Annotated in this window: 318 protein-coding genes and 13 pseudogenes (1 of these 331 only partly in view); 180 read left to right on the top strand and 151 right to left on the bottom strand. The window is 70.5% G+C overall.

Features of this window, described 5'->3' with window-relative positions; all coding sequences use genetic code 11:
* Positions 1 to 158, bottom strand: a pseudogene (locus IEY95_RS48635) (VOC family protein); the annotation flags it as partial.
* A gap of 70 nt (positions 159 to 228) precedes the next feature.
* Here IEY95_RS48635 and IEY95_RS02355 point away from each other — a divergent pair.
* Positions 229 to 771: a GNAT family N-acetyltransferase gene (locus IEY95_RS02355; protein WP_189184105.1), complete on the top strand. Its 543-nt coding sequence runs from the start codon at positions 229 to 231 to the stop codon at positions 769 to 771.
* A 3-nt stretch (positions 772 to 774) separates the two neighbouring features.
* Here IEY95_RS02355 and IEY95_RS02350 read toward each other — a convergent pair whose 3' ends face one another.
* On the bottom strand, positions 775 to 1,458 hold the full coding sequence (locus tag IEY95_RS02350) for a glycerophosphodiester phosphodiesterase (RefSeq protein ID WP_189184104.1): 684 nt from the start codon (positions 1,456 to 1,458) through the stop codon (positions 775 to 777).
* 298 nt (positions 1,459 to 1,756) lie between these two features.
* Between IEY95_RS02350 and IEY95_RS02345 the strand changes: the two genes are divergently transcribed.
* The 6 genes from IEY95_RS02345 (at position 1,757) to IEY95_RS02320 (ending at position 7,548) form a co-directional block, all read left to right on the top strand.
* Positions 1,757 to 2,830 carry an alpha/beta hydrolase gene (locus IEY95_RS02345; protein ID WP_189184103.1) on the top strand — a complete coding sequence of 358 codons (1,074 nt, stop codon included), beginning with the start codon at positions 1,757 to 1,759 and terminating at the stop codon, positions 2,828 to 2,830.
* Between the two features lie 81 nt (positions 2,831 to 2,911).
* Positions 2,912 to 4,309, top strand: a complete 1,398-nt coding sequence (locus IEY95_RS02340; protein ID WP_189184102.1) for a DUF6421 family protein — start codon at positions 2,912 to 2,914, stop codon at positions 4,307 to 4,309.
* A gap of 35 nt (positions 4,310 to 4,344) precedes the next feature.
* Complete coding sequence (locus IEY95_RS02335; RefSeq protein ID WP_189184614.1) at positions 4,345 to 5,091, top strand: SDR family NAD(P)-dependent oxidoreductase; 747 nt, start codon at positions 4,345 to 4,347, stop codon at positions 5,089 to 5,091.
* The gene (locus tag IEY95_RS02330; protein WP_189184101.1) at positions 5,088 to 6,161 is read left to right on the top strand and encodes a threonine aldolase family protein; all 1,074 of its coding nucleotides are present in this window, start codon (positions 5,088 to 5,090) and stop codon (positions 6,159 to 6,161) included. The genes IEY95_RS02335 and IEY95_RS02330 overlap by 4 nt, the downstream gene beginning before the upstream one ends.
* Positions 6,162 to 6,239: 78 nt before the next feature.
* Positions 6,240 to 6,833: a transglutaminase domain-containing protein gene (locus IEY95_RS02325; protein ID WP_189184100.1), complete on the top strand. Its 594-nt coding sequence runs from the start codon at positions 6,240 to 6,242 to the stop codon at positions 6,831 to 6,833.
* Between the two features lie 22 nt (positions 6,834 to 6,855).
* On the top strand, positions 6,856 to 7,548 hold the full coding sequence (locus IEY95_RS02320; RefSeq protein ID WP_189184099.1) for a B3/B4 domain-containing protein: 693 nt from the start codon (positions 6,856 to 6,858) through the stop codon (positions 7,546 to 7,548).
* Between the two features lie 18 nt (positions 7,549 to 7,566).
* Here the strand turns inward: IEY95_RS02320 and IEY95_RS02315 are convergent, their stop codons facing one another.
* Together IEY95_RS02315 and IEY95_RS02310 are read right to left on the bottom strand one after the other, a co-directional pair.
* Positions 7,567 to 7,953: a hypothetical protein gene (locus IEY95_RS02315; RefSeq protein WP_189184098.1), complete on the bottom strand. Its 387-nt coding sequence runs from the start codon at positions 7,951 to 7,953 to the stop codon at positions 7,567 to 7,569.
* Between the two features lie 162 nt (positions 7,954 to 8,115).
* Positions 8,116 to 8,571 (bottom strand): VOC family protein, encoded by a 456-nt coding sequence (locus tag IEY95_RS02310; protein WP_189184097.1) that lies wholly within the window; start codon positions 8,569 to 8,571, stop codon positions 8,116 to 8,118.
* A gap of 194 nt (positions 8,572 to 8,765) precedes the next feature.
* Between IEY95_RS02310 and IEY95_RS02305 the strand changes: the two are divergent.
* Positions 8,766 to 9,809, top strand: a pseudogene (locus tag IEY95_RS02305) (transposase); the annotation flags it as partial.
* Complete coding sequence (locus IEY95_RS51175; RefSeq protein ID WP_505992898.1) at positions 9,746 to 10,297, top strand: helix-turn-helix domain-containing protein; 552 nt, start codon at positions 9,746 to 9,748, stop codon at positions 10,295 to 10,297. The pseudogene IEY95_RS02305 and the gene IEY95_RS51175, both read left to right, overlap by 64 nt.
* 391 nt (positions 10,298 to 10,688) lie before the next feature.
* Here the strand turns inward: IEY95_RS51175 and IEY95_RS02290 are convergent, their stop codons facing one another.
* Together IEY95_RS02290 and IEY95_RS02285 are read right to left on the bottom strand one after the other, a co-directional pair.
* Positions 10,689 to 11,417 carry a lysophospholipid acyltransferase family protein gene (locus tag IEY95_RS02290; protein WP_189184095.1) on the bottom strand — a complete coding sequence of 243 codons (729 nt, stop codon included), beginning with the start codon at positions 11,415 to 11,417 and terminating at the stop codon, positions 10,689 to 10,691.
* Between the two features lie 186 nt (positions 11,418 to 11,603).
* On the bottom strand, positions 11,604 to 12,020 hold the full coding sequence (locus IEY95_RS02285; protein WP_189184094.1) for a DUF4395 domain-containing protein: 417 nt from the start codon (positions 12,018 to 12,020) through the stop codon (positions 11,604 to 11,606).
* Between the two features lie 75 nt (positions 12,021 to 12,095).
* Here IEY95_RS02285 and IEY95_RS02280 point away from each other — a divergent pair, with 75 nt between their 5' ends.
* The 4 genes from IEY95_RS02280 (at position 12,096) to IEY95_RS02265 (ending at position 15,236) form a co-directional block, all read left to right on the top strand.
* On the top strand, positions 12,096 to 12,509 hold the full coding sequence (locus IEY95_RS02280; protein WP_189184093.1) for a TlpA family protein disulfide reductase: 414 nt from the start codon (positions 12,096 to 12,098) through the stop codon (positions 12,507 to 12,509).
* Between the two features lie 207 nt (positions 12,510 to 12,716).
* On the top strand, positions 12,717 to 13,226 hold the full coding sequence (locus IEY95_RS02275) for a flavin reductase family protein (protein WP_189184092.1): 510 nt from the start codon (positions 12,717 to 12,719) through the stop codon (positions 13,224 to 13,226).
* 206 nt (positions 13,227 to 13,432) lie between these two features.
* Positions 13,433 to 14,218 (top strand): electron transfer flavoprotein subunit beta/FixA family protein, encoded by a 786-nt coding sequence (locus IEY95_RS02270; protein ID WP_189184091.1) that lies wholly within the window; start codon positions 13,433 to 13,435, stop codon positions 14,216 to 14,218.
* 55 nt (positions 14,219 to 14,273) lie between these two features.
* Positions 14,274 to 15,236, top strand: coding sequence for an electron transfer flavoprotein subunit alpha/FixB family protein (locus IEY95_RS02265; protein ID WP_189184090.1), 963 nt, complete (start codon positions 14,274 to 14,276; stop codon positions 15,234 to 15,236).
* A 53-nt stretch (positions 15,237 to 15,289) separates the two neighbouring features.
* Here the strand turns inward: IEY95_RS02265 and IEY95_RS02260 are convergent, their stop codons facing one another.
* On the bottom strand, positions 15,290 to 16,183 hold the full coding sequence (locus tag IEY95_RS02260; RefSeq protein WP_229702515.1) for an endonuclease/exonuclease/phosphatase family protein: 894 nt from the start codon (positions 16,181 to 16,183) through the stop codon (positions 15,290 to 15,292).
* 195 nt (positions 16,184 to 16,378) lie between these two features.
* Between IEY95_RS02260 and IEY95_RS02255 the strand changes: the two genes are divergently transcribed.
* On the top strand, positions 16,379 to 17,683 hold the full coding sequence (locus IEY95_RS02255) for a DUF6986 family protein (protein WP_189184089.1): 1,305 nt from the start codon (positions 16,379 to 16,381) through the stop codon (positions 17,681 to 17,683).
* Between the two features lie 126 nt (positions 17,684 to 17,809).
* Here the strand turns inward: IEY95_RS02255 and IEY95_RS02250 are convergent, their stop codons facing one another.
* Together IEY95_RS02250 and IEY95_RS02245 are read right to left on the bottom strand one after the other, a co-directional pair.
* Positions 17,810 to 18,556, bottom strand: coding sequence for a hypothetical protein (locus tag IEY95_RS02250; protein WP_189184088.1), 747 nt, complete (start codon positions 18,554 to 18,556; stop codon positions 17,810 to 17,812).
* 3 nt (positions 18,557 to 18,559) lie between these two features.
* The gene (locus IEY95_RS02245) at positions 18,560 to 19,642 is read right to left on the bottom strand and encodes a LacI family DNA-binding transcriptional regulator (RefSeq protein ID WP_189184087.1); all 1,083 of its coding nucleotides are present in this window, start codon (positions 19,640 to 19,642) and stop codon (positions 18,560 to 18,562) included.
* A 147-nt stretch (positions 19,643 to 19,789) separates the two neighbouring features.
* Here IEY95_RS02245 and IEY95_RS02240 point away from each other — a divergent pair, with 147 nt between their 5' ends.
* Positions 19,790 to 20,743, top strand: coding sequence for an ROK family protein (locus IEY95_RS02240; RefSeq protein WP_189184086.1), 954 nt, complete (start codon positions 19,790 to 19,792; stop codon positions 20,741 to 20,743).
* Between the two features lie 359 nt (positions 20,744 to 21,102).
* Here IEY95_RS02240 and IEY95_RS02235 read toward each other — a convergent pair whose 3' ends face one another.
* Entirely contained in the window at positions 21,103 to 23,124 is a 2,022-nt protein-coding gene (locus IEY95_RS02235) for an NPCBM/NEW2 domain-containing protein (protein ID WP_189184085.1), read from the bottom strand.
* 266 nt (positions 23,125 to 23,390) lie between these two features.
* Between IEY95_RS02235 and IEY95_RS02230 the strand changes: the two genes are divergently transcribed.
* From IEY95_RS02230 to IEY95_RS02215, 4 genes are all read left to right on the top strand, one after another.
* The gene (locus IEY95_RS02230) at positions 23,391 to 24,659 is read left to right on the top strand and encodes an ABC transporter substrate-binding protein (protein WP_189184612.1); all 1,269 of its coding nucleotides are present in this window, start codon (positions 23,391 to 23,393) and stop codon (positions 24,657 to 24,659) included.
* A 19-nt stretch (positions 24,660 to 24,678) separates the two neighbouring features.
* Complete coding sequence (locus tag IEY95_RS02225; RefSeq protein ID WP_189184084.1) at positions 24,679 to 25,593, top strand: carbohydrate ABC transporter permease; 915 nt, start codon at positions 24,679 to 24,681, stop codon at positions 25,591 to 25,593.
* A complete protein-coding gene (locus IEY95_RS02220; RefSeq protein ID WP_189184083.1) occupies positions 25,590 to 26,522 on the top strand; it encodes a carbohydrate ABC transporter permease in 933 nt (310 codons plus the stop codon). The genes IEY95_RS02225 and IEY95_RS02220 overlap by 4 nt, the downstream gene beginning before the upstream one ends.
* A gap of 302 nt (positions 26,523 to 26,824) precedes the next feature.
* Positions 26,825 to 27,739, top strand: a complete 915-nt coding sequence (locus IEY95_RS02215) for a GNAT family N-acetyltransferase (protein ID WP_189184082.1) — start codon at positions 26,825 to 26,827, stop codon at positions 27,737 to 27,739.
* 31 nt (positions 27,740 to 27,770) lie between these two features.
* On the opposite strand, the gene IEY95_RS50550 is transcribed toward IEY95_RS02215, so the two are convergent.
* A complete protein-coding gene (locus tag IEY95_RS50550) occupies positions 27,771 to 27,833 on the bottom strand; it encodes an excalibur calcium-binding domain-containing protein (protein ID WP_373294429.1) in 63 nt (20 codons plus the stop codon).
* Positions 27,834 to 28,066: 233 nt separating this feature from the next.
* Between IEY95_RS50550 and IEY95_RS02205 the strand changes: the two genes are divergently transcribed.
* From IEY95_RS02205 to IEY95_RS02175, 7 genes are all read left to right on the top strand, one after another.
* The gene (locus tag IEY95_RS02205; protein ID WP_189184081.1) at positions 28,067 to 28,261 is read left to right on the top strand and encodes a hypothetical protein; all 195 of its coding nucleotides are present in this window, start codon (positions 28,067 to 28,069) and stop codon (positions 28,259 to 28,261) included.
* Positions 28,262 to 28,392: 131 nt separating this feature from the next.
* Entirely contained in the window at positions 28,393 to 29,436 is a 1,044-nt protein-coding gene (locus tag IEY95_RS02200; protein WP_189184611.1) for an NUDIX hydrolase, read from the top strand.
* 205 nt (positions 29,437 to 29,641) lie between these two features.
* Positions 29,642 to 31,459 carry an ABC transporter family substrate-binding protein gene (locus tag IEY95_RS02195; protein WP_189184080.1) on the top strand — a complete coding sequence of 606 codons (1,818 nt, stop codon included), beginning with the start codon at positions 29,642 to 29,644 and terminating at the stop codon, positions 31,457 to 31,459.
* 100 nt (positions 31,460 to 31,559) lie between these two features.
* Positions 31,560 to 32,546: an ABC transporter permease gene (locus IEY95_RS02190; RefSeq protein ID WP_189184079.1), complete on the top strand. Its 987-nt coding sequence runs from the start codon at positions 31,560 to 31,562 to the stop codon at positions 32,544 to 32,546.
* Positions 32,539 to 33,459, top strand: coding sequence for an ABC transporter permease (locus tag IEY95_RS02185; RefSeq protein ID WP_189184078.1), 921 nt, complete (start codon positions 32,539 to 32,541; stop codon positions 33,457 to 33,459). The genes IEY95_RS02190 and IEY95_RS02185 overlap by 8 nt, the downstream gene beginning before the upstream one ends.
* The gene (locus IEY95_RS02180) at positions 33,459 to 34,559 is read left to right on the top strand and encodes an ABC transporter ATP-binding protein (RefSeq protein ID WP_189184077.1); all 1,101 of its coding nucleotides are present in this window, start codon (positions 33,459 to 33,461) and stop codon (positions 34,557 to 34,559) included. Before IEY95_RS02185 ends, IEY95_RS02180 begins: the two co-directional genes overlap by 1 nt.
* A complete protein-coding gene (locus IEY95_RS02175) occupies positions 34,556 to 35,614 on the top strand; it encodes an ABC transporter ATP-binding protein (protein WP_189184076.1) in 1,059 nt (352 codons plus the stop codon). Before IEY95_RS02180 ends, IEY95_RS02175 begins: the two co-directional genes overlap by 4 nt.
* On the opposite strand, the gene IEY95_RS02170 is transcribed toward IEY95_RS02175, so the two are convergent.
* On the bottom strand, positions 35,587 to 36,633 hold the full coding sequence (locus IEY95_RS02170; protein WP_189184075.1) for a protein kinase family protein: 1,047 nt from the start codon (positions 36,631 to 36,633) through the stop codon (positions 35,587 to 35,589). The two genes, IEY95_RS02175 and IEY95_RS02170, sit on opposite strands and share 28 nt — an antisense overlap.
* Positions 36,634 to 36,664: 31 nt before the next feature.
* Positions 36,665 to 38,020, bottom strand: a complete 1,356-nt coding sequence (locus IEY95_RS02165; protein WP_189184074.1) for a dipeptidase — start codon at positions 38,018 to 38,020, stop codon at positions 36,665 to 36,667.
* 184 nt (positions 38,021 to 38,204) lie between these two features.
* Between IEY95_RS02165 and IEY95_RS02160 the strand changes: the two genes are divergently transcribed.
* A complete protein-coding gene (locus IEY95_RS02160; RefSeq protein ID WP_189184073.1) occupies positions 38,205 to 39,410 on the top strand; it encodes a geranylgeranyl reductase family protein in 1,206 nt (401 codons plus the stop codon).
* A gap of 24 nt (positions 39,411 to 39,434) precedes the next feature.
* Here IEY95_RS02160 and IEY95_RS02155 read toward each other — a convergent pair whose 3' ends face one another.
* Complete coding sequence (locus tag IEY95_RS02155; protein WP_189184072.1) at positions 39,435 to 39,884, bottom strand: nitroreductase family deazaflavin-dependent oxidoreductase; 450 nt, start codon at positions 39,882 to 39,884, stop codon at positions 39,435 to 39,437.
* A 223-nt stretch (positions 39,885 to 40,107) separates the two neighbouring features.
* Between IEY95_RS02155 and IEY95_RS02150 the strand changes: the two genes are divergently transcribed.
* From IEY95_RS02150 to IEY95_RS02140, 3 genes are all read left to right on the top strand, one after another.
* Complete coding sequence (locus IEY95_RS02150) at positions 40,108 to 40,872, top strand: TetR/AcrR family transcriptional regulator (RefSeq protein ID WP_189184071.1); 765 nt, start codon at positions 40,108 to 40,110, stop codon at positions 40,870 to 40,872.
* A gap of 127 nt (positions 40,873 to 40,999) precedes the next feature.
* The gene (locus IEY95_RS02145) at positions 41,000 to 42,238 is read left to right on the top strand and encodes a sensor histidine kinase (protein WP_189184070.1); all 1,239 of its coding nucleotides are present in this window, start codon (positions 41,000 to 41,002) and stop codon (positions 42,236 to 42,238) included.
* On the top strand, positions 42,235 to 42,900 hold the full coding sequence (locus IEY95_RS02140; protein WP_189184069.1) for a response regulator: 666 nt from the start codon (positions 42,235 to 42,237) through the stop codon (positions 42,898 to 42,900). The genes IEY95_RS02145 and IEY95_RS02140 overlap by 4 nt, the downstream gene beginning before the upstream one ends.
* Here IEY95_RS02140 and IEY95_RS02135 read toward each other — a convergent pair.
* A complete protein-coding gene (locus IEY95_RS02135) occupies positions 42,861 to 43,151 on the bottom strand; it encodes a DUF6332 family protein (RefSeq protein WP_189184068.1) in 291 nt (96 codons plus the stop codon). The two genes, IEY95_RS02140 and IEY95_RS02135, sit on opposite strands and share 40 nt — an antisense overlap.
* Before the next feature lie 96 nt (positions 43,152 to 43,247).
* Positions 43,248 to 44,729 carry an MFS transporter gene (locus IEY95_RS02130; protein ID WP_189184067.1) on the bottom strand — a complete coding sequence of 494 codons (1,482 nt, stop codon included), beginning with the start codon at positions 44,727 to 44,729 and terminating at the stop codon, positions 43,248 to 43,250.
* A gap of 85 nt (positions 44,730 to 44,814) precedes the next feature.
* Between IEY95_RS02130 and IEY95_RS02125 the strand changes: the two genes are divergently transcribed.
* On the top strand, positions 44,815 to 45,228 hold the full coding sequence (locus IEY95_RS02125) for a MarR family winged helix-turn-helix transcriptional regulator (RefSeq protein WP_189184066.1): 414 nt from the start codon (positions 44,815 to 44,817) through the stop codon (positions 45,226 to 45,228).
* Positions 45,229 to 45,304: 76 nt separating this feature from the next.
* Here the strand turns inward: IEY95_RS02125 and IEY95_RS02120 are convergent, their stop codons facing one another.
* Complete coding sequence (locus IEY95_RS02120) at positions 45,305 to 46,042, bottom strand: maleylpyruvate isomerase family mycothiol-dependent enzyme (RefSeq protein WP_189184065.1); 738 nt, start codon at positions 46,040 to 46,042, stop codon at positions 45,305 to 45,307.
* Positions 46,043 to 46,143: 101 nt separating this feature from the next.
* Positions 46,144 to 48,249: an NPCBM/NEW2 domain-containing protein gene (locus IEY95_RS02115; RefSeq protein WP_189184064.1), complete on the bottom strand. Its 2,106-nt coding sequence runs from the start codon at positions 48,247 to 48,249 to the stop codon at positions 46,144 to 46,146.
* Between the two features lie 276 nt (positions 48,250 to 48,525).
* Between IEY95_RS02115 and IEY95_RS02110 the strand changes: the two genes are divergently transcribed.
* Positions 48,526 to 50,094, top strand: coding sequence for a cellulose binding domain-containing protein (locus IEY95_RS02110; protein ID WP_189184063.1), 1,569 nt, complete (start codon positions 48,526 to 48,528; stop codon positions 50,092 to 50,094).
* Positions 50,095 to 50,194: 100 nt separating this feature from the next.
* Here the strand turns inward: IEY95_RS02110 and IEY95_RS48625 are convergent, their stop codons facing one another.
* From IEY95_RS48625 to IEY95_RS02090, 4 genes are all read right to left on the bottom strand, one after another.
* Positions 50,195 to 50,311, bottom strand: coding sequence for an RICIN domain-containing protein (locus IEY95_RS48625; protein ID WP_229702514.1), 117 nt, complete (start codon positions 50,309 to 50,311; stop codon positions 50,195 to 50,197).
* 106 nt (positions 50,312 to 50,417) lie between these two features.
* Positions 50,418 to 51,110, bottom strand: a complete 693-nt coding sequence (locus tag IEY95_RS02100) for an alpha-L-fucosidase (protein WP_189184062.1) — start codon at positions 51,108 to 51,110, stop codon at positions 50,418 to 50,420.
* Positions 51,107 to 53,560, bottom strand: coding sequence for an RICIN domain-containing protein (locus IEY95_RS50080; RefSeq protein ID WP_268240402.1), 2,454 nt, complete (start codon positions 53,558 to 53,560; stop codon positions 51,107 to 51,109). Before IEY95_RS50080 ends, IEY95_RS02100 begins: the two co-directional genes overlap by 4 nt.
* Entirely contained in the window at positions 53,557 to 55,461 is a 1,905-nt protein-coding gene (locus IEY95_RS02090) for a glycoside hydrolase family 47 protein (RefSeq protein WP_189184061.1), read from the bottom strand. The genes IEY95_RS50080 and IEY95_RS02090 overlap by 4 nt, the downstream gene beginning before the upstream one ends.
* 394 nt (positions 55,462 to 55,855) lie before the next feature.
* Between IEY95_RS02090 and IEY95_RS02085 the strand changes: the two genes are divergently transcribed.
* The 5 genes from IEY95_RS02085 (at position 55,856) to IEY95_RS02065 (ending at position 58,213) form a co-directional block, all read left to right on the top strand.
* Complete coding sequence (locus tag IEY95_RS02085; protein WP_189184060.1) at positions 55,856 to 56,083, top strand: hypothetical protein; 228 nt, start codon at positions 55,856 to 55,858, stop codon at positions 56,081 to 56,083.
* 43 nt (positions 56,084 to 56,126) lie between these two features.
* The gene (locus tag IEY95_RS02080) at positions 56,127 to 56,570 is read left to right on the top strand and encodes a DUF6879 family protein (RefSeq protein WP_229702513.1); all 444 of its coding nucleotides are present in this window, start codon (positions 56,127 to 56,129) and stop codon (positions 56,568 to 56,570) included.
* 13 nt (positions 56,571 to 56,583) lie between these two features.
* Positions 56,584 to 57,429 carry a helix-turn-helix domain-containing protein gene (locus IEY95_RS02075; RefSeq protein WP_189184058.1) on the top strand — a complete coding sequence of 282 codons (846 nt, stop codon included), beginning with the start codon at positions 56,584 to 56,586 and terminating at the stop codon, positions 57,427 to 57,429.
* A 302-nt stretch (positions 57,430 to 57,731) separates the two neighbouring features.
* The gene (locus tag IEY95_RS02070) at positions 57,732 to 57,989 is read left to right on the top strand and encodes a hypothetical protein (protein ID WP_189184057.1); all 258 of its coding nucleotides are present in this window, start codon (positions 57,732 to 57,734) and stop codon (positions 57,987 to 57,989) included.
* Positions 57,986 to 58,213 carry a DUF7848 domain-containing protein gene (locus IEY95_RS02065; protein ID WP_189184056.1) on the top strand — a complete coding sequence of 76 codons (228 nt, stop codon included), beginning with the start codon at positions 57,986 to 57,988 and terminating at the stop codon, positions 58,211 to 58,213. The genes IEY95_RS02070 and IEY95_RS02065 overlap by 4 nt, the downstream gene beginning before the upstream one ends.
* A gap of 434 nt (positions 58,214 to 58,647) precedes the next feature.
* Here the strand turns inward: IEY95_RS02065 and IEY95_RS02060 are convergent, their stop codons facing one another.
* Entirely contained in the window at positions 58,648 to 59,811 is a 1,164-nt protein-coding gene (locus tag IEY95_RS02060; protein WP_189184608.1) for an MFS transporter, read from the bottom strand.
* Between the two features lie 568 nt (positions 59,812 to 60,379).
* Here IEY95_RS02060 and IEY95_RS02055 point away from each other — a divergent pair.
* Positions 60,380 to 62,452: a galactose-binding domain-containing protein gene (locus IEY95_RS02055; RefSeq protein WP_189184607.1), complete on the top strand. Its 2,073-nt coding sequence runs from the start codon at positions 60,380 to 60,382 to the stop codon at positions 62,450 to 62,452.
* 29 nt (positions 62,453 to 62,481) lie between these two features.
* Entirely contained in the window at positions 62,482 to 63,090 is a 609-nt protein-coding gene (locus IEY95_RS02050) for a TetR/AcrR family transcriptional regulator (protein ID WP_189184055.1), read from the top strand.
* A 259-nt stretch (positions 63,091 to 63,349) separates the two neighbouring features.
* On the opposite strand, the gene IEY95_RS02045 is transcribed toward IEY95_RS02050, so the two are convergent.
* Positions 63,350 to 64,543: a CdaR family transcriptional regulator gene (locus IEY95_RS02045; protein ID WP_189184054.1), complete on the bottom strand. Its 1,194-nt coding sequence runs from the start codon at positions 64,541 to 64,543 to the stop codon at positions 63,350 to 63,352.
* 203 nt (positions 64,544 to 64,746) lie between these two features.
* Here IEY95_RS02045 and IEY95_RS02040 point away from each other — a divergent pair, with 203 nt between their 5' ends.
* The 5 genes from IEY95_RS02040 to IEY95_RS02020 all read left to right on the top strand — a co-directional run bounded on the left by IEY95_RS02040 (position 64,747) and on the right by IEY95_RS02020 (position 70,702).
* Positions 64,747 to 65,688, top strand: a complete 942-nt coding sequence (locus IEY95_RS02040; RefSeq protein WP_189184053.1) for a substrate-binding periplasmic protein — start codon at positions 64,747 to 64,749, stop codon at positions 65,686 to 65,688.
* A gap of 9 nt (positions 65,689 to 65,697) precedes the next feature.
* Entirely contained in the window at positions 65,698 to 66,453 is a 756-nt protein-coding gene (locus tag IEY95_RS02035; protein ID WP_189184052.1) for an amino acid ABC transporter permease, read from the top strand.
* Positions 66,450 to 67,244: an amino acid ABC transporter ATP-binding protein gene (locus tag IEY95_RS02030; RefSeq protein WP_189184051.1), complete on the top strand. Its 795-nt coding sequence runs from the start codon at positions 66,450 to 66,452 to the stop codon at positions 67,242 to 67,244. The genes IEY95_RS02035 and IEY95_RS02030 overlap by 4 nt, the downstream gene beginning before the upstream one ends.
* The gene (locus IEY95_RS02025; RefSeq protein WP_229702512.1) at positions 67,241 to 68,539 is read left to right on the top strand and encodes an NAD(P)/FAD-dependent oxidoreductase; all 1,299 of its coding nucleotides are present in this window, start codon (positions 67,241 to 67,243) and stop codon (positions 68,537 to 68,539) included. The genes IEY95_RS02030 and IEY95_RS02025 overlap by 4 nt, the downstream gene beginning before the upstream one ends.
* Positions 68,540 to 68,806: 267 nt before the next feature.
* Entirely contained in the window at positions 68,807 to 70,702 is a 1,896-nt protein-coding gene (locus IEY95_RS02020) for a DUF1996 domain-containing protein (protein ID WP_229702511.1), read from the top strand.
* Positions 70,703 to 70,800: 98 nt separating this feature from the next.
* On the opposite strand, the gene IEY95_RS02015 is transcribed toward IEY95_RS02020, so the two are convergent.
* Positions 70,801 to 71,589 (bottom strand): calcium-binding protein, encoded by a 789-nt coding sequence (locus tag IEY95_RS02015; RefSeq protein WP_189184050.1) that lies wholly within the window; start codon positions 71,587 to 71,589, stop codon positions 70,801 to 70,803.
* A 206-nt stretch (positions 71,590 to 71,795) separates the two neighbouring features.
* Positions 71,796 to 73,271, bottom strand: a complete 1,476-nt coding sequence (locus IEY95_RS02010) for a dihydrolipoyl dehydrogenase family protein (protein WP_189184049.1) — start codon at positions 73,269 to 73,271, stop codon at positions 71,796 to 71,798.
* Between the two features lie 694 nt (positions 73,272 to 73,965).
* Between IEY95_RS02010 and IEY95_RS02005 the strand changes: the two genes are divergently transcribed.
* Entirely contained in the window at positions 73,966 to 74,418 is a 453-nt protein-coding gene (locus IEY95_RS02005; protein WP_189184048.1) for a phospholipase, read from the top strand.
* 153 nt (positions 74,419 to 74,571) lie between these two features.
* Here IEY95_RS02005 and IEY95_RS02000 read toward each other — a convergent pair whose 3' ends face one another.
* Positions 74,572 to 76,110, bottom strand: a complete 1,539-nt coding sequence (locus IEY95_RS02000) for a purple acid phosphatase family protein (RefSeq protein WP_189184047.1) — start codon at positions 76,108 to 76,110, stop codon at positions 74,572 to 74,574.
* Positions 76,111 to 76,443: 333 nt separating this feature from the next.
* Here IEY95_RS02000 and IEY95_RS01995 point away from each other — a divergent pair, with 333 nt between their 5' ends.
* Positions 76,444 to 77,088, top strand: a complete 645-nt coding sequence (locus tag IEY95_RS01995; protein WP_189184046.1) for a phosphoribosyltransferase — start codon at positions 76,444 to 76,446, stop codon at positions 77,086 to 77,088.
* A gap of 68 nt (positions 77,089 to 77,156) precedes the next feature.
* Here IEY95_RS01995 and IEY95_RS01990 read toward each other — a convergent pair whose 3' ends face one another.
* Positions 77,157 to 78,293, bottom strand: a complete 1,137-nt coding sequence (locus tag IEY95_RS01990) for a CapA family protein (RefSeq protein WP_189184045.1) — start codon at positions 78,291 to 78,293, stop codon at positions 77,157 to 77,159.
* A gap of 151 nt (positions 78,294 to 78,444) precedes the next feature.
* On the opposite strand from IEY95_RS01990, the gene IEY95_RS01985 reads away from it, so the two are divergent.
* Positions 78,445 to 79,857 carry an RtcB family protein gene (locus IEY95_RS01985; RefSeq protein ID WP_189184044.1) on the top strand — a complete coding sequence of 471 codons (1,413 nt, stop codon included), beginning with the start codon at positions 78,445 to 78,447 and terminating at the stop codon, positions 79,855 to 79,857.
* Positions 79,858 to 80,049: 192 nt separating this feature from the next.
* On the opposite strand, the gene IEY95_RS01980 is transcribed toward IEY95_RS01985, so the two are convergent.
* Complete coding sequence (locus IEY95_RS01980; RefSeq protein ID WP_189184043.1) at positions 80,050 to 80,505, bottom strand: archease; 456 nt, start codon at positions 80,503 to 80,505, stop codon at positions 80,050 to 80,052.
* Positions 80,506 to 80,707: 202 nt separating this feature from the next.
* On the opposite strand from IEY95_RS01980, the gene IEY95_RS01975 reads away from it, so the two are divergent.
* Both IEY95_RS01975 and polX read left to right on the top strand, forming a co-directional pair.
* Positions 80,708 to 81,352 carry a dienelactone hydrolase family protein gene (locus IEY95_RS01975; protein ID WP_189184042.1) on the top strand — a complete coding sequence of 215 codons (645 nt, stop codon included), beginning with the start codon at positions 80,708 to 80,710 and terminating at the stop codon, positions 81,350 to 81,352.
* A 20-nt stretch (positions 81,353 to 81,372) separates the two neighbouring features.
* Positions 81,373 to 83,133 (top strand): DNA polymerase/3'-5' exonuclease PolX, encoded by a 1,761-nt coding sequence (gene polX / locus IEY95_RS01970; RefSeq protein WP_189184041.1) that lies wholly within the window; start codon positions 81,373 to 81,375, stop codon positions 83,131 to 83,133.
* A 122-nt stretch (positions 83,134 to 83,255) separates the two neighbouring features.
* Here the strand turns inward: polX and IEY95_RS01965 are convergent, their stop codons facing one another.
* Positions 83,256 to 83,837, bottom strand: coding sequence for an AMIN-like domain-containing (lipo)protein (locus IEY95_RS01965; protein WP_189184040.1), 582 nt, complete (start codon positions 83,835 to 83,837; stop codon positions 83,256 to 83,258).
* A gap of 228 nt (positions 83,838 to 84,065) precedes the next feature.
* Between IEY95_RS01965 and IEY95_RS01960 the strand changes: the two genes are divergently transcribed.
* The 9 genes from IEY95_RS01960 to IEY95_RS01920 all read left to right on the top strand — a co-directional run bounded on the left by IEY95_RS01960 (position 84,066) and on the right by IEY95_RS01920 (position 109,888).
* Positions 84,066 to 85,229: a cupin domain-containing protein gene (locus tag IEY95_RS01960; RefSeq protein WP_189184039.1), complete on the top strand. Its 1,164-nt coding sequence runs from the start codon at positions 84,066 to 84,068 to the stop codon at positions 85,227 to 85,229.
* The gene (locus IEY95_RS01955; RefSeq protein ID WP_189184038.1) at positions 85,226 to 86,065 is read left to right on the top strand and encodes a fumarylacetoacetate hydrolase family protein; all 840 of its coding nucleotides are present in this window, start codon (positions 85,226 to 85,228) and stop codon (positions 86,063 to 86,065) included. The genes IEY95_RS01960 and IEY95_RS01955 overlap by 4 nt, the downstream gene beginning before the upstream one ends.
* Positions 86,065 to 86,757 (top strand): maleylpyruvate isomerase family mycothiol-dependent enzyme, encoded by a 693-nt coding sequence (locus tag IEY95_RS01950; RefSeq protein ID WP_189184037.1) that lies wholly within the window; start codon positions 86,065 to 86,067, stop codon positions 86,755 to 86,757. The genes IEY95_RS01955 and IEY95_RS01950 overlap by 1 nt, the downstream gene beginning before the upstream one ends.
* 24 nt (positions 86,758 to 86,781) lie before the next feature.
* Positions 86,782 to 88,197: an FAD-dependent oxidoreductase gene (locus tag IEY95_RS01945; RefSeq protein WP_189184036.1), complete on the top strand. Its 1,416-nt coding sequence runs from the start codon at positions 86,782 to 86,784 to the stop codon at positions 88,195 to 88,197.
* Between the two features lie 487 nt (positions 88,198 to 88,684).
* Complete coding sequence (locus IEY95_RS01940) at positions 88,685 to 90,409, top strand: fatty acyl-AMP ligase (RefSeq protein WP_189184035.1); 1,725 nt, start codon at positions 88,685 to 88,687, stop codon at positions 90,407 to 90,409.
* A gap of 210 nt (positions 90,410 to 90,619) precedes the next feature.
* Positions 90,620 to 104,965, top strand: a complete 14,346-nt coding sequence (locus IEY95_RS01935; RefSeq protein WP_229702510.1) for a type I polyketide synthase — start codon at positions 90,620 to 90,622, stop codon at positions 104,963 to 104,965.
* A gap of 63 nt (positions 104,966 to 105,028) precedes the next feature.
* On the top strand, positions 105,029 to 107,908 hold the full coding sequence (locus tag IEY95_RS01930; RefSeq protein ID WP_229702509.1) for a thioester reductase domain-containing protein: 2,880 nt from the start codon (positions 105,029 to 105,031) through the stop codon (positions 107,906 to 107,908).
* Complete coding sequence (locus IEY95_RS01925; RefSeq protein ID WP_189184034.1) at positions 107,905 to 109,044, top strand: alpha/beta hydrolase; 1,140 nt, start codon at positions 107,905 to 107,907, stop codon at positions 109,042 to 109,044. Before IEY95_RS01930 ends, IEY95_RS01925 begins: the two co-directional genes overlap by 4 nt.
* A gap of 64 nt (positions 109,045 to 109,108) precedes the next feature.
* Complete coding sequence (locus IEY95_RS01920; protein ID WP_189184033.1) at positions 109,109 to 109,888, top strand: alpha/beta fold hydrolase; 780 nt, start codon at positions 109,109 to 109,111, stop codon at positions 109,886 to 109,888.
* 302 nt (positions 109,889 to 110,190) lie between these two features.
* Here the strand turns inward: IEY95_RS01920 and IEY95_RS01915 are convergent, their stop codons facing one another.
* The 4 genes from IEY95_RS01915 to IEY95_RS01900 all read right to left on the bottom strand — a co-directional run bounded on the left by IEY95_RS01915 (position 110,191) and on the right by IEY95_RS01900 (position 113,966).
* Complete coding sequence (locus IEY95_RS01915; protein ID WP_189184032.1) at positions 110,191 to 110,418, bottom strand: hypothetical protein; 228 nt, start codon at positions 110,416 to 110,418, stop codon at positions 110,191 to 110,193.
* A 38-nt stretch (positions 110,419 to 110,456) separates the two neighbouring features.
* On the bottom strand, positions 110,457 to 111,338 hold the full coding sequence (locus tag IEY95_RS01910; RefSeq protein WP_189184031.1) for a hypothetical protein: 882 nt from the start codon (positions 111,336 to 111,338) through the stop codon (positions 110,457 to 110,459).
* A 281-nt stretch (positions 111,339 to 111,619) separates the two neighbouring features.
* Positions 111,620 to 112,852 (bottom strand): PP2C family protein-serine/threonine phosphatase, encoded by a 1,233-nt coding sequence (locus IEY95_RS01905; protein ID WP_189184030.1) that lies wholly within the window; start codon positions 112,850 to 112,852, stop codon positions 111,620 to 111,622.
* Between the two features lie 334 nt (positions 112,853 to 113,186).
* Positions 113,187 to 113,966: a DeoR/GlpR family DNA-binding transcription regulator gene (locus IEY95_RS01900; protein ID WP_189184029.1), complete on the bottom strand. Its 780-nt coding sequence runs from the start codon at positions 113,964 to 113,966 to the stop codon at positions 113,187 to 113,189.
* Between the two features lie 122 nt (positions 113,967 to 114,088).
* Here IEY95_RS01900 and IEY95_RS01895 point away from each other — a divergent pair, with 122 nt between their 5' ends.
* Complete coding sequence (locus tag IEY95_RS01895) at positions 114,089 to 114,979, top strand: SIS domain-containing protein (RefSeq protein ID WP_189184028.1); 891 nt, start codon at positions 114,089 to 114,091, stop codon at positions 114,977 to 114,979.
* A gap of 33 nt (positions 114,980 to 115,012) precedes the next feature.
* Positions 115,013 to 115,888, top strand: coding sequence for a class II fructose-bisphosphate aldolase (locus tag IEY95_RS01890; RefSeq protein WP_189184027.1), 876 nt, complete (start codon positions 115,013 to 115,015; stop codon positions 115,886 to 115,888).
* On the opposite strand, the gene IEY95_RS01885 is transcribed toward IEY95_RS01890, so the two are convergent.
* Positions 115,877 to 116,203, bottom strand: coding sequence for a hypothetical protein (locus tag IEY95_RS01885; RefSeq protein WP_189184026.1), 327 nt, complete (start codon positions 116,201 to 116,203; stop codon positions 115,877 to 115,879). The genes IEY95_RS01890 and IEY95_RS01885 overlap by 12 nt on opposite strands.
* Complete coding sequence (locus IEY95_RS01880) at positions 116,200 to 117,033, bottom strand: phytanoyl-CoA dioxygenase family protein (RefSeq protein WP_189184025.1); 834 nt, start codon at positions 117,031 to 117,033, stop codon at positions 116,200 to 116,202. Before IEY95_RS01880 ends, IEY95_RS01885 begins: the two co-directional genes overlap by 4 nt.
* Before the next feature lie 71 nt (positions 117,034 to 117,104).
* Here IEY95_RS01880 and IEY95_RS01875 point away from each other — a divergent pair, with 71 nt between their 5' ends.
* A complete protein-coding gene (locus IEY95_RS01875; protein WP_189184024.1) occupies positions 117,105 to 117,878 on the top strand; it encodes an AraC family transcriptional regulator in 774 nt (257 codons plus the stop codon).
* Here IEY95_RS01875 and IEY95_RS01870 read toward each other — a convergent pair.
* On the bottom strand, positions 117,868 to 119,010 hold the full coding sequence (locus tag IEY95_RS01870) for a methyltransferase (RefSeq protein ID WP_189184023.1): 1,143 nt from the start codon (positions 119,008 to 119,010) through the stop codon (positions 117,868 to 117,870). The two genes, IEY95_RS01875 and IEY95_RS01870, sit on opposite strands and share 11 nt — an antisense overlap.
* A gap of 125 nt (positions 119,011 to 119,135) precedes the next feature.
* Between IEY95_RS01870 and IEY95_RS01865 the strand changes: the two genes are divergently transcribed.
* On the top strand, positions 119,136 to 119,867 hold the full coding sequence (locus tag IEY95_RS01865) for an alpha-ketoglutarate-dependent dioxygenase AlkB family protein (protein ID WP_189184022.1): 732 nt from the start codon (positions 119,136 to 119,138) through the stop codon (positions 119,865 to 119,867).
* Positions 119,864 to 121,105, top strand: a complete 1,242-nt coding sequence (locus tag IEY95_RS01860; protein ID WP_189184021.1) for an ROK family protein — start codon at positions 119,864 to 119,866, stop codon at positions 121,103 to 121,105. Before IEY95_RS01865 ends, IEY95_RS01860 begins: the two co-directional genes overlap by 4 nt.
* A 262-nt stretch (positions 121,106 to 121,367) precedes the next feature.
* On the opposite strand, the gene IEY95_RS01855 is transcribed toward IEY95_RS01860, so the two are convergent.
* The 3 genes from IEY95_RS01855 to IEY95_RS01845 are packed head-to-tail and all read right to left on the bottom strand — an operon-like array spanning position 121,368 to position 123,475.
* The gene (locus IEY95_RS01855; protein ID WP_189184020.1) at positions 121,368 to 122,276 is read right to left on the bottom strand and encodes a phosphotriesterase family protein; all 909 of its coding nucleotides are present in this window, start codon (positions 122,274 to 122,276) and stop codon (positions 121,368 to 121,370) included.
* Complete coding sequence (locus IEY95_RS01850; RefSeq protein WP_189184019.1) at positions 122,273 to 122,857, bottom strand: DUF4865 family protein; 585 nt, start codon at positions 122,855 to 122,857, stop codon at positions 122,273 to 122,275. Before IEY95_RS01850 ends, IEY95_RS01855 begins: the two co-directional genes overlap by 4 nt.
* Positions 122,858 to 122,881: 24 nt before the next feature.
* Positions 122,882 to 123,475, bottom strand: coding sequence for a TetR/AcrR family transcriptional regulator (locus IEY95_RS01845; protein WP_189184018.1), 594 nt, complete (start codon positions 123,473 to 123,475; stop codon positions 122,882 to 122,884).
* A gap of 162 nt (positions 123,476 to 123,637) precedes the next feature.
* Between IEY95_RS01845 and IEY95_RS01840 the strand changes: the two genes are divergently transcribed.
* Genes IEY95_RS01840 through IEY95_RS01830 form a run of 3 tightly spaced genes read left to right on the top strand, consistent with a single transcriptional unit; the run spans position 123,638 to position 127,259 of the window.
* Positions 123,638 to 123,946, top strand: a complete 309-nt coding sequence (locus IEY95_RS01840) for an SHOCT domain-containing protein (protein ID WP_189184017.1) — start codon at positions 123,638 to 123,640, stop codon at positions 123,944 to 123,946.
* Complete coding sequence (locus tag IEY95_RS01835; protein WP_189184016.1) at positions 123,943 to 124,701, top strand: ABC transporter ATP-binding protein; 759 nt, start codon at positions 123,943 to 123,945, stop codon at positions 124,699 to 124,701. The genes IEY95_RS01840 and IEY95_RS01835 overlap by 4 nt, the downstream gene beginning before the upstream one ends.
* On the top strand, positions 124,698 to 127,259 hold the full coding sequence (locus IEY95_RS01830) for an ABC transporter permease (protein WP_189184015.1): 2,562 nt from the start codon (positions 124,698 to 124,700) through the stop codon (positions 127,257 to 127,259). Before IEY95_RS01835 ends, IEY95_RS01830 begins: the two co-directional genes overlap by 4 nt.
* A 62-nt stretch (positions 127,260 to 127,321) precedes the next feature.
* On the opposite strand, the gene IEY95_RS01825 is transcribed toward IEY95_RS01830, so the two are convergent.
* Positions 127,322 to 127,837: an ATP-binding protein gene (locus IEY95_RS01825; RefSeq protein WP_189184014.1), complete on the bottom strand. Its 516-nt coding sequence runs from the start codon at positions 127,835 to 127,837 to the stop codon at positions 127,322 to 127,324.
* 345 nt (positions 127,838 to 128,182) lie between these two features.
* Positions 128,183 to 128,506: a hypothetical protein gene (locus IEY95_RS01820; RefSeq protein ID WP_189184013.1), complete on the bottom strand. Its 324-nt coding sequence runs from the start codon at positions 128,504 to 128,506 to the stop codon at positions 128,183 to 128,185.
* 365 nt (positions 128,507 to 128,871) lie between these two features.
* Here IEY95_RS01820 and IEY95_RS01815 point away from each other — a divergent pair, with 365 nt between their 5' ends.
* Positions 128,872 to 129,996 carry a PLP-dependent cysteine synthase family protein gene (locus IEY95_RS01815; RefSeq protein ID WP_189184012.1) on the top strand — a complete coding sequence of 375 codons (1,125 nt, stop codon included), beginning with the start codon at positions 128,872 to 128,874 and terminating at the stop codon, positions 129,994 to 129,996.
* A gap of 84 nt (positions 129,997 to 130,080) precedes the next feature.
* On the opposite strand, the gene IEY95_RS01810 is transcribed toward IEY95_RS01815, so the two are convergent.
* Positions 130,081 to 130,560, bottom strand: coding sequence for an SRPBCC family protein (locus IEY95_RS01810; protein ID WP_189184011.1), 480 nt, complete (start codon positions 130,558 to 130,560; stop codon positions 130,081 to 130,083).
* A gap of 129 nt (positions 130,561 to 130,689) precedes the next feature.
* The gene (locus IEY95_RS01805; RefSeq protein ID WP_189184010.1) at positions 130,690 to 131,520 is read right to left on the bottom strand and encodes a DeoR/GlpR family DNA-binding transcription regulator; all 831 of its coding nucleotides are present in this window, start codon (positions 131,518 to 131,520) and stop codon (positions 130,690 to 130,692) included.
* 281 nt (positions 131,521 to 131,801) lie between these two features.
* Between IEY95_RS01805 and IEY95_RS01800 the strand changes: the two genes are divergently transcribed.
* Complete coding sequence (locus tag IEY95_RS01800) at positions 131,802 to 134,156, top strand: hypothetical protein (RefSeq protein WP_189184009.1); 2,355 nt, start codon at positions 131,802 to 131,804, stop codon at positions 134,154 to 134,156.
* Between the two features lie 147 nt (positions 134,157 to 134,303).
* Here the strand turns inward: IEY95_RS01800 and IEY95_RS01795 are convergent, their stop codons facing one another.
* The 4 genes from IEY95_RS01795 to IEY95_RS01780 form a co-directional block, all read right to left on the bottom strand.
* Positions 134,304 to 136,736: a right-handed parallel beta-helix repeat-containing protein gene (locus IEY95_RS01795; protein WP_189184008.1), complete on the bottom strand. Its 2,433-nt coding sequence runs from the start codon at positions 136,734 to 136,736 to the stop codon at positions 134,304 to 134,306.
* 158 nt (positions 136,737 to 136,894) lie between these two features.
* Complete coding sequence (locus IEY95_RS01790) at positions 136,895 to 137,500, bottom strand: Rv1733c family protein (RefSeq protein WP_189184007.1); 606 nt, start codon at positions 137,498 to 137,500, stop codon at positions 136,895 to 136,897.
* A 187-nt stretch (positions 137,501 to 137,687) separates the two neighbouring features.
* On the bottom strand, positions 137,688 to 138,512 hold the full coding sequence (locus tag IEY95_RS01785) for an MOSC domain-containing protein (RefSeq protein ID WP_189184006.1): 825 nt from the start codon (positions 138,510 to 138,512) through the stop codon (positions 137,688 to 137,690).
* Between the two features lie 45 nt (positions 138,513 to 138,557).
* On the bottom strand, positions 138,558 to 138,998 hold the full coding sequence (locus IEY95_RS01780) for a DUF6643 family protein (protein ID WP_189184005.1): 441 nt from the start codon (positions 138,996 to 138,998) through the stop codon (positions 138,558 to 138,560).
* Between the two features lie 293 nt (positions 138,999 to 139,291).
* Here IEY95_RS01780 and IEY95_RS01775 point away from each other — a divergent pair, with 293 nt between their 5' ends.
* Positions 139,292 to 140,629, top strand: coding sequence for a TerD family protein (locus IEY95_RS01775; protein WP_189184004.1), 1,338 nt, complete (start codon positions 139,292 to 139,294; stop codon positions 140,627 to 140,629).
* A 4-nt stretch (positions 140,630 to 140,633) separates the two neighbouring features.
* Here IEY95_RS01775 and IEY95_RS01770 read toward each other — a convergent pair whose 3' ends face one another.
* Positions 140,634 to 141,809, bottom strand: coding sequence for a glycosyltransferase (locus IEY95_RS01770; RefSeq protein ID WP_189184003.1), 1,176 nt, complete (start codon positions 141,807 to 141,809; stop codon positions 140,634 to 140,636).
* Between the two features lie 58 nt (positions 141,810 to 141,867).
* On the opposite strand from IEY95_RS01770, the gene IEY95_RS01765 reads away from it, so the two are divergent.
* Both IEY95_RS01765 and IEY95_RS01760 read left to right on the top strand, forming a co-directional pair.
* Positions 141,868 to 142,653, top strand: a complete 786-nt coding sequence (locus tag IEY95_RS01765; RefSeq protein ID WP_229702508.1) for a glutamate racemase — start codon at positions 141,868 to 141,870, stop codon at positions 142,651 to 142,653.
* A 116-nt stretch (positions 142,654 to 142,769) separates the two neighbouring features.
* On the top strand, positions 142,770 to 143,312 hold the full coding sequence (locus tag IEY95_RS01760; RefSeq protein WP_189184002.1) for a hypothetical protein: 543 nt from the start codon (positions 142,770 to 142,772) through the stop codon (positions 143,310 to 143,312).
* A 30-nt stretch (positions 143,313 to 143,342) separates the two neighbouring features.
* On the opposite strand, the gene IEY95_RS01755 is transcribed toward IEY95_RS01760, so the two are convergent.
* Together IEY95_RS01755 and IEY95_RS01750 are read right to left on the bottom strand one after the other, a co-directional pair.
* Positions 143,343 to 144,404: an O-antigen ligase family protein gene (locus IEY95_RS01755; protein WP_189184001.1), complete on the bottom strand. Its 1,062-nt coding sequence runs from the start codon at positions 144,402 to 144,404 to the stop codon at positions 143,343 to 143,345.
* Positions 144,405 to 144,793: 389 nt separating this feature from the next.
* Positions 144,794 to 146,680: a SpoIIE family protein phosphatase gene (locus tag IEY95_RS01750; protein ID WP_189184000.1), complete on the bottom strand. Its 1,887-nt coding sequence runs from the start codon at positions 146,678 to 146,680 to the stop codon at positions 144,794 to 144,796.
* Positions 146,681 to 146,895: 215 nt separating this feature from the next.
* Between IEY95_RS01750 and IEY95_RS01745 the strand changes: the two genes are divergently transcribed.
* The 6 genes from IEY95_RS01745 (at position 146,896) to IEY95_RS01720 (ending at position 156,982) form a co-directional block, all read left to right on the top strand.
* The gene (locus IEY95_RS01745) at positions 146,896 to 151,020 is read left to right on the top strand and encodes a HAMP domain-containing protein (RefSeq protein WP_229702562.1); all 4,125 of its coding nucleotides are present in this window, start codon (positions 146,896 to 146,898) and stop codon (positions 151,018 to 151,020) included.
* Positions 151,017 to 151,733: a response regulator gene (locus IEY95_RS01740; protein ID WP_189183998.1), complete on the top strand. Its 717-nt coding sequence runs from the start codon at positions 151,017 to 151,019 to the stop codon at positions 151,731 to 151,733. The genes IEY95_RS01745 and IEY95_RS01740 overlap by 4 nt, the downstream gene beginning before the upstream one ends.
* Positions 151,734 to 151,967: 234 nt before the next feature.
* The gene (gene lnt, locus IEY95_RS01735; protein WP_189183997.1) at positions 151,968 to 153,581 is read left to right on the top strand and encodes an apolipoprotein N-acyltransferase; all 1,614 of its coding nucleotides are present in this window, start codon (positions 151,968 to 151,970) and stop codon (positions 153,579 to 153,581) included.
* A gap of 60 nt (positions 153,582 to 153,641) precedes the next feature.
* Entirely contained in the window at positions 153,642 to 154,121 is a 480-nt protein-coding gene (locus IEY95_RS01730; protein ID WP_189183996.1) for an NUDIX hydrolase, read from the top strand.
* A 54-nt stretch (positions 154,122 to 154,175) separates the two neighbouring features.
* A complete protein-coding gene (locus tag IEY95_RS01725) occupies positions 154,176 to 154,976 on the top strand; it encodes a 3-hydroxybutyrate dehydrogenase (RefSeq protein WP_189183995.1) in 801 nt (266 codons plus the stop codon).
* Between the two features lie 80 nt (positions 154,977 to 155,056).
* On the top strand, positions 155,057 to 156,982 hold the full coding sequence (locus tag IEY95_RS01720) for a helix-turn-helix domain-containing protein (RefSeq protein WP_189183994.1): 1,926 nt from the start codon (positions 155,057 to 155,059) through the stop codon (positions 156,980 to 156,982).
* 50 nt (positions 156,983 to 157,032) lie between these two features.
* Here the strand turns inward: IEY95_RS01720 and IEY95_RS01715 are convergent, their stop codons facing one another.
* A complete protein-coding gene (locus tag IEY95_RS01715; RefSeq protein WP_189183993.1) occupies positions 157,033 to 158,418 on the bottom strand; it encodes an MFS transporter in 1,386 nt (461 codons plus the stop codon).
* Between the two features lie 111 nt (positions 158,419 to 158,529).
* Between IEY95_RS01715 and IEY95_RS50345 the strand changes: the two genes are divergently transcribed.
* Positions 158,530 to 158,856, top strand: coding sequence for an AMP-binding enzyme (locus IEY95_RS50345; protein ID WP_308429264.1), 327 nt, complete (start codon positions 158,530 to 158,532; stop codon positions 158,854 to 158,856).
* On the opposite strand, the gene IEY95_RS01705 is transcribed toward IEY95_RS50345, so the two are convergent.
* Together IEY95_RS01705 and IEY95_RS01700 are read right to left on the bottom strand one after the other, a co-directional pair.
* Entirely contained in the window at positions 158,757 to 159,578 is an 822-nt protein-coding gene (locus IEY95_RS01705; protein ID WP_189183992.1) for an SCO6745 family protein, read from the bottom strand. The genes IEY95_RS50345 and IEY95_RS01705 overlap by 100 nt on opposite strands.
* 2 nt (positions 159,579 to 159,580) lie before the next feature.
* Complete coding sequence (locus IEY95_RS01700; RefSeq protein ID WP_229702561.1) at positions 159,581 to 160,453, bottom strand: alpha/beta fold hydrolase; 873 nt, start codon at positions 160,451 to 160,453, stop codon at positions 159,581 to 159,583.
* A gap of 402 nt (positions 160,454 to 160,855) precedes the next feature.
* On the opposite strand from IEY95_RS01700, the gene IEY95_RS01695 reads away from it, so the two are divergent.
* The 3 genes from IEY95_RS01695 (at position 160,856) to IEY95_RS01685 (ending at position 163,688) form a co-directional block, all read left to right on the top strand.
* Positions 160,856 to 162,055 (top strand): acetyl-CoA C-acyltransferase, encoded by a 1,200-nt coding sequence (locus IEY95_RS01695; RefSeq protein WP_189183991.1) that lies wholly within the window; start codon positions 160,856 to 160,858, stop codon positions 162,053 to 162,055.
* Between the two features lie 146 nt (positions 162,056 to 162,201).
* A complete protein-coding gene (locus IEY95_RS01690) occupies positions 162,202 to 162,831 on the top strand; it encodes an HAD family hydrolase (protein WP_189183990.1) in 630 nt (209 codons plus the stop codon).
* A 164-nt stretch (positions 162,832 to 162,995) separates the two neighbouring features.
* On the top strand, positions 162,996 to 163,688 hold the full coding sequence (locus IEY95_RS01685; RefSeq protein WP_229702506.1) for a TetR/AcrR family transcriptional regulator: 693 nt from the start codon (positions 162,996 to 162,998) through the stop codon (positions 163,686 to 163,688).
* Positions 163,689 to 163,913: 225 nt separating this feature from the next.
* On the opposite strand, the gene IEY95_RS01680 is transcribed toward IEY95_RS01685, so the two are convergent.
* Together IEY95_RS01680 and IEY95_RS01675 are read right to left on the bottom strand one after the other, a co-directional pair.
* Positions 163,914 to 164,513, bottom strand: a complete 600-nt coding sequence (locus IEY95_RS01680) for a TetR/AcrR family transcriptional regulator (RefSeq protein ID WP_189183989.1) — start codon at positions 164,511 to 164,513, stop codon at positions 163,914 to 163,916.
* Between the two features lie 62 nt (positions 164,514 to 164,575).
* Positions 164,576 to 165,871 (bottom strand): PucR family transcriptional regulator, encoded by a 1,296-nt coding sequence (locus tag IEY95_RS01675; RefSeq protein ID WP_189183988.1) that lies wholly within the window; start codon positions 165,869 to 165,871, stop codon positions 164,576 to 164,578.
* A gap of 188 nt (positions 165,872 to 166,059) precedes the next feature.
* Here IEY95_RS01675 and IEY95_RS01670 point away from each other — a divergent pair, with 188 nt between their 5' ends.
* The 5 genes from IEY95_RS01670 to IEY95_RS01650 are packed head-to-tail and all read left to right on the top strand — an operon-like array spanning position 166,060 to position 170,936.
* Positions 166,060 to 166,818 carry an ABC transporter ATP-binding protein gene (locus IEY95_RS01670; RefSeq protein ID WP_189183987.1) on the top strand — a complete coding sequence of 253 codons (759 nt, stop codon included), beginning with the start codon at positions 166,060 to 166,062 and terminating at the stop codon, positions 166,816 to 166,818.
* Positions 166,815 to 167,621, top strand: a complete 807-nt coding sequence (locus IEY95_RS01665; protein ID WP_189183986.1) for an ABC transporter ATP-binding protein — start codon at positions 166,815 to 166,817, stop codon at positions 167,619 to 167,621. Before IEY95_RS01670 ends, IEY95_RS01665 begins: the two co-directional genes overlap by 4 nt.
* Positions 167,622 to 167,626: 5 nt before the next feature.
* Entirely contained in the window at positions 167,627 to 168,508 is an 882-nt protein-coding gene (locus IEY95_RS01660) for a branched-chain amino acid ABC transporter permease (RefSeq protein ID WP_189183985.1), read from the top strand.
* Complete coding sequence (locus IEY95_RS01655) at positions 168,505 to 169,653, top strand: branched-chain amino acid ABC transporter permease (RefSeq protein ID WP_189183984.1); 1,149 nt, start codon at positions 168,505 to 168,507, stop codon at positions 169,651 to 169,653. The genes IEY95_RS01660 and IEY95_RS01655 overlap by 4 nt, the downstream gene beginning before the upstream one ends.
* 5 nt (positions 169,654 to 169,658) lie before the next feature.
* Positions 169,659 to 170,936: an ABC transporter substrate-binding protein gene (locus IEY95_RS01650; protein ID WP_189183983.1), complete on the top strand. Its 1,278-nt coding sequence runs from the start codon at positions 169,659 to 169,661 to the stop codon at positions 170,934 to 170,936.
* 82 nt (positions 170,937 to 171,018) lie between these two features.
* On the opposite strand, the gene IEY95_RS01645 is transcribed toward IEY95_RS01650, so the two are convergent.
* Positions 171,019 to 171,828 carry an SDR family NAD(P)-dependent oxidoreductase gene (locus IEY95_RS01645; RefSeq protein ID WP_189183982.1) on the bottom strand — a complete coding sequence of 270 codons (810 nt, stop codon included), beginning with the start codon at positions 171,826 to 171,828 and terminating at the stop codon, positions 171,019 to 171,021.
* Positions 171,821 to 172,471: a carboxymuconolactone decarboxylase family protein gene (locus IEY95_RS01640; RefSeq protein WP_189183981.1), complete on the bottom strand. Its 651-nt coding sequence runs from the start codon at positions 172,469 to 172,471 to the stop codon at positions 171,821 to 171,823. Before IEY95_RS01640 ends, IEY95_RS01645 begins: the two co-directional genes overlap by 8 nt.
* A gap of 223 nt (positions 172,472 to 172,694) precedes the next feature.
* Between IEY95_RS01640 and IEY95_RS01635 the strand changes: the two genes are divergently transcribed.
* Together IEY95_RS01635 and IEY95_RS01630 are read left to right on the top strand one after the other, a co-directional pair.
* Positions 172,695 to 173,918: a PucR family transcriptional regulator gene (locus IEY95_RS01635; RefSeq protein WP_189183980.1), complete on the top strand. Its 1,224-nt coding sequence runs from the start codon at positions 172,695 to 172,697 to the stop codon at positions 173,916 to 173,918.
* Between the two features lie 69 nt (positions 173,919 to 173,987).
* Positions 173,988 to 174,497 carry a SpoIIE family protein phosphatase gene (locus tag IEY95_RS01630; RefSeq protein ID WP_229702505.1) on the top strand — a complete coding sequence of 170 codons (510 nt, stop codon included), beginning with the start codon at positions 173,988 to 173,990 and terminating at the stop codon, positions 174,495 to 174,497.
* Between the two features lie 120 nt (positions 174,498 to 174,617).
* On the opposite strand, the gene IEY95_RS01625 is transcribed toward IEY95_RS01630, so the two are convergent.
* Positions 174,618 to 176,234 carry a sodium/solute symporter gene (locus IEY95_RS01625; RefSeq protein WP_189183979.1) on the bottom strand — a complete coding sequence of 539 codons (1,617 nt, stop codon included), beginning with the start codon at positions 176,232 to 176,234 and terminating at the stop codon, positions 174,618 to 174,620.
* Positions 176,231 to 176,773, bottom strand: a complete 543-nt coding sequence (locus IEY95_RS01620) for a DUF485 domain-containing protein (protein ID WP_189183978.1) — start codon at positions 176,771 to 176,773, stop codon at positions 176,231 to 176,233. The genes IEY95_RS01625 and IEY95_RS01620 overlap by 4 nt, the downstream gene beginning before the upstream one ends.
* Before the next feature lie 276 nt (positions 176,774 to 177,049).
* Between IEY95_RS01620 and IEY95_RS01615 the strand changes: the two genes are divergently transcribed.
* The 5 genes from IEY95_RS01615 (at position 177,050) to IEY95_RS01595 (ending at position 181,041) form a co-directional block, all read left to right on the top strand.
* Positions 177,050 to 178,057 carry an NADP-dependent oxidoreductase gene (locus IEY95_RS01615; RefSeq protein ID WP_189183977.1) on the top strand — a complete coding sequence of 336 codons (1,008 nt, stop codon included), beginning with the start codon at positions 177,050 to 177,052 and terminating at the stop codon, positions 178,055 to 178,057.
* On the top strand, positions 178,054 to 178,860 hold the full coding sequence (locus IEY95_RS01610; RefSeq protein WP_189183976.1) for an SDR family NAD(P)-dependent oxidoreductase: 807 nt from the start codon (positions 178,054 to 178,056) through the stop codon (positions 178,858 to 178,860). Before IEY95_RS01615 ends, IEY95_RS01610 begins: the two co-directional genes overlap by 4 nt.
* Positions 178,861 to 179,054: 194 nt before the next feature.
* Positions 179,055 to 179,615: an ATP-binding protein gene (locus IEY95_RS01605; protein ID WP_189183975.1), complete on the top strand. Its 561-nt coding sequence runs from the start codon at positions 179,055 to 179,057 to the stop codon at positions 179,613 to 179,615.
* Positions 179,612 to 180,070 (top strand): Fur family transcriptional regulator, encoded by a 459-nt coding sequence (locus IEY95_RS01600; protein WP_229702504.1) that lies wholly within the window; start codon positions 179,612 to 179,614, stop codon positions 180,068 to 180,070. Before IEY95_RS01605 ends, IEY95_RS01600 begins: the two co-directional genes overlap by 4 nt.
* A gap of 395 nt (positions 180,071 to 180,465) precedes the next feature.
* The gene (locus tag IEY95_RS01595) at positions 180,466 to 181,041 is read left to right on the top strand and encodes a hypothetical protein (protein ID WP_189183974.1); all 576 of its coding nucleotides are present in this window, start codon (positions 180,466 to 180,468) and stop codon (positions 181,039 to 181,041) included.
* A gap of 162 nt (positions 181,042 to 181,203) precedes the next feature.
* Here the strand turns inward: IEY95_RS01595 and IEY95_RS01590 are convergent, their stop codons facing one another.
* Entirely contained in the window at positions 181,204 to 181,827 is a 624-nt protein-coding gene (locus IEY95_RS01590) for a TetR/AcrR family transcriptional regulator (protein WP_189183973.1), read from the bottom strand.
* 156 nt (positions 181,828 to 181,983) lie between these two features.
* Here IEY95_RS01590 and IEY95_RS01585 point away from each other — a divergent pair, with 156 nt between their 5' ends.
* From IEY95_RS01585 to IEY95_RS01570, 4 genes are all read left to right on the top strand, one after another.
* Entirely contained in the window at positions 181,984 to 184,188 is a 2,205-nt protein-coding gene (locus tag IEY95_RS01585; RefSeq protein ID WP_229702503.1) for an MMPL family transporter, read from the top strand.
* Positions 184,189 to 184,230: 42 nt separating this feature from the next.
* Positions 184,231 to 184,950 (top strand): LmeA family phospholipid-binding protein, encoded by a 720-nt coding sequence (locus IEY95_RS01580; protein WP_189183972.1) that lies wholly within the window; start codon positions 184,231 to 184,233, stop codon positions 184,948 to 184,950.
* A 225-nt stretch (positions 184,951 to 185,175) separates the two neighbouring features.
* A complete protein-coding gene (gene msrA, locus IEY95_RS01575) occupies positions 185,176 to 185,697 on the top strand; it encodes a peptide-methionine (S)-S-oxide reductase MsrA (RefSeq protein WP_189183971.1) in 522 nt (173 codons plus the stop codon).
* A 710-nt stretch (positions 185,698 to 186,407) separates the two neighbouring features.
* Entirely contained in the window at positions 186,408 to 187,091 is a 684-nt protein-coding gene (locus IEY95_RS01570; RefSeq protein WP_189183970.1) for a phosphatase PAP2 family protein, read from the top strand.
* 37 nt (positions 187,092 to 187,128) lie between these two features.
* On the opposite strand, the gene IEY95_RS01565 is transcribed toward IEY95_RS01570, so the two are convergent.
* The 29 genes from IEY95_RS01565 to IEY95_RS01425 form a co-directional block, all read right to left on the bottom strand.
* Positions 187,129 to 188,472, bottom strand: coding sequence for a glutamate-1-semialdehyde 2,1-aminomutase (locus tag IEY95_RS01565; protein WP_268240401.1), 1,344 nt, complete (start codon positions 188,470 to 188,472; stop codon positions 187,129 to 187,131).
* Positions 188,473 to 188,479: 7 nt separating this feature from the next.
* Positions 188,480 to 189,031 (bottom strand): dTDP-4-dehydrorhamnose 3,5-epimerase, encoded by a 552-nt coding sequence (gene rfbC, locus IEY95_RS01560; protein ID WP_189183969.1) that lies wholly within the window; start codon positions 189,029 to 189,031, stop codon positions 188,480 to 188,482.
* Entirely contained in the window at positions 189,028 to 190,260 is a 1,233-nt protein-coding gene (locus tag IEY95_RS01555) for a polysaccharide pyruvyl transferase family protein (RefSeq protein WP_189183968.1), read from the bottom strand. Before IEY95_RS01555 ends, rfbC begins: the two co-directional genes overlap by 4 nt.
* Entirely contained in the window at positions 190,257 to 191,213 is a 957-nt protein-coding gene (locus IEY95_RS01550; protein WP_189183967.1) for a glycosyltransferase family 2 protein, read from the bottom strand. Before IEY95_RS01550 ends, IEY95_RS01555 begins: the two co-directional genes overlap by 4 nt.
* Positions 191,210 to 192,508 carry an MATE family efflux transporter gene (locus tag IEY95_RS01545; protein WP_189183966.1) on the bottom strand — a complete coding sequence of 433 codons (1,299 nt, stop codon included), beginning with the start codon at positions 192,506 to 192,508 and terminating at the stop codon, positions 191,210 to 191,212. Before IEY95_RS01545 ends, IEY95_RS01550 begins: the two co-directional genes overlap by 4 nt.
* 5 nt (positions 192,509 to 192,513) lie before the next feature.
* Positions 192,514 to 193,788, bottom strand: a complete 1,275-nt coding sequence (locus IEY95_RS01540; RefSeq protein ID WP_373294419.1) for a DUF4910 domain-containing protein — start codon at positions 193,786 to 193,788, stop codon at positions 192,514 to 192,516.
* On the bottom strand, positions 193,785 to 194,810 hold the full coding sequence (locus IEY95_RS01535; protein WP_189183964.1) for an NAD-dependent epimerase/dehydratase family protein: 1,026 nt from the start codon (positions 194,808 to 194,810) through the stop codon (positions 193,785 to 193,787). Before IEY95_RS01535 ends, IEY95_RS01540 begins: the two co-directional genes overlap by 4 nt.
* Positions 194,811 to 194,813: 3 nt before the next feature.
* Positions 194,814 to 195,461, bottom strand: a complete 648-nt coding sequence (locus tag IEY95_RS01530) for a PIG-L deacetylase family protein (RefSeq protein WP_189183963.1) — start codon at positions 195,459 to 195,461, stop codon at positions 194,814 to 194,816.
* Positions 195,458 to 196,288, bottom strand: a complete 831-nt coding sequence (locus IEY95_RS01525; RefSeq protein ID WP_189183962.1) for a sugar phosphate nucleotidyltransferase — start codon at positions 196,286 to 196,288, stop codon at positions 195,458 to 195,460. Before IEY95_RS01525 ends, IEY95_RS01530 begins: the two co-directional genes overlap by 4 nt.
* Positions 196,285 to 197,535, bottom strand: coding sequence for a class I SAM-dependent methyltransferase (locus IEY95_RS01520; RefSeq protein ID WP_189183961.1), 1,251 nt, complete (start codon positions 197,533 to 197,535; stop codon positions 196,285 to 196,287). The genes IEY95_RS01525 and IEY95_RS01520 overlap by 4 nt, the downstream gene beginning before the upstream one ends.
* Complete coding sequence (locus IEY95_RS01515) at positions 197,532 to 198,773, bottom strand: glycosyltransferase (protein ID WP_189183960.1); 1,242 nt, start codon at positions 198,771 to 198,773, stop codon at positions 197,532 to 197,534. Before IEY95_RS01515 ends, IEY95_RS01520 begins: the two co-directional genes overlap by 4 nt.
* A gap of 2 nt (positions 198,774 to 198,775) precedes the next feature.
* Entirely contained in the window at positions 198,776 to 200,080 is a 1,305-nt protein-coding gene (locus tag IEY95_RS01510; RefSeq protein ID WP_189184595.1) for an O-antigen ligase family protein, read from the bottom strand.
* Between the two features lies 1 nt (position 200,081).
* Positions 200,082 to 201,611, bottom strand: coding sequence for a right-handed parallel beta-helix repeat-containing protein (locus tag IEY95_RS01505; protein WP_189183959.1), 1,530 nt, complete (start codon positions 201,609 to 201,611; stop codon positions 200,082 to 200,084).
* A 9-nt stretch (positions 201,612 to 201,620) separates the two neighbouring features.
* A complete protein-coding gene (locus IEY95_RS01500) occupies positions 201,621 to 203,588 on the bottom strand; it encodes an alginate lyase family protein (protein ID WP_189183958.1) in 1,968 nt (655 codons plus the stop codon).
* Positions 203,585 to 205,771, bottom strand: a complete 2,187-nt coding sequence (locus IEY95_RS01495) for a bi-domain-containing oxidoreductase (protein WP_189183957.1) — start codon at positions 205,769 to 205,771, stop codon at positions 203,585 to 203,587. The genes IEY95_RS01500 and IEY95_RS01495 overlap by 4 nt, the downstream gene beginning before the upstream one ends.
* 29 nt (positions 205,772 to 205,800) lie before the next feature.
* On the bottom strand, positions 205,801 to 207,735 hold the full coding sequence (gene asnB, locus IEY95_RS01490; protein WP_189183956.1) for an asparagine synthase (glutamine-hydrolyzing): 1,935 nt from the start codon (positions 207,733 to 207,735) through the stop codon (positions 205,801 to 205,803).
* A 3-nt stretch (positions 207,736 to 207,738) separates the two neighbouring features.
* The gene (locus tag IEY95_RS01485) at positions 207,739 to 209,259 is read right to left on the bottom strand and encodes a Wzz/FepE/Etk N-terminal domain-containing protein (protein WP_189183955.1); all 1,521 of its coding nucleotides are present in this window, start codon (positions 209,257 to 209,259) and stop codon (positions 207,739 to 207,741) included.
* Entirely contained in the window at positions 209,256 to 210,626 is a 1,371-nt protein-coding gene (locus IEY95_RS01480; RefSeq protein ID WP_189183954.1) for a Wzz/FepE/Etk N-terminal domain-containing protein, read from the bottom strand. Before IEY95_RS01480 ends, IEY95_RS01485 begins: the two co-directional genes overlap by 4 nt.
* Positions 210,623 to 211,888 carry a glycosyltransferase family 4 protein gene (locus IEY95_RS01475; protein ID WP_189183953.1) on the bottom strand — a complete coding sequence of 422 codons (1,266 nt, stop codon included), beginning with the start codon at positions 211,886 to 211,888 and terminating at the stop codon, positions 210,623 to 210,625. Before IEY95_RS01475 ends, IEY95_RS01480 begins: the two co-directional genes overlap by 4 nt.
* On the bottom strand, positions 211,878 to 213,203 hold the full coding sequence (locus IEY95_RS01470) for a nucleotide sugar dehydrogenase (RefSeq protein ID WP_189183952.1): 1,326 nt from the start codon (positions 213,201 to 213,203) through the stop codon (positions 211,878 to 211,880). The genes IEY95_RS01475 and IEY95_RS01470 overlap by 11 nt, the downstream gene beginning before the upstream one ends.
* A gap of 73 nt (positions 213,204 to 213,276) precedes the next feature.
* Positions 213,277 to 214,755, bottom strand: coding sequence for a sugar transferase (locus tag IEY95_RS01465; RefSeq protein ID WP_189183951.1), 1,479 nt, complete (start codon positions 214,753 to 214,755; stop codon positions 213,277 to 213,279).
* Positions 214,756 to 215,638: 883 nt separating this feature from the next.
* Positions 215,639 to 216,250 carry a TetR/AcrR family transcriptional regulator gene (locus tag IEY95_RS01460; RefSeq protein ID WP_189183950.1) on the bottom strand — a complete coding sequence of 204 codons (612 nt, stop codon included), beginning with the start codon at positions 216,248 to 216,250 and terminating at the stop codon, positions 215,639 to 215,641.
* Positions 216,251 to 216,297: 47 nt separating this feature from the next.
* Positions 216,298 to 217,200: a 3-hydroxybutyryl-CoA dehydrogenase gene (locus IEY95_RS01455; RefSeq protein ID WP_189183949.1), complete on the bottom strand. Its 903-nt coding sequence runs from the start codon at positions 217,198 to 217,200 to the stop codon at positions 216,298 to 216,300.
* A 92-nt stretch (positions 217,201 to 217,292) separates the two neighbouring features.
* Positions 217,293 to 218,468, bottom strand: a complete 1,176-nt coding sequence (locus tag IEY95_RS01450) for an acyl-CoA dehydrogenase family protein (RefSeq protein ID WP_189183948.1) — start codon at positions 218,466 to 218,468, stop codon at positions 217,293 to 217,295.
* Between the two features lie 41 nt (positions 218,469 to 218,509).
* Positions 218,510 to 219,682: an acyl-CoA dehydrogenase family protein gene (locus IEY95_RS01445; RefSeq protein ID WP_189183947.1), complete on the bottom strand. Its 1,173-nt coding sequence runs from the start codon at positions 219,680 to 219,682 to the stop codon at positions 218,510 to 218,512.
* 43 nt (positions 219,683 to 219,725) lie between these two features.
* Positions 219,726 to 221,780 carry an acetate--CoA ligase family protein gene (locus IEY95_RS01440; protein WP_189183946.1) on the bottom strand — a complete coding sequence of 685 codons (2,055 nt, stop codon included), beginning with the start codon at positions 221,778 to 221,780 and terminating at the stop codon, positions 219,726 to 219,728.
* A gap of 1 nt (position 221,781) precedes the next feature.
* Positions 221,782 to 221,973, bottom strand: coding sequence for a ferredoxin (locus IEY95_RS01435; protein ID WP_189183945.1), 192 nt, complete (start codon positions 221,971 to 221,973; stop codon positions 221,782 to 221,784).
* A 55-nt stretch (positions 221,974 to 222,028) separates the two neighbouring features.
* Complete coding sequence (locus tag IEY95_RS01430) at positions 222,029 to 223,261, bottom strand: NADH-ubiquinone oxidoreductase-F iron-sulfur binding region domain-containing protein (protein WP_189183944.1); 1,233 nt, start codon at positions 223,259 to 223,261, stop codon at positions 222,029 to 222,031.
* Positions 223,258 to 223,671 (bottom strand): hypothetical protein, encoded by a 414-nt coding sequence (locus IEY95_RS01425; RefSeq protein ID WP_189183943.1) that lies wholly within the window; start codon positions 223,669 to 223,671, stop codon positions 223,258 to 223,260. Before IEY95_RS01425 ends, IEY95_RS01430 begins: the two co-directional genes overlap by 4 nt.
* Positions 223,672 to 224,203: 532 nt before the next feature.
* On the opposite strand from IEY95_RS01425, the gene IEY95_RS01420 reads away from it, so the two are divergent.
* The 10 genes from IEY95_RS01420 to IEY95_RS01375 all read left to right on the top strand — a co-directional run bounded on the left by IEY95_RS01420 (position 224,204) and on the right by IEY95_RS01375 (position 237,529).
* Positions 224,204 to 225,388, top strand: a complete 1,185-nt coding sequence (locus tag IEY95_RS01420; RefSeq protein ID WP_189183942.1) for an aromatic ring-hydroxylating oxygenase subunit alpha — start codon at positions 224,204 to 224,206, stop codon at positions 225,386 to 225,388.
* 179 nt (positions 225,389 to 225,567) lie between these two features.
* The gene (locus IEY95_RS01415) at positions 225,568 to 226,692 is read left to right on the top strand and encodes a polyamine ABC transporter substrate-binding protein (protein ID WP_189183941.1); all 1,125 of its coding nucleotides are present in this window, start codon (positions 225,568 to 225,570) and stop codon (positions 226,690 to 226,692) included.
* A 1-nt stretch (position 226,693) separates the two neighbouring features.
* Positions 226,694 to 227,593 carry an ABC transporter permease gene (locus tag IEY95_RS01410; RefSeq protein ID WP_189183940.1) on the top strand — a complete coding sequence of 300 codons (900 nt, stop codon included), beginning with the start codon at positions 226,694 to 226,696 and terminating at the stop codon, positions 227,591 to 227,593.
* On the top strand, positions 227,590 to 228,471 hold the full coding sequence (locus IEY95_RS01405) for an ABC transporter permease (protein ID WP_189183939.1): 882 nt from the start codon (positions 227,590 to 227,592) through the stop codon (positions 228,469 to 228,471). The genes IEY95_RS01410 and IEY95_RS01405 overlap by 4 nt, the downstream gene beginning before the upstream one ends.
* 4 nt (positions 228,472 to 228,475) lie before the next feature.
* Positions 228,476 to 229,546 (top strand): ABC transporter ATP-binding protein, encoded by a 1,071-nt coding sequence (locus tag IEY95_RS01400; RefSeq protein ID WP_189183938.1) that lies wholly within the window; start codon positions 228,476 to 228,478, stop codon positions 229,544 to 229,546.
* A gap of 49 nt (positions 229,547 to 229,595) precedes the next feature.
* A complete protein-coding gene (locus IEY95_RS01395; RefSeq protein WP_189183937.1) occupies positions 229,596 to 230,909 on the top strand; it encodes a flavin monoamine oxidase family protein in 1,314 nt (437 codons plus the stop codon).
* Entirely contained in the window at positions 230,902 to 232,335 is a 1,434-nt protein-coding gene (locus IEY95_RS01390) for an aminobutyraldehyde dehydrogenase (protein WP_189183936.1), read from the top strand. Before IEY95_RS01395 ends, IEY95_RS01390 begins: the two co-directional genes overlap by 8 nt.
* A 405-nt stretch (positions 232,336 to 232,740) precedes the next feature.
* The gene (locus tag IEY95_RS01385; RefSeq protein WP_189183935.1) at positions 232,741 to 234,225 is read left to right on the top strand and encodes an InlB B-repeat-containing protein; all 1,485 of its coding nucleotides are present in this window, start codon (positions 232,741 to 232,743) and stop codon (positions 234,223 to 234,225) included.
* Positions 234,226 to 234,755: 530 nt separating this feature from the next.
* Positions 234,756 to 236,618: an ABC transporter ATP-binding protein gene (locus IEY95_RS01380; protein ID WP_189183934.1), complete on the top strand. Its 1,863-nt coding sequence runs from the start codon at positions 234,756 to 234,758 to the stop codon at positions 236,616 to 236,618.
* Positions 236,615 to 237,529 (top strand): serine/threonine-protein kinase, encoded by a 915-nt coding sequence (locus IEY95_RS01375; RefSeq protein WP_189183933.1) that lies wholly within the window; start codon positions 236,615 to 236,617, stop codon positions 237,527 to 237,529. Before IEY95_RS01380 ends, IEY95_RS01375 begins: the two co-directional genes overlap by 4 nt.
* Before the next feature lie 52 nt (positions 237,530 to 237,581).
* Here the strand turns inward: IEY95_RS01375 and IEY95_RS01370 are convergent, their stop codons facing one another.
* Both IEY95_RS01370 and IEY95_RS01365 read right to left on the bottom strand, forming a co-directional pair.
* On the bottom strand, positions 237,582 to 238,334 hold the full coding sequence (locus IEY95_RS01370; protein ID WP_189183932.1) for an anti-sigma factor family protein: 753 nt from the start codon (positions 238,332 to 238,334) through the stop codon (positions 237,582 to 237,584).
* On the bottom strand, positions 238,324 to 238,911 hold the full coding sequence (locus tag IEY95_RS01365; protein ID WP_189184594.1) for an RNA polymerase sigma factor: 588 nt from the start codon (positions 238,909 to 238,911) through the stop codon (positions 238,324 to 238,326). The genes IEY95_RS01370 and IEY95_RS01365 overlap by 11 nt, the downstream gene beginning before the upstream one ends.
* A 386-nt stretch (positions 238,912 to 239,297) precedes the next feature.
* Here IEY95_RS01365 and IEY95_RS01360 point away from each other — a divergent pair, with 386 nt between their 5' ends.
* Positions 239,298 to 239,858 (top strand): heme-binding beta-barrel domain-containing protein, encoded by a 561-nt coding sequence (locus tag IEY95_RS01360; protein WP_189183931.1) that lies wholly within the window; start codon positions 239,298 to 239,300, stop codon positions 239,856 to 239,858.
* An 84-nt stretch (positions 239,859 to 239,942) separates the two neighbouring features.
* Here IEY95_RS01360 and IEY95_RS01355 read toward each other — a convergent pair whose 3' ends face one another.
* Positions 239,943 to 240,368, bottom strand: coding sequence for an ATP-binding protein (locus IEY95_RS01355; RefSeq protein ID WP_189183930.1), 426 nt, complete (start codon positions 240,366 to 240,368; stop codon positions 239,943 to 239,945).
* Positions 240,369 to 240,565: 197 nt separating this feature from the next.
* Here IEY95_RS01355 and IEY95_RS01350 point away from each other — a divergent pair, with 197 nt between their 5' ends.
* Together IEY95_RS01350 and glpK are read left to right on the top strand one after the other, a co-directional pair.
* Positions 240,566 to 241,333: an IclR family transcriptional regulator gene (locus IEY95_RS01350; RefSeq protein ID WP_189183929.1), complete on the top strand. Its 768-nt coding sequence runs from the start codon at positions 240,566 to 240,568 to the stop codon at positions 241,331 to 241,333.
* 39 nt (positions 241,334 to 241,372) lie between these two features.
* Entirely contained in the window at positions 241,373 to 242,887 is a 1,515-nt protein-coding gene (gene glpK / locus IEY95_RS01345) for a glycerol kinase GlpK (RefSeq protein ID WP_189183928.1), read from the top strand.
* A 162-nt stretch (positions 242,888 to 243,049) separates the two neighbouring features.
* Here glpK and sbnA read toward each other — a convergent pair whose 3' ends face one another.
* From sbnA to IEY95_RS01310, 7 genes are all read right to left on the bottom strand, one after another.
* A complete protein-coding gene (gene sbnA / locus IEY95_RS01340) occupies positions 243,050 to 244,138 on the bottom strand; it encodes a 2,3-diaminopropionate biosynthesis protein SbnA (RefSeq protein WP_189183927.1) in 1,089 nt (362 codons plus the stop codon).
* Positions 244,139 to 244,351: 213 nt separating this feature from the next.
* Positions 244,352 to 245,422 (bottom strand): 2,3-diaminopropionate biosynthesis protein SbnB, encoded by a 1,071-nt coding sequence (sbnB, locus tag IEY95_RS01335; RefSeq protein WP_189183926.1) that lies wholly within the window; start codon positions 245,420 to 245,422, stop codon positions 244,352 to 244,354.
* Complete coding sequence (locus IEY95_RS01330) at positions 245,419 to 246,423, bottom strand: TauD/TfdA family dioxygenase (RefSeq protein WP_189183925.1); 1,005 nt, start codon at positions 246,421 to 246,423, stop codon at positions 245,419 to 245,421. Before IEY95_RS01330 ends, sbnB begins: the two co-directional genes overlap by 4 nt.
* A 22-nt stretch (positions 246,424 to 246,445) precedes the next feature.
* Positions 246,446 to 249,724: a non-ribosomal peptide synthetase gene (locus tag IEY95_RS01325; RefSeq protein WP_189184593.1), complete on the bottom strand. Its 3,279-nt coding sequence runs from the start codon at positions 249,722 to 249,724 to the stop codon at positions 246,446 to 246,448.
* A gap of 17 nt (positions 249,725 to 249,741) precedes the next feature.
* Complete coding sequence (locus tag IEY95_RS01320; protein WP_189183924.1) at positions 249,742 to 252,369, bottom strand: Pls/PosA family non-ribosomal peptide synthetase; 2,628 nt, start codon at positions 252,367 to 252,369, stop codon at positions 249,742 to 249,744.
* Positions 252,370 to 252,798: 429 nt separating this feature from the next.
* Positions 252,799 to 254,790: an N-acetylmuramoyl-L-alanine amidase gene (locus IEY95_RS01315; RefSeq protein WP_189183923.1), complete on the bottom strand. Its 1,992-nt coding sequence runs from the start codon at positions 254,788 to 254,790 to the stop codon at positions 252,799 to 252,801.
* A gap of 241 nt (positions 254,791 to 255,031) precedes the next feature.
* Positions 255,032 to 256,588: a M1 family metallopeptidase gene (locus IEY95_RS01310; RefSeq protein WP_229702502.1), complete on the bottom strand. Its 1,557-nt coding sequence runs from the start codon at positions 256,586 to 256,588 to the stop codon at positions 255,032 to 255,034.
* A 751-nt stretch (positions 256,589 to 257,339) separates the two neighbouring features.
* On the opposite strand from IEY95_RS01310, the gene IEY95_RS01305 reads away from it, so the two are divergent.
* The 4 genes from IEY95_RS01305 (at position 257,340) to IEY95_RS01290 (ending at position 262,709) form a co-directional block, all read left to right on the top strand.
* A complete protein-coding gene (locus IEY95_RS01305) occupies positions 257,340 to 260,039 on the top strand; it encodes a winged helix-turn-helix domain-containing protein (RefSeq protein ID WP_189183922.1) in 2,700 nt (899 codons plus the stop codon).
* A 185-nt stretch (positions 260,040 to 260,224) separates the two neighbouring features.
* Positions 260,225 to 261,847 carry an MFS transporter gene (locus IEY95_RS01300; protein ID WP_189183921.1) on the top strand — a complete coding sequence of 541 codons (1,623 nt, stop codon included), beginning with the start codon at positions 260,225 to 260,227 and terminating at the stop codon, positions 261,845 to 261,847.
* Between the two features lie 17 nt (positions 261,848 to 261,864).
* Positions 261,865 to 262,383: a hypothetical protein gene (locus IEY95_RS01295; RefSeq protein WP_189183920.1), complete on the top strand. Its 519-nt coding sequence runs from the start codon at positions 261,865 to 261,867 to the stop codon at positions 262,381 to 262,383.
* A 128-nt stretch (positions 262,384 to 262,511) separates the two neighbouring features.
* Positions 262,512 to 262,709 (top strand): DUF8691 family protein, encoded by a 198-nt coding sequence (locus IEY95_RS01290; protein ID WP_189183919.1) that lies wholly within the window; start codon positions 262,512 to 262,514, stop codon positions 262,707 to 262,709.
* Between the two features lie 26 nt (positions 262,710 to 262,735).
* Here the strand turns inward: IEY95_RS01290 and IEY95_RS01285 are convergent.
* Positions 262,736 to 262,971: pseudogene (locus IEY95_RS01285) on the bottom strand (DUF2252 family protein); the annotation flags it as partial.
* Positions 262,972 to 263,200: 229 nt separating this feature from the next.
* Here IEY95_RS01285 and IEY95_RS01280 point away from each other — a divergent pair.
* From IEY95_RS01280 to IEY95_RS01265, 4 genes are all read left to right on the top strand, one after another.
* On the top strand, positions 263,201 to 263,863 hold the full coding sequence (locus IEY95_RS01280) for an HdeD family acid-resistance protein (RefSeq protein WP_189183918.1): 663 nt from the start codon (positions 263,201 to 263,203) through the stop codon (positions 263,861 to 263,863).
* A gap of 136 nt (positions 263,864 to 263,999) precedes the next feature.
* On the top strand, positions 264,000 to 264,476 hold the full coding sequence (locus IEY95_RS01275) for an SHOCT domain-containing protein (RefSeq protein WP_189183917.1): 477 nt from the start codon (positions 264,000 to 264,002) through the stop codon (positions 264,474 to 264,476).
* Between the two features lie 33 nt (positions 264,477 to 264,509).
* The gene (locus tag IEY95_RS01270; RefSeq protein WP_189183916.1) at positions 264,510 to 264,938 is read left to right on the top strand and encodes a DUF7144 family membrane protein; all 429 of its coding nucleotides are present in this window, start codon (positions 264,510 to 264,512) and stop codon (positions 264,936 to 264,938) included.
* Between the two features lie 37 nt (positions 264,939 to 264,975).
* Positions 264,976 to 266,355: a diacylglycerol/lipid kinase family protein gene (locus tag IEY95_RS01265; protein WP_373294418.1), complete on the top strand. Its 1,380-nt coding sequence runs from the start codon at positions 264,976 to 264,978 to the stop codon at positions 266,353 to 266,355.
* 110 nt (positions 266,356 to 266,465) lie between these two features.
* Here IEY95_RS01265 and IEY95_RS01260 read toward each other — a convergent pair whose 3' ends face one another.
* The gene (locus IEY95_RS01260) at positions 266,466 to 267,170 is read right to left on the bottom strand and encodes a GAF and ANTAR domain-containing protein (RefSeq protein ID WP_189183915.1); all 705 of its coding nucleotides are present in this window, start codon (positions 267,168 to 267,170) and stop codon (positions 266,466 to 266,468) included.
* A gap of 388 nt (positions 267,171 to 267,558) precedes the next feature.
* Between IEY95_RS01260 and IEY95_RS01255 the strand changes: the two genes are divergently transcribed.
* Complete coding sequence (locus IEY95_RS01255) at positions 267,559 to 267,894, top strand: hypothetical protein (protein WP_189183914.1); 336 nt, start codon at positions 267,559 to 267,561, stop codon at positions 267,892 to 267,894.
* A gap of 93 nt (positions 267,895 to 267,987) precedes the next feature.
* Here IEY95_RS01255 and IEY95_RS01250 read toward each other — a convergent pair whose 3' ends face one another.
* The 7 genes from IEY95_RS01250 to IEY95_RS01220 form a co-directional block, all read right to left on the bottom strand.
* Complete coding sequence (locus IEY95_RS01250; protein ID WP_189183913.1) at positions 267,988 to 268,161, bottom strand: CsbD family protein; 174 nt, start codon at positions 268,159 to 268,161, stop codon at positions 267,988 to 267,990.
* Positions 268,162 to 268,439: 278 nt separating this feature from the next.
* Positions 268,440 to 269,258: a TIGR03943 family putative permease subunit gene (locus tag IEY95_RS01245; RefSeq protein WP_189183912.1), complete on the bottom strand. Its 819-nt coding sequence runs from the start codon at positions 269,256 to 269,258 to the stop codon at positions 268,440 to 268,442.
* On the bottom strand, positions 269,255 to 270,274 hold the full coding sequence (locus IEY95_RS01240; protein ID WP_189183911.1) for a permease: 1,020 nt from the start codon (positions 270,272 to 270,274) through the stop codon (positions 269,255 to 269,257). Before IEY95_RS01240 ends, IEY95_RS01245 begins: the two co-directional genes overlap by 4 nt.
* 266 nt (positions 270,275 to 270,540) lie before the next feature.
* Positions 270,541 to 271,806: an alpha-L-fucosidase gene (locus tag IEY95_RS01235; protein WP_189183910.1), complete on the bottom strand. Its 1,266-nt coding sequence runs from the start codon at positions 271,804 to 271,806 to the stop codon at positions 270,541 to 270,543.
* A 167-nt stretch (positions 271,807 to 271,973) separates the two neighbouring features.
* Positions 271,974 to 272,843, bottom strand: a complete 870-nt coding sequence (locus IEY95_RS01230) for a geranyl diphosphate 2-C-methyltransferase (RefSeq protein ID WP_189183909.1) — start codon at positions 272,841 to 272,843, stop codon at positions 271,974 to 271,976.
* 39 nt (positions 272,844 to 272,882) lie between these two features.
* Positions 272,883 to 274,199 carry a family 2 encapsulin nanocompartment cargo protein terpene cyclase gene (locus tag IEY95_RS01225; protein WP_189183908.1) on the bottom strand — a complete coding sequence of 439 codons (1,317 nt, stop codon included), beginning with the start codon at positions 274,197 to 274,199 and terminating at the stop codon, positions 272,883 to 272,885.
* A 5-nt stretch (positions 274,200 to 274,204) separates the two neighbouring features.
* A complete protein-coding gene (locus IEY95_RS01220; protein WP_189183907.1) occupies positions 274,205 to 275,632 on the bottom strand; it encodes a family 2B encapsulin nanocompartment shell protein in 1,428 nt (475 codons plus the stop codon).
* A 308-nt stretch (positions 275,633 to 275,940) separates the two neighbouring features.
* On the opposite strand from IEY95_RS01220, the gene IEY95_RS01215 reads away from it, so the two are divergent.
* From IEY95_RS01215 to pqqB, 4 genes are all read left to right on the top strand, one after another.
* Complete coding sequence (locus IEY95_RS01215) at positions 275,941 to 277,182, top strand: acyl-CoA dehydrogenase family protein (RefSeq protein WP_189183906.1); 1,242 nt, start codon at positions 275,941 to 275,943, stop codon at positions 277,180 to 277,182.
* A gap of 105 nt (positions 277,183 to 277,287) precedes the next feature.
* Positions 277,288 to 277,707 (top strand): SseB family protein, encoded by a 420-nt coding sequence (locus tag IEY95_RS01210; protein ID WP_189183905.1) that lies wholly within the window; start codon positions 277,288 to 277,290, stop codon positions 277,705 to 277,707.
* Positions 277,708 to 278,286: 579 nt separating this feature from the next.
* On the top strand, positions 278,287 to 279,399 hold the full coding sequence (locus IEY95_RS01205; RefSeq protein ID WP_189183904.1) for a hypothetical protein: 1,113 nt from the start codon (positions 278,287 to 278,289) through the stop codon (positions 279,397 to 279,399).
* 60 nt (positions 279,400 to 279,459) lie between these two features.
* Entirely contained in the window at positions 279,460 to 280,368 is a 909-nt protein-coding gene (gene pqqB / locus IEY95_RS01200; RefSeq protein WP_189183903.1) for a pyrroloquinoline quinone biosynthesis protein PqqB, read from the top strand.
* Positions 280,369 to 280,377: 9 nt separating this feature from the next.
* Here pqqB and IEY95_RS01195 read toward each other — a convergent pair whose 3' ends face one another.
* From IEY95_RS01195 to IEY95_RS01185, 3 genes are all read right to left on the bottom strand, one after another.
* A complete protein-coding gene (locus tag IEY95_RS01195) occupies positions 280,378 to 280,776 on the bottom strand; it encodes a MarR family winged helix-turn-helix transcriptional regulator (RefSeq protein ID WP_189183902.1) in 399 nt (132 codons plus the stop codon).
* 83 nt (positions 280,777 to 280,859) lie between these two features.
* Positions 280,860 to 281,213, bottom strand: a complete 354-nt coding sequence (locus tag IEY95_RS01190) for a VOC family protein (protein WP_189183901.1) — start codon at positions 281,211 to 281,213, stop codon at positions 280,860 to 280,862.
* Positions 281,214 to 281,355: 142 nt separating this feature from the next.
* Positions 281,356 to 281,982, bottom strand: a complete 627-nt coding sequence (locus IEY95_RS01185; protein WP_189183900.1) for an SMI1/KNR4 family protein — start codon at positions 281,980 to 281,982, stop codon at positions 281,356 to 281,358.
* 216 nt (positions 281,983 to 282,198) lie between these two features.
* On the opposite strand from IEY95_RS01185, the pseudogene IEY95_RS01180 reads away from it, so the two are divergent.
* The 14 genes and pseudogenes from IEY95_RS01180 to IEY95_RS50340 all read left to right on the top strand — a co-directional run.
* Positions 282,199 to 283,299: pseudogene (locus IEY95_RS01180) on the top strand (glycoside hydrolase family 53 protein); the annotation flags it as partial.
* 168 nt (positions 283,300 to 283,467) lie between these two features.
* Positions 283,468 to 283,755 carry an ArsR/SmtB family transcription factor gene (locus IEY95_RS01175; RefSeq protein WP_189183899.1) on the top strand — a complete coding sequence of 96 codons (288 nt, stop codon included), beginning with the start codon at positions 283,468 to 283,470 and terminating at the stop codon, positions 283,753 to 283,755.
* A 31-nt stretch (positions 283,756 to 283,786) separates the two neighbouring features.
* Complete coding sequence (locus tag IEY95_RS01170; RefSeq protein ID WP_189183898.1) at positions 283,787 to 284,767, top strand: SMP-30/gluconolactonase/LRE family protein; 981 nt, start codon at positions 283,787 to 283,789, stop codon at positions 284,765 to 284,767.
* A gap of 243 nt (positions 284,768 to 285,010) precedes the next feature.
* Complete coding sequence (crcB, locus tag IEY95_RS01165; protein ID WP_189183897.1) at positions 285,011 to 285,496, top strand: fluoride efflux transporter CrcB; 486 nt, start codon at positions 285,011 to 285,013, stop codon at positions 285,494 to 285,496.
* Positions 285,493 to 285,915: a DUF190 domain-containing protein gene (locus IEY95_RS01160; protein WP_189183896.1), complete on the top strand. Its 423-nt coding sequence runs from the start codon at positions 285,493 to 285,495 to the stop codon at positions 285,913 to 285,915. The genes crcB (IEY95_RS01165) and IEY95_RS01160 overlap by 4 nt, the downstream gene beginning before the upstream one ends.
* Entirely contained in the window at positions 285,912 to 286,286 is a 375-nt protein-coding gene (crcB, locus tag IEY95_RS01155; protein WP_189183895.1) for a fluoride efflux transporter CrcB, read from the top strand. Before IEY95_RS01160 ends, crcB (IEY95_RS01155) begins: the two co-directional genes overlap by 4 nt.
* A gap of 84 nt (positions 286,287 to 286,370) precedes the next feature.
* On the top strand, positions 286,371 to 287,207 hold the full coding sequence (locus tag IEY95_RS01150) for an undecaprenyl-diphosphate phosphatase (protein ID WP_189183894.1): 837 nt from the start codon (positions 286,371 to 286,373) through the stop codon (positions 287,205 to 287,207).
* 215 nt (positions 287,208 to 287,422) lie between these two features.
* The gene (locus tag IEY95_RS01145) at positions 287,423 to 288,100 is read left to right on the top strand and encodes a FadR/GntR family transcriptional regulator (protein WP_189184590.1); all 678 of its coding nucleotides are present in this window, start codon (positions 287,423 to 287,425) and stop codon (positions 288,098 to 288,100) included.
* Complete coding sequence (locus IEY95_RS01140) at positions 288,097 to 289,545, top strand: amino acid permease (RefSeq protein ID WP_189183893.1); 1,449 nt, start codon at positions 288,097 to 288,099, stop codon at positions 289,543 to 289,545. The genes IEY95_RS01145 and IEY95_RS01140 overlap by 4 nt, the downstream gene beginning before the upstream one ends.
* Positions 289,546 to 289,553: 8 nt before the next feature.
* Positions 289,554 to 290,573, top strand: a complete 1,020-nt coding sequence (locus tag IEY95_RS01135; RefSeq protein WP_189184589.1) for an asparaginase — start codon at positions 289,554 to 289,556, stop codon at positions 290,571 to 290,573.
* Positions 290,574 to 290,606: 33 nt separating this feature from the next.
* Positions 290,607 to 292,019: an aspartate ammonia-lyase gene (gene aspA / locus IEY95_RS01130; protein ID WP_189183892.1), complete on the top strand. Its 1,413-nt coding sequence runs from the start codon at positions 290,607 to 290,609 to the stop codon at positions 292,017 to 292,019.
* Between the two features lie 135 nt (positions 292,020 to 292,154).
* Positions 292,155 to 293,096: a glutaminase gene (locus IEY95_RS01125; RefSeq protein ID WP_189183891.1), complete on the top strand. Its 942-nt coding sequence runs from the start codon at positions 292,155 to 292,157 to the stop codon at positions 293,094 to 293,096.
* Positions 293,097 to 293,293: 197 nt separating this feature from the next.
* On the top strand, positions 293,294 to 294,682 hold the full coding sequence (mptB, locus tag IEY95_RS01120) for a polyprenol phosphomannose-dependent alpha 1,6 mannosyltransferase MptB (protein WP_189183890.1): 1,389 nt from the start codon (positions 293,294 to 293,296) through the stop codon (positions 294,680 to 294,682).
* 68 nt (positions 294,683 to 294,750) lie between these two features.
* A complete protein-coding gene (locus tag IEY95_RS50340; protein ID WP_189184588.1) occupies positions 294,751 to 296,112 on the top strand; it encodes a glycosyltransferase 87 family protein in 1,362 nt (453 codons plus the stop codon).
* 35 nt (positions 296,113 to 296,147) lie between these two features.
* Here the strand turns inward: IEY95_RS50340 and IEY95_RS01110 are convergent.
* Positions 296,148 to 297,050 (bottom strand): annotated as a pseudogene (locus tag IEY95_RS01110) (D-alanyl-D-alanine carboxypeptidase family protein); the annotation flags it as partial.
* Positions 297,051 to 297,139: 89 nt separating this feature from the next.
* On the bottom strand, positions 297,140 to 298,282 hold the full coding sequence (gene rho / locus IEY95_RS01105; RefSeq protein ID WP_229702500.1) for a transcription termination factor Rho: 1,143 nt from the start codon (positions 298,280 to 298,282) through the stop codon (positions 297,140 to 297,142).
* A gap of 451 nt (positions 298,283 to 298,733) precedes the next feature.
* Here rho and IEY95_RS01100 point away from each other — a divergent pair, with 451 nt between their 5' ends.
* Positions 298,734 to 299,654, top strand: a complete 921-nt coding sequence (locus IEY95_RS01100; RefSeq protein ID WP_189183889.1) for a zinc-binding dehydrogenase — start codon at positions 298,734 to 298,736, stop codon at positions 299,652 to 299,654.
* Positions 299,655 to 299,678: 24 nt separating this feature from the next.
* Here the strand turns inward: IEY95_RS01100 and IEY95_RS01095 are convergent, their stop codons facing one another.
* The 3 genes and pseudogenes from IEY95_RS01095 to IEY95_RS01085 form a co-directional block, all read right to left on the bottom strand.
* On the bottom strand, positions 299,679 to 299,945 hold the full coding sequence (locus IEY95_RS01095; protein WP_189184586.1) for a branched-chain amino acid transporter permease: 267 nt from the start codon (positions 299,943 to 299,945) through the stop codon (positions 299,679 to 299,681).
* A gap of 7 nt (positions 299,946 to 299,952) precedes the next feature.
* A pseudogene (locus IEY95_RS48590) lies at positions 299,953 to 300,159 on the bottom strand (MmyB family transcriptional regulator); the annotation flags it as partial.
* Positions 300,160 to 300,220: 61 nt separating this feature from the next.
* Entirely contained in the window at positions 300,221 to 301,126 is a 906-nt protein-coding gene (locus tag IEY95_RS01085; RefSeq protein ID WP_189183888.1) for a helix-turn-helix transcriptional regulator, read from the bottom strand.
* 230 nt (positions 301,127 to 301,356) lie between these two features.
* On the opposite strand from IEY95_RS01085, the gene IEY95_RS01080 reads away from it, so the two are divergent.
* A complete protein-coding gene (locus tag IEY95_RS01080; protein WP_189183887.1) occupies positions 301,357 to 302,022 on the top strand; it encodes an SDR family NAD(P)-dependent oxidoreductase in 666 nt (221 codons plus the stop codon).
* Positions 302,023 to 302,038: 16 nt separating this feature from the next.
* Here IEY95_RS01080 and IEY95_RS01075 read toward each other — a convergent pair whose 3' ends face one another.
* Positions 302,039 to 302,968, bottom strand: a complete 930-nt coding sequence (locus IEY95_RS01075; RefSeq protein ID WP_189183886.1) for a helix-turn-helix transcriptional regulator — start codon at positions 302,966 to 302,968, stop codon at positions 302,039 to 302,041.
* 200 nt (positions 302,969 to 303,168) lie between these two features.
* Between IEY95_RS01075 and IEY95_RS50335 the strand changes: the two genes are divergently transcribed.
* The 11 genes from IEY95_RS50335 to IEY95_RS01020 all read left to right on the top strand — a co-directional run bounded on the left by IEY95_RS50335 (position 303,169) and on the right by IEY95_RS01020 (position 312,909).
* Positions 303,169 to 303,639, top strand: coding sequence for an aldo/keto reductase (locus IEY95_RS50335; RefSeq protein ID WP_189183885.1), 471 nt, complete (start codon positions 303,169 to 303,171; stop codon positions 303,637 to 303,639).
* 124 nt (positions 303,640 to 303,763) lie between these two features.
* Entirely contained in the window at positions 303,764 to 304,741 is a 978-nt protein-coding gene (locus IEY95_RS01065) for an aldo/keto reductase (protein WP_189183884.1), read from the top strand.
* A gap of 59 nt (positions 304,742 to 304,800) precedes the next feature.
* Positions 304,801 to 305,871, top strand: coding sequence for an alcohol dehydrogenase catalytic domain-containing protein (locus IEY95_RS01060; RefSeq protein WP_189183883.1), 1,071 nt, complete (start codon positions 304,801 to 304,803; stop codon positions 305,869 to 305,871).
* Positions 305,872 to 305,896: 25 nt separating this feature from the next.
* Positions 305,897 to 306,781, top strand: coding sequence for an aldo/keto reductase (locus tag IEY95_RS01055; protein WP_189183882.1), 885 nt, complete (start codon positions 305,897 to 305,899; stop codon positions 306,779 to 306,781).
* A gap of 298 nt (positions 306,782 to 307,079) precedes the next feature.
* A complete protein-coding gene (locus tag IEY95_RS01050) occupies positions 307,080 to 308,303 on the top strand; it encodes a cytochrome P450 family protein (protein ID WP_189184584.1) in 1,224 nt (407 codons plus the stop codon).
* Positions 308,304 to 308,505: 202 nt separating this feature from the next.
* Positions 308,506 to 308,658, top strand: a complete 153-nt coding sequence (locus IEY95_RS48580) for a hypothetical protein (protein ID WP_229702498.1) — start codon at positions 308,506 to 308,508, stop codon at positions 308,656 to 308,658.
* A 133-nt stretch (positions 308,659 to 308,791) separates the two neighbouring features.
* Positions 308,792 to 309,538, top strand: coding sequence for a nuclear transport factor 2 family protein (locus tag IEY95_RS01040; protein ID WP_189183881.1), 747 nt, complete (start codon positions 308,792 to 308,794; stop codon positions 309,536 to 309,538).
* Positions 309,535 to 309,876, top strand: coding sequence for a YciI family protein (locus tag IEY95_RS01035; protein ID WP_189184583.1), 342 nt, complete (start codon positions 309,535 to 309,537; stop codon positions 309,874 to 309,876). Before IEY95_RS01040 ends, IEY95_RS01035 begins: the two co-directional genes overlap by 4 nt.
* On the top strand, positions 309,867 to 311,120 hold the full coding sequence (locus tag IEY95_RS01030) for an RNA polymerase sigma factor (RefSeq protein WP_189184582.1): 1,254 nt from the start codon (positions 309,867 to 309,869) through the stop codon (positions 311,118 to 311,120). Before IEY95_RS01035 ends, IEY95_RS01030 begins: the two co-directional genes overlap by 10 nt.
* A 52-nt stretch (positions 311,121 to 311,172) precedes the next feature.
* The gene (locus tag IEY95_RS01025; protein WP_189183880.1) at positions 311,173 to 311,448 is read left to right on the top strand and encodes a hypothetical protein; all 276 of its coding nucleotides are present in this window, start codon (positions 311,173 to 311,175) and stop codon (positions 311,446 to 311,448) included.
* A gap of 3 nt (positions 311,449 to 311,451) precedes the next feature.
* On the top strand, positions 311,452 to 312,909 hold the full coding sequence (locus IEY95_RS01020; RefSeq protein ID WP_189183879.1) for an MFS transporter: 1,458 nt from the start codon (positions 311,452 to 311,454) through the stop codon (positions 312,907 to 312,909).
* On the opposite strand, the pseudogene IEY95_RS01015 reads toward IEY95_RS01020, so the two are convergent.
* From IEY95_RS01015 to IEY95_RS01000, 4 genes and pseudogenes are all read right to left on the bottom strand, one after another.
* A pseudogene (locus tag IEY95_RS01015) lies at positions 312,887 to 313,039 on the bottom strand (SDR family oxidoreductase); the annotation flags it as partial. The gene IEY95_RS01020 and the pseudogene IEY95_RS01015 overlap by 23 nt on opposite strands.
* 622 nt (positions 313,040 to 313,661) lie before the next feature.
* Positions 313,662 to 313,886: pseudogene (locus IEY95_RS01010) on the bottom strand (hypothetical protein); the annotation flags it as partial.
* Positions 313,887 to 313,921: 35 nt separating this feature from the next.
* Complete coding sequence (locus tag IEY95_RS01005) at positions 313,922 to 314,239, bottom strand: PadR family transcriptional regulator (RefSeq protein ID WP_189183878.1); 318 nt, start codon at positions 314,237 to 314,239, stop codon at positions 313,922 to 313,924.
* 49 nt (positions 314,240 to 314,288) lie between these two features.
* Positions 314,289 to 315,890, bottom strand: coding sequence for an alpha-amylase family glycosyl hydrolase (locus IEY95_RS01000; protein ID WP_189183877.1), 1,602 nt, complete (start codon positions 315,888 to 315,890; stop codon positions 314,289 to 314,291).
* Positions 315,891 to 315,944: 54 nt separating this feature from the next.
* Here IEY95_RS01000 and IEY95_RS00995 point away from each other — a divergent pair, with 54 nt between their 5' ends.
* Complete coding sequence (locus IEY95_RS00995) at positions 315,945 to 316,715, top strand: class I SAM-dependent methyltransferase (protein WP_189183876.1); 771 nt, start codon at positions 315,945 to 315,947, stop codon at positions 316,713 to 316,715.
* Positions 316,716 to 316,945: 230 nt separating this feature from the next.
* Positions 316,946 to 318,409 (top strand): MFS transporter, encoded by a 1,464-nt coding sequence (locus IEY95_RS00990; RefSeq protein WP_189183875.1) that lies wholly within the window; start codon positions 316,946 to 316,948, stop codon positions 318,407 to 318,409.
* Positions 318,410 to 318,802: 393 nt separating this feature from the next.
* On the opposite strand, the gene IEY95_RS00985 is transcribed toward IEY95_RS00990, so the two are convergent.
* Complete coding sequence (locus tag IEY95_RS00985; RefSeq protein ID WP_189183874.1) at positions 318,803 to 320,869, bottom strand: ATP-binding protein; 2,067 nt, start codon at positions 320,867 to 320,869, stop codon at positions 318,803 to 318,805.
* Between the two features lie 117 nt (positions 320,870 to 320,986).
* Here IEY95_RS00985 and IEY95_RS00980 point away from each other — a divergent pair, with 117 nt between their 5' ends.
* Positions 320,987 to 321,880, top strand: coding sequence for an MEDS domain-containing protein (locus tag IEY95_RS00980; protein WP_189183873.1), 894 nt, complete (start codon positions 320,987 to 320,989; stop codon positions 321,878 to 321,880).
* Positions 321,877 to 322,851 carry an anti-sigma factor RsbA family regulatory protein gene (locus tag IEY95_RS00975; RefSeq protein ID WP_189183872.1) on the top strand — a complete coding sequence of 325 codons (975 nt, stop codon included), beginning with the start codon at positions 321,877 to 321,879 and terminating at the stop codon, positions 322,849 to 322,851. Before IEY95_RS00980 ends, IEY95_RS00975 begins: the two co-directional genes overlap by 4 nt.
* On the opposite strand, the gene IEY95_RS00970 is transcribed toward IEY95_RS00975, so the two are convergent.
* Positions 322,829 to 323,554: a GntR family transcriptional regulator gene (locus tag IEY95_RS00970; protein ID WP_189183871.1), complete on the bottom strand. Its 726-nt coding sequence runs from the start codon at positions 323,552 to 323,554 to the stop codon at positions 322,829 to 322,831. The genes IEY95_RS00975 and IEY95_RS00970 overlap by 23 nt on opposite strands.
* Positions 323,555 to 323,698: 144 nt before the next feature.
* Positions 323,699 to 324,865, bottom strand: a complete 1,167-nt coding sequence (locus IEY95_RS00965; protein WP_189183870.1) for a serine hydrolase domain-containing protein — start codon at positions 324,863 to 324,865, stop codon at positions 323,699 to 323,701.
* 320 nt (positions 324,866 to 325,185) lie between these two features.
* Between IEY95_RS00965 and IEY95_RS48575 the strand changes: the two are divergent.
* From IEY95_RS48575 to IEY95_RS00925, 10 genes and pseudogenes are all read left to right on the top strand, one after another.
* Positions 325,186 to 325,317 (top strand): annotated as a pseudogene (locus IEY95_RS48575) (peptide-methionine (S)-S-oxide reductase MsrA); the annotation flags it as partial.
* 619 nt (positions 325,318 to 325,936) lie between these two features.
* Entirely contained in the window at positions 325,937 to 326,794 is an 858-nt protein-coding gene (locus tag IEY95_RS00960; protein WP_189183869.1) for a hypothetical protein, read from the top strand.
* Between the two features lie 114 nt (positions 326,795 to 326,908).
* Positions 326,909 to 327,004 (top strand): annotated as a pseudogene (locus IEY95_RS00955) (peptide-methionine (S)-S-oxide reductase MsrA); the annotation flags it as partial.
* 11 nt (positions 327,005 to 327,015) lie between these two features.
* A complete protein-coding gene (locus IEY95_RS00950) occupies positions 327,016 to 327,480 on the top strand; it encodes a hypothetical protein (protein ID WP_189183868.1) in 465 nt (154 codons plus the stop codon).
* A 43-nt stretch (positions 327,481 to 327,523) separates the two neighbouring features.
* A pseudogene (locus tag IEY95_RS50545) lies at positions 327,524 to 327,648 on the top strand (peptide-methionine (S)-S-oxide reductase MsrA); the annotation flags it as partial.
* Between the two features lie 1,133 nt (positions 327,649 to 328,781).
* A complete protein-coding gene (locus IEY95_RS00945; protein ID WP_189183867.1) occupies positions 328,782 to 329,147 on the top strand; it encodes a hypothetical protein in 366 nt (121 codons plus the stop codon).
* Between the two features lie 19 nt (positions 329,148 to 329,166).
* On the top strand, positions 329,167 to 329,310 hold the full coding sequence (locus tag IEY95_RS00940) for a hypothetical protein (RefSeq protein WP_189183866.1): 144 nt from the start codon (positions 329,167 to 329,169) through the stop codon (positions 329,308 to 329,310).
* 56 nt (positions 329,311 to 329,366) lie between these two features.
* Positions 329,367 to 329,726 (top strand): hypothetical protein, encoded by a 360-nt coding sequence (locus IEY95_RS00935; RefSeq protein ID WP_189183865.1) that lies wholly within the window; start codon positions 329,367 to 329,369, stop codon positions 329,724 to 329,726.
* A 10-nt stretch (positions 329,727 to 329,736) separates the two neighbouring features.
* Positions 329,737 to 330,033, top strand: a complete 297-nt coding sequence (locus tag IEY95_RS00930) for a hypothetical protein (RefSeq protein WP_189183864.1) — start codon at positions 329,737 to 329,739, stop codon at positions 330,031 to 330,033.
* Positions 330,020 to 331,231, top strand: coding sequence for an ATP-binding protein (locus tag IEY95_RS00925; RefSeq protein ID WP_189183863.1), 1,212 nt, complete (start codon positions 330,020 to 330,022; stop codon positions 331,229 to 331,231). Before IEY95_RS00930 ends, IEY95_RS00925 begins: the two co-directional genes overlap by 14 nt.
* Positions 331,232 to 331,234: 3 nt before the next feature.
* Here IEY95_RS00925 and IEY95_RS00920 read toward each other — a convergent pair.
* The 3 genes and pseudogenes from IEY95_RS00920 to IEY95_RS00910 all read right to left on the bottom strand — a co-directional run.
* Positions 331,235 to 331,894 (bottom strand): annotated as a pseudogene (locus IEY95_RS00920) (AMP-binding protein); the annotation flags it as partial.
* A gap of 330 nt (positions 331,895 to 332,224) precedes the next feature.
* Positions 332,225 to 332,626 (bottom strand): nuclear transport factor 2 family protein, encoded by a 402-nt coding sequence (locus IEY95_RS00915; RefSeq protein WP_189183862.1) that lies wholly within the window; start codon positions 332,624 to 332,626, stop codon positions 332,225 to 332,227.
* Positions 332,627 to 332,634: 8 nt separating this feature from the next.
* Positions 332,635 to 333,600 (bottom strand): acetylxylan esterase, encoded by a 966-nt coding sequence (locus IEY95_RS00910; protein ID WP_189183861.1) that lies wholly within the window; start codon positions 333,598 to 333,600, stop codon positions 332,635 to 332,637.
* A gap of 277 nt (positions 333,601 to 333,877) precedes the next feature.
* Here IEY95_RS00910 and IEY95_RS00905 point away from each other — a divergent pair, with 277 nt between their 5' ends.
* Entirely contained in the window at positions 333,878 to 335,581 is a 1,704-nt protein-coding gene (locus IEY95_RS00905) for a sensor histidine kinase (protein WP_189183860.1), read from the top strand.
* Between the two features lie 16 nt (positions 335,582 to 335,597).
* Here IEY95_RS00905 and IEY95_RS00900 read toward each other — a convergent pair whose 3' ends face one another.
* A complete protein-coding gene (locus IEY95_RS00900) occupies positions 335,598 to 336,299 on the bottom strand; it encodes a response regulator (protein WP_189183859.1) in 702 nt (233 codons plus the stop codon).
* 568 nt (positions 336,300 to 336,867) lie between these two features.
* Here IEY95_RS00900 and IEY95_RS00895 point away from each other — a divergent pair.
* Positions 336,868 to 337,761, top strand: a complete 894-nt coding sequence (locus tag IEY95_RS00895) for a universal stress protein (protein ID WP_189183858.1) — start codon at positions 336,868 to 336,870, stop codon at positions 337,759 to 337,761.
* A 22-nt stretch (positions 337,762 to 337,783) separates the two neighbouring features.
* Here the strand turns inward: IEY95_RS00895 and IEY95_RS00890 are convergent, their stop codons facing one another.
* Positions 337,784 to 338,539 (bottom strand): ferredoxin reductase, encoded by a 756-nt coding sequence (locus tag IEY95_RS00890; RefSeq protein ID WP_189184581.1) that lies wholly within the window; start codon positions 338,537 to 338,539, stop codon positions 337,784 to 337,786.
* Positions 338,540 to 338,579: 40 nt separating this feature from the next.
* A complete protein-coding gene (locus IEY95_RS00885) occupies positions 338,580 to 339,185 on the bottom strand; it encodes a sulfite oxidase-like oxidoreductase (RefSeq protein WP_189183857.1) in 606 nt (201 codons plus the stop codon).
* 297 nt (positions 339,186 to 339,482) lie between these two features.
* Between IEY95_RS00885 and IEY95_RS00880 the strand changes: the two genes are divergently transcribed.
* Positions 339,483 to 340,403, top strand: coding sequence for an NADP-dependent oxidoreductase (locus tag IEY95_RS00880; RefSeq protein WP_189183856.1), 921 nt, complete (start codon positions 339,483 to 339,485; stop codon positions 340,401 to 340,403).
* Positions 340,400 to 341,152, top strand: coding sequence for a GNAT family N-acetyltransferase (locus IEY95_RS00875; protein WP_189183855.1), 753 nt, complete (start codon positions 340,400 to 340,402; stop codon positions 341,150 to 341,152). Before IEY95_RS00880 ends, IEY95_RS00875 begins: the two co-directional genes overlap by 4 nt.
* A gap of 34 nt (positions 341,153 to 341,186) precedes the next feature.
* Here the strand turns inward: IEY95_RS00875 and IEY95_RS00870 are convergent, their stop codons facing one another.
* A complete protein-coding gene (locus IEY95_RS00870) occupies positions 341,187 to 341,597 on the bottom strand; it encodes a MarR family winged helix-turn-helix transcriptional regulator (RefSeq protein WP_189184580.1) in 411 nt (136 codons plus the stop codon).
* Between the two features lie 216 nt (positions 341,598 to 341,813).
* On the opposite strand from IEY95_RS00870, the gene IEY95_RS00865 reads away from it, so the two are divergent.
* The 4 genes from IEY95_RS00865 to IEY95_RS00850 all read left to right on the top strand — a co-directional run bounded on the left by IEY95_RS00865 (position 341,814) and on the right by IEY95_RS00850 (position 347,070).
* Positions 341,814 to 342,872 carry a hypothetical protein gene (locus tag IEY95_RS00865; protein ID WP_373294428.1) on the top strand — a complete coding sequence of 353 codons (1,059 nt, stop codon included), beginning with the start codon at positions 341,814 to 341,816 and terminating at the stop codon, positions 342,870 to 342,872.
* Positions 342,873 to 343,048: 176 nt separating this feature from the next.
* Positions 343,049 to 343,822 carry a putative protein N(5)-glutamine methyltransferase gene (locus tag IEY95_RS00860; protein ID WP_189183854.1) on the top strand — a complete coding sequence of 258 codons (774 nt, stop codon included), beginning with the start codon at positions 343,049 to 343,051 and terminating at the stop codon, positions 343,820 to 343,822.
* 370 nt (positions 343,823 to 344,192) lie between these two features.
* Positions 344,193 to 346,208 (top strand): NADPH-dependent 2,4-dienoyl-CoA reductase, encoded by a 2,016-nt coding sequence (locus IEY95_RS00855; protein WP_189183853.1) that lies wholly within the window; start codon positions 344,193 to 344,195, stop codon positions 346,206 to 346,208.
* A 310-nt stretch (positions 346,209 to 346,518) separates the two neighbouring features.
* Positions 346,519 to 347,070 carry a PadR family transcriptional regulator gene (locus IEY95_RS00850; protein WP_189183852.1) on the top strand — a complete coding sequence of 184 codons (552 nt, stop codon included), beginning with the start codon at positions 346,519 to 346,521 and terminating at the stop codon, positions 347,068 to 347,070.
* Between the two features lie 74 nt (positions 347,071 to 347,144).
* On the opposite strand, the gene IEY95_RS00845 is transcribed toward IEY95_RS00850, so the two are convergent.
* The 3 genes from IEY95_RS00845 to IEY95_RS00835 all read right to left on the bottom strand — a co-directional run bounded on the left by IEY95_RS00845 (position 347,145) and on the right by IEY95_RS00835 (position 349,837).
* Positions 347,145 to 347,708, bottom strand: coding sequence for a hypothetical protein (locus tag IEY95_RS00845; protein WP_189183851.1), 564 nt, complete (start codon positions 347,706 to 347,708; stop codon positions 347,145 to 347,147).
* A gap of 188 nt (positions 347,709 to 347,896) precedes the next feature.
* The gene (locus tag IEY95_RS00840) at positions 347,897 to 348,826 is read right to left on the bottom strand and encodes a LysR family transcriptional regulator (RefSeq protein ID WP_189183850.1); all 930 of its coding nucleotides are present in this window, start codon (positions 348,824 to 348,826) and stop codon (positions 347,897 to 347,899) included.
* A gap of 21 nt (positions 348,827 to 348,847) precedes the next feature.
* Positions 348,848 to 349,837, bottom strand: a complete 990-nt coding sequence (locus tag IEY95_RS00835; RefSeq protein ID WP_373294417.1) for a fibronectin type III domain-containing protein — start codon at positions 349,835 to 349,837, stop codon at positions 348,848 to 348,850.
* Between the two features lie 365 nt (positions 349,838 to 350,202).
* Here IEY95_RS00835 and IEY95_RS00830 point away from each other — a divergent pair, with 365 nt between their 5' ends.
* A complete protein-coding gene (locus IEY95_RS00830; RefSeq protein ID WP_189183849.1) occupies positions 350,203 to 350,898 on the top strand; it encodes a glycoside hydrolase family 75 protein in 696 nt (231 codons plus the stop codon).
* Between the two features lie 31 nt (positions 350,899 to 350,929).
* On the opposite strand, the gene IEY95_RS00825 is transcribed toward IEY95_RS00830, so the two are convergent.
* Complete coding sequence (locus IEY95_RS00825) at positions 350,930 to 351,694, bottom strand: SDR family NAD(P)-dependent oxidoreductase (RefSeq protein WP_189183848.1); 765 nt, start codon at positions 351,692 to 351,694, stop codon at positions 350,930 to 350,932.
* Positions 351,695 to 351,858: 164 nt separating this feature from the next.
* Between IEY95_RS00825 and IEY95_RS00820 the strand changes: the two genes are divergently transcribed.
* Entirely contained in the window at positions 351,859 to 352,524 is a 666-nt protein-coding gene (locus IEY95_RS00820; protein ID WP_229702496.1) for a TetR/AcrR family transcriptional regulator, read from the top strand.
* Between the two features lie 28 nt (positions 352,525 to 352,552).
* Here IEY95_RS00820 and IEY95_RS00815 read toward each other — a convergent pair whose 3' ends face one another.
* The 4 genes from IEY95_RS00815 to IEY95_RS00800 form a co-directional block, all read right to left on the bottom strand.
* Entirely contained in the window at positions 352,553 to 352,969 is a 417-nt protein-coding gene (locus IEY95_RS00815; RefSeq protein ID WP_189183847.1) for a PTS-dependent dihydroxyacetone kinase phosphotransferase subunit DhaM, read from the bottom strand.
* The gene (gene dhaL / locus IEY95_RS00810; RefSeq protein ID WP_189183846.1) at positions 352,962 to 353,561 is read right to left on the bottom strand and encodes a dihydroxyacetone kinase subunit DhaL; all 600 of its coding nucleotides are present in this window, start codon (positions 353,559 to 353,561) and stop codon (positions 352,962 to 352,964) included. Before dhaL ends, IEY95_RS00815 begins: the two co-directional genes overlap by 8 nt.
* Positions 353,562 to 353,699: 138 nt before the next feature.
* Entirely contained in the window at positions 353,700 to 354,692 is a 993-nt protein-coding gene (dhaK, locus tag IEY95_RS00805; RefSeq protein ID WP_189183845.1) for a dihydroxyacetone kinase subunit DhaK, read from the bottom strand.
* A 2,203-nt stretch (positions 354,693 to 356,895) separates the two neighbouring features.
* Positions 356,896 to 357,822: a CBS domain-containing protein gene (locus tag IEY95_RS00800; protein ID WP_189183844.1), complete on the bottom strand. Its 927-nt coding sequence runs from the start codon at positions 357,820 to 357,822 to the stop codon at positions 356,896 to 356,898.
* Positions 357,823 to 358,206: 384 nt separating this feature from the next.
* Here IEY95_RS00800 and IEY95_RS48565 point away from each other — a divergent pair, with 384 nt between their 5' ends.
* The 3 genes from IEY95_RS48565 to IEY95_RS00785 all read left to right on the top strand — a co-directional run bounded on the left by IEY95_RS48565 (position 358,207) and on the right by IEY95_RS00785 (position 359,961).
* Positions 358,207 to 358,422, top strand: coding sequence for a hypothetical protein (locus tag IEY95_RS48565; protein WP_229702495.1), 216 nt, complete (start codon positions 358,207 to 358,209; stop codon positions 358,420 to 358,422).
* Positions 358,423 to 358,499: 77 nt separating this feature from the next.
* Positions 358,500 to 359,042 carry a hypothetical protein gene (locus IEY95_RS00790; RefSeq protein ID WP_229702494.1) on the top strand — a complete coding sequence of 181 codons (543 nt, stop codon included), beginning with the start codon at positions 358,500 to 358,502 and terminating at the stop codon, positions 359,040 to 359,042.
* Positions 359,043 to 359,538: 496 nt separating this feature from the next.
* Complete coding sequence (locus tag IEY95_RS00785) at positions 359,539 to 359,961, top strand: Hsp20/alpha crystallin family protein (protein ID WP_189183843.1); 423 nt, start codon at positions 359,539 to 359,541, stop codon at positions 359,959 to 359,961.
* Positions 359,962 to 360,082: 121 nt separating this feature from the next.
* Here the strand turns inward: IEY95_RS00785 and hypE are convergent, their stop codons facing one another.
* The 10 genes from hypE to IEY95_RS00735 all read right to left on the bottom strand — a co-directional run bounded on the left by hypE (position 360,083) and on the right by IEY95_RS00735 (position 370,405).
* The gene (hypE, locus tag IEY95_RS00780; RefSeq protein WP_189184577.1) at positions 360,083 to 361,117 is read right to left on the bottom strand and encodes a hydrogenase expression/formation protein HypE; all 1,035 of its coding nucleotides are present in this window, start codon (positions 361,115 to 361,117) and stop codon (positions 360,083 to 360,085) included.
* Positions 361,118 to 361,131: 14 nt separating this feature from the next.
* Positions 361,132 to 362,235, bottom strand: a complete 1,104-nt coding sequence (gene hypD / locus IEY95_RS00775) for a hydrogenase formation protein HypD (protein ID WP_189183842.1) — start codon at positions 362,233 to 362,235, stop codon at positions 361,132 to 361,134.
* Positions 362,232 to 362,615, bottom strand: a complete 384-nt coding sequence (locus IEY95_RS00770) for a CBS domain-containing protein (protein WP_189183841.1) — start codon at positions 362,613 to 362,615, stop codon at positions 362,232 to 362,234. Before IEY95_RS00770 ends, hypD begins: the two co-directional genes overlap by 4 nt.
* An 18-nt stretch (positions 362,616 to 362,633) precedes the next feature.
* The gene (locus tag IEY95_RS00765) at positions 362,634 to 363,965 is read right to left on the bottom strand and encodes a Ni/Fe hydrogenase subunit alpha (RefSeq protein WP_189183840.1); all 1,332 of its coding nucleotides are present in this window, start codon (positions 363,963 to 363,965) and stop codon (positions 362,634 to 362,636) included.
* Positions 363,962 to 364,720 carry an NADH-quinone oxidoreductase subunit B family protein gene (locus IEY95_RS00760; protein WP_189183839.1) on the bottom strand — a complete coding sequence of 253 codons (759 nt, stop codon included), beginning with the start codon at positions 364,718 to 364,720 and terminating at the stop codon, positions 363,962 to 363,964. The genes IEY95_RS00765 and IEY95_RS00760 overlap by 4 nt, the downstream gene beginning before the upstream one ends.
* 1 nt (position 364,721) lies before the next feature.
* Positions 364,722 to 365,540 carry an FAD/NAD(P)-binding protein gene (locus IEY95_RS00755; protein WP_189183838.1) on the bottom strand — a complete coding sequence of 273 codons (819 nt, stop codon included), beginning with the start codon at positions 365,538 to 365,540 and terminating at the stop codon, positions 364,722 to 364,724.
* Entirely contained in the window at positions 365,537 to 365,995 is a 459-nt protein-coding gene (locus IEY95_RS00750; protein ID WP_189183837.1) for a Crp/Fnr family transcriptional regulator, read from the bottom strand. The genes IEY95_RS00755 and IEY95_RS00750 overlap by 4 nt, the downstream gene beginning before the upstream one ends.
* Entirely contained in the window at positions 365,992 to 367,173 is a 1,182-nt protein-coding gene (locus IEY95_RS00745; RefSeq protein ID WP_189183836.1) for a 4Fe-4S dicluster domain-containing protein, read from the bottom strand. Before IEY95_RS00745 ends, IEY95_RS00750 begins: the two co-directional genes overlap by 4 nt.
* Positions 367,174 to 367,338: 165 nt before the next feature.
* Positions 367,339 to 367,611: a DUF1876 domain-containing protein gene (locus IEY95_RS00740; RefSeq protein ID WP_189183835.1), complete on the bottom strand. Its 273-nt coding sequence runs from the start codon at positions 367,609 to 367,611 to the stop codon at positions 367,339 to 367,341.
* A 421-nt stretch (positions 367,612 to 368,032) separates the two neighbouring features.
* Positions 368,033 to 370,405 (bottom strand): heavy metal translocating P-type ATPase, encoded by a 2,373-nt coding sequence (locus IEY95_RS00735; RefSeq protein ID WP_189183834.1) that lies wholly within the window; start codon positions 370,403 to 370,405, stop codon positions 368,033 to 368,035.
* 403 nt (positions 370,406 to 370,808) lie between these two features.
* Here IEY95_RS00735 and IEY95_RS00730 point away from each other — a divergent pair, with 403 nt between their 5' ends.
* Together IEY95_RS00730 and IEY95_RS00725 are read left to right on the top strand one after the other, a co-directional pair.
* On the top strand, positions 370,809 to 371,000 hold the full coding sequence (locus tag IEY95_RS00730) for a hypothetical protein (protein ID WP_189183833.1): 192 nt from the start codon (positions 370,809 to 370,811) through the stop codon (positions 370,998 to 371,000).
* Positions 370,958 to 371,413 (top strand): annotated as a pseudogene (locus IEY95_RS00725) (glycosyl hydrolase family 65 domain-containing protein); the annotation flags it as partial. The gene IEY95_RS00730 and the pseudogene IEY95_RS00725, both read left to right, overlap by 43 nt.
* A 31-nt stretch (positions 371,414 to 371,444) precedes the next feature.
* On the opposite strand, the gene IEY95_RS00720 reads toward IEY95_RS00725, so the two are convergent.
* Complete coding sequence (locus tag IEY95_RS00720) at positions 371,445 to 372,281, bottom strand: universal stress protein (RefSeq protein WP_189183832.1); 837 nt, start codon at positions 372,279 to 372,281, stop codon at positions 371,445 to 371,447.
* Between the two features lie 264 nt (positions 372,282 to 372,545).
* On the opposite strand from IEY95_RS00720, the gene IEY95_RS00715 reads away from it, so the two are divergent.
* Positions 372,546 to 373,201: the start of a bifunctional acetate--CoA ligase family protein/GNAT family N-acetyltransferase gene (locus IEY95_RS00715; protein ID WP_189183831.1), read on the top strand. 2,038 nt of this gene lie beyond the right edge of the window; 656 of the gene's 2,694 nt are visible here — the first part of the coding sequence; its start codon is at positions 372,546 to 372,548; the stop codon falls past the right edge of the window.

Raw genomic sequence — 373,201 nt, 5'->3', positions numbered from 1 at the left:
TCCAGGAAGCCGCCGCCGAGGAAGTAGACGGTCCCGCGCTCGGGTCCCGTGCCGAACTCGCGGTAGACGGCGAGGCCCAGCTGCTCGCCGTAGAAGGTCCGGGAGCGCTCCGGGTCGGTGGGGCGAAGGAGGGTTCGGCTGCTCAGTACATGCACCATGCAGCCGGAGCCTAGGGGAGGGTTACGCTCGTCGGTGCCCAAGCCGCGCCACCGAACGGAGAAACGCTCCATGGACACCGCCGCTTCCGCCGGATTGACCTTCCGCGACGCCACCGACGTCGATGTGGACGCTTTGGTCGCGCTGATCGAGTCGGCGTACCGCGGAGACTCCAGCCGGACCGGCTGGACCACGGAGGCGGACATCCTCGAAGGGCAGCGGACCGACCCCGAAGGCGTGCTCGCCGTCATCAAGTCGCCCGACAGCCGACTGCTGACGGTGGAGCGGGACGGCGCTGTCGTCGCCTGCTGCCAGCTCGAGCACCGCGGCGACCACGCCTACTTCGGGATGTTCGCGGTCAGCCCCACACTGCAGGGCGGGGGTCTCGGCAAGGTGATCATCGCGGAGGCGGAGCGGCACGCACGGGAGATCTGGGGTGTCGCGGAGATGCACATGACCGTGATCTCCGTACGCGACGACCTCATCGCCTGGTACGAGCGGCGCGGCTACCGCCGTACGGGAAAGATGACGCCCTTCCCGTACGGCGACGAGCGCTTCGGCGTTCCGCAGCGTGACGACCTGCAGTTCGAGCTGCTGGTCAAGCCGCTGGCGTGACGTTCACGCGGTGAAGCGGCCGGTGCGCTTGATCTCGGGATAGTCGGTGGTCGCGCCGTCCAGCTCCAGCGCACGCACCAGCCGCAGCTGGTCCTGGGTGTTCACCACCCAGCCGATGATCCGCAGGTCGGCCTTCCTGGCGGCCTCGACGACCTCCAGGGTCAGCCGGCGGATGTTGAGGCAGACGGTCTCGGCGCCGGCCTCCGTGGCGCGCTCCACGACATCGATGCCATAGCGGCTCGCGATGAGCGCGGTGCGGACGCCCGGCACGAGTCGGGCGATCTCCGCGATCGCCTCGTCGTGGAACGACGACACCTCGACCCGCCCGACCAGGTCCCGCCGGTGCATGACCTCGGCCAGCGCCCTGGCCGCCGCCAGGTCCTTGATCTCGGCCTGCAGCGGCGTCCTGACGGCGTCCAGGACCTCCTCGAAGACGGGGACGTGCTCACCGCGTCCCGCGTCCAGCGCGCGCAGCTCGGCGAGTGTTTTCTCGGCGATCGGCCCCGAGCCGTCGGTCGTACGGTCCACTTCGGCGTCGTGCATGACGACGAGAGCGCCGTCCTTGCTCAGATGCAGATCGAGTTCGATCAGGTCGAGGCCCGCGTGCTGGGCGGCGATGAAGGAACGGAGAGTGTTCTCGGGCTCGACACCCATCACTCCGCGATGACCGATGGTGAGGAAGTTCAAGATTCGACTCGCTTCCGTCGACGGCGGCTCGGCTCGCGCGTGGAACCGACGGCGGCGCCCACGCGGCAAGGCCGCAGCCTAATGGCCCCGCTGGGCGATGTACCCGTTCGTACGCGGGGCAATGACGGCGCCTGGCAGGGAAGATCCACGTCGGGCCGCCGCGACGGGTCACTCTGGGGTGGGCGAGTCCCGTGGCGGTTGACCGGCGGCCGCAGCCCTTGCCTCTTGCGGGACTGACGGTTAGTCATGACTCGGCCCCGGCAAGGGGTCCCTCCGACCAACCTGAAGAGGTGTCGCGATGCCCACCGAACCCGCGCCCGACGTCCTCGCCCTCATCGACGCCATCAGGGTCCACTTCCCGGACCTCGGAGGCACCGTCACCGAAGCGGCCGAGGCTCGCCGCATCCTCGCAGCCGCGCCCCCGTGGCCCTTCGAGCCGCCGACCGTGGGCTCGGTCGAGAACCGGGCGATACCGGGTCCGAAGGGGGCGCCGGAGATCCCCGTACGCATTTATCGGCCGCAGCCGCAGCCGCAGCCGCAGCGGATGCAGGAGCAGGAGCAGGAGCAGGAGCGGATGCCGGAGCCGGAGCCGGAGCCGTATGCGGATCCGGTCCGGCTACCCGTGCACCGCCCCACGGTCGTCTTCTTCCATGGCGGCGGATGGGTCATCGGCGGCCTGGACACCCATGACCCCATCGCGCGCGCCCTGTGCCGTGACGCCGGTGCGGTCGTCGTCTCGGTCGACTACCGGCTCGCGCCGGAGGCTCGCTTCCCCGCGGCCGTCGACGACGCGTACGCCGCGCTGTGCTGGGCCGCGGAGCACATCGGCGAACTGGGTGGGGAGCCGGGCGCGTTGGTGGCCGCGGGCGACAGTGCGGGCGGGAACCTGGCGGCCGTGGCCGCGCTGATCGCCCGCGACCGGGGCGGACCGGAGCTCGCGCTCCAGGTGCTCGTCTATCCCGCGACGGATGTACGGCCACGGGGCGACACCTCCCGGTGGGACGGTGCGGGGTACTTCCTCACGCCGGCCCACGGCCGCTGGTTCGTCGAGCAGTACTTCGGGTCCGACGGCGACCGGGCGCACCCGCATGCCTCCCCCCTGGTGGCCGATCCGCACGGACTGGCGCCGGCCCACATCGTCACGGCGGGCTTCGACCTCCTCTGCGACGAGGGTCGATCATATGCGGCAAAACTAAGCAAGTCGGGCATACGGGTCACCGAGGATCACTATCCGGGTATGTTCCATGGATTCTTCGGCTTCCCCGAGCTTCTCGCGGACGCCCGCGCCGCCCGGTGGCACGTAGCGGAAGTGATTGCTTCCACGGTGTCCGACAGGAAAAAGAGCGGTGATGATGGGGGGTGCGCAGGATAATCTCCAGAGTCTCCCCTTGCGGGAAGGAACCTCACTTACATACGGTGTCCATACGCGAGGTTCTCCTGTGAAGGATGGGACATGACGGAAATTCTTGTGCAGGTGGGTACGGAGGAGCGGGTTCCTCCCGTGGGCAGGGTGGTGGAGCACCCGGCATGGCCCGTGCTCAAGGATGCCGTGGAGGAGATCCGGCCCTGGCAGTCCAAGGACGGCTCCATCGACTTCGAGGCCGAGGGCGCCCCTGACGCGTCCGACGCCGATCTGGCCGTACGCCGTGCCATAGACGCCATCGAGCGGCTCGCCCCGCTGCTGCCGCACGACGCGGCCTACCACGAGGCGGTCGTGAAGGATCTGCGGCGCTGGGCCGACGGCGGCTTCGGGGTGCCCGACTTCCTGGACTCGCTGCTGGCCTTCCAGCCCGCCGCGGACCGCGAGGACGGCCTCCAGCACCTGGTCGTCTTCCCGATGTACACGCAGAACGGCAACCCGAACCGCAACTTCGAAGCGGTCGTGCTGCGCATGGTGTGGCCGGACTGGCTGGCCGAACTGGAGCGCACCCGCTACGACAATCCGCTCTTCTGCGGCATCAGTTTCGAGGACTTCACCGCGGGCTACGACACGAATTCGGCCGTTCTCTTCCCCGAGACCATCGCCGTGCGCGAGGCGCCCGAGCGCTTCTCCTGGGGCGGCATCTTCTGCGACCGCGAGGCCGCCCGGTTCCGTGCCGTCACCGACGCGGCCGTGGGCATCCTGGGCCTGGAGCTGCCCGAGGACATCGCGGCCATGGTCCACGACCAGCAGCGCTGCGAGCAGGCCTTCGTGCTGTGGGACATGGTCCACGACCGCACCCACAGCCGCGGCGACCTGCCGTTCGACCCGTTCATGATCAAGCAGCGCCAGCCGTTCTGGATGTACGGCCTGGAGGAGCTGCGCTGCGACCTCACCGCCTTCAAGGAGGCCGTGAAGCTGGAGGCCGAGGGCAACGGGCACGGCCGTGACGTGCAGTACGCCGTGCTCTTCGACCGGATGTTCCGCTTCCCGGTCTCCGGCGACCGCGTCCGCAACTACGACGGTCTCGGCGGCCAGCTCCTCTTCGCCTACCTGCACAAGCACGACGTCGTCCGCTGGACCGACAACAAGCTGCACATCGACTGGCAGCGCGCTCCGCAGGTCACCAACCAGCTGTGCGGCGAGATCGAGGACCTCTACAGGTCCGGCATCGACCGCCCCAAGCTCGTCCACTGGTTCAAGGCGTACGAGCTGGTCTCCACCTACCTCGCCCCGCACCCCGGATCCCAGTGGGCCAAGGGCCCGGATGCCCTCGACCTGACCCAGCCGCCGCGTAAGCTCGTGGACGACGTGCTTCCGGACGAGTTTCCCCTGAGCATGTTCTATGAGGCGCTCTCCAAGAAGCTGAAGAACGTGATCGCCTCCACCAAGGGCATCACCGCGACGAGCGCCGAGCGGGTCGCCGCGTGAGCGCCCGCGTCGAGGACGCTCAGGAGGCGAAGAAGATGGGCAACGGAGCTCTCAGCGGTGCGGTGATCGCGGTGGCCGGTGCGGGTGGACCCGCCGGGCGCGCGACGCTGGCCCGGCTTGCCGACGCGGGTGCGATCGTCGTCGGTTCGGACAACGACCCCGAGCGGCTCGCGGAGGCCGTGGACGCGGCCCGCTACGGGCACGGCGGTGCCACCGTCGTCGGGGACACGGTCGACCTGCTCGACCTGGACTCGACCCGCGACTGGGCCACCCGTATCGAGAAGGACTTCGGCCGGGTCGACGGCCTGGTCCATCTCGTCGGCGGCTGGCGTGGCAGCGAGACGTTCACCAAGACCAGCCTCGACGACTGGGATTTCCTGGAGCTGCTGCTCATCCGCACGGTGCAGCACACCTCCCTCGCGTTCCACGAGGCGCTGCAGCGCAGCGACCGCGGCCGGTACCTCCTGATCAGCGCGGCGGGCGCGAGCAAGCCCACCGCGGGCAACGCCGCCTACGCCGCCGCCAAGGCCGCCGCCGAAGCGTGGACGCTGGCCATGGCCGACTTCTTCCGCAAGGCCGGGGGTGCCGAGGGGCCGACGTCGGCGGCTGCGATCCTGGTGGTCAAGGCACTGGTGCACGACGCGATGCGCGCCGAGCGCCCGAACGCGAAGTTCGCGGGCTTCACGGACGTCAAGGACCTGGCCGAGGCCATCGCCGGCGTCTGGGAGAAGTCCGCCGCAGAAGTGAACGGAAACCGTCTGTGGCTCACCGAGACTCCGTGAACCCTCCGAAGACCGACGCGAAGCGTCACCACGACCCGGCCGTCCGAGGTTTCGCCAGCGACAACTACGCGGGGGCCCACCCGGAGGTGCTGGCCGCCCTGGCGCTGGCTAACGACGGCCATCAGGTCGCGTACGGCGAGGACGACTACACCGCGAACCTCCAGCAGATCATCCGCAGCCATTTCGGTGCCACGGCGGAGGCGTTCCCCGTCTTCAACGGGACCGGAGCGAACGTGGTAGCGCTCCAGGCGGTCACCGACCGCTGGGGCGCGGTGATCTGCGCGGAGAGTGCGCACATCAACGTCGACGAGGGCGGCGCCCCCGAGCGCATGGGTGGCCTCAAGCTGCTCACGGTGCCCACGCCCGACGGGAAGCTCACCCCCGAGCTGATCGACCGGCAGGCGTTCGGGTGGGACGACGAGCACCGGGCGATGCCCCAGGTCGTCTCCATCACTCAGAGCACCGAGCTGGGCACCCTCTACACGCCCGACGAGATCCGCGCGATCTGCGACCACGCCCACGCGCACGGCATGAAGGTGCACCTGGACGGGTCCCGGATATCCAACGCGGCTGCCTCCCTGGACGTCCCGATGCGGACGTTCACCAACGCGGTCGGCGTCGACATCCTGTCGCTGGGCGGGACGAAGAACGGCGCGCTGTTCGGCGAGGCCGTCGTCGTCCTCAACCAGGACGCCGTCAGCCATATGAAGCATCTGCGCAAGCTGTCGATGCAGCTCGCCTCCAAGATGCGCTTCGTCTCCGTACAGCTGGAGGCGCTGCTCGCCAAGGACCTGTGGCTGCGCAACGCGCGGCACTCGAACGAGATGGCGCAGCGACTGGCCGAGGGCGTACGCGCGGTGCACGGGGTGGAGATCCTCTATCCGGTCCAGGCCAACGCGGTCTTCGCGCGGCTGCCGCACGACGTGAGCGAGCGCCTGCAGAAGCGCTATCGCTTCTACTTCTGGGACGAGACCGCGGGCGACGTCCGCTGGATGTGCGCCTTCGACACGACCGAGGACGATGTCGACGGGTTCGTGGCGGCTCTCAAGGAGGAGATGGCCCACCACTAGCCTGCAGCAATGCATAGATATACGGTCGATCGAAAAGTCATTGACTCCCGGTCGACCGTATTCCTATGCTCTGCAGGCATGGAGCTCATCCAGGAAACCCCTGACCTGTCTGCCTACTTGGCCGCCGGCGAGGTCATCGACCATCACCACCCGGTCGTCCGCGAGGTGGCCGCACGCCTCGCGAAGGGTGCCGCCGACTCGTATGCCTATGCGCAGGCCGCATACGAGTTCGTGCGCGACGCCATTCCGCACTCGCAGGACGCGGGTGACCTGCGCGTCACCTGGCGCGCCTCCGACGTCCTGGAGCGGCGCACCGGCATCTGTCACGCCAAGGCGCACGCGCTGGCAGCGCTGCTGCGGGCGGAGGACATCCCGACGGCCCTGTGCTACCAGTCGCTGCTGCACGACGACGGCAGCGGGCACGCCGTGCACGGTCTGGTGGCTGTCCGGTTCAACGGGGCCTGGCACCGGCAGGACTGCCGGGGGAACAAGCCCGGCGTCGACGCGCAGTTCTCGCTCGACGGCGAGCGGCTGGCCTGGGTGCCCGACCGGAAGTCCAGTGAGGTGGACTACCCGGTACTGTACGCTGAACCTCACCCGGCCGTTCTGCGTGCCCTCAAGGAGGCCCCGGACCGGCCCTCCCTCTGGCAGACGCTCCCCACCGCATTCTGAGCCAAGGCAGGCAAGGCAGACGATGACTCTCACGCTCACCGTGTCCGACGAGGTGCGCGCCCTCGCGCCCGGCTTCACCCATGTCGCCATCGGGGCGTACGGACTGGTCAACGGTCCCAGCACCGCGGAGACTTCGGCGCTGCTCGACGACGCGGCGCGACGACTTGCCGTACGCCTGGACGGTCGGGCTCCGCACGAGGATCCGCACCTGGCGGCCTGGCGGGAGATGTACACCGCATTCGGCTCCAAGCCGTCGCGCACCCGCAACTCGGCGGAGGCGCTGGCCAAGCGCGCCCTCTCGGACGCCGGACTGCCTCGGATCAACGTCCTCGTGGACGTCTACAACGCGATCAGCGTCGCCCACCTGATCCCGGTCGGCGGTGAGGACATCGACCACATCCAGGGCGCGATGCGACTCGTGCGCGCCACCGGCGACGAGGACTTCGTGACCGTCGCGGGCGGCGAGGAGGCCGTCGAGCACCCCGACGCGGGCGAGGTGGTGTGGCGCGACGACGCGGGCGTCACCTGCCGACGCTGGAACTGGCGGCAGGGTCCGCGCACCCGGCTCACGGAAGAGTCCGTATCGGCGATCTTCCTGCTGGAGAGCCTGGCGCCGATGCCGGTGGCCGACGTCGAGTCCGCCGGCGCCGAACTCGCCGAACTGCTGGAGAAGTTCAGCCCCGGTGCGCAGATCACGGTGCATGCTCCGCAGTAGGTGGTGAGGCGCCGCAACCTAGGGCTGTCGCAGGAAGTTCACCTCGCGCCGGGCCCAGGCACGCGGCGGGTTCAGGGCACTTCCAGGACGTCGTTGGATCCAGGTAGAGGCCGGTGCGGATCGTCGTACAGCAGCGCCTCCCGACACGCTGTCACCTCGCGAGGCGGACAGCGGATTCTTCGGTGGCGCGATCTTCTGGCGTGCCTCTGAGGTTTCGAGCGCCGTCTCCAGCGTTTTTGCGACCGCCTTGTACTGCCCGCCCACGCCCGCGAGGACCGTGGCTGCGACGCGGGCGAAGGAGCGACTGTTGTCCGGCAGCCGCCAGTCGGTCCGTGCCCCGGGGGCGGGGACGAGAGCACGGAAGCTGAGAGTGCCGCCGAAGTGCCGTGCGACCTTGTCGGACACCTGGCTGATCACATCGAGGACCCGTCGGCTGGGAAAGGCTCAGCAGCCGCGCGGCCGCCGACCCAACTGCTCCTCCAGCGACCGCATCTGCGTCGTCACCGTCGGCTGGTGCTGGTCGCAGCCGTGAACGAGTGGCTGTGACCAGCACCGTCCCAATGGCCCTCAGACGACGTCGAATTCGTTGCCCTCGGGGTCCTGCATGGCGGCGGCGTAGAGCCCCATGTCCGGCTCATCCTTGATCTGCAGCATGGTGGCACCAGCTTTGACCAGCCGTTCCACCGTAGCCTTGACCCGCTGTGTGCGGGCGTCCAGTGGGACGTCACGGCCCCCACCGACCTTCAGGTCGAAGTGCCACCGGTTCTTGGCGACCTTCGGCTCCGGAACCTGCTGGAACCACACCCTCGGTCCACGTCCCGCGGGATCGATGATCGACTCCGGAATATCCCCGGCACCGGCTGGCAGGTCTGCCTCGGGCACCCCCACCGCCGCCCAGTAAGCACGCCACGTGGCGTGCCCGCCCGGCGGGGGCTCAGGCACGTAGCCCAGGGCCTCGGCCCAGAAAGTCACCATTCTCTGCGGATCGGAGCAGTCGATCGTCAGTTGCGCTGTCATCTCCATGCTCGGAGCATCCCAGGCAGGTCTGACAGCCGATCCACTTTCGCGACAGGCCCTAGCTTGATCTTTAACGTCCGGCGTCGAATGGTGTGTCGAACTTGATCACCGGTCCGGTAACCGCCGTACATGGAAGCGGCCTTCGGCTGAACATGTGCTCCGACCAAGGAACACACACGTCCAGCACGAAGGCCGTGAGGATGAGTCTGCTGCATCACGACGCCCGGCGAGAGGCGTTGGCACAACTGTCATGCTTCCGGGGGGAGTTCTATGCCTGTCTGACCGCTCGTTCGGACGCGTTGTTCGAGCTGGCTGATGCCGTTCTGTGCGGCGATGGGCCGGTGAGGTCGCCGGCCGAGCTGTCACTGGTGGGTGAACACCGCCGCGGCCATGGCGGGCTCTACGCGGCTGTGGCCCGTGGACGCATCGATGCCGGCCGGCTGCGGCGGGCACTGGCCGCAGTGCCGCTGCCGCGGGCTGCCGACGGCCGGCTGGTCCTGGCTGTCGATGTCACCTGCTGGCTGCGGCCCGACGCCCACACCTCACCGGAACGGATCCTGTGCCACACCTATGGCCGGGGCAAGGACCAGCACATCCCCATCCCCGGCTGGCCGTACTCGATCATCTGCGCGCTCGAGCCGGGCCGCAGCTCATGGACCGCACCGCTGGACGCACTGCGTCTGAGACCCGGGGACGACACCGCCACGGTCACCGCCCGGCAGTTGCGCGATCTGCTTCAGCGACTGATCACCGCGGGGCAGTGGCGGACGGGCGACCCCGACATCCTCATCGTCGCGGACGCCGGATACGACGCACCCCGCCTCGGCTTCCTCCTCAAAGACCTGCCGGTCCAGGTGCTGGCCAGGATGCGATCCGACCGCGTCCTGCGCAGGGCTGTCCCACCGCGGCTCCCGCACACCCAGGGCCGACCGCCCCGGCATGGCGGCGAGTTCGTCTTCGGGCAGCCTGACACCTGGGGCACCCCGGACACCGAAACGGTTGCCGACACACGTCTCTACGGCACCGCCAGGGCCCGTTCCTGGGACCGACTCCACCCCAAACTGACCCACCGCTCTTCCTGGGCAGCCGCCGACGGCACCCTCCCCATCGTCGAAGGGACGGTGATCCGCCTGGACATCGGCCACCTGCCCAGCGGAGCAACACCGAAGCCGGTCTGGCTGTGGTGGTCCGGCACCAACGCCACTCCGGCGGACGCCGACCGTCTCTGGCAGGCATACCTGCGACTGTGGAACGGGGTGCGCTGGAGGGGTGGGTGCGGCGCCGTTCCACGCCGCAGGCGTGGGCTTTGCGGTGCCGGATCATCCTGGCGTGCGCGAGCGGGGCGTCCAATAAGGATGTGGCCGCCCAACTCGGCTCGACACCCCATGCGGTGGGACGCTGGCGGGCTCGGTGTATCGAGCACCGGATCGCCGGCCTGGGCGACATGCCACGGTCCGGCGGACCCAGGACGGTCACCGACGAGCAGGTCGCCGCCGTGGTCACCAGGACACTGGAGAGCACCCCGAAGAACGCAACTCACTGGTCGACGAGGGCAATGGCCACGCCACGGGCGCAGGACACATACGCCTCGCGCAGCCCCGCAATCACTGATTCCGGCGCGTCGGTGAGTCGGGCGGCGAGCAGCTCGTGCACCACGGCCTGGCCGTCGTCGCAGCGCAGGAACTCCTCGACCGGCCGCGCGGGGCCGTGGCCCCGCGCGGGCACGAGCTGACAGGTGTCGAACCAGCGGAGCAGGGCCTGGCCCCGGCCGCCCGTACTCGCCGACGCGCGCCGCAGCCACCGGGCCGTTGCGGTGACGGCTTCCACGATCACGCCGGCCGCGACTTCTGCCAGCACGGAACTCGGGCCCCCTTCCCCGGACTTCCGCTCGATACGGGAAGGTATCCGTCGGCTGACGGAGCGTCCAGACGGCGTAGAGCGCGGCCGGAGGGCGTGGAGAAGTGGAAAAGAGGTCCACGCCCCGGCTTCGCTTCAGTAGCGTCCGGCCGCCCTGGAACGGCGATTCCGCGCGCGCCGCCGCGCCTTAGTCATCATGCGGCGCGCGCTCGGCCGCCCCAGGAGTGACGATTCAGCGCGTCCCCGGCCGGGCCGGAGGCGACGATTCAGCGGGCCTCGGCCGCCTTCACCTCTTCGGGAGTCGGCGCCGTGCCACCGAGGTGGGCGGGCATCCACCAGGTGTCCTCCGGACCCTTGGGCCGTACGGGATAGGCGCGCTGCGCGGCCTCCAGGAGCTCCTGGACGCGCTCGCGCAGACGCCGCGTGATGGCGCCCGCGTACTGGTCCTGCGGCGCCTCCACCGGCCCGCCGACCCGGACGGTGATCGGGGTGTGGCTGCGCTTGAAGTTGCGCGGGTGCCCCTTGGTCCACAGCCGCTGGGTGCCCCACAGGGCGATCGGGATCAGCGGGACGCCGGCCTCCTGGGCCATGCGCGCGGCACCCGACTTGAAGCTCTTCAAGGTGAAGGACTGCGAGATGGTCGCCTCGGGGAAGACGCCGACGATCTCGCCGGAGCGCAGCGACTCCAGCGCGTGCTGGTACGCCGTCTCACCCTGCTTGCGGTCCACGGGGATGTGCTTCATGCCGCGCATCAGCGGACCGGAGACCTTGTGCCGGAAGACCGACTCCTTCGCCATGAAGCGCACCAGACGCTTCTGCGGCAGGGCGGCCAGACCATCGAAGATGAAGTCCAGATAGCTGATGTGATTGCTCACCAGCACGGCGCCGCCCGAGCGCGGAATGTTCTCCGATCCCTTGCAGTCGATCTTGAGGTCCCAGGCCCTGAACAACGTTTGGGCGAGACCGACGACGGGACGGTAGACAAGCTCTGCCATGGACGGAGTGGACCCTTCTCTCTGCCTGGGAAGGGGTCTCCCGGCGGGAAAGTTACGCAGCCGTAGGTTTACGGCATTGGGCAGATCGTGCCCGAAGAACGGACGGGGGGCCAGTCCTGGTGCCGCAGAGCGGCGAGATCCTCGTCACGTCCATCACTTGATCCACCTCGGACTTTTAACCCGCCTTTACTCCGGACGTACCGTCATGCGGCGTACGACCAGGTACAACTCGCATCCCAAGCAGTACCCGAACGCCGCATTGAGGAACGCCGCGGCGAGCGCGCAACCGGTCGCGGCGAGCCCCAGCCACTGCGGTCCCGCGGTGTAGCCGATCAGCCCCACCACCGCGAAGACGAGTCCTACCGCCTGCGCGAACTGCGGCGGTTCGGGCGCCTCGAACTCCGTCGGCGGCCCCAGACGGGGGCGCACGACCTTCCGGAACAGCCAGCCGTACGGAGAGCGCGCCACCCCGCCCGCCGCGCCCAGCGCGAACGCCAGCACCTGCCAGGCCAGTAGCCAGGCGCTTCCGCTGATCAGCACGACCGCCAGTACGACGGTCGTCACCGCCGCACCGAATCGCGGGCCCCTCACATCGATGTCCATGAATCAAGCATTCCGCATGAGGGGGGATCCGTGGAGTCGGGAATCTTTGCGGTCTCGTGAATGCTTGTGCAGAGGATGACCGGACTTGTGGTGTGCGTGGTGGTGCTCGCGCTGGCGAGCGCGTACGGAGTGCTGCATCAGCGGCGGAGCGGGAGGGTGAGAGTGCGCGGGCGCGACGGCGGAAAGCGGCTCGGCGCGGCGGAGTTGGGGGAGGGGCTCGGTGAACGGGCCACGCTCGTCCAGTTCTCCAGTGCCTTCTGCGCCCCGTGCCGGGCGACACGCAGGGTCCTCGGCGAGGTGGCCGAGATGGTCCCGGGCGTGACCCACATCGAGATCGACGCCGAGGACCGCCTGGAACTCGTCCGCGAACTCGACATCTTGAAGACCCCGACCGTGCTGGTGCTCGACGCGGAGGGCCGGGTCGTACGCCGCGCCACCGGTCAGCCGCGCAAGGCGGATGTGATCGCCGCGTTGGGGGAGGCCGTATGAGACCGCGGCGATCTTGGTGACGCATCTCCCAGATCCTGGGACGCACTTGACTGCACCCACCACCTATCGTCAGCCTGACCGTATGCCCCCGGAACTCCTTCTCTTCGAGCGTGTCCACGTGGACCTGGCCCGCACCGCGAGTGCGCGGTGTCCGGGCTGTTGAGCAGCCACGGATCCGCTCGTCATTCCACCCAGAAGGACAACTCCATGACGGCCACGCCCGACCTCGGCACTCCCCAGCTAGCCTCTCCGGACCTGCTGCGCTCCGTCTTCCGGCGGCACGCCGCCGGTGTCGCCGTGATCACGGTTCCCGGCGGCGGGGGCCCCGTCGGCTTCACCGCCACCTCGCTCACCTCGGTCTCCGCCGAGCCCCCCGTCGTCTCCTTCGGCATCGGTGTCGGCGCCTCCAGCTGGCCCGCGATTTCCGAGTCCGACCACGTCGGCGTCCACATACTCGGCGAACACCAGCAGGAGCTGGCCGCCACTTTCGCCAGGAGCGGGGCCGACCGCTTCGGCGCGCCCACCCGATGGCGTAAGGGGCCCGAGGGAGTTCCCGTCCTCGACGACGTGCTCGCGTGGCTCGTCTGCAGGGTCGTCGCACGCGTGCCCGCGGGCGATCACCGCATCGTGCTGGCCGAGGTCGTCCTGGGCGATCCCACGGGCGCGGGCCGCCCGCTCCTGTACCACCAGGGGCGCTTCAACGGCCTGCGTGACTGAAGCTACTCGCCGGTCCTACCCGTCGGTTACGCAGCGTTGCCAAGGTCACAGTTCAAAGCGCTTGCTTAGTGGGCATTCAATGGATGTACTGACGAGTAATATTTCGTTCGGAGCGCGGGTCGCCCCGACCGGGATCGGCCGCTTCAGGCGCCTATGCTGCCTGAAAGAAGGCAGCCCAGAAATGACGATGCAGTAGGAGAGCCGGCGTGAGCTTGAGGATCGTTGTCACTGTGAAGTACGTGCCCGACGCCACTGGCGACCGGCACTTCGCCGATGACCTGACCGTCGACCGTGACGACGTGGACGGTCTGCTCTCGGAGCTCGACGAATACGCGGTGGAGCAGGCGCTGCAGATCGCCGAGGACGCCGACGACGCCGAGATCACCGTGCTGACCGTCGGCCCGGAGGACGCCAAGGACGCGCTGCGCAAGGCGCTTTCCATGGGCGCGGACAAGGCCATCCACGTCGAGGACGACGACCTGCACGGCACGGACGTCATCGGTACGTCGCTGGTGCTGGCGAAGGCGATCGAGAAGGCCGGGTACGACCTGGTCATCTCCGGCATGGCCTCCACGGACGGCACCGCCGGTGTGGTCCCCGCGCTGCTGGCCGAGCGCCTGGGCGTCCCGCAGGTCACGCTGCTCTCCGAGGTCTCCGTCGAGGACGGCGTCGTCAAGGGCCGCCGTGACGGTGACTCCGCCTCGGAGCAGCTGGAGGCTTCCCTTCCGGCCGTCGTGTCGGTCACCGACCAGTCGGGTGAGGCGCGTTACCCCTCCTTCAAGGGCATCATGGCCGCCAAGAAGAAGCCGGTGGAGTCCTGGGACCTGGAGGACCTGGAGATCGAGGCGGACGAGGTCGGTCTCGAGGGCGCCTGGACCAAGGTGGACTCCGCGGCCCAGCGCCCGGCGCGCACCGCCGGCACGATCGTCAAGGACGAGGGCGAGGGCGGCAAGCAGCTCGCTGAGTTCCTCGCGGGCCAGAAGTTCATCTAAGGCCCACCCCGCTTACCGACCCTCAGACTTCGAAAGCACGCAGGAGAGCATTCCCATGGCTGAAGTTCTCGTCTACGTCGACCACGTGGACGGTGCCGTCCGCAAGCCCACCCTCGAGCTGCTGACGCTGGCCCGTCGCATCGGCGAGCCCGTCGCCGTCGCCCTCGGCTCCGGTGCCGAGAACACCGCCGCCGCGCTCGCCGAGCACGGTGCGGTGAAGGTCCTCACGCACGACGCCGCCGAGTACGCCGACTACCTGGTCGTCCCGAAGGTGGACGCCCTGCAGGCCGCGTACGAGGCCGTCTCCCCGGCCGCCGTGCTGGTGCCGTCCTCCGCCGAGGGCAAGGAGATCGCGGCCCGCCTCGCGGTCCGTATCGGCTCCGGCATCATCACCGACGCCGTCGACCTGGAGGCCGGCGACGAGGGCCCGGTGGCCACGCAGTCCGCGTTCGCCGCCTCCTTCACCACCAAGTCCCGTGTTGCCAAGGGCACCCCGGTCATCACGGTCAAGCCGAACTCGGCTCCCGTGGAGGCCGCCCCGGCCGCCGGCGCCGTCGAGGCCCTCGCGGTCTCCTTCTCCGAGAAGGCCACCGGCACCAAGGTCACCGCACGCACCCCGCGCGAGTCGACCGGTCGCCCCGAGCTGACCGAGGCCGCGATCGTGGTCTCCGGCGGCCGTGGTGTCAACGGCGCCGAGAACTTCTCGATCATCGAGGCGCTGGCCGACTCCCTCGGTGCCGCCGTCGGCGCCTCGCGCGCCGCGGTCGACGCCGGCTGGTACCCGCACTCCAACCAGGTCGGCCAGACCGGTAAGTCCGTGTCCCCGCAGCTGTACATCGCCTCCGGCATCTCCGGCGCGATCCAGCACCGCGCCGGCATGCAGACGTCGAAGACGATCGTGGCGATCAACAAGGACGCCGAGGCCCCGATCTTCGACCTGGTCGACTACGGCGTGGTCGGCGACCTCTTCGAGGTCGTCCCGCAGCTGACCGAGGAGATCAAGTCCCGCAAGGGCTGAGCATCCCCGAGGCACGAGGCCCCTGTGACCGTCGCGGTCACGGGGGCCTCGGCTCATCCCAGGGTCAGCGTGGCCTGCACAGGCAGGTGGTCGCTCGGGAACTGACCCTTCAGGGCGTACGTGTTGATCGCCGCCCGGTGTGCGGTCACGCCCGGCGTGGCGAGGATCCAGTCGATCCGGTCGCCGTCCGGCACCAGCGGCTTGTAGCCATGGAAGGTGGAGTACAGCGGGCCGCGCTCGGCCGCCGTGTCCCAGGTGTCGACGAGACCGGCGCCCAGCATCGTGTCGTAGACCGGATTCCTGTGGGCCGCGACATTGAAGTCGCCGGTCGCGAGCAGCGGCAGGGACCGGTCGAGCCCGGCGATCCGCTCGCCGATCAGGGCGGCGCCACGCGCGCGTGCGTTCTGACTCGCGCTGTCCAGGTGGGTGTTGAGGAAGTAGAACTCCCGCTCCCCGTCGCGGAGATCACGGAAGCGGACCCAGGTGACCATGCGGATGCAGACGCCGCCCCAGGTGTTCGAGCCGATCACCTCGGGGGTGTCGGAGAGCCAGAAGTGGTCGTACTCCGCCGGTGCGAGGCGGCGGGTGTCGTAGAAGACCGCCACGAACTCGTCGCGGCTGCCGCCCCCGCGGCCGGTGCCGATCCATTCGTAATGCGGTCCGAGATCGGTCCCGACGTCGCGGACCTGCTGGTAGAGCCCCTCCTGGGTGCCTAAGATATGCGGCCGCTCCCGGCGCAGCAACTCGCGCATGACAGGGCGGCGCACCTTCCAGCTGTTGGGTTCCGCGCTGCTCGCGTAGCGGAGATTGAAGGTCATGACGTCCAGGCGGCGGGCGCCTTGACGGGCGGCGGAGGTCTGCGCCGTACTGAGCAGGGGCATGGCGATCGCGGCGGCCGCCGCGGTCCTGAGCCCCCTGCGCCGGGTCACTCTGGTGGAGTTCGACACGTGTGCTCCTTCGGTCGCGAGTCAGGATGAAGGGTGTGCACCGCAGTGTGGAAGAAGGAACAGAGACAAGTGTGAAAGGGCCGGGGCATCGGGGTGTCCCGCGATCCAAGAGGGTGTTGACCGGCGGGAAGGTCCCCAGATAACTTCATTCTACGGATTGTTGATTCCGTACTGCGGAAAAGTGGAGGGTGTGGGATGGGTCAGGGTCAGCAGGAGAAGGTGGCGACGAGCCTCGCGGGCGCCGTCAGCGAGGAGATCAGCGCCTCCCTCGCCCCGGTCGACGCCGAACTGGAGCGCCGCTACCCCGGAGACCCCGGCACCCGGCAGCCCGTCCACACCGTGTACGTCCCCGGTGATGTGTTCGCCGCCGACACCATCCGCTCCTGGGGCGACCAGGCCCTTGCCACCCTCGACGAGCACGCCCCGGACGCCGCCTCCTTCGCCGCCGTCCTGGGCCTCACCGACGAGCTCGCCCAGCCCGTCTACGACCGCGTACGGGCCAAGCTGGAGCGCGAACCCATCGAGGACCTGCGCGTCGACTTCGAGGACGGCTACGGACCGCGCCCGGACGCCGAGGAGGACGAGACGGCGGCGCGCGCGGCCCGGTTGATCGCCGAGGCGTACCAGAACGGCACGGCGGCCCCGTACATGGGCATCCGCATGAAGTGCATGGAGGCGCCGGTACGCGAACGGGGCATCCGCACGCTCGACATCTTCCTCACCGGTCTGATGGCGGCCGGCGGCCTGCCCGACGGGCTCGTGCTGACACTGCCGAAGGTGACGTACGCGGAGCAGGTCACCGCGATGGTCCGGCTCCTGGAGGAGTTCGAGAAGGCGCGCGGCCTGGAGCCCGGCCGGATCGGCTTCGAGATCCAGATCGAGACCAGCCAGTCCATCCTCGCCACCGACGGCACCGCGACCGTGGCCCGGATGATCCAGGCCGCCGAGGGCCGCGCCACCGGTCTGCACTACGGCACCTTCGACTACAGCGCCTGCCTCGGCGTCTCCGCCGCCTACCAGGCCAGCGACCACCCCGCCGCCGACCACGCCAAGGCGATCATGCAGGTCGCGGCCGCGGGCACCGGCGTACGTGTCTCCGACGGCTCCACGAACGTTCTGCCGGTCGGCCCGACCGAGAAGGTCCACGACGCCTGGCGGCTGCACTACGGCCTCACGCGCCGTGCCCTGGCCCGCGCCTACTACCAGGGCTGGGACATGCACCCCGGCCACATCCCCACCCGCTACGCCGCCGTCTTCGCCTTCTACCGCGAGGGCTTCGAACAGGCCGCCGCCCGCCTCGCCCGCTACGCCGCCCACGCCGGCGGTGACGTCATGGATGAGCCCGCCACCGCCAAGGCCCTCAGCGGCTACCTCCTGCGCGGCCTGGACTGTGGCGCCCTGGACATCGCGGAGGTCGCGAGGGTGACGGGCCTGACACGAGCGGACTTGGAGGGCTTCGCGAGCCCGAGGCGGGGAGACCTGACCATCTCGGGGAAGTAGCGCCCCGAGATCTCGGGGAAGCAGCGGGCGCCCTGAAAGGGGCCGCGGGGTTGTGACGTTGTGCGGCTCCGCCGCGTGGGCGCGACCGGCCACGGACGACCCGCACCTCGAAGCCGGAGCGAACGCCTAAACGCATCCCTCGAGGCCGGAGGCCATGGTGAGCCGCTCCTCGGCGAACAGCCGGGTCCCCCGCTCGCACAGCCCCCTGTCGAAGCGCGCCCGGGCGCAGAACTCCTCGGGCGTCCGCCCGAACAGCTCCCGCAGACGCGGTGATCCGGCGAGGAGCGAGACGAGCAGCGCATGCTCGCCGGGGTGCGCCCGGGGCACCCCGGCACCGTCGTGAAGCACCCCACGCCGGTTGACGTAGATGTACGCACCGGGCAGCAGCTCGCCGGACTCCAGCTCGATCCGGACGTCGGACGACGGAAGCCGGGCCCGGTCGTACGCCCCGGTCGCCGAGGAAACCCCCTCGCTCCTGTCGATTGCGGCGAGCTGCTCCGAGTCGAGCCAGGTGACGAACAACTCGCTGACCGCGCCCGGCGCATGGAACGGCGACGCGGACACGTACCCCATGAGGCTCACGTGGGCGGACACGCCGACGCCGATGCCGGCTACCCGCGCCTTCACCATCGGGATCGTGCCGGACACCTCGGACTCCGCCATCTTGTGCCGGAGTTGGCCGGGGCAGGCGTTGGAGCCGACGGCCACGACCGGGACACGGTCCTCGTACACCAGGCGTGTCAGGGGCAACAGCCGGTCCCCGTCGAGCAGTCCGGACTCCTCGGGCCAAGCGCCCGGATAGCTGAGCGGATGGTCGCGCGGCGCCTCGGCGAGGCCGAGGGCGTCGAGCGAACGGGGGTCCGGGGCGCCCATGGCTCAGCGCGCGGGCGGCAGTTCCCCCGAGCCGCGTGTGATCAGGCGCGTCGGGAGTTCGATGCGCTCCGGGGTGACGAGGTTGCCGTCGAGCTGACGGAAGAGCCGCTCGGCGGCGGTGCGGCCGAGAGCGGCGGCGTCCTGGGCGACAACGGTCACGCCGGGCTGGAGGAGGTCGGCGAGCTCGATGTCGTCGAAACCGACGAGGGCGACGGGGCGGCCGCGCTCGGCGATGACACGGACGACCGTGACGGTGACGCGGTTGTTGCCGGCGAAGATCGCGGTGACGGGGGAGGGGCCGGACAGCATGTCCTCGGCCGCCTTCCGCACCCGCTGCGGGTCGGTGACGCCGAGGGACATCCAGGCGTCCTCGACCGGTATGCCCGCGTCCTCCATGGCGGCTCGGTAGCCGCGCAGCCGCTCGGCGGCGGTGTGGATGCGGGGCATGTCGCCGATGAAGCCGATCCGGCGGTGGCCGTGGGCGATGAGGTGGGCGACACCGTCCCGGGCGCCGCCGAAGCTGTCCGACAGGACGACGTCGGCGTCGATCTTTCCGGCCGGCCGGTCCACGAAGACCGTGGCCACGCCGGCCTTTATCTCGGGCTCGAGGTAGCGGTGGTCGTCACCCGCCGGAATGACGACGAGCCCGTCCACGCGGCGCGCGCACAGGGCGAGGACGAGTTCCTGCTCGCGGTCGGGGTCCTCGGCGCTGGATCCGTTGATCAGCAGGGCTCCGTGGGCACGGGCCACCTCCTCGACCGCGCGGCTCAGCGGCCCGTAGAACGGGTCCGCGAGGTCCTCCAGGACGAGGCCGATGCTGGCGGTGCGGCCCTTGCGCAGGACCCGCGCGCTGTCGTTGCGTCGAAAGCCGAGCGCGTCGATGGCCTCCTGGACGCGGCGCTCGGTGTCCGGGGTGACCCCCGGCTCGCCGTTGACTACGCGCGAGACCGTCTTGAGGCCGACTCCCGCACGTGCCGCTACGTCCTTCATGGTCGGACGGTTTCCGTAGCGGTTCTCGGATCGGCGGGCGGTCTCGGCCACGATGTGCTGTCCTGTCCTGTCGTCCACGGGGATGCGTCGGTCCATGGGGTTGTATGAGGATGTGGCGTCGAGCATAGAGCCTGGACAACGTTGTCAGATGCGGGAGAGACTGTCCACCGCAATCTCCGGCCTGCGCCCCACCGCGAGACCGGCCTGCCCCTTTCTCATGGTTCACAGGGAGACCTGACTCTGATGCACACCGACCTCGTGGCTGCGCTCGACATCGGCGGCACCAAGATCGCCGGAGCGCTGGTGGACGGCCACGGCCGGATCCTCCTGCGCGCGCAGCGCGCGACGCCCGCGCAGGAGGGCGGCGACACCGTGATGCGGGCCGTCGACGACGTGATCGGCGAGCTGACGGTCTCCCCGCTGTGGAACAGGGCGCGGGCCGTCGGCATCGGCAGCGCGGGCCCGGTGGACGCCTCCGCCGGCACGGTGAGCCCCGTGAATGTCCCGGGCTGGCGGGACTACCCGCTGGTCGAGCGGGTCCGCAAGGCCGCGGCAGGGCTGCCGGTCGAGCTGATCGGCGACGGCGTGGCCATCACGGCGGCCGAGCACTGGCAGGGCGCGGCCCGCGGCCACGACAACGCGCTGTGCATGGTGGTGTCCACGGGCGTGGGCGGCGGGCTGGTCCTGAACGGGCAGTTGCACCCCGGTCCCACCGGCAACGCCGGCCACATCGGGCACATCAGCGTCGACCTCGACGGCGACTCCTGCCCGTGCGGCTCCCGCGGCTGCGTCGAGCGCATCGCGAGCGGTCCGAACATCGCCCGCCGTGCGCTGGAGGGCGGCTGGCGGCCCGGCCCCGACGGCGACACCTCGGCCGCCGCGGTGGCCGAGGCCGCCCGCGCGGGCGACCCGGTGGCCGTGGCCTCTTTCGAACGGGCCGCTCAGGCGCTCGCGGCGGGCATCGCGGCCACGGCGACCCTCGTCGAGATCGACATAGCCGTCATCGGCGGGGGAGTGGGCAAGGCGGGCGACGTCCTGTTCGTGCCGCTGCGCGAGGCCCTGGCCACCTATGCGACGTTGTCCTTCGTACGGCGACTGACCGTGGCGCCCGCGCTGATGGGCACGGACGCCGGTCTGGTCGGCGCGGCCGCGGCCGCGCTCAGCAGGAACCCGAGCGCGACTGCGGCCGGCGTCTGAGCGGTCGGAGGCCCGGCCGGTGGGGCCCCCGCGGACCGCTCGGGGTGCACCGGGGCCCCCGCGGACCGCTCGGGGTGCGCCCCGCAGAGACCTGACCGACCTGTGGCCGACCGTCCGGGGCTGAACGCCTCAGCCCCGGACGGCAGAGATTCAGCCCCTCCGGTGCTTGCGGAGCGGGGTCTGGGACGCAGCCCCAGGTGCGGGACGGGTAGGGGTGGAGGGAGCGAAAACCCCACCCACCCTCACGGCAGTGGACCCCATACGTCCTGGATCGACCAAGGGCGCCAACGGATCCCCGCTTCCAACGGCCAGGACAGGAACCGTCGGGTCCGACCGACGGGAGTCCCGGCTCGGCGGCCTCAGCAACTCAGTTTCGCGTCCGCCCAGTCCGCGTGGTCCGAGTCGATCCCGTCGCCACCGTCGGTGACGACGAGTCGGACCACCTGGGCCCCCGTCACATCCGCCGTGATCGGCTGGGCCGGCATCGCGTTGGTGAGAACACCGGTCGAGGCGACCTTGGTCCCGTCCGCCCAGATCTCGAAGGCGACGGTGCCCTTGGCGCCCTTTTCGTCGTCGACGCCGACGTCCGCGGTGACCGTCTCGCACGCCTTGCCCGTGTAGTACTCGACGGCGCTCTCCGCGTGCACGCCGAGCCCCTTGGTGTATGCGACTCCGCCCAGAGTGATCGGATGACCGTCGCCCGCGGCGCTTTCACCATTGCTGGTGTTGCGTTCGACCGGTCCCCAGCCGTTGGTCGTCGACAGCCACGGCAGGTCACCGAGGGAGGAGACCCCGGAGGGTGGGGCCACGACCACGGACGCCTTCAGCGGCAGCACGCTCTCGGCGCGTACGCCGGTCGGTGAGCGGTAACTGGCCTTCAGCGTCAGGTCGTACGAGCCGGTGGCCGCGCCGGCGGGGGCGGTGACCTGCCACTGCGTACGCAGGGCGTGGCCCGTCGGCACCGTGCCGGTGCCCGTCGGCGACGTCGCCGCGACCGTCCAGCCCTCGGGGCCGCTCAGCGTCACGGAGACGCGCTTGGCGGGCGTCCGGCCGAGATCGGTGACCGTCGACGTCAGGGAGGCCGTCCTGCCCGCCTCGACCAACGGGCTGCCGTCCAGCCCGAGTTCGACGGCGGGCGGGTTCTTGGCCCACTGGGGGTCGACCGAGACCCGTACCAGCACGGTCCCGTGCGCGGGAACGGTCGCCGAGATGGTGCCCGCGGTGTTGTAGCCCTTGTGCCGCCACAGATCGCGCAGCGTGTAGGCGTCCGCCTCGGGCAGACCCACCGCCTGCGCGGTCGTGGCGATTCGCTGCGCGCTGCCCGTCTCGTTGAACAGCGCCACGGCCCGGCTGCCGTCCTTCATCTCCTTGGCGACGACCCAGCGTCCGCCCTCGGAGGAGAGCACAGTGCCCTGCTTGCCCAGTGGGTCCTGGTCGACCGCGATGACCTCCCTGTTGTCGAGGATGTCGAAGGTCGCGGCGGACGCCTTGCGCAGGTCGGAGCCGATCAGCAGCGGCGCCGCCATGATCGACCACATGGAGAAGTGCGAGCGGTACTCGGTGTCGGTCATGCCGCCGTTGCCGACCTCCAGCATGTCCGGGTCGTTCCAGTGCCCGGGGCCGGCGTGCGGGGCGAGGGGCAGGTTCTGCTTGAGGATCGACAGCATGGAGCCCCAACTGTCGCTGATGTCCCCGGTCGTACGCCACAGATGTCCGACGTCCGATGCCCATTCCCAGGGTTTGTTCTCGCCCCACTCGCAGATGCTGTAGACGATGGGGCGCCCGGTCGCCTTCAGGGCGTCACGCATTGTCGTGTACCGCAACTTGGCGTCCACGCCCTGGTTGTTGCAGTTGTCGTACTTGAGATAGTCGACACCCCAGTCGGCGAACTGCTGGGCATCGCTGTACTCGTGGCCGAGAGCGCCGGGGAATCCGGCGCTGTTGCACGTCTTCGTGCCCGCGCTGGTGTAGATGCCGAGCTTGAGCCCCTTGGCGTGCACATAGTCGGCGACTGCCTTGATTCCGCCCGGGAATCGCACCGGGTCGGGGACCAACTTGCCGTTCGCGTCCCGGGACGGCAGGGCCCAGCAGTCGTCCAGATTGACGTACTGGTACCCGGCCTCCTTGAGGCCCTTGTCGACGAAGAGGTCCGCGATGCCCTTGACCATGTCCTCGTTGAACTCGGCGCGGCAATGGGTGGAGTTCCAGTTGTTGAAGCCCATCGGCGGAGTGAGGGCGAGGCCGTCCGCCAACGTGGGGGAGGCGGGTTCCTGGGCGGGGGCGGCGAAGGCGGGCGTCATGAGCCCGGTCGTACACAACAGTCCTGCGGCTAGCGCTCCGACCACTCTTCGGCGGGTTGTGCGGGTGTGAAGGTGACGCATCGTTACGTTCCTCCGAACTCGCGAAAGGTTGGACGTCTACATGTCCGCGACAATGATGCGCGTTTACGGTAGGACCTGTCCGACTCTGTTGGAAGAGAAGTGGTAACGGTTGTTCGATATCTCGTCAGAACCCTTGACGGCACATCCGCTTGGGAGTGAGATCCAAGCCTCGCGTTCGGTTGTGTTGGGTGGCACCCCGAGGAGGGGACATGGCACAGTCATCGTTGAAGGGGCTCGTCGTGCCCGGAGGCACGACAGGACATCGGATGTCCCGGCGAAATCTCTTGCGTGGTGCGGCCGTCGGAGCGGGCGCGCTCACACTCCCCGCCCTGCTGTCCGCGTGCGGCGACGGACCCGGTGGAAACAAGAACGAAGTGACGGTGGGGTCCAACGCGTCGGACCCGGTCCCCAAGAAGGCCTACGCGGCGGCCTTCTCGGCGTACGAGAAGAAGTCGGGCAAGAAGGTCAAGGTCAACACCAAGGACCACAACGACTTCCAGGAGAACATCAACCGTTATCTCCAGGGCACGCCCGACGACGTCTTCATGTGGTTCGCCGGATATCGCATGCAGTACTTCGCGGAGAAGGGGCTGCTGCACGAGATCAGCGACGTGTGGAGCGGCTTCAGCGGATTCTCCGACGCGCTCAAGGAACAGTCCACGCACGCGGGCAAGCAGTACTTCGTCCCCTATTACTACTACCCGTGGGCCGTCTTCCACCGAAAGAGTCTCTTTCAGAGCAAGGGTTATCAACAGCCGAAGACCTGGGACGACTTCATCGCGCTCGCCAAGACGATGTCCAAGGAAGGCACTCCGGTCGCCTTCTGCGACAAGGACGGCTGGCCCGCGATGGGTACCTTCGACTACATCAACATGCGCCTGAACGGATACGACTTCCACAAGTCGCTGATGGCGGGCGACGAGTCGTGGACCGACACCAAGGTCAAGAAGGTCTTCGACACCTGGCGCGAACTCATGCCGTACTACCAGAAGGGCGCCCTCGGCCGTACCTGGGAGGAGGCCGGGCAGAGCCTCCAGCAGCGCAAGACCGGCATGGCGGTCTTCGGAATGCCGCACCCCGGCACCCAGTTCCCGGAGAGCGAACGCGACGACATCGACTTCTTCGCCTTCCCCGAGATCGACCCGCAGTACGCGCAGGACGCCGTGGAAGCCCCCATCGACGGCTTCCTCGTCGCCAAGAAGTCGAAGAACCTGGACGGCGCCAAGGCCCTGCTGAAATGGCTCGGCACGCCCAAGGCGGAGGACACCTACCTCGCGCTCGACCCCAACAACGTGGCGGTGAACGACGGCGCCGACACCTCCAAGTACAGCGCCCTGCAGAAGAAATCGGCCCAACTCGTCTCGGGCGCCAAGCAGATCTCACAGTTCATGGACCGCGACACCCGGCCCGACTTCGCCTCGACCGTGATGATCAAGGCGATCCAGGACTTCATCGGAAATCCGAAGGACGTCGACGGTCTCTGCAACAGCATCGAACGACAGAAGAAGACCATCTTCTCGTCGCCCGTCGGCTGAACCTGGGGGAAGACGTTCCGTGGCGCTTAACATCCCACGGCGCGCCGGACGGCGGCGGCTGCGGCGGTTCACCCGCCGCGACGTCGTCGTCCTCAGCGTGCTCCTCGGCATACCGATCCTGCTCGACATCGTCATCATCTGGGGCCCGACGCTGGCCTCCGTCGGACTGTCCTTCACCTCCTGGGACGGTGTCGGCGACATCCACTGGGTGGGCGGCGACAACTACAAGAACATGGTCGAGAACTACCCGGTCTTCTGGCCGGCCGTCCGCCACAACATCCTGTGGCTGCTCTTCCTCGGCCTGATCGCGACGCCGTTCGGCCTGTTCCTGGCGGTTCTCATCGACCGGGGCGTCCGCTTCAGCCGCTTCTACCAGTCGACGATCTACCTGCCGGTCGTGCTCTCGCTCGCCATCGTCGGCTTCATCGCGCAGCTGATCCTGGGCACCGACCAGGGCGTGGTCAACACGATCCTGAACAACCACGACGACCCCATCGACTGGCTCGGCGACTCGCACCTCAACCTCTGGATGATGATGATCGCGGCGAGCTGGCGGCACACGGGCTACGTCATGATCCTCTATCTGGCCGGACTCAAGTCCGTCGACCCGCAGTTGAAGGAGGCGGCGGCGATCGACGGCGCCAACGAGCGCCAGACCTTCTTCCGCGTCGTCTTCCCGACCCTGCGCCCCGTCAACGTCATCGTCGGCGTCATCACCGTCATCGAGGCGCTGCGCGCCTTCGACATCGTCTACGCGGTCAACAAGGGCCGAAACGGCCTGGAACTTCTCTCGGTCCTCATCACGGACAACATCATCGGCGAGGCCAGCCGCATCGGATTCGGCTCGGCGATCGCGGTCGTCCTGCTCACCGTCTCCCTGGGGTTCATCGTGACGTTCCTGGTCCAAGAGCTGCGAGGTGCGCGCGACCGATGACAGCCGACATCCGCGCCGGCGCGACCACCCGCCGTCCGGCTCCCACGACCACGGAGCGGCCCACGCCCCGCCGCGGGCCGCGCCCGGGCCGCTTCGGGGTGCACATCTTCCTGATGGGCGTCTCCCTGGCCTTCCTCGCGCCCCTCCTGCTCGCCGTCTACGCCTCGCTGCGCCCCTACGAGGAGACGGCGCAGCACGGCTACTTCTCCTTCCCCAGGCATCTGTCCTTCGAGTACTACCGCCGGGCCTACACCGAGTCGGGCATGGGCAAGTACTTCACCAACACGCTGCTCATCGCCGTGCCCGGCGTTCTGATCACCCTGTTCCTCGCCTCGTTCGTCGCCTTCGCGGTCTCCCGCCTGAAGCTGCGTGGCGGCCTGGTCCTGCTGATGTTCTTCACGGCGGGCAACCTGCTGCCCCAGCAGGTGATCGTGACCCCCTTGTACGTCCTCTTCAACAAGGTTCCGCTGCCCTGGTGGATGTCCGACTCACTCACGATGTACGACTCCTACTGGGCCGTCATCATCGTCAACATCGGCTTCCAGCTGGGATTCTGCGTCTTCGTGCTGGCCAACTTCATGCGGACGCTGCCGCAGGAGATCCTGGAGGCCGCCATCGTCGACGGTGCGGGCGTCTGGACCCAGTTCTGGCGCATCACGCTGCCCCTGTGCCGCCCCGCCCTCGCCGCCCTCGGAACCCTCGAATTCACCTGGATCTACAACGACTTCCTGTGGGCCCTGATCTTCATCTCCAACCCCGACAAGCTCCCGGTCACGTCATCCCTGAACAACCTCCGCGGCCAGTTCTTCACCGACTACAACCTGCTGGCCGCAGGCTCGGTCCTCGTCGCCCTCCCGACGATCCTGGTGTTCCTGCTGCTGCAACGGCACTTCATCGCGGGGCTGACGCTGGGGTCGACCAAGGGTTAGCGTCCGAGCTGCAAGAAAGCCGTGCTCGCGGGTGTCGCCGATTGAGCCCGCCGAGCGTGACGCTCCCGGCCTGTCCGGTCGGGGGCGTTGCCCTTTCGGCCCCTTGTCTGAGTCTCGCGCCCCTACAGCCAGGTTGGCTTCGGGGGCGCTCTGTTCACGCCACCACCGCGCCCGCCACCACCGCGTCCTCGGTCACATCGAAACCTCAACTCTCCCTCTGCACAACGAAGATCCAGGCATGCGAGAACGAGCAGTCGGACATCACCCGCTCAGGCCCATGACAACGTGGCTAGTGTGATCAGGTGACAGAATTCAGCATCCTCGGTGACAACACGGAATGGCAGAAGGACTTCGAGCGGCGGCTGCGCGCCGCGTACACGGCGTCCGGGCTCGGTGCGGCCGCGGTGGAGCCCATGCTCGAGGGGGTACGCGCCGGCATCGGCGACTGGACCGTCGCGGAGATCACCGACGCCGGGACCCGAGTGGGATACGTCGCTGTGGTCGTGGCCGACGACAACGGCGCGCTCGCGGGCCGTATCGGTGACCTCCGCGTCGACGCGCTCCACGCCGACCGGGGGCACGAGCAGGCCGCCCGGGACTGGGCCGAGGGATGGTGCGCGGAGCGCGGCGCACGCCGGCTGGACATACGGCTCATCGAGCCCGCCGGAGAGCTGTTCGACGGCTACCGCGTCCGCGGCCAGCTCCGGATGCGGCGCGTCAGTTCCCCGCCGCAACCGCTCGATGGCGTCACCGCACGGCCGATGACACAGGCCGAATATCCCGAGTGGCTCGCCTCCGAGAAGGTCGCCTACGTCGGCGACATCGTCCGGGCGGGAGCCCTGAGCCCCGAGGAGGCCATGCGCAAGTCCGACCGCGACTTCGCGAAGCTGATTCCCGAGGGCCTGGCGACGCCCGACAACACGTTCCTGGTGCTCGAGGCGGCGGGCGAGCGGATCGGCACCGGCTGGTTGAAGCACGGGTACCTCCCGGGGGCCACCTACGGCTACTCGCTGCACATCCAGGAGCAGCACCGCGGCAAAGGGTACGGGCGGGCCGCGATGGTGGCCGGCGAACAGGCAACGCTCGCAGCAGGTGACTCGGCGCTGATGTTCACCGTGTGGGGCGGCAACGAGGTGGCAATGAACCTGTACACGAGCGCCGGCTACCAAGTCGTGGAGGAAAGCCGTTCCCTTGGCCTTCCCCGCTCCGCGGCCTGACGCCGGGGTCGGGTCAAGGGCTGATTGGCCCTCACTCGCAACCGACGCCGTCCCCGTCCCGGTCGAGGTGCCGGCCCTGGCCGGGGTCTCCCACGCGTACGGGCGCGGCCCCCCGCCGCGCGGCCGACGTCGCAGTTCTCGTAGTACACGGCGCCCCCGCCGCTGTTGTCGTCGGTGCCGCCACCGCCCGCGGCGGGCCGCGCGGTGCCGCCACCGCCCGCGGCGAGCTGCGCGGTGACGGTGGCCCGTACGGTTTTCGTCGTGTGGGCGGTATGAAGGTGCGTGACCCACCCGTGACTCGTCGGTGGCTCCGTAGTTGAACCGGGCATGAAGAAGCGCAGCATGCTCGCCATCGCCTCCCTCGCCACCGGGTTCGTCGTCGCGGCGATCACCCCCTCCCACGCCGTCGACAGTGACGCCCTGGGCGATCTGCACGTCGACGACACGCTGAGCTCGGTCGATCACACGATCAGCAGCGACAGTCTGGCCGTGGACGACAAGGCACTGGGACAGAACGGCTGACGGGTTCGGACCACGGCGCCGGTGCCCCCGCGACGGGGCACCGGCGCCGCGCTGTCGGCGCCCTCATCAGGGCCTGGTTTCCGTGGCAGGGTGGAGCGGGCAAGCCACAGGGGGCCAACAGAAGAGGGGGAATCGTGATCGTCTGGATCAACGGTGCGTTCGGTGCGGGGAAGACCACCACCGCACGGGAACTGATCGAGCTGATCCCGAACAGCACGCTCTTCGACCCCGAGGTCATCGGCGGCGCACTCACGCACCTGCTGCCGGCCAAGCACCTCGCCGAGGTCGGCGACTTCCAGGACCTGCCGATCTGGCGACGCCTCGTCGTCGACACCGCGGCCGCCATGCTCGCCGAACTCGGTGGCGTCCTCGTGGTCCCGGTGACCCTGCTCCGCCAGGAGTACCGCGACGAGATCTTCGGCGGCCTCGCCGCGCGCCGGATCCCCGTACGGCATGTGCTCCTCGCCCCGGCGGAAACGATCCTGCGCGAGCGAATAGCCGGGCGCGAGGTGCCTCCGGACCTGCCCGACGGTGAGATGCGTGTGCGCCAGTGGTCCTACGACCACATCGAGCCGTATCGCGCCGCGCTCGCCTCCTGGCTCACCGCGGACGCCCACCCCGTGGACACCAGCGCGCTCACCCCGTACGACACCGCCCTGCGCATCGCCGATGCCGTACGCACCGGGGACGTACCTGTGTGCGACATCGTGCAGACCCCCGAACCCACCGCGGAGACCGTCGCCGCGGGTGTGCTCCTCTTCGACGACCAGGACCGGGTGCTGCTCGTCGATCCGACGTACAAGGCCGGCTGGGAATTTCCCGGAGGCGTCGTCGAACCCGGTGAGGCCCCCGCGCGCGCGGGCATGCGCGAGGTCGTCGAGGAGACCGGCATCACGCTCGACGAGGTGCCCCGCCTGCTCGTCGTCGACTGGGAGTCGCCGACGCCCCCCGGCTTCGGCGGCCTGCGTCTCCTGTTCGACGGCGGCCGACTCGACACGGCAGCGGTGAGCCGTCTGCTGCTGCCCGGACCCGAACTGCGCGACTGGCGCTTCGCCACCGAGCAGGAGGCGGCCGACCTGCTGCCGCCCGTGCGCTACGAACGGCTGCGCTGGGCCCTGCGGGCGCGCGAGCGCGGAGCGGCGCTCTACCTGGAAGCCGGCGTTCCGGTCGGCTGACGTCGTGACTTTGCCTGGTGTGTGGGCTTCCGAGAGGGAAGCGAAAGGGAACCGAGGGGCAAGCGAGGGGGAATCGACGCCATCCCGATATGGATCGGGAACTTACGACGGTATTTGACAGTCCTACCGTGAATGTGCAGCTCACCTCTGCGCGGCCCTGGGCCGCACCAACAGGACCGGATTCACCCCCGGTTGAAGGAGGGACATGCGCGCACATTCATCCGCCCTCACAAAGGGCTTCACGCTCGCCGCGGGGCTCACGCTGGTCCTGGCCGCCTGCAGCAGCAGTGGCGGCGGGAGCGGCACCCACAAGAGCAGCTCCGCGGGGTTGTCGTCCTGCGGCACACAGGGCAAGGCGAACACCTGCAACTCGGCGGCCACCAAGTCCGGAGGCACCTTCACGTACACGCTGGAGAAGAACATCCAGCAGTGGAACGTGCAGGACACCAATGGCAACACCTTCGAGAACGGCGAGGCCCTCGGCGTCGTCCTGCCCCAAGTCTTCGTCCCCCAGCCCGACTTCAGTATCGCGCTCAACACCGATCTGGTGACCTCGGCCACCCAGACGAGCACCGGCCCGCAGACGCTCGTGTACAAGATCAACCCGAAGGCGTCGTGGAACGATGGAACGGCCATCACCGCCGACGACTTCATCTACTACTGGCGCACCAACAACGGCAAGGACTGCCCGCCGCCGCCCGCCAGTGACTCCACCCAGACCAAGGGCTGTCTGCCGCAGAGCACCGCAGGCTACGACCGGATCAAGTCGGTCACCGGCTCCGACGGCGGAAAGACCGTCACCGTCGTGATGGCGAAACCCTACTCGGACTGGAAGCAACTCTTCGGTGCGGGCTATCCGCTCTATCCGGCGCACGTCGCGGAGCAGCTCTCCGGTGCCAAGGCCGGTGACGCCGCCCATATGACGGGCGCTCAGATGACTAAGGGCTGGCAGTACTTCCAGAAGACCCCGCCCAGCAAGTACACAACGGCGGGCCCGTACAAGATGCAGGACTGGACGGACAACGACCACGCCACCTTCGTGCCCGACCCCAAGTGGTGGGGTGCGCACAAGCCGTCCCTGCAGCGGCTGATCTTCAAGGTCATCACGGATGCCACGCAGGAACCGATCGCGCTGCGCAACAACGAGGTGCAGGGCATCTATCCGCAGCCCGAGGTGGACCTGGTCAAGCAGATCAAGGACATCCCGAACGTCACGTACACCATCGGCAGCGGGCTCAACTGGGAGCACTTCGACCTCAACCTGCACAACCCGGTGCTGGGCCAGTACAAGGCGCTGCGTCAGGCGATGTTCACAGCTCTCAGCATCAAGGACATCATGGCCAAGACGGTCGGCCAGTTCGACTCGAACGTGAAGCAGCTCGGCAGCCACAACTACGTGCCGGGACAGGCCGGTTACCAGGACCTGGTCGCCTCGACCGGGCAGGGCTCGGGTGATCTGGCCAAGGCCAAGAAGTACCTCACCGACGCCAAGTTCACGGGTGTCGGTACGTCCCTGAAGACGCCGGACGGCAAGGCGGTCGGGCCGTTCAACTGCCGCTACACCACCGGGAACCAGATCCGGCAGAGCGAGTGCCAGATCCTGCAGAGCGACCTGGCGAACCTCGGCATCAAGATCACCATCAAGCCGATCGGCGCCGCCGACCTCGGTACGGTGCTCGCCGGTCACCAGTACGACATCATCGTCTTCGCCTGGGTCGCCTCACCGTTCCCGAGCAGCAACGCCCAGCAGAACTGGGTGACCGGGGGTGGCGGCAACTACGGCGGCTACAGCAACAAGAAGGTCGACGCCCTGGTCTCCCAGGCCGTCGGCGAGACGGACGCGGCGAAGGCGGCCACGCTCCTCAACCAGGCGGACTCGCTGATGGTGCAGGACGCCTACGTGCTGCCGCTCTACCAGAAGCCGACGTTCCTGGCGGTGCAGACACGGTTCGTGAACATGCGGGACAACGCCACGAACGTGGGCCCGCCCTACAACACCGCCGAGTGGGGGCTGAAGAAGTAGTCCCCGCACGCGTACGGGTCTCCGGCTCCGGCAACCCCGGGGCCGGAGGCCCGCCCACGGACGTCAATCCCACACCGGTCGGCCTCCGAGAGAAGACCGCATGCTCGCCTACACCGTGCGCCGCATCCTCGTCTCCATCCCCGTACTGATCGCCTCGACGTTCATCGTGTTCCTGGTCGTCGTCAATTCCGGCGACCCGGTGGCCAACTTCGCCACCTCCCGGCAGCCCGCCCCGAGCAAGGCCGCCGTCGCCGCGTTCGCCCGGCACATCCACGCCGACCAGCCCGCCGTGGAGCGCTACTGGAACTGGATCACCGGAGTGCTGCACGGCGACTTCGGACCGTCCGTCCAGTCGAACCTGGACATCGGTCACGACCTGTTCACCCGCTTCCGGGTGACCGTCACCCTGGTCGCCGCCGCGATGCTCATCGCCCTCGTCCTGGCCGTGATCTTCGGCGTGTTCAGCGCCATCCGCCAGTACTCGGCGGCCGACTACTCCATCACCTTCGTCGGCTTCCTGTTCCTCGCCATGCCGGTGTTCTGGTTCGCCGTGCTGCTCAAGCAGGCCGGGATCTGGCTCAACGAGCAGACCGGAAGCACCTTCCTCGGCACCATCGGCGAGAAGTCCCCCTACCTCGAAGTCGACACCTGGTGGAACGAGTTCACCGACCACATGGGCCACTTGATCCTGCCGACCATCACTCTCGCCCTGGTGTCGTTCGCGTCCTGGACCCGCTACACCCGCGCCGCCATGCTCGAGGTGCTGGGCAGCGACTACGTACGACTGGCCCGTGCCAAGGGAATCCGTCGAGGCCGGGTCATGACCCGCCACGCACTGCGCACCGCCCTCATTCCGCTCACCACCGTCACCGCGCTCGACATCGCGAGCATCCTCGGTGGGGCGGTCGTCACGGAGACCATCTTCCAGTGGCACGGCATGGGCGAAATGCTGGTCACCGCGGCGACCACCATCGATGTCTACCGGCTCATGGCGTGGCTGCTGCTCTCCGCGGTCGTCGTCATCGCGTTCAACCTCATCGCCGATCTGCTGTACGCCGTACTCGACCCGAGGATCCGCTATGACTGACACCGAGGCAGCCGGTGCGGCCGGTATCGAAGTCCCGCGCGCCGACCAGGAGTTCAGCGTCAAGCAGCGCACCCAGACCCAGCTGATCCTGCGCCGCTTCGTACGCCACCGCGCCGCCATGATCAGCCTGGTGGTGTTCCTGCTGATCGTTCTGTGGGCGTTCATCGGCCCGCACCTGTGGCACTACTCGTACGGGAAGTTCACCCCCGACAACTCCCAAGCACCGTCCTGGAAGCACCCGTTCGGCACCAACGCCTCCGGATACGACGCCTATGCCCAGGTCATGCGGGGCACCCAGACATCCCTGAAGATCGCCATCCTGATCGCGCTCGGCTCAACCCTGGTCGGCGCGGTGTGGGGCGCCATCGCCGGTTTCTACCGGGGGATCGTCGACGCGATCATGATGAGGATCGCCGACCTCGTCCTGACGCTGCCGCTACTCGCCATCGCCCTGGTCATCTCCTCGCGCAGCGGCGGCTCCTGGTACTGGATCGCCGTCGTCATCGCCGGACTGACCTGGGCGTACGTCTCCCGGGTCGTCCGGTCCACGGTGCTGTCGCTGCGCGAGAAGGAGTTCGTGGAGGCGGCCCGAGCGCTGGGTGCGTCCGACGCCCGGATCATCTTCCGGCATCTGCTGCCCAACGCGCTCGGCCCGATCATCGTCAACGCGACCATCCTGGTCGCCACCGGCATCCTCACCGAGACCGCCCTGTCCTTCCTCAGCTTCGGCGTCCAGCCGCCCGACACCTCGCTCGGCCTGCTCGTCGCCCAGGCCCAGACGGCTGTCGACACCCGGCCCTGGCTCTTCTACATCCCCGGCGCCTTCATCATCGCGATCGCCCTGACCATCAACTTCATCGGCGACGGACTGCGCGACGCCTTCGACCCCCGGCAGCAAAGGGTGCGACAGTGATGACGACCAGTCAGGGCGTACAGGCCGGCTCCGGCTCGGGCGCGGTCCTCGAAGTCGAGGACCTGACCGTGGAGTTTCCCACGGAGGACGGTGTCGTACGGGCCGTACGCGGTGTCGGATACCGACTGGAGCGCGGCGAATCCCTCGGCATCGTCGGCGAATCCGGATCCGGGAAGTCCGTGACCGCCCTCGCCGTCATGGGCCTGCTGCCGGCCACCGCCCGGGTACGCGGCTCGGTCCGCTTCGAGGGCACGGAGCTGCTGGGCCTGTCCGACGCCCGGCTCTCCGATCTGCGCGGCAGCGGCATCGCGATGATCTTCCAGGACCCGATGACCTCCCTCAACCCGGTCTACACCGTCGGATACCAGATCGCCGAAACGCTGCTGCGGCACAACCCGGGCCTGGGCGGGCGCGCGGCGCGCGAACGCTCGGTCGACCTGCTCGGCACGGTCGGCATCCCCAGTCCTCAGCGGCGCGTGGACAGTTACCCGCACGAGCTGTCCGGAGGCATGCGCCAGCGGGTCGTCATCGCCATCGCGATGGCCAACGACCCGGATGTGATCATCGCCGACGAGCCGACCACCGCGCTCGACGTCACCGTGCAGGCCCAGATCCTCGACGCCCTGGAGACCGCCCGCTCCGAGACCGGCGCGGCCCTCGTCCTCATCACCCACGACCTCGGAGTAGTCGCCGGACACACCGACCGGGTCGCCGTCATGTACGCCGGACGGATCGTGGAGACCGGCTCCGTCGAGGACATCTTCTACACCCCGCGCATGCCGTACACCCTCGGCCTGCTCGGCTCCCTGCCCCGGATGGACCGGGACGAGGAGAGACTCACCCCGATCACCGGCTCACCGCCCTCACTGCTCCACCTGCCACCCGGGTGTCCCTTCGCGCCCCGCTGCCCGATGCGCCAGGACGTGTGCGACCACGACGAACCGCCGCTGCGTACGACCGCACACGACGGCCATCTGAGCGCCTGCCACTTCGCCGAGCGGCTCGTCGACACCGGGGCCGGGGAGATCTTCGACGCGGTCGGCGCGGACGCCGAGGCGTTGGCCCGCTTCGCCGACACCGAGAGCGAGGACTCCGTATGAGCGTGCCCCAGCCCCCGCCTCCGCTCCCCGGGCATGGCGGCACCGGTGCGCCGGTGCTCCAGGTCCGTGATCTCGTCAAGCACTTCCCGGTCATGTCGCGCGGAGTCGTACGCCGTCGCGTGGGCGACGTGCACGCCGTCTGTGGTGCCTCCTTCGACCTGCACGAGAACGAAACCCTGGGCCTGGTGGGCGAATCGGGCTCCGGCAAGACCACGATCGCCCGCACACTCCTCAACCTGGAGAGCGCCACATCCGGGCAGGTTCGTTACCAGGGGCGAGAGCTCACCGAGCTGAGCCGACGTCAGATGCGGCCCCTGCGGCGCGAGTTGCAGATCGTGTTCCAGGACCCGTACGCCTCCCTGGACCCGAGGATCTCCGTGCACGAGATCGTCGCCGAGCCGTTGCGCATTCACGGCCGGTACGGCCCCGGGGCGGGCGACGAGGTGCGTGAGCTGCTTCGCCTGGTCGGCCTCAACCCCGAGCACGGCAACCGTTTCGCCCACGAGTTCTCCGGCGGCCAGCGTCAGCGCATCGGCATCGCACGGGCGTTGGCCCTGCGCCCCAAGGTCATCGTCCTGGACGAACCGGTGTCCGCGCTGGACGTGTCCATCCAGGCCGGAGTCCTCAACCTCCTGATGGACCTGCAGAGCGAACTCGGCCTGTCCTTCCTGTTCGTGGCCCATGACCTCTCGGTGATGCGGCATGTAGCCCAACGCGTGGCGGTCATGTACCTGGGCCGACTCGTCGAGATCGCCCCGGCCCGCACGCTCTTCGCGCGCCCTGCCCATCCGTACACACAGGCCCTCGTTTCAGCCATCCCGCTGCCCGACCCGCGCAAGGAGCGGGCCCGCCGACGCGTCACCGTGCAGGGCGACGTCCCGAGTCCCATTCGCCCGCCGAGCGGCTGTCGATTCCGCACCCGGTGCCCCAAGTTCGCGGACGAGCTGACGGAGAGCGAGCGCGTCTCCTGTGTCGAGCAGGTGCCGGAACTGATCGACCGGGGCGGAGGAAACCCCGTGGCCTGCCACTACGCGGAAAGTGTCGAGCTGCTCTGACCGAGCCGTGCGAGCTCCTCCGACGGGTACGGGGTCTGCCGACTCTCGCGCTGGAGCCTGCGGTTGAAGTCCGCCATCACGGCGGCGAGGGGAGCGTGGCGGGTGAGGATCGAGGCGACCTCCGGCGGGATTCCGTCGGGCCGCTCGCCCTCGGCGTACGCGCGCACCAGCGCCTCACGCTCCTCCCGTCCCGACCCGTACGAGGCGGTGACCAGCCAGTTCACCAGGTACGTACGGGTATAGGAACGGTCGTACGTCCGGTGCAGCTCGAAGAAGTCGGTCTCCTCTCGGGTCAGTTGGAAACGGGAGGAGAGGGCGAGGCCGTAGTCGGCGAAGTAGAGCCGCTGCCCATCGGTGAGGATGTTCTCGAAGTGCGCGTCGAAGTGCAGCAGCCCGCGCGCGTTCATGAAGGAGACGCCGGCCTCCAGGCCCCGCTCCACCAGGGAGCAGACCCCCTCGTCCCGGAACCGGGTGCCCAGCCAGGCGTGGAGGTTGTACGGGATGTACTCCAGGAACAGCGCGACGCTCGCCGAAGCGGTGCGGAGGGCCTCGATCCGGTGGCGTACCTGCTGGGCATCGCCCCAGTAGGAGACCGCCCGCTCGACGTCGGCCAGTTCCTCGGGCAGGGGCTGCACGGTGTCGGGCAGCACCCGCCAGTGATACATCAGCGGGAAGCCCCCGAACTGTCCGGCCAGCAGCCAGTTCGTCGTCATGATGTGCACGGCGAGCTCGCGCCAGGCCCCGAAACCCGGGCCGCCGATGCCGTACTGACAGAAGGACGGCAGGTCGAACAGATTGGCCGTGGACCGGAGGTTCCCCGGCAGTCGCTCCGCATCCGTGAGCGGGACGCGCTTGACGAAGACCGGAGTGTCCGCCACGTCCATCAGGACGGATCTGCCGCCGATGCCGGAGCCGAGGGGCCGGCCCGCAGCGACCAGTTCTCCCAGTTCGTGGTCGCTGCACAGGGCCAGGGACGTGGAGACGTCGCTGTGCGCGGCGAGGCGCACAGCGCGCGACATGTCGAGGGGCTTCACGTCCCTCGGGAACGCCTCAGCTTCCCGCGTAGTTCCGCAGGAACAGCGCCTCCGCGACCGACAGGCGCTCCAGCTCGTCCGGCGAGACACTCTCGTTCACCGCGTGGATCTGCGCCTCCGGCTCGCTCAGGCCGATGAGGAGGATCTCCGTCCGCGGGTACAGCGAGGCGAGCGTGTTGCACAGCGGGATGGAGCCGCCCATGCCCGCGTACTGCATCTCCTGGCCCGGGTAGGCGACAGCCATCGCCTCGGCCATCGACGCGTACGCGGGGCTGGAGGTGTCGGCGCGGAACGCCTGTCCCTGACCGATCTGCTCGGTGCTGACGCGCGCCCCCCACGGCGTGTGCGTCTGCACGTGGGCCTGGAGCAGTTTGGTCGCCTCCGCCGCGTCCATGCCCGGCGGCACGCGCAGGCTGATCAGCGCGCGGGCGCCCGCCTGCACGGACGGGGTCGCGCCGACGACCGGCGGGCAGTCGATGCCGAGGACCGTGACGGCCGGACGTGCCCAGACACGGTCGGCGACCGTGCCGGAGCCGATCAGCTCCACGCCGTCGAGCACCTTGGCGTCCGCACGGAACGCCTCCTCCTCGTACTGCAGGCCGTCCCACGCGGCGTCGGCCGTCAGCCCGTCGACCGTCGTCGAACCGTCCTCGGCGCGCAGCGAGTCCAGTAGGCGGATCAGCGCGGCCAGCGCGTCGGGGGCCGCGCCGCCGAACTGCCCCGAGTGCAGGTTGCCTTCCAGCGTGTCCACCTGGACGCGGACAAGGGTCATGCCGCGCAGGGTCGTGGTGACCGTCGGCAGGCCGCACCGGAAGTTGCCGGCGTCGCCGATGACGATGGTGTCGGCGGTCAGCAGCTCCGGGTGTTCCTCGGCGTACCGCTCGAGGCCGCCCGTGCCCTGCTCCTCCGAGCCCTCGACGATCACCTTGACGTGCACGGGCACGCCGCCGTTCGCCTTCAGCGCGCGCAGCGCGAGGAGGTGCATGACGAAGCCGCCCTTGCAGTCGGCGCTGCCGCGGCCGTACCAGCGGCCGTCGCGCTCGGTGAGCTCGAACGGCGGGGTGGCCCAGGCCGCCTCGTCCAGCGGCGGCTGCACGTCGTAGTGCGCGTACAGCAGGACCGTCTTCGCGCCCTCGGGTCCGGGCAGGAAGCCGTACACCGACTGCGTGCCGTCCGGGGTGTCGAGCAGTGCCACGTCCTGGAAGCCCTCGGCGCGCAGCGCGTCGGCGACCCAGTTCGCGGCGCCCTCGCTCTCGCTCTTGGGATATTGGTCGAAGTCCGCCACCGACTTGAAGGCCACCAGCTCGGTGAGCTCCGCCTTCGCCCGGGGCATGAGCGAGGCGACGGTCTCGGCGACCGGATTCGACGACATGGGCACGCTCCTTGTAGGTGCGACGTTGTACTTCTGTGTACAGGTGATCGTGTGGCGCGTACGCGCGGACTGGTGTGCAGGGCGCATACGCCGCCGATCCTCCCACAGCGGCCTGCGGCGATGCCCGCCGTAGGATGCGGGAGACACGTGCGGAAGACGGCTGGACTGGGAGCAGTAGACCATCGTGAGCAGCGAGAACTCTTCGGCGGACGACGGGCAGCGGGTGTGGGACGTCGTCGTGGTCGGCGCGGGGCCCGCGGGGGCCTCGGCCGCCTATGCGGCAGCGGTCGCGGGACGCAGCGTCCTGTTGCTGGAGAAGGCGGAGCTGCCCCGCTACAAGACGTGCGGCGGCGGCATCATCGGCCCCTCGCGCGATGCGTTGCCGCCCGGCTTCGAGCTGCCGCTGCGGGACCGGGTGCATGCGGTCACGTTCTCGCTCGACGGCCGCTTCGTGCGTACCCGCCGCTCCAAGCAGATGCTGTTCGGGCTCATCAACCGGCCCGAGTTCGACCAGCAGCTCGTAGAGCACGCCCAGAAGGCGGGCGCCGAACTGCGCACCGGCGTCACGGTCTCGCGCGTCGAACAGCATGGGTCGGCCGTACCGGACCGGCGCACCGTCGCGGTGGTGTTGCAGGGGGGTGAGACCGTGCTGGCGCGGGCGGTCGTGGGCGCCGACGGCAGCGCCAGCCGGATAGGGGCGCACGTCGGCGTGAAGCTCGACCAGGTCGATCTCGGCCTGGAGGTGGAGATCCCGGTGCCGGAGACGGTCGCCGAGGACTGGCAGGGACGGGTTCTCATCGACTGGGGTCCCATGCCCGGCAGTTACGGATGGGTGTTCCCCAAGGGCGACACGCTCACCGTCGGCGTGATCTCCGCGCGCGGCGAAGGCGCGGCCACCAAGCGGTACTTGGAGGACTTCATCGCCCGCCTCGGGCTCGCCGGCTTCGAACCGGCCGTCTCCTCCGGCCACTTGACGCGTTGCCGGGCCGACGACTCGCCGCTGTCGCGTGGTCGGGTGCTGGTGTGTGGCGACGCCGCGGGACTGCTCGAACCCTGGACCCGCGAGGGCATCTCCTTCGCGCTGCGCTCCGGGCGGCTCGCGGGGGAGTGGGCGGTACGGATCGCCGAGGCGCACGACGCGGTGGACACGCGACGCCAGGCCCTGAACTACGCCTTCGCGATCAAGGCGGGGCTCGGCGTCGAGATGAGCGTCGGCAAGCGGCTGCTGACCGCCTTCGCGCGCCGGCCCGGCATGTTCCACGCGGCGATCACCGGTTTCCGGCCCGCCTGGAAGGCCTTCGCGGGCATAACCCGCGGTTCGACGTCGCTCGGCGAGCTTGTCCGCACCCACCCGATGGCCGGGCGCGCCCTGACCGCGCTCGACCGATAGGGCGGACGGGCCCGGCCGCCGGGGTCACGACTTGACCGTGATCCGGAACACCGGGTGGTCGGGGGCGATGCGCCGCAGCTCCTCGTTGGACGAGTCGGGGCCGACGCCACCGAAGAAGACGCCGACCTCGGCCTTCCAGCGCTTCAGGTAGGCGCGCAGCAGCGGGACCTTGTCGTCGTCGGTGATCTCGGTCGCGATGAAGGTGTCCACGTTCTTGCCGAGGCGCAGCTCGCCGCCTCCCGCTGCCCGCATGTTGTGCGTCCACTGGACGTGGCCGCGGGGGGCGACGAGGTACTGCTGTCCGTCCACGGTGAGCAGATTAACCGGGGTCGTGCGCCACTCACCGCTCTTGCGGCCGCGGACGGCCAGGACCCGGGAGCCCCAGACGCTGATGCCGCGACGGGTCACCCAGGCCACGGCGCGATTGAAGACGTTTACGGTGAACCAGCCGGGCTTCTGGACGTGCGTGGACATGGTGACCCCCATCGATTGGGAGAGCGCCGCTCTCCTTTGTGAGCGCTGCTCTCGCTGGAGAAGAGTCTGCGCCGTATCGGTGCTCCAAAGCAAGAGCGGCGCTCTCTTTTCTGAGCGCTGCTCTTCAATCGGGTCGGTGATCTGGCCTGGAAGCGCTGCTCCGTATGAAGAGCACCGCTCTCTTTTGTGTGCACTGCTCTGAAAACGTGGCACACTGCCCGGCATGAGTACCGCACGAGGGGCACGGGCCCGAGCCAGGATCGAGGTCACCGCGGCCATCAAGGACGAGGCGCGCAGACGGCTCGCGGCGGAGGGCGCCGCCAAGCTCTCGCTGCGGGCCGTGGCCCGTGAGCTCGGCATGGTCTCCTCCGCGCTCTACCGCTACTTCCCCAGCCGTGACGATCTGTTGACCGCGCTCATCATCGACGCGTACGACTCCCTTGGCGAGACCGCGGAATCGGCGCACGCCGAAGTCGCCGACGCCGGTCCTCGGGAGCGCTGGATCGCGGTGTGCGTGGCGGCGCGCCGCTGGGCGCTGGAGCATCCGCACGAGTACGCGCTCATCTACGGTTCGCCCGTGCCGGGGTACACCGCGCCGGAGACGACCATCCCAGCGGCTTCCCGTGTGGGCCTGCTCCTGATCGGCATCGTCCGCGACGCGCATCAGGGGCAGGGGGTGGCCCGTCCGCCGTTGCCCACGGACCTGAAGGTCGAGGCGCAGCGGATGACCGCCGAGCTCGCGCCCGACCTTCCGCCCGAGGTGGTCGCGGCGCTCGTGGCCGCGTGGGCGCAGCTCTACGGGCTGATCGGCTTCGAGCTGTTCGGCCAGTTCAACCGGGTCGTGGAGGACCGCGAAACGTTCTTCCGGCACGCGGCGGATCAACTCGCCCACGGTGTGGGACTGATCTTCCCCCGGCCGACCCGCCCGAACGCGGCCCATGGTGCCAACGGCCGGGGGACGGATTCCGGCAGGGCGAACGGGGCCTGAACGCCGGGACGGACCTCGCCGCCCACTGGCGCGCGGCGGCAGGCCCGGCGGTACTCCGCGGGGAGTACGCCTGATCACCTCGCCCGGCGGACGCCTCGGACGCCCCGTCCCGTCTAGCGTGGCGGCCATGGAAGAGCAGCGCACTCCCCGGGCCCCGGCGTGGGGCGGTCCACCCCCGTGGTGGCGGCACGGGCCGCCCGGCTGGAGCCGCTGGGGCGACGAGGAGCGCGGTGCCCACTGGCCGTGGCGCTCCACGCTGCTGCTGACCGCCTTCGTCCTCATCGGCTCCCATTTCGCGGCGCACGCGCAGGCGGGCGACCGCGCTCACCTGGACTCCTTCGGGCGGGCGCTGCTGCTGGTGGGGTCCGGCCTGCTGCTGTGGCGGCAGCGACAGCCGGTGCTCGTGGCTTTCGGCACGGCCGCCGCGGCCATGGTCTATCTGGGCGCCGGATATCCGTACGGGCCCGTCTTCCTCGTGGTCGCCGTGGGCTGCTTCAGCGCGGTCGTCTCCGGGCACCGCAGAGCCGCCTGGACGGCGGTCGGGATGTTCTGGATCGGGCATGTTCTGGTGGGGCACTGGCTCTACCGATGGCTGCCGCCGGCGGGGGACCAGCCCGCCTCCTGGGGGCAGGAGGGCATCATCGCCACCTGGATCGTGGCGATCGTGGCCCTGTCGGAACTGGTCCGTGTACGCCGCGAACAGTGGGCCCGCGAGCGCGCCGAGCGTGCGCAGTCCGCCCAGCGACGCGCCGACGAGGAGCGGCTGCGGATCGCGCGCGAACTGCACGACGTGCTGGCGCACAGCATCTCGGTCATCAACGTGCAGGCGGGTGTCGGCCTCGCGCTGCTCGACTCGGACCCCGAGCAGGCGCGCACGGCGCTCACCACCATCAAGGCGGCCAGCAAGGAGGCACTGGGCGAGGTCCGCCAGGTGCTCGACACACTCCGTGCCCCGGGGGAGGCGCCGCGCGCGCCCGCGCCCGGACTCGACCGGCTCCCCGAACTCGTCGAACAGGCGGCGGGCGCGGGCCTGACCGTCGAGATCGAGGGTCAGGTCCCGACGCTTCCGCCCGGCACCGATCTGGCCGCCTTCCGCATCGTCCAGGAGGCCCTCACGAATGTTGTACGGCACTCGGGATCGCGGCACGCGCGTGTGCGGCTCGAATCCGCGCAGGGCGCGCTGCGGTTGCGGATCGACGACGACGGCCCCGCGACCGGCGCGGACGCGGGCGGCAGTGGCAACGGGCTCGCCGGAATGCGGGAGCGGGCCGCGGCCCTCGGTGGCACGATCGAGGCGGGCCCGCGCGACGACGGAGGCTTCCGTGTGCTGGCCGTACTGCCGCTGAGGGTCAAGGAGGACCGGTGATCCGCGTACTGCTCGCCGACGACCAGTCATTGGTGAGGGCAGGCTTCAAGGCGTTGCTCGACGCGCAGCCGGACATCGAGGTGGCCGGCGAGGCTGCCGATGGCGAGGAGGCGTTGCGCAAGGTGCGCGAACTGCGCCCCGACGTCGTCCTCATGGACATTCGGATGCCCCTGCTCGACGGCCTCGCCGCGACCCGCCGCGTCACCGACGACGCCGAGCTGAAGGACGTCAAGGTGGTCATGCTCACCACCTTCGAACTGGACGAGTACGTCTTCGAGGCGATCCGCTCCGGAGCCTCCGGGTTCCTGGTCAAGGACACCGAGCCGGAGGAACTCCTGCGTGCGGTCCGGGCGGTGGTGGAGGGCGACGCCCTGCTCTCCCCGGGGGTGACGCGTCGGCTCATCGCCGAGTTCGCGGCCCGCTCCAAGGAGCCCGCGGCCGCCGCCTCCCTCGCCGAACTCACCGAGCGGGAGCGGGAGGTGATGGCCCTGGTCGGCATCGGCCTCTCGAACGACGAGATCGCCCGCCGCCTCGTCGTCAGCCCGCTCACGGCCAAGACCCATGTCAGCCGCACGATGGTCAAACTGGGCGCCCGCGACCGGGCTCAACTGGTCGTTCTCGCTTACGAGTCGGGGTTGGTGCGGCCGGGCTGGCTGGGCTGAGCCGCGCCCGCACGATCGAAGCGAATCAGCACGGTGGCGACCCGTACGACGAAGAGGACGGCGGCGAGAGTGGCGCCGGAGGCGACCAGTGTCCGCACCGCGGCGCCCGACAGATCGAGGAACAGCGCCGGTCCGGCCACCACCGCGAATCCGATCGCCGCTACGAACGCCGCGCTGAACAGGGCGTATCCGATCTCGACAGTGACCGCGTCCCGCTGGGCCTCGGTCCGCCGTTTCCTGGTGTCGTTCATCCGTTCACGTCCCCCGTCGTTCGCCATCCTTCGAGTCAAACAGGCCTGCGCCCGGCGGGGCAAGGATCCCCGCCGGGCGCACGCGCTGGAGACGTACTAGTCCCCGACCGCCACTCGTTCCGCTTCCGCCTCCTCCTGGAGGGACTTGGCGACGACGACGGACTGCTGCGGACGCCGTGTCCGCAGGCCCGGCAGGGTGATCAGCAGACCCACGAGGGCGATGCCGGTCACCACCATCAGGCCGGGCCGGTAGCTGTCGAGGACGGCCTGCGGCGAGGAGCCCTCGGAGGAGTTCGCGGTCACGACCGCCGTCACGACGGCCAGGAAGATCGCGCCGCCCACCTGGACCGAGGTGTTGAGCAGACCCGACACCATGCCCTGCTCGTGGTCGTCCACGCCGTTGGTGGCCTGGATGTTGAGCGAGGGGAACACCAGCGCGCAGGCCGCGCCGATCAACAGCATCGTCGGCAGGATGACCGCCGCGTACACGGGGTCGAGGTCGACGCGCAGGAAGAGCGCGTACCCGACGACCATCAGGGCGAAGCCCACCGCGATGAGCCGCGGGGTCCCGAACCGGTCGACCACGGCCCCCACCTTGGTGGAGGACAGCGCCACCAGCGCCCCGGCAGGCAGGAAGGCGAGCGCGGTGTGCAGGGCCGACCAGCCCAGCAGTGACTGCATGTACAGGGTCACCAAGAACTGGAATCCGACGTACGAGCCGAAGAACGCCATCGCGCCGAGCTGGGCCCGGATCTGGCTGCCGGAGCGCAGCACTCCGAGCCGGATCAGCGGGCTGGGACTGCGCCGCTCGACGGTCACGAAGACGGTGAGCAGCACGGCGACCGCGAGGAAGGAGAGGAGAGTGCGGGCCGAGCCCCAGCCGACCTCGGGAGCCTGGACGACGGTGAAGACGAGCAGGAGCATCGAGGCGGTACCGATGATGGCGCCGGGGATGTCGTAACCGCGGTGGTCCTTCTCGCGCTCGCTGCGGGGGATGAGCTTCAGACCCGCGAGCAGTGCGATGACCGCGATGGGCGCGGGCAGCAGCATCGTCAGCCGCCAGCTCGCCTCGGTGAGCAGGCCGGACAGGACCAGCCCCATGGAGAAGCCGGTGGCCGCGCAGGTGGTGTAGATCGAGAGCGCGCGGTTGCGGAGCGGGCCCTCGGCGAAGGTCGTGGTGATGATCGACAGGCCTGCGGGCGCGGTGAACGCCGCGCTCAGGCCCTTGATGAAGCGGCTGGCGATCAGCAGCGGACCCGAATCGACGAGTCCGCCGAGCAGCGAGGCGAGCGCGAAGACGCCCAGGGCCACCAGGAAGACCTGGCGGCGGCCCAGCAGGTCGGCGGTGCGTCCGCCGAGGAGGAGCAGTCCGCCGTATCCCAGGATGTAGCCGCTGACGATCCATTGGAGCGTCGAGGTGGAGAGGTCGAGTTCGGAGCCGATGGACGGCAGGGCGACGCCGACCATCGACACGTCCAGCGCGTCCAGGAACATCGCGGCGCAGAGCACCAGCAGAGTGCCCCACAGTCGAGGGGTCCAGCGTTCCTGAGGAGCGGGGTGGGTGAGCGGAGAGGTCATGCCCCAGACACTACATGCACATGCATTGGATGCAAGCACATTTAATTCCGATGCAACAAAGCCGATTTTTTGCTACGGTGCGCCCATGGCGGCGAAGAAGGCCGAGCAAGGGCTCGTGAACCAGTGGCGCGACATCCTCGCGGTGCATGCGCGCACCCTCTGCGAGATCGACCGCGAACTGCATCCGCACGGCCTCGGTGCCAGCGACTTCGAGGTGCTGGACGTACTGGCCGAGGGCGCCGCGTCGGACGGCGGTGGTTCGTACCGCGTCCAGGAGATCTCCGAGCATGTCCATCTGAGCCAGAGCGCCCTGTCGCGGCTGATCGGCCGACTGGAGAAGGACGGTCTGGTCACGCGCGGCATGTGTGCGGAGGACCGCCGGGGCGTGCGGGTGTGCCTCACGCCGAAGGGACGCGAGCTGCACGGCGAGGTGCTGCCGGTGCAGCGCGCGGTGCTGACGCGGATGCTGGCGGGCGGCCCGGCCACCGCCTGCGAGTGAGGGACCTGGCCCGCTCAGTTCCGGGTGACCGGACCCGCGTCGCTCAGCCCGGGGTGAACTCGGGCTCGGGCACCCGTCAGCTCCAGGTGATCCCCGACTTCTCCCGCCACAGCGCGGCGAGCGAGGCGTCACCCGTCGCGCCGGGGAACGGCATGCGGTTCCAGAGCGCCAGGTAGATCCGTGCGGCCGGTCCGGCCAGCTCGCAGTCCGCGTCCCCGCCCTCGTCCCGGCCGCTGACCGGCGGCTGCGTCGACAGCCGTACGGTCCACACCGCCCCCGTATCCGTGGCCCGCACCCGAAGGACGCGCGGCTCCTCCACCCGTACTTTGCTCCTCGAGCGCGCGTGGAACCCGCGCAGCAACTCGTCGATCCCGTCCACCGCGAAGTCCGCGACGACCGGGGTCGGCTCCCCGCCGAGAGCCGACTCCGCGTCGACCCGATGCACGGTCGTCTCGTGGGCCTGCCGTCGCGCCCAGAAGGCGAGCGGCGAGGGCGCGGGCAGAAAACTCCAGCACTCCACGTCGGGCGAGGCGCCGGTGAGGGTGTCGACGAGCCGCCGGTGGCCTTGCCGGAACCAGTCCATGAGCTCATCACCGTCGAGATCCGGCAGGCCGCCGTCGGGGTGGTACGAGGTGTACCCCTCGGCGACGAACGCGGTGGCCCACCGGTGCACCATGCCCGTGTGCCGCACCAGATCCCGCACCTGCCAGCCCGGGCAGGTCGCGACCTTGGCGTCCACCCCCGCCTCCTCGGCTGCCGCGGCCAGCAACCGGCCTTCCCTGTCCAGGGTTTCCAGGAAGTACTCAATCTCCATACGGGGAGTCTGCCGGAGGGAGTGGGGGCGGGGGAGTACCTCGCCCTCAGTCGGTCGTCATGTGGTGCCGAGCCCAGCTGCCCCGCGCCGCGCCCTCTCGCTCAGGCGCAGGCCAGCCGCGGGCCGGCCCAGTCCGCGTGGTCGTAGTTGATGCCGTCCCCGGAGTCGGTGACGACGAGCCGGAGTTCGAGGCCGCCGGTGAGGTCCGCGCTGAGCGGCTTCGCCGCGTCGGCGCCCGTCATGCGGCCGCTGTCCGCGACGAGTGTGTCGTCCCGGTAGAGGCGGAAGACGACGGATCCGTTACTGCCGCCGGCCTCGTCGTCGACGCCGACGCTCACGGTGAGCCCCGAACAGCTGCCACCGAGGTAGTAGGCGACGGTGCTTGCGGCATGGGTGCCCAGGCCCTTGGCGTAGGTCGTGCCGTTGATCGTGAGGGTGTGACCATCTCCGGCGGCCTGCTCGCCGTTGCTGCGATCGCGCTCCACGGGGCCCCAGCCGCCGGTGGCCGAGGACCAGGGCAGGTCGCTGAGCGCATGCGTACCCGCCGCGGGGCCGCTGCCGCACGCGAGCCGGGCGTCGGCCCAGTCGGCATGGTCGTAGGCGATTCCGTCGCCGCCGTCCGTGACGACGAGTCGGAGCTTCGTGCCGCCGGTGAGATCGGCTGTCAGCCTCAGCGGCGGATCACTGGCCGTCCGCACACCGCTGTCGGCGACCTTGGTCGCGTCCCGGTAGAGCTGGAAGCCGACGGATCCGCCCTTGGTCGACTCGTCGTCGACCCCGACGTCCACGCGGAGGGACGTGCAGGCGCCGCCCAGGTAGTACGTGATGTCGCTCGAGGCATGGGTGCCGAGGCCCTTGGTATACGTCGTGCCGTTGATCGTGAGGGTGCGGCCGTCGCCCGCCGCCTGCTCGCCGTTGCTCAGGTCGCGCTCGACCGGGCCCCAGCCGTTGGCCGCCGAGGTCCACGGCAGATCGCCGAGCTGGTTGACGCCGGTCGGCGGCGGGACCGGCGTGCCGGGGGTGACGCGGTACATCACCGTGCCGTGCGCCGGTACCGACGCACTGATCGCGCCGGTCGTGGTGCTGGTCTGCTTCGACCAGAGGTCTTTGAGGGAGTACGACGTCGCCCCGCCCAGACCGACGGCCTCCGCGGTCGTCGACACCGTCCTCGTCGTCGTGTTCTCGTTCGTCAGCGTCACCGAACGGCCGCCGTCGGCCAGCGGCTTGGACATCACGACGAGACCGCCGGAGGAGGACACCACCGTGCCCTGCCGCCCCAGTGTGTCCTGGTCGACGGCGATGACGTCGCTGTTCCTGAGGATGTCCAGCGTCGCCGACGACACATTGCGCAGATCGCTCCCGATCAGCAGCGGTGCGGCCATCTGCGCCCAGAGACTGAAGTGGGTGCGGTACTCGGTGTCGGTCATGCCGCCGTTGCCGACTTCCAGCATGTCGGGGTCGTTCCAGCCACCGGGCTTGGCGTACGGGGCAAGTGGCTGGTTCTGGTGGGCGATGCCGATCATGCTGGACCAGGAGTCGGAGATGTCCCCCGTCGTGCGCCAGGCATTGCCGTACTGGGACGCCCAGTTCCAGGGCTGGTTCTCTCCCCACTCGCAGATGCTGTAAAGGATCGGCCGGCCGGTGGCTTTGAGCGCGTCGCCCATCGCCTTGTACCGCTGCTTGGCGTCGACGCCGGTGTTGTTGCAGTTGTCGTACTTGAGGTAGTCCACGCCCCAGGACGCCCACAGGTTGGCGTCCTGCTGCTCGTGTCCGAGGCCGCCGGGGAAGCCTTGCGTGTCGCAGGTCTTGGTGCCGGCGCTTGAGTAGAGCCCGAACTTCAGGCCCTTGGAGTGGACGTAGTCCGCAACCGCCTTGATCCCGTTGGGGAAGCGAGCCGGATCGGGTACGAGGTTGCCGCTCGCGTCACGGTTCGGCAGCGCCCAGCAGTCGTCGATGTTGACGTATGTGTAGCCCGCGTCCTTGAGGCCCTGGGAGACGAAGGCGTCGGCGATGCCCTTGACCATGGCCTCGTCGAACTCGGCACGGCAGTGCGTCGAGTTCCAGTTGTTGAAGCCCATGGGCGGGGTGCGGGCGAGGCCGTTGTCCACGGTGGGCGCGGTGGCCGGCGCGGCCGACGCGGGCTGCGCGGCCACGGGCTGCACCACCACGGCGGTCGAGGCGGCGAGGCACAACGTGGCCACGGCCATGACGGATGGGGTTCTGCGGGGGCGTCGTTCGGCGAACACGTGCGGCTCCGAGGGGGGGGTGATGTTGCACACGACCAAACGAGGGCGAACGAAAGCCACCACATCACAGCTGTGTGTTCAGAACATGTCAAGACCAGTCGCGAATCCCTGATGTGCCACCCCGCCCCTTGACGCCGGGCCGCGGGCTCGGTACGTACTGACAGGGCTTTGGTATGGACCAATCAATCGCCGCTCCGCGCGCCGCCCCGGCGCCCCAACCCCCCAGTGGAGGCAGCAATGCGAAGACCGTTGGCCCTGATCGCGATGTTCATCGGCGCACTCGTTCTCGTCCTGGCACCACCCGCCGCCGCGGCCACCCCGACCGCGGCGTTTTCCAAGACTTCGGCCTGGGACGGCGGTTACCAGGGCGCGTACGTCATCACCAACAGCGGAAGCACCACGCTGTCCGGCTGGACCGTCGAGTTCGACCTGCCCTCGGGCACCACCGTGGGGTCGTACTGGGACGCGCTGCTCACGCACAGCGGCAGCCACTACACCTTCAAGAACCGTGAGTACAACGGCTCGTTGGCGCCCGGTGCGACCACCTCTTTCGGGTGGGTCTCCAGCGGCACCGGTACGCCGACGAACTGCACACTCAACGGCGCGTCGTGCGCGGGCGGTTCCCATGGCGGCGACACCACGCCTCCCAGCGTGCCGTCCGGGGTGACCGTCGGCTCCGCGACCGGTTCGTCGCTCACCGTACGCTGGAGCGCCTCCACCGACGACTCCGGTACGGTCGCGGGCTACGAGGTCTCCCGCGACGGAGGAGCACCGGTCGCCGTCACCGGGACTTCGTACACCGCCACCGGCCTTCAGGCGAGCACGAGTTACTCGTTCCGCGTCCGGGCGAAGGACGCCGCGGGCAACACCTCCGCCTACAGCACGGCGGTCGGCGGTACGACCTCCTCCGGCGGTGGCTCCCAGCCGGGCGGCGGTGTGCGCACCGCGCCCTACGTCGACATGGGCGCCTGGCCCACGCCGAGCATGCCCGAGATGGCCTCGGCGAGCGGGATCAAGAGCTACACCATGGCGTTCGTCACCGCCTCCGGCTGCAAGGCGATGTGGTTCAACGCCTATGACCCGAGGGACGGTTGGGCCAAGGACCAGATCGATGCGATCCGGGCCGGCGGGGGAGACGTCAAGGTCTCCTTCGGTGGCGCCACCGGTATCGAACTGGCCCAGGCCTGCGGATCGGCGGACGCGCTCTTCACGGAGTACAACGCGGTCGTCACCGCCTACGACCTGAAGTACGTCGACTTCGACATCGAGGGCGCCGCCACCGCCGACCCGGCTTCGGTCACCCGCCGGTCCCAGGCCCTGGCACGCCTGCAACAGGCTCATCCGGAGTTGCGGGTCTCGCTCACGCTCCCCGTGCTTCCGGAGGGCCTGACCACCGACGGACTGAACGTGGTCAAGTCGGCGCGCGACGCGGGCGTGGACCTCGACGTCGTGAACGTCATGGCGATGGACTACTACCGGAGCGTCGACTACGGCGACGCGGCCGTGCAGGCCGCGCAGAGCACCTTCACCCAGCTGAAGTCGCTCTACCCGAGTAGGACGGACGCTCAGGTGTGGGCCATGGTCGGAGTGACACCGATGCTCGGCCAGAACGACGACGGTCACCTCTACGACCAAGCGGACGCCCGCCAGCTGGTGGCCTTCGCGCAGGGCAAGCACCTCGGGGAACTCGCCTTCTGGGAGTCGACCCGCGACCGCAACGCCTGCACGGGCGCCCTGTACATGTGCACCAACATCCCGCAGGCTCCCTACGAGTTCGCGAAGATCTTCGCGGCGTACACCGGCTGACGCGCCGACGCACAGCCGTGCGGTGCCTCCGGGCGGCTTGCGGGCCGACCGGAGGCACCGAGGAGTCGGCGGGCTGGTCCCGCCTGTCTCCGTCACCGGCTCAGAGCGAAGTCCAGCGCTGGTTGGAACCCGCGTTGCAGTCCCACAGCACCACCTGCGTGCCGTTGGCCGAGTTGAAGCCGGGTACATCCAGACAGCGCCCCGAGGCCGGGTTCACGAGTGCGTCGCCGGACGCGCGCCACTGCTGTTGGCAGCGCCGTGACAGGTGTAGAGCTGCACCCGCGCGATGTCTCCGTAACAGGTCAGCAGCTCGTAGAGGGTGTTCATGAAGTACGCGTTGTAGTCGTCGGCCGTGACGGAGAACGTCTGTCCGTCGACCACGTCCGCGGGGTCGGCGGGGATCGTCCGGTCCGTGGCCGCGCTGCCATTGGAGTCCCAGCCGCCGGCTGGGCCTCGTGCAGGTCGGCCGGCGAGGTGTAGATCCCGAAGGCCAGCCCTTGCGCGCGAGCCGAGTCGGCGAGGTCCCGTACGACGTCGCCCTTGCCGCCGCGCCACGAGGTCGCTGTCACGCCGAAGCCGGAGTACCTGGACGGGAACAGCAGGAATCCGTCGTGGTGCTTGAAGGTGAGGATCACCTGCTTGAAGCCCGCGTCCCTCAGCGCTCTCGCCCACTGGTCGGTGTCCTGCTCCGCGGGCTGGGAAATGTTGGGATCCTCGGTGCCCGTACCGTGCTCGCGGCTGGCGTACGTGTTGACGCCGAAGTGCACGAATGCGGTCAACTCAAGTCGCTGCCAGGTCAGTTGCCGGGTGGATGGAGTGACAGTGGCCGCCTTGGCGCGGATCTGGGCGGGAGTGTCGGTCGGGGAGATGGCCACGACCGGATTGCCCGCCGCGGCAATGCCGGGGCGCGCGGTCGTGGTGGCGTCCGCGGTCGCCGTCTGGGTCGCGCCCAGCCACGCCGCGAGCACCAGCACCATGCCGCCGATCAGCGTCCGTTTCCTCGCCGTGGTCCTCATGACGCCTCCAGCTGCCACTGTTGGTTGGCTCCGCCGTTCGACGGCCACTGGACGACCGGCGCGTCCTGCGCGCCGGAGGCGCCGCTCACGTCCGCCAGGTAGCCGCTGTGCCGGTTGACCAGCGTCTGGTAGCCGTCGTTCGCCGTGCCGAGGGTCCACTGCTGGTTCTCGCCGCCGTTGACGGTCCACTGGACGAGCTGTGTCCCCTGCGTCGTGGAGAAGCCCGGCACGTCCAGGGCTCTGTTGCTGCGCGTGTTGACGAGCTGCACGTAGCCGCCGTCCTGCACCACACGCCAGCGCTGGCTCGCCACGCCGGTGTCGGCCTGCTGCACGATCGCCGCTCCGTCGTCGGAGGAACTGCCCGCGACCGCCAGCACCTTGCCGCTGCTGCGATTGACGATCTTGTACGTGGTGGTCGTGCCCGGAGTGATGGAGAAGTTGTCGAACTGTACGTTCCGCCAACGGGAGGTGATGCTGTTCTCGCCGACCCCCACCGCGAGTCCCGCCGGGCCGAGCCCATACGCGGTGTCCTCGGCGCTGCCCAGCGTCACGCCGTCCGCGATCGCGGTCAGGGTTGAGCCCTGCAGTCGGAAGGCGAGCTTGTGCCAGGTGTTCGCGTCCAGCGCCGTCCGCGTGCCGGAGGCGAGGACGGTGAGTGCGCCGGCCGTGTCGCCCCGCAGGATCTGCCAGGTGCCCGCCTGCCCGACCTTCAGGTAGTAGGCGTTGATCTGGCCCACCTGCCAGTAGTCCCGGGCGCCGAACCGGCCGAGCAGCGCCACCGAGCCGCCCGTCCGCTCGAACATGACGTCCGACTGCACGGTGTAATCGGTCAGCGAGTTGTCACCGATCAGCGCGTACGCCGGGCTCTGGTGCGGGTGCCAGGGGATGGGCGCGACGGGCGCCGTCTGGCGCAGGCACTGCCCGCCACGGCCGCCGCCGCAGCCGGCGGTCTCGAAGGAGCCGTGCTGGTCGGCGAGATAGCGGGCCTCGCGCCCGGTGGCGTACGCGTCGAAGCCGTCGGTGTGCGGCAGTGGGAACGACGCGGACGCCGGGCCGGACGCCGATCCCTTGCCCTGTCCGCCGGCCGTGCTGATCGAGTAGATGCGGCCGGGTTGCAGGGTGAGGGACCACGTGCCGCCGGACGGGGTGATGTCCGCCTGGCGTACGAACCAGTCCGACGGGTTGGCGGAGTTGAGGTTGGTGGCCCACACGTGCAGCGTTCCGGTGGGCAGTCCGTCGGTGACACGGGCGGTGAACTGCTCGGTGGCGGTGGCGCGGGTGGTCTCGATGATCGTGGTGTAGTCGGTGTTGCCCGGCGCCTTGAGGGTGACGTAACTGCCGATGTTCCGGTCGCCGGAGAGGTAGCCGCTCGCCGAGTCCGCGAACTGCCATCCCGGCTTGGCGAATTGGTTCCAGTGTGCCTGGACCCACAGGCCCTTGCCGACGCTGTACTGCCCCGACCAGGGCTGCGGTGCCACCATCAGGCCGGTCGTCTGGAAGGGCAGTCCAGGCGGAAGGGCGGCGATCAGCGGCCAGTTGATGTATGCCGTCATCTTGGCGTCGATATAGCCGCGGCTTAGCTGGCGGGCCATCACTGGGCCGTTGGCGTTGTAGTCCTGTGAGCCGTTCTCGCTCGCCCACAGCGGCTTGCCGAGGTTCTGCGCCGCGGCCGGTGACTCGCAGCGGTCGCCGGTGGACTCCGAGACGCCCTCGCACGGGTAGTGGGCGCCGACGACGGCGATCGCGTCATTGAACGCCTGGTTGTTCTGCATGTCGGTGACGACGTCCCAGCCGCCGTCGGCGCCGACTAATTGGACGTGCCCGAAGCCGCCCGCGTCGAGGGCCTTGCGCAGGTCGACGAACCAGCCGGAGTCCCAGCCGTTCTCGTTCCATCCGCCCAGATAGTCGATGGTCAGGCCGTGGACGTCGCGCGCACCGCGCAGGTAGTTGACCAGATACGTGATCATGTTCTTGGTCCACACGTCGGACGTGCCGATCCAGCCCGGCGCGGCCCAGGCGAGCGCGGCCAGCTTGATGCCCGGGTTGCGGGCCTTGGCCTGCTCCATCAGCCACCACTCGTATCCGCGCTGGTAGTTCTGGTCGTCGGCGGTGTGCATATGGCTGGGTTCGGCGCCGTCCGTGGAGTTGGCGTCGCCCCCGATCTCCACCTTCAGCAGCGAGATGTTCGCCCCGTAGCCCGGCTTGAACAGATAGTCGAGGATCTGGCCGCGCTGCGGCTCCGGATAGTCGTACAGCAGCTTGGCGTTGCCCCCGCCGCCGCTGACCGCACCGACCCCGTCGAAGACGCGGCCGGCCGCAGTGCCGCTGAGGGTGACGGAGGTCGCGGCCTGCGCCTGCCCGGCCGGCAGGCCGAGGACGGAGGCGAGGAAGGCGAGGACGAGAAGGGCGCGTATGAGCAGGAGTCTCACCGGAGATCGCATCGCCGTCATACCCTCTCCAGCTGCCACTGCTGGGTGCCGGCGCCGCCGACGGGCTGCTGCACCACCGCACTGCCGCTGCCGGTTCCGTCGAGGTCGGCCGCCTTGCCGCTGTTGCGGTTGACGAGCCGGTAGTAGCCGTCGCCGGTGGACTGGAGCGTCCACTGCTGCGTGTTGGTGCCGTTGTGCGCCCACTGGTTCAGTGCGGTGCCGTCCGCCGTGGAGGAGCGCGGGACCTCGAGCACCTTGCCGCTGCCCAGGCCGGTCAGCTTGGTGTAGCCGCCGGTGGTGGTGGCGATCCAGCGCTGGTTGGCGCCGGTGTGCGGCGTCCATGCGATCACCGCGCCGCCGTCCGCCGTCGACGCGCCGCTCACGTCCATCGCCCGGCCGGTCGCCCGGTTGAGGAGCCGGTAGGTGCCGCTCACGCCCGGCGCCGCGACCCGGTTGATGCCGCGCAGCACATTTCCCTCGGTGGTGAGGTAGTTGGTGGCGTAGTCGAAGCGCGGCGCGCCCGACCACAGCAGGTAGAAGTACTTCATGTTCTCCGAGTACCAGTAGCCCGGAGTGAGATCGCCCTTGGTGGTGGGCGTGGTCGTCATGTCCGACACGATCGTGTAGCCGTTCGCGACCTTGCAGTGCGCCTTCTGCGCGTTCCACAGCCACTTGGCGCGGTCCCGGTAGACCTCCTTGCCGGTCAGAAGCCACAGGAACAGCGCGGAGTCCGCGTATTCGGGGCGCAGTTGATACTCATTGCTCGTCGCCGCGAGCGTCGTGTAGTCGATGCCTTCGGGCGGCAGCTTGTGCGGCGCCAGGGCGTCCGCCCAGGAGGAGTGGTACGACTCGCCCTCGCTCAGGTTGCCCCCCTGGGCGAGCAACCCGGCGTAGAACGCGGTGAGTTCCGACTGCCCGCGGCCTACCAGCGCGCCGGTGTTCATGTTGACGGACTTGAACCAGAGCCGTCCGCCGTACGTCTCCCCGAGGCGCTTCAGGATCGCCGCGGTCAGTGTTTGGTACCAGCCGCGGATCTCGGTGTCGCCGAGGAACTGGTAGGCGTCCCAGAGGTATTCGAAGTACGAGTCGACGGGCGGGTCGACGCGGGCGGTGGCATCGGTCCAGGCGCCGGTGTCCACGTTGAGTGTCGAGCCTACGAGGTCGATCGAGGACCGCCGGTCGTACACGGCCTTCAGCGCCTTCTTCGCCGCGTTGAAGTACTTCTGGTCGCCGGTGAGTTGGGAGAGCAGACCGAGCTCGGTGATGTTGCTGCCGATCTCGGCGAGCGGCACCGCGTTGCCGCTGACCGCGCCGGTGCGCAGATTGACGTACCGGTACGGGGCGCCCGTTGGCGACGACGTGAACGCGGGGAGCAGCCGGTCGGCGAGGTCGCGGGCCCCGGCCAGCAGGACGGCGCTGCCGGTGGCCTGGTAGCCGGAGAGCAGTCCGCCGACCAGCCGGATGATCGTCTCGAAGACGTGGATGCTCGCGTTGCGGTCGAAGTCGAGGTTGCCGTCGATCCAGGCGATCGCCGCGTCCAACTCGCCGTCGAGCTCCATCAGGTAGAGCGTGTCGAGCGACTCGACGAGGGTCAGGCCCAGCGATACCCCGCTGATGAAGAAGTCCGAACCGGTGCCGCTGACCGGCCGCAACTCGTCGCGGCCCCAAGACAGGCGGCGATACGCCGTCCAGGCCATGAGGAACTCCTGCCGTACGTCCTCCGCGAGCGCGGGGTCGGGCGGTCCGGCCGCGGCGAACGCGGGCACCGAACCCGGGCCGCCGAGTGCGGCGAAGGCAGCTGTGGCGCCTACCGCGGTACGCAGTAGGGCACGGCGTGACAGCCGGGCGGGCAGGGGTGCGGCCGTGGACGGTGGTGCCGCCAACTGTCTTGCCGTGAACCGCGGGATGGAAGGTGTCGCCATGTGGGGCCTCCACGGGGAGGAATGGGTGACAACGTTGTCTCCGGACCTTCGCAGGTCGTCGCCGGTTGCGAGGAAGGTGCGGTTGTGCGGGCGTCAAAAATGCGTTCGAGGCTCGGTGGGTGAGTGTGCAATGCTGTCATGCTCGCGTCAAGTACGCTCGCTGGGCGTCGGCATTGGCGACGCGCGAGCTCGGCCCATGAACCACTGCCTGTCCGCGTCGCTTGCACGCACGCCTGGCGCAGCGAGCCGCGCTATCTGCGGGCCCCTGGGTGGCCGGTAGCGGGGTTTCGCATGTCCGAACGCCCGTAGAAGTTCGTGCAAGTTGCTGGCACGTGAGGGTGTTCCGGCGCAAGCTCGGTCATGTCGATCGTCACCGATTGCACCGGAGGACACCATGACGTTGCACCGGTTGGGCAAGGACCCCGAGAGCCCTAACAACGGCTCTCCGACTGTGTACCTGGACGACGAAACCGGGAACTACATCCTGCAAGGGTGGCGGGTCACGGACGCTGAGCGCTTGGCGCAGATGAACATCCCGGATCATGAAACGGTGATCGAGTTCCCGAGGCGCATGATGCAGTTCTTCCCGGAGGTGACTGGTGGCGACGGAGCCGACGTTTGAGGCCCTGTTCCGCTCTGCTCAACACAGCGCGTGCCACCTGGAGATGCGGGACGCATACGGGCTCGATGACGACTACCAGGAGTGGACGGCGGGCAACCGCTTCGACCCTGCGGAGCGCTGGCCCTGGTGGATCGATCTCGTCTCCGCATCCGTGGCTCGTGGCGTAACCGTGCGCCGGGCACGCATCGTCTCCGAGCCGATCTCCTCATACGTGCGGTACGAGCACGAACTCACCAGCGGACACAACGTCAAGGCCGGTGAGGCCGTGCGCTGGCTGCCCCGTCGGCAAGCCTCCAGCCTGGCCCTGCCTGGCAATGACTTCTGGCTGTTCGACGGTACGACAGCCCTGTTCAACCACTTCGCAGGGGACGGAACGATGACCGGAGAAGAGTTGGTCACTGACCCCGCCGTGGTGGAGCTGTGTGCGTCGGCATTCGCTGCCGTGTGGGAACGCGCCACCCCGCACGAGGAGTACAAGCCGGTCTGACGGAACATCGAACGTGACTTCATCGTCCAGCGTCCAGCAAGCCCGAGAGGCTCTCGGTCAGCGCCTGCGTGAGATCCGGAAAGACTCCGGGCTGACAGCGCGGGAGCTCGCCTCTCGGGCCGGCTGGCATGAGAGCAAGTGCAGCCGCATCGAGAGCGGCCGTACGGGACCGTCAGACGATGACCTGCGCACGTACACGCTGCACTGCGGGGCCGCGGACCAGACGGCCGACCTGATCGCCACAGCGCGCAACATCGACGGCGCATACGTCGAGTGGCGGCGCATGGAGCGTTCCGGGCTGCGCCGTGCGCAGGAGTCGGTCATCCCGCTGTGGGAGCGGACTCGGCACTTCCGCGCCTACTCGTCGTGGCTCATCCCCGGACCGCTCCAGACCCGCGCTTACATCGAGGCGCTACTCACAGCGATTCGTGATCGGCGCGCGCTGCCGGACGACTTGGAGGAGGCCGTTCAAGTCCGCGTCGACAAACAGCGGATCTTGCACGAAGGGCCGCGACGTTTCGCCGTGATCCTGGAGGAGAGCGCGCTCCGGCACAGGATCGGAGGCCCTGCGACCATGGCCGGTCAACTTGGTCATCTGCTGTCTCTGGCGACCCTGCCCAACGTCAGCCTGGGCGTGATCCCGCTCAGCGCGGACCGCACGGCGCTGTGGCCGGTCGAAGACTTCTGGATCTTCGATGACGCTCAGGTCAACGTCGAGTTGGTCTCTGCCTTCCTGACGATCACGCAGCCCCACGAGGTCGGCATGTACGCCCAAACCTTCGCAGATCTAGCTGACTTGGCCGTCTACGGTGCCGCAGCGCGTGGGCTCATCACCTTGGCAATCGACGCTCTCGGGTGACCGGGTGCAAGTTCGCGCAAGTTCATTGAGGTCGGCTCCACGCCGTTCCTAGCGTTGTCGCCATCAGGACAACGCCCGCGAGGGGACGGCCCCATGACTCACCGAACGACGTATCCCGGTCCGCCCGTCGAGCTACCGCTGAGACTCGACGCCGACCCGCCTCCGGGTGCCGGCTGCGACGTGTGCGATGCGCTGGACCGGGAGCGAATCGAGGCGCAAGGCAAGGGTGACATGTCCAAGGTCTCAGATATCAACATCGAGATTCGCAGTCACCCGCACAAGGGGCGCCGATCATGATTCCCATGGCTCAGTACAAGAGCGCGCGTGCTGAGGCGGAACATACGGCAGCGCTGTTGCGCGCCGCCTTGATCCGCGCCGGAATCCCCGGGAATGACGCCGTGCGAGTATGCGCCCTGGTAAGCGGCAAGGGCCGCGCGTACGTGGAAGTGGGGACGTTCCCTCTCAGCTCAGTGGTGAAGCTACTCAACGCGCTTCCGCTCGCCCTGGTCACCGACGACCACGAGGACGGCCCCACACTGCCCGCTGAGGCGTTCGGATGAGCCGCGCCGTTCTGCGCTACGTGCGCCACACGATCCGGCACGAACCAGACAGCGGAGTCACGTTCGAAACGTTCTGCGTGACGTCCGGCTGTGTCGAGAAGTCCGGCGCTCTGGAAGACCAGGAAGCGGCCCAGGACTGGTGCCTACGCCATACCGGCCGGACCGGTCATGCCCTCTTCCGCCGTGTCGTGACCGACCATGCCCGCGTGACGCGGGACGAGTGAGCCCCCGCTCCGGTAGATGCCTCAAACCCTGGACAGGTCGAGCGTCTACTGGGGCGGGCTTGCGACTCCGCCCCGCTGGAAGGCGAGGAACACTCAACAGGGTGGAGCGGCGTCCAGTCCGTGTGAGTCTCGCCAAGGACCGCGTTCGACGGCACGTGAGTCGCCCCGTGGATGACGCTGGTAGCGCAAGACGTGCTCCTGCATCCCCTCAGGCGACTCCTTGAAGCGATCCTCGAAGGGATGTCGAGCCTGACGGATCCTCACCTGAACATCGCGGTATACCTGGCTGCGACTGTCGTCCACGGCAAGCCTGGCGGGGGTCGTCCAGCGCCCCCAGAAGGAGTGCACGGGACTGTCGACGTCGCCGAGCCCCTCCGGGAGGGAACTCGACGGCGGCCTCGGGTGCAAGAGGACCGCAACAGGGGCGCGCGTCGTCAGTTCGATGCCGCGTTTCGGGTGCCGAACCCGATGAGCGCGGCCACCGCGGCCAGCGCAGCCACGCTGGTGAGGGCGGCGGGCAGGGAGAACCAGTCCGCCATGAACCCGATGGCGGGCGGTCCGAGGAGCATGCCGCCGTAGCCGAGGGTGGACGCGGTCGCGACGCCACTCGGGCCCGCCAGGGCGCCCGCGCGTTCTACGGCGACCGGGAAGATGTTGGCGAGTCCGAGGCCCGTGATCGCGAAGCCGAGCAGGGCTGCCCACACCGAGGGGGCGAGAGCGCCGAGCAGCATGCCGACCGCGGCCGTGGTGCCGCCCGCCACCACGGTCCGGGTCCGTCCGAGGCGTTCCAGGAGAGTCGTTCCGCTGAGCCGGCCGATGGTCATGGCAAGGGCGAAGCACGAGTAGCCGACGGCCGCGACGCCCGGGTGGGCCTTCAGATCCTGCTCCAGGTGCAGCGCGCCCCAGTCGGCCAGGGCTCCTTCGCCGTACGCCGTGCAGAGGGCGATCAGGCCGAAGACGGTGACCAGTCCGCGGGTGCGGGCGTCCAGGCGATGCGGGACACGCTTCTCCTGTGGCATGTGATCCGTCGGGGCCGGGGGCCCGAGCCGCAGCAGGGAGCGTCCCACGACGGCGGTCACCAGCAGGCCGATCAGGCTGAGGCCGAACAGATGGCGGGTCGGGGACAGGTACCCCGCGACCAGCCCGCCGAGCCCCGCGCCGATCATGCCGCCCAGGCTGAAGGCTCCGTGGAAACTGGGCATGATCGGCCGCCGCAGTGCGGCCACCAGATCGACGGCGGCGCTGTTGAAGGCGACGTTTATCCCGCCGTATGCGGCTCCGAAGAGGAGTAGGACGAGTCCCAGAGCGAGTGCGGAGTGGGTCAGCGGGGGCAGGGCGACGCTCAGTGACAGCAGCACGCCGCAGACCACGGTCACCGGGTGGCTGCCGTAGCGGCGACACAGGCGTCCGGTGAGCGTCATCGTGATCACCGCACCCGCGGAGACGCCGAGGAGGGCGAGCCCCAGCGCGCTGGCGGAGGCGCCGGTCTGTTCCTTGATGGCCGGGATCCGGACGACCCAGCCGGCGAAGATGAAGCCGTCGAGGGCGAAGAAGATGGTGAGGGCGATGCGGAGGCGGGTGAGGTCGTTGCCCGGCACGACGCTGTGCGATCGGGTTTTGTTTATTTGCGGCACAAAACAAGGCTAGGTCGGTGACGGAGGTCAGGGCAAGAGGCAAGACCGACGGCTGAAGGGCGGATCAGAGCGGCACGCCCTCGCAAGGTCAGCGGGGGTCGCCGAGTGGCGTGCGGGGGGACACTGCCGCATCGTCCGTCGCACCGCCCGACGTGCCGTCGGGCTCCGCTCCGCACATGGTCGGCCGAGGGGGCCGCGTCCTGTACCGGCAACGCCGGGGGGACTGGCGGCACTTCGGGGCGGGATGGGCGGCGCGGCCGCTGCCGGGGACCGGGGCGCGCTCGCCGGTGTTTCGTGTCGGTGCCCTCCCTTCCCGGCCTGGGCCCATTGCTCCGGCCCAAGGAGCGGGCGGCACGGGGTCATCAGGTCAGCGGCACGGGGTCATCAGGTCAATCGTCCCGGACTCTTGACTCGCAAGGTGTCGGCCGTGATTCTCGTCGCATAACTTGCACCGGTCATGACAATCCGGGAGGGGCCGTCCTCGGACCCCGCCGGCCTGCTCGTTGACCGCGTCATCCCCGCCGACCGAGGGATGTGGGTAGTGATCGTGGATCGATGCTCGTACCGCAGGCGCAAAGACGTCACTTTTGTGTCGCTGCTCCTCCTCGTGCTGGCCATGGCCCTCGGCCCCACGCCGAGTTCGGCGGCCGGCAACGACTGGTGGACTCCGACCGCACGCCCCACCCCGGACTCCCAGATCAACGTCACCGGCGAACCGTTCACGGGCGCCAACGCCCAAGGAGAGGTACGTGGCTTCGTCGACGCCCACGACCACCTCTTTGCCAACGAGGCCTTCGGCGGGCGACTCATCTGCGGCAAGACGTTCTCCGAGGCCGGGATAGCCGACGCGCTCAAGGACTGTCCCGAGCACTACCCCGACGGTTCGCTCGCGGTCTTCGACTTCATCACCAAGGGCGGTGACGGCCGACACGACCCGGTCGGCTGGCCCACGTTCAAGGACTGGCCCGCGCACGACTCGCTGACCCACCAGCAGAACTACTACGCCTGGGTGGAACGGGCCTGGCGCGGCGGCCAGCGGGTGCTCGTCAACGATCTCGTCACCAACGGTGTGATCTGCTCGGTGTACTTCTTCAAGGACCGCAGCTGCGACGAGATGACGTCGATCCGGCTGCAGGCGAAGCTGACGTACGACCTGCAGGCCTACGTCGACAAGATGTACGGCGGTACCGGCAAGGGATGGTTCCGGATCGTCACTGACAGCGCGCAGGCCCGCGAGGTCATCAAGCAGGGCAAACTGGCGGTCATCCTGGGCGTCGAGACCTCCGAGCCGTTCGGCTGCAAGCAGGTCCTGGACATTGCCCAGTGCAGCAAGGCCGACATCGACGCAGGGCTGGACGAGCTGTACGGGCTGGGCGTGCGCAGCATGTTCCTGTGCCACAAGTTCGACAACGCCCTGTGCGGGGTCCGCTTCGACGAGGGTGCGCTCGGAACGGCCATCAACGTCGGGCAGTTCCTGTCGACCGGCACCTTCTGGAAGACGGAGAAGTGCACGGGCCCGCAGCACGACAACCCCATCAACGGAGCCTCGGCGTCCGAGGCCGAGGGGAAGCTCCCGGCGGGCGTGCAGGTCCCCTCGTACGCGAGCGACGCCCAGTGCAACACCCGCGGTCTCACCGATCTCGGTGAGTATGCCGTGCGCGGCATGATGAAACGCAAGATGATGCTGGAGATCGACCACATGAGCGTCAAGGCCGTCGGCCGCGCGCTCGACATCTTCGAGGCCGAGTCGTATCCCGGCGTGATTTCCTCGCACAGCTGGATGGATCTGAACTGGACCGAGCGGGTCTACGGTCTCGGCGGCTTCGTTGCCCAGTACATGCACGGCTCGGAGGGATTCGTCGCCGAGGCCAACCGCACGAAGGCGCTGCGGGACAAGTACGACGTCGGTTACGGCTACGGCACGGACATGAACGGCGTCGGCGGCTGGCCGGCACCGCGCGGCGCGGATGCCGCCAACAAGGTCACGTACCCCTTCCGCAGCGTCGACGGCGGCTCCGTCATCGACAGGCAGACCACCGGCGAGCGCACCTGGGACCTGAACACCGACGGAGCCGCGCACTACGGCCTCGTCCCGGACTGGATCGAGGACATCCGGCTCGTCGGCGGACAGGACGTGGTGAACGACCTCTTCCGGGGCGCCGAGTCCTACCTCGACACGTGGGGCGCGGCCGAGAAGCACCAGGCCGGGGTCAACCTCGCCAAGGGTTCGCCGGCCACGGCCAGTTCGGCCGAGTGGAACCCGTTCACGAGCTACGCGTCCAGCCGGGCCGTGGACGGCACACGGGACACCCGCTGGGCCAGCGACTGGAGCGACGACCAGTGGCTGCGCATCGACCTTGGCTCCACGCACCTGGTCGGGCGCGTCACGCTCGACTGGGAGCGGGCGTACGGGAAGTCGTACCGCATCGAACTCTCCACCGACGGAGCGAACTGGCAGACCGCCTGGTCCACGACGTCCGGCGACGGCGGCCTGGACACGGCCCTGTTCACCGGAACACCGGCCCGCTACGTCCGTATTCACGGCCTGGAACGCGGTACCGACTGGGGATACTCGCTCTACGAAGTGGGCGTCCACAGCAGCTGAGCTGCGGCACGAGCACGGAGGACACACGGATGGCACGGATGCCGTTGGCCGAACGGCGCCGGCAGCTGACGGAAGCGGCGATCAGGGCGATGGCCCGGGACGGCGTCGCCAAGACGACGACCCGGTCCATCGCCGCCGAGGCGAGCGTGTCGCTGAGCGTCTTCCACTACTGCTTCGATTCCAAGCAGGCCCTGGTCGAGTCCGTCATCACGACCCTCACCGACCACTCCGTGACCGTGGTGAAGGACGCGATACGACCCAGGGCCACGCTCGAGGAGACGGTCCGGGCCGGCTTCCAGGCGTACTGGGACCACGTGCGCGCCCACCCCGACGAGCACATGCTCACCTACGAACTGACTCAATACGCCTTGCGTCAGCCGGGGTTCGAGCATCTGGCGCGCCGGCAGTACGGGCTGTACAGCGACGCGTACGCGGCTCTGATCGACCAGTTGACCCGCAGCATGAACCTCCGACTCCGCGTGCCCGTCTCGGTGCTGGCCCGCTATCTGGCTGCCATGACCGACGGCCTGACCCTCAACTACCTCGTGCTCGGCGACGAGTCCGCCTGGACCGAAATCCTCGACACGCTCATCGCCCACGTCGCGGGCCTGGTGCACGACGACGTGCACCAGGCCTGACCCATGTCTTGGGGAACGCGTGACGCTGTACACCCACAAGCTGTCCGGCACGCTTGTCGGAATGGGCGGCGCTCCGCTCCCGGCGGACCGCAGCGTCACCCGTCACGCCCGACGTGCTGACCAGAAGGGGGAGGGGAGGGTATCGACCCGCGGGCCGGCCGACTGACCGGGCCTCACAGACCGGGCCTCACCGACCCGGGAACCCCATCAGGATGGACGCCGATCGCCTCCGCAAGGGGAGCTGTGGTCGGAGTCGCTGTCAAGAACCCTCATCGCCGCCACCGGCCAGTTGATCCGACAGGCAGGCGAGGTACAGAGCCATGGTGGTGCGGTGCTCACGCAGCGGGCGGCCGGTGATCTGCTCGATCTTGTTCATTCGGTAGATGACCGTGTTGCGGTGGATGTGCAGGGCCGCGGAGGCCCGGACGAGATTGAAGCCGCTTTCGCACCAGGCGGTGATCGTGTCGCGGAGCGCCGGCCAGTCCGCCTGGGCACGCAGGTCGGCCGTGGTGAGCGCGAGCAGGCGGCTGCGTGCGGGCTGCCCTGCTGCCGCCAGGAGTTGGTGGACCCGGAGATCGGTGATGACGTGGACGGAGGAACCGCCGGTCAGGCGGGCGCCCAGGCGGAGTGCGTCGCATGCGTCCTGGTACGAGTCGTGCAGACCGCCGACGGAGGCGGCCGGCTCGCCGATGCCCGCGCGAGCGCTGAGACCGTCCTGTGCGGCGATGACGTCGGTGACCCTCCGGCAGGCGCCGACCAGCGACGCTGTCGGCTGCTGGGCGGGGAGCCGGTGCAGGATGCCGATCCAGCCGGGAGCCGTGGTCGCGACGATGTCCTGGGGGTCGGCGAACACTTCTCGGACGGTTCGGAGCAGTTCCGAGCGGACCAGTGCCATGTCCTGGGTACGGGCGCTGCGGCTCCGGGCGGCTGTGTGGGGCACGGTCACCTCGATGGCCACCGCGGCCCGTTGCATCCGCAGATCGAAGCCGAGTTCGGCGGCACGGAACATCAGGAACTCGCCCTCGACGACTTGTGGGTCGTACGAAGCGATGTCGGCGAGCAGTTTCTCCGAGGCCCGCTCGGCGAGCAGGCGGGAGCGCAGCATCACGGATTCCCGGAGCAGGATCTCCGTCTGGCGCTTCACCAGGAGGCCGAAGCGGCGCACCTGGGCGGGTGTACCGGTGATCCCGACCGTCCCCACCGCGCGTCCGCCCGTGACCAGCGGCAGCGTGACTCCGGGCCGCACACCCCGCAGTTGTTGAGCCTGCGAGGCGTTGTGGGTGGCGGGCTCCTGGGTGCGTACGACCTCGACGGACGCCTCGTGGAAAGAGCCGACCCGGCTGCTGTCACCACTGCCGATGACCATGCCCTCCGCATCGGTGATCAGCACGTTGAAGCCGATGACGGCCGAGGTGTCCGCGGCGATCTCCTGGGCGAGTGACGGGCTCAGCACGGGTGTTCCTCCCGCCAGGGCATGGGCCAGGTTTGGGCGCACCGTACAGGGGGCCGTGCGATTTCGGCCACAACTTCGTACGAAGTGACCGGTGACGCACACGGAGCCGGTCTCTAGCGTATGGGCCCAATCAACATCCCCGCCTGCGGCACAGCGCGGTGAACGGCGGGTTCGTTCAGCGCCCGGACGGAAGGCCCAAGCCGATGACCCGTGCACGTCCCCTCGCATCCGTTTTGTTGGCATTGCTGCTGTTTTCATCCATCGCGGCCTGCGGTGCCGGCAGCGACGACGCCCCGAAGAACGTGTCCGCGAAGACCGCCGCGCTGGGCACCCTCACACCCGGCGTCATCAAGGTGGCCGTCCAGCCGTACGCGCCCTACACCACCGTCCAGGGCGGCAGGATCGTCGGACTCGACGGCGACATCCTCACCTACGTGGCCAAGAAGCTGGGCCTCCAGGTCAAGCCCCAGGTAACCGACTTCGCCGGCATGCTCGCCGGTGTGCAGTCCCGCCGGGTGGACATCACCATCGGCGGTGTCGCCTGGTCCGCCGACCGGCAGAAGCAGGGACTGTTCACCGACCCGCCCTACTACTCACCGCCGGCGATGGCCGTGCGCAGCGGTAAGACGTACAAGACGGTCGACGACCTGAAAGGCCTGAGTCTGGGCACGGTCGAGGGCTATGTCTGGGTCAAGTCGATCCAGTCCGTCCCCGGCGCCAAGCTGCACGCCTACCCGGATGCCAACGGCGTCTTCGACGACCTCGGCGCCGGCCGCGTCGACGTCGGCTTCCTCGACCCGCTGATCATCATCGCGGCGCAGAAGCAGCGCCCGGACCTGAAGATCAGCACGGAGTACCTGACGCCGCCGACCGCCGCCGAGGTCAAGGCGAAGCCCGCCTACCAGTACTTCCAGCCGTACCAGACCGGCTTCTACCTCCCCAAGAAGGCAACCAAGTTGGAGAAGGCGATCTCCGCGCTGATCGACACCATGTACACCAACGGCGAGATGGCGAAACTCGTCAAGAAGTACGGCGGTGATCCCGAGCAGTTCCTCAAGCCGGCCGCCGATGTCGCCACCGCGCGGCGCGGCGTGGACCGGCCCAGTGACTGGACGCCGCCGTCCGTCGGACAGCCCGGCCAGTGAGGGGATGACATGTCCGGTCTCTTCCAAGTCCCCTGGTCCGACTACCGATCGGACCTGTTCGACGCGCTCGGACGCACCGTCTCCTACACGGTGGTCAGCTTCGTCGGCGCGGTGCTGCTCGGCCTCGCGGTGGCGCTGCTCCGGCTGAACAGGGCGTGGCCCGCGCGCATCATCGCCGCCGTCTACACCGAGGTGTTCAAGAACGTCCCGCTCCTCGCCATCATCTTCCTGACCTACTTCGGACTGGCCTCGGCCGGGATCCGGCTGGACGTGTTCACCGCCGGCTGTCTCAGCCTGATCGTCTTCTACGCCGCCTACCTGTCGGAGATCTTCCGCTCCGCGATCAGCGGGGTGCATGCCGGGCAGACGGAGGCCGGTGAGGCCCTCGGACTGGGCAGGGTGGGCATCTTCGCCCATGTGGTCCTGCCGCAGGCGGTCCGGCAGGCACTGCCCGGCACCAACACCATGCTGGTCGACCTGCTGAAGTCCACCTCGCTGCTCGTCACCGTCTCCGCCGCCGAGTTGATGTCCGAGGGGCGGCTCATCACCTCGGCCACCTTCCGTGCGCTGGAGGTGTATCTGGTCATCTCCGCCGTCTACTTCGCCCTGTGCTATCCGCTCTCCCAGCTGCTCCTGCTGCTGGAGAGGAAGGTACGGGCGGGCGTTCCGCTCTCGCCGTGGCGACGGCGGCGGGTGCGTGCGGCCCGTGCGCTGCTCGCCGCCGACCTCGACGCAGGAGCCAACCGGAAGGAGGCGGCGGTATGACCGAGCCCGTCACCACGGCGAAGACGGTCCCATCGGCCCGGACCGAGGCGGTCGTACGGATCGAGGGACTGAGCAAGTCCTTCGACGGCCGCACGGTTCTCGACAACGTGAACCTGGAGGTCGACCGCGGCCGCATCGTCAGCGTCATCGGGCAGAGCGGCGGCGGTAAGACGACCCTGATGCGTTGCGTCAACCTGCTGGAACGACCCGATGGGGGCACAGTCGAGGTCGCCGGTGAAGTGGTGCACAGCGGTGGCCGGACCCTGTGTCGCGACCTGCCACGGCTGCGCCGCACCGTCGGCATGGTCTTCCAGAAGTTCCACCTCTTCCCGCATCTCACGGCCGTGGAGAACATCGTCCTGGCCCAGCGCAAGGCCGGCGTGGCGGAGCAGGAGGCGCTGGAGCGTGCCGTCGCCCTGCTGCGCCGGGTCGGCGTGGCCCACCGAGGCCTCGCCCAGCCCGAGCAGCTCTCCGGCGGGGAGCAGCAGCGGGTCGCCATCGCACGGGCTCTCGCGCTCAGGCCCGAAGTGCTGCTCTTCGACGAACCCACCTCTTCCCTGGATCCGGAGGCCACCCGGGAGGTACTGAGCGTGATGCGTGAACTGGCCGCGGACGGGATGACGATGCTGCTCGTCACCCACGAACTGCCCTTCGCCCGCGAGGTGTCCGACCACGTCGTCTTCGTCGACGGAGGCCGGATCGTCGAAGAGGGCCGGCCCCAGGACGTCCTCGACCACCCCGCCCAGATCCGCACCAGGGAGTTCCTCGCCGCGTACGGATCCACCTCATGACCGGCGCGCCCGGCGCGCCGGGGCCGGTCGGAGACGGTCCCGTCGTGGTGGTCGGCGGCGGCGTGGTAGGACTGTGCACCGCGTACTACCTTGCCGAGGCGGGCCTTCCGGTCGAGGTCGTCGAGCGGCGTGGCCTGGGCTCCGGGGCGTCCCGGGGCAACGCCGGCTGGATCTGCCTCAGCCATTCGACACCCGTCCCGGCCCCCGGAGTGGTGCGCTACGCGCTTCGCTCACTGGGCCGACCGGACTCGCCCCTGTACCTGCGGCCCCTTCCTGACCCGGCGTTCGTACGTTGGCTGTGGCGGTTCTGGCGCAGCAGCACACCGGCGGCCTTCCGTCGCGGCTACGCGGCGATCGCCGAGCTGAACCGCACCACCTTCGAGCTCTTCGACGGTCTGCGCGCGGCAGGGGTCGAAACAACCCTGACCCGTCCCGGCATGGTGCACGCCTTCCTGTCACCGGCCGAGGCCCGTCACCACCTCACCCTCCAACGGGAGATGGCGGACGGCCGCTACCCGATGCCCGACGAGGTCGTCACGGGCGACGAGGCCCGCCTTCTGGACGACGCGCTGTCCCCGCGGGTGCGCGCGGCGTATCTGGTCGAGGGAGAGGGCGTGGTCGACCCCGAGGCGTTCGCCCGCGGGCTCGGCGAGGCACTGGCCGCAGCAGGGGTGAAGATCCACGAGAACACGGAGGCCATCGGGTTCCGCACCACCGAGGGGCGCGTCACCGCGCTGCGGACCGCGCAGGGCGAGATTCCTTGCGCGGCCGCCGTCATCGCGGCCGGCATGCGCTCCGGACGCCTGCTGAGCTCGCTGGGACAGCCGCTGCCGCTTCAGGCCGGCAAGGGCTACAGCTTCTCGGTGGCCCTGGACCCGGCGCCCCGGCACACCCTGTACTTCGGCGAGCGCCGGGCCGTCGCCTCACCGATCGGCAACACCACACGGATCGGTGGCACGATGGAGCTGAGCGGCAACAACAACCGCCTCGACTGGCGCCGGGTCGTCGCCGTCGCGCTCGCCAGCCGGCACTATCTGGGCCGCTGGTTCGACGACCCGGACGACCTCGTCGGTCTGATCCGCGATCCGTGGGTCGGAGGGCGGCCCTTCCTGCCCGACGGGCTCCCGGTCATCGACCGCGTACCCGGATACGACAACACCTTCGCGGCCACCGGCCACGGCATGCTCGGCGTCACTCTGGGGCCGGTCACCGGCCACAAGCTCACCGAATACGTCCGCACCGGCCGCCGCCCGGAGGCCCTCGCACCGTTTCGCTTCGACCGACAGCGCCGGTGAGCGTCGGCCCAGGAGTCGGTGGGTGGCGCACCGGCTGACGTCGCCCTGGGAGTGCGTACGGCGCGGTTGCTATCGGGTTGCTGTGAATTCGTGAGGCGTTTGAACGCTGCTGGGCCGGTTTCCGTATGGGGCGGGGGATTTCCATGCCAGTCGACCACGAGGCGCAGGAGTACTTCCTTGAGACGCAACACGCGCAGACGCCCTACGGGGGCACGGCGCGCGACCTTTGCAGCGGTCGCGCTGATGTTGGGCGGCGGAGGGTTGGTGATGGCGAACGTCTACGCTTCCGCGACCGAGAGCGGCTCGGGCGCCGATTCGGTCCAGCAGCCACCGGCGTCGGGAACGGTCACGATCGACTGCCCGGATGTCGGCCAGAAACTGACCGACGTGCCCAGCGCGGCGAAGTCACAGGTGGATGTGGAGCTGGCGACGCTCGACCAGCAGATCACCGAGGCGTACACCCGGCTGGCCGAGACGCGCCAGGCGCAGGCGGATGACGCGAACTACGTCCAGAACGCCATCCTCGGGCCGCTCAAGGACAAGCGAACCGACGTCATCGGCCGGATCAAGGCCGATTACCAGCAAGTGGGAGGCACCGCCCCGGAGTCGATCGACGGCCTTGCCACCTGTACCTCGATGACGGCCGACCCGGCGCAGAACGCCTCCGGTGGCCAGAGCGACAACGGCCGGCAGAACAATGGCGAGCAGAACAACGGGCAGCAGAACAACGGCAGTCAGGCCACCGGTGGTCCGGCCGCCTCGGATTTCGTCGACATCACGAAGGTCGCGCCGAACGTCCCGGCCAAGCCCGGCACGACCGGCGACGCCTCGACCGGTACGTTCACCACGGTGTGTGGTGCGAACGAGAACGGCAACCACAACACCGACAACGTGATCGTGGCTCCCGGCGTGGCCAACGGCGCGCACCACCTGCACGACTACGTCGGCAACCAGAAGGTCAACGCGTTCTCCAGCAACGACACGTTCCTCCAGGGCGGGACCAGCTGCCAGAACAAGAACGACCTGTCGTCCTATTACTGGCCGGTGGTCCGTGTCCAGGACGGGACGCAGGACTTCGACCAGAACGCCGACGGCGGTGGCAAGGAAGGGAACGTCGGCAAGATCCTCGTGGCGAAGCAGGCGCAGATCGAGTACGTCGGCAGCCCGACCGGCAAGGTCGTCGCGATGCCGCAGTTCCTGCGCATCATCACCGGTGACGCGAAGGCCTTCACCAACGGCCCCGGCAACGCCAACGCGCATTGGAGCTGCACCGGCTTCGAGAACAAGGTGCAGCTGACGGACAAGTACCCGATCTGCCCGCAGGGCAGCGATGTGGTGCGAACCTTCGCCTTCCAGAGCTGCTGGGACGGCCAGAACATCGACAGCGCCAACCATCGCACGCACGTCGCGTTCGCCGACGCCGGCGGCAACTGCGCAGGCGGCTTCAAAGCGATCCCTCAGCTGACGATGCGCCTGGTGTACAGCGTGCCGCAGCCGACCATCGAGAACGGGCAAGTGAAGAACGCGTACGCGGTGGACGGCTTCCCGGAGCAGCTGCACAAGCCGATCACCGACCACGACGACTTCATCAGTGTCATGACCGGGAACCTGATGGACCAGGTGGTCGACTGCATCAACTCCGGTCGTGACTGCGGCGCCGGTGCCGGTGAGCAGCCGCAGGAGACGCCGTCGCCCTCCCCTGACGCTTCGTCGGGCGGCGGCGCCAGTGCCGATCCCGGTGACTCCGGCGGCGAGCAGTCGGCGCAGCCCCCCACCACGGAGCCGGGAACGCCTCCTTCGGACGGCGGCGACGACGGTGACGAGGGTGCGACTCCCAAGGCCTCGGTCAGCCCCAAGGCCTCTGCCACGCCCAAGGCCTCTGTCACGCCCAAGGCCGATACGACGCCCTCAGCAGCCGGAACCGATGCGACCGTTCAGCCGCAGACCGGCTCGGACGACGAACACAGCAGCGAGGCGGCGGCCGACGGCACGCAGACGCCGGCCGCGGGCGGGAACGCTCCGTCAGCCGGGTCCCAGACGGAGCCTCAGGCGGTCACGGGCGGGCTGGCCGAGACCGGCACGAACCTCTGGCCGGCCGCGGCCGGCACGCTTCTCATGATCGCGGGCCTGCTGTTCCTGCTTCGCACCAGGCGGCGGTTCTGAGGTAACTCCCCTCGGTGCCCGGGAGTTTCAGGCCGACCGACTGCGATGACCGGAGCCCGCCCCGTCGACGGGGCGGGCTCCGGTGACCCGGTACGGCGTCACTTCGCGGTCACGTCGACGTAGTCACCAGTGGCGTTGGCCGATCCCGTCGTGCTGGTTCCGGCGAAGCTCCAGCGCCAGTAGCCGTCCACGGAGGCGGTCGCGGTGGCGTTCACAGCGCCGCCGACACCGCTGGTGACCGTCTTCACGGTGGTGTAGGCAGTGGTGCCGGCCTTGCGGAACTGCAGCTTCACCGAATGGCCCGCGTAGCCGCCGTAGGTGCCGCCGCTGCCCCAGTTGGCGCGGGTCAGGGCGCCCTTGATGGTGATGGTCGTGCCCGCGGCCACCGGCTCCGGGGAGGCATCTGCGGTCAGCTTGGCGGCACGCTTCATCACGAAGGTGCCCGCGCTGTCCTTCTGGACGAAGTCGAAGTCGTTCGCGTCCACCGAAGTCCAGACGTGCCAGGTACCGGCGTTGGCGTTGATGAGGGCCGCATTGGGGTCGATGGTGATGCTGGCGGTGCAGGTGGAGGCGGTGACGCTGCCGGGAACAGGGGTGCAGGTCAGCGGCGCCTCGGAACCGGGCCCCGCAAAGCCGTCGGGGTTGTCGATCGAGCCGTGGTAGAGCCATCCGTAGGCGTCTTTGATCCCCGAGTTGTCACTGACGGTGATGCTGAGCGTGATCGTCTTCTTCGTGATGGCGCCGACCACGACCGACTTGCCGTCGTTGACGACGACCTGGGTGACCTGGATGTTCCCTGAACCGTCGTCGGCGTCGGCGGTCGTCACGGCGAGGGCGGACAGGGCCAGCGCGCCCGACAGGGCGGCAGCGCCAGAACGTATGAACATATGTCCCCGTAGAGAAGAGTTGTTCGCCCGAAAACTGGGCAGGAGTCGAAACCGATCGAATAGTAGGTGATCCGTCCGTTCTCGCAACTGCCGTTTCCGTCACTTGGTCAGGCACTCGTCCCACTGGCACTTCCTGCGAGACCGGCGCCTACTGCCGATGCCGGAGGCCCGAGGTACGGGAGTGACTCTTTCGGACGACCGGCGTTTCACCCGCCGTTTGCCGCATGGCGCTGCGAGCGCACCGTCTCCAGGAGGCGGAGCCAGATCTCGCTGGCTGTGGGATAGCTGGGCACGACATGCCACAGGGTGGACAGGGGGACGCGTCCCACGATCGCCGTCGTCGCCGAGTGCACGAGCTCGGCGATGCCGGCGCCGACGAACGTCGCCCCCACCACCAGATCGTTGGCTCGGTCGATCACCAGTTTGGCCCGGCCGCGGTAGTCGGCGCGCATGACGTAGGTTCCGGCGAGCGCGCCGAGGTCGTACTCGACGACCTCGACATCGATCCCCGCCTCGCGCGCCTGCTGCTCGGTCGAGCCCGCGCTGCCGACCTCGGGGGTGGTGAAGATGACTTGGGGCAGCCCGATGTGACCTGCCGCGGCCGACGGCAGGTCGGCCGAACCGTCGGCTCGCGCCGCGATGACCTCTCCGGCGATACGCGCCTGGTATTTGCCCATGTGGGTGAGGAGCGCACGGCCGCACACGTCGCCGATGGCGTACAGCCAGGTGCCCGTCGCCCCCCGCACGCACTGGTGGTCGTCGACGTCGAGGTACCCACCGGGGGACAGGCCGATGGTTTCCAAGCCGATGTCGTCGGTGTTGGGGGTACGCCCGGTGGCCACGACGACCTCGTCGGCCACGATGACCGTGCCGTCGTCGAGGGTCACCCGCACCTCACCGCCGTGTACGTGGCCCTGGCCCGTGTCACGGGCGTCGGACCGCTGCACATGGGACATGCTGCGTCCGGTCTGCAGCCGCACACCTTCCTCCTTCAGCTCCGCACCGACGAGCGCCCCCGCGAACGGTTCGTTCCGGGCGAGCAGCCGCTCGCCACGATGGACGATCGTCACCTCGGCGGCTCCCAGCCCACGCAGCCAGGTCGCGGCCTCGCAGGCGACCACACCGCCGCCCAGGATGACCACCCGACGCGGCACTTCACGCATCGTGGTCACATCACGTGAGGTCCACGGCAGTGCCTCACGCAATCCCGGAACATCCGGTACGGCTGGGCAGGAACCGGTGTCGATGACCACGGCATGCCTGGCCGTCAGGGTCCTGGTCGAACCGTCTGCCCGGCTCACCGCGATCGTGCGTTCACCGGCCAGTCGCCCATGGCCGCGCACCACGTCGATCGCGTTGTTCAGAGCCCATGTCACCTGAGAGGTGTCGTCCAGCCCGTTGATCACACGGTCGCGCCGGGCGAGTACCTCGGCGGGGTCCAGCCGTGTCGAGATTCCTGACAGATGGGCGGCCGCGTCCACCACCTCCACCGGCCGGAGCAACGCCTTGCTGGGCATGCAGGCCCAGTACGAGCACTCGCCGCCGAGCAGACTGTTCTCCACGAGCACCGAGGACAGGCCGGAGAACTGGCTGGCGTACTGGGCGGCATTCTCACCCGCGGCCGCGCCGCCGAGCACGATGACATCCCATTCCGAGCGGTCCGGGTCCACGGCTGCAGTCATGAGAACCTCCCCAATCGCCAGTCCGCCGATGCGACGGTATGCGGAATGTGGTGAAAGCACGTGCCGCGGGGGGCGGCGACACGCACGAAGGGGAGCGTCGGCGGATCGCGCCGCGCTGCGACCTGATGCCAGCCTATGGGCCGTGGCGCATTGTCGCTCGGCGGTGCGTGTCGGTGGCCTCGGTGGTGAGGTCACCGTCGGTGGCCCCGCGAGGCCGCCCGATCCGTCGTAGCGCAACGGGAAGGGCGTCCGCGGACCGGATGCCGCGCGGCGCTGTGCGGTCGGCCCCGCCCGGGGGCGGATGTTACGTGTCACGTCGCGGAGAAGGGTGTCTGCCCCGCGTTCCACGCGCGGCGTCCCTCGGTCCCCGTGCGGAGTGAACTGTGGCGTCGGCTGCTGCGTCTGCCACCGCAGCCGAACCCGCGAATGGCGCCACAGCCGTACCCGCGAATGCCACCGCAGCCGTACCCGTGAATGGCGCCACAGCCGTACCCGTGAATGGCGCCGCCCCGCGGTCGGCGCCGACCCGGCTGCCGGGCCGGGGTCGCGAGGCCGATGTCTCAAATCTCCTGGCATACCCAAGAGTTAATGGACCATTAGGACACAAGCGGTGTGAAGCAGTTGTCGAGGTGCCGATCATCTTGTCATGAACCTGCGGTCCGACGGACGGTTCGCAGCCTCATGGAGGTGTGGGATGCACCGCAGACTCGCCACCGCTCTTGCCGCCTCGACCCTGGCGCTCATCACCGTCGCCGCCACCGCCACAGCCGCCGACGCCGTTCCCGCCGACAAGCCCCAGGTCCTCTCGAGCTGGACCCAGACCAGCGCGTCGAGCTACAACCTCTGGGCCGCCGCCCGCGCGAACCAGGCTGCCTGGTCCACGTACGAGTTCGACTGGTCCACCGACTACTGCTCCTCCTCGCCGGACAACCCGTTCGGGTTCCCCTTCGCCATCTCCTGTGCCCGTCACGACTTCGGCTACCGCAACTACAAGGCGGCGGGCTCCTTCAGCGCCAACAAGGCCCGCCTCGACAGTGCCTTGTACGAGGACCTCAAGCGCGTCTGCGCCAACTACAGCGGCGCGACGAAGAGTGCCTGCGACGGTACGGCGTGGACGTATTACCAAGCCGTCAAGGCCTTCGGCTGAGGGATCGTCGGTCGAGCGGGTGAGCGGCTGAGCGGGAACGGCGACCGGCCGCGCTCCCGGCGGCAGGCCCCCCCGCACTCCCGTACGACTCATCGGTACGAAGCAAGCCCCCGCCGGGTGTGCGGCGCCGCTTGGACGGCGTCCCACACCCGGTCAGGGTCGACCGACCGGCGAACACGCGAGGCCCTGCTCGGCCGGGCGGGCGATGCCGGACAGATCGTGCGCGCTCACGCTGTTGCGGTCGCCGACCGAGCGGCCGAGGGCGTGGTGCGGCCACAGCCCCGCCGCCACCCGGCGGGTGCGCTCGCCCCATTCGCGGGCCGGGACGCCGCTGGACTTGAAGTGGTTGAGAGCGAATCCACCGGAGTGGATCCGGAGCAGGCAGAAGCCGCCGGGATATTCCTTGGCGGCGCCGACCTCCTGCATCGTGACGTGCGGGGCCTGCGCCAGGACCGTGCGCTTGTTGCGGTGGGTGTGGCCGGCGTGGTAGAGGAAGACGCCGGGTGCCCCGGCATAGGCGTCGAGGACGGAGCGGGCCTCGCGGCGGTCGAGACGCTGTCCGCCGGTCACGGGGAACACGGAGTCCCGCACGGTCAGCGGATGGTGGCCGAACACCAGAGTGGGCTGGTCCTTGTGCTCCTTCAACCGGCCCCGGAACCAGGACAGTTGCTCGGCACCGAGTCCGCCGGAGTCGGCGCCGTTGCCGTCCTTCCTGTAGGTGTCCAGCCCGACGACACGCAGACCGCCGAGGTCGCGGGCGAAGTACGCGGGACCTTCGCCGCCGAGGAACTCTTCCCGGAAGGCGTCTTGGCAACTGTCCCCGACGGAACCGTGGTTGCTGTGCCCAGGCCTGTCGTGGTTCCCGCGGACGACGAAATAGTCCCGGCCATGGGCGCCGAAACCGTCCAGGATCCGCTTGGCCTCGGCCAGGTCCGGCGGCGAGCCACCGGCCGAGATGTCGCCCGCGGCCAGCAGCAGGTCGGCTCCGCGCCGACGGGCCTCCTCGACCAGCGCCCGGCTCATGACCTCCGGATACGGCGCGCGCCCCGGCTCCTGTGACACCCCGCGCATCAGGGGTACGCCCGCCATCAGTCCCGCGGTGGTCTCCCCGAGGTGCAGGTCGTTGCAGAGCGCGATCGACAGCAGGTGCCGCCCCGGCGGAGGCGGCGGTGTGGTGAAGGAGTACGGACCTCCGCTCGAGCCCAGACCGTGGAAGTTGGTGCCGACGGCGTTGCCGCGGACCAGGTGCAGCGGCGTGGGCGTCGCGGCCACGCCCCGCGATTGGGCCCGGTAGTAGTAGGTCTGCCCCGGCTCCAGGTCCGTGAGCTCCACCTGGTGATGCGCGGTGGGCCGGTCCTCCGCCGCGCTGCGGTTGAGTCGGGCGGGATGGGTGCCGTAGACGACCTCACCCTCCGTGATCGCGGGGAGCATGTGGCCCGTACCGTCCCCGGTGCCGGGCACTCCGGTGTACCAGGTGATGACGGCGCCGTCCTCGGTGAGAGTGACCAGTTCCAGATTGACGGCAGCGAGGGTGTCCGGGTGACGGGGACGGTTGCGGCGTACCGGGTCGTGCAGGGCATCGGCAGCGGCCCGCAGCAGGGCGGGGGCGAGGAGGGCACCGGAGCGGAGGATTTCGCAGGGACTGGGCAGGGACGACAGGGCGGCGAGGGGAGCGGAGAGGCAGCAGCGCATGTCTGCCGCATGCCCGCGCGCCGTTAACGGCGGCGGTGGTGTCGACGGCGTTCCCAGGTCTGGAACGCGACATCTGCCTGCGGCCGCCGACGTGTCGTGACACGTCCCTGATGCCCAGTGCTCTCGTCCTCATGACGACCGGACCCGGCCGGTCATGTGCACCATCGGGCCCCCAGGTGAAGACCAGCCGCTGTGCGCAACCGGCGCGGACCGCGTCGACACCGTCACGGGCGGCCCTCGGCACATGGTGTGAAGGGTGCCGCATGGGGTACTCGCGACGGACGAGGAGAACGGTGCCGACCGGCATCCCCGTGATGCGAGGGAGCGGAGGCAATGCAGTTCCGTGACCGCGGGCAGGCAGGGCGGGAGCTGGGGGAACACCTGCGCGTCCTGCAGGAGAAGGGCACCCTTCCCGATCCGGTGGTCCTCGCCCTGCCCCGTGGCGGGGTCGCGGTCGCCCGGGAGGTCGCGCGGGCGCTGGAAGCCCCGCTGGACGTGTTCGTCGTACGCAAGATCGGGGCGCCGTTCCAGGAGGAGTACGGCATCGGAGCGATCGCGGGCGACGACCCTCCCCTCTTCGACAAGCGGGCCCTTGACCGGCTGGGGCTGACCGAGGAATCCCTCGCAGGGGTGGTCGCTCGGGAACGCGAGGAACTGCGTCGCCGCGAGGAGCGCTACCGGCAGGGCCGGCCTGCCCCACAGCTGCGCGGCAAGACCGTGATCCTCGTCGACGACGGACTGGCGACCGGTTCGACGGCGCGCGCCGCGCTGCGTGCCGTACGTCGCCAGGCACCCGGGCGCGTGGTCCTGGCCGTACCCGTCGGCTCGCCGAGAGGGGTCGACCGGATGCGGGAGGAGGCCGACGACGTGGTCTGCCTGTACCGGCCGAGCTCGTTCATGGCCGTCGGCGAGTGGTACCAGGACTTCGAGCAGTTGACGGACGACGATGTGCTCGACGCGCTGGACAGCGGCCGGTGAGCGGGGGCGTATCGCGCCTGGGTGGCGGCACACGGGGACACCGGGCGGCGTGAGCCGCGGTCACCGGTTCACGGGCCGGTTCCCTTGCCGTGTGGCGTGGTGGAAGGTGCCGCCGAGAGCGTGCCGTCGGGTTCCAGGGTGATGCTCACACCGTCGCTGATGCGGTCGAGGGTGGCGCGCAGCCAGGCACGGTCCTCGTCCGGCGCCGGCTCGAGCCGCATGCGCCGGGCCTGCAGTGGCACCGTGCGCAGACCGGTCAGACGGCCCGTGTCCGCCGCCACCGTGACGAGGTAGGCGATCCGGAGGTCGTCGCGGAACTCCTCGTAGCCGGAGATGCCCTCGTAGTCGTCGACGAAGTCGCCGCAGCCATGGAGGATCAGCCGGTCGCGGTACACCTCCAGGGGGCGCGGGTGGTGGGAGGAGTGCCCGTGGACGATGTCGACGCCGCCGTCCACCAGGGCGTGTGCGAAGCGGATCTGTTCCCGGGGAACGCGATAGCCCCAGTTGGACCCCCAGTGCACGGACACGACCGCGATGTCGCCCGTCCGCTTCACCTGCCGCACGCGCCGGACCACCGCTGCGGCTGAGCCCGCCGACAGGTCGGGAACGTAGGCGACACCGGGCAGATCGTCGCTTGCCGCCCAGTCGGGCGGGATGCCGCTGGACGGCATCCCGAGGGCGAGGACCAGCACGCGGCCGCCGGTGGGGACGGGGACCGCCACGGTCGCCCACGCCTCGGCGGCGTTCCGCCCCGCGCCCGCCGTCCGCAGGCCCGCACGGGCCAGCGAGTCCAGCGTCTCCTCCAGGCCCGCGCGGCCGAAGTCCAGGACGTGGTTGTTGGCCAGGACGCAGACATCGGGCCGGATCACCGCGAGAGCGGGCAGGTTCGCCGGGTGCATGCGGTAGTGGACGGCCTTGCCGGGCGCGAACGCGTCGTCGCGCGTCACGGCCGTCTCCAGATTCACGATCCGGACGTCCGGGGCGGCAGCGTCCAGCAGCCGCAGCGCGTCACCCCACGGCCAGGACGGATCGACCGGGGCCGGGATCGGGCCGTTGACCGACTCCGCCATGCGCACGTACGACCGGGCGTCCCGGACGTAGTCCTCCCGCAGGGCGGGATCACCGGGCCGCGCCAGGATCTGATCGACACCGCGTCCGAGCATCACATCACCGCAGACGAACAGCGTCACCGCGCCGCCGGCCATGTCTCCACTCTAGGAGCCGTCCCCGCGACGAGAACTCGCGTACCGGCCGACACCTCGTCCGTCGTATCGAGGATCCGGGCGCCGGGGCGATAGGGAAGTGTCTCGTGGGGTACCCCGGCAGCACGGGGGGATGCCGGCACGGGAGGCTGCCGTGGAACTGGTCGAGGAACGTCCCCACCGCTTCCGCATCGACCGGCGGGGACGGATGCGGGTACCCGGGGTGGTGTTCGCGTCCCGGGCACTGCTCAGGGACGCCGAGAAATCGCTGGAGCAGGTGGTCCATGTGGCCACGCTGCCGGGCATCGTCGCCGCGTCGTACGCCATGCCGGACATCCACTGGGGCTACGGCTTCCCGATCGGGGGAGTGGCCGCGACCGACGTGGACGACGGCGGTGTCGTCTCACCCGGCGGAGTCGGCTTCGACATCTCCTGCGGGGTACGGCTGCTGGCCGCCGACGTGGACCGGCAAGCGCTCGAGCCGGCGCTGCCCGCGGTCATGGACGCTCTGGACCGGGCGATCCCGCGTGGCGCGGGACCCGGCGGGGTGTGGCGGTCGATCGGGCCCAGGCAGTTGGAGCGGATCCTGCGGGGCGGCTCCCAGTACGCCGTGGCGGAGGGGTACGGCGAGGAGCGCGACCTGGGGCGGTGCGAGGACGGCGGAGCGGTCGCCGACGCCGACGTGGGCCAGGTGAGCGAGCGGGCGAGAGAGCGGGGGCTGGGGCAGGTGGGCAGCCTGGGCTCCGGCAATCACTTTCTGGAGGTGCAGCAGGTCGACGAGGTGTACGACGAGACGGCCGCCGCCGCGTTCGGGCTCGCCGCCGGCCAGGTGTGCGTGATGATCCACTGCGGTTCGCGCGGCCTCGGCCACCAGACCTGCACCGATCACGTCCGGGTGATGGATCGCGCCATGTCCCGTTATGGCATCACCGTCCCCGACCGGCAGCTGGCCTGCACTCCGGTCGAATCGCCCGAGGGGCAGGCCTACCTGGGTGCCATGGCCGCCGCGGCCAACTACGGTCGCGCCAACCGACAGTTGCTGTCGGATGCGGCACGCCGGATCTTCCGCCGCACGGCGGGCGCCCGCCTCTCGCTGGTGTACGACGTGTCCCACAACCTTGCCAAGATCGAGACCCATCCGGTGGCCGGAGTGCCGCGCCTGCTGTGTGTCCACCGCAAAGGCGCCACCCGCGCCTTCCCGCCCGGGCATCCCGACCTTCCGGAGGACCTGCGCGAGGTGGGCCAGCCGGTGCTGATCCCCGGAACCATGGGCACGGCCTCGTACGTCCTGGCCGGCGTTCCCGGCGGTGACGCGTTCTTCTCCACCTGCCACGGCGCGGGCCGGGTCATGAGCCGGCACCAGGCCGCGCGTGCGATCGGCGGGAAGGAGCTGCGGACCCGTCTGGAGGCGCAGGGCATCGCAGTGCGCCCGCGGTCCTTGCGCGGCCTGTCGGAGGAGACCCCGGAGGCGTACAAGGACGTAGGCGCTGTGGTGGCGGCGAGCGAGGGCGCGGGACTGTGCCGAACGGTCGCCCGGCTCGTGCCGCTGGGCGTGGTGAAGGGCTGAGACCTCCGCGCTCCGCGCGGCATCGCCCTCACGCGCCGCGCGGGCATACCCTCCCGCCCGGTCGCACGCGCCTGTCGCACGCGTCCGCCCGCGCCTGTAGCACGCGTCCGCCCGAATGCACGCCTCACACGCCGAACGCACGCCTCACACGTCGCCGGGCCGACACCCCTGACACGTCTCCCGACGGACGCCTCACACGTCGACGGTCACCGCGCACGACCAGCCGTACGGGTCGGCTCCGATGCGCAGTTCGTGCCAGGAGACGCCCTTGGGCACGGCGCCGATGATCTCCACGTCCGCCAGGTCGGCCAACGCCAGCCGTACGTCGAGGCAGCCGTCCACCGTCTCCGCCTCCACGTCGACGGCCACTGTGCCGTGCACCTCGAGGCGGAAGATCACTTCGTCCAGCAGCGCGGCGAGCAGGTCGTCGTCACTGACCTTCGCCAGCCGGACGTGCTCCACGGCTGTCGGCCGCGCCGTCGTGACGTCGGCGAAGCACTCCACCATCCCCCGCGCCGCCTCCACCAGGCAGCGCTCCCGGCTCGCTCCCCATGCTTCGATCCGCATATCGGCTGTGTGCGGCAACGCCCGGTGGCCGCTGCCGCCCTGGCGCCGCAGCCGGATGTCGTCGTCCATGTCACCGACCATGCCCACCACCTCCGGCGGCCCTGAGCCGTGGTGCCCTTGTGCCGTCACGGGTACCCGTGACGCGCCAGGGCATACGACGACGGGCAGCGCAGTGTCCGGTCCGCTCCTGAGCGATCGATATCCAGCGTATGGGGTACGCGGTGGGAAGGAACCGAAAACATCGGACACAGGAACGTACGACCCGAGGAAGAAGACGACGGTCATGATCTCCCAGTCGGTCGTGGTGCCCGTCGGCGGCGAGTCGCTCGCGGGTGATGTCATGGTGCCGGCCTCGGCCCGGGCGGTGGTGCTGTTCGCGCACGGCAGCGGCAGCTCCCGGCACAGCCCCCGCAACCGGATGGTCGCCGAGCACCTGCGCACTGCCGGACTCGGCACCGTGCTGATGGACCTGCTCACCGAACGCGAGGACCGCGAGGATGCCTGGACGCGGGAGCACCGCTTCAACATCCCGCTCCTGGGAAGCCGTGTGGCTGCCGTGATCGACTGGCTGGAGGAGCAGTCCGACACCAGGGGTCTGCCCGTGGTCCTGTTCGGCGCCAGCACCGGAGCGGCAGCGGCTCTGGTGGCCGCGGCGGAGCGGCCGGACCGGGTTCTGACCGTGGTGTCGCGGGGCGGCCGGCCGGACCTGGCGGGCGATGCCCTGCCACGGGTACAGGCCCCGGTCCTGCTCATCGTGGGTGGCCGGGACCAGGAGGTGCTGCGGCTGAACCAGGAGGCGGCCCGGCGGTTGGGGGTCGCGCACTCGCTGCGCGTGGTGCCCGGTGCCACCCACCTGTTCGAGGAGCCCGGCGCACTGGAGGAGGTCGCCGACGCGGCCAGGGAGTGGTGCGAGGACCACCTCGGGTGAATCGTGCCTAATCTGGAGGTGTGGCTCGGTCCAACGACGAGGTCGCCGCGCTGCTCCACGAATACGCGGACCTGATCTCGATCACCGGAGGAGACGCGTTCAAGGCACGTGTCTATGAGAAGGCTGCCCGGGCGGTCGGCGGCCACCACGCCGATGTCTCCACTCTCGACGCCAAGGGCCTTCAGCAGATCCCCGGCGTCGGAAAGTCGATCGCTGAGAAGGTCGTCGAGTACTTCCGCAGCGGCAGCGTGGCCGCGGTCGAGGAACTGCGGGCGAAAATCCCCTCCGGTGTCCGGCGCCTCACGGCCATCCCCACGCTCGGCCCGAAGAAGGCGCTGACGCTGTACGAGGAGCTGGGCATCTCCTCGATCGACGAGCTGGTCGTTGCCATCCACGAAGAGAAGCTGCGCGATCTCAAGGGCTTCGGCCCCCGGACGGAGGAGAACATCCTCCACGGCATCGCTCTCCTGAAGTCCTCCGGAGACCGGGCCCTGCTCGACGTCGCCATGGACCTGGCCGAGGACATCGTCTCCGAACTGTCCCGGGTGACCGGCTGCCGGAGGTGCACGTACGCCGGGTCGCTGCGTCGCGTCCGCGAGACGATCGGCGACATCGACGTCCTTGCCGCGGCGAACGAATCGGCGCCGATCATGCGGGCGTTCACCGAGCTGCCGTACGTCACGGAGGTCATCGCGCGGGGCGGGACCAAGACGTCCGTCCGTACCACCAAGGGCCTGGCCGTCGATCTGCGCGTCGTACCGCCGGACTCCTGGGGAGCGGCCCTGCAGTACTTCACCGGCTCGAAGGCGCACAACATCCGCACCCGGGAACTCGCCGTACATCAGGGGCTCAAGCTCTCCGAGTACGGACTGTTCGACGTCGAGAGCGGGGAGAGGATCGTTTCCGAGACGGAGGAGGCGGTGTACGCACGGCTCGGCCTGCCGTGGATCCCGCCACCGCTGCGCGAGGACCGCGGAGAGATCGAGGCCGGGCTGCGGGGCGAGTTGCCCGACCTGGTGACGGAGGCGGACCTCCGGGGCGACCTGCACACGCACACGAACCTCACCGACGGCCTCGCCCCGCTCGAGGAGATGATCTCCACGGCCGCCGAGCGCGGCTACGCGTACTACGCGATCACCGACCACGGACCGAACCTGTCGATGCAGCGGATGACCGACGAACGGATGCTGGCCCAGCGCGAACGCGTACAGGAGCTCGACGGCACGTACGGCACACACGGCAGGCGCGGCGGCATGCGGCTGCTGCACGGCGTGGAGCTGAACATCGACCCCGACGGCCAGGTGGACTGGCCGGAGGAGTTCCTGGCCTGCTTCGACCTGTGCGTGGCCTCGGTTCACTCGCACTTCAACCAGGGGCGCGCGGCACTGACCCGCCGCATCGTACGTGCCTGCGAGAACCCGTACGTCAACATCATCGGACACCCCACCACCCGTATCCTCGGCAAGCGGCCGGCCATCGACGTCGATCTCGACGCGGTCTTCGCCGCCTGCGCGCGTACCGGCACGGCCCTGGAGATCAACGCCCATCCGGAGCGGCTCGACCTGCGCGACGAGGACATCCTGCGGGCCAGGCGGCACGGGGTGAAGTTCGCCATCGACAGCGACGCCCACTCCGTCCTCGACCTGGCCGCCATGCGGTACGGCGTGGGAACGGCGCAGCGTGGCTGGCTGACCAAGGACGACGTGATCAACACCTGGCCGCAGACGCGATTGTCGCGCTTCCTGCACAAGGGGCGGGAGAAGCGCCGCGCTGCGGCGTGACCGGGTTCCGGCCGGACGCCGTTCTTCGAACGCCGGAAGAGGCATTCCGGCCGACGGGCAGTCTGCTGCCGGGCGCTCCTGCCTCCTCGCGCGAGGTGGTGGCGCCCGGCGAACCGCGGCCGTCAGCGCGCGCCGGTCCAGTTGTGGGCGACATCCACCACGACACGGTCGGTCAACTGCAGTACCCGGAAGGGCAGTCGGGCGCGGACGCCCAGCCCGACCTGGGTCTCGCCCTCGAAGCTGCCTGCGAACCGCGTGTCCCTGAAGGTGCGATATCCGGTGAGGTCCACTCCGGGCAGGGGGCGACCCGCCCGTCCGGGATAGGTGGGTGCGCCGGTCTCGGGGTCGTAGGCGGGTGCGGCCACCCGTACCTCGAGGACGGCTCCGCCGCCGACGGGTATGAGGCGACCTGATCCGTCCTGGTAGAGGTGGTCGACATACCTGACCGAGTAGCCGAGGCCGTTGCTGCCTGCGCCGGGGACGTCGATGACCATCCGGTCGTAGCAGGCGTGGCGGCCGGTCCTGATGTCCGTCACCGGCGCCGTCGTGGCGGAGTCGTCCGTTTTCGCGAGGCTGCCCCAACCGGTGGGGCATGCCGTGGCCTGTGCGGTGGTGAGTGCGGTGGCGTCGGCCGGCGCCGCAGCCATCCCCACCACGGCACCCATGAGCGCCAGCGTCACCCATGTTTTTCTTGTTCGTCTCATTGTGTCCCCCAAGACGGTCATGCGACTGATATCGGGTGAGACAACCGAGTTGGGCGAATGGTTGCGTTATTTCCGTGGAGGCCGCGACGGCATTCGCGCAGCGCACAGCGCCACTTCCGGCAGTCGGGGCGCGGAGCGTGAGGCCATGACCTGTCCGGTGCGAGTGATGTGATTCTGCTCTCCAGAATCCAGATGTCTTCCTGGTGAACGCGGCGCAGGCTGAATGCTGTGACGCAGACACCCATCGACATCGCTACGGGCTCCCCCGTTCGGCTGCAGGCCGTCTCGGCGGAGGGTCAACCACAGGTCACCCCGGCGCTCGAAACGCTGTACCGGGGCTTCGAGCAGGAGCTGCTGGTCCCCTTGTGGACCGAGATCGGCGACCTGATGCCGGCGCACCCGCGCTCGCGGGCCGTACCGCATCTGTGGCGCTGGGAGCGGCTCCGCGAGCTGGCGGCACAGGCCGGTGATCTCGTCCCCGTCGGCCGGGGCGGCGAGCGCCGCGCCATCGCCCTGGCCAACCCCGCGCTGGGCGGCCGACCGTTCGCCACGCCCACGCTGTGGGCCGCCGTCCAGTACCTCATGCCCGGGGAGGACGCCCCCGAGCACCGGCACACCCAGCACGCGTTCAGGTTCGTCGTCGAGGGCGAGGGCGTGTGGACCGTCGTCGGCGGCGACCCGGTCGCGATGCGGCGCGGCGACTTCCTCCCGCAGGCCGGGTGGAACTGGCACGCCCACCACAACGCCACCGCCGAGCCGATGGCGTGGATCGACGGCCTCGACATCCCGTTCCAGTACCTCACCGAAGCCCAGTTCTTCGAGTTCGGCCGCGCCGAGATCAGCGGCGCCGAACGGATCACTCCGGACCGTTCGCGCGCCGAACGTCTCTGGGGTCACCCCGGGCTGCGGCCGGTCTCGGCCGGTACGACGGCTCCCGGTTCGCCCCTGCCGGCGTACCGCTGGGAGCACACCGACCGGGCCCTGGCCGACCAACTCGCCATCGAGGCCGAGGGGTTCGGCGGCACCGTCGAGCCCGGCCACGCGGCCGTACGGTTCACCGACCCGGCCACCGGCGGCGACGTACTGCCCACCATCCGGGCCGAGATGCACCGCATCGCGCGCGGCGCCGAGACCGCGCCGCTGCGCGAGACCGGTTCGTCGGTCTACCAGGTCTTCGACGGGTCCGGCACCGTCACCGTCGGCGACACGTCGTGGTCCGTGACGCGCGGCGACCTGTTCGTCGTCCCGTCCTGGCAGCCGTTCTCCGTCCGCTCCGAATCCGGTGCCACCGACTCCGACTCCGGCGCGCTCGACCTGTTCCGCTTCAGCGACGCTCCGGTCTTCGAAGCCCTCAATCTCCACCGCACCCATGGGGAAGGAACCACCCGATGAAGCTCGCGACCATCCGGACCGGCGACACGACCAGGGCCGTACGGCTCGACGGCGACGCACTGGTCGACCTCGGATTCCCCGACGTGGGCGCCCTCCTGAGCCAGGACAGCTGGGCCGAGACGGCCGCGTCGGCGACCGGTGCTCCGTACGCGGCCGCCGAAGCGGAGTACGCGCCCCTGGTTCCCGTACCGTCGAAGGTCGTGTGCGTCGGGCTCAACTACCGCAACCACATCCAGGAAATGGGCCGGGACCTGCCCGAACACCCCACCCTGTTCGCCAAGTTCGCCGACTCGCTCATCGGCGCAGGTGACGACATCGTCCGGCCGGACGAGACCGACCAGCTCGACTGGGAGGTCGAGCTCGCGGTGGTCATCGGCAAGCCCGTACGCCGTGCGCGGGGAGCGGAGGCCGAGCAGGCGATCGCCGGATTCACCGTCCTCAACGACATCACCTGCCGGGACTGGCAGTTCCGTACGCGTGAGTGGCTGCAGGGCAAGATGTGGGACTCCAGCACGCCGGTCGGTCCGTACCTGGTCACCCCCGACGAGCTGCCGGGCGGCGTCCGCCCCGCCCTTGATGTCCGGCTGCTCGTCGACGGCGAGGTCATGCAGTCCGACACCACCGCCGACCTGCTCTTCGACCCGGTCGCGCTGGTGGAGTACGTCTCTGCCATCACGCGCCTCAACCCGGGCGACATGATCGCCACCGGCACTCCCGGGGGTGTCGGCCACGCGCGTAAGCCGCAGCGCTTCCTCGTCGGCGGCGAAACCGTCGTCGCCGAGATCGACGGCATCGGACGCCTGGAGAACCGGGTCGTCCAGGAGAAGGCCGCCTGATGTCCCGGACGTTCGACGACGCCCGGCGCTGGGCGCGGTTCGGCACCGCTTTGTTCATCAAGGCCGCGGACGACGAAGCGCTCGACGCGCCGAGCGCGCTGCCCGGCTGGACCCGTAAGCACCTGCTCGCCCACCTCGCGGCCAACGCCGACGCCCTCGGAAACCTCGTTCACTGGGCGGCGACGGGAGAGAAGACGCTGATGTACTCCTCTCCGGAGGAGCGTGCCGCCGGCATCGAACACGGCGGCCGGCTGCCGGCCGCCGAACTGACCGCGTGGCTGAGGCTCTCGGCGGACACGCTCGAATCGGCTATGGCCACGCTCGGCGACGAGCAGTGGCAGTCGCCGGTCGTGACCGCGCAGGGCCGTACCGTGCCCGCGACCGAACTGCCCTGGATGCGGTCCCGCGAGGTGTGCGTCCACGCGATCGACCTGGCGACGGGGCTGTCCTTCGCCGACCTGCCGGCCGACTTCCTTGCCGCACTCTGCGACGACGTCGTCGCCAAGCGCGGCGGTGGCCCCGGCCCGGCACTGGTCCTGGAGGCCACGGACACCGGCGCCCGCTGGGAGCTCCCCGGCGAGGGCGGACCGGTCGCACTCGCCGGCCCTCTGCACGGGATCACGGCGTACCTCACCGGCCGAGACACCACCCTCGGTGGCGAACCCGCGCCGACCCTGGCCGCCTGGCTCTGACCCGATCGACTCAAGGAAGAGACGATGAACCCCACACCACCCGCCACCGGCGGCAAGCCCGACGTGATCATCGTGGGAGGCGGCATCGGTGGCCTCAGCACCGCGTTCGCCCTCACCCGCCAAGGCCTGCGCGTGCGCGTCCTCGAACGAGCCAGGGAGTTCGGCGAGGTCGGCGCCGGCATCCAGCTCGCGCCCAACTGCACCCGCATCCTCCACGAGTACGGCCTGCTCGACGAGGCGCGAAGCCTGGGAGTGCTCCCGGAGAACATGGTCATGCGCGACGCGCTCGACGCCCGCGAGCTCACCCGGATCGACCTGCGGGACCTGGAACGGCGCTACGTGTATCCGTACATGGTCATCCACCGCAGCGACCTGCACGGGATGTTCCTGCGAGCCTGTCGGCGGGCCGGTGTGGACCTGCTGACCGACCAGAAGGTCGTGGACTACGAGAACACCGCCGCCGGGGCCCGTGTCCGCATCGACGACGGCGGGGTCCAGGAAGCCCGTCTCGTCATCGCCGCCGACGGCCTGCACTCGGTGGCCCGGCGGAAGCTCGTCGGCGACGACGTCGTCAGCTCCCGCTACGTCGCCTACCGGGCAGCCGTCCCGATCGACCGGGTACGGGAGAACGGGGTCGCGGAGAAGGACATCGTCCTCCACGTCGGACCGCGCTGCCACTTCGTCCAGTACGCACTGCGCGGCGGCGAGATGTTCAACCAGGTGGCCGTCTTCGAGTCGCCCAAGGCACTGGCCGGACAGGAGGAGTGGGGCACGCCCGACGAACTCGATGCCGCCTTCGAAGCCACCTGCGACGACGTGCGTCAGGGCATCCCGCTGATGTGGCGCGACCGCTGGTGGCAGATGCTCGACCGCGACCCGGTCTCGACCTGGGTGTACGGCCGTATCGCTCTGCTGGGCGACGCCGCCCATCCGCCGCTCCAATACATGGCGCAGGGCGCGATCATGGCGATCGAGGACGGCTGGGTCCTCGCCGAGCACATCGCTCGCAGGAGCTCCGACGGCACCCCGCCGGACTGGGACGCCGCCCTGGCCGCGTACGAAGCGGTCCGCGTCGAGCACTGCCGCCGCGTGCTGACGACGGCGCGCGCATGGGGCGAGCTGTGGCATCTCGACGGAGAGAAGCGGCTCCAGCGCAACGCGATCATGCGTGAACGCGACGTGTACGACTACGGCTTCACCGACTGGGTGTACGGCCCCACGGCGCTGACCCCGGATAAGGAGCCGGCCATGTTCACACCCATCCCATTGGACTCGGTCCCGGTTCAAGAGGTGGGAACCGCCGCCGAGTTCGCGGGAGGCCGGGCCAAGTGGTCGACGCCCTCCGGTTCGCGGTGCGAATCCATCGACGGGCAGCAGCGGCCCGGGTCACGGGGCAGGTCTCGGGAACCGTTTTCCCGGTCGGCGGCTGAACGCAGTTGAATTCCCGGCAGGTTGAGTCGTAGGGGTACCGCTGCGACAGCGGGGACCGGCACATGGTCGACCAGCGGCGCCTGTTCAGCCGCATGAGTGAGCTCTACCACTTGGGCAGGGGCGGCAATACGACGAAGTGAGGGTCTCCGCGGCAGGTGGCGGGCGCAATTCCGCAGGCCGCATGGGTGGTATGGCAACCGCGGGCCGGTGGAGCGTTTCTGCAACGGCGTGTCAGATTTCCCAATTCCTCATTGAATACCCAGGGTTACCGCTGTGTAGCGGAGAAGACTTGCTATCGTGCTACTCGTTGGTAGCAAGCTGAACGGGAGTCGCGAGGAGCCGGCGCGCGCATCGCTGCCGCTCCTCGGACGGCTTGGCCGAGATGGACGGTCTGGCAAGGAGGCCAGGTGTCCGCGGCTTCTGCGCGTACGTGTGACGCAGCCTTCGAACTCCAGTTCCCCCTCGCCCATTTATCCGAACAGGTGAGACTCCTCATATGGCTCGTTCCCTGGTCGATTTGCTGACCGCGCATGCCTCGCAACAGCCCGACCGGACCGCCTACCGCTATCTCGTCACGGGTGACTGTGACGGAGAGATCCAGGACATCTCCTACGCGCGTCTGGCGAGCCGGTCCCGAGCCGTCGCCGCCTGGCTGCAGGAGCGCGGCCTGGCCGGTTCCCGCGCCATGCTGCTGTATCCGCCCGGCCTCGAGTTCATCTGCGGCTATCTCGGCTGCCTTTCCGCCGGAGTCGTCGCCGTGCCGGGCGTGCCCCCGCAGGGGCGCTCGCAGAACCATCGCGCCCTGATCCGTATGAAGCGCCTGATAGCCGACGCGGACGCCAAGGTGATCCTGGGCGGCCGTGAGGTGATCGCCGCTCTGGGCGCCATGGCGGAACACCTGCCCGAACTGGACGGCATCACCTGCGTCGCCACCGAGGACATCCCCGACGAGGCGGCCGACTCCTGGCGCGAACCCGACCTCACCGCCGACTCGGTCGCCTTCCTCCAATACACCTCCGGGTCCACGTCCGCCCCGCGCGGTGTGATGGTGACCCACGGGAACCTGCTGGACAACGAGCGGGTCATCACCGAGCGGATGGGTCACACCCCGGACGCGATCGCGGAGTACGACCACGAACTGTTCGTCAGCTGGCTGCCCGTGTACCACGACATGGGGCTCATAGGCCCCGTCCTGAACACGGTCTACCTCGGCGTGACCGCCACGCTCTTCTCGCCGTTGCACTTCCTGCAGCAGCCCCAACGCTGGTTGACCGCCCTCAGTCGCTACCGCCCGCACACCAGCGGCGGCCCCAACTTCGCGTACGAGCTGTGTCTGAAACACGCCACGCCCGACCTCCTCGACAAGCTCGACCTGAGCCGGTGGAAGGTCGCCTTCAACGGCGCCGAACCGGTGCGGGCCGCCACCCTGCGGCGGTTCACGGAGACCTTCGGTGAGGTCGGCTTCCGTCGAGAGGCCCTGTACCCCTGCTACGGCCTCGCCGAGACCACGTTGATGGTCACCGGCAGCTCGGTGCAGGCCCCGCCCTCCCTGATCGAGGCCGCCGAGACCGGGCCGCACGCCGGCGCGGCGGACGCGGCGACGGTCGGTTCCGGGCGGCCCGGCCCCGGCACGACCGTGGTGATCGCCGACCCCGAACGGCAGGTGGAGCTGCCCGAGGGTGAGGTCGGCGAGATCTGGGTCGGCGGCGCGAGCGTCGCCAAGGGCTACTGGCGCAACGCCCTCGCCACCCGCGAGACCTTCCGGGCCACCCTCAAGGACCGCGAGGGCCGTTTCCTGCGGACCGGAGACCTCGGATTCCTGCGCGGCGGCGAACTGTTCGTCACCGGCCGCCTCAAGGACCTGATGGTCATCGACGGGCGCAACCACTACCCGCAGGACCTGGAGCTGTCCGCCGAGTTGTCCCACTGGGCCCTGCGGCCCGGGTGCACCGCGGCTTTCGCCGTGGACGGCGGAGTGGCCGGCGAGCAGCCCGTCGTCGTCGCCGAGACGGCCCCGGAGGCGGCGGGCGAGACCGAGAAGATCACCGACCTGATCCGCAGCGCGATCGGCGAGGCCCACGGCCTGGCGCTGCGCGACGTCGTGCTGGTCCACCCCGGCACCATCCCCAAGACGTCCAGCGGGAAGATCCAGCGCCGTGCCTCCCGGGCGGCGTACCTCGACGGCACCCTCTCGGTGGTCGGCGCCCCCGCCACTGAATGACGTCACCCGCTGTCGTCGGCGCGCGTCCGCGCCGGCGGCAGCGGGACGGTCGTACGGGCCATATCGGCCGTAGGCCGCTTCCTCGGTCGTACGTCGCCCGAGTCAACCCACCGTACGTCGGCCCCAACAGCCGTACGCCCATCAGGCGTACCCGCCGCATCGGTCGTACGGAATCCGCCTGAGCCCGAGTTCACGAGGACACCTGTCTAGATGCCTGCGAACGAGATGCCCGCGAACGAGACCCCGAAGCAGTTCCCCGAGATGTCCGTCACGACTTCCGAGGGAGCGCGGGACTGGCTGGCGTCGGCCGTCGCCGAGGCGGCCGGGCTCGACCCGATGGCCGTCGACCCGGAGCGGCCGCTCGCCGAATTCGGCTTGGGATCAAGGCAGTTGGTGACGCTGGCGGCAGATCTCTCCGAGCGGACCGGGCGGCCGCTGGAGCCGTCCCTCGTCTTCGATCACCCTACGATCGCAGCGATCAGCGAGGCGGTCTTCGGCGAACGGACCGGCGGTGCGGCGGCGACCGACCCGGCGCCGGCCGACCCGCCCGTGCGGGCCGACGACGACATCGCGATCATCTCCCTGGCCTGCCGCTTTCCCGGCGGCGCCGACGACCCCGAGGCGCTGTGGCAGCTGCTGGCCGCCGGCGAGGACGCCATCGCCGAGGTGCCCGCGGGCCGTTGGGACACCCACGGGCTCTACGACCCCGACCCGGAGGCCACCGGCAAGGCGTACACGCTGCGCGGCGGGTTCCTCTCCGACATCGACCGCTTCGACGCGTCCTTCTTCGGGATCTCGCCGCGCGAGGCCGCGGCCATGGACCCGCAGCAGCGGCTCCTGCTGCAGACCACCTGGGAGACGATCGAGCGCGCCGGGATCGTCCCTCGGGCGCTGAACGGCAGCTCCACGGGCGTCTACATCGGCCTGTACGACAGCGGGTACCAGGCCACGGCCGGACTGGACCGGCTCGACGGGCACGTCGGCACGGGCTCGGCGTCCAGCGTGGCCTCCGGTCGCATCGCCTACACCCTCGGTCTCCAGGGCCCGGCGGTGACCGTCGACACCGCCTGCTCCTCCTCGCTCGTCGCCCTGCACCTGGCGGCCCGGGCGCTGGCGAGCGGCGAGTGCGACCTCGCGCTGGCGGGCGGCGCGACGCTGCTCGTGACACCGCGCGGGCACGTCGAGTTCAGCCGGCTGCGCGGGTTGTCGCCGTCCGGGCGGTGCAGCCCGTTCTCGACCGACGCGGACGGCGTGGTGTGGGCCGAGGGGTGCGGTCTGGTGCTGCTCAAACGGCTCGCGGACGCCCGCCGGGACGGCGACCGGGTCCTCGCGGTCGTCAAGGGATCCGCGATCAACCAGGACGGGCGCAGCCAGGGACTGAGCGCCCCGAGCGGCCCCGCCCAGGAGCGAGTGTTGCGCGCCGCCCTCGACGCCGCCGGGCTCCGGCCGGAGGACCTGGACCACGTCGAGGCGCACGGCACGGGGACGCGGCTCGGCGACCCCATCGAGGGGCGTGCGCTGGCCGCCGTCTTCGGACCGGGGCGCCCGGCCGACCGGCCGCTCGGCGTCGGCTCCCTGAAGTCCAACATCGGTCACACACAGGCCGCGGCGGGCATCGGTGGCGTCATCAAGACGGTGCTGGCGTTCGGCCACGAACTGCTCCCGGCCTCGCTGCACGCCGAGACCCCGACCGAGCACGTCGACTGGGCGGGCAGCGGTCTCCGTGTGCACAGCAGCGCCCGGGCGTGGCCACGGGGCGGCGACCGGGTGCGGCGGGCCGGGGTGAGCGCGTTCGGGATCAGCGGCACGAACGCCCACGTGGTGCTGGAGGAGGCACCGGAGGACCTGGCACGGCCGCTCGCCGAGCCCGCCGAGCATCTGCCGGCCGAGGAGCCCACCGCGGAACCGCCCGCGAAGACCCTCTTCCCCCTCTCGGCCCGCACGCTCCCCGCCCTTCGGGGACAGGCGGCCCGCCTCGCCGAAGCGCTGGCGGCCCAGCCGCAGTTGCCGCTGTCCGGCGTGGCCGCGTCGCTGGTCCACCACCGCACGCACTTCGAGCATCGAGCCGTCGTCCAGGCCGCCGGCCGCGACGAATTGCTCACCGCGCTCCACGGTCTCGCCGAGGGACAGCCCGACACCGATCTGATCGTCGGCCCCCAACAGGCCGTTCCCTCGGGCAAGTTGGCCTTCGTCTTCCCCGGTCAGGGCTCCCAGTGGACCGGCATGGCCCGCGATCTGCTCGACAGCTTCCCGGTGTTCGCGGACGAACTGGATCGCTGCGACGCCGCCCTGCGTCCGTTCACCGCCTGGTCGGTGGCGGCCGTCCTGCGGGGCGACGCGGGCGCCCCGTCCCTGGACCGTGTGGACGTCGTCCAGCCGGTCCTCTTCGCCGTGATGGTGTCCCTGGCCGCCGTGTGGCGGGCCCGGGGCGTACGTCCGGACGCCGTCATCGGGCACAGCCAGGGCGAGGTCGCCGCGGCCTGTGTCGCCGGGGCGATCAGCCTCAACGACGCGGCGGCCGTGGTAGCCCTGCGCAGTCAGGCCCTGACCGAGCTGTCCGGCTCCGGCACCATGGCGGTCGTCGCCCTTCCGCACACCGAGGTCGAGGCACGCCTCGCCGCATACGACGGCCGGGTCTCGGTCGCCGCCGTGAACAGCGGCCGGTCGACGGTGATCGCCGGTGACGTGGAGCCGTTGGAGGCCCTGCTCGCCGACCTCGACCGGCAGCAGGTGTTCGCCCGCCGCCTCGACGTCGACTACGCCTCCCACAGCGCCCAGGTCGAGCCGGTCCGCACAACGATCCTCGACGAACTCGACGGCGTCGTCACCTGCCCGACCTCCGTCGCCTGGTACTCGACCGTCACCGGCGAGCCGGTCACCGAGGAGCTGGACGCCGACTACTGGTACACCAACCTGCGTGAACCCGTCCGCTTCGCGCCCACCGTGGAGCGCATGACGGCCGACGGATACCGCCACTTCGTCGAACTCAGCCCCCACCCGTCCCTGCTCACCGCACTGCGCACCGTCGCCGAGGACGCCGGCCACGACGACCTGGTGGCCGTCGGTTCGCTCCGCCGCCACGAGGACGGGCCCGCCTGTCTGGACCGTGCCGCCGCCGAACTCCACGTCCACGGACGGCAGATCGACTGGCGCCGCCTGGTCGCCGACGCCGGAACGGCGGACCTGCCGACGTACGCCTGGGACCCGCAGCGCTACTGGATCGAGCCCGAGTCCGCCGCCGGCGCCCCCGGCCTCTTCGACCGCGCCGCCCACCCGCTGCTCGGCATCCAGCTGCAGTCCGCCGACGAGACCCGCTGGACCTTCCGTAACGAGTGGTCCCCGGCCACCGCCGACTGGCTGCCCGACCACACCGTCTTCGGACGGACCGTGGTGTCGGGCACCACGCTGATGGAGCTGTGCCGCGCCGCGCTGGCCGTGGCCCGCCCGCACGATCCGGGTGACATCACCGACCTGCTGCTCCTCGCGCCGCTCACCCTGCCCGAGTCCGGCACGACCGAGGTGTCCGTCGAGGTGGTCACCGCCGGTCCCGTACCGGAGATCACCGTGCACGGCCGTCCGCGCGGAGGGGAGGCCACGGGCTGGACGCTGCACGCCACGGCGTCGGCGGCCGAGCCCGCCGCGGTGACGGCGGGGCAGCCGCCACTGTGGCCGGAGGCCGTCGAACCGGCCTGGAGCGAGGAGACGTACGAGCGGCTCACCGGGCTCGGCCTCGGCTACGGCCCGGCCTTCCAGGGCGTGCGGTCGGCGGTCGCGACCGATGGCGTCGAGCTGCTGGCCCGGCTCTCGTTGCCGGCCGTGGCCCACGACGCGGCGGACCCGTACCCGGTCCACCCGGCGCTGCTGGACGCCGCGCTGCACGTGACCGCCGCGTTCGATGTGTCCGACGGCCGGGTGCTGCTGCCGGTCGCGATGGGCCGCTGCGTCCTGCCGCCCGGCGGCGCGACCGAACTCACGGCGCTCGTACGGCGATCGGGCGGCTCCGGGACGGACCTCACCCTTGACGTGACGCTGTGGGACGCGGACGGTCTCCCGGCGGGCCGACTGGAAGGCGTACGGCTGCGGGCCGCGGATCCGGCGGACCTGAACGGCGTCTCGGAGAACGGCAGGCATCTGTACGAGGTGGCCTGGACCGCCGCGCCCGAAGCGCCCGCCGGGACGCCGGGCCCCGAGTGGGCCGTCGTCGGCGACCGCTCGGACCCGGAGGTCGTCGGGGCCCTGCGAGGCCTCGAGTCGGCGGGGATCCAGGTGCGCGAGACGGGCACCGACATCGTCGTACGGTTCTGGCCGCGCCCGGCAGCGGAGGACGAACCAGCCGCCGCAGCCCAGGAGTTGGCGGCCACGGCACTGACCGAGCTGCAAGCCCTGATCGCTCTCCCGGAGGGCGGGGCGCCGTCCCGGACCGTCTGGGTGACCCGCGGCGCGGTCGCGGCCGGCGACGGGGACAGCGTGCCCGGCCTGGCCCAGTCGGTGCTGTGGGGGCTGGCCCGCAGCGCCCGCACCGAACACCCGGACCTGGGGCTGACCCTGCTCGACCTCGACGGCAGCGACCTCGCGGGCGCTCTGCCGGCCGCCGTCGCCCACACCGACGAGCCCGAACTCGCCGTCCGTGCGGGCGCGTTGCTTGTCCCGCGGCTGGTGCGCGCCCGCGCCGCGGACACGCTGCGGATCCCGGCGGGGGACCACTACGAGCTGGACAACCTCCCGGCGGAGCCGACCCTTCGCGCGGTGGCGGCCCAGGCCGCCGTGGCCCCCGGCCAGGTGAGGATCCAGGTGCACGCGCTCACCGTGCACCCCGACTCGGCCGCGTTCCCCGGTGGCGAGACACTCTGCGCCGGTGTGCTCACCGAGGTCGGCGCCGACGTCGAGGGGTGCGCCCCCGGCCTGCGGGTCCTCGCCCTCGCCGACAGCGCGCCCGGCTCCGAGGCGGTCGCCGACGTGCGGCTGGTCGCGGTGCTCCCGGACGACCTTCCGTTCACCGCCGCGGCCGCCCTGCCCCTCGCCCCCACTGACCCGGGGGACCGTGAACAGCTCGGTGCGGCCCTGCGCGAGGCCGTCGGCGCAGGGCCGCCACGTCCCGCGCACACCCAAGTCCTTCCCGTCACGGCTGCCCGCGAGGCGATACGCCGGAGGACCGCGTCCGACGGCCCCTTCGTCCTCGATCTGGTGGGCCGCCCCACCCCGGCGCCCACCGACGGCACGGTACTGATCACCGGAGGTCTCGGCGCGGTGGGCCGGCACATCGCCCGGCTCCTCGTCGAACTCGGCGTCCCGCGCCTTCTACTGACGTCCCGTCAGGGACCGGACGACCCGCGTGCCGCCGAGGTCACCGCGGAACTGACCGCGCTCGGCGCCGAGGTCGAGGTGGTGTCGTGCGACATCGCGGACCCGGTGGCCGTGGCCGGCGTACTCGACCGTATCGGCGACGAGGCGCCGCTGCGCGGTGTGGTGCACTGCGCCGGCATCCTGGACGACGGGGTGGTCGCCGAGCTGACGCCCGAACGCCTCGCACAGGTGCTGCGCCCCAAGATCGACGGCGCCGCCCACCTGCACCGGCTCACCGCCGACACGCAGTTGGACCTCTTCCTGCTGATCTCCTCGGCCGCCGGTGTCGTCGGCAACGCGGGCCAGAGCAACTACGCCGCGGCCAACGTCTTCCTCGACCAACTGGCCCACCACCGACGGTCCTCGGGCCTGCCCGGCGTCTCGGTCTCCTTCGGTGCCTGGGCGGGCGAGGGCCTCGCCGCCGAACACGCCGACCTGGATCGGATGGCGCGCCTCGGCCACCGCGCGCTCACCCCCGACCAGGGCCGCGACCTCGTCGAACTCTCCCTGCGGCGCGGCGCACCCCACCTGGTCGCCTGGGCCCTTGACCTGCCCCGCCTGCGCGACAACCCGGCCACCACCGGCGGCACTTCCGCGGCGCTGTGGCGTTCGCTGCTGCCCGCGCCCCGCACCGGCCGGGGCGGCGGCGACGGCCTGGCCGACCGCCTGGTCCGGCTGCCGGAGGCCGAACGCGCCGAACGCGTCCTGGCCCTCGTCCGCGAGGAGGCCTCCCGCACCCTCGGCCTGCGCTCGGCGGAGTCCGTCCGTCCCGACCAGCCGCTGCGCGAACTCGGCATGGACTCGGTGACGGCGGTCGAACTCCGCAACCGCATCGGCACCCGCATCGGCGTCAAGCTCCCCGCCACCCTGCTGTTCGACCACCCCACACCGACCAGGCTCGCCGCACACCTGCTGTCCACCGCGCTCGCGACGGGCGGCCGGACCGTCCCCGACGCGCAGCCGACCCGTACGACGGTGACGGCGTCCGACGAGCCGGTGGCTCTGGTGGCCATGGCATGCCGCCTGCCCGGTGGCGTGAGCGATCCCGACGGATTGTGGCGCCTGGTGGCGGAGGGCCGTGACGCGGTCGGTCCGTTCCCGGCGGGACGCTGGGACGTGGAGTCGCTGTACGACCCCGACCCGGAGGCCCTGGGCAAGTCGTACGCCCGGGAAGGCGGCTTCCTGGAGGGCCTCGAGTCCTTCGACGCGGGCTTCTTCGGGATCACTCCGAAGGAAGCGGCAGCCATGGACCCGCAGCAGCGCCTGTTGCTGGAGACGGCGTGGGAGGCGCTGGAGCGCGCCGGGATCGTGCCCGCCGAGCTGGCGGGCAGCACCACCGGTGTGTACGTCGGCATGTTCGGCAGCGACTATCTGTCGGGATCCCGGCTCGATCAGCTGGACGGCTACGTCGGTACGGGGTCGGCGCTGAGCGTGGCCTCCGGCCGGCTGGCGTACGTGCTGGGGCTGGGCGGCCCGGCGTTGACGGTGGACACGGCGTGCTCGTCGTCGCTGGTGGCGCTGCACCTGGCGGCGCAGGCGCTGCGGTCCGGCGAGTGCGACCTGGCGCTCGCCGGCGGTGTGACGCTGATGGTCACGCCGGGGACCTTCGTGGAGTTCAGCCGTCTGCGGGGGCTGTCCCCGACCGGCCGCTGCCGCTCCTTCTCCGATGGCGCCGACGGTGCCATCTGGGCCGAGGGCGCGGGCATGGTCGTACTGAAGCGGCTGAGCGACGCGCGGCGTGACGGTGACGAGGTGCTGGCCGTGCTGCGCGGCACGGCCGTCAACCAGGACGGCCGCAGCCAGGGGCTGTCCGCGCCGAACGGTCCGGCCCAGGAGCAGGTGATCCGCAGGGCGCTGGAACGGTCCGGGCTGGACCCGGCCGACATCGACTACGTCGAGGCGCACGGGACGGGGACGACGCTGGGTGACCCGATCGAGGCGAACGCCCTGTCGGAGGTCTTCGGCGACTCGCGTCCGCCCGGTCGCCCGCTGTATCTGGGATCGCTGAAGTCCAACATCGGGCACGCGCAGGCGGCTTCGGGTGTGCTCGGGCTGATGAAGGTGGTGCAGTCGCTGCGCCGGGAGACCCTGCCGCGCACCCTGCACGCCGACACGCCCAGTCGCCATGTCGACTGGGACGGCAGCGGGCTCCAGCTGCTGCGGGAGCCGGTCGCCTGGCCGTCGTCGCAGGAGCGCATACGGCGGGCCGGTGTGAGCGCCTTCGGGATCAGCGGAACCAACGCGCATCTGATCCTGGAGGAGGCGGAGCCGGTCGAGGCGGCGCCCGAGGCGGAGCCCGATACGGAGCCCAAGGTCGAACTCCCGCCCGGGAAGCGGCTCTTCGTCCTGTCCGGGCGGAGCGAGACCGCGGTCCGGGGGCAGGCCGCCCGGCTGGCCGAGCACCTGAGCGACGACAGCGCCGCCCTGCCGGACATCGCCCACTCCCTCGCGCGGCACCGCAGCCACTTCGAGCGACGCGCCGCAATCGTGTCGGGCGACCCGAACGAACTGCGCACCGTGCTGGACGCGTTGGCGACCGGACGGAAACCGCCGGCGCCGCCGCGCGCGGAGCAGACGGGCAAGGTGGCCTTCGTCTTCGCCGGCCATGGCGGTCAATGGCCGGGCATGGGTCTGGAGTTGATGGCCGACTGCGAGCCCTTCCGGGAGGAGCTCGCCCGCGTCGACGAGGCGGTGCGGCGGCACGTCGGCTGGTCGGTGCTCAATGCGCTGCGGGCACCGGAGGAGTTCTCCCCGCTCGACCGGACCGAGTACCTCCAGCCGGTGCTGTTCGCGGTCAACGCGGCGCTGTCCGCCGTCTGGCGTGCGTTCGGCATCGCCCCGGATGCCGTGGTGGGGCACAGCCTGGGCGAGATCGCCGCCGCGTACAGTGTGGGCGCCCTGACCCTGGACGAGGCCGTGACGGTGGTGACCGGGCGGGCTCAGGCGGTCGCACCGCTGGTCGGGCACGGCGGCATGCTGGCCGTGGAGCTGCCGCGCACGGAGGTCGAGAAGCTGCTCTCCCCGTACCCGGACCGGCTCTTCGTCGCTGCGGTCAACAGCGCGCATTCCACGGCCGTTTCCGGCGAGGCCGAGGCGCTGGCCGAGCTGCGGCAGCACCTGGAGGCGCAGGCGATCCCCGTCCGACGGCTCTCGACGGCGTTCGCTTCGCACACCCCGTTGATGGACCCGCTCCGTGAGGAGCTCCTCGACCGTTTCTCCGGTGTCCGGGGCACGTGGACGCCGACCCCGCTGTACTCGGCGGTGCTGGCCGAACCCGTGCCCGGCGACCGGCTGGATGCCGAGTACTGGTTCGCCAACCTCGGGCAACCCGTCCGTTTCGCGGACGCGATCCGACGGATGCTGGACGACGGCTACCGCTACTTCGTGGAGCTGAGCCCGCACCCTTCGCTCATCCCGTCGATCGAGGCGGTCGCCGCCGAGGCCGGGATCGACGCGGTCGGCGTCGGCTCGCTGGGCCGGCAGCAGGACGGGCGCGACGTTCTGCTGCGCAGACTGGGGGAGTTGTACGAGGCCGGACATACGCCCGACTGGTCGGCGCTGTTCCCGGAGGGCCGCCGGGTCGACCTGCCCACGTATGCCTTCGCCCGCGAACGGCACTGGCTCGCGCCCGCCCCGGCCGGCGCGTCGGGCGCGTCGCCGCTCCTCGGCACGCACATCGAGGCCAGCGACGAGCCCGAACGGCACATCTTCCAGAGCGACATCGACCTGCGGGACAGTCGTTTCGGCTATCTCACGGACCACCGGGTCACCGGCGAGGTATGGCTGCCCGGCGCCGCCTTCCTCGGCATGGCGCTGGAGGGCGCGTCCACGCTCCACGACGGCGGTGAAGTGCGGCTGGCCGACGTCAGGTTCATCAGGCCGCTGCGGCTGGACGCGGACCGGCCCGTGCGGCTGCAACTCGTCCTGCGGCCCGCCGAGGACGGCTTCAGGGACTTCACCATCGCTTCGGCGACTCGGGGGGAGCGGGCTACGCGGTGGGAGCGGCACGCCGTCGGACAAGTCGCCGTCGGCGCCGTGGAACCCGCGGCCGACGCGCGGTTCGCCACGCTGCGTGAGCAGTGCACGGAAGACGTCGACCTGTCGGGCGTCTACGGCCGACTCGCCGCCCTCGGCATCGACTACGGCCCCGCCTTCCGCGGCCTGGAAGCGGGACACCGAGCGGACTCCGTGGCCCTCGGTCGGCTGGCCGACAAGCCCGCCGCCGGCCACCTGCTGCACCCCGCGGTCCTCGACGCCGCCTTCCACACAGCGGCCCTGCCGGGCAACGCGCCCGAGGGCCGGGCGTTCGTGCCCGCCGGGGTCGGACGGCTCCGGTTCACCGGAGTGCGCACCACCCCCGCGTGGGTGACCTGCGTACTGCGGTCCGTGCGGGGCGACACGGCGACCTTGGACCTGCGCCTCTGGGACCAGAACGAACAACTGGTCCTGGAAATGGAAGAGTTCGAACTGGCCGCGCTCTCCCCTCTGGACGGCGCGCTCTTCGAGACCGGCTGGCAGCCGCGCCCGGACGCGCACGAACGGCCGGCGGACGGGAGGTGGCTGATCCTGGCGGACGAGACGGGGGTGGCCGCCGAACTCGCCGAGCGTCTGGGCTCGTCGGTACCGCATGTGATCGCCCGCAGGGGCGAGGAGTTCGGCCTGGAGGCCCCGGGCCGGTACGTGCTCGACCCGACCGATCCCCTGCACCTGGCCCGGCTCTTCGACGAGGCGTTCACGGACGGGTTGCCCGAGCGAGTGGTCCAGCTGTCCGCGCTCGACGCCCCGGCGATCGGGGATGCCCGTACCGCCGAGGAGGCGGCTCGGCTGTGCTGCCTGAGCACCCTGCACCTGGTGAGGACGCTCGCCGACCGCCCGCAGGGCCGAGCTCCCCGCCTGTTCGTGGTCGCACGAGGAAGCCAGGCCGCCGGTGACAGCACCCAGGTGACGCACCCCCAGCAGGCCCTCGCCTGGGGCTTCGGACTCACGGTGGCCCAGGAGTACCCGGAACTGTCGACCACACTGATCGACCTGCCGGCCACCGACGGCGTCGACGCGCTGTGGACCCAGCTGCGGCACGCCGACGACGAACGGCTCGTCGCGCTGCGGGAGTCGGGCCGTCTGGTGCCGCGCCTGGCCCGCACACGCCCGGACGAGGGCGGCCACGCCGACATCACCCCGGACGGCGTCCACCTGATCACCGGCGGTCTCGGCGGCCTCGGCCGCGTCGTCGCCGAACGGCTGGTCCGTCGCGGTGCCCGCCGACTGGCCCTGATGAGCCGGGGTACGCCCGACGCGGACACCGCCGACTGGATCAAGGGTCTCCAAGAGCGTGGCGCGACCGTGCACGTGGCCCGCGCCGACGTCGCCGACCGTGACGGTCTGACGGCCGCCCTGGACGCCGTACGACGTGAAGCCGGCCCCATCACCGGAGTCGTCCACGCGGCCGGCGTCCTCGACGACGCCACTGTGGCGAACCTGACGGACGAACGGGTGCTGCACGTCCTCGCCCCCAAGGTCCTGGGCACCGCGCTCCTCACGGAGCTGATCCCGGAAGCCGGGAACCTGGTCCTCTTCGCCTCGGCGGCCGGTCTCCTGGGCTCGGCCGGGCAGAGCCCGTACTCGGCGGCGAACGCCTTCCTCGATGCCTGGGCACACCACCTCGCCCGCGCCGAGCGGCGGGCGCTGAGCCTGGACTGGGGTGCCTGGAAGGGCGTCGGCATGGTCGCCGAGTCCGGCACCCGGGCCGCCGAGACCAGCCGGTCGGGACTGGTCGCGTTCTCCCCGCAGGACGGTGGCGAACTGTTCGATCGGGTGCTGACCACCTCCCGCCGTCAGCTCGCGCCCATCGCCCTGGACTGGGAGATGCTGGCGCTCGACCCGGACGCGGCGCGCACCCGCCCGATCCTGGGCGACCTCGTCACCGTCCCGGTGGGCACGGCGGACTCCGACGGCCTCGTCAAGAAGGTGTTCGCCGCGACGACGGACCAGGACCGCGCCGAGTGGCTCGAAGCGTACGTACGAGCCAGGGTCGGCGAGGTCTCCGGAGGTGTCGTGGACGTCTTCGCGACCTCGGCCCTCAAGGAATTGGGCCTGGACTCCCTCATGCTCGTGCGACTGCGGAACGCCTTCGCCCGCGAGCTGGGCGTCGAGCTCCCTGCCGCCGCCGTGTTCTCGGCGTCCGACATCCGCGGCCTGGCACGGACCCTGGGCGAGGCGCTCCCCGAGCGGAACACCGAGACACGGGGGGAGGAGCAGCCCCAGGTCGCTGTCGAGGTGCCCGAGAGCGAACTGCGGCCCGCCACCCGCGATGTCGTACGGCTGCTGCGCAGCGCCCAGCCCGGCATGCCCGACGCGGCGCACGGCGTCGGCCTGGCCGTACGGCTCGTCACGCCGACCACCCGAGAGGCGCTCACCGACATCCTCACCCGTCTCGCGGGACGGCACGCGGCCCTGCGTACGGCGATCGTCAACGGTGCCGAAGGCGGGCGGCAGTTGCGGGTGGAGCGGGAGCCGGCGCGGCCGGTCCTGAGCTGGACGACTGTCGAGGGCGAACTCGACGCCGCCGAGGGGCTGTGCCGGCTGCTGGAGCCGCCGTTCGACCTGGCGAACACGTCGCTGTGGCGGTTCGAGTTGCTCGACGGCGGCGCGCGGGGCCAGATCCTGGTGTTCGGCGCGCACCACGCGGTGAGCGATCTGCAGTCGCTGCTGCTGGTGGCGGGGGAGATCGACGCCGAGCTGTCCGGTACCTCGCTCGGCGACGCCGTGACCAACCGCGACATCCATCTGCTGATCGAGGCCCAGCAGACGGGCGATGCCCCCGGCACGGGCGCGGCCGAGTGGCGCGAGGCCTTCCACGGCAGCGCGCGTCTCGATCTGACGCTCGCCCGGCCGCGCCCGGCGGCGCGTTCCTATCGGGCCGGCAGTGTGACCGTGGCCATCCCCGAAGGGCTCATGGAGCGGGTCTCGGCGGCCGCGAGCGGGCTCGCCATCACGCCCGCCGCCTACTGCCTGGGCACCCTGACCGTGCTGCTGGCGCGGAAGCGGGAGCGGGAGCGGTTCGTGCTCGCCGTGCCCGTGGACACGCGCATCCACGCCGACGCGTACGACGCGGTGGGCTTCTTCGGAGTGCCGGTGCCGTTCCCGGCCGAGGCCCGGCCCGGCGAGCGGATCGAGGAGGTGCTGCGCCGCACCGACGGCCGACTCGACCGGGTCCTCGCCAAGGGCGCCATGTTCTCGGACGTGCTGTCGACGCTGGCCCGGCAGGGGCTGTTCCGCACCGACGCGCCGCTGGTGGAGGTGTACTTCAACTACGTACGCTCCTCGGCGGGCCGCCTCACCCACCTTGAGGTGCTGCCGGCCGGGACGGGCTACACCGACCTCGACCTGATGATCACCATGACGCCGGACGCGGGCCGGATCCGCCTCGACCACAACCTCGACATCCTGGACGCGGCGACCTCCACCGAGCTGGGGGAGGAGTTCCTGCGGCTGCTCGCGGAGGCGGTCGAGGATCCGATGGCGGCGGTCCGTACCACGGTCGAGGCCGTTCCCGGCGAGGCCGTCCCGGTCGTGGCGGAAGCCCGGGCCGAGGCCGGAGCCCCGACCGGCGATGAGCCCGCCGCCTCGCGCCCCTCGCTCGCCCTCGCCGCCACCTTCGCCCTCGGCAACCTGCCACCGCTCTGCGAGGCGGCGGCCAACGAGGGGGCGCGGGACGGGGGTCTGACGGTCGCGGAAGCCTCGTACCACCAGGTGCTCGCCGGCCTGCGCGACCCCTCCGGCGTCTTCGCCGACTCCACCACGGCAGTGGGCGTGGTGCTGTTGCGGGCGGCGGACCTGGAACGGTTCGGCCCGGTGGACGACGCGCTGCTCGCCGAGCTGCGCACCGAGTATCCGGCGGCGCTGCGAGCCCTGTCCGAACGGACCCGCAAGCCGCTGATCGTCGGCTTCCTGCCGTCCGTGCGGGAGGAGGAGCGGCTCGCGCGCTGGGAGCGTGAGATCGCCGACGAACTGGCCGAGTTGCCAGGCGTCGCGGTGCTCCGCCCCGACGACTGGACCCGCCACCACGCCGTCGAGGAACGCTTCGACGAGCGGACCGAGCGGCTGGCGCATCTCCCCTTCACCGCGCGCTTCCAGGCGGCGGTGGCACTGCGACTGGCCGAGGTCGTACGAGCGGTCCGGCGGCCCGTGCCGAAGGTGATCGCGGTGGACGGCGACGAGACCCTGTGGGGCGGGGTCGCCGGGGAGATCGGCCCGGAGGCGGTGGACCTGACCGGTCCGCGCTCCTTGCTGGCGCGGAGGCTGTTGCAGTGGCGTGCCGCGGGTGCGCTGCTGGCGCTGGTCAGCAACAACGACGAGGACACGGTCCGGGCCGTTCTGGAGCGCCCCGACAGCCTGTTGAAGGCGGAGCACTTCAGCGTGCTCTCCGCCACCTGGGGCCCCAAGTCGGGCCGCCTGGCCGAGGCGGCGCGCACGCTCAACCTCGGGCTGGACAGCTTCCTGTTCCTGGACGACAACCCGGTCGAGGTCGGGGGAGTGCGGTCGGCGTTGCCGCAGGTGCTGTCGGTGACCTGCCCGCCGGCGGCCGAACTGGAGGAGTTCCTGGGCCGGTTGTGGCCGCTGGTCCCTGCGGCGGCAACGGCCGAGGACGCGCTGCGGGCGGGTTTCTACGCGCAGGAGCGGGAACGGGAGGCCGTGCGCGAACAGGCCGGTTTCGAGGAGTTCCTCGCCCAGTTGGAGCTGGCGGTCGACGTCCGGGCGCTGTCCGAGGCCGACGTCCAGCGGGCCGAGCAACTCGTCCGCCGTACGAACCAGTTCACCCTCCGCGCCAGGTCGGCCGACGGCGGCGACCTCGCCCGGTGGCGGGAGCGCGGTGAGGTCTGGACGGCCGCGGCCCGGGACCGCTTCGGAGACTACGGCCAGATCGGCCTGCTCGCCGTCCGTCCGGACGGCGACCAACTCGACGTACTGGCCTGGCTGATGAGCTGCCGGGCACTGGGCAGAGGAGTCGAGGAACGCCTGTTGCAGTGGCTGGCCGACCGTGCGGACGAGCTGGGCTGCGCCAAGGTCCGGCTGACGGCGGAGCGCACGCCGCGCAACGTACCGGCTCGTCGTCTGCTCGCCGCGCTCGGCGGCGGGAACCAGGACGACGAGCGCCTGGAGAGCGTGGTCACACCGGAACACCTGCGGACATTCCGTTCCTGGCAGCGCCAGTGACCGGCCGGCTTCGGCCGTCGGCAGCAGTGAGCGAGAGGACGAGGCACAACGTGAAGGGCTCTCATGCGTGATGTGAACGAGGACGCGTCGGCGTACGCCGACGGACAGCGGGCGACCGCCGAGTCCATCGAGCGGGGCGGCGCCGCACTCGGCGTGGACGCCCTGCTGGCCAGGGTCAGGTCGGCGGCCTCGGCAGGGCCGACGGGCAGCGGGGCGGACTCCGCCGCGCCGCGGTCGGCCGGTGCCGTCCCGGACGGTGCCTCGGTGGGGTCGGGTGGTGTCGTCCCGGACGGTGCCTCGGTGGGGTCGGGTGGTGTCGTCCCGGACGGTGCCGGACCGCGGTCGGCTGTCGTCGCGGACGGTGCCTCGCCGGAGTCGGGTGGTGTCGTCATGGATGCTGACTCGCTGGAGGCGGCCGGGGTCTTCACGGACGCTGACTCGCCCGTGTCGACCGGCGTCGCCACGGACTCCCCCTCGCCCGTGTCGCCTGCCATCACCATGGGCCCCTCCCCATCCCAACCGACGGGCATCCATGCGGACTTCAGCGCACCCCGGCCGACCGGCAGCCCGCCGGACTCGGTTGTCGGTACCGCCGTGCCCCAGGACGTGGACGGCCTCGCCGCGGCCATCGCCGCCGCGGCGGGTCCCTTTCTGCCCGACGGGCACTTGTCGCCCGACACCGACTTCTTCGACGCCGGGGGCTCGTCCGTCGGCGCCGTGGAACTGGTCGCGGAGCTGGAACGTGCGCTGGGCATGGAGATCGGCCTGGACGACGTCTTCGCCGATGCCCGACCGCGCAGCCTCGCCCAGCGTTGGCTCTCGACCACCGGGGGCACGGCCGCCCCGTCGGACACGGGTACATCGGCAACTCCCGCGCTCCCGGCGACCTGGGCCACGGCCGGGTCGGGAACTCCGGCGCCGCACGTCGTGCCGGAAACCCCGACGGCCGGGCCCACTTCGGTCCGCGCGGCCACCGCGACCGGCGCCTCGCCGGCCCCGGGCACCCTCCCCCTGTCCGCCCCGAGCACCCTTCCGATCCCGTCCCCCCGGAGGACCCCACCCTCGGTGGCGGCCACTCTCCGGCCCGGCAGCGGCGACACCCCGTACGCCACCGCCCGCCGCGAGGACCTCGACCAGATCCTGGCCGACCTCGCCCTCGCCGACCGGCTGCCCTGGACGGCCTCGCCCGAGCCGCTGCCGCCGCGTCGGATCCTGCTGACCGGTGCGACCGGCTTCCTCGGCAGCCACATGCTTCTCGATCTGCTGCGGCACAGCGATGCCCATGTCTACTGCCTGGTCCGCGCGGCCGACGAGGAGGCGGCAATCGCCCGGCTCGGTGAGGCGCTGAAGAGCTACCAGCTGCCCTGGTCGTCGGAGATCCGCCGCCGGGTGACCGTGCTCCCCGGCGACATCCGGCGCCCGCGCCTCGGCCTGTCCGATGACCTGTGGCACACGCTCGCCCACGAGTTGGACAGCGTCGTCGGCGTGGCGGCGGCCGTGGACTTCCTGCGCGGCTACCAGTCGTTGCGGCAGAGCAACGTCATCGGCTCACTGACCCTCGCGGAACTCGCCGCGACCGGCCGGCCCAAGCCGCTGCACCACATCTCCTCCATCGCGGTCTTCAACGAGGTCGGCATCAGCTCGATGGGAGAGGACGACCCGCTCGCCCACGTCGATCGCCTCATAGCCGGGTACGACCAGACGAAGTGGGCCGCCGAAGTCGCACTCCGCCGGGCCCGTGACCACGGTCTGATCGTCACGGCGATGCGTCCGGGCGGCATCGGCGGTCACACCAAGACCGGCGCCTACAACCCTCAGGACCTCAGCAGCGGTCTCATCTCCGCCTTCGGCCGCTTCCGCACCGTGCCCGCCTTCCGCCACCTGAACGCGGCCCCGGTGGACTGGGTGAGCCGGGTGGCGGTCGGCGTCATCTGCGAGCCCGACGCCTGGGGCAACGACTACAACCTGACCGGTGTGCCCAACACCCTCGACGACGTCGTACGGGACATGGCGTTCGGCGGCATGCACGTACGCGTACAGGACTGGGACGAGTGGCGCACCGACACTCTGGCCCGTCTGGAGGCCAAGCCGGTGCCCGAACTCGCCTTCCTGACCCGGGTGTTGCAGAGCCCTACCGCCCTCAAGCTGTGCGAGGCGACGCTCAAGGGCCCGGCGGCCGACGCCGACCGCACGGCCGCCCTCGTCGAGGCCCTCGGGCTCCGGCCGGCGGCCCGCTACGACGCCCAGGCCCAGCTGAAGACCTTCGAGCGGCTCGCCCAGGACGGCCTGGCCAGGCTGCCGCACAAGGACGACCAGCCCTACCTGTGGTTCTCGGAGACGACCGAGGGAGGCGTCGGCCCGGTCGGCGCCCCCGCCGACACCCCCTGCTCGATGGCGCTCACCCTCTCCATCGCGAGCATGTACCAGTTGGTGAAGGAGCGCCGGGTGGACGTCAGCGGGGAGCTGATGTGCGCGGCGGTGCACCCCGAACCCCTGGTCGTGGAGCGCGGCGACGTCTGGATCCGCCCCGAGGAGGGCATCCCGCAGCAGCACGGTCTGCGGCATCAACTTCTCCGCTACCGGCTGAGGTTGCGCGATGCCGACGGCGGGTTCTGGTGGCTGGAGGGCCGCAAGTACGCCCGGGCCCGCCGCGACGTGTGGCGGCAGACCCGCGCCCTGACCGTGGAGATCGGCCGTGAGGGCGAACCGGCAACCCTGGCGGGCGAGGTCGTGGTGCCCGCCGACAGCTACGTACGCGACCAGATCGACGGCATCAGGGTCGATCCGCGCCTGACCGGCCAGGAGAAGCGGGCCGCCAAGCTCACCTGGCTCGCCTGGTTCGGCCTGGAGATGGGCCGGGGCCTGCTCGGCCCCTTCACCCGGGCCGCCGCGGACCTGCTCGACCTGCGCCGCACCCCCACCCTCACGGAGCACAACCGATGATCTTCAGGACGACCACCACTTCCCGGACCAGGCCGGCTCTCCGCAGGGTCAGGACCACCACCGCCCTGCGCCCGCTCCACCACCGCCTCGACCCGGCGGCCGTCGAGGAGATCCCCTTTCGGGCGAGCGACGGCGTCCGGCTCGGCCTCACCCGAGTCGACAGCGGCGAGACGGACCGGCCCGCCGTGCTGCTCCTGCACGGACACACCGCCTCCGCCGACATGTTCTTGCTGCCGGAGACCCGCAACCTGGTCGACGTCCTGCTCGACGACGGCTACGAGCCGTGGCTGCTCGACTGGCGGGGCAGCTGCCGGTTGCCGTACAACGAAACCGGCCAGAAGTACACGTACGACGACGTCGCCCTGTACGACATCCCCGAAGCCGTCGCCCACATCCGCGGGCGCATCGGAGACCGGCCGCTGTTCGTCGTCGCCCACTGCATCGGCTCCCTCACCCTCTCGCTGAGCATGACGGCGGGGCTGGTGCCGGGCCTCGCGGGCGTGGTGTCCCAGGGCGTGTTCCTGACGCCGAAACTCGCCGGCCGTACGTCGCTGCGGATGTCGGTGGCCGGGGAGCTGTTGAAGACCCGGATCGACCACATCCCGGTCGACTTCCGCAACGTGGGTCTCTGGTCCAAGTACACACCGCTGTTCGCGCTGGCTTCCCGGAAGGCGAGCTGCCCCGATCCGACCTGCCAGATACTGCACAACTCGGCGTGGGGCACGGGCGCCTCGCTGTTCGTGCACGAGCACCTGTCCCGGACCACCCACAACCGGCTCGCGGAGCTGCTGGGCCCCGCGCCGCTGTGGATCCTGCCGCATCTGCGCCGCATCGAACTGGCCCGCAGCGTGGTCCGCTGGCACGACACCGACCACCGCTACCGGGCACTGCCGCCCAACGCCCTGGACGCGGCCGCCCGTATCGACACCCCCGTCCTGCTGCTCGCGGGCAGCGAGAACGGCCTGTGGCTGGACTCGCAGAAGCTCTGCCACGAGGTACTCGCCCACCGGCAGCCCCAATTGGACGTCGAGTACACCCAGATTCCCGGCTACGGCCACCTCGACACGTTCCTCGGCCGGGGCGCGGCCCTCGACGTATTCGGGCACATCCTCGAATTCCTCGGCGAACGACGGTGACGGCTGCCCGGGCGGGCGGCTACCGTACCCGTCAGTAACCGGACCGCACCGCAGGAGGCGCCCCATGCCGCAGCTCGAAGTCGACGGCGCAGCACTGACGTACGACGACGAGGGCCCCCGCGACGGCGACGGTGTCCCCTTGGTGTTCATCCACGGCTGGACCGCCAACCGGCATCGCTGGGACCACCAGCTGGCCCACTTCTCCCCGAAGCGCCGGGTGATACGCCTCGACCTGCGCGGACACGGCGAGAGCAGCGGGGCGGGGGTGCGCACGATCGAGGAGCTGGCGAGGGATGTCCTCGCCCTCCTCGACCACCTGAAGGTCGAGCGGTTCGTCCTGGTCGGTCACTCGATGGGCGGGATGATCTCGCAGACCATCGCCCTCTCCCACCCCGAGCGGGTGGAGCGCATGGCGCTGGTGAACTCGATCAGCCGCATGACCTACAGCCGGGGGCGGGGTCTGCTGATGGGGGCGTCCACGCTGGTGCCGTTCAAGCTGTTCGTCGCCACCAACATCCAGCGGGCCTTCGCACCCGGCTACCCGCGCGAGGAGATCCGGGAGTATGTGCGGGCCTCCGCGGACACACCGCGGGAGGTGGTCATGACGCTCTACGGCGCCATGCGGGCCTTCGACGTCCTGGACCGGGTCGGCGAGATCCGCACGCCCACCCTGCTGGTGCACGGGTACCACGACATCCAGCTGCCCGTCTCGCAGATGCTGCGCATGGCGAAGGCCTACCCGGACGCCGTGGTGCGGATCGTGGACGCCGGCCACGAACTGCCGGTGGAGAAGCCGGCGGAACTCACCTCGGCACTCGACTGGTTCGTGACCGGCCGGGCCTGAGACGCCCCGGCCGCCGGACCGCTGCCCAGGCGGGTGGTGATTCACGCGTCGGGCGATCACCACGCTCGAGGCGGGCTCAGTAGCTCTTCCGACGGGGCGCCACCACGCCGAAGAACTCCGGTGCAGCCGACATCGCAAGAGTTGATCGCGGGCGAAGGCGCGGGTGGCGGGGCACGACACCCGTGTCGTGCCCGGCCACCCATCGGTCCTGGGGCACCCGACAGTTACCGCACCGCCGCGTCCGTGACCGGTGTGTCGTCGGCACGGCCTCGAGACGGCGGGCGCCGGTGCGGTCACGGGGCTCAGGACGTTTCGACGTCGGGCTTCACCGTCTGCTCCGTGGGCGGGGAATCGCCTTCGGAGGCATCGAGTTCGTGCATCCGGCGGTGGATGGCCTCACGCAGACTCATGCCACCGGGCCCCTTGGGGGTAACGGCAGCCGATTCCGTCGCCGGTCCGGCCGTGAGGCGATCGATCACCGCATGCAGGTGGTCGGCGCGGTCCTCGCTGTCCTTCTTCTCGTCTGCCACAGCGCACCTCCTTCCCGGGCGGTCCCAGTGGGCTCGTCCTACTCATTGTCGTGCTCGCCGCCTTCCCAGGCGCCTTCGATGACAGGGCCGGCCTGCAATTCGTCGATCTGGATGCGCCACGCGTCGGCGCGGGACGTGGTGGACTCCTTCGCCGCGGCGGTCAGGGTGCGGGCGGCGGCGAAACGATCGGACTCCGGGCCGCTGGTGGCGATGCGCCTGATCGTCCCTGTGCGGGAGTCGATGGCCGCGCGCAGGCTGCCCGCGCGGGCCGTCAGACGGCCCAGGTCACGGAAGCGGGGCTGGTCGGTGTCGAACCAGATCTGCTGCCACCAGTGGTCGGTGACCGGGTCGTGCCAGCTGATGTAGCCGCCGGGCAGGATCTTCCGGGGGCCGTCCAGTTTGCCGGTGAAGCTGTAGCGCACACCGGGGGCGGCGACCGGGTCGTAGAAGTGCGGGGTGAAGAAGTCCGACATCAGCAGGCCGTTGATGGTGTAGCCGTTCTCCGGCGCCTCCGAGGGGTCCGCGACTTCCACCAGGAACTCCACCACGCCCTGGCCCGGTTTGGGGGACTGGCCCGCGACCAGCCGATTGCCGCCGGGGTCGCCGAGCATTTCCAGCATTTCGTGACTGGCCGTCAGCGACCAGCTGTCGCTGTACTCGATCAATGAGAACGGCTGGCCGTTGTTGTCGAGGTGGACGCCGGCTGCTCCGGACTGCTGGATGTCGTCACGGACGATCATGGGCCAGTAGCCGACCGGAACGTCCTTGAGCCTGTCGAAGCCGTCAACGGTGGCGGGGACCTTCCAGATCGGGTCGAAGTCCCGGGTGGCCTGTTTCTGCAGTGCGGCCGCGACCCGGGTGAGCTGGGACGGGGTGATCTGGTCGGTCTCGGACACCAGAGCAAGGTGGGTGACGAGCATGCCGGGCTCCTGTTCTGTCGGGACGGAGACGCGATGCCGTTGCGGCGGGCGGGAGGCGCCGGGCCGAAGCAGTAGCCGGGGCGGCTGATTGCCGTAGTCGGCAGGGAGGTCGACACCACTCAACAGGCAGGATGCCTTGACGTCATCACGCGATTACTGAATGTCCCGGTCGATCGCCCGCATGGCGTAGCAGCCCGGCATGCGTCCATTCGACGTCGGCTACGTCCATGCGGCGTCGGTTACGCCCGGTCGGCGTCGGCAACGCCCACGCCGCGTATGGGTCACAACCGCACGATGATCAGCGCCGTGTCGTCGGTGGCGCCCCCCGGCGGGAGCAGCTCGTGGAGGACGGCGTCCGCGAGGGTCTCGGGGTCGGCGTCCTTGTGGCGGACCAGGGAAGTGGCGAGGCGGTCGAGTCCGGTGTCGATGTCCTCGCCGCGCCGTTCGATCAGGCCGTCGGTGTACAGCACGACGGCGGCGCCGTCGGTGAACGTGGTGTCGGCCTGTGGCCTCGGGATCGGGTCGGGGTGGGCGTCGAGCGGAGGGTCGGTGGCCTGGTCGAGGAACTCCACGCGACCGTCGGCGTGGACCAGCGCGGGCGGAGGGTGGCCTGCGCTGCTGTACGTGAGGGTGTGGTGGTCGAAGTCGATGAAGGTCGTGACCGCGGTGGCCGATTCGGCGCCGTCGACCACATGGGCATAACGTCCCAGGACGTCCAGGGCCTGTGCCGGGCCGTCGGCGACTCGGGAGGCGGCGGTGAGCGCGCTGCGCAGCTGGCCCATGACGCCGGCGGCCTCCAGCCCGTGGCCGACCACGTCGCCCACGGCCACGCCGATGCGGTTGCCGCCGCCCACCAGGTCGACCATGTCGTACCAGTCCCCGCACACGTTCAGTGAGCCGACCGCGGGTCGGTAGCGCACGGCGGCCCGGTGGTGTCCCAGCTGACGAGGTGCCGGCAGCATCGCCTTCTGCAGGGCCAGCGCCACCTCGCGCTCGCGGGCGTGGGACTGGCGCAGACGTTCGTTGACCTCCTGCAGTTCGCGGGCGCGCGTGTACAGCTCGGCCTCCAGCACACGGGCCCAGCTCCCGCTCGGTCCGCCGCGGGCCCGGATCAGTTCGGTGACGTCCTCGACGCGGTGCACCAGCAGCACCACCTTCCCGTCCGGGCCGTGCACGGGCGCGTTGATGGGGCTCCAGAAGCGTTCCTCCCACTGCCCGGGCTGCTCGACGGATTCGACGTCGTACCGCTGCAGGGCCATCGCGTCGCGTTCGCCGGTGGCCGCGACCCGGAGCAGGGAGGCCGCGAGGTCGCGCATGCCCGTCGCGGTGGCGTCGTTCGGGTTGTCCGGGAAGACGTCGAACAGGTAGCGGCCGATCAGCTGCTCCCGTGTGCGCCCGGACATATGGAGGAATTCCTCGTTGGCGTCCGCGTAGACGAGTTGGGGGGTCAGCAGCGCCACCATGCTGGGCAGGGTCCGGAACACCGCCGCGTAGTCGATCCCCGCGTCCGCCATGGTGCCGCCACCTCGCTGCCGATTTCGCACATTTTCTCATGATTCCTATGGCGAGAGGTGGTGTCCGCGGGCGTGTGGCGGGTCCGCAGTTGTCCGCTGGGCCCGGCCGGGGGGTGGGTCGGCGACGCCTCGGCAGGCGCGGGCCGACGGTCCGGGCGGGCGCTCAGCCGTAAGGGCCGTTGTCGGCCGAGGCACAGGCGACGCGGCTGTGAACCCAGTCATCGCCCTTCAAGCGTGTTCGCGGTGCCCAGCAGCTCGGCTGTGAACCGAGTTGTCGCCCTTCAAGCGTGTTCGCGGTACCCAGCGGTTCGGCTGTGAACCGAGTTGTCAGCCCTCACACGGCGACAACGCTCACCCCCGCCTCCTCGAATCGCCGCACCGTCTCCGGCCCCACCGCCGCGTCTGTGACCAGCGTGTCCACCGACTCCGCCGCGCAGATCCGGGCGAAGGCGCGCTGTCCCAGCTTGCTGGAGTCGGCGGCGACGATCACGCGCTCGGCGCGCTCGCACAAGAGGCGATTGATCGCGGCCTCGGCCTCGTCGTGGGCGGCCGCGCCATGCGTGGCGTCGAAGGCGACCACGCCGAGCACGGCGACGTCGATGGTGATCTGGCCGAGTACGCCGTCCGCGAGCGGACCGATGAGTTCGTACGACTGCGGGCGCGCGACCCCACCCGTCACCACGATCTTGAACTGGGGGCGCACGGCAAGTTCGTTGGCGATGTTCAGCGCGTTCGTGACGACGGTCAGCGCGGGGGAGCCGGATGCCAGATCGGGGCGTACGGCCAGGGCGCGGGCCACCTCGGTGGTCGTGGTGCCGCCCGTCAGGCCCACCGCCTCGCCCGGGGCGATGAGGTCGGCCACCGCCTTCGCGATGCGCTGCTTCTCGGAGGCGTGGCGGGCGGTCTTGTAACGCAGAGGCAGTTCGTAGGAGACGCCGTGGACGACCGCGCCACCTCGGGTGCGCACGAGCATCTGCTGCTCGGCGAGCTGGTCGAAGTCGCGCCGGATCGTCGCGGCCGACACCTCTAGCTGGGCAGCGGCGTCCTCGACATCCAACCGGCCCCGCTCCACCAGCAGTTCCAGCAGCGCCTTCCAGCGGGCGTCCCGCGACATCCGCACACTCCATTCCTCGATCTTCCGTGACCTTAGCGCACCCCGCTCTCACCGGAATGCTTGATTATGTTCGAAAGCTCGCTATATCTTGCAGGAACAAGCATCGCTGGGAGGGGTACGGCATGACGCATGTCGAGAACGAGCTGAACAGTCAGCCCGAGTGCTGGAGCCGCGCCGCCCAGCAGGCCGCCGCGCACGGAGCCGCGCTGCCCGCGGCAGGAGAGCGGGTCGCGATCGTGGGGTGCGGCACCTCGTTCTTCATGGCGCAGGCCGTGGCCGCGCTGCGCGAGCGGTCCGGGCAGGGCGAGACGGACGCCTTCGCCGCGTCGGAGTTCCCGCACGGCCGCTCGTACGACCGCGTCGTCGCTCTCACCCGCTCCGGCACCACCACCGAGGTACTCGAACTCCTCGGGCACCTTCGGGGACGTACGCGTACGACCGCCATCACCGCCGACCCCGAGACCCCCGTGATGGAGTCCGCGGACGACATCGTCGTGCTCGACTTCGCCGACGAGCGCTCCGTGGTGCAGACGCGGTTCGCGACCACCGCGCTCACGCTGCTCAGGGCCCACCTCGGTCTGCACACCGACGCCGTCGTGGCCGACGCGCGCACCGCCCTGGAGACTCCGCTGCCCGAGGGGTTGGTCGACTGCACGCAGTTCACCTTCCTCGGCCGCGGCTGGACCGTAGGGCTGGCCCATGAGGCCGGGCTCAAGATGCGCGAGGCCTCGCTCGCCTGGACGGAGGCGTACCCGGCGATGGAATACCGGCACGGTCCCATCAGCATCACCACTCGGTCCACCGCCACCTGGATGTTCGGCGAGGCGCCCGAAGGGCTGGCCGAACAGGTGCGGGAGACCGGCGGGTTGTGGGTGGCCGGCGCGCTCGACCCGCTCGCCGAACTCGTCCGCGCCCAGCGACTGGCGGTCGCCGTCGCCGCGGCCCGCGGGCTGAACCCCGACCAGCCGCGCCACCTCACCCGCTCGGTGATCCTCCGCCCGACGGTCCACTGACCTGGCTCGACCACCCACCGAGAAGGAGGAGTTGTGCCCCTCGCAGCAACCGGTGACCTTGTCGTCGCGGCCGCCGAGGCGCGGACCGCCGTCGCCGCGTTCAACATCATCACCCTCGAACACGTCGAGGCCGTCATCGCGGGAGCCGAGTCCGTCGACGCTCCCGTCGTTCTCCAAGTCAGCGAGAACGCGGTGAAGTTCCGCTACGGACGGCTGCTTCCGCTCGCCCGCGCCGCGACCGCGGCGGCCGAACGCGCCTCGGTGCCCGTCGCGTTGCACCTCGACCACGTCCAGAGCGACGATCTGCTGAGGCAGGCGCCCGGCGCCGGGTTCAGCTCCGTCATGTACGACGCGGCGCGGCTGCCGTACGAGGCGAACCTCGCCGCCACCCGCGCTGCCGCCGACTGGGCACACGCCCAAGGCCTGTGGATCGAGGCCGAGTTGGGAGAAGTCGGCGGAAAGGCGGGGCCGGGCGGGCGGGGGAGGCCCGCCGAGCCGCCGCTCGACGCGCACGCCCCCGGCGCCCGCACCGACCCCGCCGAGGCCCGCGCCTTCGTGGCCGACTCCGGCGTGGACGCCCTGGCCGTCGCGATCGGCAGCTCGCACGCGATGACCACGCGCACCGCCACCCTCGACCACGACCTCCTCAAGCGATTGACGGCGACGCTGGGCGTGCCGCTCGTCCTGCACGGCTCCTCGGGAGTGCCGGACGACGAGCTGGCCGCCGCCGTCGCGGGCGGCATCGCCAAGGTCAACGTCGGCACCGCGCTGAACATCGCGATGACCGGCGCCATCCGGGAGTTCCTCGCCGCCCACCCCGAGGCGGTGGACTCCCGGAAGTACCTCAGCGTGGGGCGGGAGGCGATGGCCCGGGCGGTGGCACGGCTCATCGGCGTACTACGGGGCTGACCTCAGGCGGCCCCGCCTCAGCTCCCCCGCCCCGGATCCGGTCTCGGTCTCGACCAGCCTCTCGAAGAAGAACTCGTGCTTGAGGAACGACACGTCGTACTCGCGCCCTGGATACGGCGGGATGAGCTGCGCCGCCTGGAACAGCCGCCAGCCGTCCTCCAGGGCGTGCACGCCGGACCTGTACGGGGGTTCGTCACCGTCCCCGGTCGTGGGGGAGGTGCGGCCGGTGCCGTCGTAGGCCGACCAGCCCACCACGTCCGAGTCCAGGGCGGAGGTGGCGAGGTAGAGAACCAGGACCTGCTGACGGATGGTCATGCGGCCTCCCCCTGAGGGCGGTTGGAGACCCGGGTCACCCAGTGGTCCAGGTCGAAGGTGTCGTCCCCGGTGAGCGCGCGCCACATCAGGACGCGGTTGTAGATCTCGAGGCGGCCGGTGGCGGGCTCGTACCAAGGGAAAGTGGTGGCCAGTTCCTCGGCGACCCGAGGGTCCGCGAGGTCCGAGGTGTCCCACAGCCGTCGCTGCCGCACCGTCGGATTGAAGCGGATCTTGAACATGTAGCGGACCGTGTCGCTGTCGTTGCGCCGGCCGCCGTGCCACAGCCCATGGTGCAGAAACACCACGGTGCCGGCCGGGCAGACCAGTCGGCTCTGCCCGCGCAGATTCTGGTAGCGCCCGGTGTCCGACTCGTTGGTGCGCCGCAGATGACTGCCGGGCACGCTCAAGGTGCCGCCCATGTCGAGGGTGACGTCCTGCGGGTAGTACATCAACTGGACGTCGAAGGCGTCGGTGCGCACATCGATGATCGCGTCACCGTGCAGCGGCTGGGCCTGTCCCTCACGGGGCTCGCGGATGTGGACGGCGTGATGGTCGACGGTGGGGTCGGGCCCGACGAGACTGCGCAACGCCCCTGCCACCACCGGAAGTTCGAGGAGCCGGCGGGCGAAGGACCCCTTGGGGTAGGCGTCCGGCACAGGGCTCCCGTACGGCACATCGGGCAGGCCCCGGCGCAGCACCTGCATCCCCTCGGCGTTCATCTCCGGCGGCACCACGGCGTCCAGCCGCAGTGAGCCGTGGGCCACGAAGCGAGCCATCCGCACCGAACTCGACAGCGGGCCGCCGGTTGTGTGCTCCCATGTGTGGGTCATGGGTCCCAACGTAGGGCGGCGCCCCAGGTCGGCGCGTTGGCCTCACTCATCACTGCTGGTAGTTTTTCACCATGCGGGAGACCGAGCTGCACCTGGGCGAGCCACCCGCCGTCGTCAACGTCGGCGTCGGTGTGCACGGCGTCGCGAGCCCCACGGATGTCTTCCGGCTGCCGGAGCTGTGGCAGCTTCACCTCTACCAGTACGACGCCGAACTGACCGTCGACGGTACGGCGCACCTCATCCGTCCCGGCCGGGTGAGCCTCGTACCGCCCGGCACCACGGTCCGCTACCGCTATCAAGGCCGTTCCGAACACCTCTACGCCCACCTGCGCATCGCCCCGGTCGGCCCGCCCCGCACGGTCCCCGTCATGCAGGACGCGGGGCCCGAACTCCCCGCCCTCTCCGACCTGTTGCTCCATGCGATCGTGGCGGCTCCCGGCGCGCCCGAACGGACCCGGGCGGAGATCTGGACCGCTCTGTGGCGCATCGCCCATCTGACACCCTCCGCCGTCACGGGACCGGGCCCTCACCCCGCGGTCGGCACGGCGATCGCCCACATCGAGGCCCACCTGGCCGCCCCGCTCGCCATCCCCGAGATCGCCCGCGCCGCGGGGGTCTCCCACAACCACCTCACGCGGCTCTTCCGCACCGAGACGGGCACCACGGTCGTGGCCTACATCCGCCGCCGCAGACTGGAGCGCGCCCACCACCTGCTGCGCGCCTCGACGCTCTCCATCCCGGCCGTGGCCGCCTCGGTCGGCATCCCCGACCTGCAGGCCTTCAACAAGGCGTGCCGCCGCGAACTCGGAGCCCCACCGCGCGTACTGCGCGGCGCTACTTCTTGACGGCTCTGAGGATCACGAACTTCGCGTCACCGGCGACGAGTTCACTGTTGCCGAAGAGACGGCGCAACTTCAGGTGATAGCCGAGGTGGCGATTGCCGATCACCCACAGCTCGCCACCAGGCCGCAGCGCGCGCCGTGCCCCCGAGAACATCCGCCAGGCCGTCGTGTCCGTCGTCGCCTGGTGCGAGTGGAACGGCGGGTTGTTGAGGACGAGGTCGACGCTTCCGGCGGGGATGCCCGCCAGCCCGTCACTCACGCGGAACTCCGCGCTCCCGTCGGCGTTCGCCCGGTACGTCGCCTCCGCCGAGGCCACGGCCTGGTACGACTCGTCGACGAACAGCACCTCGGCCTCGGGATTGGCCAGCGCGACGGCCGTACCGACGACCCCGTTTCCGCAGCCCAGGTCCACGACCCGCTCGGAACCGCGGCTGCGCGGAAGGTGCTGGAGGAAGAATCGGGTGCCGATGTCGAGACGGTCGGCGCAGAAGACGCCCGCGTGATTCACGACGGTCCGGCCGGAGACCGGACCGACGCCGTCGGGGAGCTGGTAGCTGTACGGCCACGGGTTGGTGTCCCGCGCGATGCCCGGGAACGGGGTGCAGAAGATGAGCCGCGCCTTCTTCTCGGCCAGCGAGGTGCGGGTCGGGCCGAGGATCCGCTCGAAGAGCTTCAGCGTGGAGGTGTGGATCTCCTTGACCATTCCGGTGCCGACGACGACCGTCCCCTCGTGCACACCGGGCGCCACCCGGTGCAGCTGGTCCTCCAGCAGGGCGAGGCTCTTCGGCACCCGCACGAGCAGTACGTCGATGCGCGCGGGAGGGGTGTCCTGCGTGGTGAGGAGCTGTACGGCGGCCTCCTCGGCACCGGCCCGTGCCAGGTTCGCCCGAGTCGCCTCGTGCGCCAGGAAGGAGTCGGTGATCTGCGTCGGCCGGTGCGCCGACAGCGCCGTGGCGAGCGCGCCCCAGCGGTCGCCGAGGATCACGACCGATCCGGTCAGGGGAGTTCCGCTCTCCGCGAGGTGCCGCAGCAGATAGGTGTCGGCGGCGTCCCAGGCACGCAGCTGCTCGCGCGGGTCCTCGGGGAAGCGGGCGAGCGCGTACTCGCCCCAGGGTGTGCTCATCCGGTCGTTCATCGTGGGTCAAGGCTATGCGACCCGGGGGAGGGCAGGACACGCCCCCACGCCGCCCGCATGCTCCGCTGCCGCTCGACCGAGCCGCAGCTCAGACCCGGTCGGGGCGGGTGCGCGAGGATGGAACCATGTCGACGGACGCGGAGCTGTTCCCCCGGAGCCGGACGGAGATCGCGCCTGACGCGGTGCATGTCCCCGACTGGCTGGACGCCGACCGCCAGCGGGAGCTCCTGGAAGCCTGCCGCGTCTGGGCCCGCCCACCGGCCGGACTGCGCACGGTGCGCACCCCCGGCGGCGGCACGATGACCTCCCGGCAGGTCTGCCTGGGCTGGCACTGGTACCCGTACCGGTACGCCCGCACGGTCGCCGACGGTGACGGCGCCCCCGTGAAACCCTTTCCGCGATGGCTGGACGATCTCGGCCGACGCGCGGTCACGGACGCCCTGGGAGCCCGGGCGGCGACAGCGGCGTACGACATCGCGCTGATCAACTTCTACGATGCCGACGCCCGCATGGGTATGCACCGAGACAGCGACGAGAAGTCGGACGCGCCGGTGGTGTCGCTGAGCCTCGGTGACAGCTGTCTCTTCCGGTTCGGGAACACGCAGACCCGCGCGCGGCCGTACACGGATGTCGAGCTGCGCAGCGGGGATCTCTTCGTGTTCGGCGGGGCGTCGCGGCTCGCGTATCACGGGGTGCCGCGGGTGTACGCGGGAACGGCACCGCCGGAGTTGGGGCTCACCGGCCGGCTCAACGTCACGCTGCGGGTGAGCGGCTTCCAGCGCCCGTGCGGCGCATCAGGCGCTGGGCCACCGCATGGGCCACCGGATGAGCGGATCATGGGAGACTCGCCCTCATGAACGGCAAGGCGGGCCCCCGGGCGGCGGGGGAAGGGAACACGCGGACGCGGCTGGACCGGGGGCGCGGCGCGCTCGGTCCGGCGCTGGAGCTCGTGCACACCGGGCGTGCGCCGACGCGGGCCGTGCTCACCGCCGAACTGGGGGTCACCCGGGCGACGGCGGGCGCGGTGGCCGCGGAGCTGGAGGCGCTGGGGCTGATCCGGGTCGACGCGCGACCTGGGGCCGCCGCCGGTTCCCAGGGGCGCCCCTCGCACCGCCTCGAGGTCGCCGAGGACGGGCCTGTCGTGCTCGCCGCGCAGGTGCACGCCGACGGGTTCCGCGCCGCGCTGGTCGGCCTCGGCGGCCGGATCGTCGCGACCGCGCCCGGCTGCGAGACCGTCGACGCCGATCCGGCCAAGGTGCTCGGCTCGGTCGTCGAGGCCGGCGCCGAACTGCTCCGCGAGACCGGGCGGCGTTGCGTGGGCGCCGGACTCGCCGTGCCGTCCGCCGTCGCCGAACCCGAGGGGCTCGCGCTCAACCCGCTGCACCTGGCCTGGCCCGCGGGCGCCCCCGTCCGCCAGATCTTCGCCGAGCGGGTGCGCGCGGCCGGCATCCAGGGACCCGCGTTCGCGGCCAACGACGTGAACCTCGCCGCTCTCGCCGAGCACCGCCACGGCGCGGGCCGCGGCTCCCGCGACCTGCTCTGCGTGGCCACGGGGCACCGGGGCGTCGGTGGCGCGCTCGTGCTCGACGGGCGGCTGCACACCGGCAGTTCGGGGCTCGCCCTCGAGGTCGGCCACCTCACCGTCAACCCGGAGGGCCGCCCCTGCTACTGCGGCAGCCGCGGCTGTCTCGACGTCGAGGCCGATCCGCTGGCCTTCCTCACCGCGGCCGGCCGCGCCCCCGGCCCCGAGGTGTCGCTGCTCCAGCAGGCCAACGACCTGATCCGCGGTCAGTACGCCGACCCGGGCGTCCGCATGGCCACCGAGGCGCTCATCGACCGGCTGGGCCTGGGACTCGCCGGCCTCGTCAACATCCTCAACCCGGACCGGATCATCCTCGGCGGGCTGCACCGCACCTTGCTCGACGCCGACCCGGACCGGCTGCGTGCCGTGGTCGCCGACCGCAGCCTGTGGGGGCAGAGCGGCGGCGTACCGATCCTCGCCTGCACACTGGACCACAACAGCCTGGTGGGCGCGGCCGAGTTGGCGTGGCAGCCGGTGCTCGACGACCCGCCGGCGGCCCTGGCCGAGGTCTGAGGGTCAGGAACTGGTCAGACTCCAGAGCGCCGCGACGAGCGGTCGCCGCAGGTCGGTTCGGCACACGCACAACCCGATCGGGAACGGTTCGCGCGTTGCCGGGGCGGGGCGCTCCTCGCGGTAGGAACGCCTCAACTCGATTGCCTGGTCGGCCTCTTCACGGAATCGGTGGCCCTCGGCCGTCGGCGACACCCCCCGCGGACCGCGGTCGAAGAGCGGATGACCGAGCTCCAATCCGTCACTCCGCGGACGTGTCGGTGGTCTAACGCCACTCGGCGGCGAAGGCGCGCCCGGGGTTCTCGGTGAGGATGCGGTCCACCAGCTCCTTGCCCAGGGCGGTTTCGAGCCGGGGACGCACCCGGCGCAGCAGATACGGCATCCCGGGGCCGCCGTCGACCGAGCGGGCGGCGGCGGTCGTCGTGTCGCCGCCGAGGAGCAGCCGGTGACCGAAACCGGCGTCGGCGAGGGCGCGTAGGGCGTCGGGCATGCGCCAATCGGTGGCGTGGTGGGCGCGCGAGGGGCCGTCGAAGGCGAGATGGGCGCCCGCCTCGGCGGCCTCGCGCTGCACCACGAAGTCGGGTGAGCGGTTGAGGTGGCCCAGGACCACCCGGTGCGGGGGCACGCCCAACTCGCCGCACAGCAGGTCGAGTACGTCGAGAGCGCCCGTGCCCAGCTCCAGGTGAACGGCGATCGGCGCTCCGGTGGCGTGGTGGGCCTCGGCGGCGGCGGTCATCGTCCAGCGGGCGTGCGCGTCCAGGGCATGGAAGCCGCCCGCGACCTTGATCAGTCCGGCGCGCACCCCGGACGTGCCGATCCCCGCCGTCAGCTCGGACACGAACACCTCGGCCAGCTTCCCGCGCAACTCGGTGAGCAACTCCGGGGTGTAGTGCGCCGCTTGGTGGAGTCCGGTCGCGGCGATCACGTGGACGCCGGTGTCGCGGGCGAGCGGCGGCAGGTCCGCGGCGCGCCTGCCCAGGCCGTAGGGCGTCCACTGCACCACACCGGTGCCCCCCTGCGCGCGGAACGCGGCCAGTTCGGCCCGCGCGGCGGACGCGTCGCGCAGTTCCTGACCGCGGAGTTGGGGGCTGGCGAAGAACAGGTGGTCGTGCGCGTCGCACACCCCCAGCTCCTCGGGCGGGACGTCCCCAAGGACCGTGCGAACCGTGTTCACCACTGTCGGCCTCGCGGCAACCGGTCGCGTTCGGGCGCCGACATGTGCAGGACCCGGAAGACCTCACCCGAAGCCTTGGGGGAGTCGTGGTCCCAGAGCGAGAAGTGCACCACCTCCCAGTGCCGCGGATCGACGGCGGCGGCCGCGCAGACCGCTCCGTCCAGCGCTGCCAGCCGCCCGGCCTCGCGCCCGGCCTCCTCCATCACCTCGGACAGCTCCACTCCCTCGGGAACGGGCCGCCGCCATCGCACCGCGACCTTGGCGGGCGAGCCGGCGGCGCCGCCCTCCTCGTACGCGAGACCGGTCCAGTGCTGCACCACGGGGCGCCCGAAGTCGCTGACGAGCCCCTGGAACGCACCGCCCCAGAGGAAGGAGTTCATGCCCTCCGCGGTGTTCCACAGGTAGAACGGCGCGTACTGGTTGACCGGCGAACCGTCCACCCCACGCTCACGCATCAGAAACGTCTTGAATCCGAGCCCGTCCCAGTCGTCGAGCAGGTGCCCGATCCGGGAGACACGCGCGCGGATGATGTCCATGTCGTAGTCGGCGGGGAAGGTGAGCTCGTACTGCATGGCATGCATGGGGATGTCCTTCCTCAGGCTTCGTCACGCTCGTGCAGGCGGGACACGTGTCGACGTGAGCAGCGAGAGCAGTCCGCGAACTCCTGTGTCGAAGGCGGCGGGTGACCCGGACGCGCGGGCCAGCACATAACCGCCCTGGACGGTCGCGAGGATCGTCGCGGCGATCTCCTCCGCGTCGAGCGCGGGCGCGAACTCGCCCCGCTCCTTGCCCTCTTCGACGATTCCGGCGAGGCGCTCACGCAACCAGGCGAGCGTCTCGTCGACGGGCGCGCGCAGTTCGTCGCTCGCAATGACGTCCGGGTCCATCGTCAGCCGCCCGACGGGGCACCCGCGCAGCACGTCGCGCTCACGGCGCAGATACGCCTCGATGCGCTCGTACGGCGATCCGGGTGCGCTCAGTACGCCCTCGGCAGTAGCACGCAGCTCCTCTGCGGTGCGGCGGATCGCGGCGAGGGCCAGATCGGGCTTGCCCTTGAAGTGGTGGTACATGCTGCCCTGTCCCGCGCCGGCGTGCTGCTGGATCGCCTTGGGGCTGGTGCCCACGTAACCGCGCTCCCACAACAGCTCGCGGGTGGACTCGATCAGTCGGTCCGGAGTGCTCATGGACCAACTGTACATACCAGTAGGTACAGAAGTCGATGTCTTCCAGGAGCAGCCCGGGACGCCCCGCGTACTCCCACGGAGGTACGCACACGGCCGCTGGCCGTACGACGACTCGGACCCCCACTCGGAGCCAATCTCGAAGCATCGCAACAGATTCCACCGAGGAGATGACTCACCATGCAGACCCTGGCGAACTGGGACGGCGGACCCGGCCCGTGGATCCTGTTCTTCCCGCTGATCTGGGCCGCCGTCGTGATCGGCGTCGTGACCGTGCTGCGCCGCACCGGCCTGCGCGGCCGCCGTGGTCCGTGGCGTGCGATGGGCCGCTTTGGCCCCGACGGCGACACCCGCCCGACGGGTGACTCGCCGATCGCCGTGCTGGGCCGCCGCTTCGCCTCCGGAGAGATCGACGAGGACGAGTACTGGCGCCGGCTCTCCGTGCTGGACGAGCAGTTCGGGCGCATGGGCAAGGGGGGAGCGGCGTGACCACCGCGACCACCACGCGTCATGCCGCGGGTGTCACTGACGCCGTCAAGGTGTACGGCAGCGGAGACACCGCCGTGAGGGCCCTGGACGGGGTGAGCGTCGGCTTTCCGGCCGGTCGCTTCACCGCGATCATGGGGCCCTCGGGCTCCGGCAAGTCCACCCTGATGCACTGCGCGGCGGGTCTGGACACACTCACCTCGGGAGCCGCGTACATCGGCGACACCGAACTCGGCACGCTCGACGACCGCCGCCTCACGCTGCTGCGCCGCGACCGCATCGGCTTCGTCTTCCAGGCGTTCAACCTGGTCCCGACGCTGACCGTGGCGGAGAACATCTCGCTGCCGATGGACCTCGCCGGATCCAAGGGCTCACGCGACTGGATCGACGCGCTCGTCGACGTCGTCGGCCTGCGCGACCGGCTCCACCACCGCCCCAGCGAGCTCTCCGGCGGACAGCAGCAACGGGTTGCCGTGGCCCGGGCGTTCGCCGGCCGGCCCGATGTCGTCTTCGCCGACGAACCCACCGGCAACCTCGACTCCCGCTCCGGCGGGGAGGTCCTGAACCTCCTCGGCCGGGCGGTGCGCCAAATGGACCGTACGGTCGTCATGGTCACCCACGACCCGGTGGCTGCCGCGCACGCCGACGAGGTCGTCTTCCTCGCCGACGGACGCCTCGTGGACCGGATGCAATCCCCGACGGCCGACAAGGTCCTGGACCGGATGAAGGCCTTCGACGGCAAGGGGGCGCCGTCATGAACGCCTCGGTTCGCATCAGTGTCTCCTCCCTGCGCGCCCACAAACGACGCTTCGCCGGTACGTTCCTGGCAGTGCTCCTCGGCGTCGCTTTCCTCGCCGGAACACTGGTCATGGGCGACACGCTGCGAGCCGGCTTCGACACGATGTTCGGCAATGCGACGAAGGGCACCGACGCCGTCGTCCGCAGCGCCGACACCATCACCACGCCCGGCGAGAGCCAGGGGGTGCGCCGGCCCGTCTCCACCGACCTGGTGAAGACGATCGAGCGGACCCCCGGCGTCGCGGCCGCCGCGCCCGACATCCAGGGCGCGGGCCAGCTCGTCGGCTCGGGCGGCAAGCCCATCGGCGGCCAGGGCCCGCCCACCCTCGCGGGCAACTGGATCGAGGATCCCCAGCTCAACGCGTACCGACTCGCCGAAGGGCGCGCCCCGTCGAAGTCCGGCGAGGTCGTCGTGAACAAGGGCGCCGCCAAGAAGGGCGATCTGCAGATCGGCGACACGACGATCCTGCGCACGCCCGACCCCGTCAAGGTGACGATCGTGGGCCTCGCGACCTTCGGCGGCGAGGACGGCATGGCGCAGGTGACCTTCACCGGCATGACGCAGGCCGACGCCGAGAAGTACCTCACCGCGAAGCCCGGCGAGGCCGCGAGCATCCGGGTGCGGGCCGGCCCGGGTGTCGGTCAGCAGCAGCTCGTCTCCGATCTGACTGCCGTCCTGCCCAAGGGAGTCGAGGCCGTCACCGGCCAGGAGTCGGCCCAGGAGAACACCGACATGATCTCCAGCCAGTTCCTGACCATCTTCACGACCTTCCTGCTCGTGTTCTCCGGCATCGCACTGCTCGTCGCGACCTTCTCCATCCACAACACCTTCGCGATCGTCGTCGCCCAACGCACCCGCGAGAACGCCCTGTTGCGTGCACTCGGCGCCTCCCGCCGCCAGGTCACCGTCTCGACCCTCGTCGAAGCGAGCGCCGTCGCCGTGACCGCCTCGGCCGCGGGTCTCGCGGGCGGCATCGGCATCGCGGCAGGACTGCAGGCGCTCTTCCCGGCCATCGGATTCCCGTTCCCCGAGGGCGACTTGGTGATCAGCGGCCTGTCCATGCTGTTGCCGCTCGCGGTCGGCGTCGTGGTCTGCCTCGGTTCCGCGCTGCTGCCCGCCGTGCGCGCCGGACGTACCGCACCGCTGGCCGCGCTCCGCGAGACGGCCGTCGACCAGTCCGGGGCCTCGCGCGGGCGTGCGATCGTCGGCGGCGGCCTGGCCGCACTGGCGGTCGGCACCACCCTGACCGGCGTACTGGCGAATCCGTCCCTGTGGCTCGCCGGGCTCGGCGCCGTACTCGCCCTCGTCGCCTTCGTGGTCCTCGGGCCCGTCGCGTCCTCGACAGCCGTCCGCATCCTCGGCGGCCCTCTCGACAGGCTGCGCGGTGTCACGGGCGGACTCGCCCGGCGCAACGCGCTGCGCAGCCCGAAGCGGACCGCCGCCACCGCGAGCGCCCTGATGATCGGCGTGGCGGTCGTCTCGCTGTTCACGGTCTTCGGCGCCTCGCTCAAGGCCACCATGGACCAGACGGTCTCCCGGTCCTTCGCGGGCGACGTCGCCGTCAGCACCCCGTCGTTCGGCGCCGGCGGCAGCGGGCTCAGCCCGAAGCTGGCCCCCGCGATCGCGCGGCAGCCGTCCGTCGAGAACGCCGTCGGCCTGGGCCGCGGCGTCGCCGAAGTCGACGGCGAGGGACGCGCGCTGACGGTCACCGACCCGGTGACCCTCGGCAAGGTCTTCGACCTCGGCGACGTGCAGGGCTCGTTGGACGACCTCGGCACCAACGGCATCGCCATCACCAGGAAGGAAGCCGACAAGCAGCACCTCAGGGTCGGCGACACGGCCCGACTCGCCTTCACCGACGGCAAGAAGGAGAGCTTCACCGTCCGCGCGGTCTACGGTCAGTCGGAACTCGCGGGCGACTACGTCATCACCCGAGCCGCCTGGGCCCCTCACCGCATCCAGGACTCCGACACGCTCGTCGCCGTCTCCTTCAAGCACGGTGTCAGCACCGCGGACGGCAAGGCCGCGGTGCGGAAGGTCGCGGAACAGTACGGCAACCCGGAGGTGCAGACCCGCGACGCATACGCGCAGTCGTCGGCCGGCGGCATCGACATGATGCTGACGCTGGTTTATGCGCTGCTCGCCCTCGCGGTGCTCATCGCCCTGCTCGGCATCGCCAACACGCTCACGCTCGCGATCCACGAGCGCACCCGTGAACTCGGTCTGCTGCGCGCCGTCGGACAGACCCGGGCGCAGCTGCGCGCCATGGTCCGCTGGGAGTCGGTCCTCGTGGCCGCGTTCGGCACGGCGGGCGGGCTCGCCCTGGGCGCCTTCCTCGGCTGGGTGCTCGTCAAGGCCTCCGACGGTGCGTCGGACAGCGCCTTCGCCTTCGCGGTGCCGCCCGCGCAGCTGGTCGTGGTGGCGCTGGTGGGCCTCGCGGCCGGGGCCCTCGCGGGACTGCGCCCGGCACGGCGGGCGGCACGCCTGGATGTGCTGCGCGCCATCGCCACCGAGTGAGCCACCGAGAGACGTACGCCCTGCGCCCTTGAGCGGCGTACGAGGTGGGGGTCACCGCCCGGTCAGCCGGCAACGGCGGACCGGGCGGGAGCGTGTTCCGGCCTGCGGCCGTCGACGGTGTGCCTGCGCGTGGTCTCGCGGGCCGTGCCGTACGGCTGGAGGACGGGCGCCGGCATCGCGGGCGTCGGCGCCGGAAGCGTGAACCACACGACCTTGCCCGACTCGCCGTCGGGGCGCACGCCCCAGCTCTCGCTCACCGCCGCGACCATCGCGAGGCCGCGTCCGCCGGTGGAGGCGGGGTCCACGTCCCGCATCTCGGGAAGGCGGGGGTCGTGGTCGTGCACCGACACCGTGAGCCGGTCGAGCAGCAGCTCGATCTCCACGGTGCACGTCTTGTCGGGCTGGGCGTGCTGGTGGACGTTGGTCAGCAGCTCGGTCACGCCGAGCGCGGCCCGGTCTATCAAGGGGTCCAGATGCCAGTAGCGCAACTGCGCAGAGACGATTCTGCGGACCTGGCCGATCCGCGACGGCAGGGCTTGGAGCTCCACCGTGCAATGTCTGCTTGGTTGGCTGATCACGGCTGCGACTCCCCGAATTGAGGTCCGGAAGAAGACGGAGATCGGATCCAGCAGAGTGGCTGAGTGGAACGGCCGCCTGCTGTCGTGGCCGGCGGGCTGGTTCGCAGCGTTATCGCCGGTAAACCCAGAGTGACGTGAGACCAGCGTGACGCAGGGGGTGCGGTCCTGCAACTCGCGGCATTTTCAGCCCCTGCGGTCGTGCTGTCGCCGTTCGCGTACCGCCTCGCCGTGTGGCGTATGGCTTCGGCCGCTCCGCCCCGCTGCCCGGCGTCCGGGCTTCAGCTGGTGAGACCGACTGCCTGGCGAATGGCGTCAGGCGGTACGCCCGCTGCCTTGCGTACGGCTTCAGGCGCCGCGTCCCGCGGCCTTGCGCACCGCCTCGATGAACCGGCGCGCCGAGGGCGGCCCCGGTTTGCCGGGCGCGGGGTCGTGTTCGCCGAGGGTGAGGGAGTAACGCGTGCCGTTGACATCCGCCAACGCCCGGTCCTCGTGGGCGAACCAGGGCTTCGACGCGCGCACCGCCTGCACCGGCGCGCTGTCGATCTCGCTGCCGTAACTGGTGAGCAATTGCAGCCTGCCGTCGCTGATCCGGACCTGTCCGGCCCGGGTGAGCGAGCGCAGCCTCTTTCCGATCCGCACGCCCGTGGCCGTGAACTCCGGCTCCGCCATGATGCCCCGCCCCCTTGTGCGCTTCGGCTGTGCCCCGTCGTGATCCCGCGGTGGTCCGTGATCCAGTGTGCATCCGTTCCGACCGCCGTCCCACGTGATCGCGGTCTGGTCGACACGGGACATGTCCCGTGCCGTGCAGTCTGCACGCAGGCGGCGAGGAGCACCAGTGCGCATGACGAGGTGGCGGTCCCGGTGGGAGCACACTCCCGGATGCGCCCCCGGCGCCTCGCCGAGCCGTTCCCCAGGGTTGCCTTTGAGCCGCTCAAAGGTGTGTTTATGCAGGTGAGAAGCGTGTGGAAGGTGTTTATGATCGAGGCATCCGACCATGTGAACCGGCGTCCGCGTGATGCGTAAGGAGCCCTGCCGTGAGCACTCCCCAACAGAACCGGACCGGCGAAACCCTCGACGTCGACCACAGCGACGCGGAGTACCGGGCCTGGCTCAAAGAAGCCGTCCGCAAGGTCCAGGCCGACGCCAACCGCTCAGCCGACACGCATCTGCTGCGCTTCCCGCTGCCCGAGAAGTGGGGCATCGACCTGTACCTGAAGGACGAGTCGACCCACCCCACCGGCAGCCTCAAGCACCGCCTGGCCCGCTCCCTCTTCCTGTACGGGCTGTGCAATGGCTGGATCCGGCCGGGCCGCCCCGTCATCGAGGCGTCCAGCGGCTCGACGGCCGTCTCCGAGGCGTACTTCGCGGGGCTGATCGGCGTGCCCTTCATCGCGGTCATGCCGCGCACGACGAGCGCCGAGAAGTGCCGCCTGATCGAATTCCACGGCGGGCAGTGCCACTTCGTGGACGACTCGCGCAAGATGTACGAGGAGTCCGCCGCCCTCGCGGTCGACACGGGCGGCCACTACATGGACCAGTTCACCTACGCGGAACGGGCCACGGACTGGCGCGGAAACAACAACATCGCCGAATCCATCTTCCGCCAGCTGGAGTTGGAGCGTTTCCCGGAACCCGCGTGGATCGTCGCCACAGCCGGCACCGGCGGCACCTCCGCGACCCTCGCGCGCTACGTCCACTACATGCAGTACGACACCCGCATCTGCGTCGCCGACCCGGACAATTCCTGTTTCTTCGAGGGCTGGACCACCGGCGATCCGGACGTCACCTGCGACTGCGGCTCGCGCATCGAGGGCATCGGCCGGCCGCGCATGGAGCCGAGTTTCGTACCCGGCGCCATCGACCGGATGATGAAGGTGCCGGACGCGGCGAGCGTCGCCGCCGTTCGCGCCCTGGAACAGGCCATCGGCCGCAAGGCGGGCGGCTCCACCGGCACCGGCTTGTGGAGCGCGCTGAAGATCGTCGCCGAGATGGTGGCCCAGGGGCGTACGGGAAGCGTGGTGACGCTGCTCTGCGACCCCGGGGACCGCTATCTCGACAAGTACTACTCGGACACGTGGCTGGCCGAGCAGGGCCTGGACATCACGCCGTACACGGCGGCGATCACCTCGCTGCTGGAGACCGGGGTGTGGCCGGACTAGGGGGTTTCTGATGGATCTCCGCGGCGTCGCGATGCCCGGCACGCACTCTCGCCGCACCGGACAAAAGCCCCCCCGGGCCCGGCTTCAGGCCGGCGTCGACGCCAGTCGTCGGTCCAGCGCCGTCACCGCGTCGCGGAAGGCGCGGCCCAGACCGGCCCGACCGATGGTGAGGGCCGCCCGGAAGAGGGGGCTCCCGTCGGCGGCGAAGGTCCACTGCACCCGTGTGCCCGTCCCCTCCGGTGCGAGCCGCCACTCCTCGACCAGGGCCCGGGCTCCGGGCGCGTTCGTGACGTCCACCCGGTACGCGTACACCTCGGAGGCCCTGGCCACCAGGACCGTCTCCTCGAAACGCGTGCCGCCCCTGAGCCGGACCTCGCGCCCGGCGCCGTCCTGGGTCGGCCGGGCGAGCGTCACGGCCGAGAACCACTCGCTCCAGCCGGACACGTCCTCGGCGAGCGAGTGGAAGACCGCCTCGGGAGGGGCGGTCACCACCCGTGCGAAGACCAGACGTAGTGGAGCGTTCTCGACGAAGTCGGCTTCCACCGGACGCAGACGGCGTGCCATGAACGAATCCCCCTTGCGGGAACGGAGCCCCGGGCGGCAGTGGGCGATGACCAGGGTCTGCCCGCACCAAGGGCGGCGCGAACGGTGTCACCGGCGGCGCGGAGCAGCGTCACCATAGCTGGCGGACCGTCAGATGTCTGTACCGTCTCCGGGCTCACCGGCCACCACCAGGCGCCTCAGGTGTTCCGAGATCTCCACGCGTGCCTCGGCCGGCAGTCCGGCGTCGGTGACCAGCGTGTCGACCTGTTCCAGCGCGGCGAACGAACTCAGGCCCACCGTGCCCCACTTGGTGTGGTCGGCGACCACGACGACACGGCGCGCCGACTGCACGAGCCGCCGGTTGGTCTCGGCCTCCGCCAGGTTCGGTGTCGACAGGCCCGCCTCGACCGATATCCCGTGCACGCCGAGGAAGAGCACGTCGAAGTGGAGCGCCGCGATGGCCTGATCGGCGACGGGCCCGACGAGGGAGTCGGACGGCGTACGCACCCCACCGGTCAGGACGACCGTGGCGGCGCCCTGCCGCTGGCCCGAGGTGCGCTGCGCGGAGTGGAACACATCCGCCACGCGCACCGAGTTGGTGACGACGGTGAGGTCCGGGACGTCCAGGAGCTGATGGGCCAGCGCGTACGTCGTCGTACCGCCCGAGAGCGCGATCGCCGAACCCGGGGCGACCAACGCGGCGGCGGCGCGCGCGATGTCCTCCTTGGCGGTCAGCTCCAGACCCGACTTGGCCTCGAAGCCCGGCTCGTGCGTACTCGCCTCGACCACCGGCACCGCGCCGCCGTGCACCTTCTCCAAGACGCCCTGACGGGCGAGGGCGTCGAGGTCGCGTCGGACCGTCATATCGGAGACGCCGAGCTTGCGGGTCAGTTCGTTCACGCGGACGCCACCGCGGCGGCGCACCTCGTCCAGGATCAGGGCGCGGCGCTGCTCCGCGAGGAGGTTCTGATTCTCACTCACGTCCGCTCCGGTCCCTTCGCCACTGGCTGCCCGACACTCCGTCCGAACCCACTCCCACGTGGACATTCTCCTTGTCCGAGGTCCTGAGGACGCCCCATCCTCGCACGGGTCACCGACAGTCGCGCCACTGCACCGCACGGACACCGGGACCCTCCCGTGCCGCCACTGTCACACGTATCGGGGAGATTCCGTGACTACGGGTGTGCACACCGCTCGGAGTGGAGATCCTTGTGCCTGCACATGACACACGCCACACGCGGCACGGGGGAAGTGCAAAGACAGTGGAACGTGCACGGGAACATGCCTCGACGGGGGAGCTCGACAGCCCCGCACAGCGGTCCGAAGGGGCCGGGACCGCTCTTGAACTCCTGGTCCACGGGGTCGGCGGGACCACACCGGAGGAGATGCTCAACGATCCACGGACGGTTCGGATCACCGGCGACGCGACGGCGGCCGTCTTCCGACGCGCCGACGACGCCGACGCGGAGCAGCGTCCCGAGGACTACCGGGGCGAACCGGTGCGTGAGGCCTATGTGTGGTGCAATCTCACCTCCGGCAACGGCGCCCGTGCTCTGTGGCTGTTACTTCTGCCCTTCATGGTGGTCAACCTCGCGCACTGGATGCGCCCCACCACCCGCGGCCGGAAACGGGTGGTCCGCCTGTACGGCCTGCTGGTCCGCCTCACCGGACTGACCCTCACCGTGCTGCTGGTGGCCGCCGCCTGCGAGGTCGCCCTCGACCTGACCGCCTGGCAGTGCGCGGGCACGCGCGCGTGCGTAAAGGAGCACTCCTGGCTGGGGTTCCTCTCACCGGACGTGTCCGGCGGCGGCTGGTGGAGCCAGCCGGGTCGGCGCCTCGCCCTGGCCTGCCTGGTGCCCGCCGCCCTGACCGGTCTCCTGTGGTACCTGTCCCACCGCACCTGGAGCGCGTACGAGTCGCAGCAGCCGATGTCCCGCAAGGCCGAGCCCGACGAGGAGACCGGCCGCACCGGGCTCGGCAGGCCCGGGTTCTGGTACGGGCGCCGTCTGGTGGCCCGGCTGCGTGCGGCGCACACTGCCGCGGGCTTCCTGACGGTCGCAGCGGCGGTCGGTACCTCCGCGGCCCGCTACGACCGCCTCTCCGGCGGCCCTGCCGTACTCGGCGTGCTGGGACGGCTCCTGGACGCAACCCTTGTCGTGGGCGCAGCCGTTGTGCTGTGGGTGGTGTGCCGCCGTGGCCGCAGCGAGAACCGGCTGGATCAGGAACTGGACCAGACCCTCGTACGCTGGCTGCCCGTGGGCTCGATCGCTCTGCTCGCCCTGACCCTGGTGTACGCCGGGTGGTCGCGCCCGGACTGGCACTCGACGGGGCGGCTGCCCGGCGACATGACGTTCGGAGGCATCGCCCTCGTACAGGGTCTGCTTGTCATCGTGCTCGGCGTGGTGGCCCGCATCCTGTACCGCGCCCGTCCTGACACGCGCACCGCGATGCGTGGCCTCGCCGGTCCCGCCGTCGCGATGCTCGCCTGTGCGCTGGGCGGCGTGATGTCCGGCGGAGTGTCCCAGCGCGTCGCCGACTGGCTGGACGGCACCCGGGAGTCGCTCCCGGGCCCGCCCGTCCTGCTGACCTGGCAGGCCTCCGTGATCCCCCCGCTACTCGTCGTGCTGGCGGCCCTCGTCGGCTGGCTGGCCCGGCGCTCCTGGCAGCTGCGCGGCCGGGAGATGGAGACCGTGGAACTCGACTACAAGGGAGAGCCCAAGGACACCGCCCGCACGCGCCGCATCGCCGGCACCCGCGCGATGGCCGCCCTCACCGATCGGGCGCCCCGCATGGTCGGCGTCATCTCGTCCGTCACGCTGCTCCTGGGCGCCGGAGCCCTGGCGGGCGCCCTGGCGACCGAGGACACCCCTGGCGAGGCCGCGCAGGGGGCATACGCCTTTGTTCAGGGCGCCGCCGAGACAGCGCAGGCGCTCGGCTCCTGGCTGATCGGCTTCGGCTTCATACTGTTCGTCACCTGGGGGCGTCGCGCCTACAAGGACCCCGCCGCCCGTCGCACCATCGGCATCCTGTGGGACGTCGGCACGTTCTGGCCGCGCGCCGCCCACCCCTTCGCGCCACCCTGCTACGCCGAGCGCGCCGTGCCCGACCTGACCTGGCGCATGGCCACCTGGATCCGCGCCACCGGCGGACGGCTCGTGCTCTCCGGGCACTCCCAGGGCAGCGTCCTCGCGGCCGCCGCGGCCTGGCAGTTGAAGCCGTCGGTACGCAAACGGGTCGCGCTGCTGACCTACGGCTCACCCCTGGAGCGCCTGTACGGGCGCTGGTTCCCCGCCCACTTCGGCCCGGCCGCCCTCACCTCGCTGCACCGGGAGGTCGCCTGCTGGCGCAATCTGTACCGCCTGACCGACCCCATCGGCGGCCCCGTGCGGCTGCCCGGCGATTGCGGCCCCCAGGTCGACCGTGAGCCCCTCAAGGATCCGCTCGCCTACGGCCGCACCGAGCGGCAGCCGTTGCCCGCGCCGATCCTCGGCCACTCCGACTACCAGGCGGACCCGGCCTTCGCGGACGAACGGGAACGGCTGCTGAGACGACTGAGGCCGGACGTCCCCGCCCCGCGTGCGCGGGACGACGACGGCGGTGTGCTCGAGAGCAGCTGACCGGTGGGCGTGCTCCGGGCCGGCTGTCCGGTGGTGCGCTTCAGGACGGCTGACCGGTGGGCGTGTTCCGGGCCGGCTGTCCGGTGGGCATGCTTCAGGTCGGCTGTCCCGGCGGTGCGCCTCAGGACGGCTGCCCTGAGGCGCGTCTCAGGGCAGCTCCGGCAGGTCCTCCGCATAGAGCAGCGTGAGGTCGTCCGTGCTCGGCTCGGCCAACTGGGCGACCCGCCCCGCGTGCCGCTCGACCATTGCCTCGAAGGTCTGCCGTGCGGTGCGGCCGTTGCCGAACGCGGGTCCCTTCGGGATCGCCGTGAAGTACTTCAGCAGCGCTTCGGCCGCGCCCGGGGCCAGCCGGTACTCGTGCTCCTCGGCCTGCTGCTCCACGATCCGCAGCAGTTCCTCGGGGACGTAGTCGCTGAAGGTGATGGTCCGTGAGAAGCGCGACGCCACACCGGGGTTGACCGAGAGGAAGCGCTCCATCTCGGCCGTGTAGCCCGCGACGATGACGACCACGGCCTCCCGGTGGTCCTCCATCAGCTTCACCAGCGTGTCGATGGCCTCGCGCCCGAAATCGCGGCCCGAGTCCTCCGGCGACAGCGCGTACGCCTCGTCGATGAACAGCACGCCGCCGCGCGCCCGGTCGAAGGCCTCCTGGGTGCGGATCGCGGTGGAGCCGATGTGCTCGCCGACCAGATCCACCCGGGACACCTCGACGAGATGGCCCTTCTCGAGGACGCCGAGCGAGGCGAGGATCTCGCCGTACAGCCGGGCGACCGTCGTCTTGCCCGTGCCGGGGGAGCCTGTGAAGACCAGATGGCGCCGGACGGAGGCCGCCTTGAGGCCCGCCTGCTGCCGGCGGCGGCCCACCTCGATCATGTCGGTGAGGGCCCGCACCTCGCGCTTGACGCTCTCCAGGCCCACCAGCGCGTCGAGTTCTCCGAGAACGGCCTTCGACGTGCGCGCCGGCTGCACCGGCTCCGTGGCGGCGACGAGAGGCTCCTGCTCCGTGGTGCGCTGACCGGGGATCGCCCCCAGCAGGCCGGGCGACGGGCTCGATGTCTGTACGGCGGTCTCGGGCGCCGGGGTACGCAGTCCGGCGCTCTCGTCGCTCGTACAGTCCTCGACCACCGGGCCGCCGCCCGAGCCCTGGGCGCCGCCGTCGGCGAACTCGTAACCCCCGCGGGTACACCGCTCCGTGCGGCACTTCTTCAACGTCGCGCGGCAGCCGTCGATCACGTGGAAGCCGTAGCCCCCGCTGTCGTTCACCCGGCAGTTGAGGAAGCTGCCGCGGCCCCCCGCCGACACGTAGAAGCCCGCCTCGGCCGGTGAAGTGACCGTGCAGCGCTCGATGGTGGGATCGGCGCCCTTGGTGACGATCACACCGGTCTGCGTGCCGTCCACGGTGCAGCCGGACAGGGTTCCGCCGCTGCCGTGGTCACGGAACCAGGCGCCGGTCGCGGCGTCCCGGATTCGACAGTCGTCCAGCTGCGCGGTGGCGCCGTCGCTCACCGAGACGGCCGTGTTGCGCACTTGGGAGAGATCGCTGTCGACGACGTCCGCGCGTGAACCGCGGTCGAGGACGAACAGGGCGTCCGGGACGTCGTGTACGCGGCACGAGTCGAGTACCGCGGTCGCGCCGTCGCTGACCCACACCGCGGGGTAGTCGCCGGTGCTGTCGAAGATCTCGCACTGATTGGCGTCCACGCGCGTGCCCGGGTCCCAGACCGACAGACCATTGCGCCCGAACTGCCGCACGCTCGTGCGCGTCAGCGTGAGCACCGAGCGCGAGCGCAGATCGACCGCGTTCTCCGGGATGTCGTGGATACGGCAGTCGGCGAGCGTGAGCACCGCGTCGGTGTCGAGCGTGACCCCGTCGGCGGTCGTACGGTGCACATCGCAGTCGGTGAGATGAGCCGTGGCCCGCCCGGTGATCTGCACCCCGGTGCCCTTGACCTCGTACACCTCGCAGCCGACCGCCTCCAGGGACGAGCTCTCCCCAGTGGCCGAGAGGCCCGCGCCGGAGGTGTGGTGCACCCGGCAGCGCTCCAGGCGCGGATGGGCGCCCCCGCGGACCGCGACGCCGGACTGACCGGCGGCGACGACCTCGCACTCCTCGAACACCCCACCGCCGCCGTCGAGTACGGCGATGCCGACACCGGCCGGGTTGTCGACCGTGCAGCGGCGCACGGTCGGTCGGGCACCGCCGCGCACCTCGATCCCGGCCGCCGACCGCGTGACGATCCGTACGTCCAGGAGTTCCGGAGTGCCCTCTTCGATGAGCAGTGCGGGGGCAGCCGAGTCCTGGCCCTCCACGTGCAGGTCCTGGACCACGGCCGAGGCGCGCACGGTCAGCGGCACCCCGTCCACGGGCGCGATGCGCACGGAGCCCGGGGAGCCCTCGGGGCCACGCAGTGTCACCGCGCGCTGCACCACCAGGTTTTCCCGGTAGGTGCCGGGAGCGACGGTGAGCACATCGCCGTCTGCCGCGGCCTCCAGGGCGGCGGCCAGCGATGCGTACTCTCCCGTGCGGCGCCGCCACCGCGAGGTGCCGGTGTGCGTCACCTGGACCGTGCCCTGTGCCATGGCGCTGCTGTGCCCCCACCTCGTCGTACGCGGGTCCTGCGAGGCCGTACTGAAAGCCCGTCGGGATCAAGGACAGCCTCTCACGGCGGTGCCGAACACTTCGGCCGGTCCACCGTAGCGTGCGCCGGGACGCCTGGTTGACCGGAGCGGGAAGGCCGTCAACTGCCGGTGCCGGTCCTGCCCCAGTCGGGGCCCGCCTTGTCCCAGGCCTGGTCCCAACGGGCGTACCGCCGAAGGATCATGCGCCAGACGATCAGCCGCCTGCCGCCCTCGACGAGCCCCACGCACATCAGCGCCGCGCCGAATCCGGCCAGCACGGCGTGTGTCGTCGCGGTGGCGCTGTCCAGCGGGCGGCCGACTATTCGGCCGTGCAGGTCGGTCCAGATCGTGAAGTGGTCGCCGTGATGGGGGGACTTGAGGGTGGCTATCACCGTGCCGTGACGCGCGGTGCCGTCCGGTGCCGTCCAGTCGGCGAGGACGCGGCTGTGGGCGTCCCGACCGGAGGATGTCTCGGGGTCGGGATTCAGCGGGCCGCGGGACAGCTTCTTGACGACGGTGGCCGCCACCTCGTGGCGGCTCTGCCGCTGGTCCCGCACGGACTGCTGCAACGCGTCCTGGGCCGCGGCCCCGACGAGGGAGCCGATGAGGGGAGCGGCGACGAGGACGAGCAGCACGGCCGCCAGGGCCAGCCAGGCCTCGACCAGATCGGTCGTGCGGCGCAGCGGATTGTGCCGCCAGCGCCAGAGTCCGCTGATTGTTCGCACCGTCCCGCACCCCCTTCCGCGTCCGTGATAACCCGCAGCGGAGCCGTTCACCCGAGAGGTCGGGGAAGAGAGAGCGAAATCACCCTGCCCCTGGGCCTCTCATGAACTTCTCACGAAGTCTCAACGATCGTGCCCGGGGCCCGGGTTCCCTCCCTGCGCGCACATTCACGCAACACGATCGCGCGGGCTATTCGAGGACGGTGACCGGGTCGCCGACGCGCACCGTGCCGGGGGACTCGGGCACCAGATTCTGCCCGAAGACCAACTGGCCGCCGAAGCGGCGGTGGCGCCCGAGGGTGTGCAGGGGCTCCTTGTCGCGCTCGGCGGTTGTCTGGTCGGTCGTGGTCACGACGCATCGGCCGCACATCTTGGCGACGCGGAAGGTGACCTCGCCGATGGCGATCCGGGACCAGTCGTCCTCGGCCCACGCGGCCGTGCCGGACACGACCGCGTTCGGCCGGAAACGGTTCATCGGGAGCGGACCCTCATGGGCGTGGTCGCCCTGCGCGATCAAGGAGTTGAGGGCCTGCAGCGAGGCGAGTGCGGTGACGAGCAGCGGATAGCCGTCGGCGAAGCTGACGGTCTCGCCCGGGCGCGCGAAGTCCGGGTCGACGGGTCGGCGTATGGCGGGATCGTCCATGTGGACGAGGCGCACCTCGGCGCCCAGATAGTCGCTGCACCAGTCATGCGCGGCGGCGTCGGCGAGGACGGCTTCCACCTTGTCCCCGAAGATGTCGAGCGTCGTCGTGCCGATCGGCTCGGGCACGGGAACGCTGACCGGCTCACGGCCCTCCGCGGACAGCCGTATGCCGCCGCCGGGCAGCAGCTCGGCGGCGGCCAGGGCCAGACGTGGCTGCTGGCGCTGCGTGACGACCTTTCCCCCGTCGTCGATCAATACCCAGCGCCGGTCTCCGGCCAGCCCCCAGGGCTCCACGACGGCCTCCCGGGGCGACTGGCCCCGGAACGCCTTCACCGGATGGACATGGATCGAGTGCAGCTCCGCATTCCCCATGTCCGCCATGCTGCCAGCAGGCACCGACAATCCGGCGTGAATTACTCAGTAGCCGCGGTACTGCTGGTTGTTGTACGGGTCCTGGTACGGAGCCGGAGCGGGACGGGGTGCCGCGGGGCGCATCGCCTCGTAGCCGGTTCCGGTCCCCATCGGACGCTGCGGCTGCTGCTGGGCTCCCGGATAACCGCGCGGTCCCGCAACCTGCTGGGGGATGTACGGCGCGGGGGCCTGCTGCAGCGGCGCGGGCTGCTGGGCCTGCGGGTAGCCGTACGAGGGAGCTTGGTGCGAGGGCCCGGCCGGAAGGGCGGGAAGTGCCGACGGGAGCGCGGGCAGATGGCTGCCCGTGTCGTAGGCGGAGGGAACCCGGATCGGAGCGATCTGGGGGGTGCCCCGCTCGGCGACGAGAGAGTCGTAGATCGGGGTGTCCGGAAAGAAGGACGGCGCGGAGTAGTAACCGCCGCCATAGGTGGAGCGGGGGGAGGTCATGGCACATAAGTTAAGCCCACGATGTGCTGGTTGGGGAGACCGATAAGAGGGTTGTTTTCCGTGTCGGCAGTGACGCGGGATCCCCAATGCGAGCGAACTCGGCAAAAAAGGGCGTCAAACGGCGCTCGGATCGTGTAAAGGCCGAGTTCGTGGTGGGTTACCGGCGGTTGACCACGGATCTTCCTGTGCGGGTCATGGGAGTTCGGGGGGCCGGGGGATTAGGTTGGGCGGGAACGGAGCCAGCGGTCTGCCTGAGGCGCGGCCCGGCGCGGAGACACGTGATGGGGGCGTACATGTCAATGCCTAAGGGATCGAATGTTCCCGTGCCGACGACTGCACTGCGCGTCGAATTGGGCTGGCGTTCAGGACCGGGGGTGCCCGACGCGGATGCCTCGGCGCTGTTGCTGGTGTCCGGAAAGGTTCGCTCGGACGGCGACTTCGTCTTCTACAACCAGCCGGCGCACTCCTCCGGTGCAGTGCGGCACGAGGGCAAGCGGGACGCGGGCGGTCAGGTGACCGACGCGCTGGTCGTCGACCTCGCGCGCGTGGAGCCCGCCATCGAGACCGTGGTGCTGGCCGCCTCCGCTGACGGCGGCACCTTCGGGCGGGTTCCCGGGCTGTACATCCGGGTGCTCGACGCGCAGCAGGGCACGGAGGTCGCGCGCTTCGACAGTGCCGACGCGACCGTCGAGACCGCCTTTGTGCTCGGCGAGTTCTACCGGCGCCAGGGCGCCTGGAAGTTCCGGGCCGTCGGGCAGGGCTACAGCAGCGGACTCGAAGGACTGGCCACGGACTACGGGATCACGGTGGACGAGCCGCAGCACGCGGCGCCGTCCGCCGCCATACCTCCGGCGCCCGGTACCCGTGTGCAGGGTCCGCCACCGCCCGTGGCTCCTCCGGTGACCATGCCGCCGCCGGTCGCGCCGCCCGTCACCATGCCGCCGCCCCCGATGGCTCCGCCGCCCGCCCCGCCCGCGGCACCCACGGCTCCGGTCCGCCTTTCCAAGGTGACGCTCACCAAGGAGGCTCCCTCGGTCTCGCTCACCAAACAGGGCGGCACCTCCGGCACGATGCGCGTGAACCTCAACTGGCAGGTGCGCAAGCAGTTCTCCGGGTGGGGCAGCAAGCGGGGACGGGCCGTCGCGATGCACGCGGACCTCGACCTCGACCTGTGCGCCCTGTACGAGCTCTCCGACGGCCGCAAAGGCGTCGTCCAGGCGCTCGGCAACGCCTTCGGGGCGCTGCACCAGCCGCCGTACATCTATCTGGACGGCGACGACCGCACCGGCGCCGTGACCAGCGGCGAGAACCTGTCCATCAACCTCGACCACAAGCAGAGCCTCCGGCGCATCCTCATCTTCGTGACTATCTACGAAGGAGCGCGTTCCTTCGCCGACCTGCACGCCACGGTCACCCTCCAGCCGCTCGGCGGCGCGCCGGTCGACTTCTCTCTCGACGAGTGCACGGTGCCCTCGACCGTCTGCGCCCTCGCCCTCATCACCAACAACGGCGGCGACCTGGTCGTCCAGCGCGAGGCCCGCTACCTGGTCCCCGAGCGCGGCGTGAGCCCCCAGCGCACCGTCGACCACGCCTACGGGTGGGGCATGAACTGGACCCCCGGCAGGAAGTGAGCGATCAGCTCTCGTCGAGGGCGGTGTCGGGGCGTGTGTAGGTGCGGCCCTTCCAGGCCGCGCCGCGCCCTCTGTAGTGCTGCACCGCCGAATCGACGGTCATGAGGAGGTACAGGAACGCCGTGGCCGGCAGCAGCGGAGCCGGCCACAACGGCTGCCGGTAATAGCGGAGCATCGGCAGATACGTGGCCGTCATCAGCAGCCAGGCGAGCCCTCCGGTGGTCGCCGCCCAGGCGTTCCCCGCGGCAAGGCCCACGACGAGAGCGACCGGCGGAACCAGGTACACCACGGTCAGGCCGGCGACCGTGCCGACGAGCAGCAGCGGATTGTGCCGCAGCTGGGCGTACGCGCTGCGCGAGACCATCCGCCACAGATCGTGCAGCCGTGGGTACGGCCGCACGCTGTCCACCCGCTCGGCGAGCCCCAGCCAGATGTGGCCGCCGCCGCGCTTGACCGCCCGGGCGAGCGCCACGTCGTCGATCACGGCATGCCGGATCGCGTCCGGGATCCGCGCCCGCTCGGCGGCGTCGGTACGGAGCAGGACGCAGCCGCCCGCCGCGGCCGCCGTCCGTGAGCCCTTCACCGCGATCCACCGGAAGGGATAGAGCTGTGCGAAGAAGTAGACGAAGGCCGGCACCACGAGCCGCTCCCACACGCTCTCCACGCGCAGCCGGGCCATCTGCGAGACGAGGTCGAAGCCACCGGTGCGGGCGGCCGCCACCAACTCCCGCAGGCTGTCGGCGTCATGGGCGATGTCCGCGTCCGTAAGCAGCAGATACTCGGGTCCACGCGCGCGTGCCAGGCCGATTCCGTGGCGTACGGCCCAGAGCTTGCCCGTCCAGCCCGCGGGCGGCTCTCCGGGCGAGTCGACCGTGAGTGGCAGGCCGCCGTGGGTGCGAGCGAGCTCACGGGCGAGTTCTCCGGTGCCGTCGGAGCTTCCGTCGTCGACGAGGAAGACCTCGGCCCGCCCCGGATAGTCCTGCGCGAGGAGCGACGGCAGGCTCGCGGGCAGAACAGCGGCCTCGTCCCGCGCGGGTACGACGACGCAGACGGACGGCCAGTCGTCCGGATCCCGACGCGGCGGCAGCCGTACATCCGTACGCCAGAAAAAGCCCTGGCCGAGCAGCAGCCACAGCCATGCGGCCAGTGATCCCACGGCGGTCCACACAACGGCGCTCACCCGCCGCAGTCTGCCCCACCCCGGCCGACCGTTGGGGCGGATCGTCTATGGTGACCGGGTGAAGATCGCGCTCATGGACTCCGGAATCGGACTGCTCGCTGCTGCCGCCGCGGTACGTCGACTGCGGCCGGATGCCGATCTCGTGCTCTCCTCGGACCCCGGCAGCATGCCCTGGGGGCCGCGTACGCCGGAGGACGTCACCGCACGCGCCCTCGCTGTCGCCGAGGCCGCCGCGGAGCATCGGCCGGACGCGCTCATCGTCGCCTGTAACACCGCCTCCGTGCGCGCCCTGCCCGCGCTGCGCGCCCGTCTGGAGCCGGAGGTGCCCGTCATCGGCACCGTCCCGGCGATCAAGCCGGCCGCGGCGGGCGGCGGACCCGTCGCGATCTGGGCCACACCCGCCACCACCGGCAGCCCCTATCAGCGAGGACTCATCCGCGAGTTCGCGGACGGAGTGACCGTCACCGAAGTGGCCTGCCCCGGGCTCGCCGACGCCGTGGAACACGCGGACCAGCCGGCCATCGACGCCGCGATCGCCGCGGCCGCGGAGCGCACCCCTGCGGATGTAAGGGCCGTCGTTCTGGGCTGCACCCATTACGAGCTGGTCGCCGAGCGTATCCGCGCGGCCGTGCAGCAGCCCGGCCTTCCGCCGCTCGTCCTGCACGGGTCCGCCGGCGCGGTCGCCGCCCAGGCACTGCGCAGGATTGGCGAGCTCCCGGACCCCGAGGCTCCCGCCGACTCCGTCGTCACGGTCCTCCTCAGCGGCCATGAGGGCGCGCTGCCCGCGACCGCGCTGGCGTACGAGGAAGGCCGCCTCCTGTCGGCGGTCAGCCCCGCACGCTGACCGACGGTCACCATCGGTCATCGCGGGGACGCCCTCCGTACGGCGGCCGCCCACCCGGAGGAGTAACGCTCCGCAACACGGTGCCCGCGGTGCGGAACCTGAGTAGTCTCATGGGTATGAGGGACCACCCCCACGGCGAAGTCACGCATCCGGAGATCTGGACCGGGCGAGCGACCAACCGCGTCCAATGGCTGCCCGCACTCGGCGGTGCCGCATGCCTGGCGCTCGGTATCGAGCTGGCCGTCGATTCCGTGTGGACGTCGGGCACGGCTCCGCTGGTGATGTCGGTGGTCGGATGCATCGCGGCCGGACTGCTGATCCTGTTCGGCACGCTCGCGTTCGTGCACGTCGCCGTGAAGGTCGACAAGGACTGCGTCGAGGTGCGCTGCGGCCACATCGGTCTGCCGCGCCGCCGCATTCCGCTCTCCAGCGTCGTGGGTGCCGACTTCGAGCCCCGTGTCACTCCCCGCCAGTGGGGCGGCTGGGGCTATCGCTGGCGGCCCGAGAAGGGGACCGCCGTCATCGTCCGGCGCGGCGAGGGCGTGGTGCTGCGCCTCGGGGACGGCCACACGTTCACGATCACGGTGGACAACGCGGAGGCGGCGGTACGGATCATCCGTGACCGTCTGCGCCCGGCCACTCCTGGCACCGTGATCTGACCAGGGTCGGCCCGCCTGGCGTACCGCGCTTCACGGCTCCACGTGGTTGCCGCGAGGGCGCTCCACGGTGTCCATCACGTTCTCCGGCCCCTCGTCGGCCAACGGCCGTGCCGTGGCGAGCCCCGCGAGCAGTCCCGCCCCCGCCGTCACCGTGGTGAAGCTCAGCGCGTTGCCGATCGACGCGATGGCGGCCAGCGCGGTCAGGGCCGCGCCGGCTGTCAGCGCGATCGGCGTGGGGCGCGGAGTGCGCCACAGCGCGTACAGGACCCAGCAGAACGCCGCCGCGAGCAGTGCCACGCCGATCAAGCCCTGCTCGGCCGCCTGCTGCAGTGGCGCGGAGTGGGGCTTGCCGTCGGGCAGCAGCGATTGTGCGACCGTCGGGCTGAGTTCTCCGTAGCGTCCGGGACCGACACCCAGCGTCGGATCCTGGCTCGACAGGCGGAGTGCGTCGTGCCAGAGCAGAACCCGGTGCTGGGTCAGCTGCCCCTCCAAAGAGGCGGTCAGGCCGTCGGGCAGCGCGTCCTCGGCGATGGCCCAGGTCGTTCCGGTCACCAGCGCCGCGGTGAGCGCCAGTCCCGCGAGCCCGAGGGCGCGACGGCGCATACGGGCGGCGGCCACCGAACACAGCAGGACCCCGGCGCAGGTGACGAACCCCGTGGTCGCCCCCAGCACCGCCGCGGTCACCGCGACTCCGGCGGCCAGCAGCCGCAGAGTGAGGCGCAGCGCGGGCGGGCGGGCCGCCCAGGCTGCGCAGCACGCGGCGCCGGTGGAGAGTGTCAGCAGCGCTGCCGTGGCACCCGTGTGACCGAGTTGCGAGGTGATCTGCGGGCCGGGAGTGGCGATCGCGAGGCCGAGTCCGGCAAGCGCGCCGGCACAGGGCGCGGCGACCGGCAGGAGCGCCCCGAAGATCCGCCCCGAGGCGTATCCGGCCGCCACCGCGAGAACCGCCAGCAGTACGCCCTCGGGCCTGCCGTCGTGCGCGGCCGCCGTGATCAAGGACCAGACGGCGCAGGCCGCGAGCACGATCACGCCCGCGGCGTCCGAAGCGTTGCGTCTTTCGCCCGCGGCCGCGGAATCGGCCGTGGACGTCATCCCCGTGGACCCCACCCCGTCGCCCCCCGTGTATGACGGGCCCCGGTCGTCATGGCCGCATCCGGCCGCACGTCAGAGGCTCGGGCACACCGTAACGGGTGATGCGCCGATTTGTGGACACGTTACGCAGAAACGTTTCGTGCCTGCGAAAGCACCGACCTGGCGATCTAGCAAACATGCTGGTCATGCGGGGCAAGCGAGGTGGCGTCCGTCCGTTGATCTTCGCGTAGAAGTCGCCGAAGGTGAAGCGGTGTGTACTCCTCGGGGAACCCCGATCCGTCCGAGCGGGCCAAGGCCGGGGTCCGGCCTTGGCCCAGGGCCTGTCGTCACATTCCCGTCTGCCCCGCGACGACAGGCCCTGGTGCCCGACAACGATCCGGAGTCCCGCATCATCCCTGGCGCCGCACCTGAGCGGCCCCCGGCACCGGTGCGGGCATCGGGACCGCCTCGAGCACCAGCACCGCGAGGTCGTCGTCGACCGGCCCGGTGTCGAAGTCGTGCGCCACCTGCCGTACGCGTTCCGCGATGGCCTTGGCGCTCAGTCCCATGCAGCTCCGCAGCAGCTCGGACAGGCCGTCGTCATCGTCCAACTGCCGGTTCCCGCTGCGGCGTTCGGTCACGCCGTCGGTCACGCAGAGCAGCGTCTCGCCCGGCGCGAGGTCGAAGGAGTTGGCGTGGAACTGGATGTCCTCGCCGATTCCGAGCAGCATCTGCGGGTCCGCTACGGGTGCCACCGAGCCGTCGACGGACAGCCGCAGGGGCAGCGGGTGCCCGGCACTGGCGAGCGTGCCGTGCGCGCCGCCCGCGACCGGGTCGGGCTCCAGCTCTCCGTAGAGCAGGCTCAGGAAGCGGGGCCGGGCCTGCTCGCCGCTGAGCGCCACGGCCTCAGCGCTCTCCTCCGCCATCGCCGCGTTCAGCCTGCCGAGCACCGATGCGACGCCGTGGCCCTCGCGCGCCAGCAGCCGCACCAGGTGCCGGGCCAGGCCGGTGACGGACATCGCCTCCGGGTCGTGGCCGCACACGTCGCCGAGCAGGAAGCCCCAGCGGCCGTCTCCCATCGGGAACAGGTCGTAGAAGTCGCCGCCGACGGTCTGGCCCTGGCCGTGCGGCTCGTAGACGATCGCCGTGTCGACGCCCGGGATGCTGGCGAGGGAGGCGGGCAACTGCCTGCGCTGGAGCGCCCGGCTGATGGTGGTCTGCCGGGTGTACCGGCGGGCCGTGACCACCGCCTGGGCGACACGCCGCGCCACGTCCTCAGCGAGCCGCACGACACTGTCGGTCATCTGCAGCAGTCCCGCCCGGCCGAGCAGCATCACGCCGTGGCAGCGGCTACCCGTGACCAGGGGGAAGGCGATCGCGGAGCCGCCCGCGTCGCCCGTGTCCGGGCCCTTTGGCCAAGGCCAGGGCCAGGGGATACCGGTCGTGCCGAGCCTGGCCGGCGGCGGGTCCTTCGCCAGCACGCGGCGTAGCGCCTCGATGCGCTGTTCGTCCGCGTGCCAGACGCAGGAGAGCCGCATCCCGCCGCTCTCGGTGCACAGCCACACGCCGCACCAGTCGGCGAGTCTGGGCACCAACAGCTGCCCGGCCAGAGCGGCGACCATGTCCTGGTCGAGCTGGCCGGCGAGGAGCTCGCTGACCTCGGCGAGGAACGACGGCCCTCCGCGCTCGACCCACTCGGCGGTGCCGTCGCGGCGGTCGTGCGGCGGGGCGGTCGCGAGGATCTCTTCGCCGTGCGGCTCGCGGTGGGATGCCTCGTCGAAGGAGCCGCCGACCGTCTCCGGCTCCTCGGCCGTGGTCTCCAGCCGGAACCACACGGTCTTCTGGGCGCGCCGGTACGTCACGCCCCACGATTCGGCCCGTGCGCCGACGACCTGGAGTCCACGCCCGAACCGCTCGCGCCGTGCGTCCTTCCCGCCGTGCACCGCGCGGGAGGGGTGGCGGTCCGCCACCTCGATGACGACCCCGACGGGCCTGTCCACGTCGCGTGGGGACGAGGCGGGCCAACCGTGCCCCGCCTCCAGGCGGCAGACGACCTCGATCGTGGTACCCGCGTGCACGACGGCGTTGGTGACGAGCTCGCTGACCAGCAGCACGGCGTCGTCGACGACCCGGCCGGTGATCTTCGGTGAGGAGGGAAGTGCAGGGTCGGTCCATTCGGCGAGCACGGCGCGCACGAACGTGCGTGCCGCGGAGGCCGCGGAGTCGTCGGCGGGAAGGGTCGTACGCGAGACGAACTTACGCGGATGAGAGGGCAACGACCCCACGGGCGACTCCATGACCTTTCCAGTGGCATAAACTCCAGCTATGTGACGTATTTTACGACAATCGCCCTATATTGACTGATTACTGAGAGTGGGCTGCCATGACACTCGACCCGGCCCCGCCTCCCGCTTCCCCGGCCGCTCGCTCCCCGGAATCCGCCGACCGGCCGGGCTCCGTCCCGGACGGGCAATGGGTGCGCACTGCCGAGCTGTGGCCGTTGCTCGCGGCGATGAATTCGTTGTGTGACGGGGATTTCACTGTTCGCGTGGATGGTGTGCATGAAGGTGTCCTGGCGGAGATGGCGGGGGTGCTCAACCAGATCGGCGCCCGGAACGCGCATCTGGCCACGGAGCTCCAGCGGGTGCGCCGCGAGGTCGTGCGGCAGGGCAGACTGGACGAGCGGATCGCGGCGAGCCCCGGGCAGGGGGCATGGGCGACGAGCGTGGAGGCGACGAACCAGCTCGTGGAGGCGTTGGTGGCTCCGGTCGCGAACGCGACGCGGGTGCTGGACGCGGTGGCCGCCGGTGATCTGACGCAGCGGGTGGATCTGCATGACGGAAACCGCCAACTCCGCGGTGAACTAAGGCGCCTGGGGTGCGTGGTGAACCGGATGGTCGACCAGCTGTCCCTGTTCACGGGCGAGGTGACCCGGGTCGCACGTGAGGTCGGGACCGAGGGGCGGCTCGGCGGACGGGCCAAGGTGCAGGGCCTGTCGGGCGACTGGCGTTACGTCACCGAGGCCGTCAACACCATGGCCGCGCGGTTGACGGCGCAGGTGCGCGACATCGCGGTCGTGACGACGGCGGTGGCGCGCGGCGACCTGACCCAGCAGGTGACGGTCGAGGCGACCGGCGAGCTGCTGGAGCTGAAGCTCACTGTGAACACGATGGTGGACCAGCTTCGGGCGTTCGCGGACGAGGTCACGCGCGTCGCCCGCGAGGTCGGCACGGAAGGGCAACTGGGCGGACGCGCGCAGGTGCCCGGAGTCTCCGGGGTGTGGAAGGACCTCACCGACAACGTCAACTTCATGGCCTCGAACCTCACCTCGCAGGTCCGCAACATCGCCCAGGTGACCACCGCCGTCGCCAACGGCGATCTCAGCCAGAAGATCACCGTGGACGCAAGGGGCGAGATCCTGCAGCTCAAGAGCACCGTGAACACCATGGTCGACCAGCTGTTGGCGTTCGCGGACGAGGTCACGCGCGTCGCCCGCGAGGTCGGCACCGAGGGGCGGCTCGGCGGACGTGCTCAGGTCCGTGGCGTCTCCGGGGTGTGGAAGGACCTCACGGACAACGTCAACTTCATGGCTGACAATCTGACCTCGCAGGTCCGCAACATCGCCCAGGTCGCCACCGCCGTCGCACAGGGCGACCTGGGCAAGACGATCACGGTGGAGGCGAAGGGCGAGATCCTGGAGCTGAAATCGACGATCAACACGATGGTCGACCAGCTCTCGGCGTTCGCGGACGAGGTCACGCGCGTTGCCCGCGAGGTCGGCACCGAGGGGAACCTGGGCGGCCAGGCGCAGGTCCGCGGAGTCTCCGGGGTGTGGAAGGACCTCACCGACAACGTCAACTTCATGGCGCTGAACCTCACTTCGCAGGTCCGCAACATCGCGCAGGTGACCACGGCCGTCGCGAACGGCGACCTGTCGAAGAAGATCGATGTCGACGCGCGCGGCGAGATCCTGGAACTGAAGGACACCGTCAACACGATGGTCCAGCAACTGCGGGCGTTCGCGGACGAGGTCACGCGCGTCGCCCGCGAGGTCGGCACCGAGGGGCGGCTCGGCGGACGTGCTCAGGTCCGTGGCGTTTCCGGGGTGTGGAAGGACCTCACCGACAACGTCAACTTCATGGCCGACAATCTGACCTCGCAGGTCCGCAACATCGCCCAGGTCGCCACTTCCGTCGCGCAGGGCGATCTGTCGAAGAAGATCGATGTCGACGCGCGCGGCGAGATCCTGGAACTGAAGACCACCCTCAACACGATGGTCGACACCCTCTCCTCCTTCTCCTCCGAGGTCACCCGTGTCGCCCGCGAGGTCGGCAGCGAGGGGCAACTGGGCGGCCAGGCCCGCGTCGAGGGCGTCTACGGAACGTGGAAGCGGCTGACCACCAACGTCAACGAACTCGCCTCGAACCTCACCACCCAGGTCCGCGCGATCGCCGAGGTCGCCAGCGCCGTCACCCAGGGCGACATGTCCCGCGCCATCTCGGTCGAGGCGCAGGGCGAGGTCGCCGAGCTGAAGAACAACGTCAACCTCATGGTGGCCAACCTCCGCGAGACCACCCGCGCCAAGGACTGGCTGGAGTCCAACCTCACCCGCATCGCCGGCCTCATGCAGGGCCACCGCGATCTCGTCGAGGTCGCCGACCTGATCCTGCGAGAGCTGACGCCCCTGGTGAACGCACAGTTCGGGGCGTTCTTCCTGACCGAGGCGGCCGCCAGGCCGGGCGAGGGGCTTCAGTTCATCGCCGGCTACGGCACCGACGCGGTCAGCGGGAGCGGCCCGCTGCTCGACTCCGGGACGCCGGGCCGCGGCCTGATCACCCAGGCCGCCCTCGAGAAGAAGCGCATCCTCATCGCCGACGTCCCCGCGGACTACATCACCATCAACTCCGGGCTCGGCGCCGCACTCCCGGCCAACGTCGTCATCCTGCCGATCCTCTTCGAGGACCAGGTACTCGGAGTGATCGAGCTGGCCTCGTTCAGCAAATTCAGCGACGTACACCTCGCCTTCATCGACCAGTTCGTCACCACCATCGGCGTCTCCATCAACACCATCATCGCCAACTCCCGCACCGAGTCCCTGCTCTCGGAGTCCCAGCGCCTCACCTCCGAGCTGCGCAAGCGCTCGGATGAGCTCCAGCGGTCCAATGCCGCGCTGGAGGAGAAGGCCGCCCTGCTCGCCACCTCCTCGCAGTACAAGTCCGAGTTCCTGGCCAACATGTCGCACGAGCTGCGCACCCCGCTCAACTCGCTTCTGATCCTGGCGCAGTTGCTCGCCGACAACCCGGACGGCAGGCTGTCCGACCAGGAGGTGCAGTTCGCGGCCACCATCCACCGTGCAGGCTCCGACCTGCTCCAGCTGATCAACGACATCCTCGACCTGTCGAAGATCGAGGCGGGCCGGATGGATGTGCGCCCGAAGGCCCTGCCGCTGGTCAAGCTGCTGGAATACGTGCAGGCCACGTTCCGCCCGCTGACCCTCGACAAGGGTCTGACCTTCGAGGTCACGGTCGGCGAGAACGTGCCGAGCGAGCTGCTCTCGGACGAGCAGCGCCTCCAGCAGATCCTGCGCAACCTGCTGTCCAACGCCGTGAAGTTCACCTCGTCCGGCGGCGTGGAACTGCGCGTCGAGCGTGTGCCGGGAACGAATTTCGAGGACCAGGTGCTGCGGAACGCCGAGACCGTCATCGCGTTCTCGGTCAAGGACACCGGCATCGGCATCCCGCCCGAGAAACTGTCGGTGATCTTCGACGCGTTCCAACAGACCGACGGCACCACCAGCCGCAAGTACGGGGGCACCGGGCTCGGACTGTCCATCAGCCGCGAGATCGCCGCGCTGCTCGGCGGCCGGATCGTCGCCGAGAGCGAACTGGGCGTCGGATCCCGCTTCACCCTCTACGTTCCATCACGCCACCCCGGCGTCCCTCCCGAGCCCGACCCGGCAGCGCCGCGGACCACCGGTGCCACCACCCCCGCCGCGCTCCTCGGACCGGCAGGACCGTCGCCGTCCGCAGCCGACTACGCGCCGAGCGGCGTCTTCGGCAGCGCGGACAGTCTGATCGGCAGGGGAACGCCGGAGGCCACCGACGGCCGCGACGACACCTGGCCGGAGACGACACGGCTCAAGGAGTGGCTGAGTGGCCGCCCCGGCCGCGTGCTGGCAGGGCGCCGCATCCTCATCGTCGACGACGACATCCGGAACGTCTTCGCGCTCACCCATGTGCTGGGTCGCGTCGGCATCACCGTGAAGTACGCCGAGAACGGCCGCGAAGGCATCGAGGTCCTCGACCGGTGTCCCGACATGTCGCTGGTCCTGATGGACATCATGATGCCGGAAATGGACGGATATGAGGCGATTCGGGCCATCCGGCACACGCCCCACCTCGCCGAGCTGCCGATCATCGCGCTCACCGCCAAGGCCATGCCGGGCGACCGCGAGAAAGCGATCGACAGCGGCGCCTCCGACTACGTCCCCAAGCCCGTGGACGTGGACCGCCTGCTGACGGTCATCTGCGACCTGCTCGACCCGCAGGACGGCCGCCCGGCACCGGAGCCAAGAACCGCGGAAGAACCACACACCGTCGAGGACGACGAAAGCATCCCGCCGAGGCAGAAGCCATGAGCCCGACCACACCCGAGAAGGCCAACATCCTGATCGTCGACGACATGGAGGAGAACCTGGTAGCGCTGGAGGCCGTACTCGGCTCACTCGACCAGCAGCTGGTACGCGCCCGCTCCGGAGAGGAGGCCCTCAAGGCGATGCTGCGCCAGGAGTTCGCGGTCGTGCTGCTCGATGTCCTGATGCCCGGCATGGACGGCTTCGAGACCGCCGCCAGCATCAAGCGCCTGGATCAGACCAAGGACGTTCCCATCATCCTGCTGACCGGAACCGACGCCGACACGGACTACATCTACCGGGGATACGCGATCGGCGCCGCCGACTTCCTCACCAAACCCTTCGACCCGTGGCTGCTGCGCACCAAGGTCAACGTCTTCCTGGACCTGCACCGCAAGAACCGCCAGCTCGCCGCACAAGCGGAGCAGCTGCGGCGGTTGCTGGTCGGCGAGAGGACGCCCGCGGAATCGACGGGACCAGCGGGGTCCCCAGAACCGGCGGAATCCGCGGGAGATGCCCTGGACGAGCCGCGAGGAGGGGCCCCAGGCACCGGTGCGGCGGCGGACAGCGGTGAGCGGCTGGCGGAGATCACCGAGCGGCTCGCCCAGATCGAGCTGCAACTGCGCGACGCCGACGGAACCGAGTCAGCTGACCTCGCCGACCGCATCGCCGAACTGGAACGTGCCGTCGGCAACCTGCGGGTGCGCCGCGACACCTGACCTGAATGTGCACGTACCTGCCGAAGCCTCCTCGCCGATCACGGTCCCCTCCCGGCCGCCTGCCGCGCAGGAGTTGTATGTCCTTGGCGTTTCAGGAGGTCATACAGGTTGTAGTCGATCTTGCGCAGGAACGTTGCAGTAGACGCGCGGAGCGTCCTGCCGGCAGCCGTTCGCCCACCGAGGCCGACGAGACCGTGCTGTCGGCGCCAAGGTCACGCGCCGTACACTCCCCGAGTGACCGCCACCGCAACCACCGTAGACGAGCCGGACCAGCTCGAACCCCAGGCCGCACCCGCCTCGCGCGCTGCGGGACTGGCGCGGCGTCTCGTTCCGGCCGCCGCCGCGGCGCTCTCCGGAGTGCTGTTGTACGTCAGCTTCCCGCCACGGACCGTGTCGTGGTTGGCCCTGCCGGCCTTCGCGGTCTTCGCCTGGGTGCTGCGCGGCCGCTCCTGGAAGGCGGGTCTCGGGCTCGGATACCTGTTCGGACTCGGGTTTCTACTGCCGCTGCTCGTGTGGACCGGTGTCGAGGTCGGCTCCGGTCCGTGGCTGGCTCTCGTCGCGGTGGAGGCGGTGTACATAGCACTGGTCGGTGCGGGCATCACGCTCGTCTCCCGGCTGCCCGCGTGGCCGCTGTGGGCGTCCGCGGTGTGGATCGCGGGCGAGGCGGCACGCGCGCGTGCGCCGTTCGGCGGCTTCCCCTGGGGGAAGATCGCCTTCGGGCAGGCCGACGGCGTCTTCCTTCCGCTCGCCGCCGTGGGCGGCACCCCGGTGCTCGGCTTCGCGGTCGTGCTCTGCGGCTTCGGGCTGTACGAGATCGTGCGCCTGGTCGTCGAGGGCCGCCGTACGCGTGTCGTCCGGCGAGGTGCCGCCGCGGCGGCGCTGCTCAGCGTCGTCGTGCCCGTGGCGGGGGCAGTCGCCGCGCGGACGCTGGTGAGTGACAAGGCAGAGAACGGAACGGCGACCGTCGCGGTCATCCAAGGCAACGTGCCGCGTGCGGGGCTCGAGTTCAACGCCCAGCGGCGCGCAGTTCTCGACTACCACGCGCGGGAGACCGAGCGGCTGGCCGCCGAGGTCAAGGCGGGCAAGGCTGCCCAGCCGGACTTCGTGCTGTGGCCGGAGAACTCCTCCGACATCGACCCGTTCACCAACGCCGACGCGCGCGCCGTGATCGACGGCGCGGCCAAGGCGATCGGCGCCCCCATCTCGGTGGGCGGTGTCGTCGAGCGGGACGGCAAGCTCTACAACGAGCAGATCCTGTGGGACCCGGTCAAGGGCGCAGTCGACACTTACGACAAGCGGCAGGTCCAGCCCTTCGGCGAGTACCTTCCGATGCGTTCGCTCCTCGGGGCCATCAACAAGAACTGGACGACCATGGTGCGCCAGGACTTCAGCCGTGGCACCAAGGCGGGCGTGTTCACCATGGACGGCGCCAAGGTGGGCCTCGCCACCTGCTACGAGGCCGCCTTCGACTGGGCCGTGCGCAGCACCGTCACCGACGGCGCCCAGGTGATCTCGGTGCCCAGCAACAACGCGACCTTCGACCGCAGCGAGATGACCTACCAGCAGCTCGCGATGTCCCGCGTCCGCGCCGTGGAACACAGCCGCACCGTCACGGTGCCGGTGACGAGTGGCGTCAGCGCCGTGATCATGCCGGACGGGAAGATCACCCAGAAGACCGGGATGTTCGTGGCCGACTCGCTGGTCCAGAAGGTGCCGCTGCGCTCGTCGGAGACCCCCGCCACGAAGCTCGGAATCCTCCCCGAGATGGCTTTGGTGCTTGTCGCGGCGGGCGGGCTCGGCTGGGCGGTGGCTACAACGCTGCGTGGACGTCGGACCACCGGCAGCTAGACATGCGGGACGGGTTCTCGAACCGCCGGTGTAACGGAGCAGCGCCGTTAGGGTCGAGTCATGGCTATTCCTGACTTCATCCGCACGATCAGGGCCTCCGCGGGCCATCAGCTTCTCTGGCTCCCCGGCGTGAGCACCGTCGTCTTCGACGACGAGGGCAGAGTGCTGTTGGGGCAGCGCTCGGACAATGGTCGCTGGGCGCTGATCTCCGGTATCCCGGATCCCGGCGAGCAGCCCGCGGCCTGTGCGGTGCGCGAGGTGTACGAGGAGACCGCCGTACGCTGCGAGGTCGAGCGGGTCGTCCTTGTCGAAGCCGGGGAGCAGGTCACCTTCGACAACGGCGACATCTGTCAGTTCATGGACACCACGTTCCGGTGCCGGGCCGTCGGCGGCGAAGCCCGCGTCAACGACGACGAGTCGCTGCAGGTCGGCTGGTTCGACGTGGACGCCCTGCCGGAGCTGAGCGAGCACGCGCTCTTCCGGATCAAGCAGGCGCTGTCCGACGCACCCACATGGTTTGCACCCATGGCCAGAGGGTGAAGTGTGTGCGGTGACCACATCGGTTGGGGCGTGGGCGCTGCTTAGGGTCGAGGCATGACCGCGCCCAGCGCCCTCCCGGGCCTCCACGCCCCCGCACTCGACCTCGGCGGCCGCACCGCCCTTGTCACCGGCGCCGCAGGCGGCATCGGCCGCGCCTGCGCGCTGCGGCTCGCCGCCGCCGGTGCCAAGGTGAGAGCGGTCGACCGGGACGCCACGGGTCTGGACGCGCTGGCCGAACAGGCCCAAGGCCTGGCGGGCACCGTCGAGCCGCACGTCCTCGACCTCACCGACCTCGACGCGGCGGAGCAGGCGGCGGCGGGCACCGACGTCCTCGTGAACAATGCCGGGCTCCAGTTGGTGCGCCCCATCGAGGAGTTCCCGCCCGATGTCTTCCACACCGTACTGACCGTGATGCTGGAGGCACCGTTCCGGCTCATCCGCGGAGCGCTGCCCCATATGTACGGGCAGGGCTGGGGCCGTATCGTCAATGTCTCGTCGGTTCATGGGCTGCGGGCCTCGGCGTTCAAATCGGCGTATGTGGCCGCGAAACATGGCCTTGAGGGGCTCTCGAAAACCGCCGCCCTGGAAGGCGCGCCTCATGGAGTCACCTCGAATTGTGTGAACCCCGCCTATGTGCGTACCCCACTGGTCGAGAAGCAGCTCACCGACCAGGCACAGGCGCACGGGATTCCCGAAGAGCGCGTCCTGGCCGAAGTGTTGCTGCAGGACAGCGCGGTCAAGCGGCTCATCGAGCCGACGGAGGTCGCGGCGGCCGTGGCCTATCTGTGCGGCCCGCAGGCGGCCTTCGTCACCGGTACGTCCCTGGTGATGGACGGGGGCTGGACCGCGCACTGAGCCGGAGTGGAACCGGAGTCCGGGCGTGAGTTGTCCACAGGTCTTCCGGTGTCGGCCCGCCGATGCGTAATCCTGTGAGCATGTCCCGCGATCACGTGCAATCCGCCGAGCACTCCGCCGACAGCGCCGAGGCGCCGTTTCTGGAACTCCTGGCCAGAGGCGCGTCCGCCGACGCGTACGAACAGCCCGTGCTGCTCGCGCGCGCCGAGGGCCGGCCGCCCGAGCGCATCGCCGCGCTCGAACAGGCCAAGCTGCTCGCCCTGCGTGTGCGCTCGGAGATCGAGGGACGGCGCCGTCGTGAGGCCGAGCTGTCCGCGCTCTTCGCGACCGCGCACGACCTGGCAGGCCTGCGCGATCTCGACGCCGTACTGCAGGCGATCGTGCAGCGGGCCCGGTCGCTGCTCGGCACGGACGTGGCGTATCTGAGCCTGAACGACGAGGCCAGGGGCGACACTTATATGCGGGTCACCGAGGGCTCGGTCGCCGCACGTTTCCAGCAACTGCGGCTCGGCATGGGGGAGGGGCTGGGCGGACTCGTCGCGCAGACCGCCCGCCCCTATGTCACCGACGACTACTTCAAGGACGAGCGCTTCCAGCACACCCAGGCCATCGACTCGGGCGTACGGGACGAAGGGCTCGTGGCGATTCTCGGGGTGCCGCTGATGATCGGGCCCCAGGTCATCGGGGTGCTGTTCGCGGCGGACCGTCGCGCGCGGGTTTTCGAGCGGGAGCAGATCGCCCTCCTCGGCTCGTTCGCGGCCCTGGCCGCGGCAGCCATCGACACGGCGAACTGGCTCACGGAGACTCGCTCTGCCCTCGACCGGCTGGGCCGCGCCAATGAGATCATCCGGGACCGCAGCGGGGTGATCGAGCGTGCGTCGGACGTCCACGACCGGCTCGCCGAGCTCGTGCTGCGCGGCGGCGGGGTGCACGACGTGGCCGCCGCCGTCTCCGAAGTCCTCGACGGCACCGTCGAGTTCGCCGAATCGGGCGACGCGCCGACCGCAGCTGTGGAGGCGTCGCGCACCGAGGGTCACGCCGTGCGGCACGGGGACGACTGGGTCGCCGCGGTGGCCGCCGGAGGCGAGTTGCTCGGCGCGCTGGTGCTGCGCGGTCATCCGGGCCTCGACCCCGTCGACCAGCGCACGCTGGAACGGGCCGCGATGGTCACCTCACTGCTCCTGCTCGCCAGACGCTCGGCCGCCGAGGCCGAACAGCGCGTCCGCGGCGAGCTCCTTGACGACCTGCTGGATGCCCGCGACCGCGATCCACGCCTGCTGCGTGAGCGGGCCACCCGCCTGCGCGCCGACCTCGACGGCCCTCATGTGGTGCTGGCCGCCCGGCTCGACGCCGCAGCCGCAGACGCCGACCAGGAGGCGGCCGCCCGCAGACGCCTGTGGTCCGCCGCCTCGCATCTCGCCACCACCCGGCACGGGCTCGCCGCCGCCCGCGACGGCGGCACGGTCCTGCTGCTCCCCCTCGCGCCCGGCGACACCGCGACGAACCTGGCCCGTCGTACGGCCAAGCATCTCGGCACCGCGGTGCACGAGGGGGTCACCGTCGGTGCCTCCGCGCCCGTCGAGCAGCTCGCCGCCCGCCCGGACGCGGTGGCGTCCGCTTACGCGGAGGGCCGGCGCTGCCTGGACGCCCTGCGTCTGCTCGGCCGCGCCGGAGACGGTGCCGCCGCGGAGGACTTCGGCTTCCTGGGGCTGCTGCTCGCCGGAGACCGGGACCTCTCCGGCTTCGTCGAGCGCACCATCGGCCGGGTCGTGGCGTACGACGAACGGCGCGGCACCGATCTGCTGCACACCCTCGACGCGTACTTCGCCTGCGGCATGAGCCCGGCGCGCACGAAGGACGACCTGCATGTGCATGTGAACACGGTGGCGCAGCGGCTGGAGCGCGTGGGACGGCTGCTCGGGGACGACTGGCAGAGTCCGGCCCGCGCACTGGAGATCCAACTCGCCCTGCGGCTGCACCGGTTGTCGTCGGCCGCACCGCACTGACCCCCGCACGCGTCATCCGCCTGCGGGGGTCAGTGAAGGGGACCAGAGGGTCAGACGGTGCGCGCGTCCGCGGCCGGGGCCGCCGTCGGCCGCTCGTCGGCCGGGGACTCGACCTCCGTCAGGTCGCGGTCGCGTGTCTCCTTGGCGACTCCCACCGCGATCAGTGTCAGGACGGCCGCCGCGATCACATACAGGGCGATCGGTGTGGCGCTGTCGTACTCGGCCAGCAGAGCCGTCGCGATGAGCGGTGCGGGCGCGCCCGCCGCGACCGAGGCGAACTGGGCGCCGATGGAGGCACCCGAGTAGCGCATGCGGGTCGCGAACATCTCGGAGAAGAAGGCGGCTTGGGGCGCGTACATCGCGCCGTGCAGGACGAGACCGACAGTGACGGCGAGCACCAGGTTCCCGAAGCCGCCGGTGTCGATGAGGGAGAAGAACGGGAACATCCACAGGCCGACTCCCGCGGCGCCCAGCAGATAGACGGGCCGACGGCCGACCCGGTCCGAGAGCGCGCCCCAGGCCGGGATGACGGCGAAGTGCACGGCGGAGGCGATGAGCACCGCGTTGAGGGCCGTCTGCTTGGAGACGCCGGCCGACGTGGTGGCGTACACGAGGATGAAGGCGGTGATCACGTAGTAGCTGATGTTCTCCGCCATGCGGGCGCCCATCGCGACGAGCACATCACGCCAGTGGTGGCGCAGCACCGAGACCAGCGGCATCTTCTCAGGCTCCGCGTCTCGTGCTGTCCTGCGGGCCTCGGCGTGCGCCAACGCCTGCTTGAACACGGGCGATTCATCGACAGAAAGACGTATCCACAAACCGACCATCACCAGGACGCCGGAGAGCAGGAACGGGATGCGCCAGCCCCAGGAGCCGAAGGCGTCGTCCGACAGCGTGGCGGTCAGCAGCGAGAGCACACCGGTTGCCAGGAGCTGCCCGGCGGGTGCCCCGGTCTGCGGCCACGAGGCCCAGAACCCGCGCCGCTTGGCGTCACCGTGCTCGGACACCAGCAGGACGGCGCCGCCCCACTCACCGCCCAGCGCGAAGCCCTGCACCAGGCGCAACGTGGTCAGCAGCACGGGGGCGGCCGCGCCGACGGTCGCGTACGTGGGGAGCAGACCGATCGCGAACGTCGCGCCGCCCATCAGCAGCAGGCTCAGCACCAGCAGCTTCTTACGGCCCAGCCGGTCGCCGTAATGCCCGAAGACGAGCGCGCCCAGAGGCCGCGCCGCGAACCCCACCGCGTACGTCAGGAACGACAACAGCGTGCCGACGAGCGGGTCGGATTCCGGGAAGAACAGCTTGTTGAACACAAGGGCGGCGGCCGAGCCGTAGAGGAAGAAGTCGTACCACTCGATGGTGGTGCCGATGAGGCTGGCGGCGACGATGCGCTTGAGATTGGCGGGGGTCGGGGGAGCGGATGCTGCTGAGGCCATGTGCGCCACTTCCTCGTGTGCGGTGGGGACGGGTACGTGTGGGCACACGGTAGGAACATGCAGGTCGGGCGCACATGTGGTGGGACAACATAGTTCGGGGCCAGGCTGTGCGTGCTGTCCCCATGCCCACCCTCGAAGGCTCGGATAGGTGGCTCAAACGAAGACGGCGAGCATCCGTCGGTCGCCGACGCCGCGGTCATCGGCCTTCCCAACGCCGATCTCGGTGAGGAGGTCGGTGCGGCGGTCGTTCTCAAGCCGGGCGAGAGCACGACCTCGCCGGCCATGACCACCAGCTCCAGCAGATTGCGCACGCGGCGGAAGGAGGGAAAGAGGCCCGGTCAGCCGAGCTTGAGAAGGCCGGCTTCGACCACGGCGCGGCCGAACGGGCTCGCGAGTTCGGCGAGACGCTCACAGCCGGCGTCACCCAGTGCGGCGTAGGCGGGAAGGGCCAGGCGGTCGGTGCGGTCCTCGATGTGCCGGCGCAGGATGACACCTTCCGAACTGAGGGAGTCGCCGTCGAGGAGACCTCGCTTGCGTAGGCGCTCCTGGGTGCCGGCCCACTCCTCCTCGGGCCATGCGCGGCTCGCCTTGAGGAAGTCGACGGGAACCTCACCGGTGGCGGCGTGCAGAATCAGGGCTTCCAAGCCCCCGACGCCCTCGCTCAGCAGGCACGCGACATGGCCGTCTCCACGGAACTCCCGGAGCAGCGTCTGGGCGTGCCACAGCTGCAGCACCGGCTCCTCCGGCCAAGGCAGAGCGGCATGCGCGGCGAACAGCGGGCGGCCCTGCGGATGTTCGCAGGCCGCCTCGGCGGCTCGGCGGGTCAGCGCGAGGACCTCGTCCAAGTCGGGCAGCTCGTGGATGCCCGCCCGCCGCAGGGCTTCGCCCGCGGCGGCGTACCGAGCTTCGAGCACCTTCTGCGGCGCCGTTGCGTCCCAGGCCCGGTCGACCGCCTGCCGTACGAAATCGGGGTTGAAGTTGTAGAAGGTCGAGATGACCAGCTCGGCGGATGCTCGGCCGAACGCGGCACTCCGGGAGGTGAAGTACCCGGCGCGTCCGCTCAGTCCGAGGTCCGCGTACCGTCGCCTTGCCTCGGGAACGAAATAGATCATGCCGTGTACGGGCTCCAGTCGGCGCCAGGCCGCGTGCGCTGTCTTCATGGTCACCTCTTCGGAGAGTCGGCGAACGGGATACTCGCTGCGGTTCCGTACTCGCCGTGCGCTCGCAGGTGTTCGAGCAGCAGCCGGCTCAGCGTTTCGGGCGCCTCCTCGGGGACCCAGTGGCTGACGCCCTGGAGGGTCTCGAACCGGTACGGCCCGTTGACCCACCGTCCGGTCTCCTGTGCCGCCGCCGCGCCGAACGCGCTGTCCTCCGTGCTCCAGATGTACAGCGTGGGCACGTCGATGACGCCGATCGCGCCGTCGGGGCGGCCTGCCCGGTACCAGTTCAGCGCAGCGGTGAGAGCGCCTGGCCGGGACAGGTGCCGCACATAGGCCTCGGCACTGTCCTGCGGGACCTTTCCGGCGTAGAGGGCGCGAAGCTCCAGGGCATCATGGGCCAGCATGCGCTCTTCGGTCGCGGGCGTTTCGCGCCAGTCGATCATGTAGTGCGAGCGCTCGCGCTGGTCCTTGTCGGTGCGCAGGGCGGTGGCCAGAGCGCCGGGGTGAGGTGTCGAGACAACCGTCAGGGTGCGTACGCGGCTGGGGTGGGCGTCAGCGGTCCACCAGGCCACCGCGCCACCCCAGTCGTGGCCGACCAGGTCGAACGCCGTCCAGCCCAGTTCCTCCGTGATCGCGACCACATCGTCGACGAGAAGGCTGATGCGGTAGTCCTCGGGCCGCTGGGGGCGGGCGCCGGGTGAGTACCCGCGCTGGTCGGGCGCCACCACCCGGTAGCCGTGCGCGGCCAACGCCGCGATCTGCCGTTGCCACGTCAGCCCCGTCTGCGGGAAACCGTGCAGCAGCAGCACCGGGCGGCCCTCGGGCGGACCGGCCACGATCGCGTGGAATACGCCCGCACCGGTGGAGATGCTCAGCTCGGTCACGATCCACCTCTTCATACCGACTGGTCGGTAGCCTTCAGGTAGGGAATCGCGATGTCAAGGCCGCGAGCATGAGGGCATGCCCTCAACAGCAGTTGTGCACGGTGCTTCGGCGCCCTTCGTGTCGGGCGGTGACATCACGCTGCCCGAGCCTCCGAGAGGGGTTAGTTGAACATGACGCCGAATTCAACTATAACCGGTTCGGAGGCCGACTCCCGTCCCCCTGAGGCCATGGCTGACGTCATCGGTCACCGGGGGAGGCGGTCAATGAGCCCTCACCGCACCGCAGTTGGCGCTCGGCATCGCCTACCGGCGTCGAGCCCGGCTCACGGAGCTCGGAATTCCGGCTCCGAAGCTCCCGGGACGAACCGGACCAACAGGAAACAGTGAGGCGACATGAGGGAAGCAGTCATCGTTTCGACGGCACGGACGCCGATCGGAAAGGCTTACCGCGGCGCGTTCAACGACACCCAGGCGCAGGAACTCGCCGCCCATGCCCTGTCGCACGCCGTACGGCGCGCCGGGCTCGAGGGAGGCGAGGTCGAGGATGTGATCTTCGGCTGCGCCGTGCAGCAGGGGTCCTCCGGTGGCAACGTCGCGCGTCAGGCCGCTCTCCGTGCCGGACTTCCGGACACCGTGTCGGGGATGTCGATCGACCGGCAGTGCTCGTCTGGCCTGATGGCCATCGCGACGGCCGCCAAGCAGATTGTCGCGGACGGCATGGAGATCGCTGTAGGCGGCGGTGTCGAGTCGATCTCCTTGGTGCAGAACGACCACATGAACACCCACCGCATGGCGGATCCCTGGCTGGTCGAGCACAAGCCGAGTATCTACATGCCGATGTTGCAGACGGCGGAGATCGTCGCCGAACGCTACGGCGTGAGCCGGGAACGCCAGGACGAGTTCGCGCTGGTGTCACAGCAGCGCACCGCGGCGGCGCAGGAGGCAGGCCTGTTCGACCGGGAGATCGTCGCGCTCAACAGCGTCAAGAAAGTCCCCGACAAGCAGTCCGGGGAGGTGCGGGACGAGGAGGTCACCCTGACCCGGGACGAGGGCAACCGCGCGTCGACGACGCTCGAAGGCCTGGCCGGGTTGGCGCCCGTGCTGCCCGACGGTCAGGTGAGCGCGCATTCCAGCGTGACGGCGGGCAACTCCTCGCAGTTGTCGGACGGCGCTTCGGCGTCGGTGTTGATGGAGTCGAAGGAGGCAGAGCGCCGCGGACTGGAACCGCTGGGCGTCTACCGGGGCATGACCGTTGCCGGTTGCGGGCCGGAGGAGATGGGCATCGGCCCGGTGTTCGCCATTCCGAAACTGCTGAAGCAGCACAACCTCACCATCGACGACATCGGCCTGTGGGAACTCAACGAGGCGTTCGCCTCCCAGGCGCTGTACTGCCGCGACGAACTGCACATCGACCCGGAGCGGTTCAACGTCAATGGCGGCGCGATCTCGGTCGGTCATCCGTACGGAATGACCGGTGCCCGCCTGGTGGGGCATGCACTCATCGAGGGCAAGCGGCGAGGGGTCCGGTATGTGGTGATCTCGATGTGCGTCGGCGGCGGAATGGGCGCAGCCGGACTGTTCGAGGTCGCCTGAGCTCGGCATCCCTCTGGATACGGGCGGCAAGGTCCGGCCGGGGCGCGGCACTTGAGGCACTTCATGAGAGCCGACGAAACATGGCTGCCGTCGCATGGTCGACGGTAGGCCAACCACGAGAGAGAGGCTTGGATACCGTGTCGAACATGGTGGAAAAGACCCGAACCGCGGTCCTGGTGGACTTCGGCGGGGTCATCACCTCCAGTGTGTTGCGGGCCTTCACCGAGTTCGGCGCCTCCCTCGGCGGCGACCCACGTCTGCCGTTGGACCTCCTCGGCCGGGACCAGCCATCACGCACCCTCCTGGCCGACCACGAGTGCGGCCGTATCGACGCCGAGGCCTTCGAGCGAGGATTCGCCGAACGTCTCCGCGCCCACGGAGCCCTCGTTCCGGCCGAGGGGCTCACGGCCCGGATGCAAGCGGGAATGTCGATCGATCAGGACATGCTCGCGTTGCTCGGCGATCTTCGAGCGGCCGGCCATCCCGTTGCCCTCGTATCCAATTCGTTCGGTACCGGAACCTACGACGGCGTCGACCTCGCCGCTGTCGCCGATGTGGTCGTCATCTCCGCCGAGGTCGGGATCCGCAAGCCCTCCCGACGGATGTACGCGATCGCATGTGAACGTCTCGGCATCGACCCCGAGGAGGCAGTGATGATCGACGATCTGCAGCAGAACCTCGACGGAGCGGCACGGATCGGAATCGGCGGCGTGCTGCACACCAGCGCCGCCGACACCCGTCGCCAACTCGCCGAACGCTTCGGGATCAGCGCCTGACCGATCGACCGATCGACCGACCGGGCGCAGTGTCGGTCAGCCGGCGAGACGGTGCGAGATCCGGCGCCCGGTTCGTCGACGCGTTGCCCAAGGGCCCGACCGGAAGGATCCGTTCGCCTTGCGCATTTGTGACTCTGGCGTCGGATTCAACTAACGTGAGCGGGGTGGAGACCACTGCGCACGAGGAGATCGACGGCGAGAAGACACCGCCCATGGCGCCCCTCTCGCACCTTCGCGAGCCGCCTACGACGAAGCGGGGAGCACGGACGCGGGCCGCTTTGGTGAAGGCCGCGCGGAAGGTGTTCGAACGGGAGGGCTACCTCGACACCCGCCTGACCGACATCACCAAAGAGGCTCAATGCGCGGCGGGATCCTTCTACACCTACTTCGCCAACAAGGAAGAGGTGCTTGCCGCCGTCCTCCTGGAGGCGCAGGAGGACATGATGCACCCCGGCATGGGTCGGGTGCAGGGTAACGACGATCCCTATGCGGTACTCGAGGCGAGCAATCGTGCATATCTCGAGGCATACAAACGGAACGCGAAGCTGATGGCCTTGCTCGAGCAGGTCGCACAAGTGGAGCCGGAGTTCCGCGAGTTCCGAAGCCGGCGCGCCGACGCGTTCATCCGCCGCAATGCCCGCGGCATCGCCGACCTGCAGGCCCGGGGTTTCGCAGACCGTGAGGTCGATCCGACGATGGCCTCCCGTGCGCTGTCGGGCATGGTCAGCGTCATGGCCTACAACACCTTCGTGCTCGGCGAACGGCAAGAAGACGGTACGCCCTTGGACTTCGAGGAACTCGTGTCCACGGTCACCCGGCTCTGGGCGAACGCCCTGCGGTTCCCCGGCGACCGCTGATCCGGGCGCGGCTGTCGACACCGCGTCGGTCGATGGCATGGCCTTCGGGGCGAGCATCGGTTCGTACGACGCGTCGCAGGCCAGTCGGAATCGACGCCGGGGCGTGAGCCGCTCGTTCGAAACCCTCGGCGTCGACTTCGCCGGGCCGCCTGTCTGCGACTGGATCGGGCTCGGTCATCGTCGGGCTGTGGTCGGTCCCCTTGCCCCCGCCATGCGCCGGGCGATTCAGCCGGGCGGTGCCGACAGATGGAGCAGGATGCCGCACACCTCGTCCACGATCTCCCGGGCCTCCGTCTCGTCCCCGCAGTCACCCAGTTCACGCGCCGCCCCTCCGATGACGGTGGTCAGTACGCTCACCCGGACCCGGCCGGCGCGTCGCCGCTCGTCCACCTCCAGCAGCCGGGCGTTGCGCCGTACCCAGGCGCGGTCCCACTGGCGGCGCAGCGCGTCGAAGCCCGCGGGGCCATCGTCCTCCACGAGGAGTCTGCCGAGCCTTCGATTGTCCCAGGCACCCTCCAGGTAGGCCCTGGCGCCCGTCACGAAGAGAGCGATGGGGTCGTCCACACCACGGCTGCGCTCGGAGGCCAACGTGACTGCGGTCAGGCGCTCCTGCTCCTCCCGGAACTCCTCCCAAAGGGCCAGGTAAAGCCCTCGCTTTCCGCCGTAATGCTGGAAGAGGGTGCCCACCGGGATGCCGGAGCGCGCCGCGATCTCGGTGAGGCCGGCGTCGGTGTAACCGCGCTCGGTGAACACCTCCAGCGCGGCGTCCAGCAGCGCACGCCGGACCGTTCGGCTCTGCCCGGCGAGCCCCTCCGGCAAGCCCATGCCCCCCTGCCCGCCCGTTGGCTGACGTGCCGCCTCGGTCCCGGCAGACTCCACGATGCCGCTCACTGGCAATCCTCACCTTCCCTGGCGCCGTCGCGGATGGCGAGGGCGACCAGTAGTTCCAGGAGGTCGGCGATCCGGCGCGGATTGCGGCCGGTGCGTTCCTCGATTCGGCGCAACCGGTAGTGCGCCGTGTTGTGGTGCACCCGCAGCCGGTCGGCGGCCAGCCGCAGATTGAGGTCTGCCTCCGCGAAGGCCCGTATGGTGGTGGCCAGTGTGTCGCCACGCCTGTGGTCCTCCTCCAGCAGCACCCGCACGCGCGGATCGACCAGCTGGCGAGCGAGGTCGTCGGCGCGCAGCGCCAGGTAGTCGAACGGGGACAGCCGCGGCAGCGCCGCCACTCCGCCCCCGCTCGGCACCAGGTCGAGGGCGGCTCGCGCCTCCTCGTAGGCGCGCGGCAGTTCGGACGGGCCCCGGGCGACCGTGCTGATGCCCATGGACAGCATGGTTCCCTCTCCCGCGAGCCGCCGCTGCACGGCCTCGAAGTGGGCGCATATGTCTTCTGCGTTCATGCCGGCCCGGACCACGGGCACGGCCACCACCTCGCCGTGGCGCACGACGACCAGGGTTCTGCCGGCCCAGGGCCCGGCAACGCTGATCGACGCGCTGGTGGCATACCCGTTCTCGGCCGAGGTGAGGTCCCCGGTGCGTGTGTCGCCGACACACACCGCCACGACCGCCATCATCGGCGAGCGCGGTCCGATGCCGTACGCCTGTGCCGCGGCGAACAGCGGACCGCGCGTCGGTGCCACGCCTGCCAGGAGCTGGTCCAGGAGATCCCGGCGCTCCCGGTCGGCGTCCGCCACCACGTGCTGCTGGTACTCGACGTATGCCTGCGCGGCATGGGTGCTGGCGTAGTCGACGTACCGCATCAGCGGGGTGACGAGGGACAGCGCGGCCTGCTGGGCCTCGGCGGACGTGCCCGCGCAGTCCAGCAGCGCATCCCACAGCACCTGCCGGCCGACCCGGAAGGCACTGATCCAGTCCTCCAGGGCGAACCCCGCGCGTGCTCGGCGCATCGCCGCCGCGCGGCTGAAAACCAGGTCCTCGGGGGCCATGTCGCGGTCGCCGGCCAGCGCCGCCAACTGCATCCGATAGTGCTCGAGCACCTGCTCCCGTACGTCCTCGAAGAACCGTTCGTCCTGCAGTGCGTACGACGGGATCTCCGCGCGCATCACCTCGACGGCGGTCTCCGCCACCTCCTCGACCCGGTCGTGGACGGCGTGCAGGATCCGCCACCGCTCCCGGCGGAGCGGTTCGGAGAGTTGGGGGGTGCCCAGGGCAGGACCGAGAGGCATGGCGCCGATCGTCGCCGTCCGCCTCGTGTTCCGTCAACAGGCTCGGCGTGAGACATCTCCCGGCACCTGTGCGCGGCGCACAGTTCGGCGACCGGGAAGTTGGGTGCTCACGCCCAATGTGCGCCTGGAACGCCCCCACCTACTGTGACGCTCGCCCACCCCCCAGCACGTCGGAAGGGGCGTCACTCATGCTTGCGGTCGACGGTATCACCGTGCGCTTCGGCGGGATCACGGCACTGGACGGTGTCGCGTTCACCGTCGAGCCGGGCACCGCCGTGGGGCTCATCGGGCCGAACGGAGCCGGCAAGACCACCTTGTTCAACTGCCTCACCAGGCGCTGCACTCCCGACGGGGGAGACGTGCGGTTCGAGGACGAGGACCTGCTGGCCCTCCCTCCGCACGCCGTGGCCGGGCGCGGCATCGCCCGCACCTTCCAGAACCTGGGCCTGTTCCCGCGGCTCACGGTCCGGGAGAACGTCATGGTCGGCGCCCACAGCCGGGGGCGCACCGGACACCTCGCCGCGGCGCTCCGGCTGCCCCGCGTCCAGCGGGAGGAGAGAGAACTGCGTGACCAGGCGGACGACTTGCTACGGCGGCTCGGCCTGGCGGACGTCGCCGACCACCCCGCCGCAGGGCTGCCGTTCGGCACGCTCAAACGCGTCGAACTCGCGCGGGCGCTCGCCGTACGGCCCCGGCTGCTGTTGCTCGACGAACCCGTCAACGGGCTCAGCCACGGCGAGGTCGGCCAATTCGCGGATCTGGTCCGGTCGGTGCGCCAGGAATTCGACCTCACGCTCGTGGTGGTCGAACACCATATGGGGTTCGTGATGGGCCTGTGCGACAAGGTGGTCTGCCTCGACTTCGGCCGCAAGATCGCCGAAGGTGCGCCGGAGGAGATCCAGCGCGACCCGGCGGTCGTCGAGGCGTACCTGGGAGTGGCCGCATGAGCGAGCCCACCACCGACCGCACCGAGGCCCAGGCGAGTGCGGAGCCGGACTTCCTGAAGGTCTCCGGCCTGCACGCCGGATACGGCCAGGCCCGCGTGCTGCAGGGCCTCGACTTCTCCGTCGCCCGCGGTGAGGTGTGCGCGATCCTCGGGCCCAACGGCGCGGGCAAGACCACGATGCTGCGGGCGCTGTGCGGCATGGTCCGCGGCCGCGGCTCGGTCACCCTGAACGGCACGGAACTGCTGGGCCGCTCGCCCGAGCAGGCCGCCAGGCTCGGCGTGGCGCATGTGCCCGAGGGCCGGGGCACCTTCAACGACCTGACCATCGAGGAGAACCTGCGCGTCGGCGCCCACCTCCGCACCGGCCCCCGGCGGCGGGGCCGCGCCGAGCGCGCGGCCGTGGTCGCCGACCTGGAACGGATCTACGACTACTTCCCCAAACTGCGCCAGCGGCTGCGTCAGCCCGCCGGCAGCCTCAGCGGCGGTGAGCAGCAGATGCTCGCCATCGGCAGGGCGCTGATGCTGCGGCCCTCGCTGCTGCTCCTGGACGAGCCGTCCCTCGGGCTCGCGCCGCTGGTCACCCGTGAGTTGTTCGAGATCGTCCGTGCCGTCAACGAGGAGGAACGCACCACCGTGGTCGTCGTCGAGCAGAACGCCCAGCTCGCGCTGGACATCGCGCACCAGGCGCACGTACTGGAGGCCGGCCGCCTGGTGCTGTCCGGACCGGCTCAACAGATACGCGAGGACGGGCAGGTCGCCGAGGTGTACCTCGGTGTTTCCGTCCTCTCCCGCAAGGCCGGGTGAGCGCCGTGACCGATCTTCTCCAGCAAGTGGTGGAAGGACTGGGCTCCGGCGCGGTGTACGCCAGCCTGGCGCTGGCCCTGGTGCTCATCCACCGGTTCACGGGGATCGTCAACTTCGCGCAGGGCGAGCTGGCCATGCTCTCCACGTACGTCGCCTGGCAGCTGGTGGCGTCCGGGATGCCGTTCTGGCTGGCGCTGCCGGTCACCCTCGCGGTGTCCTTCGCCGGCGGCATGCTGGTCGAGCGGATCGTCATCCGTCCCGTGCAAGGCGCGCCCGAGCTGACGGTGGTCATCGTCACGGTCGGCCTGTTCATCTTCGTCAACGCGTTGGCCGGCCTGATCTGGTCGTTCACCGTGAAGGACTTCCCGCAGCCGTTCCCCGACGGCGCGATCGACCTGTCCGGGGTGCGTGTGGACTGGTCGACGCTCGGGATCATCGGGGTGGTGGCCGTCGTGATGGGCCTGCTGTATCTGCTGTTCCAGCACACCTCCATCGGCCTGGTGATGCGGGCGGTCGCCTGCAACCCCTCCTCCGCCCGGCTGTCGGGCATCCGGGTGGGCCGGGTGCTGATGCTCGGCTGGGGGCTGGCCGCGACGGTCGGCGCGGTGTCGGGCGTACTCGTCGCCCCGGTGCTTTTCCTGGAGCCCAACATGATGGGCGGGGTGCTGATCTACGCGTTCGCCGCGGCCACCCTCGGAGGCTTCGACAGCCCGGTGGGCGCGGTCGTCGGCGGCCTGTTCGTGGGCGTCGCCGAGACGCTGACCGGGGCGTACGTGGACGTGATCGGTGCCGATCTGAAGGTGGGCGTCCCCCTGGTGATCATTCTGGCGGTGCTGCTGGTGCGGCCCCAGGGCCTGTTCGGCCGGGCGGCGGTGGAGCGCGCATGAGCACGATCACAGCGGCACTCGGCACCGACCGGGCCCGGCGGCTGCGGGCCGTACTCACCGTGTTGTTCGCGGGGGCGGTCGCCGTCGGAGCACCGTTCTACTTCGCCCCCTTCCAGGTCTTCCAGCTGACCATGGTGCTTCTGTACGCCGTCGCGCTGGCCGGTCTGAACCTGCTGGTCGGCTTCGGCGGGCAGATCTCGCTCGGGCACGGCGCGTTCTTCGCGGCGGGGGCCTACGCGGCGGCTGTCATGCTCGACCGGTACGACACCGGCCACCTGGCCACGCTGCCGGTCGCGGCCGCCGGATGCTTCCTGCTGGGCCTCGGATTCGGAGTGCCCGCCCTGCGGCTGCGCGGGCTGTACCTGGCCCTGGTCACCCTCTCGTTCGCGGTGTTCCTGCCGCCCTTGCTCAAGCGGCTCGAACCGGTGACGGGCGGCTCCATGGGCCTGACCGTGGACAAGCTGCAGCCGCCCGCGTGGAGCGGGCTGGCCGAGGACCAGTGGATGTACTTCGTCGTCCTCGCCGTCACCGCGGTGGCCCTGCTGCTCGCCCGCAACCTGCTGCGGTCCCGGGTCGGCCGGGCACTGCTCGCCGTGCGGGACAACGAGAGCGCCGCCGAGGTCATGGGTGTGCGGCTGTCGTTGCACAAGACCCTCGCCTTCGCGTGGAGCGCCATGTTCGCGGGTGTCGCCGGATGTCTGTACACCTGGGTGATCGGCTTCGTCTCGCCCGACTCCTTCAGCTTCGTTCTGTCCATCACCCTGCTGGCCGGGCTGGTGGTCGGGGGGCTCGGCTCGCTGTACGGACCCCTGCTGGGGGCGGCGTTCGTGATGTACGTGCCGAGCGTGTCCCAGGACCTCAGCGAGGCGGCGCCGGGAGTGGTGTTCGGCCTGCTGATCATCGCGGTGATGTTCGTGGCCCCGACGGGACTGGCCGGTCTGCCGGGCCGTGTCCTGGGCGCTGTCGCCCGTCGTCTGCCCCGCACCGCCGCCGCTCTCGACCGGACGCCAGAGGCCGAATCCGCGCCCGATGCGGAGCCGAAGTCCCGGACCGAATCCGGAACCTCCGCGACCCTCGACCCTGCGGACCCCGCAGTTGTCGACGCCGAACCCGTGGGCGCACCGCCCCGCACGGAAAAGGAATGAATCACATGCGCAAGACGACCGCTCTGCGGGCGGCCGCGGCCGCGACCGCCGCCCTGCTCACCGCAACCGCCTGCAGCAGCCAGCGAGGGCAGGACGCACAGGACACCGCCGCGGGCGGTGCCTGCAAGGGCCAGCAGACCACCGGCATCACCGACAAGACCATCAAACTCGGTGGGATCTACCCGCTGTCCGGACCGGCCTCCGCGTACGGCACGATCAGCAAGGGCGTGGCCGCCTACTTCAAGTACGTCAACGGCAAGGGCGGCATAGACGGCCGCAAGGTGCAGTTCATCGTCCGCGACGACGGCTACCAGCCGCCCAAGGCGGTCGAGGAGGCCCGCAGACTTGTCGAGCAGGAGAAGGTCTTCGCCGTGTTCCAGACCCTGGGCACCCCGTCCACGGCGGCCGTGTGGGACTACCTCAACAAGCAGAAGGTGCCGCAGCCCTTCGTCGCCACGGGTGCCTCCGCGTGGGGCACGGACGACAAGCATCCCTGGACCGTCGGATGGCAGCCCAACTACGTGGCCGAGGCCCGGGTGTACGCCAAGTTCCTCAAGGACGAGCGGCACAAGGCCAAGGTGGCGGTTCTCTACCAGAACGACGACTTCGGCAAGGACCTGCTCGGTGGGTTCAAGAAGGCCGTCGCCGGCAGCGGCATCAAGGTGGTCGCCGAGGAGAGCTACGAGGTCACCGACCCGTCCGTGTCGGCACAGATGGCGAGCCTCGCCCGCTCCAAGGCGAACGTGCTGCTGGACGTCACCACCCCCAAGTTCGGCAGCCAGGCCCTCGCCGCCGATGCCAAGAACACCAAGTGGAACCCGCTGCACATCGTGAACAACGTGTCCTCGTCCGCCGCCGTGCTCCAGCCCGTCGGGTTCAAGAACGTCCAAGGCGTGGTCTCGGCGACCTACTTCAAGGACCCGGCCGACCCGCACTGGGCCGACGACCCCGAGATGAAGACGTACACGGACGCTCTGCACAAGTACGCCCCCGACGCCGACCCGGCCAACCAGTTCAACGCCTACGGCTGGGCCGTCGCCTCCAGCCTGCACAAGGCCCTGGACACGATGAAGTGCCCCACCAGGGAAGGGCTGCGGGACGCGGTGCGCAACCTGAAGGACGTGAAGGTGGGCATGCTGCTGCCCGGGGTCACCATGTCCACGGGCCACGACGACGCCTTCCCGCTCGAGACGATGCAGCTGATGCGGTTCAAGGGCGAGCGGTGGCAGCTGTTCGGCAAGCCGGTGGACACCCGCAAGGAGTTCGGCCCGCTGACGAAGTGAGCCGGCGGGGGCGGTCCCGGTCGATGCCCTGACCCCTGGGACCGCCCTCGCCCCGTCGACCGAAGTGAGCAGACCCGCGTGCTCAGACGGCGTTCAGCCCTCCGTCCACCACCAGGCTCTGCCCGGTGATGTAGGAGGCGCGGTCGGAGAGCAGGAAGGTGACAGCTTCCGCCACTTCCCAGGCGGTGCCCTGGCGTCCGAGCGGTATGCGGGTGAACGAGGTGGAACGCGACGCCCGCCGGGCCGAGGCCTCGCGGCCCATCGGGGTGTCGATCAGGCCGGGGACGACCAGGTTGGCGCGGATCCCGCGCGACGCACCCTCCTTGGCGACGTGACGGGTGAGACCGAACAGGCCTGCCTTGGAACTGTCGTATGCGGGCGAGTTGGTGGCGGCGCGTAGCCCGGCCACGGAACCGACGAAGACGATCGATCCTCCGTCGGCGATTGCGGGCAGTCCGTACTTGGCGGCGAGGAAGGGGGCGCTCAGATTGAGCGAGAGCACGCGTTCCCACTGCTGCGGTGAGGTGTCCGCCAAGCCCGTGCCGAGGCCGATGCCGACGTTGACCACCAGCGCGTCGAGCGCGCCGAGTTCGCGGTGGGCCTCGGCGACCATGGCCGAGGACTGGCTGGGATCCGTGGCGTCACCGACCACGGGCAGGCCACGAGCGCCCTCCTCACCGACCAGGGCGACGGTGGCCGCTGCGGCGGAGGCGGAGATGTCGGCGCAGGCCACGGAGGCTCCCTCGCGGGCGGCGAGCACGGCCACCGCCCGCCCGTTGCCCACCGGTGCCTTCGGATCGTCGCTGGGGCGGGTGCCCGCGCCGATGACCAGTACCTTCCGGCCGGTCAGGAGGCCGACCTGGTGGGGCGCGGGGTGCCGGGGCTCAGGCATCGCCGTGTTCCCCTTCCGCCGCGTCCGTGTCGGTCCCGGTGGGCGTGGGCAGAGTCTCCACTTCGTAGCCGGGCTCGAGCCGGGTACCGGCGGAGTTCAGGAAGAACGCGACCATGTGGTACTGACCGACGAGCATGTTGATTTCGATCAGCTGTGCCTCGTCGTGGTCGGCGGCGAGTGCGGACCAGGTGGCTGCGGACAGGCGTGCGTCCCGGTGCAGTTCGTCGGCGGCGCGGAGCAGACGGGCGTCGGCCGTCGCCCACCCCTGGGCGTCCGGGCCCGCGCCGACCCGCCGGATCTCCTCGTCGGTGACCCCGGCGGCCCTGGCCAGCGGTACATGTCGCCCCCACTCGTAACCGGCCCGGGTGTTGCACGCGGTGCGCAGGATCAGCAGTTCCCGGGTCCGGTCCGGCAGACGGCCGTCGCGCAGCAGATGGCTGCCGAACGGCAGGAAGTGCCGGAAGAGGCCGGGGTGCCGTACCAACGTGGTGAAGACGTTGGCGAGATGGCCGTCGGCGTCCCGGGGAATCGGAGCGAGCAGCTCCCGGGTGGACGGGTCCCAGCCGTCCTCGGGCAGTGGCGCGAGGCGCGGGCCGGTGTCGGCGGCGGGGCGGCGGGGTCGGTGATGGTGCTCGTCGGTCATGGCGGTCTCCGCACTGGTCGTCAGGGTGGGGCGGTAGCACGAGGGCGGGTCCGAGCACGATCGATCGGCGCCTTGCTGCGTGCGCGCCGATGCGCTCCTTCCGCCGCCGTGCCACTGTGCTTTCGGCGGCGGGGGGTTGTCGACGGCTCCCCGGCCAAGGCCGGAGGTCGGCATTTTGTTCAGGTGCACAACGGCCGGTGCCCAAGGGGCGGAGGTGAGGTCCATGCCCGGACAGTCGAACGCGGCGGCGCCCCTCGAACGGGTCATCGCCGCGATGGCCGCGCAGCAGAGGCACGTGGGCGGGCGGTTGCACACGGATCTGACGGACCACATCCCGTCCTACCGTGCGGTCCCGAGGGAACTCCTGGACGAGATCTGGCATCGGCACTTCCAGCGGGCTCTCGCGGTGGTGCGAGAGGGGACCGTGCCCGCGCCGGAGGACTTCGGCGAAGCCGATGTGGCCCGGGACCGGGTCGCCCGAGGCGTGCCGCTCAGCGACGGGCTCCGCGCCTTCCGCCGGGCGCTGAGCGCGATACGGGACCTGTTCATCGCCGAGGCGACCGAACACGGGGTGGACGCCGGCCTCATCGTCGACCGCACCAAGTGCCTGTGGGAACTCGCGGACGTCGCGAGCCTGCAGATCGCCGCCATCCACCGGCAGGCGGAGGTCGCCTCCGCCCTGCTCGACGCCCGCCGCCGCGCCGACTTCCTGCGTGGACTGCTCTACGGGACGTTGAGCGCGGCGGAGATCCACAGCGGTGCGGCGATCTACGGTCTGGACCGGTCGCGGCCGTACCGGGCCATCAGGGCTGTGCCGAACGGCAACGTCCGTCCCGACGCGCTGGAACGCTGCCTGCAGTCCCCCGGCCGCAGGAACGGCCGAGGTGCGCTGCTCACCGTGCTGGACGAGGCTGTCGCCGGAGTCGTCGAGGCAAAGCCGGAGACCGGTGACCTGGAGGTGACGGCGGGGCTCGGCCCGCCGACGGACCTGGCCGCGGTGCACCGCTCCTTTCGTGCCGCCGGCAGGATGCTGGAAGCCGCCCGCGCGTACGGTATGCGCGGCGTGTACGACCTGAGCGACCTGTCCTGGCGGGTGGCGGTCGTCGCCGAACCGGAACTCGCCGAGTTGCTGCTCGACCGCTATCTGCGCCCACTGGAAGCGGAAGGGGAGTTCGGTGCGCTCATCGAGGAGTCGGTGCGGGGATACCTGGACAGGGGACGGCACATCCGCGAAGTCGCCCGCAGCGCACACGTTCATGTCAACACCGTCCGCTACCGTCTGCGCCGTTTCGAGGAGCTGACCGGCACCAGCCTTGACGCTCCGGACACCGCGGTGGAGCTCAGCTGGGCGCTGGCGGCACGCGAGCTGAGGACACCGCCGCGAGGCCCGGCAGGACCCGCTCATGGCGCGGCGGGCGAGGCCCCGGCTTCCACCAGGTTTCCATAGGCTTGCACGGCATCAGCAGGTCAGCGTGCACGGGGGAACTCCGAGCGGTGTCCAGCGGTGGAGAAGCGGATGACGGAGCTCAGCGAAGGCCACGACGATCCGTTCGCGCTGCACCTCGCCGCCTTGGCGGTGCTCGACGACCGGGGCGTCGTGGTCGGATGGAACCGGCGGGCGCAGGCCCGCGCCGGTCACCCGCCGCCGGTGGTGACCGCTCCGGATGGACAGGTGGCTCCGCTCGACGTGCCCGCCGGCCCACCGCTCGGCCTGGGCGGACTGCCGTTCGAGGCCCGGGAGATGGAACTGCCCGAGGGAAGCCTTCTGCGCCTGTACACCAACGGACTCATCGGCGAACGCCACATCGATGCCGACATCGGCCTGACCAAGTTGTGCGCAGCGCTCACCCGCCCTGCGGACGCGCTGGAACGGACATGCCAAGCGGTGGTCGACTCGCTCGTGCCATCGCGCCCCAGCGACGACGTCGCTCTGCTGATCGCCCGCACCCGCATGCTGCCACCGGACGATGTCGCCTCCTGGCGTCTGCCTCGGCGAGCCGCAATCCAGCCCGGGTTGATGTCATGAGCGCAAGTGGCGTCGACACGCGGCTGCCATGAAGGGGCCGCGCGACGGGACTTGAGCCCCTGGGCGGACTACAGCGGCGGCACCGAGTCCGCTTGTGTAGTCCGCCCCCCGCCGACGTGTTCATTCGGCTGCGGCGAGCAGCCGTGCCTCGCTCTCCTCGTACAGCCGCCGGTTCTCGCGGCTGTCGGCGAGGCGGCGCCGCTGGTCCAGACGGCTGCCCAGCCACCCCGCCAGGTAGCCGAACGGGATGGAGACCAGTCCGGTGGACTGCATGGGGAACAGGTCGAAGTCGGCGTCCGGGAAGACGGCGGACGGTGTGCCCGAAACGGCCTTGGAGAAGACCATGAGCAGCAGCGCGCAGGCCGCGCCGCCGTAGAGGGTGGCGAGCAGGCCGGTGCGCGTGAATCCTCGCCAGAACAGGGAGTAGGTGAGCGCGGGTGCCACCGCCGATGCCCCTATGCAGATGGCCAGAGTGGTCAGCACGCCGACGTCCCAGTTCTGGACCAGGGTGGAGAGCCCGATGGCAACGGTTCCCACGGCCACGCTCGTCCACGCCGCCACCGTCATCTCCGTACGCGGCTCGGCCTGTCCCCGCCGCGCCGTATGGGCGAACAGGTCGTGGGCGAGCGACGAGGCCGCGGCCAGGGTCATCCCCGCGACCGACGACAGCAGGGTGATGAACACCATGCCCGCCACGGCCGAGTAGAGAATCGTCGCGCCTGCGGAGGCGGAGGCTCCGCCGAGCACCTGCGACAGCATGAGCACCGACGTCCTGCCGTGCGGGTCGGCCGCGGTGATGTACCGCGATCCCACCAGTGCTGCCGCGCCTGTACCCATGATGATCACGAGCAGGCAGAACGTGGTGACCGTACCGACTGCCCACGACATGGAGCGACGCACGGCCGGCACGTCCTGTGCGGAGTACAGACGCATCGTGATGTGGGGCAGGCAGGCCACGCCGAGGACCACGGTGATCTGGAGACCGACGAAGTCCAGCCGGTCCACGGCCGAGGTGCCCAACTGAAGGCCTTGCTGGAGGAAGGCGGAGCCCGCGCCGCTGCCATGCTGTGCCGCCCTGAGGACGTCGCCGGGGTTCCAGTCGAAGCGGTTCAGTACGAGAGCGGCGACGACGACGCTGGTGCCGAGCAGGAGCACGATCTTGATCATCTGGATGAGCGCGGTGCCTCTCATGCCACCGAGCGCGGCGTAAATGATCATCAGGCTGCCGACGATGACGATGCACGCCGTCCTGGCACCCGCCACGTGCGGGATGTTGAGAATGAAGGTGAGCAGCGACCCGGCCCCGGAGAGCTGGACGACCAGGAACGGGAGGGTCGCCGAAAGTGTCACCACGCAGGCTGCGACACGCACGGCCCGTCCGGGCATGTTGCGGGCCAGGACGTCGCCCATGGTGAACCGGCCGGCGTTGCGCAGGGGTTCGGCCAGCAGGAACATCAGCAGCACCAGGGACAGAGCGGTGCTGACCGCGAGAACGTAACCGTCGTATCCGGCGAGCGCGATGATGCCCGTGGTGCTCAGCACTGTGGCCGCGGAGATGTAGTCGCCCGCGATCGCCAGGCCGTTCTTGAACGGGGTGAGGGAGCGGTAGCCGGTGTAGAAGTCCGTCAGGTCGTCGCGGTCCGGTCCCGCCATCACGCACATGAGCAGCGTGACGGTGACCAGTGTGGTGAACAGAACCAGGACGGTGGCCTGTGTCCCGGAGTTGAAGCTGTTCATCTCGCCACCCCCGTGTTCCGGCCGGTGGCGACCGCCTGCTCTCTGACGGCGCGGGCCAACGGATCCACCGAGCGTTGTGCACTGCGTCCGTACCAGAAGACCGCCGCGAAGGTGACGACGAGCTGGAGTACCCCCAGGGCCATTCCCAGGCTCAGCTCTCCGGCGATCTTGGCCCCCATCAGGCCGGGTGCATAGCAGGACAGCACGACATACACCACGAAGGAGCCGAGCGCGGCGAGCGTGGAGATCCGGCGGAGCAGGCGGTAGGCCGAGCGCAGGGCGGCGAGGTCGCCACCGTGCCGATCGGTCTCGGGCGCGTACGGCCCGTGCCGGAGTGCCTGCCCGTACGGGTCGTAGGAAGAGGTGTCGTATCCATACGAGTTGTCCTGCGGGACGTCGTGTCCGTACGACTTCTGCCATGGATCCCGCTCATGCGACGTGCCCCGAGGGGCGTGGGCATAGGGCTTGGCCTGCGGCTGCGGCCATCCCGGCGGTGCTGGTGGCGGGTGCGGGTACGGGTTGTCGTCGGGGTGTGTCATCGCATGGCCTTCCGGTGCGCCTCGGATGCGTGGGAGGTGGGCGGCGAAGCTCGGGTGTGGCCGCGCACGGTACCGACTGGTTGGTATGCCTGATAAGACTGCTGAAGGTCACACTTCGAGTTCGATGCGACATCCAGTCGACAGCGATCGTGCGACGGGCGACGCCCCCGGACCGTAGGCCCCTTGGCGCGTGGATGACTTGTGGGGAATATCACGCCCACATGCGTACCTACTGGTCGGTATGGTCGCGGAGAGCCGCGAACGACAGGAGGCGACATGTCCGCGACCAACCGTCAGATCCGTCTGGCAGCCCGCCCCGTGGGCGAAGTGAAACCCCAAGACTGGGAGCACCGTTGCGAACCCCTCGAGGAACCGGGCCCGGGCCGGTTCACGGGCCGGACGCGCGTCATCTCCCTGGATCCGGCGATGCGGGGCTGGCTGGACGACCGCCCCTCCTACCTCCCGCCGGTGGGCATCGGTGAGGTGATGCGCGCCGGATCGGTCATCGAGGTCACCGCATCCGACCACCCCGGCTTTCAACCGGGTGATCACGTGGTCGGCACGTTCGGCGTCCAGGAGTACGTGGTCTCCGACGGCCGGGGCGCGATGAAGATCGACACCTCGCTCGCCCCGCCCTCGACGTATCTGGGAGCGCTGGGCATGCCCGGCATGACCGCCTACTTCGGCCTGCTGGACGTCGGGGCGCTGAAGGACGGCGAGACCGTCGTGGTGTCCGGGGCCGCCGGCGCGGTCGGCACCATCGCGGGTCAGATCGCGAAGGCCAAGGGCTGCCGCGTCGTGGGCATCGCCGGAGGGCCGGAGAAGTGCGCGCTGCTCACCGGCGAACTCGGATTCGACGCGGCGATCGACTACCGGGCCGACGACGTCAAGAAGGCGCTGCGCGAGCACGCCCCCGACGGCATAGACGTCTACTTCGACAACGTCGGAGGGGACATCCTCGATACCGCGCTGACCCGGCTGGCGATGCACGCGCGCGTCGTGGTCTGCGGTGCGATCAGCCAGTACAACAACGCCACACCGGTCAAGGGCCCCTCGAACTACCTCTCGCTGCTGGTGCGCCGTGCCCGGATGGAGGGCTTCGTCGTCTTCGACTATGCCAAGCGCTATGCGGAGGCGGCGCAGGAGATCTCCGCCTGGATCGGCGCCGGCCGCATCAAGGTCAAGGAACATGTGGTGAGGGGCACCGTGGACGACTTCCCCGAGACGTTGCAGATGCTCTTCCGTGGCGAGAACGTCGGCAAGCTCGTGCTGGAGCTGGCGTGACCGCCGCCGACAGCGGGGCCGCCGCCCCGCGGGGAGAACAGAAAGACGACGCCGCGCTTCAGGGAAAGGTGGCGATCGTCACCGGCGCAGCGAGCGGACTGGGCCGGGCCACGGCGCTCGCACTGGCGAGGGCGGGGGCGCGTGTGGTCGTCGCGGACCTCGACGCGCGGGGCGGCCGTGAAGTGGCCGACATGGTCGGCGGCCACTTCCGCGCCTGCGACGTCTCCGACCTCGACGCCAACCGCGCGCTGGTGGAGTTCACCCAGGAGCTGTACGGCGGTGTCGACATCGCGCTGCTCAACGCGGGGGTGGCGACCGGATGCGGCGTCGGCGAGGATTTCGACCCGGCGCGTTACCGCCGGGCGATGGGGGCCAACCTCGACGGCGTGGTCTTCGGCACCCACGCGGTGCTGCCCGCGCTGCGGGCCCGCGGCGGAGGATCGATCGTGGCGACCGCGTCCCTGGCGGGCCTGGCGGCGGTGCCGCTCGATCCGCTGTACGCGGCCAACAAGCACGCGGTCGTGGGACTCGCACGCTCCCTGGGGCCGGCTCTCGCGCGGGAGAATGTGCGCTTCAACGCGGTCTGCCCAGGGTTCGCGGAGTCGCGGATCATCGACCACCTGCGCGACATGCTCTCCGAGCAGGGTCTGCCGGTCATCCCGGCCGAGGCCGTCGCGGACACGGTGCTGCGGATCCTCACCGGTGACGGCACCGGGGAGTGCTGGTTCATCCAGGCCGGCCGCGAACCGGAGCCGTTCCGGTTCCGCAACGTCCCCGGCCCGGGCAAGCCCGTCGGCGTCTGAGACGTTTCCGGGGTGGGCCCTGAGATCGACCGGGCCCACCCCACCGCCGTGAGGGGCCGACCCGAACGGTCTCCAGAAACTTGGATCAATCACCAAAGGTGTTTCTCTCCATAGACTTGACTGACTCCAGATAAGGGTTACCGTCGAAGGAGATGGAAATCCTCTCCCCGACCTCCCCCCGAAGGTGTGTCCGCATGGACCGCACAATCACCCGAGAACCCCGCTCGGGTGGAGTGACCGCCGACACGGCTGCCCCCGGCTCCCTCGAGAGGGTGTGCTGGTATCTGCCGTGGACGCCGACCGCCTGTGGGCTGGCGCGGACAGTCGTGCGCGACGTACTGCCCCGATGGGGTCTCGGTGAGCTCGTCCCGGCCGCCGAACTGCTGGTGAGCGAGCTGGTGTGCAATGCGTTGCGGCACGGCGCAGGCCCGCTGCGCCTCACCCTCGAGCGGGTGCCGGACGTGCGCTGTTCGGTCAGCGACGGTTCTTCGAAACCTCCGCGACCCACAGACGCCGGCCCTGAGGATGAGGGCGGCCGCGGACTGGCACTCGTGGACATGCTGGCCGCACGGTGGGGCTGTGAGCGTGGGCTGCCCGCCGGGAAGACCGTGTGGTTCGAGCTTTCCACCGAGGCGGACACACCGGTGCTGGACGACAAGGAATCCCCGGACAGGCAGAACGCGCCGTGGCAGGACGGGGGCGTCGCGGACGGCCTGGTCACACCGGAGGGCGACTGGAAGGGCGAGGCCGCATGACAACCGCGACGACCGGCGAGGAACCGATGGCCCTGGCCCTGGCACGACTGCGCACGTCGGGCATGCGGGTGACCGCCCAGCGCATGGCCTTGCTGATGGCGATCTCCGAGTCGGCCGGCCATCTCGACGCCGACGCCCTGCGCGAGCGCGCTCAGCGGGTCACGGGCAGCCTGTCTCTGCAGGCCACCTACAACGTGCTGCGTGCCCTCACGGACGCCGGCCTGGTCCGGTGCACCCAGATCTCCGGTCATCCGGCCCGCTACGAGATCGAGCGCCACGACAATCACCACCACTTCGTGTGCCGCAGCTGCGGCGCCATCCGTGACGTCGAGTGCACGGTGGGTGCGGCTCCCTGCCTGGAGACACATCTGCCGGCGGAATACGACATCCAGGAAGCCGCCGTGACGTTCTGGGGCCTGTGCCCCGACTGCCGGGCAGCCGCTCCGGCGTCCTGACGGAGCCGGACCCCGGCCGCACCACTGTCTACGCGGGCCACTGCTCCATCTGCCCGTCCGGCGCGGGGCAGGCCACGGCCGGGTGGCGGGCGAGGGGATCGGGCGCCCGCTGGTCTCTTCGCGCGCGACGGCGGGGCCGCGCACGAGAGAGGACGCCATCGCCTCTCCCGCTGGTGGCGGCGCGGCGCGGGCCCTGCAGGCGCCGTACTGGAGCGTGTCAGCGCGGCTCCGTGTGCCAGGCGGGATGTGACCTGGCCGTAGCATGAAGGGACCGTTGACAGGCTTCGCGGCGCGGCCTGACGTCCACGTGTTTTCCCGTGCGAGGCAACCAGTAGGGCGGTTCACCATCGGCGGCGGTTCGCTGGACCAGTAGCTGTCGGCAGAAGCAGGCAAGGATGAGTGAGCAGAGCGACCCCACTGCCCCCACCGGTACGACGTCCGGCGCATTCTCACTGGACAGCTCCACGCTGCGCCGCCGCCACCGGCGGGTTCTACAGCAGCTCGGCTTCTGTGTACTCGTGCTCGTGCCTTGGACCGTGTACCTGGCGGTGTCGCTGCCGGATCGCTATGAGGCCCGGCACTGGCCCATGGTGTGGGTGGGCTTCGACGTGATGCTGCTCGCGTCGCTGGCCGGTGCGGGAGTGGCAGTGTGGCTGAGACGGCAGGCCCTGGTCCCGTTGTCGTTCGTTGCAGCCACGCTCCTGGTCTGCGATGCCTGGTTCGACATATCCCTGAGCTGGGGAACGGACGATGTGTGGGGGAGCGTCGCCTCGGCCGTGCTGGTGGAACTGCCTCTTGCCGTCCTGCTCATCATGCGGGCGCGACGGGTGCTGAAGATGTCGATTCGGCTGGCCTGGCAGCGGCTCGGCCTGGCAGGAGAACCTCCGCCGCTGCACAGAATGCCGCTGTTCTTCGCCCTCGCCTCATCGCACAGCAATGAGGCTGTCCCGAACGTGGCCGAGGACGTCTAACGGTCCTCCGGACCGACCAACCTCGGGATCCACGACGGTCTTTTGTCCGGGGCCGGGGGGCGCAACCGGGGTCCGCCCCTTCCTCGAATGGAGGAAGGTGGCTCTCATTCGCAGGCACGGAGTTGCGCAGGCGGCTCCTGGGGTCTCCTCCTTCGCCCGCTGTCACGGACGTTCGGGAGAGCCGATCTCGCGCAGGATCCCGAAGGCGCGCAGCAGGGGCGCCGGCCCCGTGTCCGTGATGCCGGAAGCCCGGCGCGCCCGGCGTGTCCGCAGTACGGCACGCACTGCGGAGAGGGCAGCGCACGCGATCACGGCCGCCTTGAGGTCGGCGTCCGGTGTGTCCAGGGGCAGCCTGCGCTGAACCAGGACGGTGAGCCGCTCCTCGAAGTCGGAGAATGCCTGCACGAGACGTGCCGTGATGACGTTCTCCATGTCCTCGAGCGGGTGACTGAGGGCGGTCAGGGTGGAGGCCGCAAACGGCTTGGCCGCCTCCAGCAGGGCGTTGCACACCGCGTCCAGGGGCTCCTCGTCCGCCGGACGCTCGGACAGGGCGTTCTCGACGTAGGCGAAGATCTCGACGCCGTCCGGCAGCAGCAGTGCTTCCTTGCTCTCGAAGTAGCGGAAGAACGTGCGTACCGAGACGTTCGCGTATGCGGCGATGTCCGCAACTGTGGTGGCCTCGAAGCCGCGCTCTTTGAACAGGCGCGCGGCTCCTTCGAGGAGCAGGCGCCGCGTCTCCTCCTTCTTGCGTTCACGCAGTCCAGCGGGGGCGATCTCACTCGGCATGGGTCGAAGCCTCCGCCATGGTGTCGCGACTGTCAATTGGCACGCGTGTCACGAGAGGGGCGTCGCAATCGCAAAGTGGCATGAGTGCCAATTGTCATTCCTGCCACTTCTTCTCTAGAGTTCGTGTCACTCGTGACACTTTTCTTGGAGACCACGGTGCCCCGACCCGCACAACACCCCCCGGCGCCGGCCGACGCGCGCACCGACGTGCATCCGCCGACGAACTCCGCCCCGATACGCGGCGGACTCGGCCGACTCGGCGGCTTCTGCGCCCGACATCCGGCCACGGTCATCGCCGCCTGGCTGCTGATACTCGTTGCCGCCCTGGCCGGGCGGCACCTCGCCGCTCCCACCTTCAGCGACCAGGTCAGCCTGCCCGGCACCGCCTCCCACACCGGCGCAGACCTCCTCGCCACCTCCCTGCCCCAGGCGGGGCGGCCCAGCGGCAGCGTCGTCTTCCACGTCGGCTCCGGCACCGTGGCCGACCAGCGGTCCGCCCTCGATCGAACCCTGGCCGACCTGCGCGACCTGCCCCACGTCACCGCCACTTCCGCGCCCGTGACCAGCGACGACGGACGCACCGCGTACACCACCGTCTCGTTCGACGAGCCGCTGAAGAACCTCGGCCACGACTACACCGAGCGACTCGACACGGCGACGGAGCCCGCCCGGGCGGCAGGGCTGGGCGTCGCCTACGGCGGAGACCTCGAACAGGTGGTCCGTGAACCGGCCAACGACAAGCTGAGCGAGGGCGTGGGCGTCGTCACCGCCCTCGTCATCCTGCTGCTGGCCTTCGGCAGCGTCCTCGCCGCGCTGCTGCCGCTGGTCACCGCGCTGATCAGCGTCGGAGTCGGGCTCGGCATCGTGGGGATCGTCGCCGCCACCCTCTCCTTCGCGACCTCCGCCACGACCCTTGCCGGCATGATCGGCCTGGGCGTCGGCATCGACTACGCCCTGTTCTTGACGACGCGCTTCCGCCAGGACCTCATCGACGGGCGCGATCCGATCGAGGCCGCGGCACGCACGGCGCACACCAGCGGACGTGCCGTCCTCGTTGCGGCCCTGACCGTGGCCGTCGCCATGCTGAGCCTGTACGCGTGCGGGCTGAGCTTCATCGGCAAGACAGGGCTGGCGGCCACCCTCGCCGTGGTCGTGACCGCCGGTGCCGCCCTCACCCTGGTTCCGGCAGCCCTGGGCCTGGTCGGCAGGCACATCGACCGGCTCCGACTGCGCCGCCCCGTCGCCGAGAGCAGGGGAGTGCACGACGGCTGGCATCGCTACGCCGGACTCGTCTCCCGGCGCCCGTGGACCTTCCTGGCCGTCGGTCTGGCCATCCTCGGCGTGTGCTCCGTACCCCTGCTGTCCATGCGCCTCGGCCACGTCGACGCCGGTGCGGACCGACCCGGCAGCAGCACCCGTACCGCGTACGACTGGATCGCGCACGCCGACGGGCAGGGCTTCGGAGCGGGGGCGAACGGCCCGGTCCTCACCGTGGTCGACGTGAGCGAGGCGAAAACGCCTGTCGACCGGATCTCGCACAACGTGACCGCGGCTCTGGAGGACACCCACGGCGTGGCGTCCTTCACCCCGGTCAAGGCGAGCCCCGACGGAAAGATCCTCGTCACCACGGTCACCCCGACCACCGGTCCACAGGACGCTGCGACCGACACCTTGCTCGACACGCTCTCCGGGCGAACCCTGCCGAAGGCCCTCGACGACACGGGCGCCGCGGCCTACCTCACCGGCAGCGTGGCCGGCCAGGCCGACTTCCGTGACACAGTCGGCGAGCGGCTGCCGATCGTCATCGGCATCGTCCTGGTCCTCGCCTTCCTGTTGCTCATGACGGTCTTCCGCAGCGTGGTGATCCCCCTCAAGGCCGTCGTCCTCAATCTCTTCACCACGGCCGCGTCCTACGGCGTGCTCGTCGTGGTCTTCCAATGGGGCTGGGGCGACTCACTGCTGGGACTGTCCGAGCCTGTGCCCATCGAGTCGTACGTCCCGATGATGATGTTCGCGATCGTCTTCGGGCTGTCCATGGACTACGAGATCTTCCTGCTGTCCCGAATCGCCGAAGCCTGGCATCGCACCGGTGACAACCGGCTCGCCGTAGGAGAAGGACTGTCCGCAACGGCCCGCGTGATCTCCGCCGCGGCCTTCATCATGACCGCGGTGTTCCTGTCCTTCACGGCCTCGCCGACCGTGGTCGTGAAGATGCTCGCCCTGGGGCTGGCGATCAGCGTGATCGTCGACGCCACGGTGGTCCGCTTGATGCTGGTGCCGTCCGCCATGTTCCTTATGGGCAAGGCGAATTGGTGGACACCCCGCCGACTCGACCGGGTCCTCCCGCACCTGCACGCCTGACCGCCTCACCCGCCCGACCGATCTTTCGGAGCAAGTGACCACATGACTGGTAACCGTCGGAACAAGACCCGCATCCTCGCCGCGATCACCGCGACCCTGGCCGCCCTCGTGTGCGCGACCGATCTCCTGGTCGAGCACAGGACCGAGGGGCGGATCGCCGCCCAGGCGTCGCGCCGACTGAAGCCGGAAGGGCCGGTGCACGCCGATCTCACCACGCCGATCGCAGGGCTGCGCACCCTCGGCGGGGAGGTCGGCGACATCGAGGTGAGCGCCAAGGGCGTACGCCGTCAGCACGCGGTCATGGACGTGACCGTCCGCTTGAAGGACGTGACGACGGATGGCAACAGCGCAGGCGGTACCGGGACCGCCACCGTCGGATACGACCAGGTGACCCGGCGCCTGGACTCGCTGGGCGACGGCCTGACAGCCGGCGGCCAGGACGGCGACCTGATCCTCAGGGGGAGCGTCGGCCCCCTGGGGTTGCCGGTCTCCGTGCGAGCCAAGGTGTCCACGACCTCGGACGCCTTCACCATCACGCCCACGACGGTGAGCGTCCTCGGCCGCAGTATGGCGGTCGATGACCTCGCTGCCCTGCCGGCCGCCTCCGAGCTGCGGAACGAGCTCGAGCCCCGGACCGTGCCCGTCACCGGACTGCCCCGCGGCGTCGCGCTGACCTCCGCGCACGCCACCGACAACGGCCTCGTGCTGGCCTTCTCGATCGCCGCAGGCCCGACGCCCGGCGCGGGCCGAGGAGCCGCTTGACGGTCCGGGTGGCCGCGCGCCCGGACGTGCGGCGGCCGGCAGCCGGCGTGAGCACGTACCGGGGCAGGCGGCAGCGCGTACGGGGACCACGGCCGGTTCCCGGTTCCACCAGCACTGCGGCCCACGGGGCCCCTTGGTCGGTTGCTCGCGGGCAGCAATAAGCTGGGTGACTGTGCAACCGGCACGTCAACGACCGCGCCGGACTCGAGCGTCAGGGAGCGACCGATGACAGTGGGAACAGAGCGAGCCGTGCTGGCGGGCGGTTGTTTCTGGGGCATGCAGGAGCTGATCCGCAAGCAGCCGGGCGTGGTGTCCACGCGCGTCGGCTACAGCGGCGGTGACACGCCGAACGCAACGTACCGCCATCACGGAGATCACGCCGAAGCCATCGAGATCCTCTTCGACCCCACGGCCACGAACTACCGCGACATCCTGGAATTCTTCTTCCAGATCCACGATCCGACCACGAAGGACCACCAGGGCAACGACATCGGGCGTAGCTACCGCTCCGCCATCTACTACACCGACGAAGACCAGCACCGCGTCGCAGTGGACACCATCGCGGACGTCGATGCGAGCGGGCTGTGGCCGGGCAAGGTGGTCACGGAGGTCGAGCCGGTGGGCGACTTCTGGGAGGCGGAGCCCGAGCACCAGGACTACCTGGAGCGCTACCCCAACGGCTACACGTGCCACTTCCCGCGACCGAACTGGAAGCTGCCTCGCCGGGCCTCGAACACGACGAACTGAGGACGCCGGCCTGCGGCGGACAGTTGCCCCTGACCGCCTCTCGGCACCTTCCATCAACGAGCCGGCCCAGGGCAGGGCTGACCCTTTCCGAGCCCTCGCCGACCCGATGGGGGGGTCGGTCTTCGAGTTCTTCCCCACCCGTGGCTCCGGCACGGAACAGTGAGCCAACACCGAAATATGCGGAGTGTTGACCCGCGGACTTTCCGACGGCGGTCCGCCGCGACCGCATTGTTGGTTAGGGTGGCAAAGGGAGACTGATTCCGATGCTCTTGGCCAGGGTGATGGACAGGCCGGCGAGTTCGGGGCTGCACAGGCTCATGGTCCTGCGCGGGCCAAGTCAGACACGACGGGGGGGCTCGTTGTTGGGGAGTTGGCGCCAGCAGAAGCCGAACGGCACGTCGACCAGCGTCAGTGGCGTTGGATCGCTTGGCCGGAGCGGGCCTGGAAGTCGGCCCAGCCCAGTGCGCGCTTGACGTGTTTGCCATCTTGCTCGGTCCAGCCGTGCGCAGCCCGTACATCTGACGATCCCGGCCATGTCGGCGGGCAGCAGCGGGCAGTCCTCGGGGCGCGGCATCGCGGTAGCGGCGGGTGACATGGCGTCGCCCCCGACGGGAGGGGGAGGTGCATCGCATCTGCCGGATGGTCTGCGATGGTGTGTGGGCTTTTCCCCGTCTCGGTCATGAGCGGGGTCGACCGGACGCGGTGGGCGTATGACCGGCCGGCCGGCGCCCGCGGTGCTGCCCCCATCGCTGCGCGCGCGGCTCGGGCTGATCGCGGCGCTCGCCGCGCTGGTGGTCGTCGTGCTCGGGGTCCTGTACGCCGGCCACAGCGAGCCTGGCACCGTGGACAGGTGGATCATCCAGCCGACGGCGGACAGTGTGCGGCCGCCGTGGCGGTCTGTCGCTCTGGCCATGGACTTCTGGGGGGAGCCCGCCGGAGCGGCGACGCTGGTCGTGGCCACCGTGACGGGCTGCCTGCTGCTGCGGCGTCCTCGCGCAGCGGTGCTCGTCGTTGCTGGGGTTGGCATGGCCGTGGGGACGACGACGCTGCTCAAGCACCTGGTGGGACGCACCATCCACGGCGACAACCTGTCCTACCCGAGCGGGCACGCCGCCTTGGCCACCTCGCTCGCCCTCGTGGTGGCGCTACTCGTAATCGGTCGGCTCGGCCTCGGCAGGACGGCCGGCACGTTACTCGTGCTCGCCTGGGCGCTGGTTGCAGGCGCCGCCATGGGCTGGGCGCAGGTCGCTCTGGGAGCGCACTACCCGACCGACGTCCTCGGCGGCTGGTGCACCGCGCTGGCGGTGGTACCGGTGACCGCATGGTTGGTCGACCGGATCGCCGACCGGCAGATCGATCGGACGGCCGACGCCGGTCGGCGGGAGCGTCGCTGACGTCACGTCACGGCACGGCACGGCACGGCACGTCTCGTCACGCCAAGCGGCGGAATACGGGCTTCACCGGTCGTCCGGCCAGCCAGGGGGTGGGGTCGGCGGCGTCCAGTGCCTTCCGGTACACCGCACATGCCTGGGCCACCACGTCGACGGTGTGATCGATGTCGGCGTCGTCGAGCGCGCTGCTCACCACGAACGACGGGGCCAGCACCCCGCCCGCGAGGAGCCGGCGCAGGAACAGGGTGCGGTACTGCTGCGACGGCTGCCGGTTCTCGTCGAGGGTGGCGAAGACCAGGTTGCTGGCCCGGCCCCGGACGACGATGTGGTCGCCGACGCCCATGCCGGCCGCGGCCTCGCGGACACCGGCGGCCAACCGCTCGCCGAGGGTGTGCAGCCGCGCGGTGACGCCCTCCTCGACGTAGGTGGTTTGCACGGCCATCGCGGCGGCCAGCGAGTGCGTTTCCGCACCGTGCGTGGTGGACAGCAGGAACACCCGGTCGCCGGAGTGCCGCAGCCCGCCCCGCACCATCAGAGCGCGGCGCCCGGCCAGCGCGGAGACGGCGAATCCGTTGCCCAGCGCCTTGCCGAACGTGGAGAGGTCGGGGACGACGCCGTACAGGCCCTGGGCGCCCGCCTCGGACCAGCGGAAGCCGGTGATCATCTCATCGAAGATCAGTACGCAGCCGTGCCGGTCGGCCAGCTCGCGCAGGCCGGCGAGGTACCCGGACGGCGGCTCGGTGTGGGTGGCGGGTTCGAGGATCAGGCAGGCGACCTCGTCCTGGTACCGGGTGAGCAGCTCCTCCGTGGCGGCCAGGTCCCCGTAAGGGAACGTCACGGTGAGCTCGTTGGTCGCCGCCGGAATGCCGGCGGACATCGGCGTGGTGCCGATGAACCAGTCGTCGACGGAGAAGAACGGATGGTCGGCGCAGATGGCCACCCGCGGGCGCCCGGTGGCGGCGCGGGCGAGGCGCACCGCGGCGGTCGTGGCGTCGGAGCCGTTCTTCGCGAACTTCACCATCTCGGCGGTCGGCACCGTGGCCAGGAAGCGTTCCGCGGCCTCGACCTCCACGATGGACGGCCGGACGAAGTTGCTGCCGCGGTCGAGTTCCCGCCGCACCGCCTCGATCACGCGTGGGTGGGCGTGGCCGAGGCTGACCGATCGCAGGCCGGAGCCGTACTCGATGTAGCGGTTGCCGTCGATGTCCCACACGTGGGCACCGCGGCCGTGGCTGATGACCGGGGCCAGGTTCTCGGGGTACTGGTCGTCGCCCTTGGCGTAGGTGTGCGCGCCCCCGGGGATCATGGCGTGCAGTCGCTCGTTCGCCATCCGCGACCGGGGCAGGAGGAACTCGCCGGTCTTGTCGGTGTGTTCAGTGTCCACGCCGGCCTCAACTCTCCTTTTGCTTCAGGACCTCGGCGAGGCTCGGCGCCTCCCGGTCCCGCTGGGACATCGATGTGACCGACAGCGGCCAGGGAATGGCGAGTTCCGGGTCGTCGAAGGCGATCGTCACGTCCTCGGCCGGATCGTGCGGGCGGTCGATCCGGTACGAGACGTCGGCGGTTTCGGTCAGAGCCTGGAAGCCATGCGCGCACCCCGCCGGGATGTACAGGGTCACCTGTGTCTCGTCGGACAGCTCGAAAGTGGCTCGGTTGCGGTAGGTCGGCGAGTCCGCCCGCAGGTCCACGACGACGTCGAAGATCCTCCCGTACGAGCAGCGCACCAGCTTGGCCTCGCCGGCGCCGGAGCGCAGGTGCAGGCCGCGCAGCACGCCCCGGACCGAGCGGGACAGGCTGTCCTGGACGAAGGCGTCCGGGTCGAGGCCCACCGAGCGGACCACGTCGGCGTCGAAGGTGCGGCAGAAGAAGCCGCGCTCGTCGGCATACGGCGTCGGCTCGAACAGGTACGCGCCGGCGATCGCCGGGACTTCGGTCGCTTTCATGGAGCCTCCCGCAAGGCGTGGGCGTGGTCGGTCGCCGGGAACAGGGCCGCCGTCAACACGGTGAACTGGTGCTGGAGTTGCCGGGCGGCGGCCAGGTTCCGCACGGCGAGGGTCCGCCGCAGCTCCGCCGAGTGCTTCTCCAGGTCCCGGAACTGCTCGAGCAGCCGGTCGGCGTCGACCTCGCGAGCCGGGTGGCAGTACGCGTCCAGCCCCATCTGGGCCATGAGCGCCTCGCTCTTCGCCGCATAGCTGACGGCGAGCGTCGGCGTGCCGACCTTCAGCGCGCAGATCAGGTTGTGGTACCGGGTCGCCACCACGGTGTCGGCAGCCGCCGTCTCCTTCATGAGGTCGGCCAGCGAGGCCGCCTCGGCAGCGGTGACCAGCGGCGAGTCCACCGCGTCGAGGATCGCGGCGACCACCGGCCGGTCGACCTCGTCGCCGCTGAGCAGCCGGACCGGCCTGCCGTCCTCGACCAGCGCGCGGACGAAGCGGATCGTCCCGTCGAGGTAGCGTCGGTGGATCTCCTCGGCCCGGGCGCGGTCGTCGTTGCCGCCGTGGAAGGCCATGACGCCGACACAGACCTGGCCCGACGGGCCCGAGGGGGCGCTCGCCGGCGGCGTCGGCAGGGCGAACGCGAGGTCCGGGTGGACCTCGTCGCGTGCGGTGTCCACGCCCATCGCCCGCATCGCGTCGCGGGACGGGGCGTCCCGGTACGACCGGTAGGCGGCCAGCCCGGCCGACCAGCGCACCAGGGTCCGGACTGGCCGGCTGCCGATCGGCGCGGCGCCGACGCCGACCAGCGCGACCCGGGTGCCGACCAGCCGGCCGCTCGCGCAGAGCAGGAACAGCGCGTACGGGAAGCCCCACGGCCGCAGCGGCAGCGTGGCCTCCAGGACGCCCATGCCCGGCACGATCACCACGTCGTGCCGGCGCGCCCAGGCGGCGGTGCGCACGGCGTCGACGAGTTTGCCCAGACCCTTCGCCGCGATCGCGCCCGCCCGCGACGCGGTCCGGTACTCCCCGCGGTACCAGTGCAGCCGCGTGGCGGGGATCCCGTACCGGGCCGTGACGACCTCGGGTCCGCCGCACAGCGCGTCCACGACCGCCTCCGGGTGCGCGGCGCGGAGGTACCCGAGCACGGCCTCCAGCGACCCGTCGTTGCCGAGGTTGCCGGAGCCGAGCAGACCGAACACCCCGACACGCACCGGACTCCCGTTCGCGGGCGTCATGCCTGCCCCCCGGTACGACCCTCACGGCCGGCGACCAGGGCGTCGACGGAGACGGTGAGCCGGCCCGGGTCGACCGGGGCGCGGTCCTCCACCCGCTCGCCGGCGCCCGGCCGCACCCGGCTGGTCATCCACGCGGCCAGATGGCGGAAGCACGCGCGCCGGTCGGCCGGGGACAACGGCGCCCGCCGGATCGCCGAGGCGAAGCCCCAGACGTACTCGGCGAGCAGCCGGGGCGTCGGGTGCAGCAGGCCTGCCCGGCGCGGGTCCAGGTTGACGCACCGGGAGCGCTTGGACGGGTTCGCCCGCTCGGCGCGGGTGGGGTGGTCGCGGCGGAAGTACAGGAGTTCCGGTACCTGGTGGAAGGGCCCGTGCAGGGTGATCTCGGCGACGAACGTGCGGTCCGCGTGGTGGTAGCTGTCCATCCGTTTCACCCGGCGCAGCATGTCGGCCCGCATCACCCCGTAGAAGTCGTCGCCGCCCGGCTCGAACAGCAGACTGCGGAAGCGCTCCGGCGCGTGCGGCGAGTCGGTGGCGAGCGTGTACTCGTACGGCACCTTCACCCGGCCGTCGCCGTCGATGACCGCCTGGCCGGTGTGCGCAAGGATCACGTCCGGCCGTTCGTCCAGCGCCTCCACGCAGCGCCGCAGCAGGTCTCGGCCGTAAAGGTCGTCGTGGGAGGCCCACTTGAACAGCTCGCCGCGGGACTCGGCGAACACATGGTTGTGGTTCGGCGTGGCGCCGATGTTCCGGGGCAGACGCAGGTACCGGATACGTGAGTCCTGCGCGGCGTACTTGCGGCAGATGTCCTGGGTCGCGTCGGTCGAGGCGTTGTCGGAGACGACCAGCTCGAAGTCCTCGTAGGTCTGGCCGAGCAGGGCGTCGAGCGACTCGGCCAGGTACTCCTCGCCGTTGTACACGGGCAGGCCGATGCTCAGCCTGGGTTGGGCTGTCATGAGGTCCTCACTTCGGGAACGGAGTTGTGGTGCCGCTCGCGCAGGGCGGACCGCAGCTGCAGCCACCACACGGCTGAGCCGCTGACGGTCGCGGCGGCGACGCCCCACGCCGAGCCGACCGTGCCGGCCAGGGCCGCCCCGCCGAGCCCGCCGCCGACATAGCAGGCGGAGGCGAACAGCTGGCAGCGCAGGCTGCGCCGGGCCGCGCCGAGCGCGCGCAGCCCGGCCGCCGCGCCGGTGCCCAGGCCCGCGCCCGCGACGCCGAGGGTGATCGGCACGATGAGCTGCGCGGCGGAGTGCCAGACTCCGCCGAGCACGAGCTCGCCGAGCCGGTCGGGCATCAGCAGCAGCGCCCCGCCCCAGAGCAGCGCGCCGGCGGCCTGCCCGCCGCCAAGGAGGAGGCAGAACTTCCCGAGCCGCTGCGGGGCCAGCCGCAGCACCCGGGCCGCCTCCGGGACGGTGACCAGAGACAGCCCCATCAGTACGGCGAGGAACGGGCCGAGCAGGAGCTCGGCGCCCCGCACCGCACCCACCGCGCCGACCCCGACGAGCGCGCCGAGCCCGTACGCCCGCAGCTGGCTCGCGCCGCTGAGGCTGACGTTCTCGACGAGGTACCGGTAGCCGAGATCGCGCTGCTCGCGAAGCCACCCGCGCGCCCCGGTCATCCGGGGCCGGATGCCGGACTGGAGGCAGCCGTACGCGGCGGCGACCGCGGCGGATGCGCCCCAGGCGAGCACGAAAGCGGCCACGCTGCCCACGTGGGCCGCCACGACCATGGCCGGGACGAGCGCGATGCCCCACACGAGGTCGTTGACGAACGCCTTCCGTCCGGTGCCGGCGGCGAAGAACGAGAACCGCCAGGCGTCCTGCAGCAGCAGCCCCGGCAGCATGACCCCGAGGCAGGCGAACGCGGGCCCCACACGGCCGCCGAGAGCAAGGCCGACCACCAGACATGGCACGCCGATGGCGGTACCGACGCCGAGCGCGGTACCCGACGACCGGGCCACCGCCCCGCGCCAGGACGTCTCCGACGCGCCGCTGAAGCGCACCACGAGCGGGTCGGTGGCCAGCCCGCGGGAGACGTTGAGCACTACGCCATAGGTCACCCAGGCCAGGCTGAACACGCCGAACGCAGTCACCCCCAGCGAGCGGGCCACGTAGATGCCCACCGCGAAGTTGGAGATGCTGGAGGCCGCCTGGTCGGCCAGCCCCCAGGACAGCCGGCCGACGAGGGCCCGCTTGGCGGATCCGGCCGGTGCCGCCGGTGCCGTCGTCTTCTCCTCCTCGGTGGTCATCGGTGTCACGCCTTGATCAGTTCGGCGTCGTGCAGGGCGTCGGCCGCGGCGGCAACGGTGTCGAACGGCAGCCCGGACCGCTCGGCGACGTCCAGCAGACTGTGCTCGCCGTCGGAGAGGCTGAGTACCCAGAGCATGGCCATCTGGGCCTGCTTCGCGTCGCTGCGGCCGCCGAGCGAGTCGTACAACCCGCGCCGGCCCAGCTGTGGTTCGCCGTAGGGGCTGAGATTGACGTACCGCCGGTTGCGGTCAAGCACGGCGAATGCCTCGCGGCAGACGGCGAGCGTGTCCTCCATCGCCTCCGGGGAGACGAAGTCCGGGTTGTCCGCCGAGGTGTGGTACTCGGGGTACCCGGCGTACGGGGTCCGGCTGAGCGAGCCCACGCCGAGATCGAACCCGGGTGAGCAGAACTGCCGCTCGTCGTAGCCGTACGGAGTGAACTCGGCGATGTGGTGCGGGCGTTCGGAGGCGGCCAGCACATGCCGCATCACCCGGTCGATCTCCGCGTCGCCGCGCCTGCTCTGCTTGTACGTCAGTTGGCCCGAGTCACCGGCGCAGGCCAGTACGAGCCCGTGCTTGACCCGTTCCACCCGCTCCGCGTTGCGGGCGAGCCAGGTGATCGCCCCGATGGTGCCGGGCGCGAACAGGAACCGGTAGGTGTAGTACGGCGTCTGCTCCGCCAGCGCCCGGGCCAGGAACGTCGCCACCGCGATGCCGGCCAGGTTGTCGTTGGCCAGCGAGGGATGGCAGACGTGGCAGGAGACGATCACCTCGTCGGCGACCTGCCCCGGGACGACGTGCTCGGCGTAGGTGAGGTGGCCATCGGCGAGTGTGGAGTCGATGTGCACCTCGTAGTCGCCGTCCGGCAGCGCGTCCAGGGTCTCCTGGGCCAGGCAGAACCCCCATTCCGGCTTGTAGTAGCTGGTGCGGTACGGCACCCAGGCCGGGTGGTCCGGCAAGGTGTGGAGATGTCCGCGCAGCACGGACAGCGGCATGGTCGCCGACACCGGCACGCTGTAGCCGAGCACATGCAGGCTGGACGCGGCGAAGTCGACGACCCGCCGGCCGGTGGCGTCGGCGATGTACGCGTCCCGGATGTTCCACTCCTGCGGCACCGTCCAGTCGAGCACCTGGGTACCGGTCGGCACCTCGTGCACCTGCAGCGGGACGTACTCGCCGACGATGTCCAGCGTGGCGCGCACGCCGTCTCCGGTGATGCTCCGGCACAGCGGGTACATCCGCTCCACCAGCGCGTGCATCTCCTCCCCGGCCGTGGTCATCGGCGCCACCGCAGGGTGTCGTCGACGGTGCCGGCATCGGACGCCGCGCGCAGCACGGCGAGCCTGGTGAACCGCTGCTCGAAGTTCTCCCGGGTCAGCCCGTGTTTCCGGTAGGCGTCGGCGAGTTCGAGCGCGCCCCGCTTCACCGTCCACTCGCAGTCGAAGCCGGGGATCGCCGTGCGGAACCGGGAGAAGTCCACCCGGTACGACCGCGGATCGGCACCGTTCTCTCCGGTGATCACCACCTTCGCGCCGGACACCGCCTCGGCGACCTGCTCGGCGATCTCGGCGACCGTGACGTTATTGGTCTCGCTGCCGATGTTGAACGCCCGGTCGTGCACCGCTTCCCGCGGCGCGACCAGCGCGGCCGCGAAGGCCCGTGCGATGTCGGCGGCGTGCACCAGCGGGCGCCAGGGGGTGCCGTCGGAGAGGACGAGGACCTCGCCGGACAGAAGGGCGTGCCCCACCAGGTTGTTCAGCACGATGTCGGCGCGCAGCCGGGGCGAGTAGCCGAAGGCGGTGGCGTTGCGCATGTACACCGGGCTGAAGTCGCCGTCGGCCAGCTCGTGCAGGTCGTCCTCCACCCGCACCTTGGACTCCGCGTACGGCGTCACCGGGCGCAGCGGGGCGTCCTCGGCCACCAGGTCGTCACCGCCGGCGGCGCCGTAGACCGAGCACGTCGACGCGTACAGGAAGCGCCGCACTCCGGCGTCACGGGCCAGCCGAGCCAGCCGCACGGACGCGTGGTGGTTGATGTCGTAGGTGAGCTCCGGCGCCAGCGATCCCAGCGGGTCGTTGGACAGCGCGGCCAGGTGGATCACGGCGTCCACCCCGGCCACGTGCTCGGCCGTCACGTCGCGCAGGTCGACCCGCGGCCCCGGCGGGTCCGCGGGCGTCGGGCCAAGGACGCAGTCGGCGAACAGGCCGGCGTCCAGCCCGACGACCTCGTGCCCGGCGGCCGCGAGGACCGGGGCCATCACGGTGCCCAGGTAGCCCTGGTGCCCGGTCAGCAGTACGCGCAAGGTTCATTCCCCCAGGTTGAGAGTGAGTTTGGTGACGGCGAACGCCTCGGCGTAGCGCGCATGGCATTCGATGCCGCGGATCCGGGCCAGCCCGAGGAAGGCTTCCCGGTCGTACCAGGGCCGGTGCCGCTGCGAGGGGTAGTGCTCCTGCAGCAGCCGCACCTTCCGTTCGGCGATCTCCGGCGACAGCGGCTGGTACACCGCCGGACGGCCGAGATCGCCGTCCCACTTGACGATCTCGTACCCGAGCACCAGGTGGTCGCGGAACGCGGTGGTGATCAGCTTCGCCAGACCGCGGTGATCCTGGTGCGCGTCATCGGTGCGCGGGGCCAGCACGAGATCCGGCTCTGTCCCCGCACGCAGCTCCTCGACCGCGGCCTTGGCCTCCTCCCAGTGCGCCGGCAGCCGGCCGTCCGGCAGCTTGTGCACGGTCAGCCGCAGGTCGGCGCCCGGGCAGAAGGCGGCGAGCGCGGCCTGCTCCTCCTGCTCCCGCTCGCTGCCACCGCCGGAGAGCACCAGTACGTCGATGCGGATACCCGGCCGTGCGAGGCACAGCGTCAGCAGTGTGCCGCCGGCGCCGATGGCGATGTCGTCGCAGTGCGCGCCCACCGCGACGATCCGGTCCAGGCGCTCGGCCCCGAGCCGGATCACGCGGTCCTCGCCCCGGCGCCGGCCCGGCTTCCGGTCGCGCCCGCCCCCGCGCCGCCGTGTTCCCACACGGCCCACGGGCGGTCGCCCCGGGCGTAGGCGTCGTCGAGCGCGGCCCGCTCCTTCACGGTGTCGGTCGGCTTCCAGAAGCCGCGGTGCTGATGCGCCACCAGTCGGCCGCGCTTGGCCAGTTGGGCACATCCGTCGGCGACCAGATCCCCGTTCTCCGGGATGTGGTCGAAGACCTCCTGGCGGAGCACGAAGTAGCCGCCGTTCTCCCACAGCGGCAGTTCGCTCACCGCCGTGATGCCCCCCACTAGGCCGTCCTCGCCCAGCTCCACGCAGTGGAACGAGGACTGCGGCGGCACCACCATCATCGACGCACCGGCGTCGCGCCGGGCGAAGGAGTCGATCATCTCCGGCAGCGGGGCGTCGGTGAGCACGTCGGCGTAGTTGGCGAGGAACATCTCGTCGCCGTCCAGGTGGTGCCGCACCCGGCGCAGCCGCTCCCCGATCGGTGACTCGATGCCGGTCTGCGCGAAGGTGATCGTCCAGGAGGCGATGTCGGTGGACAGCAGCTCGGTCCGCCCGCCCCGCAGCACGAAGTCGTTGGACGTCGTCTCCTCGTAGTTGAGGAAGAAGTCCTTGATGTGGTGGGCCCCGTAGCCGAGGCACAGGATGAACTCCGTGTGCCCGAAGTGCGCGTAGTAGCGCATGACGTGCCAGATCAGCGGTCGCGGCCCGACCATCGCCATCGGCTTGGGCACGTCGTCGGAGGCTCCGTTGCGCATGCGCATCCCGTAACCGCCGCAGAACAGAACGACCTTCATGCTGTGACCTTTCGAGACGCGACCTCGACAATGCTCAGTTCCGGGATGGGAAAGACCAGCCGGCCGCCCCAGTCGTGCACGAAGGACAGTTGCTCGACCAGCTCGGCCCGCAGGTTCCACGGGAGGATGAGGACGTAGTCCGGTTTGTCGGCGGCTATCTGCTCGGGCGGCAGGATCGGGATGCGGGTGCCCGGGGTGAACCTGCCGTGCTTATAGGGGTTGCGGTCGACCGTGTACGGGAGCAGGTCGGGCCGGATGCCGCAGTGGTTGAGCAGGGTGTTGCCCTTGCCCGGGGCGCCGTAGCCGACGACCGTCTCGCCGCGCTCGGCCGCCTCGATGAGGAACCGCAGGAGGTCCCGGCGCACCTTGGCCACCCGGGCGGAGAACTCGGTGTACCCGGACAGTTCCTGCAGCCCGGCGGCCTTCTCCCGGGCCAGCACGTCGGCCACCCGCTGCGTCGGCTCGCCGGCCACCTCGGCCGGCCGGGCCCACAGCCGGATGGAGCCGCCGTGCGTGGGCAGCAACTCGACGTCCACGAGCGCGAGTCCGCCGCTCGCCAGCGCCCGGGTCGCGGACGCGACCGTGTAGTACTGGAAGTGCTCGTGGTAGATCGTGTCGTACTGGTTCTCCTCGATCAGGGTCAGCAGGTGCTGCACCTCGATGGAGACCCAGCCGTCGTCGGCGACCAGGGCGCGCAGCCCCTGCGTGAACCCGACCACGTCGGGGATGTGCGCGTACACGTTGTTGGCCACGACCAGGTCCGCCGGGCCGTGCTCGGCGCGGACGCCGGCGCCGGTGGCCGGGTCCAGGAACTCCGTGAGCGTGGGCACACCTGCGTCCCGTGCCGCTGCGCCGACGTTCACCGACGGCTCGATGCCGAGGCAGCGGATCCCCCGGTCCACCACATGCCTCAGCAGGTACCCGTCGTTGCTCGCGACCTCGACCACGAAGGCTTCGGGGCCGAGACCCAACCGCTGTACGGCGTCGGCGACGAATGTGCGCGCGTGCTCCACCCAGGAGGTCGAGTACGAGGAGAAGTACGCGTACTCCTTGAACGTCTCCTCCGGCGTGATCAGCGGCGGGATCTGCGCAAGCCAGCAGTCGGTGCAGACCCGCAGGTGCAGCGGGTACGCCGGCTCCGGCTGGTCCAGTTGGTCCGCGGCGAGAAAGCTCTCACATGGTGGCGTAGCCCCGAGATCGACGACGCTCGCCATCGCTTCCGAGCCGCACAGTCGGCATCGTGTCATCTGCTGTCCCCATCCCCCCTGCTCGCACGGGTGTCCCCGCCGCGAGCCAGTGCTGACCGACCCGCGATCGCGGTGCGGTACTCCTCCACCAGGCGCTCCAGGCCGACGGCCGGGCTGAACCCCTGCTCGTAGCGGCGCCGGGCCGCCTGGCCCATCTCCCGGTTGCGGCCCGGCTCGGCCGCGATCCGGCGTATGCAGGACGCGAGCGAGGCGGGCTCGCCCGGCCGGTGCAGCAACCCGGTCACCCCGTCCTCGACGAGTTCGACGAAGGCGCCGTGACCGGCCGCGACGGTCGGGACCCCGGCCGCCATCGCCTCCACGACCACCAGGCCGAACGCCTCCAGCCACGTCGAGGGAGCCACCACCGCGACCGACCGCGCGACGGCCCGCCGGCACTCCGCCGTGTCGTACAGGCCGACGTACCGCACGTCGTCCCGGCCCGCCGCCCAGGCGGTCACCTCTCGCTCCAGTGGCCCCGCGCCGGCGACCACGAGCGGTACGCCCACACCGCCGTCGGCGGCGAGCTCGTCCCACGCAGCCATGAGCAGCCGCACGCCCTTGGCCTCCGCGAGCCGGCCGAGATAGAGCAGATGCTCGCCGTCGCCATCTCGGCGGGCGCCCGGTTCGGGCACGAAGTTGTGCTTCACCGCCAGCCGCTCGGCCGGCATGCCGGCCCGCACCAGGACGTCGCGCTGCGCCGCGGAGATGCAGAAGAACCGCTCCACGCCGGACCACCACCGTCGCCGGTTGACCGACAGGCTGACCGCGAGCGGCACCGTCGCAAGGTGGGAGTTGCGGTAGCAGCCGTGCCGGACGGCGGGCAGCGGCGTCGAGCCGACGCACTCGGTGCACGGCCGGCCGTCCCGTTGCAGCGTGCCGGGCGGGCAGACCTGGGTGTAGTTGTGCAGCGTGGCGACAGCGGGCACGTCGGCGTCGGCGCAGGCGGCAAGCACCGCGGGCGACAGGAGCGGGAAGACGTTGTGGACGTGCACCACGTCCGGCCGCTCTGCGCGGAGCCGGGCGGCGAGTTCCGCGCGGACCGCCGGGTTCCACGGCACAAGCAGCGGCACCGCGGCCTTGGCTGGCAGGGACCGGGCGGCGATGTCGTCGCTGCGCCGCTCGAACACCTCGACCCGGTGGCCGGCCGCGCGCAGCAGCGCCACCTCCTGGTCGACGACCTTGTTCTCCCCGCTCGGCTGCGCCGAGGCGTAGCGGTTGTGCACCACGAGGACGTGCATGCTCAGATCGCCTCCGATCTATGGGCCCATCGCGGGACGCGTCGTCGAGGGCCTTCGGGCGTCGGGAGGGGAGTGGCCGCGGCAGGTGTCGCCAGGAGCGAGGCGGCCACGGCCAGATGCAGCAGATACGGCGAGGCGTCGCCCAGCCCGGCCTCGGTGTACGACGCGATCGCGCAGTAGCTGATCAGGAAGATCGCGCAGGCCCTCTGCAGCGACGGTGGCCGCAGCAACGCGACGCCGCCCAGCACGATGATGATCGCCGCCACGAGGGCGACGCCGGTCAGACCCTGCTCGTTGTAAACGGCCAGCCAGCTGTTGTCGATCGGCAGCCCGCCGAACGACTTGTCGCCCAGGCCCACGCCGAACAGCTGCTCCGAGGTCGTCCGGGGGGCTGCCAGCAGTGCGTCCCAGACCTTGGCCCGACCGGTGAGGCTGGAGAAGTTCTCCTGGCTCTGCCCGCGCAGGAACCACGCTTGCAGCGCGGAGGCGAACGCCACCGCGGCCACCGTGGCGCACAGCACCGCCCAGGTGAAGAACCGGCGGGCGGCGGCGCTGGTCAGGATGAGTGAGCCGATCGCCAACGCCAGCCCGATGAGCAGGCCGAGCGTGGCCGTCCGGGTATGGGTCAACGCGAGCAGGACGAGTGAGGGCACGATGACGACCGCCGCGCCGGCCCTGTCGGTCCGGCGGCCCAGTACGAGCAGCACGGTGAGCCCGATGATCACCGCGGCGTACTGTCCGATCTGCGGCGGGGTGAGCGGCCACAGCGCGCCGACCAGTCGCCCGCCGTAGAGGTCGGGCAGGGCCGCACCCGGTGAGACGACCAGGCCGGCGGCCACCGACCCGAGCACGGCGAAGTACATCCGGATGTGGTGCCGGACGAACGTCGGGCCGCCGTCCCACCAGCGGCTGAGCAGCCACAGCGTGCCGATGAAGAGAGCCAGGCGGGCGCAGCGGAACAGCGCGCCGAACCCGGACTCCAGGTGCGCGCTGGAGATCACGCTCGGCACCAGCAGCAGGGTGAGCAGGGACAGGAAGGCGCTGGGTCGGATGCGCAGCCGGAGATTGAGCGCGAGCGCCAGCGCGAACGCGGCGACCAGCGCGCCCATGGTGACCAACTGGATGAGGGAGCGGGGCAGCGGGATGATGGTCTTCGCCCCGGCGGAGCCGAGCGTGTTGAGGACCAGCAGCCCCCAGACGATCCCGACGATCCTCGGTACGCCGGCAGGGCGCGGTTCGGCGCCGGGCTGCGTTCCCGCCGTATCCGGTCCGCCTGGCAGCCCACCGCGCGTCAGGTCGCCGCCCATCTCAACCACCGGCCCCTGGGTCGAGGGTGCTGCCCGCGTCCTGCTGGTACGGCGTGCCCTGCCACTGGCCGAAGTCGAGCACCCGGCTCGGGTCCTGGGCGACGAATTTCCATGGTCCGAGGTAAACGTTGTCGTGCCAGCGGTTGTGCTGCTTGTGGGTGATCGCCTCAGCCACCTGTTCGCCCTTGTATGGCGACCAGTCCGGATAGGTGCCGTAGTTGGCCAGCACCGCCATTCGGTCGCACTTCACCGTGCACTTGACGATGGACTCGTCCAGCACGAAGCGGTTGTCGTGGATGTCCACCCGCTGGGTCTTCCACCGGCAGTCGGCGTAGAGCGGTGCGGTGGCGATCGCCGGCTTCACGCAGCGGTCGGTGTTCCGCACCAGCAAGGTGCAGTCACCGGAGGAGGTGTTGGCCGGGCTGTTGCAGAACCGGTCGGCGTTTTCCCACAGGGTGATCCCGGACCAGTTGTTCTCCAGCACGTTCCGGTAGATCTCGATCTTGTCGGTGCGGGCTCGGATCCGTGGTTCGCCGCCGGACTCGGACAGGTAGACGGTCGCGTACGGGAAGTTGTCGCCGCGGTCGGCTGCCTTGCGGCCCTCGACCCAGTTGTTCCGCCGGATCGTGTTGTTCCGGATGACCGCGTTGTAGCTGATCTCGTAGATCAGCGCGGCACCGTCGTTGGCATCGAGCACGTTGTTCTCGATGCGGAAGTCGTTGTTGTTGGTGTCCGCCCACAACCCGGTTCCGCGGTTGTCGTGCACCCAGTTGCCGCGCACGTCGGCGCCGTTGACGGCCCAGAACTTGATGCCTCCGGTGCAGCCGCAGCCCTTCCGCCGCCGCTCCCAGTCGCCGGTGTTGTTGCCCACGATCTCGTTGCCCTCGACCACCAGGCCGCTGATCCGGCCGGTGGCCTTGTACGCGTTCATGCCGTACTGACCGTTGCTGCGCAGGCAGTTGGCGCGGACCTGCTGGCGGGCACCGGCCATCAGCCCGGCGCCGGAGTTGTTCTGGATCGTCGCGTGCTCGATCACCCATCCGTCGGCCGAGTCATGGTTGACCACGCCCTCGTCCCGCGGCGCCACGAAACGTTGCACGGTCAGGTAGCGGATGGTGACGTTGCGGGCGGTACCGCCGAACGCGTACTGGTTCTTCTTCCGGCCGTCGATCACCGCGCCCGGCGCACCGAGGTAGCGGTCCCCTTCCTTGGGGATGACCTGGGCGTAGCGGTCCGGGTCAAGGCTGTGCTTGCCCGGTCGAAGCCAGAACGTGGTGTTCGGCGGGCTGCTCTTGGTCTTCGCTGCCAGGTCGCCGACCACCTTGGGGTCGACGGTCACCGCGCCCGCCGGCGCCTTCGCCGGCCCGGCCGCGGGCTTGGCGCACACCCGGGCCACGGGCAGGGCCGCGGACGTGGATGGCGCGGCCTTCGGCTCCGCCCCGGCGCCCGGCGTGCTCACACAGCCGGTCGCCAGCAGGGCCAGCGCCAGCGGTGCCGCCGCCAACGCCCAGTGCCGCCTCTTGATCCCCACGCGCCCCCCCTAGCCGCGGAACCTGAGCACGGTGGTGAAGCCCTCCGCGCCGTCGGCGAAGCCGGTGCCGACCAGCGTTGTGGTGGGTTCCTTGCGCCCGAATCCGGCGGAGTACCAGCCCAGCGGCGGGTCGGTCTCGCCGCGATGCGCCCGCCAGCACAGCTGCCCGGGCAGGTCGAGCACGGCGGAGCGGTCCTCGCCGTCCCGAGTCCAGGTGAGCACTGCCCGGTTGCCCGCGAGGTCCGCGGCGATCGCCGGGCCGAGGTGGAACGCCAGGTGCACGGCCCGGCGCGGGCCGCGCACCTCGTCAATCACCCTCAGCTCCTGGCTCGCCGCCGTCAGTTCCACCCGGCGGCGGTGTACGGAGCGCTGGTAACCGTCGTGCTCGGCACACCAGCGGGCCACACCCTCGTCGGAGGTGTCCGCGGCCAGGACGCGGCTGCGGGCATGCCGGGTCCACAGGAACGGGCCGCCGGAGACGGACTGGTCACTGCCGTCCAGTTGCAGGGTGTTGTGGCCGAGGGTCGAGCGGAAGTACTGCCGCCACTCGGGTTGCCCGTGGTAGCAGAACGTCCCCGGGTCGGCGAGCACGTCGACCCCGTCGTGCCGGACCTCCACGGACAGCGCGTCCGCGTGGGCATGCGCGGCGATGGACAGGAAGCCGTGCGGACCACCGTCGCAGCGGCACCAGATCTCTGCCGGACCGCGCAGGATGGTCATGCCCGCGTCGGCGAAGTGGGCCGGTCGGCTTGCCGGGCGGGTCACGGCCGGTGCGGTTCCCTTTTTCGAGTACGGCCGGATGAGCGCGGCCAGCAGCGGGGTGCGCACATCGGTGCCGGTCACCGCCGGCCACCAGGCGAGCCGACCGAACACGGCGTCCCCCGTGGTCAGCAGCGAGGCCCAGCGGTCGGTGCCCGCGCCGTCCACGACCAGACCGTGCCCGTCGTCCGCGTCCCCCTGGCGCGGTGGCCGTAACCGGCCGTCCACGACGGCCGCGAGCGCGTCGGTCATCCGCAGCAGTACCAGCCGGATCGACGCGGGGACCGGCACGCCTGCGGCATCCGCCTCGGCCACCGCGGCCAGGCCGAGCTCCAGCACGAGTCCGTGGTACTCGGTGGCCAGCTCGCGGTTGAGGCCGGAGTCGAAGGTGTTGCTGCGCAGATGCCGCTCCAGCGACCGCAGCGCGGCGGCTCGCCAACGTGCCGAGGAGGGGAACCACCCGAACGCGCAGGCCGCTGCGAACTGCCCGGCGGCCTCGGCGATGACGTGGTTGTTCGCCGAAGAGCCCCGGCTGGGGAAGGCGGCCAGCCAGCGCTGGTGGTGCCAGATCTGGTTCAGCGCCACCGGGTTGCCCTCGAACAGCCCGGCCGCACCCGGCCAGCCGTCGAGGAGCCGGCGGATCCACACCCAGGACAGCAGCCGGATGCCCAGCTCGATGCCGCTGATCCAGTGCACGCCGCGCAGCGGTGGGTTGGCCGCCCACCACGACCGCAGGTGCTCGGCCACTCGCTCGGCATACCGCTCGTTCCCGGTGATCGCGTAGGCGGCGGCGAGCACGGTGAGGTACTGGTGCCGGGACAGCTCCCAGATCTGCTTGATGTCCCCGACCGCGTCCTCGTTCCGGTACGGCACGTCGAAGGCGTAGCCCCACGGAGCCCGGCGTCCGGTCTTCGGGTCGCACCACCAGTCCGGGTCGGTCAGGTCGTCGCGGACCACCCCGAAATACTCGGCGTGCCCGTACATCAGCCGGTCCGCCTCGGCGATGAGACGTTTCGCGGCGTCCGGAGGTATCGCGGCGATCGTACCGGCGGGCAGTACCGCGGTGAACCGGGCGTCGGTCACCTTCGGGCAGTTTGGCCGCGCCGACCGCCACCGCCGCCTGCGCACCGCGTCGCCCACCCGGCCGCCGACCTCCCGCGGTCCCATCCGGGACAGCCGCCGCAGGTACCAGCCCGGACTCCCCGAGATCACAGTCATCGCGCCCTCGCCAGCGTCACCGGCGCGCCGCCGGCCAGGCCGGCCTGTACGGCGAGGGTGGCCGCCGTGGTGGCGACCAGAGACTCCAGCGGCACCGGCATCGGCCCTCCGGTCCGCACGGCCTTGATGAACGCGGCCAGTTCGGCGGACTGGCCCTTGTCCCGGGCCTTGGGCAGCCGCGAACTGACCCACCGCTTGCGGCGGCCATCGTAAACAGCGGCACGGACGAAGTCGTCGAGCTTCAGCACCTTGCCGTCCGCGACCAGGTCCAGCGTCTCCTTGGGGAAGCCGGGCGCGCCGGTGGTGACGTAGCTGATGGTGGCGGTGGACTCGTCCGGGTAGCGCAGTACGACCTGCAGGTCCTCGTTGCCGGACGTGGCGACGGCGTACACCGATACCGGGTCGGCCTCGAGCAGCCGGCTCGCCGTGTCGATGAAGTGTCCGCCCTCGCCGGTGAACCGCGAGCCCTCGGTGCCCTGTTGGAGGTACCAGCTGCCGTGCTGCAGCCGGCCCGCGTTGACCAGGTAGCGGAGGCTCGCCGGACCGGTCCGGGCGCCGAACCGCTTCCTGGCCTCCTGCAACAGCGGCGCGAAGCGGCGGTTGAAGCCCACCTGCAGCCGGTCGTTGCCGGACTCCTCCACCGCCGCGAGTACGCCGGCCAGCTCGTCCTCGGTGAGGGCGAGGGGCTTCTCCACGAACACCGTCTTGCCGGCCAGCAGTGCCCTCCGGGTCAGTTCGGCGTGCGAGCTGTGCCGGGTGACCACGAACACCGCGTCGATGGACTTGTCGCCGAGCACGGCGTCGAGATCGGTGGTCGCCTCGGCGAAGCCGAACTTCCGCTGCGCGTTGGCCGCGGACAGCGCCGTCGTGGTGACGACGGTCGACAACTCGACGCCGTCGCGCTGTGCCAGGTGCGGCAGCAGCATCGACGTCGCGTAGTTTCCCGCGCCGACGAACGCCAGCCGTACCGGCGTCTTGGCGGACCGGGACGGGGCGGACGCTCCGCCGCCGCGCCTCACCGCGGGCACGGCCACCGCCGGGACCTCCGCTTCCCCCGCGTGTTCGGGGTACCGGAACAGCACAGCCACGGCCTTCAGGTCGCCGTCCTTCAGGCGCTGGTACGTGTCGACGGCGTCATCGAAGTCGGCGATGTGGGAGACCAAGGGCTCCACGTCGACGCGGCCGCGGGCGACGAGATCGAGGAAGCACGCCAGGTTGCGGCGCTCGGTCCAGCGCACATAGCCGATCGGGTAGTCCCGCCCCTCGATCTCGTACTCCGGGTCGTAGCGCCCGGGGCCGTAACTGCGGGAGAACCGGACGTCGAGTTCCTTCTCGTAGTACGCGTTCCACGGCAGGTCCAGGCGGCACTTGCCGATGTCGACGACCCGGCCGCGGTCCCGGCAGAGCCGGGCGGCCAGCTCGACGGGCTGGTTGCTGCCGCCGCCGGCGGCCAGGTACACCTGGTCCACGCCGTGACCGCCGGTGAGTTCGGCGACGGCGGCTTCCACGGCCGCGGATGCGGGATCGCCGCAGGCCGCGGCGCCCAGGCGCTCGGCTAGCTCGCAGCGCACCGGGTCGGGGTCGACCCCGACGACGCGAACTCCCGAGGCGGCAAGGAGCTGCACCACCAACTGCCCGATCAGCCCGAGGCCGATGACCAGCGCCACGTCGCCGAGTTGCGGCTCGCCGCGGCGGACGCCCTGCATCGCGATCGACCCGACGGTGCCGAAGGCCGCGTGCCGTGGCGCGAGGCCGTCCGGCACCGGGGCGTAGAGGTTCTTCGGCACCCAGTTCAGCTCGGCGTGCAACGCGTGCTCGTTGCCCGCGCAGGCCACGAGGTCGCCGACCTTCACATCGTCGATCCCGGTGCCGACCTGCTCGACCACCCCGCACAGCGAGTAGCCCAGCGGCGTGTAGGAGTCCAGCTTGCCCATCACCTTGCGGTAGGTGGCGGGCACCCCGTTGGTGGCCACGCTCTGCATGACCTTGGCCACCTGGTCCGGCCGGGAGCGGGCCTTGCCCAGCATCGACATGCCGGCCTCGGACACCTTCATGAGCTCGGTCCCGGTGGAGATCAGCGAGTAGGCGGTGCGGACCAGCACACCGCCCGGCTTGCACCCCGGCACCGGCACGTCGAGCACCGCCAGCTCGCCGCTCTTGTAGTTCTGAACTACCTGTTTCACCCGAAGTCCCCTTGTTTCTACGCCGTCTTCTACGCCGCCGAGCGAGCGCTCCGGCCGGTCCCGGAGGTCGCGTCGCGGTACCAGTACTCGAGGGTCAGCACATGCCACAGATGCTTGGAGAAGTCCCGCTGCCCGGCGGCGTCCTCGGCGACCATGCGCGCCAGCGCGTCGCGGCGCAGGAGCCCGGAGTTGACGAGCACGCCGTCGTTCACCACCTCGCGCACCAGCGGTGCCAGGTCCCGGCTCATCCAGGCGCGCAGCGGGGCGCTGAACAGGCCCTTGGGCCGGTAGACGATCTCCCGGGGCAGGATCGAGGTGGCCGCCTCCTTGAGGACGGCCTTGCCCTGCCGTCCGACGATCTTGCGATCGCCGGGCACGGCGAACGCCGCCTTGACCACCTCGACGTCCACGTACGGCACGCGCACCTCGGTCGACGCGGCCATGCTCGACCGGTCCGTGTACGTGAGGTTCAGGCCCGGCAGGAACATCCGGGCGTCACCCAGGCACATGCGGTTGACGAAGTCGTCGAGGTCGTTGTCCTGGTAGACGTCCGCATGCTCGGTCAGCACGTCCTCGACCGTCCCGGCCAGGTCCGGATCGACCAGGTCGAGCAGCTCGTCCTGGTCGTACATGGTGTAGCTGCGCCGGAACGCGGTCTCCTCCGGCAGATCGGCGAAGGAGAGGAACCGCTTCGCGAAGCGCACCGACCGGTACCCCCGGCGGGCCGTGGCGACCGGCAGCCGGTCCACGGTCGCGGACAAGCCGCGCCGCAGAGGTCGCGGGATGCGCTGGTAGCGCACCGCAAGCAGGTTGGCCAGGTGCTTGCGGTAGCCGGCGAACAGCTCGTCGGCGCCCATCCCCGAGAGCATCACCTTGACCCCGGCCTCTCGGGCGGCCGAACAGATCAGGAAGGTGTTGATCGCGGCGGGGTCACCGATCGGCTCGTCCAGGTGGTACGTCATCTGCGGCAGCAGGTCGAGCACATTCGGAGCGATCTCGATCTCGTGCAGGTCGACGCCGAACCGCTCGGCCACCTGCCGGGCATAGCGCAGGTCGTCCGGCATCGCCTCGAACCTGGCGTCCTCGGCGCGGAACCCGATCGTGTAGGCGGAGATCCCGGGTCGGTCGCGGGCCGCCAGCGCGGTCAGGTAGCTGGAGTCGAGGCCGCCGGAGAGGAAGGTCGCCACGGGTACGTCGGAGAGCAGGTGGCGCCGGGTCGACTCCTCGACGATGGCGGCGAGATCAGGCACCTCACCGGCCCGGGCCCGCTCCCGGCCCTCGGCGGCGACGTCCTTCAGGTTCCAGAACCGGCCGCGCTCCACCCGGCCGTCGGGCCGGCACCGCAGCCAGCTCCCCGGCGGCAGCTTCTCCGCTTCGCGGAACGCGCACCGTGTGTCCGGCACCCAGTAGTACAGCAGCGAGGCCACCAGCGCCGCATGGTCCACCTCCAGCGACCCGCCGGTCGCGGCGGCGAGCGCCTTGAGCTCGGAGGCGAACACCAGACCCTCGCCGCGCCGGAGCAGGAACAGCGGCTTGATGCCCAACTGGTCGCGGGCGAGCACCAGTTCACCGGTTCGCTCGTCGAAGATCCCGAACGCGAACATGCCGCGCAGCCGGGGCAGGCAGTCCGTGCCCCAGCGCCGCCAGGCCTCCAGCACCACCTCGGTGTCGGAGGTGCCGCGGAAACACACCCCGGCGGCTGCCAGCTCCGCACGCAGCTCGGGCGCGTTGTACAGCTCGCCGTTGTACGTCAGGGCGAGGCCGTCCGAGACCATCGGCTGGGCGCCGGTCTCGGACAGGTCGATGATGGCCAGTCGGCGGTGCCCGAGGTGCACTTCTGCGTCACCGACGGGGTGGCTGTACCGGCCCGCCCCGTCCGGACCGCGGTGGGCGAGGGTATCGGTGAGCCGGTCGGTCACGACCTTCCCGTCCGGCCATCGGTAAGTGCCTGCGATGCCACACATGTGCTACCGCGCCTCCTGGTCGCTGTCCGGGACCCGTCCCGCCCACATCGGCTGCTGCTCCGTGCGCCGCCGACCCGTCCCGTTCTGCCGGGCCGGCCGCTCGCTCCGGCCGCGCAGCGCGGTGTGCAGCCCGTCCCACAGCGTGCCGTCGGTCCGGTCACGCGGATCGGGGTCGATCAGCACCACACCGATCACCGGGATGCGCTGGTCGGCGAGTTGCCGCGCGACGGTGTGCAGCCATGCGGCGCTGCCGTGCCCGGCGCGCACGACGAGCACGGTCTGGGTGCCGAGGTACTGGAGGTCGGTCCAGGCCGTGCCGGGCGCGACCGAGCCGACGCCGATCCGGCGCTCCTGAGGCGACAGGGCCGCGGCGCTCTCGCCGCTGACCACGGTGGGGTCTCCTGGCTTCGGGCGGTGCTTCGCGAGGTGCGGGCCGGGCAGGCCGTCGACGACGACCGCCGGCCCCTCCGCCGCCAGTGCCCGGGCGAGGTTCAGGGCGATCACGCTCGTGTTGCGCGCACAGCCCAGTTCCAGCAGCGACAGCGGTTCCGCGGAGCCGCGCACGGTGCGGGCCAGGGACACGGTGAGCCGTTCGCGTGCCGCCCGGATCCGTCGGCGCTGCCACAGCCTGCCCGACCGGCGGGGCAGCTCCGCGATGACCGAGGCGCCGAGGTTCGCCGCGATGTCCCGGCGCAGCACGGGGCGGTCTGCCACCACCGTGCCGACCGCGGCCAGCGCGAGCCCGAGGAAGAGCCCGAGGACGAACCCGATCACGGCGTTGGTGACGACGGCCTTGGGCAGGGAGTGGTGCACCGCGCGCGGAGCGTCCACGATCTGCGTGCCGACGATGAGCTGCGGCGTGCCGATGCGCGCCTCCTCCGCGCGCTGACCGAAATCGGCGATCCGCGACGTGAGATCGGCCCGGCGGGCGAAGAGCGACTCGATGCTCGCCGACGCTTTCGGGTCGCTGTCCGGCGATCGGCCGCCGATCTCCTTGTTGACCTCGGCGAGCTCCTTCTGCATGCGGTCACGCTGGTCGAGGAGGGCCTTGGCCTCGGCGTCCGCGGTGTCCCGTATCCGCTTCACATGGTCCGCGACGAACGCGTCGGCCAGTGCCTTGGCCCGGGCCACCGCCTGCGCGTCGGTGTCGCCCGTCACATCGATCTGCAGCACGTTGTTGGTCAGTCCGGTACCCCGGTAGTCCCGCATGAAGTCCTCCGGTTTTTCCGAGGACTTGAGGGACTTCAGGGCCCGGTCGGCGATCTGTGTGGTCCCCAGCAGCTGGACGTCGGTGCGGATCAGCGTTCCGGTGTCGTTGGGCTGGTCCTCCTGATGCGCGACCAGCACCTTGGTCACCGCGCTCGGCGACGGCGGCAGCAGGACCGCCGCCGCCGCGCCGATCAGCAGTCCGAGCAGCGCCATGCAGGACCAGAGGCGGCGGCGCCTGCGCACCGCCACCACCAGCGCCTGCAGGTCGAGGAGTGGAGCGGCGGCCGACGACTCCGGCGTCTTGCTCGTCGTCACACTGAACCTCCCGTCGCGTGGCCGCGAACCGCGAACGTCAAAGTGGTCTCGTCCGCAGGGCGATCGGCGTGCGGCGTCGGACGGGCGTGGACCATGCCGGCGACGACGATGCCGACGACCTCGTGCCTGGCGTCCGCACAGGCCTCGGCGATGCCGGCGAGCTCCTCCGCGGTCCAGCCGCCCGCGCTGAGGACGACCAGGACACCGGACTCGGTGTCGCGATCCGGCACCATCGGCCGGTCCACCGAGACCTCCACGATCCGCAGCAGCGGATCGCTCTCGGCCTCGGCGACGAGCCGCCCGGCGGCCCGGCGGGCGATCTCGTCGCCGACCGGTACGACAACCAGCAACCGCCGGGGAGCCGGCAGTTGGTCCCGGAGGCGAGCGCACACCCGCCGGTAGCGGATCCGCCGGTCGGCCTCGTCGCCGGACCTCTGCGGGGTCGGTGTGTCCCACGGGGCGTCGACGCCCAGAAGTCGGCGGATCCGAGTCCGTGAGCCACCGCTTTCCGGCCGGTGCCCGCGCCCTTCACCAGGCACGTCGACGGTGCCGAGGAGCGCCGAGCCCAGCGCCGCGGCGATCTCCTTTTCGGTGCGCAGTCGGCGGCTCACCCGTGCGGCGGCGAGATGGCCGATGACCGCGAGCAGGAAGAACAGCAGCGCCCCGGCGACGATGAGCTGCATCCTCGTCGGCGCTGCCGCGCCGGTCGGCCGGGGCGCCGGCCCCATGACGACCATGCTCGCCTTGTTGGTCGACGGGTCGGCCTCGTCCAGCTTCTTCATGGCGTCCGCCAGCGCGGTGCGCAGCTTCTCGAGCTCGGTGCGAGCCTGCACGCTCTCCACGGTCTGGCCCGGATCGGCCGCATTGGCCAGGTCGGTGATGCGGCGGTTGGTCTCCGCCACCTTCTTCCGCAGCGCCTCGGTCCCGGAAGCCGCTCCGGGGTCGGTGCTGCCGCCTGCGATCCGCGCGGCGAAGGTGACGAACTGCTGGGCCACCTGGTCGGAGAGCCGCTGCGCGCGCTCCGGGGTGTCGGCCGTACCCGAGATCTTGATGATGTTCCCGTCGGCGGCCTTGGCGCTCACTTGGTCCTGCAGTTCGGCGCCGCTGACGCCCTTCCAGCCAAGCGTGGCGGCGGCGCGGTCGACCACCGCCGAACTGGTCGCGATGTCCACCTGGGTCAGCAGTTCGCGCTCCTCCCACACCCCTGGCAGCAGTACCGGTGCCGACGCCGTGTACCGCGGCGGAAACACCAGCACCGAGGCGCCGTAGCCGACGAGCGCACCCACCACGGCGAGGGCGGCGAGAAGCCGCCAGCGCCGACGGAGAATCCGTCCGATCGTGGCCAGGCGGATCGTGTCATCGTTCAATGGAGCGGCCTCTTCCCCGTACGGACCGGCCCACCTGCCGGCGCCGGAGCCTGGTCCCGGCAGGCGGCGGCGTAGGCGGCGAGCAGCGACGCCTGAGAGTTCCGCCAGGAGAGCGGCCCGCTGATCCGCTCCTGGCCGACCTTGCCCATCCGGGCGCGCTTCTCCGGATCGTCCAGGAGCAGCGCGATGAGCTTGGCGAATTCGGCCTCGTCGTTGGCCGGCGCGTAGACGGCGGCGTCACCGGCGGAGACGCGCGCCTCCTTCAGGTCGAACGAGACGATCGGCCGGCCCATCGCCATGTACTCCAGGACCTTGTTCATGGTCGACACGTCGTTGAGCGGATTGCGCGGGTCGGGGGAGAGGCACACGTCCGCGGTGGACAGGTAGCGCACCAGGTCGGCGTCCGGAATGCGCCCGGTGAATTGCACCTGCTCCGAGAGCCCGAGCCGCCGGGACAGCTCCACCATCGCGTCGAAGGCGTCGCCGGAGCCGACGAACACCGCATGCCAGTCGGTCCGCCCGAGCTCGTCGCGCATCTTCGCAAGCGCCCGCAAGGCGTAGTCGACGCCGTCCTGAGGGCCCATGACGCCGAGGTAGCACAGCAGATGAGGCTTGCCACGCTTCAACTCCGGCTCGGGCGGCACAGGTTGGAACCGGTCGATCTGGGGTGCGCTGCGCACCACGAAAACGTCCGCAGGGCGTTGACCGCCACGGCGCACCGCGACGTCCCGGTAGCTCTCGTTCGTGGCGAGCACGACGTCCGCGGCCCGGTAGGTCCGCCGTTCCAGCGCGCACACGGCGCGGTAGAGCAGATCTTCGCCGCGGTCGAAGCGGGAGAGGTACAGCTCGGGTACCAGGTCGTGCTGGTCGAAGACGAAACGCGCGCCGCGCCGCTTCAGCCACAGTGCCGGCAGGAACAGCAGGTCGGGCGGGTTGCAGGCGTGGACCACGTCGACCGGGCCGACCTTGCGGGCCAGCCGGGCCGTGTGCCACAACGCCGATCCATACTCCCGCAGGTAGCCGGCCGGTCCTCCGGTGGCCGCGCGCAACGGGTAGCGGTGGATCCGCACCCCGTCGATCTCCGCCTCCGGCTCCGTGTCCCGCTTTTCCCCCCGGGGACAGATGACGTGCACCTCCCAGCCCGCGTCACGCAGCGTCGTGCACTCCTGCCACACCCGCCGGTCGAACGGCACCGACAGGTTCTCCACCAGGATCAGCGCGCGCCGGTCCGGCTGGTCGCCGCTTATTGCATTACCAAGCAAGGCCCATGTACCCCGGTTCGGCCCGGCGCGCGTCGGCGTCGGGAAGGTGGATGAGGTCGACAATCACCGGGCCGTCGCCATGGGGCAGCGCCGACAGCACGGCCGGATCTCTGGTCCCGACCAGGCACACCTCGGCGTGCTCGAGCACCTCGTCGACGGAGTCCGCGAGCAGCTGCGCGAGGTGCGGCAGCCTGGTCTCGATGTACTCGCGGTTCGCGCCGATCAGCCGGGAGAGGCTCACGTTGGCGTCGTGGATCCGCAGGTCGTACCCCCTGCCGAAGAGCCTCTCCGCCAGCTCGACGAGCGGGCTCTCGCGGAGGTCGTCGGTGCCGGGTTTGAAGGACAACCCGAACAGACCCACCCGGCGCTTGCCGGTGCGCTCGACCAGCTCCACCGCGCGCTGCAGATGTGCGGAGTTGGAGGTCAGCACGTGGGCGAGGATGGGCACCGAGACGTCGGCCCGCTGCGCCGCGTGGACCAGGCTGCGCAGGTCCTTGGGCAGGCAGGAGCCACCAAAGGCGAAGCCGGGCCGCAGGTAGGCGGGGCTGATGTTCAGCTTGCGGTCGGCCAGGAACACGTCCATCACCTGGTGCGAGTCCACCCCGAGCGCCTGGCACACCGCGCCCAGCTCGTTCGCGAAGCCGATCTTGAGGCCGTGGAACGCGTTGTCCGCATACTTGATCGCCTCGGCCGTCGGGACCGGCACCCGGAACACCTCGCCGGGCAAGCCGTCGTACAGCGCCATCACCGTGTCGCCGCTTGCCGGGTCGAGTTCGCCGATGACGGTCTTCGGAGGGTCGAAGAAGTCCCGCACGCTCGTGCCCTCGCGCAGGAACTCCGGGTTGACCGCGACCCCGAAGTCCACCCCGGTCGTGCCGCCGACGTACTTCTCCAGGATCGGTACCAGCAGGTTCAGACAGGTGCCCGGGAGCATGGTGCTGCGGAACACGACGGTGTGCCGGCTCCCCTGCTTGGCCCCCTCGGCCAGCGCGGCGCCGATCTGCTCGGTGACCCGCTCCAGGTACGTGGTGCACAGGCTGCCGTTGGGTTCCGACGGCGTGCCCACGCAGACCAGCGACACCTCGCTGTCCATGATCGCCTCGCGGACGTCGACGGTGGCGCGTAACGCTCCGGTCCGCACGACCTCGGCGGTGAGCTCGCCGATCCGCTCCTCGACCACCGGGGCCTTGCCGTCGTTGACCAGGTCGACCTTCGCCTGGTTCACGTCCACCCCGATGACCTGGTGACCCATGGTGGCCAGGCACGCGGCCGACACACAGCCCACGTAGCCGAGCCCGAAGACGCTTACTCTCATGCCTCGTTCCTCCCCCCAGGCAGGCCCCTCCGGCCTGCGATGCGTGCGCCGTCGGACGCCGACCCCCCGCACATCAGTAGGCCCCCTGCCCATGGAGCACCGCACGCAGCGTCTTCCACAAGATCACTGTGTCGAGGGCGAGCGACCAGTCCTCCACGTACCGCAGGTCCAGGCGGACGGCCTCCTCCCACGGCAGGTCGCTGCGTCCGCTGATCTGCCACAGGCCGGTGAGCCCGGGCTTGACCAGCAGCCGTCGCCGGATGTCCGGGCCGTACGCTGCGGACTCCTCCGGTAACGGAGGCCGCGGACCGACGAGCGACATCGATCCGGTGAGCACGTTGAAAAGCTGCGGGAGCTCGTCGAGCGAGTACCGGCGCAGCACTGCTCCCACCCGGGTCACCCGCGGATCCCGGCGGAGCTTGAACAGCAGGCCTGCGCCTTCGTTGAGGTCGGCCAGCTCGGCACGTGCCCCATGAGCCCCGGCGATCATGGTGCGGAACTTGAGAATGGTGAACTCGCGGCCGTCCTTGCCGACCCTGCGCTGGCGGTAGAACACCCCGCCCCGACTGTCCACCAGCACGAGCAGCCCGACGAGCACCATCAGCGGCGCGAACAGCACCAGCAGGACCGCCGCGCCCACCCGGTCGACGACCTCTTTGATCGCCCGGCGGCCCCCGGTGAAGGTCGGCATACTGACCCGCAGCAGCGGGATCCCGAGCACCGCGTCGACGTGCAGCCGCGGGCCCGCCACCTCCATCAGCACGGGGGCCACGACCATCTCGGCATCGCTGCCTTCGAGGTTCCAGGCCAGCCGCTGCAGCCGGTCCGGTGACCAGTGCGGGTCCGGTGTGACCGCGACGACACGGTAGCCGTCGTGGCGGACGTACTTGGCGACGTCCGTCAGTCGGCCGACGACCCGCACTCCGTCCAGTCGGTCACCGTCGAGCCCGCGACCGTCCGTCGTGCACACCGCCTCCACCCGCCAGCCGAGGTGCGGGAACTTGCGGGTTCGGGTGATCAGGTCGCGCACGGTGGCCGGGCTCCCGGCAGCGAGCACCGGTCTCAGGCACCGTCCTTCCTTGCGCTGTTTGTGCAGCCAGAGGCGGAGCAGATACCGCTCGGTCATGGTGACGAGCGCGATCGCGGGGATCGCGACGAAGATCCAGAGTTTGATGTTGCGCGAGGTCAGGGCGATCCCGCCGAGCGCCAGTACGACGGTCGCCGTGAACAGTGAGCGTCCGAGCCGGCGGAATTCCTCGGCCCCCTGGCCAAGCACGGCCGGAGCCCACGACCGGCTCACCGCGAGCGCTCCCAGCACCAGCAGCTGGGTGCCGAATGCGAGAATTCCCCACTTCTCGTGCCAGTTGGCCGCGTCCCGGGCCCCGAAGAAGTCGCCGATCGCCGCCACCACGAAGGCGGTGGCCACGGTATCGCTGATGATCACGGTACGGCGGTACCGCTGCTCCCAATCGCTCGCGGGCCGGCTGATTGCCCCGTTCGCCAGACGCCCGCGCGCAGACGGAAACGGGCCGACTAGTCCCCCTTGACGCACAGAACCCCCCAAGGTCCCCAGTGGTTCGACGTGTTCGCCTAACACTGTTTCGCCCCCTCCGGGAGGCCCCCGCCTCCCGCGCTGTTCCTCCCCACGGGAGGTCCCCGCCCCCCGCCGCGCTGTTCCTCCCCTCGGAAGGCCCCCGCCCCCCGCGCATGACATCCCGGCTAATTCAGAGCCATGTGAACAACCCACCCTGGCGACAGCGGACTTGCATGTCCTGCCAGACTCTCGAGGTGCGTGGGAACCCGTCGAAACCTCGGGTGCTCCCCGCACCAAGGCCCCCTCTCGGGCTCCAAGAATTGACCACCCCCACGTCCGGTGCCGGGGACACGACTGCTGGTCTTCCGTAGCGCCGGACCTAAAGCGTCATTCGTCGCCTCATGTCCGAACAGCTGAAGCACGGTCAATCTAGAGCATCGGGGCCAGTGTGTAGAGGGGATGTGTGTAATTTGTGTTCAAGCTTTGAGACTTGATCCACCGACCGGTGACGGCCTACGGGTGCCTTGACGCCACCGCGCGCTCCAGCAGCTCGTCCGGCCCCCGGGCGCGGCTTCTGCGCGGTAGCGATCGGCGAGCTGCAACGGGCCTTCTACGGCGCCCAGTTCGGCAACTTCCCGCTGTTCGTGCACTACGGCGTGCTGCTGTGGGGGCCCGAGGCGGGCGGGGCGATCGACCCGGACAATTCCACGGAGATCCATCAGAAACCCCCTAGGCGCACGACTGGATCGTGCCGGTGTTCGGCGGCATGTCCAAGGGAGAGCGCCTCAAGGTCCGGGTGCATGCCGCGATGTCGGCCCAGGCGCTGGTTTCCGCGGCAGAGGAACGAGTGATGTCTGCGATGCGTCGTACGGGGCGATGTGACGGATGTCCGCCCGCGGTTTCAGGCCTCCGGGATCGTGGCGGGCAGGCCGAGCGCGGCGGAGCAGTGGCGCCAGATGGCCGTGAGGGCCGTCTCCAGGGTGACGGTGGGATCGCGGAGCATCAGCCGGATTCCGTAGCCGTCGCTCAGGGAGAGGAGGAGCGTACTGAGTTCGTCGACGTCGGTCGCGGTGAACTCACCGGACGCGATGCCGCGCCGCACCGCGTCGGCCACCCACTCGTGGAGTTGGGCGTACAGGTCCACCGCGAACTGCCGTGTCGTCTCGTCGCGCAGCGCTCGTACCCACAGCTCCTGCCACAGCCGCCAGTCCTGGTGCAGTTGGGGGTCCGTCGGCAGCAGACTGCGGAGAATGCGGGCCAGGGTGACGGCGGCCGACACGGACTCCACGTCGCGCTCCACGTCGACCGCCGTGTTGGCGAAGGAGTGGGTCATCGCCTCGGTGAACAGCTTCTCGCGTGTGTCGAAGTGGTAGTGCAGCAGCGCCGTCGACACTCCGGCCCGCTCCGCGACCATCCGCATCCGGATCTTCTCGAAACCGGTCTCGGCGATGACCTCGCACGCGGCGGTCAGGATGCGCTCGCGCGTGTCTGCCGTGCGCACCTTGGTCGACACCCTGCGACTCCTCTCGTCCGGCGGCTGTACATCACCACCATTTTCTCTCATGGCCGGGTCACCCGTGCCGCCGCCTCACCCGGTGCCCTTTCCGGGTACGGGTAGAAGCCCCGGCCGGACTTTCTGCCGAGCAGGCCGGCCTCCACCATGCGGGACAGCAGGGGCGGCGGGGAGTACAGCGGCTCCTTGAACTCGGCGTACAGCGACTCGGCGATGGCCCGCGTGGTGTCCAGGCCGATCAGGTCGGTCAGGGCGAGCGGACCGAGCGGGTGGGCGCAGCCCAGGACCATGCCGCGGTCGATGTCCTCCACGCTCGCGGCGCCCGTCTCCACCATGCGGACCGCGGCCAGCAGATAGGGCACGAGCAGCGCGTTCACGACGAAGCCCGCCCGGTCCTGGGCGTGCACGACCTCCTTGCCGAGCACACCGACGACGAAGGCGCCGGCGCGAGCGGTGGTGTCGGCCGATGTCAGCAGTGACGGGACGACCTCGACCAGCCGCAGCACCGGAACCGGGTTGAAGAAGTGCACGCCGACGACCTGGCCGGGCCGCGAGGTCGCCGCGGCCAGCCGGATGACCGGGATCGAAGAGGTGTTGGTGGCGAGGATGGCGTCGCCCGCGGTGACCACGGAGTCCAGCCGTTCGAACAGGTCGAGTTTGACCCGCACGTCCTCTGCGACGGCCTCGACGACCAGGTCGCGGTCGTGCAGCGCCTCGATCTCGTCGACCACCGTGATCAGGCCCAGGGCCGTCGCACGCCGTTCCGCGGTGAGCCTGCCGTGCGCGACGGCACGGTCCAGCGAGCGGACGATGCGTCCGTGCCCCGCCCGTACCGCCGCCGCGTCGCGCTCCACGACCGTCACCGGCACTCCGGCCCGCGCGCCGATCTCGGCGATGCCCGCGCCCATGAGACCGCAGCCCACGACTCCGAGCCGTTGGATGGCGCCCATCGGTTCTCCTCTCCGTCTTCGATCCGTCAGCGCCCTCCGCGGTGGCCTGCCGCGAGACGGGCTGGGCCGGGGCCGCGCGGGCCCCGGCAGCGTCACTGAGCGACGGGCAGGTCCAGGACCCCCGACCCCCGCTTGACGAGCTCGTTGGCGATGATGAGCCGCTGGATCTCGGAGGTGCCCTCCCAGATGCGGTCCACCCGCAGCTCGCGGTAGAGCCGTTCCACCGCGTACGAACGGTCGTAGCCCCGGCCGCCGTGGATCTGGAGACAGCGGTCGATCACCCGGCCCGAGGCCTCACTGGCGGCGAGCTTGGCGATGGACGCCTTGGCGTGCAGGGTCTTGCGGTCGTCGGGCGAGGACTGGTCGACCTCCCACGCCACCTGGTGGGTGTAGGCGCGGTTGACCGCGATGTCGACGGCGCAGTCGGCGAGCATGCCCTGGATCAGTTGGTACGTGGCGATGGGGGCGCCGAACTGTTCGCGCTCCACGGCCCAGTCGCGAGCCAGTTCCAGCGCCCGCTCGGCCGCCCCGGTGGTGCGGGCCGCGATCATCAGGCGCTCCTCGGTGAACCACGAGCGCGTGATGTCGTGGCCCTCGCCGATGCCGCCGAGTACGGCGTCCTCGCCGACCTGCACGTCGGTGAAGGTGAACTCGGGGTGCTCGTAGACGAAGGTGTGCATGAAGCGTGGTACGCGCGTCATCTCGATGCCGGGCGTGTCCTTGTCGACGAGGAACAGCGTCGGCGCGCGGTCCGGTCCGGCCGCAGCGAGGACGATCATGAAGTCGGCGTGGTCGCCGACGGTCACGAACCACTTCTCGCCGTTCAGGACCCAGCCGCGATCGTTCTTCGTCGCCGTGGTGGCCAGGTGTCGCGGGTCGGAGCCGGCGCCCGGCTCGGTCACCGCGTAGCAGTCCCGGCGCTCGCCCCTGATCACCGGGATCAGGAAGCGCTCGCGCTGCTCGGGCGTGCAGTGCCGCAGCGCGTTGGCGGGCCTCCAGACCATGTCCCAAAGGGCGCCGGTGAGCCGCCCCAACTCCTCCTGCACGGTGACCTGTTCGGCGATGGTGAGGCCGGCGCCGCCCCACTCTGCGGGCATGTTGACGGCCTGCAACCCGGCGTCGAGCACCGCGTCGCGGATCTTGGCGTGCGCGCTCTCGGGCAGGCCGTTGCGCTCCTCGCACGGGAGCTCGTAGGCGGTGATGAAGTCGGTGAGGGCACGCGCGTCGGCCTTGAGCCGGACCTGGCGCGGGGTGAGGCGGAAGTCCATGGAAGTCCTCGCTGCTCGGTGTGGTGTGGATGGCCAGGGGGTTACGGGGTCGGCAGCGCCAGGGCACGGGTGCCGCGCTTGATGAGCTCGTTGGCGATGATCAGCCGCTGGATCTCGGAGGTGCCCTCCCAGATCCGGTCGACGCGCAGTTCGCGGTACATGCGCTCGACGGGGTAGGTGCGGTCGTAGCCGCGGCCGCCGAAGATCTGCAGACAGCGGTCGGCGACCCGACCGGCCGCCTCGCTGGCGGCGAGCTTGGCGGTGGAGGCCTTGGCGTGCAGGGTCTTACGGTCGGTGTGCGGCTGGTCGGCCTCCCACGCCACCTGGTGGGTGTAGGCGCGGTTGACCGCGATGTCGACGGCGCAGTCGGCGAGCATGCCCTGGATCAGTTGGTAGGAGGCGATGGGGGCGCCGAACTGTTCGCGCTCCACGGCCCAGTCGCGGGCGAGCTGCAGGGCACGCTCGGCGGCGCCGACCGTGCGGGCCGCGATCATGAGGCGCTCGTCGGTGAACCATTCCTTGGTCAGCTCGTAACCGTTGCCCACGCCGCCGAGCACGTCCTCGTCGGCGACGAAGACGTCGGTGAAGATGAACTCGGGGTGCCCGTTGACCGCGGAGTGCATGAAGCGGGGCACCCGTGTCATCGCCACGCCCGGGGCGGCCTTGTCGACGAAGAACAGCGTGGGCAGCCGCTCGGGTCCGGCGTCCGCCTGGACGAGCAGGAAGTCGGCGATGTCGCCGCAGGTGACGAACCACTTCTCGCCGTTGAGCAGCCAGCCCCCGTCGGTCCGAGTGGCGGTCGACGAGCCGGAGGCGGGGTCGGACCCGGCGCCCGGCTCGGTGACGGCGAACGCGTCGAACTTCTCGCCGCGCATGATGGGCAGCAGGTACTTCTCGCGCTGGCGCTCGTCGCCCTGGGCCAGGACGTTGGCGGGCCGCCAGGGGATGTCCCACAGGCAGTTGGTGACCTTGCCGAACTCCTCCTCGACGATGACCTGGTCGAGCAGGCTGAGCCCGGCTCCGCCCCACTCGACGGGCATGTTGATGGCGTAGACGCCCGCGTCCATCGCGGCACGCGTCAGTTCGGCGACGGTCTGCTGCGGAAGGGGGCCGCCGGCCTCCTCGGCTCGTTCCTCGTAACGCATCAGCAGCCGCGCGTAGTCGGCCGCGCGCCGCTTCAGGTCGGCCTGTTCGGGGGTGTAGCGCATGTCCATGGGGGACCTCTTCGGTACGGGGACGGAGGATGGGGTGCGGGTATCAGGCCAGTACGGCGCGGGAGTCCAGGGCGAGGACTCCGGTGGGTCGCACGAGCAGCGGGTTGACCTCGAGCTCGGCGATCTCGGGGTGGGCGGCCGCGAACGCGGTGACGGTCTCGATCGCCCTGGCTGCCGCGGTCACGTCGACGGCCGGCCGGCCGCGTACGCCGTCCAGCAGGGCGGCGGTGCGCAGATCCCGCAGCAGCCGCAGGGCCCGGTCGGCCGGCACGGGAGCCAGAGTGAATGTGACGTCGCGCAGCGGCTCGGCCAGTACTCCGCCCAGGCCCACCATGGCGACCGGCCCGAAGCGCGGGTCGCGGTCGACGCCGACGATCAGCTCGACTCCGTCGGAGAGGTCCGCCATGGCCTCCACGGAGTAGGACGGCGCGCCCAGCCGTGCGTTCATCTCGCGAAAGACGGCGAGCAGTTCGTCGGGGTCGGCCAGGCCCAGCGCCACACCCCCGGCGTCCGACTTGTGCAGCAGGTGCAGGGCCTTGAGCACATAGGGGCCCGCGAACTCGCGTGTGGCCGCCAGCAGTTCGGCTTCGTCGCGGACTTCCCGCGCGGCGGGGAAGGGGAGCCCGGCGGCTTCCAGCGCCCGGCGGGTCTCCAGGTAGCCCGTCTCCCGCAGCGGCCCGGCGGCGCGGGGGAGAGGCGTGAGACCGATGTCGTAGGCGGTGGGCGCTGTCGCGGCGAGTGCGCGGGCCGCGTCCTCGGTCGCGCCGAAGACGGGGATGCCGGCCGAGACGAGGGTGCGACAGCTGGGGGAGTGCGGGTACATCGACTGGACCACCAGCGGCTTGGCGGTGGCTCGGTGGTGGGCGGCGATGAGCCGGGCGGCCTCCTGTTCCCCCTCCGCCAGCGTGGCGCCGCCCCCGCCGAGCCCGTCCTGCGCGGCCGCGTAGCCACCGAAGTAGCCGGTCATCAGCACGGCGTCGGTCTCCTCGGCCGCCAGCAGCGCGGCGACGGTCTCGGCGTAAGAGCCGGGATCCTGCTCGCCCATGCCGGCCAGGTCCACCGGGTTGCCGACGGCGGACTGTTCCCACAGTGCTTCCCGGACGCGCCGCCGGGTCGGCGGCTCGAGTTCGGGCACGGCCAGCCCCGCCGCCTCGACGGCGTCGGCGGCGATGACTCCGTGGCCGCCACCGTCGGTGAGCACGGCGACCCGGCGGCCGGCGGCCCGGCGTCCGCCCGCCAACGAGGCGAGGACGACGCTGAGTTCGCGCGGCGTGGCGACGAGTTCGACCCCGGCGTCCCGGCACGCGGCGGCGACGATGTCGGCGGACGTGGTCAGGGCGCCGGTGTGCGACTGGGCGCTGCGCGCGGAGGCGTCACCGCGTCCGGCGGTGAGCAGGACCACCGGCTTCCCGGCGACCGAGGCCGCTTCGGCGAAGGCGCGTCCGTCGGCGAAGTCCTCGGCGTACACCGCGATGGCCCGGGTGCCCTCGTGCCGGGCGCAGTCGGCGAGCAGGTCGACGAGGGTGACGTCGGCCTGGTTGCCGAGTGAGACGAAACGGGAGAAGCCGAGGCCGTGCGGGCGAAACCGAAGCTGGAGTTCGAGGGCGAGGTTTCCGCTCTGGCTGAGCAGTGCCACGCCGCCGGGCGTGAAGGTGTCCGAGGCCAGGAAGAGGTCGGTCGTGTTGTCCGCGAGGCCCAGGCAGTTGGGGCCGACCATCACGGCGCCGGCGGCGCGGACGCGCTCCGCGACGGTGCGTTGGCGGGCCCGTCCGGCGGCTCCGGTCTCCGCGAACCCCGCGGTGATGGCGACGATCGCGCGGGCCCCGCAGTCCAGGGCTTCTTCGACCGCTGCCTCGAAGCCGGCCGCGGGCACCGAGACGACCGCCAGGTCGACGGGCTCGCCGATGGCTCGGAGGCTGGGCGCGGCGGTGCGGCCGAGCACCGTTCCGCCGCGGCGGTTGACCAGGTGGACGGGGCGGCGGCCGTTCGCGCGGATGGCCTGGGCGGCGATGGCGTGGCCGTACTTGGCGGGATCGTCGCTCGCGCCCACGACCGCCACGGAGATGGGGTCGAAGAGCGCCGACAGGTCGCGTCCCATGTCACTTCACCAGCCGCAGGGCCGAGTTGGGGCAGGCGGCGACGGCCGCGGCGGCGGCCTCGGCGCCGCCTTCGGGGACCACGGTCCCCTGCAGCCGGGCGTAGCCCCACTCGTCGAGGTCGACGAGCTCGGGCGCGGGTTCCTGGCACAGGCCGTAGCCCTGGCAGCGGGTGGAGTCCAGCAGGAGTTTCATGACGTGGTCCTTTCGGCGATCGGTGACGGGCGAGGGGTGCGGCTTTCGCGTCGGGTCAGGGGACGGCCACCGCGAAGCGGCGTCCGTCGTGCGGCGCGGCGTCGCCGCAGGCGGGGCAGGAGGTGTCCCGGTGGTCCTGGACCCGGTCCGGGAAGTGCGCGAGGAGGGTGGCGGCGATGCGCGCCGCGGCGTCGAGGAGTCCGCAGGCGCCACGGCCGGGCAGTTGCCCCGACCAGCGGAGCAGCTTGGCGATGTCGTCGTCGGCGGCCTCGCCGCGCGCCACCGCCGCGAGCGTCCCGGCCAGCGCACCGGTGCCGGAGACGCACACCCCGCACTGCCGGGCGCTCTGCGCGGCGAGGTACCCGGCCGCGTCGGCGGCCACGGCCACCGGGCAGTCCTCGGGGCGCAGGAAATGCAGGGCTCCGCAGCCGAGCGCTCCGCCCGCCGCGGCCAGCCCGTCGTGGTCGAGCCGGAGGTCCGTCCAGCCCGCCCCGTGCAGCCCGCCGAACAGCCCACCCAGCAGGACCGCCTCGGCCCTGCCGTGGCCGTGCAGGTCGGCGAGGGTCTTCAGATACGTGCCCGCGGGCGCCTCGACCAGCGCGGGCTCGCCCGCCGTTCCCGAGAGGGTGACCAGGTAGGTGCCGGCGATCGCGGCCGCCGCGTCGGGGTGGGAGTGCAGTACGGCGATACGTGCCAGGGTCTCCACGTTGGCGACCAGGGTGGGTGCGCCTCCCACCCCGTTCTCGTAGGGGCGCGGCGGTTTGGCCCTGGGCAGCGCCGGTCCGCCGTCGATACGGCGTACGACCGCGGTCTCTTCCCCTGCCACATAGCTGTGCTCGGTGCGCACGACGTCGACGCGGAGGTCGGCAGGCCGCTCGGCGAGGGCCCGGCGGACGGCCTGCTCGGCGCGGACGTCGGAGACGTAGACGCAGCCGCGTGCCGCGTCGGTCATCGCCGCCGCCAGCCGTACGCCGTCCAGCACCAGGTGCGGGCGGTGCCGCAGCAGCCAGCGGTCCTTGACCGAGCCCGGCTCGCCCTCCTCGCCGTTGGCGACGACGACGGGCCGGCCGGGGGCGTCGCGGACGGCGCGGAGCTTGACGGCGGCGGGGAAGCCGGCGCCGCCCCGGCCGCGCAGTTCCGTCGCGGCCACTCGGCCGAGCAATGCGCCGGGCGCGGGCAGGGGCGCATAGCCGCCGGCCGCGAGGTAGGGGGCGAGATCTTCCCCGCCCGGCGGGACGGTGAGCAGGCCGGGCTGTCCGGCGGGGACGAGCGGAAGGATGCCGGTCATGCGGTACTCCCCGGTTCGCCGTGGCAGGAACGGTTCTTCAGGTGCGCGACCGCGCGCTCCAGGGCCCGGCGCTGCGGAGCGGCGCGTTCGTACCCGGCGCCCGGCAGGCCGATGAGCATGCGGTGGTGGTCCAGGACGACCTCGCCGGCCACGAGCGCCGCGGCCGGATTGCCGGCCCCGGGCCCTTCGGCGGCGTCGACCACCAGCGCGGTGACCTCGGCGAGGTAGCGCAGCCAGCCGCGCTGGGTGCCATGCAGGACGAGCCGTTCCACACGGTGCCGCTCGGCCGTGACGGGATCCGCCGGTGTGCGGCCCGGCGTGGGGGCCCGCAGGGCGGCCACCGCGGCGGGCAGCTCGCGTTCGGGCTCGGGGGTGAGGCCGAGCCAGACCAGACTGCGGTGAGCGCTCATGCGTGCCTCCGGGGTCTGACCGTTCCGGTCGTACGGAACGGGGTGGCGCAGCGATGGCGTGGACGGGGGATGCTCCGGTGCCCTGGGGAAGCGGGCGGGGAGCGGTGCGAGGTACCGGCCGAGGGGGCGGTATATCGCGTCGACGTGGTGAGCCGGATCCGGTTGCGTCGGTCGCGCGGAGCCCGGGATCCCGTGGCGTGCGGGCCGGCGGGCAGGAGTCATGCGGTCCGCGTTGCGTGAGCCGTGCCGATCCCTGGTCCGCGAGCCTGCGGTGCGAACGCCGGTGCGGACGGCTGCGCAGACGGCTGTGCAGACGGCTGTGCGGTGCGGGCCGTGGCGGTCCGCCTGCAGCGAGACTAACTAACTAATTAGTCAGCCCACAAGTCTTGACATCGACCTGCACCGGTCCCAGTCTGACTAACCAATTAGTCAGACGGGATCGCGCAGCGCCGGAGCCACCTCGGCCCCCGATCCCCGATCCCCGCGTAGCCTCACCGCCCATCGCCGCCGCCGCGGCGCGGAGGAGGAACCCATGCAGTCCTCGACCACTCGGGCACCCGCCGCCTCCCCGGCTCCGCCCGGACGGCCGGCCCCGCCCCCGGACCATCCCGGGGAAGCGCTGCCCGCGCGTTACTACACGGATCCGGCCGTCGCCGCGGCCGAGACCGAAGGCGTCTTCGCCAAGTCCTGGCAGCTCGTCTGCCACGAGTCGGACCTCCCCGGACCCGGAGCCCGCCTCGCCGCCACCGCGGCCGGTCGGGAGGTCCTGGTCGTCCGCACCGAGGACGGGACGCTCGCCGCCCACCTCAACGTCTGCCGCCACCGCGGCACCCGCCTGGTCACCGACCCGGAACCGTCGGGAAAGGCGATCCGCTGCCCCTACCACGGCTGGACCTACAAACTGGACGGACGCCTGGTCGGCGCCCCCGAGGCCCGTAGGATCCCGTGCCTGGACAAGCCCCGTCTCGGGCTCCACCCGGTGAAGGTCGAGTCCTTCCTCGGCTTCGTCTTCGTCAACCTCGACCTCGACGCGGTGCCGCTCGCCGAGAGCTGCGCCGGTCTCGCCGAGTCCGTCGGTCACTACGCAGGAGCCGACCTCGTACCCATCGGCAGGCACCGCATCCACGACACCACGGGGGGCGAGGAGCAGCACGCCAACTGGAAGGTGATCGTCGACAACTACCTCGAGGGCTACCACGTGCCCGTGGCCCACCCCGCGCTCATGCGTCTGCTCGACTACCAGGCGTACACGGTCGACATCCAGGACGACTACGTACTCTTCGAGTCGCCCCTGCGCGACAAGCCCTCCTCGAACTGGACCGAGCGGCTCTACCAGAGGCTCGCCACCCCGATGCCGGGGCTGACCGAGGCGGACCGCCGTGTCTGGCGCTACGCCGTGATCTACCCGAACACTCTCATCGACTTCTACCCTGACCACGTGCTCGCGTGGACTGCGCTCCCCACCGCCCAGGACCGGGCGGCCATTCCGGGCGCCTTCTACACCCGGCGCGGGGAGAGCGTCCGCACCAGGCTGGCCCGGCGGCTGAACGTCCACATCGGCTGGGTCACCAACGACGAGGACGCCGAACTCGTCGAGCGCGTACAGGCCGGCCTGGCCACCCCGGGCTTCGAGCCCGGTCCGCTCTCGCGCCGCGAGGCCGCCGTCGGCTGGTTCGCCCGCCGGATCCGGGACGACCTGGAGGGGGAGGTCCGGTGATCCGCTCGACGGACGGGCCGCACGCGCCGGGCGCGTACCTCTCGTCGGGCTTATCCGGCCCGCACTGACGCACGCTCTCCCCTCCTCAGACCGGTCACCCCTACGGAGTCAGGGCCTCCGTGAGCCGACATCCCGGTCCCGCCCTGGAGTTGTGCCGATCCTCGACGGAGAGGACGTTCATGTCCCCCGAGGTACCTCCACCGTCCCGGCGTGCCGTACTGCGGGCAGGCGCCTGCGGTCTGCTCGGCGCCGCGGCCGGCGGTTGCGGGTTCATGCCCGCCAAAACACCCGACGAGAAGGACCTGGCCCCGGTCGAGGCCCGCGTCGACGGCGACCTCGTCTACTTCAACTGGGCCGACTACGTGGACCCTTCGGTCTTCAAGGGCTTCGAGAAGGAGTACGGCGTCAAGGTCATCCAGTCGAACTTCGACTCGATGGAAGGCATGGTCGCCAAGCTCAACGCCGGCAACCGCTACGACATCATCTTCCCCACCGCCAAGTGGGCCCAGCGCCTGGCCCGCGGGGGCCGGCTGCGCCGGATCGACCACTCCCAACTCGCCAACTCCAAGGCCGTGTTCGGCAAGTACACCTACTTCGCCGACCCCTGGTACGACCCCGGCTCCGCGCACACCGTCCCCTTCACCGCCTACAAGACCGGCATCGGCTGGCGCCGCGACCGGATCGGCGACCTGACCGGGTCCTGGAAGGACCTGTGGAACGACAGGGCAAGCGGCAGGGTCTTCCTGCTGGACGACCGGGACGAGGTGCTCGGCATGGGCGCCCTCGAACTCGGCCTGGACGTCAGCACCGGCGACGCCGGCGACCTGAACCGCATCACCGCGCTGCTGGGGAGCCTGCGGCCGCGGCTGCGCGGCTTCTCCAGCGACAGCTACAACAACCTCCTCAACGGCAACGCGGTGATGACCCAGGCCTGGAGCGGCGACATGGCCGCCATGCTCAACCAGGCCAAGGACCCCTCCGTCTTCGGCTTCGAGGCGCCGAGAGAGGGCACGCCCATCAACTCCGACTGTTACGCCGTCCCCTGGAACGCACCCCACCCCGGCACCGCGCTGCTCTTCATCGACTACATGCTCCGGCCGGAGAACGTGAAGAAGAACATCGAGTACATCGGCTACCCGATGCCGGTGGCCGGCTCCGAGAAGGTGTACGCCGCCCTGGTCGAACCCTTCCCCGAGTGCATCGTCACCGAGGACGAACTGAAGGCGGACCTGTTCTTCCGCAACGGCGGCCGCGCCGCGGAGGACGCCCGGGACACCGCCTGGACCCATGTGAAGGCGGGCTGAGATGACCTTGCTCCGTGGCCCCTTCCGTACCCGCCGCCGCGCTCCGGGCGCCGCCGGAACCCGTATGTGGACCTGGTTCATGCTCCCCGGCACGCTGTGGATGACCGGCTTCCTGATCGCCTCGCTGCTGCTGGTCGCCGTCCTGGCCGTCGGCACCACCGACGAACTCGGCAACCCCCGCTTCGGCTTCGACCTGGGCAGTGTCCGCGCCCTCGCCGACCCCGCCTACACCGAGGTCCTGGCGCGCTCCCTCGGCTACGCCCTGCTGACCTGCGTCATCTGCCTGCTGATCGCCTACCCGGTGGCGTACACCATCGCCCTGTACGGCGGCCGCTACAAGCACGCGATGATCGCCGCGATCGTGGTGCCGTTCTTCGCCAATTACCTGGTGCGCATGTACGGCTGGTCGGTCGTCCTGTCCGACGACGGACCCCTCCTGCGTGCGCTGCGCTCCCTCGGGCTGGCCGACGGCGGCACGAAGATCCTCAACACCGGCTTCGGCGTGGTCGCCGGGCTCGTCTACGGATTCGTGGTCTTCATGATCATCCCGCTGTACGCCGCCCTGGAACGGCTGGACGTCTCCCTCATCGAGGCCGGCCGCGACCTGTACGGCGGTCCCGTGCGCACCTTCTTCTTCGTCACGCTGCCGGCCACCCGGCAGGGCGCGACGGCCGGGCTCGTCCTGGTCTTCCTGCCCGCCATGGGCGACTTCGTCAGCGCACAGCTCATGGGAGGCCCGGACCAGATCATGATCGGCAACCTCATCCAGGACAAGTTCTTCCAGGGACAGAACTGGCCGCTCGGCTCCGCGCTCACCATGCTGCTGATGCTCGTCCTGCTGCTCGGCATGCTCGGCTACCTGCGACGCACCCGCAAGGACGAGGCGGAGGCACGCCGATGACCCTGCTCCGCCTCCCTTCCTCCGCCGCCCCCACCCCCGCCCGGACGCGGATCCGGACCCGGCGCCGCCGTGCCGGGCGCAGACCACGGATCCTCATCGCCGTCACCGCCCTGTTCTTCGCCCTGCTGTACCTGCCCATCGCCGTCGTGACGCTGTTCTCCTTCAACGCCAGGAAGTCCCTGACCGTCTTCGACGGCTTCAGCCTGCGCTGGTACCGCGCGTTCCTCCAGGACGACGTCCTGATCTCCTCGCTGGGCACCAGCCTGCGGATCTCCCTGGTGGCGATGGCGGGTTCGGTCGTCCTGGGCGTGGCCCTCGCGCTCGGCCTGGTGCGCTGCCGCACCCGGCTCGGCTCACTGGCCGGGCTGATCATGCTGGTGCCGCTGATCACCCCGGAGATCGTCACCGGCGTCGCGTCGATGCTGCTGTTCAAGGGCCTGGGCGTGACCCTGTCCACCGGCACGGTGATGCTCTCGGAGATCACCTTCTCCATCTCCTATGTCACCGTCATCCTGCGCTCCCGGGTCGCGGCCCTCAATCCCGAGGTGGAGGAGGCCGCGATGGATCTCGGCGCGACCCGCTGGCAGGCGCTGCGCCTGGTCACCCTGCCCGCCCTGTTGCCCGCCGTGCTCGCCGGCGCCGTACTGGTCTTCGCGCTCGTCTTCGACGACTTCGTACTCGCGTACTTCACCACCGGCGTCGACCCCCAGCCGCTGTCCGTGCGCATCTACTCCGCGATCCGCTTCGGCGTTCAGCCGACCATCAACGCGGTGGGCACGCTGATGCTCGCCGGATCCATCGCCCTGATCGCCCTGGCCCTGTTCATACCGCGCCTGTTCGGCCGACGCGGCGGCCTCGACATCCTCTCCGGGGAGTGACTCCATGGACGCGATCCCCGCTGTCCGGCTCGACGGCGTCTCCAAGCAGTTCGCCGATTCCTATGCCGTCCACGACGTGAGCCTCGACATCGACGCCGGCCACTTCTTCTCGCTGCTGGGCCCGTCGGGCTGCGGCAAGACCACCTCGCTGCGGATGATCGGCGGGTTCACCGACCCGACCGAGGGGGCCGTCGTGCTCGCGGGCGAGGACGTGACCGCGCTGCCGCCCAACAAGCGCAACGTCAACACCGTCTTCCAGAGCTACGCCCTGTTCGACCACCTGAGCATCGAGGACAACGTCGCCTTCGGCCTCAAGCGCAGCGGCGTGGCCAAGGCCGAGATCCGGCAACGGGTGGGCGAGATGCTGGACCTGGTCCAGCTCGACGGGCTCGCCCGGCGAAGGCCCCGCACCCTCTCCGGCGGCCAGCGCCAACGCGTCGCCCTCGCCCGCGCCCTGGTCAACCGCCCCGCCGTGCTGCTGCTCGACGAGCCGCTGGCCGCCCTGGATCTCAAGCTGCGCCGGCAGATGCAGGTGGAGCTCAAGCAGATCCAGCGCGAGGTCGGCATCACCTTCGTCTTCGTCACCCACGACCAGGACGAGGCGCTGACCATGTCCGACCGGATCGCCGTGATGAATGAGGGCCGCATCGAGCAGTGCGGCACCCCCGAGGACGTCTACGAGCACCCCACCAGCCGGTTCGTCGCCGCTTTCATGGGCACCTCCAACCTGATGACCGGAACCTACCGGAACGGCGAGGTCGCCCTCGCCGACGGTCCCGGGCTCCCGGTCGGCCGGCGGGCCGGCATCGCCGACGGCGCCGCGGTCAGCGTGTCCGTGCGCCCCGAGAAGATCTGGCTGTCCGACTTCGAAGCGGGCATGTCGGTGCTCAGCGGCGTGATCCGCGAGACCGTCTACAGCGGCCCCACCACGACCTACCTCATCGAGCTGGCTCCCGGAGTGACGTTGTCGGTGCTCGAACAGAACACGGCCCGGTCCCGCATGGAGGACCGCTGGAGCGGCGGCGAGACGGTGGAGTTCGGCTGGCGGCCCGAGCACTGCCTCGTCCTGAGCTGACCACGCCCCGGCGCCCCTCGACCGCCCAGGAACGAAGGAACCGAAGTTGATGCATCATGACGTGATCGTGCTCGGTGCCGGACTGGCCGGGCTCGCCGCGGCCCGGGACCTCGCAGCTGGTGGCGCCGACGTCCTGGTCCTGGAGGCCAGGGACCGCGTCGGCGGCCGGGTCGAGCAGGCCCGGCTGCCGGACGGCCGCACCGTCCAGCTGGGCGGCGAAGTGGTGGGCCGCGCGCACACCGCGTACCTCGAACTCGCCGAAGAACTGGGCCTGAAGACCGTGCCCAGCTACGTCGCCGAACCCGGCCGGATGACCCGCGCCACCCCCGAGGGCCGCTCGGCCGGCGAGCCGCCGCACTGGTTCGGGCCCGGCGACGCGGCCCTGCACGAGCGGCTCACCGCGCAGTTCGTCGAGCTGGCCGACACCGTGGATCCCGATGACCCCTGGTCGCACCCGCAGGCCACCGCCCTCGACCGGCTGTCGGTCGGGGACTGGCTCCGCGCCCAGCACGCCACGCCCGCCGTCGTACGGCTGTGGAACATCGGTCAACTGGCCCTGGCCGGCGGCTCGTACGAGCGGATCTCCCTGCTCGCGGCGCTGCGCAAACACACGGCCGTCCCCAGCGGCGGCCACTACGACTACGAGGACTGGGAAGGCCTGCGCCTGGCCGAGGGCTCGGCGACCCTGGCCGAGGTCCTGGGCCGCGAACTCGGCCCACGCATCCGCCTCGGCTCACCTGTCACGTCCCTGGACGTACGGCCCGGCCGTTGCACCGTCCGCCTGGTGACCGGCGAGACGCTCACCGCGGCCGCCGTGGTCAGCGCCCTGCCCGTGGGGCCACTGCGGTCGGTCGCCGTCAGCGGCGTCGGCGAAGCGCGCCTGGCCTCGCTGCACCGCCAGCGCCAGGCGACCGCGGCCAAGTTCGCCGCCGTCTACGCCACGCCGTTCTGGCGGGACGCCGGCCTGAACGGCCTGTCCGAGTGCGAGGGCGTCCTGGGCTCCACCTGGCCGCAGAGCGAGGGCGTCCTCTCGGCGCTGGTACCGCCCGAGCGCTACGGCATCCTGCTCGGCACGCCGCCCCACCTGCGTACCCCCGAGCTGCTCGCCGAGATCGCCGGCATGTTCGGCGACGAGGCCCACCGGCCGCTCGCCTCCTACCTGAGGCTGTGGGGCACCGACCCGTGGACCCAGGGATACGTCACCCAGTGGCCGCCGGGTGAGGTGACGGCCGTCGGTCCGCTGCACGGCACGCACGAACCGCCGTTCTACGTCTGCGGCTCCGACCAGTGGGTCGCCGGTTATATGGAAGGCGCCGTCCGGACCGGCCGCGCCGCCGCCGAGGAGGCGCTGCGCCGTGGCTGACACCGGCCGCCCGAGGACCGTCCTCAACCACATCGGCGGGAAGGATCTGCCCGCCGCCTCCGGAGCCACACTGAGCCTGGTCGACCCCGCCACCGGGCAGACCGGCGGCGCGGCGCCGCGGTCCGGCGCCGAGGACGTCGACATGGCATGCCGGGCGGCCCGGGACGCCTTCGACACCTGGTCGACCACCACCCCGGCGCAGCGGCAGACGGCATTGCTGCACCTCGCCGACGCCATGGAATGTCAGGCGGACGCCCTGGTGGCCGCCGAGGTCGGCGACACCGGCAAACCGCGGACCCTGTTCACGGCCGACGAACTGCCCGCGATCCTGGACACCGTGCGCTACTTCGCCGGCGCGGCCCGGAACCTGCCGGGCGCCGCGGCCGCCGAGTACACGCCGGGCCGCACGTCGGTGCTGCGCCGCGAACCCGTCGGCGTGTGCGCCCAGATCACTCCCTGGAACTACCCGCTGATGATGGCCGTGTGGAAGATCGCCCCCGCGCTCGCCGCCGGCAACACCGTCGTCCTCAAACCGTCCGACACCACCCCGTCGTCCGCCGTGCTGCTCGCCCGTATCGCCGCCGAGCATGTGCCGCCGGGCGTGATCAACGTGGTGTGCGGCGACCGCGACACCGGCCGGGCCCTGGTCGCCCACCCGGGCGTGCGGCTGGTCGCCGTCACCGGGAGCGTCCGGGCCGGGCAGGAGATCGCCGCGGCGGCGGCCGCCGACCTCAAACGGCTCCACCTGGAACTCGGCGGCAACGCACCCGTGGTGGTGCACGACGACGCCGATCTCGAGGACGCCGTGGAGCAGTTGTCGTCGCTGGCGTTCTACAACGCGGGCCAGGACTGCACGGCCGCCACGAGGATCCTGGTCCATCACCGTGTCCACGACGCGTTTCTGGAGGCGTTCGCCCGCCGGGCAGCGCTCCAGGTGCCCGGCGGCCCCGAGGAAGAGGACGCCGACTTCGGCCCCCTCAACAGTTCTGCCCAACTCCACTCCGTGCGAGCCCTGTTGGCCCGACTGCCGGTGAACGCCGAGGTCATCACGGGTGGCGCCGCCCTCGACCGTCCCGGGTTCTTCCACCAGCCCACGGTCGTCGCCGGGGTGCGACAGGAGGACGAGATCGTGCAGAGCGAGGTGTTCGGGCCGGTGGTGACCGTCCAGCCGTTCGCCGACGAGGCCGACGCCTTCCGCATGGCCAACGGGGTGCCGCAAGGGCTCGCCGCCAGTGTCTGGACACGCGACCACGACCGGGCGATGCGCGCGGGCCGCGCCCTGAACACGGGGATCGTGTGGGTCAACACCCACGGCACCACGGTGTCGGAGATGCCCCACGGCGGAGTACGCCACTCCGGCTACGGCAGCGACCTCTCCCTCACCGGCCTGCTCGACTACACCCAGGTCAAGCACGTCATGCTCTGACCGGCAGCCGCACCTGGACCGGCCGCGCGGACGCACGTGAACCGCCGGGGATGCCGGCACCTGTCGCGGGCCGCCCCCTTCCTCGCCCACCTCCTCCGGCCGGACATGCAACGCCTCCGCCTCGCGCACCACTTGTCCCGGAGTGGTCCCGAAGAGACGTCACCGCTGCCGGACGGCGGGTGCGGTGCCGAGAGGGCGTGTCGCCCGACCGCTGTGCGTTCGTTGGCGGCCGACTGGATGAACCTCGGCACGAGATCCCTCTTGTGCGTACGTGTTCGATGACCTGGCACGTTCTTATCGGCTGATTATGGGGCGAATTTCCCCACAGAAAGGCTGACGTGCCCAATGCGTCGTTCCTTGCATACCGCCTGCGCCGCGGCGAGCGCTCTCCTCACCGCCGTGCCCATGGCCATGACCACAACCCCCGCGCTCGCCACGACGGGCTCCAAAGAGCCCTGGGTGGTGCGCAGCGCCGTGCAGCGCGCCAACGCCAAGGAGTTCGCCTCGCTCTGCGGTGAGCAGAAGGAAGGAGTGCCGGAGCTCCGCACATTCCGTCTCTTCCGCGACACCCCGAGCATCACCGCCGTGCGGGACTATTACCGCAAGGACACGGACGGGACCGTGTACTGGGACGGCCACGACCCGAAGCACCCCGAGAACACGGTCTCCCTGTCCATCATCGGAGCCTGCAAGGACAAGGACAAGGGCAAGGACAAGGGCGGGCAGGTCACCCTCGACGGCGTGATCGAGATCGGCACCAAGGACTACCTGTTCACGCCTATCCCCAAGCGGCCAGGTGAGTACTGCCTCGAGGAGATCGACACCCTGCTGCTGCCCCCCAGCGGCCAGGGAGCCGACACCGTGCCGGGGAACATTCCCAGGAACGCCAAGAAGGACACCAGGAAGGCGCCCAGGGCCGACGCCTCGAACCCCGTCGCCATCGACATCGTCGTCCCCTACACCCCGGCCACCGTCACCGAACTCGGCGGTGTCACCGAGGTGGAGGCCCGGATCCGCTACGGCGTGAGCCAGATGAACAAGGCGCTCGCCATCACCAACGTGCCGGCCAGCGTGCACGTCGTCCACTCCTACCAGACGCTCCCGTCCGGTGTGACCAACGAGGACGTCAACACCCTCCTCAACAAGCTCAACAATCCCTTTGATCTGAACATCGGCATCCCGGCCCGCGCGGCCCGGGAAACCTACGGCGCCGACCTGGTGGCCCTGCTTGCCTCCGTCCCGATCCAGAACAGCTCCGGCGCGGCCGACCTGCCGACGACCGTGAACGCCCAGAGCAGCGGGTACGCCTACTCCGTCACTAGCGTTCTGTCCGTGAAGGACTGGGACAACCTCGGCCACGAGCTCGGTCACAACCTGGGCATGAATCACGACCGCGCGACGTACATCTCCCAGGGGGGCACGCCTGCGCCCGGCGCCTCCAACTTCGGCTGGATCACCGGGGACAACGCCTACCACACGCTGATGGCCTACAACACGCCCTGCCGGCCCAACTGCAAGGTCATCAACCAGTACTCCAACACCATCAACACCACGGCCAACGGTCAGGCGCTCGGCAACGCCCAGAACAACAACGCCGGCCAAGCACAGCTCGCGACGCCCTTCGTGGCCAACTACCGCGCCTCGAAGGTGACCACCCGGCACAACCTCACCATGTCCGTCTCCCCGGCGGGCGGCGGCACCGTCACGGTCAGCGAATTCGGCCCCTACGACCCCGGCACGCAGGTGACGGTCACCGCCCGTCCTGCTGCCGGCTATGTGTTCGCGGGCTGGGAGGTCGACGGTGTGAAGCAGACCGACCCCACGACGCAGTACCAGATCACCATGAACCAGAACCGCAGCATCGTCGCGCTCTTCAACCAGGCCCCGTGACCGGACGCCCATCCCGGCGCTGAGCGGCGGGTGCAGGAGAACCGGCCGTCGGCCGTACCCATCACGGCCGACGGCCCACAGACGCCCAGGGGAGTGGAGACCCGCTCACGCCTGTCTCCACGGCTTCAGGCGCCCGCCCCGTCCCCCAGGGCCGCCTCCGTCGTCGCCACACCCGAGCCCCGCAGCCCCGGAAAGAGATCCTTCCTTTTTCCAGGAGACGCCATCCATTTCCGGCCCTGACGCGTATCTCCTACGAGGGTAATTTCAGCGGAGGAATGCAATGGCGATCTTCAGTGATCTCTTTCCTGCCAAACACCGTGACCACGGAAGGGATTCGACCTCGAGGCACGACGACAACTCGATGAGGAGGCACGGCCGCCATCGTCGTGACTCGTTCGACGATCACCATTCTGGTCGCCACGGTCACCGCGGTGACCACGGTGACCACGGTCACCGCCACTGAGGGCTGAGCGGACCGGGGCCTGGAGGACCCGGTCCGCTCCGTCGTCGAGCCACGACGGATCCTTGCCATGGTGCGTATCCCGCGGCACATTCTGCGGCGTCTGCTGTCGGTGGGCGAGGATGCCGATGCCGTGGTGGCGGCCGCGCCACCAGTGCCCCCGCGTGAGGTGTTCCGGCGTTTCTGGCCCTACACACGCGGTCGCCGGCGCTGGCTCGTCCCTCTTGTCCTCTTCAGCCTGATCGGACCCCTCGTCGACGCGGCCGAACTGTGGCTCTTCAAGATCGTGGTGGACGAGGTGCTCGTCCCACGAGATCTGAGGCCCTTCCTCTGGATCGCGCCGACCTATCTGGGACTCATCGTCGGCTCCGGCCTTCTGGGGTTCGCCGACGACCTGACGTCCACGTGGGTCAGCGAGCGGTTCCTGCTGACTTTGCGCTCCGACGTGTTCCGGCACGTCCAGGGCCTGTCGCTCGGGTTCTTCGAGCGGCGGCGGCTCGGAGACGTGCTGTCGCGTGTCACGGGTGACGTGGACGCCGTCGAGACGTTTCTGCTCTCGGGCGTCGCGGACGCGCTCTACCAGGTGATCCGGCTGGGCGTCTTCCTCGGTCTCCTCCTTTACCTCCAGTGGGACCTGACGCTCCTCGCGCTCGTCATCGTGCCGCTGTTCTGGCGCGCCGCCCGCCACTTCTCCCGGCTGATCAAGGAGGCGTCGCGGGAACGCAGACGCCGCAGCGGTTCGCTCAGCGCGGTCGCCGAGGAGTCGTTGGGCAACGTGGCCCTGGTCCAGGCGTACAACCGGCAGAACTGGGAGCAGCGCCGCTTCGAGCGCGAGAACGTCGGCAAGTTCCGCGCCGCGATGGCGTCGGCGCGGATCCATGCCGTCTACGGACCGCTCGTCGAGATCATCGAGGTGTCCGGCGCCCTTGCCGTCATGGGGCTCGGCACCTGGAAACTGGCGCAGGGCGAGCTCACGCTGGGCGGGCTCCTGGTCTTCCTGGCGCTGATCGGCAAGCTCTACGGCCCGATCCACGGCCTCTCCCGTCTCGGCAGCAGCTTCTACGCCGCGTCGGCGTCCGCCGAACGGATCATCGAGTTGCTGGACCAGCGCCCCCAGGTCGTCGAGTCCGCCGACGCCCGGCGGATCGGCCGAGCGCGGGGCGACATCGAATTCGACGGCGTGTCCTTCCGCTATCCCGGTACCGCGCGCTGGGCGCTGTCCGGTGTCTCGTTCCACGTCGCCCCCGGCGAGACCCTGGCGCTGGTCGGGGCCAGCGGGGCAGGCAAGTCCACCGTCGCCAAGCTGCAGCTCCGTTTCTACGATCCCGATCAGGGCACGGTCCGACTCGACGGGACCGATCTGCGAGATCTGCTCCTGTCCGACGTGCGGGAGAGCGTCGCGGTGGTGCTGCAGGAGACGCTCGTCTTCCACGGCACGGTGCGCGAGAACATCGCCTACGGCCGACCCGAGGCGACGGAGGCGGAGATCGTCGCGGCGGCGCGCGCCGCGGACGCCCACGAGTTCATTCAGTCGCTTCCGGAGGGCTACGACACGATGGTCGGCCAGCGCGGTCGGACACTGTCCGGCGGACAGCGCCAGCGCCTGGCGATCGCGCGAGCGGTGATCAGGGACGCGCCCGTACTGCTCCTGGACGAACCGACCACCGGCCTCGACGCGCAGTCGGGCCGCAGGATCATGGATCCGCTGCGCCGCCTCATGGCCGGACGAACGACCGTCGTCATCTCGCACAATCTGCTCACCGTCCGTGACGCCACACGGATCGTGGTGCTCGACAGCGGCCGGGTCGTCGAGTCCGGTCCGCACGACGAGCTGCTCGTGCACGGCGGGACGTACGCCCGGCTCCACCGGCTGCACGCCCTGACCGGTCCCGTGCAGGCGGGCTCCTCGTCAGCGGGAACGGTGCTGTCATGACGGACGCTCAGGCAGGACCGGTCCCGGCCTTGGCACCGGGCGCCCGTCCGGCCTCGGGTTACGAGATCCTGGGCCACCTGACGCGCACGGGATGGCTGGACCTGTACGACTCCTGGAGCGAGCAGCGGGCCTGCCGGTGCGTCATCAAGATGATGCGTCCGGACCGCCACGACGACGCGCTACTGCGGGATCGGCTGCTGCAGGAAGGCCGGTGGCTTCGGACCTTCGCCCATCCGCACCTGGTCCGCGCGTACGAGACCTTCGAGTCGCCCGAGCCGCTCGTCGTCCTGGAAACGCTCACCGGGGAGACACTGTCCCACCTCATCGATCGCCTGAGGCGCCGCCCGGCCGCCTCCGACGTGGCCCTGCTCGGTGTGCAGCTGTGTTCCGCGATCCACTACCTGCATGGTCAGGGCCTGCTGCATCTGGACCTCAAGCCGTCCAACATCGTGGTGGACTGCGGCCACGCGAAGGTGCTCGATCTGAGCGTGGCGCGGCCGCCCGGAACCGCTCCTCCCGGCGTGGGCACGTTCTGCTACCTCTCACCGGAGCAGGCGCGCGGCGGACAACTGTCGGCCGCGGCCGACGTGTGGGGCATCGGGATCACCTTGTACGAGGTGGCGGGCGGTGACGTGCCCTTCGAGCGTGGCGAGACCGCGGATGAGCCCTACGACGCGAGCACCGCGGACTCGGAGAACGACAACGGCCCGGGGGTTCGGCACGACTGGTATCCGCAGCTGGAGCAGAGCGCCCCGTCGATCGCGTCGAGGCGGCGCCTGCCGAGGGCTCTCGCCTCGGCCATCGACGGCTGCCTGGGGAACGATCCCTCGGCCCGGCCCACGGTCCCCGAGCTGGCCGCGGTCCTCGGCGCGATGCTTCCGCGCCAGGGGCTCCGCGTCGCGCACCACTGAAGCCCGGTACGGCGTCCCGCACGGCGCGCCGGCGGCTCAGGCGCCTGCCGGGTCACGTCACGTCGTCCGTCTCGAACTGGGCCGTGGCAAGCACGGTGCCGTCGGGCGACGTCAGCCGTGCGCTGGAGAGCTTTGAGGGGTCGACGGAGGCAGGGCCACCCCAGAAGCCATAGCCCTCACGCAGGGTGAAGTTGCCCACGAGGTCCACGGTGCCGTCACTGTGGGCCAGCAGGCAGGTGACCTGCCCCGTGTACGGAGTACCGGCCGCGGCGAGGTTGACCTTCATGTACATCCAGCCCGGAGATCCGGGGTAAGCGTAGATCTCACCGGTCGGCCGCTTGGGGGCGTGCGCCGAGGTCAGTCCTCCCTCCAACAGGCCCGCCTCGTTCTCGGTGGATTGGGCAGAGCCGGCCGTGGCCTCCTCGATCACGGTGCCGACCGCCCAGCCGCCGAACCCGACGGCGAGGACGAGCGCGGCCACGGCCGAGGCGACCCGCAGCCGTACCCGGCCGCGGAGGCCCATGCGGGCGATGCCGGACCCGCGGGCGGGCAGACGCCCCTCGCGCGCCGCCGCCTGGGTCAGTGCCTGCGTCACCCGGGTCTCCAAGCCGACCGGCGGCTCGCGGCCCGGCAGCAACCCGACCAGCCCGTCGCCCGCGAGGGTCAGCTGCTCGATGTACTCCCGGCAGTCCGCACAGTGGTCCAAGTGGGCGACCGCGCCGGCCCGCTCGCGGGCGGGCAGCACACCGAGAGCCAGCTCGGCGCCGAGCTCCCGCAGCTTCTCGCAGGTCACTTCACTGGACATCATTGCCTCGCTTCGGAGACGCGAGCGTGGTCCTCAGCTTTCCCATCGCCGTCCTGATGCGCGTCTTGGCGGTGCCGAGCGGGATCTTCTCCCGGTCGGCGATCTGCTGGGCCGTCATTCCGTAGATACCCGCCATCACCAGGGCACGACCCTGTTCGCGCGGCAGCTCCGACACGGCGGCCCGCAGCCGGGAGGACGCCTCGTCGGCGAGCGCGTGCTGTTCGGGTGTCTCGCTGACGACGCCCAGGATGGCGTCGAGATCTTCGGGTGCCACCGGTTCCGGCCGCCGTGTGCGGACGGTGTCGATGGCGAGGTTGTGGGCAATGGTCGTCAGCCAAGTCGTCACCGAGCCGCGGCGCGAGTCGTACATCTGCGCATGACGCCATGCACGCTCGAACGTCTGCTGGGTGATGTCCTCGGCGAGCTGTGGATCCCCGATGACGGCGATGGCGACACCGAAGACCGTGTGCTGGAACCTTCGCACGAAGGTAATGGCGAGTTCCGGGTCACCGGTGGCCAGTCCGGACAGTAGCGCCTCGTCCGGAAGGCGGCTCACCGGAACCCGGAACCCTTGCATACCCGTATATACGGTGCGCCCGCGCCAGGAGATTGCCCGCCCTTTGCGGAAGCTCATGTTCCGATTCTTCTCGCTTCGGGGCGCGGGGCGCGAATGGAGCCAGGTGCCCATGGGAGCGTCGCTCTCCGGCCCGAAGCGGGATCGCCGGCTTCGGCCTGGTCGAAGACCGTGGGTGACTCGTCAGTCGGCGGCCCAGCCCGGGACGGTCGGCAGCACCTGTTCGGCGGCGTGGAACAATGATCGTTTCGCGGCGAAACAGGAATGACGCCGCCGAACCACCGGCGTCAGGACGGCGGTGAGGGGCCCGAGGACAGCCTCACGTGCGCGTCGCCGACAACCCCCTAGGCTGCCACCCGGCATCGGCACCGACCCCAGGAGCGCGCACCGTGTTCGACCCCGCACCGGAGTACCCGTACCCCGACAGTCACCGACCGGACGAGGCCCCGGCACCGCACGCATTGCTAGAGCCCGTGCTCGGCCTCCTGGGCTCCTGGCACGGTCGGGGCCAGGGCGGGTACCCGACGCTCACCGGGGACTTCGCGTACGCGCAGGAAGTGACCTTCAGCCACGACGGGCGCCCCTTCCTGCGCTACGAGGCCCGGGCCTGGCTGCTCGACGCCGATGACGCGCCGCTGCGTCCGTCGGCGCGGGAGAGCGGCTGGTGGCGGCTTCAGCCCGACGGCCGGGTGGAGGCATTGATCACTCAGCCCACCGGCATCGCGGAGATCTTGGTCGGCCGTGCGACCGCCGGCACGGTCGATCTGTCCAGCCACGAGGTGGCCCTCGCCCCCACGGCCAAGAAGGTCGGCGCCACCCGTCGCCGCTACACGCTGACCGACGACACGCTCACGTTCAGCCACGACCTCGAGGCGGTCGGTCAGCCGATGCAGCACCATCTCTCGGCACGGCTGCGACGCGGGGGTTGTACCTCTTCAGGCGTGTCGTAGGAGGTCGAGCGCCCGAGTCGACGATGTCGCTCGGACTCGGAACGGGGAATTGCCCGCCTTGCGCCTGGTGCCAGGCGCGCACTCTCATGCCGCGAGGAGATCGGCCCACCGGGTGATCCGGCCGGAGTGGACATGTATGCCGTGCCGAGTCGCCAGTGCGTGGACGATCTCCTCGCCGCGGCCGTGCTCGTCCGGGTCGATTCCCGCGGGCGACTGTCCGGTCGGAAGCACACGTCCCGCGTCGGTGACTTCGATGCGCAGGGTGCCGAGCCCGTCGTCGCAGACCCATGACATCCGTAGCTCCGCCGGGGGCACGGCATGCACGATCGCGTTGGTGACCAGTTCCGTCACCACCAGGAGTGCGTCATCGACGATCTCGGGGCACACGTTCCAGTCGGCGAGGACTGCCCTCGCCTGTCGGCGTACGGCCGAGACGGCCCCGGTGAAATGAGGCAGCGGACAGACGTGCTCCACTACCTCCCGGGGCTTCGTATAGAGCTGTAGCGCCATGTGCTCTCCTCCGGTGACCGCTGTCGGCCGGATGCCGGGGCTCAGCGGACGTTGCCGGGCCTGAGAGCACGCTATGGAGCGCGGTGAGGCCGGTCAACGAATCACGGTCGGCATTACCGAACATCAACGGTCATTCAATGGTGAAGCACCCGCCTGCACGTAAAGCGGACCCTCCATGACGGTAATAGGCTCGTGTCATGGCCGGCCCAGTCCAGTCGATCGAACGGGCGGCGGCGATCCTGCGTCTGCTCGCCGGCGGGCCCCGTCGGCTCGGGCTCGGCGAGGTGGCGGCCTCGCTCGGACTGGCGAAGGGCACCGCGCACGGCATTCTGCGCACCCTCCAGCACGTGGATTTCGTGGAGCAGGACGCGGCGACCGGGAAGTACCAGCTCGGGGCGGCCCTGCTGCACCTCGGCACCAGCTACCTCGACGTCAATGAGCTGCGGTCACGCTCCATCAACTGGGCCGACGCACTCGCCGCCCGTAGTGGGGAAGCGGTCCGCCTGGGCACCCCCTTGGAGGGCAACGTCCTCGTCATCCACCACGTGTTTCGGCCGGACGACACGCTCCAGACCCTGGACGTGGGTTCGCTGCTCCCTCTCCACGCCTCCTCGCTCGGCAAGGTTCTGCTGGCCTTCGGGACCGCGCCCCTCGAGCCGGCCCTGGAAGTCGGGCTGGAGGCCTACACCCGGCACACCCTGGTCGTCCCGGAGCAGCTCACCCGGGCGCTCGCCGAGATCCGGGAACTCGGATGGGCCGCCGAGGTGCAGGAAATGAGCATGGGCGAGGCCGGCGTCGCCTCGCCGATCCGCGGGCACGGCGGCCTCGTGGTGGGCGCCATCAGCCTGTCCGGCCCGGTGGAGAGGATCTGCGACAGCCAGGGCCGTCCCCGGCCGAGCCTGATCACCCTGCTCCGCGAGGCCGCACGGGCGATCTCCAGAGACCTGGGAGCAACCCGCTGGTGAACCCCCGCCTCCTCGACACATCGGAAGGCAGACCCGATCATGGTTGAACGGTATGTGATGTCCATCGATCAGGGCACCAACTCCACCCGATGCATCCTGTTCGACCACCATGGGCGGCTGGTGTCGGTCGCCCAACGAGAGCATCAGCAGCATTTCCCCCGGCCCGGCTGGGTCGAGCACGACGCCGTCGAGATCTGGCGCAATCTGCAGCGCATCATGCCCGAGGCGCTGTCCGACGCCGGTGTAGGCGCCGGCGAGATCGCCGCCATCGGTATTGCCAACCAGCGAGAGACGACGGTGCTCTGGGACCGGCGGACGGGTGCGCCCCTGGGCAGGGCGATCGTCTGGCAGGACACCCGCACAGGACCGCTGGTCGAGGGCCTGAGAGACCAACCCGGAGATGAATTCTTCATCGAGCGTTGCGGTCTGGCACCCTCGACCTACTTCTCGGCGCCGCGGATCCGCTGGCTGTTCGACCATGTGAAGGGACTGGCTCAGCGCGCCGAGGACGGCGAGGTGTTGATCGGCACCATGGAGAGCTGGCTGATCTGGAACCTCACCGGGGGCGCGGGCGGCGGCCTGCACATCACCGACGTAACCAATGCCAGTCGCACCATGCTGATGAACATCCGCACGCTCACCTGGGACGAGGAGCTGCTGGCGTTCTTCGGGGTTCCGCGCCCCATGCTGCCCGAGATCCGTTCTTCGGCCGAGGGCTACGGCGATGCCGACGCGGTCCTCCCGGGGGTCCGTATCACGGCCGCCCTCGGTGACCAGCAGGCCGCCCTGTTCGGCCAGACGTGTTTCTCCCCGGGCGAGGCGAAGTGCACGTACGGAACGGGCAGCTTCCTGCTGCTCAACACCGGTACCGATGTCGTGCGGTCCCGGAACGGACTCCTCACGACCGTCGCCTACAAGATCGGGGACCAGGCCCCGGTCTACGCCCTGGAAGGTTCGATCGCTGTCACCGGCTCGCTGGTCCAGTGGTTCCGTGACCGTCTGGGACTGATCGGCAGCGCGCCGGAGATCGAGACGCTCGCGCGGACGGTCGAGGACAACGGCGGTTGCTACATCGTCCCCGCGTTCTCGGGTCTCTTCGCACCCCACTGGCGCAGCGACGCGCGCGGGGTCATCGTCGGCCTCACCTCGTACATCACCAAGGGACACCTGGCCCGAGCCGTCCTGGAGGCCACCGGCTGGCAGACACGCGAGGTCGTCGACGCCATGAACGCCGACTTCTCGGTCGCCCTGAAGCAGCTCAAGGTGGACGGCGGCATGACAGCGGACAACCTGCTCATGCAGTTCGTGGCCGACGTGCTCGACGTGCCCGTGGTGCGGCCCATGGTCTCCGAGACGGTTTCCCTCGGCGCCGCCTACGCCGCGGGCCTCGCCGCCGGCTACTGGCCGGACCTCGAAGTCCTGCGCCGCAACTGGCACCGGGCCGGCCAATGGTTGCCGGACATGGACCCCGAGCGGCGTGAGTCGGAATACGACAACTGGAAGCGAGCCGTGGAGCGTTCGCTGGGGTGGATCAAGCCGCCGAGGTCCACCTGACTCCCGGCGGCACCCGTGTTGCGCGAGTGCCGTCGGTGCGTCCCCGGTTCGAGCGCCCCCGCCCGCCCGCGTACTCGTCATGGATCACCCAGGACGAGCCGCGGTGCGGAGAGTTGCCGGGGCGCCGCCTCGAACGCGGCGTCCTGTGCTCACTCGACGGGCTCAGCAGGTCCTACGATCCTGGAACTGAGGGCGCTGTGTGCCATGGTGATCCCCGTTCGTCAGGTCCAGCCGTCGGCCCCACCGTGCGGGTGGCGTGGGGGAGGCGGCCGCCCAGGGACCGGCGGGTACCTCGTCCGACTTGAGCACGTCTTCGCCGTAGAGATCGTGCAGCCAGTTGGTCTGGTAGATGGTGTCGAGGTAGCGCTCGCCGAGATCCGGGGCGAGGGCCACGGCGGTGAGTTCGCGGTCGTCATGCCGGGCCAGCCAGCCCATGGCGCCGCTGACCACCGTGCCGGTGGAACCGCCGAACAGGAACCCGCGCCTGGCCAGTCGATGGCAGGCACGGATGGTGTCCGCCTCCTCGACCCGGATCACCTCATCCACGTAGGACTCGTCGAGCAGCGGCGGGCGCATGCTCATCCCCAGGCCGGGGATCATCCGGCGTCCCGGGGTGCCGCCGAAGGCCACCGAACCGACGCTGTCCAGCGCGATGATCCGTACCGGCCGGTGCCACTCCCGGAAGTAGCGCGCACAGCCCATCAGGGTCCCGGCCGTACCGGTCCCGAGGAACAGCACGTCCAGCTCCGGGAACTGGCGGGCGATCTCCGGCGCCGTCTTGCGGTAGTGCGCCTTCCAGTTGCTCGGATTGGTGTACTGGCTGAGCCACACGTACCGCTCATCGGAGGCGCACAGCGTGCGGACGTACTCGATCCGCGCGCCGAGGAAGCCGCCGTTGGCCTCCTGACCGGCGATGATGTGCACCTGACTGCCCAGGGCCTCCATGATCATCCTGGTCGACAGGTTGCAGCGGGAGTCCGTTACGCACAGGAACCGGTAGCCCTTGCTCGCGGCGATCGTGCTCAGAGCTACACCGAGATTTCCGGACGAGGACTCGACCAGGATCGAATCCGGCGTCAGGAGTCCATCCCGCTCCGCGGTCTCCACCATCTCGGTCGCGGCCTTCAACTTGATCGAGCCGGCGAAGTTGAAGCCCTCGCACTTCAGGAAGAGTGCGTGCCCGAAGATCGACCGAAGGTCGACATAGAGGTCCTCTTCGTTGAAGTCGTGGGGAACGGATATGACGGGCACAATGGTCTCCTCTATCTGGAGCAGAGCGCTTTCGGAAACGTCCGTCCGACCGTGAGCGGGCATCTCGCCTCGGGGGCGGGAGCCCGAGTCCAACTGGGCCGGAGCGGGCCCTGCATCAGTGGCCGCCGTCTCGTCTGGTCCTACCTACGGCGACTTGACCGGTGATCTCTCCTCGGTCCGGCTCCGGACAGGCCTCCTGGGCTTTCGGCCGGCTCATCCGTACCGGCTCATTTCGTGGAAGAAGTCGTCGACGACGTGCAACTCCCCGCTGCGGACCACTTCGTCGTAGACGTGCTTGCCGACCGCCAGGTCGAGCACCCCGAGGCCGAAGGGCGAGAACACCACCGGCCGGTCCGTCGGCACCGTCACCCGCCCGGCCATCACGTCGTCCAACGTGCCGTCCAGGAAGTCCCGGTTGCCCGTGAGCTGCTCGGCCAGATGCGGCGAGGTGTTGGCCTTCAGGCAGTGCTCGATGTCATCGACGATGTTGGTCGAGGCGAGCAGGATCTCCGGCGCGAGGTCGCGCAGCGACACGTGCAGCACCAGCGGGTTGTGCGCGAACCAGGACGGGTCGCTGACATGCGGCTCACCGGCGACGGTGGCGAAGACCACGAGGTCGCTGTTTCGGATCAACTGCTCGGCGCTGTCGTGCACGGTGATCGGAGCGGTGGCGCCCGACTGCTCCAGGTAGCACCGGAAGCCCGCCGCGCTGTCGGCGGACAGGTCGTGGACGCCGATGTCGTCGAAGGACCACCCGGTCCCGGCCAGGAAGGTGTGGATGTAGCGGGCGATCAAGCCCACTCCGAAGAACCCGACGCGCGTCGGGCGGGGCCGGTGGCGGCTGAGCCGGTCGGCCGCCGATGCCGCCGACGCGGCCGTCCTGGTGGCGCTGATGATCGAGCTTTCCAGACAGGCGAACGGGTATCCGGTGTCATGGTCGTTGAGGATCAGCACCGCCGACGCCCTCGGGACCCCGGCCTTCACGTTCTCCGGGAAGCTGGAGATCCACTTCAGGCCGTCCACCCGTACGTCCCCGCCGATCGAGGCGGGCAACGCGATGATCCGGGAGGACGGGCGGTCGGGGAAACGCAGGAAGTACGACGGCGGGTTGACGGAATCACCGGCGCCGTGCACCCGGTAGGTGGCCTCGACCAACTCCACGATCTGCTTCTCGCGTCCGTGCAGTGCGCGCTGGACCTGGGCACCGGAGATCACGGCGAACGGCGGCACGGCCGTCGAGGCAGCCATCGCGGACTTCGTCGCGGTGGAATCGGTGGTGGTCATCCCGCGGTCACCTCCACGGTCGGCGAGCAGTCGGCCAGACGCGTCGAGTCGGCCAGGGCGACGAGCACTTCGCGCGGTCCCTCGAAGGGCTCCCTGCTGTGCGCGGTGCGGACGTTGTCGACCAGCATCAGGTCGCCGGCCTGCCACGGCTCGCGTGCGGTGTTGGCCTCGTAGACGCTGTTGAGCAGCTCCACGACGTCCTCGCCGATCGGGTCGCCGTTGCCGAAGCGGGTGTTGAACGGCAGCCCGTCGGCGCCGTAGAGGTCGACCAGGTACTCGCGCACCTCGGGGGCCATCGTCCACTCGTTGAGGAACGCGATCTGGTTGAACCAGCAGCGTCGGCCGGTGCCCGGGTGACGCACCACGGCGCTGCGGCGCTGTGTGGTGCGCAGGCCACCGTCGGGCTGCCACTCGAACGTGATCGCGTTGGCGCGGCAGTAGCGCTCGACCGCGTCACGGTCCTCGGTGCCGAACGCCTCGGCGACGGACGCCCCGATCTCGTCGTTGTAGCTGCGGGTGAGCAGCCAGCCCTCGCGCTCGAACCGCTCGGTCAACTCAGTGGGCAGTGCCTCGAGTACCGTCGCCGAATCGGCCACCGCGGTCGCCCCGCCGGCGCTGGGCGCGCTGAGACAGGCGAACATCATCAGGCCGGGGAACTCGAGCGTGTAGCTCAGTTCGTGGTGCATGCACATCGGCTGGTTCGGCGGCCACTTCGTCGAGGAGTACACGCCGTCGGAGTAGGTCTCGCGGGGCGCGAAGACCTCCTTGTCGGTCATCAGACCGGTGGCAAGCCTGGAGAAGACGGAGCCGGTTTCGGTCGCGTCGCGCAGTCCGAGGCCACGGACCAGGACCGATCCGTGCTGGGCGACGACAGCGCGCAGCGCGTCCCGGTGCTCGGCCGCCCAACTCGGCGCGCCGCCGGCGGCCTCGGCCCGCAGGAGCGGAGGTTTGCCGGGTGTGAGTTCCACGTCGACCAGCGACGCCGTGGATATGGACGACATCTCGTTTCCTTTCTGTTGCCACTCAGGAAGAAGCGAACAATTGGGCGGCCTGCAGCACGGCCCGTGCCGCCTCGGCCGGACGGGTGCGCAGGAAGTAGTGGCCGCCATCGACGAGTTCGTGCAGATCGACCCGTTCAGCCAGGAGCTGCCAGTCGAGGTATTGGCGCCGGTGGTCCGCCGTGCTCGGGTCGTCGGCGGCGACGACCACGGTGACCGGCGCGGACAGCTTCAGCGCCGGTGGACTGTCCAGGGCGTCGGCGAAATAGCCGTGCGCGGACACGCAGTCGTGCCGGTAGGCGGCACCGATGTGCTCGGCGTGCCGCGCATCCAGCTCACCGAGCTCGGTGTATCCGCCGTCCGCGCTCAGCTTCGCGGCGATCTCGGCGTTGCTTCGCCCGGTCAGCTCCATGATGGTGGCGCGCCGGTCGGCGGCGTTCCCCAGCAACTGCGCGCCCAGGAACACCCGTTGGACGTCCACTCCGTGCTCCTGCAGCCTTCCGGCGGTCTCCAGGGCCAACGCGGTGCCCGAGGAGTGACCCCACAGCAGGACCCTGGTCAGGCCACGCCGGACGATCTCGTCGACGACCTGCTCGACGACCTGTGTCATGGGCGCGAACGGCTCGCTCTCGGCTGCCACATCGTGGCCTGGCAACTCCACGGCGTAGACCGCGGGCCCGCCGCTCTGCAGCGCCCCGGCCATCGGCTGGAAGTTCACGGCGTTGCCGCCCGCGTAGGGGAAGCACACCAGGGCAGCCTGCGCGCCGTCCGATGCCGACAGTGCCTGAAGCAGCCCGGAGCGGCGCTCGGACCTGCCGTCGACCGGACCGGCATGCGGCTTGGACCTGTTGTCGATCAGCACGGCCAAGTCGGCAAGGACCGGGTGGCCGGTGACGTCCTTGAGGGACACCGCACGGTCCAGGGTGATCGCCAGCTTCACCGCCGAAAGCGACGTGCCGCCGCGGTCGAAGAAGTGGTCCCGCCGTCCGATCCGGTTCTGCGGGATGCCGAGCACCTTCGCCCATGCGGCCGCCAGTTGCTGTTCGGCCGGCGTGTGCGGCGCGTGGAAGTCGTCCTGGACGACGCCGAGTTCTGCGGCAAGCGCCCGCAACGCCTTCCTGTCGATCTTGCTGTTGGCCGTCAGCGGCAGACTTTCCCGCCAGTGGAACGCCGACGGCACCATGTACTCGGGCAGCGACTCACCGAGCAGGTCCGTCAGGACGTCGACCTCGAGTGACCGCGGGCCGGAGTAGAACGCCACCAAGTGCTGGCTCTGGTCCGCCCGTTCGGCGACCACCACCGCGCCGTCGCGCACACCGGGCACCCGCAGCAAGGTGTTCTCGATCTCGCCGATCTCGATCCGGAAGCCACGAATCTTCACCTGGGTGTCCCGGCGGCCGAGGAACTCCAACTTGCCCTCGGGGTGCCAGCGGCCGTAGTCGCCGCCCCGGTAGAGCCGGGCGCCCTCACGGTGCGGATCGGTCAGGTAGGCCTGCCGGGTGCGCTCGGGATCGTTGACGTATCCGCGGCCGACGCAGACGCCGGAGAAGACGATCAGACCGGGGGCGCCGAGCGGCACCGGGTTCAGGTGCTCGTCGACGACGTAGACGTCCACGTTGTTGACCGCGCGGCCGAGCAGGATGCGTTCCGGCACGCGGTCCATGACCTCGTGGTTGGTGTCGTCCGAGGTCTCGGTCAGCCCGTAGGCGTTGACCAGCTTGATCCCGGGCTGGGCGGCGAACCAGCGCTGCGTGAGCTCCCTCTTCAGCGCCTCGCCGGTGACCGACACGCACCGCAGGTCCGGCAGCTCGCGAGGGTGCTGCTGCAGACAGGACACGACGACGTCCAAGTAGGAGGGGACGACCTGAAGGACGCCGACGCGGCCATCGACGATCTTGTCGACGAACCGCTGGACGTCGAGGATCACCTCCTGCTCCACCAGCAGGGTCCGTCCCCCGACCAGGAGTGCGGACACCAGTTGCCACAGCGAGATGTCGAAGCACTGGGGTGCGGTCTGCGCCACCACCTGTCCCTCGCCGATCTCCAGGTCGTCGATCTTGGCGTAGAGATGGTTGAGCATGCCCGCGTGCTCGCACATCGCGCCCTTGGGCTCACCGGTGGAGCCTGAGGTGAAGTAGATGTAGGCGAGCTGGTCCGGTGCGACATCGATGTCCAGATCGTCGTCGGCGTGTTCCGCGTCGTAGGCCGCTTCGATGAAGACCTTCTGGACAGCGGGCAGTGAGTCGAGGGCCTGGTCGAGGTGGGTGGTGCTGCCGGGTTCGGTCAGCACGAGCGCGCACTCCGCACGGGAGAGCGTGGTGGCGATGCGACCGGCGGGGAAGTGCGGCTCGATGGGCAGATACACGCCCCCGGCCTTGAAGACCGCCAGGACAGCGGCCAGCCAGTCCAGGTTGCGCTCGGTCACCACCGCGACCACCCCTTCCCGGCGCAGCCCTCGCGCCAGGAGAGCGCGGGCCAGCCGATTGGCCCGGGAGTTGAGCTCGCGGTAGGTCCACTCCCGCTCGCCGTGTACGGCCGCGACGGCATCCGGGTGTGCTGTCACCCGCTGTTCGAACAGCTCGTGCAACCGGCGGTCCGGCAGGTCCCGGTGCGGCCCGGCGAGCCCTTCGAGCTGGAAGTGGAGTTCCTCGGGCGAGAGCAGGCTCTGCCGCCCGTGCTCCGCATCCGGATCGGCGGCGATCAGCGCGAGCGCGGTGACGTGATAGCCGGCGATTCTTCCGGCGCAGTCCGCGTCGAGCACGTCCGTCCGGTACCGCAGCCGCAGCACGAGCCGGCCGCCCCGCCGAACGAACGCCACCCACAACACGGTGTCCTCGGTCAGGTCGCCGCCGACGCCGTGCGGATCGAACACGGTCTCGAACGGTGGTTCGGTCAGGCCGAGTTCGCGCCTGAGATCATCGACCGGAAAGTCCCTGTGCGCCAGCAGGTCCGACTCGGCCTGACAGGCGCTCAGCAGCAGCTTCCGCCATGAATCGGCTTCGGTCGTCAGTCGGCAGGGCAACGGGCGGCTGCCCTCGGCGGCTACGTAGCCGGACACGACCTCGCGCTCACCGGACAGTGCGGCGAGCACCTTGGCGTGCGCGGCCAGCAGCACCGAGTCGAGCGGCACCGCCAGATGCTCCGCCAGCCGGCGCACCGGTCCGACGACGTCTTCCGGGACCGTCGCCTCGTGATGGACGACGCCCTTCACCGGATGGAGCGTCCACCGCGGGATCGCGGTGAATCCACCGGCTACGAGCTCACCGCTCCAGAACTCCCGGTCGGCTTCCACGTGCACTCCCATCGACTCTTCCCGTCCGCTCACGGTCGCCACAGCCGTCGTTGTCTCTTCGTCAGATCCGCGGGCCGGCCGTGTTGTTCAGCCGGTAGGACGCGCTGACCGGGACGGTCCCGCTGTGCCTCCCGCGTCGGCAGGGCCGGCCAAGAGGGGGCGTTTCGCGTCTCGATGGCGGGGTTTCCGCCCCATTGAGCGCGCTCCGGAACTTCCTCGCCCTTCATGAGGAAGGAGTCGGGCGCGAGCACCGCGCCGTCGCCCATCGTCACGCCGTAGTGGACGTGGGAGCCGACACCGAGCGTGCAACCGACGCCGAGCGTGCTGCGGTCGGACTTGAACGTGCCGTCCTCCTGCGAATGGCACTGGATCTTGCTTGCCGCGTTGAGCGTGCAGTCGTTCCCGATGGTGGTGAGCATCCGCTCCGTCAAATGGCAGCCGTCGTCGAAGACCCTGCTGCCGATCCGAACACCCAGCATCCGCCAGATCACGTTCTTGAAAGGGGTGCCGTTGAAGACGTTGAGGTACGTCTCGGGCACCTTCCACAGACGCTCGTGCCACCAGAAGTACGGCTCGTAGATGGAGCACAACTGCGGTTGCAGCCCGCGGAATGCCGTGATGCTGCGTTCCACCAGTACGTAGTAGACAGGGGTGAAAGCAAGGCTGAAGACGAGGAACACGGCGATCAGTACATGCCCGTAGGAATCGTAGAGATCGGCGTCCGCGAGGCCGACCACCGTGAGCACGAAGAAGTAGAACCACCGCACGAGCAGGAGAAGGACCATCGAGCGGATGTTGTAGCGGTTCTTCGCGGCGAGGTTCCGGCGAAACTCTTCGCCGTTCCGTAGATGGTCGAACCGGGAGTCGCGCTCGACCGACCGGGGAATCTCGAAGCACGGCGAGCCGAGCAGGCCCACTCCTTCGCGCACCTCGCCATCGAGCGGAATCATCACCTTCGTCGCGAGGAGGCAGTTCTGTCCTGTCCTGGCGCCGGAGGGATAGGCGATGTTGTTTCCGATGAAGTTGCGTGGCCCGATCGAGGCCCGGGACACCCGGAACGACGTATCGGAGAATTCGGCGTTGATGACGGAGAGCCCGTCGGCGACCATCGTTCCGCTGCCGACAGAAACCAGATACGGCGTCTCGTGCTGCACTTCCGTGCCGAAATTCGACCCGGTCTGCTCGACCCGGGACAAGTTGTACCCGAGAACGCGCAAATAGTAGACGATGTAAGAGCTGTCACCGAGCAGCCATTTGAAGAACTTCAGGTTGGTCATGCGCCCGATCGCCCGGTGCGCCGAGTAATGAAATCCGTACAGCGGATAGACCTTGTCCGGCTGGATGACCAGGTTGAGTAGGCGCGGAACGGTGAACAGTACGGCCAGGCCCACGAAGACGAAGCCGAAGAACAGTACGGCGGACAAGGTCAGGGCGTCGATGTAGAGAGCCGGCGACGTGAACCCCAATGAGCCCGGACCCAGCCGGTCGTGCAGCGCCGGAATCAGATGGACCAGCATGTACGCGCCCCCGACAGTCAGCGGCATGTACAGGAGGAACAGTTGAAGCACGGTGACGAGGCCGAAGCCGGCTCGACGCAGCGTGCCGCACTTGGCCGGCCCGATCCTCATGTAGTCCTGCTCCGTGGGCTGTGCCGGGGATCCGTGCCAGCGCTGCCCGGCCGGGACCGTCTGGCCGCTGTACAGCGTGGACGTGTGGCCGAGTTGAGAACCGTCGCCCATCGACGTGTCGATGTCGAGCACGGTCTTCTCGCCGATGAAGACGTCCCGGCCAAGGGTGACCCGGCCGGTCTGGATACGGCCGGCGTGCGCCCGGTAGCAGAGGAAGAACGAGTCTTTGCGGATCACCGTGCCGGCGCCGACCGTGAGCAGGTCGGGGCAGGCCGGAACGGTGGGGGAAAGGATCGTGACCCCTTTGCCGATCCGTGCGCCCAGGGCTCGCAGATACAGCACATACAGGGGATTGCCGACGAAGAAGATCATTGGGTTGGCGTGGATCAGCACTTTGACGGTCCAGAAGCGCAGATACGTCAGTCCCCAGATCGGGAACTCGCGCGCTGTCCACCGCCCTACGAGAAGCCACTTGGCCACGATGGGGAAAGTGCACAGAGCGACGAATCCGGCGGCGCCGAAGACAAGCGAGCGCAGGTAGATGTCGATGACATCCGAGCCGGCGGAGACCCATGTGTAGCCTTGAGCGGTGACAATTCCGAAGACGAAGGAATATCCCACGAAAAGCAGGAACTGCAGCGTCCCGCAGAGGGCGTACCGTGCGGTGCCGGCTGTGGTCACCTCGGTGGACGGCGCCGGGACCGACGGCTCGACGGGGGCGGGCGCGGCGTCCGCGAGTCCCGTCGCCAGGCTTCGGATCGTCGGGTGCCGGTAGATGTCCTTCATCGATGCCGAGGGGAGGTCTTCCCGTTTCCTGACCCGTGCACAGAATTGGGCCATCACCAACGAGTTGGCGCCGAGGTCGTCGAAGAAGTGGCTGTCGACCGACACCCGCTCGACGGATATGACGTCTGCCAGTACCTCTGCGAGATCTCTCTCGATGCCGGTCTTCCGTCCGGTGTATCCGCGCTTGTCGATTGCGGATTCATTCGGTCCGGGCGTCAGGACTTCGACGGACTTCTCCTCCATGCGAACTCCTTGAGGAACTTTTCGAGCGCCCTCGTCGATTACGGTCGGCGCCCTGTACTCGCGCTTTTCGATGTCCGGAGCGAGTTGTCCGGAAGTCGTGAGGTCGGGATCTTTTGTCGAGTTCCAAGACCGTTTTCAGTCTCCAATGTCCACCGTCGGGCTGCCACTCGAACTCGATCGCCTTGGTGCGACATTGGCTCTCGACGGCGCCAGGGGCTCCTCGCCGCTGGACGCCGGGCCCAGTTGGCGCGGAGCGCTCACCGCCCGATTCACTCCTCGTTCACGATCCCGCCCAGCGGGACGGCGCTGAACCGAGCACGGGTCGCGCCCTACTGCATACGAGTGGTGTGAGCCTGATCCGGAAGGAAGAGCGTGGCGGCCGCGAAGCCCCTCGACGGGGCTTGGCCGGCGCCGATGTTCCGTGCCCTGTCATCGCGCGGAAGGGCGCGCCGCGTGTCCTGACGGCGGGCCTGCCGTGGCCGATGAGTGCACCACGTCCACATCGCTCGCCCGGACGTAGGCCAGTCGGTGTCCGAGCTGGATCTCGTAGTACTGCTCCCGGCCCTTGACCACCGGGTTGGGTGTGTCGCCGAAGGTCGACCTGTCGATGTAGGAACCGGCGAGGCGAGCCTGTGTCACATACCGCTGCCCCGCGAGGAGGGTGTACGGGAGCGGCGACTCGGTCTGCTCCTGCACGTCCTCCGGGTAGGCGTCCTCCTCCGGGAGCGCGCGCCCGTACACGGGGATCTCGCTCAAGCCGGCCTTCGGAGTCACCATCTTGCCGCTCGCACTGACGGCGGTCGGGTGCTTCTTCGGGTTTTTGAACCAGGCCTTTTCGCCCTGGAACCAGATTGCCGTCCAGTCGCCGCTGCGATCGGCGACCGCGAAGGTCTGGCCGGCGGAGGCCCGTGACCCCAGGTCGTTGACGTCCTCCGTGGAGTCCTCACCGTCCGGGTGCCGGCCCGGATCCTGGATCAGCGGGGCCTTCTCGTCCGGCTCGGTGTACAGGCGGACGGCGCTGGAGCCGTTCGGCGCACACGGCACCCCACTCTTGGTGCACCCCGTGAACGGCGGCTTGTGGGTGGCGAAGTCCGGCAGCACGGTCACCATGTCCTTGTTCGCTCCGCCCGTGGCGCGCAGGGGCGCGCCGAGGAGGTCGAAGTAGTGCCGCCAGTCCCAGAAGGGGCCGGGGTCGTCGTGCATGTCGGGGATGGAGCCGGTGGTCGGGGACGGGACGTTGTCGTGGCCGAAGATGTGCTGCCGGTCGAGCGGGATGTCGTACTTCTTCGCCAGGTAGCGCACCAGACGGGCCGAGGCCCGGTACATCTGTTCCGAGTACCAGGTGTGCGGCTGCTTGAGGAATCCCTCGTGCTCGATGCCGATCGAGCGCGCGTTCACGAACTGGTTCCCGGAGTGCCAGGCCATGTCCTTGGTCCTGACGTGCTGGGTGATGTGACCGTCCTTGGAACGGATCGAGTAGTGCCAGGAGGCCTCCGTCGGATCCTGCACGGTCAGGAGCATGGACGCGAGCGGCGCCTCGGTGTCGTGGATGACGATGTACTCGATCTTCTGGTCCCTGGGCCGGTCGGCGAGGTCGTGATTGCCGTAGTCCCCGTCGTCGATCCGGACGTACGGCGCGCTGAGCCAGGAGCAGGACAGCTCCACCGGGCACTCGACGTCCTTCGACCGCGCCGCGTCCTTCGGGGAGGGGCGGGGGTGCACGCCGGGGGTGGCGGGGAGGGTGAGGTGCTGTCCCGCGTCGGTGGTGCGGTGCGCGCCCCGCCGGATCAGCGCGAAGACGTCGTTCGCGTACGTCGCCGCCGAGGAGGCGTCGTCCGTACCCGGGAACTCCGCCACCGCCTCCCACCAGTCCGCCGGGTCGGCGCTGAGCGGCTTGCCGAGCCGTCGTTGCGTCGCCGCCAGGAGCGCCGCGCCGCCGCGCACGTTTGTGGCGGCGTCCGTCCGCAGTTGCCTTGCCGGGGCCCCGATCAGGCGGGCCGCTCGTCGCAGGTCCGCCGGCTCGTCGAAGCCGCTGTCCGCGGCGTTCGCCTCGTGTGAGGCCGACGGACCCGCCGCCGCTGCGGGCGGCCGAGCACTGCCGCGAGGCGGCGTCGCCGCGGCCTGGCGGACGTCCACCAGGTGCATCGGCCCGTAGCCCCCGACGACGCTCGGGGCCCCGGAATGGGAGTCCCAGCGCGACTGCAGGTAGGACACGCCCATGAGCACACTTTGCGGCACGTGGTATTCGTCCGCGGCAGCGGTGAAAGCTTTCTGCAGACGTTGGTCGGCCGCCACGTCGACGAAGACCGGGGGGCCGAGCAGTAGCGGCGCCAGGAGTGCCGCCGAAGCGGTCGCGCACACGATCAGGCGGCACCCGCATACCTTCGCGCTGGGGATACGGGGGGCGACAGGTTTTCTCATTGCAAGGGTCTCCAACCATGCTCGTCGCAACCAGGACACGCAACCAGGACAAAGGAGTTGCCCTTCACGCCACCCCTCGTACGCTTCCGTGCCCTTCACGCCACGTCGCGCCAAGCGTCACCGAGGTGGACCAGCCGCACGGCACAGGCCACCCGGTCGGCGGCAGCGCGTCCGCTCCGGCGGGCAGGACGCGCGAGGCCCCCGCACCGATCGGTACGGGGGCTGCTTGCGGTGTGACGGCTCAGTCCTGGACCGGATCCACCTGCCAGTCGGGGTGCCCCGGCATGGCCGGGGTGTGGGCCCCGTGGAGCCACGGGGTCAGGAACGGCTTCAGGTCCTCGCCGGCGACCTCGGAGGCGAGCGCGACGAAGTCCCGGGTGCCGGCGGCCCGGCCCCGGTACTTGCTCACCCAGGACCGCTCGATCCGGTCGAAGGTCTCCTCGCCGACCTTCTCCCTCAGGGCATAGAGCACCAGCGCCGAGCCGTCGTACCGCATCTGCTTGAAGAGGGTCCGCTCGGTGGGTTCCGCGGGCGCTCCGGCGTCGTGACGCCACTGGTCGTGCTGCTCGTATGCCGCCCGCATCGCCTCCTCGATGCCGGGGCCGCCGTGCGTGTCGGAGTAGAGACGTTCGTAGAAGCGGGCGTGCCCCTCGCTCAGCCACAGGTCCGACCAGCGCCGGATGGCGACGCTGTCGCCGGTCCAGTGGTGGGTCAGCTCGTGTACGAGGTTGCGCTCGGCGTCGACCCGGTCGCCCAGCAGGTCGGCCCTCGGGAGGACGGACAGTGACTGCGTCTCCAGCGCCACGGGCAGGTCGGTGTCCCCGACCAGCACCCCGTAGCGGCGAAAGGGGTACGGGCCGAGCCGCCGCTCGAGCCAGTCAAGGTGCTCGGCAGTGAGCGAGCGGTACTCCTGGGTGTCGGTGACCAGGCCGTCCGGGACCACGTCCCGGACCGGCAGCCCGCGCGGGCCGGTGCTGTCGACGAACACGAACTTTCCGATCGCCAGTTGGACCAGCTGCGCCGCGACCGGCTGCTCGGAGTCGTACGTCCACCGGACCCGTCCGTCGGGTCGCCGGACGCGCTCGACGAGCCGGCCGTTGGCCACTGCGGTCAGGCCGGGTGGGGTGGTGATGCGGAAGGTGACCGGCGCCCGCAGGCTCGGATGGTCGTTCGCCGGGAAGATCATCTTGGCGCCGTCGGGCTGTGCATAGAGCAGGGTGCCGTCGGACGTGGGCACCCAGCCGTAGTCCTGGATCGCGTCGCCGCGGTGCCGTTGCTGCGTCGGGTCGGCAGTGTAGGAGACCCGGACGGTGAAGGTCCTGCCGTGGGGGACCGGCTTCGCGGGGGTGACGACGAGCTCGTCGCCGTCGCGGACGGCGCTCGCCGGTGCGTCGTCGACGGTGACCGTGTGCAGCGTGTTGCCCGCGAAGTCGAGGTCGAAGCGGGACAGGGCCTGCGTGGCGGTGGCACTGATGGTGGCCGTCGCGTCGAACGGAGTCCTGGGTGCCCGCCAGTCGAAGGCGAGCGTGTAGTGGCGGACCGTGTAGCCGCCGTTGCCGTCCAGTGGCAGGAGCGGGTCGCCGATGCCTGCGGCGCCGGGGGACGGGGTCTCGCCGGACGAGGCGGCGGAGGGGCCGGGCGCGGGGGAGCGGTGGCCCCCGTGGGGGAAGGCACCGATGGCGATGGCGGCACCGGTGATCCCGACGGCAGTGGTGAGGGCGACGGCCAGGGTCGTGCGTCGGGTGGGGAGGCCACTACGGGGACGGCTCCTCAGGGACCTCGCGAACGATGCCCTCACCGGAGGAACCGCTGGGCGTCGCGGGATGTGACCGGCCGGCGCACGCGGTGGCCGGTCGTCCGACGGGCGTGATTCCCGGTCGCGGTCATGGTGCCGACTCGGCCACTGGCGGTCGTGATCTTCATGGCCGCACTATGTCAGTAAGAGATCCTTATAGTGAAATATGTCTGTATGTCACCCCGCTCGAACGGGTGAGAGAGCGGGGCGTACGGCGTCGACCGGCCCGCATCAGCGGCGAACTTGAGTGCCCCGGTCCGCGCGGGTCAGCGCGAGTCCTCGGGCACGGTGACGTCGGGCAGCGCCTACGCATGAACGGGGTGGCGGTGTTGACTCGTACCACCCGCAGATCGGTGTCCAGCAGGTGGAGCCCGATCGGGGACTGGGTGAAGAGCGCCTGCAGCATCGAGGCCGCCGTCTCGTCCACTCGCCGACCGGGATCGCCGTGCGCCAAGGGGAGCACCTCCGAGCTCCGTCCTGCGCACCACTGCCCCGTGTCCCGGGCGTGCTTCCAGCGTGCTGCGGGGGCGGCGCGATCGCACCCGCAGAGCGTCGTGGTGGGAAGGGCGAGGCGTGCGGGACCCACGGCCGGGCAAGGGTCCTCCCGCAGGTCCACGGGAGTCGCACGGCGGGCGCCCATCGGCCCTTGAGTCGGGGCCACTCGGTCCTCTGTGGCGCGCGTATACGCGGGAACACTGGGATGCTGAGTGCAGGAGCGCTGCCCATGACCTGACGAACAGTGGTGGTGAGCGCCATGACCGGGTTGCAGGACAACGGTCCGGAATCATCCCCGCGCGCCGATCCCCAGGGAGACCCGTTTTTGCGCACGCGGTTCGCCGTACCGAAGCGCCCCACGACGTTCCTGCGGCGCGAGCGGTTGGTCAAACACCTCGACCAGGCGCTGCTGACGCCGCTGACCATGGTCAACGGAGCCGCGGGTGCGGGCAAGACCCTGTTGGTCGCCGACTGGGCCGCGGGGCGGGACCGGCCCGTCGCCTGGCTCACCACCGAGGCCTCGGACCAGGGGTGCGGAATGTTCTGGGCGTATCTGCTCCAGGCTCTGCGCGCCTCCGGCGTCCCACTGCCCTCCGAAGTCGGCCTCCCCGCGGACGCGAACCGCGTGGACCACACCCTGCTGGCACGGCTCGCCGAGGATCTGGGTACCCGGGACCGGCCTCAGATCGTGGTGCTCGACGAATACGACAGGGTGACCGACGCGGAGATCGCGGAGCAGTTGGAGTTCGTCCTGCACCACGCCGGACGGGGGATGCGGCTGATCCTCGTCACCCGCACGGAACCCCTGCTGCCCCTGCACCGTTACCGGGCCGCCGGCGACATGACGGAGATCAGGAACGCGGAGCTGGCGTTCACTCCCGAGGAAGCGGCCGCGCTGCTGGAACGGCACGGGCTGCGCCTACCCGTGCACGCTGCGGGCGCGCTCGTGGAGCGCACCCGGGGATGGGCCGCCGGACTACGGCTGTGCGCCCTCGCCGCGCAGGAGAGGCCGGATCCGGAGACGTATCTGAAGGAGTTCGAGGCCGACCGCACCACGGTCGCCGATTTCCTGCTGGCGGAGGTGCTCAAGCGGCAGACCCCCGAGACACAGGACCTGCTGCTGCGGGTCAGCGTTCTCGAGCGTTTCTGTCCGGAGCTCGCGAACGCGCTGACGGAGCGCACCGACGCCGGGGCCATCCTGGCCGGGCTGCACCGCGAGAACGCGTTTGTCGAGCACCTCGGGCAGACCTGGTACCGCCTCCACCCGCTGTTCAGGGAGATCCTCCATGCACATCTGCAGATGCGGTCTCCCGGCCTGGAGCCCGAACTCCACCGGCGGGCCGCGACATGGCTGCGGCGCTTCGGATCCCTCGCGGAGACCCTCGGCCACGGTGCGGCGGCGGGCGACTGGGAGTTCACCGCCGATGCCCTCGTCGACGACCTCGCCATTGGTCAGCTCTTCACCGGCCTGCACTGCGACGATCTGGCCGGGCTGTTCTCCCGGATGGGGCCCGAGGCATCGAGCACCGCCACGGACCTCGTCCGCGCGTCTCGCGAGCTGTCCCGGGGCGACCTCGACCGAGGCCTGGCCCACCTGCGGAACGCCGGGCAGAGCCTGGCCGAGGAGCGGACGTCGGCGGGGGACGATTCACCGGGCCTGGCGGCGGCCCGGCTGAGTTGTGCCCTGCTGGAAGCTCTGGCAGCCCGGCTGACCGGTTCGCCCGGAAGAGCGGAGAGTGCCGCGGAGGCGGCCGAGAAACTCCAGGACGAGGTGCCCGCCCACCTCCTGGACGAACATCCCGAACTCACCGCCCTCCTGCTGACCCACCTGGGCTCGACGCGGCTGTGGGCCGGGCACTTCGAGGACGCACGTGCCGCCCTGACCGCGGCGGCCTGCTGTTCCGGGGGAGCTTCGACGGCACTGCCACGCGAGGAGTCCCTGGGGCACCTGGCCCTGATCGACTACCTGAACGGCTGGCTCGGCAGGGCGGAGCGCAAGGCCCGGGCGGCGATGACCGAGACGGAGCGGTTCAGCCTGCCTCAGGCGTCCGGCTCCGGCATCGAGCTGCTGGTCCTGGCCGCCGTGGCCGTCGACCGCAACGAACTGAGACAGGCCCAGGCCCTCCTCGACACGGCGGCCGACTCACACCACGTGATGCGGGACCCGGTGATGGAGGCGGGCCGGGCCATCGCCACAGCGCGTCTGCTGCTGGCCCGCGGCGACACACAGGCCGCGCTCGCAGCGGCGGAATCGGCTGTCGCCGCCGACGTCATCTCCCCCTGGGCGAAGGGGCAGACGGCGCTGGTGGCCTCCGCCGCGCGCCTGGCCGACGGCCTGCCGGAGACGGCAGCCGAGCTGCTACGGGCGGTGCCCGACGACCAGCCGGCGTGTGTCGTGGCGGCAGCACGGGCCGAGCTCGCGGCGGGCAGACCCGTCGAGGCGATGGAGCTGCTCGACAGGGTGCGTCCCGAGGGCCGCAACGGCCCTGCGGTGACCGTCCGGGCCTCGCTGGTACGGGCCCAGGCCGCCGACGGGGCGGGAGACTCCGCCACCTCGCGCAGGCTCGTCGCGCAGGCTCTCCACGAGGCACGCCGCGAGCGACTGCGGCGTCCCTTCCTCGAAGCCGGACCGTGGATCCGACCTCTGCTGGGCACGGTGTCCCTGCGAGAGCTGGCCGCGGGCTGGCTCACACCCGGTACGCCGTCACCCGGTGGGCTGCCCCGGCCCGAGGGCCCGCCATCGACGCCGGTGGTGGAGGAGCTGAGCGGACGCGAGCGCGATGTGCTGGAACGGCTGGCCCAGATGATGTCGACGGAGGAGATCGCCGCCGATCTGTATGTGTCGGTGAACACGGTCAAGACCCACCTCAAGAGCGTCTACCGAAAGCTGGGGGTCAATCGGCGCCACGACGCGGTGCGCCGCGCGCGCGAGCTGCGGCTCCTGCCACCACGACCGTGAAGGGGCCGCTGAGGGCCAGTGAGGGCCGGGTCCATCACGAGCCGCCGCGCCCGTCCCGCTCGCCCGTGGTGGGTGAGGCGCCGGGTGACTTCTTCGGATGCGATGGTGCTGCCGGCACGGTAGGTGCCGGCTGCTGCCCGGCCGACTCCGCCGGTGTCCCGGGCCGACTCGGCGAGGTGGACACCATGACGCACTGGCGGGCGCTGATCGTCCTGGGTATCGCCCAGTTCCTGATGGTCCTCGACACGTCCGTCATGAACGTGTCCATCAGCCAACTGGTCGAGGACTTCGACACCGAGGTCACCGCCATCCAGGCCGTCATCACGCTGTACGCGCTGGTCATGGCGGCATTCATGATCATCGGCGGCAGGCTCGGTGACATCTTCGGACGGCGTCGTCTCTTCCTGCTCGGCCTCGTCGTCTACGGCACGGGTTCGGCCCTGACCGCGGTGGCTCCCACGCTGTGGGTCCTCACGCTGGGCTGGTCGGTCATCGAAGGACTCGGTGCCGCGATGGTGCTGCCGGCCATGGCGGCCCTCGTAGCCGAGTCCTACCGCGGTCGGGACCGGGCCGTCGCCTACGGCGTCATCGGCGGGCTCGCCGGGGCCGGGATCGCCGTCGGCCCGCTGCTGGGCGGCTGGGTGACGACCTACCTCACCTGGCGGCTGGTGTTCGCCGGTGAAGTAGTGGTCGTCGTGGCCGTCCTGTGCTTCCACCGGGTGATCACGGAGGCGCCCCGGACCGGTCCGCGCCCCCGGCTGGACGGGGTCGGCGCCGCGCTGTCGGCGGTCGGGCTGGCCCTGGGCGTGCTCGGTGTGCTGCAGAGCAGCTCGTGGGGATGGGTGCAGCCCCGCAACCCACCCTTCACCGTCCTGGGCTTCGCGCCGACGCTGTTCGTCGTCGGCGCCGGGGTGGCCGTGCTGGCCGTCTTCGTGCACTGGGAGAGACGGCGGGACGCTCGCGGCGCCGAGCCCCTGGTGCATCTGCCCCTGCTGCGCAAGCCCGCGCTGCGATCCGGCCTGATGTCGCTGCTGAGCCAGAACCTCATCCTGCTGGGACTGTTCTTCACCATCCCGCTGTACTTGCAGGTGGTTCAGGGCTTCGACGCCTTCCAGACAGGGCTGCGGCTGCTCCCGGTGTCCGTCACCATGCTCGCGGCCTCGATGGTCGCCGCCCGGCTGGGGCGGGTGGCCGGACCGCGCCGGGTGGTCCGACTGGCCCTGGCGACCCTGTTCGCCGCCATCGTATGGCTGCTGGCCACCATCGACCCGGTCATCGACGACGCGCAGTTCGCCGGAGCCATGGCCGTGCTCGGCGTGGGCATGGGCCTGCTGGCCTCGCAGTTGGGCAACGTCGTCCAGTCCAGCGTGGGCGAGGAGGAACGCAGCGAGGTCGGCGGGCTGCAGTTCACCGCCCAGAACCTCGGCTCCGCGCTGGGCACCGCGCTCATCGGATCGATCCTCATCGGCGCACTGGCCCACGCCTTCACCACCCAGGTGGAGGACCACCCGAGGTTGTCGGAGGAAACCCGTCGGCAGACCGGTGTCGCCCTCGAAGCCGGGATCACCTTCGTGCCCACCGAGCAGATGCGCTCGGCGGCCGAACAAGCAGGGCTGCCGAGGTCCGAGGTGGACGCCCTCACGGACTCGTACGCGTCGGCGCAGCTCGACGGCCTGAAGGCGGCGATCCTCGCCACCGGGGCAATCACGCTCGCCAGTTTCCTGGTCACACCGAATCTGCCGACTCGGACCGGTGCTCCGAGGCAACCCGGTGGCGCCCCGTCCGACGCGCTGGGAGCGTCCCGCTGACTTCGAGGGAGGCCGCGATGTCCGAGACCGAGCACGCCTCGGCGCGAGCGCGCGCCGCCGAGCGGCAGACCCATGCCGACTACACCGGTGGCGTCTACGGATCCATGCTCGCCGCCTCGGTGGTCGTCGGCGCCGGCACCCTGGGCGCGTTCCCGCGCCTGGAGCTGGTGCTGCTGCTGTTGCTCACCGGCGTGGTGTTCTGGATCGCGCATGTGCATGCCCAGCTGTTCGGGGCACGCCTGGCACAGCAGAGCCTGGATCGCCGAACCGTGCTGCACGTGTGCCGCGACGAGTGGCCGATCGTCAAGGCCGCCGTTCCGCCGGCCGTCGCCGTGGCCGTCAGCCCTCTCCTGGGTCTCGACGTAACGGGCGCTTTCTGGCTGGCGCTCACGGTTGCGGTGGCGGGCCAGGTGGGCTGGTCGGCGGCCGCGGCTCGACGGTCAGGTGCCTCGTGGCGCCTGGTGACGGTCGCCGCCTCGGTGAATTTGCTGCTCGGTCTGCTGATCATCTTGTTCAAGCTCCTTCTGTTGCATTGACGCAGGTGGAGCGTGTGCCGGGCGACGTATCACCTCTACGGGGTGAGGCCGGGCGGTGCGCGGCGGCGGACGATCGCAGGGAAGGGGTGCAGCCCGCCGGTCCCAGGACACCCGGGGGAGAGCAGCTCATGCGCTACGAGATCCGCGTCGAAGGACACATGTCGGAGACGCTGACCAGTGCCTTCCCGGAGCTGGAACACGTGGTGATGTCCGGACAGACAATCCTGTTCGGCTCCGTCGTCGACGAGGCGCACTTGTACGGGCTGTTGGCCCGCTGTCAGTCGCTGGGACTACGGGTCCTGGAGATGCGCCAGCTGCCGGAGTGACGCGTCCCTCGCTGCGGGGGGCTCCCTCAGAGGCTCTCTGTGTGGATCCTGCCGGAGCGGACGGCGGCGCCCAGCACCTCGAAGTCCCGCTCGTTCCGGTCGGCGTAGGCCTGGGCGAACCGGTGAGCGCACGGTCGAAGCGGTCGCTCCCGCCCAGGTAGGCGGCGATGGCGACGGGATCGCCGGAGCGCGCGTGGGCCCGCGCCGGACAAGCCCCGCACAGCTGCGCGAACAGGCGGAGCAGGCCGGGTTCCGGGCGGGCTCTGTCCGGGCAGCCGCTGGATCGTTCATCTCGTGTCTCTTTGTACGGACCGCGGTACGCCGAGGCAGGTCTTGCCGCACCCACGTCATCGCCCCGGTGGCGAGTACGGATCACCCGCCCGGGGTGACCCGGTGACCGGCGGTCGGCGGGACGCTGGCTGAGTGAGATCCCCACACACCGCCCCGTCGGCGGTCCGGGAGCGATCCGCTCGATCGCGCGAGGAGGAGCCATGACCGAGTCGCGTGGTCCGACACCGCGTACCGGACCGGAACACATGCCCGACGGGGCGGCCTCCGGGCCGTCGGGCGACCCCGAGGACGTGCTGGCGGAACTCGGGCGCTCGTGGACGTGGATCCTGGGTTCCGCGGTCGCCACGCTCGTGCCGGGCATCCTGGTACTGGTCTGGCCGGACGAGACCCTCCATGTCCTGGCGGTGCTCATCGGTCTGTATCTGCTTGTCATCGGAGCGTTCCGGTTCGTCGCGGCCTTCGGTCGGGACGAACTCGGCCACCGGCTGTCCGGGCTGCTCATCGCGGTGCTGTACGTCCTGGCCGGGGTGCTCTGCCTGAGGAACCCATTCCAGACGATCGCTGCGCTTTCGTTGGTCGTCGGGATCGTCTGGCTGGTGTCCGGCATCCTCAGCCTCTACGGAGCCATCGCCACCAAGGACCTGCCCCACCGCGGCTTCGTCATCGGCGCCGCGGTGATCGCCATCCTCGCGGGGATCGTGGTGCTGGCCCTGCCCACCGAGTCGGCCCGGGCGCTGACCCGGCTGCTCGGTCTGTGGCTCGTTGTGCTCGGCCTGGTCGAGGTGGTGCTCGCGTTCGCGTGGCGGGCCGCACTCCGCAGGTCCGGGGTCGCGGAGCCGCAGGGCAGCGGCGGGACAGCCTGAGGGAAGAGCACCCGCTCTGAGCCATGGCCGGGAAACCGCTCACCCGCCTCGGGTGAGGACGTCCGGTCCTTGCCGTGGGCACGCTGAAGACGGCACAGAACGGCTGCCGGGCCGACGCCCGGGACGGAGGAGAGACATGAGCGCGCAGATGTACCTCGCGTACGACTATCCGCTGCTGAGCGTCTTCTGGTCCATGCTGTGGTTCTTCCTGTGGATCATGTGGTTCATCCTGCTCTTCCGGGTCATCGTCGACATCTTCCGTGACGACGACCTGGGCGGCTGGGCCAAGGCCGGCTGGCTGCTGTTCGTCATCGTCGTGCCCTTCCTGGGCGTGCTGGTCTACGTGATCGCTCGCGGCAAGCACATGGGGCAGCGGGAAGTGCAGCAGGCGCGCCAGCAGCAGGCGGCCTTCGAGAGCTACATCCGGGAGACCGCCAAGGGCGGCGAGGGCAGGCCGAGCAGTGTCGACGAACTCGCCAAGCTGTCCGAAATCCGTGCCCGCGGCGACATCACGGACGAGGAGTTCCGCAGGGCGAAGGAACTGGTCCTGAGCGCCTCCGGCCCGGCGCAACGGTCGGGCGCAGACACCTCCACCTCCACCTCCGGTGGCTGAGAGCACCGCACACGACTGAAATGAGGCAGCACGATGACCACGACTCCCACCGCGCACGCGCACCCGGCCAAGCGGCACTGGGCCGAAGGTCTGACGGCTTTCGCAGCCGTCCTGCTCATGATCGCAGGCGTACTGGACATCCTCAGGGGTGTCATGGCGATCGCCGAGGACGACGTCTTCGTCGCGACACGCAACTACGTCTTCCAGTTCGACCTCACGGGCTGGGGCTGGGTCCACCTCGTTCTGGGCGCCGTCGCCGTGATCGTCAGTCTCGGACTCTTCCAGACGGCGATGTGGGCGCGCGTGGCCGGGGTGGCCATCGCCGGACTCATCATCATCGCCAACTTCCTCTCCCTGCCGTACTCCCCGGTCTGGTCGATCGTCATGATCGCTTTCTCGGGGTTCGTCATCTGGGCCCTGTGCGTGGCCCGGGAGGACGGGACCGCCAGGCCCGTCCAGTGAGACCGGCGGCAGCCGAAACCGCGGGGGAGGGCGCCACGTGGGACGACACAGCACGGAGGCGAGCGGGCCCGGAGGCCATCCCGCGGGAGCCGCCGGTGAGGGGCGTGCAGGGTGGGCGCGGCTGGCGCTGCTCACCCTGCTGACGAGCGTGCTGGTGGCGCTCGTCGCAGCCGGTCTGCGGAGCGTGGTCTGGGCGCTGTTCGGCATCGCCGGCCTTGCCCTCACCGCCGTCGGGGTGTGGTGGACCCTGGCCCACACCCGCGTGGTGCGTGTGGCGGGAGTGGTCCTGTCGCTGACCGCGCCGGTCACGGTCCTCGCGCTGTACGCCGCGTTCGGCATGCTGGGGCCGGCCCTTGTCTCGCTGGGCCTGTGGGCGCTGGGCACGGCGGCCGCTCGGATCGCCGTGGCGCCGGGACGTATCCACTCCGCACCCGAGGGTGAACCTGCCGAGGCACCCCGCCATCCCTGGATCCTCATGAATCCGCGCTCCGGCGGCGGCAAAGTGGGACGGTTCCATCTGGTCGACAAGGCGCGGGCGGCGGGCGCCCGTGTCGTCCTGCTCGGCGCCGGCGGGCAGGACGTGGCCGAACTGGCCCGGCAGGCCGTGGCCGACGGAGCCGACCTGCTGGCGGTGGCGGGCGGGGACGGCACCCAGGCCCTGGTGGCCGAGGTGGCGGCGCGCCACGACCTGCCCTTCCTGGTGATTCCCGCCGGCACCCGCAACCACTTCGCCCTCGATCTCGGCCTCGACCGCGACGATCCGGCGACGGGTCTGGACGCCCTGGCCGACGGCGTCGAGCTCCGCGTCGACCTCGGATTCGCCGCCGACCGGGTGTTCGTCAACAACGCCTCGTTCGGAACGTATGCGGCCGTGGTCGGCGACCCTGCCTACCGCGACGCGAAGGTGCAGACGACCCTGCAGGTGCTGCCGGGACTGCTCACCGGCCCCGACGCGCCCAGGCTGCGGATGCGCGCCGACGCCGCGCGCGCCGAAGGGCTGCAGGCCCTGCTGGTCAGCAACAACCCCTACCTGCGGGCCGTCGACTCGACCCACCCGGGTCGCCGGGAGCGGCTGGATTCCGGACGGCTCGGCGTGCTGTGCGTGCGGGTCGAGAACGCCGCGCAGGCGGCGCGGATGGTGCGCGGCGCGCGTTCCGCGGGCCTTCTGCGGCTCACCGCTCAGGAGGTGGTCGTCGAAGCGGACACGGACACCGTCCCGGCCGGCATCGACGGGGAACATGTGCTGCTGCCGGCACCTGTGGTGTGCCGGATCGCCGCAGGGGCGCTGCGGGTCCGCGTGCCGCGCAACCGCCCGGGTACGCCTCTGCGCAGACCCGCCGCCGACTGGCAGCGCGTCACGCGGCTCGCGCTGGGCCCGCTGGCTCGCGGCAGGAGACGGTCCCCGGCTGCCGCCTGACGCGCAGGCGCCGTCGCGGCAGTTCGCGGTCCGAGACCGGGCGGCGGGCCTCCGCCGCCCGGGGCGACGCCGCGACGACCGACATGCGACGCGATGGCAAGGACGCGGTGTCAGCCGGGCTTCTCGCCGGTCTCGCAGATCTGGCGGGCGATCGCGCGCAGTTTGATGTTGTGGTCCTGAGATGCCTTCTTGAGCAGCTTGAAGGCCGTGTCCTCGGTCAGTCCGTACCGCTCCATGAGAATGCCCATGGCCTCGCCGATCTCGTGGCGGGTCTCCAGGGCGTCGCCGAGCTGCTGATGCGTTCGGGCCGCGGAGAAGGCCACGGCGGCGTGCGAGGCGAGGACCCAGCCGGCCCGGCGAGCGGCCTCGTCGAAGGCCTGCGGCCGCCGGGAGTACAGGTTGAGCGCGCCGAGCTCGTCGTCCTCGGTGAAGAGGAGAATGCCCATCATGCTCCCCATGCCCAGCTTCCTGAGCTCGGGGGCGAAGCGGGACCAGTGCTCGTTCGGTCGGCTCAAGTCCTCGATGGAGTAGATCTGCTGACGGTCCGTCACGGCGTCGAAGCACGGGCCTTCGCCCAGGTCCTGCTGGATACGGTCCGCGCGGCGCACCACGTCGCTCGTGGCAGCCAGGGCCTGCACCTCACCCCGCCGCACAGTGAGGATGCCGGCCTCGTCGCACCCGTTGATCAGAACCGTCGCATGATCCACGATGCGGTCCAAGGTGTCCTGGACCGAGTCCTGGGCGAGCAGATCCCGCGCCATCTCCGCGAGGGCGACGGCGAATTGCTCCCAGACCTCGCCGTGTTCGTGCGACATGTGCCACCTGCTTACGTGTCGAAGCGCCCGCGCCGCTCACGCTCGGTTCCATCTTGCCACCCTCGCGTCCCCACCGCGCCGAGCAGGCATGCGTGGGCGGCCTTCCCACGCACGGCCGCCCGGCGTTATTTCATTTTCAAGCAGTGTGATCGCGCGCGGACTGTGATCGCGCACCGACGCCGCGCTTCCGGCGGTGGGCTCCGGGGAGTGCTCCGGAATGGGCCCGATCGCGTTGTCAGTGGCCTCCGCAACAATGTCCGGGCAGCGAGAACGTCACCGCTCCCGGCGGTACGCGATCGACCCCCGTCCGTCGAAAGGCCCGCCCGCACATGACGCCCACTCTCCACCGCCGCGCCGTGTCGCGAGCCGTGAACGGAGCCCGCTGACGATGCTCCGAGCCCTCCCGCGCACCCCCGCTCCACTCGGCCCCGGCGGTTCCGAGGTTCTGCGTCTCATCACCGTGCAACGCGTTCCCGTCTGTCTCACCGTGCACGCCAACGGCCGTCGCCGGTACGGCTACTGGCAACCCGTCGGTGCCGGCGCCGGACAGGGAGGCTGTCATGTGGCCCTGCCCACCGACGAGTGCGACGCGCTGCACGCGGCGGGCCGGATCGTGCTGGGGGACCCGGTGGTCGATCCGGCGAAGACCACGTACCCGGTACGCCCTGCCGTGAGGGGTGCACCGGGTACCGCCGGTGCACCCCGGCAGGCCCTCACGGCCTGAGCTCATCGGCACAAGCGCTGCCCGGGACGGTCGTCCGGGCAGCGGAGAGCCCGCCGCAAGAGCGTGCGGCGGGCCCTGCGTCCTGGGTGATCGTCAGTGCTTGAAGATTTCCTTCATCTTCTCCTTGGCCTGGCGGGTGTCACCCTTCACCTGATCCGCCTTGCCTTTGGCAGTCAGGCGCTCGTTGCCGACAGCACGCCCGGCGGCCTCCTCGGCCTTGCCCTTGGCCTGCTCCGTCTTGGCCCGTGCCTTCTGGTTCTTGGCCACGCGGATCACGTCCTCACTGCTTCGACTGTGCGATCTACGCCTACGACTGACCGGGATGAACCGGTCTAAACCCGACCGGACGCGACCGGTGCGCCATGCGCAAGATCCATGACAGTCCGTGACGGGTGTAGTCCCGTGTCCAGCTCCACACGGACCTGATGGATCCGACGCCGATCCGTACCAGCAGGTGCACCAGGGGGCCTGTCAGCGAAGCAGCACGATCCGGGGCGGGTGAAGCCCCCCGAAGTTCGCCCAGTCCTTGACCGGGCCACGCCCACTCAGTTGTTCCAGCTCTCGTCATACGGGTCGTGCGGCGTCGCGACCGGCCTGGCCCGGCTGACGTCGAGGAACGGGATGATGCCGCCGTTGACGGGATCCTTGGTCCGCTTGCCGGTGTAGGTGCCGGTGACCTCGAGCCAGGTGTCGGGTTGGAGGACGGGCGGAATCCGTCCGGTCAGGCCGACCTTGACGGGTTGGGCGTCCGCGGCACAGCAGTTGAGGGCCATGCGGACGAGATACGGCGTACCGGCGCGGTCGAGGGCGACGAAACCGGTGATCCTGATCCGCCGGTCGCCGAGGGAGCGGCCGTGGCCGTAGGCCGCGCGGCCGGCGTAGTCGACGAGGCTGAGGGGGACCGGGTCGCGGGCCGGGAGGGCGGGGTAACCGAAGGGCGCCTGCAGAGCCGTGCCGGTGCGCATGGCGCTGTAGGAGCCGAGAGCGGGCGGGGCGACCAGGATCAGGGCCAGCAGGGGGAGGATGAGGAGCCAGGAGATACGCGGTTCGCGGTGGGCGTCTCCGTGTCCGTGTCCGTGCTCGTGACCGTGTCGGTACTCGGGTCCAGGCCTGTCCTGGTCCACTCGGTGCCCGTCCTGGTCGTCGCCGTGGCCGGCCTCGGGTTGGCGCTGCTCGGTCGTGCGTGTCCCGCGCAACTCGTACCACACCGTGGCGAACGCCGCGAGGATCAGCACAACCCCCGCCCCGAGCAGCAGGGGCCGCAACCCGGCCTTGACGTACCGCAGGTAGAGGTCCGTGGTGCCGGCGTGCAGCACCGCCGCGCCGACCAGGAAGAGAACCGCCGCCTGTGCCTGCCGGTTCACAGCAGCACCGCCCCGACCAGGACCGACATGAGAATCGCCAGCGCGAACGTGGCGGGCGCGAAGCGCAGCGCGAACCCGCGGCCGAACGTGCCGACCTGCATGGCGAAGAGCTTCAGGTCGATCATCGGTCCGACGACGAGGAACGCCAGCCGGGCGGTGAGCGAGAACTGGGACAGTGACGCGACCACGAACGCGTCGGCCTCGGAGCAGATCGACAACAGCACGGCGAGAACCGCCAGGGCGAGGACCGACACCACGGGGTTGCCGGCCGCGGCGTGCAGCCAGCTCGCCGGTACGACGGCCTTGAGCGTGGCCGCGGCCATGGCGCCCACCACGAGGAAGCCGCCGGCGTGCATCACGTCGTGCCGAACGGATCCCCAGAAAGCCGCCCCCTTGCCGAGGCCCTCGTGCGCCGGGCGGGCGGGTGGACGCAGCCAGTCGGTGCGGCCGAGGCGTTGCCACAGCCACCCCATCGCGCAGGCCACCAGCAGACTCGCCACGAACCGGGCGAGGACCATCTCCGGATCGCGCGGAAACGCCACGGCCGTGGCGGTCAGCACGATGGGGTTGATCGCCGGGGCGGACAACAGGAACGCCAGCGCCGCCGCGGGCGTGACGCCCCGGCGTACCAGAGCCCCGGCCACCGGCACGGAGGCGCACTCGCAGCCGGGCAGGACCGCCCCGGCCATCCCGGCCACCGGCACCGCCAGGGCGGGCCTGCTCGGCAGCGCGCGGGCGAAGAACGACGGCGGGACGAACACCGCGATGACCGCCGACAGCAGCACGCCGAGGACGAGGAAGGGCAGGGCCTGGATCACCACCGCCACGAACACGGTCATCCAGCTCTGCATCACCGGCGCGGCCAGCGCCCGGCGGACCGGCCCCTGCGCCGCGACCACCAGGAGCAGCAGCATGGTCAGCACGAGAGGGGAGTTGATCTGCCAACCCCGCCGGCCCTGCCGGTCGTCCGCATCGCGATGGTCGACCGGGGGCGGGGCTGCCTTGGTGATGGTCACAGGTGAGGTACCTCCGGTAGGGAAGGGCTCGGTGGCTGGTGCCCCTCGACCTTGAGTACGCCGGTTCGGGCACAGCTTCTCACCGCGTGCCCAGACCTCTGCGAGCCGGATCCCGGTTCGCTAACAGCCGCGCGGCCGACGGGTCCTTCGTCGAACATGTCGTGAGCCTGCTCGACCCCGACCACCTCCAGCTGTCTCGGGAGTTCGGCTGACCTCCAGGCGTGGAGGGGCCTTCGGAGACTCCCTCCGAAGGCCCGTCGTCACGTTCAGTCCCGCCCGGTGCCCCGATAGAGGTCCAGCTCCCCGTCCAGCTCGACCGCGAGCACGGTGGCGTATGCGTCGAGGTCCGCCGCGGCAGGGGCGTCGATCCAGGTCACGCCAGGTACCGCGTCCAGTCCGCCGGTGATGTGGTGGTCCAGTTCGGTGCCCGTGCCGAGGACGGTCACCCGTCGTACCGCGTTGCGCAGTCCGCGGATCGCGACGGACTCGCGCGGCGCGTCGAAGCACATCAGGTAGAGCGTGCGCCGGTCGGCGGACAGGGTGCTGGGGCCGTAGTGGTGTCCGGCGGGCAGTCCGGCGACCGTCCCGTACACGGCATCGCTGTGGTGCGCGATCCACGCGCCCAGACCCTCGACACGTTCGACCTGCTCCTCGGGGATCGTTCCGTCCTCCCGGGGGCCGACTCCGAGCAGCAGATTGCCGCCCATCCCGATCGTCTCCGTGAAGTAACGCACCAGCTGGCGCACCGACTTGAAGTCGCGGTCCTTCGGCCGGTAGCTCCACGAGTCGTTGACCGTCAGGCACAGTTCCCAGGGGCCGTCGGGGGCCTGCAGCGGAACGCCCTGCTCGGGAGTGGCGTAGTCGCCGTAACCGAGCATGCGGGCGTTGAGGACGGTGTCCGGATTGCCCGTGAGGATCAGCTCGGCCAGTTCGCGGATCCCCCACTGCTCCTCGGTGCGCTCCCACTCGCCGTCGAACCAGAGCAGGTCCGGGCGGAAGCGGTCGACGAGTTCGCCGACCTGGCCGTCGCGGTAGGCCAGGTAGCGCTCCCAGGCCGCCGGGTCCTCCTTGCCGGGCTCGGCGTGGGAGTACCGGCTCGGGGGCTCGTCGCCGGGCTCGACATGCCTGATGCTCGGGTAGTCGGGGTGGTTCCAGTCGGAGTGCGAGTAGTAGAGGCCGACCTTCAGGCCCTGCTCGCGCAGAGCGTCCGCGAATCCGCTGACCAGGTCACGGCCGGCCGGTGTGTGCCGGACGACGTTCAGGTCGCCGTGGGCGGTGTCCCACAGAGCGACGCCGTCGTGGTGCTTGGTGGTCAGCACCGCGTACTGGGCGCCGACACGGGCGAAGAACTGGGCCCAGGCCCGCGGGTCGTAGTGCGACGCGGTGAAGCCGTCGAGCTGTTTCATGTATTGCTCGTGCGAGACCTCGCCCGTGTAGAAGGACCAGGACTCGGCCCATCCGTCGACGGCGTAGATGCCGTAGTGGATGAAGATGCCCAGCTTGGCATCGGTGAACCAGGGTTGCATCGGCATGGACCCAAGCTAGGCGCCGACACTCCCTCCGCGCGTGGGCGCCGGTCACCACTACTGGTTCGTTTTCACCCTGAGCCCCGTTCGCTCTGCGATCCAGTGCATTCGCTCTGCGATCCCGTGCAGGTGTGCGGGGCCCGGATCTTGAGGAGCCGGGCCCCACTCTCACATCAGATGCGGTCGGCCGCGATCAACAGGTAGTGGAAGCTGCCCTCCTTGTACGCCGTCAGGAACGCCTCCTCGATGCCGGTCGTCACGGAGGACTTGGCCCGCAGCTCCCAGTACGGAATGGTCGCCGCGGTCAGATCGACGACGTTGATGGGGACGAGGTTGTTCGCGGCCATCGCCCTGAAGTACTCGCTGCGCGGGTGGATGTTGCAGGTGTAGTGCTCGTCGATCTTGCTGACGGCCTTGGAGCGCATGCCCTTGACGTCGTTGGAGCACCCGGTGATGCACACGTAACGGCCACCGGGCTCCAGCAGCCGGGAGAACTCCCCGTACAGCTCGAGGAGGTCGACGTACATCGTGGTCTCGTTGGTCCAGATGCCGCGTCGCGAACCGGTGGCGAAGCCCGTGTCGAGCATATTGCGGAAGTGGAAGCGGACCTTGTCGGACACCTTGCGGCGGGCGGCCTGGTCGTTAGCGAAGGCGACCTGCTGCTCCGAGATGCTCACGCCGTCCACCGAGCAGTCGAAGCGGGCGTTGGCCATGATGCTGGTGCCGCCGCGGCCCGAGCCGGCGTCCAGCAGGTGGTCCGCCGGCCTGATCGGGCCGAGGTGGTCGAGGAGGACGTCCGCCTGCGCGGTCTCCAGGCGGTGCATCTCCTCGATCATGCGCTGCTCGCGGGTGTCCGCGGGGCCCTGCAGAACGGACGGGTCGTAGTCGCCGATGCCGTAGTGGTGGTGGTAGAGGTCGTCGACCTCGCCGAGCCGGAGGTTGACCGCGTTCCTCTCCGCGTTCCAGTAGTCGGCGACGGACTTCTGGTACTCGGTGCGCAGGACCTTGTCCATGGCGATCATTTCCATGTCGGTGACAGGCATGGTGATCCAATCTCCTTGCGGGTGAAGGGCGTTGAGGTATCAGGCGGCCGTGGTGTAGCGGGCGCTGCCGGCGTGCCATTCGCGGCTGCCGCCGAGCCAGGCCCAGGTGCCGGCCAGGAAGCGGCGCAGCTCGGGGGAGCCGGCGGCGGCGAGGGCCGCGGCCTCGGCCTCGAAGGTGTGCATGAGTTCGTTGTGGACCTCGACGGTCCGGTCGACCGCCTCCTCCAGGGAGCACTGGTCCTCGGACGCGATCAGCCGGGGCAGGCTGAAGTCCGTGGGATCCTCCTTGCCCATGGAGTAGAGGTCGTTGACGATCACGCTCGCCGTGCCCGCCATGGTGAAGGCGCGGCGCACCCGGGGGTCGGCGAATTCGCCGTACGGCAACTCGTATCCCGCGACCGCGTCGACCAGCACCATGCACGGCACGAAGCTGTTCTCGTGCCGGTGCATCAGGAACTCCCAGACCGGCGGGGTCTGTTCGGCCGTGTGCCAGACGCCTTCCTGGTTGTAGGCGACGAACATGATCCCCAGCTCGTGGCGGAGCCGGCGTACCTGAGACGTCGTCGCGTACCGGGCGAGGTTGTCGAGACTCGACCGGAGGGCGCGCATGACGGGGTCCGCCCGCACGACCTCCTCCAACTGCGGTGCGTATGTCAGGGGGAGATGCGCCTGGTCGATCACCGAGTGGGCGATCGCGAGGCGCTGCCCCAGCAGTTCGGGCCGCGCTTCCTCTACCTCTCCGTCCACGTAGTGGTCGTCGACGGACCACTCCGCGAGCGCGCACTTCGCCGCCGCCAGGAGCCGGTCGGGGTCGTCCGACTCCGGGTGCGCCAGCATGATCAGCCGCCCGAAGTCGGCCTTGCGGATCTTGTCGAGCTGGCCAGGGTAGATCCCGACCTCCTCCGCCCACTCGACCAGCCGCTCGGTGACGGTCTCGCCGAGGGCGCGGTCGTCGCGGACGGCGGGCGGACAGTGCAGTTTCGGAGCGGGATCCGCCGCCGGTTCGGGCTCCGGGCGTGGCTCCGGAGCCCGCAGCCGGGTGGCCGAGGTGCCCAGTCCCGTCGGCCCCGAGGGCAGGACTGGGGAGCGCATCGAAGCGGGCGAAGGCGGGGTGACCCCCACCGCAGGCGTGGGGATCCGCATCGCAGGGGAGGCGATCCCCACCGCGGGAGAGCCGATCCGTGCCGCGGACGTGCCCAGCCCCGTCGGAGCGGACGGCAGCCGTGGACCGCGCGCCGCCTTAGAGGGGACGGGCAGCCGCAGTGGTGCCGACGACCGCGCCGACAGCAGCGCCCGTACCAGCCCCGCCATGTCATGGCCCGCCACGGGTGCGACGACCCGGGAGATCAACGACACAGTCGTCAGCTCCCGTTCGTACGGGCGACCTCGACGTTCTCCAGGATGCCGAGGGCGTCCGGTACGAGGACGGCCGCGGAGTAGTACGTGCTGACCAGGTAGGAGATGATCGCCTTCTCGTCGATGCCCATGAACCGTACGTTCAGACCGGGCTCGACCTCGTCCGGAATCCCGGTCTGGTACAGGCCGATCACACCCTGGTCGTCCTCGCCCGTACGCATCGCGATGATCGACGAGGTGTTGGCCTTGCTGACCGGGATCTTGCCGCACGGCAGCAGCGGAACCCCGCGCCAGGCGGGCAGGTGATGGCCGTTCAGCTCGATGCCGCCGAAGTAGATGCCGCGCTTGTTGCACTCCCGGCCGAAGGCGGCGATCGCGCGCGGGTGGGCGAACAGACAGCGGGTGCCGCGCCGCATGCTCAGCAGTTCGTCCAGGTCGTCGGGGGTCGGCGGGCCCGAGTAGGTGGAGATCCGCTGGTCGAAGTCGGCGTTGTGGAGCAGCCCGAAGTCCTGGTTGTTGACCAGCTCGTACTCCTGACGCTCGCGCAGCGCCTCGATGGTCAGGCGCAGCTGCTGCTGGGTCTGGTTCATCGGCTCGTTGTAGAGGTCGGCGACCCGGCTGTGCACGCGCAGCACCGTCTGAGCCACGCTCAGCTCGTACTCGCGCGGCTGCAGCTCGTAGTCCGCGAACGTGCCCGGAAGTGCGGCCTCCCCGACGTGCCCCGAGCTGAGGGTGATCTCGGCCTCGCCGGACTTGTTCATCTTCTGGTGTCCGTTGGAGCTGATCCGCTGGACGTGGTTGCGCAGGCCCTCGTGGCGATCGGCGACGGCCTTGTACGCGGTGAGCGGCAGAGCGAGGACTGTCGTGGCGGTCGCGGCGCGCGCCGTGAAGTCCCACTTCTTGGCACTCCCCGCGAGGACCTGGCCGCCGAAGGAGTCCCCGTTGGCCATCAGACCGAGGATCGACTCGTCGCCGTACGGTCCCTCGCCGATCTTCTCCACCTTGCCGTGCGCGATCAGGTAGACGTGGTCCGCCTTGCGGCCGGCGTGCACGATGACCTGGCCGGGTTCGAACTCCTTCTGCACGAACTTGTCCGCCAGCGCGCCGAGCACGTCGCCGTCGACGAAGCCGCGCAGCAGCGGCAGTTCACCCAGCTCGGCCGGGACGACCTGCACCTTCGCGCCGGTCTTCACGAACGAGACCCGGCCGTCGCCCAGGGTGTACGAGAGGCGGCGGTTCACCCGGTACATGGCACCCGGCACGTTCACCCATGGCAGCATCCGGGACAGCCAGCGCGAGCTGATGCCCTGCATCTGGGGTTCGGACTTGGTCGTCGTGGCGAGATTGCGCGCCGCTGCCGTACCGAGGCTCTGCTGTTCCTGATCCTGCGTCGTGGCGCCTCCGGCCGGGGCCGTGACTGTTTCGAGCGGCATCGGTTGCCTCGTTCCTGTAGCTGTGGGTTTTCGTAGACTGATGGCAGCGCGACGGCCTCTTGCGTCGTCACGCTCCGTATAAAGATCTACAGCAATTTGGTGACGGTGAGTAACCTGTGCGAGCGGCGTACGGGAGCACGCCCCGCATGGAAGTCACTCCCCTTGCGCCCCCCGGCGGACAGGCAAGCGCTTCAACCGACCGGCGGATCAACCTACTTGGCGTTATCCGGTGGGTACACCGCAGCGGTTGCCGTGTTCAATCACATGTATTGCACGCGCAATGACGGCCCCACCCGTCGGGAGGCACTGTGATCGCCGTTCCCGAACCGGGACTCACCGAACGCGAACTGATCGAGCGGGCCGTGGCGATGCGGCCCGCACTGCTCGAACGGCAGCCGGAGACCGAGCGGTTGACGCACTATCCGAAGGACACCCACGACGACTTCCTGCGGGCCGGGTTCTACCGGATCCTGCAACCGCGTCGCTACGGCGGATACGAGTTCGGCCTGCCCACCTTCTACCGCGTGGTCACCGAGATCGCCCGCGGCTGTCCCTCCACCGGCTGGGCCCTGTCCCTCACCGCCGCCCACGTCCTCCAGGTCGCCACCCTTTTCGACGAGAAGGCGCAGGACGAGATCTTCGGGGACGACGGAGACTTCCGCGCCGCCTCCACCGTCGTACCGATCGGCGTCGCCCGGCCCGACGGCGACGGTCACGTCGTACTCGATGGGACCTGGCCCTATGCGTCGGGCGCCCCCTACTCGACGCACTACGTCGGCCAGACCCTGCGGGCCCCCGAGAAGCCCGGTGATCCGCCTGGACCGTTCGTCCTGTTCGTCGCGCCGCGCGCGATCTGGACGGTCGTCGACGACTGGCACGGCGTACTGGGCCTGCGCGGCAGCGGATCCAACAGCATCCGCATCGACCAGGGGCGCATCCCGAATCACTTCACCGAGGAGGTGAGCCTGCTCGACCTGCCCGTCGAGGGCGGCACACCCGGCTCGAAACTCCACGGCGACGCCCTGTACGCGGGACGGGCGATCAGCTTCTTCCACGGGGAGCTGGCCGCCATCGTCATCGGCATCGCGTACGCGGCCGCGGACGAGTACGCCCGAATCGTCGCCGAACGCCCGCTCATCGCGGACGCGAGCCGCACCCGGGCCGAACTCCACGACTACCAGCGGCACTTGGGTGAGGCGCTGGGAGCGATCCACACGGCTGAGGCGGCGCTCCAACGCAACGCGGAGGACTGGATGGAGGCGTGCCGGCGCAATGTCTCGGGCGAGGCCGCGTTCACCCCCGCCGAGGACAACCGGCTCGCGCTCGTCTTCCTCACCGCGGGGCGCATGGCCTGGGATGTGCTGCACGGCATCCTCTTCCGCACGGCGGGCTCCCGGTACGCGCGCGACGGCGAGCGGATGCAGCGCTACTTCCGGGACGCGGCCACGTACTGGACCCATGTCGGCCCGACCATGGCCGAGCCGCTCCACCGGCGCGTCGGCCGCGACCGCCTCGGCCTGCCGTCGGACGACATCCCGTTGCTGCCCTGAAGCGAACACGAGGAATGCCCCGGCTCAGGACGGGTACGCGACCGACGTTGCGCCCGGGAACGATGTGTCCCGGGTGGTCCGTCCGCCACTACCCGGGAATCTGACATGGACACACCCTTGAACGACCACCACCGGCCCACGGGCGAGACACCGGCTCAGGAGGCTTTGAACGCGCTCGTCGAGAACACGCAGGACACCGCCGCCCTGGACGCGCTGGCCGGCAGCGACGTACTGGTCCCGGTGCCCGACGATGCCGATGAGCGGGACGCCGCCGACCCCACGGCCGTGGCGCTGCCCGTCCTGGACCAGCCGGGCGGCGAGCAGGTGGTGCCGGTGTTCACATCGGAGCTGGAGATGGCCGAGTTGCTCCCGTCCGTCTCCCGGTACCGCCTCGTGCCGCTCGGTGCGCTCGCCTCCCAGTGGCCGTCGGACGACTTGTCGCTCACGATCGACGCCAGCTCGCCGCACGGTCTGACTCTCAGCTCCGAGGGCGTACGCACCCTGCTGGCCCGGCCGCAGATCTGACGGCCGTCCGTTCTCGGGCGTGATGGGGATGGACGGCGCCGACACCGCTCATTCCCCGGCTCCCCGAGGGCCGCCGTGATCACAAACCAGGTGCCTATGGCACCGAAGTCGCTCCACGCCACGAGGCCGCTGTCCGGAAACCGTGACCGGTGCGCCGCGTCGGCGGCCGACCGCCGCGCACCTGGCACGTGGTGCCCGGCCCGCCCCGGCCCACCCTCTGCCCGCTCCGGTCCCGCCCGTCGCCCGTCGGTGCGAGCCCTGCGGAACCGCCGCGCCGAGGGGACACGTCCCCGAGGCGCGTACCGTTCCTGGCGCGACCTGGCCCTATGGGCGCGGCCAGAGACGACGGGGAGGCCCTGAACCATCACTCCGGCGGAGCAGGGCCCCATACGCCGACCCCGCACCCGGCGTCCCGGATCGCACGATCACCGCAGCCCGAACGGCCCAGGCCACCACAAGCCCGCAAGCCCGGAAGCCGACCCTCACACGATCGAGCTCAACCGCCCTCGTGCGCGCTCCCCGGCGAGCAGCCGGCAACCCCCGCCTGAAGCGGAACGCTCCCGGCGTGACAATGACCCCATGAAATGGATCTCCGGCGTGGCCGGCGGACTGCTCCTGGTGTTGGTTCTCGTCAGCATCCTGCGCACCCTCGTCGTACCCCGCGGGCTCTACTCCCCGCTGGTGATCCGCTGGTGGCGCTCGCTGCGCCTGCTGCTGCGTCTGGCCGCTCCCGGCGGCAGCTACCACGCGCACGACCGCGCGCAGACCTGGCTGGCTCCGCTCATGCTGATCGGCATGCTCGCGAGCTGGCTCGGCGGCGCGCTGGTCGGATTCGGACTGCTGCTGCACTCCCTGTCCACGCTGTCCTGGACCCAGTCCATCAGGGAGGCCGGTTCCAGCCTTTTCACCCTGGGCTTCGCCAGCGGCGCCAGACTGCACCTGTCCGTCGTGGACTTCCTGGCGGCGGCCACCGGGCCGGTGGTGATCGCCCTGCAGATCGCGTACCTGCCCACCCTGTACGCCGCCTACAACCGCCGCGAACTGGAGGTGACCCTCCTCCAGGCACGCGCGGGCGAACCCGCCTGGGGTCCGGAGATCCTCGCCCGGCAGTGGCTGGTCGACACCGAGACCGCGTTGCCCGAGCTGTACCGCGCCTGGGAGCGACTCGCCTCGGACATCGGTGAGAGCCACTCCACGTACCCGGTCCTGCTGGCGTTCCGTTCGCCGCGGCCCTACCGCAGTTGGATCGTCGGCCTGGTCGCCGTCATGGACGCGGCGGCCATGCAGCTGGCGCTCACCCCGAACAGCGCCCCGCCCGAGGCACGCCTGGTGCTGCGCGCGGGCTTCACCGCGCTGCGCGACATCGCCCGCTCACTGCGCTTCGAGTTCGACCAGGACCCCAGTCCCGGGGCGCCGATCCAGCTGTCCTTCCTGGAGTTCGACGCGGCCGTCGCCATGCTGGAAGAGGCCGGTTTCCCCGCCGAGCGGACAGCGAAACAGGCTTGGCCGGACTTCCACGGCTGGCGGGTCAACTACGAGACGGTCGCGTACGAATTGTGCCGCCGTGGCGACGTGGTCCCCGCGCTGTGGACGGGCTCGCGGGACTTCGCCACCAGCCCGATCCCTCCCCGGCGGCCGCAGGACCGGCGCCCGAGCGAAGGACGTCCGGAACTGCCCCCTTCCGCCGGGTAGTTCGGCCCGTCCTGGCGGGAAGATCCCCGGGAGGGTCCGATACGGAGGGGTGGGGTTCTGTTGAAAGTCGTCCTGCTGGGCACGGCCGCCGGTGGCGGCTTCCCTCAGTGGAACTGCGCCTGCGCGCTGTGCGCGGCCGCCCGCGACGGCAAGCTGCCGACGCGGACACAGGAGTGCGTCGCTGTCAGCGGCAACTCCCGCGACTGGTGGCTGCTCAACGCTTCACCCGACATCCGTACGCAGCTCACCGGCACGCCCGCGCTCGCACCCGGGCCGGGGCCCAGAGACACCCCGGTACGCGGCGTGCTCCTGACCGACGCCGAGGCCGACCACGTCATGGGGCTGACGATTCTGCGGGGCGGCGCGGGACTCAAGGTCTATGCCGCGCCTCCCGTCCTCGCCACGCTTGCCCCGCTGCGCGCCATGCTCGACCGCTACGCCCCGTGGGAGTGGGCGGACAGCCTGACCGAGGGCGGCTTCGTGCTGGCCGGCGGTCTGGTCGTGAGCGCGCACCCGGTCGGCTCCAAGGCTCCGAAGTACGTCTTCGGGCCCACCGCGGACGCCCGCTGGGTGACGGCGTACCGGATCGAGGACCTGGCCAGCGGCGGAGCGCTCGTCTACGCGCCATGCCTGGGCAGTTGGACACCCGAACTGGACGCACTGCTCACCACGGCGACCTGCGCGCTGCTCGACGGCACCTTCTACGCGGCCGACGAGATGGGCACGGCGGTGCGGGCCGCGGGCGGCCAGGCCGGGATGCCGTCCGACGGACAGGCCGCGATGGGGCACCTGCCCGTCTCGGGCGCCCACGGCAGCCTGGCCGCCCTGGCCGGGCATCCCGGCCCGCGCCGGATCTACACCCACCTCAACAACACGAACCCGCTGCTCGATCAGGCCTCGGACGCCCATGCGCGGGTGACCGGGACCGGGGTCGAAGTCCTGCCGGACGGCGCGGAGTTCATCGTCTAGTCGGCCGTCCTAGCCCTTCAATATCCTGGCCAGGACGGCGCGTTGCAGGGGGAGTACCTCGGAGTGCAGGTCGCGGCCCTTCTCGGTGAGCGCGACCCATACTCCGCGGCGGTCTTCCTGGCAGACGGTGCGCTCCACCAGGCCGTCCTTCTCCAGCCGGCCGATGAGGCGGGACAGGGCGCTCTGGCTGAGGTGGACCTGACCGGCGATGTTCTGCACCCGGCACTGCTCGCCCGCTTCCGCGGCCGTGGCCGAGGCCGAGGCGAGGATGTCCAGGACCTCGAAGTCACTGGCTCCGAGGCCGTGCGGATGCAGCGCGCGGTCGATCTCGCACATCGTGCGCGCGTGCACCGAGAGGATGTCCCGCCACTGGTCTTCGAGGAGGGATCCGGGCGTCTTCGCTGCCATAACTGAACGATAACAGAGATCCGGCCAGTCATTGAGCATGCAACTAGTGCAGATGCATTCAGCGGGCTGCTGCCCCGGCCGCCCTACTCGGCGGAGGGATCCTGGGTGAGCCCGATCAGATTGCCGTCCGCGTCCTTGACCGAGGCGATGAGCTTGCCGCCGCCCACGTCCTGGACGTCCATCAGCAGCTCGGCCCCGGCGTCGAGCAGGGCCGACAGGGTCCCCCTGATGTCGGAGACGTGCCAGTAGGGGACGGGCCCGGTCATCCCCTTGGCGTGACCGTTGGGGTCCAGCCCGACATCCTGGCCCGCGTCCTTGAACCCGACGTAGTACGGCTCGTCCGCGTAGGGCTCCACGCCCAGCAGTGCGCTGAACAGTGCCTTCGTCTGTGTCAGGTCCTTGACGGGGTAGATGATGGTCTTGAGTCCGGCGGTCATGGCGACTCCTTCGTGGTTCGGGTCATCCCGTGCGCATCGCTGTTCGCGCCGAGGTCGTTCCCGTCGGCGCGTTCTCACGCTATGGCGGGGGAGCACTGGACGGCTTCTCGAATCCTGACCGGTCGTGCCGACGCCAGTACGGTCACTCCTCGTCGCGGAAGGTCCTGTACTCAGCGTTCATCAAGTCCCAGAAGGAGCGGTGGCGGACGGCACCAGGAAGCCAGTGAGCCAGGTACCAGGCTTCCCACTCCCCGTCGGAGGTGATCACGCAGGGGTTGAGGAGGTAGACGTCGGTGGCGTCCGGGGCCCGGCTGATGACGAGCGTCTGCGGCAGGTACTCGGGCCGTAGCGTGACCGTGTCCTGTTCATCGCCGTAGACGAAGTACTCCTCGTCGGGGACGCGCGGGACGTCGCGACCGTATCCATCGGTCCAGGCGGCGACCGTCTCGGGGTCCACGTCGCGGGCCCAGCCCACCTCGTGAGCAGGCAGGAGCCGGTCTATGGAGGTGGTCGTGTTCAGCCAGCCGTCACTGGTCAGCAGAAACTGCCGGTAGCTCGGCGGAAGCGCGGCGCCCAGCCGCTCCTCCAGGGCTTCGACCTCATCGGGGCTTGCTCCGGAGGTGCCCAGCCAGCGAGCGGCGCGTACCTCCTGGGGAAACGGCTCGGGCCTCTCCTGCTCATGCAGGATCGGATCGAGCCACTCGTCACTCCAGCGTTGGAGAAGGTCGCGCCAGGCGTACAGCGGCTCGTCCTCTTGGCCGTGATCCATGGCAGAAGGCTAGAGGCCCCGGGCCGCGACGGCCCGCGGGATCCGGGGGTCCCCGTACTCCCAGGACCCCGCGGCTGCTCCCGGTCCCGGTTCAGCCGCGGGCTGTCACGTGGACTCGCGCCGCACCAGCTCCGTCGGCAGGATCACCGCCGCCGGATCCTCGCCCCCTATCTGGGCGAGCAGCACCTGGGACCGCATCAGCGCCGAGATGGTGCGAGCATGTACTCCGATGCCAACGCCGGAAACTGGATCAACGTCGACGACCTGACGTTCACCTCGGGCACCACCGGGCTGTCCGTCAAGGGCTCCGACATCTCCTCCCTCGCCAAGAGCGAGGCCCTCGGCGGGGTCTACAGGACCAGCTCCGGGACCACCGGTGACGCGCTGGCCATCCTCAAGTCCTCCGGCATGAACTACGCCCGCCTCAAGGTCTGGGTGAACCCGGCCGACGGCTACAACAACAAGACGCGCGTCCTGGCGATGGCCCAGCGCATCAAGGCCCAGGGCATGAAGCTCCTGGTCGACTTCCATTACTCGGACACCTGGGCCGACCCCGGCGCCCAGACCAAGCCGGCCGCCTGGGCGGGGCACTCGTACAGCCAGTTGAAGACGGACGTCTACAACCACACCTACGACGTGCTGAACGCGCTGAAGGCGCAGGGCACCACGGCCGACATGGTGCAGATCGGCAACGAGATCAACGGCGGCATGCTGTGGTCCGAGGGTTCCACGGACAACTGGGCGCAGCTCGCCGGACTGCTCAACTCCGGCTACAGCGCGGCCAAGGCGGTCTCCTCGTCCACCGTCGTGGCGCTGCACCTCGCCAAGGGCGGCGACCTGACGGGCACCCGCTGGTGGTTCGACAACGCGGTCGCCAACGGTGTGAACTTCGACGCCATCGGCCTGTCGTACTACGGCTACTGGCACGGCTCGCTCTACGACTTCCAGACCACCCTGGACGACGCGGCGGCCCGCTACAGCAAGCCGGTCTTCGTCGCCGAGACGGCCTACCCCTTCCGTCTGGACAGCGACGACTCGCTCGTCAACCAGATCGACACGACCGGTGAGCTGGTCTCCGGCTACCCGGCCTCGACGGCCGGGCAGACCGCCTGGCTGCGCGACGTGATGAACATCGTGGAGGCCGTCCCGAACGGCCGGGGTCTCGGTGTCTTCTACTGGGAGGCCACCTGGACGGCGGTCACCGGCAACGGCTGGGATCCGACCGATGCCACGTCGGGCAACGGCTGGGAGAACCAGGCCCTGTTCGGCTTCGACGACAAGGCGCTTCCGGCCATGTCGGTGTTCAGTCACCGCTGAGCCCCTGAGGGCCCGGCCGCCCCCGGCGGCCGGGCCCTGACGGCGCCCGGGGCCGTTCGGCCCGGTGAGCTCTACCCGTTCGGCCCCGGCCAGGGTCGCGGAAGCCCGTGCGTGCCGCCCCGGGCTGCGGGACAGTAGCGGGAGACCACCGGTTCGTAGGGGGACGAGATGCTGAAGGTTCCCGTCAGTGGGCAACGGCTGGACATACTGGAGTGGCTGCGGGACCCCGTCGCGCACTTCCCACCGCAGCGCTACGGCGACCTCGTCGAGGACGGCGTCAGCCCGGAAGCCCTTGCCGCCAAGCTCGGTGTGAGCCGCGCCGTGGCGCGCACGCATCTCGACCTGCTCACCGGGGTCGGTCTGCTGCGGGCCAAGAAGGTCAGACGGCGGACCTTCTACCGCCGCGACGAATGGCGGATCGCCGAGGTCGCGCACTTCTTCGAGAAGGGCTGGTAGCGGCGTGGCCCACCGGCCGCAGGAGGCACCCATGGTTCACTCGCGCGCCACCGGCCGCCCCACCGCGCTCGTATCCCGGCGCTTCGTCCCGCTCGACGGCCGCGGCCCCGAGGACGTGGTGGCCGACTCCCGGGGCCGGGTGCTGACCGGCCTGGAGGACGGCCGCATCGTGCGCGTGGAGGGAATCGGCGATCCGGACCGCACCCGTGTCCGGGTGCTCGCGGAGACGGGCGGCAGGCCCCTGGGTCTCGAACTGCTGCCGGACGACGGCCTGTTGGTCTGCGACGCCCGGCGCGGACTGCTGCGGATCGGGCTCGACGACGGTGTCGTGCGCGTCCTCGCCGACACGGTGGCCGGGGAACCCCTGCGCTTTTGCAGCAACGTGGTCGCGCTGACGGACGGAACGCTCTACTTCACCGTCTCCAGCCGGAGTTACCCCCTGGAGCAGTGGATCGGCGACCTCGTCGAGCACACCGGAACCGGCCGTCTGCTGCGCCTAGCGCCGGGGGAGAAGGAACCCGAAGTGCTCCTGGAGGGGCTGCAGTTCGCCAACGGACTCGCACCCGCGGCGGACGAGTCCTTCCTGGTCGTCGCGGAGACGGGCGAGCGGCGCCTCACCCGCTACTGGCTCGCCGGGCCGAAGCAGGGCCGCGGCGAGACCTTCTTGGACGATCTGCCCGGTCAGCCCGACAACCTCTGGCGCGCCCCCGGCGGACCGATCTGGGTCGCGCTGGCCGGACCTCGCGTCGCCGCCCTGGAACTCCTTCACCGCCGAGGCCCCGCACTGCGGCATACCGCCGCCCGCCTCGCGGTGCGCGCGCCGTTTCGGCCCCCGGCCACCGCGGGGGCCATCGCGGTCGATGACGAGGGCCGCGTCCTCCATCGCCTCGAACGCCGCCGTGCAGGCTTCCGCATGGTCACCAGCGCCTGTGAGGCCGACGGCCGACTGGTCCTGGGGAGCATCTGGGAACGGGGGATCGCCGTGTGCGACCTGCCCGCTTCCACGGACTGAGCCGATGCGTACGGCCGGTCGTCGCGGAGGGAGCAGGTGCGCCCGGCCGGTGGTCACGGACTGAGCCGAGTGTGCGCGGCCGGGACCCCCGGCGTTACCCTGTTCACCGGCCGCGATCTTGTGTCGCGGCGCGGCGGTGGGGCCCGCCGTACCCGAACCGCGGCACGGCTGCCGCCAACGGTCCCTACTTGCGATGACGTGCGCCCCGGGGCCCGGGGCCCGGCGAGTAGGAGAAGTACGTACATGACAGTCCCGCACCCCGAGCGCGTCGACGAACCCGACACCCCGGCCCCCGTCCGCCTGCCCACGCGGAGGGCCGCGTCCCCCTGGCACGGTCAGGGACCCGTCGTCGCGGCGGTCGCGCTCGGCGGCGCCGTCGGTGCCACGGCCCGCTACGGTGCTGCGCTGCTGTGGCCGGTGCAGACAGGGGGATTTCCCTGGACCACCTTCTGGGTCAATGTCGTCGGCTGCGCCGTGATCGGCGCCTTCATGGTCGTCATCACCGATGTGTGGGCGGCTCACCGCCTGGTCCGGCCCTTCTTCGGCACCGGAGTACTCGGCGGTTTCACCACCTTCTCGACATACGCCGTCGACATCCAGAAACTTCTTGACGCGGGCCACCCCGGGACCGGGCTCGCCTACCTGGCCGCGACCGTCTTCGCGGCGCTCGCGGCGGTGTGGCTCGCGGTGACGGTGGTACGCCGTGTCCTGGCATGGAGGCAGCGATGACGAGGCTGACGGGCAGCGCCCTGCGGGTGACGATCTTCATCGGCGAGAACGACACCTGGCACCGCAAGCCGCTCTACACGGAGATCGTGCACCGCGCCCACGCGGCCGGCCTCGCGGGCGCCAGTGTCTTCCGGGGCATCGAGGGCTTCGGCGCCTCCTCCCTGATCCACACCTCGCGGCTGCTCTCGCTGAGCGAGGACCTGCCGGTGGCCATCGTGATCGTGGACAGCGAGGAGCGCGTACGGGCCTTCCTGCCGAAGCTCGACGAACTCGTCACCGAGGGGCTGGTGATCCTCGACGACTGCGAGGTCATCCGGTACGCCGGACGGGGTGGCACGCCCGAGGAAACCCGCCGCGACACCTCCGACGCCGCGGAGGGGACAGGCGACGCGGCCGGGAAAGGTGAGAAGTCGTTGTGAACTGGCTGCTGGTGATCATCGGTGCCGCGGTCGGCGCACCCCTGCGCTATCTGACCGACCGGACGGTACAGATGAAACACGACACGGTCTTCCCGTGGGGAACCCTCGTCGTCAATGTGACAGGCTGTCTGGTCCTGGGGCTCCTCACCGGCGCGGCCTCGGCGGGCCACGCCTCCCCGCACCTGCAGCTGCTGATCGGCACGGGCCTGTGCGGGGCGCTGACCACGTACTCGACGTTCTCCTACGAGACGCTGCGGCTGACCGAGGCCGGAGCGGCGTTCTACGCCGTCACCAACGTGATCCTCAGCGTGACGGCCGGCCTGGGCGCGGCGTTCGCCGGGGTCTCGTTTGCACAAGCTTTGTGGACCTAGCTGCCGGGCATCCGCGCGCATAGGTAAGACTGTCCCCCAGCACCGTCTACAGCACTGTCGACCAACTCCTCAGAACTGGATCCCATGAGCGTCATCAACGTCGGTCAGGCCGTCGTCCTCGGAGCCGTCGAGGGGGTGACCGAATTCCTCCCCGTCTCCTCCACCGGCCATCTCAAGATCACCGAAGGGCTGATGGGCATCCCCGTCGACGACAATGCCGTCGTCGGCTTCTCCGCGGTCATCCAGGTCGGCGCGATCGCCGCCGTGCTCGTGTACTTCTTCAAGGACATCGTGCGGATCGTCTCCGCCTGGGGGCGCGGGCTGCGCAACCGTGAGGAGCGGCACCATCACGACTACAAGTTCGCCTGGTGGGTGATCTACGCGACCATCCCGATCGTGATCGTGGGCCTGGCGGCGAAGAAACTCATCGAGGGCCCGCTCGCCTCGCTGTGGGTGGTGGCGGGCTCGCTGATCGTCGGCAGCGGTGTGATGTGGGCGGCGGACCAGATGGGCCGGCACAAGCGCGGTGAGGACGACACCTCGTTCAAGGACGCGATGCTGGTCGGCAGCTCGCAGATCCTCGCGCTGCTCTTCCCGGGCTTCTCGCGCTCCGGTGCCACCATGTCGACGGCGCTCATCCTCGACCTGGACCGGGTCGCCGCCACCCGGCTGTCCTTCTTCCTCGGCATCCCCGCGCTGACCGGCGCCGGTCTGTACGAGCTGAAGGATGCCCTGGGTACGGGCGTCGGTGCCGCCCCGCTGGCCGTCGGCACCCTCGTCTCCTTCGTGGTCGCGTACGGCTCGATCGCCTGGCTGCTGAAGTTCGTCGCCAAGCACTCCTTCAACGCGTTCGTGATCTACCGGATCGTCATCGGCGTGGCCCTGTTCGGGCTGTTGACCACCGGGGTCCTCGACAGCTGAGGCGGCCGACTGATCGCAAAGAACGGCGGCTGAAGCGGTCGGTCGTGCACAGAAACCGCTGATCACAGGGGGCGTAAAGCCGGTTTTCAGGCTTCACGCCCCCTGAATTTTTCTTTTCGCCGCCCTTGACAGCCTCGCTTGTCACCCGGAGGATCACCTCCGTGAACCTGTCAGACAGCCAGACAGGTGGATCGGTACCGCGGCGCGTCAGCGCCATGGAAGCGGTACTCACCCACCTCCGCGGCGCCATCGAGCGCGGCGAGTACGCCATCGGCGACAAACTCCCCTCCGAGGCGGAGCTCTGCCGCCGACTCGAAGTCAGCCGCCCCGTGCTCCGCGAGGCGCTGCGGGCCCTGCAGGTCATGGGCCTGACCGTGTCCCGTACCGGCAAGGGCACCTTCGTGCTCGCCAACACGGTCGAGGACCCCACCTTCGGCGACTACGCGGCGAGCGACCTGCTCGAAGTGCGCCGCCACGTCGAGATCCCCGTCGCCGGGTACGCGGCGGTGCGCCGCAGCCCGGAGAACCTCGACCACCTGGCCCATCTGCTGGAGCGGATGGAGCGGGAGACCGACACCACGGCGTGGGTCGCGATGGACACGATCTTCCACATCGCCGTGGCCGAGGCGTCCCAGAACCCGGTCTTCCGCCGGGTCATCGAGGAGATCCGGGACGCGCTGGCGCGCCAGTCGGCGTTCCTGAACGAACTCGGCGGCCGCCGCGAGCAGTCCAACCGCGAGCACCGGGCGATCGTCGAGGCGCTGATCGACGGCAGTGAACACGACGCGGTGGAGGCGATGTCCCATCACCTCGACCGCGTGGAGACCACCCTCACCGACATCGTGCGCCCCGCGCACACGGACACCCCCACGGAAGGCGGACCCGAGGCGTGAGCGAGCAGTCCCTCCAGCAAGAGGCCCCATCGACCGCGAAGCCGGCCGCGCACGTCGACGCCGGAGACGCCGGTTACAGCAAGTCGCTGAAGTCCCGGCACGTCAACATGATCGCCATCGGCGGTGCCATCGGCACCGGCCTCTTCCTCGGCGCGGGCGGCCGCCTCGCCGACGCCGGCCCCTCCCTCTTCGTCGCGTACGCGGTCTGCGGCCTGTTCGCCTTCCTGGTCGTCCGCGCGCTCGGCGAACTCGTCCTGTACCGGCCCTCGTCCGGCGCCTTCGTGTCGTACGCCCGTGAGTTCCTGGGCGAGAAGGGCGCGTACGTCGCGGGCTGGATGTACTTCCTGAACTGGGCCACCACCGGCATCGCCGACATCACCGCCGTGGCCGTGTACACCCACTACTGGGGCATGTTCTCCGACATCCCGCAGTGGGCGATCGCGCTGATCGCGCTCGCCGTCGTCCTCACCGTGAACCTCATATCGGTTCGCATGTTCGGCGAACTGGAGTTCTGGTTCGCGATCATCAAGGTCAGCGCTCTCGTCGTCTTCATGCTCATCGGCATCTTCCTGCTGGTCACCCAGCACCCGGTCGACGGGCACAACCCGGGCCCGTCCCTGATCACCGACAACGGCGGCATCTTCCCCAACGGTCTGCTGCCGATGCTGCTGATCATCCAGGGCGTGGTCTTCGCCTACGCCTCCGTCGAGCTGGTCGGCGTCGCCGCGGGCGAGACCGCGAACCCCGAGAAGATCATGCCGAAGGCCATCAACTCGATCATGTGGCGGGTCGGCCTCTTCTACGTCGGCTCCGTGGTCCTCCTGTCGATGCTGCTGCCCTGGAGCAAGTACAGCGGGGACCAGAGCCCCTTCGTCACCGTGCTGTCCAACATCGGCATCCCGGCCGCGGGCGGCGTGATGAACCTCGTCGTCCTCACCGCCGCCATGTCCTCGCTCAACTCCGGCCTGTACTCCACCGGCCGCATCCTGCGCTCCATGGCGATGTCCGGCTCGGCCCCGAAGTTCACGGGTGTGATGAGCCGAAGCCAGGTCCCGTACGGCGGCATCCTGCTCACCAGCGGCATCTGCGTCCTCGGCGTCGGTCTCAACTTCGTGGTGCCCGCCGACGCCTTCGAGATCGTGCTCAACTTCGCGGCGATCGGCATCCTCGCCACCTGGGGCATGATCATGCTCTGTCACCTGCTGTTCTGGCGGAAGACCCAGAACGGCGAGCTGTCCAGGCCGAGTTACCGCCTGCCCGGCTCGCCATGGACCGAGATCGTCACCATCGGCTTCCTCGCCTCCGTGCTCGTGCTGATGTACGCCGACGGGGGAGCAGGCCGCACGACCGTCCTGTGCCTGCCGCTGATCGCGGCCGCGCTCGTCGCGGGCTGGTACGGAGTGCGCCGCCGGGTCGCCGGGATACACGACGGAACAGACGCGTGAACCCGACCATGACCTACGGCAGTTCGCTCGCTGCGGCCCCGGTGATCCGCGAACCCCTGCACGCGCCCGTCGCCCAGCTCGTACGCGGCGGTGTCATCGAAGGCATGCACTACGGCTCGGTGGTCGTGCTGGCCGCCGACGGCACTGTGGAGCTTCAGATCGGCGACATCGAGGCCGCCTTCTATCCGCGCTCGGCGCTCAAGCCCGTCCAGGCCGTGGCCATGCTGCGGGCCGGGCTGCCGCTGGACGGCGAACTGCTCTCACTGACCGCGGCCAGCCACTCCGGCGAGGAACGGCATCTCGCCGGGACGCGGCGGATCCTGGAGCTGGCGGGACTGCCGGAGGATCGGCTGCGCAATGTCGCCGACCTGCCGTTCGACCCGGTGGTACGCGAGGCCTGGGTGCGCGACGGACGCATGCCCTCCCAGCTCGCCCAGAACTGCTCGGGCAAGCACGCGGCCATGCTGTACACGGCCCACCTCAACGGGTGGTCGCTCGACGACTACCTCGATCCAACACACCCGCTCCAGCAGGCCATCGCGGAGATCGTCGAGGACCTCACCGGACAGTCCATCGCCCAGGTGACCGTCGACGGCTGCGGCGCACCCCTGTTCTCCGTCTCGCTGCACGGGCTCGCCCGCGCCGCCGCCCGGATCACCACCGCCGCGCCGGGCACCCCCGAAGCGCGGGTCGCCGACGCGATGCGCGAGCACGCCGAGATGGCCTCCGGGTCCGGGCGCGACGTCGCCGCGCTGATGCGTGCCGTGCCGGGGCTGCTCACCAAGGACGGCTTCGAAGGCGTGCAGGTCGCGTCGCTGCCGGACGGCCGGGCCGTCGCCGTGAAGATCGCCGACGGTGCCGACCGGGCGCGCGTCCCGGTGGCCGCGGCCGCCCTCGCGCGCTGCGGGGTCGACCCGGCGGCGCTCGCCGAGTTCACGGGCGCGCCGCTGCTCGGGGGAGGCGCGGTGGTCGGTCACATCCGGCCGACCCGAGCCCTCGATCCCCTCACGCACCCCCTGTACGCCTGACCCGTCCCCTTCCGAAAGAAGACGCACACCGACATGACCGCCGCAGCCCACCGCAGCGAACACGACCTGCTCGGAGACCGCGACGTCCCCGCCGACGCGTACTGGGGCATCCACACCCTGCGCGCCACGGAGAACTTCCCCATCACGGGCACCCCGATCTCCGCGTACCCGCACCTGATCGACGCCCTCGCCGCCGTCAAGGAGGCCGCCGCCCGCGCGAATGAGGAACTCGGGCTCCTCGAGCCCCGCAAGGCCGCCGCCATGGTCGAGGCCTGCCGGGAGATCCGGGACGGCAAACTGCACGACCAGTTCGTCGTCGACGTCATCCAGGGCGGCGCCGGCACCTCCACGAACATGAACGCCAACGAGGTCGTCGCCAACCGGGCGTTGGAGCTCCTCGGCCACGAAAAGGGCGACTACCCGCACCTCCACCCCAACGAGGACGTCAACCTCGGCCAGTCCACCAACGACGTCTACCCGACCGCCGTCAAGGTCGCCACCGTCTTCGCGGTGCGCGGGCTGCTCAAGGCGATGGCCGTGCTCCAGGACGCGTTCGCCGCCAAGGCCGTCGAGTTCCGCGACGTACTGAAGATGGGGCGTACGCAGCTCCAGGACGCGGTGCCGATGACGCTGGGGCAGGAGTTCTCGGCGTTCGCGGTGATGCTGGACGAGGACCGCAGCCGGCTCGCCGAGGCCGTCGAGCTGATCCACGAGATCAACCTCGGCGCCACCGCCATCGGGACCGGGCTCAATGCCCCCGCCGGATACGCCGAGTCGGCGCGCCGCCACCTGGCGGACATCACAGGGCTGCCGCTGGTCACCGCCGCCAACCTGGTCGAGGCGACTCAGGACTGCGGCGCCTTCGTCCAGATGTCGGGTGTGCTGAAGCGGATCGCGGTCAAGCTCTCCAAGAGCTGCAACGACCTGCGGCTGCTGTCCTCCGGGCCGCGCGCGGGCCTCAACGAGATCAACCTGCCACCGGTGCAGGCGGGTTCGAGCATCATGCCCGGCAAGGTCAACCCGGTCATCCCCGAGGTGGTCAACCAGGTCGCCTTCGAGGTGATCGGCAACGACGTCACCATCACTATGGCCGCGGAAGCCGGTCAACTCCAGCTCAACGCCTTCGAGCCGATCATCCTGCACTCCCTGTCCGAGTCCATCACCCACCTGCGGACCGCCTGTCTCACCCTCGCCGAGCGGTGCGTCGCGGGCATCACGGCGAACACCGAGGAGCTGCGTGCCGCCGTGGAGAACTCCATCGGGCTGGTGACCGCGCTCAACCCGCACATCGGGTACACGGCGGCCACCGACATCGCGAAGGAAGCCCTCGCGAGCGGGCGCGGAGTGGCCGAACTCGTCCTGGAGAAGGGGCTGTTGCCCGCCGAGCGGCTCGCCGAGCTGCTGCGGCCCGAAGTGGTCGCGGGCAGTGGTTCGGTACGTCCCTGATCGGCCGACGGGCGGCGCGAGCACACCGATCGGTCGAGCCACGAGCAGCGGGAGACCGTTGGGCGAGCGGCCGGTGAGCAGCGCCTCCGCGTCGTCCGGGCAGCCGGTGAGCAGCGCGACCGGCCTGGCGGCAGAATGGTGATCATGTCCGCCTCTCCGTCGTCCTTCACCTTCCAGCCGGTCCTGGAGCGCATCGCCACCGAGATCGCGCAGACGCCGGGGCGCGGGCGGCCCGCCGACTACATCCCGGCACTCGCCGCCTGCGACCCCCGCCGCTTCGGCATGGCCGTCGCGGAGCTCGACGGCACGGTGTACGGCGTGGGGGACTGGCGGCAGCCGTTCTCCACGCAGTCCATCACCAAGGTCTTCACCCTCGCCCTCGACCTGGCCCGCGAGGGCGACGAACTCTGGGAGCATGTCGGCCGCGAGCCCTCGGGCAACCCCTTCAACTCCCTGGTCCAGCTGGAGTACGAGAACGGCATCCCGCGCAACCCCTTCATCAACGCGGGTGCCCTCGTCGTCACCGACCGGCTGCAGACCTGGACGGGTGACGCATCGGGCACGCTCCTGGAGTTCCTGCGTGCCGAGAGCGGCAACCCGCAGCTCGGCTTCGACACGGACGTGGCCGCCTCCGAGGCCGCGCACGGCGACCGCAATGCCGCGCTCGGCCACTTCATGGCGTCGTACGGCAACATCGACAACCCGGTACCGGTGCTCCTCGACCAGTACTTCCGGCAGTGCTCGATCGAGGCGTCCTGCGCCGACCTGGCACGCGCCACCGGCTTCCTGGCCCGCCACGGCATCCGAGCCGACGGCTCCCGGCTGCTCACCCAGAGCCAGGCGAAGCAGGTCAACGCGGTCATGCTCACCTGCGGGACGTACGACGCGGCCGGCGACTTCGCGTACCGCGTGGGCCTGCCCGGCAAGAGCGGGGTGGGCGGCGGCATCATCGCGGTGGTGCCCGGCCGCTGCACTCTGTGCGTGTGGAGTCCCGGCCTGGACCAGCGGGGCAATTCGGTGGCGGGCGTGGCGGCCCTGGACCGTTTCACGACACTGACAGGCGTGTCGGTGTTCTGAGGGGTTGTGGAGCGCCCCTGCCGGGGCGCGCGGAACCGCGGCACCCACCCTGGCCTGCCGGCAGTCGATGAACTCCCCGCTGTCTTCCGGCGAACCCAGCGGAGCGCCCACGCGGAGGTCACACGACGGCCCCCGCCCGGAGGGCCCCGCGTCGCCTTCCGGCCACCCGGCGTTGACACGCTTTCCGAGTGTTGGCCATGGCTTTCCCCGTCGATCTCCGCCGCTGCCAGGCTCTGGGCCTGGCCGGTACCGCCTTCCTCGCACTGGGAGGTGAAACGGCCGGGGCGCTGCCCGTGAGGGATCTCCTCGCCCCCGAGTCGGGGCGTGCCGTGCTCGGTCTGGTCGGCGTCTACTTCGGCGTCGTCCTGCTGATCGCCGCCTGGGCGCTCCTCGGCACCGTCGTACGTGGCCCCGAACCGCCGACTCCGCGCTCCCTGCTGCTCGTTCTGGCCGTGTGGGCGGCCCCGCTGCTGCTCGCGCCGCCCCTGTTCAGCCGGGACGTGTACAGCTATCTCGCGCAGGGCGCGATGGTCGACGCGCACATAGACGTCTACGCGCACGGACCGGCGCAGCTGGGCGGCCCGCTCGCCGACGAGGTCGCGCCGGTGTGGCAGCAGACGACGACGCCGTACGGTCCGGTCTTCCTCGCCGTCGCCTCGGCGCTGTCCGGCCTGACGCGCGGAGAGATACCGGCAGGACTGCTCGGCATGCGCCTGGTCGCCCTGCTCGGCGTCGCCCTGATGGCTGTGGCGCTGCCCCGTCTCGCCCGGCACAGCGGCACCGATCCGGCCGCCGCGTTGTGGCTGGGGGCGCTCAACCCCCTCGTCCTGCTCCACTTGGTGGCCGGTGCGCACAACGACGCCATCATGCTCGGCCTGCTCGGCGTCGGACTGGTGGCCGCGCGTGGCCGGTGGCATGTCCTGGGCGTCGTCCTCATCACCCTTGCCGCGCTGGTCAAGGCACCCGCCGTGCTCGGCCTGCTGGCGGTCGTCGCGCTGCGCGGACGCCGGGGCATGCTGAAGTCCGCCCTGACCACGGCCGTGGTCGCTCTCGCCACCACGGTCGCGGCCACCGCCGCGACCGGTACGGGATATGGCTGGATCGCGGCCCTGAAGACCCCCGTCTCGCCGCACAACTGGTCGCCCACCAGCGTTCTCGGCCGCGCCACCGGCGCCCTGCTCGAGAAGCTCGGCAGCGGCCTCGCGCCGCTGGCCATGCCCGTCTGGCACACGGCCGGACTCGCATTGACAGTGATCGTGGTCTTGCTCATATGGCTGCGCCTACGGCCCGGCCCGATCTACGCGTTGGGCCTGAGCCTGGCCGCGGTGGCCGTGTTCGGCCCGGCGATCCGGCCCTGGTACGCGCTGTGGGGACTGTTCCTCATCGCCGCGGCGGCGCCCAGCGCCTCGGTGCGTCACCGCGTCGCGGCCGCGAGCGCCGTGCTCGCGCTCGCCGTGCTGCCGAGCGGGGGACCGCCGGACGCCGAACAGGTGATTCTGGCCGTCTCCGGCGGAGTGCTCGCGCTCGTCGTGCTCTGGCAGGCCCACCAGGCCGCGCAGACACCGGTGCTCGGGCGGACGGCATGACAGGACTGGACGGCAAAAGAGGGCTGGACGACGAGCGGGAGCGGGGCGGTACGCAGGTGTTGATGGCGATGAGAGGGCTGAGTACCGATCGACGGCGCTTGCTCTTCGTGCTCGGACTCGCGGGTGCCGTCGGCGTGTTCACCGCCACGGTGCCGCTGCTGCGCGACTGGTTCGACCTGCGCGTCTACTACGGGACGGTCGACGCCTGGGTCCACCATGGCGGCCGGATCTACGACTACCACGTGCCGGGGACGGCGTACGGCTTCACGTATCCGCCGTTCGCGGCCCTCGGCATGCTGCCGATGGCGTTGGTCGGGCTGCGCACGGCGATCGCGGTCGAGCTGCTGCTCAACCTCGCCGCCATCGCCGCCATCGTGTGGATCCTGGTGGGGCCCGCGCTGCGCCGGTACGGCTGGTTCGGCTACGCCCTGACGGGCTGTCTGCTGGCCCTGTTCGAACCGGTCCGCGACACGTTCAGCTTCGGCCAGGTGAACCTGCTGCTGCTCGCCCTCGTGCTGAGCGACGCCTGGCTGCTGTCCACCGGACGGGGACGCCGGGCGGGCGTCGGCATCGGCCTGGCCGCGGCGGTCAAACTCACCCCCGCGCTCTTCATCGGCCTGCTGCTGCTCGCCCGCCGCTGGCGCGCCGCCGGGGTCGCGACGGCCGTCGCGGTGGCGGCCACCGCGCTGGCCGCCTGGGCGGCACCGGACGCCTCACGGTTCTACTGGACGGACGCGGTGTGGGACACGACCCGCATCGGGCGTCTCGCCTATGTCTCCAACCAGTCGTTGCAGGGCGTCCTTGCCCGACTGGTGGCACCGGACGAACCGAGCAGGGCCGCCTGGGCGACGGCCGCCCTGCTGATTTTGTGCGCATGGGCGTGGCGGGCCTCCCGCGCGCTGGCCGACGAGGACTGGACGGCCGCGTTCGCCCTCACCGGGCTCGCTGCCTGCCTCGTCAGCCCGATCACCTGGGTGCACCATCTCGTCTGGCTGCTGCCGTCGTTCGCCGTGCTGCTGCGCCGGCGCCGGCTGCGGGTCGCGGGCGCCCTGTACGTGGTGCTCTGCAGCAGTGTGGTGTGGCTGTGGTTCGACGACGCGTCGGGCCTCGACGGATTCCTGGGGAGCAACACATATACGTGGATCACGCTGGGGCTGCTGCTGTGGTTGCCCGTGGGTCAGCCGCGTGTGGGCCGCCCGTTCTTGAGCCACAGAGCGAGGGCCACGCCGCCGGCACCCAGCCCCGCGGCGCCCGTGATAGCGGCGGCCTCGGGCCAGCCGGCTTCGTCGCTGTCCGGGAGTGCCGCGGAAGCGGACCGGGCCGCGGGTCCGGCCGCCGGAACGCCACGCGTGTCGAGCAGCGATCCGACGGGATCGACGTGCCCGGCCGCCTTGAAGCCCCAGTCGAGCAGCGAGCGCGCCTCCTCGTAGACGGCGAACCCGTCGCCCGACTGAGGGTTCATCACGGTGACGATGAGCGTGCGCCCGCCGCGCCGCGCGGCGGCGACCAGCGTGTTGCCCGCTTCGCTGGTGTAGCCGTTCTTGATGCCGATCAGGCCCGGGTACGGCTCCACCCCGTCGGCGCCGGTCAGCAGCCGGTTGGTGTTCTCGATCTCGTACGCGCCGTCCTCGCCGGGGAACATGGACTCGACGGTGGAGCAGTACCGCGCGAAGTCCGCGTTGCGCAGTCCGGCTCGCCCGAAGACCGCCAGGTCGTACGCCGACGAGGCCTGACCGGGCATGTCGTACCCGTCGGGTGAGACGACATGGGTGTCGACGGCGCCCAGCGAACGGGCCTTGGCCTGCATCCGGGTGGCCGTCGTCTGCCAGCCGCCGTTCATCGCGGCCAGCACGTGCACGGCGTCGTTGCCGGAGTTGAGGAAGACACCGCGCCACAGATCGGCCACACGGTAGGTGTGGCCCTCCGAGACACCCACCAGGCTGCTCCCGGGGCCGACGTCCGCCAGCTCCTTCTCGTTGACGGTGTGCCGGATGCCGCCAGGCAGCGCCGGGAGCACCGTGAGGGCGAACAGGGTCTTCAAGGTGCTGGCGGGCGGCAGCTTCAGGTGGGCGTCGTGGGCCGCGAGCACGTCACCGGTGCGGGCGTCGGCCACCAGCCAGGACAGCGCGGAGACGTCCTCGGGGACCTCGGGCGCCCCAGCCCGCGGCCGCGCCTGCGTCCCGGACCGGTACAACGGCGCCTGCGATGCCGTAGGCCGGGGCGTGCCCGGATCCGTGGCCGTCCGGGCGACGGCCGCACTCGGCGCGAGGGCCAGCGCGCCGACCACGCAGACGGCGGAGCAGGAGACGGCGGCGCGAGCGAGGCGGCCGCGGGAGGCGGCGGCGCGGGATGAGAATCCGATGGTCATTCCGCCAACGTAGGAACGGAGTCGCCGTACGCCGGGCTGCCAGGGCCGAGCGGCGGGATCCAGTACCCGGATGCCGCACGCGGGAGCCGTCAGGCAGCGGGCAGGGTCGGCTGGACCTGGCGGAGGAAGGTCGCGTTGTCCGGGGTGGCGCGCAGCCGCTCCAGAAGGGTTTCGAGGTTCGCCTGGCCGTCCCGCGTCCGCAGGGCGCGCCGCAGCCCCCGTACGGCTGCCAACTCGGTGGAGGGCAGCAGGAGTTCCTCGCGGCGTGTGCCGGACGGGGTGATGTCGACGGCCGGGAAGACGCGCCGGGCTGCCAGCGCCCGGTCGAGGCGGAGCTCCATGTTCCCGGTGCTCTTGAGCTCCTCGAAGAAGTAGTCGTCGGCGCGAGAGCCGGTCTCCACGAGGGCAGTGGCGAGGATGGTGAGCGAGCCGCCTTCCTCGGCGAGGCGCGCGGCGCCGAAGAACCGCTTGGGGCCGTGCACCGCGGCCGCGTCGACGCCGCCGCTGAGGGTGCGGCCACCGGAGGCGGCCGCATTGTTGTGGGCCCGGCACAGCCGGGTGAGGGAGTCCATCAGGATGACGACGTCCTCGCCCTGCTCGACGAGCCGCTTGGCGCGTTCGACGACGAGCTCGGCGAGCGCGATGTGCTGCTTCGGCGTCTTGTCGAAGGTCGAGGCGTAGACCTCGCCCCGGACGGAGCGCCGCATGTCGGTCACTTCTTCGGGCCGCTCGTCGAGGAGCAGCACCATCAGGTGGCATTCGGGATGATTGCCCGCGACGGCGGCGGCGATCTGCTGAAGCAGCACCGTCTTGCCCGTCTTGGGCGGGGCGACGATCAGACCGCGCTGGCCCTTGCCGACCGGCGAGACCAGATCGACGATGCGCCCTGCCGGACCGCTCGCCGGGTGTTCCAGGCGGAGCCGGTCGCGGGGGTGCAGCGGGGTGAGGTCGCGGAAGTGCGGGCGACGGCGCAGCTCTTCGGGCGTACGGCCGTTGATCCGCTCGACCTCGGCGAGTGCGCGGGGCCCGCCGCGCACGCCTTCGACGGTGTCGCCCTTGCGCAGGCCGTAACGGCGGATCAGCGCGGCGGAGACCTGGACGTCGGTCGGTGTGGGCAGGCAGCTCTCGGCGGCGCGCAAGTACCCCTGCCCGTTGTGCGCGATGTCGAGGACACCGGTCGCCCGGGCCGGGAGCTGCTGCTGTACAGGAGGGTGTTCGAGTGTGGTGGTCATGATGCGGGTCCTTTCAAGGACGGATTCATGAGGTCATGAGGAAGGGAAGGGGGATGCGCCGGCGGGGGAGGCGGCGTGCTCACGCCTCCGCGGGCGGGGAGACATCACCTCGCGAACGCCGGACGGGATCGACTGCCCGAGGCTGTGCGCAAGAGGTGATGCTGAGACGCTGGTCCGCCGGTTGGAAAGCGACGGGCGTGTCAGCGAAATGAAGGGGAACCGGCACCGGCGCCCGAGACGGGGCGTACACAAGTGCTGAGTGCACTGTACCACTCGGCAGCGGGACTGGCTGTGATGCGCAACTCAGTGGCCCGCGCGCGGACGTTGAGCGAGGGCCGCGGCCCACCGATCGAGGTCGACCTTCCAGGTCCGGAGAAGGCGGTGGGAAGAACGCCGGATCAGCGGGAGTTGGAGTCTTTCGAGTCGCTGTCGACGAGAGAAGGAACCTCTCATGCGCGCACTGATCGTTGACCCCGCGGTCCCTGGAAGGCTGCGACTGGGCGAGGCCCCGGACCCCGTACCCGGCCCCGGCCAGGCCCTGATCGAGGTCCGGCACACCTCGCTCAACGCGGCCGAACTGTTCTTCGCGCAGCGGGCCGAGCCCGGGGACGTGCTCGGCTTCGACGCGGCCGGTGTCGTCGTGGCCGCCGCGGCCGACGGCAGCGGGCCGGCGGTCGGCAGCCGGGTGGTGGGCTTCGCGGACGGCGGCGGCTTCGGCGCCCTGCGGGCCATGGACGTGGCGGACCTGGCCGTGGTGACCGACGGGATCGACCTGGGCGATGCGGCCACACTGCCGGTCGCCGCCGGCACGGCCCTGCGGGCGCTGGAGCAGGCGGGACCGCTGCTGGGCCGCAGGGTGCTGGTGACCGGCGCGTCCGGCGGCGTCGGCGGGTTCGCCGTGCAACTCGCGGCCATCGGTGGTGCGTACGTCATCGCCGTCGCCGGTTCCGAGGAGAGTGCCCGGGGCCTGGCCGATCTCGGCGCGGACGAGGTGGCGATCGGCCCCTCCGGAGTGACGCCGCCTGTCGATGTCGTCGTCGACACCGTGGGTGGCGACCAACTGGTCGCCGCGTACGCCCTGCTCGCGCCCGGCGGAAGCCTGCAGAGCGTCGGCTGGGCCTCCGGACAGGAGGCGACCCTGTCCGTGGGCTCCAGCCTGGGCAGCCGTGCACCGAAGGCGATCGTCTCCGTCTACAACGGCGCCGGACTCACCGACCGGCAAGCGCAGTTGGGCCGACTGCTGGGCTTGGTCGCCACGGGGAAGCTGCGCGTGCCGGTCGGCTGGCGCGGCCCTTGGGACAAGATCGCGGACGCGGTGGAGGCCCTGGGGAACCGGCGGTTGCGGGGCAAGGCGGTGCTGGACGTGGGGTGAGACCCCCCGTCACAGCCTCGGGTTTCAGAGGGAGTTGACGAGGACGACGTAAACGGCGGTGCCGATGCCGACGCTCAGGATCGTGCGGCGGCCGCAGGTGACGTGGACGCCCGCCGTGACGGCTACCGCGAGCAGTGCGCACCACGTGGCGTGTGTCTCGGCGGCGATGGTGCCGTGCAGGGCGGTCACCGCCAGGATCGCGAGAATGCCCACCGGCATCCACGCCGACAGCTGCCGCACGATCACCGAGGGGCGCAGCGTGCGCGGTACCGCGAAGGGGACGGCGCGCAGGGCGACGTCAAGCCGGCCCCGTGGTCGAGGACCGGAGGCGCTCGGCTGCCGCCCAGGAGGCGAGGAAGCGCAGGCCCTCGTGCGACGGTGTGCCGGGTTCCGCGGTCCAGATGACGAGCTGCTGGTCGTGGTCGGTGGTGCAGGTGAGGGTGTCCCAATCGAGGGTGAGTGCGCCCGCGACCGGGTGGTTCAGGGCCTTGGTGCCCACACTCCGGGTGAGGTCGACGACGCCGAGTACCAAGCGCCCCGCAGCAGCACCCGCTGAGGGAGCGGCGTCAGGGGCTGGTCTCGAGCGTGGCCCCCTTCGAGGTCTCCCGGGTCGCGGTCGCGTCGAGCAGCAGCATCGCGTCGTACTCAGGAGTGCCGGGCTCGGCGTGGTACGCGACCAGCCGGTGGCCGCGGGCGCCCTCCAGTTCCATGACCTGGTAGCCGAACGTCACCTCGCCCACCTGGGGGTGGTGGAAGGTCTTGCGGCCCGAGGTGTTTCCCTTGACGTCGTACTGCTCCCACAGCCGCGCGAAGTCCGGGCTCTTGAGCAGGAGTTCGTCGACGAGCCCGGTGAGGTCGGGGGCGGCGGGGTCGGTGCCGGCCAGCGTGCGCAGGCGGGCGACGCAGCCGCGGATCTGGTTCTCCCAGTCGTCGAAGAGTGCGCGGGCGGCGGGGTGGAGGAAGACGTAGCGCACGACGTTGCGCTGCCCGGCCGGCCAGTCCTCCATTCCGGCCATCAGCCGCAGCCCGCCGGGGTTCCAGGCGAGCAGTTCCATCGTGCGGCTGACCACGTGCGCGGGACAGGGCCGCATGCTCTCCAGTAGCAGCTCGACACCGCGAGCCACGGTCCGGCTGGGCACGGTCGGCGGTTCGGTGGCGTTGCTGCGGGCTGCGCGTGCGGCCAGGTCGCGCAGGTGCTCGTGCTCCTCGCCCGCGAGCAGCAGGGCGGTGGCGAGGGCGTCGACGACGGACGGGCTGGGGTTGGTTTCCTTGCCGCGTTCCAGGCGCGTGTAGTAGTCGATGCTGACCCCGGCGAGCGTGGCCAGTTCCTCGCGGCGCAGGCCGGGCGTGCGGCGCAGCCCGGGGCCCTGAGGAAGGCCGACATCGGCGGGGGTCACCCGGGCCCGGCGGGCACGCAGAAACCTTCCCAGCTCGCTGCCGTCGCTGCCACCGCTCCGCCGTTCACGTGCCATGTGTTCCAGTGTGGCAGCCCTGTGACCTGCGTGACAGCTGCGTGGGGGGCCCTGTCACACCCCGGAACAGCACTCCCCGGCACGGGTGCGGCGCCTCCCGGCACCGGTGCGGCGCAGGCCGCGGCGGCACTCGGCTTCTTCTTCATCACGCTCGACGCCGAGCTGACCGCCACGACCTCCAGTACGTTCGGAATCACCAGGACCTCGAGCCGTCCAAGGAAGCCAGGACCATGACCACCATCGCCATCATCGGAGCGGGACCAGGCCTCGGAGCCGCCGTCGCACGGCGGTTCGGCGGCGAGGGTTTCGACGTAGCGCTCATCGCACGCACCCAGGAACGGACGAGCCGCCTCGCCGCGGATCTGGCCGCCGAGGGCATCACGGCGCGCGGATTCGCCGCCGACGTGCGCGATCCGAAAACCCTGGAGGCAGCCCTCGACGCGGCGACCGCGACCCTGGGCCCCATCGAGGTTCTGCAGTACAGCCCGCTCCCGCACCAGGACTTCATGCGGCCGGTCCTGGAGACCAGCGCCGCCGACCTCGCCGGCCCGATCGAATTCTCCGTGTACGGCCCCGTCGCGGCCGTACAGCAGGTGCTGCCCGGCATGCGCGCAATGGGCCGGGGCACCATCCTCTTCGTCAACGGCGGCTCCGCCGTGGTCCCGGACCGCGACCGCGCCGGCACATCGATCGCCTTCGCCGCCGAGAGCGCCTACGGCCATCTGCTGCACGACACGCTCGCGGCCGAGGGCATCCACGTCGCACAGCTCATCATCCCCGGCGAGATCGTCCCGGGACACGCCAGGAAGGACCCGGCAGTGCTCGCGGACACCCTGTGGCGCCTGCACCAGGACCGGCACGGCTTCCGGTCCTTCGCCGACGACCTGGGCTCGTGACGACCCGCCGGCCGCGTCAGGGCGAAGGGGACGTGGCCCCGCTCGGGGTGGTTTCCGCTGGTCCGCCGCTCGGTACGGCCCCGTTCGACGAGCGTTCGGACGCAAGCAGGTCGAGGAGGACCAAGGCGTCGTACTCGGGGGTGCCCGGTTCGGCGTAATACGCGATCAGGCGGTGGCCAGGGGTGCCTTCCAGCTCCATGGACTGGTAACCCAGAGTGAGCTCGCCGACCTCGGGGTGGTGGAAGGTCTTTCGTCCGTGGGTGCTGCCCTGCACGTCGTAGCGCTCCCACAGACGGGCGAACTCCGGGCTCTTCAGGAGCAGTTCACCGGCGAGCCGGGTCAGGTCCGGAGCATCGGGGTCGGTGCCGGCCAGGGCGCGCAGTCGGGCGACACAGCCACGGATCTGGTGGTGCCAGTCGTGGAAGAGCTCGCGCGCCGCCGGGTGGAGAAAGACATAGCGCGCGATGTTGCGCTGCCCGGCCGGCCAGTCCTCCATCCCGACGAACAGGCGCAGCCCGCTCGGGTTGCAGGCGAGCAGGTCGTTGGTACGGCTGACCACATACGCGGGGTTGGGTCGCAGGCTCGACAACAGCAGTTTGACGCCGGGCCGTACGGTCCGGCTGGGCGCGGTCGGAGGTTCGGGCGCGGTCCGGGCGGCGCGGGCGGCCAGACTGCGCAGGTGCTCGTGCTCGTCCTGGTCCAGCAGCAGGGCGCGGGCGAGGGCGTCGACCACGGACGGGCTGGGACGGGTCTCCCTGCCGCGTTCCAGGCGGCTGCAGTAGTCGATGCTGATCCCGGCGAGGGCGGCCAGTTCCTCACGGCGCAGCCCGGGCGTCCGGCGCCGGCCGCCGCCGGCCGTCAGGCCGACCTCGGCGGGGGTCACCCGGGCCCGGCGGGCACGCAGAAAGCGCCCCAACTCTGTGCCGCTGTCCTGCTCGCTCGTCATGCCATCGAGTGTGGCAACGCCGTGACCTGGGCGGTAGGCGCTTGAGGGGCCCTGTCACACCCCGGAACACGGCTCCCCGGCACAGCGCGGTCTGCCACGCGGCGCGCCCGCGCAGCAGGGTTGATCCCGTCGGAGTCGGTCCCCACGCGCGGCCCACGGACGCCGCTCGGCATCCGGCGAACGGACGGAGTACCACCCCCATGAAGCACATCAAGCTCGGGACGCTGGACGTCACCCGAATCGGTATGGGTGCGATGCCCATCAACGCGCTCTACACCGGCGCGAACGCGGATGACGAGGAAGGCATCCGCGCCATCCACCGCGCGCTCGATCTCGGCGTCACGCACCCCCAGGTCGACCTGCGCGCGACCATGCCGCGCTTCAACGACGCCGCGTACTTCCGGCAGAACCTGCGCGTCGCCGACGAGGTCGAGGTGATCGCCGACGAGGCCGGCATCACTCCGGGGCAGCTGTGCCTGGCCTGGCTGGTGGCCCAGGGCGACGACATCGCCCCGATCCCCGGCACCCGGCGCGTCTCCCACCTGGAGGAGAACGTCGCGGCCGACGGCATCCAGCTGTCCGGCGAGGTGCTCCACCGGCTCGACCACCTCACCCCTGCCGTCGGTGACCGCCTCGGCAAGGACCACCTGGACATGATCGACCACCACTGAGTGCACAGGTCGTGGACGCCACGCAACCAAGCACAGGCGACGGCAGCCCGGGGACCGCCCGGGCGACAAGGCCGCCGAAGCCGACCACAACCGCACATCTGAGTAAGGAGCTGGGACAGCGACCATGCGTACCACCACACTGGGCAGCAAGGGCCCCGACGTCGGCGTCATCGGCCTGGGCTGCATGGGCATGACCTTCGCGTACGACGTGAAGACCCCGCGGGACGACGACACCTCCATCGAGGTGATCCGACAGGCCCTCGACCTGGGCGCGACACTGATCGACACCGCTGATGTGTACGGGCCGTACACCAACGAGGAGTTGGTCGGCCGGGCGCTCGCGGACGGTCATCGCGAACGCGCGGTTCTCGCCACCAAGGTCGGCCTGTACGTAGCCGACCCGGCCGGCGGGCCCGAGGGCTCCCCGCTCATCGTCAACAACGGCCGCCCCGAGCACATACGGAAGTCGATCGACGAGAGCCTGCGCCGTCTCGGCACCGACTACGTGGACTTCTACCAGCTGCACCGCGTCGACCCCGAGGTACCGATCGAGGAGACCTGGGGCGCCATGGCGGAGGTCGTGGCCGCGGGCAAGGCGCGGCACATCGGCCTGTCCGAGGTGACCGTCGAGCAGATCGAGCGGGCGCAGACCGTGCACCCGGTGACGTCCGTGCAGTCGGAGATGTCGCTGTGGACCCGCGACGCGCTGGACGAGGTGCTGCCGTACTGCCAGGAGCAGGGCATCGCCTTCCTGCCGTTCTCGCCCCTGGGCCGGGGCTTCCTCGTCGGGCGGTTCTCGTCCTTCGACGACCTGCCCGAGGACGACTTCCGGCGCCGGCTGCCGCGCTTCCAGCAGGACGCGCTGCGCGCCAACCTCGCCATCGTCGGCCGGGTGCGGGAGATCGCCGAGCGTGTGGGGGCCACCCCGGCGCAGGTGGCGCTGGCGTGGGTGGTCGCCCAGGGCCGATACGTCGTCCCCATCCCCGGCACCAAGACCCCGAAGTACCTGGCCGACAACGTCGGCGCGGCGGACGTCGAACTGAGCGCGGCCGACCTGGCCGAGCTGGACGCCCTGCCCGCTCCGACGGGCGGCCGCTACTGACAAGCGGACCGACTAACCGTCCATTCCGCATCGCACAACAGAGAATCGGAAGCATCCCCATGCGCGCAACACTGATGTACGGCGCCGGCGACGTCCGGGTGGAGGACGTCCCCGACCCGAAGATCCAACAGCCCACCGACGCCCTCGTACGCGTGCTGCGTTCCTGCGTCTGCGGCAGCGACCTGTGGCCCTACGCCTCGATGCCGCCCACCGAGCAAGGCGAACGCATGGGCCACGAATTCCTCGGCGTGGTGGAGGACATCGGCTCGGACGTGTCCGGGCTGAAGCGTGGTGACCTGGTGGTCGCGCCCTTCGTCTGGTCCGACAGCACCTGCGACTTCTGCCGTGAGGGCCTGCACACCTCCTGCCGGCACGGCGGCCTGTGGGCGCGCGACGGTATCGACGGCGGCCAGGGCGAGGCGGTACGGGTGCCCCAGGCGCAGGGCACGCTGGTCAAGCTGCCCGTCGCCGAGGACTCGGCCCTCCTGCCCTCCCTGCTCACCCTCTCCGACGTGTTCTGCACCGGCCACCACTGCGCGGTGACGGCCGGGGTCGACCCGCGTACGACCGTGACCGTGATCGGCGATGGCGCGGTCGGGCTGTCGGCCGTGCTGGCCGCCAAGCGGCTCGGCGCCATGGGGGTGCCCCCGGTCGAGCGAAGCCGAGACTGGGGGAGGATCGTCCTGATGGGCCGGCACAAGGACCGTACCGAGCTGGGCCGCGACTTCGGCGCCACCGACGTCGTGGCCGAGCGCGACGAGGAAGGCATCGAGCGCGTCCGGGAACTGACCCGCGGCGACGGCACCCACACCGTGCTGGAGTGCGTCGGCACGCTCCCGGCCCTGCGGATGTCCCTCGGCGTGGTCCGTCCCGGCGGCACGGTCAGCCGCGTCGGCGCACCCCAGTACGGCGAAATCCCCCTGGGCTTCACGGAGTTCATGAACAACATCACCCTCACCGGAGGGGTGGCCCCGGCCCGCGCCTACATCGACGAACTGCTGCCCGACGTGCTGGAGGGCCGGATCGAGCCCGGCCGCGTCTTCGACCGCACCGTCGGCCTGGGCGACATACCGGACGGCTACCGCGCGATGGCCGACCGCGCGGCGCTGAAGGTCCTCGTCCAGCCGTGAACTCTTCTCTCTCCAAGGAAATTGCATGTCCAGCACCCCACTCCTCAAGCTGAACAACGGCGTCGAGATGCCCACTCTGGGGCTCGGCGTGTACCAGAGCCCTCCGGAGGAGACCGCCGCCGCGGTCGACACCGCCCTGAGGGACGGCTACCGCCTGATCGACACTGCGGCCGCGTACCGCAACGAGAAGGAGGTCGGCGAGGGCCTCGTGCGCTCCGGCGTCGACCGCGGCGACGTCTTCGTCACGACCAAGCTGTGGCTGTCCGACTACGGCTACGACTCCGCCCTGCGCGCCTTCGATACCAGCCTGGCCAACCTGGGGCTGGACTACCTGGACCTGTATCTGCTGCACCAGCCGGCTCCGGCCGATCCGGACCCGTGGACGGCCGCCTACCGGGCCGCCGAGAAGCTGCTGGCCGACGGCCGGGTGCGGGCGATCGGCGTCTCCAATCACACTCCGGGGCTCCTGAGCGACCTCATGGAGCGTACCGAGGTGGTGCCGGCGGTGAACCAGGTCGAACTGCACCCGTACTTCATCCAGGGGGAGTTGCGCGAGGCGCACGCCCGGCTGGGCATCGTCACCCAGGCCTGGTCGCCGCTCGGCGGGATCACCCGCTACTGGCCCCACGCCCCGAACGGCGGCAGGAGCGTCCTGGAGGAGCCGGTCGTCGTCGAAGCCGCCGCCAAGTACGGCAGGACCCCGGCCCAGGTCGTCCTGCGCTGGCACATCGAGCACGGTCTGTGCGCGATCCCGAAGTCCGTCACGCCGCACCGCATCGCGGAGAACTTCGACGTCTTCGACTTCGCGCTGACCCCCGGCGAGGTCGCGGCCATCGACGCGCTCGACACCGGGCTGCGCAGCGGGCCCGTCCCGGACAACATCGGGCTGGACACGTTCGGCCGCCGCTGATGGTGAAGGGGGTCTGCGCACCGGGCGGTTCCCAGCGCCCCGGCAGGCGACGGCCGCGGCCGGGCGCGCCACCCCGGGCCACGTCTTCGACCACCGCTGCGCGCAGGAACCGGCCGCCGGACTCGGCGCCGGCCTGCTCCACTTCCCCTGCGGGCACGACGGCAACATCACCCACCCCAAGGGCTTCGCCGAGCTGCTGCGTACCGTGCTGTGAGCGGGCAGAATCGATCGTCGTACGTCCCGACTCGGCGCCCCTCAAGGAGAATTGGTGGACACCTCACCCGTCGCACCGCACCGTATGGACCCGGCCGGCGGCTGCCCGCACGCCGACAACGCGCGGCTGCTCGTGCGGGGCGCCGTCACACCGGTGGTGCTGCCCGGTGAGGTGGCGGGCATGGCGGTGCTCGGGCACGAGGCGTTGAAGGAGTTCCTCGCGCATCCCGAAGTCGCCAAGGGGGCGGAGCACTTCACGGCGCTGAGGGAGGGGCGGATAGCCGCCGGATGGCCGTTGACGACCTTCGCGACCGTACGGGGGATGACGACCGCGGACGGGGAGGACCATCGGCGGCTGCGGTCGCTGGTCAGCAAGGCGTTCACCGCACGTCGGGTGGAGCAGCTTCGGCCCCGTATCGATGAGTTGACGGCCGGATTGCTCGACGACCTTCACCGCGCGGCCGAAGGCGGTGGGGGAGTCGCCGATCTGCGCCGGCACTTCGCGCTGCCGCTGCCGATGGGGGTCATCGGCGAGCTGCTCGGTGTCGACGCGGAGTACCAAGACCGGCTGCACCATTTGTCGAACCAGGTGGTCGCCACGGACATCGGCCCCGAGCAGGCCGTCGCCGCGAACCGGGAGCTGGTGGCCGTCCTGAGCGCCGTGGCCTCGGCGCGGGCCGAGGAGCCCGGCGACGACCTCACCAGCGCGTTGATCGCCGCCCGGGACGAGGAGGGCGACCGGCTGAGCCAGGAGGAACTCATCGGCACCCTGGTGCTGATGATCATCGCCGGGCACGAGACCACACTGAACCTCATCACCAATGCCGTACGGGCGTTGTGCGGCCACCGGGATCAACTGGACCTGGTCACCAAGGGCGAGGCGAGCTGGGCGGATGTCGTCGAGGAGACGCTGCGCTGGGACGCGCCGGTCAGCTACTTCCCCTTCCGGTATCCGGTGCGGGATCTCACCCTCGACGGGACCGTGATCCCCAAGGGCACACCGGTGCTCGCCGGTTACTCGGCCGCGGGGCGCGACCGGGCCGCGCACGGCCCCGACGCCGACCGCTTCGACGTGACCCGGCCCGGCAGGCCCGGCGCCGCCCGGCACCTCTCCCTCGGGCACGGCGCTCACTACTGTCTGGGCGCCCCGCTGGCGCGCCTGGAGTCCATCATCGCGCTGGAGCGGCTGTTCACCCGCTTCCCCGACCTCGACCTCGCCGTGTCCGAGACGGAACTCTCCCGTCACTCCAGTTTCGTGGGCAACAGCGTACGAGCGCTCCCCGTACGGCCGGGAACCTCCCGCGGCTGACTCCGCGAGCTGCTGTGAAGCTGCGCCGCTGACCCCGCGCATACCACGACGTCCCTCGCGGCGTTCATCGGCCCGGTGCTGCTGCTCGGCATCGGCTTCATCTGCGTCGTGTCCTCGCTGACCTCGGTGGCCGTGAACGCCGTGCCGATCGAGATGACCGGTCGGTGCCAGGGCGGCGGCCCGGACCGCGCTCGGCCACGGCATGGCGCTCGGCGTGGTGATCTGCGGCTGCGCCTCACTGCTCGGCGCTGTGGTCACCCTGCTGCTGGTACGCAAGAACACCGCCCGCGCGGCCGTCGGCGTCACCGGCGAGTCGGCGGCGGAGGCGGCGGCCGTCCAGTACGCAGGTGTGTGAGACGGGAGCCGGGGCTCGCGCCCCGGCTTCCTCGCGTGTCCGGACGTACGCAGGAGAATCTGGAAGGGTGTCGATTCGGAGCGGCCCCGTTCGTCGGTGGGGTGTCAGGACCTCGTGAGCATCTGGAGGAACCATGAAGTACATGCTGCTGGTCTGCGGCGACGACACCGCCGACGCCTCCGGCATGGCGCCCGTCGAACCCTGGGTCGAGGAGCTGGGCGCCGAGCGCGGCGTACGCCTGCACGGCCACCGGCTGCGGCTCCCCGCCGAGGCGGTCACCGTGCGGGTGCGCGACGGCGAAGTGCTGCGCACCGACGGGCCGTTCGCCGAGACGAAGGAGTACGTCGCCGGGTTCGACATCCTCGAGTGCGACACCATGGAGGAGGCGATCGAGGCGGCCGCCAAGCACCCCGTGGCGTCCATCGGGGCCATGGAGGTGCGCGCGTTCTGGGACGACGAGGACGCCGAGGGGGAGATCCGCCGGTTGGACGCGGAGCTGACCGCCGCTGCCCGAGAGCGGGACGTCGACCGGGCGATGGCCTGCTATGCGAAGGACGTCGAGGTGTTCCACCCCATGAGCGGCCTGGAGCAGCGCGGGATCGAGGCCCTGCGCAAGGCCGAGGAGTGGTGGTGGGCGACGCTGGCCGGACCCGTGGAGCGCGAGGTGCTCGACTTCCGCGTCCGGGTCGACGAGAGCGTCGCGTTCAGCCACGCGCTCGTGCGGATGCGCGCCACGCTCACCAACGGCGACGCGCTGGACACCACCGCACGGGTGACCACCGGTTACCGTGCGGCCGGAGACAAGTGGCAGATCGTCCACCAGCACATATCGGTCCCGTTCGACGCCGGAATCCCGGGAAACGAGGAGGCACGGTCATGAAGTACGTGTTCTTCATCTGCACCCCCGTCGGCGGCGAGGAGCTCAGCCCCGAGGAGATCGCCGACGACCCCCGCTTCACCTCGTACATCGAAGAGGTCCGCAGCCGCGACGTGGTGAAGGGCGGAGCCCGGCTGCGGCCGTCCACCGACGCCACCACCGTCCGCGTCCAGGGCGACGAAGTCCTGCTCAGCGACGGTCCGTTCGTGGAGTCCAAGGAGTACGTCGCGGGCTTCGACATCGTCGAGGTCGCCGACCTCGACGAGGCCATCGCGCTCGCGTCCCGTCATCCAGCGGCGCTGGGCGGCGGGTCGGTGGAGGTGCGGCCGGTCTGGGAGTGAACGACGTCGAGGAGGCGGTCGCGGCCGCGTTCCGCGAGGAGTGGGGTCAGGTCGTCGCCACCCTGATCCGGGTGACCGGCGACTGGGACCTCGCCGAGGAGTGCGCGCAGGACGCCTTCGCCCAGGCCCTGGACCGGTGGCGGTGCGACGGTGTGCCGCGCCGCCCCGGCGCCTGGCTGACCACGACCGCGCGCAACCGCGCCCTGGACGTGCTGCGCCGGGAGGCGGTGGGGGCACAGAAGCTGCGGGAGGTGGCCGTGCTGGCGCGCGGCGAGGGACCGTACGACCCGGAACACGAAGACGACAGCGGGGTCCAGGACGACCGGCTGCGGCTGATCTTCACCTGCTGCCACCCCGCGCTGCCCATCGAGGCCCGGGTGGCGCTGACCCTGCGCACCCTCGCCGGGCTGACCACGCCCGAGATCGCCCGCGCCTTCCTCGTCCCCGAGACGACCATGGCGCAGCGCCTGGTCCGCGCCAAGCGGAAGATCCGCAACGCGGGCATCCCGTACCGCGTACCGCCCGCGCACCTCCTCCCCGAACGGACGACGGGCGTTCTCGGCGTGCTCTACCTGCTCTTCAACGAGGGGTACGCCGCCACGGTGGGCGCCGATCTGGTGCGCACGAACCTGTGCGCGGAGGCGATCCGGCTCGCCCGCGTGCTGACCCGCCTGATGCCCGACGAGCCCGAAGTGCTGGGTCTGCTCGCATTGTTGCTGCTGCACGACGCCCGGCGCGGCACGCGGGTCGACGCGGCGGGCGAACTGGTCACGCTGGAGGACCAGGACCGTACGGCCTGGGACAGGGCATCGATCGACGAGGGTGCCGCCCTGCTGGAAACCGCCTTGCGCCGCGGGCGTCCGGGGCCGTACCAGATCCAGGCCGCCATCGCCGCCTGCCACGCCACCGCCGCCACCACCGAGGACACGGACTGGGCCGACATCGCGGCCCTCTACGGCGAGTTGGAGCGCTTCGTGCCCTCCGCCGTGGTGCGGCTCAACCGGGCGGTCGCCGTGGGCATGGCCGAGAGTCCGGCGGCAGGACTGGCCCTGGTGGCGAAACTGGAAAGGGAGGGCGAGCTGGAGGGCTATCACCTACTGCCCGCGACTCGCGCGGACCTGCTGCGCCGCATGGGGCGCACGCCGGAGGCCGCGGAGGCGTACGCCAGGGCGCTGGAGCAGGTGGAGAACGACGCCGAGAGGCGCTTCCTGGAGAAACGGCTCGCGGAGTGTCGATCGGTGTAGGGACCGTTCGTCGGTGGGGTGCAAGGACCCGATCGCGACACTGGAGGCTCCCGTGACCGCAACCGTCCCCGTCGATGTCCCGACGCGGCCCGTCAGGAAGGCCCTCGCCCGGCTGCTCGGGCCCCGCAGGCAGGCGACGCCGCAGACGCACGGCGCCTCGGCCGCGTCGGGCGCCATGTCCGATTCGGCCGGCCCGTCGGCGCCGTATCCGGTCGTGTCGGGCCAGGTCGACCCGGCTCCGCCCGTACCGGGTCCAGATGCCCCGGAACTCGAGCCAGGGCCCGGTGCCCCGGACGTATGGCTCGCCGGCCTCCGCCTGGGGAGCTGAGCCATGACCGCCACGTACACCCCCACGGCACCGTCCGTCGGCACCCCCGACCCCCGCCGCCGGCGCGCCTTGGCCCTGCTCTGCCTGGCCGGATTCATGGTCATCCTGGACGCGCAGATCGTCGTCCTCGCGCTGCCGTCCATCGCGGACGGCCTCGGCTTCTCGACGGGCGGCGCGCAATGGGTCATGAGCGCCTATCTGCTGAGCTTCGGCGGGTTGCTGCTGCTCGGCGGCCGGGTCGCCGATCTCCTGGGCCGCCGCCGTGTCTTCATGGCCGGCACGCTGTTGTTCGGAGTGTCCTCGCTGCTGTGCGGGTTCGCCTGGAGCGCGGGCGTGCTGGTGGCGGCGCGCGCCGTGCAGGGCGTCTCCGCCGCCGTCATGGCGCCCACCGCGCTGTCCCTCCTGCTCAACACCTTCGAGGAGGGCCCTGAACGGAACAAGGCCCTCGCCATCTGGTCCGGCAGCGGCGGATTCGGCGCCACGGCCGCGCTGCTGATCGGCGGACCGCTCACCGATGTCCTCGGCTGGCAGTGGGTCTTCTTCCTGAATGCGCCGGTCGCGCTGCTCCTGCTCACCCTGAGCCCACGGCTGCTGCGGGAGAGCCGGGCCGAGGCAGGCACCCGCTCGTACGACCCGGCCGGGGCACTCACCGTCACCGCCACGCTCGTCGCATGCGTGTACGCGGTCGTCGAGGCACCCCGCGCCGGGTGGCTGTCCGCGCAGACGGTCGGCCTGTTCGCCGTCGCGGCCGCGCTGGCACTGCTCTTCGTCCGCGTCGAGGCACGGTCCACGCAGCCCCTGGTGCCGCTTCGGCTGCTGCGCACGCGGTCGGTGAGCGGCGGCAACCTCGTGGTGTTCCTGCTCGGCAGCTGCGCCTTCGGGATGTCGTACACGCTCTCCCAGTACGGGCAGGGCGTGCTCGGCTACTCGCCGCTCAGGTTCGGCCTCTACAACGTCGTGATGCCCGCGACGGCCGTCATCGGTTCGTACGCGGGCCAGGCCCTGGTCACCCGAATCGGCGCACGCCCGGTCGCGGTCGGCGGCCTTGCGCTGGTGGGCGTGGGCAGCCTGCTGCTGGCCGGGGTTCCTGTGGACGGCGGATTCGTCCGTGACCTGTTCCCCGGGCTGTTGATCTTCGGGCCGGGTCTGGGCGCCTGCGCGGTCGCCGGGTCCATCGCGGCGCTTACCGGTGTGGCGGAGCGGGAGTCGGGCGTGGCGTCCGGCATCAACACCGCGGCCTTCCAGATCGGGGGCGCCTTCGGGGTCGCGGTGGTCTCGTCCGTCGCCATGTCCTGGACCGGCGGCCCCGGGCTCGCGGGGCTGACGGCCGGCTACCGGGCCGCGTTCACCGCGTGTGTCGTGCTCGCCGCGGTCGGGCTGGGGTGCGCGCTCACCTTGCTGCGCAGGTCCGAACGACCGGCTCGGGACCGGCTGGTGACTACGAGTCGAGCGCGTTCGTGATCGCCTTCACGCCGCCGTGCGCCGAGTAGCCGCCGTCCATGGTGATCTCGGCGCCGTTCACGTACGACGACTCGTCCGAGAGCAGGTAGACGACGAGCGGAGCCACTTCGTAGGGCTTTTGTCCGGTGCGGCGAGAGTGCGTGCCGGGCGTCGCGACGCCGCGGAGATCCATCAGAAGCCCCCTAGTCCACGGACGGAGTCCGCAGCACGACGACGCCCCGCATTCGGTTCGAAGCGGGGCGTTGTCGCGCGACTCGTGCTCACTCACCGGGTGGTTCGTCCCGTGTCGCCGTGGCGAGCTCGATGCCGCGGATACGGCGGAGCCAACGGGCCAGGACGTAGAGGGCGCCGCCCACGATCCCGCAGGGCTCCCAGACCTCCGTGACGAGGGCGGGGAGACCACCGTGGCCGACGATGTAGATCGCCTGGGTTCCGACGACGGCTGCGATGAAGCCGTTCGTGCGCGACTCGACGGTCAGCAGCCAGTCCACCGGTACCCACAGGGGAGCGGCGAGATCGCGGACGCGCATCCGGACGGCCGCCCACAGGAAGCCGAGCGCGTAACGCATCCGCGCGCGAGAGGACAGCACGATGTCCTGCTCCGGATCACCGGCGAGGATGGCCGCCCACTCCTCGCGGAGGTGGGTGCGACGTCGTCCGGCGACGAACGCGGCGAAGCCCAGCGTGCCGTTGCCCGCGCGACTTGGGCGGCGCCGGGGGACGGACGGGGCCGCAGCGGGCGTCTCCTCGGCTGAAGAGCTGCCGTTGCGGAGGGCTGTGAACAGCAGGCCGAGCGCGGCGACCAGGATGGCGAGCGCCGTGAGGGCCCCGAAGACCCAGCCCGTGGTGAGCAGCGTGGCGGCGAACGAGGGAGCCGGGCTCAGCATCTTCAGCCCGTAGCCCACGAGAAGGCACACGGCGGCAAACGTCCCAGCCAGCACGGGGGCCAGGACGGCGACGACAGCGAGTGGGCCGGCCGTCGGGACGGGCTCCTCGTGCCGTTCCTCGACGCTCATGCCGCACCCCCGTCATCGGCCGGGCGCAGCCCGAAGAGCCGCGGCTTGCGTTCGCTCGCCAGATGGGTCGCCTGCCGGCCTGTGGCCGTGAGCTCGTAGTAGTAGCGCTTCGGGCGACCGGGATGCTCGCCGGTCTCGGCTCTGCGGACCGTCCATCCCGCGTCGACGAGCCGTTCGAGAATCGGATAGACCGTGCCGGAGCCGAGATCGGCCTCTTCACAGATCCGCAGCCCCCACGCCGGGTTGTCGGGCGTGGAGGCCAGTAGCACCTTGAGGACCTCAAGGGTGGGGCGAGTCAGGCGAATTGATGCCATGTCACGAGTGAAGCACGCACCAAGGCATATGTCGAGAACGACAGTTGAGTCACCGGCCGGCCGGCCGGCCGAGCTCGAAGATGCCGTACGCGAATCCCCGTGCGGTGATGGTTCCGTCATGAAAGAGGATGCCGGCGGACTCCAGGGGACGTGCGTCATCGGTGCCGTCGCACACGTAACGCACGGTATCCCGCTGCGGATTGACCACGACGAGATACCGCTCGCCCCGCACATACACGAACGGACAGCCGGCGTTCAGCACCTCCACCGAGCCGCCCGAGCCCAGTTCCGGCGTGCCCGTGCGGAGGGCGACGAGGCGGCGTACGAGATGCAGGAGGGAGCTGTCGTCGGCGTGCTGGGCGGCGACCGTCGGGCGGTCCGGGGACGGGTCGAGCGGGAGGTAGAGATGGTCGGGCGGGGCGGTGGAGAAGCCGGCGTTCGGGCTGTCGTCCCACTGCATCGGGGTGCGGGAGCCCGCGCGGTTGTAGCGGGGGCCCAGCACGCTGCCCTCCTTGTCGGGCAGGCCCGGGAGGTAGCGCATCCCGATCTCGTCGCCGTAGTAGATCGCCGGGAGTGTCGGCCAGGTGAGCTGGAAGGTGAAGGCGGCGGGGAGCTGATCGGCCGTGCGGGGGCCGCAGTTGAGCCGTGAGAAGTCGTGGTTGGCGGTGGGCAGGGAGATGAAGCCACTGTCGCCGACGGCGGTGGACGCCCGGTGCCAGGCCTCGACGAAGGGGCGGGGCGAGCCCTTGCCGCTGGGGTCGAAGAAGCAGTCGAGCGGGGCCCACGCCTCGTTGACCGTGCCCTCGGCGTTGCTCCACAGCGAGCGCAGGGCGCGGCCGTCGGTGGGTCCGCCGAACTGGAGGAAGAAGTCCGCGTGGAAGCCCGCGGGGACGGACACCTCCGGCTCGCCCCACTCCGAGAGCAGCACCGCGTCCGGATGGGCGCCGTCCAGCCAGTGGCGCAACTCCGTCCAGATCCTGGCGGTTTCCGTCTTGTCGGCGTCGTCCTTCACCAGCGACGCGGCCATGTCGACGCGGAAGCCGGACAGGCCGAGCCCCAGCCAGTGGTCCATGATCGCGCGCAGGGTCGCCCGGTTGGCGCGCGGGCCCTCGGCGTCGACCGGTCGACGCCAGGGCTCGTCCGGATTCTCGCGCGCGTAACCGAAGTTGAGGGCGGGCTGAAAGCCGAAGAAGTTCGGGAGGTACCCGCCCGGGCGGGTACCAGGGGAGGGGACGAAGCCGGCGGGCAGGCCCTCGGGCGCCCAGATGTACCGGTCGTCGGTCGGATCGTTCGCGGCGGTCCTGAACCACGGGTGCTCGTCGGAGGTGTGACCCGCCACGAGGTCCAGCAGCACGCGGATGCCGCGGCGGCCCGCTTCGTCCACCAGCTCGGCGAGGTCGTCGTTCGAGCCGTAGCGGGGCGCGGTGCCGAGATAGTCGCAGACGTCGTATCCGGCGTCGCGGAACGGTGAGGCGAAGCAGGGGTTGAGCCACACGGTGTTGACGCCCAGCCACGCGAGGTGGTCGAGGCGCTCGGCGATTCCGTTGAAGTCGCCGATGCCGTCGCCGTTCGAGTCGGCGAACGACTGCGGGTAGATCTGGTAGAAGACGGCGTCGGCCAGCCAGGCGGGGGCGGGACGGAACGAAGTCATGCAGGGGACCATAGGTCAGCGCACTCCTTGTCCGCTGCCCCTAAGCTGAAGGCGATGTTCACCCCGCAAGGTCCCACGCTCCGCGAACTGGCCGTGCAGGCCCTCTCGTCCGTCGAACACGGCTACGACCTGCTCGCGCCGAAGTTCGACCACACGCCGTTTCGGACACCGGACTCGATCCTCGACGCGGTGGGACGGGCGCTGCACCCCATGGGGCCGTTCGACGCGGGACTCGATCTGTGCTGTGGCACCGGGGCCGGCATGCACGTCCTGGGCACCCTGTGTCGCGAGAGCGTCACCGGGGTCGACATCAGCGCGGGGATGCTGGCGGTGGGGCGCGCGCGGCTGGGTGGCGCCGGCCCGTCGTCCCTTGCGGCACCGCCGGCCCGGCCCCCTGCCATGTGGGTACGCGGCGACGCCCGTGCCCTCCCCTTCGGCCCCGCGTTCGACCTGGTCGTGAGCTTCGGTGCCTTCGGTCATTTCCTGCCGCGCGAGCTGCCGGGCCTGTTCGCCCAGGTCCACTCCGTACTGCGTCCTGGCGGGCGCTTCGCGTTCCCGATCATGGCCCCGCCCGGGCCGACCTCGCCCTGGTACTGGGCCCTGCTGGGCTTCGACGCGGTGATGCGGGTGCGCAACGCCTTCTGGCGTCCGCCGTTCGTCATGTACTACCGGGCGTTCCGTCTCGGTGACGTACGGCGAGAGCTGGCGCGGGCCGGTTTCGAGGTCGATCTTCACGCGCTGCCCGAACTCGGGTATCGCCGGGACGGTGCCCCGCGGTGCCGGATGGTCGTGGCCACGCGGGGCCCTGGCACGGCGCCTGCCTAGGTACTCCAGTTCCATCTGTCAGGGCAGAGCCCTGCCTCCTTAAGCATTTGTTTTTCCAACTCACTTGGGTAGGGTGAGTCTGCTTTCCAAACTAACTACCTCACACCTCCCTCCAGGACCGATCGTGAACATCACCGGAGCCACCGCGCTCGCCAGCGGCGCCGACCCTCGGCCCACGCCCGTCGACATCACCCGCCAGGCCAAGGTCCCGCTGCCCGGTGGGGTGCCTCATGACGTCTGACCTGCGCGACACGGCGACCGAGACGCGCCTCGCCCGTGGAGAGCGTCCGTTGCCGGTCCTGATCGCCGCCTGTCTGGGCCTGTTCACGGTCTTCCTGCAGACCACTCAGACGATCGGCACCCTCAGTGCCGTCCAGGACGACCTGCACATCGCCGCGGCCGACCTGGTGTGGGTGCCCAGCATGTACACCCTGGTCGTCGCCTCCTGTGTGCTGGGGGCGGGCGCGCTCGCCGACCGGTGGGGACGGCGGCGTGTCTTCCTCGCCGGAGCCGCCGCGATGGCCGCGGGCGGAGTGGTGCTGGTCTTCGCCGGGAGCCTGGCCGCCGTCCTCGCCGGACAGGCGGTCGCGGGCCTCGGAGGCGCGCTCATCACGCCCAGCTCACTCGCACTCATCACCCACGCCGTCCCGGATCCCCGCCGCCGTGCCGGAGCGATCGCGGCCTGGGCGGCCACCTCCGGACTCGGCCTCGCCATCGGTCCCGTCACCGCGGGCCTGGCCCTGCGCTGGTGGACCTGGCACACCGCGTTCTGGCTCAACCTGGTCGTCGCCGCGCTCGGTGCGGCGGTCGCCCTGCGCCATGTGGAGGAGTCGCGCAACCCTTCCCAGCGCCTCGACTGGGCAGGTCAGTCGACGGCCATCGGTGGACTCGCCCTGATGGTCTTCTGGCTCATCGACGGCGGCCATCACGGCTACGGATCCGGCCGGGCCCTCGCGGCCGGCGCCGCAGCGGTCGTCCTCCTCGCCGCCTTCGCCGCGGTCGAACTGCGCCGGACGGCCCCGATGGTCGACCTGCGTCTGATGCGCGACCCGTCCTACGGTGCCTCGCTGCTGCTGGCCGCGGCCGTCCTGTTCGGCTTCGTCGGCCTCTCCCTCCTGGAGGTGCTCTGGCTGCAGCGGGTGCGGGGGCTGACGGCGCTGGAGGTGGGCGCTCAACTCCTGGCGGAATTCGGCACGTTCATCGCCGCCTCGGTGCTCGCGGGAGTGCTCGTACGGCGACTGGGGCCACGCACCCTGATCACCGCCGGTCTGCTGCTCGCGGCCGTCGGAGCCACGCTCTTCGCGTGCGTCGATCCCGGCACCACGTTCGGCGGATACGCCGCCGCCTTCGTCGTCTTCGGCCTCGGCTGCGGTCTCGCCAACGCGCCGTCCACCGCGCTCGCCGTCAGCCATGTGCCGCGCGGTCGCGAGGGTGAGGCGGGCGGCACGGTGAACGCCGCCCGCCAGATCGGCGCCGTACTCGGCACCAGCGTCCTCGGCACGCTGATGACCTCGCGTTTCGACGATCGCGTGCGCCAAGTCCGTGATCCACGGGTCGCCTTCACCGACGCGATCGGCCATGCGTCATGGGTCGTGGTGGCGGTACTGCTGGTCGGCGCGGGCGTTTCGCTGGCTTCCTCGCTGTGGTCCGGGCGCGCCGCGGCCGTCGCCTCGTGGTCGGCCGAGGAGAGCTGAGACGGGTCTGCCCCCGCACAAGGCGGGGGCAGCTCTCTCTCGTCCGTGAAGGCGGAGGCGGTGACGGGACATGGGGACACCGCCGTCACCGAGGCCGTCGACCGGGAAGGCCGGCGGCGAACACCTCACCTCTCTCCCTGCCCGGTCGGCCCGGCTGCTCAGCTGCGGACGAAGTCGAGGAGATCGTTGTCGAAGGCCATTTCGAACTCGCCCGCACGGGGCGAGGATGTGCTCGCGCCATAGTCCCCACCGTCCCCGTGCGGCCCAGAGAGTCCAGCGCGTCCCGCGGCGCGGACCGCGAGCCGGTGCCCGGCTCATGGAAGATCCGGTACAGGCGGGCGCTCACGATCCGTGGTGAGGGAGCCTCACAGCACTTGCGGCACCTCGCCGGCCTCAAGGCTGTTGAGGCAGCCCGCCCAGCGCCAGCGTCACCGCCGCGTCCGGCCCCAACTCGTGGCCCTCGCGCACCGCTTCGGCGAATCGGGCCTGGCCCAGGGCCGCGCGCAACCGGCGTACGTACTCTCTGCGGAAGACGGTCGTCTCGGAGTTTCCGAGCCGGGGGAGCCCGGCCGCGTACCAGAGACGTCTGCTGACGCCGAGGAGCTGCGCGGCGAGCTCCGGCTCGCCCCGGCAGGCCTGCGCGGCCACCAGCAGGTCGGTGACCGCCGCGGCGCCGAGCTGGTCGTGCACGCGCCACTTGGCGGCCAGCGCCTCGCGCCCCGTACGCAGCGCCTCGTCCGGGCGGCCCAGGCCGATACCGGAGAGGGAGACGAAGAAGTCGCCCCAGGCCCGCATCCACAGTTCGCCCCGCTTCGCACAGTCCGCGCGCAGCCGTTCCGCCACCGCCGCGCACCGCTCGAAGGCGCCCTGGCTGGCCAGCAGATAGGCCTGCACGGCGAGCGTCAGCAACTGGAAGAACTCCGCGCCTCCACCGGCCCCGGGCCACTGCGGGGCACTCCCGTACAGCACCGCCGAACGCGCCGACTCCCCGCGCACAGCCAGGCTCGCACCGGTCAACGGCAGGGCGGGCACCGGCAGGTGGCGTTCCTCGGCGAGCCACACATACGCGGCGCTGACGGACTCCGCGGCGTCCAGGTCATCGGGTACGACGGTGACCAGGCGGTGCGTCCAGATGGCGAGCGTGTGCTCGGGGCCCAGCGTGTGGGCCCGGCGCAGTGCGCGCTCCAAATATCCGCGCCCCTCTTCGGCGAAGCCGCAGGCGAACCAGAAGTACCAAAGCGTGCCCGCGAGTTCGAGCGCTGTCTCCGGCTCCGACGCCGCCAGGCACTCCTCCATCGCCAGCCGCAGATTGGCGTGCTCCGCGCTGAGCCGCTCGGCCCACATCCGCTGGCCGGGGCCGAGCCACTCGGCCTCGCCCTGCCGGGCGGTCCAGCGGAAGTAGTCCCGATGGCGGCGGCGCACGGCGTCCGCCTCCCCGAGGCCGTCGAGCCACTCGGCGCCGAACGAGCGAACCGTGTCGAGCATCCGGTAGCGCACGGCCGCGCCGTCGTCCTCGCGCGTCACGATCGACTTCTCGGTGAGGGAGGCGAGCAGCCCGAGAATGTCCTCGGCGTCCAACGGGCCGCCGTGGCAGACGAATTCGGCCGCCTCCACGTCCCAGCCGCCCGCGAACACCGACAGACGCGCCCACAGCAGCCGTTCCAGCGGGCTGCACAGCTCATGGCTCCAGCCGATGGCCGTACGCAGTGTCTGATGGCGGGCCAGGCGCGGCCGCGCGGGCGAGACGAGCAGGTCGAACCGGGAGTCGAGACCCTCGAGGAGCCGGTCGAGGGGGAGCCCGCGCAGCCGCACCGCGGCCAGCTCCAGGGCCAGCGGAATCCCGTCGAGACGGGCGCAGACGGCCGCCACGCTCGCCCGGTTGGCGTCGGTCAGCGCGAACGACGGCACTGCCGCCGTCGCGCGCGCCGCGAACAGGGCCACCGCGTCGTCCCGTTCCCCGAGCGGCAGCGGCGCCACCGTCAGCAGGTGCTCGCCCGGCACACCCAGCGGCTGGCGGCTGGTGGCCAGCACCCGTAACTCCGGTACCCGGCCGAGGAGCTCCAGCACCAGGCGCGCGCACTCGTCGAGCACGTGCTCGCAAGTGTCGAGAAGGAGCAGCGGCGGTGCCCCGGCCAGATGCTCGCAGAGCGCCTCCAGGAGCGGCAGCAGGGTCTGCTCGGTCAGCCGGGTCGCCTGGGCCACGGCGTTGGTGAGCAGATCCGGGTTTCGCAGCTCCGACAGTTCGACGAGCCACCCCCCGCCGGTGAACGCCTCCCGCGCCGCAAGCGCCGCCCGCAGCGCCAGCCGTGACTTGCCCACACCTCCGGGACCGGTGAGCGTGACGAGGCGCGCGGTGCCCAACAGGCGTGATATGTCGGCGAGTTCACTCTGGCGTCCGATGAAGGTATTGGCCTCGGCGGGCAGATTGCCTGCTCGGCCGTTGCGCACTGAGGCAGCCATCGTTCCCCCTCACCGGTCCCGATGGCGGTCACGATAACCCCCTCACACCGAAGCCGCGTCAGGCGTAGCGTGGAACCGTCCCGGCACACCGAGTGGCGACCTTGGGGGGTGCGGGGGATGACAGTCGTACCGCCGCTGCGAGCCGTCGGGCAGATGCGTCCCGGAGACCATCTGCTGCTCGGCTACGACACCGACGAGCAGCGCGAGACCGTACTCGCCGTGTTCCTCCTCGACGGGCTGGCCAGCGGGCAGCGCGGGCTGGTGCTCACACCCGGGGACATTCCGGCGGTCCTGGCCCTGTCCTTTCTGGAAGCGTACGGCTGCCCCGTGGACGAAGAGATCGCGGCCGGACGACTGGCCGTCGACCCGCATCTCGCCACGCCCGAAGGGCTCTGGGACCTGGACGAGGTGATCCGCCGCGAGGCGCGCCGCGCGGTCGCCGACGGCTTCCTCGGGCTGCGCGTCAGCATGGAGGTGTTGTGCCGCGGGGCGGGCGAGAGCCTCAAGATGCTGCACGACAGCGAGCTCCTCCTCGACCCCGTCTTCGCCTCCCTGCCCGTGCTCGGCATCTGCCAGTACGACCGCCGCGTCTTCGACGAGGAGGAGCTGGCACCGCTCGACGGACTGCACCACGGCCGGGTCGCCGCCGACCTCGTCTGGCAGGACGAACTGCTCTCCATCACGCGCACCTTCGCACCGCCCGGCCTGGCACTCGCCGGGGAGATCGACGACACGAACGTCACCGCCGTCGCCCGCGCGCTGTACGCCGAGACGGCCCGCGCCCGCGCCCGCACCGCGAACGGCATCCGCACCCGACTCGACCTGCGCGACCTGCGTTTCGTCGACGTCGGCGCGCTGCGCCTACTGGTCTTCTCGGCGCTCGGCCTGTATGCGGCGGGCGGCACCCTGGTCCTGTACGGCGTCGCCCCGCACGTCCAGCGCGTGATGCGGGTGACCGGCTGGGACCGTGTGCCCGGCCTGCGGATCGAGCAGGGAGAGGATCCGCCATGACCCGCACCGAGTTCGTCCACCAGGGGCTGCGCTACGGCTCGGACGACGAATTCCTCGAAGGAACCCTGGAGTTCGTCCACGACGGCCTGGCCGCGGGCGACGCCGTCCTCGCCGTCGTCCGACGCCACAACATCGCGCTCCTCGAAGAGGCCCTCGGCCGCCGCTCCGGGGACATAGAGTTCGTCGACGCCGACGACTGGTACCTCCGCCCCTCCCGCACCCTGGGCCAGTACCACGCGTACTGCGCGGACCACGGCCAGGAAAGCCGTGTGCGGGTCATCGGCGAACCCGTCTGGACGGGCCGCACGGAGTTCGAGGCCCGCGAGTGGATGCGCTACGAGTCGCTGCTGAACGTCGCCTTCGTGCACTCCGGCCATTGGATCCTGTGCCCCTACGACACCCGCACCGTCCCCGCCGACGTGGTGCGCTCGGCGACCCGCACCCACCCCGAACTCGCCCTCGGCGCCCGCATGTCCGCCCCGAGCGGACACTACGCCGACCCGGCCGACTTGTACGCCGAGCGCGATGCCGCCCGCTCGCGGGCCCCACTGTCCGACGGCCCGGACGACATCCGCTTCGCACGCGGCCGGTCGGCGGCCGCGCGCCGTGCCCTCGCCGCGTACGCCCGCCGTTCGGGCATGCCCGAACAGCGGACGTACGACATGGTGGCGGCGGTCCACGAGGCGCTGGTCAACGCCGTGCGGTTCGGCGGCGGAGGCGGTGTGCTGCGGCTGCGCAGCGATCCCGACTACGTGATCTGCGAGATCGTCGACCACGGCGCGCACAACTCGGCGGTACCCGTGCGATTCCCCGGGCAGCTGCCGCCCGACGCGCGGTCCGTGAGCGGCCACGGCCTGTGGGTGTTACGGCAGTTGAGCGATCTCGTCGCCGAGGAAATCGGGCCCACGGGCTCCACCGTACGCATGTACTTCCGTCGCCCGGGAGAGTTCACCCGGCCGCCGGCAGGGTGAACTCGTAGACCAGGGCGTCCTGCTGGGCGTCCACCACCAGATCGGTGATCTCCAGGGGCCGGTCGTACTGGTCGTGCACCCGCCGGGTGACCCGCACGGACTGCGGGAGCCGGGTGATCGAGTCCCGGTGGTGCAGGGTAAGCCCCGCCTTGCGCATCCAGTCGTACGCCCGGCGCAGCTGCGCCTCCGCGGTGCCGTCCGCGCGGTCGCGGTAGCGCGCCAGCTCCTCGACCTCGGTCACCGCGACCGCGGAGAAGGAGGTCACGGCCGTCCGCAGCCCGGTGCCGTCCGCCGCGGCCGACTCGTAACGGTGGACCAGCGTCGGGCGTCGCGGAGCGAGTCCGAGCGCGTGCGCGTGTTCGGGTGGTGGAGTCTCCCAGTTCACCGTGGTCCGTCGGACGGCGCACGGTTCGGCGGTGTGCGCGCCGACGGGGAAGTCGAGGGACGGGACGTGCTCGGCGGTCGTGCCGGGCAGCGTGGCGTGGCTGCCGCGCCGGTCGGTGGAGACCAGACCGCTGCGCCGCAGCATCTGCAGCGCCTGCCGTACGGTTTCCCGGCTCACGCCGAAGCGGGTGGCCAACTCCCGTTCCCCCGGCAGTCGTTCACCGGGCGGAATGGAACCGTCCCGCAGTTCGCCGAGCAGTTGCGTGGCGATCCGCGAGTACAGCGGCTCGTGGTCGGATGGATGGGTGGTGCGGGCCATGTCCGCGCCTCCTGTGTGGTGACAAGACGTAGCCGTGCGGGCTCGTTGCGGCACCACATCTAGCATTGGTCTAAACCACCAGGAAAGAGCGGTCGGGCAGTTCGGCCGATTTCAGTCCGCACCCTCCGTACGGTGCGGACGTGCTCAGAGCGCGCTGTACAGGGCGTCGACGAGTGCCATCTTCCTTGGGTCGTCGGCGATGTGCGGGCCCATGCGGTTCATGACGTACCCGAGGGACACGCCCGCCTCCGGGTCGGCGAGACCGCAGGAGCCGCCGAAGCCGTCGTGTCCGAAAGCCCGCGGGTTGGGTCCGTACGACCCGTTGGGGCCGCTCAGCCACAGCCCGAGCCCGACCTCCGTCTCGTTCTCGAAACCGGCGCCCAGCACCAGGTCGCGGCAGCTGCCCTGGCCCTCGCGCACTCGCTCGGCGGCCTCCGGCGAGAGCACTCGCTGGGAGCCGTACGCGCCTCGCCGGGCGAAGATCGCGTACAGCGCGGCGACCGCGCGGGCCGTCCCGTGGCCGTTCGCGGCCGGGATCTCGGCCGCCCGCCACCGCGGCGTGTTCGCCTCGTCCGCGCCGACGAGCGGATTGGCGAGCGCGGCCAGCGCTTCGGGCGCCAACTGGGCGAAGATCGCGGCCTGTTCACTGGAGGTCGCGGCCGGCGGATGCACGAGCTCGGCCGCCCGGTCGGCCTCCTTCTCCGGCAGCCCGATGGTGAAGTCGATGCCGAGCGGCCCGGTCACCTCCCGCTCCAGGAAGGCGCCCGGCAGCAGCCCCGAAACCCGTCGTACGACCTCGCCGACCAGGTGGCCGAACGTGAGCGCGTGATAGCCGGACTGCGACCCGGGCTCCCACCACGGCTCCTGGGCCGCGAGCCGCTCGACGGTCAGCTCCCAGTCGCAGAGCTGCGCGAACGTGTGCGGCTCACGCAGCCCGGACAGCCCGGCCCGGTGCGACAGCAGATGCCGTACGAGCACCGACTCCTTGCCCGCCGCCGCGAACTCCGGCCAGTACGTGGCCACCGGGGCGTCGAAGTCGAGCAGCCCCCGATCGGCCAGGATGTGGGCACACAGTGAGGTCGGTCCCTTCGACGTCGACCACACGTTGACCAGCGTCTCCCGCTCCCAGGGGCGGGTGCGCGCCGCGTCGGCCCAGCCGCCCCACAGGTCCACCACGGTCTCGCCGTCGAGCGTGACGGTCACGGCCGCGCCCAGTTCGCCGCGCTCGCGGAAGTTCCCCTCGAACGCGGCGCGCACCGCCGAGAAGCGCGCATCGCAGTGGCCTTGAACATCAGGCGCTTGCTGGGACATGGGGCCTCCGTCATGCGTCCGCGGATGAATCCGGAAGGGGCCGGGCCCGTTGAACGTACCGACTGGTCGGACTGGAGGGAAGCCGCTGGACCGCATCCGTCGTTCGGACGCGGAGCCGGGCCCACTGCCCGTCGCCGTGTCCCCGGTCGCGCCGAGGAGGACGACGGGCCGATGGGCCTGCTCAGGTGAGGAACAGTGGGCCGGTGGGCTCCTGATGGCCCATGACGGTATGCGCAACACCTCAGCGAATGCAGCTTTCTGGCAACGATGCTGCGCCAGAAGGGTCTTACCGCTTCGGGCTACGGGCGGACCGTCTCGGAGAAGGGCACGACTTCTACCCGGCCGAGCCGTACCACCAGCAGTACCTTTCAAGCAGCAAAAACCCGAACGGGTACTGCGGGACGGGCGGGACGGGCGTCTCCTGCCCGATTGGTGTCGCCAAGGCAGATGGCTGGGCCCTCTCCCCGGAGGCTGCGGAGACCTTGAGGGCGTTGCTGACCGGTACGAATCCGGTGAGCAGCGCCCTCCGCGCTCAGATCCCGCACGCGCAGGCGGCGGGCACATGCGGATGCGGCTGCGCGACCGTCGACCTGGCAGTCGATCGCGCCGCGGTGCCGCCTGCACCGACGCACGGCAACCCGGCTGCGGACGCGTGGTACGTCGTGCCGGGGGACGCCGGGGGACGCCGGGGGACGCCGGGGTAATGGTGTTCACACAGGACGGCTATCTCTCGTTCTTGGAGATCTACTCGGCGTCCAGCGAGCCAATCACAGCATGGCCGGAGCCCCGCTTCGTCGAGCGCTAAGCCACGAAAAGCACGGCAGCGAACCTTGATACCCAGGGCTTGGTGTCGGCATTCGCCACAGAACGACCAGCCGCTGCGAGCGCCACCGTTCCCATGGTCTCGTCTCGACGTGGGGTCACCCCGGCCACCGCGAGGCGTACCGCCCACCCCTCGGCCCGGCTGAGTGCATCCTCACCCCTGAAAATAAAGACAGCACCAACCCACGTGACTCAGTTGCACGAACGATGGATCATGGCCCTCTGGAGACGGCTGGACCGAGGGGGGTTGTGCTTACACAGGTACTTCCCGGCTTCCGAGAACTGCGCACGCCCCTGGCCACGGGCGTTCTCTGGTTGCTTACGCTATGGGTTGCCCTCGGCGATCGGATCCCAAGTCGGGCCGAAGCTACCGGCTTCGCCAGAAGAATTTACGATCTTGCAGAACTGGTTGGCAGGCCAGGCGTTGGGGCTGCTCTCTTCTTCACGGCGTACCTCGTTGGGAGCGTAGTGAGCATTCCCGCGAATCAACTTCTTCGTGAGCCGACGCATGATGCTTGGGAACCGGACGTCGTGCTCCCGGATCGATGGCCCTTCATTCAGGGACGCCCGGTGCTCATGCAGTACCGGACAGCAACGGCCATAGTCGGCTATCCGACCTTCACGGACACCAGGCTGCTGACACGACAGGCTTGGGCAGACCTGCAGGCCCACGTGAGTACGAGCCCTCTCCCGCTGTGGCTCGAATCCCACAGGTCAGAGCGGCATCGCGATGTCGCTGAGAGGATCCTCCTGCGCTACGTCCTGGACGAACTTGGGCAGTTGGGCACGCGGCTCCATGCCAAGAACTCAACCCTCTACGCTGATCATGATCGCCTAATGGCTGAGGCGGACTTACGAGTCAATGTCGGCGCCGGCGTTGCCGTCTTGGCTGTCGCACTCTCCGCGCGAGCTTCCCCCTTGTTCCTTCTGACCTTCGCCATCTCAACGCTTTTGATCATCATGGGCATGACACGCGCCCGCCAGGCAAACGATGTGATCGTTCAGGCACTGGTGATTGGGGAAGTGACCTCTACGGCCTTGACGGAGGCTGACGGCGCTGCTGAGGCACTCAGAACCGCACCGCACCCTGATGGACAGTCTCAGTAGGCATGCCGATGCAGTCTTCAACTCCATGGCATGACCGCTTCTGAGTCCATGCAAGCCGCCTCGGCAGACCCGGGCCGGCATCGGTGTCACATCAACGCTGCAAGGGATCGCAAGCACCAGCAGTATCTCGACCGCAACATTAACGGCTACTGCGGAATCGGGGGGACCGGTGTTTCCTGCCCGATCGGGGTCGCGCCGGCCGAGGGATGACAAGCGCGAGGTTGTCAGAGGTGGAGGCCCTGGTCCGTCGTCTCACACCGGAGGACCGGGCCGCGGTCAGCCTGTTCGACCTGCAAAGACTTCAGGTCGAGCGGGCCGGTGTCAGCGAGCAGACCGCCAGCCAGTTGCGGGAACCGACTTACGGAGTGCTCTCCTGCCTCCGTCTCTGGCAGGTGCTGATCCGACGAATGGAACAGGACTGGCCGTCGACCGACTACTACATGGTCTACGAGTACCTGAACAACCTCACCGTGCGCGACTCACTGGAGGAGTACGTCGAAGCACTGCCCCAGCAAGTCGCCGTCAAGATCCGCCGGACGCTCGACCTTCTCGACGAGCGATACACGACAGTCACCACCTCTGACGGCGGCGCCGAGCTTTCCCTGTACTGGCGGCCCCTCGCCGAAGGCCGTGAAGCCCGCTGGTGGTGGCTCCGCACACCGACCGTCCTGCCGCCTGGCTGGTAATGCAACGCCGCCAGGCAAGTCCCGATATCCGGGAGGGAACTGACACCAGCAGTATCTTGACCGCAACATTAACGGCTACTGCGGGATCGGCGGGACGGGGGTCAAGCTAAGTACCCCCGGGGGGCGTCGTGCCCGACGGGCCTTACCCCTGCGGCGGACGAGGAGTAACTCCTCCAGCTTCATGATCACAGGCTCAGGGGCATGCGGTCATGACGTCTGCGGCATGCCCCCTCGGCTGACCCGACTCCATCCAGAATTCACGGAAGGTTGGCCGGGCCGCGCATGCCCCCGGCTTCCGCAGCGGCACATACGAGCCGATCGGATCCCAGTGCCGCTGAGGCCCGGCGGGCCCAGCCCGGATCCCCGAGAACGAATCCAAGAGTGCCCGTAACGACCTTCAGGACCGGACACACCATCTGGTGCGCGTCGTCGACGCAGGGCTGATGGGTTCCCAGCCGGCGAGATGAGTCGATCGCCTGCGTACGTGCCGCTGCGCACGGTTCGCCCGGTTCGGCAACGAGAGACGCGACCCCTGATGATCAAGGTTGTCGAAGCCTTTGATCACGAACAGGGGTCGCGTTCGCGAGCCATCCTCCCTGATCGGTGTCCTGCAGCGCCGCTGAGAGGACATCGACGTCACCTGCCCGTATCCGGAACCACAGCAGTTCACCTCCCTGACCGAGGTTTTGGGCCGGATACCCGATCCGCGCCGCACCCGCCGCAAGACCGGCAAGGCCGAGACGAAGACCGTCTACGCGGTCACCAGCACCCCGCCCGAACAGGACAACCTGGTCCAACTCGCCGAACTCGTTCAGAATCACTGGTCAGTTGAGGCCCTGCCCCACGTCAGAGACGTCACGTTCGGCGAGGATGCCTCGCGAGCACGGACCGGCACCGCACCCCGCGCCATAGCCACCCTGCGCAACCTTGCCATCGGACTCATGCGCCAGCCGGCTGGACCGACAACGCCACCGCAGCCGATCACTACCAGCCACGCCCCCAGCACGCGACAGCCCTGTTGCGACTCACAGCCTGAGAACACATCGCCCCTGGGGCGTGGAGCGCGTAGAGCCTGCCGCGCCGCGGCCGCCGCGACATTCGCACCACCCGCCCCAATTCCCCCGGGAAACGCTACCGGCACTCTGTGAATCGCACAGTAAATCGCACAGGCAGAGCCCGAAAAAAGACAGCGCGAGAAATGGCTTTCGCCGCTACACTCACTCGTCTGGATATCCGGCTTCGGGGGAGATGATATGGCCGATGATCCGCATTCTCACCGTGCGCGCCTACGACGGCGCTGGGTGACCGAACCACCGTCACCGGACGCCCTGGAGGCGATCGCCGCCCTCCTGAGACTGCTCGGTGGAGTGGCGATCAAAAAGGCTCAGGTGCCGCGGCCGATCGCATGGGATCTACTCACCTTCGACGAGATCATTCGCTATTTCGTCGACGAACGTCCGGACGACCCTCAGGTGCACCACGGCGCCCTCCTGACACGACACGGCCTTCCCATGGGAGTTCTCTGCCTTCAGCTGTTCGTCGACCAGGAGAACAAACCGTGCCTCGCGCCTTCCGGGTCTCCGTACGGCAGGGTCATGGCGGCGAAGCAGCTGGACAGAGAGCTGGAGGGCATGCTCGCCGGGAAAGAACTCATCATTTTCGAGTAGATCACCGAAGGAGGAATCCATGTGGAAATGGGCGAGCCTGGCCGCGGGAATGGTCTTCATTTCGCTCATGCTCCTCGCGGCTCTGCGGATACGCCTGAGGCGTCGATCGAATATGCGGATCGACGACGAGGAACTGAACCAGTGGTTCCGGCGCCGCAAGTGAACAAAAAGGTGTAGAAAACGAACAGTACCGAACGAGCAGTATCGGGGGAAAGAACAGTGGATCCAGTAACTCTGGCCGCTGCGATCTTCGCTTTCGGATATATCGCAGTGGTCATCATTGCCATCACCGTGGAAATCATCACGGAATGGTTCAGGGCTCGTGGAAAGATCAAGGCGGAGAACACCGACGCGATCGCCTTCACACTGGCCGAGCGCATCAAGAACAAGGACTACGCAAAGGTGAGCGGGGTCTTCGGTCCGTCCCAGGCAAGCGCCTCCACACGCATCGTTCAGGGCCTGTTCGACGCGCGCACGGGTCGGGTGCTCGACGCACGCGCACTCGCCAGTTCGCGCGAACCGGGCGCCCAAGTCGTACAGAGCCACGCGACGGGCCGCGGCTTAGTCGTCTACGAGTGAGGGGCGCCCCGTGGAACCGATCAGTCTCATCCTGTTCCTGCTGGCGAGCAGCTTCGCCGCCGGAGCCGCGCTGTCCCAGGTGACCTGGGACATGGTGCACACCTGGATCCACGCGCGAGCCATGCGGGGTGGATACGCCGAGATCCTCTCCGAGCGCCTCGCCAGCGGGGACTACCACGTCGTCGGCGGAGTCTTCACGCCGTTCGGCGTCAGGACCGCCGCCCAGACCTGGGACGCCCACGCCATGGATCCCGAACTCGTCCGCAAGCTCCGTACGTCGGGGGGTGTGATCCGTGTCCAGACATGAACCGGACCGGTCGGAGCGGGGCAGGAGCGAGAGCTCCTGGTCCCGGCCGCCGCTCTTCCTCAGCGGATTCCCCGCGGACGTGCCGGAGCGTGAGCTGGTGAAGTTCAGAGTGCGGTTGTTCGAACTGCTCGGTGAGGTCATCGACCGCTACCAGCCCGCTCCGTTCGTCCTCAGCGCCGGATCCGCCGAACCGCCCCTTCAGCAGACCCCGTCGGCCCCGACCTCAGAGGAGGAGGAGCCGAGCACGCCGACATTCTCGACGGTCGAACCTCTCTACACCTTCGACCAGTTGGTGCTGCCCGAGGAAACGATCAGTCGGCTGCTCGACTGCGTCTCGCTTGTCGAGGTGACCCCACTCGTCTTCGGCACCTGGAATCTGAGGTCGATCGAGCCCAATCCGTCCACGGCGGTCAACTTCCGCGGGCCGCCCGGAACGGGCAAGACCATGGCGGCCCACGCCATCGCGCACCGGCTGAAGCGTCGCATCCTGTCCTGTCGGCTGTCGGATCTGGAGAGCAAATACCACGGTGAGGGTCCCAAGAACCTCGCCGCGCTGTTCGCCACGGCCAAGGAGCAGAACGCGGTCCTGTTCGTCGACGAGGCCGAGTCGCTGCTCTCACGCCGGTTCGCGCAGCCCCAGCAGGCCGCGGAGAGCGCCATCAACTCCATGCGAACGGAGCTGCTGATGGCGCTCGACACCTTCGAGGGGCTGGTGATCTTCGCCAGCAACCTGCCGCACAGTTACGACGCGGCGATCGAGTCGCGGCTGCTGCACGTCGACTTCGTCCTCCCCGACCACGCGGCCCGCAAGCGCATCTGGCAGACCCACCTGCCCGCCGAACTGCCCGTGCACGAGGACGTCTCACTCGACGAACTCGCCGACGTGTCCGAGGTGTCGGGCCGGGACATCAAGATGGCGGTCATCCTCGCCGCGGTCGGCACGGCCCGCCGCCGCCTCGGCGCGGTCACCCGCGCCAGGCTGCTGTCGGCCTTGGAGGAGCAGCGCGCGTCCACGCCACCCGACCCGGTCGCGGACACCACGTCGACCGAACTGTCCGAGGCGGCCAAGGAGTCGGTCGCCGAGCAGCTGCACCAGCGCCTGGCCGACCGGAAGCGAACAATGGAGGTCGCCTCGGAGCGGCCCGAGTCCGAGGCGGACGTCACCTCCAAGCAGCCCGAGCCCGAGGAGGTCACCTGAGCGTCACCGCTCCCGTGCGGGCTCCTCCCGCAACTCGATCTTGCGTACCCTCCCCGACACCGTCATCGGGAAGGAAGCGAGGATCCTCAGCCGGCTGGGGATCTCGTAGTGCGCCAACCGGCCCTCGCAGAAGGCCCGTAGCTCCTCCAGCGTCAGCGGGTCGGCCTGGTCGCGGGGGATGACGCCGGCGAGCACCTTCTCGCGGTAGCGCTCATGAGGCACCCCGACCACCTGGACCTCGGCGATCTTCGGATGGGCGTACAGGAACTCCTCGATCTCGCGGGGGTAGATGTTCTCGCCGCCGCGGATGATCACGTCCTTGATGCGGCCGACGATCTCGATGTAGGCGTCCTTGCGCATTACGGCGAGGTCGCCCGTGTGCATCCAGCGCCCCTCGTCGACGGCCTAGGCGGTCTTCTCGGGCTCGCTCCAGTAGCCGAGCATCACGCTGTAGCCGCGGGTGCACAGCTCGCCGGGGGTGCCCTGGGGCTTGGTCACGCCGTCCATCGGGTCGACGACCTTGACCTCGATGTGCAGGAGCACCCACCCGACGGTGCCCGTGCGGTGCTCCAGGTCGTCGTCCCTCCGCGTTTGCAGTGAGACCGGCGAGGTCTCGGTCATGCCGTAGTAGATGGAGACCTTCTCCATGTGCATCTCGGCGAGGCTTGAGATCTTCTAAGGCGCCCTCGAACACGGGACGAACTACGCGGTAGCCGACACTGCCGTCCGGCAGGCGCACCTGCCTGCGCTTCCACGCGGACGTGTCAGATTCCATGTAGGTGTGCACGTAGCGACCGCCTCGGCTCTCGACGAACCCGCGACCGTCCCGCTCCTGCTCCTCCGTGCTTTTGATGTCCCTACCGGTGATGAACCGAGGGGCAGCCTCCTCCGACGTAGCGTCAGAGGAGATCTCGCCCTCGGTCTCTTCGGTGGATAGTCGGGCCAAGCCGGCCCAGTTCTGTCCCTCCAGATTCCCCCAGTGCGCTCGCTGTACTAAGTCATCTCCCATGGGAGAGAGGTTACGTACGCCGGGGTGCTGTGCCAGTAGTCGCGGGTCTCCACCGCCAGACCGGCCGTGTCGAAGCGTACGAAGACACAGCCCGCCAGCGACGACGGCTGCCCGTCCTCCTCCGCGAGGACGCGGAATTCGGCGACGGCCAGGCCGTCCTGCCCGACGATCGGTTCGGAGAATCGAACGTCGATCGTCTGCTCGGTCGCGAAGGACCACCGTACATACGTGGCGAGTTCGTCCCGGCCCTCGTGCGGCTCGCGGAACGGCATGGAGCGGTGAACGCAGTCGGTGGCGTACAACTCCAGGATCGCGTCCACGTCGTGGGCCGCCCAGGCCCGTTCCCACACCCTGACGAAGCGCCGCGCCGCCTGAGCCGTGTCCATCGCGGGCCTCAGAGGTGGTCGGGCAGCCAGCTCAGCTGGGCCGCCTCCTGGTAGGGGCCGCCGCCCTCGTGGTCGTTGAAGTCGTACACCTCGATCTTCTTGTCGTCGTGGGCCCACGCGTTGAACGCCGCGAAGACCGTCGACGGAGGGCAGGTCTGGTCCTCCAGGGCGACCGAGAACAGGGCGGGTGCCCGGCCGCGGGCGGCGAAGTGCACTCCGTCGAAGTAGGAGAGCGTGCGCAGCGCCTGCTCGGTGCGGCCGCGGTGGGTCTTGAGGTAGTTGCCGATCTCCCGGTAGGGGTTGCGGTCCGTGATCACCGTGGCGCGCGGAAAATCGCACAGGAACGGCACATCGGGCACGATCGCGGCCAGGTCGGGCACCAGACCGCCCACCGCGAGGGTGATACCGCCGCCCTGGCTGCCGCCGAGGGCCGCCATGCGTGCCTCGTCGACCAGCGGATGCGAGCGTGCGGCCTCCACGGCGCGCACCGCGTCCGTGAACAGCCGCCGGTAGTAGTAGCCCTCGGGGTCCTCGATCCCGCGCGTCATGAAACCGGGGAAAGCGGGCGCGCTGCCCACCGGGTCCGGGGTCTCGCCGCCGCCCCATGCGCTGCCCTGGCCGCGCGTGTCCATCACGAAGTGCGCGAAGCCCGCCGAGGCCCACAGCAGATGCGTGTGCGCGAGGCCGCGTCCGCCGCCGTACCCGACGAACTCGACGACGGTGGGCAGGGGCCCGTTCGCCCAGGCCGGGACGGTCAGCCAGCCCTTGACCGGGTGCCCGCCGAATCCGGCAAACGTGACGTCGTACACCTTGACGGTCTTGAGCGGTGTCTCGAACGCCTCGAAGCGCGCGGCGAGGTCGTGCTCACGGGCCTCCTGGAGCGTCTTGGCCCAGAAGGCGTCGAAGTCCTCTGGCTCGGCGGACGCGCTGCGGTAGTCGCGGAGCTCGTCGAGGGGGAGGTCGAACAAGGCCATGAAGGACCACCTTTGACATCAGGGGTGCGGATGATCACACCGTACGGGTGCCGTCGGAGGTCGCCAAGCCTTGCTCCCACCGGTGTCCGAGCCCCTCGTGCGGTGCGTGCGTCCGGCGTCCGCACCGGTGTGGGTGAGGCCGGTCGCGAAGTCGTGCGCAGGGCAGCTTCGCCACGTCTCGGCCACATTCGACTCCCCGCTGCCCCGGCCACGTTCAGCGGCTACGGTGAGAGCCAGAGTGGTGACGTCTCGTCGCCTCTCGCCTGGGGAGGGGCGCATGGGCGGGGACGGGGCCGGGTTGCCGAAGCTGCGCCTGGACGAGTTGCTGGAGGAGCTGCAGGGGCGGATCGAGGCCGTCCGGGGCACCCGTGACCGGCTCCAGAGCCTGTTGGAGGCGGTGCTGTCGGTGGGGCGCGAGCTCGACCTGGCGCAAGTGCTGCGCCGTATCGTCGAGGCCGCCGTCGTTGTGGTGGACGCCGAGTACGGAGCGCTCGGCGTGATCGGCCAGCGGCACAAGCTCGCGCAGTTCATCACCGTGGGCGTGAGCGAAGAGGTGAGGGCGGCCATCGGCGACCTGCCCTCCGGGCACGGTCTGCTCGGCGAACTCATCCGGAACCCGGAGCAGTTGAGGCTCGCGGAGCTGTCCGAGCATCCCGCGTCGTCCGGATTCCCGCCGCACCACCCGCCGATGCGCAGCTTCCTCGGCGCCCCGATCCGGGTGCGCGACACGGTCTTCGGCAATCTCTATCTGACCGAGAAGCGCGGTGGCGGAGAGTTCGACCCCGAGGACGAGGCCGTCCTCGCCACGCTCGCCGTGGCCGCCGGTGTGGCCATCGAGAACGCCCGCCTGTACGCCGAGGTCAGGCTCAGGGAACGCTGGCTGGAGGCGGGCGCGGAGATCACCAGCGGGCTGCTGTCCGGGGTGCCGGAGACGCAGGTCATGGAAGTCATGCTGGAGCGGGCCCGGGAGATCACCGGGGCCGATCTGGGCGTCGTCGACCTCGTGCTCGAGGGCACCGGCGACCTGCGCGGGGCGCTCGCGCTCGGGCACCAGGCCGGGAAACACCTGGGACTCGTGCTGCCCAGGGAGGGCACCTTCGCCGGCGCCGCCCTGACCGCGGGCACGCTCGTGAACACCGCCGACGTCCGCAAGGACACCCGGATCACCTACGGCCCCGACCGCTGGGAGGGCCTCGGGCCCGCCGTCGCCGTGCCCATGGGCACCCGCGAGGGGCTGCGCGGTGTCCTCGTGCTGGCCCGGGGCGCCGCGAGGCCGCCCTTCACGGAGGTCGAGACCGTGCCGCTGCTCGGGTTCGCCGGGCAGGCGGCCCTCGCGATGGAACTGGCGGAACGGCGGCGCGACGCAGAGCAGATGAGCCTGCTCGAAGACCGCGACCGGATCGCCCGCGACCTGCACGATCTGGCGATCCAGCGGTTGTTCGCGACCGGGATGACCCTGCAGAGCGCCCAGCGCTTCGTGCAGCATCCGCAGGCCGCCGAACGGCTCGGCCGGGCTGTCGACGACCTGGACACCACCATCAAGATCATCCGGTCGACCATCTTCGGACTGCGCGCCCACGAGACCCCCGACGCCGGTCTGCGCATCCGCGTCGTGCGCGCGCTGGAGGAGGCGGCGGGCGTGCTCGGCTTCACGCCCGCCCTGCGTATGGAGGGGCTGATCGACGTGGACGTCCCGGGCGCCATCGCCGAGGACGCCGTCGCCGTCGTCGGCGAGGCTCTCACCAATGTGGCCCGGCACGCGGCGGCCACCGCGGCGGAGGTGGCCCTCGTCGTGCGCGAGGGGCACCTCACGCTCCGCATCGACGACAACGGCGTCGGCATGGAGACGGACAGCGGCCGCCGCAGCGGACTGCGCAACCTCGCGGAACGGGCCGAACGGCTGGGTGGGCGACTGACAGTGACGACGCGTCAGGGAGGCGGTACACGCCTGGAGTGGCGGGTGCCGCTCCGGTCACGCTGAGTCCGTCCCGCCCGGGTCACCCCTCCCGCCCCGGCCGCGGCGGGAACTGTGCCGCGATCACCGCGGCCTGGATGCGCCGCTCCACCCCCAACTTGGCGAGCAACCGCGAAATCCCGTTCTTCACCGTCTTCTCGGAGAGGTACAACCGCTCGCCGATCTGCCGGTTGGTGAGCCCCTCGCCGATGAGGGCGAGGATCTCCCGCTCCCGCTCGGAGAGTACGGTCAGCCGGGCGTCCTCCTCCTGCTGTGCGGCGCCCTCGCCCCGAGGATCCCTGAGGGCGCTCATCAGCCGCGCGGTCGTCGCCGGATCGAGCATCGACTGCCCGGAGGCGACCGTACGGACCGCCGAAATCAGATCCGAGCCCCTGATCTGCTTGAGCACGTAGCCGGACGCCCCCGCCATGATCGCGTCCAGCAGCGCATCGTCGTCGTCGAACGACGTCAGCATCAGACACGCCAACCCCGGCGTCCGCGTGCGCAGTTCACGGCAGACGGTGATCCCGTCACTGTCCGGGAGCCGGACGTCCAGGATCGCCACGTCGGGCCGCAGCGCCGGTCCACGGACCAGCGCCTCCGCACCCGTTCCGGCCTCCCCGACGACCTCCATGTCCGGCTCGGCGTCGATGAGGTCGTGCAGTCCCCGGCGGACCACCTCGTGGTCGTCGAGAAGGAACACCCTGACGGGTGGCGTGGGCGGCGCGTGCTCTGGTTCGTCCATGTTCACCGCTTCCCGGACGGTCCAGTGCTTCCTGGACGTCCGCTGCTTCCTGGACGTCCACTGCTCCCCGGACGGTCCACTGCGTCCTGTACGGTCCACTGCTCCCCGGATGCTGGGCCCCGGAGGCAGAGGCCCGCGATCGATCGTCGCGTACTGCGGCATGCCTCGACAGGGCCGAATGGTCCCTTCACAGGGGTGCGCGGCTGTCGTAGGGGGAGTGCACCGCACGCGTCACGCCGTCCTCCTGTTCCACTCCGGTTCGGCGCGTCCCCATGACGTCGGAGCGGCGCGACGCGGTGCCGGCCGTGTCCCCGGGTGCGCGCCTCCACTTCCCCGTGGGCCGAGCGGCTCGGGCGCCCGCGACACGCGGGCCGTTCGGCCCACGGGGGAGGCCGGTTCGCCTCTCCCGGCGCACCGGGGACGGCTGCGAGCGTCCACAGCGGACCCCGCGCCGATTCCAGCGCCGTACGACTGAACCGCGCCCGCTGTGGAACTCGCGCACTCACTCCGAGCGGTGAACGGCAGCCCTGGACCGGCCGACCACCGAACTCCCCGGAAGGCAGGAGCCATGACCATCGGCACCCGCACCATCACCGTAGGCATCGACGGCTCGCGCGCCAGTCTGGACGCCGCCGACTGGGCGGCCCGCGAAGCCGGACGTCGCCGTCTCCCCCTGCGGCTGCTGCACGCCGGGCCGAACCCCGTCGTGCCCGCGCGGATCCCGGACGTCGACGTCCCGGCCGGGCGCACCCGCTCCGCACTCGACCGCGCCGCGATCCAACTGTCCTACGCCCACCCGGCGTTGGACATCATCGCCCGTACCACCGACACCCCCGCCGTCCCGGCGCTGCTCGCGGAGGCCGCGGAGGCCGAGACCCTGGTCCTCGGCTCACGCGGCTTCACCGGGTTCGCCGGATTCCTGATCGGCTCGGTCGCCCTCGCCGTCGCGGCCGGCGCCGAACACCCGGTCGTGCTGGTGCGCGCGGGCGAACTCCCCGAGGACGAACGGATGCCCACGGTCGACGGCACACCCCCGAGCGCCGCCCCGTACCTTCCGGTGGTCCTCGGCCTCGACCTGGACCACCCGGCGGACGACCTCATCCGTTACGCCTTCGACACGGCCGCGGTCCGCTCGGCGCCGCTGCACGTGGTGCACACCTGGACCCTGCCCCCACTGCGCGGCTTCGCGCCCGGGGTGCCCCTGCCCGGCGACACGGCCGAGCGGGAGGACGGCAAGCGGAACGTGCTGACCAGCACGTTGCAGTCCTGGCGCCACAAGTTCCCCGAGACGCCCGTCTCCGAGCAGGTCGTCTACGGCCACCCCGGACACCATCTGCTGAAGGCGTCCACCCGGGCCGGTCTGCTCGTCATCGGTCGCCGCTCGGATGAGGGCCTGGGCCGCGCCGCGCACTCACTCATCCATCACGCCACGTGTCCCGTGGCCGTCGTGCCGCACAACTGACGGCGGGGACGCGGGAAACGCCTCAGCCAAACCGCTCGATACGAATCCGGTCCACGGGCTGACCCGCCTCCACGAGCAATCGCGAGGCGTGCTCCGCGAACCCGTTGGAGCCGCACACATAGGCCTCCCACCCACCGGGAGGCTGCTCGGCCAGGAGCGGCGCCACATGGGCGGCCGTCATACGTCCCACCGGCACACCGTCCGGCGCGCCGCGCGTGAACACGGGCGTGGTCTCCGGGCCGTACTCCCGCGCGTAGATGAGCTCCTCGGGGCTGCGCGCCGAGACGAGCAGTCGCAGCGGCACGTCCAGAGCCCGCGCGCGGTGGTGGCGCAGCATCGACATCAGCGGTACGACACCGGAGCCGGCACCGATGAGCAGCGCGGGCCGGTCGCCGGGCCAGGCAAAGAAGCCGCTGAGCGGGCCGCGCACCTCGACCGAGTCGCCGGGCTCGGCGACCTCATGGAACCAGCCGGAGACCTCGCCGCCCTCGACATGATCGAGCGTCAGCTCGATGTGCCCGGTGTCATCGGGCGGCGACGCGATGGAGTAATGGCGCTGCGCCACATACCCGTCCTCGGCGGTCAGCCGCAGCATCAGATGCTGCCCGGGCAGATGCCCCATCCACTGCGGAACCGCGAACCGGAAGGTGGCGGCGTGCGGTGTCTCCCGGCGGATCTCGGTGAGCGTGGCCGTTTGCCAGGTGACCGCGGCACGACTGCTCACGGCGATCCGCCCGGGCACGGCGAAGGCCGTCGGGGGTACGAAGGTCTCGGTCATCGGGGGTACGAAGGTCTCGGTCATCGGGGATACGGCCGTCTCAGTCACCGGAGTAGCGCTGCTCTTCCCAGGGGTTGCCGCGTGCGTGATAGCCGTTCTGCTCCCAGAAGCCCGGCTCGTCGTGGTCGAGGATCCGCAAGCCCGCGATCCACTTCGCGCTCTTCCAGAAGTACAGATGCGGCACGATCAGCCGTGCCGGGCCGCCGTGTTCGGCCGACAGCGGCTTCCCGTCGTACTCCCACACGATCCAGGCCCGGCCGCCGGTGAGGTCGGCGAGCGGAAGGTTTGTGGTGTACCCGGTGTGCGAGTACGCCACCGCGTGGGTGGCGGTCGCGTCGGGACGCACGATGTCCAGGAACGCGTTCAGGGACACGCCCCCGAACCGCACCCCGAACTTCGACCAGCTCGTCACACAGTGGATGTCGCCCTCGTACGCCGAGGCGGGCAGCGCGTGCGCCTGCTCCCAGCCCCAGGTGCGCGGCTCGGCCACCAGACCGTCGATCCGGAAGGTCCAGTCGCCGGGCGCCAGGACGGGTGTGACCTCGGCGGACAGGACGGGCCAGTCGTCGCCCGCGTCGTACTGCCCGGGCGGCAGTCCGGTGTTGTGGGCGCGCGGGCGCCCGGTGAAGCCTCGCGTGACGTTCATACGGGTGGTGCCTCCAGGCCGTCCGGGACGGCGGCCCGCGGGTCGAGCCTGATCAATGCTTACGCATTCAACCGTACGCCGTGGTGCACCCTGCTCCGTGCCGGGGCGCCCCCCGATCATTGCGGACGCATGAACTCTCCCGAGGCCGGGGAATAGCCGTGCCGCGATCTTCCTTGCCGCTAGGGGGTTTCTGATGGATCTCCGCGGCGTCCCCCTAGAGCCAGTCCGGTGGCCCGTAAAACTACAACCGGTGACAGCGGCCCCGCGACTGGTGACAGTGAAGGAGAGAGGGAGCAGATGCCCAAGGCGTACGTCTTCACGCGGTACGGCGGCCCCGAGGTCGAGGCCCTGGTGGAGCGGGGCCGGCCGAGCCCGGGCCCCGGCCAGATCCTCGTCACAGTGCGCGCGGCCGGTGTGAACCCGGTCGACTGGAAACAGCGGACGGGGTACCGCCGCCCGGGCGTCGCGGAGCCCGAGCTGCCCGCCGTGTTCGGCAATGAGGTCGCGGGGGTCGTCGAGGAGGTCGGCGCCGACGTGACCGGCTTCAGCGCGGGGGACGAGGTCTTCGGCAACCCGGTGACCGGCGGGTACGCGGAGCACACGCTCCTGCCCGTCGCCGTCACCGCGCACAAGCCCGCCGAGCTGTCGTTCACGGAGGCCGCGACGCTGCCCGTCGCGGCGGCCACCGCGTACGACGGAATCCGCCAGCTGGATCTTCCTTCTGGTGCCACCGTGCTGATCACCGGCGCGGGCGGCGGGGTCGGCGTCGCCGCCACGCAGATCGCGCGTGCCTTCGGGCTGCGCGTCGTCGGGGTCGCGGGCGACGGCAAGAAGGACTTCGTCGAGTCGCTCGGAGCCCTGCACATCCCGTCGGGGCCCGACCTCGCGGAGCGGGTGCGCGCGGCGGCGCCGGACGGCGTGGACGCCGTGTTCGACCTCGTCGGGGGCGAGGTTCTGGAAGCCGCGGCGACGCTGCTGACCGACCGTACGAAGCTGATCACGGGTGCCGACCGGGAGACGGTCGCGCGGCTCGGGGGCGTACCCGTCGCACGGGCCCGGACGGCCGCCGTGCTCGACGAGGTGGCGAAGCTCGTGGTCGACGGAAAGCTGCGGCCGTTCGTGACCAGGACGTTCCCGCTCGATCGGGCCGGTGAGGCACTGCGCACCGTCGAGGACGGTCACGCGCGCGGCAAGATCGTGATCGAGGTGTCCGCATGAGCGCGCACTCGCCGGAGCATCCGGGGCTCGGTACGCCGACCGGACCGCACCCGCTGGACAATCCCGCCCTCGGTTCCCTCACGGGCCCGCACGCCCACTTCGCCGAACGCCGCGGCCGCGTCCTGCGCTACCCCGCGGACGTATCGCCGTGGCTGGCCCTGCCCGACGCGCCGGATGCCGTCGACTGGGCGGATCTGGCGGTCCTGGTGGGCCCCGGTGGCGAGGCCCCGCTGGCGGGCTTCACCGGGCAGACCCCCGACGGCTGGGAGGTGACCTTCAGCTTGGAGGGCGTCCAACTCGTCGACGACGGGCTCGCCGTGGCGCCGGACGCCGAGGCCTTGCGGCTCGGTCCGGCCGACGTGCCCGAGATGCTCGACCTGGTCGAACGGACCAGACCCGGCCCTTTCCTGCCGCGCACCGTCGAGCTCGGCACCTATCTCGGAATACGCCGGAACGGCGCCCTGATCGCCATGGCGGGGGAGCGGTTGCACCCGCCGGGCTGGACCGAGATCAGCGCCGTCTGCACCGACCCCGGCTTCCGCGGCGAGGGCCTGGCCACCCGGCTCATCCTGGCCGTGGCCCACGGCATCCGCGAGCGCGGCGAGACCCCCTTCCTGCACACCGCCGCGGGCAACACCAGCGCCATTCGCCTCTACGAATCCCTGGGCTTCCGACTGCGCCGCACCACCCGGTTCATGGCCACACGGGTGCCGGAGCGCCTGGGGGACGAGGTCGTGGGAGCCCGATGACGACGCGGACCTGACGACCGCGGGCGGGAGCTCCTCAGCTCGCGGATCCCTTTCTGACGGGCGGTTCGTGCGCCGTGTTGTAGTGCACGAGATACGCGGCGAACCGTTCCAGATCCTCCTCCGGCCAGCCCGAGAGCCGCTCCCGGAACGCGTCACGGCGGCTCTCGGTGACCTGAGCGAGAATCCGGGTGCCCGCCTCCGTCAGATGCAGTACCTGCACCCGATGGTCGTCGGGGTCCAGCCGCCGCTCGATGAGCCCGGCCCGCTGCAGCGCGGCCACCTGACGGCTCACGGTGGACTTGTCGAGCGCGTAGTGCGAGGCCAGGTCGGTGGCACGGCAGCCGCCGCACTCCTCCAGGTGACCGAGCAGGGTGTACGAGACCAGGGACAGCTCGGGGTGCATGCGCCCCGCCGTGGCCCGGGCCCGCCGGGCGAAGGCGGTCATCTCGCGCTGAATGCTCTCGACAGCCGCGTCGGCGGCCGATGTGCCGGCCGTGTCCGACGAAGTGCCGGTCGCGTCCGCCGACGCGCCGGTGGTGACAACCGTCTCATCGGACTCTTCGGGTGCCTTCACGGGACCTTCCTCCACTCGTCTGGTTGTATAGTACAACTTGATAGAGGGTTGTATATGCCAACCAATGGAGGTCTTGTGGACACCGGCCTGCGCTCGCCGGCCTTGCGCCATGTGCTCACGCACCTGGTCACGCCCCTGCTGATGTGTCTCGGTATGGGGCTGGCCTATATGGGCGCGTTCGTGACGCCGGAGCCGCATCACCTGCCCGTCGCTGTCGTCGGCACCGGCCCCGAGGTGAAGGTCTTCGCCCAGACGGTCAAGGACAAGGCGGGGGACAAGCTCGACGTCCGCACCGTCCCGAACCGCACCGAGGCGGTGGACCTGCTCAAGTCCCGTGACATCACCGGTGCTTACGTACTGAGCGCGAAGTCGCCCCAACTGGTCGTCGCCACCGCCGCGTCCGACATGGGTGCCATGGCGGTCGAGAAGGTCTTCACACCGGTCGCCGCCCAGCAGGGCGCGGTGCTGAGGGTCACCGACGTCGCCCCGCCGGTCGACGACGACCCCACCGGCCAAGGCCTGTTCTTCCTGCTGATCGCGGTGAGCATCGGCTCGTACGCGTCCGTCGCCGCGCTCGGTGCCGCGGGTGCGGGGCTGCTCCTTCGGATACGCGCGCTGCTGGCCGTCGGGGTCTCCGGCGTCGTGAGCGTCATCGGCGCGGCGCTCGCCGGGCCCGTCTTCCACCTCGCACACCACGACCTCATGACCGTGTGGGGGATGAGCTGGCTCTACTCCGCGGGCATCCTCTTCATCGGCGTCGGGCTCCACACCTTCCTCAAGCGGTGGACCACGCTCGCCATGATGGTGCTCTTCGTGATGCTCAACTTCACCAGCTCCGGGGGCCTGTTCCGGCCGGAGCTCCAGAACGGCTTCTTCGGCACCCTGCACGCCTTCTGGAACGGCGCCGGATTCGTCGAGGGCATCCGCAGCCTCCTCTACTTCGACCGCGACGGCCTGTCCGGCAACGTGGGGACACTGGTCGCGTGGCTGATGGTCGGTCTGTTGGTCACGGCCGTCGCCGGCGCCGTCGAGCGGGCGCGCGCCCGTGGCGCCGTACGGGAACGCGCCCGTCACGCCGTACGGGAAGAGGCCGTTCCCCAAGTGGAGGTAGTCGAGGAAGAGCTGGAGGAGTCGGTCGCCGTCTGACGATTCCTGTAGGGTGGCCGTCCCGGCTGTGGACCGCCCCGGCCGTGGAGTTGTCGAGGAGGTGAGACCCATTACCGCTATGTCAGGTCGGGTGCTCTCGCCTCGAGGCAATGCGGCTCACCGCCTGTAGGTGAGCGCGAGAGCGCCCTTCGGCCCCGCGAAAGGCTCTCGCTTTCATGACCCCTCCTTCTGCTTCCGTCGTCGCCGCGCTCCGCGCCGCAGGCTGTGTCTTCGCCGAGGACGAGGCGGAGTTGATCCTCTCCACCGCTCGCACCCCCGACGAGGTCACCGCCATGGTGGACCGGCGCGTCGCGGGACTGCCTCTTGAACACGTCCTCGGCTGGGCCGGGTTCCACGGTCTGCGCATCGACGTGGGACCGGGTGTCTTCGTGCCCCGTCGGCGCACCGAGTTCCTCGTCGACCAGGCCGTGGCGCTCGCGAAGGGCGCGTCCGTCGTCGTGGACCTGTGCTGTGGCGCGGGCGCGGTGGGCGCCGCTCTGGCAGCGGCCCTCGGCGGCCCCGAGCTGCACGCCGCCGACATCGACGCGGCCGCGGTGCGCTGCGCCCGCCGGAATGTCGCGCCGTTCGGCGGAGTCGTCCACGAGGGCGACCTCTTCGCCGCCCTGCCCGACACGCTGCGCGGCCGCGTCGACGTCCTGGCCGCCAATGTGCCGTACGTCCCCACCAAGGAGGTCGGCCTGCTGCCCTCGGAGGCCCGCGACCACGAACCCCTGGTCGCTCTGGACGGCGGTGCGGACGGGCTCGACCTCGTGCGCAGGGTCGCCGCCGAGGCGCCCCGGTGGCTGGCCGTCGGTGGCTGCCTGCTCGTCGAGACGAGCGATCACCAGGCACCCCAGGCCGTCGAGGCCTTCACCCGCAGCGGTCTGATCACGCGGCTGGAGGTTTCCGAGGAGATGGACGCCAACGTCGTGATCGGCGTCCGGCCGTAGTCACGCAGGCTGACGCGTCCGACATGCCGTGTTCGGTAAGTCGTCGGGTTGCCCGTCCGGCGCGGCACGTTGCCCGTTCGGCGCGGCACGCTGTGTCTCGCCGTGAGCGGGCCGCCCGATGACGGTCGACCGGGCCCGGACCGGTCGCCGCACCGGTCGTCCGGGTGCCCCTTGGTCGACCCGAGCCCGCAGACCCGAACCAGCCGGCACGAGTCAACCCGAGCGTGCTGACCCGAGCCCGCCAAGCCGAGCGTGCTGCCCTCTGCCCGCCGACCCGAGCCCGCCGACCCGAGCCCGCTTGTGCAACTAGTTGCATAAAGAGGGTGCCGTCGTCTACAACAGAGGCACGACACCGCGCACGGAGGGCCCGATGAGCCGTTACCCGCACCTGCTGAACCCGCTCGACCTGGGCTTCACCATCCTGCCCAACCGCGTGCTCATGGGCTCCATGCACGTGGGCCTCGAGGAGGCCGAGCGCGGCTTCGAGCGGATGGCGGAGTTCTACGCCACCCGGGCGCGCGGCGGCGTCGGCCTCATCGTCACCGGCGGCATAGCGCCCAACGACGCGGGACGCCCGTACCAGGGCGGCGCCAAGCTGACCACCGAGGCGGAGGCCGAGCAGCACGCGGAGATCACCGCGGCGGTGCACCGCGAGGGCGGGAAGATCGCGATGCAGATCCTGCACTTCGGGCGGTACGCCTACCACCAGGACCTCGTCGCCCCGAGCGCCCTGCAGGCACCGATCAGCCCCTTCCCGCCGCACGCGCTCAGCGACGCCGAGGTCGAGCAGACCATCGACGACTACGCCCGCGCCGCCCGACTGGCGAAGCAGGCCGGGTACGACGGCGTCGAGATCATGGGCTCCGAGGGCTATCTCATCAACGAGTTCATCGCCGTCCAGACCAACCAGCGCGAGGACCGCTGGGGCGGCTCGTACGAGAACCGTATGCGCTTCCCCGTCGAGATCGTCCGACGCGTACGCGAGGCGGTCGGCGAGGACTTCATCATCATCTACCGCCTGTCGATGCTCGACCTGGTGCCCGGCGGCTCCTCCCTCGACGAGGTCGTCACGCTCGCCAAGGCCGTCGAGGCCGCCGGTGCGACCATCATCAACACCGGCATCGGCTGGCACGAGGCCCGTATACCCACCATCGCGACCTCGGTGCCGCGCGGCGCGTACGCCTGGGTGACCAAGAAGGTCATGGGCGCCGTCGCCATCCCGCTGGTGACGACCAACCGCATCAACACCCCCGAATTGGCAGAGCAGTTGCTCGCCGACGGCCACGCCGACATGGTCTCGCTGGCCCGCCCGATGCTCGCCGACCCCGACTTCGTCGCCAAGGCGCAAGCCGGTCGCCCCGAGGCCATCAACACCTGCATCGGCTGCAACCAGGCCTGTCTCGACCACACCTTCAGTGGCAAGATCACCTCCTGCCTGGTCAACCCGCGCGCCTGCCACGAGACCGAGCTCGTCCTCTCGCCGACCCGGCTGCGCAAGCGCGTCGCCGTCGTCGGCGCCGGTCCCGCCGGACTCGCCTGCGCGGTCAACGCGGCCGAGCGCGGCCACGACGTCACCCTGTACGACGCCGCCGACCAGATCGGCGGCCAGCTCAACGTCGCCCGCAAGGTCCCCGGCAAGCAGGAGTTCGACGAGACGATTCGCTATTTCCGTACGCAGCTCGAACTGCACGGTGTGGACGTCCAGTTGAACACCCGCGTCACCGCGGGCGGACTGGACGCCTACGACGAGGTCGTCGTCGCGACGGGCGTCAGCCCTCGCACCCCCGAGATCCCCGGCGTCGACCACCCCAGTGTCGTCGGCTACCTCGACGTGCTGCGCGACGGCGCCCCCGTCGGCGACCGCGTCGCGATCCTCGGCGCCGGCGGCATCGGATTCGATGTCGCGGAGTACCTCACCGACAGCGGCGACAAGGCGAGCGAGGACCCGGCGACGTACTTCCGCAACTGGGGCGTCGACATGGACTACCGGGCCCCTGGCGGCCTCGGCGCGCCCGAGCGGCCCGCGCCCCCGCGCGCCGTCCACCTTCTGCAGCGAAAGACCTCCAAGGTCGGCGCCGGACTCGGCAAGACCACCGGCTGGATCCACCGCACCGAGCTCAAGCACCGGGGCGTCACCATGGTCCCGGGCGTCCAGTACGACCGGATCGACGACGCCGGCCTGCACGTCACCGTCGAGGGGCACAGCCAGGTCCTGGAGGTCGACACGATCGTGCTGTGTACCGGACAGGAGCCGCGCCGCGACCTGTACGAGGAGCTGCTCGCCGCGGGGCGCAACGTGCACCTCATCGGCGGCGCGGACGTGGCCGCCGAGCTGGACGCCAAGCGTGCCATCAAGCAGGGCACGGAGTTGGCGGCGGCGCTTTAGGGGGTTTCTGATGGATCTCCGTGGAAGAAGGAGCGGCGTTCGGTGCGTGCTCTCGGCGTGCCGGGCGGAAGTCCTCGATGGGGGTCCCCCCGCGCGAGCGAAGCCGAGCGTGGGGGAGGAGCTACTAGGGCTTTTGTCCGGTGCGGCGAGAGTGCGTGCCGGGCGTCGCGACGCCGCGGAGATCCATCAGAAGCCCCCTAGGGGCCTGTCGTCAAGATCCCGGCTACGAGAGGCGGCAAGGCCGTGGCGGCGTCCGGCGGGCCGCGGCCGGGCGCCAGGTCCGCGGAGCGGCCCTCCCTAGGATGACCTCATGTCACTCCCGCACGCGATCCTCACCGCCCTGCTCGAGAAGCCGTCGTCGGGCCTCGAACTGACCCGGCGGTTCGACAAGTCGATCGGCTACTTCTGGTCGGCGACGCATCAGCAGATCTATCGCGAGCTGGGAAAACTGGAGTCGGAGGGCTACATTCGCGCCCTGCCCTCCGAGCAGCCGGCCCGGGGGCAGAAGAAGAGCTACGAGGTGCTGCCCGCGGGCCGCGCCGAACTCGCCCGCTGGACCGCGGCCTCCCAGGATCCGAAGCCGCTGCGCGACACGATGCTGCTGCGGCTGCGCGCCTCGGCCGTCGTCGGCACCGCGGGCGTCGAGGCCGACTTGCGCCGCCATCTTGCGCTGCACCAGCGGCAGTTGGCGGAGTACGAGGGGATTCAGGAGCGTGACTTCCCGCCGGACAAGGACACTCCACAGGACCGGCTGCGGCACCTCGTGCTGCGCGCCGGAATCGACCTGGAGACCTTCTGGACCCAGTGGCTGGCTCACGCGCTGGAGGAGTTCGAGCGGCTGCCCGCGCCCGAGCCCGAGTAGCGGTCGCCCCGCACAGGCGGCCGTCCCTCCGACCGGAGTCGGGTGGACGGCTGCCGGTGTGACGGGCCCTTGAATCAGAGCCGGTTGGGCTTGGCCCGGCGGCGCAGGTACCAGACCGCCGCCACGCTGCCGGAGGCGACCAGTACGGCTCCGCCGACCACGGTGACCGTGCCGTAGTTCCTGACGGCTCCGCCGAGACCGCCCATGACTCCGCGCGACGGTGAGGCCGTCGACGAGGTCGTGGGGGCTTTTTCCTTGGGGGCCGTGGGGATCGTGGGGGACGAGACGATGATGGACTGGGTGCCGGCCGTCGTTCCGTTCGCGCAGACCACGATGACCGTATAAGTGCCCGGGCTCACGCTGGACCAGGATGCGGACTGACTGGCGCTCGTCCCCGTCAGCGACGCTTGGCGCCCTTGGGAGAAGTTCGTCTGTCCACTGGTGAGCAAGGAGGCGTTGCCGAAGCTGCTGCCATTGCTCGGACACGCGCTGGTGGTGACCGAAACGTTGGAACCGGTGGTGCTCACGGAGATTCCGGAACTGACCGCGACGGCCGACGGAGCGGCCAGGGCGATCGGCAGCGCAGCGGCGGCGGCCACGGTCAGGCCGGAGCGGAGAAATATCTGAGTGGTACGCATTGGACTGCCCTCCGGCGGCACGGTTGGCGGTACTTCCCATGCGCCGCCGAGGGTTGGAAAGGCCCGTGCTGCCTCATGGAGAGCCAATGCGCCACGGGCCCTGCCCGCATGCTGACGGGGACCGGGCAGGTGATGAATTCCTTCGTCCGGCCGACTGCCGAGTGCTCGCTACGGCGGTGAGCCGTCGGTCACCACGCGCGGCCCGCCTGCAGCAGTCGCTCCCGGACGAGTGCCACATGGGGGTTTTCCGAGCCGCCGGGCCGCTGGGTGAGATACCCGGTGTTGATCGGCGGGTCCTCGGGCGACAGCAGGGGCACCAGGGCTCCGGAGGCCAGCGCGTCCAGGCACAGGTAGCGGGGGAGCACCGTGATTCCGGCACCGGCGGCGACCGCCGCGAGAACGCCGCGCAGATCGGGCACGGTGATAGCGGCCTGCCCGGTCAGCCGTACGCCGAAGACATGCCGCCAGTAGCGGCGGGCGATGGGCAGATCCTCGGCGTACGTCACCAGGGGCACCCCGTGCAGCGCGGCGGCCCCCTCGGCCGCCACCCGCTCCGGGCCGATGCGCTTCGCCCACGCCCGGGAGGCGACGAGCACGAACTCCTCGTCCATCAGCGGTACGGACGTCAGGGTGCGCCCGCGCGGCCGGGTCGTGGCGATCACCAGGTCGAATCGGCCGCCGCGCAGCCCCTCCAGGAGGTCGTCGGTGAGCCCGGTGCTGATCCGCAGCCGAACGCCCTGTTCCGTCAGCGGCGCCAGCGCGGGCAGTGCCTTGGTGCACAGCAGCTCCGCCGGACCCGCCACATGGACCGGGTCCGGCGGCTGGTCGGCGCCGAAGCCGCCGCGGTCCGCGACCGCCGCGAGCGCGTCGAGCGGCGCCGCGACCTGCGCGGCCAGCTCGTCCGCCACCGACGTCGGAGCCACGCCACGCGGCCCCCGCTCGAACAGCTCCCGGCCCAACTGCTCCTCCAGCGACCGCATCTGCGTCGTCACCGTCGGCTGGGAAAGGCTCAGCAGCCGCGCGGCCGCCGTGAAGGAACCGGACCGGTGCACCGTGAGGAAGGTGCGCAGCAGGGAGAGATCGAGGGGTGTGGCGGCATTGGTTTCCCTATGGGGCATGCGAGCAACTCTAGGCCGTGTCTATGGCCGGCTGCCCGTCGTCACCGTGCCCTCCGCCGAGAACCCGCCCCATGTGCCGTCCGGCAGCTTCGCCCTGATCCGCACCCGGTGCGCGACCCCGGCGTCCCGGCCCACGTAGAAGCTGTACGTGGACTTCCCGCGCGGCGGGCTGCCGCCCCACACGAGCGAGGTCACCGGGCGCCCGTCCAGATGGATCTGGTACTCGGTGATCACTCCGTCCGCCTTCGGCGCGACCCACGACAGATCGATGTAGTACGCCCCGTCCGCGCGGTGGGTCGTCGCACGGAAGTCCGTCGGCGCCGTGCCCCGGCCGTCGTCCGACCCGGGCGCGGTGGTGAGCCGGACGGTGTCGCTCCCGGGCGAGAGGTTGTCCGCCGCGTCGCGCGCCCGCACGGTGAAGGAGTAGGGGGTACCGGGCCGCAGCCCGGTGACCACCGTCGCCGTCTGCGCGCCGCCGACGCTGTGGATCTTCGAGGTGCCCTGATAGATGTCGTACGAGGCCACGCCACGGTCGTCCGTCGACTTCTCCCAGGACAGCTGGGCCGCCCGGCTCCCGACCGCCTTGCCGTGCGGCCGGCCGGGGCGGGTGGGTGCCGTGTGATCGGCCGCGACCGCCGCCGGTGTGGTGGCGCGCACCTGCTTGCTGGGCGGTCCGGCGTCCCCGGCGGCGTTCCGGGCTCGGACCGTGAAGACGTACGTCGTGGACGGTTGGAGCCGGGTGATGTCCACCATGTGCTCCGCGCCTGGCACTTCCTTGACCTTTGTAGTGCCGCGATACACCTCGTAGCGGGTCACGTCCGGATCCCCGGAAGCCAGGTTCCACATGACGTGCACGCTGGTCGCACTGCCCGCCGCGGCGGTGACGCCCATCGGTGCCGAGGGCAGTCGTTCGCCCTGGCCGTCCTGGTGCGCACCCCACCCGCAGGACACCAGGAAGAGCAGTGACCCGCACATCGAGCCGCGCAGCAGAGCAGGGGGAACGCGTCGCACGGGCCTGCCTTCCCTCGACGGGATTGGTCTGTACCTATAAGACACGGCTGACGCGACCACATCAAGAGGGGGGCGGCTGTTGGCCGGACCGTCGCGCGGGTACGTATGCTGATTCCTGACGCGGCGTGAACTCGCCCTTTTCTCAGGGGAGTTCACGCCCACGGCGCGGACCGCTGTCGTCGCTGATTCCGCGCCGGCGAGGGCGGTCGAGTGGCCCGAGCCGACTGTGGCTCGGGCCCTCGGCCGCACGGCGCCCGTCGGAGCGCCCGTGCGCCGTCCGGCCCCCTCCCAGTGGACGCATCGTCAGATACGCACCAAATTTGCGCAAATGACCGTCAATATCCCCCAGGAGAGGGTCTCTTATCGTGCGTGTCCAGTCGCTGACGCTGGCCGCGGCCGGCGCCGCCCTGCTCGCTCCCGCTCCGCCGGTGCCTCCCGCCGCCCAACCGCCCCGAACCGTGGCGGCGCTGAGTGAGGGAAACGTTCGGGCCGCCGATCTGCTCGCGAAGGTACGCGGCTGTGTTCCCCTCTCCAAGGGGCGCTACCGCAGCGACGAAGGAGCCCGCGCCGACATCCCCGTCTGCGGCACACGGGACGCCGTGTTCTGGAAGGCCGACATGGACATCGACTGCGACGGCAGGCCCGGCGACCTGTGTAACCGGCGAACCGACCCGTTCTCCTCCGAAACCACCGCCTACCAGCAGTCCGACGGGCGGTATTTGAGCGCCGAGACCCTTCCGTACGTCGTCGTGCCCCGTGCCGGCGACATCTGGGACCCCCGTGACGACGGTGTTCGCGGCGGGTCGGTCGTCGCGGTGATCTACCGGGACCGGGTCCAGTACGCGGTCGTCGGCGACACCGGACCGCAGAACCTCATCGGAGAGGCCTCGTACGCCACCGCCAAGGGGCTCGGCATCCGCCCCGATCCGCGTGGTGGTGGGACGGACTCCGGAGTCACGTACATCGTCTTCAGGAACTCCAGGGTGTCGCCCATCGAGGACCACGCGGCAGCCGTGGCGGAGGGGAAGCGGCTGGCCGGGCAGTTCGTCCGCGGTCGCTGACCCGCCGTCGGTACCGGCGGCCGGACCGTCGTCAGACCGCGGCCCAGCCGTTGTCGACGGGCAGGATCACGCCGTTGATGTTGCTGGCCGCGTCCGAGGCCAGGAACACGATGGCGGCGGCCTGCTCGTCCGCGGTCGCGACGCGGCCGACGTTGCCCATGTACGCGAGGATGGCCGTGGGGCCGGTCGCGCCCTGGTCGAGATCCGGGACCATGCCGGTCTGCGTGCCGCCCGGGGCGATGGCGTTGGCGCGGATGCCCTTGTCCCGGTACGTCACGGCGACGGACTTCGTGAGGCCCGCGATGCCGTGCTTCGACGCGGTGTACGCGGCCCCGGCGGCGCTGCCGCGCAGGCTCGCCTCGGACGCGGTGTTCACTATGGCGCCCTTGCCGGCCTTCAGCATGTGCGGCAGCACCGCCCGGGTGAGCAGGAAGGGGGCGGTGAGGTTCACCCGGATGACCCGCTCCCACTCCGCGTCGCTGACGTCTCCCGCCGCGGACATGCGGTCCATGATGCCCGCGTTGTTGACCAGCACGTCCACCCCGCCGAACCGCTCCACCGCGGTCGTGGTCACCCGGTCGACGACGGCCTGCTCGCTCAGGTCGCCCGTGACGGCCAGGGCGGTACCGCCGGCCGCCACGATGTCCTTCACGACGGTCTCGGCTCCGTCGGCGTTGAGATCGGCCACGACCACGCGCGCACCCTGCGCCCCGAAGGCGAGCGCGGTGGCGCGCCCGATGCCGGAGCCCGCGCCGGTGACGACGACGCTGCGGCCGGCCAGTCCAGTGGTGGTCATGACGTTCTCCCAGAGGTGTGCGTGCGAGGCACGGCGAATCCGCCGCGCTGCACACCGTACGACTTAATGTCTTTGAGTGACATAAAGTCCGGGAGCCTTTTTCGAGATCGTTAGACTCACGGCAGTCCAGGGCAGCAGCCGCAGGCGGAACCAGGGAGTCACCAGTGCCGGACGGCGCCATCAACGAACCCCCCGGCCCGGCGGGCGGCCGTACGGGGCGCCCCCCGCTGACCGAGCAGCGCAAGGGGGAGATCCGGCTGGAGATCGCGCGCGCCGCGGTGGAGCTGTTCGTCTCCCAGGGCGTGGCCGCGACCACCGGCGAGCAGATCGGACAGGCGGTCGGCGTCTCCGCTCGGACCCTGTGGCGTTACTTCCCGAGCAAGGAGAGCTGCGTCAGCCCCCTGTTCGCGGCCGGGATCGAAGCGATCGCCTCCGCACTGCGCGCATGGCGCCCCGACCAGCCGTTGGCGGACGCGCTGGAAGGGGCGTCCACGGCCGGCGACCGCCCGATGGCGAGGCCGCACCTGCCCAAGGTTCGCGCGCTGCTGAGGCTGACCCGCACCGAGCCGGGCCTGCGCGCGGTCTGGCTCCAGGCCCACGACGAGGCAGAGCCGGTCTTCGCCCACGCGCTCGCCGACCGCGCCGGCCTGGCCGCCGTGGACCTGCGGTCGGAGATCCGGGCCGCCATGCTCAACGCTGCCCTGCGCACGGCGGTCGAGCACTATGCGTGGCGCACCGACGAGGAGGAACCCGACCCCGTGACGGCACAGGCCGAGCTGGTGGCGACCATGCGCTCGGCCCTCGCCGTCGCGGCCGAAGGACTTTCCTGATCAGGCCCGGAACCAGTGCTCCGGGCGCTCACACCTTCCGGTAGGTGTACGCCTCCACGGCCGCCGCCTCCACCGCGGCGAGGTCCGCGCCCGCCGAGGCCGTGACGACCGCGGCCACCGCGCCCTCGACGAAGGGCGCGTCCACCAGCCGGGTGTTGTCGGGGAGTTCGTCGCCCTCGGCGAGCAGCGCCTTCACGGTGAGGACCGCACTGCCCAGGTCGGCGATGACGGCGATTCCCGCGCCGCGGTCCACGGACGCGGACGCAGCCGCGATCAGCTCCGCGCTCGTACCGATGCCGCCGTCGACGGTGCCTCCCGCCGGAGCGACAGGAGCGGTCGTGCCGCCGCCGGCGAGGCTCCTCGCGAGCTCGGCCACGGAGGCGGCGACGGCGGCACTGTGGGAGACCAGGACGATCCCTACGAGCTTGTCCGTGGAGTCACTCACCGGCCGCCTCCAGGAGCGCGGCGATCAGGAGAGCCGAGGACGTGGCACCGGGGTCCTGGTGCCCGATGCTGCGCTCGCCCAGATAGCTCGCCCGGCCCTTGCGGGCCTGCAACGGTGTCGTCGCGACGGCGCCCTCCTCGGCGGCGGTCTTCGCCGCGCCGAAGGAGTCGGCGAGCGCGTCGACCGCGGGCACCAGCGCGTCGATCATGGTCGCGTCGCCGGGCACGGCTCCGCCCAGCGCCATCACCGCGTCGATGCCCGTGCGCAGCGCGTCCGTGAACTGTTCCTCGGTGACCTCGGCGGCATCCCCGAGCGCCTTGCCGGTGCGGCGCAGCAGGGTGCCGTACAACGGTCCCGACGCGCCGCCGACCGTGGAGACCAGCTGCCGCCCGGCGAGCATGAGGACGGCGCCGGGCGTGTCCGGCGCCTCCTTCTCGAGCGTGGCCACCACGGCGGTGAAGCCGCGCTGCAGATTGCTGCCGTGGTCGGCGTCGCCGATCGGCGAGTCCAGGGCGGTGAGCCGTTCCGCCTCGCGATCCACGGACGCGGCGGTCGCCGTCATCCAACGGCGGAAGAAATCGGCGTCGAGCACGGAATCTCCTTGCGTGGTTGCCCGGTGCGAGCGGTGACTGTGGGGAGCGAGCGTTGACCGCGGGGACGGGTATTGACTGTGTGTCACGAGCTTCGGCCGGTTGCCGATCGTCGGCAGCCGGCCGCCTGTTGACCGGGTTCACACGCCCCAGCGCAGGCCCGGCGTCTTCACCGGAGCGTCCCACAGTCGCAGCAGTTCCTCGTCCACCTGGCACAGCGTCACCGAGGCGCCGGCCATGTCCAGCGAGGTGACGTAGTTACCCACCAGCGTGCGCGCCACGGGGACTCCGCGTTCGCCCAGCAGCCGCTGGACCTCCGCGTTGTAGCCGTACAGCTCCAGGAGCGGGGTCGCGCCCATGCCGTTGACCAGCAGCAGCACCGGATTGCGCGGGTTCATGTCCTCCAGGATCGCGTGCACCGAGAAGTCGGCGATCTCGCTGGAGGTCATCATCGCCCGCCGCTCGCGGCCGGGCTCGCCGTGGATACCGACGCCCAGTTCCAGCTCCCCGGGCGGCAGGTCGAAGGTCGGGCTGCCCTTGGCCGGAGTGGTGCAGGCGCTGAGCGCGACGCCGAAACTCCGGGAGTTCTCGTTGACCTGCCGGGCCAGCGCCTGGACGCGCTCCAGCGGTGCGCCCTCCTCGGCGGCGGCACCCGCGATCTTCTCCACGAACAGCGTCGCGCCGGTGCCGCGCCGCCCCGCCGTGTAGAGGCTGTCGGTGACGGCCACGTCGTCATTGACCAGGACCTTCGCGATTTGGATGCCCTCCTCCTCGGCGAGCTCGGCCGCCATGTCGAAGTTGAGCACGTCACCCGTGTAGTTCTTCACGATGAACAGCACGCCCGCGCCGCTGTCCACGGCGGCCGCGGCACGCACCATCTGGTCCGGCACCGGAGACGTGAACACCTCTCCAGGACAGGCCGCCGACAGCATTCCGGGACCCACGAATCCGCCGTGCAGGGGCTCGTGCCCCGAGCCGCCGCCGGAGACGAGGCCCACCTTTCCCGCCACCGGGGCGTCCCGCCGTACGATCACCCGGTTCTCGACATCCACCGTCAGTTCCGGGTGTGCCGCCGCCATGCCCCGCAGCGCGTCCGCGACCACCGTCTCCGCCACGTTGATGAGCATCTTCATGGGAACCTCCTGGTGAGATTGGTAAAGGCTCTGACCTGTGTTTGAGCTGGTCGGCCTGGGTGCGACCAGTTGTGGATCGTGGTGCTTCCGGGCGGTCCGAGGCGGGGTCTTGCGGGGCTGATGTTGACTGAATGCTGACCTTCCTGATGATGTGTCAGGCTCTCGTTGGCTGCAGCGTGCTGGGCTTCCGGCCTCTGGTCTCAGTATCGACGGAAGCCAGTTCAGGGTCACGAACCTCGGCGCCATCGATCGGCTGGGGTCGACCCGAGCCGCTGTCGAGCTCGCCGGCATGTGCATGTGTGCTGCGGTCGCCCGTATGCGCCGGGGTGCGTCATGGCCAAGGACCCTGCGATTTGCCACTGCTGTCAATATTGGCATGCGGTCTGTGAGGATGGCGGATCATGTGGTGGGAGCCATGGGCGTGGCCGTCACTCGACTGGTACGCGGGCACGTCGACGATCCCCTGCGGCGTTGCTCCCTCGGCCCTCCGTCGGGCTTGCCGGCTGGGACCAGCAGCTGAACGGTCTCTCTATCCGGATCGGCCAGGCCCGGCGAGACTCATGCACGTAGCCCGCTCAGTCCAGCCTCCGACGGTGTGCAATCGCCCTGTACGCCGTTGGCAACCTTTCAGGCATGCGGTCGACCGAGGAACCGGAGCGGCCAAGCCGTCGAGCAACGCCATGCCGGATTCGAATCGCTGGCAGGAGTACGTCGAGAATCTCTGTCGCCAGGTCGGAAATCCCCGCCGCCGGGCCGGTGCCGTGACTGAGCTGTGGCGGCTGCGACGTCCCTGAATCCTGGGCCGTCTCGCCGCCAGGACTCCGTGGATGCGTTGGGGGGAGGGACGCAGCGTCGCGGCACCCCTTTGTGAGACGTGCGTTCCCGAGCATGCAGCGTCGCTTGTGGAGGGCGGCGACAGTACCGCATGACCCGGGCGGTGAGCGGTGGTTCAGTGGACGGAGCCGGGCCAGGTGGATGCCACCGCGATGATGACGCCCACGTCCAGCAGCATGCCGATGCCGAGCCAGGGGGGAACCAGATCGCCTTGAGGACAAGCCCACTTGAGGCGGCGACGAGAGCCAACGTGGCCCACCAGCTGCTGCCCGCGATCAATCGGGCGCCGGCGATGGCGTACACCAGGGCGGCGTACGCGGCGACGTGCAGTACCCACCGATTGAGGCCGAGGACGAGGCCGTAGTCGATGGACTCCTGGATGGAGCGCGCGGCAAGGAAGGGCTCGGGGCAGAGCGCGGCCGTGCCCGCCGCCGTGACTTCGGGGCGCAGCTCGGGAGTGCGGGCGGCTATGGCGTCGCGGTAGACGTCGAGGGCGGCCAGGGCCACGGGGAGTGTCCACGTACACCGGAACGCTCGCCGGGAGAACGCCCTCGCGGCGGAGCGCGGCGAGCTCGTGCAAAACGACCTCGGTGCGGTCGAGGGCGAAAGCCGGGATGACCACCGTGCCACCGCGGCCGAGGGTGCGGGTGAGGACAGCCGCGAAGGCGGCCCGCCCCGCCGCGTCGTCGTGGTGGCGGTTGCCGTACGTGGTCGAACCCATACGCCATCGCCATGGACGCAACCGACACCCTGGGGGTCTCACGGCGGATGGCCGGGCGACAGGAACCATTGGGCCCTATGAGCACCGCGCGCGGGATGCTTACATGGAATTGACGGAAAGGACCCGGAACCGGGATGCGGAGAAGCGGCCGACAGCCGCGCACCGCACAATCAGGATTCGCGAGAAGCGAGTGGGCCCTTTCCGCCCCTTTCTCTCATGGTCTTGCCTCACCGGCTTGCGCCGCGACTCGTCGTCCAGAGGGGGCGAGGTGGCACGACTGAGCTTCCGCTCAGCGTCCGCGTCGCTTCATGGCTGTCAAGAACGTCCCGACACGTCGACGGCATCCGAATGGCCGGGATGGGCGAGGGCGTGGACCACCCGCAGTCCCACGTCCCGCAACCGTGCCTCCAGCGCCGCCGCGTGAAACCACTCCAGTTGGTATGGCCTCCACGCTCCAGACGCCCGGTACTCGGACCAGTTCCTCAGCCCAGCCTCGACCGCATCTCCGTCACGCGCCAACGGCCCCAGCGACCATGGTGTGCCTGCCGACGACCAACGGGCCCTCGGAAGGGCCACCTGCCCTGGAGATGACTGATCGCGTGTGCATGCCCTGACGTCCCGATGGGGAGCCACATGGTTCCGGACATGTCATACGGCGGTGAGGTGGTTGCTCACCTCGACCACGTCCTCCATGCCCTCAACCTCTGCCACCAGCCTGGACATCGACGATTGCGACATCTGCCCCGTCAACTGCACCACTCCGTCGTGCACCTTCACCACGACGGCGTCACGGTCGGTCGGGGTGCAGAAGGCATGGATCTTCGTCTCGATCTCCTCCTGTATCCCGGCGTCGTCCCTGATGAGAGCCTGGAGCAGCGCATTGCGGCGCACCACGCCGACCAGGCGTCCGTCGTGGTCGGTGACCGGGAGCCGCTTCAGGCGCGACAGCGCCGCGAGCCAAGCGGCCTCCGCAATGGTCGCCCCCGGCAGCACGGTGACCGCAGGGCTGGTCATCAGGTCCGCTGCCGTCTCGCCCCGGGCCTTCTCGTGCAGCCGCCGGTCCCGCAGCCTGCCGATGCGGCCGGGCCGATGTCCGGAGGCTTCAAACGCGACCTTCGCCAGCAGGTCGGACTCCGACACAACGCCGACCACCTGGTCGTCGGCGTCAACCACCGGGACCGCACCGACGTGTTCGCGGGCCAGCAGGCGTGCGATCTCGCGGTACGGCAGGTCGTCCCGCATGGACACGGCGGGCACGTCCATCAAGTCTCGTACGAGCGGGGCCTCGGGCTCAGTGGGCGGCTGTGGTGGCCGTCCCTCGGCGAGGCCGCCGGTTTCCGTCTCCGGGGGCGGACCGGGGGCGGCCGTCGGCCTCGGACTCGTGCCCGGGGTCGTGCCGGTCGGGGCCGACTCGGCCTGCCGCTCGGCCCCGGCGTGTCTGGCCGACGCTGTGGCGACGGCACCCAGATAGCGCAGGAGCAGATCCTGCCCACCCTCCTCACTGGGGCGGTGTTGATGCGACGGCACGGCACGGCGGGCGTCGGCGTCCGTGGAGAAGTTCTCGTGCTTGTTCACAGCAGCCTCCGGACTCCGTCGGGTCTTCTATTGTCCCAGTTTTGCGCTCCACTGCCCCGGGCCAAGGGCCGAACGGCCCTGGTGATGCAGCGTGACGGCCTTATCCGGTGGGAGCCCGCTGGGAAGCGGCGAGACTGGAGGAGGAACACACCAGCACGCTCGTGATGAGCCTGCGGGACTTCCTCGCGCGGTTCCGTCCGCCCGGCACGCCGGGAGCAGCCACTACCGGGGTGCCCGTCGACCGGGCGGCGGAGCGCGCTGCCGAACTGGAGCCGTCCCTTGCACGCCTGACAGAGGTTCAGCAGGAGGCGGACCGGATCCGGACGGCGGCGGAGCACGACGCCGAGGCGATACGGCAGAGTGCCTCGCGGCAGGCTGCGGAACGTGGCGTCGGCACGAGCCCGGGCCCCACAAGAGCGGCAACAGGCGGCGGCGCCCGTGCGTCGTGCCGCCCTGCGCGACGCGGACGCCGTCCGCGCCGTCGGGGAACACGCCGCCTCGCTGGTGCGCGAGCGGGCGCGAGAGCGCGTGCCGAGTCTGGTCGTCCGCGTGGTGGCCGACGCGCTGCGGATCGCGGACCGGCCGGACGGAGCGCCATGAGTGCCGAATGGGTTGCGGGCGGGGTCCGGGCCCGTGCCCTGACCAGCCGGTGTCCGTGCCCGAGCGGAGCGCGGGAGATGGCAGCCGCCGCAACGCTGGACGAAGCGCTGCACCGCCTGGCGCAGACGCCGTACCGGTTGTCCGCACGGACGACCGTCTCGCTGCCGGAGGCGCAGCGGGCCGTCACTGCCACGCTGCTGTGGCATCTGCGAGTGCTGGCAGGCTGGCTGCCCCGGGGCGGCGCCCGCTTGTTCCGCCCGCTCGCGGCAGGCTTCGAGATCGCGAACGTGGCGTCCCGGCTGTCTGCGCGCAGCGGTACAGGCGTGGCAGCCGTACCGGCTCGGTGCCCCGGAAACCGCCTGGCGGACCCTGGAGCGTGCCGGGACGCCAGGCGACCTCCGTGCCGCGCTCGCGGCCTCCCCGTGGGCGACCCGGGCGCCGAGACGCCGTGGGCCCTGATCACGGACGGCACCGGCATGCTGCGCGACGGCTGCTACGGCCCCCGGACGGTCGTGGGGTCGGTCGCGGTGCTGTCCGTAGATGCCTGGCGTGTACGGGCGGCCGTGGAGTTGGCAGCCCGGGGTGGACGGCCGCTGGAGGAGTTCGATGCCCTGGTCTGAGGCTGTGACGCCGGTCTGTATGCGACGCGTGGCGGTAATCGTGCCCCGGGCGGCGCTGCGGGACTCGTTCGTACGCATCGCCGAGGCGGGCTGCGTCGAGCCGCCGCGGGTGTGCGGCGCGGGAGGCAGTGGCCATGAAACATCTGCGCACCGTGGGTGACGTGATGACCCACGCGTTCGTCTCCGTGGACTCATCGCTCGGGTTGGTAGGTCACTCGAGGGTCCTTGCGCACGCCGCCCGTCGCGACGAGAGCGCCGGCACCGGTCGGGCTGAGCGCCGGGGCCGTGCTGCCGGCCTGCGGACGGCTGGTACACGGAAGTCTGGACAGACGCCCCTTGGTGCAGGGGGACGCGGAGTGGCAGCGGGTCGGACCCGATTGGCGAGAGAAGACCGGCTGTCAGGTGCCGACCGGGCCCGTGCGGGGCCGGTCGGCCCACCCACAAGCCGGCCCGGGTGCGTCACGCTGGAAGCAGCCAACGAGAAAGGGAGGGTGACATGAGCGGCATGGTGGAGCGGCTGCCTGCCTGGCCGGCGCTGCCCGAACTGTTCGGCTGGGTCGAGGCCGGACTTCCCGGAGTGCACACGGTTCCCGGGCTGCATGGCATCCGTATCGAGGAACACCTGGCGGACGGCACCTACGTGCTGCGCGCCGAGCTTCCGGGCATCGACCCGTCCAAGGACGTCGAGATCAGCGTCACGGACGACGTCCTGACCCTGCGTGCGGAGCGCAATGAGGAGACCACGGAGAAGCGCCACACGGAATTCCGTTACGGTACCTTCGCCCGCTCTGTCCGGCTGCCGGCAGGTGCCAAGGGCGACGAGGCGACAGCGGAGTACAAGGACGGTGTCCTGACCATCACGGTGCCGGTGCCGCAGACGAAGACGGGCACCAGGACCATCCCGGTGCGGCACGTCTGAGCGCGGGTTCGCGCTGAGCCGCATCACGTGTGCGCGGTCGGTAAGTCGTTCCGGCCGCGCACATCTCCCTGTCCCGTGACCTTCTTGCCGCTCTGTCGCGCCCCCTCCGCGACATCAAGGATCAGCAGATGCGCGGCAGTTGCTCTCCCAGCGGCATGTCCACCACGCGCCGGGCGCCGACCAGCGTGCGCAGCGTCACCCGGCCGCTCGGCCCGTGCGCCGGGACTTCACCGATGCGTACCGCGCTCTTGCCTTCGGGGGCGGAACGCATGAGGGCGAGAGCGTCGTCCGCCGCCGACGGGGTGATGAAGGCGACCAAGCAGCCCTCATTGGCGACGACCAGCGGGTCCAGACCGAGCAGGTCGCAGGCGGAGGCCACGGTCTGCGGCACCGGGACGTCACTCTCCTCGATCTCGACGGCGACGGACGAGTCGCGGGCGATCTCGTTGAGCGCCGCGGCGAGACCGCCGCGGGTCGGGTCGCGCAAGGTGTGGACGTGGGAACCGAGCGGCGCAAGGGCCTGTACGAGGCGATGCAGAGGCTGGCTGTCCGAGATGATGTCGCTCTCGAAGCCGAGTCCCTCGCGCGTCGAGAGCACGGTGGTGCCGTGCTGACCGATCGGACCGGAGAGCAGGACCGCGTCGCCGGGACGGGCGAGTGAGGCGGACGGGTGCAGCTCCCGGTGCCGCTTGCCCATGCCGGTGGTGTTGATGAAGATCTTGTCCACCGCGCCGCGGTTCACGACCTTGGTGTCGCCCGTGATGACCGGGACTTGGGCTGCCCGGGCGGCCTTGCCCAAGGAGGTCAGCACGGAACTGAGTTCGGACAGCGGGAGCCCCTCCTCAATGATCAGGGCGACGGACAGGGCGAGCGGCCAGGCGCCACGCATCGCGAGGTCGTTGACCGTGCCGTGTACCGCGAGGGAACCGATGTCCCCGCCGGGGAAGCACAGCGGGCTGACGACGAAACTGTCGGTGCTGACCACGAGGTCGGGGTGGCCGGGCAGCAGTGCGGCGTCCTCCAGCGGGCCGCTCTCGCCGTCGAGGGCCGGCAGCACCAGCGTGTCGAGGAGTTCGGCGGTGAGTCGCCCTCCAGCGCCGTGACCGAGCAGGACGACTTCGTCCTCGTGGTGGGGAACGGGGCACTCGATATTCATGGCGTTCATGGCGTTCATGGCATCGACACTTCCTTCGTGCGGCCGGCGGCGTGAAAAGCGGCGCAGGTGCCCTCGGCGGAGACCATCGGCGCGCCGAGCGGATGACGCGGGGTGCAACGGGTGCCGTACGCCGTGCAGTCCGTGGGTAGCCGGGCGCCGGTGAGGATGGCCCCCGCGATGCACTCGAGGTCCTCGGCCGGTTGCAGCCCGCCGACTTCGAAGCGGCGCGCGGCGTCGAACCGCTCGTAGGCGTCGGCGAGTTCGAGGCCGCTGTCGGGCAGTGTGCCGATGCCGCGCCACGCCCGGTCGGTGATGCGGAAGACCGTGCGCACCGCGTCCTGGGCCTCGGCGTTGCCGGAGCGGCGCACGGCTCGCACGTACTGGTTCTCCACCTCGTGGCGGCCCGACTCCAGCTGCCGTACCGCCATGAGGATGCCCTCCAACAGGTCGAGCGGCTCGAATCCTGTGACCACGATCGGCACGCGGCAGCGGGCGGCGATCGGCTCGTACTCGCGCCAGCCCATCACTGCGCAGACGTGCCCGGCCGCCAGGAAGGCCTGCACCTCGCAGTGAGGGTCGTCGAGGAGAGCGGTTATGGCGGGTGGCACGAGGACGTGGCTGACGAGCAGGGCGAAGTTCGGCAGGCCCAAGCGGTCGGCGTGCAGTACGGCCATCGCGTTGGCGGGCGCGGTCGTCTCGAACCCGACCGCGAGGAAGACCACGTCCCGGTCCGGATGCTCCTGGGCGATGCGGACCGCGTCCATCGGCGTGTAGACGACACGGACGTCCGCCCCGTGCGCCCGCAACGACAGCAGATCCGTGTCCGAGCCGGGCACCCGCAGCATGTCGCCGAAACTGGTGAAGATCACGCCCGGTCGCGCGGCGATGGCCATGGCCCGGTCGAGAGTCTCCAGTGGTGTGACACACACCGGGCAGCCCGGCCCATGGATCATCCGCATGCCGGCCGGCAGCAATTCGTCGATGCCCTGCCGGACCAGCGTGTGCGTCTGGCCGCCGCAGACCTCCATGATCCGCCAGGGCTTCGTCGCGCTGCGGTGCAGTTCGTCGAGGAGCTGTCGGGCCAGCGTAGGGTCGCGGTATTCGTCGAGGTACTTCACTGTGGTTCGGTCCGGGAGGAAGCGTGCGGAGCGTCTGAGCCTCCGGAGAGGTGGCATTTCACGTTGACCGCTCCCTCGACGGCCCGCGCCGGCCGGATGGCCAAGGGCACCAAGGGGGCGCCGGTCGTCCCGATGAGAGTGACGACGCCGTCCGCGACACGCACGCGAATCGGTTCGACGGGAGAGGACATCACTTTGGCGACGGTCACCGTTCCCGCCGTGGCGAGGTCGTTGAGGCTGCCCTCGCCCTCCAGCACTGGAAGAGCGCTGACCTCCCAGTCCTCCATTGTCTTGACGATCTTCTTGAACGGGGCGTCGCGGCTGACGGCGGCGACGGTGTGGGTCAACACATCGCTCACGGTGCGGGGGATGCCGTGCATCGTCTCCTCCTCGGGATGTCAGGTGCGGACGACGGTGAGATCGAGGAAGTGGGTGGAGCAGGAGATGCACGGGTCGTGATTGCGGATGGCCCGCTCGCACAGGTGTGTCAACTCCTCGTCGTTTGCGTCGTGTTCGGTGATCGCGATCTGGGCGATGCGGAGCAGGTCGTCCTCGATGGCGCCCTGGTTCTGTGCGGTGGGCGGTACGAGGCGGGCGTCGGTGACGGTGCCTTCGTCGTCCAGCTGGTAGCGGTGATAGAGCAGGCCGCGCGGTGCCTCCGTCGCGCCGTGGCCCGTGCCCGCCAAGGGCGGTACCTCGACGTACGGATGAGGCGGGGGCTCGTAGGCATCGATGATTCGTAGCGCCTCGTCCACCGCGTACACCACCTCGACGGCCCGGATGAGGATCGAGCGGTACGGGTTGCGGCACACAGGGCCGTCTCCTGGATCACCGAGCCCGGCCTCGTGCGCCGCCTGCACCGCCGTGGGCGACAGCAGTCGGCCGCTGATCGCGAACCGGGCCAGGGAGCCGGTGAGATGACGGCGCCCGTCCAGGCGGGAGTGCAGCGCAGTGGAGTGGGGTACCTGCTCCTCGCGAACGTGGCCGAGGAAGGTCCGGAGGGGGAAGGAAGCGACGGTCCCGTCGGTGCGCAGGGCAGTGGGGGTACCGCTCTCGATGGCGTACGTTCCGGGGGAGGCGAGAGCCAGGAAGTCGGCGTCGACGGCGGCGTCCGGGAAGTCGAAGTCCGCGACCCAGCCCACGGTCTCCCAGGCGTCGTCGGCGGCGCGGCGCAACTGATTGGCCAGTGGGTGTAGTTCAGCGGGCGTGGGTGACCGGTGAAAGCCGCCGACGCGTGTGTTGACGGGGTGGATGGCGCGTCCGCCGAGCAGTTCGAGGATCGCGTTGCCCGCCTGCTTGAGCCGAAGACCCCGCTCCACGGCCGAGCGATGGCTGCGGGCGAGGTCGATGGCACTGGCACAGCCGAGGAAGTCGGGCGCGTGCAGGAGGTAGATGTGGAGGGTCTGGCTCTCGATCCACTCACCGCAGTACAGCAGTCGGCGCAGCTCCCGGATTGCCGGGTCGACGGAGACACCGCAGGCGTCCTCGATCGCCGCGCAGGCGCTCATCTGGTAGGCCACCGGACAGATCCCGCACACCCGGGCGGTGATGTCGGGCGGCTCGGTGTGCGCACGGCCGCGCAGGAACGCCTCGAAGAAGCGCGGCGGTTCGTAGATCTGCAGCCGGGCCTCCTCGACGGTGCCGCCGTCGACGCGCAGATGCAGGGACCCCTCGCCCTCGACGCGGGAGAGTGAGCCGACATGCAGGACGCGGGAGCCTCGGTGGGTCACATCTTCTCCTCGATCTCCGCGAAGGTCGCGGCATTGAAGGTGTGCAGGAAGCGTTCGGTGTCACGGTCGTCCATGCCGTCGCGGTGCAGGAGTGGGATCAGCGCGGGCAGGTTCACCGAGCCGGACGGACCGAAGCAGCCGTAGCAGCCGCGCCCGTACGCCGGGCAGATCGCACCGCATCCGGCGTGCGTGACCGGGCCCAGGCACGGCGTGCCGTGGGCGACGGTGACACAGACCGTGCCACGGCGCTTGCACTCGAAGCAGACGCTGTGGTTCGGAACATCGGGCTTGCGGCCCGTCAGGAAGGCCGTGATGACTTCGAGGAGCTGACCGCGGTCGATCGGGCAGCCGCGCAGCTCGAAGTCCACGTCGACATGGGCCGACACGGGGGTCGAAGTGGCAAGGGTGTCGATGTAGTCGGGGCGGGCGTAGACGGTGCGGCGGAACTCCTCAACGTCCGCGAAGTTGCGCAGGGCCTGGATGCCCCCGGCGGTGGCGCAGGCGCCGATGGTCACCAGGAAGCGGGACTGCGCACGGATCTTCCGTATGTGCTCGGCGTCGGCGGACGTGGTGATCGACCCCTCGACGAGCGTGAGGTCGTACGGGCCCGGCCGCGTGTTGCTCGACGCCTCCAAGAAGTGGGCGATCTCGACCTGACCGGCGAGGGCCAGGAGTTCGTCCTCGCAGTCGAGGAGAGTGAGCTGACAGCCGTCGCACGACGCCAGCTTGAACACGGCGAGCATGGGGGCGGTCATGTCACAACTCCCTTACCGAGAGCAGGGATTCGGCCCGGTCCCAGCCGATCACCGGACCGTCCCGGCACATCAGGACCCCGCCCAGCTGGCAGTGACCGCAGTGCCCGGTGGCGCAGCGCATGTTGCGCTCGAGCGAGACCCGGATGCGGTGCGCCGGCAGGCCCCGTTGGAGCAGGTCGCGAGCGGTGGCCCGGATCATCACCTCGGGGCCGCAGATGAAGGCGGTGGTGTTCCGGGGCTCGAAGCGGGCACCGTTCAGCAGGGTGGTGACGACGCCGACGTGGCCGAGCCGGCCGGGGGCGGGGCGGTCGACGGTGACCCCGCAGTGCAGTGGGCCGTGGGCCGCCGTCCAGGCGTGTACCTGCTGGGAGTAGAGGACATCGTGCGGGGTGCGGGCGCCGATCAGGAGGTTCATGCGTCCGTAGGCGCGCGGGGCGGCCAGCGCGTCGAACACCAGCGGGCGCAGCGGGGCCAGACCGATACCGCCCGCCACGACCAGCATGTCCTGCCCGGTCGCCCTGTCGAGCTCCCAGCCGGTGCCGAAGGGGCCGCGCAGCCCGACGTGGGCGCCTGGCCGGAGTGCGCACAGGGCGGCCGATACCGCCCCGACCGAGCGGACCGTGTGCACGAGCTCGCGGCGGTCGATGCGGGATACGGAGACAGGGATCTCGCCGACCCCGAAGGCGTACACCATGGCGAACTGGCCGGGAGCGAAGGGCGCGAGTGACGTCGGGCCCGCGGGCGTGAGCGCGAGGCTGACCGTGTCGGCCGTCTCGTCGCGCACTTGGGTCACCCGGTAGGGCAGGGGCACATCGTTCATGGCCGGCCGTCGCCGCCGTAGGGACCGTACAGATCGAGCAGCCGGGTGCGGGCCGCGTGCAACCGGTGGGCGAGCACCCGGCCGACCCAGACAGCGATCGCGCGGCCGAACCCGGGGTCATCCGCGCACATCGCCCGCACCGCCACCGCGTCGAACTCGTAGGCCCGCACCGTAGTCATGGCCTCGGCGCCCAGCTGCCAGACGTACGGCGGGAAGTGCCAGGACCAGCCGACCAGTTCGCCCTGTCCGAGCGACTCGATGACGGGAGCCCGGCGGCCGGGCACGTGCAGATCGAGGGCGACGGTGCCGGTCCGGACGATCCAGAACCGGTCGGCACGGCGGCCTTCCTCGAACAGGCGGGTGCCCGCGCCGAAGGAGACCTCGCGGGCGATCCGCATCAGCCGTTCACGATGCTCGGCAGCGAGGGCGAACGGCATGGTGGTGGCAGAGGTCATTGCACTTTCTCCGTTCGCTCCTGTTGTTCCGCTTGTTCCTGGAGCCGCAGCCGGGCCTCAAGCTCGTCGTGCAGTGCGGAGGCCTCCTCCGTGATGTCGATGCCGACCGGACACCACGTGACGCAGCGTCCGCAGCCCACGCAGCCGGAGCTGTCGAACTGGTCGTACCAGGTGGAGAGTTTGTGGGTGAGCCACTGCCGGTAGCGGCTGCGCGGCGAGGAGCGCACCGGGCCGCCGTGGAGGTAGGAGAAGTCGAGGTCGAAACAGGAGTCCCATCGCTGCCAGCGCTCGGCGTGGTCTCCGGTGAGGTCGGTGACTTCCTCGGTGGTGGTGCAGAAGCAGGTGGGGCACACCATCGTGCAGTTGCCGCAGGTCAGACAGCGGTCGGCGACATCGTCCCAGCGGTCGGCCTCCAGGCTCTGGCCCATCAGGGTGCGCAGGCTCACGGGCGGCATGGCCCGGCCCATCCGGTCCCGGGCGGCGTCCACCGCGCGTCGCGCCGCCGTCTGCGTCTCCACGTCGGCCTGGCAGCGGGGGACATGGGAGAGCACCTCGGCCCCGGCCTCGCTGCCGACGCGTACGAGGAAGCGGTGGCCGGCCTCGTCCACGACCTCGGTCAGCGCGAGATCGAAACCGTTGTCAGCTGCTGGGCCGCCGCCCATGGAGACGCAGAAGCAGGTGGCTCCCGGCTCGGTGCACTCGGCGGCTATCAGGAACGCTCCCGACCGGCGCTCCCGATAGCCGCTGTCCTGGTAGTGGCCGCCGGTCAGGACCCTGTCCTGGATCGCGATGGCACGCAGGTCGCAGGGGCGCACCCCCAGGAAGGCGTACGACGGCTGTTCCGGTTGCTCGGCCGTGAGGGACAACTGCCCGTCGGCCCCACGGTCTGCGCTCCACAGCTTCTCCCGCTGTGGGTGCAGGAACGTCTTCCAGGACTGCGGGCCGGATGTGTGCGCGAAGGCCGCGCCGTCCTCGCGGGGGATGAGGCGATAATGGCCGGCTTCGACCCGGGTGCCCCAGCCGAAAGGCAGCTGGTCGGCCGAGGCGAGCTCGGACAGGACCACGGCGCCGTCCCGTACCGTCGGACCGACGACCGTGCGGCCCTCGGTGGTCAAAGTCTTGACCAGGGCGTCGAGGCCTTCCCTGTCCAGGACGGAGATCGCGGGACTGTCTGTCATCGTTCCCCTCCGGTAGCCGCGTGGGCTGCTGATCTCAGCGTCGGCGCACGACAGACGAAGGCGCCACGGGCCGCCCGGTACCGGGACGAGGGTCGTTCGGCCCATGTGCACGGCGTGATCCGGCGGTGGCTCAGCGTCGTACGCCTGTATTCCGTTCGGTGATGCTCACCGGCCGGGCGGTGGTGGATCAGCCGGCCCGGTCAGCTGCACGATGTCGTCGGAGGCGACGTCGTGCAGCCGGATGGCGAGATCCTCCAGGGCGCGGCTGGCGGCGAGTTCGTCGCCGATCTCCGGGATGGGGCGGTCGATCGGGTTGCGTCGGGCCACGCCCCTGCCGGTGACCGTCGACGTGTCCGGCGTGGTCAGGACGGCACGGGCATGGGTGTCGTCGTCCTCCTCGGTGATGAAGATCTGAACGGTCCACTGCTTGGCTTCCATCGTGATCACTCCTGTGCGGAGGTGGCGAAGGGGGCAGACTGTTGTCGGGTGGGCGCCCTGCCTTCGTGTGGCGGCCCGACCAGTCGGCCTGGCACCCCTCGCTCATCCCAGCCTGCGCCGGTCGGCATGATCGGTCCAGTGCGGGCCGTCGCGCAGGCAAGGGCTCAGGTTCAGGCCGGTGCCTGGTCGGTGTGTCTCGCCGTCTTCCCCCGTGGACATCACCGCGCTCGCAGCGGTCGACGCCCTCCGTCAAGAACTGGCGCGCCGTGGCATCGTTTTCGTGCTCGCCCGGATCAAACACGAACTGCGCGACGACCTGGACGCCTTCGGGCTGACCGAGAGGTCGGCACCGACCGAATCTTCCCCGACTCCCGCCCATGGCCATGAGCGTCTGTCAGGACTGGCGCCGCCTGGGAGCCACTCACGGGGCGAGGGAGAAGTAGTTCTCCTCTTCCTGGGTGAAGTGCAGGCGCAGCACGGTGTACAGGCCATACAGGCACGCACGCAGGTCGTCGAGTTGTTCCGGGCGCAGTGTGCCGTCGCTGTCGATGTCGGCGCTGGTGTTGGTGTTGGAGTGGGTGTCGGCGTCGCTGAGGGTGAGGTGGGTGGCGATGCGCCTGGCCAGGCGTTCGATCTCGACGTGGGCGCGGCTCATGGTGGCGGTGGTCTCGGGACCGCCCAGCGAGGCGGCGAGCGCGGGGTAGAGCTGGTGTTCTTCGGCGTACTCGTGCGGCAGCAGCCGGGTGGTGAGCAGCCGGTGCGCCTCACGGACGGCTGCGAGGGCCACCGGACCGGGGCTGTCGGAGAGTTGGTCGGCGGCGTTGCGGACGGCTTCGAGCACGTCCTGCAGGTCGTCGTGCTCGGCTGCGAAGCGGTGGAGGAGGGCTTCGGTCGTGGGCTGCAGGGGCGGTCGGCCCGCCCGGTCCCCGCGCAGGGCGCGCAGTGCGTTGAGGATGACGGCGACGTCGATACCCTCCTGTAGCAGGGCGCCGGGCGCCGGGGGCAACAGGCCGAAAGCGGCCGCGGCCATCGCGGCGAGGGACATCAACATGCCACCGAGCGCGCTCTGCACCGCGATGCGACGACTTCGTACGGCGATGGTGACGGCGTCGGCGAGGCGGTCCACCCGGTCGGTGGTGAGGACGATGTCCGCGGCCTCCGAGGAGGCGCTGGAGCCGCGGGCCCCCATGGCGACGCCGATGTCCGCGGCGGCGAGGGCGGGGGCGTCGTTGACGCCATCGCCCACCATCAGAGTGACAGCACGTGCGCGTTCGGCGCGCACCGCAGCGACCTTGTCAGCGGGGGTGAGTTCGGCGCGGACGTCGTCGAGGCCGAGAACGGCGGCGATCTCTCGAGCGGGTTCGGCCCTGTCGCCGGTAAGCATCACGAGTCGGTCGATGCCTGCCGCGCGGAGGCGACGCAGCGTCCGGGGAGCGTCGTGGCGAAGCGGGTCGCGCAGCAGTACGGCACCGGCGAGCCGGCCGTCGACCGTCAGCCAGGCGACGGCCGCGCCGTCGAGCACAGCGCGGTTGTCGACGGCGTGCGCCCATGGCGGATGCGGTGCCGCGCCGTCGTGGCGGCCGACGGTGAGGTGGTGGCCGTCGACCGTTCCGATGGCTCCCCGGCCCGGCTCCTCGGTCACGTCCGTTGGCACGGAAAGGTCCAGTCCCCGTGCCCGGGCGGCGTCGACGATGGCATGAGCCAGGACGTGCGGCGACACTTGATCGAGCGAGGCCGCGAGCCGCAGCACCTCCGTCGACTGCCGGTCCGGTGCGGCAGCCACGTCGAGGGCCCGCGGCCGACCGGAGGTCAGCGTGCCGGTCTTGTCCAGGAGCAGCGTGCGGGCCCGGCCGAGGGTCTCCAGGGCGCCCCCGTCGCGGATGACCACGCCGTGCCGGGAGGCCCGGGACAGGCCGGAGACGATCGCCACGGGCGCGGCAAGCAGCAGCGGGCACGGGGTGGCGACCACCAGGACCGCGACCGCCCGCACCGCGGAACCACTGACCAGCCAGGCCAACCCCGCCACCGCGACGGACAGGGGCAGGAACCAGGCCGCATAGCGGTCGGCAAGGCGGACCACGGGGGCGGACTCGGCACCGGCCTGTCGCGCCAGCCGGACGATCTCCGCGTAGGTGCTCTCCTGCTCGGTGGCGGTGGCGTACAGCTCGAAGGCGCCGCCCGCGTTCACCACGCCACTGCGCACCGGCGCGCCATCGGCCCTCTCGACCTGCAGCGACTCGCCGGTGAGCACCGACTCGTCCAGCACCGCCGTAGTGCCGGCCACCCGACCGTCGACAGGGACCACTTCGCCGGGTCCGACGACCAGTAGGTCGCCGACCGCGACCTCGGCCAGTGGCACTTCCCGAACCTCGGTGCCGGTCCTGAGGCGGGCGGAGCGCGGTGCGTGTTCCAGAAGTGCGCGCAGATCGTGCGAGGCGCGCCGTTGGGCGGCGGCCTCCAGCGTCCGTCCGGTGGCCAGCATCAGCGCGATCAGGGCTCCGGCCAGGAACTCCTGCACGGCGAGCGTCCCGCCGAGCGCCAGGACCGCAATCAGGTCCACGCCCGCGTGCCCGCGTTGCAGTGCGCTCAGCACCCAGACCACCGCGGGCACGACGGCGACCACGGTCCCCAGGCCCCAGCACAGGTCGGCTATGTCGCGGGCGTCGGCGAGCCAGGCAATGCCACCGGCGATCAGCGCGCCGGCCGTGACGGCCAGGAGCGCCGGCTCGAACCGTCGGTTCGCGATAGCTGCGAACGCGCGACGGAACGGTTTCCACGGGATGCGCCGGTCCATGGGATGTCCTCGGCTCTGGCTACTGCGGGTGCCTTCTGGCACCCCTCCCCATCACAACCCAGCGGCCACGACGCCGGCAGGGGTCCAACGGTCCCTCCCGACGGGGTCCTCCTGATCGAATCGTAAGGACGCACAGGCCCTTTTGCTCTCCGGTGACAGGCAGAGCACGGCCGCGCCAGGCCGGCGAGGGCGTGCTGCGCCGATCACATCGGGGGAGCGCGTCATGCGTAGGGCCGATCGGCCTCGTCTCGCCGTCCGGGCGGCAGAGGCCCGCAAAGGTGACGCGGAGGCTTCGGTCCGGTTGGGGCGTGGACTGGGGGCGCACCCGGGGCACGCCGTTGAAGCACGGCGCGGACCTGGTCGTCGACGACCTTGCGGAACTACTCGCACAGGAGGACTGACAATGCGCGACTGGACCTGGGACTACGAGGGCTGCGACCCGGCACGGGGACGGCTGCGCGAATCGCTGTGCACGCTCGGCAACGGCTACTTCGCCACCCGCGGCGCAGCCCCCGAGTGCGTGGCGGACGCCGTCCACTACCTGGGCACGACGTCGACCACTACCTGCGCCGCACGAGCCACGGTTCGACACTGAGCAGTCTGGTGCACGGGTGGGTGCTGGCCCGGGCCCGGCGCGCCGAGGCGTGGACGTACGTGCACGAGGCCCTGGACGGTGACATCGCCGATCTCCAGGGCGGCACCATTGGCGAGGGCATCCACCTCGGCGCCATGGCCGGCACCCTCGACCTCGTACAGCGCGGCCTGACCGGCCTCGAGACCCGCGCAGGCGCGCTGCGGCTCGACCCGGTGCCGCTCCCGGAGCTTTCCGAGTACGGCTTCACGATTCGGTATCGGGGCCACTGGGGCGTACAACTACGGCTGAGTGCGGACCAGTTGCGGGTCACTGTGCCCACGTCCGACGGAGATCCGATCGGCATCACCCTCGTCGGTCGCACCGTCTCCGTGGCTCCCGGAGAATCCTGCGCCCTCATCCTGCCGGACCGGTGACCAGGCGGCTCCCACCGGAGTGCCGGCCGCATCAATACGGAACCACGGCCACCGGGCACGTGGTGTGCTCCAGCAAGGAGTGGAGGGTGGGGCCGAGCCTCGTGCCGCAGCGGCCCGCCACCAGGAGTTCCGAGGAGGTCGATGCCCGAACCAAGGCTGCCGACGGGCTCTGCAGGCGGACGTCCTCGTAGATGCTTACCTGCGGATACTTCTCCCGCCACGGCCGCAGCGCGTCCGACAGCAACTGGACCTCCCGGTCCTCCCACGCGCCGCGGTCCTCCTCGGGCAACGCGAACGGCATCCACTGCTCGGCGTGGGAGGGAAGCCGCCACGCGTGGACGGCGTGCAACCGGGCGCCGCGTCGCTGCGCGGCGTCGAAGGCGAACTCCAGGACGGCGTCCGCAGGATCGCGGGCATCGATGCCCAGCGTCACTTGGTCCGCCCGCCGCTCGCCGCTCATACGGCTGGGGCCGCTCGGCACCAGCACCACTGGCCGGCCCGATCGTTCCGCGACTTCGTGGGCCACGGAACCGACGGCCACTCCGGCGAAGCCACCCGCGCCGCGCAAACCGAGGACCAGACAGTCGGCCTGAGCGCCGAATGAGACCAGTGCCGGAACGACCGCTCCGGTGACACCGACCCCCTCGATCCGCAACCCGGGGTGGTCTTCCCGGAGCAACTCCACCAGCGCGTCGGGAGCGGGCTCGCGGCAGTAGGGCCACGTCGTCAACAACTGCTCCTCGGCGAGCGCCGATACATGTACGACCCGCAGCGGCAATCCGTGCAACTCCGCGTGATCCGCCGCCCAGTCGGCCGCGGTCCGGCTGTGTGTGGATGCGTCGAACCCGACAACGATCGGCTGAGCCATGTCAGTTCACCCCTCAGTGCCCAGAAGAGTTCATGTCTTCACCGTCCGTCGAACCCCCGCGCGCCGCACATGGGCCGTACGGCTTCAAAGGGAACCCCGATGGCCTTCGCCGGACGCTCAGCCCGAATCCGTGGCACCGGGCCACCGCAGCGAGCAGCCGTACTTGGGGCCGACCGGCCCACACACCACACCCGACCAGCCTCTGGGGAGGGCATCCGGACCGTTGGATGCTCGAAGGGTCGAGAGGTTTCGAGGAGGCCCGAGATGACGGACGACAACCGCGACCGCCTCACCGCGCACGCCCTGCTCGTGGACGGCACCACTGTGTGCATACGTCCTGTGACGTCGGGCGATCACGAACAGCTTCAGGGCTTGTACGAGGAGATGTCCCCGGAGAACCTCCGGCTGCGGTTCTTCGCCGCGAGCCGCCGCTCCGGCGAGATGGCCGCCGACCGTGCCAGCGAACCGTCGCGCCCCGGATACCGGGCCCTTCTCGCCGAGATCCAGGGCCGGGTGATTGGCCTGGCCGAGTACGAGACCGGCGACGACGGGGACACGGCCGAGATGTCGATCGCCGTGGCCGACGGGCTGCACCACCGAGGCGTCGGCACCCTCCTCGTCGAACACCTCGTCTCCGCCGCCCGCGCGGACGGCATCACCACGTTCACCGCCGACGCGCTCTCCGAGAACCACGAGGTGCTCCGGCTCTTCACCGACCTGGGCCTGCGTACGGCCCGCCACTTCGAGGGCCCGGAAGTGCGCTGCACAGTCCGGCTCGAAGAGGATGAGACGTATCTGTCGGCGGTTGAGGCGCGTGGCCGGGCCGCCGACGTGGCGAGTCTGGTCCCGCTGCTGCGACCGAATGCGATCGCGGTGGTCGGTGCCGGGCGCAGGCCGGGGTCGGTGGGCCGGGCTCTACT

Origin of the sequence: Streptomyces albiflavescens, from assembly GCF_014645835.1 — a bacterium.
GTDB classification, from domain to species: domain Bacteria; phylum Actinomycetota; class Actinomycetes; order Streptomycetales; family Streptomycetaceae; genus Streptomyces; species Streptomyces albiflavescens.
This window is presented reverse-complemented; position numbering and strand designations above follow the sequence as displayed.

Excerpts from the sequence above, each read along its gene's own strand:
- IEY95_RS02355 (WP_189184105.1), top strand. The coding sequence starts at position 229 with ATGGACACCGCCGCTTCCGCCGGATTGACCTTCCGCGACGCCACCGAC.
- IEY95_RS02345 (WP_189184103.1), top strand. The coding sequence starts at position 1,757 with ATGCCCACCGAACCCGCGCCCGACGTCCTCGCCCTCATCGACGCCATC.
- IEY95_RS02340 (WP_189184102.1), top strand. The coding sequence starts at position 2,912 with ATGACGGAAATTCTTGTGCAGGTGGGTACGGAGGAGCGGGTTCCTCCC.
- IEY95_RS02335 (WP_189184614.1), top strand. The coding sequence starts at position 4,345 with ATGGGCAACGGAGCTCTCAGCGGTGCGGTGATCGCGGTGGCCGGTGCG.
- IEY95_RS02325 (WP_189184100.1), top strand. The coding sequence starts at position 6,240 with ATGGAGCTCATCCAGGAAACCCCTGACCTGTCTGCCTACTTGGCCGCC.
- IEY95_RS02320 (WP_189184099.1), top strand. The coding sequence starts at position 6,856 with ATGACTCTCACGCTCACCGTGTCCGACGAGGTGCGCGCCCTCGCGCCC.
- IEY95_RS02310 (WP_189184097.1), bottom strand. The coding sequence starts at position 8,571 with ATGGAGATGACAGCGCAACTGACGATCGACTGCTCCGATCCGCAGAGA.
- IEY95_RS02290 (WP_189184095.1), bottom strand. The coding sequence starts at position 11,417 with ATGGCAGAGCTTGTCTACCGTCCCGTCGTCGGTCTCGCCCAAACGTTG.
- IEY95_RS02285 (WP_189184094.1), bottom strand. The coding sequence starts at position 12,020 with ATGGACATCGATGTGAGGGGCCCGCGATTCGGTGCGGCGGTGACGACC.
- IEY95_RS02280 (WP_189184093.1), top strand. The coding sequence starts at position 12,096 with ATGACCGGACTTGTGGTGTGCGTGGTGGTGCTCGCGCTGGCGAGCGCG.
- IEY95_RS02275 (WP_189184092.1), top strand. The coding sequence starts at position 12,717 with ATGACGGCCACGCCCGACCTCGGCACTCCCCAGCTAGCCTCTCCGGAC.
- IEY95_RS02265 (WP_189184090.1), top strand. The coding sequence starts at position 14,274 with ATGGCTGAAGTTCTCGTCTACGTCGACCACGTGGACGGTGCCGTCCGC.
- IEY95_RS02255 (WP_189184089.1), top strand. The coding sequence starts at position 16,379 with ATGGGTCAGGGTCAGCAGGAGAAGGTGGCGACGAGCCTCGCGGGCGCC.
- IEY95_RS02250 (WP_189184088.1), bottom strand. The coding sequence starts at position 18,556 with ATGGGCGCCCCGGACCCCCGTTCGCTCGACGCCCTCGGCCTCGCCGAG.
- IEY95_RS02245 (WP_189184087.1), bottom strand. The coding sequence starts at position 19,642 with ATGGACCGACGCATCCCCGTGGACGACAGGACAGGACAGCACATCGTG.
- IEY95_RS02240 (WP_189184086.1), top strand. The coding sequence starts at position 19,790 with ATGCACACCGACCTCGTGGCTGCGCTCGACATCGGCGGCACCAAGATC.
- IEY95_RS02235 (WP_189184085.1), bottom strand. The coding sequence starts at position 23,124 with ATGCGTCACCTTCACACCCGCACAACCCGCCGAAGAGTGGTCGGAGCG.
- IEY95_RS02230 (WP_189184612.1), top strand. The coding sequence starts at position 23,391 with ATGTCCCGGCGAAATCTCTTGCGTGGTGCGGCCGTCGGAGCGGGCGCG.
- IEY95_RS02220 (WP_189184083.1), top strand. The coding sequence starts at position 25,590 with ATGACAGCCGACATCCGCGCCGGCGCGACCACCCGCCGTCCGGCTCCC.
- IEY95_RS02205 (WP_189184081.1), top strand. The coding sequence starts at position 28,067 with ATGAAGAAGCGCAGCATGCTCGCCATCGCCTCCCTCGCCACCGGGTTC.
- IEY95_RS02195 (WP_189184080.1), top strand. The coding sequence starts at position 29,642 with ATGCGCGCACATTCATCCGCCCTCACAAAGGGCTTCACGCTCGCCGCG.
- IEY95_RS02190 (WP_189184079.1), top strand. The coding sequence starts at position 31,560 with ATGCTCGCCTACACCGTGCGCCGCATCCTCGTCTCCATCCCCGTACTG.
- IEY95_RS02185 (WP_189184078.1), top strand. The coding sequence starts at position 32,539 with ATGACTGACACCGAGGCAGCCGGTGCGGCCGGTATCGAAGTCCCGCGC.
- IEY95_RS02180 (WP_189184077.1), top strand. The coding sequence starts at position 33,459 with ATGACGACCAGTCAGGGCGTACAGGCCGGCTCCGGCTCGGGCGCGGTC.
- IEY95_RS02175 (WP_189184076.1), top strand. The coding sequence starts at position 34,556 with ATGAGCGTGCCCCAGCCCCCGCCTCCGCTCCCCGGGCATGGCGGCACC.
- IEY95_RS02170 (WP_189184075.1), bottom strand. The coding sequence starts at position 36,633 with ATGTCGCGCGCTGTGCGCCTCGCCGCGCACAGCGACGTCTCCACGTCC.
- IEY95_RS02165 (WP_189184074.1), bottom strand. The coding sequence starts at position 38,020 with ATGTCGTCGAATCCGGTCGCCGAGACCGTCGCCTCGCTCATGCCCCGG.
- IEY95_RS02155 (WP_189184072.1), bottom strand. The coding sequence starts at position 39,884 with ATGTCCACGCACGTCCAGAAGCCCGGCTGGTTCACCGTAAACGTCTTC.
- IEY95_RS02150 (WP_189184071.1), top strand. The coding sequence starts at position 40,108 with ATGAGTACCGCACGAGGGGCACGGGCCCGAGCCAGGATCGAGGTCACC.
- IEY95_RS02145 (WP_189184070.1), top strand. The coding sequence starts at position 41,000 with ATGGAAGAGCAGCGCACTCCCCGGGCCCCGGCGTGGGGCGGTCCACCC.
- IEY95_RS02135 (WP_189184068.1), bottom strand. The coding sequence starts at position 43,151 with ATGAACGACACCAGGAAACGGCGGACCGAGGCCCAGCGGGACGCGGTC.
- IEY95_RS02130 (WP_189184067.1), bottom strand. The coding sequence starts at position 44,729 with ATGACCTCTCCGCTCACCCACCCCGCTCCTCAGGAACGCTGGACCCCT.
- IEY95_RS02125 (WP_189184066.1), top strand. The coding sequence starts at position 44,815 with ATGGCGGCGAAGAAGGCCGAGCAAGGGCTCGTGAACCAGTGGCGCGAC.
- IEY95_RS02120 (WP_189184065.1), bottom strand. The coding sequence starts at position 46,042 with ATGGAGATTGAGTACTTCCTGGAAACCCTGGACAGGGAAGGCCGGTTG.
- IEY95_RS02115 (WP_189184064.1), bottom strand. The coding sequence starts at position 48,249 with ATGGCCGTGGCCACGTTGTGCCTCGCCGCCTCGACCGCCGTGGTGGTG.
- IEY95_RS02110 (WP_189184063.1), top strand. The coding sequence starts at position 48,526 with ATGCGAAGACCGTTGGCCCTGATCGCGATGTTCATCGGCGCACTCGTT.
- IEY95_RS02100 (WP_189184062.1), bottom strand. The coding sequence starts at position 51,110 with ATGAGGACCACGGCGAGGAAACGGACGCTGATCGGCGGCATGGTGCTG.
- IEY95_RS50080 (WP_268240402.1), bottom strand. The coding sequence starts at position 53,560 with ATGACGGCGATGCGATCTCCGGTGAGACTCCTGCTCATACGCGCCCTT.
- IEY95_RS02090 (WP_189184061.1), bottom strand. The coding sequence starts at position 55,461 with ATGGCGACACCTTCCATCCCGCGGTTCACGGCAAGACAGTTGGCGGCA.
- IEY95_RS02085 (WP_189184060.1), top strand. The coding sequence starts at position 55,856 with ATGACGTTGCACCGGTTGGGCAAGGACCCCGAGAGCCCTAACAACGGC.
- IEY95_RS02080 (WP_229702513.1), top strand. The coding sequence starts at position 56,127 with ATGCGGGACGCATACGGGCTCGATGACGACTACCAGGAGTGGACGGCG.
- IEY95_RS02070 (WP_189184057.1), top strand. The coding sequence starts at position 57,732 with ATGGCTCAGTACAAGAGCGCGCGTGCTGAGGCGGAACATACGGCAGCG.
- IEY95_RS02065 (WP_189184056.1), top strand. The coding sequence starts at position 57,986 with ATGAGCCGCGCCGTTCTGCGCTACGTGCGCCACACGATCCGGCACGAA.
- IEY95_RS02055 (WP_189184607.1), top strand. The coding sequence starts at position 60,380 with ATGTGGGTAGTGATCGTGGATCGATGCTCGTACCGCAGGCGCAAAGAC.
- IEY95_RS02050 (WP_189184055.1), top strand. The coding sequence starts at position 62,482 with ATGGCACGGATGCCGTTGGCCGAACGGCGCCGGCAGCTGACGGAAGCG.
- IEY95_RS02040 (WP_189184053.1), top strand. The coding sequence starts at position 64,747 with ATGACCCGTGCACGTCCCCTCGCATCCGTTTTGTTGGCATTGCTGCTG.
- IEY95_RS02035 (WP_189184052.1), top strand. The coding sequence starts at position 65,698 with ATGTCCGGTCTCTTCCAAGTCCCCTGGTCCGACTACCGATCGGACCTG.
- IEY95_RS02030 (WP_189184051.1), top strand. The coding sequence starts at position 66,450 with ATGACCGAGCCCGTCACCACGGCGAAGACGGTCCCATCGGCCCGGACC.
- IEY95_RS02025 (WP_229702512.1), top strand. The coding sequence starts at position 67,241 with ATGACCGGCGCGCCCGGCGCGCCGGGGCCGGTCGGAGACGGTCCCGTC.
- IEY95_RS02020 (WP_229702511.1), top strand. The coding sequence starts at position 68,807 with ATGGCGAACGTCTACGCTTCCGCGACCGAGAGCGGCTCGGGCGCCGAT.
- IEY95_RS02015 (WP_189184050.1), bottom strand. The coding sequence starts at position 71,589 with ATGTTCATACGTTCTGGCGCTGCCGCCCTGTCGGGCGCGCTGGCCCTG.
- IEY95_RS02010 (WP_189184049.1), bottom strand. The coding sequence starts at position 73,271 with ATGACTGCAGCCGTGGACCCGGACCGCTCGGAATGGGATGTCATCGTG.
- IEY95_RS02005 (WP_189184048.1), top strand. The coding sequence starts at position 73,966 with ATGCACCGCAGACTCGCCACCGCTCTTGCCGCCTCGACCCTGGCGCTC.
- IEY95_RS02000 (WP_189184047.1), bottom strand. The coding sequence starts at position 76,110 with ATGCGCTGCTGCCTCTCCGCTCCCCTCGCCGCCCTGTCGTCCCTGCCC.
- IEY95_RS01995 (WP_189184046.1), top strand. The coding sequence starts at position 76,444 with ATGCAGTTCCGTGACCGCGGGCAGGCAGGGCGGGAGCTGGGGGAACAC.
- IEY95_RS01990 (WP_189184045.1), bottom strand. The coding sequence starts at position 78,293 with ATGGCCGGCGGCGCGGTGACGCTGTTCGTCTGCGGTGATGTGATGCTC.
- IEY95_RS01980 (WP_189184043.1), bottom strand. The coding sequence starts at position 80,505 with ATGGTCGGTGACATGGACGACGACATCCGGCTGCGGCGCCAGGGCGGC.
- IEY95_RS01975 (WP_189184042.1), top strand. The coding sequence starts at position 80,708 with ATGATCTCCCAGTCGGTCGTGGTGCCCGTCGGCGGCGAGTCGCTCGCG.
- IEY95_RS01965 (WP_189184040.1), bottom strand. The coding sequence starts at position 83,837 with ATGAGACGAACAAGAAAAACATGGGTGACGCTGGCGCTCATGGGTGCC.
- IEY95_RS01955 (WP_189184038.1), top strand. The coding sequence starts at position 85,226 with ATGAAGCTCGCGACCATCCGGACCGGCGACACGACCAGGGCCGTACGG.
- IEY95_RS01950 (WP_189184037.1), top strand. The coding sequence starts at position 86,065 with ATGTCCCGGACGTTCGACGACGCCCGGCGCTGGGCGCGGTTCGGCACC.
- IEY95_RS01945 (WP_189184036.1), top strand. The coding sequence starts at position 86,782 with ATGAACCCCACACCACCCGCCACCGGCGGCAAGCCCGACGTGATCATC.
- IEY95_RS01940 (WP_189184035.1), top strand. The coding sequence starts at position 88,685 with ATGGCTCGTTCCCTGGTCGATTTGCTGACCGCGCATGCCTCGCAACAG.
- IEY95_RS01935 (WP_229702510.1), top strand. The coding sequence starts at position 90,620 with ATGCCTGCGAACGAGATGCCCGCGAACGAGACCCCGAAGCAGTTCCCC.
- IEY95_RS01930 (WP_229702509.1), top strand. The coding sequence starts at position 105,029 with ATGCGTGATGTGAACGAGGACGCGTCGGCGTACGCCGACGGACAGCGG.
- IEY95_RS01925 (WP_189184034.1), top strand. The coding sequence starts at position 107,905 with ATGATCTTCAGGACGACCACCACTTCCCGGACCAGGCCGGCTCTCCGC.
- IEY95_RS01920 (WP_189184033.1), top strand. The coding sequence starts at position 109,109 with ATGCCGCAGCTCGAAGTCGACGGCGCAGCACTGACGTACGACGACGAG.
- IEY95_RS01910 (WP_189184031.1), bottom strand. The coding sequence starts at position 111,338 with ATGCTCGTCACCCACCTTGCTCTGGTGTCCGAGACCGACCAGATCACC.
- IEY95_RS01905 (WP_189184030.1), bottom strand. The coding sequence starts at position 112,852 with ATGGCGGACGCGGGGATCGACTACGCGGCGGTGTTCCGGACCCTGCCC.
- IEY95_RS01900 (WP_189184029.1), bottom strand. The coding sequence starts at position 113,966 with ATGTCGCGGGACGCCCGCTGGAAGGCGCTGCTGGAACTGCTGGTGGAG.
- IEY95_RS01895 (WP_189184028.1), top strand. The coding sequence starts at position 114,089 with ATGACGCATGTCGAGAACGAGCTGAACAGTCAGCCCGAGTGCTGGAGC.
- IEY95_RS01885 (WP_189184026.1), bottom strand. The coding sequence starts at position 116,203 with ATGACCATCCGTCAGCAGGTCCTGGTTCTCTACCTCGCCACCTCCGCC.
- IEY95_RS01880 (WP_189184025.1), bottom strand. The coding sequence starts at position 117,033 with ATGACCCACACATGGGAGCACACAACCGGCGGCCCGCTGTCGAGTTCG.
- IEY95_RS01875 (WP_189184024.1), top strand. The coding sequence starts at position 117,105 with ATGCGGGAGACCGAGCTGCACCTGGGCGAGCCACCCGCCGTCGTCAAC.
- IEY95_RS01870 (WP_189184023.1), bottom strand. The coding sequence starts at position 119,010 with ATGAACGACCGGATGAGCACACCCTGGGGCGAGTACGCGCTCGCCCGC.
- IEY95_RS01865 (WP_189184022.1), top strand. The coding sequence starts at position 119,136 with ATGTCGACGGACGCGGAGCTGTTCCCCCGGAGCCGGACGGAGATCGCG.
- IEY95_RS01860 (WP_189184021.1), top strand. The coding sequence starts at position 119,864 with ATGAACGGCAAGGCGGGCCCCCGGGCGGCGGGGGAAGGGAACACGCGG.
- IEY95_RS01850 (WP_189184019.1), bottom strand. The coding sequence starts at position 122,857 with ATGCATGCCATGCAGTACGAGCTCACCTTCCCCGCCGACTACGACATG.
- IEY95_RS01845 (WP_189184018.1), bottom strand. The coding sequence starts at position 123,475 with ATGTACAGTTGGTCCATGAGCACTCCGGACCGACTGATCGAGTCCACC.
- IEY95_RS01840 (WP_189184017.1), top strand. The coding sequence starts at position 123,638 with ATGCAGACCCTGGCGAACTGGGACGGCGGACCCGGCCCGTGGATCCTG.
- IEY95_RS01830 (WP_189184015.1), top strand. The coding sequence starts at position 124,698 with ATGAACGCCTCGGTTCGCATCAGTGTCTCCTCCCTGCGCGCCCACAAA.
- IEY95_RS01820 (WP_189184013.1), bottom strand. The coding sequence starts at position 128,506 with ATGGCGGAGCCGGAGTTCACGGCCACGGGCGTGCGGATCGGAAAGAGG.
- IEY95_RS01810 (WP_189184011.1), bottom strand. The coding sequence starts at position 130,560 with ATGGCACGCCGTCTGCGTCCGGTGGAAGCCGACTTCGTCGAGAACGCT.
- IEY95_RS01795 (WP_189184008.1), bottom strand. The coding sequence starts at position 136,736 with ATGGCACAGGGCACGGTCCAGGTGACGCACACCGGCACCTCGCGGTGG.
- IEY95_RS01785 (WP_189184006.1), bottom strand. The coding sequence starts at position 138,512 with ATGGGGAATGCGGAGCTGCACTCGATCCATGTCCATCCGGTGAAGGCG.
- IEY95_RS01780 (WP_189184005.1), bottom strand. The coding sequence starts at position 138,998 with ATGACCTCCCCCCGCTCCACCTATGGCGGCGGTTACTACTCCGCGCCG.
- IEY95_RS01775 (WP_189184004.1), top strand. The coding sequence starts at position 139,292 with ATGTCAATGCCTAAGGGATCGAATGTTCCCGTGCCGACGACTGCACTG.
- IEY95_RS01760 (WP_189184002.1), top strand. The coding sequence starts at position 142,770 with ATGAGGGACCACCCCCACGGCGAAGTCACGCATCCGGAGATCTGGACC.
- IEY95_RS01755 (WP_189184001.1), bottom strand. The coding sequence starts at position 144,404 with ATGACGTCCACGGCCGATTCCGCGGCCGCGGGCGAAAGACGCAACGCT.
- IEY95_RS01750 (WP_189184000.1), bottom strand. The coding sequence starts at position 146,680 with ATGGAGTCGCCCGTGGGGTCGTTGCCCTCTCATCCGCGTAAGTTCGTC.
- IEY95_RS01745 (WP_229702562.1), top strand. The coding sequence starts at position 146,896 with ATGAATTCGTTGTGTGACGGGGATTTCACTGTTCGCGTGGATGGTGTG.
- IEY95_RS01740 (WP_189183998.1), top strand. The coding sequence starts at position 151,017 with ATGAGCCCGACCACACCCGAGAAGGCCAACATCCTGATCGTCGACGAC.
- IEY95_RS01730 (WP_189183996.1), top strand. The coding sequence starts at position 153,642 with ATGGCTATTCCTGACTTCATCCGCACGATCAGGGCCTCCGCGGGCCAT.
- IEY95_RS01725 (WP_189183995.1), top strand. The coding sequence starts at position 154,176 with ATGACCGCGCCCAGCGCCCTCCCGGGCCTCCACGCCCCCGCACTCGAC.
- IEY95_RS01720 (WP_189183994.1), top strand. The coding sequence starts at position 155,057 with ATGTCCCGCGATCACGTGCAATCCGCCGAGCACTCCGCCGACAGCGCC.
- IEY95_RS01715 (WP_189183993.1), bottom strand. The coding sequence starts at position 158,418 with ATGGCCTCAGCAGCATCCGCTCCCCCGACCCCCGCCAATCTCAAGCGC.
- IEY95_RS01705 (WP_189183992.1), bottom strand. The coding sequence starts at position 159,578 with ATGAAGACAGCGCACGCGGCCTGGCGCCGACTGGAGCCCGTACACGGC.
- IEY95_RS01695 (WP_189183991.1), top strand. The coding sequence starts at position 160,856 with ATGAGGGAAGCAGTCATCGTTTCGACGGCACGGACGCCGATCGGAAAG.
- IEY95_RS01690 (WP_189183990.1), top strand. The coding sequence starts at position 162,202 with ATGGTGGAAAAGACCCGAACCGCGGTCCTGGTGGACTTCGGCGGGGTC.
- IEY95_RS01680 (WP_189183989.1), bottom strand. The coding sequence starts at position 164,513 with ATGGGCTTGCCGGAGGGGCTCGCCGGGCAGAGCCGAACGGTCCGGCGT.
- IEY95_RS01675 (WP_189183988.1), bottom strand. The coding sequence starts at position 165,871 with ATGCCTCTCGGTCCTGCCCTGGGCACCCCCCAACTCTCCGAACCGCTC.
- IEY95_RS01670 (WP_189183987.1), top strand. The coding sequence starts at position 166,060 with ATGCTTGCGGTCGACGGTATCACCGTGCGCTTCGGCGGGATCACGGCA.
- IEY95_RS01665 (WP_189183986.1), top strand. The coding sequence starts at position 166,815 with ATGAGCGAGCCCACCACCGACCGCACCGAGGCCCAGGCGAGTGCGGAG.
- IEY95_RS01655 (WP_189183984.1), top strand. The coding sequence starts at position 168,505 with ATGAGCACGATCACAGCGGCACTCGGCACCGACCGGGCCCGGCGGCTG.
- IEY95_RS01650 (WP_189183983.1), top strand. The coding sequence starts at position 169,659 with ATGCGCAAGACGACCGCTCTGCGGGCGGCCGCGGCCGCGACCGCCGCC.
- IEY95_RS01645 (WP_189183982.1), bottom strand. The coding sequence starts at position 171,828 with ATGCCTGAGCCCCGGCACCCCGCGCCCCACCAGGTCGGCCTCCTGACC.
- IEY95_RS01640 (WP_189183981.1), bottom strand. The coding sequence starts at position 172,471 with ATGACCGACGAGCACCATCACCGACCCCGCCGCCCCGCCGCCGACACC.
- IEY95_RS01635 (WP_189183980.1), top strand. The coding sequence starts at position 172,695 with ATGCCCGGACAGTCGAACGCGGCGGCGCCCCTCGAACGGGTCATCGCC.
- IEY95_RS01630 (WP_229702505.1), top strand. The coding sequence starts at position 173,988 with ATGACGGAGCTCAGCGAAGGCCACGACGATCCGTTCGCGCTGCACCTC.
- IEY95_RS01625 (WP_189183979.1), bottom strand. The coding sequence starts at position 176,234 with ATGAACAGCTTCAACTCCGGGACACAGGCCACCGTCCTGGTTCTGTTC.
- IEY95_RS01620 (WP_189183978.1), bottom strand. The coding sequence starts at position 176,773 with ATGACACACCCCGACGACAACCCGTACCCGCACCCGCCACCAGCACCG.
- IEY95_RS01615 (WP_189183977.1), top strand. The coding sequence starts at position 177,050 with ATGTCCGCGACCAACCGTCAGATCCGTCTGGCAGCCCGCCCCGTGGGC.
- IEY95_RS01605 (WP_189183975.1), top strand. The coding sequence starts at position 179,055 with ATGGACCGCACAATCACCCGAGAACCCCGCTCGGGTGGAGTGACCGCC.
- IEY95_RS01600 (WP_229702504.1), top strand. The coding sequence starts at position 179,612 with ATGACAACCGCGACGACCGGCGAGGAACCGATGGCCCTGGCCCTGGCA.
- IEY95_RS01595 (WP_189183974.1), top strand. The coding sequence starts at position 180,466 with ATGAGTGAGCAGAGCGACCCCACTGCCCCCACCGGTACGACGTCCGGC.
- IEY95_RS01590 (WP_189183973.1), bottom strand. The coding sequence starts at position 181,827 with ATGCCGAGTGAGATCGCCCCCGCTGGACTGCGTGAACGCAAGAAGGAG.
- IEY95_RS01580 (WP_189183972.1), top strand. The coding sequence starts at position 184,231 with ATGACTGGTAACCGTCGGAACAAGACCCGCATCCTCGCCGCGATCACC.
- msrA (WP_189183971.1), top strand. The coding sequence starts at position 185,176 with ATGACAGTGGGAACAGAGCGAGCCGTGCTGGCGGGCGGTTGTTTCTGG.
- IEY95_RS01570 (WP_189183970.1), top strand. The coding sequence starts at position 186,408 with ATGACCGGCCGGCCGGCGCCCGCGGTGCTGCCCCCATCGCTGCGCGCG.
- rfbC (WP_189183969.1), bottom strand. The coding sequence starts at position 189,031 with ATGAAAGCGACCGAAGTCCCGGCGATCGCCGGCGCGTACCTGTTCGAG.
- IEY95_RS01555 (WP_189183968.1), bottom strand. The coding sequence starts at position 190,260 with ATGACGCCCGCGAACGGGAGTCCGGTGCGTGTCGGGGTGTTCGGTCTG.
- IEY95_RS01550 (WP_189183967.1), bottom strand. The coding sequence starts at position 191,213 with ATGACAGCCCAACCCAGGCTGAGCATCGGCCTGCCCGTGTACAACGGC.
- IEY95_RS01545 (WP_189183966.1), bottom strand. The coding sequence starts at position 192,508 with ATGACCACCGAGGAGGAGAAGACGACGGCACCGGCGGCACCGGCCGGA.
- IEY95_RS01540 (WP_373294419.1), bottom strand. The coding sequence starts at position 193,788 with ATGACCACGGCCGGGGAGGAGATGCACGCGCTGGTGGAGCGGATGTAC.
- IEY95_RS01525 (WP_189183962.1), bottom strand. The coding sequence starts at position 196,288 with ATGAAGGTCGTTCTGTTCTGCGGCGGTTACGGGATGCGCATGCGCAAC.
- IEY95_RS01520 (WP_189183961.1), bottom strand. The coding sequence starts at position 197,535 with ATGACACGATGCCGACTGTGCGGCTCGGAAGCGATGGCGAGCGTCGTC.
- IEY95_RS01515 (WP_189183960.1), bottom strand. The coding sequence starts at position 198,773 with ATGCACGTCCTCGTGGTGCACAACCGCTACGCCTCGGCGCAGCCGAGC.
- IEY95_RS01510 (WP_189184595.1), bottom strand. The coding sequence starts at position 200,080 with ATGGGCGGCGACCTGACGCGCGGTGGGCTGCCAGGCGGACCGGATACG.
- IEY95_RS01500 (WP_189183958.1), bottom strand. The coding sequence starts at position 203,588 with ATGACTGTGATCTCGGGGAGTCCGGGCTGGTACCTGCGGCGGCTGTCC.
- asnB (WP_189183956.1), bottom strand. The coding sequence starts at position 207,735 with ATGTGTGGCATCGCAGGCACTTACCGATGGCCGGACGGGAAGGTCGTG.
- IEY95_RS01470 (WP_189183952.1), bottom strand. The coding sequence starts at position 213,203 with ATGAGAGTAAGCGTCTTCGGGCTCGGCTACGTGGGCTGTGTGTCGGCC.
- IEY95_RS01455 (WP_189183949.1), bottom strand. The coding sequence starts at position 217,200 with ATGGGCGCCATCCAACGGCTCGGAGTCGTGGGCTGCGGTCTCATGGGC.
- IEY95_RS01450 (WP_189183948.1), bottom strand. The coding sequence starts at position 218,468 with ATGGACTTCCGCCTCACCCCGCGCCAGGTCCGGCTCAAGGCCGACGCG.
- IEY95_RS01445 (WP_189183947.1), bottom strand. The coding sequence starts at position 219,682 with ATGGACATGCGCTACACCCCCGAACAGGCCGACCTGAAGCGGCGCGCG.
- IEY95_RS01440 (WP_189183946.1), bottom strand. The coding sequence starts at position 221,780 with ATGGGACGCGACCTGTCGGCGCTCTTCGACCCCATCTCCGTGGCGGTC.
- IEY95_RS01435 (WP_189183945.1), bottom strand. The coding sequence starts at position 221,973 with ATGAAACTCCTGCTGGACTCCACCCGCTGCCAGGGCTACGGCCTGTGC.
- IEY95_RS01430 (WP_189183944.1), bottom strand. The coding sequence starts at position 223,261 with ATGACCGGCATCCTTCCGCTCGTCCCCGCCGGACAGCCCGGCCTGCTC.
- IEY95_RS01425 (WP_189183943.1), bottom strand. The coding sequence starts at position 223,671 with ATGAGCGCTCACCGCAGTCTGGTCTGGCTCGGCCTCACCCCCGAGCCC.
- IEY95_RS01420 (WP_189183942.1), top strand. The coding sequence starts at position 224,204 with ATGCAGTCCTCGACCACTCGGGCACCCGCCGCCTCCCCGGCTCCGCCC.
- IEY95_RS01415 (WP_189183941.1), top strand. The coding sequence starts at position 225,568 with ATGTCCCCCGAGGTACCTCCACCGTCCCGGCGTGCCGTACTGCGGGCA.
- IEY95_RS01410 (WP_189183940.1), top strand. The coding sequence starts at position 226,694 with ATGACCTTGCTCCGTGGCCCCTTCCGTACCCGCCGCCGCGCTCCGGGC.
- IEY95_RS01405 (WP_189183939.1), top strand. The coding sequence starts at position 227,590 with ATGACCCTGCTCCGCCTCCCTTCCTCCGCCGCCCCCACCCCCGCCCGG.
- IEY95_RS01400 (WP_189183938.1), top strand. The coding sequence starts at position 228,476 with ATGGACGCGATCCCCGCTGTCCGGCTCGACGGCGTCTCCAAGCAGTTC.
- IEY95_RS01395 (WP_189183937.1), top strand. The coding sequence starts at position 229,596 with ATGCATCATGACGTGATCGTGCTCGGTGCCGGACTGGCCGGGCTCGCC.
- IEY95_RS01385 (WP_189183935.1), top strand. The coding sequence starts at position 232,741 with ATGGCCATGACCACAACCCCCGCGCTCGCCACGACGGGCTCCAAAGAG.
- IEY95_RS01380 (WP_189183934.1), top strand. The coding sequence starts at position 234,756 with ATGGTGCGTATCCCGCGGCACATTCTGCGGCGTCTGCTGTCGGTGGGC.
- IEY95_RS01375 (WP_189183933.1), top strand. The coding sequence starts at position 236,615 with ATGACGGACGCTCAGGCAGGACCGGTCCCGGCCTTGGCACCGGGCGCC.
- IEY95_RS01370 (WP_189183932.1), bottom strand. The coding sequence starts at position 238,334 with ATGTCCAGTGAAGTGACCTGCGAGAAGCTGCGGGAGCTCGGCGCCGAG.
- IEY95_RS01365 (WP_189184594.1), bottom strand. The coding sequence starts at position 238,911 with ATGCAAGGGTTCCGGGTTCCGGTGAGCCGCCTTCCGGACGAGGCGCTA.
- IEY95_RS01355 (WP_189183930.1), bottom strand. The coding sequence starts at position 240,368 with ATGGCGCTACAGCTCTATACGAAGCCCCGGGAGGTAGTGGAGCACGTC.
- IEY95_RS01350 (WP_189183929.1), top strand. The coding sequence starts at position 240,566 with ATGGCCGGCCCAGTCCAGTCGATCGAACGGGCGGCGGCGATCCTGCGT.
- glpK (WP_189183928.1), top strand. The coding sequence starts at position 241,373 with ATGGTTGAACGGTATGTGATGTCCATCGATCAGGGCACCAACTCCACC.
- sbnB (WP_189183926.1), bottom strand. The coding sequence starts at position 245,422 with ATGACCACCACCGATTCCACCGCGACGAAGTCCGCGATGGCTGCCTCG.
- IEY95_RS01330 (WP_189183925.1), bottom strand. The coding sequence starts at position 246,423 with ATGTCGTCCATATCCACGGCGTCGCTGGTCGACGTGGAACTCACACCC.
- IEY95_RS01325 (WP_189184593.1), bottom strand. The coding sequence starts at position 249,724 with ATGGGAGTGCACGTGGAAGCCGACCGGGAGTTCTGGAGCGGTGAGCTC.
- IEY95_RS01320 (WP_189183924.1), bottom strand. The coding sequence starts at position 252,369 with ATGGAGGAGAAGTCCGTCGAAGTCCTGACGCCCGGACCGAATGAATCC.
- IEY95_RS01315 (WP_189183923.1), bottom strand. The coding sequence starts at position 254,790 with ATGAGAAAACCTGTCGCCCCCCGTATCCCCAGCGCGAAGGTATGCGGG.
- IEY95_RS01305 (WP_189183922.1), top strand. The coding sequence starts at position 257,340 with ATGACCGGGTTGCAGGACAACGGTCCGGAATCATCCCCGCGCGCCGAT.
- IEY95_RS01300 (WP_189183921.1), top strand. The coding sequence starts at position 260,225 with ATGACGCACTGGCGGGCGCTGATCGTCCTGGGTATCGCCCAGTTCCTG.
- IEY95_RS01295 (WP_189183920.1), top strand. The coding sequence starts at position 261,865 with ATGTCCGAGACCGAGCACGCCTCGGCGCGAGCGCGCGCCGCCGAGCGG.
- IEY95_RS01290 (WP_189183919.1), top strand. The coding sequence starts at position 262,512 with ATGCGCTACGAGATCCGCGTCGAAGGACACATGTCGGAGACGCTGACC.
- IEY95_RS01280 (WP_189183918.1), top strand. The coding sequence starts at position 263,201 with ATGACCGAGTCGCGTGGTCCGACACCGCGTACCGGACCGGAACACATG.
- IEY95_RS01275 (WP_189183917.1), top strand. The coding sequence starts at position 264,000 with ATGAGCGCGCAGATGTACCTCGCGTACGACTATCCGCTGCTGAGCGTC.
- IEY95_RS01270 (WP_189183916.1), top strand. The coding sequence starts at position 264,510 with ATGACCACGACTCCCACCGCGCACGCGCACCCGGCCAAGCGGCACTGG.
- IEY95_RS01260 (WP_189183915.1), bottom strand. The coding sequence starts at position 267,170 with ATGTCGCACGAACACGGCGAGGTCTGGGAGCAATTCGCCGTCGCCCTC.
- IEY95_RS01255 (WP_189183914.1), top strand. The coding sequence starts at position 267,559 with ATGCTCCGAGCCCTCCCGCGCACCCCCGCTCCACTCGGCCCCGGCGGT.
- IEY95_RS01235 (WP_189183910.1), bottom strand. The coding sequence starts at position 271,806 with ATGCCGATGCAACCCTGGTTCACCGATGCCAAGCTGGGCATCTTCATC.
- IEY95_RS01230 (WP_189183909.1), bottom strand. The coding sequence starts at position 272,843 with ATGCCTGTCACCGACATGGAAATGATCGCCATGGACAAGGTCCTGCGC.
- IEY95_RS01220 (WP_189183907.1), bottom strand. The coding sequence starts at position 275,632 with ATGCCGCTCGAAACAGTCACGGCCCCGGCCGGAGGCGCCACGACGCAG.
- IEY95_RS01210 (WP_189183905.1), top strand. The coding sequence starts at position 277,288 with ATGGACACACCCTTGAACGACCACCACCGGCCCACGGGCGAGACACCG.
- IEY95_RS01205 (WP_189183904.1), top strand. The coding sequence starts at position 278,287 with ATGAAATGGATCTCCGGCGTGGCCGGCGGACTGCTCCTGGTGTTGGTT.
- IEY95_RS01195 (WP_189183902.1), bottom strand. The coding sequence starts at position 280,776 with ATGGCAGCGAAGACGCCCGGATCCCTCCTCGAAGACCAGTGGCGGGAC.
- IEY95_RS01190 (WP_189183901.1), bottom strand. The coding sequence starts at position 281,213 with ATGACCGCCGGACTCAAGACCATCATCTACCCCGTCAAGGACCTGACA.
- IEY95_RS01185 (WP_189183900.1), bottom strand. The coding sequence starts at position 281,982 with ATGGATCACGGCCAAGAGGACGAGCCGCTGTACGCCTGGCGCGACCTT.
- IEY95_RS01175 (WP_189183899.1), top strand. The coding sequence starts at position 283,468 with ATGCTGAAGGTTCCCGTCAGTGGGCAACGGCTGGACATACTGGAGTGG.
- IEY95_RS01170 (WP_189183898.1), top strand. The coding sequence starts at position 283,787 with ATGGTTCACTCGCGCGCCACCGGCCGCCCCACCGCGCTCGTATCCCGG.
- crcB (WP_189183897.1), top strand. The coding sequence starts at position 285,011 with ATGACAGTCCCGCACCCCGAGCGCGTCGACGAACCCGACACCCCGGCC.
- IEY95_RS01160 (WP_189183896.1), top strand. The coding sequence starts at position 285,493 with ATGACGAGGCTGACGGGCAGCGCCCTGCGGGTGACGATCTTCATCGGC.
- IEY95_RS01150 (WP_189183894.1), top strand. The coding sequence starts at position 286,371 with ATGAGCGTCATCAACGTCGGTCAGGCCGTCGTCCTCGGAGCCGTCGAG.
- IEY95_RS01145 (WP_189184590.1), top strand. The coding sequence starts at position 287,423 with ATGGAAGCGGTACTCACCCACCTCCGCGGCGCCATCGAGCGCGGCGAG.
- IEY95_RS01135 (WP_189184589.1), top strand. The coding sequence starts at position 289,554 with ATGACCTACGGCAGTTCGCTCGCTGCGGCCCCGGTGATCCGCGAACCC.
- aspA (WP_189183892.1), top strand. The coding sequence starts at position 290,607 with ATGACCGCCGCAGCCCACCGCAGCGAACACGACCTGCTCGGAGACCGC.
- IEY95_RS01125 (WP_189183891.1), top strand. The coding sequence starts at position 292,155 with ATGGTGATCATGTCCGCCTCTCCGTCGTCCTTCACCTTCCAGCCGGTC.
- mptB (WP_189183890.1), top strand. The coding sequence starts at position 293,294 with ATGGCTTTCCCCGTCGATCTCCGCCGCTGCCAGGCTCTGGGCCTGGCC.
- IEY95_RS50340 (WP_189184588.1), top strand. The coding sequence starts at position 294,751 with ATGAGAGGGCTGAGTACCGATCGACGGCGCTTGCTCTTCGTGCTCGGA.
- rho (WP_229702500.1), bottom strand. The coding sequence starts at position 298,282 with ATGACCACCACACTCGAACACCCTCCTGTACAGCAGCAGCTCCCGGCC.
- IEY95_RS01100 (WP_189183889.1), top strand. The coding sequence starts at position 298,734 with ATGCGCGCACTGATCGTTGACCCCGCGGTCCCTGGAAGGCTGCGACTG.
- IEY95_RS01085 (WP_189183888.1), bottom strand. The coding sequence starts at position 301,126 with ATGGCACGTGAACGGCGGAGCGGTGGCAGCGACGGCAGCGAGCTGGGA.
- IEY95_RS01080 (WP_189183887.1), top strand. The coding sequence starts at position 301,357 with ATGACCACCATCGCCATCATCGGAGCGGGACCAGGCCTCGGAGCCGCC.
- IEY95_RS01075 (WP_189183886.1), bottom strand. The coding sequence starts at position 302,968 with ATGACGAGCGAGCAGGACAGCGGCACAGAGTTGGGGCGCTTTCTGCGT.
- IEY95_RS50335 (WP_189183885.1), top strand. The coding sequence starts at position 303,169 with ATGAAGCACATCAAGCTCGGGACGCTGGACGTCACCCGAATCGGTATG.
- IEY95_RS01065 (WP_189183884.1), top strand. The coding sequence starts at position 303,764 with ATGCGTACCACCACACTGGGCAGCAAGGGCCCCGACGTCGGCGTCATC.
- IEY95_RS01060 (WP_189183883.1), top strand. The coding sequence starts at position 304,801 with ATGCGCGCAACACTGATGTACGGCGCCGGCGACGTCCGGGTGGAGGAC.
- IEY95_RS01055 (WP_189183882.1), top strand. The coding sequence starts at position 305,897 with ATGTCCAGCACCCCACTCCTCAAGCTGAACAACGGCGTCGAGATGCCC.
- IEY95_RS01050 (WP_189184584.1), top strand. The coding sequence starts at position 307,080 with ATGGACCCGGCCGGCGGCTGCCCGCACGCCGACAACGCGCGGCTGCTC.
- IEY95_RS48580 (WP_229702498.1), top strand. The coding sequence starts at position 308,506 with ATGGCGCTCGGCGTGGTGATCTGCGGCTGCGCCTCACTGCTCGGCGCT.
- IEY95_RS01040 (WP_189183881.1), top strand. The coding sequence starts at position 308,792 with ATGAAGTACATGCTGCTGGTCTGCGGCGACGACACCGCCGACGCCTCC.
- IEY95_RS01035 (WP_189184583.1), top strand. The coding sequence starts at position 309,535 with ATGAAGTACGTGTTCTTCATCTGCACCCCCGTCGGCGGCGAGGAGCTC.
- IEY95_RS01020 (WP_189183879.1), top strand. The coding sequence starts at position 311,452 with ATGACCGCCACGTACACCCCCACGGCACCGTCCGTCGGCACCCCCGAC.
- IEY95_RS01005 (WP_189183878.1), bottom strand. The coding sequence starts at position 314,239 with ATGGCATCAATTCGCCTGACTCGCCCCACCCTTGAGGTCCTCAAGGTG.
- IEY95_RS01000 (WP_189183877.1), bottom strand. The coding sequence starts at position 315,890 with ATGACTTCGTTCCGTCCCGCCCCCGCCTGGCTGGCCGACGCCGTCTTC.
- IEY95_RS00995 (WP_189183876.1), top strand. The coding sequence starts at position 315,945 with ATGTTCACCCCGCAAGGTCCCACGCTCCGCGAACTGGCCGTGCAGGCC.
- IEY95_RS00990 (WP_189183875.1), top strand. The coding sequence starts at position 316,946 with ATGACGTCTGACCTGCGCGACACGGCGACCGAGACGCGCCTCGCCCGT.
- IEY95_RS00985 (WP_189183874.1), bottom strand. The coding sequence starts at position 320,869 with ATGGCTGCCTCAGTGCGCAACGGCCGAGCAGGCAATCTGCCCGCCGAG.
- IEY95_RS00980 (WP_189183873.1), top strand. The coding sequence starts at position 320,987 with ATGACAGTCGTACCGCCGCTGCGAGCCGTCGGGCAGATGCGTCCCGGA.
- IEY95_RS00975 (WP_189183872.1), top strand. The coding sequence starts at position 321,877 with ATGACCCGCACCGAGTTCGTCCACCAGGGGCTGCGCTACGGCTCGGAC.
- IEY95_RS00970 (WP_189183871.1), bottom strand. The coding sequence starts at position 323,554 with ATGGCCCGCACCACCCATCCATCCGACCACGAGCCGCTGTACTCGCGG.
- IEY95_RS00965 (WP_189183870.1), bottom strand. The coding sequence starts at position 324,865 with ATGTCCCAGCAAGCGCCTGATGTTCAAGGCCACTGCGATGCGCGCTTC.
- IEY95_RS00940 (WP_189183866.1), top strand. The coding sequence starts at position 329,167 with ATGTGGAAATGGGCGAGCCTGGCCGCGGGAATGGTCTTCATTTCGCTC.
- IEY95_RS00915 (WP_189183862.1), bottom strand. The coding sequence starts at position 332,626 with ATGGACACGGCTCAGGCGGCGCGGCGCTTCGTCAGGGTGTGGGAACGG.
- IEY95_RS00910 (WP_189183861.1), bottom strand. The coding sequence starts at position 333,600 with ATGGCCTTGTTCGACCTCCCCCTCGACGAGCTCCGCGACTACCGCAGC.
- IEY95_RS00905 (WP_189183860.1), top strand. The coding sequence starts at position 333,878 with ATGGGCGGGGACGGGGCCGGGTTGCCGAAGCTGCGCCTGGACGAGTTG.
- IEY95_RS00900 (WP_189183859.1), bottom strand. The coding sequence starts at position 336,299 with ATGGACGAACCAGAGCACGCGCCGCCCACGCCACCCGTCAGGGTGTTC.
- IEY95_RS00895 (WP_189183858.1), top strand. The coding sequence starts at position 336,868 with ATGACCATCGGCACCCGCACCATCACCGTAGGCATCGACGGCTCGCGC.
- IEY95_RS00890 (WP_189184581.1), bottom strand. The coding sequence starts at position 338,539 with ATGACCGAGACCTTCGTACCCCCGACGGCCTTCGCCGTGCCCGGGCGG.
- IEY95_RS00885 (WP_189183857.1), bottom strand. The coding sequence starts at position 339,185 with ATGAACGTCACGCGAGGCTTCACCGGGCGCCCGCGCGCCCACAACACC.
- IEY95_RS00880 (WP_189183856.1), top strand. The coding sequence starts at position 339,483 with ATGCCCAAGGCGTACGTCTTCACGCGGTACGGCGGCCCCGAGGTCGAG.
- IEY95_RS00875 (WP_189183855.1), top strand. The coding sequence starts at position 340,400 with ATGAGCGCGCACTCGCCGGAGCATCCGGGGCTCGGTACGCCGACCGGA.
- IEY95_RS00870 (WP_189184580.1), bottom strand. The coding sequence starts at position 341,597 with ATGACCGCCTTCGCCCGGCGGGCCCGGGCCACGGCGGGGCGCATGCAC.
- IEY95_RS00860 (WP_189183854.1), top strand. The coding sequence starts at position 343,049 with ATGACCCCTCCTTCTGCTTCCGTCGTCGCCGCGCTCCGCGCCGCAGGC.
- IEY95_RS00855 (WP_189183853.1), top strand. The coding sequence starts at position 344,193 with ATGAGCCGTTACCCGCACCTGCTGAACCCGCTCGACCTGGGCTTCACC.
- IEY95_RS00850 (WP_189183852.1), top strand. The coding sequence starts at position 346,519 with ATGTCACTCCCGCACGCGATCCTCACCGCCCTGCTCGAGAAGCCGTCG.
- IEY95_RS00845 (WP_189183851.1), bottom strand. The coding sequence starts at position 347,708 with ATGCGTACCACTCAGATATTTCTCCGCTCCGGCCTGACCGTGGCCGCC.
- IEY95_RS00840 (WP_189183850.1), bottom strand. The coding sequence starts at position 348,826 with ATGCCCCATAGGGAAACCAATGCCGCCACACCCCTCGATCTCTCCCTG.
- IEY95_RS00825 (WP_189183848.1), bottom strand. The coding sequence starts at position 351,694 with ATGACCACCACTGGACTGGCCGGCCGCAGCGTCGTCGTCACCGGCGCG.
- dhaK (WP_189183845.1), bottom strand. The coding sequence starts at position 354,692 with ATGAAGATGCTCATCAACGTGGCGGAGACGGTGGTCGCGGACGCGCTG.
- IEY95_RS00790 (WP_229702494.1), top strand. The coding sequence starts at position 358,500 with ATGGCAGCCGCCGCAACGCTGGACGAAGCGCTGCACCGCCTGGCGCAG.
- IEY95_RS00785 (WP_189183843.1), top strand. The coding sequence starts at position 359,539 with ATGAGCGGCATGGTGGAGCGGCTGCCTGCCTGGCCGGCGCTGCCCGAA.
- hypE (WP_189184577.1), bottom strand. The coding sequence starts at position 361,117 with ATGAATATCGAGTGCCCCGTTCCCCACCACGAGGACGAAGTCGTCCTG.
- IEY95_RS00770 (WP_189183841.1), bottom strand. The coding sequence starts at position 362,615 with ATGCACGGCATCCCCCGCACCGTGAGCGATGTGTTGACCCACACCGTC.
- IEY95_RS00760 (WP_189183839.1), bottom strand. The coding sequence starts at position 364,720 with ATGACCGCCCCCATGCTCGCCGTGTTCAAGCTGGCGTCGTGCGACGGC.
- IEY95_RS00755 (WP_189183838.1), bottom strand. The coding sequence starts at position 365,540 with ATGAACGATGTGCCCCTGCCCTACCGGGTGACCCAAGTGCGCGACGAG.
- IEY95_RS00750 (WP_189183837.1), bottom strand. The coding sequence starts at position 365,995 with ATGACCTCTGCCACCACCATGCCGTTCGCCCTCGCTGCCGAGCATCGT.
- IEY95_RS00745 (WP_189183836.1), bottom strand. The coding sequence starts at position 367,173 with ATGACAGACAGTCCCGCGATCTCCGTCCTGGACAGGGAAGGCCTCGAC.
- IEY95_RS00740 (WP_189183835.1), bottom strand. The coding sequence starts at position 367,611 with ATGGAAGCCAAGCAGTGGACCGTTCAGATCTTCATCACCGAGGAGGAC.
- IEY95_RS00735 (WP_189183834.1), bottom strand. The coding sequence starts at position 370,405 with ATGGACCGGCGCATCCCGTGGAAACCGTTCCGTCGCGCGTTCGCAGCT.
- IEY95_RS00730 (WP_189183833.1), top strand. The coding sequence starts at position 370,809 with ATGCGCGACTGGACCTGGGACTACGAGGGCTGCGACCCGGCACGGGGA.
- IEY95_RS00720 (WP_189183832.1), bottom strand. The coding sequence starts at position 372,281 with ATGGCTCAGCCGATCGTTGTCGGGTTCGACGCATCCACACACAGCCGG.